General features: G+C 70.2%; 320 protein-coding genes, 2 tRNA genes, 1 other RNA gene and 4 pseudogenes (1 of these 327 cut by a window edge). 156 read left to right on the top strand and 171 right to left on the bottom strand.

All coding sequences use genetic code 11. The features are described 5' to 3' along the window. Nucleotides 1-190: 190 nt before the first annotated feature. Nucleotides 191-1,789 carry a phosphoglycerate dehydrogenase gene (gene serA, locus AB0H54_RS09495; protein WP_355282809.1) on the bottom strand — a complete coding sequence of 533 codons (1,599 nt, stop codon included), beginning with the start codon at nucleotides 1,787-1,789 and terminating at the stop codon, nucleotides 191-193. 133 nt (nucleotides 1,790-1,922) lie between these two features. Between serA and AB0H54_RS09490 the strand changes: the two genes are divergently transcribed. Next, nucleotides 1,923-2,732 carry a nucleotidyltransferase domain-containing protein gene (locus AB0H54_RS09490; protein ID WP_357344113.1) on the top strand — a complete coding sequence of 270 codons (810 nt, stop codon included), beginning with the start codon at nucleotides 1,923-1,925 and terminating at the stop codon, nucleotides 2,730-2,732. A 59-nt stretch (nucleotides 2,733-2,791) separates the two neighbouring features. Here the strand turns inward: AB0H54_RS09490 and AB0H54_RS09485 are convergent, their stop codons facing one another. Next, nucleotides 2,792-2,995 carry a cold-shock protein gene (locus AB0H54_RS09485; RefSeq protein WP_014987157.1) on the bottom strand — a complete coding sequence of 68 codons (204 nt, stop codon included), beginning with the start codon at nucleotides 2,993-2,995 and terminating at the stop codon, nucleotides 2,792-2,794. Nucleotides 2,996-3,403: 408 nt separating this feature from the next. Here AB0H54_RS09485 and AB0H54_RS09480 point away from each other — a divergent pair, with 408 nt between their 5' ends. Next, nucleotides 3,404-4,186 (top strand): MHYT domain-containing protein, encoded by a 783-nt coding sequence (locus AB0H54_RS09480; protein WP_355282803.1) that lies wholly within the window; start codon nucleotides 3,404-3,406, stop codon nucleotides 4,184-4,186. A 90-nt stretch (nucleotides 4,187-4,276) separates the two neighbouring features. Next, a complete protein-coding gene (locus AB0H54_RS09475; protein WP_357344111.1) occupies nucleotides 4,277-4,552 on the top strand; it encodes a hypothetical protein in 276 nt (91 codons plus the stop codon). On the opposite strand, the gene AB0H54_RS09470 is transcribed toward AB0H54_RS09475, so the two are convergent. Beyond that, the gene (locus AB0H54_RS09470; RefSeq protein WP_355282800.1) at nucleotides 4,549-4,752 is read right to left on the bottom strand and encodes a cold shock domain-containing protein; all 204 of its coding nucleotides are present in this window, start codon (nucleotides 4,750-4,752) and stop codon (nucleotides 4,549-4,551) included. The genes AB0H54_RS09475 and AB0H54_RS09470 overlap by 4 nt on opposite strands. Nucleotides 4,753-5,038: 286 nt before the next feature. Between AB0H54_RS09470 and AB0H54_RS09465 the strand changes: the two genes are divergently transcribed. Beyond that, complete coding sequence (locus tag AB0H54_RS09465) at nucleotides 5,039-6,328, top strand: hypothetical protein (protein ID WP_357344110.1); 1,290 nt, start codon at nucleotides 5,039-5,041, stop codon at nucleotides 6,326-6,328. On the opposite strand, the gene AB0H54_RS09460 is transcribed toward AB0H54_RS09465, so the two are convergent. Continuing rightward, on the bottom strand, nucleotides 6,325-6,750 hold the full coding sequence (locus AB0H54_RS09460; protein WP_357344108.1) for an NUDIX domain-containing protein: 426 nt from the start codon (nucleotides 6,748-6,750) through the stop codon (nucleotides 6,325-6,327). The two genes, AB0H54_RS09465 and AB0H54_RS09460, sit on opposite strands and share 4 nt — an antisense overlap. A 113-nt stretch (nucleotides 6,751-6,863) precedes the next feature. Between AB0H54_RS09460 and AB0H54_RS09455 the strand changes: the two genes are divergently transcribed. Next, nucleotides 6,864-7,508: a hypothetical protein gene (locus AB0H54_RS09455; RefSeq protein WP_357344106.1), complete on the top strand. Its 645-nt coding sequence runs from the start codon at nucleotides 6,864-6,866 to the stop codon at nucleotides 7,506-7,508. A 51-nt stretch (nucleotides 7,509-7,559) separates the two neighbouring features. On the opposite strand, the gene AB0H54_RS09450 is transcribed toward AB0H54_RS09455, so the two are convergent. The 8 genes from AB0H54_RS09450 to AB0H54_RS09415 all read right to left on the bottom strand — a co-directional run bounded on the left by AB0H54_RS09450 (nucleotide 7,560) and on the right by AB0H54_RS09415 (nucleotide 19,270). Continuing rightward, nucleotides 7,560-9,461, bottom strand: a complete 1,902-nt coding sequence (locus AB0H54_RS09450) for an ATP-binding protein (protein ID WP_357344104.1) — start codon at nucleotides 9,459-9,461, stop codon at nucleotides 7,560-7,562. A gap of 68 nt (nucleotides 9,462-9,529) precedes the next feature. Beyond that, nucleotides 9,530-10,372 carry a DUF6339 family protein gene (locus AB0H54_RS09445; RefSeq protein ID WP_357344102.1) on the bottom strand — a complete coding sequence of 281 codons (843 nt, stop codon included), beginning with the start codon at nucleotides 10,370-10,372 and terminating at the stop codon, nucleotides 9,530-9,532. Beyond that, nucleotides 10,369-11,265, bottom strand: coding sequence for a hypothetical protein (locus AB0H54_RS09440; protein WP_357344100.1), 897 nt, complete (start codon nucleotides 11,263-11,265; stop codon nucleotides 10,369-10,371). The genes AB0H54_RS09445 and AB0H54_RS09440 overlap by 4 nt, the downstream gene beginning before the upstream one ends. After that, complete coding sequence (locus AB0H54_RS09435; protein ID WP_357344098.1) at nucleotides 11,265-13,244, bottom strand: hypothetical protein; 1,980 nt, start codon at nucleotides 13,242-13,244, stop codon at nucleotides 11,265-11,267. Before AB0H54_RS09435 ends, AB0H54_RS09440 begins: the two co-directional genes overlap by 1 nt. Next, complete coding sequence (locus tag AB0H54_RS09430; RefSeq protein ID WP_357344096.1) at nucleotides 13,241-14,257, bottom strand: PD-(D/E)XK motif protein; 1,017 nt, start codon at nucleotides 14,255-14,257, stop codon at nucleotides 13,241-13,243. Before AB0H54_RS09430 ends, AB0H54_RS09435 begins: the two co-directional genes overlap by 4 nt. Further along, nucleotides 14,257-16,812 (bottom strand): Z1 domain-containing protein, encoded by a 2,556-nt coding sequence (locus AB0H54_RS09425; protein WP_357344094.1) that lies wholly within the window; start codon nucleotides 16,810-16,812, stop codon nucleotides 14,257-14,259. The genes AB0H54_RS09430 and AB0H54_RS09425 overlap by 1 nt, the downstream gene beginning before the upstream one ends. Before the next feature lie 216 nt (nucleotides 16,813-17,028). Then, the gene (locus tag AB0H54_RS09420; RefSeq protein ID WP_357344092.1) at nucleotides 17,029-18,237 is read right to left on the bottom strand and encodes a DNA cytosine methyltransferase; all 1,209 of its coding nucleotides are present in this window, start codon (nucleotides 18,235-18,237) and stop codon (nucleotides 17,029-17,031) included. A gap of 40 nt (nucleotides 18,238-18,277) precedes the next feature. After that, nucleotides 18,278-19,270, bottom strand: a complete 993-nt coding sequence (locus AB0H54_RS09415; protein ID WP_357344091.1) for a DNA cytosine methyltransferase — start codon at nucleotides 19,268-19,270, stop codon at nucleotides 18,278-18,280. Nucleotides 19,271-19,601: 331 nt separating this feature from the next. On the opposite strand from AB0H54_RS09415, the gene AB0H54_RS09410 reads away from it, so the two are divergent. The 5 genes from AB0H54_RS09410 to AB0H54_RS09390 all read left to right on the top strand — a co-directional run bounded on the left by AB0H54_RS09410 (nucleotide 19,602) and on the right by AB0H54_RS09390 (nucleotide 22,985). Next, nucleotides 19,602-19,787: a hypothetical protein gene (locus AB0H54_RS09410; protein ID WP_355282778.1), complete on the top strand. Its 186-nt coding sequence runs from the start codon at nucleotides 19,602-19,604 to the stop codon at nucleotides 19,785-19,787. After that, the gene (locus tag AB0H54_RS09405) at nucleotides 19,784-21,058 is read left to right on the top strand and encodes a hypothetical protein (protein ID WP_355282775.1); all 1,275 of its coding nucleotides are present in this window, start codon (nucleotides 19,784-19,786) and stop codon (nucleotides 21,056-21,058) included. The genes AB0H54_RS09410 and AB0H54_RS09405 overlap by 4 nt, the downstream gene beginning before the upstream one ends. 154 nt (nucleotides 21,059-21,212) lie before the next feature. Beyond that, nucleotides 21,213-22,160: a hypothetical protein gene (locus tag AB0H54_RS09400; RefSeq protein ID WP_357344088.1), complete on the top strand. Its 948-nt coding sequence runs from the start codon at nucleotides 21,213-21,215 to the stop codon at nucleotides 22,158-22,160. 76 nt (nucleotides 22,161-22,236) lie between these two features. Further along, nucleotides 22,237-22,479, top strand: a complete 243-nt coding sequence (locus tag AB0H54_RS09395) for a hypothetical protein (RefSeq protein ID WP_357344087.1) — start codon at nucleotides 22,237-22,239, stop codon at nucleotides 22,477-22,479. Nucleotides 22,480-22,592: 113 nt separating this feature from the next. Beyond that, nucleotides 22,593-22,985, top strand: a complete 393-nt coding sequence (locus AB0H54_RS09390) for a hypothetical protein (RefSeq protein ID WP_357344085.1) — start codon at nucleotides 22,593-22,595, stop codon at nucleotides 22,983-22,985. A 3-nt stretch (nucleotides 22,986-22,988) separates the two neighbouring features. Here the strand turns inward: AB0H54_RS09390 and AB0H54_RS09385 are convergent, their stop codons facing one another. Further along, a complete protein-coding gene (locus tag AB0H54_RS09385) occupies nucleotides 22,989-23,945 on the bottom strand; it encodes a YafY family protein (protein WP_357344083.1) in 957 nt (318 codons plus the stop codon). 89 nt (nucleotides 23,946-24,034) lie between these two features. Here AB0H54_RS09385 and AB0H54_RS09380 point away from each other — a divergent pair, with 89 nt between their 5' ends. Continuing rightward, nucleotides 24,035-24,568 carry a DinB family protein gene (locus AB0H54_RS09380; RefSeq protein ID WP_357344081.1) on the top strand — a complete coding sequence of 178 codons (534 nt, stop codon included), beginning with the start codon at nucleotides 24,035-24,037 and terminating at the stop codon, nucleotides 24,566-24,568. Here AB0H54_RS09380 and AB0H54_RS09375 read toward each other — a convergent pair. After that, complete coding sequence (locus tag AB0H54_RS09375) at nucleotides 24,528-27,038, bottom strand: tetratricopeptide repeat protein (RefSeq protein ID WP_357344079.1); 2,511 nt, start codon at nucleotides 27,036-27,038, stop codon at nucleotides 24,528-24,530. The genes AB0H54_RS09380 and AB0H54_RS09375 overlap by 41 nt on opposite strands. Before the next feature lie 174 nt (nucleotides 27,039-27,212). On the opposite strand from AB0H54_RS09375, the gene AB0H54_RS09370 reads away from it, so the two are divergent. Both AB0H54_RS09370 and AB0H54_RS09365 read left to right on the top strand, forming a co-directional pair. Beyond that, nucleotides 27,213-27,668, top strand: a complete 456-nt coding sequence (locus tag AB0H54_RS09370; RefSeq protein WP_218719210.1) for a carboxymuconolactone decarboxylase family protein — start codon at nucleotides 27,213-27,215, stop codon at nucleotides 27,666-27,668. Between the two features lie 49 nt (nucleotides 27,669-27,717). Further along, the gene (locus AB0H54_RS09365) at nucleotides 27,718-28,170 is read left to right on the top strand and encodes a nitroreductase/quinone reductase family protein (protein WP_357344077.1); all 453 of its coding nucleotides are present in this window, start codon (nucleotides 27,718-27,720) and stop codon (nucleotides 28,168-28,170) included. Nucleotides 28,171-28,182: 12 nt separating this feature from the next. Here the strand turns inward: AB0H54_RS09365 and AB0H54_RS09360 are convergent, their stop codons facing one another. The 6 genes from AB0H54_RS09360 to AB0H54_RS09335 all read right to left on the bottom strand — a co-directional run bounded on the left by AB0H54_RS09360 (nucleotide 28,183) and on the right by AB0H54_RS09335 (nucleotide 35,490). Next, the gene (locus AB0H54_RS09360; RefSeq protein ID WP_357344075.1) at nucleotides 28,183-29,571 is read right to left on the bottom strand and encodes a VWA domain-containing protein; all 1,389 of its coding nucleotides are present in this window, start codon (nucleotides 29,569-29,571) and stop codon (nucleotides 28,183-28,185) included. Nucleotides 29,572-29,593: 22 nt separating this feature from the next. After that, a complete protein-coding gene (locus AB0H54_RS09355) occupies nucleotides 29,594-30,481 on the bottom strand; it encodes a MoxR family ATPase (protein WP_357344073.1) in 888 nt (295 codons plus the stop codon). A 25-nt stretch (nucleotides 30,482-30,506) separates the two neighbouring features. Continuing rightward, entirely contained in the window at nucleotides 30,507-31,871 is a 1,365-nt protein-coding gene (locus AB0H54_RS09350) for a DUF2252 domain-containing protein (protein ID WP_357344071.1), read from the bottom strand. Between the two features lie 129 nt (nucleotides 31,872-32,000). Continuing rightward, nucleotides 32,001-33,002, bottom strand: a complete 1,002-nt coding sequence (gene ilvC / locus AB0H54_RS09345; RefSeq protein WP_355282871.1) for a ketol-acid reductoisomerase — start codon at nucleotides 33,000-33,002, stop codon at nucleotides 32,001-32,003. Nucleotides 33,003-33,052: 50 nt separating this feature from the next. Further along, a complete protein-coding gene (gene ilvN / locus AB0H54_RS09340; RefSeq protein WP_019048314.1) occupies nucleotides 33,053-33,556 on the bottom strand; it encodes an acetolactate synthase small subunit in 504 nt (167 codons plus the stop codon). Next, entirely contained in the window at nucleotides 33,553-35,490 is a 1,938-nt protein-coding gene (locus AB0H54_RS09335; protein WP_357344069.1) for an acetolactate synthase large subunit, read from the bottom strand. Before AB0H54_RS09335 ends, ilvN begins: the two co-directional genes overlap by 4 nt. Before the next feature lie 348 nt (nucleotides 35,491-35,838). Between AB0H54_RS09335 and AB0H54_RS09330 the strand changes: the two genes are divergently transcribed. Beyond that, nucleotides 35,839-36,564, top strand: a complete 726-nt coding sequence (locus tag AB0H54_RS09330) for a PH domain-containing protein (protein ID WP_357344066.1) — start codon at nucleotides 35,839-35,841, stop codon at nucleotides 36,562-36,564. Nucleotides 36,565-36,860: 296 nt separating this feature from the next. Further along, on the top strand, nucleotides 36,861-38,702 hold the full coding sequence (gene ilvD / locus AB0H54_RS09325; protein ID WP_355282738.1) for a dihydroxy-acid dehydratase: 1,842 nt from the start codon (nucleotides 36,861-36,863) through the stop codon (nucleotides 38,700-38,702). A 139-nt stretch (nucleotides 38,703-38,841) separates the two neighbouring features. Here the strand turns inward: ilvD and AB0H54_RS09320 are convergent, their stop codons facing one another. Beyond that, nucleotides 38,842-40,455, bottom strand: a complete 1,614-nt coding sequence (locus AB0H54_RS09320) for a DHA2 family efflux MFS transporter permease subunit (protein ID WP_357344064.1) — start codon at nucleotides 40,453-40,455, stop codon at nucleotides 38,842-38,844. An 85-nt stretch (nucleotides 40,456-40,540) separates the two neighbouring features. On the opposite strand from AB0H54_RS09320, the gene AB0H54_RS09315 reads away from it, so the two are divergent. Further along, entirely contained in the window at nucleotides 40,541-41,038 is a 498-nt protein-coding gene (locus AB0H54_RS09315; RefSeq protein ID WP_357344062.1) for a MarR family transcriptional regulator, read from the top strand. On the opposite strand, the gene AB0H54_RS09310 is transcribed toward AB0H54_RS09315, so the two are convergent. Further along, nucleotides 41,031-41,882 carry a DoxX family protein gene (locus AB0H54_RS09310; protein WP_357344060.1) on the bottom strand — a complete coding sequence of 284 codons (852 nt, stop codon included), beginning with the start codon at nucleotides 41,880-41,882 and terminating at the stop codon, nucleotides 41,031-41,033. The genes AB0H54_RS09315 and AB0H54_RS09310 overlap by 8 nt on opposite strands. A 90-nt stretch (nucleotides 41,883-41,972) precedes the next feature. Here AB0H54_RS09310 and AB0H54_RS09305 point away from each other — a divergent pair, with 90 nt between their 5' ends. Further along, nucleotides 41,973-43,097, top strand: coding sequence for a PQQ-dependent sugar dehydrogenase (locus AB0H54_RS09305; RefSeq protein ID WP_355282726.1), 1,125 nt, complete (start codon nucleotides 41,973-41,975; stop codon nucleotides 43,095-43,097). A gap of 116 nt (nucleotides 43,098-43,213) precedes the next feature. Here the strand turns inward: AB0H54_RS09305 and gatB are convergent, their stop codons facing one another. The 8 genes from gatB to AB0H54_RS09265 all read right to left on the bottom strand — a co-directional run bounded on the left by gatB (nucleotide 43,214) and on the right by AB0H54_RS09265 (nucleotide 51,950). Next, complete coding sequence (gene gatB / locus AB0H54_RS09300; protein WP_357344058.1) at nucleotides 43,214-44,737, bottom strand: Asp-tRNA(Asn)/Glu-tRNA(Gln) amidotransferase subunit GatB; 1,524 nt, start codon at nucleotides 44,735-44,737, stop codon at nucleotides 43,214-43,216. Between the two features lie 21 nt (nucleotides 44,738-44,758). After that, nucleotides 44,759-46,132: an alpha/beta fold hydrolase gene (locus AB0H54_RS09295; protein WP_357344056.1), complete on the bottom strand. Its 1,374-nt coding sequence runs from the start codon at nucleotides 46,130-46,132 to the stop codon at nucleotides 44,759-44,761. 47 nt (nucleotides 46,133-46,179) lie between these two features. After that, entirely contained in the window at nucleotides 46,180-47,214 is a 1,035-nt protein-coding gene (locus tag AB0H54_RS09290) for an ATP-dependent 6-phosphofructokinase (RefSeq protein WP_357344054.1), read from the bottom strand. Between the two features lie 28 nt (nucleotides 47,215-47,242). Next, nucleotides 47,243-48,133 carry a hypothetical protein gene (locus AB0H54_RS09285; RefSeq protein WP_357344052.1) on the bottom strand — a complete coding sequence of 297 codons (891 nt, stop codon included), beginning with the start codon at nucleotides 48,131-48,133 and terminating at the stop codon, nucleotides 47,243-47,245. 110 nt (nucleotides 48,134-48,243) lie between these two features. Beyond that, entirely contained in the window at nucleotides 48,244-49,053 is an 810-nt protein-coding gene (fdhD, locus tag AB0H54_RS09280) for a formate dehydrogenase accessory sulfurtransferase FdhD (RefSeq protein ID WP_357344050.1), read from the bottom strand. 37 nt (nucleotides 49,054-49,090) lie between these two features. Further along, nucleotides 49,091-49,732 (bottom strand): DUF1345 domain-containing protein, encoded by a 642-nt coding sequence (locus AB0H54_RS09275; protein ID WP_357344049.1) that lies wholly within the window; start codon nucleotides 49,730-49,732, stop codon nucleotides 49,091-49,093. A gap of 48 nt (nucleotides 49,733-49,780) precedes the next feature. Then, complete coding sequence (locus AB0H54_RS09270) at nucleotides 49,781-50,707, bottom strand: LysR family transcriptional regulator (protein WP_357344281.1); 927 nt, start codon at nucleotides 50,705-50,707, stop codon at nucleotides 49,781-49,783. A gap of 1 nt (nucleotide 50,708) precedes the next feature. After that, nucleotides 50,709-51,950: an FUSC family protein gene (locus AB0H54_RS09265; RefSeq protein WP_357344047.1), complete on the bottom strand. Its 1,242-nt coding sequence runs from the start codon at nucleotides 51,948-51,950 to the stop codon at nucleotides 50,709-50,711. A 327-nt stretch (nucleotides 51,951-52,277) separates the two neighbouring features. On the opposite strand from AB0H54_RS09265, the gene AB0H54_RS09260 reads away from it, so the two are divergent. Genes AB0H54_RS09260 through AB0H54_RS09250 form a run of 3 tightly spaced genes read left to right on the top strand, consistent with a single transcriptional unit; the run spans nucleotide 52,278 to nucleotide 55,805 of the window. Beyond that, on the top strand, nucleotides 52,278-54,599 hold the full coding sequence (locus AB0H54_RS09260; protein WP_357344045.1) for an FdhF/YdeP family oxidoreductase: 2,322 nt from the start codon (nucleotides 52,278-52,280) through the stop codon (nucleotides 54,597-54,599). 18 nt (nucleotides 54,600-54,617) lie between these two features. After that, nucleotides 54,618-55,283 carry a hypothetical protein gene (locus tag AB0H54_RS09255; RefSeq protein ID WP_355282699.1) on the top strand — a complete coding sequence of 222 codons (666 nt, stop codon included), beginning with the start codon at nucleotides 54,618-54,620 and terminating at the stop codon, nucleotides 55,281-55,283. 12 nt (nucleotides 55,284-55,295) lie between these two features. Then, nucleotides 55,296-55,805 carry an NAD(P)H-dependent oxidoreductase gene (locus AB0H54_RS09250; RefSeq protein WP_357344043.1) on the top strand — a complete coding sequence of 170 codons (510 nt, stop codon included), beginning with the start codon at nucleotides 55,296-55,298 and terminating at the stop codon, nucleotides 55,803-55,805. Nucleotides 55,806-55,847: 42 nt separating this feature from the next. Here AB0H54_RS09250 and AB0H54_RS09245 read toward each other — a convergent pair whose 3' ends face one another. The 3 genes from AB0H54_RS09245 to AB0H54_RS09235 are packed head-to-tail and all read right to left on the bottom strand — an operon-like array spanning nucleotide 55,848 to nucleotide 61,763. Then, on the bottom strand, nucleotides 55,848-59,714 hold the full coding sequence (locus AB0H54_RS09245) for a protein kinase (protein ID WP_357344279.1): 3,867 nt from the start codon (nucleotides 59,712-59,714) through the stop codon (nucleotides 55,848-55,850). Between the two features lie 40 nt (nucleotides 59,715-59,754). Continuing rightward, nucleotides 59,755-60,444 carry a response regulator transcription factor gene (locus tag AB0H54_RS09240; protein ID WP_355282694.1) on the bottom strand — a complete coding sequence of 230 codons (690 nt, stop codon included), beginning with the start codon at nucleotides 60,442-60,444 and terminating at the stop codon, nucleotides 59,755-59,757. After that, a complete protein-coding gene (locus AB0H54_RS09235) occupies nucleotides 60,441-61,763 on the bottom strand; it encodes a histidine kinase (protein WP_357344040.1) in 1,323 nt (440 codons plus the stop codon). The genes AB0H54_RS09240 and AB0H54_RS09235 overlap by 4 nt, the downstream gene beginning before the upstream one ends. 156 nt (nucleotides 61,764-61,919) lie before the next feature. On the opposite strand from AB0H54_RS09235, the gene AB0H54_RS09230 reads away from it, so the two are divergent. Genes AB0H54_RS09230 through AB0H54_RS09220 form a run of 3 tightly spaced genes read left to right on the top strand, consistent with a single transcriptional unit; the run spans nucleotide 61,920 to nucleotide 65,490 of the window. After that, the gene (locus tag AB0H54_RS09230; RefSeq protein WP_355282688.1) at nucleotides 61,920-62,243 is read left to right on the top strand and encodes a hypothetical protein; all 324 of its coding nucleotides are present in this window, start codon (nucleotides 61,920-61,922) and stop codon (nucleotides 62,241-62,243) included. 35 nt (nucleotides 62,244-62,278) lie between these two features. Further along, nucleotides 62,279-63,001, top strand: coding sequence for an ABC transporter ATP-binding protein (locus tag AB0H54_RS09225; RefSeq protein WP_355282686.1), 723 nt, complete (start codon nucleotides 62,279-62,281; stop codon nucleotides 62,999-63,001). Then, nucleotides 62,998-65,490, top strand: coding sequence for an FtsX-like permease family protein (locus AB0H54_RS09220; RefSeq protein WP_357344038.1), 2,493 nt, complete (start codon nucleotides 62,998-63,000; stop codon nucleotides 65,488-65,490). The genes AB0H54_RS09225 and AB0H54_RS09220 overlap by 4 nt, the downstream gene beginning before the upstream one ends. Before the next feature lie 206 nt (nucleotides 65,491-65,696). Here AB0H54_RS09220 and AB0H54_RS09215 read toward each other — a convergent pair whose 3' ends face one another. Then, nucleotides 65,697-69,311, bottom strand: a complete 3,615-nt coding sequence (locus tag AB0H54_RS09215; protein ID WP_357344036.1) for a protein kinase — start codon at nucleotides 69,309-69,311, stop codon at nucleotides 65,697-65,699. 196 nt (nucleotides 69,312-69,507) lie between these two features. Here AB0H54_RS09215 and AB0H54_RS09210 point away from each other — a divergent pair, with 196 nt between their 5' ends. After that, nucleotides 69,508-70,404, top strand: coding sequence for a hypothetical protein (locus AB0H54_RS09210; RefSeq protein ID WP_355284488.1), 897 nt, complete (start codon nucleotides 69,508-69,510; stop codon nucleotides 70,402-70,404). Between the two features lie 10 nt (nucleotides 70,405-70,414). Here the strand turns inward: AB0H54_RS09210 and AB0H54_RS09205 are convergent, their stop codons facing one another. Continuing rightward, a complete protein-coding gene (locus AB0H54_RS09205) occupies nucleotides 70,415-71,080 on the bottom strand; it encodes a response regulator transcription factor (protein ID WP_355284485.1) in 666 nt (221 codons plus the stop codon). A 39-nt stretch (nucleotides 71,081-71,119) separates the two neighbouring features. Next, a complete protein-coding gene (locus AB0H54_RS09200; RefSeq protein WP_357344033.1) occupies nucleotides 71,120-72,283 on the bottom strand; it encodes a histidine kinase in 1,164 nt (387 codons plus the stop codon). A 165-nt stretch (nucleotides 72,284-72,448) separates the two neighbouring features. Between AB0H54_RS09200 and AB0H54_RS09195 the strand changes: the two genes are divergently transcribed. Together AB0H54_RS09195 and AB0H54_RS09190 are read left to right on the top strand one after the other, a co-directional pair. Beyond that, on the top strand, nucleotides 72,449-73,222 hold the full coding sequence (locus AB0H54_RS09195; RefSeq protein ID WP_357344031.1) for a hypothetical protein: 774 nt from the start codon (nucleotides 72,449-72,451) through the stop codon (nucleotides 73,220-73,222). Nucleotides 73,223-73,262: 40 nt separating this feature from the next. After that, complete coding sequence (locus AB0H54_RS09190) at nucleotides 73,263-73,697, top strand: SRPBCC domain-containing protein (protein ID WP_357344029.1); 435 nt, start codon at nucleotides 73,263-73,265, stop codon at nucleotides 73,695-73,697. Nucleotides 73,698-73,751: 54 nt separating this feature from the next. Here AB0H54_RS09190 and gatA read toward each other — a convergent pair whose 3' ends face one another. Further along, nucleotides 73,752-75,239, bottom strand: coding sequence for an Asp-tRNA(Asn)/Glu-tRNA(Gln) amidotransferase subunit GatA (gatA, locus tag AB0H54_RS09185; protein WP_355284475.1), 1,488 nt, complete (start codon nucleotides 75,237-75,239; stop codon nucleotides 73,752-73,754). Next, nucleotides 75,236-75,532: an Asp-tRNA(Asn)/Glu-tRNA(Gln) amidotransferase subunit GatC gene (gene gatC, locus AB0H54_RS09180; RefSeq protein ID WP_067493225.1), complete on the bottom strand. Its 297-nt coding sequence runs from the start codon at nucleotides 75,530-75,532 to the stop codon at nucleotides 75,236-75,238. The genes gatA and gatC overlap by 4 nt, the downstream gene beginning before the upstream one ends. A gap of 215 nt (nucleotides 75,533-75,747) precedes the next feature. On the opposite strand from gatC, the gene AB0H54_RS09175 reads away from it, so the two are divergent. Next, nucleotides 75,748-76,398 (top strand): amino acid-binding protein, encoded by a 651-nt coding sequence (locus AB0H54_RS09175; protein ID WP_355284472.1) that lies wholly within the window; start codon nucleotides 75,748-75,750, stop codon nucleotides 76,396-76,398. Here the strand turns inward: AB0H54_RS09175 and AB0H54_RS09170 are convergent. The 5 genes from AB0H54_RS09170 to AB0H54_RS09150 form a co-directional block, all read right to left on the bottom strand. After that, the gene (locus AB0H54_RS09170) at nucleotides 76,391-76,912 is read right to left on the bottom strand and encodes a GNAT family N-acetyltransferase (RefSeq protein WP_357344026.1); all 522 of its coding nucleotides are present in this window, start codon (nucleotides 76,910-76,912) and stop codon (nucleotides 76,391-76,393) included. The genes AB0H54_RS09175 and AB0H54_RS09170 overlap by 8 nt on opposite strands. Nucleotides 76,913-76,978: 66 nt before the next feature. Next, nucleotides 76,979-77,326, bottom strand: a complete 348-nt coding sequence (locus tag AB0H54_RS09165) for a hypothetical protein (protein ID WP_355284467.1) — start codon at nucleotides 77,324-77,326, stop codon at nucleotides 76,979-76,981. 52 nt (nucleotides 77,327-77,378) lie between these two features. Then, the gene (locus AB0H54_RS09160) at nucleotides 77,379-78,563 is read right to left on the bottom strand and encodes an ATP-binding protein (protein ID WP_357344024.1); all 1,185 of its coding nucleotides are present in this window, start codon (nucleotides 78,561-78,563) and stop codon (nucleotides 77,379-77,381) included. A gap of 138 nt (nucleotides 78,564-78,701) precedes the next feature. Next, a complete protein-coding gene (locus AB0H54_RS09155) occupies nucleotides 78,702-79,508 on the bottom strand; it encodes an ABC transporter permease (protein WP_357344022.1) in 807 nt (268 codons plus the stop codon). After that, nucleotides 79,505-80,443, bottom strand: coding sequence for an ATP-binding cassette domain-containing protein (locus AB0H54_RS09150; RefSeq protein WP_357344020.1), 939 nt, complete (start codon nucleotides 80,441-80,443; stop codon nucleotides 79,505-79,507). The genes AB0H54_RS09155 and AB0H54_RS09150 overlap by 4 nt, the downstream gene beginning before the upstream one ends. A 120-nt stretch (nucleotides 80,444-80,563) precedes the next feature. On the opposite strand from AB0H54_RS09150, the gene AB0H54_RS09145 reads away from it, so the two are divergent. Continuing rightward, on the top strand, nucleotides 80,564-81,202 hold the full coding sequence (locus AB0H54_RS09145) for a PadR family transcriptional regulator (protein ID WP_357344018.1): 639 nt from the start codon (nucleotides 80,564-80,566) through the stop codon (nucleotides 81,200-81,202). A 125-nt stretch (nucleotides 81,203-81,327) separates the two neighbouring features. Continuing rightward, nucleotides 81,328-81,678 (top strand): hypothetical protein, encoded by a 351-nt coding sequence (locus AB0H54_RS09140; protein WP_357344016.1) that lies wholly within the window; start codon nucleotides 81,328-81,330, stop codon nucleotides 81,676-81,678. A 45-nt stretch (nucleotides 81,679-81,723) separates the two neighbouring features. On the opposite strand, the gene ligA is transcribed toward AB0H54_RS09140, so the two are convergent. From ligA to AB0H54_RS09120, 4 genes are all read right to left on the bottom strand, one after another. Next, nucleotides 81,724-83,820: an NAD-dependent DNA ligase LigA gene (gene ligA, locus AB0H54_RS09135; RefSeq protein ID WP_357344277.1), complete on the bottom strand. Its 2,097-nt coding sequence runs from the start codon at nucleotides 83,818-83,820 to the stop codon at nucleotides 81,724-81,726. Nucleotides 83,821-83,927: 107 nt separating this feature from the next. Then, complete coding sequence (locus tag AB0H54_RS09130; protein WP_357344014.1) at nucleotides 83,928-85,004, bottom strand: methionine synthase; 1,077 nt, start codon at nucleotides 85,002-85,004, stop codon at nucleotides 83,928-83,930. A 121-nt stretch (nucleotides 85,005-85,125) separates the two neighbouring features. Then, on the bottom strand, nucleotides 85,126-86,241 hold the full coding sequence (gene mnmA, locus AB0H54_RS09125) for a tRNA 2-thiouridine(34) synthase MnmA (protein ID WP_357344012.1): 1,116 nt from the start codon (nucleotides 86,239-86,241) through the stop codon (nucleotides 85,126-85,128). Then, entirely contained in the window at nucleotides 86,241-87,467 is a 1,227-nt protein-coding gene (locus tag AB0H54_RS09120) for a cysteine desulfurase family protein (RefSeq protein ID WP_357344010.1), read from the bottom strand. The genes mnmA and AB0H54_RS09120 overlap by 1 nt, the downstream gene beginning before the upstream one ends. 501 nt (nucleotides 87,468-87,968) lie before the next feature. Between AB0H54_RS09120 and AB0H54_RS09115 the strand changes: the two genes are divergently transcribed. Further along, nucleotides 87,969-88,598, top strand: a complete 630-nt coding sequence (locus tag AB0H54_RS09115; protein ID WP_357344008.1) for a hypothetical protein — start codon at nucleotides 87,969-87,971, stop codon at nucleotides 88,596-88,598. A gap of 635 nt (nucleotides 88,599-89,233) precedes the next feature. Continuing rightward, entirely contained in the window at nucleotides 89,234-89,644 is a 411-nt protein-coding gene (locus tag AB0H54_RS09110; RefSeq protein ID WP_357344006.1) for a hypothetical protein, read from the top strand. A 166-nt stretch (nucleotides 89,645-89,810) separates the two neighbouring features. Here AB0H54_RS09110 and AB0H54_RS09105 read toward each other — a convergent pair whose 3' ends face one another. Beyond that, a complete protein-coding gene (locus tag AB0H54_RS09105) occupies nucleotides 89,811-90,338 on the bottom strand; it encodes an AAA family ATPase (protein WP_357344004.1) in 528 nt (175 codons plus the stop codon). Nucleotides 90,339-90,383: 45 nt separating this feature from the next. On the opposite strand from AB0H54_RS09105, the gene AB0H54_RS09100 reads away from it, so the two are divergent. Continuing rightward, a complete protein-coding gene (locus tag AB0H54_RS09100) occupies nucleotides 90,384-90,791 on the top strand; it encodes a PPOX class F420-dependent oxidoreductase (RefSeq protein WP_357344002.1) in 408 nt (135 codons plus the stop codon). A 46-nt stretch (nucleotides 90,792-90,837) separates the two neighbouring features. On the opposite strand, the gene AB0H54_RS09095 is transcribed toward AB0H54_RS09100, so the two are convergent. The 5 genes from AB0H54_RS09095 to AB0H54_RS09075 form a co-directional block, all read right to left on the bottom strand. Then, nucleotides 90,838-91,272 carry an ester cyclase gene (locus tag AB0H54_RS09095; protein WP_357344000.1) on the bottom strand — a complete coding sequence of 145 codons (435 nt, stop codon included), beginning with the start codon at nucleotides 91,270-91,272 and terminating at the stop codon, nucleotides 90,838-90,840. A 257-nt stretch (nucleotides 91,273-91,529) separates the two neighbouring features. Further along, nucleotides 91,530-93,152 carry an acyl-CoA synthetase gene (locus AB0H54_RS09090; RefSeq protein ID WP_357343998.1) on the bottom strand — a complete coding sequence of 541 codons (1,623 nt, stop codon included), beginning with the start codon at nucleotides 93,150-93,152 and terminating at the stop codon, nucleotides 91,530-91,532. A gap of 63 nt (nucleotides 93,153-93,215) precedes the next feature. After that, nucleotides 93,216-93,992, bottom strand: a complete 777-nt coding sequence (locus AB0H54_RS09085) for a hypothetical protein (protein WP_357343996.1) — start codon at nucleotides 93,990-93,992, stop codon at nucleotides 93,216-93,218. 142 nt (nucleotides 93,993-94,134) lie between these two features. Then, on the bottom strand, nucleotides 94,135-95,976 hold the full coding sequence (gene asnB, locus AB0H54_RS09080) for an asparagine synthase (glutamine-hydrolyzing) (RefSeq protein ID WP_357343994.1): 1,842 nt from the start codon (nucleotides 95,974-95,976) through the stop codon (nucleotides 94,135-94,137). A 416-nt stretch (nucleotides 95,977-96,392) separates the two neighbouring features. Then, on the bottom strand, nucleotides 96,393-98,048 hold the full coding sequence (locus tag AB0H54_RS09075; RefSeq protein ID WP_357343992.1) for an FAD-binding dehydrogenase: 1,656 nt from the start codon (nucleotides 98,046-98,048) through the stop codon (nucleotides 96,393-96,395). 64 nt (nucleotides 98,049-98,112) lie between these two features. Between AB0H54_RS09075 and AB0H54_RS09070 the strand changes: the two genes are divergently transcribed. The 5 genes from AB0H54_RS09070 to AB0H54_RS09050 all read left to right on the top strand — a co-directional run bounded on the left by AB0H54_RS09070 (nucleotide 98,113) and on the right by AB0H54_RS09050 (nucleotide 106,054). Continuing rightward, nucleotides 98,113-98,598, top strand: coding sequence for an Lrp/AsnC family transcriptional regulator (locus AB0H54_RS09070; RefSeq protein ID WP_357343990.1), 486 nt, complete (start codon nucleotides 98,113-98,115; stop codon nucleotides 98,596-98,598). A 197-nt stretch (nucleotides 98,599-98,795) separates the two neighbouring features. Next, complete coding sequence (locus tag AB0H54_RS09065; RefSeq protein WP_357343988.1) at nucleotides 98,796-102,272, top strand: indolepyruvate ferredoxin oxidoreductase family protein; 3,477 nt, start codon at nucleotides 98,796-98,798, stop codon at nucleotides 102,270-102,272. 191 nt (nucleotides 102,273-102,463) lie between these two features. Continuing rightward, the gene (locus tag AB0H54_RS09060) at nucleotides 102,464-103,543 is read left to right on the top strand and encodes a Glu/Leu/Phe/Val dehydrogenase dimerization domain-containing protein (RefSeq protein WP_357343987.1); all 1,080 of its coding nucleotides are present in this window, start codon (nucleotides 102,464-102,466) and stop codon (nucleotides 103,541-103,543) included. Beyond that, complete coding sequence (locus AB0H54_RS09055; protein WP_357343985.1) at nucleotides 103,543-105,036, top strand: amino acid permease; 1,494 nt, start codon at nucleotides 103,543-103,545, stop codon at nucleotides 105,034-105,036. The genes AB0H54_RS09060 and AB0H54_RS09055 overlap by 1 nt, the downstream gene beginning before the upstream one ends. Nucleotides 105,037-105,202: 166 nt before the next feature. Beyond that, the gene (locus AB0H54_RS09050; RefSeq protein WP_357343983.1) at nucleotides 105,203-106,054 is read left to right on the top strand and encodes a 3-hydroxybutyryl-CoA dehydrogenase; all 852 of its coding nucleotides are present in this window, start codon (nucleotides 105,203-105,205) and stop codon (nucleotides 106,052-106,054) included. On the opposite strand, the gene AB0H54_RS09045 is transcribed toward AB0H54_RS09050, so the two are convergent. Both AB0H54_RS09045 and AB0H54_RS09040 read right to left on the bottom strand, forming a co-directional pair. Continuing rightward, entirely contained in the window at nucleotides 106,042-106,836 is a 795-nt protein-coding gene (locus AB0H54_RS09045; protein WP_357343982.1) for a helix-turn-helix domain-containing protein, read from the bottom strand. The genes AB0H54_RS09050 and AB0H54_RS09045 overlap by 13 nt on opposite strands. Further along, complete coding sequence (locus tag AB0H54_RS09040; RefSeq protein ID WP_357343980.1) at nucleotides 106,833-108,335, bottom strand: APC family permease; 1,503 nt, start codon at nucleotides 108,333-108,335, stop codon at nucleotides 106,833-106,835. The genes AB0H54_RS09045 and AB0H54_RS09040 overlap by 4 nt, the downstream gene beginning before the upstream one ends. A gap of 255 nt (nucleotides 108,336-108,590) precedes the next feature. On the opposite strand from AB0H54_RS09040, the gene AB0H54_RS09035 reads away from it, so the two are divergent. Then, the gene (locus AB0H54_RS09035) at nucleotides 108,591-110,156 is read left to right on the top strand and encodes an FAD-dependent oxidoreductase (RefSeq protein ID WP_357343978.1); all 1,566 of its coding nucleotides are present in this window, start codon (nucleotides 108,591-108,593) and stop codon (nucleotides 110,154-110,156) included. Nucleotides 110,157-110,185: 29 nt separating this feature from the next. Further along, nucleotides 110,186-110,830, top strand: coding sequence for a Rid family hydrolase (locus AB0H54_RS09030; RefSeq protein WP_357343976.1), 645 nt, complete (start codon nucleotides 110,186-110,188; stop codon nucleotides 110,828-110,830). Here AB0H54_RS09030 and AB0H54_RS09025 read toward each other — a convergent pair. From AB0H54_RS09025 to AB0H54_RS09010, 4 genes are all read right to left on the bottom strand, one after another. Next, a complete protein-coding gene (locus AB0H54_RS09025) occupies nucleotides 110,827-116,937 on the bottom strand; it encodes an amino acid adenylation domain-containing protein (protein WP_357343974.1) in 6,111 nt (2,036 codons plus the stop codon). The two genes, AB0H54_RS09030 and AB0H54_RS09025, sit on opposite strands and share 4 nt — an antisense overlap. Before the next feature lie 440 nt (nucleotides 116,938-117,377). Beyond that, nucleotides 117,378-118,328, bottom strand: coding sequence for a lysophospholipid acyltransferase family protein (locus AB0H54_RS09020; protein ID WP_357343972.1), 951 nt, complete (start codon nucleotides 118,326-118,328; stop codon nucleotides 117,378-117,380). 5 nt (nucleotides 118,329-118,333) lie between these two features. Then, entirely contained in the window at nucleotides 118,334-119,152 is an 819-nt protein-coding gene (locus AB0H54_RS09015; protein WP_355284390.1) for a GNAT family N-acyltransferase, read from the bottom strand. Nucleotides 119,153-119,410: 258 nt separating this feature from the next. Continuing rightward, a complete protein-coding gene (locus tag AB0H54_RS09010) occupies nucleotides 119,411-120,679 on the bottom strand; it encodes an NAD(P)/FAD-dependent oxidoreductase (RefSeq protein ID WP_355282132.1) in 1,269 nt (422 codons plus the stop codon). A 133-nt stretch (nucleotides 120,680-120,812) separates the two neighbouring features. Between AB0H54_RS09010 and AB0H54_RS09005 the strand changes: the two genes are divergently transcribed. After that, entirely contained in the window at nucleotides 120,813-121,667 is an 855-nt protein-coding gene (locus AB0H54_RS09005) for a LysR family transcriptional regulator (RefSeq protein WP_189027249.1), read from the top strand. 11 nt (nucleotides 121,668-121,678) lie between these two features. On the opposite strand, the gene AB0H54_RS09000 is transcribed toward AB0H54_RS09005, so the two are convergent. Further along, nucleotides 121,679-122,644, bottom strand: a complete 966-nt coding sequence (locus tag AB0H54_RS09000) for an aminoglycoside phosphotransferase family protein (protein ID WP_357343969.1) — start codon at nucleotides 122,642-122,644, stop codon at nucleotides 121,679-121,681. A gap of 126 nt (nucleotides 122,645-122,770) precedes the next feature. Between AB0H54_RS09000 and AB0H54_RS08995 the strand changes: the two genes are divergently transcribed. Beyond that, the gene (locus tag AB0H54_RS08995) at nucleotides 122,771-123,235 is read left to right on the top strand and encodes a GNAT family N-acetyltransferase (RefSeq protein WP_357343967.1); all 465 of its coding nucleotides are present in this window, start codon (nucleotides 122,771-122,773) and stop codon (nucleotides 123,233-123,235) included. Nucleotides 123,236-123,285: 50 nt separating this feature from the next. Here the strand turns inward: AB0H54_RS08995 and AB0H54_RS08990 are convergent, their stop codons facing one another. The 4 genes from AB0H54_RS08990 to AB0H54_RS08975 all read right to left on the bottom strand — a co-directional run bounded on the left by AB0H54_RS08990 (nucleotide 123,286) and on the right by AB0H54_RS08975 (nucleotide 126,492). Then, nucleotides 123,286-123,936 carry a hypothetical protein gene (locus AB0H54_RS08990; RefSeq protein ID WP_357343966.1) on the bottom strand — a complete coding sequence of 217 codons (651 nt, stop codon included), beginning with the start codon at nucleotides 123,934-123,936 and terminating at the stop codon, nucleotides 123,286-123,288. 34 nt (nucleotides 123,937-123,970) lie between these two features. Beyond that, a complete protein-coding gene (locus tag AB0H54_RS08985; RefSeq protein ID WP_357343964.1) occupies nucleotides 123,971-124,621 on the bottom strand; it encodes a Uma2 family endonuclease in 651 nt (216 codons plus the stop codon). A gap of 92 nt (nucleotides 124,622-124,713) precedes the next feature. Continuing rightward, entirely contained in the window at nucleotides 124,714-125,670 is a 957-nt protein-coding gene (locus AB0H54_RS08980; RefSeq protein ID WP_355282146.1) for an electron transfer flavoprotein subunit alpha/FixB family protein, read from the bottom strand. A 36-nt stretch (nucleotides 125,671-125,706) separates the two neighbouring features. Continuing rightward, complete coding sequence (locus tag AB0H54_RS08975) at nucleotides 125,707-126,492, bottom strand: electron transfer flavoprotein subunit beta/FixA family protein (protein WP_189027240.1); 786 nt, start codon at nucleotides 126,490-126,492, stop codon at nucleotides 125,707-125,709. A 191-nt stretch (nucleotides 126,493-126,683) separates the two neighbouring features. Here AB0H54_RS08975 and AB0H54_RS08970 point away from each other — a divergent pair, with 191 nt between their 5' ends. From AB0H54_RS08970 to AB0H54_RS08955, 4 genes are all read left to right on the top strand, one after another. Continuing rightward, the gene (locus AB0H54_RS08970; RefSeq protein WP_357343961.1) at nucleotides 126,684-127,472 is read left to right on the top strand and encodes a class I SAM-dependent methyltransferase; all 789 of its coding nucleotides are present in this window, start codon (nucleotides 126,684-126,686) and stop codon (nucleotides 127,470-127,472) included. Further along, the gene (locus AB0H54_RS08965; RefSeq protein ID WP_357343959.1) at nucleotides 127,469-128,998 is read left to right on the top strand and encodes a glycoside hydrolase family 57 protein; all 1,530 of its coding nucleotides are present in this window, start codon (nucleotides 127,469-127,471) and stop codon (nucleotides 128,996-128,998) included. The genes AB0H54_RS08970 and AB0H54_RS08965 overlap by 4 nt, the downstream gene beginning before the upstream one ends. Continuing rightward, on the top strand, nucleotides 128,995-130,248 hold the full coding sequence (locus AB0H54_RS08960) for a glycosyltransferase family 4 protein (RefSeq protein WP_357343957.1): 1,254 nt from the start codon (nucleotides 128,995-128,997) through the stop codon (nucleotides 130,246-130,248). Before AB0H54_RS08965 ends, AB0H54_RS08960 begins: the two co-directional genes overlap by 4 nt. 125 nt (nucleotides 130,249-130,373) lie before the next feature. Next, nucleotides 130,374-130,736, top strand: a complete 363-nt coding sequence (locus AB0H54_RS08955; RefSeq protein WP_357343955.1) for an STAS/SEC14 domain-containing protein — start codon at nucleotides 130,374-130,376, stop codon at nucleotides 130,734-130,736. A gap of 1 nt (nucleotide 130,737) precedes the next feature. Here AB0H54_RS08955 and AB0H54_RS08950 read toward each other — a convergent pair whose 3' ends face one another. Then, nucleotides 130,738-132,075: a putative glycoside hydrolase gene (locus AB0H54_RS08950; protein ID WP_357343953.1), complete on the bottom strand. Its 1,338-nt coding sequence runs from the start codon at nucleotides 132,073-132,075 to the stop codon at nucleotides 130,738-130,740. A 134-nt stretch (nucleotides 132,076-132,209) separates the two neighbouring features. On the opposite strand from AB0H54_RS08950, the gene AB0H54_RS08945 reads away from it, so the two are divergent. Continuing rightward, entirely contained in the window at nucleotides 132,210-133,190 is a 981-nt protein-coding gene (locus AB0H54_RS08945; protein ID WP_357343951.1) for a polysaccharide deacetylase family protein, read from the top strand. A 7-nt stretch (nucleotides 133,191-133,197) separates the two neighbouring features. Here AB0H54_RS08945 and AB0H54_RS08940 read toward each other — a convergent pair whose 3' ends face one another. Next, a complete protein-coding gene (locus AB0H54_RS08940; protein WP_357343950.1) occupies nucleotides 133,198-134,490 on the bottom strand; it encodes a PQQ-binding-like beta-propeller repeat protein in 1,293 nt (430 codons plus the stop codon). A 134-nt stretch (nucleotides 134,491-134,624) separates the two neighbouring features. On the opposite strand from AB0H54_RS08940, the gene AB0H54_RS08935 reads away from it, so the two are divergent. The 3 genes from AB0H54_RS08935 to AB0H54_RS08925 are packed head-to-tail and all read left to right on the top strand — an operon-like array spanning nucleotide 134,625 to nucleotide 136,689. Beyond that, the gene (locus AB0H54_RS08935) at nucleotides 134,625-135,371 is read left to right on the top strand and encodes an acyltransferase (protein ID WP_357343948.1); all 747 of its coding nucleotides are present in this window, start codon (nucleotides 134,625-134,627) and stop codon (nucleotides 135,369-135,371) included. 59 nt (nucleotides 135,372-135,430) lie between these two features. After that, the gene (locus AB0H54_RS08930) at nucleotides 135,431-135,970 is read left to right on the top strand and encodes a DUF1697 domain-containing protein (protein WP_357343946.1); all 540 of its coding nucleotides are present in this window, start codon (nucleotides 135,431-135,433) and stop codon (nucleotides 135,968-135,970) included. A 29-nt stretch (nucleotides 135,971-135,999) separates the two neighbouring features. Further along, the gene (locus AB0H54_RS08925) at nucleotides 136,000-136,689 is read left to right on the top strand and encodes a CoA pyrophosphatase (protein ID WP_357343944.1); all 690 of its coding nucleotides are present in this window, start codon (nucleotides 136,000-136,002) and stop codon (nucleotides 136,687-136,689) included. A 3-nt stretch (nucleotides 136,690-136,692) separates the two neighbouring features. Here AB0H54_RS08925 and AB0H54_RS08920 read toward each other — a convergent pair whose 3' ends face one another. From AB0H54_RS08920 to ctaD, 10 genes are all read right to left on the bottom strand, one after another. Beyond that, nucleotides 136,693-137,967, bottom strand: a complete 1,275-nt coding sequence (locus AB0H54_RS08920) for a class I SAM-dependent methyltransferase (protein WP_357343942.1) — start codon at nucleotides 137,965-137,967, stop codon at nucleotides 136,693-136,695. After that, nucleotides 137,968-138,945, bottom strand: coding sequence for a methyltransferase domain-containing protein (locus tag AB0H54_RS08915; RefSeq protein ID WP_355282178.1), 978 nt, complete (start codon nucleotides 138,943-138,945; stop codon nucleotides 137,968-137,970). Between the two features lie 87 nt (nucleotides 138,946-139,032). Next, a complete protein-coding gene (locus AB0H54_RS08910) occupies nucleotides 139,033-139,809 on the bottom strand; it encodes an enoyl-CoA hydratase-related protein (protein ID WP_357343940.1) in 777 nt (258 codons plus the stop codon). A 9-nt stretch (nucleotides 139,810-139,818) separates the two neighbouring features. Further along, nucleotides 139,819-140,625, bottom strand: coding sequence for an NUDIX hydrolase (locus AB0H54_RS08905; RefSeq protein WP_357343938.1), 807 nt, complete (start codon nucleotides 140,623-140,625; stop codon nucleotides 139,819-139,821). A 189-nt stretch (nucleotides 140,626-140,814) separates the two neighbouring features. Then, nucleotides 140,815-141,648 carry an ABC transporter ATP-binding protein gene (locus AB0H54_RS08900; RefSeq protein ID WP_355282184.1) on the bottom strand — a complete coding sequence of 278 codons (834 nt, stop codon included), beginning with the start codon at nucleotides 141,646-141,648 and terminating at the stop codon, nucleotides 140,815-140,817. Nucleotides 141,649-141,666: 18 nt separating this feature from the next. Continuing rightward, complete coding sequence (locus AB0H54_RS08895) at nucleotides 141,667-141,825, bottom strand: hypothetical protein (protein ID WP_357343936.1); 159 nt, start codon at nucleotides 141,823-141,825, stop codon at nucleotides 141,667-141,669. 139 nt (nucleotides 141,826-141,964) lie between these two features. Then, entirely contained in the window at nucleotides 141,965-142,747 is a 783-nt protein-coding gene (locus AB0H54_RS08890; protein WP_357343934.1) for a peptidyl-tRNA hydrolase, read from the bottom strand. A gap of 72 nt (nucleotides 142,748-142,819) precedes the next feature. After that, nucleotides 142,820-143,242: a protease inhibitor I42 family protein gene (locus tag AB0H54_RS08885; protein WP_357343932.1), complete on the bottom strand. Its 423-nt coding sequence runs from the start codon at nucleotides 143,240-143,242 to the stop codon at nucleotides 142,820-142,822. Nucleotides 143,243-143,323: 81 nt separating this feature from the next. Then, nucleotides 143,324-144,553: a phosphoserine phosphatase SerB gene (gene serB / locus AB0H54_RS08880; RefSeq protein WP_355282368.1), complete on the bottom strand. Its 1,230-nt coding sequence runs from the start codon at nucleotides 144,551-144,553 to the stop codon at nucleotides 143,324-143,326. A gap of 81 nt (nucleotides 144,554-144,634) precedes the next feature. Further along, nucleotides 144,635-146,377, bottom strand: a complete 1,743-nt coding sequence (gene ctaD, locus AB0H54_RS08875) for a cytochrome c oxidase subunit I (RefSeq protein WP_218719296.1) — start codon at nucleotides 146,375-146,377, stop codon at nucleotides 144,635-144,637. A 326-nt stretch (nucleotides 146,378-146,703) separates the two neighbouring features. On the opposite strand from ctaD, the gene AB0H54_RS08870 reads away from it, so the two are divergent. The 9 genes from AB0H54_RS08870 (at nucleotide 146,704) to AB0H54_RS08830 (ending at nucleotide 168,060) form a co-directional block, all read left to right on the top strand. Further along, on the top strand, nucleotides 146,704-147,507 hold the full coding sequence (locus tag AB0H54_RS08870) for a VOC family protein (protein ID WP_355282195.1): 804 nt from the start codon (nucleotides 146,704-146,706) through the stop codon (nucleotides 147,505-147,507). A 96-nt stretch (nucleotides 147,508-147,603) separates the two neighbouring features. Beyond that, nucleotides 147,604-149,346 carry a PQQ-binding-like beta-propeller repeat protein gene (locus AB0H54_RS08865; RefSeq protein WP_357343929.1) on the top strand — a complete coding sequence of 581 codons (1,743 nt, stop codon included), beginning with the start codon at nucleotides 147,604-147,606 and terminating at the stop codon, nucleotides 149,344-149,346. Nucleotides 149,347-149,528: 182 nt separating this feature from the next. Then, the gene (locus AB0H54_RS08860; protein WP_357343927.1) at nucleotides 149,529-149,954 is read left to right on the top strand and encodes a hypothetical protein; all 426 of its coding nucleotides are present in this window, start codon (nucleotides 149,529-149,531) and stop codon (nucleotides 149,952-149,954) included. A gap of 144 nt (nucleotides 149,955-150,098) precedes the next feature. Further along, a complete protein-coding gene (locus AB0H54_RS08855; RefSeq protein WP_357343925.1) occupies nucleotides 150,099-163,268 on the top strand; it encodes an amino acid adenylation domain-containing protein in 13,170 nt (4,389 codons plus the stop codon). Continuing rightward, on the top strand, nucleotides 163,265-164,272 hold the full coding sequence (locus AB0H54_RS08850; RefSeq protein ID WP_357343923.1) for an ATP-binding cassette domain-containing protein: 1,008 nt from the start codon (nucleotides 163,265-163,267) through the stop codon (nucleotides 164,270-164,272). Before AB0H54_RS08855 ends, AB0H54_RS08850 begins: the two co-directional genes overlap by 4 nt. Next, the gene (locus AB0H54_RS08845) at nucleotides 164,269-165,087 is read left to right on the top strand and encodes an ABC transporter permease (RefSeq protein WP_355282209.1); all 819 of its coding nucleotides are present in this window, start codon (nucleotides 164,269-164,271) and stop codon (nucleotides 165,085-165,087) included. The genes AB0H54_RS08850 and AB0H54_RS08845 overlap by 4 nt, the downstream gene beginning before the upstream one ends. Beyond that, nucleotides 165,087-165,905, top strand: a complete 819-nt coding sequence (locus AB0H54_RS08840) for an ABC transporter permease (RefSeq protein ID WP_357343921.1) — start codon at nucleotides 165,087-165,089, stop codon at nucleotides 165,903-165,905. The genes AB0H54_RS08845 and AB0H54_RS08840 overlap by 1 nt, the downstream gene beginning before the upstream one ends. 57 nt (nucleotides 165,906-165,962) lie before the next feature. Continuing rightward, the gene (locus tag AB0H54_RS08835) at nucleotides 165,963-167,054 is read left to right on the top strand and encodes an ABC transporter substrate-binding protein (RefSeq protein ID WP_357343919.1); all 1,092 of its coding nucleotides are present in this window, start codon (nucleotides 165,963-165,965) and stop codon (nucleotides 167,052-167,054) included. A 97-nt stretch (nucleotides 167,055-167,151) separates the two neighbouring features. Next, nucleotides 167,152-168,060, top strand: coding sequence for a dioxygenase (locus AB0H54_RS08830; RefSeq protein WP_357343917.1), 909 nt, complete (start codon nucleotides 167,152-167,154; stop codon nucleotides 168,058-168,060). A gap of 181 nt (nucleotides 168,061-168,241) precedes the next feature. Here AB0H54_RS08830 and AB0H54_RS08825 read toward each other — a convergent pair whose 3' ends face one another. After that, a complete protein-coding gene (locus tag AB0H54_RS08825; RefSeq protein ID WP_357343915.1) occupies nucleotides 168,242-168,811 on the bottom strand; it encodes a TetR/AcrR family transcriptional regulator in 570 nt (189 codons plus the stop codon). A 110-nt stretch (nucleotides 168,812-168,921) separates the two neighbouring features. Here AB0H54_RS08825 and AB0H54_RS08820 point away from each other — a divergent pair, with 110 nt between their 5' ends. Together AB0H54_RS08820 and AB0H54_RS08815 are read left to right on the top strand one after the other, a co-directional pair. Continuing rightward, the gene (locus tag AB0H54_RS08820; protein WP_357343914.1) at nucleotides 168,922-169,359 is read left to right on the top strand and encodes a hypothetical protein; all 438 of its coding nucleotides are present in this window, start codon (nucleotides 168,922-168,924) and stop codon (nucleotides 169,357-169,359) included. A gap of 60 nt (nucleotides 169,360-169,419) precedes the next feature. Beyond that, the gene (locus AB0H54_RS08815) at nucleotides 169,420-169,788 is read left to right on the top strand and encodes a hypothetical protein (RefSeq protein WP_357343912.1); all 369 of its coding nucleotides are present in this window, start codon (nucleotides 169,420-169,422) and stop codon (nucleotides 169,786-169,788) included. Nucleotides 169,789-169,799: 11 nt separating this feature from the next. On the opposite strand, the gene AB0H54_RS08810 is transcribed toward AB0H54_RS08815, so the two are convergent. Next, entirely contained in the window at nucleotides 169,800-170,480 is a 681-nt protein-coding gene (locus AB0H54_RS08810) for a TetR/AcrR family transcriptional regulator (RefSeq protein ID WP_357343910.1), read from the bottom strand. A gap of 95 nt (nucleotides 170,481-170,575) precedes the next feature. Between AB0H54_RS08810 and AB0H54_RS08805 the strand changes: the two genes are divergently transcribed. Together AB0H54_RS08805 and AB0H54_RS08800 are read left to right on the top strand one after the other, a co-directional pair. Then, nucleotides 170,576-171,853 (top strand): lipase family protein, encoded by a 1,278-nt coding sequence (locus tag AB0H54_RS08805; RefSeq protein ID WP_357343908.1) that lies wholly within the window; start codon nucleotides 170,576-170,578, stop codon nucleotides 171,851-171,853. Between the two features lie 37 nt (nucleotides 171,854-171,890). Next, nucleotides 171,891-173,447 carry an AMP-binding protein gene (locus AB0H54_RS08800; protein ID WP_357343906.1) on the top strand — a complete coding sequence of 519 codons (1,557 nt, stop codon included), beginning with the start codon at nucleotides 171,891-171,893 and terminating at the stop codon, nucleotides 173,445-173,447. A gap of 40 nt (nucleotides 173,448-173,487) precedes the next feature. Here the strand turns inward: AB0H54_RS08800 and AB0H54_RS08795 are convergent, their stop codons facing one another. Beyond that, nucleotides 173,488-179,280, bottom strand: coding sequence for an amino acid adenylation domain-containing protein (locus tag AB0H54_RS08795; RefSeq protein WP_357343904.1), 5,793 nt, complete (start codon nucleotides 179,278-179,280; stop codon nucleotides 173,488-173,490). Nucleotides 179,281-179,434: 154 nt separating this feature from the next. On the opposite strand from AB0H54_RS08795, the gene AB0H54_RS08790 reads away from it, so the two are divergent. Continuing rightward, nucleotides 179,435-179,815 carry a hypothetical protein gene (locus AB0H54_RS08790; protein WP_357343902.1) on the top strand — a complete coding sequence of 127 codons (381 nt, stop codon included), beginning with the start codon at nucleotides 179,435-179,437 and terminating at the stop codon, nucleotides 179,813-179,815. Nucleotide 179,816: 1 nt separating this feature from the next. Here AB0H54_RS08790 and AB0H54_RS08785 read toward each other — a convergent pair whose 3' ends face one another. Beyond that, nucleotides 179,817-180,974 (bottom strand): epoxide hydrolase family protein, encoded by a 1,158-nt coding sequence (locus AB0H54_RS08785; RefSeq protein WP_357343900.1) that lies wholly within the window; start codon nucleotides 180,972-180,974, stop codon nucleotides 179,817-179,819. Nucleotides 180,975-181,056: 82 nt separating this feature from the next. Further along, on the bottom strand, nucleotides 181,057-181,752 hold the full coding sequence (locus tag AB0H54_RS08780; protein WP_357343898.1) for an alpha/beta hydrolase: 696 nt from the start codon (nucleotides 181,750-181,752) through the stop codon (nucleotides 181,057-181,059). 110 nt (nucleotides 181,753-181,862) lie between these two features. Between AB0H54_RS08780 and AB0H54_RS08775 the strand changes: the two genes are divergently transcribed. Continuing rightward, nucleotides 181,863-182,822 (top strand): AraC family transcriptional regulator, encoded by a 960-nt coding sequence (locus tag AB0H54_RS08775; RefSeq protein WP_357343896.1) that lies wholly within the window; start codon nucleotides 181,863-181,865, stop codon nucleotides 182,820-182,822. 59 nt (nucleotides 182,823-182,881) lie between these two features. Here AB0H54_RS08775 and nrdF read toward each other — a convergent pair whose 3' ends face one another. After that, on the bottom strand, nucleotides 182,882-183,844 hold the full coding sequence (gene nrdF / locus AB0H54_RS08770; protein WP_019048442.1) for a class 1b ribonucleoside-diphosphate reductase subunit beta: 963 nt from the start codon (nucleotides 183,842-183,844) through the stop codon (nucleotides 182,882-182,884). Between the two features lie 477 nt (nucleotides 183,845-184,321). On the opposite strand from nrdF, the gene AB0H54_RS08765 reads away from it, so the two are divergent. Together AB0H54_RS08765 and AB0H54_RS08760 are read left to right on the top strand one after the other, a co-directional pair. Then, nucleotides 184,322-185,272: a hypothetical protein gene (locus tag AB0H54_RS08765; protein WP_357343894.1), complete on the top strand. Its 951-nt coding sequence runs from the start codon at nucleotides 184,322-184,324 to the stop codon at nucleotides 185,270-185,272. Nucleotides 185,273-185,398: 126 nt separating this feature from the next. Continuing rightward, nucleotides 185,399-186,379 (top strand): peptidase, encoded by a 981-nt coding sequence (locus AB0H54_RS08760; protein WP_357343892.1) that lies wholly within the window; start codon nucleotides 185,399-185,401, stop codon nucleotides 186,377-186,379. A gap of 10 nt (nucleotides 186,380-186,389) precedes the next feature. Here the strand turns inward: AB0H54_RS08760 and mgtE are convergent, their stop codons facing one another. Together mgtE and AB0H54_RS08750 are read right to left on the bottom strand one after the other, a co-directional pair. Continuing rightward, the gene (gene mgtE / locus AB0H54_RS08755; protein ID WP_357343890.1) at nucleotides 186,390-187,847 is read right to left on the bottom strand and encodes a magnesium transporter; all 1,458 of its coding nucleotides are present in this window, start codon (nucleotides 187,845-187,847) and stop codon (nucleotides 186,390-186,392) included. A 355-nt stretch (nucleotides 187,848-188,202) separates the two neighbouring features. Beyond that, on the bottom strand, nucleotides 188,203-188,784 hold the full coding sequence (locus tag AB0H54_RS08750) for a TetR/AcrR family transcriptional regulator (RefSeq protein WP_357343888.1): 582 nt from the start codon (nucleotides 188,782-188,784) through the stop codon (nucleotides 188,203-188,205). Between the two features lie 80 nt (nucleotides 188,785-188,864). Between AB0H54_RS08750 and AB0H54_RS08745 the strand changes: the two genes are divergently transcribed. Continuing rightward, complete coding sequence (locus tag AB0H54_RS08745) at nucleotides 188,865-189,551, top strand: DUF899 family protein (protein ID WP_357343886.1); 687 nt, start codon at nucleotides 188,865-188,867, stop codon at nucleotides 189,549-189,551. Here the strand turns inward: AB0H54_RS08745 and AB0H54_RS08740 are convergent. Further along, on the bottom strand, nucleotides 189,530-190,063 hold the full coding sequence (locus AB0H54_RS08740) for a hypothetical protein (RefSeq protein WP_357343884.1): 534 nt from the start codon (nucleotides 190,061-190,063) through the stop codon (nucleotides 189,530-189,532). The genes AB0H54_RS08745 and AB0H54_RS08740 overlap by 22 nt on opposite strands. Before the next feature lie 179 nt (nucleotides 190,064-190,242). Here AB0H54_RS08740 and AB0H54_RS08735 point away from each other — a divergent pair, with 179 nt between their 5' ends. The 3 genes from AB0H54_RS08735 to AB0H54_RS08725 all read left to right on the top strand — a co-directional run bounded on the left by AB0H54_RS08735 (nucleotide 190,243) and on the right by AB0H54_RS08725 (nucleotide 193,648). Continuing rightward, complete coding sequence (locus AB0H54_RS08735) at nucleotides 190,243-191,235, top strand: LLM class F420-dependent oxidoreductase (RefSeq protein WP_357343882.1); 993 nt, start codon at nucleotides 190,243-190,245, stop codon at nucleotides 191,233-191,235. A gap of 127 nt (nucleotides 191,236-191,362) precedes the next feature. Then, complete coding sequence (locus AB0H54_RS08730) at nucleotides 191,363-192,004, top strand: hypothetical protein (RefSeq protein WP_357343880.1); 642 nt, start codon at nucleotides 191,363-191,365, stop codon at nucleotides 192,002-192,004. 168 nt (nucleotides 192,005-192,172) lie between these two features. Next, nucleotides 192,173-193,648, top strand: a complete 1,476-nt coding sequence (locus tag AB0H54_RS08725; protein ID WP_357343878.1) for a cellulase family glycosylhydrolase — start codon at nucleotides 192,173-192,175, stop codon at nucleotides 193,646-193,648. Between the two features lie 272 nt (nucleotides 193,649-193,920). Here AB0H54_RS08725 and AB0H54_RS08720 read toward each other — a convergent pair whose 3' ends face one another. Then, the gene (locus AB0H54_RS08720) at nucleotides 193,921-195,327 is read right to left on the bottom strand and encodes a DUF2252 domain-containing protein (protein WP_357343876.1); all 1,407 of its coding nucleotides are present in this window, start codon (nucleotides 195,325-195,327) and stop codon (nucleotides 193,921-193,923) included. Nucleotides 195,328-195,508: 181 nt separating this feature from the next. On the opposite strand from AB0H54_RS08720, the gene AB0H54_RS08715 reads away from it, so the two are divergent. Further along, nucleotides 195,509-195,961 carry an RDD family protein gene (locus tag AB0H54_RS08715; RefSeq protein ID WP_357343874.1) on the top strand — a complete coding sequence of 151 codons (453 nt, stop codon included), beginning with the start codon at nucleotides 195,509-195,511 and terminating at the stop codon, nucleotides 195,959-195,961. 10 nt (nucleotides 195,962-195,971) lie between these two features. Here AB0H54_RS08715 and AB0H54_RS08710 read toward each other — a convergent pair whose 3' ends face one another. From AB0H54_RS08710 to AB0H54_RS08690, 5 genes are all read right to left on the bottom strand, one after another. Beyond that, complete coding sequence (locus AB0H54_RS08710) at nucleotides 195,972-196,220, bottom strand: NUMOD3 domain-containing DNA-binding protein (RefSeq protein ID WP_357343872.1); 249 nt, start codon at nucleotides 196,218-196,220, stop codon at nucleotides 195,972-195,974. A 388-nt stretch (nucleotides 196,221-196,608) separates the two neighbouring features. After that, nucleotides 196,609-198,738: a class 1b ribonucleoside-diphosphate reductase subunit alpha gene (gene nrdE / locus AB0H54_RS08705; protein ID WP_357344275.1), complete on the bottom strand. Its 2,130-nt coding sequence runs from the start codon at nucleotides 198,736-198,738 to the stop codon at nucleotides 196,609-196,611. Between the two features lie 11 nt (nucleotides 198,739-198,749). After that, complete coding sequence (gene nrdI / locus AB0H54_RS08700; protein ID WP_355282273.1) at nucleotides 198,750-199,220, bottom strand: class Ib ribonucleoside-diphosphate reductase assembly flavoprotein NrdI; 471 nt, start codon at nucleotides 199,218-199,220, stop codon at nucleotides 198,750-198,752. A gap of 23 nt (nucleotides 199,221-199,243) precedes the next feature. Next, the gene (locus AB0H54_RS08695; RefSeq protein ID WP_355282275.1) at nucleotides 199,244-199,477 is read right to left on the bottom strand and encodes a redoxin NrdH; all 234 of its coding nucleotides are present in this window, start codon (nucleotides 199,475-199,477) and stop codon (nucleotides 199,244-199,246) included. A gap of 393 nt (nucleotides 199,478-199,870) precedes the next feature. Then, the gene (locus AB0H54_RS08690) at nucleotides 199,871-200,440 is read right to left on the bottom strand and encodes an NAD(P)H-dependent oxidoreductase (RefSeq protein ID WP_357343870.1); all 570 of its coding nucleotides are present in this window, start codon (nucleotides 200,438-200,440) and stop codon (nucleotides 199,871-199,873) included. An 87-nt stretch (nucleotides 200,441-200,527) separates the two neighbouring features. Here AB0H54_RS08690 and AB0H54_RS08685 point away from each other — a divergent pair, with 87 nt between their 5' ends. Together AB0H54_RS08685 and nadE are read left to right on the top strand one after the other, a co-directional pair. After that, nucleotides 200,528-201,184 carry a helix-turn-helix domain-containing protein gene (locus AB0H54_RS08685; RefSeq protein ID WP_357343868.1) on the top strand — a complete coding sequence of 219 codons (657 nt, stop codon included), beginning with the start codon at nucleotides 200,528-200,530 and terminating at the stop codon, nucleotides 201,182-201,184. 6 nt (nucleotides 201,185-201,190) lie between these two features. After that, nucleotides 201,191-202,015, top strand: coding sequence for an ammonia-dependent NAD(+) synthetase (gene nadE / locus AB0H54_RS08680; RefSeq protein WP_357343866.1), 825 nt, complete (start codon nucleotides 201,191-201,193; stop codon nucleotides 202,013-202,015). A gap of 4 nt (nucleotides 202,016-202,019) precedes the next feature. On the opposite strand, the gene AB0H54_RS08675 is transcribed toward nadE, so the two are convergent. From AB0H54_RS08675 to moaA, 3 genes are read right to left on the bottom strand one after another with little or no spacing between them, the layout of a single operon-like run. Then, on the bottom strand, nucleotides 202,020-202,388 hold the full coding sequence (locus AB0H54_RS08675) for a DUF1801 domain-containing protein (protein ID WP_357343864.1): 369 nt from the start codon (nucleotides 202,386-202,388) through the stop codon (nucleotides 202,020-202,022). Between the two features lie 4 nt (nucleotides 202,389-202,392). Next, on the bottom strand, nucleotides 202,393-202,635 hold the full coding sequence (locus AB0H54_RS08670; protein ID WP_355282288.1) for a MoaD/ThiS family protein: 243 nt from the start codon (nucleotides 202,633-202,635) through the stop codon (nucleotides 202,393-202,395). Further along, complete coding sequence (gene moaA, locus AB0H54_RS08665) at nucleotides 202,628-203,686, bottom strand: GTP 3',8-cyclase MoaA (RefSeq protein ID WP_355282290.1); 1,059 nt, start codon at nucleotides 203,684-203,686, stop codon at nucleotides 202,628-202,630. The genes AB0H54_RS08670 and moaA overlap by 8 nt, the downstream gene beginning before the upstream one ends. Nucleotides 203,687-203,828: 142 nt before the next feature. Between moaA and glp the strand changes: the two genes are divergently transcribed. From glp to AB0H54_RS08650, 3 genes are read left to right on the top strand one after another with little or no spacing between them, the layout of a single operon-like run. After that, nucleotides 203,829-205,034 carry a gephyrin-like molybdotransferase Glp gene (gene glp / locus AB0H54_RS08660; protein ID WP_357343861.1) on the top strand — a complete coding sequence of 402 codons (1,206 nt, stop codon included), beginning with the start codon at nucleotides 203,829-203,831 and terminating at the stop codon, nucleotides 205,032-205,034. Then, nucleotides 205,031-206,032: a bifunctional molybdenum cofactor biosynthesis protein MoaC/MoaB gene (gene moaCB / locus AB0H54_RS08655; protein WP_357343859.1), complete on the top strand. Its 1,002-nt coding sequence runs from the start codon at nucleotides 205,031-205,033 to the stop codon at nucleotides 206,030-206,032. The genes glp and moaCB overlap by 4 nt, the downstream gene beginning before the upstream one ends. Beyond that, nucleotides 206,025-206,456: a molybdenum cofactor biosynthesis protein MoaE gene (locus AB0H54_RS08650; protein ID WP_357343857.1), complete on the top strand. Its 432-nt coding sequence runs from the start codon at nucleotides 206,025-206,027 to the stop codon at nucleotides 206,454-206,456. The genes moaCB and AB0H54_RS08650 overlap by 8 nt, the downstream gene beginning before the upstream one ends. A 3-nt stretch (nucleotides 206,457-206,459) precedes the next feature. Here AB0H54_RS08650 and AB0H54_RS08645 read toward each other — a convergent pair whose 3' ends face one another. The 3 genes and pseudogenes from AB0H54_RS08645 to AB0H54_RS08635 form a co-directional block, all read right to left on the bottom strand. Further along, nucleotides 206,460-207,497 carry a CobW family GTP-binding protein gene (locus AB0H54_RS08645; RefSeq protein WP_357344273.1) on the bottom strand — a complete coding sequence of 346 codons (1,038 nt, stop codon included), beginning with the start codon at nucleotides 207,495-207,497 and terminating at the stop codon, nucleotides 206,460-206,462. A gap of 1,013 nt (nucleotides 207,498-208,510) precedes the next feature. Then, nucleotides 208,511-209,290 (bottom strand): annotated as a pseudogene (locus tag AB0H54_RS08640) (N-acetylmuramoyl-L-alanine amidase); the annotation flags it as partial. Nucleotides 209,291-209,467: 177 nt separating this feature from the next. Then, nucleotides 209,468-210,004 (bottom strand): sigma-70 family RNA polymerase sigma factor, encoded by a 537-nt coding sequence (locus tag AB0H54_RS08635; protein ID WP_355282301.1) that lies wholly within the window; start codon nucleotides 210,002-210,004, stop codon nucleotides 209,468-209,470. 215 nt (nucleotides 210,005-210,219) lie between these two features. Between AB0H54_RS08635 and AB0H54_RS08630 the strand changes: the two genes are divergently transcribed. Next, nucleotides 210,220-210,546 carry a hypothetical protein gene (locus tag AB0H54_RS08630; protein WP_357343855.1) on the top strand — a complete coding sequence of 109 codons (327 nt, stop codon included), beginning with the start codon at nucleotides 210,220-210,222 and terminating at the stop codon, nucleotides 210,544-210,546. Nucleotides 210,547-210,555: 9 nt separating this feature from the next. On the opposite strand, the gene AB0H54_RS08625 is transcribed toward AB0H54_RS08630, so the two are convergent. Next, nucleotides 210,556-211,590 (bottom strand): transcriptional regulator, encoded by a 1,035-nt coding sequence (locus tag AB0H54_RS08625; protein ID WP_357343853.1) that lies wholly within the window; start codon nucleotides 211,588-211,590, stop codon nucleotides 210,556-210,558. Between the two features lie 104 nt (nucleotides 211,591-211,694). On the opposite strand from AB0H54_RS08625, the gene AB0H54_RS08620 reads away from it, so the two are divergent. Continuing rightward, a complete protein-coding gene (locus AB0H54_RS08620; RefSeq protein WP_357343851.1) occupies nucleotides 211,695-212,093 on the top strand; it encodes a VOC family protein in 399 nt (132 codons plus the stop codon). A gap of 53 nt (nucleotides 212,094-212,146) precedes the next feature. On the opposite strand, the gene AB0H54_RS08615 is transcribed toward AB0H54_RS08620, so the two are convergent. Continuing rightward, entirely contained in the window at nucleotides 212,147-212,770 is a 624-nt protein-coding gene (locus AB0H54_RS08615; RefSeq protein WP_357343849.1) for a helix-turn-helix domain-containing protein, read from the bottom strand. A gap of 112 nt (nucleotides 212,771-212,882) precedes the next feature. On the opposite strand from AB0H54_RS08615, the gene AB0H54_RS08610 reads away from it, so the two are divergent. Next, nucleotides 212,883-214,469, top strand: coding sequence for a hypothetical protein (locus tag AB0H54_RS08610; RefSeq protein ID WP_357343848.1), 1,587 nt, complete (start codon nucleotides 212,883-212,885; stop codon nucleotides 214,467-214,469). Between the two features lie 7 nt (nucleotides 214,470-214,476). Beyond that, nucleotides 214,477-216,153, top strand: a complete 1,677-nt coding sequence (locus AB0H54_RS08605) for a hypothetical protein (RefSeq protein WP_357343846.1) — start codon at nucleotides 214,477-214,479, stop codon at nucleotides 216,151-216,153. 89 nt (nucleotides 216,154-216,242) lie between these two features. Here AB0H54_RS08605 and AB0H54_RS08600 read toward each other — a convergent pair whose 3' ends face one another. Both AB0H54_RS08600 and AB0H54_RS08595 read right to left on the bottom strand, forming a co-directional pair. Next, a complete protein-coding gene (locus AB0H54_RS08600) occupies nucleotides 216,243-216,623 on the bottom strand; it encodes a hypothetical protein (RefSeq protein ID WP_357343844.1) in 381 nt (126 codons plus the stop codon). A 305-nt stretch (nucleotides 216,624-216,928) separates the two neighbouring features. Further along, the gene (locus tag AB0H54_RS08595) at nucleotides 216,929-217,759 is read right to left on the bottom strand and encodes a helix-turn-helix transcriptional regulator (RefSeq protein ID WP_357343842.1); all 831 of its coding nucleotides are present in this window, start codon (nucleotides 217,757-217,759) and stop codon (nucleotides 216,929-216,931) included. Nucleotides 217,760-217,893: 134 nt separating this feature from the next. Between AB0H54_RS08595 and AB0H54_RS08590 the strand changes: the two genes are divergently transcribed. Continuing rightward, the gene (locus AB0H54_RS08590; protein WP_357343840.1) at nucleotides 217,894-218,781 is read left to right on the top strand and encodes an NmrA/HSCARG family protein; all 888 of its coding nucleotides are present in this window, start codon (nucleotides 217,894-217,896) and stop codon (nucleotides 218,779-218,781) included. On the opposite strand, the gene AB0H54_RS08585 is transcribed toward AB0H54_RS08590, so the two are convergent. The 3 genes from AB0H54_RS08585 to AB0H54_RS08575 all read right to left on the bottom strand — a co-directional run bounded on the left by AB0H54_RS08585 (nucleotide 218,762) and on the right by AB0H54_RS08575 (nucleotide 222,283). Next, complete coding sequence (locus AB0H54_RS08585) at nucleotides 218,762-220,462, bottom strand: nitrilase-related carbon-nitrogen hydrolase (RefSeq protein WP_357343839.1); 1,701 nt, start codon at nucleotides 220,460-220,462, stop codon at nucleotides 218,762-218,764. The genes AB0H54_RS08590 and AB0H54_RS08585 overlap by 20 nt on opposite strands. A gap of 76 nt (nucleotides 220,463-220,538) precedes the next feature. Next, on the bottom strand, nucleotides 220,539-221,207 hold the full coding sequence (locus AB0H54_RS08580; protein WP_357343837.1) for a response regulator transcription factor: 669 nt from the start codon (nucleotides 221,205-221,207) through the stop codon (nucleotides 220,539-220,541). Beyond that, complete coding sequence (locus AB0H54_RS08575; protein WP_357343836.1) at nucleotides 221,204-222,283, bottom strand: histidine kinase; 1,080 nt, start codon at nucleotides 222,281-222,283, stop codon at nucleotides 221,204-221,206. Before AB0H54_RS08575 ends, AB0H54_RS08580 begins: the two co-directional genes overlap by 4 nt. A gap of 252 nt (nucleotides 222,284-222,535) precedes the next feature. On the opposite strand from AB0H54_RS08575, the gene AB0H54_RS08570 reads away from it, so the two are divergent. Further along, on the top strand, nucleotides 222,536-223,510 hold the full coding sequence (locus AB0H54_RS08570) for a cation diffusion facilitator family transporter (RefSeq protein WP_355282329.1): 975 nt from the start codon (nucleotides 222,536-222,538) through the stop codon (nucleotides 223,508-223,510). Nucleotides 223,511-224,010: 500 nt separating this feature from the next. On the opposite strand, the gene AB0H54_RS08565 is transcribed toward AB0H54_RS08570, so the two are convergent. Next, nucleotides 224,011-225,309: a lipase family protein gene (locus AB0H54_RS08565; protein WP_357343833.1), complete on the bottom strand. Its 1,299-nt coding sequence runs from the start codon at nucleotides 225,307-225,309 to the stop codon at nucleotides 224,011-224,013. Next, the gene (locus AB0H54_RS08560; RefSeq protein WP_357343831.1) at nucleotides 225,306-226,466 is read right to left on the bottom strand and encodes an alpha/beta fold hydrolase; all 1,161 of its coding nucleotides are present in this window, start codon (nucleotides 226,464-226,466) and stop codon (nucleotides 225,306-225,308) included. The genes AB0H54_RS08565 and AB0H54_RS08560 overlap by 4 nt, the downstream gene beginning before the upstream one ends. 196 nt (nucleotides 226,467-226,662) lie before the next feature. Here AB0H54_RS08560 and AB0H54_RS08555 point away from each other — a divergent pair, with 196 nt between their 5' ends. Further along, nucleotides 226,663-227,910, top strand: a complete 1,248-nt coding sequence (locus tag AB0H54_RS08555) for a helix-turn-helix domain-containing protein (RefSeq protein ID WP_357343829.1) — start codon at nucleotides 226,663-226,665, stop codon at nucleotides 227,908-227,910. Here AB0H54_RS08555 and AB0H54_RS08550 read toward each other — a convergent pair. Next, nucleotides 227,907-228,359, bottom strand: coding sequence for a MarR family transcriptional regulator (locus AB0H54_RS08550; protein WP_357343827.1), 453 nt, complete (start codon nucleotides 228,357-228,359; stop codon nucleotides 227,907-227,909). The genes AB0H54_RS08555 and AB0H54_RS08550 overlap by 4 nt on opposite strands. A gap of 99 nt (nucleotides 228,360-228,458) precedes the next feature. On the opposite strand from AB0H54_RS08550, the gene AB0H54_RS08545 reads away from it, so the two are divergent. Next, nucleotides 228,459-229,211: a class III extradiol ring-cleavage dioxygenase gene (locus AB0H54_RS08545; RefSeq protein WP_357344271.1), complete on the top strand. Its 753-nt coding sequence runs from the start codon at nucleotides 228,459-228,461 to the stop codon at nucleotides 229,209-229,211. A gap of 26 nt (nucleotides 229,212-229,237) precedes the next feature. After that, nucleotides 229,238-229,732 (top strand): DoxX family protein, encoded by a 495-nt coding sequence (locus AB0H54_RS08540; protein ID WP_357343825.1) that lies wholly within the window; start codon nucleotides 229,238-229,240, stop codon nucleotides 229,730-229,732. Between the two features lie 104 nt (nucleotides 229,733-229,836). Here AB0H54_RS08540 and AB0H54_RS08535 read toward each other — a convergent pair. The 3 genes and pseudogenes from AB0H54_RS08535 to AB0H54_RS08525 all read right to left on the bottom strand — a co-directional run. Continuing rightward, a pseudogene (locus AB0H54_RS08535) lies at nucleotides 229,837-230,151 on the bottom strand (transglycosylase family protein); the annotation flags it as partial. Nucleotides 230,152-230,515: 364 nt separating this feature from the next. Beyond that, nucleotides 230,516-231,220: a flavodoxin family protein gene (locus tag AB0H54_RS08530; RefSeq protein ID WP_355282343.1), complete on the bottom strand. Its 705-nt coding sequence runs from the start codon at nucleotides 231,218-231,220 to the stop codon at nucleotides 230,516-230,518. Nucleotides 231,221-231,307: 87 nt separating this feature from the next. After that, the gene (locus AB0H54_RS08525; RefSeq protein WP_357343822.1) at nucleotides 231,308-231,931 is read right to left on the bottom strand and encodes a TetR/AcrR family transcriptional regulator; all 624 of its coding nucleotides are present in this window, start codon (nucleotides 231,929-231,931) and stop codon (nucleotides 231,308-231,310) included. A gap of 136 nt (nucleotides 231,932-232,067) precedes the next feature. Here AB0H54_RS08525 and AB0H54_RS08520 point away from each other — a divergent pair, with 136 nt between their 5' ends. Beyond that, complete coding sequence (locus tag AB0H54_RS08520; protein ID WP_357344269.1) at nucleotides 232,068-232,676, top strand: CatB-related O-acetyltransferase; 609 nt, start codon at nucleotides 232,068-232,070, stop codon at nucleotides 232,674-232,676. A 3-nt stretch (nucleotides 232,677-232,679) separates the two neighbouring features. Further along, nucleotides 232,680-233,837: a macrolide family glycosyltransferase gene (locus AB0H54_RS08515; protein WP_357343820.1), complete on the top strand. Its 1,158-nt coding sequence runs from the start codon at nucleotides 232,680-232,682 to the stop codon at nucleotides 233,835-233,837. On the opposite strand, the gene AB0H54_RS08510 is transcribed toward AB0H54_RS08515, so the two are convergent. Further along, nucleotides 233,834-234,472 carry a sigma-70 family RNA polymerase sigma factor gene (locus AB0H54_RS08510; RefSeq protein WP_357343818.1) on the bottom strand — a complete coding sequence of 213 codons (639 nt, stop codon included), beginning with the start codon at nucleotides 234,470-234,472 and terminating at the stop codon, nucleotides 233,834-233,836. The two genes, AB0H54_RS08515 and AB0H54_RS08510, sit on opposite strands and share 4 nt — an antisense overlap. Before the next feature lie 115 nt (nucleotides 234,473-234,587). On the opposite strand from AB0H54_RS08510, the gene AB0H54_RS08505 reads away from it, so the two are divergent. Then, nucleotides 234,588-235,091: a DM13 domain-containing protein gene (locus tag AB0H54_RS08505; RefSeq protein ID WP_357343816.1), complete on the top strand. Its 504-nt coding sequence runs from the start codon at nucleotides 234,588-234,590 to the stop codon at nucleotides 235,089-235,091. A 5-nt stretch (nucleotides 235,092-235,096) separates the two neighbouring features. Here the strand turns inward: AB0H54_RS08505 and AB0H54_RS08500 are convergent, their stop codons facing one another. Both AB0H54_RS08500 and AB0H54_RS08495 read right to left on the bottom strand, forming a co-directional pair. Continuing rightward, nucleotides 235,097-235,330 carry a zf-HC2 domain-containing protein gene (locus AB0H54_RS08500; RefSeq protein ID WP_355282354.1) on the bottom strand — a complete coding sequence of 78 codons (234 nt, stop codon included), beginning with the start codon at nucleotides 235,328-235,330 and terminating at the stop codon, nucleotides 235,097-235,099. Between the two features lie 90 nt (nucleotides 235,331-235,420). After that, nucleotides 235,421-236,053, bottom strand: a complete 633-nt coding sequence (locus AB0H54_RS08495; RefSeq protein ID WP_357343814.1) for a response regulator transcription factor — start codon at nucleotides 236,051-236,053, stop codon at nucleotides 235,421-235,423. Nucleotides 236,054-236,135: 82 nt separating this feature from the next. On the opposite strand from AB0H54_RS08495, the gene AB0H54_RS08490 reads away from it, so the two are divergent. Further along, entirely contained in the window at nucleotides 236,136-236,795 is a 660-nt protein-coding gene (locus AB0H54_RS08490) for a hypothetical protein (protein ID WP_357343812.1), read from the top strand. A gap of 5 nt (nucleotides 236,796-236,800) precedes the next feature. Here AB0H54_RS08490 and AB0H54_RS08485 read toward each other — a convergent pair whose 3' ends face one another. Continuing rightward, nucleotides 236,801-237,970, bottom strand: a complete 1,170-nt coding sequence (locus AB0H54_RS08485; RefSeq protein ID WP_357343810.1) for a sensor histidine kinase — start codon at nucleotides 237,968-237,970, stop codon at nucleotides 236,801-236,803. A 217-nt stretch (nucleotides 237,971-238,187) separates the two neighbouring features. On the opposite strand from AB0H54_RS08485, the gene AB0H54_RS08480 reads away from it, so the two are divergent. Beyond that, on the top strand, nucleotides 238,188-238,748 hold the full coding sequence (locus tag AB0H54_RS08480; protein ID WP_355282365.1) for a heme-binding protein: 561 nt from the start codon (nucleotides 238,188-238,190) through the stop codon (nucleotides 238,746-238,748). Nucleotides 238,749-238,806: 58 nt separating this feature from the next. Here the strand turns inward: AB0H54_RS08480 and AB0H54_RS08475 are convergent, their stop codons facing one another. Next, nucleotides 238,807-239,760: an ATP-dependent DNA ligase gene (locus tag AB0H54_RS08475; RefSeq protein WP_357343808.1), complete on the bottom strand. Its 954-nt coding sequence runs from the start codon at nucleotides 239,758-239,760 to the stop codon at nucleotides 238,807-238,809. A gap of 772 nt (nucleotides 239,761-240,532) precedes the next feature. Here AB0H54_RS08475 and AB0H54_RS08470 point away from each other — a divergent pair. The 4 genes from AB0H54_RS08470 (at nucleotide 240,533) to AB0H54_RS08455 (ending at nucleotide 243,007) form a co-directional block, all read left to right on the top strand. Beyond that, entirely contained in the window at nucleotides 240,533-240,922 is a 390-nt protein-coding gene (locus AB0H54_RS08470; RefSeq protein ID WP_357343806.1) for a hypothetical protein, read from the top strand. Between the two features lie 127 nt (nucleotides 240,923-241,049). Then, nucleotides 241,050-241,122, top strand: a tRNA-Glu gene (locus tag AB0H54_RS08465). A 116-nt stretch (nucleotides 241,123-241,238) separates the two neighbouring features. Then, nucleotides 241,239-241,844, top strand: coding sequence for a QsdR family transcriptional regulator (locus tag AB0H54_RS08460; protein WP_357343804.1), 606 nt, complete (start codon nucleotides 241,239-241,241; stop codon nucleotides 241,842-241,844). A gap of 17 nt (nucleotides 241,845-241,861) precedes the next feature. Then, on the top strand, nucleotides 241,862-243,007 hold the full coding sequence (locus AB0H54_RS08455; RefSeq protein WP_357343802.1) for an acyl-CoA dehydrogenase family protein: 1,146 nt from the start codon (nucleotides 241,862-241,864) through the stop codon (nucleotides 243,005-243,007). A gap of 61 nt (nucleotides 243,008-243,068) precedes the next feature. Here AB0H54_RS08455 and AB0H54_RS08450 read toward each other — a convergent pair whose 3' ends face one another. The 7 genes from AB0H54_RS08450 to AB0H54_RS08420 form a co-directional block, all read right to left on the bottom strand. Then, nucleotides 243,069-244,292, bottom strand: coding sequence for a cytochrome P450 (locus AB0H54_RS08450; protein WP_357343800.1), 1,224 nt, complete (start codon nucleotides 244,290-244,292; stop codon nucleotides 243,069-243,071). Beyond that, nucleotides 244,289-245,548 (bottom strand): cytochrome P450, encoded by a 1,260-nt coding sequence (locus AB0H54_RS08445; RefSeq protein WP_357343798.1) that lies wholly within the window; start codon nucleotides 245,546-245,548, stop codon nucleotides 244,289-244,291. Before AB0H54_RS08445 ends, AB0H54_RS08450 begins: the two co-directional genes overlap by 4 nt. Further along, on the bottom strand, nucleotides 245,548-246,111 hold the full coding sequence (locus AB0H54_RS08440) for an ATP/GTP-binding protein (RefSeq protein ID WP_357344267.1): 564 nt from the start codon (nucleotides 246,109-246,111) through the stop codon (nucleotides 245,548-245,550). Before AB0H54_RS08440 ends, AB0H54_RS08445 begins: the two co-directional genes overlap by 1 nt. 28 nt (nucleotides 246,112-246,139) lie before the next feature. Then, nucleotides 246,140-246,484, bottom strand: a complete 345-nt coding sequence (locus AB0H54_RS08435) for a DUF742 domain-containing protein (protein ID WP_357343796.1) — start codon at nucleotides 246,482-246,484, stop codon at nucleotides 246,140-246,142. After that, nucleotides 246,481-246,891: a roadblock/LC7 domain-containing protein gene (locus tag AB0H54_RS08430; protein WP_218716994.1), complete on the bottom strand. Its 411-nt coding sequence runs from the start codon at nucleotides 246,889-246,891 to the stop codon at nucleotides 246,481-246,483. The genes AB0H54_RS08435 and AB0H54_RS08430 overlap by 4 nt, the downstream gene beginning before the upstream one ends. Next, nucleotides 246,888-248,372 (bottom strand): ATP-binding protein, encoded by a 1,485-nt coding sequence (locus AB0H54_RS08425; RefSeq protein WP_357343794.1) that lies wholly within the window; start codon nucleotides 248,370-248,372, stop codon nucleotides 246,888-246,890. Before AB0H54_RS08425 ends, AB0H54_RS08430 begins: the two co-directional genes overlap by 4 nt. 272 nt (nucleotides 248,373-248,644) lie before the next feature. After that, complete coding sequence (locus AB0H54_RS08420) at nucleotides 248,645-249,643, bottom strand: saccharopine dehydrogenase NADP-binding domain-containing protein (RefSeq protein ID WP_357343792.1); 999 nt, start codon at nucleotides 249,641-249,643, stop codon at nucleotides 248,645-248,647. Between the two features lie 116 nt (nucleotides 249,644-249,759). Here AB0H54_RS08420 and AB0H54_RS08415 point away from each other — a divergent pair, with 116 nt between their 5' ends. Then, on the top strand, nucleotides 249,760-250,674 hold the full coding sequence (locus tag AB0H54_RS08415) for an AraC family transcriptional regulator (RefSeq protein WP_357343790.1): 915 nt from the start codon (nucleotides 249,760-249,762) through the stop codon (nucleotides 250,672-250,674). 4 nt (nucleotides 250,675-250,678) lie between these two features. Here AB0H54_RS08415 and AB0H54_RS08410 read toward each other — a convergent pair whose 3' ends face one another. Then, the gene (locus AB0H54_RS08410; protein ID WP_355282903.1) at nucleotides 250,679-251,086 is read right to left on the bottom strand and encodes a RidA family protein; all 408 of its coding nucleotides are present in this window, start codon (nucleotides 251,084-251,086) and stop codon (nucleotides 250,679-250,681) included. A 63-nt stretch (nucleotides 251,087-251,149) separates the two neighbouring features. On the opposite strand from AB0H54_RS08410, the gene AB0H54_RS08405 reads away from it, so the two are divergent. Next, nucleotides 251,150-251,767, top strand: coding sequence for a TetR/AcrR family transcriptional regulator (locus tag AB0H54_RS08405; RefSeq protein ID WP_357343788.1), 618 nt, complete (start codon nucleotides 251,150-251,152; stop codon nucleotides 251,765-251,767). Here AB0H54_RS08405 and bla read toward each other — a convergent pair. After that, nucleotides 251,751-252,653: a class A beta-lactamase gene (gene bla, locus AB0H54_RS08400; protein WP_357343786.1), complete on the bottom strand. Its 903-nt coding sequence runs from the start codon at nucleotides 252,651-252,653 to the stop codon at nucleotides 251,751-251,753. The genes AB0H54_RS08405 and bla overlap by 17 nt on opposite strands. Before the next feature lie 171 nt (nucleotides 252,654-252,824). On the opposite strand from bla, the gene AB0H54_RS08395 reads away from it, so the two are divergent. The 5 genes and pseudogenes from AB0H54_RS08395 to AB0H54_RS08375 all read left to right on the top strand — a co-directional run bounded on the left by AB0H54_RS08395 (nucleotide 252,825) and on the right by AB0H54_RS08375 (nucleotide 259,106). Beyond that, complete coding sequence (locus AB0H54_RS08395) at nucleotides 252,825-253,700, top strand: LysR family transcriptional regulator (RefSeq protein WP_355282912.1); 876 nt, start codon at nucleotides 252,825-252,827, stop codon at nucleotides 253,698-253,700. Further along, nucleotides 253,697-254,584, top strand: a complete 888-nt coding sequence (locus tag AB0H54_RS08390) for a serine hydrolase (RefSeq protein ID WP_357343784.1) — start codon at nucleotides 253,697-253,699, stop codon at nucleotides 254,582-254,584. The genes AB0H54_RS08395 and AB0H54_RS08390 overlap by 4 nt, the downstream gene beginning before the upstream one ends. A gap of 76 nt (nucleotides 254,585-254,660) precedes the next feature. Then, nucleotides 254,661-254,999, top strand: a pseudogene (locus tag AB0H54_RS08385) (arabinosyltransferase); the annotation flags it as partial. Between the two features lie 630 nt (nucleotides 255,000-255,629). After that, nucleotides 255,630-257,231: pseudogene (locus AB0H54_RS08380) on the top strand (arabinosyltransferase domain-containing protein); the annotation flags it as partial. 294 nt (nucleotides 257,232-257,525) lie between these two features. Then, nucleotides 257,526-259,106 (top strand): arabinosyltransferase C-terminal domain-containing protein, encoded by a 1,581-nt coding sequence (locus tag AB0H54_RS08375; protein ID WP_357344265.1) that lies wholly within the window; start codon nucleotides 257,526-257,528, stop codon nucleotides 259,104-259,106. A gap of 64 nt (nucleotides 259,107-259,170) precedes the next feature. Here the strand turns inward: AB0H54_RS08375 and AB0H54_RS08370 are convergent, their stop codons facing one another. The 3 genes from AB0H54_RS08370 to AB0H54_RS08360 form a co-directional block, all read right to left on the bottom strand. After that, nucleotides 259,171-260,256 (bottom strand): alpha/beta hydrolase-fold protein, encoded by a 1,086-nt coding sequence (locus AB0H54_RS08370; protein WP_357344263.1) that lies wholly within the window; start codon nucleotides 260,254-260,256, stop codon nucleotides 259,171-259,173. Between the two features lie 243 nt (nucleotides 260,257-260,499). Then, nucleotides 260,500-262,158: a serine/threonine-protein kinase gene (locus AB0H54_RS08365; RefSeq protein ID WP_357344261.1), complete on the bottom strand. Its 1,659-nt coding sequence runs from the start codon at nucleotides 262,156-262,158 to the stop codon at nucleotides 260,500-260,502. Between the two features lie 62 nt (nucleotides 262,159-262,220). Next, nucleotides 262,221-263,090: a PHB depolymerase family esterase gene (locus AB0H54_RS08360; protein ID WP_357343782.1), complete on the bottom strand. Its 870-nt coding sequence runs from the start codon at nucleotides 263,088-263,090 to the stop codon at nucleotides 262,221-262,223. Nucleotides 263,091-263,200: 110 nt separating this feature from the next. On the opposite strand from AB0H54_RS08360, the gene AB0H54_RS08355 reads away from it, so the two are divergent. Then, nucleotides 263,201-264,337 (top strand): metallophosphoesterase, encoded by a 1,137-nt coding sequence (locus tag AB0H54_RS08355; protein ID WP_357343780.1) that lies wholly within the window; start codon nucleotides 263,201-263,203, stop codon nucleotides 264,335-264,337. Here the strand turns inward: AB0H54_RS08355 and AB0H54_RS08350 are convergent. Further along, nucleotides 264,334-265,020 carry an LppP/LprE family lipoprotein gene (locus AB0H54_RS08350; RefSeq protein ID WP_357343778.1) on the bottom strand — a complete coding sequence of 229 codons (687 nt, stop codon included), beginning with the start codon at nucleotides 265,018-265,020 and terminating at the stop codon, nucleotides 264,334-264,336. The genes AB0H54_RS08355 and AB0H54_RS08350 overlap by 4 nt on opposite strands. Before the next feature lie 252 nt (nucleotides 265,021-265,272). Continuing rightward, entirely contained in the window at nucleotides 265,273-265,743 is a 471-nt protein-coding gene (locus tag AB0H54_RS08345; protein WP_355282927.1) for a hypothetical protein, read from the bottom strand. A 146-nt stretch (nucleotides 265,744-265,889) separates the two neighbouring features. On the opposite strand from AB0H54_RS08345, the gene AB0H54_RS08340 reads away from it, so the two are divergent. The 3 genes from AB0H54_RS08340 (at nucleotide 265,890) to AB0H54_RS08330 (ending at nucleotide 270,574) form a co-directional block, all read left to right on the top strand. After that, nucleotides 265,890-266,252: a PadR family transcriptional regulator gene (locus AB0H54_RS08340; protein ID WP_357343776.1), complete on the top strand. Its 363-nt coding sequence runs from the start codon at nucleotides 265,890-265,892 to the stop codon at nucleotides 266,250-266,252. Next, nucleotides 266,252-267,598, top strand: coding sequence for a permease prefix domain 1-containing protein (locus tag AB0H54_RS08335; protein ID WP_357343774.1), 1,347 nt, complete (start codon nucleotides 266,252-266,254; stop codon nucleotides 267,596-267,598). The genes AB0H54_RS08340 and AB0H54_RS08335 overlap by 1 nt, the downstream gene beginning before the upstream one ends. Nucleotides 267,599-267,676: 78 nt before the next feature. Continuing rightward, nucleotides 267,677-270,574 carry a UPF0182 family protein gene (locus AB0H54_RS08330; protein WP_357343772.1) on the top strand — a complete coding sequence of 966 codons (2,898 nt, stop codon included), beginning with the start codon at nucleotides 267,677-267,679 and terminating at the stop codon, nucleotides 270,572-270,574. 15 nt (nucleotides 270,575-270,589) lie between these two features. Here the strand turns inward: AB0H54_RS08330 and AB0H54_RS08325 are convergent, their stop codons facing one another. Further along, a complete protein-coding gene (locus AB0H54_RS08325; RefSeq protein WP_357343770.1) occupies nucleotides 270,590-270,973 on the bottom strand; it encodes a DUF1304 domain-containing protein in 384 nt (127 codons plus the stop codon). A gap of 132 nt (nucleotides 270,974-271,105) precedes the next feature. On the opposite strand from AB0H54_RS08325, the gene AB0H54_RS08320 reads away from it, so the two are divergent. Further along, complete coding sequence (locus AB0H54_RS08320; RefSeq protein ID WP_357343768.1) at nucleotides 271,106-272,482, top strand: 3' terminal RNA ribose 2'-O-methyltransferase Hen1; 1,377 nt, start codon at nucleotides 271,106-271,108, stop codon at nucleotides 272,480-272,482. Nucleotides 272,483-272,485: 3 nt separating this feature from the next. Further along, nucleotides 272,486-275,011, top strand: a complete 2,526-nt coding sequence (locus AB0H54_RS08315) for a polynucleotide kinase-phosphatase (protein ID WP_357343766.1) — start codon at nucleotides 272,486-272,488, stop codon at nucleotides 275,009-275,011. A 36-nt stretch (nucleotides 275,012-275,047) separates the two neighbouring features. Here the strand turns inward: AB0H54_RS08315 and AB0H54_RS08310 are convergent, their stop codons facing one another. The 4 genes from AB0H54_RS08310 to AB0H54_RS08295 all read right to left on the bottom strand — a co-directional run bounded on the left by AB0H54_RS08310 (nucleotide 275,048) and on the right by AB0H54_RS08295 (nucleotide 278,903). Next, nucleotides 275,048-276,070 (bottom strand): acyl-CoA desaturase, encoded by a 1,023-nt coding sequence (locus AB0H54_RS08310; RefSeq protein WP_357343764.1) that lies wholly within the window; start codon nucleotides 276,068-276,070, stop codon nucleotides 275,048-275,050. 61 nt (nucleotides 276,071-276,131) lie between these two features. Then, nucleotides 276,132-277,607 (bottom strand): MFS transporter, encoded by a 1,476-nt coding sequence (locus AB0H54_RS08305; RefSeq protein ID WP_357343762.1) that lies wholly within the window; start codon nucleotides 277,605-277,607, stop codon nucleotides 276,132-276,134. A 184-nt stretch (nucleotides 277,608-277,791) separates the two neighbouring features. After that, a complete protein-coding gene (locus AB0H54_RS08300; RefSeq protein WP_357343760.1) occupies nucleotides 277,792-278,499 on the bottom strand; it encodes a class I SAM-dependent methyltransferase in 708 nt (235 codons plus the stop codon). A 23-nt stretch (nucleotides 278,500-278,522) separates the two neighbouring features. Further along, nucleotides 278,523-278,903 (bottom strand): DUF1801 domain-containing protein, encoded by a 381-nt coding sequence (locus AB0H54_RS08295; RefSeq protein ID WP_355283115.1) that lies wholly within the window; start codon nucleotides 278,901-278,903, stop codon nucleotides 278,523-278,525. 216 nt (nucleotides 278,904-279,119) lie between these two features. On the opposite strand from AB0H54_RS08295, the gene AB0H54_RS08290 reads away from it, so the two are divergent. Beyond that, complete coding sequence (locus tag AB0H54_RS08290; protein WP_357343758.1) at nucleotides 279,120-279,797, top strand: DUF4352 domain-containing protein; 678 nt, start codon at nucleotides 279,120-279,122, stop codon at nucleotides 279,795-279,797. 30 nt (nucleotides 279,798-279,827) lie between these two features. Next, nucleotides 279,828-280,244: a hypothetical protein gene (locus tag AB0H54_RS08285; protein WP_357343756.1), complete on the top strand. Its 417-nt coding sequence runs from the start codon at nucleotides 279,828-279,830 to the stop codon at nucleotides 280,242-280,244. Between the two features lie 68 nt (nucleotides 280,245-280,312). Here the strand turns inward: AB0H54_RS08285 and AB0H54_RS08280 are convergent, their stop codons facing one another. Beyond that, nucleotides 280,313-281,638, bottom strand: a complete 1,326-nt coding sequence (locus AB0H54_RS08280) for an oxygenase MpaB family protein (RefSeq protein ID WP_357343755.1) — start codon at nucleotides 281,636-281,638, stop codon at nucleotides 280,313-280,315. An 88-nt stretch (nucleotides 281,639-281,726) separates the two neighbouring features. Between AB0H54_RS08280 and AB0H54_RS08275 the strand changes: the two genes are divergently transcribed. Together AB0H54_RS08275 and AB0H54_RS08270 are read left to right on the top strand one after the other, a co-directional pair. After that, nucleotides 281,727-282,320: a TetR/AcrR family transcriptional regulator gene (locus AB0H54_RS08275; RefSeq protein WP_357344259.1), complete on the top strand. Its 594-nt coding sequence runs from the start codon at nucleotides 281,727-281,729 to the stop codon at nucleotides 282,318-282,320. A 9-nt stretch (nucleotides 282,321-282,329) separates the two neighbouring features. Continuing rightward, entirely contained in the window at nucleotides 282,330-283,349 is a 1,020-nt protein-coding gene (locus AB0H54_RS08270; protein WP_357343753.1) for an AraC family transcriptional regulator, read from the top strand. Between the two features lie 49 nt (nucleotides 283,350-283,398). On the opposite strand, the gene AB0H54_RS08265 is transcribed toward AB0H54_RS08270, so the two are convergent. Both AB0H54_RS08265 and AB0H54_RS08260 read right to left on the bottom strand, forming a co-directional pair. Then, entirely contained in the window at nucleotides 283,399-284,382 is a 984-nt protein-coding gene (locus AB0H54_RS08265) for an NAD-dependent epimerase/dehydratase family protein (RefSeq protein ID WP_357343751.1), read from the bottom strand. Further along, a complete protein-coding gene (locus tag AB0H54_RS08260; RefSeq protein ID WP_357343749.1) occupies nucleotides 284,379-285,728 on the bottom strand; it encodes an NAD(P)-binding domain-containing protein in 1,350 nt (449 codons plus the stop codon). The genes AB0H54_RS08265 and AB0H54_RS08260 overlap by 4 nt, the downstream gene beginning before the upstream one ends. A 185-nt stretch (nucleotides 285,729-285,913) precedes the next feature. Between AB0H54_RS08260 and AB0H54_RS08255 the strand changes: the two genes are divergently transcribed. Beyond that, nucleotides 285,914-287,689, top strand: coding sequence for an FAD-binding dehydrogenase (locus tag AB0H54_RS08255; RefSeq protein WP_357343747.1), 1,776 nt, complete (start codon nucleotides 285,914-285,916; stop codon nucleotides 287,687-287,689). Between the two features lie 44 nt (nucleotides 287,690-287,733). Here the strand turns inward: AB0H54_RS08255 and AB0H54_RS08250 are convergent, their stop codons facing one another. Next, entirely contained in the window at nucleotides 287,734-289,812 is a 2,079-nt protein-coding gene (locus AB0H54_RS08250; RefSeq protein ID WP_357343745.1) for a neutral/alkaline ceramidase, read from the bottom strand. Nucleotides 289,813-290,103: 291 nt separating this feature from the next. Between AB0H54_RS08250 and AB0H54_RS08245 the strand changes: the two genes are divergently transcribed. From AB0H54_RS08245 to AB0H54_RS08225, 5 genes are all read left to right on the top strand, one after another. Then, nucleotides 290,104-290,820 carry a histidine phosphatase family protein gene (locus AB0H54_RS08245; RefSeq protein WP_357343743.1) on the top strand — a complete coding sequence of 239 codons (717 nt, stop codon included), beginning with the start codon at nucleotides 290,104-290,106 and terminating at the stop codon, nucleotides 290,818-290,820. A 303-nt stretch (nucleotides 290,821-291,123) separates the two neighbouring features. Next, on the top strand, nucleotides 291,124-291,462 hold the full coding sequence (locus AB0H54_RS08240; protein WP_355282976.1) for a WXG100 family type VII secretion target: 339 nt from the start codon (nucleotides 291,124-291,126) through the stop codon (nucleotides 291,460-291,462). Next, entirely contained in the window at nucleotides 291,462-291,764 is a 303-nt protein-coding gene (locus tag AB0H54_RS08235) for a WXG100 family type VII secretion target (protein WP_357343741.1), read from the top strand. The genes AB0H54_RS08240 and AB0H54_RS08235 overlap by 1 nt, the downstream gene beginning before the upstream one ends. Before the next feature lie 5 nt (nucleotides 291,765-291,769). Then, a complete protein-coding gene (locus tag AB0H54_RS08230) occupies nucleotides 291,770-293,128 on the top strand; it encodes a hypothetical protein (RefSeq protein WP_357343739.1) in 1,359 nt (452 codons plus the stop codon). Beyond that, nucleotides 293,125-293,496 carry a hypothetical protein gene (locus AB0H54_RS08225; RefSeq protein ID WP_357343737.1) on the top strand — a complete coding sequence of 124 codons (372 nt, stop codon included), beginning with the start codon at nucleotides 293,125-293,127 and terminating at the stop codon, nucleotides 293,494-293,496. The genes AB0H54_RS08230 and AB0H54_RS08225 overlap by 4 nt, the downstream gene beginning before the upstream one ends. 248 nt (nucleotides 293,497-293,744) lie before the next feature. Here the strand turns inward: AB0H54_RS08225 and AB0H54_RS08220 are convergent. The 7 genes from AB0H54_RS08220 to AB0H54_RS08190 form a co-directional block, all read right to left on the bottom strand. Next, nucleotides 293,745-293,817 (bottom strand) — tRNA-Ala (locus AB0H54_RS08220). 182 nt (nucleotides 293,818-293,999) lie between these two features. Then, on the bottom strand, nucleotides 294,000-294,740 hold the full coding sequence (locus AB0H54_RS08215) for a thioredoxin domain-containing protein (RefSeq protein WP_357343736.1): 741 nt from the start codon (nucleotides 294,738-294,740) through the stop codon (nucleotides 294,000-294,002). A 70-nt stretch (nucleotides 294,741-294,810) separates the two neighbouring features. Then, entirely contained in the window at nucleotides 294,811-296,145 is a 1,335-nt protein-coding gene (locus AB0H54_RS08210; RefSeq protein WP_357343734.1) for an MFS transporter, read from the bottom strand. After that, the gene (gene pgm, locus AB0H54_RS08205; protein ID WP_355282992.1) at nucleotides 296,142-297,779 is read right to left on the bottom strand and encodes a phosphoglucomutase (alpha-D-glucose-1,6-bisphosphate-dependent); all 1,638 of its coding nucleotides are present in this window, start codon (nucleotides 297,777-297,779) and stop codon (nucleotides 296,142-296,144) included. The genes AB0H54_RS08210 and pgm overlap by 4 nt, the downstream gene beginning before the upstream one ends. 47 nt (nucleotides 297,780-297,826) lie before the next feature. Then, on the bottom strand, nucleotides 297,827-298,189 hold the full coding sequence (gene crcB / locus AB0H54_RS08200) for a fluoride efflux transporter CrcB (RefSeq protein ID WP_355282995.1): 363 nt from the start codon (nucleotides 298,187-298,189) through the stop codon (nucleotides 297,827-297,829). A gap of 63 nt (nucleotides 298,190-298,252) precedes the next feature. Beyond that, a complete protein-coding gene (gene crcB, locus AB0H54_RS08195; protein WP_357343731.1) occupies nucleotides 298,253-298,666 on the bottom strand; it encodes a fluoride efflux transporter CrcB in 414 nt (137 codons plus the stop codon). 207 nt (nucleotides 298,667-298,873) lie between these two features. Continuing rightward, nucleotides 298,874-300,373 carry an MFS transporter gene (locus tag AB0H54_RS08190; RefSeq protein ID WP_357343729.1) on the bottom strand — a complete coding sequence of 500 codons (1,500 nt, stop codon included), beginning with the start codon at nucleotides 300,371-300,373 and terminating at the stop codon, nucleotides 298,874-298,876. A 131-nt stretch (nucleotides 300,374-300,504) separates the two neighbouring features. Here AB0H54_RS08190 and AB0H54_RS08185 point away from each other — a divergent pair, with 131 nt between their 5' ends. From AB0H54_RS08185 to AB0H54_RS08170, 4 genes are all read left to right on the top strand, one after another. Beyond that, on the top strand, nucleotides 300,505-301,182 hold the full coding sequence (locus AB0H54_RS08185; protein ID WP_357343727.1) for a helix-turn-helix domain-containing protein: 678 nt from the start codon (nucleotides 300,505-300,507) through the stop codon (nucleotides 301,180-301,182). Nucleotides 301,183-301,242: 60 nt separating this feature from the next. Next, complete coding sequence (locus AB0H54_RS08180; RefSeq protein WP_357343726.1) at nucleotides 301,243-302,544, top strand: D-arabinono-1,4-lactone oxidase; 1,302 nt, start codon at nucleotides 301,243-301,245, stop codon at nucleotides 302,542-302,544. A 123-nt stretch (nucleotides 302,545-302,667) separates the two neighbouring features. Further along, nucleotides 302,668-303,081: an arsenate reductase ArsC gene (locus tag AB0H54_RS08175; RefSeq protein ID WP_357343724.1), complete on the top strand. Its 414-nt coding sequence runs from the start codon at nucleotides 302,668-302,670 to the stop codon at nucleotides 303,079-303,081. A 65-nt stretch (nucleotides 303,082-303,146) separates the two neighbouring features. Beyond that, the gene (locus AB0H54_RS08170) at nucleotides 303,147-303,545 is read left to right on the top strand and encodes a VOC family protein (RefSeq protein ID WP_355283013.1); all 399 of its coding nucleotides are present in this window, start codon (nucleotides 303,147-303,149) and stop codon (nucleotides 303,543-303,545) included. On the opposite strand, the gene AB0H54_RS08165 is transcribed toward AB0H54_RS08170, so the two are convergent. Beyond that, complete coding sequence (locus AB0H54_RS08165; RefSeq protein ID WP_357343722.1) at nucleotides 303,521-304,009, bottom strand: NUDIX hydrolase; 489 nt, start codon at nucleotides 304,007-304,009, stop codon at nucleotides 303,521-303,523. The two genes, AB0H54_RS08170 and AB0H54_RS08165, sit on opposite strands and share 25 nt — an antisense overlap. Before the next feature lie 123 nt (nucleotides 304,010-304,132). Continuing rightward, the gene (locus tag AB0H54_RS08160; protein WP_357343720.1) at nucleotides 304,133-304,828 is read right to left on the bottom strand and encodes a helix-turn-helix domain-containing protein; all 696 of its coding nucleotides are present in this window, start codon (nucleotides 304,826-304,828) and stop codon (nucleotides 304,133-304,135) included. A 111-nt stretch (nucleotides 304,829-304,939) separates the two neighbouring features. Between AB0H54_RS08160 and AB0H54_RS08155 the strand changes: the two genes are divergently transcribed. Continuing rightward, on the top strand, nucleotides 304,940-305,395 hold the full coding sequence (locus AB0H54_RS08155; RefSeq protein WP_357343718.1) for a DUF4442 domain-containing protein: 456 nt from the start codon (nucleotides 304,940-304,942) through the stop codon (nucleotides 305,393-305,395). Nucleotides 305,396-305,522: 127 nt separating this feature from the next. Then, nucleotides 305,523-306,362, top strand: a complete 840-nt coding sequence (locus AB0H54_RS08150; RefSeq protein ID WP_357343716.1) for a DUF1266 domain-containing protein — start codon at nucleotides 305,523-305,525, stop codon at nucleotides 306,360-306,362. On the opposite strand, the gene AB0H54_RS08145 is transcribed toward AB0H54_RS08150, so the two are convergent. Continuing rightward, entirely contained in the window at nucleotides 306,340-307,227 is an 888-nt protein-coding gene (locus AB0H54_RS08145) for a hypothetical protein (RefSeq protein ID WP_357343714.1), read from the bottom strand. The two genes, AB0H54_RS08150 and AB0H54_RS08145, sit on opposite strands and share 23 nt — an antisense overlap. A 120-nt stretch (nucleotides 307,228-307,347) precedes the next feature. On the opposite strand from AB0H54_RS08145, the gene AB0H54_RS08140 reads away from it, so the two are divergent. Next, on the top strand, nucleotides 307,348-308,517 hold the full coding sequence (locus tag AB0H54_RS08140; protein WP_357343712.1) for a serine hydrolase domain-containing protein: 1,170 nt from the start codon (nucleotides 307,348-307,350) through the stop codon (nucleotides 308,515-308,517). 332 nt (nucleotides 308,518-308,849) lie between these two features. Beyond that, on the top strand, nucleotides 308,850-309,062 hold the full coding sequence (locus AB0H54_RS08135) for a DUF5302 domain-containing protein (protein ID WP_357343710.1): 213 nt from the start codon (nucleotides 308,850-308,852) through the stop codon (nucleotides 309,060-309,062). Nucleotides 309,063-309,107: 45 nt separating this feature from the next. Here the strand turns inward: AB0H54_RS08135 and ssrA are convergent. Beyond that, nucleotides 309,108-309,479: a transfer-messenger RNA gene (gene ssrA, locus AB0H54_RS08130) on the bottom strand. Between the two features lie 225 nt (nucleotides 309,480-309,704). Between ssrA and AB0H54_RS08125 the strand changes: the two genes are divergently transcribed. Then, on the top strand, nucleotides 309,705-310,997 hold the full coding sequence (locus tag AB0H54_RS08125) for an ABC transporter substrate-binding protein (RefSeq protein ID WP_357343708.1): 1,293 nt from the start codon (nucleotides 309,705-309,707) through the stop codon (nucleotides 310,995-310,997). A gap of 6 nt (nucleotides 310,998-311,003) precedes the next feature. Here the strand turns inward: AB0H54_RS08125 and AB0H54_RS08120 are convergent, their stop codons facing one another. From AB0H54_RS08120 to AB0H54_RS08085, 8 genes are all read right to left on the bottom strand, one after another. Further along, nucleotides 311,004-311,867: an EamA family transporter gene (locus tag AB0H54_RS08120; protein ID WP_357343706.1), complete on the bottom strand. Its 864-nt coding sequence runs from the start codon at nucleotides 311,865-311,867 to the stop codon at nucleotides 311,004-311,006. Beyond that, a complete protein-coding gene (smpB, locus tag AB0H54_RS08115) occupies nucleotides 311,864-312,337 on the bottom strand; it encodes an SsrA-binding protein SmpB (RefSeq protein ID WP_110036321.1) in 474 nt (157 codons plus the stop codon). Before smpB ends, AB0H54_RS08120 begins: the two co-directional genes overlap by 4 nt. A gap of 53 nt (nucleotides 312,338-312,390) precedes the next feature. Continuing rightward, nucleotides 312,391-313,335, bottom strand: a complete 945-nt coding sequence (locus AB0H54_RS08110; protein WP_357343705.1) for an acyl-ACP desaturase — start codon at nucleotides 313,333-313,335, stop codon at nucleotides 312,391-312,393. Nucleotides 313,336-313,455: 120 nt separating this feature from the next. Then, nucleotides 313,456-314,073: a YdcF family protein gene (locus AB0H54_RS08105; RefSeq protein WP_357343703.1), complete on the bottom strand. Its 618-nt coding sequence runs from the start codon at nucleotides 314,071-314,073 to the stop codon at nucleotides 313,456-313,458. Between the two features lie 194 nt (nucleotides 314,074-314,267). After that, complete coding sequence (locus AB0H54_RS08100) at nucleotides 314,268-314,504, bottom strand: hypothetical protein (protein ID WP_357343701.1); 237 nt, start codon at nucleotides 314,502-314,504, stop codon at nucleotides 314,268-314,270. 51 nt (nucleotides 314,505-314,555) lie between these two features. Further along, nucleotides 314,556-316,343: a DNA helicase RecQ gene (gene recQ / locus AB0H54_RS08095; RefSeq protein WP_357344257.1), complete on the bottom strand. Its 1,788-nt coding sequence runs from the start codon at nucleotides 316,341-316,343 to the stop codon at nucleotides 314,556-314,558. A 299-nt stretch (nucleotides 316,344-316,642) separates the two neighbouring features. Then, nucleotides 316,643-317,428: a histidinol-phosphatase gene (gene hisN, locus AB0H54_RS08090; RefSeq protein WP_357343699.1), complete on the bottom strand. Its 786-nt coding sequence runs from the start codon at nucleotides 317,426-317,428 to the stop codon at nucleotides 316,643-316,645. 146 nt (nucleotides 317,429-317,574) lie between these two features. Continuing rightward, a complete protein-coding gene (locus tag AB0H54_RS08085; RefSeq protein ID WP_357343697.1) occupies nucleotides 317,575-318,165 on the bottom strand; it encodes an NAD(P)H-dependent oxidoreductase in 591 nt (196 codons plus the stop codon). A gap of 141 nt (nucleotides 318,166-318,306) precedes the next feature. Here AB0H54_RS08085 and AB0H54_RS08080 point away from each other — a divergent pair, with 141 nt between their 5' ends. The 6 genes from AB0H54_RS08080 to ftsX all read left to right on the top strand — a co-directional run bounded on the left by AB0H54_RS08080 (nucleotide 318,307) and on the right by ftsX (nucleotide 323,147). Further along, nucleotides 318,307-319,164 carry a helix-turn-helix transcriptional regulator gene (locus tag AB0H54_RS08080; RefSeq protein ID WP_357343696.1) on the top strand — a complete coding sequence of 286 codons (858 nt, stop codon included), beginning with the start codon at nucleotides 318,307-318,309 and terminating at the stop codon, nucleotides 319,162-319,164. Between the two features lie 66 nt (nucleotides 319,165-319,230). Beyond that, nucleotides 319,231-320,349, top strand: coding sequence for a peptide chain release factor 2 (gene prfB / locus AB0H54_RS08075; protein ID WP_357343694.1), 1,119 nt, complete (start codon nucleotides 319,231-319,233; stop codon nucleotides 320,347-320,349). A gap of 140 nt (nucleotides 320,350-320,489) precedes the next feature. Next, a complete protein-coding gene (locus AB0H54_RS08070) occupies nucleotides 320,490-321,347 on the top strand; it encodes a mechanosensitive ion channel family protein (protein WP_357343692.1) in 858 nt (285 codons plus the stop codon). Continuing rightward, nucleotides 321,334-321,483 carry a hypothetical protein gene (locus tag AB0H54_RS08065; RefSeq protein ID WP_357343690.1) on the top strand — a complete coding sequence of 50 codons (150 nt, stop codon included), beginning with the start codon at nucleotides 321,334-321,336 and terminating at the stop codon, nucleotides 321,481-321,483. Before AB0H54_RS08070 ends, AB0H54_RS08065 begins: the two co-directional genes overlap by 14 nt. Nucleotides 321,484-321,555: 72 nt before the next feature. Beyond that, nucleotides 321,556-322,245: a cell division ATP-binding protein FtsE gene (ftsE, locus tag AB0H54_RS08060; protein WP_218717630.1), complete on the top strand. Its 690-nt coding sequence runs from the start codon at nucleotides 321,556-321,558 to the stop codon at nucleotides 322,243-322,245. After that, nucleotides 322,245-323,147 (top strand): permease-like cell division protein FtsX, encoded by a 903-nt coding sequence (gene ftsX / locus AB0H54_RS08055; RefSeq protein WP_218717631.1) that lies wholly within the window; start codon nucleotides 322,245-322,247, stop codon nucleotides 323,145-323,147. The genes ftsE and ftsX overlap by 1 nt, the downstream gene beginning before the upstream one ends. Here the strand turns inward: ftsX and AB0H54_RS08050 are convergent. Then, a complete protein-coding gene (locus AB0H54_RS08050) occupies nucleotides 323,137-323,541 on the bottom strand; it encodes a MerR family transcriptional regulator (RefSeq protein ID WP_357343688.1) in 405 nt (134 codons plus the stop codon). The two genes, ftsX and AB0H54_RS08050, sit on opposite strands and share 11 nt — an antisense overlap. Nucleotides 323,542-323,601: 60 nt before the next feature. On the opposite strand from AB0H54_RS08050, the gene AB0H54_RS08045 reads away from it, so the two are divergent. Next, complete coding sequence (locus tag AB0H54_RS08045; protein WP_357343686.1) at nucleotides 323,602-324,363, top strand: alpha/beta hydrolase; 762 nt, start codon at nucleotides 323,602-323,604, stop codon at nucleotides 324,361-324,363. 5 nt (nucleotides 324,364-324,368) lie between these two features. Here the strand turns inward: AB0H54_RS08045 and AB0H54_RS08040 are convergent, their stop codons facing one another. Then, nucleotides 324,369-325,787, bottom strand: coding sequence for a glycosyltransferase family 39 protein (locus tag AB0H54_RS08040; protein WP_357343684.1), 1,419 nt, complete (start codon nucleotides 325,785-325,787; stop codon nucleotides 324,369-324,371). Between the two features lie 130 nt (nucleotides 325,788-325,917). On the opposite strand from AB0H54_RS08040, the gene AB0H54_RS08035 reads away from it, so the two are divergent. The 3 genes from AB0H54_RS08035 to AB0H54_RS08025 all read left to right on the top strand — a co-directional run bounded on the left by AB0H54_RS08035 (nucleotide 325,918) and on the right by AB0H54_RS08025 (nucleotide 329,075). Continuing rightward, complete coding sequence (locus AB0H54_RS08035) at nucleotides 325,918-327,312, top strand: acyl-CoA dehydrogenase family protein (RefSeq protein WP_355283088.1); 1,395 nt, start codon at nucleotides 325,918-325,920, stop codon at nucleotides 327,310-327,312. Nucleotides 327,313-327,343: 31 nt separating this feature from the next. After that, nucleotides 327,344-328,558 (top strand): acyl-CoA dehydrogenase family protein, encoded by a 1,215-nt coding sequence (locus tag AB0H54_RS08030; protein WP_355283091.1) that lies wholly within the window; start codon nucleotides 327,344-327,346, stop codon nucleotides 328,556-328,558. Nucleotides 328,559-328,727: 169 nt separating this feature from the next. After that, nucleotides 328,728-329,075, top strand: a complete 348-nt coding sequence (locus tag AB0H54_RS08025; RefSeq protein ID WP_357343682.1) for a hypothetical protein — start codon at nucleotides 328,728-328,730, stop codon at nucleotides 329,073-329,075. A gap of 147 nt (nucleotides 329,076-329,222) precedes the next feature. Here the strand turns inward: AB0H54_RS08025 and AB0H54_RS08020 are convergent, their stop codons facing one another. Further along, a complete protein-coding gene (locus AB0H54_RS08020) occupies nucleotides 329,223-329,501 on the bottom strand; it encodes a hypothetical protein (RefSeq protein WP_357343680.1) in 279 nt (92 codons plus the stop codon). Nucleotides 329,502-329,731: 230 nt separating this feature from the next. Here AB0H54_RS08020 and AB0H54_RS08015 point away from each other — a divergent pair, with 230 nt between their 5' ends. Both AB0H54_RS08015 and AB0H54_RS08010 read left to right on the top strand, forming a co-directional pair. Then, nucleotides 329,732-330,850 carry an agmatine deiminase family protein gene (locus AB0H54_RS08015; RefSeq protein WP_357343678.1) on the top strand — a complete coding sequence of 373 codons (1,119 nt, stop codon included), beginning with the start codon at nucleotides 329,732-329,734 and terminating at the stop codon, nucleotides 330,848-330,850. 27 nt (nucleotides 330,851-330,877) lie between these two features. Continuing rightward, nucleotides 330,878-331,429 (top strand): helix-turn-helix domain-containing protein, encoded by a 552-nt coding sequence (locus AB0H54_RS08010; protein ID WP_357343676.1) that lies wholly within the window; start codon nucleotides 330,878-330,880, stop codon nucleotides 331,427-331,429. A gap of 1 nt (nucleotide 331,430) precedes the next feature. Here AB0H54_RS08010 and AB0H54_RS08005 read toward each other — a convergent pair whose 3' ends face one another. Further along, the gene (locus tag AB0H54_RS08005; RefSeq protein ID WP_355283101.1) at nucleotides 331,431-332,390 is read right to left on the bottom strand and encodes a DUF5996 family protein; all 960 of its coding nucleotides are present in this window, start codon (nucleotides 332,388-332,390) and stop codon (nucleotides 331,431-331,433) included. 226 nt (nucleotides 332,391-332,616) lie between these two features. On the opposite strand from AB0H54_RS08005, the gene AB0H54_RS08000 reads away from it, so the two are divergent. From AB0H54_RS08000 to AB0H54_RS07955, 10 genes are all read left to right on the top strand, one after another. After that, a complete protein-coding gene (locus AB0H54_RS08000; RefSeq protein WP_357343674.1) occupies nucleotides 332,617-333,603 on the top strand; it encodes a diiron oxygenase in 987 nt (328 codons plus the stop codon). 87 nt (nucleotides 333,604-333,690) lie between these two features. Further along, nucleotides 333,691-334,005, top strand: a complete 315-nt coding sequence (locus AB0H54_RS07995; RefSeq protein ID WP_355280820.1) for a type II toxin-antitoxin system Phd/YefM family antitoxin — start codon at nucleotides 333,691-333,693, stop codon at nucleotides 334,003-334,005. Then, nucleotides 334,002-334,379: a hypothetical protein gene (locus tag AB0H54_RS07990; RefSeq protein ID WP_355280818.1), complete on the top strand. Its 378-nt coding sequence runs from the start codon at nucleotides 334,002-334,004 to the stop codon at nucleotides 334,377-334,379. Before AB0H54_RS07995 ends, AB0H54_RS07990 begins: the two co-directional genes overlap by 4 nt. Before the next feature lie 102 nt (nucleotides 334,380-334,481). After that, nucleotides 334,482-335,117, top strand: a complete 636-nt coding sequence (locus AB0H54_RS07985; protein ID WP_357343672.1) for a hypothetical protein — start codon at nucleotides 334,482-334,484, stop codon at nucleotides 335,115-335,117. 104 nt (nucleotides 335,118-335,221) lie between these two features. After that, nucleotides 335,222-335,713 carry a winged helix-turn-helix domain-containing protein gene (locus tag AB0H54_RS07980; RefSeq protein WP_355280815.1) on the top strand — a complete coding sequence of 164 codons (492 nt, stop codon included), beginning with the start codon at nucleotides 335,222-335,224 and terminating at the stop codon, nucleotides 335,711-335,713. Between the two features lie 98 nt (nucleotides 335,714-335,811). Then, a complete protein-coding gene (locus AB0H54_RS07975; protein WP_355280813.1) occupies nucleotides 335,812-337,437 on the top strand; it encodes an acyl-CoA synthetase in 1,626 nt (541 codons plus the stop codon). Nucleotides 337,438-337,570: 133 nt separating this feature from the next. After that, nucleotides 337,571-339,229: an acyl-CoA synthetase gene (locus tag AB0H54_RS07970; RefSeq protein ID WP_355280811.1), complete on the top strand. Its 1,659-nt coding sequence runs from the start codon at nucleotides 337,571-337,573 to the stop codon at nucleotides 339,227-339,229. A 55-nt stretch (nucleotides 339,230-339,284) separates the two neighbouring features. Next, nucleotides 339,285-339,845 carry a hypothetical protein gene (locus tag AB0H54_RS07965; RefSeq protein ID WP_357343669.1) on the top strand — a complete coding sequence of 187 codons (561 nt, stop codon included), beginning with the start codon at nucleotides 339,285-339,287 and terminating at the stop codon, nucleotides 339,843-339,845. Nucleotides 339,846-340,009: 164 nt separating this feature from the next. Then, entirely contained in the window at nucleotides 340,010-341,479 is a 1,470-nt protein-coding gene (locus tag AB0H54_RS07960) for a PepSY domain-containing protein (protein WP_357343667.1), read from the top strand. Nucleotides 341,480-341,594: 115 nt separating this feature from the next. After that, the gene (locus tag AB0H54_RS07955) at nucleotides 341,595-342,299 is read left to right on the top strand and encodes a hypothetical protein (protein WP_357343665.1); all 705 of its coding nucleotides are present in this window, start codon (nucleotides 341,595-341,597) and stop codon (nucleotides 342,297-342,299) included. A 108-nt stretch (nucleotides 342,300-342,407) separates the two neighbouring features. On the opposite strand, the gene AB0H54_RS07950 is transcribed toward AB0H54_RS07955, so the two are convergent. Next, nucleotides 342,408-343,316, bottom strand: coding sequence for a DUF389 domain-containing protein (locus tag AB0H54_RS07950; protein ID WP_357343663.1), 909 nt, complete (start codon nucleotides 343,314-343,316; stop codon nucleotides 342,408-342,410). Between the two features lie 161 nt (nucleotides 343,317-343,477). On the opposite strand from AB0H54_RS07950, the gene AB0H54_RS07945 reads away from it, so the two are divergent. Continuing rightward, nucleotides 343,478-345,058: an alkaline phosphatase D family protein gene (locus AB0H54_RS07945; protein WP_357343662.1), complete on the top strand. Its 1,581-nt coding sequence runs from the start codon at nucleotides 343,478-343,480 to the stop codon at nucleotides 345,056-345,058. A 3-nt stretch (nucleotides 345,059-345,061) separates the two neighbouring features. Here AB0H54_RS07945 and AB0H54_RS07940 read toward each other — a convergent pair whose 3' ends face one another. The 4 genes from AB0H54_RS07940 to galK all read right to left on the bottom strand — a co-directional run bounded on the left by AB0H54_RS07940 (nucleotide 345,062) and on the right by galK (nucleotide 349,748). Then, complete coding sequence (locus AB0H54_RS07940; RefSeq protein WP_357343660.1) at nucleotides 345,062-346,402, bottom strand: family 1 glycosylhydrolase; 1,341 nt, start codon at nucleotides 346,400-346,402, stop codon at nucleotides 345,062-345,064. A 93-nt stretch (nucleotides 346,403-346,495) separates the two neighbouring features. Next, the gene (locus tag AB0H54_RS07935) at nucleotides 346,496-346,744 is read right to left on the bottom strand and encodes a hypothetical protein (RefSeq protein ID WP_357343658.1); all 249 of its coding nucleotides are present in this window, start codon (nucleotides 346,742-346,744) and stop codon (nucleotides 346,496-346,498) included. Nucleotides 346,745-346,756: 12 nt separating this feature from the next. Next, nucleotides 346,757-348,475 (bottom strand): sodium:solute symporter family protein, encoded by a 1,719-nt coding sequence (locus AB0H54_RS07930; RefSeq protein ID WP_357343656.1) that lies wholly within the window; start codon nucleotides 348,473-348,475, stop codon nucleotides 346,757-346,759. Nucleotides 348,476-348,626: 151 nt separating this feature from the next. Beyond that, on the bottom strand, nucleotides 348,627-349,748 hold the full coding sequence (gene galK, locus AB0H54_RS07925; RefSeq protein WP_357343654.1) for a galactokinase: 1,122 nt from the start codon (nucleotides 349,746-349,748) through the stop codon (nucleotides 348,627-348,629). 220 nt (nucleotides 349,749-349,968) lie between these two features. Between galK and AB0H54_RS07920 the strand changes: the two genes are divergently transcribed. Then, nucleotides 349,969-351,471, top strand: a complete 1,503-nt coding sequence (locus tag AB0H54_RS07920; protein WP_357343652.1) for a GGDEF domain-containing protein — start codon at nucleotides 349,969-349,971, stop codon at nucleotides 351,469-351,471. 22 nt (nucleotides 351,472-351,493) lie between these two features. Here the strand turns inward: AB0H54_RS07920 and AB0H54_RS07915 are convergent, their stop codons facing one another. Then, nucleotides 351,494-352,261: a DUF6319 family protein gene (locus AB0H54_RS07915; RefSeq protein WP_355280796.1), complete on the bottom strand. Its 768-nt coding sequence runs from the start codon at nucleotides 352,259-352,261 to the stop codon at nucleotides 351,494-351,496. A 139-nt stretch (nucleotides 352,262-352,400) separates the two neighbouring features. Then, on the bottom strand, nucleotides 352,401-353,576 hold the full coding sequence (locus tag AB0H54_RS07910) for an alpha-hydroxy-acid oxidizing protein (protein WP_357343649.1): 1,176 nt from the start codon (nucleotides 353,574-353,576) through the stop codon (nucleotides 352,401-352,403). A gap of 107 nt (nucleotides 353,577-353,683) precedes the next feature. Here AB0H54_RS07910 and AB0H54_RS07905 point away from each other — a divergent pair, with 107 nt between their 5' ends. Further along, complete coding sequence (locus tag AB0H54_RS07905) at nucleotides 353,684-353,908, top strand: hypothetical protein (RefSeq protein ID WP_355280793.1); 225 nt, start codon at nucleotides 353,684-353,686, stop codon at nucleotides 353,906-353,908. Here AB0H54_RS07905 and AB0H54_RS07900 read toward each other — a convergent pair whose 3' ends face one another. Then, entirely contained in the window at nucleotides 353,909-354,727 is an 819-nt protein-coding gene (locus AB0H54_RS07900; protein ID WP_357343647.1) for an amino acid-binding protein, read from the bottom strand. It abuts the gene before it with no gap. 273 nt (nucleotides 354,728-355,000) lie between these two features. On the opposite strand from AB0H54_RS07900, the gene AB0H54_RS07895 reads away from it, so the two are divergent. The 5 genes from AB0H54_RS07895 (at nucleotide 355,001) to AB0H54_RS07875 (ending at nucleotide 360,358) form a co-directional block, all read left to right on the top strand. Then, on the top strand, nucleotides 355,001-355,768 hold the full coding sequence (locus AB0H54_RS07895; RefSeq protein ID WP_357343645.1) for a DeoR/GlpR family DNA-binding transcription regulator: 768 nt from the start codon (nucleotides 355,001-355,003) through the stop codon (nucleotides 355,766-355,768). After that, nucleotides 355,765-356,727 (top strand): 1-phosphofructokinase family hexose kinase, encoded by a 963-nt coding sequence (locus AB0H54_RS07890; RefSeq protein ID WP_357343643.1) that lies wholly within the window; start codon nucleotides 355,765-355,767, stop codon nucleotides 356,725-356,727. Before AB0H54_RS07895 ends, AB0H54_RS07890 begins: the two co-directional genes overlap by 4 nt. 32 nt (nucleotides 356,728-356,759) lie before the next feature. Next, on the top strand, nucleotides 356,760-359,192 hold the full coding sequence (locus AB0H54_RS07885) for a fructose-specific PTS transporter subunit EIIC (RefSeq protein ID WP_357343641.1): 2,433 nt from the start codon (nucleotides 356,760-356,762) through the stop codon (nucleotides 359,190-359,192). A gap of 26 nt (nucleotides 359,193-359,218) precedes the next feature. Then, entirely contained in the window at nucleotides 359,219-359,476 is a 258-nt protein-coding gene (locus tag AB0H54_RS07880) for an HPr family phosphocarrier protein (protein ID WP_357343639.1), read from the top strand. 129 nt (nucleotides 359,477-359,605) lie between these two features. Continuing rightward, a complete protein-coding gene (locus AB0H54_RS07875; RefSeq protein ID WP_357343637.1) occupies nucleotides 359,606-360,358 on the top strand; it encodes an alpha/beta fold hydrolase in 753 nt (250 codons plus the stop codon). A gap of 42 nt (nucleotides 360,359-360,400) precedes the next feature. Here the strand turns inward: AB0H54_RS07875 and AB0H54_RS07870 are convergent, their stop codons facing one another. Together AB0H54_RS07870 and AB0H54_RS07865 are read right to left on the bottom strand one after the other, a co-directional pair. Continuing rightward, entirely contained in the window at nucleotides 360,401-381,712 is a 21,312-nt protein-coding gene (locus AB0H54_RS07870; RefSeq protein WP_357343635.1) for an SDR family NAD(P)-dependent oxidoreductase, read from the bottom strand. 84 nt (nucleotides 381,713-381,796) lie between these two features. Beyond that, nucleotides 381,797-395,559 carry the 3' portion of a type I polyketide synthase gene (locus AB0H54_RS07865; RefSeq protein WP_357343633.1) on the bottom strand. It continues 2,095 nt past the right edge of the window, so the window shows 13,763 of its 15,858 coding nt (coding positions 2,096-15,858); its start codon lies off the right edge, out of view; the stop codon is at nucleotides 381,797-381,799.

The following is a 395,559-nucleotide window of genomic DNA, read 5'->3' as shown; positions in this document are numbered from 1 at the left end:
TCCAGCACGTACACGCGGGTGTTGGCGACCGGGGTGCCGATCGGGGCGGCGGCGGGGGGGGGGGGGGGGGGGACCGGGGTGGTGGCCAGGGCCGGGCGTTTGGGGGGGGGGGTCAAGGTGTAACCGCCCCCCCCCCGGGGGGGGGGACGGCGCGCAGCTGCCGATGTCCCGGCTATCGGGACGTCACAACTCAGGCCAGGTCGACGAGGACGACCTTCGAGGCGCCGACGGCCTCGGCGATCGCGGTCTGCACCTCGGCGGAGACCTCACGGTTGACGCGCAGCACCACGGTGGCGCCCTCGGCGTCCACGTCCTGGCTCAGCTGCGCGGCCAGGATGTCGATCTCGGCCTCGCCCAGCTTGGTGCCGATCTTGCCCAGCGCGCCCGGCTTGTCGCCGTAGTTCAGCACGGCCAGGTTCAGGCCCTCGGCGCGCATGTCGTAGTTGCGGCCGTTGATGTTGACGATCTTCTCGACCAGGCTCGGCTCGGTCAGCGTGCCTGCCACGTTCAGGGTCGAGCCGTCGCCGAACACGGCGCGCAGGTCGACGACGCTGCGGTGGTTCGGGCTCTCGGTGGCGGTGGTGACCTCGGCGGTGATGCCGCGCTCCTTGGCCAGCGCCGGGGCGTTGACGAAGGTGACCTGGTCCTCGACCAGCGCCGAGAACACGCCGCGCAGCGCGGACAGCTCCAGCACGGCCACGTCCTGCGAGGCGAGCTCGCCGCGCACCTGCACCTCGACGCTGACGGGCAGCTCGTTGGCGATGGCGCCGAGCAGCGCGCCCTGCTTGCGGACGACGTCGAGCCACGGGGCGACGACATCGTTGACCGCGCCACCGGTGACGTTCACCGCACCCGGCACGAACTCTCCGGCCAGCGCCAGCAGCACCGACTTGGCGACATCGGTGCCCGCGCGGTCCTGGGCCTCGGCGGTGGAGGCGCCAAGGTGCGGGGTCACGACGACCTCGGGCAGGTCGAACAGCGGGCTGTCGGTGCACGGCTCGGTCTCGAACACGTCCAGGCCGGCGGCACGCACGTGGCCGGACTTGATCGCGTCGGCCAGCGCCTGCTCGTCGATCAGGCCACCGCGCGCGGCGTTGACGATGATGACGCCCGGCTTGGTCTTGGCCAGGGTCTCGGCGTTGAGCATGCCCTTGGTCTCGGGCGTCTTGGGCAGGTGGATCGAGATGAAGTCGGCGCGCTCGAGCACCTCCTCCAGGCTCAGCAGCTCGATGCCGAGCTGGGCGGCACGCGCGGGCGAGGTGTAGGGGTCGTACGCGACGATCTTGGTCTCGAAGGCCGCCAGACGCTGCGCGAACAGCTGGCCGATGCGGCCCAGGCCGATGACGCCGACGGTCTTGCCGAGGATCTCGACACCGTTGAACTTGCTGCGCTTCCAGGTCTTCTCGCGCAGGGTCGCGTCGGCGGCCGGGATCTGGCGGGCGGCGGCGAGCAGCAGGGTGACCGCGTGCTCGGCGGCGGTGTGGATGTTGGAGGTCGGCGCGTTGACGACCATCACGCCACGCTCGGTGGCGGCGGGCACGTCGACATTGTCGAGGCCGACGCCGGCACGGGCGACGATCTGGAGCTTCTTGCCCGCCTCGAGCACCTCGGCGTCGACGGTGGTGGCGGAGCGCACGAGCAGCGCGTCGGCCTCGGGGACCGCGGCGAGCAGCGCCGGGCGGTCGGGGCCGTCGACCCAGCGAACCTCGACACCGTCACCGAGCGCGTCGACGGTCGACTGGGCGAGCTTGTCGGCGATCAGAACTACAGGACGGCCTGCTTGGCTCACTGTGGGGTACTCCTGGGGAAGAAAGGGGTCGGCAGTTACCGCCGACCAGAATAGTCGCCGGGGTTCGGGTGCCCTTACCCCCCTGCCCGAAAACCGGGTGAACCCTGGGCGTCGCCCCGCCTACCATCACGCCATGTCCTTGCGCACCGTCCCCGCCTCGATGGATCCGGCCGTCGTGGCCGCCGTCGACGCCGAGCTCGACCGGGTGGCGGCCGAGCACGGTGTGACGATTCGCCTGGCCATCGAAAGCGGCAGCCGGGCTTGGGGTTTCCCCTCACCGGACTCCGATTACGACTGCCGTTTCGTCTACGTGGCGAGCCTCGAGACCTACCTGTCGCCGTGGTCGACCCGCGATGTCATCGAGACGCCGCTGGTCGGGCTGCTGGACGTGAACGGCTGGGATCTGGCCAAGGCGCTGCGCCTGCTGGTCCGGGGCAACGCCGTGCTGGTGGAGTGGCTGATGTCACCCATCGTCTACCGCGGCGACGAGGCGTTCCGCACCCGGTTGCGCGCGGTGGCCGAGGAGGTGGCCGATCGCGACCGCATCGCCCGCCACTACCTGCACCTCGGCACCCGCCAGTGGGCGTTGTTCCAGCGCAACGGCGGTTTGAAAAAGGTGTTCTACGCGCTGCGCCCGGCGATGGCGCTGCGCTGGCTGCGCGAGCATCCCGGCGCCGCGGTGGCGCCGATGCACCTGCCGACCCTGCTGGCCCAGTGCGAGCTGCCCGCCGACCTGGTCGCCGCGATCGGCGAGCTGACGGCGCTCAAGTCCAGGACCAGGGAGATGGGGACGGGCGAGCCGCCGCGGCTGATCACCGATTTCATCGCGGCCGAGTTCGAGCTGGCGGCCGCGGAGTTCACCGCGCGCGGGCCGCGGGATCTGACAGCGGCGCGGGCCGTGACCGACGAGTTCTTCCGCGCGGAGGCACTGGCCCCCAGATAGCAGAAACTCCGCACCTACCGGTGCGGAGCTTCACGTTCGTACGCTGGTCGAGCGCAGAATCAGAGGACGCGGACGTCCTGAGCCTGCGGGCCCTTCTGACCCTGACCGATCTCGAACTCCACACGCTGGCCCTCGTCGAGGGAGCGGAAGCCCGAGCCGCTAACAGCCGAGTAGTGCACGAAGACGTCGGGTCCGCCGCCGTCCTGCGCGATGAAGCCGAAGCCCTTCTCGCTGTTGAACCACTTCACAATGCCCTGAGCCATTTCAAAACCTTCTGTAGACGAGCCAGGTCCTAATAGTCCGGTCCCGGTCTCGGCTTCAACAATGCCATGATCCGACGAATTCCTCCACACCCGAGCTCGCGGACTGTGAGGAACCCAACCCGTGGTTGCTGCCACCTGGTGCTGTCACACAGCGGGCGCGCCGGGCAACGAGGTGGATGCTCGGCGTATGCCGAGGTAGTTGCGGCGCGGATGCCGGATTCCCACGGAAGCACTCACCAAACCGACTGGCACGGTTCACCATCGACACCTCTACGCGGCAGTGAGCCGTCACCGTCAGCATCCCTAGACATTTTCGAGAAACCTCGTACGGCAAATTTCCTACCAGCGTATTTTCCGAGATCGTGAGGGAGCACACACCTCGTGGAGAAATCACGCAAGGAGTAGACAGTGCTGGACATCAACCATTTCACCTACGGCTGGGTAACCCCACTGCTGGCGTATCTCATGTCGGTCCTCGGGTCGATGCTGGCACTGCGTTGCATGGTTCGCTCGCGCGCTTCCGGTAGTCACGGCGGCTGGCTCACCGCGGCCGCGATCGCCCTCGGCGGCACCGGAATCTGGGTCATGCATTTCATCGCGATGCTCGGTTTCTCCGTGCACGGCGCGACCATCCGCTACAACGTCCCGATCACCTTGTTCAGCGCCGCCGTGGCGATGGGCGTGGTGTGGCTCGGACTGTCGATCGTGGTGCGGCGCAGCTGGGACAGCGCGGCCCTCCCGGTGGGCGGGACGATCACCGGCCTCGGGGTCGGCGCGATGCACTATTCCGGCATGTACGCGATGAAGACCGATATCGAGATCGTCTACGACCCGTTCGTGGTGGCCGTCTCGATGGTCATCGCCGTCGTCGCGTCCACGGCCGCGCTCTGGTTCGCGCTGCACATCCACGGCATCATCGCCACCATCGGCGCCGCCCTGCTGATGGGTGTCGCCGTCACCGGCATGCACTACACCGGCATGTTCTCGATGAGCGCGCACACCAGCGCCCACGTCGCGCATGCCACCGGCGCCACCGCCACCCAGCTGCTCACCCCGCTGATCATCGGCATCAGCATGGTCACCATGATCCTGCTCATGCAGGTCGGCATCACCGAGGCCGAGGACCCCAACCTGTCCCGGCCGGTGCACGGTCAGCGCGCGAGCCGGTTCTGGCCGAGCGGCCAGAACTAGGCCGAATCTGTCGTACCCGGTTGCGACACTGGGGAGGTAGAGAAAACCGGCTCGGGCCTCGGCTCGACCGCGTCGCACCGGGGGATCCACATGCTGTTCTTCATCATCGCGGCCGCGCTGTGCGCGGGTACCGGCACGCTGACCCTGTTCGCGGCCTCGTTCGCCGAATCCAGGGCGAACGACGCGCTGCTCGCCTCACGAGCCGCGTCGAATTTCATCGGCGACGGAAATCCGACCAGTAGCTTCTTCGCCCTGCGCGCCCGTCACGACCGGCTACACCGGCTCAGCGCCCGACTGCTGATCGTCAGCGCGATCGTCTGCCTGGCCGCGACCGGGTTCGCCGTCTATGCCGTCGGCGCCTACTAGACGACCCGCACGTGGTGCGCTTCCGGGCCGCGGCGGGTCTCCCTGACGCCGAATTCCACGCGCTGACCGGCCCGTAACGTGCGGAACCCCTCGCCGACGAGCTCGGTGTACTCCACGAACACCTCGGGCCCGCCCGCGTCGGGGGTGATGAACCCGAATCCCTTACCGCTGTCGAACCAGCTCACAACGCCGTTCGGCATCGACCGACCTTCCGAATCAATTACCTGACATGCAGATTCGTTCATCGTCGCATGCCGGTGCCCGCGAGTTGTAGCAGGGCGTCGGCGACCGTTCCCGTCCCGGCGACACCGCCCGCGCGCCACCCGGTCCACGACACGGCAGCGAGCGACCTCGCGCGCGCATCGGCCCTGGCTAGACTCCCTGCACAGGTCCGCCCGGACCGCCCGGTCGCGAGAACGGAGATTCGGTGCACGCCCCCATCGCGCGAGGCCCGAACACACCGCGACCACCCGTGCGGGCCGTCCGATGATCCGGCGGCCGACCGCCACCGAGATCCGGACCACCGTCGAAGCGGTCACGGTGTTCGTGGCCGCCGCGGTCGCCGTCCTCGCCATCATGCTGCCGATCAGCTTCGCCGCCCTCGCCGAGTCGCGCCATGTCGACCTGCTGGTGTTCAACATCCCGCGCGCGATGACCGGCGGCGCGTTCGTCGCGGTCATCACCGCCGCGGTCACCGTCGCCGTCGGCAGCGTGCGCACCGCCAAATGGACGGCGCAGGTCGCGCTCGCGGGGATTCTGCTGAGCCATCTGGTCCTGGCGCGCAATGTCGACAGCGCGCATTTCACCGGCCTGTCCTTGCCGACGCTGAACTTCCTCGACGCCCTGCTCGCCGGAATGGCGGTGGGCGCCTTGGCCATCGCGGTCTGGCCGAGCCCACTGCTGCGCACGGTGTACTTGTTCGCCGTGCCCGCCGCGACCGTGCTGGGTGACCTCACCGAGGCACCCACCGACCAGACCTCGGCCGGGTTCGACGGCGTCCTCGCCGGCTCGCTGCCGCTGTGGTTCATCGCGGCCACCGTGCTCGCCCTCGGTTACTTCGCGGCGACCACCACCACCCCGCCGCGCTCGGTCCTCGACACCGCGATCCCGCTGGCCCCCGTGTTCGCCGCCGTCATCGCCTTCTCGGTGATCCTGGCGACGTCGCTGGCGCTGGCGGTCCGCGAGATCACCGTCCCGTACGTGCTCGCCGGCGCGATCGTGGTCGTGGCAGCCGCGACAGCGGCGGCGCTGATCCTGCCCGACCGCGACGGTGTCCTGCTCCTGCTGATGACCACGTTCGCCGTGGCGGGCAGCCTCGTCATCCCGCTCCCCCGCTCCGGCCTGGTCGACCTGGCCACCATGATCGCCCTCGGCGCCGGGCTCCTGCTCGGTCTGCGCGCGCCCCGCGCGATCATCGCCGCGCTCACCGTGGTCGCGCTGTCGGTATTCGTGCTGGCCACCGACCTCCTCGACCCGCCCGCCGCGCTCAACGCCGCCGTCGGCTGCCTGGCACTGGGCGCGGTGTGCGGGTACTGCGTCGGCACGGCGGTCCCGCGGAGCCCCACCTCGGCCGTCGTCGGCCTGTCGATCCTGTTCGTGCCGTCGCTCGGCGTGGCGCTGAGCGACGACAAATTCGGCCACCTGGCCTACTCCCCGTCGTGGTACCGCACCGCCGACGTCGACCGCGGTCCGATCCCCGCGACGGCGTCGATCGGCATCGCCCTCGCCTGCACCGCCGCGATCGTGCTGCTGCAGCGCCGCCGGCCCGCCGTCTAGTCCCAGCCCAACTCGGAGAACACCCGCCCGCTCAGCGCCGCCCGCACCCCGACCGCGCAGTACTCCACGATCTCCCCCGGCAGCGCCGCCGGATCGAACCACCGCAGTTCCGAACACTTCGCCGGCTCCCGATTGACGACCTCCCCACCCCAGCGCCGCACGGTGAAGAACAGTTGCACCCGCTCGTCGCTGTGCAACACGTGCGCGAATTCCACCTCCCGCGTGTCGATCTCGACCCCCACCTCCTCGCGCGCCTCCCTGATCAACCCCGCGACGGCCGACTCCCCCGCCTCCAGATGCCCCGCGGGCACATGGAACAACCCGTCCCCGAACCCGGTATCGCGCCTGCGCCCCAACAGCACTCGCCCCTCCCCGTCGAGCAGAACCAGATGCACCCCGACCAACACCCGATACTTGTCCACGAATTCACCCTACCGAGATGCCGAGATGCCGAGATGCCGAGATGCCGAGATGCCGAGATGCCGAGATGCCGAGACCACCCCTGTCACAGCCGGATTCGGGGTACAACCGGTACATGAGTTTCCCGGTGACCTTCGGGTTCGCCCAGATCGGCCTGCTCGCCCTGCTCGCACTCGCCGTAGCCCTGCTCGTCTCGGCAGTCCTCGCGGCCCGCCGCCGCGGCGGCCTCAAGTCCGTCCTCGGCCGCGGCGCCCCCGGCCTGGCTCTGCTCCTCGTCGCCACCCTCCTGCTCTGGATCGCCACCCTCCTGCAGACCTACCTGGGCCTGTCCGGCGAGATCACCGCCGCCCACGTCGTCGCGAAACCCGTTGCCGGCCAATCCGACCAGCTCGACCTCGAACTCACCCTCTTCGACGACGACGGCGCCGTCGACACCCGCACCACCCACCGCGTCGAAGGCGACCTCTGGGCCCTGCAAGCCAACATCGTCGAACTCCACCCCTGGGTCAACGCCCTCGGCTTCCACTCCGGCTACAAGATCACCCGCCTCTACGGCCAGCGCCTCGACGGCAAAGCCACCACCCAGGACCACATCATGCTCAACGGCCGCGACCGAGACTTCTTCGAAGACATGAACACCGGCACCTGGTACACCTCCCCCTTCGTCAAATCCGCCTACGGCAACGTCGTCATCGCCACCCCCGGCGAATACGACGTCCTCATCTCCCACGACGCCATCAAGGTCAGGACAACGAACTGACGGGCCCCCGGAGAGCCCGTCCCTCCGATGCACCACGCAAATCCTGGGCGATCACCAACTCACAATCCGCTCAACGGCACGGAACACATCCTTCAGATGCGGAGAATCCTCCGGAAGTCCGGCAAGCTTGACCTTCTGATAGCCCAGAACATCCGCGGACGAAACCTGCTCGGACTGTGTCAGTCGCATCTCGTTGCGGTATCGCTCGAACCAGTCCTGCTTGGCCGCCTTACCGTCGGTACCCGATGCCACGTAGCCCAGTGCTTCGCTGAGCAGCGCTTCCGGAGTCGTCCCGGGCAGGAAGTCCAGGTGATCGTTCGCCCAAAAGATGCATGTCCGCACCGCATTGCACTTGTTGTGGTTGTTTCGATCACTGTCGGACCCGTGATCGATCGGCAACTCGGGAACGGCCTCGTGGAAAGTCGACTTCCAGATCCCTTTCAGCGCATCGAAATCATCCCCGGCCGCGCCAACAGCAGAGGCGACATCGATCGCCGAGCCTCGACCGGGAACCCTTTGATCCCCGTCCAGCAGGATTCCTATCTCCGACATGTCGGACACCGCGAAACTCGCCAGCGCCGTCTTGACGATTCCGCCCGCACCACCGGGAAAGGGAACGATCTCCAGCGTGTCCAGCTTCGTCGGTGCATGTACCCGCAGCGCGGCCCGCACCAATTCCGCCGCGAGGTCATCCTCGACCAGGATCTTCCGCCGCGAGTTGAACACGGTCTGTCCCAGATGCGCGAAGGCTTCGGTCGGCGAACACGCATCCGCGATCTTCACCACGCGGTTCGACTTCGTGTCGAAAGCGAGCACCTTGATCGCCTCGGACGGCAGATCGGCGACCAGGATCGGCGAGTGAGTCGCGATCACGACCTGATGCCCCTTGGACAAGGTTTCCGATTTGATGAATTCCATCAGCGCGGCCTGCGCACCAGGATGCAGCGAGACCTCCGGCTCGTCCAGGAGTATCAGTGACCGTTCCGGTGCCCGCTTGATCGCGTCCACCAACCGCACGACCGCGTACTCGCCACTGCCCGCGTGCGCCTCGGAGTACACCGACCGACCTCCGTTGGCCATGGTGGCGGTGTCGTCTTCACCGACGTGCAGACGGACGGTGAAGCCCTGCGGTCCGAAGAATTTGTGTTCGAGCATGTCGACTCGTCGTAGCGGCTTTCCCAGAATGCGCCCCGCTGCCTCCACGGAGGACTCGTCCAGCTGCCTGACCGTTGCGACCAGCTTCTTCTGGTACGTGCCCGGGACCGAATCCCCGCGTAGCGCACGGGCGACCAGATTCGAGTTGAGAATCACCCGGAACCGGCGCTGCGACGGTTCCGAAACCCAGCGGTCGAGCGGACTGTGGTGGATGTACTTGTCGAACGCGCTGATCTCCGATCGGAAGTCGAGATAGACGACATTCTTTCGGATCAGATTCCAACGGTCACGATTGGCCGAGACCATCGAGTCGAACCCGGCTACCGGAACCTCTGCCATGTTGTCGACATCGACACGCTTGGTGGGCTCCCAGTAGTCGGGATCACGCTTCCCCGACAGCTTCGCCGGGACTTTCGAACGGTACGGCTTGTTTCCTCGGTACTTGCGGCACTCTGCCCGGATCTCGCTGTTGTCGAACGCGTACTTGTAGATGAATCGATGTGACGCTCGCCCTCGGCCACCCGCGTCGATGTCGTCGACCTCGGTCGAGAACCAGAACTCCGCAAGACTTCTCCCTTCCGGCGCCGACGACAGTGCCTGCAGGATGGAGCTCTTGTTGGTCCCGTTCGGCCCGATCAAAGCCGTGATCGGCCAGGGGAAGGTCAAGGCCAGACCAGGGGCAAGTGCCTTGTACATCGGGAATCGAATCTCCTCGATGTAGGGCAAGAACTTCGAGCCTCCGTTGAATGCCGAGGTCAACGATCTGTTCAGGTCTCGCTTCTGGCCGGCGGAGCCCATCGTGCACAACACCTTTCGCAGTCGGCGCGGTCGGACTGCGCCGTTCCATCAGATTCCTTCACCGAACGTCACCGACTGGCGGTCGCCACCGCCGAAGCCTGCATCGCGAACACCAGTGCGGCACGGGCGTCGATTTCACTCGCCGAGAGTGACTGCCCCGCACTCAGGTGTCCGACGACGGTTTCCCTCGCGATCTCGAGCAGTTCCTCATCCAGCGCGTACTCGTCCAGTGCTTCGAACACGACGAACGGAGCCAGTCTGAGTAGGCGTTTCAAGAAATCTCGAAGGATGTCTCGTTCCGGCAAGCCCGCCAGGTTCATCTGTTTCCACACCCGCAGAATGGACTTGATCAGATGCGGACTCCCGCCGAGCGCAGCGCGGCGCGCGTAGATCTGGTCGAAAGCCGCCTCACCGAGCACATGCAGAGCAGCGTAAGGATCGGCATCGGTCGGAGCGTAGACGAGTTGAGCGCGCCACCACATGCGCCCGAAGACATGGCGGGTGAGATCCGAGGCGAGCACACGATCACCCGGCGGCTTGGGGTACCGCCAGTGCGCCACGTCAGGCAGGACGATCAGGGCCAGGAAGGCCCACACGTCACCGGAAGCCGCCTCTGCGGGAGAAATGCGCATTTCCCGGTGCAGCGCGACCGCCAGACGCAGGTCGAAGGCGGTCTTCTGCTTGGCATCCGGCAGCTGCGGAAACCCGGATTCCTTCGCCAGATCGACGACCATGTCCCGGAGCACCTGGAGCTTCTCGGGTTCTACCCGAGTGCCCCCGGTCGCGACGAACACCGCCGTTTCATCGGTGAGCGCCCACGAGTTGTTCAGGTCGAGAGCACCACGTTCCTTGTACTCCGCGGCGAGCAATTTTGCCCGGTGCCGCAACAGCCTCGGATACAGCAGCGTCATGCAACCCCCTCGAAGATCTTGACCGCCGCCTGGAGTTGGGATGCGAACAAGTTCGGCGATTCCTGTGCTGCCAGCCGTACATCGGTGATCGACCGCCCCGGGAACAAACGCCCGAAGAGTTCCTGCAGCGTAGCTCCCAACGTCTCATCGAGATACGTTGCGTCATCGTCGAAGTCGCTGATTCGGAGCGCATGGTCGACCATGGTTCGGGCCGCATCCGCGTACAACATCGACAGCGCCATCTTGTCTTGGAGACGTGGATTCCCCGCCCGCTGTAGGGCTTCGGCGATCAACGTCTTCTTCTCGTTGACCAGCAGGAGCAGCGAGCCCATCGTGGCCACATCGAGATTGGAGCCGATCTCGAGGTGCCATGCCGCGTCCCCGGGATAGTTGGTGCGCGCGAAATCCACGATCGCGATGGGGAACTGGGGCGCGTCGCCCTGCAGACGAATCTGACTGCGATCGTTCCACAGGACGGAGCCGCCCCGGCGCGGCGCGACCGGGCGGTCCGTACCACGCCTGCGGTGCGCGAGAACCAACGAGGTATCCAGTGTCAGCATCCCGCCGAGGTCTGCTCCGACAAGGTCCGCTCGCAGCTCTACCTCGCCGTGTGCCGGAACGATGACACGAGAGAGCACGCCACGAAGTTTCGAACCGGTCGAGGTCCAGACAGCGGCCAGAGCCAACTCGGTACCGGGTGCCAACGTCGCCTCGGCCAGAGCTCGATCGACGTCGACGTGGACGACCCGACGCAATGACAGATTCGTCTGGTAGTCCCAATACGGCAGGTGGTCGGGAAGCGGTATCTCGTTGTCGTCGATCGACAGCAACCACCCGCCGGCGCGAATCACAGTCGACGACGGCTTCTTGTACGGCAGCACACGATTCGCCATCAGGCGACCGCCTCGGTGTAGAGAACGATGTCGGTCATTGTGTCCGCGGCCGGCTTGACGACCGCCTTCCACACACTGCCGTCGCCACCCTCGATGACATAGGTGGGTGTTTGGTGCACCTCGCCCTGAGGGTCTTCCCAGCCGACTAGTCCCGGCATATCCGCACCGGCAGGCGGGTCCATTTCCAGACCCCCGTCGCTGTTCAAGGCAACTGCCACATCCGCACTGACTCGCTGCGGAACCGCCGCAGGCAGTTTGAACCGTTGTACGACGACTCCGTGCCCCCAGAGTTCGGCCGGTTCCGGCTCACCGACGTACTCGATCTTGGGGCGTCGACGACGAGCAGGCACAGGCTGTTGTGCGCCATTCTCACTGAAGTCGCTACCGAAAGACGGCTGCCCGCCCCCACCGAAACCACTGGACGCTGCCGGGGAACCAGAGGTGTCCCACTCGTCCGAGTCGATCGGCTCCGGCCGTCGGCCACTGGGTCGCCGAGCAGGCGCGGTTCGCGGTGGTGGCGCGGTCTCGCCCGGCCTGCCGTAGTCGGTGGCCGACCCCACGCCCCAGGCTCCACCCACAAGGGGCGACAGCCGGTCACTCGCCGCGCCCAGCGACACCTGGGCGACCTCGACGCCGCTGCTGCCACGAGGCCCGATGACCGCGTCGATCTCCTCTTTCATCCGCGCGAACGTCATTTTCACGAACGAGTGTTCCGGGTGGTCGAGCGACTGATAGTTCCAGTTGTCGTGTGTCGGCGGCTCCGCCGCCGCATAGGCCTCGTCGAGCTCTCGATCCGCCCGGAAGACCCCCGCATACGCCGCATACTCACTGCCCGGCTTCGGGCCTGCCCAGTAGGTGACCACCAACTCTGCCGGACGCATCAAGCAGACGTGGTGCACCATGCCGGTGTCGAATCCGGCCATGTGCTCGGCGTTGCTCGGCTCGAATCGCTGGGCGATCGTCTGGTGCATCCCGAACCGACCGAGCAGCTTCTTCGGCCGACGGCAGTACAGTTCGGTGGCCTCAGGACCGAGCATCTTCCGATAGGCGGCGACGAACAGCTTCAGCGTCTTCATCCTGGCCGGATCGGGAACGGGATAATCGATCCCGTCACAGGTCACCGTGAATCGCATCGGCGGGGTGCCGTCGGCATCGGGAATCATCTTCGGCCACAGCTGGTAGACAATGGTTTCCGCGAGGTACCGAGCGACATCCGAGGGCTCGCTGTTGTCGAGATTCGGATCGACGATGGAGATCGTCGTCCCGGTCTCGGTGGAGCCGAACGGTCGAAGTCCGAGTCTTCGTGCCATCGCGTCGGCCTCCGCGCCGACCAGTGGCTCGATCACCTCGCCCGACCCATCACCCCACCAGTGCCGCCCGGTGTAGCGGCGCTCACGCCCGCCTTCCACCGCGTCATAGCTCTTCCACAGAGCGGCACCCATCAAGCGTGTCTCGTAGCGGCCGTCGTACTCGCACCGGGTATGGACCAGAATCGTGCCCACATTCGATACGAGGTAGAGGATGCCCTTGCCGAATCCGTAGGTGCCGCCACCCAGCGCCTGATCACGCGGTTCACCGATATTGCGTAGGAAGGCGACGAAGTCGCGCCCTTGATCGGTGACGGCATCCGCGCGCGTCGGTCCGCCGAGGCCGCGGGTCCCCCGATCGGAGATGGACAAAACGCGGATGGTCGGCTGTTGCAGCGACTCTCGCAGCGGTAGGCGCTGTTTCGCCGGCGCCTGGCGCAGCAGGTTCTCCCGCCAGGCCGGAGCATCCGCGGCACTGACCGTCTGCAGGTCGATGCGATAGTCCACCGAGACACCATCGCCACGACGAGCGTCCCAGCTGTTCTGGGCCGACTCCCGGACCAGAATGGTCAGATGGTCGAGCTCGGGCTTCCCGAGCTGATTTCGAATTCCCTCGGCCGCGCTCGCGCCTTCGGGCGGGAACGGCTGGGATACCCACGCGGGTGCTGTCATCGGGATTCCTCGAGCATCAACGTGATGTGCCGCTCCACATCATCGGCCTCCATCGGCGCGGGCACTTCTCCCGACAGATCGATCGTGTAATCGACATTGCGGACATTCGTCGAGACCGACGCGGCTGCCAGATCGACAGTAGTGAGTCTCGGAAACGCGACATCGACGTTGTACCAACGCTGCTCGCCGATCGAAAACCGCACGTGCGCATAGTGATCGTTGTCCGCGGCCCGGTATCCGACGGTTGCCATGAGGTTGAGTACCTCGCTCTCGTCATCGGCGAGATCGAGCACGCGTTTGACCAGTTCCACGATCCCGATACCGTCGTGCACACTCGATTCCAACCGGAACCACACGAGACCGAGCGCGCCGTCCACCGGCGGCTCCAGCTGGTCGAGGCCGTGAATTCTGACTTCGCGACCATCGCGCCCCGTCGACACCTTGACCTCGACAGCACCCACATCGGTGGCGAAATCGTGGCGATGACCCGAGGGGCCCGTCCACAACCGGCTCGCACCACCGTCCCGTTCGAGCAGCCGCTCCAAGACGATCAGCTCACCGAACAGCCCAGCGACCTGCTGCGGGCCGAGCGGCGGTCCCGGATTGAGAAACAGTGCTCGCCACCGGTCGAGCGTGCGATGAAGGACCTTCACCGGATTCTCCGGCGCCTCTTCGGTCGCCAGCAGAATCTCGGCGCACAGCGTGGTGAAGATGTCGTTCAGATCCGGCCGGAGGCAAACCAGATCGGCGTAGTCGTGGAAACTGTTGTCGTTCTCCAGCGTTCGCTTGCTGAGGCGCAGGACGGGGCCATTGAGGCCACGGCGCACATTCTGATGCGCACCGATCGGGACGAGCAGGTGCCGGTTACCGACGCTGTCCACAGCCACCGCCAACGATCCGCCGACGGTCGCCACCGGCAACTCGGCCAGGGTGACGACGGAGTCCTCGGTCCGTGGCCGCCGCAGCAATCCACGCCACTGCTCGTCGAGAACTTCCTTCAGTTTGTTCGACATCAGAGATCCTCTGATTCGAGGGCGCTGAAGTCCTCCTCCTCGATCTCCACACCGGACAGGTCCGCAGAGATGTAGTCGGCTTCCCACGCGACAGTGCTGTCACCGTCGGTAGGTGTCGGGAACACCAGACCGACACCGATGACATGTTCCGGCGCGTTCAATGCCTGTCGCCGAGTCTTGGACGGCTCGGGCTCCGAGATCTTGTCGATCGGATAGAGCACCAGCAATCCGGCATCGGGGTGCTGCGCCTTCCGTGCCTTCGCGATGTCTCCCTCGGTGGTGTTCGAGGTGATGCCGTCGAGATCGATCCCGGCGTCTCGGCGACTCATCAGGGTCTTGATATCTGTGTGGTCCGCCGCGGCCGCGAACTGCGATCGGACGATCCTGCCGACGCTGATCCCCGGCGCGAAATCGAACAGGTCCGCTTCATCGATCGCGGGCTTACCCACGACGGCAATGTTCCACCGCCGCAGTGTCCCCGCGTTGCGGATCCGCTTCTCGATGTAGCCGACCATCAGATCCGCGTCGCACTCCTGCGACTTCTCGTGGAACTGGTACTCCTTCAGGAAGTTCACGACCGCTTCGCTGGGAACATCTCGGATGAGGTAGTGGCCGTCTGCGCCATTTCCCTCGACTGTGCCGCCTCGACCGGCAGCCGACACGAGGGTGCGGGCCGCAGTTTGGTTACGCAGCAACCAGTCCGATTCTGTCCGGAAGTATCGGGTCTGCACACGCTGGCCGCCATAGGACGAGAACGCCGATACCGCGTCTTTCATCTTCGCGGCGGCGGTCACTCGCAATGACGGATGGGTACGAAGTCGCACCGCGAAGGTCATCGGCGTCTTACCCTCTGTCATGTAGACGTCGATGTCGCGGCGCATCTCGGTCTCGACGGTCGCGAGGTGCCGGAACCAGTCTTCGAGTTCGGCGGTCATCCAGATGCGAGGTAGATCGGCATAGCCCGTGCGATAGCCGAACCACCGGCCCATCTGCAACAGCGTGTCGTAGGTCGACACCGCGCGGACGAAATAGCTGACGGACAACCCTTCCAAGGTCAGACCGCGCGACAGCGTGTTACCACCCACGGCGATCGCCACCACCGGGCCGTTCTCGTAGTCGAGCCGGTCCGTGCTTTCCGAATTGTCCATCACGACACGACAATCACGCAGTACGCCGGGCAGTTCAACGGACAATTCGTCGAAGGAGACAGGCTTCTCGTCGAACTCGACAGCGGGAACCCGCGCGGTCTCCGCCTCCCACAACTCTCGCAGCTCCCGCAGCAGGGCCGCATCCGACAGCCGGCGTCCGGTGCCTGCGCGCAACGCCAGCAGCGGGTCTCGGAAGCTGTTGTGCACCGCGGTCCGCACACTCGTGTGAATCAGCATGGTGGAATGCGGGTTTCCGCTGCCCCGCACCCGTCGCGCGGCGGTTGTCATCCAGAAGTACAGCACCGCCCGCCGCAATGTGGCGGTGATCGATGGGTAGAAGTCCTCGGCGTCCGCCCTGGTCTTGGGCCGGACAAGCTCGACATCGTCGTCGGGCACGTTACGGATCATGTCGTAGCCGTCGTCGACCTCGGCCGGATCCTCACCATCCAGGGCATACCGGCCGAACAGAACCTCGGTGCCGAAATGACCGTGGGGTTTGGGGAGATTCACAATGAAGTGCTCGGGATACAGATCATCCGCGGACGGATCTATGAGCAGGTTCGCGAACGGTGACGCGGTGTAGCCGACGTAAGCCGATTTCGGCAGTGTGTTGAGGATCTGTCGGATCAGCGGGTTGATCGACTTCGTCGCCACGGTCGCCTGATCTGCCTCGTCATCGATGATGAGGGCTGGGCAGTCCGCGAGGTACTCCGACGCGTCACCCAGCCACTTGACCAGCTTCCGCAACACCGTGGCGTTCTTCTTCACAACGCACAGAACGTGAGTCTTGTTCGACTTGCCGAAGAAGCTGGCGGGATTGGCGGTGGGGCTGAAATCACGATCCAGGTCGGTGATCTGGGTCCACAGCGTCGGGTTCGGTTCGACCAGTTGTTGGATGAGGCGCGCTTGAGTCTGCCGACGAAGGCCGTTGTGGATGCCTGCCAACACGATGAACAGCTTGTAACCTCGGTCGGCAGCCTTCGCCATCACCGCGGTGAAGTTCGTCGTCTTGCCCGACTGTACGTATCCGACGACGAGTCCTCTGGTGGAGAACGCGTTCTTTCGCGGGTGCTGCAGCAACGACACGATCCGGGTGGACGAATCGTCGAGACTGTCGATGGCGGGGTCTTGCGGCCAACCTTGCCTGATGAGGTCGTCCTGGATCGCGGGCCACAGACGGTCGTCCGGATGCGGTCCCGCGTACCAGGTTTCGTAGTTGTCGATCACGACGGAGTGCGGTTCGCGCATCTCCTTGATCCGCACCATGTCCTGGTCGTAGCGGTCCATGATCCGTTTGATCACGTCCTCCGAGGCGAACAACCTGAGCTTCTTGATGGCTTCAGCCGGGGTGTCCTTGTCCAGGAAGGACTTGAACACGTCGTATTGACCATCGATCAGATCACTCATCGGCTACTCCCACCTGCGCAAATCCCCTTAGTCGACGATGGGAGGTTTGACTCCCCCACGTTGGGGGTAACAATATCGGCTCGATCCGACTAGTTCGGGTCAAGCGGGAGAGTTGTTACCCGGTCGATGTGGGCTATCGGTGGGCAACGACCGTTCGCTACACCGGTCGGCTATCACGAACGACGACGCATCCGAAGAGGAGCAACGCTCGACGAATCAGGCGAACAGCGCGGGCTGGAAGTCGAGCTCAGGTTCAACTCGGTCTTCAACCGGTTGCGAGACCAGATCCCCAGCACCGGGCGCGGAACGCACCCGATCACGAATCTCGGTCAGCACGGCGGGAGTGTCGGTGTCACCCACAGGCTCGTCACAGACCTCTGCCCAGCGCAGCGCGAACACATCGTCCGCCTGTTCGCGGGTGACCTGGCAGCCGAGCGCCGCCGAGAGGACATGCAGCCCGAAGATCGGCGGCACAGCATTGCCGATCTGTTGAGCGATAGCCCCACCGCGCCACGGGTAGTCCGCAGGAAAGCTCTGCAGCCTTCCGGCTTCCCAATCCGCGAACCGGTCGGTAATGCCGTTGCTGACGACTTTGTTTCTGGAGATCTTTCCTGTGACAGTCGCCGATGGCTGGTCGGAGGTTCGTCTTCCGCGAAGTTTCGGGTCGCCCCCGGTGCCGTAGTTGGAGATGACCTCGAAGTGGTGTGAACGTCCAGGCAAGGCCTGACCCATGGTCTTCCAGTTCGGCAGGTCATGATCATCTTGAGGCCGCAAACCGGACTTGCGATAGATGCGGTGCGTCTCGCGCGGCAGCTCCCGCGGGCCCTTTCGAGAAGCGATCAAGACCGCTCGTCGCCGGGTCTGCGGTACCCCGAACATCTCGGTGTGCAACACGGCTGTTGCGACGTGGTAATTCAGATCGTCGCGCAGAACTCTGCCGATTTCCTTCCATACCGGCAGAACCGCAGGTACCTGCTCGAGGACGATGGTGTCGAACGGCCGATCCAGTTCGTACGCCCGCAATGCCCAGCGGAGCGGCTCCAGTACCAGGCCGGTTCGCTCGTCGTCCAACTTCGCCAACTCGCCTTGGACCGGCCGGCCCGCAGCCATCGCGTCGATGAACGTTAGAACGGTGTCCAATGCCCGGCGGCCTGCACCATTGCCCGCCACTGTGAAGGTCTGACACGGCGGACCACCGGTCAACGTGGTAGCTGCGGGAAAGTCCTCGGGGCCGAGTTCGCGCACGTCATGACGCTCGGAGTTGAATCCCGCCGCCGCGCGTGTACGCAAGGCGTCGCTGTCCCATTCCAACCCGTAGACACCTAGCCCGAGCCATCGCGCCGCGACGTCCAACCCACCAGGACCGGCGAACAAGTCGACGGTGTCGGCATGCTCCTTGGCGATGGCCTGGTGATCGGCTGACATGACATCGGAGCATAGTCAGAGCCGTGCGGAAACAGGGATTTCAGCAGGATAGGCCCACGCGAACAGCCGATCCCAGAGACCGGGCGACAGGGGGCGGTGTCGCGTTGCCGATCTGGCGGTAGCGCGCTGTCTTGCGGCCGCAGATCTGCCAGTAGCTGGGGAAACCTTGGAGCTCGGCGACTTGATCGACCGTGAGCCGGACCCGGTGTTCCCCCGATTCCGGATCCCACTCGAAGTCCGCGCCGGGTGTTTCATCGGCGATCGACTTTCCCTCGACCCCGAGCCGTGCCCACGCACGCTGCGATCCCGCGGGTCCCAGATCCGCACCACCTCGGTCCCACGACCCACCGACTATGGTCGGGGCGAGCTGATCCGCAAAAGACGCCCATTCGTCGGCCCGCGACCAGCCACGTGCGCCCATCGATGTCCGTAGCGTGGTCCCCACAGTTAGGGCGGGTGGCGGTGCGACAGCATTCAACGCCGTGTCGAAAGCGGCCAGTCCACCGTCACGGAACGCAACGAGGATTCCGAGTTCACGATGCTGCGGGACGCCGAAATTGCAGGCGTCCACCACACGCCAGCTGAATTCGTACCCGGCATCGTCGAGGTATTTCTCCAGGTAGGACCGACTCTCAGCATATTCGGACCGACTAACCAGGGCAGGGACGTTCTCCAGAAGAACGGCGCGAGGCCGGAGCTGCCAGATCCAGTGGCCAGTGGTATCGAGGAGTTGCAGCTCCCATCCGTCGCCTCGGGAGCGCGAAGCGGTGGCAGCGGATCGCACACGAGGCAGTCCCGCCGACAGCAGGTCGATCGATCGATCGACAGGGATATCGACCGCTGGATTCACCCGCAGCAGGTCGCGGCGAAGAACCGACCACCGTGGCCGGTTGGCCCGGAGAGTCTCACAGGCCACGTCCCGATGATCGACGAGCGCGATCGGGTCGAAGCCCGCCTGTTCCAGGCCTAGAGCCATTCCTCCGGCACCGGCGCAGAGCTCCAAGGACACCAGGCGCCGCCCCACGTCAGCCATAGATGCCCTCTCCCCCACCCAGTTCAGGGAATTGAGCATAACGCTGCGTGCGGCGCTACTGCGACATCCGGGCTTCGTACTGTTCTTTGGTACCCAGCAGCATTGACTGATACGTGGCCGCCATGCTGTCAGATCCGACTATGCCAAGCGACAAATGCCGTGGAAGTTCGTCGGTGGGACGTCGGTTCACATGTATTCGTGCCGTTGTTTTCGTTGCTGTGCACAGATATTCGCGAAGTTGTGGTCGGGGGTGGGGGGAGGCGGCATGCTCGGTGGGGAGTTCGCGTTACCCAGGAGTCACATGATGAGTCGAAGTGACCGTGAGGGTGGCGTGCCCGCGACGCTGCCTTCGCTACAGAGTTTGCCCGCCGATGAGGCTCGGGATCTGTTCGAGTTGATGCGGGCTGCGGTGACGTTCGAGGCGAAGGCGCTGGACAAGTCGATCGACTCGATGTTGGGGGCGTTGCCGCGGCCGTTTCGCGCGGTGACGAAGAAGATCATGTTCGGCGGCAGATGACGGATCTGACGACGCGGGCGCAGTTGATCCTGCTGGCTCGCACGCTGCATGTGCATCCGCAGCGGGTGCAGCATCTGCGGTATCTGGGGGCCGATCGGCTGCACGAGTTGCAGCAGCAGATCGCGGGGGTGCTGTTCGATCAGCACACCGAGACGTTTCGGCGGATCAGCGCGCTGGTGCCGTTCATTCCGCTGTCGATCTCGATTCCGCTGGTACAGCGGCTGGTTCCGCCGATGACGACCGGGCGGGCGGCGGGGTCGGTGGGGGTGGAGCATCCGGTCAAGGCCGCGGAGACGTTGATGATGCTGGATCCGGGGTACGCGGCGGATTGCGCGCCCTATCTGGATCCGCGGGCCATCGCGCAGCTGGCGGACGTGGCGCCGCCGGGGCCGGTGGTGGAGATCGTCAACGAGCTGCTGCGGCGGTGTGACTACGTGACGGCGGGGCCGTTCCTGTCCTGTGCCACACCGGAGTTGATCGCCGCGGTCGAGGCCGACGTGCAGGACGACGCGGGGCTGATCCACTCGGCGGCGTACTCCTACGACTCCGACATCCTGAGCTCGGTCATCCGGCAGTTGCTCGATGGGCCGCATCGGCGGATCCCGCGAATGGCGCAGGCGGTGATGGCGGGGCGGCCCGCGCTGCAGCACGCGGCGCTGTCGGTGTTCTCGCGGTGCGCGCCGGATGTGATCAGCCGGGTCGGTGACGTGCTGTTCGGCAGCGCCTCGCAGCGGGAGGTCGCCAATCTGGTGCGGAACGCGATCGAGGTGGGGGCGGTGCCCGAGTTCCTCACGGTGGTAGGGCATCTCACGCCGCTCGGGCTGTGGACGCTGGTGGGGAATCCGGTGTTCGGTGATCCGGGGGTGGGGGTCGGGTTGGTCGCGCCGCTCGACGATCGCAGTGACGTAGGGAGCTGGCGGGGGCTGTTCGTGTTGATGTCGCGGATGGACGAGACCATTCGGGGTGTCGTCGGGTACGCGCTGGCGGCGCTGTCGGACGCGACGGTCGCGGAGTTGCCCGCGCACGCCACCGAGACCGGTTCCTGGCCCGCGCTGCTCGATCTGGTCGCGGTGTCGGGGGCGGACGCGCAGGGGCGGTTCGGCGCGGTGTGGTCGGATCTGGTGCCGGAGCGGCGGGCGCATCTGCATCGGTGCATCCACGAGCACCACTACGACACCCGGCTGGCCGACATCACGGCCGCGGTGGATCCGGTCGCGGTGGATCAGCTGTTCTTCCGGCGGCGGCGGATGCAGCGGTATCGCAACGGCTGAGCTGACCGATGGCTCGGACGCGGACATCGTGTAGTCGGTCGCCGCTCGGGGTAACTGGGTAGGGGCGGCGGGCTCTCTCGCGGGCTCGGTGGACAGGACAGCTGGGCGGATTCGGGAGAGGGTGGGGTCGACCGGAAACAGCGAGGAGGAGCGGATGTACAGGGTTGCCGATCAGCGGCCGGCCAGTGGGGGGACGGCCGTGGTGGCGGCGGTGCTCGCACTGCTCGGGGGGATCGCCGGGGCCGTGGGGGTGGTGTTCGGTCTGTACAAGATGGTGCGGAGTGAGACCGGGGTGTTCGGGTGGGGGATCGCGCCGGGGTGGGTGTCGGTGGTCTCCGGGGCGACCTTGCTGATCGACGTGCTGTCCGTGGTGGCGCTGTTGGTGGGGGCGATTCTGGTGTTCCGGCGGCGTGCGGCGGGGCCGACGCTGGTGGTGCTGGGGAGCGCCGGGACGGTGGGCGCGTATGTGGTGACGGCGATCTCGACCGCGGTTCAGTTGATCCAGTACGACCTGCCGATCGGGCGGCATATCGACGTGGTGCTGGGACAGTCGGTGTTCAACGGGCTGTACTCGATGGAACGCAACCTGCCGTGGGTGGTGTCGGTGCTGCTGTTGGTGTTTCCGGTGGTGACGTTCGTGCTCGCGGTGTTGCCGTCGACCAAGCGGTGGTGCAAGGGGGCCGCGGCGCAGCGGCCGCCTGGTGGGGCGTGGGCGCCGGGGATGGTGCCGGTGGCCGGTGCGCCGGGTCGACCCGGGCCGGGCGCGCCGCAGCAAGCGCTCCATGCCCAACCTCCGGGGGCTCAGTTCGTTGGCGGTGCACCGCATCCCGGGATGCGGCCGGTCCTCGATGCGCCTCATCCGGGCGGGCAGCAGACGCCGGGCACTCCGTATCCAAGCGCCCAACCCGCACCTGGTGCGCTCTCCGTCGGGGCACAACCCGCACCGGACGCCCCTAGGCCGGACGCGCAGGCGCCCTATCCCAGCGCACCGCTCAGTCCCGACGCGCAGCGTCCGGACAGCTCGTCACCGAATCAGGGCCCGCCGCAGGGACATCGCGTGCCCCCGCAGGATCATCGTCCGCAGGATGGCTACCGGGCCTGACAGATCAGGGCACGACAGCGGCGGGAATCTGGGGCAGGGTGTAGGCCTGCAAGATCTGGTTCGAAAGGATTCACCTGTGAGCTCGAAACAATCCCACCGTCGTTTACTCCGACTCGCGCTGATCGGCGCGTTCCTCGCCCTCCCGCTCGTCGGTGTCGCCGGTCCGGCCGGCGCGCAGGCCGAGCAGGCGCCCGCCGCTGCCGAGTTCGTCGACCGCGGCTGGCACGACCACGACAACGGGCTGCATCTGGGACACAACCCGCTGCGGAAGTGGCTGCATCAGCTGCTGCCGCACGGTGCGTTCGGTAGCTGCGACTGAGCGATCGGGGCCCGTCCTCCGGGTCGGGGCGGGCCCTGGCCGCCGTGGAATTGCCAGCGGCGGTGCGGGATATCCAGAATGAGCGCATCATCTCGATGCGAGGAGTTCTGGTAGTGACACGCGGGCCGTTGGTCTTCGTCGGTGCCGCGGTGGCGGCCTTCTGTGGCGCGGTCGGCGCGCTCGTCGCCGCGGACTCCCTGCTGGGCGAGCGGAAACGCGAGTTGCTCGCGGCGCACTGCGCGACCGTGGTCGACGTTCCCGGCGGGGCGGTGCTGCTGAACTCCCTCGGGGCCGGGTTGCTGCTCGGCACCGTGGTGCTGCTGGCCGGGCTGATCGTGGCGCTGACCCGCGCCCCCGCGCGGTGGAGACCGGGCGCGATCACGGTGGCGGGCCTCGCGCTCGTCGGGGTCGGTGTGTACGCGACGCTGGTGACGGTCGCGACGATCTCGCCCGACGCCACCGAGCCCGGTTCCGCGGACTATCACCCCTGCGCGACCAGGGCCTGAGGGCTAGGACGCGGCGCTGAACCGCGCTCCCCATTCCGCCACCCGCTCGGTCAGTTCCGGCGGTCCGAGGACACGGAACTCGGCCGCCACCTTGCCCAGCATCAGCATCGGCCAGTCGAGGTTGTCGACGGTCATCTCGACGCGGGTGCGGTCGGCGGGCAGAGCGGTCACGACGCACCAGCGGCCGACGCGGGCGTGCACGTCGAGGGCCGGCGCTTCGATCTCGGCGGTGACGGTGTAACTCGTTCGGCGGGACCCGATTCCCGCGCGGACGAACTCCGCGGCGTCGGCGGCGGGCAGCTCGCGGGGGCGGAACCGGATGCCGGTGGCGCGCGAGGCGCTGAGCCGGTCGACGCGGAAGTTGCGCCAGTCGTGGCGGGTCAGGTCGTAGGCGACGAGATACCAGCGGCGGCCCAGCGAGACCAGGCGGTGCGGTTCGACCTCGCGGGTGCTGGTGCGGCCGTCGGCAGCGGTGTAGGTGAAGGTGAGGCGTTCCTCGCCGCGGCAGGTGAGCGCGAGGTCGGTGAGGACGGCCGGGTCGACGTCGGAGAGCGGGACGGCGTTCCAGCCGGTCGAGACGGTCATCGCGCGCAGCGCGTCGACCCGGCGGCGCAGGCGGGTCGGCAGGACGGTGACGAGCTTGGCCAGGGCGCGAATCGACGGCTCGGCCAGGCCGTCGCCCGCGCCCTGGGACCCGGCTTGCAGGCAGACGGTGATGGCGACGGCCTCGTCGTCGTCGAGGACCAGCGGCGGGAGCGCGGCACCGGCCGCGAGCTGGTAGCCGCCGTCGACGCCGGGACGGGCGTCCACCGGATAGCCGAGGTCGCGCAGCCGGTCGATGTCGCGGCGCAGGGTGCGCGCCGAAACACCCAGGCGCCCGGATAATTCCGTGCCCGGCCAGTAGCGATGGGTCTGCAGCAGCGACAGCAGACGGAGGGTGCGTGCGCTCGTGTCGGCCATGTTTCTCATTCTCGCGCACATCGCGGACAGAAAGTGACCGCAATGGGTTCTACCTTGGTTTTCATACCGACAACGAAGGGAATCCGCTCATGACCACCACCGCTGCCACCCTCCTCGACGCCGAGCGCTCCGACCTGCTGGAGATGCTGGCCAAGCACCGGTTCTTCCTGCGTTTCACCACCCGCGAACTGACCGACGAGCAGGCCAGGACGCGAACCACCGCCAGCGAGCTGACCCTGGGCGGGTTGATCAAACACGTGGCGGCGGTGGAGGCGAACTGGGCGACGTTCATCCTCGACGGGCCCGAGGCCGCGCCCGATTTCTCCGCGATGACCGAGGAGGAGATCGCCGCGTGGGGCGACGCCTTCGTCCTGCGGCCGGACGAGACCCTCGCGGGCGTGCTGGCCGAGTACGAGCGGGTGGCCGCGCGCACCGACGAACTGGTGCGCACGCTGCCCGACCTGAACGTGACTCAGCCGCTGCCGCAGGCGCCCTGGTTCGAGCCCGGCGGACGCTGGAGCGCGCGCCGGGTGTTCATGCACATCATGACCGAGACCGCGCAGCACTCCGGCCACGCGGACATCATCCGGGAATGCCTCGACGGGGCGAAGTCGATGGGCTGAGCTCGGACTGGATGGCCTGGGCCGCCGCGCGATGCTCCGCGGCGGCGTCCGGGTCGATCGATTCGAGGACCTCGGCGATGCCCTGGTGGGCCAGCGCCTCCTCGAGCCGGTAGCCGAGTCTCGGCGCCAGCTCCAGGGTGTGGCGATGCAGGCGCAGCGCCTCGTCGGGCAGGCCGGCGAGGCGGCAGGTTTCGGCGTAGCCGTTGAGGAAGTGGATCTTCCAGTGCTCCTCGAACAGGTCGTCGAGCAGGGCGAACGCCTCGCGATGGCTGGCCAGGGCCGCCTCGTAGCGGCCCATCCGGCGCAGCGCGACCCCCTGACAGTTCAGGCCCCACGCCTCGTTGTGCTTGTGGCCGTCGGCGCGGGCCAGGGCCAGCGCGCTGCTCAGGTGCTCGAGCGCTTCCTCCGGCTCGTCGGCGGCGATGGCCACCCCGAGGGTGATCTGGGCCTGCAGCGACGGCGGCCAGGACGGGTCGCCCGCGGGGAGCTCCAGTGCCTCGCGGGCCAGGGCCGCGGCCTGTTCGCGATGGCCCAATTGCAGGACGGCCCAGGCCTCGCTGGCGATGGCGTCGGCGGCGCTCATCGGGCACCCGCTGTCGGCGTAGAGGTCGCGGGCCTGGCGGAACAGTTCGAGCGGTTCCTCGGTATCGCCTTCGTCCCAGCGCAAGTGGGCGCAGCGCATGGTCAGCTCGGCGCGCGGCAGCGGGTCGCCCGCGGCCGCGATCAGCGGGGCCGCGGCGGCGTAGGCGGCGGCCGCCTCGCTCATCCGGCCCGCGTTGTAGCGGGCGAAACCGAGGTCGCTGTGCGCTTCGGCGAGCTGCCGTGGGTCACCGAGATGCTCTGCGGCGGTCAGGGATTGCTCGAACAGCGCGTTGAGATGAGTGGTGCCGCAGCGCCGGGCGAAGAACGCGCGCATGAAGCGCGGCAGCTCGCACACATGGACGTTCGCGCCCACCTCGACGGCAGCGTAGAACACCGCCATCAGGTTGGTGTACTCGGAGACGAACCAGAAGAACGCGGCGTCGCGGTGCGGGAACACCGGTAGGTCGGCCGGGGGCGAGCCCGCCGAGACCGGGCGGGTCGGCGACAGGAACGGCATCGCGGCGTCGGCGGCGGCCGCGGTGTGCACGTAGTAGTCGAGGATCCGGCCCAGCGCGCGCTCGCGATCGGCGTCGGAATCCTGCTCGGAACTCGCGTGCCTGGCGTGCTGACGGACCAGATCGTGCAGGCGGTAGCGGCCCTCGGCCGGCTGCTGGACCAGGTGCGCGTCGAGCAGATCCTCGAGCATGGCGCGCGCCGTGCGCAGCGGCACATCGGCGACCGCGGCGGCGACATAGTCGGTGAAGGTGGATCCCGGGATCAGGCCGAGCAGGCGGAACAGCCTGCGCTGATCGCGGTTGAGCTGGCGCACCGACATGCCGAACGCGGTGTCGAACTCGGTGGCGCCCTCGGCCATTCGCTCGACGAGGATGCCGACCGACCAGCCAGGACGATGCCGCAGCCGGGCCGCGGCCAGCCGCAGCGCCAACGGCAGATTGCCGCACAGCCGCAGCACCTCGGCGGCCTGCTCCGGTTCCCGCGCGAGCCTGCCGTCGGGTCCACGCGCGTCACCGCTGGCCCGGACCAGCAGTTCCGCGCTCTCCTCGGCGGTGAGCACGTCGAGGGTCACCGGCGGCACCTCGTCGAGCTCGAGCAGCCGATTGCGGCTGGTGATGATGGCGACCGACGCGCCCGCGCCCGGCAGCAGCTGGCTGACCTGCGCGGCGTCGGCCACATTGTCGAGCACGACGACCGCGCGCAATCGGGCCAGCTCCGAGCGCCAGCACGCCGCCCGCAGCTCGACTCCGCCATCCTGCGGCACCTTCTCCGAGGGCACCTGCAGGGCGGCCAGCAGGGCGCGCAGCGCGGCGTCGGGGTCCAGCGGCTGGCGGCAGTCGGTGAAGCCGTGCAGGTCGAGATAGAGCTGGGCGTCGGGATATTCGGCGGTCAGCTGGTGCGCGGCGTGCACGGCCAGGGAGGTCTTGCCGACCCCGGCCATCCCGTCGATGGCGACCACCCGGTCGGACCGGACGGCGGCCAGCACGTCGGCCATGGCCTGTTCGCGGCCGGTGAAGTCGGGGACGTCGCGGGGCAGGTCGTTGCGCGGCGGCGGCGGGGCGTCGGCGGGCGGGCTCGGCGGGGCGACCTGGCGGCTCGTCTTCGGCGGCGCGGGCAGCGGGTTGTTGGCGCGCTCCCACAGCGGGCGCAGCGGGCGCGGATCGCGTTTGACCAGGCGGCACAGTTCCAGCACGGCGGGCCACGGCGGCACCGTCTGCCCGCTGAGGTAGCGCGACAGCGACGACGAGCTCAGCCCGGTGTCGCGGGCGAGCGCGCGCACGCCGCGGCCCGACAGCTCCTGGATCAGGCGCAGGCGCGCCGCGAGTTCGTCCTGCGGGTAGACCCTTACCGTCTGCTGCTCCACAACCACCATTTCCCACTGTCGTTGTCCCGGCCCGGATCAGCGAGTTTCCCGATGACAATCGCGAGGTCAGGGCCGCTTTCCACTGTCCCACAGTGTCCCACAGCCATCGTGTTCCGGCGCACGACGGGCTGTTATTGAGTCACACCGCAAGCAGCGGAGCACAACGGAAACAAGGAGCACGACATGCAGTCTCGGATGCAGAACCCGGCCATGGTCCTCACCGACGCGATGGGCCCGATCCAGCAGGTCCTGAAGGCGGTGCAGACCGGCGGCGTCGACGGCGAGATCCTGGAGCTGGTGCACCTGCGGGTCAGCCAGATCAACGGTTGCAGCGCCTGCGTCGACGGCGGCACCAAGACCGCCCGCAAAGCCGGTGTCAGCGAGGATCGCCTCGCCACGGTCGTCGCCTGGCGCGAGACCCCGTACTTCACCGACGAGGAGCGCGCGGCGCTCGAACTGGCCGAGGCGGCGACCCGCCTGGCCGACCGCCCCAACGCCGTCACCGACGAGATCTGGGACGCGGCCGCCAGCTACTTCGACGAGCGTCAGCTCGCCTCGATCGTGCTGATGATCGGCGTCACCAACATGTTCAACCGGCTCAACGCCACCACCCGCCAGATCGCCGGCGCCTGGGGCTGAGCCCCACCCTCCCCCGACCCGTCCTGATCCACCGAAAGGAACCTTCGAGATGACCACCAACCAGTCCGCAAAGAAGAACTCGCACGGGGGTTTCTCCCGGTGGATGCAGCACCGGATGAACGCCAGGATGAACCGCAAGGTCCGCGCGGGCAAGGGCACCTTCATGGGCATGGACGTGCTGATCCTGCACACCGTCGGCCGCCGCAGCGGCGCGCCGCGCCAGACCCCGCTCTCCTGGTTCGCCGACGGCGACTCCTGGCTGCTCGTGGCCTCGGGCGGCAAGAACGGACACCCCGACTGGCACCTCAACCTGATGGGACACCCGGAGCAGGCCACCATCGAGCTGCCCGGCGCGGCGCCGCTGCCGGTGACCCCGCACGTGCTCACCGGCGCGGACCGGGCCACGGCCTGGGAGTCGATCACCGCCGCGCAGCCGCGGTACGGCAAGTACCAGGACAAGAGCGAGCACGAATACGCGGTGGTGCGGCTCAGCGCGCGCTGACCGACCGCGCGCTCACGCGGGCAGCAGCCGGCCGATCACCTCGGCCAGCTGCCGCACCGTGCGGCATTCGTGCATGGTGACGATGTCGGTGTAGACGTGGGCGGCCGAATCACCGGTCGACCACGAGCGCGACGGCTCCGGATTGAGCCAGTACACCGCCTTGGCCCGTTCGGTCATCGCTTGCAGCGCGGCCAGATTCGGGTCGGTGCGGTTGGTGCGGGCGTCGCCGAGGATGAGCACGCAGGTGCGCGGGCCCAACGCGTCGAGGTAGTGGTCGACGAAACCCTGGAAGGCCTCGCCGTAGTTGCTCGAGCCGAACCGGGCGACCCCGGCGTCGCGGACGATCTCGCGCGCGAAGCCGGCGGGCGGCGGTTCGCCCGGGGTGAAGTAGCCGGTGATCTCGGCGCACACGTCGACGAAGCCGAAACTGCGGACCTTGCTGAACTGGTCCTGCAGGGCCTGCACCAGTTGCAGGGTGAACTCGGCGAAACCGGTCACCGAGCCCGAGACATCGGCCAGCACGACGAGATCGGGGCGCCCGTGCCTGCGGGCCCGCAACACCGGATCGATCGGGACACCGCCGGTGGCCATCGACCGGCGCAGGGTGCGGCGCAGGTCGATCTGCCCGCGCACGGCCTTCTTGCGGCGCACCGCCAGCCGGGTCGCGAGCTTGCGGGCCAGCGGATGCACGAGCCGGCGCATCTCCGCCAGGTCCTGCTCGCGAGCACCCAGGAAATCCGTACTGTCGGCGCCGGATTCGACGCCGCGGCGCGCGATGTAGTCGGTGCCGCGCAACTGCGCCGAGCGCAGCCGGGCCTCGGCCTGCACCTCGGTGCGGAACCGCTCGACCCGGCGACGCGCCTCGATCGTGTGCACCGCGGCGTCGAATTGGCCGGTCCCGCCCATGGTTTGGGCGACCTGCTCGGAGATCTCGTCCGGGCGCAGCGATTTCATCGTCAGATACGACGACCACCCCGCGCCCGACGCGGAGGTGACCCGTCCCGCGCTCTCCCCCGCGCCGCCGTAGGCGCCGAAGGTGTTGAGCGCCTCCCTGGCGAGTTCGGCGGTGTCGGCGCCCTGGATCAGGGCCGCGATCACCCGCTCGCGCAACGGATCGGCGTCCGCGCCCGCCGCCGCGACCGGCCTGGTCCCGTCGAGGAAGTAGAGGTCGAAGAGCTGGTCGAACACCGTGCGCTGGCCGTTGCGGCGCAGCAGGCAGGCGGCCAGGCCCGAGCGCAGTACCCGGGCGTCCGCGGTGCCGAGGGCGACGATCGTGGCGGCGGCGTCGACGGTTTCGCTGGGGCCCGCGTGGATGCCGTGTTCGCGCAGCAGCCCGACGAAGCCGACCAGGCGATCCGACATCGGCGCTTCGACACCGCCGTGCGCGGGCACGATGGTCACCACGACGCCGTACCGGGGGCGGTCATCGGACCACGCTGCCGTCGGCCTGCTCGTCGAGGCCGAGCTTCTCGATCGCCACCCGATGATCGGACTGATACTTCAGCAGCACGCCCAGCGTGGCCCGGACGACCCCCGCGCTCAGCGTCCGGCTGCCCAGCGCGACCAGGGTCTTCGCCCAGTCCACGGTTTCGGCGATGGACGGCGCCTTGCGCAGGGACAGCTGCCGCAGCGCGCTCACCGTGGCCACGACCGGCTCGGCCAGCGCCGCGTCCAGTTCGGGCACCTCGAGCCGCACGATCGCCTTCTCCAGCTCCGCCGTCGGATAGTCGATGTGCAGGTACAGGCAGCGCCGCTTGAGCGCCTCGGACAGGTCGCGATGGGCGTTCGAGGTGAGGATCACGAAGGGCTTGCGGACGGCGGTGACCGTACCGAGCTCGGGAATACTCACCTGGAAATCGCCGAGCACCTCCAGCAGCAGACCCTCCAGCTCCACATCGGCCTTGTCGAGCTCGTCGATCAGCAGCACCGTCGGATCGGGGTTGCGGATGGCCGCCAGCAGCGGCCGGGCGAGCAGGAACTCCTCGGTGAAGACGTGGTCGCGGGTGCCCTCCCAGGTCTCCCCCGAGGTCGCGGTGATCCGCAGCAGCTGTTTGGCGTGGTTCCACTCGTAGAGCGCGCGGGCCTCGTCGATGCCCTCGTAGCACTGCAGGCGGATGAGCTCGGCCGAGACCGCCGTGGCGACGGCCTTGGCCAGCTCGGTCTTGCCGACACCGGCCGGACCCTCGATCAGCAGCGGCTTACCGAGGTGATCGGCCAGGAAGACCGCGGTCGCGATGTCGAGGGACGGAAGGTAGCCGGCCGCGGTCAGCCGGTCCTGCACCTGGTCCACCGAGGCAAAGAACTTACTCATCGGTAACCAGTGTAGTGGCCTCGGCTCAGTAGGCGCGCGCGGCCGCGGTGATCCGCCCGGAGTCGATGGCGGCTAGCAGGGAGTGCCGATCGGTGACGGTCTGATCGGCGTAGGACAGGCCGAATTCGCCCATCGCGCGATCGAATCGATCGTTGTTGCCGAGGTAGGCGGCGATGGCCACCCGGTCACCGGAGCGCGCGTGCGCGCGAGCCAGGACCGAGCCGCACAATTCGGCGTACCGGGCCAGCTCACGATGGGTCATGGTGCCGACCTCGGCGGATCCCTTCATGTCGCGCAACTGCCGCATGTAGAAGAAGCGGCCCGCCGGACCGGTCGCCCAGGCGAGGAAGACATCGCTGGCCGACTGCATGAGCCGCTGACCGACGACCACCCGGTGCCCCTGGTGGTGATACTTGCTCGGCTTCAGATGCGGCGCGAGCACCGAGGTCTCGGCCTCCTTCATCTGCAGGAACAGCGGCGCGCCCGACTCCTTGTCCATCATCAGCGCGATGAAACACCGGGTACCGACGCTGCCGACGCCGACCACCTTCATCGCCTGATCCACGAGGCGGTACCGGTCGAGCAGCACACGGCGCTCGTCGGGCAGGCTCCGGCGGAAGTCGGCGAAGACCTCCTTGATGATCTTGCCGTCGGCCAGCTCGATCGGCACCAGCAGCGGCGGCTGGCTCTTGATCCGCGGGACGCCGTCGGCGTCCGGCTCGGTGAGCTTGTTCAGCGCCTGCAGGCTGGTCTTGCTCCGCGCGGTGTCGACGGTCTTGTCGAATCGCTTGCGCGTCTTGGGTTTGCGGATCAGATCGGCGACCTGATCGGCGTCGACCCGCTCGTACCACACGGTCATGCTGTCGCATTCGGCGAGCATGTCCATCGCCTCGCGATACCCGCGCGCGGCGGCCTCGGCGGCGGTGGCGGCCCGATCGTCCTCGCAGCCGTTGTCGCGGGCGGCGACCGCGACGCTCGCGGCCAGGCGCTTGACATCCCATTCGAACGGGCCGGGCAGGGTCTCGTCGAAGTCGTTGACATCGAAGACGAGATTGCGCTCCGGCGAGGCGTAGAGACCGAAGTTCGACAGGTGGGCGTCACCGCAGAGCTGCACGGTCAGGCCGCTGTTCGCGCTCTGCGCCAGATCCGCCGCCATGATCGCGGGCGCGCCGCGCAGGAAGGTGAACGGCGACAGGCTCATCCGGGCGTACCTGATCGGCACCAGCTCCGGCACCCTGGACTCGGCCTGCCGCTCCAGAATCGTGACCGGATCCTCCCGATCCGGGCCCGCACCCCACTCCCCCAGCTCCGAGCGCGAGATCCGCTTGCGCGCCGCCTTCCCCTGTTCGACCGCTTCGTCCGCGAAGTCCTCCACCGTCTTGTTCGTCATCGAGCAAGTCTCGCGCTATCGGTGATCAACAGCAAGGATCCGCGCCGGGCCGGACCACAGCGGACGCCCGGCAAACCGCAGGGCCCGCTCGCGCGTGGCGAACGGGCCCCTCAGACGAACAGCGAGAACTTACGCGGTCTCGGTGATCGGGCGGTCGACCCAGCTCATCAGGCTGCGGAGCTTGGCGCCGGTGACCTCGATCGGGTGCTCGGCGTTGGCCTTGCGCAGACCCTCGAGCTCGGTGTTGCCGTTCTCGACGTTAGCGACCAGGCGGCGGGTGAACTCGCCGGACTGGATGTCGGCCAGGATCGCCTTCATGCGCTCCTTGGTGCCGGCGTCGATGACGCGCGGACCGGACAGGTAGCCACCGAACTCCGCGGTGTCGGACACCGAGTAGTTCATGCGCGCGATGCCGCCCTCGTACATCAGGTCGACGATCAGCTTCAGCTCGTGCAGCACCTCGAAGTAGGCCATCTCGGGGGCGTAGCCCGCCTCGACCATGACCTCGAAACCGGTCTTGACCAGTTCCTCGGTACCACCACAGAGGACGGCCTGCTCACCGAACAGGTCGGTCTCGGTCTCTTCCTTGAAGGTGGTCTTGATGACGCCGGCGCGGGTGCCGCCGATGCCCTTGGCGTAGGACAGCGCCAGCGCCTGGCCCTCGCCGGTCGGGTCCTGGTCCACGGCGATCAGGGCCGGGACGCCCTTGCCGTCGGCGAACTGACGACGCACCAGGTGGCCGGGGCCCTTCGGGGCGACCATCGCGACGGTGACGTTGGCCGGAGCCTTGATCAGACCGAAGTGGATGTTGAGGCCGTGGCCGAAGAACAGCGCGTCGCCGTCCTTCAGGTTCGGCTCGATGTCGTTGGTGAAGATCGACGCCTGGGCGGTGTCGGGCGCCAGCACCATGATCACGTCGGCCCACTCCGAAACCTCGGCGGGGGTGCCGACGGTCAGACCGGCCTCTTCGGCCTTCGGCCGCGACTTCGAACCCTCAGCGAGGCCGACGCGGACGTCGACGCCGGAGTCGCGCAGGCTCAGCGAGTGCGCGTGGCCCTGGCTGCCGTAGCCGATCACGGCGACCTTGCGGCCCTGGATGATCGACAGGTCAGCGTCGTCGTCGTAGAACATCTCGACTGCCACTGTGGAGTCCCTTCTGGATAATTTCTGGTGGGTAAAAGTTAGCGGGTGGCCGTGATCGACTTCGGACCGCGTCCGACTGCGACCACGCCCGACTGCACGATCTCGCGGATGCCGTAGGGCTCGACCATGCGCAGCAGGGCATCCAGCTTGGACCGGGTGCCGGTGGCCTCGATGGTCAGCGCGTCGGGCGACACGTCGATCACCTTGGCGCGGAACAACTGCACGGCCTCGATCACCTGGGTGCGCACCGACGCGTCGGCCCGCACCTTCACCAGGATCAGTTCGCGGGCCACCGAGGCGTCGGCGTCCTGCTCCACGATCTTGATGACGTTGATCAGCTTGTTGAGCTGCTTGGTGACCTGCTCGAGCGGCAGGTCGTCGACGGTCACGACGATCGTCATGCGCGAGATCTCGGGGATCTCGGTGCCGCCGACGGCCAGCGACTCGATATTGAAGCCACGGCGCGAGAACAGGCTCGCGACACGCGCCAGCACGCCCGGCTTGTCCTCGACGAGAACGCTCAGGGTGTGGGTGGTGCTCATTCCTGGGAACCCTTCTCGAAGGCCGCCTGCTCGCGCTCCATCGCCTCGTGGATGACGGCGGGCTCGGAGACCTGCTCGTCCTCGTCGAAGAGCGGGCGGATGCCGCGGGCGAACATGATCTCGTCGTTGCTGGTGCCCGCGGCGACCATCGGCCACACCTGGGCGTCCTTGCCGACGATGAAATCGATCACGACCGGGCGGTCGTTGATCGCCTGCGCCTGCCGGATCGCGGGCTCGACGTCCTCTTCCTTCTCCACGCGGATGCCGACGCAACCCAGCGCCTCGGCCAGCTTGACGAAGTCGGGGATCCGCAGGGTGTGCGTGCCGAGATCGGTGTTGGAGTAGCGCTGCTCGTAGAACAGGGTCTGCCACTGGCGGACCATGCCGAGGTTGCCGTTGTTGATCAGCGCGACCTTGATCGGCACGCCCTCCACGGCGCAGGTGGCCAGCTCCTGGTTGGTCATCTGGAAGCAGCCGTCACCGTCGACCGCCCAGACCTCCTTCTCCGGGGTGCCCATCTTGGCGCCCATGGCCGCGGGCACCGCGTAGCCCATGGTGCCGAGGCCACCGGAGTTCAGCCAGGTGCGCGGGTTCTCGTACTTGATGAACTGCGCGGCCCACATCTGGTGCTGACCGACGCCGGCGCAGTACACCGCGTCGGGACCGGCCAGCCGGCCCAGCGTCTCGATGACGAACTCCGGCGAGAGCGAACCGTCGCTCGGGGTCTTCCAGCCCAGCGGGTAGTTGTCGCGGATGCCGCTGAGGTAGCCCCACCACTCGGTGAGGTCGAGCAGCGGCGCGGCGCCGGACTGCGGATCGGCCTTGAGGGTCTCGATCAGCTCGACGATGACCTCACGCGCGTCGCCGACGATCGGGACGTCGGCGTGGCGGTTCTTACCGATCTCGGCCGGGTCGATGTCGGCGTGGATGACCCGCGCATCGGGCGCGAAGGAGTCCAGCTGACCGGTGACGCGGTCGTCGAAGCGGGCGCCGAGGGTGATCAGCAGGTCCGAGCGCTGCAGCGCGGCCACGGCGCCGACGGTGCCGTGCATGCCGGGCATGCCCATGTTCAGGGTGTGGCTGTCCGGGAACGCGCCCCGCGCCATCAGGGTGGTGACCACCGGGATGCCGGTCAGCTCGGCCAGCTCCAGCAGCTCGGCCGAGGCGTCGGACTTGATCACACCGCCGCCGACGTAGAGCACCGGCGCCTTGGACTCCAGGATCATCCTGGCGGCCTCGCGGACCTGCTTGCCGTGCGGCTTGGTGACCGGACGGTAGCCGGGCAGCCGCATCTCCGGCGGCCACGAGAACGTGGTCTGCGCCTGCAGGGCGTCCTTGGTGATGTCGACCAGGACGGCACCCGGGCGACCCGAGGCGGCGAGGTAGAACGCCTCGGCCAAGATGCGCGGGATGTCGATCGGGTCCTTGACCAGGAAGTTGTGCTTGGTGATCGGCATGGTGATGCCGGAGATGTCGGCTTCCTGGAACGCGTCGGTGCCGACCAGGCTCGACGGCACCTGACCGGTGATCGCCACGATCGGGACCGAGTCCATCTGGGCGTCCGCCAGCGGGGTCACCAGGTTGGTGGCGCCGGGGCCGGACGTGGCCATACACACACCGACCTTGCCCGAGGACTGCGCGTAGCCGGTCGCCGCGTGACCGGCGCCCTGCTCGTGGCGCACCAGGACGTGGCGGACCTTGGTGGAGTCGAAGAGCGGGTCGTAGACGGGAAGGACCGCGCCACCGGGAATGCCGAATACGGTGTCGACGTCGAGCTCTTCGAGGGACCGGACCACCGACTGGGCGCCGGTGACGCGCTCGGGCGCGACCTGGCGGCGGGTGGGGTTGGTCGCCGGGCTACCAGCGGCAGGCTGGTTCGCCGAAGGCGCTGACCTGCGGGCCGATGGCCCGGGTCGTGCGGTTGGTGCACTCACCGTCTACGTTCCTTACTTTGTCGTTCTGACCCCGGACAACACAGTTGTGCCTGACACGCGGTGTCTTGCGACCCGTCGCGCATCGGGTAATGCCCGAACACAAAAAAGCCCCCGACCAGCGCATGGCTGTTCGAGGGTGGCGCGTCGCAACGCGAGCTGACGTATTCGACTCAGGCAGTCAGGCTCAACGCTGGACGCGCCGGCCGAGTACGAGCAACTCGTTTCGATTCACGCACACGACGTTATGCGCGCGTGGACCGAAGAGTCAAACAGACTACTCTCGGCGTCCCATTATGTGGGACGTGAGTGGTTGCGTGGGTCCGTGTACCAGGATGCGAGGATAGGAGGGTGTCATCACCGCATCAGTCCGTGCCACCGGCTAAATCGTCCCACACCGCCGACGAGGGAACCGATACGGGTCGCCCCTCGCGACCCGGCGGTCTGCGCTCGGCGAGCCCGGGCAGGCTCGCGGCCATCGCCGCGGTGGTGCTCGCGTACCTGATCTTCGTCGTCGTCGGCACCGTGCAGGACTGGTCGCTCGGCCTGCGGATCGGCCTGATCGTGCCGACCGCGGTGATCGTCTGGCTGCTGGTCCCGCGCAGGCCGAGCACGCCGACGCCGGGCGTGTACGTCATCGGGGTACCGCGGCTGGCCTACATCGGCGTGCTGGTGCTCGCGTTCTGCGTGTTCTTCCCGTTCGTCGGCTGGCCCGCCGGGCTGTGGTGGCTGCTGCTGCTCCCGCTCGTCGCGATCTGGTGGGTCGTCCGGACGCACACCACGGTCTCCGATGCCGGGCTGGACCTGAGCTCCATGATCGGCAAGAAGCACCTCGACTGGGCGCAGGTCAAGGGCATCAGCATCCCCAAGCGCGGCGCGGTGAAGGCCCGGCTGGCCGACGACTCCGAGGTGCGGCTGCCCGCGGTGGGCTACGACCGGCTGCGTGAGCTGATCGACGCCTCCGGCGGCCGCCTGCCCGACGTGTTCGCCGCCGCCGAGCAGGCCGAGGCCGAGCGCGTCGCCGCCGAGCGGGCGGCCGAGAAGGCGAAGGCCGAGGAGGCCGACACCGAGGAGTGAGCGTTCGCTCGATCACTGTGGGAATCGGCACGGTGCGGCGCGCGGTTGCACCGGTAAGCTGACGGCACCGGGCACCCCGCGCCGACGGCACCACCGCGGCGACACCCTCCGGAGCGACACTCCCGCCTCGAGCCCGGTTCCATCACCTCCGCACGCACCACCGGCGCGACGCGACCAGCGCGCGCCGGAGTAACGTGCGGGGTTGCCGGACGCACCGCGCACTCGCTCTGTGCCGCGCAGGTCAGCCCCCTGCGCGCACGCTTGGACGCCCCCAGCGACACTACGAGGACTCCCCCATGCCACCGCTCCGCTCACGCACCACCACCATCGGCCGCAACGCCGCGGGCGCCCGCTCGCTCTGGCGCGCCACCGGAATGACCGACTCCGACTTCGGTAAGCCGATCGTCGCGATCGCGAACTCCTACACGCAGTTCGTGCCCGGTCACGTGCACCTCAAGAACATGGGCGACATCGTCGCCGAGGCCGTGCGCGCCGCCGGTGGCGTGCCGCGTGAGTTCCACACCATCGCCGTCGACGACGGCATCGCCATGGGCCACGGCGGCATGCTGTACTCGCTGCCCTCGCGCGAGATCATCGCCGACTCGGTCGAATACATGGCCAACGCGCACACCGCCGACGCGCTGGTCTGTATCTCCAACTGCGACAAGATCACTCCCGGCATGCTGAACGCCGCGATGCGGCTCAACATCCCGGCGGTGTTCGTCTCGGGCGGCCCGATGGAGGCAGGCAAGGCCGTGGTCGTCGACGGTGTCGCGCACGCGCCGCTGGACCTGGTGCACGCGATCTCGGCGAGCGCGAACCAGGCCGTGTCCGAGGAGGGCCTCGACGAGGTCGAGCGCTCGGCCTGCCCCACCTGCGGTTCGTGTTCGGGCATGTTCACCGCCAACTCGATGAACTGCCTCACCGAGGCGCTGGGCCTGGCCCTGCCGGGCAACGGCTCCACGCTGGCCACCCACTCCGCGCGCCGCGCGCTGTTCGAGCGGGCAGGCACCGTCATCGTCGACATCGCCAACCGCTGGTACCGCGAGGACGACGCCTCGGTGCTGCCGCGGAACGTGGCCAACGTCAAGGCCTTCCGCAACGCGATGGCCCTGGACGTGGCCATGGGCGGGTCAACGAACACCGTGCTGCACACCCTCGCCGCCGCGCAGGAGGGCGAGATCGACTTCGATCTGAGCACCATCGACGAGATCTCGCGCAAGGTGCCATGCCTGTCGAAGGTCTCGCCGAACTCCGACTACCACATGGAGGACGTGCACCGGGCCGGCGGCATCCCCGCCATCCTGGGTGAGCTGCGCCGCGGCGGCCTGCTCGAGACCGACGTGACCACCGTGCACACCGCCTCTTTCGAGGAATACCTCGACACCTGGGACATCCGCTCCGGCAAGGCCTCCGACGAGGCGTTCGAGCTGTTCCACGCCGCGCCCGGCGGCGTGCGCACGGTCGAGCCGTTCTCCACCAGCAACCGCTGGTCCTCGCTGGACACCGACGCCGCGGGCGGCTGCATCCGCGACGTCGAGCACGCCTACACCGTCGAGGGCGGGCTGTGTGTGCTGCGCGGCAACATCTCCCCGGACGGCGCGATCCTCAAGACCGCGGGCATCGACGAGGACCTGTTCACCTTCGAGGGCCCGGCCGTGGTGGTCGAGTCCCAGGAGGAGGCGGTCTCGATGATCCTGGGCAAGAAGATCCAGGCCGGTGACGTGATCGTGGTCCGCTACGAGGGCCCCTCCGGCGGCCCCGGCATGCAGGAGATGCTGCACCCGACCGCGTTCCTGAAGGGCGCCGGCCTGGGCAAGGTGTGCGCGCTGATCACCGACGGCCGCTTCTCCGGCGGCACCTCGGGCCTGTCGATCGGCCACATCTCCCCCGAGGCCGCCCAGGGCGGTGTGATCGGCCTGATCGAGAACGGCGACCGCATCCGCATCGACGTGCAGACCCGCGCGCTCGAGGTCCTGGTCTCCGACGAGGTGCTCGCCGAACGCCGCTCGAAGATGGAAGCTTCCGAGCGTCCGTGGCAGCCGGTGGACCGCGTCCGCCCGGTGACCACGGCACTGCGCGCCTACGCGGCCCTGGCCACCTCCGCCGACAAGGGCGCCGTCCGCAAGGTGCCCTAGCAGTCCCGCCTCCCCGGGAATTCTGGCCAGACTCGAGCGCGCCGCCGGTCGTTGACGCGACCGGCGGCGTGCTCGTTGGTTGGCTCAGCCGGTTCCCGGTGAGTTACCCATGTTCTCGCGAAATCGGGTGTTCCGGTGCTTACACGAGTGCGGGTTGGGTTGGCGGTGTGGCCGATTCCTCGTCCGTGCGCGACGGGATGAGGGCGGTGGCGATCAGGCCTAGCAGGACGAAGCCCGCGGCCAGGTAGCCGCCGAGGGTGATGCCGTCGGTCATCGCCGTGCGGCCCGCCTCGGCGACCTGCTGCGTCTCCGGGTGGGCGGCGAAGCCTTCGATCGCCGCGCCCGCGCTGCTGGTGACGGCGTGCGCGTACTGCTGTGCCTGGGCCTGGGGCAGGCCAGCGGCGGTGAGGTCGTCGTCGATCTGCGCGCTCAGCGTGGTGAAGAAGACGGTGGTGAGCACCGCGATGCCGAGCGCGGAACCCAGCTGCCGGAAGGCGCTCTGGATGCCGGAGGCCTGGCCGTTGTCGTTCTCGGGGATCTCGGCCAGCACCACATTGGTGACCTGGGCCGTGGCGAAGCCGACGCCGGCGCCGTACACGCACAGGATCAGCGAGATCGCCCACCAGGAACTGTCGGTGGCGGCGAAGAAGGCGAGCGCCGCCAGGCCGACGACCTCGAGCGCGAGGCCGAGCCGGACCATGTTCAGCGGTGACGCCTTGCCCGCCATGCCGAAGCTGGCGCCGCTGGCGATGAAACTGCCGATGGCGATCGGCACCAGCGCCAGCCCGGCCTGCACGGCGCTGTAGCCGAGGGTGAACTGCAGCCACAGCGGCAGGACCGCGACGATGCCGAACTCGCCGAGCCCGATGATCAGCGTGGCGATATTGCCGTTGCGGAACGAGGCCAACCGGAACAGGCTCAGGTCCATCAGCGCCTTGTCGGCATCGGGACCGCGGCGCAGCAGCACCTGGCGCACCACGAAACCGGCCAGCGCGAGCACACTCAGCACCAGTGCGACCAGCACCGGCGACGGCCCACCGCCCCAGGTGAAACCGCCGATCCCCAGCGGATGCACCGTGCTGATCCAGCCGTAGGTACGGCCTTCGACCAAGCCGAACGCGAGCAGCCCGAGGCCGAGTACCGACAGGATCGCGCCGAACACGTCGAGTCGCCCCGCGACCTTCGGGGAGGGCGCGATGCAGGCCAGCACACCGACCACGATCAGCACCGCCAGCGGCACATTGATCCCGAACGCCCAGCGCCACGACACGTGTTCGGCCAGCCAGCCGCCCAGCAGCGGACCGAGCGCGGCGGCGGCACCGATCGTCGAACCCCACACCGCGAACGCCTGACCCCGCGCTTTGCCGGTGAAGGTGGCATTGAGCAGGGCCAGTGAGGTCGGCAGGATCATCGCGGCGCCCGCGCCTTGCAAGAACCGGGCGACGATCAGCAGCCCGCCGCCGGGGGCCAGCCCGGCCAGGACGCTGGTCGCGCCGAACACGACCACACCGGCGACGAACACTCTGCGCGCCCCGACGATGTCGGCGATCCGCCCGACCACCAGCAGCAGCGCCGCGAACACGATCGCGTAGGACTCCTGAATCCATTGCGCCTCGGTCGAACCCGTCGCCAGATCTTCGATGATCGACGGGATGATCACGTTCACGATCGTGGTGTCGACCACGATCAGCGCGACGCCGAGGGCGATGGCGATCAAGCCGAGCCATCGGCGGATGGACGACTCTTGACTCATCGCATCTCCTATTTCCATGGTGGAATATTTCCATGGTCAAAGTAGATTGCGGGCAATAGGATGTCAACCGATGCGAAAGGAACCCATGACTCCCTCGGACGCCGGTACGCGGTATCAACGGATCCACGAGGGCCTGCGCGCCTACGGCGCGAACTACCGGGAATTCACCCACCGATTCGCGGCATGGCTCGGGTTGCACTCCACCGATGCCGAGGCGCTGATCGAGATCCTCACCGCGGAGGAACGTGGCGGAACTCTCTCACCCGCACGGCTGAGCGAGCGGATCTCGTTGTCCAACAGCGCGACCACCGCACTGCTGAACCGGCTCGAGAAGGCGGGTCACATCGTCCGCAGCCGCGAGCACGACGACCGGCGCATCGTCACCCTGCGCAGCACCCCCCGCATCCACGACCTGGCCGACGACTTCTTCGGACCACTCGGGGTGAAGGTGGAGGAGACGGTCATGGGGAGATACTCCCCCGCCGAGCTGCGGCGGTTCGAGGAATTCCTGGCCGATGTGCAGGTCACCATGACCGCTCACCTGGCCGAACCCGCACCGCCGCAGCCGTCCGGACTCAGTTGAACGGGCCGATGCCCGTCAGCGGGTTGCCGCCGTGGAGGAACAGGTAGCTGGCGATCGCGGCGGCGATGGCGAGCAGGACGACGGTGAAGGAGCCGTAGGCCGGGCGGGTGGCCCAGCCGCGGGCGCGGTCGAAGGACCAGCGGCCGGGGCCGGTGAGGATGATCGCCAGGGCGGCGCCGGCCAGGATCGAGTCGAGCTCGACGCCGGTGGGCGTGCCCGCGTTGTACTGGAAGCCGGCGATCATGCCCTGCTTCCACATCCAGGCGGTGAGGATCGTCGCCAGCACGGCGCCCGCGGCGAGCGGGGTGGCCAGGCCGAGCACGAGCAGGATGCCGCCGCCGAGTTCGCCGGCGATCACCAGGGCGGTCGACAGCGACGGGTAGTCCCAGCCGCCGTTCTCCATCATCGCCTTGGTGCCGTCGAGGCCGGGGCCGTGGAACCAGCCGGTGAGCTTCTGCAGCCCGTGGTAGATGAAGGTGTAGCCGACCACCAGGCGCAGCACGAACAGCCCGAGGTCGAGGGTGCCGCGGCGGGGCTCGCGGTTGCGGCGCTGCAGCCGGACCGTGCCCGCCGTGGCGGCGGCCGCGGGCGGGATCGACGCGTAGCCGTAGCCGTCGTCGCCACCGCCGGACGCCTGCGCGGCGCTCGCGCTCGGCACCTCGTCACCGGGGTCGAGGCCGAGGTCCTCGTCGGTGCGCGGAATGTCCTTGTGCAGATCCGGTTTCGGCATCTGCGTGGTGGGCGAATCGTACGGGCTGGTCACCGGGCGACCCGACGACGACGCCGGTGGTCCGGTCGGCGCCGGCCCGTCGGCGTGCGGTGTGTCATTCGACTTGTCGGTCACCGCCTCACCCTATGACGTGCCGACTCGGTGTGCCGGTCTTCCCCGGAACAGGCGTGTCAGCCCCACTCGGCTGCCGGTAACGTCTGTGCCATGAGTTCGGTATTCGCGGGCCGCGTGGCGATCGGGTTGGCACTGGGCACCGTCTTGGTCGCCGGGTGCGCCCGGTTCGACGAGTCGGCGTCGAGCCCGTTCACCACCGAGCCGTCGCTGGGTGGGTCCAATGTGGAGCCGAAGAAGCCGCAGGATTCGCCGTCGCAGGTACCGCGGCCGACCGGGCCGTGCATCGATCCCGACCCGAATGTCATCGCGACCTGCATGGATTCGGCCGCCGGGCTGATCCCGGTCGGCGACGGCGCGCTGGTGGCGGAGCGGCGCACCGGCCGCATCCTGCGGGTGACCCCGGTGGACGCGAGCACCCCGCAGGAGCCGCCGGTGGAGGTCGCGAGCGTGCCGGTCGACGGTTCCGGTGATGGCGGCATCTCCGACATCGTGCTCTCGCCCACCTTCGGCGAGGACGGGCTGATGTACGCCTACATCACCACCGGCAGCGACAACCGGGTGGTCCGGCTGTCCAGCAACGGTGGCGCACCCAAGGAGATCCTGACCGGAATCCCGAAGGGCGCCACCGGGAATCGCGGCGCCATCGAATGGGCGACGCCCACCCAGCTGCTCGTCCTCACCGGCGACGCGGGAAATCCCGGCGCGGCGGCCGATCCCGGCTCACTCGGCGGCAAGGTGCTGCGCCTCGAGTCGCCGTCCTCCGGCGCCAACAGCCCGCAGGTGGTGGCCTCGGGTCTCGGCACGGCGGGCGATCTGTGCCGCGACGGCAAGAACGGCATGTGGGTCACCGACCGCACGGCCGCCGAGGACCGGCTGCAGCATCTGAGCACCGAGGGCACCCTGACCGTCTCGTGGACCTGGCCGGACCGGCCGGGTGTCGGCGGATGCACGGCCACCGGTGACGGTGTCGCGGTGGCCCTGTCCGAGGGCAAGGCGCTGGCCGCGATCGCCGCCGACCCCAACACCTACGCCGTCACCACCGCGCCCACACTGATCGCCCAGGACAAGTACGGCAAGCTGCTCGGCGCCACCGCCGCCTCCGACGGCAGCGTCTGGGTGACCACGATCAACAAGGCCGATGGCACCCCGGGCGAATTCGACGACCGCGTCGTGCGCATCCCACCGCCGCAGGGCGGAGCGGGCGGGCCCGACTAGGAGATCGGCGGGCACTGATCTCGCTCGCACATGGGTAACTCACCGGGTATGGGCGAACCCGGTTCGCTGGATCTCCGCCGGCCGCCGACGGAGATCCAGCGGCACCTGAGCCTGGCCTAGAGTTCCGGGGAGGCGGGCTGGCAGGCGGCGAGGACCAGTTCGCGGACCTTGGCCGCGTCGGCCTGGCCACGGGTGGCCTTCATGACGTCGCCGACGATCTTGCCCGCCGCCTGGACCTTGCCGGAGCGGATCTTCTCGGCGATGTCGGGGTTGGCGGCCAGCGCCTTCTCGACCTCGACCTGCAGGGCGGAGTCGTCGCTGACCATGCCGAGGCCCTTGGCCTCGACGATCGCGGCGGGCTCGCCCTCGCCCGCGAGGACGAAGTCGACGACCTGCTTGGCGACCTTGTTGTTGACGGTCTTGGCCTCGACCAGCGCGATCACCGCGGCCACCTGCGCGGGCGTGATCGGCAGCTCGGCGAGGGCGACCTCGCGTTCCTTGGCCTTCTCGGTCAGGTAGGCGACCCACCACGACCGCGCCTCGTTCGCGGGGGCGCCCGCCTCGACGGTGGCGATGATCAGGTCGAGGGCGCCCGCGTTGACGAGGTCGCGCATGACCTCGTCGGACAGCCCCCAGTCGGCCTGGATCCGGGCGCGCACCAGCCACGGGTACTCGGGGATGGTGGCGCGCAGTTCCTCGACCCACTCAGCGGCGGGCGCGACCGGCTCGAGGTCCGGCTCCGGGAAGTAGCGGTAGTCCTCGGCGGTCTCCTTGCGGCGACCGGCGGAGGTGGAGCCGTCGGCTTCGTTGAAGTGCCTGGTCTCCTGGACGATCTCGCCGCCGTCGGTGAGCACGGCCGCCTGCCTGCGCATCTCGTAGCGCACCGCGACCTCGACGCTCTTGAGCGAGTTCACGTTCTTGGTCTCGGTGCGGGTACCGAACTCCTTCGCGCCCACCGGCATCAGCGACACGTTGGCGTCGCAGCGCAGCGAGCCCTGCTCCATCTTCACGTCCGAGACGTTGAGCGAGCGCAGCACCTCGCGCAGCGCGGTGACGTACGCGCGGGCCACCTCGGGCGCGCGCTCACCGGCGCCGGTGATCGGCTTGGTGACGATCTCGATCAGCGGCACACCGGCGCGGTTGAAGTCGAGCAGCGAGTGGCTGGCGCCGTGGATCCGGCCGGTCGCGCCGCCCACGTGCAGCGACTTGCCGGTGTCCTCCTCCATGTGGGCGCGCTCGATGTCGACCCGGAAGGTGGAGCCGTCGTCGAGCACCACGTCGAGGAAGCCGTCGGTGGCGATCGGCTCGTCGTACTGGCTGATCTGGTAGTTCTTCGGCTGATCGGGGTAGAAGTAGTTCTTGCGCGCGAACCGGCCCCACGGGGTGATCGAACAGTTCAGCGCGAGACCGATCCGGATGGCCGACTCGACGGCCTTCTCGTTGACCACCGGCAGCGAGCCGGGCAGGCCGAGGCATACCGGGCACACCTGCGTATTGGGGTCGGCGCCGAACTCGGTGGGGCAACCGCAGAACATCTTGGTCGCCGTGGACAACTCGACGTGGACCTCCATGCCGAGCACCGGCTCGTACCGGGAGATGACATCGGCGTAGTCCATCAACTCGACCGTGGGTGCGCTCATAGCTGTCTATCTTAGGAAGCTCTAGCGGGGCGGGACGCGCTGGGTGAGCCAGTCGGTGACGTAGGTCAGCACGGCCGGGTCGATGGTGGTCTCGATGGAGGAGTATTCGCTGGGTTTGCCCGTTTCGGTGGGCTGCATCAGGTGGTTGACGCCGGGAAAGGTGTACACGGTGGCGTCGGGGTCGCCCGCCAGGTTGGCCCGCATCGGCGGCTCGTTCTGCGTGGCGAGCACCTGCTGGTCCTTGTCGCCGAAGAAGGCGAGCACCGGCACCCGCAGCGCTTCCAGCGCGGGCTTCGGGTCGTAGGTGATGAACGAGGCCATGTACGGGGTGTTGAAGGAGTCGAGCGTCTCCTGGGACGCGCGCTGGTCCGGCGGCAGCGAGTCGTTGTGCTGCTGGGCGAAGGTCTTGGCACCCTCGATGTCACCGGCGCGCAGCATCGTCGACCACTGGGTGACGTAGTCGACCTGCGCGTCGATCTCGTTCTGCGGCGCGCCCGCCGAGGCCATGATCACCTTGTTCTGCTCGATCAGCACATCGGCGCCGACCACCGAGGGACCGGCCATGAGCACCGCGAACGCGACATTGCTGTCGGGCCGCGCGGCGACCAGCGGGGCGAGATAGCCGCCCTCGCTGTGCCCGAACAGGCCGACCTTCGCCGGGTCGATCTCGGGCCGGGCGCGCAGGAACGCGACGCCGGCGGCCGCGTCGGCGGCGAGGTCGGGATAGGTGGCGTCGTCGAGGTTGCCGCCGGTGCCGCCGACGCCGCGGTCGTCGGTGCGCAGCACGGCGTAGCCGGCGCGGGTGAAGGTGTCGGCCAGCAGGTGGAACGGGCGGTGGCCCATCAGTTCCTCGTCGCGGTCCTGGGCGCCGCTGCCGGTGATCAGCAGCATCGCCGGGAACGGGCCGCTGCCCTCGGGTTCGGTGAGGGTGCCCGCGATGGTGAGGTCACCGTTGCGGTAGGTGACGTCCTCGCTGCGGTACGGGTACGGCGGCTTCGGGTCCTGCGGCCTGGCGACGCTCTCGACCGGCCCGCGGCGCAGCACCAGCGGCACCTGCTGACCGGCCTGGACCCAGTCGCCGGTGATCTGTTCGCCGTCGAGCTTGCCGCGGAAGCCCGGGTCGCCCGGTGCGTCGGGGACCGTGAACTCGACCCGGTCCGGCTCGGTGCGCACGTCTTTCAGTGCCGCGCCGCGCACGCCCTGCACCGGGATGTCGATGGTGGCCGAGCCGTTCTCGGCGAAGGTCACGCCGATCGCGATCGGCGCGCCCGGCGCCTCGATGTCACCGTGCCAGGGCCCCTGGACGGCGGGGCCAGCCTCCTCGTCCGAGGAACAGCCCGTCACCAGCGCGGCGACGACGAACAGAACCGAAACGATCACTCGACCGGTACGCATACGGCAACGGTACCGACGCGCACCGAAAAGTCGAGGACCGCGACGGCTCAGCCGAAGAAGGCCTGCGCCTCGCTCAGCCGCTCCGGCGGGACCCGCTTGAGCTGCTTGGTGGCCTCCGACAGCGGAACCAGGCCGATGGTGGTGCCGTGCAGCGCGACCATCTGCCCGAAATGCCCGGCGTGCACCGCTTCCGCGGCGTGCACGCCGAACCGGGTCGCCAGGATGCGGTCGTAGGGTGTCGGGCTGCCGCCGCGCTGCACGTGACCGAGCACGGTGGTGCGGACCTCCTTGCCGATCCGGCGCTCGATCTCGGAGCCGAGCTGCTGGGCGACACCGGTGAACCGCTCGTGGCCGAACTCGTCGATGCCGCCCTCGCGCAGCGCGAAGCCGGAATCCGGTGCGGGATGCGCGCCTTCGGCGACCACGCAGATGAAGTGCTTGTCGCCGCGCTGGAAACGGCTCTTGATCAGGGCGCACACCTGCGCCACGTCGAAGGGCTCCTCGGGCACCAGGGTCAGGTGCGCGCCCGCGGCGATGCCGGAGTTGAGCGCGATCCAGCCCGCGTGCCTGCCCATCACCTCGACCAGCATGACGCGCTGGTGGGATTCGGCGGTGGTGTGCAGCCGGTCGATGGCCTCGGTGGCGATCGAGAGGGCGGTGTCGTGGCCGAACGTGACGTCGGTGCAGTCGATGTCGTTGTCGATGGTCTTGGGGACGCCGACCACCGGCACCCCCTCGTCGGAGAGCCAGCTCGCGGCGGTGAGGGTGCCCTCGCCGCCGATCGGGATGAGCGCTTCGATGCCGTTGTCGTCGAGGGTCCGCTTGATCCGGCCGAGCCCGGCGCGCAGCACGTCCGGATTGGTGCGCGCGGTGCCGAGCATGGTGCCGCCCTTGGTGAGCAGCCGGTCGGTGCGGTCGTCGTTGTGGATGCGGATCTTGCGGTCCTCTAGGAGGCCGCGCCAGCCGTCCTCGAACCCGACGATCGCGTCGCCGTAGCGGCCGTTCGCGGTGCGGACGACAGCCCGGATCACCGCGTTCAGCCCTGGACAGTCTCCGCCTCCGGTCAAGACTCCGATGCGCATGGCGTTCATCTTGCCGCACCAGCGCTGTTCAGGCGCAGTGACCTCCGGCGAGCTCGCCGAGATGACCCGAGATCAGGGTCGCCATCTTGTCCAGCATGGTCATGCCGTCGTTGAAGGAGCCCGAATCCGGTTGTGCCGCGAAGGCGATCGCGATCCGGCCGGTGGGCGAGTCGATGAGCCCGAACTGGCGCACGAGGTACTTGCCCGTGAGGTCGGGACCCCAGCCGCCCTTGAATTCGGCGCTGCCGAACGCGCCGAGTCCCCAGCGGTGGCTCGGGATGATCTGCTGCATGAGGCCGACCACGCGCTGGCTCTGCGGCAGGCAGGGCAGGTGCGCGGCGAAACGGACCTGATCGGCCAGCGTCCATTCCGCCTGGCCGTAGACCGACGCGTCGGCCCTGGTGCGGGTGGTCGGCACCGTCGTCGTGATGTCACCGCCCTCGCGCAGCACGTTCTGCACGGCGGTGGCCGCGGCGGCGCCGGAGCCCAGCGACTGCCACAGGGTGTCGGCGGCGCCGTTGTCGGAGGCGGTGATGGCCGAGGTCGCGACGGTGGCGTAGGAGGCGTTGTTGCGGAGCGCGGCGATGGCCAGCGGCACCTTGATCGTCGACCAGGCCGGACCGGAGGACCAGTTGCCGAAGGTGACCATCTTGTCCCCGCCGACCGGCATGACCGCCAGTCCCACGCTGCCGCGGAAACCCTGTTGCAGGACGTTGAAGTCGCCGGCCAGGCTGCCGGGCACCGCGATCGAGAAGTTGCCGCCCGCGCCGCCCGCGCCGGGGTCGACGGCGGCGGTGCTGGTCGTCGTGCGCGGTGGGGTCGCGGACTTCGATCCGGTGCCGCACCCCGCGGTGAGCAGCACGACAGCCGCGAGCAGCGCGGTGAGCACCACCCGGACGGTGCGCCGATCTTTCGTCATCATGTAAAGCATCTTCGTTTCTAAACTCCCCCCGGGCTTCGATGCCGGGGTAGCAGTCCCGACACCGTACTGGGCAGTATGGCCGAACGCCCACTTCGACCGTGAAACGCTCAGGTCAGACGATGTTCACCCGTGTAGATATTCATCGTCTCGCCGCGCAGGAAGCCCACCAGGGTCAGCTCCGCCTCGGCCGCCAGGTCGACGGCCAGCGAGCTCGGCGCCGACACCGCCGCCAGGATCGGGATCCCCGCCATCACCGCCTTCTGTGCCAGCTCGAAGGACGCGCGACTGCTCACCACCAGGATCAGCTCGTGCGCCGGAATCCGGTTCTCCCGCAGTGCCCAGCCGAGCACCTTGTCGACGGCGTTGTGCCTGCCGATGTCCTCCCGCACCGCGAGCAGGGTGCCGTCGGTGGTGAACAGGCCCGCCGCGTGCAGGCCGCCGGTGGCGTCGAAGAGCTTCTGCCCGGCGCGCAGTCGTTCGGGCAGGCCGGACAGGACGTCGGTGGACACCGTCGCGGTGTCGTGCGGGATCGGGTAGCGGGTGTGCGTGCGCACCTCGTCGAGGGCGGACTTGCCGCAGAGGCCGCACGCGCCGGTGGTGAGGAAGTTGCGGGTGTGCAGCGGCACCGGCGTGCGCAGGCGCAGGTCGAGCACGTTGTAGGTGTTGCGGCCCTCGTCGTCGGTGCCCGCGCAGTAGCGGGCGGTGACGACGTCGTCGGCCGAGCCGATGATGTCCTCGCCGAACAGGAACCCGTGCACCAGGTCGATGTCGTTGCCCGGCGTGCGCATAGTGACGGTGAGCGACTGCCCGTCGACGCGGATCTCGAGCGGTTCCTCCACCGCCAGGGTGTCCGGGCGCTGGATCCGTCCGGTCGGTGACAGCCGGATCGTCTTGCGCCGTGCGGTGACTCTGCTCATCAGGAGGTGCCCATCGGTCGGGTTGCGGTGGGTTCGCTCAGCCGGTCGCGATGCCGACCACGAGGTTGATCGTCGTCGCCAGGATGACCGTGCCGAAAGCGTAGGACAGCAGGCAGTGCCGGAGCACGATGGCCCGCACCACCGGACTGGTGACATTGTTGTCGGAGACCTGGTAGGTCATCCCGAGGTTGTAGCTGAAGTAGAGGAAGTCGCGGTACGAAGGCGGCGCGTCGGAGTTGAAATCTATTCCGCCCGTTGGTGATTCGTAGTAGTGGAAGGCGTACCGCGCCGCGTACATCAGATGCACCGCGGCCCAGGCCGCGAAGACCCCGGCCAGCGCGGTCGCCGCCGCGACATGCCCCTCCTCCGACCGGCCGAGCACCAGGATCGCCACGATGCCGATCAGCCCGCCCGCCGCCGCGGACACCACCGAGATCTCCTCGACGAACGGCTGGAAGTCCTCGCGCCGCACGTTCGCCTCGGCCTGCTCGGCGGTCATCGGCCACAGCACCAGCCAGCCCGCGACGACGAAGGACAGCTCCATCATCGTGATCCCGATCAGGCCGCTCAGGGCGACGCCCCGGCCGAACAGCACCCCGGCGAGTACCCCGACCAGTGCTCCGATCAGGATCGATCGGACCAGCCTGCCGACCGCGGAGATCCCGAGGTGGTTCCTCATACCGAGCGACAGTACCGAACGCGGACATATTCATAGCCGATGTCGATCTCAACTCTCGCGCCGCTGCGCCGAGCGCCGCAGGGTGTCGTCGATGCCGGCCGTGCGCGCGGTCTCGATGAGCGCCTTCACCAGGACCGAGCCGGGGTCGACCGCCGGGGTGACGAGCACGATTCCGGCGGTGACCGCCGGGTCGTCCAGGCGCAGGACCCGCACGCCCGCCGGCGGCGGGAAGATCGTCAGCCAGGGCTGCGGCACCACGCAGGCCCAGCGGCCGGTGCTCACGTGCGCGAGCAGCGAGACCACCGAATCGGTCTCCAGCTGCGGCGCCGGGACCAGGCCGGACGGGACCAGCGCGTCGTCGATCAGGTCGCGTCCGCGCATGCCCTTGTGCAGCAGGCACATCGGCAGCTCGAGCGCCTCGGCCCAGGTGATCGAGCCCGACCGGCCCGCCAGCAGGTCGGTGCCCGCCAGCAGGACCTGCCGTTCGGCGTAGAGCGGGGTCCGGGTGAGCCCGGCGGTGTCGACACCGTCGCCGTAGACGATGCCGGCGTCGAGTTCGAAACGCCGGATCCGCTCGACGATGTCGCCCGAGCGCAGGCTGGTCTCGACCCGCATCCGCACCAGCGGGTGCGCGGTGCAGAACGGGTCGGTCAGCAGGGCGACTGTGCCCGACGCCGCCGGGATCACCCCGATCCGCAGGTCACCGGTGAGGCCGGTCTGCAATGCGCGCACCTCGTGCTCGAGCGCGTCGCGGTCGGCCAGGATCCGCCTGGCCCACAACACGAGTCGTTCGCCCTCGGGGGTCAGTCCCTCGAACGTCCGCCCGCGCCGGACCAGCGGGACTCCCAGCTCGTGTTCGAGTTTGCGCAGGGCCTCGGACAGGGCGGGCTGGGAGACGTAGCAGGCCGCGGCCGCGCGGGCGAAGTGCCGTTCGCGGGCGAGGGCGACGAAGTACTCGAGTTGGCGGAACAGCAGCTCAGTCGTCCTCGGCGTCGGCGGCCTTGTTGCGGGCCTTGGCGATCTCGAGCGCCCGCTCGGCGGTGGCCTGGTCCGGGTACGGGCCCATCCGGTCGCCGTACCAGCAGGTCTTGCCCTGTTCGGCCTTATGGTGCTTGATGCAGTAGTACCACTGGTTGTCGTCAGCCATGTCGACAGTATGCATCGGTTCGCATGTCATCGGCAGGGAGGTCGAGGGCGCGGCGTGCGCCGGTTCGCGGATCAGCAGGGCCACCGCGACGCCCACCGCGACGCCGATCACCGTGTCGACCGCGCGATCGGTGAGCATGGTCAGCGGATCGGTGGGATCGGCCAATTCGGTCATCGACATGATCAACGGGGTGAAGAACCCGAGCGCTACCGCGTAGTGGCGGGCCATGAACAACTCGGTCGGGTACAGCAGGGCGATGATCGCCAGTCCCAGCATCGCTGGGCTCGGGCCGGGGATCAGCAGCGGGGCGGTCACCGCGAGACCGAGGAAGGTCCCGACCACGCGGTGCAGTCCGCGGGTGATCCGGCCGCGGGAGTTCGCCGCGGCCAGCGGCACCGCCGCACCCGCCATCGCCCAGTTGGCGTGCCCGACGCCGAGCAGCAGCCCGATGCCGCCCGCGATCGAGATCGCGAGCGCGTAGCGGCCGGCCTGGACCATCGAGACGCGCCCGGCCCGGTGCGGCGCGATCGCGACCGGCAGGACGCAGGCGCCCGCCCGCCACTGCCGCCGGGAGGACTCGAGATACCCGACGACCACGCACAGCGCCGCGGTGACCGCGCTGATCGCCAGCGCGGCGAGCGGATCGGGCTGCGCGCCCGCCACCATCGCGATCGCGCCGAGGGCGAAGATGCCGAAGAACGGGCCCTCCGGCCGCAGGCCGAGCCGGTCGGTGACCGGCGAGGCGACCGCGGCGAACACCGCCACCGCCGCGACCAGGACGGCGGGCGAGGCGTCGAGCCGGGCCAGCACGATGCCGCCGCCGACCGCGCCGACCAGCAGCACCGCCGCCTCGCACTGATGGACCAGCCGCTGCCGCGACGCCTCGGCGAAACCGTACATACCGGTGAAGGATCCGAACACCGCGTAGATGAGCAGGTCGGTGCGGCCCGCGGCGATGAGCAGCAGACCGGGCACGGCGAGGCCGACGAATACCCGGGCGGCGGGCAGATGATCGATGTCGGTGGTGAACCGCCGAATCACCGGCCGCGCCCGGGTCGAGATGGTGCGCAAGGGGTCCTCCGAAGGTCGGTCACGGGGCGGTCTCCCCCTGAGCCGATGAACCATCCTCACCGCAGCCCGCGACCCGCGTCAAACCACCAAATTGCAGGTGAGAGGCGGTTTCCGGGCCCCGACCTGAGGTGATAAGCACCGCCTATCGGATGCTCGGAAGTCGGTCTTGGACGCGGGCGGACCAGGGGGCGCACACTCGAACCCACGCGCGACACGCTCGATGTCGGTGGGCCGGTACCGGGCCTACGCCCATCCGTGACCTCGGCGGTAGAGAATCGCAACCGGGCACCGACAGGCTTCGAACACTTCCGATCGAAGGGAACAGCCATGGCTGACGGTCCGTACACCGCATATGACCCCGACAGCGGCCCGAGCAGCAACGGCGATCGCGACGCGGTGCCCTCGGTGAAGCCCTATCACCACCCGGCCGCCGGCTGGGGCGCGGCGATGAGCGTCAGCAACTTCATGGTGCGCAAGGAGCACGAGTTGCTCAGCGGCACCAGGGCCATCCTCAAGATGAACCACCCCCCGCACGGCTTCGACTGCCCCGGCTGCGCCTGGCCCGACGCGACCGACGGCCTCAAGCTCGACGTGTGCGAGAACGGCATCAAGCACGTCGCCTGGGAGATGACGCACAAACGGTGCACCCCGGAGTTCTTCGCCGCGCACACCGTCAGCGAGCTCGCCACCTGGAGCGACTTCGACCTGGAGGACCAGGGCAGGCTCACCCACCCGATGGTCTACGACGCCGAGACCGATCACTATGTCCCGATCAGCTGGCCGGACGCGTTCGAAATGGTCGGCAAGACGCTGCGGGAACTGCCCGACCCGAACCTGGCGTCGTTCTACACCTCCGGCCGGCTCAACAACGAGGCCACCTTCCTCTACCAGCTCATGGTGCGCGAGTACGGCACCAACAACCTGCCCGACTGTTCCAACATGTGTCACGAGGCGAGCGGACGCGCGCTGCAGGCGTCGCTGGGCACCGGCAAGGGCACCTGCGACATCGAGGACTGGGACAAGGCCGACGCCCTGTTCGTGATGGGCATCAACGCGGCGTCCAACGCACCGCGCATGCTGACCGCGCTGACCGAGGCACACAAGCGCGGGGCGCAGATCGTGCACGTCAACCCCCTGGTCGAGGCGGGCGCGCGCAAGGCGATCATCCCGCACGACTTCGTAGACATGGCCACCTTCCACGCCACCAAGACCAGCACCCTGAACCTGCAGGTCCGCATCGGTGGCGACTTCGCGCTGATGCGCGGCATCGCCAAACACGTACTGGAAGAAGCCGAGACCGACCCCAAGGCGCTCGATCACGAGTTCATCGAGCGCTACACCGACGGGTTCGCCGGCTACGTGCGCGAGGTGAAGGACACCACCTGGGCCGAGATCCAGCGGCAATCGGGGTTGAGCGAGAGCGAGATCCGCAAGGCCGCGGGCATCTACTGCGACGCCGACCGCACGGTCATGAGCTGGTGCCTCGGCATCACCCAGCACGAGCACGGCGTCGACACGATCCGCGAGATCGTCAATGTCCTGCTCCTGCGCGGCAATCTGGGTCGTGAGGGGGCGGGCCCGTCGCCGGTGCGCGGGCACAGCAACGTGCAGGGCAACCGGACGTGCGGCATCGACAACAATCCGAGCGCGGAGTTCCTGGACCGGCTGGCCCAGGTGTGCAAGATCGACCCGCCGCGCGCGAACGGCTACGACGTCGTGTCCACGATCCAGGCGATGCAGGCGGGCAAGCTCGAGTTCTTCCTCGGCATGGGCGGCAATTTCGTCGCCGCCGCGCCGGATGCCGCCTATACCTTCGAGGCCTTCCGGAAGTGCGGCTTCACCGTCAACGTCAGCACCAAGCTCAATCGCAGCCACGTCGTCCACGGCAAGCGCGCGCTGATCCTGCCCTGCATCGGGCGCACCGAGCGCGACGAACAGCGCAGCGGTCCGCAGATCACCTCGATGGAGAACGGCATGGCGGTCGTGCACATGTCACGGGGCATCCGCAAGCCCGCCTCCGAACATCTGATGTCGGAGCCCGCGATCGTGGCGGGCCTGGCCAAAGCCACACTGCCGCACACCAAGACACCGTGGGAGTACTACATCGAGGACTACGACCGCATCCGCGAGGTGATGTCGAAGGCGCTGGTCGGCTTCGAGGACTACAACCGCCGGGTCCGGCTGCCGCTGGGCTTCCGCATCCGTCAGCCCGCGCGCGAACTGATCTTCCTCACCCCGTCGGGCAAAGCCGAGTTCTCCACGGTGACCCTGCCCGACACCATCAACCCGCCCGGCGTGCTCACCCTGGCCACCCAGCGGTCCCACGATCAATGGAACACCAGCATCTACTCCGACAGCGACCGCTATCGCGGCGTGAAGAACCTGCGCACGCTGATCTTCATGAACGACCAGGACATGCGCGAACGCGGGCTGAAGGAGTTCGACGAGGTCGATATCACCAGCACCGCCCGCGACGGGTCGACCCGCTCGCTGCACCGGTACAAGGTGGTCCCCTACGACATCCCGCCGGGCTGCGCCGCCGGGTACATGCCGGAGATGAACGTGCTGTGCGCGATCGGCGACTACAGCACCGAGAGCGATCAGCCGCTGATGAAGAGCGTGAAAATCACTGTCGCACTGTCGAGTTGACCCGCCGAGGAGAACACTGTGAACGCGCATACCCGCAAGACGCTGGCGGCGATCACCGGACATCCGGCGCCCCGCGACCTCGAATGGACCCGGTTCGTCTCCCTGTGGGAGGACCTCGCCGACGCGGTCGAGCAGGAATCGGGTGATCGGCTCGCGGTGCGGATGAACGGGCACCGCGAGGTCTTCCACCGGCCGCACGACGGCCGCGTCGCCATCGGCGACATCGAGCACGCGCGGCAACTGCTGGCCGAACACCCCGAACTGAAGGGCGCCGGATCGCTGTTCGCCGTCGCGATGGACGCCGAGACCGCCCGGATCCTGCACTTCGACCTGGACACCACCGGCGTCAGCGACACCGAGCGCGACGTGCGCAACGCCGACCCCGTCGCCCGGCATCTGCGCACGGTCGAGCGGCACACCGGGCACGACGATCACCAGGTGTATCTGCGCTACTTCGACGATCTCGCCGTCGCGCTGCTCGAGGAGATCGGCACCGCGTCGTTCGTGCTGCTCGGGCACGGCACCGGGAAGTCCGATGTGGCCGAGGATTTCGCGCTGCGGTTGCAGGAGACGAATCACGCGCTGGCCGACCGGATCACCGGCATCGGCGTCCTCGATCTGAGCGCGGCCGACGACGCGGCGATCGAGGCGGCGGCGCAGAAGATCGCCCGGCAGGCCAGGTAGGTGGGGGCGGCCATGGCCTATCTGCTCGCGCTCGTCGCCGCACCCGGCGCGGACTCCGCGCCGGCGCAGCTGGCGACCGAAGCCCAGCGGGTCGCGATCCGCAACGACGTCGACGTGGTGACGCTGGCCGAACTCGACACCCTGCCCGGCTACCGGGCCGATCTCGACACCGAGGACGGGCGGCCGCTGATCGCCAACCAGCTGCGCCGCTCGACACTGGAGGCCGACGGCGTGCTGCTGTTCGCCGACGAGGCGACGGCGGTGCCCGCGCTGGCCGAGAGCGTGATCGCCTGGCTGACGCACGCGGGGTCGGGCCCGGCGCCGGCGATCGCGGGCAAGCCGGTCGCGGTGATCACGGCCGGGCCCGGTGAGGTGGTCAACCAGGACATGGCGGATCGGTTGCGCGCGGCGGGTGCCGACGTGGTCGCCGACGGTGTGTCGATCACCGGGTCGTGGAGTGATCCGGCCACCATCACCCGGCTCGGTGACACCGTGGTGGCGGTGGCGTCGTCCGCGAGCTGACCCGGCCGCGGCCCGTGTTGCGGGCCGCGGCCGTTGCGTGGGTCAGTAGACGTAGACCACGGCGTTCTCGCCACCGGTGCAGGTGACGAGCTTGCCCTCGGGCGTGCAGGTCATCGTGTAGGTGCGGCCGGTCACCGGGCTGGCCGCCACCACCGGTCGCGGACCCGGTGCCGTGCCACCGCTGACGTAGGCCGCCCGGACCGCTTCGGCGAAGCCGCAGCTGGTGACCGCGGTCCCGACCGCCGCCTTGCCGAACGCGCCGGCAGCCGTACCGGATTCGCAGGGCTGGGCGCCCGCGGGCAGGGTCACCGGACCGGCCGAGGTGGTCGGTGCGGCGGTGGTCGCCCGTGGCGCGGTGGTCCCGGGGGCACCGCCGGTACTGCCCGGCGCGGCCGAGCTCGGCGCGGCGCTGGTGGTCTCCGCCGAATCCGCCGCCGACATCAGCCGCCAGCCGATCGCGCCGCCGATGGCCAGCACCACGACGGCGAGCACGCCGACGAGGATCGGCAGCAACGGCGAGCGCCTGCGCCCCGAATCCCGTTGCTGCCAGGCCGGATCCGACGCGTAGCCCGGGTCGGGGCCGTACGGATCGTTCGGGTCGCGGTAGGCGTGATCGCCGTAGGAGCCGTGCGGATCGTCGTACTGGGAATAGGCATCCGGCGCGCCCCCGGCGTAGTGCTGGGTCGCGGCCGCGCGCGCCGGATCGTCGGGCGCCTGGTGCGCGGGGAACGGTGCCGCGCCGCCGCGATACTGCCGGGTCGCCTGGGCCCGCTGCGGATCCTGGTCGTCGAACGGGTCGGCGCCGCCCTGGTAGTGCTGGGTCGGCGCGGACCGCTGCGCGTCGATACCCGCCGGGTCGAACTGCTCGGTCGCGGGGAACAGACCGTCGGGCGAACCGCCGAAGTGCTGGGTGGCGGCCGACCGCTGCGGGTCGTATTGCTCGGTGGCGGGACCGAAACGGTCGTCCGGGGCGCCACCGAAGTGCTGGGTGGCCGCCGACCGCTGCGGGTCGTACTGCTCGGTGGCGGGACCGAACCCGTCATCCGGGGCGCCACCGAACGGTCGCGCCGCGGGCGATCGCGTTGGGTCGTACTGTTCGGTGGCGGGACCGAACCCGTCGCCCGGAGTGCCGCCGAACGGCTGCTTCGGATCGTAGTGCTCGGTGGCCGGGCCGAAGTGATCCTCCGTGCCCGGACGCTGCGCGGTGGCGGGTCGCGGCTGGTCGTACTGCTCCGTGGCGCGACCGAACCGGTCGTCCGGAGCGCCGCCGAAATGCTGGGTCGCGGCCGAGCGCTGCGCGTCGGACGGGTCGATCGGAGGACCGAACCGGTCGTTCGCACCGCCGACATGCTGGGTCGCCGCGGAGCGCGGCGGATCGGCCGGGTCGTACTGCTCGGTCGGCGGGCCGAAACGATCCGGGGCGCCACCGAACTGTTCGGTCGGGGCCGCGAAGCGGGCGGGCGGATCGGTGTCGTCGGCCGGGCCACCGAACCGGGCCGGGGCGCCGGACAGGGCGCCCGCGCCCATCGCGTCCTGGCCGAACTGCTCGCCGTCGAACCTCTGCGGCGGCGCGAAACCCGGTGTCGGGGTGGGGCGTCCGTCGTCGAACAGGTCCCGGTCAGGGGCGGCGGGATTGACATCCGCCGGGCCGCCGAACCGGGCGTCCGGGCCGAACTGATCGGCGTCGAACTTCTGTGTCGGCGCGAAGCGGGGTGCCGGGGTGGGGCCTGGGTCGTCGAACGATCCTGCGGGGGAAGCGAATCGGGCGTCCGGGTGGTCGAAGCGCTGACCATCGGGGCCGAAGCCACCGGGCGCGCGGCCGTCGCCGAGCGGCCGCGCGGGGTCACCCGGTCGGGCACCGGGATTCGCGTGGCTGTCGTCGAAGAGATCGGCGGACGAATCGAATCGCGGAGGCTGGTCGCCGTATTGCTGGGTCGGCGCGAAGCGGGGGTTCGGATTCGACGGGCCGTGGGTTTCCGGCGGGGGGCCGTCGCCGCCGAACCGCTGGGTCGGGGCGGCGCGCTGCGGGACCGGGCCCGAGGGTGCGTCGAGCCGGGGCGGCGGGGCCGGGCGGTCGGGGTCGGGCGGCACGAAACCGGTGGGGCCGGGGAACGGCGGGGCCGGAACAGGGCCGGAGGTGTCGCCGGGCTGGGCACCGCCGTAGAGGTGCGCGTCCGGGAACGGGCGCATCTTCGGCAGGCCCTGGTCCGGGGTGTAGGCGGGCGGGGGCTCCGGCGCAGGCGGTTCGTCCGCCGACGGGAGCGGGGTGAAATGGGTGTCGGCGACACGGATCTCGGCGGGACCGGTCGGCTGGATCACCGCGGGAATGGAGATCTCGCCGGTGCCCTCGACCGGGATGCGATGGAAGCCGGTGGTCTCGGCCGGGCCGGGCGCGGCCGCGGGCGGACGGATGATCAGCGTCGGCTGCGCACCGGTCGCGCTGGTCTGGCTGCGCGAGGTCTCGATGCCGCCGGTCGCGGTCACCGCGCCGACGACCCGGAACTCACCGGTCGGCGTCGGCGTGGGCTCCTGGGCGTCCTCCCCCGGCGCGCCGGGGACGGCGCGTCCACCGGCCGTCGGCCCGGCGGGAGTTCCGCCGGAAGCCGGACGGCCACCGGTCGCGGCACCGCTTGACACGTTTCGTCCTCCAGTCGTCGCACCGTCAGGAGTTCCACCCGGAACTGCGCGTCCCCCGGGAACAGCCCGCCCACCCGTCGTCGCGCCCGCGGGCGCACCGGGAACGACACGTCCACCAGTCGTTGCACCGGGAACAGCGGATCCGCCGGACGTCGCACCAGCGGGCGCACCTGGAACAGCCCGCCCGCCAGTCGTCGCACCAGCGGGCGCACCAGGAACAGCCCGCCCGCCAGTCGTCGCACCCGCAGGCGCGCCAGGAACAGCACGTCCGCCAGTCGTCGCACCCGCGGCCAGACCGCCGGGCGGCACTGGACGAGCACCGGTGGCGGAGGCCGCGGCGCCGAACGCCGCACCGGCCGCGCCGAAGGGCGATTGTCCGCTGCCGACGGGACCGCGGGTACCCGGCGTGTGCAGCGGCGCACCGCCCTGCAGCATCGCCGCGGCCAGCGCGTCCCGCGCCGCGACCGCGAGCGCGCCCGCACTGGGGTATCGATCGGCCGGGTCCTTGGCCATGCCGCGGGCGATGACCTCGTCGAGGGTGGTGGGCAGGCCGGGCAGGATCTCGCTGGGCCGGGGCGGCGCCTCGGAGAGATGGGCGCGGATCAGCACGCTCATGCTGGCCGCGGGGAACGGCGAGGCGCCGGTGAGGCATTCGTGCAGCACGCAGGCCAGCGAGTAGACGTCGGCGCGATGCGAGATCGGGCCGACGTCGAAGCGTTCGGGCGCCATATAGATGTAGGAGCCCATGGCCATCCCGGCCTGGGTCACCGCGCTGTCGCCCTCGGTGTGGGCGATGCCGAAGTCGGCGAGGTAGGCGAAGTCGGCGGGCGTCACCAGGATGTTGGCGGGCTTCACATCGCGATGCACCAGGCCACCGGCGTGCGCGGCGTCGAGGGCGGCGGCGATCTGCTCGACGACGGCGACCGCGCGCTCGGGGCTCAGCGGCCCGCCCGTGTGCAGCACGGACCGCAGGTCGGTACCGGGGACCAGGCGCATGTCGATGAACAGCACCCCGTCGATCACGCCCCAGTCGTGGATCGGGATGACGTGCGGTTCGGCCAGCTTGGCCGCCGCCTGGGACTCCCGACGGAAGCGGACCTGATAGGCGGGGTCCTGGGCGAGCTCGGGCGCCAGCAACTTCAGGGCGACTACCCGGTCCTTGCCGGTGTCGTAGGCCTCGTAGACCTCACCCATTCCGCCCTTGCCCAGCATCGACCGCAACTCGTACGGACCGAACCTGCTCCCCGTCCGTGACCCAGGTGCCTGCACCAGCGTCCGCCTCCCACTTCTCGCATGCCCGAAGACCTGCTCGTCAGAAGGAGGATTCTCCCGGTGTCACCACGCCGTGGTCAAACGCGAACACGATGGCGGCGGCGCGATCGCGCAGGTCGAGCTTGCCGAAAATGTGTCCTACGTGGCTTTTCACGGTGACTTCGGAGATGCCGAGTTCGGCGGCGATCTCGCTGTTGACCCGGCCTCGGCCGATCAATTCGAACACCTCGTACTCGCGTGCGGTGAGTTCGCCGAGCCGTCGATCGGTGCGGGTCCCGCTCGGTTTGACGGTCCGGTAGGCGGTGAGCACCCGGCCGGTGACCGAGGGGTCGAGCCACGCGCCGCCCGCGGCCACCGTGCGCACCGCGCGGATCAGGTCCTCGGCGGGTGAGTCCTTCAACAGGAACCCGGCCGCGCCCGCGCGCAGTGCGCCGGAGAGCAATTGGTCGTCGTCGAAAGTGGTGAGGACGAGCACCGGCGGCGCGTCCGGGCGGGCCCGCAGCAACCGCGTCGCATCGATGCCGCCGACGCGCTTCATCCGCAGGTCCATCAGCACCACGTCGGGACGATCGGCGGCGACGGCGGCCACCACCTCGTCACCGTCGGCGCACTCGCTGACGGTGAAGCCGTCGCGTCGGCGCAGGATCCGGCGCAGTCCACCGCGCACCAGTTCCTGATCGTCGACGACGAGCACCGTCACCGGGTTGTCGATCGGCGCCGCGGCCGTCACATGTCCTCCTGGGGTCTGGGCTTGAGCATGCTGGGCAGCATGGCCGTGATGGTGGCGCACGCGCCGGATTTGAGCGGGAACCGCGCGCGCACCGTCCACCCGTCGCCCGCGGCGCCCGCGCTGATCGAGCCGCCGAGCAGTTCGGTGCGCTTGCGCATGCCGCGCAGACCCATGCCGATGTCGCGGCGCGGCGGCGGGCCGAGCGGCATCGCGTTGGTCACCACGAGGACGGCCGCCTCGGTGGTGACGTCGAGGCACACCGTCGCCGGGGTGCCGGGCGCGTGCTTGGCGACATTGGCCAGCGATTCCTGCCCGATCCGGTACAGCGCGTGCCCGACGGCGCCCTCGATGACGGCGAGGTCGCCGGTGCGGTCGTAGTCGACGGTGAGCCCGGCGCGGCGGAAGTCGCCGACGAGTTCGTCGATGTCGGCGGCGCTGGGCTCGGGGGTGAGCTGGGCGGGGCTGGTGTCGAGCATGCCGACGGTGCGCCGGATGTCGGCCATGGCCTGGCGGCCGAGCCGTTCGGCGTCGACGAGCGCGTCGACCGCCTCGGTGACGTCGTCGTCGGTCTGCAACGCGCGCCGGGCCGCGGTCAGGTGCAGCAGGGTGATCGAGAGCGAATGCGCGATCACGTCGTGCACCTCGCGGGCGATCCGGCGCCGTTCCTCGTCGGCCGCCTGACCGGCGCGAATGGCCTGGTTCTCGCGCTCCTGATAGAGGAAACGGCGCTGGTACTGCAGCAACACCCCGACGAAGACGCCGAGAATCACGCCGAGCACGTACATCGGCAGTCCCTGCAACCGCTCGCCCGAGCCCCACTGCACGTGGCCGGCGAGGTCGAAGGCGACCAGTTCGAGGATCGCCAGCAGGGTGAAGCCGACGGTGATCCCGCGCGTCGCGACCGCCGCCACCTCCCCGGCGACGATCACCAGCACGAACGGCGCGAAATCGGCATCGACCGGCTGCAGCAGGAACAGCCCGGTCGACAGCAGCGCCGACCCCTTCAGCAGCGCCGGATGCGGCTTCACCCCGAAGATCGCGAACAGCGGGATCGGCAGGAAGGCGGTGGCCATCGCGATCAGCGGCAGCGGGCTCGGGAAGTAGGAGTGCCGCTGGATCACGGCCGCGCCGGTGATCACCAGCAGGGCCAGGTCGGCGCCGATGATCACGGCGGGCGGGTAGTCGTAGGGCAGCGACTCGATGCGCTCGCGGCAGATGTCGAGCGCCCGCCGCACCCCGTCGCGCGGGCGGCTCGCGAGTCGCCGCCAGCGACTGCGCAGGCCCGCCGAATGCGCGGGAAGGGCGTGACTCACCTCCATGAGGTAAGGCTAGCCGCCGGGCCATCGGCTCGTCATCGTCCCGGGAACGGGCCCGGCCTCCTACCGGGGTAGGAGGAGAAGTCGGGTCCCGGGCACGACGATTCCGGCGCGGCGCGACCGTAGCGTTGGCCACATCGCTCACGGAAGGTGAAGCCCATGACCTGGACCGATCAGCATCGACGCACCGAGATCGTGCACACCGTGCTCGCCAGGGCAGCGATCGACCCGAACGACCCCGCCCTGTTCGCCGGTCTGCCCGAGGTGGATCGCCTCTTCGGCGGCCCCGACGGACTCCTGCAAGCCCTGGCCTACCGCTGGAACAACCACCTGCGCGCCAAGCTCGAACAGGCCGAGATCGAGGGACATTCCGCGGTCGAGGCCTATCTGGAACTGGCCGCCGAGCAGCCGGCGCTGCGGGCAATTCTCGACGCACGCGCGACGACCGTGCAGACTACCCGTACCCGCGCCTTCGCGCGCTGACTTCCCGACAACCGAAAACCCCTGGGGGACACGATATGCCGGACAACGATTCGCCGCAGCCGCCGATGCTGGAGTTGACGCGGGTGGTCAAGCAGTATCACGTCGGCGATCAGCAGGTGCGCGCGCTCGACGAGGTGAGCATGCGCATCGAGGCAGGCCAGTTCACCTCGATCATCGGGCCCTCCGGCTCGGGCAAGAGCACCCTGCTCCATCTGCTCGGCGCGCTGGACCGGCCCGACGAGGGCTCGATCCGGTTCCGCGGCACCGAGATCGGCGATCTGAGCGAGGACGCGCAGGCCGCGTTCCGGTTGCAGCAGGTCGGTTTCGTCTTCCAGTTCTTCAACCTGCTGCCGACGCTGTCGGCCTGGGAGAACGTGGCGGTGCCGAAGTTGCTGGACGGCACCGGATTACGCAAGGCCAAGCCGCGCGCGCTGGAACTGCTCGAGCTGGTCGGTCTCGGCGAACGCGCCCAGCACCGGCCCGCCGAGCTCTCCGGTGGGCAGATGCAGCGCGTCGCGGTGGCGCGCGCGCTGATCATGGATCCGCCGCTGATCCTGGCCGACGAGCCCACCGGCAACCTCGACTCCAAGACGGGCGCGGCGATCCTCGATCTGCTGGGTGAGATCACCGCACAGGGCAATTCGGTGGTGATGGTGACCCACGACATGGGCGCGGTCGCCCATTGCGATCGGGTGATCACCCTGCACGACGGCCGCATCGACGCCGACGACATCGTTCAGGCGCGGGTGGACGCATGATCGCCGCGTTCTGGGATCGCCTGCGACTGTTCAACATCGGTGAACTGGTCCGGCATCCCGGTCGCACGTTCATGTCGACGGCGGTGATGTCGGTGTCGGCGGCACTGCTGGTCGCCGTGCTCAGCATCTCCGGCTCGGTCACCGGCTCGGTCGACAAGCTCACCCAGGGTCTGGCCGGGGACGGCGTCCTGGAGATCACCGGCATCACCGACGCCGGCTTCGAACAGTCCTTGCTCACCCGGATCGCGGCGACGCCCGGGGTGACCAAGGCGGTGCCGATGCTGCGCAGCACGCTCGGCGCAGGCCCCGACCGGGCGCTGCTGATCGGCGCCGACGCCACGATCGCCGCCCTCGGCAGCGACCTGGCCGGGCCGATGTCGAAGTACACGAACAAGCTGTTGACCACGCCGAAGGGCGTGCTGGTCGGCGCCGCGATGGGCCTGAAGGAGGGCGACAGCGTCCCGATCGGCTGGGGCACCGCGACCGTCGCGGGTGTCCTCGACGACGAGGCGAGCAACCGGCTCAACGGCGGCCACCTGGTCGCCGCCCCGCTGCCGCTGGCGCAGCTGCTGCTCGACCGGGTCGACAAGCTGGACTCGGTGCAGATCATCGCGGCGCCCGGCACCGATATCGCGAAACTGCGCGCCGACCTCACCACGGTGGTCGACGGCCGCGCCGTGGTCGCCGAGCCCAGCCTGCGGACCGCGCAGGCGGGCGGCGCGATCCAGATCATGCGGTACTCCACGCTGATGTCCTCGGCGGCCGCGCTGATGGTCTCGGCGTTCCTGATCTACAACGCGATGAGCATGGCGGTGGCCCAGCGCAGGCCGACGCTGTCGCTGCTGCGCGCGATCGGCAGTCAGCGCGGGCCGATGGTGCGCGACCTGCTCGTCGAGGCGGCGCTGCTCGGGCTCATCGGCGGTGCCATCGGCGCGGCGGTCGGCGCGGCCATGGGCCGGTTCGCGATCGGGCGCCTGCCCGCCGCGATCGTCCAGTCGGTGGAGGCGCGCACCGAGTTCATGGTGCCGAATTACGCGGTGCCCGTGGCCATCGCGGCCTGCGTCATCGCCACGGTGCTGGCGGCGGCGATCGCGGCCAGGCAGGTGTACAAGGTCGCGCCCGTCGAGGCGCTCGCGCCGGTGGAGGCCACGGTCGGCGCGTCGTCGAGCAAGCCGCTGCGCTGGGCCGCCCTGATCGGCGGCCTCGCCTTGACGGCCGCGGCGGTGACCCTGGCCGCGCTCGATCTCGGCAGGCTCTCGCTCGCCTCGATCTCGACCTCCTTCGCCGCGGCCGTCCTGCTGTGTTTCGCCGCGACCGGACCGATCGTGCGCGCCGCCGCGGGCATCGCGCGCTGGTTCGGCGCCCCCGGCGCGCTCGGCGCCACCACCCTGGAGCGGGCGCCGCGTCGCGTCTGGGCGACCGCGATGACGGTGATGATCGGCGTCGCGGCCGTCGTCGCGCTCGGCGGCGCGTCGGGCAATATGGTCGACTCCGCCACCGACTCGTTCCGGAGCCTCGGCGACGCCGACCTCTACGTGAGTGCCAGTCCGGTGGAACAGTTCCCGACCGGTCCGGTGCTGCCGCCCGAGATCGCCGAGCGGGTGGCCGCGATACCGGGCGTCGAGCACGTGCGGCCCGCGCAGATGGCGTTCGCGACGGTCGGCAGTGGGCGGGTCATGCTGCAGGGCTACCCGCCCAGCTACGACGATGCCCGGCTCGGCGCGGTCGACAAGGCCGTGATCGATCAGCTGGGCCGTGGTGAGGGCGTCGTCATCACCAGGGACGTGGCCCGGTCGATGCACCTGGCCGTCGGCGACGAGATCACCATGCCGACGCCGTCGGGCGAGCGGAACGTGCGGGTGCTGCAGGTGATTCCGTACTTCACCGCCGTGTCCGGCGTGGTGATGATGAGCCTGGATCAGATGCGGGAGTGGTATCAGCGGCCCGGTGAGACGATCCTGGCGCTGAAGTTCGCGCCCGGCGCCGACCCCGTCGCGGTGCGGGCCGCTGTCCGCGCGGCGGTGCCGCAGGAGATCCACATCGACAGCGGCGCCGACGCGGTGAACGCCATCTCGTCGAGCGTGCAGCAGGGCGCGGCGATGAGCAACATGATCCTGTGGATCGTCGTCCTGGTGGCGACGGTGGCGCTGCTCAACACGCTGATGCTGTCGGTCCTCGAGCGGCGCCGCGAACTCGGCGTCCTGCGGGCCATGGGCACCAACCGCAAGTTCCTGCTGCGCTCGGTGCTGGCCGAGGCCGCGGGCATCGGATTCATCGGCGCCGCCATCGGACTCGTCGTCGGCGCGGCCGTGCAGTACCTGGCGACCGTGGCGATCGGGCACGCGATGACGATCGACATCGTCTACCGGCCGAGCCCGCTGCTGGTGGTCTACGGCGCCGTCGCCCTCGGGCTGGCCCTGCTCGGCTCCATCCCACCCGCCTTCCGCGCGGCCCGGATGCCGATCGTGGCGGCGCTGGCGGTCGACTGAGATCTTCCAGTCGGGGCGTCATTCGAGTGTGACGCCCCGACTGGGAGTTCCGCGGTGCACCGTCGGCAGGCGCGGATGCCGCCGAGTGTCGGTCGGCCCGGACCGCCTCGGCGGCCGATCCTTCCGCTTCGCGCGCGTTCCAGCACTCCGCGATCAGGCGAGTCGAGTGACGCTGTGGCGGTACATCGGCCGCTGAATTCGGAGCGTCACAGTGGCACGTCCTCCCACCAGGCAATCACCTCGTCCTGGGCGGTCGGCCGGGGTGCCCCCGCCATGCCGCTGCTGCCCCGGCGGCTCACCGCGATCACGTATTTCGCGCGGGTCGAGTCGTCGGAGAAGCTCACGACCTGGTGGGCGGTCTGGGTGCGCACGCTGGCCTGGTCGGGAACCACCCAGCGCCGCAACGAGAACGGCACCCCGTCCTTGTTCCCCTGGTACCGCACCGCCGCGGGCATCGCCTCCACCACCGACCGCGCCTGCGCCGCCGTCGGATACTCCAGCACCAGGTAACTCACCGACCCGGCACTGTTGTCGGTCCGCTCGCACTGCCAGCCCGCGCTGATCGGATTCCACTGCAGCGCGGGCTCTTTCCACTGCAATTCGCTCACCCCACGCACCGCGACGCACTGCGCGCCCCGATACCCGTCACCTTCGGCCACCGCCCCCTGCGGAACCAGCGTCGGAAACACCCGCCTGCTCGCCACGAACGCATCCCCCACCACCGCCGCCGCCGAACTCGACGGCCCCTTGGCCGTCCCACCCGCCGCGTCCACGTCCTCGTCCCCATCGGGCAGCACCACGACCACCAACGCCACCAGCAACCCCACCAGCGCGAACACCAACGCCGCCAGCAACAACCACCCCAACCGATGCACCCGCGACATCCGCCGCCGCACCGGCCGCCGCGGCCCCACCCACGGCCCGTGCCCTACCGGCGGCGGCCCCATCGGCCCGCCAGGCACACCACCTGCCTGCGCTGACCCACTCGGAACACCACCAGCCTGCGGCGAGCCACCCGGCACAGCACCCGCCTGCGGTGATGCACCCGGCACGCCACCCGGTTGCGCCGACCCACTCGGCACACCACCCGCCTGCGCCGACCCACTCGGCACGGCACCCGCCTGCGGTGATGCGCTCGGCACGGCACCCGGTTGCGGCGGGACATCGGGCCCGCCACTGTACTGCGGTAATCCGTCTTCCGGCGGGACGACTTGGTGCTGAGCGCCCCCTTGTCCGGCGGGCGACCCGTAGGTCGCACCCGCTCCCGCCGCAAGCCCAGCCTGGATATCGCTGTAGCGGGGCACGTCACCATCCCGGGCGCTGCCCTGCCCAGCATCCGGTCCGCCCACCGGTCCTCGCTCATCACCGATTGCCACGCCGAGGTGTGGCGATTCCCCCGCCCCAGGCGCCGCATCCGGCTCGTCGCCTGTCGAAACCGGCAGTTCCGACCCCGCTTGCGGCGCCCTACCGTCCGGCGCGACGCCGTGCTGCGGCGAACCCTCCGGTCCCAGATCGGATTCGACGGCCGTCCCCCGCTCGTCGCCGGCCGGCGCGGAATGACCTGTCGCCACGCGCCGCTCGCCGCCCTGCTGCGGCGAACCTCCGTGCCCGAGGTTCGGGTCGATCGCCGCGCCGCGGCCCTTCTCCGGCTCCACGGGGTGATCAGCCGCTCGCGTCGACCCCGTCGCGCCACCTGCCGACTGGCCGTCCACAGACTCCGATCCGGCACCAGCGGCGGCCGCGGAATCGACTCGAGCGCTGTCTGATTCGTGGATCAGGCTTGCGCTATTCGCCGAGCGCGCAACCGGCGTCACCTCGGTCAGTGCATTCGCGTTCGCGGCTTCCAGCTGCCCGGTGTCCGGCATCGGCACCACATCGGTCACGACCGAATCGGTATCCGCCGGTCCCCCGGTCGAGGCGGAACCCTCAGCCCTGCGGTTTTTTTCGCTGGACGAACGCTCCCCACCTTCGACGATGCCAGCGCCCGTCGCCGAATTCCAGGACAACTGCGCCGCCGCTCCAGCGACAACCCCGGACACCGCGGCCGACACACCATCGGCGCTCTCCCCCACCTGCCGAGACCCGCCTTCGTCACCGGTTCTCGCCCGATCGCCCTCGAACTGCGTACCACCCGGCGATCCGACTACCGAAGGTGACTGCGCGCCAGACAGATCCGCACCATGCGGTTGTCCTGCGGGCGGCTCCGCCGACTGGGTGCCGGGCGCCGGTGACACACCGGGAACTGGGCCACTCGGCGGGTGGCTCGAGGGTGGTTGAGCGGCAACAGGGTTCGGAACAGGAGGCACCACCGGTACCTGCGTGCCCGGCTGCGCACTCGGCATCTGTGGCGCCACAGGTGGAGCAGCGACCGGTAGATGCGGACGGACAGCCGCTTGGTCCGCTCCAGGCGGCTGGACGCCGTGCTGCGCCGCTGGCGGCTGCTGCACCGCCGACGACTGCGAGCTCTGCTGCGCGACAGGAGGTTGCTGCACGGCCGACGGCTGCGCTCCCGGCGATGGCTGCGCCACGGACAATTGCGCAGCCGCCGCCTGCTCGGCGCCCGGCGATTGCTGCGCCACAGGCGATTGCGCAGCCGGCACCTGCCCGGCACCAGGCGACTGGTGCGCCACAGGCGGATGAACAGCGGGTTGTGCCGCAGGCTGCTGCACCACCGGCGGGTGCACACTCTGTTGCGCAACCGGCGCTTGCTGCGCCACTGGCGGCTGAACACCAGGTTGCGCAGCGGGCGGCTGGGCGGCCGGACCAGGGTGCGGTGCAGCGTATCCGGCAGGGGGTGGGGCGGGGGCCCGGGGCCCGGCGGGGGCGGGAGGTTGGTGGGGTGGGCGCCACGCGGGGTGGGGGGCGGGCGGTATCGGCTGGGCGGGGGTGGGGCCGTAGCCGGGGGTCTGGGGTGGGTAGGGGCCCGCCGGGGCGGGCGGGTAGAAGGTGGGGGTGTTGGCCGGGGGGCGGGGTAGAGAGGGTGGGGTGTTGGACGTGAGGGCCTGGCGGGCGGCCTTGGCGAACGCGGCGCACGAGTCGAAGCGGGCCGCGGGGTATTTGGCCATGGCGGCGGCGAGAACGGCGTCCAGGGCGGGCGGGAGGCCCTGGCGGCGCAGGGCCAGGGGTGGCGGGTTGAGGTAGAGGGTGCCGCGGATGATCTCGTTCGGGTCGGGCGAGTCGAACGGCGCGACGCCGGTGAGCAGCCAGTACAGGGCGCACGCCAGGGAGTACTGGTCGGAGCGGTGGTCGAGTTCGGCGCCGGTCATCTGTTCGGGCGAGGCGTAGGCCAGGGTCGCGGTGAACATGCCCTGCTGGGTGAGGTGGGTGGAATCGGCGCGCAGGCGGGCGATGCCGAAGTCGGTGAGGAACACCCGTTCGCCCTGTCCGCCGCTGGAGCGGGCCAGCAGGATGTTGGCCGGCTTCACGTCCCGGTGCAGCACGCCCCTGCCGTGCGCGTAATCCAGTGCGTCGGCGACCCCTTCGATGATCTGCACGGCCCGTTCGGGCGGCAGCGTCATCGGATCGACGGTCGCCGCGTCGATCCCGTCGACGTACTGCATGCTGATCCAGAGCTGCTCGCCCTCGGTCCCCCGGTCGAAGACGGTGACGATGCCGGGGTGGTCGAGCCCGGCCGCCAGATCGGCTTCCCGTTCGAACCGGGCGCGCACCCGTTCGTCGGCGAACAGATCGCGATTGAGCAGCTTGAGCGCGGTCAGCCGGTCCAGTCGCGGATGCCGCGCCAGGTACACCGTGCCCATGCCGCCCTGGCCGAGCATCCGCTCGATGGTGAACCCGGCGAACACCTCACCGATGTCGAGCACTGCGACCCCCTTCCGGCGCCTGTGGCGGACCAGCATGGCACCCGCGCAGCGGTGTGACCACGTTCATTCGAATTCTCGCCGAAAATCGGTGAAACTTGCTAACGGTCGTCCGGTATTGTCCGGGCGCGCTCGACGAGTAGTTTGCACCGCCGAAGCAGGGCGCCGACGCGCAGTGGGTGGTGGGGAGGATTCGGTGGTGAAGTCGTCCGGAAAGGCGGCTGCCTGTCGCAGGCTGCTGCAGTGTGTGGTGCTGGCCTCGGCCGTGCTGTCGGCCTCGTGTGCCCTGCCGGGTACCCCGACCGCCGTGAGCGCCCCCACGGTCACGGTGAACAGCGAAGACGCCTGGCACCCCGGGCTGTCCATCATGCTGCCCGATTCGCTGGCCGCGGAGTTCACCCAGCTGCAGGCCCAGCTGCCGGGCCAGGTCGGCATGGCGCTGATGCCGGTCGGCGGCGGCCGGATGACGATCTACGGCGACTGGACCACCGGCATCGCCTGGTCGACGATCAAGGTCCCGCTGGCCGTCGCCGCGCTGCGCCACGATCAGGACCAGTCCATCTTCGAGATGGTCGAGGCCGCGATCACGGTGTCGGACAACGACGCCGCCGAGGGTCTGTGGGAGTCCCTGGGTGACGGCGAGGAGGCCGCCGAGGCCGTGCAGGAGGTCCTCGACGAGGCGGGCGACATCTCCACCGACAAGGCGAACCTGCGCACCGAACTCGACTACACCTCCTTCGGCGGCACCGAATGGTCGCTGGCCAATCAGGTCCGGTTCGCCTCGCGGCTGCCCTGCCTGCCGCACACCGAGCTGGTCCGACAGCTGATGGGCGAGATCACGCCCGAACAGGGCTGGGGCCTGGGCCAGCTCGACGGCACCGAGTTCAAGGGCGGCTGGGGCCCCGACGACGACACCGGCGTCTACACCGTGCGCCAGTTCGGGCTGGTGCCGGTCGGCAGCGGCCAGCTGGCGGTCGCCCTTGCCGCGCAAGCGGATTCGGGCACCTTCGACGACACCACCGCCCTGCTGGACCGGATGGCGCTGCTGCTGGCGCGGCACCTGCCGGAGTTGCGCGGCGGCGTCTGCCCGCGCTGAGCGCACCGGCTCAGCCGGGGACGACCAGGCCGGATTCATAGGCCAGCACCACCGCCTGCGCCCGATCGCGCAGCCCGAGCTTCGAGAAGACCTTGGAGACATGGGTTTTCACGGTCTGCTCGGCGACGAACAACGCCTCGGCGATCTCGGTGTTCGACAGTCCCTTGGCGACCAGTTCGAGCACCTCCCGTTCGCGCGGGGTCAGCGAGCCGAGCGCGGGCGCGGCAGGCGGGCGCACGGTGTTGCGCCTGCGGGTGACGTCGGCGATCAGGCGCCGGGTGATCGTCGGCGCCAGCAGCGCCTCACCGTCGGCGACGACCCGGACCGCGCGCACCAGTTCCTCGGCGGGCGCGTCCTTGAGCAGGAACCCGCTCGCGCCCAGGCTCAGCGCCTCGTAGACGTAGTCGTCGATGTCGAAGGTGGTCAGCATCAGCACCCGGACCGGCGGGTCGAACCCGGCGGCCAGGATGGCGCGGGCGGCGTCGAGACCGTTCATCTCCGGCATCCGCACGTCCATCAGCACCACGTCGGGGCGCAACCGCTTGGCCTCGGCCACCGCGACCCGGCCGTCGGGCGCGTCACCGATGACGCTGATGTCGGGCTGGGCGGCCAGCAGCGCGCCGAAACCCTGCCGCACCATCGCCTGGTCGTCGGCGATCAAAACGGTAATAGCCACTCGACCACCCTAATGGGCGCACCGACGATGCGAAGAGGCCTACGGCGTGGGCAGTTTCGCCGACACCTCGAAGCCACCGTCCGGAGTGGGCCCGGCGGCGAGTTCACCACCGACCGCCTCCACCCTGGTCCGCATGCCCTCGATCCCGTGCCCGCCGCCCGCGCCCGGCCCGCCGACGGCCACCGCGGCCGCGTTGCGCACGGTCACCAGGACCACCCCGGGATCGACCGCGACGGCGACGTGCACCGGCGCGCCCGGCGCGTGCCTGGCCGAGTTCGCCATCGACTCCTGCACCACGCGATACACGGTCAGCCCGGTCGTCTCGGGCACCGTCGCCAGGTCACCGCGCACGGTCCACTCGACCGGCAGACCCGCCCGCTGGGCCGAGGCGCACAGCTCGGGCACGTCGGCCGCGCGCGGCTGCGGCGCGTGCTCGGGCAGCTGACCGTCGCTGCGCAGCACCCCGAGCAGGCCGCGGATCTCGTTGAGCGCGGTCCGCGCGGTGGCGCCGATGGACTCGAACTCCGCGCGCGCGGCCGGGTCGAGATCGTCGATCCGGTAGGGCGCGGTCTGCGCCTGCACCACCACCATGGACATGTGGTGGGCGACCACATCGTGCAGGTCACGGGCGATGCGCGCCTTCTCCTCGAGGATCGCCCTGCGCGCGCGTTCGAGTTCGGTGACCTCCTCCTGCCGCTCCAGCTTGCGCCGCGAGGCGACCACGGTGCGCAGCAGGTACCCGAACAGCGCGAGCGCGCCGAAGCCGACCACCCAGCCCCACAGCGGACCATCGGCCGAGCCGGGCATGGTGGTGGCGAACAGCATCGACTGCGCCGCCCAGGCCACCACGATGATCGGCACCGCGGCCCGCAGCGCCACCGCGAACAGCAGCACGAACAACACGATGACGTGCACGACCTGGAACGGCAGGTCGTTGTCCGGCAGCGGCGACATCCCGATCGAGAACAGCAGCGCGGCGCCCGCCGAGATCGCCCAGCCCAGGGCCGGGTTGACCCGCACGAACAGGATCGGGAACACCGCCATGGCCGACAGCAGCGGGGCCAGGGCCGCCGGCACGTCGTGGGTGACGAACAGGGTCGGCCAGGCGACGCTGTACAGGGTCAGCGCGACCGCCACCGTCGCGAGGTCGAACCAGGTTCGCGCGGTGATGCGGCGCGCGGCGGGGCGCAGTTGTCCGGGCATGGCTCGAGCCTACGAACCGTCCGGTGAGCGGACCTCATACCCACGAACGATTTCGGACCCCCTACCCTGGTGTGACCCCGGCGCCGGGTCACCCGCCCGCGCGCCCCGAGAACCGGTCCACAGCGGGATGCCCGCCCCCGGACCCGCTCCTTACCGTCGGAGGCCATGAACACCCCGCTTCGCCCGGTACCCGCCGCTCGCCGTGCCCGTACCGCCGTCTCCGCCGCCTCCGCCTCGTCGAACACCGACTCCCCGGCCGAAGCCCCGCACCGTCGCCGCAGCGGGGTCGCCCTGTGCACCGCGGGGCTGGCGATGGCCGCCGCCGTCGTCATGTCGGCGCCCGGCGCCATGGGCACCACGCCCGGTGCCGACACCGAGAACGCGGCCGCCGCCGCGGTGGTGCGCGCGCTCACCGACGACGATCCCGACGCCACCGCGCTGATCCCCCGCGACTTCGGCTACAAGTTCGGCTACGACCCGGCCCAGCAGGACGGGCTGCTGGTCAACCCGAACGGCAGCTGCTCCTCCCCGGTGACGCTGCCCGCCGAGTTCGGCCCCGCCTGCAAGGCCCACGACCTGGGCTACGACATGCTCCGCTACGCCGAACGGGTCGACGAACCGCTGGGCCCGTGGGCGCGGCGCTCGGTGGACGCGGCGCTGAACCGGCGCATCCACGCGGCCTGTGAGCTGCGCGACGACGAGTTCTCCCGGGCCCGCTGCGGGGTGATGGCCGATATCGCGTTCACCGCGGTCGACGTGAACTCGCGCAGGCAGGAGTACGGCGCCCCGGTGGTCGAGAACGTCTTCGCGACGACCGACCCGGCCGACCGCCCGAACCTGTGGCCGCTGGCCAGGACGGTGCTCGGCCTGTTCGCGGTGACGGCGGCCTCGGCGGTCATCATCGACGCGCTGCGCAAGCGCCGCAGGCGGCTGGGCTGACCCGGTTGCCGAAAACTAGAACATGTCCTAGTTTTTCCGCATGGCCCTCACTATCGACGAAACGATCGAGATCGACGCCCCCGCCGAGACGGTGTGGCAGGTGCTCACCGATTTCGACCGCTACGGCGAATGGAACACCTTCTGCTACGAGGCGGCGACCACCCTGGAGCCCGGCTCGCCCATCGACATGCAGGTGCAGCTCGGCCCCAACCGCCGCCCGCAGCGCGAGTGGATCCGCACCCACACCCCCGGCGCGGAGTTCAGCTACGCGATGAAGCCGGTGCCGCTGGGCGCCCTGCACAGCCTGCGCTCGCACACCGTGGTCGCGCTCGGCCCGAACCGCACCCGCTACGAGTCGCGGTTCACCCTGGCCGGCTGGCTCAGCCCCGTCGTCGAACTCGCCCTGGGCAAGCATCTGCGGGCCGGTTTCGCCGCGATGACCGCAGGCGTCGGCAAGCGCGCGACCGAGATCTGAAAAACGGGGTGCGCCAGGCCGATCCGGCCCAGCGCACCCCGCTGTGTGGTGCTGTCAGACGCCCGCGGGCGCGGGCAGCGCGCCGCGCGCCGCCTCGTAGGCCGCGCCCACCCGGTACAGGCGGTCGTCGGCCAGCGCGGGCGCCATGATCTGCAGGCCCACCGGCAGGTTGTCCTCGGCCGAGAGCCCCGACGGCACCGACATGCCGCAGTGCCCGGCCAGGTTGGTCGGCAGCGTGCACAGGTCGGACAGGTACATGGCCAGCGGGTCGTCGACCTTCTCGCCCAGCTTCCACGGGGTGAACGGGCTGGTCGGCGAGACCAGCACGTCGACCTGCTCGTAGGCGGCGTCGAAGTCGCGCGCGATCATCGTGCGAACCTTGAGCGCCTGACCGTAGTAGGCGTCGTAGTAGCCGGCCGAGAGCGCGTAGGTGCCGATGATGATGCGGCGCTTCACCTCGGGACCGAAACCGGCCTCGCGGGTCAGCGACATCACCTGGTCGGCGCTGTGGCTGCCGTCGTCACCGACACGCAGGCCGTAGCGCATGGCGTCGAAGCGCGCCAGGTTCGACGACACCTCCGACGGCATCACCAGGTAGTACGAGGACAGCGCGTACTCGAAGTTCGGGCACGACACCTCCACCACCTCGGCGCCGAGTTCCTTCAGCACCGCGACCGCGGCGTCGAAGGAGGCCAGCACGCCGGGCTGGTAACTGTCGGAATGCAATTCGCGCACCACGCCGACCCGCACGCCGCTCAGATCACCGTTGGCGCCCAGCTTGGCCGCCTCGACCACCGGGGCCACCGGGACGTCGCGGGAGGTGGAGTCACGCGGGTCGTACCCGGCGATCACCTCGTGCAGCAGCGCGGTGTCGAGCACCGTGCGACCACACGGACCGCCCTGGTCCAGCGAGGACGCGCAGGCGACCAGGCCGTAGCGCGAGACGGTGCCGTAGGTGGGCTTCACGCCGACCGTCGCGGTGACCGCGGCGGGCTGCCGGATCGAGCCGCCGGTGTCGGTGCCGATCGCCAGCGGCGCCTGGAACGAGGCCAGCGCCGCCGCCGAACCGCCGCCGGAACCACCGGGGATGCGGGTGGTGTCCCAGGGGTTGCGGGTCGGGCCGTAGGCCGAGTTCTCGGTGGAGGAGCCCATCGCGAACTCGTCCATGTTGGTCTTGCCCAGGATCGGGATGCCCGCGGCGCGCAGCCGCGCGGTGACCGTCGCGTCATAGGGCGACATCCAGCCCTCCAGCACCTTCGAGGCGCAGGTGGTCGGCATGTCGGTGGTGGTGAAAACGTCCTTGAGCGCCAACGGGACTCCCGCCAGCGGCGAGGCGGGCGTCTCGCCCGCGGCCAGCGCGGCGTCGACCACGGCGGCCGCGGCCAGCGCCTCGTCCCCGGCGACGTGCAGGAACGCGTTGAGCTCACCGTCGACCGCGGCGATCCGATCCAGGTGCGCCCGGGTGACCTCGGTGGAGGACACCTCGCCGCCGTGGATCTTGGCCGCCAGCTCGGCCGCCGACAGCGTGGTCAGCTCGCTCATTCGCCCTCTCCCAGAATCTGCGGGACCAGGAAACGCTGCTCTTCCACGGCCGGCGCCTGGTCCAGCGCCTGCTCGGGAGTCAGACCGGGCACGACCACATCGGGCCTGGTCACATTGGTCGTCGGGTTCGGCGACGCGGTGGCGGGGACGTCGGCGGCGACCTCGGAGATGGTCCGCACGTGGCTGAGGATCGAATCCAGCTGACCGGCGAACTGGTCGAGTTCGGCGTCGGTCAACGCCAGCCGGGACAGCCGGGCGAGGTGAGCGACCTCGTCACGGGAGATTGCGGGCACCGCGGGACCCCTTTCGGCATAGGTATGGGAACTAGTTGCTGACAGCCTATCGAGGGCGGCGGACGGTGCCGGACGCACCCGCCTCGCGCGAAAGTTCGCGCATGTCGCGTCCCGGGGCGCATACTTCGACTCGATAGCCCGCGCTCGGGGGTGTAAGTATTGCGTCACCGGGTATTCGTGTCGAACAGCCCCGGCCGCCTAGGAAAGGAACGCACGTGTCATACCTGCTCCGCGTGCAACTTCCGGATCGACCGGGAAGCCTCGGCTCCCTGGCACTCGCCCTCGGCGGGGTCGGCGCGGACATCCTCTCGCTCGACGTGGTCGAGCGTGGCGCCGGATTCGCGATCGACGATCTGGTGGTCGAGGTGCCCACCGGCGCGCTGCCCGACACCCTGATCACCGCCGCGGAGTCCGTCCACGACGTGAGCGTCGACTCGATCCGGCCCTACTCCGGCGTCCTCGACACCCACCGCGAGCTCGAGCTGATCGATCAGGTCGCCAGCGCGCGCGACGATCGTCTGCAGGTCCTCGTCGACGGTGTGCCGCGGGTGCTGCGGGTGGGCTGGTCGACGATCATCGGGATGGGCCCGGCCGGCGCCTACCGGGTCGTCGGCAGCCCGAGTGCGCCTGAGACGCAAGCGGGTTCGGCGCCGTGGATGCCGCTGGAGAAGCCGTCCTGGCTCGACGGCGAGGCCGACTGGGTGCCGCAGATCTGGCGCGACATGGACACCAAACTGGCCGCCGCCCCGCTGGGCAGCACCGGCAAGTCGCTGCTGCTCGGCCGCCCCGGCGGCCCCGACTTCCGGCCGTCGGAAGTGGCGCGGCTGGGCTATCTGGCCGGCATCGTCGCGACCGTGCTCAGCTGAGCGCCAGGCGCATCACATACAGCTGCAGGCCGTCGTTGGTGGACCAATTGCGTTCCGGCACACCGACGAAACCCAGTCGCTCGTAGATACGGTGCGCGTCGACCATCGTGCCCATGGTGGTCAGCGCCACCGCCGCGTAGCCACCGGCGCGCGCCTCGTCGATCACGGTGCGCACCAACGCCGTTCCCACGCCGAGGCCGCGGGCGTCCTTGGCGACCGCGAGCATCCGGAACTCGAGCTCGCCCGGTAACGCGATCTCGGCGTAGCGGGTGCCCGGCTTCGCGACGGTGAGCGAGCCGGCGACCTTGCCGTCGTGCACGGCGACCAGCACCTGGGCCTCGGCGGCCCGGTGGGTGACGTCGCCCAGCTCCTGGACGTAGCTGTCGTCTTCGTCGACATAGCCGTCGCCCACATACACCTGCACGGTCAGCGCGGAGATGGCGGCGAATTCCTCGGGGCGGGCGGTCCGGATCCGGAGGCCGTTCCCAGGGGTCTGATGGTGGTTACCCTGCATCCGGGCATGATCCCACCCCGGCCGTTGTGATCTGAAACTCACCCATGTCTCACCGGGGCGGTGAGTTCACGACCCGAGGTAGGACCGCAGGCCGGGATGCTGGGCCACCCACCGGTCCGGGTTGCGCGGCGGATAGACGACCAGCAGCTGATCGCCGATCGACGGCCACTGCGCGGCGTCCCAGGCGAAGCGCCGGTACACCACCGTGCCGGGCACGGACGGGCCGATCAGGGTGCCGGTGATGGTCACGTAGTGCTCGCCGGTCATCGCGGGCAGCGGGCTGACGCCGGTGATGTAGAGCGAGCCCTGTTCCAGGTTCGCACCGCCGCCGCGGCCGATCCGGTGGGCGGCCACGGCGCCGATCGTCACGACCAGCATCGTCACCATGGCCGCGGCCATCACCACTTCGAGCATGCCGCCCATGGTAGGCCCACCCCGCGCGACCGGCGTCGGCCCCGCGGCCACGTCACAGTGGCGTGAGCTCGCTGACGCCCTGTTCCCGGCGCAGCTGCCAGACCGCGGCGCGGGTGCGCTGCGAGCGGCCGTTGCCCCGGTCGATCAGCGCGCGCTGGGCGGTGGTGTAGATCAGTTGCGCGCCACGGGCGTTGGTCTCCGGGTTCTGGAACAGCTGCACCAGCCGGTCGGTCTCCTCCACCGGCAGGCCGGCGCCGAGATCGTCGACCGCGAGCACCTGGCCGGTGTCGAGCGCCTCGAGCATGGCGGGCAGCACCCGCAGCAGCGCGCGGGTCGCGGTGGATTCGTCGGCGAGTTCGAACGGCACGTCGATGCCCTCGTGCACCAGGCTCAGCGCGGCGCCGCGCCGGTCCACCATCCGCCGGTAGAGCGCGTCGCGGGCGGCGCGCAGCGTGCTCAGCTCCCGGTCCAGCAGAATCGGATCGGTGCCGCCGTGGTCGAGTTGCGCTGCCAGCGCGGCGATCTCGGCGTCGAGGTCGCGCAGGTAGTCCGCGTACATCGGATCGTGTTCGGCGACGAGCAGATCCTCGATGCCCAGATCCGCCGTCCGCAACAGCATCAGCAGCCGGGCCGCGTTGTCGGGCGAGCGCGAGATGTGACCGCCCAGGTCCCGCGCGAGCTCCTCGACGCCCGCCTCGCCCTGCTGCACCCGCAGGTTCGCGGCGAACCAGCGATACGCGGGCACCAGCGCTTCGGCGTACATCTGCCCCGCCAGGCTCAGCAGCAGCGCGTTCGGCCGCACCAGCGGAACCAGCGCCGCCACGCCGTAGCGGGCCGCCTCGAACATCGGCCCGATCTTGACCTGATCGCCGTTGCGCTCGAACACGATCCGCTTGCGCGAGCGCGGATGGGTGTACAGCCATTCCGCGATCACATCGACGTTGTCGAGCCGGAAGCCGTAGGTGTAGGGCACGCCCTCGGCCACGAACCCGGCGACGAACTCGGTCGGCCGATCCGCGAATCCGAGGTGCGGCCTGCGCACCGGCCCCGCGTACGGGTCCCATCCGCTCACCGAGTGCAGCACCGCGTCCCGCATCTGCGCGAGCGCGTCGACCAGGCTCGTCTTCCCCGACGCCGCCACGCCGTGCACGGCGGTCACCGGCACGGCGACCGGACTGCCGCTCCCTTTGCTCAACCGCAATTGCTGCGCCTCGGCCAGCGATCGGTGATTGGTCACCTGAAAACTACGCAGCAAGGGTCGTCCGCCTCTCCGAGATCCTTCGCAAGACTAGGCGACGGCGCACCCGTGCACGCGGTAGGCGCCCGGCGCCCGGCCGAGCCGGCGCGCCGAGCTCGGCCGGAGCGCGCCGGACGGCTAGCGGCTCAGGTCCCGGAACCGCCGCACCGCCAGCGGGAAGAACACCGCGAGCAGGGCCACCGGCCAGACCACGGCGAGCAGTTCCGCGTTGGTCGCGGCCCAGCTGTCACCGGCCGCGACCGGGTTGCCGAACAGGCCGCGCACCGCTGTCGCCGTCGCCGACATGGGATTCCACTCGACGACCGCGCCCAGCCACGACGGCATCGATTCGGGCGCGGCGATGGCATTGGAGAGGAAGGCGATCGGCCAGACCAGGATCTGCACCGCCTGCACCAGTTCCGGCGTGCCCGCGACCATCGCCAGGTAGATGCCGATCCACAGCATCGCGAACCGGAGCAGCAACAGCAGCCCGACCGCCCCCAGGAACGCGGCGACACCGCCGTGCCAGCGCCAGCCGATCGCGTACCCGACCGCGATCAGCACCGTCAGCCCGACCGCCGATTGCAGCATGTCGGCGATACTTCGGCCGACGAGGACCGCGGCCGAGTTCATCGGCATCGACCGGAACCGGTCGATCACCCCCTTGTCCAGGTCCTGGGTGACCGCGAGCATCGTCGATTCGAGGCCGAAGGCCATGGTCATCGTCAGCATGCCGGGGACCAGGTAGTCCTCGAAGTCGCCGTCGACGCCGCGGCCGCCACCGATCAGGTAGCTGAACATCACCAGCAGCATCACCGGGAAGACCAGCCCGACGACGACCTGCACGGGCTGGCGAGCCCAGTGCGCCAGCTCGCGCCTGGTCATCGTCCACGAGTCGGCCAGCGCCCAGCTCAGCGCCGACGGTGCCGGTTGCGTCGTGCTCATGCCGCGTTCTCCTTCGTCAGGTGCAGGAAGACCTCGTCGAGCGTCGGGCGCCGGACCGCGATGTCCTCGGGCTCGATCCCGTTCGCCGCCAGTGCCCGGACGGTCTCGGTCAGGGCCGCCATCCGGTCGCCGACGGCGGCGCTGACCATCCGCCGGTCCTCGTCCACCACGGTCTCGCCGGGCAGCAGCGACGCCGTGCGCGCCAGGTCGGCGGTGTCGTGCAGCACCACGTCGATGCGGTCGCCGCCCGTCTCGGACTTCAGCTCGTCGGCCGTGCCCGCCGCGATGACCCTGCCGTGGTCGATCACCGAGATCCGGTCGGCCAGCTGATCGGCTTCCTCCAGGTACTGCGTGGTCAGCAGCACGGTGGTGCCGCCGTCCACCAGGGACCGCACCGAGTTCCACACCTCCGTGCGCCCCCTGGGATCGAGCCCGGTCGTCGGCTCGTCCAGGAAGAGCACCTCGGGTTCGGAGATGAGCGAGGCCGCGAGGTCGAGCCGTCGCCGCATGCCCCCGCTGTACTGCTTGACGGCCTTCGTCCCGGTATCCCCGAGCCCGAACCGCGCCAGCAGTTCGTCGGCCCGGATGCCGGCGCGCCGCGCGCCCAGGTGATAGAGGCGCCCGAACATCTCCAGGTTCTGCCGACCGCTGAGTTCCTCGTCGACCGCCGCGCTCTGACCGAGCAGCCCGATCCGCGAACGCACCCGATCGGCGTCCGCGCGCACATCGAGACCGGCCACTTCGACGCGCCCCGCGTCGGGACGCAGCAGCGTCGACATGATGCGCACCGCCGTGGTCTTGCCCGCGCCGTTCGGGCCGAGGACCGCGTGGACGGTCCCGGCCCGGACCGTGAGGTCCAGGCCGTCGAGCGCCCGTTCGGCTCCGTAGTTCTTCCGTAGTCCTTCAACGACTATCGCCTGGTCGTGGTTGGTCACTACACCCCTCCGCCACTCAGTGGTCAAACTTGACTAGACGGCCACGGTACGACTCCGGTCGCGATTAGTCAAACTTGAATACTGCTACCTTGGTCACCGGTCATCGGAAGGGAGACAGCCATGTCAGCGATCCGCCTGCTGGTCCTGGGCGCGGTCCGGCAGCACGGTCGGGCACACGGCTATCAGGTGCGCAACGACCTGGAGTTCTGGGGCGCCCACGAGTGGTCGAACGCCAAGCCGGGCTCGATCTATCACGCGCTCAAGCAGATGGCCAAGCAGGGACTGCTCGTCGAGCACGAGGTCGCGCCGAGCACGGTCGGCGGCCCACCGCGGGTCGAGTACGAGATCAACGACAAGGGCACCGCGGAGTACTTCGCGCTGCTCCGCCAGGCCCTGACCTCCTACGACCAGAAGATGGACATGCTCTCGGCGGGAATCGGCTTCATCGTCGACCTCCCGAGGGCCGAGGCCATCGCCCTGCTCGAACAGCGGATTACCGGCCTCACGCAATGGCGCTCCTCGGTCACCGAGTACTACGCCCCCGAGCAGGGACCCGCACAGCTCGGCCACATCGGCGAGATCATGAACATGTGGATCCACTCGGCCGACAGCGAAGCCGCCTGGACCCACGGCCTGATCGCACGCATCCGCGACGGCGCCTACACCTTCGCCGACGAGGGCGACCCTTTCGTCGGCGTCCTCGCCGACGACGAGCCGAACCCCTTCGCGACCGGCCCGCACCCCGAGGACCCCGCCTAGGACACCGCTCACCCCAGACGGTATCCGCCGTGGCCGGGCGCGTTCGGCGCGGACGCACTAGCATGCTGGACACCGCGGCCGCCCGGTCGGCGGAGCTGAGTCGACGACGAGGATGGGTGCGCGGGATGGCTGTTCGGATGATGGTTCGCGGAGTTGTCGTCGCGGCGGTGACCGCGGGCGCCGTGGTGCCGGTGGTGCTGAGCGCGCCGAGCGCGGTGGCCGATCCGTGCCCGAACGGGACCGCCCGGGTGTTCCTCGGGAACGAGACGAATTCCTGTCAGGGCGCCGGGTCGGTGTCCTACACCGACGGGCCGGTGTCGAAGGTGTGCTCGATGTCGGGGACGCATGTGGCCGTCGACATCCAGACCAATATCAAGAAGCGGCCGACCCGCCACGTGGAGATCAGCAACGGGCAGTGCTCGAGCTTCGACATGAAGACCCAGATCGGCAACACCGTCACCGTCACCCCGAACTGAGCGAGGCCGGGATCCGCCCGCCCGCGGCGGACCCCGACCGGGCGACTACTCGTCCTCGGTGGCGTCCGGCGCCGGGGTGACCGCGGCGGGTCCGCCCGCCAGCAGTGCCCGGAAGCCGTCCTCGTCGAGGATCGGGACACCGAGTTCTTCGGCCTTGGCCGCCTTCGAGCCGGGCGCGTCACCGATCACCACGAACGCCGTCTTCTTCGACACCGAGCCCGCCGCCTTGCCGCCGCGCACCAGGATCGCCTCCTTGGCGCCGTCGCGGGTGAAGGTCTGCAGCGAGCCGGTGACGACGATGGACAGGCCCTCGAGCGTGCGCTCGATGGAGTCGTCGCGTTCGTCTTCCATGCGCACGCCCGCCGCGCGCCACTTGTCGACGATGGCGCGATGCCAGTCGACGGCGAACCACTCGACGACGGCCGCCGCGATGGTGGGACCGACGCCGTCGGTGGCGGCGAGCTCGTCGCCGGTCGCCGCTTCGATGCGCTCCAGGCTCGCGAATTCGGAGGCCAGCGCGCGAGCGGCGGTTGGGCCGACGTGCCGGATCGACAGGCCGACGAGCACCCGCCACAGCGGAGTGTCCTTGGCGGCGTTCAGGTTCTCCAACAGGCGCGCGCCGTTGGCCGATAGCGCACCGTCCTGCTTCGTGAACAGCGGGACACCGAGCAGCGCCTGCTCGTCGAGCGCGAACAGGTCGCCCTCGTCGGTGATGGCGCCCGAGGTGAGCAGCGCGTTGGCGGCCTCGTAGCCGAGGGCTTCGATGTCGAAGGCGCCGCGGCCGGCCAGGTGGAACACGCGTTCGCGCAGCTGGGCCGGGCAGTGCCGCTGGTTCGGGCAGCGGATGTCGGCGTCGCCCTCCTTGGCAGGCGCCAGTTCGGTGCCGCATTCGGGGCAGTGCGTCGGCATCACGAACTCGCGTTCGTCGCCGGTGCGGGCGTCGACGACCGGGCCGAGGACCTCGGGGATCACGTCGCCCGCCTTGCGGATGGTGACGGTGTCGCCGATCAGCACGCCCTTGCGCTTCACCTCGGAGGCGTTGTGCAGGGTGGCCATGGCGACCGTCGAGCCGGCGATGGAGACCGGCGCCATCACCGCGAACGGGGTGACCCGGCCGGTGCGGCCGACGTTCACCTCGATGTTGAGCAGCGTCGTCGTCGCCTCTTCCGGCGGGTACTTGTAGGCGATGGCCCAGCGCGGGGCCCGCGAGGTGGAGCCGAGGCGGCGCTGCAACGCCAGCTCGTCGATCTTGATCACCTGGCCGTCGATCTCGTGCTCGATGTCGTGGCGGTGTTCGCCCCAGTAGGCGACCCGCTCGATGACGGCATCGATGCCCTTGACCAGCCGGGTGTGCTCGGAGACCGGCAGGCCCCAGGCGGTCAGCGCCTGGTAGGCCTCGTGCTGGGACTCCGGGCGGTAGCCCTCGATCCGGCCGAAGCCGTGACAGATCATCCGCAGCCTGCGCTGGGCGGTGATCGCCGGGTTCTTCTGGCGCAGCGAACCGGCGGCGGTATTGCGCGGATTCGCGTACGGCGGTTTGCCTTCGGCGACGATCTGGGCGTTGAGGGTCTCGAAGTCCGCGAGCCGGAAGTAGACCTCGCCGCGCACTTCCAGCAGCTCGGGGATCGGGAAGTCCGCGCTCGGGGTGAGTTCGGCCGGGATGTCTTCGATGGTGCGCGCGTTGAGGGTGACGTCCTCGCCGGTGCGGCCGTCGCCGCGGGTCGCGCCGCGCACCAGCCTGCCGTTCTCGTACACCAGGTTCAGCGCGACGCCGTCGATCTTGACCTCGCACAGGTAGTGCAGGTCCGGCCCGGTCTCGGCCTCCACCCGGCTCGCCCAGGCGCGCAGTTCGTCGTAGTCGAAGACGTTGTCCAGCGACAGCATTCGTTCGAGATGGTCGACGGCGGTGAAGTCGGTGGCGAAGCCGCCGCCGACGAGCTGGGTCGGCGAATCCGGCGTCCGCAGGTCGGGGTGGGCGTCTTCGAGCGCCTGCAACCGCCGCAGCAGGGTGTCGAACTCACCGTCGGTGATGATCGGCGCGTCGCGCACGTAGTAGCGGAACTGGTGCTCGCGCACCTCGTCCGCCAGCTGCTGCCACTGCACCCGCTGCTCGGGGCTCGCGCCCACCGGCTCGGCACCCACGGAAACCACGCTGTCGCTGTCACTCACCTGTCGAACACTAGTCGAGTCCACCGACACTTCCGGCCACCGTTACCGCACGTCGCGGGGGCATTCCGGGATGATCGCCGTCAGTCGAGCGAGATCGACTCCGGCTCCTCGGCGAAGGCGCGGGCGACCTCGCCGGTGAGGGTGATGGCCTTGCGCGCCCAGGGCAGCGGCGCGCCGGCCAGGCCGCAGGCGGGGGTGACCAGGATCTGCTCGGCGAGGACACGACGGGGGAAACCGAGGCGATCGATCAGGCGGACGCCGGGTTCGGCGACGGTGCGCCAGGTCGGCGGCGTGGCGGGCGGCGCGGTGGGGGTCAGGCCGAGCGCGATCTTCTTGCCGGAGTCGAGGATCTCCCCGAGGGCGTCCAGGTCGGGGGTGGTGAGCGTGGCAGCGTCGAAGGAGATCGCGGCGGCGGCGCTGCGGCCCAGGGTGGTGAGGGCGGGCCGGGTGGCGCAGGTGTGCAGCAGGACCGGCGCGGGCTGGGCGGTGATCACCGTGTCGAGGATGTGCAGCGCCTCCGGTTCGGGGAGCGCGCGGATGGTGTTGAGGATGCTCGGACCCCGGAGCGAGCCGTCGAGCACCGTGGTGAGCCGGGGTTCGTCGAACTGGACGACCACCTGGGCCCCGAGCCGCCGGGCGACCTCGGCGGCATGCCGGGCCAGCCCTTCGGCGAGGGATTCCGAAAGATCGCGCACCGCACCGGAATCGGTGAGGATCCGGTGCCCGCCGGGCAACTCGACCTCGGCGGCGAGGGTCAGCGGGCCCGCGGACTGGATCTTCACCACGCGCCCCGTGCCCGCCAGACCCGCTGTCTCCCAGGCTTCTTCGATGGCGTCGAGGTCTTCGTTCAGCAGATCCCTGGCGCGGCGTGACACCGCGCCGGGCCGGGCGCCCAACCGGTAGCCGCGGGTGGTGGAATCGAAGCGCAGGTCGACGAGCAGCGCCGAGACCCGGCCGATCATGTCCGCGCCGACGCCGCGATCGGGCAGCTCGACCAGGTGCGGGAGATCGGCGAGTTCGCCGATGATCGTCGCGGCCGCCTCGCGCGGATCGGTGCCCGGCCACGAGCCGATACCCGTCGCGGTGCCACCGGCGAGCGGGACGACCGGCTCCGGTTCGGCCGTCTCCTGCGAGTTCTCGCTGCGCCACAATGTCACGCGCTCAACACCTTTCGATTCATCGAACGCCGGTCGCCGCCGGTCACCATCCTGCCCCGCACCAAGGCGGCGGCCTCGGTCGGCCCCGCGTGGCTCCCGTCCCGGCGCGGGCACGAGCCGATCAGGCCGAAGCGTCGGCCGCGTCCGCCGGAACGCCCGCGCGGTCGGTGCCGTTGATGGTGCCGCTGCCGACGACGGTGTCCCCGCCCTCGGCATCGGGCAGGTAGAGCACGATCGCCTGGCCCTTGGCGACACCGGTGAGCGGTTCGCGCAGGCTCGCGACGAACCCGTCGCCCTCGGGGGTGACGACGGCGGGCGCGGTGCCGCCGTGCGCGCGCACCTGCACGACGCACTCGACCGGCCCGTCCGGGCGCTCGCCGGAGGTCCAGATGGCGCGATCGGCGGTGACGACGTCGACCTGGAGGTCCTCGATCGAACCGACGCTGACCGTCCCGGAATCGGGGTCGATGCCGGTGACGTAGCGGGGCTTGCCGTCGGCGGCGGTGTGCGTCAGGCCCAGGCCCTTGCGCTGGCCGACGGTGAACCCGTGCACGCCCTCGTGCTCGCCGAGCACGGTGCCGTCGGAGTCGACGAGCGCGCCGGGCCGGATGCCGATCTTGGCGCCGAGGAAGGCCCTGGTGTCGCCGGAGGGGATGAAGCAGATGTCGTGGCTGTCGGGCTTGTTCGCCACGGCAAGGCCGCGCTCGGCGGCTTCCTCGCGGATCCGCGGCTTCGGGGTGTCACCGACCGGGAACATCGCGCGCGACAGCTGCTCGGCGGTGAGGACCGCGAGCACATAGGACTGGTCCTTGTCGGCGTCGACCGCGCGGCGCAGCACGCCGTCGTCGAGCCGGGCGTAGTGGCCGGTGACGACGGCGTCGAAGCCCAGGGCCTGCGCGCGGTCGGCCAGGGCCGAGAACTTGATCTTCTCGTTGCAGCGCAGGCACGGGTTGGGGGTCTCGCCCGCGGCGTAGGCGGCGACGAAGTCGTCGATCACGTCCTCTTTGAAGCGGTCGGCGAAGTCCCACACGTAGAACGGGATGCCGAGCACGTCGGCGGCGCGGCGCGCGTCACCGGCGTCCTCCTTGGAGCAGCAACCGCGCGATCCGGTGCGCAGCGTGCCCGGCGTCGCGGACAGCGCCAGGTGCACCCCGACCACCTCGTGACCGGCGTCCACGGCCCGCGCCGCGGCCACCGCCGAATCGACACCACCACTCATCGCGGCGAGTACTCGCATCAGGCACCTCCTCTAGCGCCGGCCAGGCCCGCGGCCCTGGCCCGTTCGATGACCTGCGGCAGAACGGTCAACAATGTCTCGATATCGGCCCCGGTCGACGTGTGACCCAGCGAGAACCGCAGCGAACTGCGGGCCTGCCAGGGCTCGACGCCCATCGCGATCAGCACATGACTCGGCGATGCCACGCCCGCATTGCAGGCCGACCCGGTCGAGCATTCGACACCGGCGGCGTCGAGCAGCATGAGCAGCGAGTCGCCCTCGCAGCCGGGGAAGGTGAAGTGGGCGTTGCCGGGCAGACGCCGCTCGCCGAGCGGCCCGTTGAGGACCGCTTCCGGTGCCACCTCCCGCACGCCCGCGATCAGCTGTTCGCGCAGTCCGCGCAGGTGCTCGGCACGCGCGGGCAGCTCGCCGGTCGCGTCACGCAGCGCCGCGGCCAGGCCGACCGCCGCGGCCACGTCGGAGGTGCCCGAACGCAGGTCACGCTCGTGTCCACCGCCGTGCACCAGCGGCACGCAGGGCACCTGCCTGCCGAGCAGCAGCACGCCGATGCCGTGCGGGCCGCCCGCCTTGTGCCCGGCGACGCTGAGCGCGGCCAGCCCGCTCGCGCCGAAATCGACGGGGACCTGGGTCACCGCCTGGATCGCGTCGCTGTGCATCGGGATGCCGAATTCCCCGGCGACCGCCGCCAGTTCGGTGATCGGCTGGATCGTGCCGACCTCGTTGTTCGCCCACATGACGCTGACCAGCGCGACCTCGTCGGCGTGCTCGGCGAGCACCTCGCGCAGCGCCTGCGGCGACACCACGCCATCGGCGTCCACCGGCAGCCAGCTGACCTGGGCGCCCTCGTGCTTCTCCAGCCACTCGACCGCGTCGAGCACCGCGTGGTGCTCGACCGCGCTGGTGACGATCCTGATGCGCCGCGGATCGCCCGCCCTGCGCCCCCAGAAGATGCCCTTGAGGGCCAGATTGTCGCTCTCGGTCCCCCCGGAGGTGAAGATCACCTCCGACGGCCGCGCGCCCAGCTCGGCCGCGATCGCCTCGCGCGCCTCCTCCAGCGCCCGCCGCGCCGCCCGGCCCGATCCATGCAGTGACGAGGCATTACCCACCGTCGTCAGCGCAGCCGTCATCGCCTCGACGGCGGCGGGCAGCATCGGAGTGGTGGCCGCGTGGTCGAGGTAGACCGTGTTGGGCGCACCGTTGACCGGACCCGAATAAGCCGACTTCATGACCGACAAAGCCTATACCACCGCTGACCTGGGCATCTTCGGGGTCCACCCCTGCTTTCTACGATTTCTACAATTCACCCAGGTCCCTCAACGCGCGCATCACCTCGCCGTATTCCCGAATCGGCGACGAAGGGGCCGGTGAGCGGGTCCAGTCGGCCGATCCCGCCGCCCACCGAGAGACCGTCGAGATGATCGAGTCGGGCGTTCGCGGAGGTCGCAGCACCGCACCGCCGAACTCCCCGCTAGAGCTGTCGTCCAGCCCGAGAGGTAGCGGACCGTCGAGCGACGTGCGCCTGCACTTCCCATACTCGAACGTAGTAGCGGTCAAAAGTGCTGGAGTGCCTCGACATTCGCAACACCGCAGCGGCACCCCGTCGCTCGCGCACCCCAGGAGTAGGTGACGCCAGGCACCGCGGTTCGTCGCGCCAGCGGTACGATTCGGACTCGGAGCGGGCGGGCACCTTGATGCACGTCACGATCTTGGTTTGCAGAAGGGGACACGTGTCAGGGGACGAACTTCTACTCGATGGTGCGGCGATTTCCGCAGCCACGAATTCGCTGACCGGTATCAACCAATCGCTCGAGGGTGGACTCCGCTCGGTTGCTCGAGTGCCCAAGCAATCAGAGTCAGATATTCGCGATACACCCGAGTTCAAGGCGATCCAGCAGGATGAGAGGTTCCAGAGCTGGCTCCTGATGCATGATGCGGCGATGCAAATAGAGTTCACCGTGATCGAGGTTCCCGAGCTCAACGGCCACGAGTTCACCCGGGAAGGACTCGTGATCGCCGAGCAGGAAATCATGAGAAGGTTCGGAGACTCCAACCCGTTCAACAAAGAGAACTACAAGCTCGGCATGCGGTTCTTCTATTTCATCGGCGAGACATTCCGCCGCAATCTCGAAGGTAAGTGGGTAGCACTCCCTCCGGAACCACCGAATACGAACGCCACCTCTGCTATCGATTTGCCGTTCCGGTCCGGATTCCAGAACCCACGTCACATGATGGGCTTCATCAAGCAACGACGAACCGGCAACGAACTCACAAAAATATACGATCGCGCCGTGGCTCGACACAAGGAATGGGTCGCGCTCGGGCGCCCCGCACGCGGAGCATGGGAAGGCTACTTGTAGCAGCCAACGGTCGTCGGGACCGCGACGGTCTACGGTGCAATCCCGCCCCCGATCACGTCGCCTTGGGCCTGCTGACCGCCGAGAAGGTGCAGATCTCAAGCGAACAGGCGTCCGGAAACAACCATCGGCGACAGCCACGCTACCGGTCGACAATCGCCACTCACGGCACCGAAGCGCCTGGCATCCGTGAAAGAGGTTCTCAGATGACTCCTTTCGCCCTATCCCATGTCGATGCCCGGGTCTAACTTCTCCTCATGCCCGATACGCAGTGGATAGCCAAGGCCTTGGCCGACATCGCCCGTCGTTCCAGAGGTGCCAACGGTTGCGGTCTGAACGACACGTGAAGAGTCGAGCCGGCGCACGTGGATCTCTTCGCCGCCAGGATGGCCCTCGTGCAGCGCGGGATAGCAGTACGTGGACAACAATCAAAATCCTGATGGCAAGGATCGCGGCGCTGGTGCTCGCTTACCTCGGCAGATAGCGAAGCGCAGGGTGAGCGCGTCGCCGACAGTTCGGTCGAAAATTCGCAGGCATTCGGAAAACGACCAGAAGTCCCGACATCTGGACGCTCGTCCCGTGACAGCGCGTAGTCTGGCAACCTTCGCCTTCGAGCGGGTCCCCGTGGAGCGTCCGAGATGAATGACCACGTCCAGATGCAGCCGCCCGACTACCACCGTTGCTTGGAGACGGTGTTTCGCTCGCCGGTGGCCTGTCACACTCTGCTGCAGCAGCTGTCGGAGATGACCGAGGATGACATCCGCTCCCGCTGGTCGCCGTGGCTCGGGCAGCAGCCCCCGCCGAGCGGACCGCAGGTCGAAGAGCAGGTCCCGGCGGAGGTGCGGGTGGCAATGCTGCAGGCCGTCGCCGACCGCTACCTTGCGTTGATAGAGCGCCAGCACCGCGAGCTCGCTGCGGTGCTGGACATTCCGGTAATGCAGCACAGCTACGTCGAGCTCATCGAGGCCGCGCGGCGGATCCTGGCGAGTCAACGGGACCGGATTGCCGAACTCGAAGCCGCGGTCGACCTCGAGCGGAGTGGGGAATGAACTAGGTCACCTCCGACGCGCCGCCTGCCGGCGATGACCAGGGCCGGACCATGGTCGATCCGGAGCCTAGGTACCTCCAACCGAACGAGCCCAGAAACTTCCCCAGCTCCGACTCACCCATTCTTCGCACCTCGATCGCCCTGTTGGTCCCCACTCTCATCGGCGGTCAACGGATCATGGCGGCGATCGTTTCGATTCGATCCGGCAAGGGGACGGTCAGCTCGAGCATCGGAATGTTCGCGAGGAGGTCCAGTGAATCGGTGTAGGCCAACTCGAGCAGGGTGTCGTCGACCGCGTGGCGGAGGCTGAGCATTTCCGCCGGCGGGAGGAGGCGCTCAGTATCGGGAGTTATCGGCACGAGTACCAGGAGATCCAGTGTGGCCAAGGCTTTTCGAGCCGCGGCGGTGTCGGTGCTGGATTCGATGTCGAGGCCCGTCGCTGACAGGTAGGCCAGGAAGTCCAAGGGGGTGCGGTCGAAGACGGAACCGTCGGGTTCGGTGGTCAGCAGGTGGATCGAGCGGGTCAGTTGGGCTCGGTAGTCGGCGTGTGATGGTGGGTATTCGAAGTCGTGGCCGTCTTCCTCGAGGAGGACGTACGGTTCCTCGATAGGGGTGAGTTCGGTGAAGCAGAAACACAGTTCGTGAACCAGTGTCGTCTTGCCGGTTCCGTGTGGGCCGGACACCCCGATACGCATTCCACTCCTTCGATTCGATTCCCTGATGCGGAATACTGCGATCGTATGGGCTTCACGGATGCCGAACTCGACTATCTCCGGTCGCAGCCGCTGGCTCGCCTCGCCACTCGCGCCGCCGACGGGCGACCGGACGTCGTTCCGGTCGCCTTCGAGTTCGACGGCACGTATTTCTGGGTCGGCGGTGGCGCGACCTTCCCCGGTACCCGCAAGGCGCGCAATGTCGCTTCGGGCAATGCCGAGGTGGCGCTGGTCGTCGACGACCTGGTCTCGCTCGACCCGTTTATCGCGCGGGGCGTGCGCGTCTACGGTCATGCCGAACCGCCCGTAGAGCGGACGGGCATCGTTGGTCCGGGGTACTACCTGCGCATCACCCCGACAGAGTCCTGGAGCTGGAATCTGGCCGGTGAGCCCGCCGGTGATCAGTGGTACGACACCCGGCACGCCCGGCACTGACGAACCGGCGGGCGCGGAAACAACGCGCCCGCCCGGTCGAAGACTGTCAGGTGGTCGCGGAGTGCGCCGCTTGGACGACGCCGAGTTGCTGCATCATGCCGAGTGTGTCCCAGCACGCCCAGCTCTCGACGATCTTGCCGTCCCGGAAGCGATTGATCGTAATTCCCTGAACGACTGCCGATTTCCCGGTGGCGTGCATGCCCATCATCTCGCCGTCATTGTGCCCGGTTCCCGTCCATCGGGTGGTGACGAAGTCGCCCTCGGCGATCTGTTCGTTGACCAGGAAACGTTGATCCGAGAACGCGGCGAGGTACATCTGCGCGAGTCGTTTGAGGCCGTCGGGGCCGTGGACCTCGGCGAACGGGTTCTGGGGATCGTGATTGAGGGCGTCGTCGGCGATCACCTCGTCGAAGACATCGAGGTCTCTCGCGTTCCACGCGTCGAAGAGGCGCTTGGCCGCGGCTTTGTTCTGCTCTGACATGGCGTTTCCTATCCGAGAGGTGCGCCGAACCGGCGGAGGGGCTCGTAGTCGCTACGGGCGGCATCCGCCGCGCCCGGCGTTCAGCATGGCGGGACGAGCCGGACGCGCTGCCGACGGGGACGCTGCCATCACGGAGGGTGCCCGCCCGGATCGTTCCCGGCGGGTATTCGGGTACCCGCCGGTCGAAAACCTTGAAGCCGGTATACGCAATCATTGTGCGCTCCCTTCGTCCGCGAGGTAAAGGGTGCCGGGCCTCGTCAGCGGGCAGGTCGGGCGTGATCGGCGTGGTCAGCGGCGTATTTCTTCGCCGCGGGGTAGTTGGCCTTGCCGCTGGGCTGCCGCATCATCTCGTCCACAATCCAGTAGGCGCGGGGCGCCTTGTAGCCGGCGACCTTCGTCCGAACGTGGGCATCCAGCCGTGCCGGGTCGAGATCGAGTCCCGGTCGGAGTTGGATCAGCGCCGCCACCGCTTGGCCGAATCGCGCGTCCTCGATGCCGATCACCAAGGCATCGAAAACGTCCGGATGCGACCGGAGCGCGCCCTCCACTTCTTCCGGGAAGACCTTCTCCCCGCCGGTGTTGATGCATTCCGAACCGCGGCCGAGCAGGGTGACGGTGCCGTCGTCCTCGTAGCGGGCGTAGTCACCGGGCACCACGAATCGCTTGCCATCGATCTCGACGAAAATCGTCTCGGTCTTCGCCGGATCCTTGTAGTAGCCGATCGGCACATGCCCGGTGCGGGCCATCCGACCGACAGCTCCGGGTTTCGGCGCCACGAGCTTGCCGTCGTCGTCGATCAGCGCCGTCTGCGCGTTGAACTTCACGCGCGGTCCCTGGGAATGGTCACTGTCCTTGGTCACCACGCCGAGCCCGGTGCCACCGCTTTCCGACGACCCGATCACATCGGTGATGAAGACGTTCGGGAACAGCTCCACGTACTGCTGCTTGAGAGAATGCGAGAACAATGCCGCGTGGCTGCTGATGGACCACACCGACGACGCGTCGTAATCGCCGGCCAGGTAGGCGTCCAGCAGTGGCTTGGCCATCGCGTCACCGACGACGGTGAAGGCGTTCACCTTGTGCTTCTCCACGAGCCGCCAGACCTCGTCGGCGTCGAACTGCGGGAGGAAAACGATGGTGCCGCCGGAATTCAGGCCGATGAAGGCCGCCCACTGGGCCGCGCCGTGGATGAGCGGCGACAACGGTGCCATCACGATGCCGACCGGTGACCGCCCGGCCTGGTCGGCCAATTCCCACTCGTCTCGGACGTAGTCGCCGGTGACGTGGTTGATACCGCCGCCCAGTGCGCGCCAGACATCTTCGTGCCGCCACATCACACCCTTGGGGAATCCTGTTGTGCCGCCGGTGTAGAGGACGTACAGGTCGTCGGGGCTGCGTTCGCCGAAATCACGCGCCGCCGATTGCGCGTCGATCGCGGCGTCGTAGTCCACGCCGTCGTATCGGCGGTAGTCGAGGCCGGAACCGTCCTCGACTACGACGACATCGGACAGCTTCGGGGTGTGCGGCATGACGTCGGCGACGATGTCGGAGTACCGGCGCTCATGGATCAGCGCGACCAGGTCGGCGTTGTCGACGATGTAGCGGACCTCGTCGGCGGTGTAGCGAAAGTTCACGCTCACCGAGATCGCGCGCAGTTTGTAGGTCGCGATCATCGTCTCGATGGCCTCGATGGAGTTACGCGAATAGACGCCGACATGGTCGCCCTTGCCGACGCCACGGGAGGCGAGGTGGTGCGCCAAACGGTTGGCGCGTTCGTCGAGCTCGCGGTAGGTGACCCGCCGGTCCCCGCAGATGACCGCAACCCGGTCCGGCACCGCGTCGACGGCGTGTTCGAAGAGATCAGCGACATTGAAAGCCATGGCGGAAAGCTAGGACACGGCCCGATTCGGGACAGCGAATTCCGACGCCCACCGCCGATGTTGTCAGCTTCCTGCCAACCTCGACCGAAATCCCAGTTCGGACGCACGAGCCCCGAGCTGGTAGCGGGTATCCACCTCGAGTCGCACCATGACGGCCGCGACATGACGCCGATAGGTGCGCAGTGACACGGACAACCGCCGCGCCGCCACTTCGTCTTTCAGCCCGGCACCGAGAGCCTCGAGCACGGCGATCGACATCGCGTCGAGCTCGAGACCGGATCGCACCGGGCAGCCCGGCAATCCCACGGCCGAATCCCAGGTGGTCGCGGCGAATTGATGCAGAGCCCGCAGCAACGAGGGTTCGCGGACCAGGAGCGCGTCCGGTCGCGGATCGTCGGACCCGTTCCACAGCACCGCGACTCGGCGGTCGATGATGATCGTGTTGGGGAACTCGATGCCCGTGACCTTGGTGTGCGGTGCGATCGTCGACGGCAGCGGCCCGGGAACGGGATCACGCGTGATGGCATAGTTCCGCGAGTACAGGACCCGAACCCGCCGCCCGGCCTCGAGCAGATCACGCAGCACCAGCGCTTCGCGGTGGTAGTACCGCTTCATCTGCCGCGGGGCGCAGACGGCCACCACCGCCTCTTCCCGCACGTCCCGCAGTATCTCCTGCAGGGTGCCACCCCAGTGCTCATCCGGGTGCAGTCGAACGACTCCGTGCCGACCCGGAACGCCGCCGGCGCGCGTGCGCACGGCCGAGTCGAGCAGATTCCGCGAACCGACGGGCGGGTGGCCACCCGTCGAACTGTCGCGGAACATGCTGTCGGGATCCACCATCGCCACTCCCCCGTGCGGTCCCCACCCACCGGACAGCAGCACACCCGGTCGGCGATGTCGAAGAACCCAAGGCTAGAACAGGGGTTCCCCACCGTGGCCACGAACGTCGGATCACGATGGGGTGCAACAGTTTCCCGCTCCGTCAGGCGAGCGGGCTCATGTCGACGTCGTACTCCTTGATCCAGGCGTTGGCGCGCAGGATGCTCTCGGTGCGGAGCCGGGCCCACGAGCCGCTGCCGGGGTCGGTGCCGTCGACGATCGCGGTGGCCGCGTCGATGTTCAGGAACTCGCGGATGGGCTCGTCGGCGCCGGTCAGCACCTCGTTGAGGCCCTTGCGCAGCATGTCGTCGTAGCCGGTGTCCAGGGTGGCGGGGAAGACGGACTTCGGGCGGTTGCGCACCGCGTCGGGCAGCAGGTCGCCCGCGGCGGCGCGCAGCAGCCACTTGCTCTCGCCGGGGCGCTGCTTCATCGACCACGGCACGTTGAAGACGTAGTCGATCAGGCGGTGGTCGCAGAACGGGACACGGACCTCGAGGCCGACCGCCATGCTCATGCGGTCCTTGCGGTCGAGCAGCGGGCGCATGAAGCGGGTGAGGTCGAGGTAGTTGGCCGCCCGCATCCGCGCGTCCAGGGGCGATTCGCCGTCCAGGCGGGGCGCTTCGGCGATGCCCTGCGCGTACATGGCGCCGATGCGCTCGAACAGGCCGGTGCGCGCGACGACGCCACCGTCGAACAGGCTGAACGTCGACGGGGTGCCCTGCAGCAGCTGGAACGACATCCACGGGTAGATCGGCACGTCGAGGACCTTCTCGTCGTGCAGCCAGGGATAGCCGCCGAACACCTCGTCGGCGCCCTCCCCGGAGATCGCCACCGTGCAGCGCTCCCGCACCGCCTGGAACAGCAGATACAGCGAGACGTCCATGTCGCCCAGGTGATTCGGCAGGTCCCAGGCCGTCAGCACCCGGCGGCGCACCTCGGGGTCGCACAGCGCGGCGGTCGCCACGTCGATGCCCTCGTGCCGGCAGCCGACGTAGTCGACCACCTTGCGGATGAAGGGCGCGTCCTCGGTCGCGCGCAGGATGTCGGCCGAGGTCTCGAAGAAGTCGGCGTGCCCGACGAAATCGATGGAGAACGACCGCACCACATCGGCCGCGGTGTTCGAGCGGGTCGCCAGCGCGGTCAGCAGGCTCGAGTCGATGCCGCCGGAGAGCAGGGTGCCGATCGGCACGTCGGACACCAGCTGACGCTCGACGATGTCGGCCAGCAGCGCGCGCACCGTCTCCACCGTGGTGTCGAGGTCGTCTTCGTGCGGGCGAGCAGTCAGCTGGTAGTAGCGAGTGCGCTCGATCCCCGACCTGCCGACCCGCAGGAATTCACCCGGCTGCAATTCCAGCAGACCGTCGAACGGGGTGTGCCCGGCCACATTCGCCTGCAGGACAAGGAAATTGGCGAAGCCGTCGAGGTCGACCTTCCGCTTCGCCGCCGGGTTCGCGAGAATCGCCTTCGGCTCGGAGCCGAACAGGATGCCGTCGGCGGTCGGGTAGTAGTAGACGGGTTTGACGCCCACCCGGTCCCGCACGAGCAGCAGTTCCTCGCTGCGCCCGTCCCAGATCGCGAACCCGAACATGCCGTTGAACCGCTCGACGCACGCGACGCCCCACTCGAGGTAGGCGCGCAGCACCACCTCGGTGTCGCTCTTGGTGGTGAACCGGTGACCGACGCCTTCCAATTCCCGCCGCAATTCGCGGAAATTGTAGATCTCGCCGCTGTAGGTCAACGCGACATCGTCGCGGACCATCGGCTGAACGCCGCCTTCGATATCGATGACCGACAATCGACGGTGGCCGAGTGCGGCGTGCCGGGAAATCCATACGCCACCGGCGTCCGGTCCGCGCAAGCGCATCGTCTCGGTCATGCGCTCCACTACCGGGCGTTGCGTTTCGAGATCACTCGCGAAATCGACCCATCCGACAATTCCACACATTGTTCTTCAACCTCCGAGAATAAGACCGAGCGATGCGGCGAATAAGCGCGTGGCGAAACACGACAGGTCACCGACCGGACGCGCGACGTCGGGCAGCGGGGAACGAAACCGGTTGGCCACCAGACTGATCGAGCCCTCGATGCCGTGCCGGAATAGTTAGCTGTGCCACCTATCGAGTTCGCGATGAGCGACGTCGAAACCGCGCCGAACGTACGCTTGCGCAACCAAAAGAATTTCCCGATTCAGCGGGACGACGAGTGCGGACTCCAGTGTTCTTTCCCCCTCGCCTCAAAAGTCCGCAGCCCAAAATATGCGCTCGATCTTCGCGCGTCAAGATCCACGTCTCGACCCCCGTCGTGGAATCACCCGATGACCACGGACCCTGGCGCACAAGACTATTGCGCGGCGGGCGGTCGTCACACCCGGGCGGCGACCGCCCGGCCCGCAGCCCGTCCGGAGAAGATGCACCCGCCCAGGAAGGTGCCTTCCAGCGCGCGGTAGCCGTGCACCCCGCCACCGCCGAAGCCCGCGACCTCACCGGCGGCGTACAAGCCGTCGACCGCCGCGCCGTCCCGGCCCTGCACCCGCGACGACAGGTCGGTTTCCAAGCCGCCCAGCGTCTTCCGGGTGAGCAGGTGCAGGCGGACGGCGATCAGCGGGCCCGCCTTGGGATCGAGCAGCCGGTGCGGTGCGGCCACCCGGATGATCTTGTCGGGACGGTAGGCGCGGGCCGCGCGGATCGCCGCGAGCTGGAGATCCTTGCCGAAGGGGTTGTCGAGTTCACGATCTCGCGAGGTCACCTCGCGCCGCACGCTCGCGACATCGAGCACATCGTCACCGGCGAGTTCGTTCATCCGGCGGACCAGGCCGTCGAGTCCGTCCTCGACCACGAAATCGACGCCCTTGCGCTTGAACGCCTCGACCGGTCCTGGGGCACCCTTCTTCACCCGTTCCAGCAGCAGCCGGATATTGCGGCCGGTCAGGTCGGGATTCTGTTCCTGACCGGAGAGCGCGAACTCCTTCTCGATGATCCGCTGATCCAGGACCAGCCAGGTGTAGTCGAAACCGGTGCGATTGATGTAGCGCATCGAGCCGAGCGTGTCGAAGCCGGGGAACAGCGGGGGCGGCAGCCGGGTGCCGGTCGCGTCCAGCCAGAGCGAGGACGGTCCGGGCGCGACGCGGATGCCGTGATTCGGCCAGACCGGGTCGTAGTTGACGATGCCCTCGGTGTAATGCCACATGCGGTCGCGGTTGATCACGCTCGCGCCGGCGCGCTCCGAGATCTCCAGCATCCGCCCGTCCACGTGCGCGGGCACCCCGGCCAGCATGTGCTCGGGTACCCGCCCCGCGTCGGTCGGCCAGCTCCGGCGGATCAGTTCCGGGTTGTGCCCGATGCCGCCGGAGGTGACGATCACGGCCTGCGCGCCGAACTCGAACTCCCCCACCGACTTCCGGGACGACGCGACACCGCGCGCCGCGTCGGAGGGTTCGAGGACGGTGCCGCGCACCCCGCTGACCGCGCCGCCGGTGACGACGAGTTCGTCGACCTGATGGCGGAACGCGAAGGTCACCAGACCCCGGTCCACGCCGTCGCGCACCCGCGACTCGATGATCTCGACGATCCGCGGCCCGGTGCCCCAGGTGACGTGGAAACGCGGCACCGAATTGCCGGGCCCGTCGGCGCCGTAACCGCCCCGCTCGGCCCAGGCGACGATCGGAAACGACTTCCAGCCGCGTTCGGCCAGCCAGCCGCGCATTTCCCCGGCGGCGAAGTCGACATAGGCCCGCGCCCACTCCCGCGGCCATCGATCCTCGCGCTCGCGGTCGAATCCGGCATTGCCCAGCCAGTCCTGCCAGGCCAGGTCGTAGGAGTCCTTGATCCCGACCCTGCGCTGCTCCGGACTGTTCACCAGGAACAGTCCGCCGAAGGACCAGAATGCCTGTCCGCCGACATTGCCCGCGTTCTCCTGCTCGACGATGAGCACCCGCTTACCCGCGTCGACCAACTCCGCCGTGGCGACCAATCCGGCGAGTCCGGCTCCGACGACGATGACGTCAGCAGATTCGGCCATCACCAACGGTAACCCCACGCCCCGACCCCGGGGAAGCACGAGGACCGCCGTGCCACAATGCGGCATGACCATCAAGTTCGACGCACTCGATGCCGCCTTGCTGGCCGAACTGGCCGCGGACCCGCGGGCGCCGATCCTCGAGCTGGCCCAGCGGCTCGGGATCGCCCGCAACACGGTGCAGGCGCGCATGAAGCGGCTCGAGTCCTCGGGCGCGGTGCGGGGCTATCCGCCCGATATCGATGTGCAGGCGATCGGCTTCGCCGTGCACGCCTTCCTCGGGGTCGAACTCGATCAGAACAAGATGGATCCGATCATCGAGACGCTGCGCGGCTTCCCGCACGTGCTCGAGGTGCACGCCACCACCGGGCGGTCCGATCTGCTGGTCCGGATCGCGGCGCAGTCGCAGCAGGATCTGCTGGAGATCATCCAGCGAGTGCACGCCATCGACGGGGTGAACCACACCGAAACCATGCTCGCGCTGGCCACGCCGATCGGCTACCGGAGCCTGCCGCTGGTCGATCATCTGACCCACCGGCCGAATCAGCCGTGATGTGACGCAGGTCTCTCCACTCGAGCAGATTGGCACATCGACCCCAGTGGTCCAGATCACTTTTGAGCAGACTGATCAACTTTTCGACTGACTGTTGACACCCCTCACCCCTCCACGGCACATTTCGCTGCACCGATTGCAAGTTCCTTCGTTGCGCAGCTCACGATCTGGGTTGTGGAAAGTGTGGTGAGGCGTCCATGACCACCGTCGTCTGTCCGACCGCCGCGCCGCAGGCCGAGCCTGCCGCGCCCTACGACCTCGCCGATCGCTATCGCTCCGGAGCCGGGCCGGTGCTGCTCACGGGCGTGCAGGCCATCGCGCGGCTGCTCGTGGAACAGCATGTGCGCGACCTGCGCGCGGGGCACCGGGTCGCGACATTCGTCTCGGGGTATCAGGGCAGCCCGCTGGGCGGGGTGGACAAGATGCTGCTCGGCATGCCGGAGGTGCGTGCCGAGCACGACATCACCTTCGTGCCCGGGTTCAACGAGGAACTGGCCGCAACCGCGGTCTGGGGCAGCCAGGCCGACCTGCCCGCCGGGCGGCCGACCCACGACGGCGTGGTCGGCGTCTGGTACGGCAAGGGGCCCGGGGTCGACCGCGCCACCGACGCGATCCGGCACGCCAACATGTACGGGGTGAACGCGCGCGGCGGCGTGCTGCTGCTGGTGGGCGACGATCCGGCGTCGAAGTCGTCGACCGTGCCCGCGGTGAGCGAGCGCTCGCTGGCGGCCATGGGTGTGCCGGTGCTGTTCCCGCGCAATGCCGAGGAGATCATCACCCTGGGCATGCGGGGCATCGCCTTGTCGCGGGCCTCGGGCTGTGTGGTGGCGCTGAAGATCGTGGCCGATGTCGCCGACGGTGCCTGGACCGTCGACGCGAGTGTGGCCGATCTCGCCGTCACGGTGCCCGAACTGCAGTGGGAGGGCAGGCCGTTCGTCTACCGGCAGCGGCCGATGGCGGCGCCCTCGGACAGCGTGCTGGCCGAGGCGGATCTCTACGGTCCGCGCTGGGCAATGGTGCAGGCGTACTCGGCGGCCAACGCGCTCGACGTCGTCGAGGTGGATCCGGCCGGGGCGAAGGTCGGCATCGCGGCCACCGGAACCACGTTCGACGCGGTCCGCCAGGCCCTGCTCGACCTGGGCGTCGACGACGCCGCCCTGCACCGGGCGGGCATCCGGCTGCTGCGCATCGGCATGCCCTACCCCGTGGGCGCGGCCGCGGTCACCGAATTCGCGCGCGGTCTCGACGAACTCGTCGTGGTCGAGGACAAGACCGCGTTCATCGAGACCCAGATCCGCGAAATCCTCTACGGCACCCCGGACGCGCCCCGCGTCCTCGGCAAGCACGACGAGCGCGGCGCGCGGCTGATGCCGGTGGACGGCGAACTCACCGCGGGCCGGTTGCTCGCCCCGCTGCGCCGGGTGCTGCGCGGCCGGGTGGAGCTGAAACGGGCTGCGCCACCGGCACTTCCGCTCGAGGTCCTGTCCGCCCAGCGGACGCCCTACTTCTGCAGCGGCTGCCCGCACAACCGTTCCACCGCGCTGCCCGACGGCTCGATCGGCGGCGGTGGCATCGGCTGCCACACACTGGTGACCCTGTCCGGGCGCGCCGACAGCGCGGTCACCGGGCTGACCCAGATGGGCGGCGAGGGTAGCCAGTGGATCGGACAGGCGCCGTTCACCGATGTGCCGCACCTGTTCCAGAACATCGGCGACGGCACCTTCTTCCACTCCGGGCAGCTGGCCGTGCAGGCGTGTGTCGCGGCCGGGGTGAACATCACCTACAAGCTGCTCTACAACGAAGTCGTCGCGATGACCGGCGCCCAGGACGCGGAGGGCATGCTCACCGTCGCGCAGCTGACCCACAAACTCACCACCGAGGGCGTGCGGCAGATCATCATCTGCGCCGACGAACCGCGGCGCCATCGCAAGCGCTCGCTCGCCAAGGGCACCCTGCTGTGGCACCGCGACCGGCTCGACGAGGCCCAGCGGGCACTGCGCGAGATCGAGGGCGTCACGGTGCTCATCTACGACCAGCACTGCGCCGCCGACGCGCGCAGGCAGCGCAAGCGCGGCGCGCTGCCGGTCCGCAACACCCGGGTGGTGATCAACGAGGCGGTCTGCGAGGGCTGCGGCGACTGCGGCACCAAGTCGAACTGCCTGTCGGTGCAGCCGGTCGACACCGAGTTCGGGCGCAAGACCCGCATCGATCAGACCTCGTGCAACACCGACTACAGCTGCCTCGACGGCGACTGCCCGTCGTTCGTCACGGTGGAGACCGTGCCGGACAAGAAGCGTAAGACCAAGCGCCGCAAGGCCACCGAACCGCCCGCGGTCGCCGATCCCGGACTGGGCGCACCGCAACGCACCCAGAACGTGCTGATCGCGGGCATCGGCGGCACCGGCATCGTGACGGTGAACCAGGTGCTGGCCACCGCCGCCCTGCGGGCCGGGTACGAGGTGGAGAGCCTGGACCAGATCGGGATGAGCCAGAAGGCCGGTCCGGTGGTCTCGCACCTGCGGTTCTCCGGCACGGAGCTGGAACCGGCCAACCGGCTCACCCCGGGCAGCGCGGACTGCCTGCTCGCCGTCGACCTGCTCACCGCCACCGAAGCGCGGTACCTGCAGTACGGCGACGTGGCCCGCACCGTGGCCGTGGCCTCGACGAGCCAGACCCCGACCGGCGACATGGTCTACGACAAGTCGGTGACCTACCCCGCCACCGAGACGCTGCTGGATCGGATCGCGGCGGTGTCGCACTCGACGCACCACTTCGACGCCCTCGCCGCGGCGCAGACCCTGTTCGGCACCACCGCGGCGGCCAACTTCCTGATCGTCGGCGCGGCCGTGCAGTCCGGTGGGCTGCGGCTGCCGGTGGCGGCGATCGAGGAGTCCATCGGGATCAACGGGGTCGCGGTGGACGCCAATATCGCGGCCTTCCGGTGGGGACGGGTCGCCGTCGCCGATCCGGCCGCGTTCGCCGCGGCGGTCGATGAGGGGCAGCCGCGGCGCACTCCCCCACGGGTGCCGCTGGAACTGCTGGCGCACACCGACTTCGACGGCGAGGTGCGGCGGCTCATGGAGCTGCGCGCGGCGAACCTGATCGGCTACCAGAACGCGGACGTGGCCCGGCGCTACATCGAGACCGTCGAACTCGCCTGGGCGGCGGAGCGCAAGATCACCGACCGCACCGACTTCAGCGAGGCCGTGGCGCGCGGGCTCTACAAGTTCACCGCCTACAAGGACGAGTACGAGGTGGCCCGGCTGCTGGTCGACCCGGCGTTCCTGGACGAGGTGCAGGCCCAGGTCCCCGGCGGCGAGAAGCTCACCTACAAGCTGCACCCGCCGGTCCTGCGGGCCATGGGCCGGCGCAAGAAGATCGGTCTGGCGCCGAAATCCCATGTGGCGCTGAAGGTGCTGGCCAAGGGCAAGTTCCTGCGCGGCACCAAGCTCGACCCCTTCGGCTACGCGCACGTCCGCAAGGTCGAACGGGAACTGCTGGCCCACTACACCGGCATGGTGGGGCGGCTGGCCGAGGAACTGCGCCCGGAGAACTACGACACCGCCATCGCGGCCGCCGCCCTGCCCGACGTGGTGCGCGGCTACGAGGACATCAAGCTCGCCAATGTCGAGCTGTACCGGACCGGACTGCGCGAGCTCGGCATCGAGTACTGACGAAACACCCAGCGGCGCGACCACTTCGGTGGCACCGCGACAGCCGTCGCGCGTGACGGTGCCGATCACACCGCCACGCGCCCAGCGCATCACGACACCGTGGTGCACCCCACCGCCGCACACCCGCGGCACCACAACACCGTCGCACCCCGGCACGACCCGTGGTGCGCGGCCATCGAAAGGAATCGACAGTGACCGTTGCGCACACCGAAGCGGGAGTCTTCGGCCGATCGCACGAGTTGAGCGCCCGCGCCCACGAACAGGTGGTGTTCTGCGAGGACGACAGGTCGGGGCTGAAGGCGATCATCGCCATCCACTCGACCGCGCTCGGCCCGGCCCTGGGCGGCACCCGCTTCTACCCCTACGCCGACGAATCCGCGGCGTTGCAGGACGTGCTGCGGCTGTCGTGGGGCATGACCTACAAGGCCGCGGCGGCCGGCGTCGACCTCGGCGGCGGCAAGGCGGTGATCATCGGCGATCCGGCGACCGTGAAGAGCGCGGAGCTGCTCACCGCCTACGCCCGCTTCGTGGAAACCCTGGGCGGCCGCTACATCACCGCGGGCGACGTGGGCACGAACACCGACGACCTCGATGTCATCGGCAGGCACACCCGCTACGTCACCGGCCGCAGCGTCGCCGCGGGCGGCAGCGGGGACAGCGCCCGGCTGACCGCGCTCGGCGTCTTCCACGCCATGCGCGCCGGCGCCGAGTCCGTCTGGGGCGCACCGACACTGGCCGGTCGCACGGTCGGCGTCGAGGGCGTCGGCAAGGTGGGCCGCGAGCTCACCGCGCTGCTGCTGGCCGACGGCGCCGAGGTCTGCGTCACCGATGTGAACGAGGCCGCGCTGCGGCGCATCGCCGACGAACAGCCCGCGGTACGGCTGCTGTCGACGGTGGCCACCGCGCCGGTCGACGTGTACGCCCCGTGCGCGATGGGCGCCACGCTCACCGCGGCGAGCGCGCCGACGATCGAGGCCAAGCTGATCTGCGGCGCGGCCAACAACCAGCTCGCCACCCCCGAGGTGGAGCGGGCGCTGACCGACCGCGGCATCACCTGGGTGCCCGATTTCGTGGCCAACGGCGGCGGGCTCATCCAGGTGGCGGGCGAGCTGCGCGCCGCCGCCCCGGCCGAGGTCGAGGCCGAGGTCGCCGACATCTACCCGCGCTGCCGCGAGATCATCGCCGCCGCGCTGTCGGAGGGGATCGGGACCGGCGCCGCCGCCAACCGGTTCGCCGAACGCCGCCTCGACGCCATCCCCCGGTCGCTCTGATGACGATCACGAGCGGCCTGTTCCGCACCAAGTCCGTCGAACAGTCGATCAAGGACACCGACGATCCGGACGCCAAGCTGCGCAAGGATCTGACGGCGAAGGACCTGACCATCTTCGGTGTCGCGGTGGTGATCGGCGCGGGCATCTTCACCCTGACCGCGCGCACGGCGGGCACGGTGGCGGGCCCCGCGGTCTCGCTCGCCTTCGTGTTCGCGGCGGTCGCCTGCGGGCTGACGGCGCTGTGTTACGCCGAGTTCGCCTCGACCGTGCCGGTCGCCGGGAGCGCCTACACCTTCGCCTACGCCACCTTCGGCGAGGTCATCGCCTGGATCATCGGCTGGGATCTGATCCTGGAGTTCGCCCTGGCGGTCGCGGTGGTCGCCAAGGGATGGTCGCAGTATCTGGGCAATGTGCTCGGGTCCTCGGCGCCGGTGGTGCAGATCGGCTCGCTGCACTTCGACTGGGGCGCCGTGCTGATCATCGCGGTGGTCGGTGTACTGCTGGCCACCGGGACCAAGCTGTCCTCGCGGGTGTCGGCCATCGCCGTCGCGATCAAGCTGGGCGTGATCGCGCTGGTGCTGGTGGTCGGCGCGACCTACTTCAAGCCGTCGAACCTGACCCCGTACATCCCGCCGTCGGCGCCGTCGGAGAAGGCCGAGGGCCTGCGGCAGTCGCTGTTCGCCTTCCTCACCGGTTCCGGTGGCACCAGCTACGGCTGGTACGGCCTGCTCGCCGCGGCCAGCCTGGTGTTCTTCGCCTTCATCGGCTTCGACGTGGTCGCCACCACCGCCGAGGAGACCCGCAACCCGCAGCGCGACATCCCGCGCGGCATCCTGGGCTCACTCGCGATCGTGACGGTGCTCTACATCGCGGTCTCGCTGATCCTGACCGGCATGGTGCCCTACACCGCGCTGGCCGACGGCAACGCGACCCTCGCCACGGCCTTCGCCATCCACGGCGCGACCTGGGTGAAGAACATCATCGCGATCGGAGCCCTGGCCGGGCTGTCGACGGTGGTCATGGTGATGTTCCTCGGCCAGACCCGGGTGCTGTTCGCCATGGCTCGCGACGGGCTGCTGCCCCGTGGCCTCGCGCAGACCGGGAAGAAGGGCACGCCCGTCCGGTTGACCGTGATCGTCGGCGTGGTCTGCGCGCTGCTGGCCGGGTTCGTCGACTTCGGCACGCTGGAGGAGATGGTCAATATCGGCACCCTGGTGGCCTTCGTGCTGGTGTCGGTCGGCGTGGTGGTGCTGCGCCGGACCCGTCCCGACCTGCCGCGCGGCTTCCGCGTCCCGTTCGTCCCGGTGGTTCCCATCCTCGGCGCGCTGGCGTGCGTGTGGCTGATGGTGAATCTCTCGATCGAGACGTGGCTGCGCTTCGTGATCTGGATGGCCCTCGGTGTCGTGGTCTACTTCGCCTACGGCCGTCGGCACTCGGTCCTCGGTCGCGGGCGGCGGGAACCGGCCGAGCCGGAGCTGACGCCGGTCCGATAGCCGAAACCCACTGGGCCGCCACCGCTCGGGCATCGAGCCGGTGGCGGCCTGGCCGGCGTCCGTGGCCCGGTTGGCCAGCGCTTTCGACAGCCTGTGGCACTCAGTGCCAGCTCGGGTGAAATAATCCCCGGGACAGCCAGGGCAATGCGATGTTGGGAGTTCTGCAGTGGAGTTGATCGGAGTGATCGGTGGCGGCACCATGGGTGCCGGCATCGCGGAGGTTTGTGCCAAGGCGGGCAGCCAGGTGCTCGTGCTCGAGACCAAGCCGGAGTTCGCCGAGGCGGCCGAGCAGCGGATCGCGAGCTCGATCAGCCGGGGCGTGTCCCGCGGCAAGATCACCCAGGAGGAGGCCGACGCGGCGATCGCGCGCGTGCGGGTCACCCTGGACATCGACGAGTTCGCCGACCGCGACCTGGTGATCGAGGCCGCGCCGGAGATCGAGTCGGTGAAGGCCGACATCTTCAGCAAGCTCGACAAGATCGTCAAGCCCGAGGGCATCCTCGCCACCAACACCTCCTCCATCCCGGTGATCAAGGTGGCAGGCGCCACCGAGCGGCCCGAGCGTGTGGTCGGCGTGCACTTCTTCAACCCGGTGCCGGTGATGCCGCTGGTCGAGATCATCTCGACCCTGGTCACCGCGCCGGAAGCGGCCGCGGCCGTCACCGACTACGCCAAGAACACCCTGGGCAAGATGACCGTGCAGGCCGGTGACCGCTCCGGCTTCATCGTCAACGCCCTACTCATCCCCTACCTGTGCTCGGCGATCCGGATGCTCGAGACCGGCTACGCCACCGCCGAGGACATCGACGCGGCCATGAAGGGCGGCTGCGGCTACCCGATGGGTCCGCTGACCCTGCTCGACACCGTCGGCCTCGACATCGCCCTGGCCGCCTCGGAGTCGCTGTACGCCGAGTTCGCCGAGCCGCACCTCGCCCCGCCCGCGCTGCTGCGCCGGATGGTCGACGCGGGCCGCCTCGGCCGCAAGTCCGGCCGCGGGTTCTACGACTACGCGAAGTGATCGCGTCCCGCGGGAGTCGCCCCGGCGGCTCCCGCGGGGTGTGCGGGCCGGACCAGCACCCGCTGGGCCGACGCGGCGAGCAGATCGATGAGGTCGCGGTCGTGCACAGGTAGCCGCCCGGTCGTGCCGATCGCCGCCAGCGCGCCCGCGACGGTACCGTCGGCCGCGCGCACCGGCACCGCGACCGCACTGCGGCCGACCCGGCATTCGTTCACCTCGGTGGCGACGGCCCGCGCGTCGACCCGCCGCAGTTCCGCGGCGAGCTCGGCCGGGGAGGTGATGGTGAAGGTCGTCACCCGGCGCAGCGGTCCCTCGGCGAGCTCGGGATGCCGGGTCATCAGCACCTTGCCGATCGCGGACGCGTGCGGATGCCGGATCAGCACTTTCTCCCCGCTCAGCTCGTGATCGGGGTCCCTGTCGATCATCCGGATCCGGCGGCCGGTGAACGCGGCGAGGTGGATGCCGAAGCGCACCTGGGCGCGCAGTTCGGCGAGCACCCGATGGTGGTCGTCCGCGGGTTCGGCTGCGGCACCGGCCAGTTCACGGGTGCGGCGGCCGAGCGCGAAGCCCGAGAGGTCCTCGATGCGCACCAGATAGCCGTCGGCGACGAGCAGATTCAGCAATCGGTAGGCCGTCGCCGGGGCGATCCCGGTCTGCGTGGCGATCTCCTTCGCGGTGGCCCCCGAGCCGAGCCGGGCCACCGCTTCGAGCAGCGCGAGCGCCTTCTGGACCGCGCGCGGCTCGTGTCCGCTCGGGCCGTCCCGGCGGGTCGCCGCCGTCACGGTGCGCCACGGTCGGCCCGCGGCACCCCGACCAGGGCCATCGCGCCGCGGGCATTCACGGCGAACACCCCGGCGCCCGGCAGCACGTCGACCGATTCGGGGCTGTCGAAAACCCCGATGGCGGTGAGACTTCGGGGGTGGGTCAGCCGGAGATAGCGGTACCAGCACGCGCCGATCGCCAGGACGACGACGATCAGCGCGGGCGCGGCGACGACACCGTGCCGCGCGTCGGAGAACGTCAGGTACACCAGGACGACGGCGAGCACCGAACTCGCGCCCCACCCCGCACAGCGGTCCAGCCGGCTCAGCTCGTCGATGCGGCCCAGGAACAGCACCGCGGCCACCGCGACTAGGATGTAGGACAGCGCGAGCGCGGTCCGGACGACCGTCTTCACCGACGGCGGCACCCCGTCCAGCGCCACGAACAGCAGGCCGACGACCGTGACCGTGCCGATGATCGCGAGCAACGCGACGTGCGGGGTCCGCAGCCGCGCGCCCACCCGGCCGAACACCCGCGGCAGCACACCCTCCACGCTCATCGAATAGACCAGGCGCGACGCGGCATTCGACGATGCCATCGACGAACCGAGCCACGAACAGGTGAGCCCCGCGTCGAGCAGGATCACCACGAGCAGGCTCGATCCCCCGGACGTCCCGTGCAGATACGCGTTGACGACCGCTCCCGCGTGCCCGGACCATGCCGCCCAGGACGCGAAGATGAACAGCGCACCGCACAGGATCGGCGTCCACAGCACGGTGCGGGTCACCGTCACCAGCGGACGCCGGGTCTCCGGCGCGAAGAACGTCGCGCTCTCGAAGCCGGCCAGCGCGAACAACGCCGACAGCGCGATCGCCAGCACCGCGGGCACATTCGGCGCGTCCGGGATGACCGGCACCGCGGGCCCCGACACCAGCATCAGGCCGATGATGAAGCTCAGCGAGCACGCCTCGACCGCCAGGATCGCGATCGCCGCGAACCGCACACCGCGCACCAGCACGGCGCCGATCAGGACCGCGATGCCGAGGTAGATCGCGCCGATCCCCCAGCCGCGCACGGTGATTCCGAGCTGCGCGGCCAGCGCCAGCACGGTCTGCGAGCCGTGATACATCGTCAGCGCGGCGCTGCCCAGGTATTTCACGAGCATGCCGACACCGCAGGTGAGCGCCGCGCGTGGCCCGGCGCCGTGACTGACGAAGGTGTAGAGCCCGCCCGCCGCGGACAGCCGCCGGGTGAATTGCGCCAGGCAGTGCGCGATCAGGGTGACGACAACGGTCGCGACGACGATGGTGACCAGGCCGGGCAGCAGCGCGTTGTGGGTGAGCATGGTGACCGGCAGCAGCACCATCGAGGCGGCGGGCGCGGTCGTGGCCACCGACTGCCCGAGCAGCGCGACCCCCGAGAGCTGCCTGCGCCCCAGCGCGCGCAACGGCGACACCGCGGGCCGTTCGGGTTCGTCCGCCGCGAACGACCTCGCGACCGCGTCGGCCAGAGCAGTCACCACACACCTCCCACGCCGGCCACGCGTGCCCGCCGGTGCGGGCGACCCTAACCAGGCCGGGTTTCGGCGATATTGCGGTGGTGAGTCCGTCGGCGCACGCCGAGTGAGAACGGGCCGCCGCGCCTCTCACTCGCCGACCGGTGAACGTTTTCTCCGGCGTAGCGCCACCGCCCCACCCGCCTTCGAGACTGTCGCAGAACGGACATCGCGGATCAGCGGACGGAGCGGCCCATGGCAGTCACCAGAAGATCATTCATGCAGAGTCTCGGGGTCACCGGCGGCGCTGGCCTCGCCTACGGCGCGCTGTCGACGCTGGGGCTCGCGCCCGCCACCGCGCAGGTGCCGTTCCGGTCCCCCGCCATGGGCGATCTCATCGGCAAGTCGGGGTCCGGCGCGTCCGTCGTGATTCTCGGTGGTGGGCCCGCCGGGCTGTGCGCGGCCTACGAATTGGGCAAGGCGGGCTACGACGTCACCGTGCTCGAGGCCAGGAAGCGGCCGGGCGGGCGGGTGTGGTCGGTGCGCAACGGCACCACCGAAACCGACCTCAACGGCGAAACCCAGACCTGTACCTTCGCCGAGGGGCACTACTTCAATCTGGGGGCCACGCGAATTCCGCAGGGCCACATCACCCTCGACTACTGTCGCGAACTCGGCGTCGAGGTCCAGCCCTTCGGCAATCAGAACGCCAACACGCTGGTCAACTACCAGAGCGCGACGCCGATCTCCGGGCAGTCGGTGCAGTACCGGGCGGCGAAGGCCGACATGTACGGCTATCTGTCGGAGCTGTTGCAGAAGGCCGCGTCGCGTGGCGCGCTCGACGATGTGCTGACCGGCGACGACAAGGAGGCGCTGGCGTCGTTCCTGCGCGATTTCGGCGATCTGTCCAGTGACGGCCGCTATCTCGGCTCGACCCGGCGCGGCTACGAGTCCGAGCCCGGCGCGGGCCTGAACTTCGGCGACCAGCGCAAGCCCTTCGCCATGTCCGACACCCTCCGCAGTGGTCTCGGCCGCAACTTCAGCTTCGAGTTCGGCTACGACCAGGCCATGATGATGATGACCCCGGTCGGCGGCATGGACCGCATCTACACCGCCTTCCAGCGCGCGATCGGCAACGACCGGATCCGTTTCGGCGCCGAGGTGTCGGCCCTGCGCAACACCCCGGGCGGGGTCCGGGTCGAGTACACCCGCGACGGCGCGAAGCAGGCTCTCGACGCCGACTACTGCATCTGCACGCTGCCCCCGAATCTCGTCGGGCGCCTGGCCACCAACCTGCCCGCCGACGTGCTGACCGCGTTGAAGGCGGCCGTGCCGGTGTCCTCCGGCAAGCTCGGCATCGAGTACTCGCGGCGCTGGTGGGAGCTGGAGGACCGGATCTACGGCGGCGCGACCAATACCGACAAGGACATCGCGCAGATCATGTTCCCGTACGACCACTACCACGGCGAACGCGGCGTGGTGGTCGGCTACTACAACACCGGCAAGCGGCACCAGGCCTTCGAATCCCTCACGCACCGGCAGCGATTGGCGAAGGCGGTCGCGGAGGGCTCGGCGATCCACGGCGAGAAGTACGGGCGCGACATCGCCTCCGCGTTCTCCGGCAGCTGGCGGCGCACCCGGTATTCCGAGGGCGCGTGGGTCGGCTGGTCGGGCAGCGACGCGCACGGCGGCGTGGCCACGCCGGAGTACACCAAGCTGCTCGCGCCGGTCGAGCGGGTGTATTTCGCCGGAGACCACCTGTCCAACGCGATCGCCTGGCAGCACGGAGCCTTCACCTCGGCCCGCGATGTCGTGACCGCCCTGCACGCCCGCGTCGCGGCCTGACACCCCTTCCCGGACAAGGAGAACCGACCATGAAGACCCTGATCAGTGCGACTGCGGCGACCGTCGTAGCGCTCACCCTCACCGGCTGCACCGCCGACTCCGACGCCGCCGAGGCCCCGAAGCAGCCGCCGAGCTCCTCGATTCTGGAAGCGGGACAGGCCAATCCGATGATCGCGCAGGGTGTGGTGATCGCCGCCGACGCCGCCGTCTACAAGACCAGCGGGATCGGACCGACCGCGCTCAACACCGCGGCGCCCGCGGGCAGTCCCGAATCCTTCATCGACACTCAGCAATTCGCCGGTGGCAAGCTGGCACCCGGCGTGACCGTCACCGAGGCGCAGGGGATGTCGGTGCTGGCCAGGATCAGGGAGAACCTGGAGGCCCGCGGCCTGAGCCTGGACAACGTGGTCACCATGCGGGTGTTCCTCGACAACGCGCCCGGCACCGACCGCGCCGACTACGCGGGCTGGAACCGGGCCTACCGCCAGTTCTTCGCCAACACGAACCTCGACACCGGCGACACCGAGCTGGTGCCGCTCGGCACCGCCGCCCCGGCGGCTCCCCTGGTCCGTAATGCCGCGCGGCCGAGCAGGTTCGCGCTCGAGGTGGCGAGCCTGCCGGTCGCGGGCTGGCTGGTCGAGGTGGAGGTCGACGCGGTGTTCCCGGCCGGCTAGGCCGGGGTCAGGCTGTCCGCGCCGGGGGACGGGAAGAAGCCGACCGCGATGTAGTGGTCGAAGTAGCGGCTGATCACCGTCGCGTCGACCGCGGGGAACTCGATCGGCAGGCCCCGGTACGGCTCGGCCGGGGCCGCCGATTCGACCGCGCTCAGCACCGTCGCCGGGGTCGCCGCGGCGATCGCGGCGGCGTAGTTGCCGCTCAGGGCCGAGGCGCGGGCCAGGATCGGGTCGGCGTCCGCGCGTTCGGCGGCGGTGGTCAGAGTCAGGCCGAATTCCATCGGGTCGATGAAGTCGAACCGGTAGTGGCGGCGCAGGATCTCCTCGTAGACCACCTGCAGCGGCACCTGGGCGCCCGCCGCGCGATAGATGTTGCCGATCGCGGCGGCGTCGCGGGACTGGCGGACGATGCCCGCCGCGACATGGTCGACCGGGGCCATCTCGACCCCGATCGCGCGCACGTCGACGGCGACGCCGAGCACCAGCATCGCGCGCAGCATGGTCCACCAGGCGTCCTCGGCCGGGGCGACGCCGGTGCGGGAGTCGCCGGTGATCAGGCCGGGCCGGTAGACGGCGACGGGGATACCGCGCTCGATCGCGGTGTGCACCAGCTGTTCGGCGACCCACTTGGTCATCGCGTAGCCGGGCAGCCCGCCGGGCACCCCGCTGTCCTGCGGGATACCGGCCAGCACCGACAGCGTCGAGACGTAGTGGATCGGCTTGACCCGGGTGGTCGTCGCCAGGCGCAGCACCTCGGTGGTGCCGCCGACATTGGCCTCGCGCATCCGGGCATACGGCTCGAGGTGGTTGACCAGCGCGCCGTTGTGATAGATCGCGTCGATCCGGTCGGCCAGTTCGGCGAAGCGCCGCGGCTCGATGCCCAGCCGGGGCTGCGCGAGATCACCTGGTACGCCGACGATCCGGTCCAGGTGGGGCCGCAGGTCGATGCTGTACTTCGCGGCGGTGGCGACGATCCGGTCCACCGCGCTCGCGTCGTCGGTGGCACGGACCAGGCAGTGGATGGTGGCCTCGGTCTGCTCGAGCAGTTCGCGCAGCAGGAAGCTGCCGAGGAAGCCGGTGGCGCCGGTGAGCAGCAGGGTCGCCGGGTCGCCCGCGTGCCGCGGCGCGCAGCCGGTGAGGTCGATCGCGGGGTCGAGGACGGCGTCGGCGGCCGGATCGGGGCCGGCCGCCGAGGCCGATGACTCGTCGCGCACGGCCAGCGCCAAGTCGCTGACCAGCGGATAGCTGAACAGCAGCCGCAGCGGTACCTCGATATCGAGGCGCTCGGCCAGCGCGGCGCGCACCCGGATCGCCGAGAGCGAGGTGCCGCCGAGGACGAAGAAGTCGTCGTCGCGGCCGACCCGCTCCAGCTCGAGGACCTGCGCGAACACCGTCGCCACGGTCTCCTCGTCGGCGGTCGCCGGCGCCTGGTACTCGCGCAGTTCCACCGGGGGCGCGGGCAACGCCTTGCGGTCGAGCTTGCCGGTGGCGCCGAGCGGGAACTCGTCGAGCTCGAGCAGCCGGTGCGGAATCATGTACGGCGGCAACAGGGTCCGGATCGTCGCCTGCACGTCGGCGAGGTCGACGGTCCGGCCCGCCACCGGGGTGACGTAGCCGACGAGCTGTTCGTGGTGCACCGTCACCGCGGCGCCGGCGACGGCCGGATGCGCGCGCAGCGCGGCCTCGATCTCGCCGGGCTCGATGCGCAGGCCGTGCAGTTTGAGCTGGACGTCGGTGCGGCCCAGGTAGGTCAAGTCGCCCGAGGGGAGCCTGCGGACCAGGTCGCCGGTGCGGTACATGCGCTCGCCGACGGGACCGTACGGATCGGCGACGAAACGCTCGGTCGTCTTGTCCGGGCTGCCGAGGTACCCGCGCGCCAGCTGCGCGCCGGCCAGATACAGCTCACCGGGCGTGCCGACCGGCACCGGCTGCAGTCGGGCGTCGAGGACGTAGGCGCGGGAGTTCCAGTGCGGCTTGCCGATCGGGACGATCCCGTCGCCGATCTCGGTCACATCGGCGGCGGTGATGGACACCGTCGCCTCGGTGGGGCCGTACAGGTTGTGCAGCCTGCCCGCGGTGGCGGTGGTGAAGCGGGCGATGGTGGCGTTGGGCAGCGCCTCGCCGCCGACCCACACCGCGCGCAGCGAACGCAGCGTGCCGGACGGCGCCGCCTCGAGCAGCATCTGCAGCACGGACGGCACGATCGTGGTGCCGGTGACCCGGTGCCGCGCGACGAGCCCGGCGAGGTACGCCGGGTCGGTGAGTCCGTGCGCGGCGGCCACGATCATGTGCGCGCCCGCGCGCAGCGGGGTCGCGAAGCCGATCATCGAGGCGTCGAACGTCCACGGAATCGATTGCAGGACGGTGTCGTTCGTGCCCACCGCGTAGTCGCCGACCATGAACGCCGCCTGGTTGACGATGGCCGAGTGCGGCACCCCGACGCCCTTGGGCTTGCCGGTGGACCCGGAGGTGAAGATGACGTACGCCAGATCCAGCGTGCGCAGCGGGCGGAGCCGGTCGGCGTCGGTCAGCGGTCGGTCCGGGAAGGCCGACAGCGCACCGGATGTCGCGACCAGGTCGACCGAGACGACCGGCAGTCCGACGACGTCGACGGTGTCGGGCACCGTGGTCAGCACGCAGACCGGGCGGGCGACGGACAGGATGTCGGCGCGGCGGTCGGCCGGGGCGTCCGGGTCGATCGGCACGTAGGCGCCACCGGCCGTGAAGACCGCGTACATGGCCACGACCAGGTCGATCGACGGCCGGATCGCGACCGCCACGGTCGCGCCTGGTCCGACGCCGGTGGCGACGAGCAGCCGGGCCAGCCGGTTGATCCGGCTCGCGAGTTCGCCGTAGGTCAGTGTCGTCTCGGCGAAGGTGACCGCGGGCGCGTCCGGGCGCAGCAGCGCCTGCGTCTGGACAGCCTCGGCCAGGGTCGCTTCCGGCACCAGCCGCACGTCCCCCGCGGGTTCGGCGCGCTCGGCCGCCGTCAGCAGCGGCAGATCGCCGACCGGCCGGTGCGGCGCGGCGACGGCGGCGGCCAGCAGCCCGGCCAGGCGCTGACCGAGCCGCGCCATCGTCGACTCGTCGAACAGGTCGGTGGCATAGCGCCAGGAGCAGCGCAATCCGGCGGGGCCCGTCGCGTCCTCCTGCGGGACGACCGTCAGCTGCAGGTCGACCGGTGCGACCTCGTCGCCCAGGTCGACGGCCGAGACCACCAGGTCGGGCAGTTCCAGCCGGGCGCCGCCGAAGTTCTGGAACGACAGCGCCACCTGGTAGAGCGGGTGGTGCGCCTGGGTGCGCGGCGGATCCAGTTCGGCGACAAGGCGTTCGAACGGCACGTCGGCGTTGGCGAAGGCGGCCAGGTCGGTCTCGCGGACCCGATCCAGCAGGGCGGTGAAGGGCTCGGCGGCGTCGATCCGGGTGCGCAGCACGACGGTGTTGACGAACATGCCGACCAGATCGTCGAGTTCGGGCTCACCACGGCCCGCGACCGGTGCGCCGACGGTGACGTCATCGGTGCCGGCGACACGCGCCAGCAGTACCGACAGCGCGGCCCGCACCACCATGAACAGCGACGCGTTGTGTTCGCGCGCCAGGGTTTCCAGCGCCTGATGCAGCGACGCGTCGAGCGCGAAGTGGTGCGCGGCGCCACGACTGCCCGCGACGGGCGGCCGCGGCCGGTCGGTGGGCAGCTCCAGCAGGGTCGGCGTGCCCGCGAGCGCGGTGCGCCAGTAGCCGAGCTGCTGGGCCAGCAGCGAGCCGGCATCCTCGGCCGCGCCGAGCATCTCCTGCTGCCAGAGGGTGTAGTCGGCGTACTGCACCGGCAGCGGCGCCCAGTCCGGCGCCGCGCCGTGGGTGCGGGCAGCGTAGGCGGTCATCAGGTCGCGGGTGAGCGGGGCCAGGGAGAAACCGTCGGTGGCGATGTGGTGCACCACCACGGCGAGCACGTGCTCGGTCGCCGAGAGCTGGAACAGGGCGGCGCGCACGGGAACTCGCGCGCAGACGTCGAAGCCGCCGAAGGTCAGCCGGGCCAGCTCCATCCGCAGGTCGGCCTCGGCGATCGCGGTGGCGACCACGTCTAGTCCGGCCTCGGCCACCGGCAGCACCCGCTGGTAGCCCTGGCCGTCGTGCTCGGGGTAGACGGTGCGCAGGACCTCGTGGCGGTCGAGGACGTCGTCGAGCGCGGCGGTCAGCGCCGCCGAGTCGAGCGGGCCCGAAAGGCGCAGCGCGACCGGGATGTTGTACGCGCTGGAACCGGGGTCGAGCCGGGCCATGAACCACATGCGCTGCTGCGCGAGCGAGAGCGGGACCCGCTCGCCGCGCTCGCGCCGGGTCAGCGGTACCCGCACGGCGGCGTCGCCGACGAGCGCGTCGAGGGCGGCGGCCAGCGCCGCGACGGTGCCGTGTTCGAAGACGGTGCGTGCGGGCACCCGCACGCCGGTACTCGCGCCGAGGCGGCCCGCCAGCCGGGTGGCGAGCAGGGAGTTGCCACCGAGGGCGAAGAAGTCGTCGTCGCGGCCGATCGCGTCGGCGCCGAGCAGGTCGGCGAAGACCTCGGCGACCGACTCCTCGGTGCCGGTGCGCGGGGCCTCGAAAGCGCGGGCGGTCAGCTCGGGTTCGGGCAGGGCCCGGTAGTCGAGCTTGCCGACCGGGGTCAGCGGCAGCCGCTCGAGCGGCACGATGGCCGCGGGGACGGCGTGCGCGGGGAGCCGCTGCTCGGCCAGGCGGGTCAGCGCGACCGGGTCGACCGTGGCGCCCGCCGCGGGCACGACGTACGCGACGAGCGCGTCCACGCCGCTGGGCAGGGTCCGCACCAGGGTGGTGGCGAAGCGGACCGACGCGTCGGAGGTGAGCACCGCGTCGATCTCGCCCAGTTCGATGCGGAAACCACGCAGTTTGACCTGGGCGTCGGTGCGGCCGAGGAAGGTCAGCTGGGGATCGCCGTCGGCGGTGAGCTCCCATTTCACCAGGTCGCCGGTGCGGTAGAGCCTGCCGCCGGTGATCGGGTCGGCGACGAAGCGGGCCGCGGTCAGCCCGGCGCGCTCGTGGTAGCCACGCGCCAGGCCGGGGCCGGCCAGGTACAGCTCGCCCGGGGTGCGGTCCGGCACCGGCCGCAGCCGCGCGTCGAGCACGACGGCGGTCATACCGGGAATGGGACCGCCGATGGTGATCAGCTCACCGGGGGCCAGCGGATCGCTGATCGAGGCCGCCACGGTGGTCTCGGTCGGGCCGTAGAGGTTGTAGAAGTTGCGCCCTGGCGACCAGCGCGCGATCAGTTCCGGCGGGCAGGCCTCGCCGCCGACCACGATCGCGGCCAGCTCCGGCAGGCCCGATCCGTCGACACCGGCGAGCGCGGCCGGGGTGATGAAGGCGTGGGTCACCCGTTCGGCGCGCAACAGGTCGGTCAGTTCGTCGCCGCCGTAGATGTCGGGCGGCGCGATGACCATCGTCGAGCCCGCGCCGATGGCGAGGAGCAGTTCCAGGATGCTGGCGTCGAAGCTGGGCGAGGCGAAGTGCAGCGTGCGGGACGCCCCGGTGATCCGGAAGCGGCGGATCTGCTCGGCGCACAGGCCGGCCAGGCCGGTGTGGGTGACGGCGACGCCCTTCGGCACGCCGGTCGAGCCGGAGGTGTAGATGATGTAGGCGATGTCCTCGCCGAACAGCCTGCGAGTGCGGTCGGTGGCGACCACCGGGGCGTCCGAGGCGTGTTCGAGCTCGGCGCGGCAGGCGGCGGAATCCAGCGCCAGCCAGCGCAATCGGGCGTCGAGCCGGTCGGCGTCGGCGGCCAGCGCGACGCCGAATCCGGCGCCGGAGTCGGCGAGCATGTGCGCGACCCGTTCGGCCGGGTAGCGCGGGTCGACGGGCACGAACGCGGCACCGGTCTTGGCCACCGCCCACAGCGCCACCATCGACTCGATCGAGCGGGTGAGCGCCAGGACCACCCGGTCACCGGGGCCGACGCCGCGCCCGATCAGTACCCGGGCCAGCTGCGAGGACTGCTGGTCGAGTTCGGTGTAGGTGAGCACGCGCCCGGCCAGGCTCAGCGCGGGAGCCTCCGGCGCGCGTTCGACGGCGGCCATCAGCAATCGGGGCAGGGTGGACACCGGCGATCGACGGCCGCGGCGCGCGGCGGGACGACGTACGCCAGAAGCTTGCTCGGTCACCGGTAATGCTTCCCTTCACCATCGATCACCCCTGCGATCGAACTGTCGAATGTCGCCTGGACTCTCGGCTACACCGGGGGTATCGGGAAAATCCTGCGTGACGGTACCGCAAATATCTCATCAATTTCGGCGCAGCGGCAATGTAGAGGTTTCAGCTCACAACAGATGGGTATAGCCAACTGCCCAGTATGTAATCCACGTCATACGCAGGTCATATGCTGTGCGAACGACTTTCGCTGCGGACACGAATGTTTCACTTTTCGGGCACACCCACCGCCGGGCACGGACCTGCGAATTCTCCGCAATCCGAAACGCGCGAACACCTCTACCGGAGACCGCGAGCGCGATCTCCGGTAGAGGTGAATGGGACCGAGTTTCGGTTACCAGGCGGTAGCGGAAACTTTCTCCGTCGCCTGCTGATCGACCGACGGATCCTGCACGCGGGTGTTGCCCGCTTCGATCCACTCGGTGTCGAGCACGCCGTGCCGGGAGCGGTCGGTGCCGCGCACGGCCGCCTCGCACCGTCGGGCGAGATCACGGCGATCCAGGCCGGGGTGCTCGAGCGGCTCGAGCGAGATCTCGACGACCATGCCGCGGCTGCGCAGCACCCGCTTCGCCGAATCGGCGAAGGTGTCCTCGCCGACGAAACCGGGCACCGTGCACGGCACTCCGTGCCGGTCGAGATAGCGCAGCCGGACCGGCTGCACGGGGGTGGTGGTGTCGATCGCGGCCTGGAACATGGCCGGGCGCATCGAGCCGTAGGCCCGGCCGCACCAGGTGGTGCCCTCCGGGAAGACCGCGATCCGATTGCCCTCGGCCAGCCGCTGCCCGACCTGGCCGACCACACCGGGCAGCTCGCGCAGGCGGGCCCGCTCGATCGGGATCACCCGGGTGAGCTGGGCGAGCTTGCCCAGCACCGGCCAGTCGACCATGTCGGCCCTGGCGACGAAGCCGACCGGCTGCACCGCGGCCAGCGCGACCACGTCGGCCCAGCCGATGTGCCCGGTCACCACCATCACCGGGGTACCCGGATCGGCGAAGCCCGCCGTCGACGCGCCCTGCTCGGCCGAGCGGTTGTCGACGATGCGCAGCCGCATCCCCAGGCAGCCGAGCGCGGCGCGGGCGTACCGGCGCTGCAGGTTCTCCCGGCGGGACTTCGGCGTGGCCGCGGTCAGCACGGGGAAACTGAACACCAGGCCGATGATCCCGGCCAGCCGGGCGATCATCCTGGCGGTACCGACCTCGTCGATCGGTTCGATGCAGCGTGAACCACAGGGGCTCGACGGCATCCACGAGTGCGAGTGAGTGGCGGGCGGCGCGTCGAACACCATGATGGTTACTTCCCGTCGAAATTGGCGGCCGCGCTCTGCAGCCGCTCCAGATACCGGGTGTTGATGGTTTCCAGGCCGAGCAACGCGACGAAGTCGGCGACGGCGAAGTCGGGGTCGTGGGCCGGTTCGCCGCAGATCTCGGCGCCCAGGCGCAGGTAGCCGCGCAGCAGCGGCGGGAGCTTGGGGCGGCTCGGCGGGGTCATCTCGTCGAGCGCGACACCGTCGACGACGACCGGCCGGTACGGGTGCACGCGCCGCTCGGGGTCGCACGCGTGCCTGCCCAGGAGCATGTCGCGCACGCCGCGCACATTCACCCCGGCGGGATCCTCGGGGCCGTCCTGCATCGGCACCGAGACACAGCCCATCACCCAGTCGTAACCGGTGAGCTGGATGTAGTGCAGGATGCCCGCCCACATCAGGGTGAGCACCGAGCCGTTGCGGTGGTCGGGAACCACGCAGGCCCGGCCCATCTCGACGATCCGGTGCCCGGTCGGGTCGAGCTGGGTGAGATCGAACTCGGTCGCCGTGTAGTACCCGCCCGCGGCGGTCACCTTGTCCGGCGGCAGCATCCGGTAGCAGCCGACGAACTGCTCGGTGAATTCGTCACGGACCAGCAGGTGGTCGCAGTGCTCGTCGAACCGGTCGGCGTCGAGGCCGGTCCCGTTGTCGGGCATCCGGAACCCGGGCTCGGAGGCGAAGACCTGGAATCGGAGCCGCTGCGCGGCCTCCCTGTGCTCGGCATCGGACGCGACGACCAGACTGTACCGAGACTTCCCCACCCCGGAGTCCGGCGCCGGCGCGGTCAACACGGACGAAATTGTCATACCGCTGATGAAGCCAGTCCGAGCTGGCATCGGAGCGACACATCGGTGTCGTGTCGATGCCCGTTCGGTGAACGAGACACCCGTCACACCGCGCGTTCACCGATGCGCTGCTCAGCGTTCGCCCACCTGCGGGTTTCTAGCCGAAGAGGCCGGTTTCGGGGCCGGATCGGGCCGCGCGACCCGGCCTGGCGACCCGCATTCCGATGCCCCGGAACGACGATCGGCCCGCCGTGTGACAGCGGGCCGATCGCGGGGTGCTCAGGCGGCCGAGCGCGCCGGTTCGGTGCTCTTCGCGGTCCGCTCGGCCTCGTCGAAGCCGGGGCGGGCGGTGCCGATGAAGGCCACCAGCCACGAGGCGACCGCGGCGAAGCGGTTGCGGAAGCCGACCAGATACATCAGGTGCACGGCCAGCCACATCGCCCAGGCGATGGTGCCGCGGAAGCTGACCCGGTCGTTGAGCTTCACGACGGCGCTGAAGCGGCTGATCACCGCCATGCTGCCCTTGTCCCAGTAGACGAACGGCGTGCCCGCGTCCTTCTTGCGCCGGATGATGTCGGCGGCGTGGCGGCCCTCCTGCATGGCGACCGGCGACTGGCCGGGGTAGCCGTTGAGCGAGGTCATGTCGCCGATGGCGTAGATGTCGGCGTGGCCGCCTACGGTCAGGTCCGGGTTGATCAGCAGCCGGCCCGCGCGGTCGGTCTCGGCGCCGGTGGCCTCGGCCAGCAGCGCCGCGAACCCGCCCGCCTGCACACCGGCCGACCACACCACAGTCTCGGCGGCGATACCGCGCTCGATGCCCTCGGCGTCCTTGACCGTCACCTTGCCCTCGTCGATATCGGTGACGAAGGTGCCGAGCAGCACCTCGACGCCGCTGTCGGTCAGCGAGCGCTTCGCGTACTCCGAGAGTCCGCCGCCGAACGGGGGCAGCACGGCGCCCGCGCCCTCGACCAGGGTCACCGAGACCTCCTGGTGGAAGTGGCGCTTGGCGAGCTCCTTGATCTGGCCCGCCACCTCGACGCCGGTCGCGCCCGCGCCGACCACGACGAAGCTGAGCAGCCTGCGCCGGGTCGCCTCGTCGGCGCCCTGCGCCGCGGCGAACACCGAGGCGATCTGGTCGCGCAGCCGCTGGGCGTCGTCGATGGTCTTGAGCGAGAAGGTCTTGTCGGCGAAGTCGTCGCGGCCGAAGTAGCTCTGGCTGGCGCCGGTGGCCGCGATCAGCGAGCCGTAGCTGATCTGGCGAGTACCCTCGGCGGTCTCGTAGGTGAGCACGGCGGCCTCGGCGTCGATCGCGGTGACCTTGCCGAGCCGGACGTCGGCCTCGGGGTGGCGGCGCAGTACGTTCTTGATCGGCGGCGCGATCTCCTCGGGCGCCAGCACGCCGGTGGCCACCTGGTAGAGCAGCGGCTGGAACAGGTGCTCGGGCGTGCTCGAGATCAGGACGTAGTTGATTCGTGACTTGCTCAGTTGCTTGGCCGCGGCGAGTCCGCCGAAGCCCGAACCGACGATGACGACATCCGTGTGTTCCATGATCGCGCGCTCCAAGATCGGTAATGAGTCCTTTCATATGAGTAAACGCGATGCGGAACGCAGATGTTTCCAGTGTTTGGGCGCATACTGAAGATGACTCTTATCTGTATAACTAATCAATAGGAGGGACCTGGTGGAACTTCGCCAGCTGGCGTACTTCGTCGCGGTGTGTGAGGAGCTCAGTTTCAGCCGTGCCGCGAGCCGCTGCTTCATCTCCCAATCCGCGATCAGCCACCAGATCGCGAGACTCGAACGTGACCTCGGCGCGCAGCTGTTCGAGCGCACGACCCGCGCCGTCGTCCCCACCGACGCCACCCTGCGGCTGCTGCCGCTGGCCAAGCAGATGCTGAGCCTGGAGTCCGCGATCCGCGCCGCCGTGCGCACCACCGGCCCGCGCATCCGCCTGGCCGCCAACATGTCGTTCGCGGCGCGCTCGCTGTCCGCGATCGCCGCCGCCCGCGCCGCCCACCCCGACGCCGAGATCGAATACGTCATCAAACCGTTCCGGCAGCGGATCACCGCCGTGGCCGACGGTGACTGCGATCTGGCGCTGATCCGCGGCAGTGTGGACCAGCCCGGGCTGGCGGTGGAACAGCTCTGGGTGGAGGACCTGGTGATCGCGATCTCCAGCAGTCACCCACTGGCGGGCAAGGGCGTCGTCACCCTCGCCGACCTCAGCCCCTATCCCCTGCTGCTGCCGCCCGAACAGGAACAGGTCCTGCTGCACACCCTCATCCGCTCGGCGTTCGCCGACCTGCCCGTCGGTCCCACCTTCGGTCCCCCGATCCCGCCCGACCACACCGCCACCATGGAACTGCTCAACCGCCCCGAATCCTGGACCGTCCTCTACGAGGGCCCCACCAAGGGCTTGCTCACCCTCGACCTCACCGACCACCGCCTGCGCATCCCGGTCTCGGCGGTCCTGCGCGAGGACGCCCGCCAGAATCCGATCGTCAACACCCTGCTCGACGCCCTGCACCGGCGGTAGCGGATGGTCGCCTAGTCGTCGAGCGGGACCGCCAGTGCGTGGGCGACGGCCAGGTGCAGGGGCAGGGTGTCCTCGTCGTCGTCCTCGACCGACCAGATGATCTCCTCGATCGCGCGCAGGAAGGCCCAGGCGTGCCCGCGATCGGCGGGGATGTCGAGGTGGCGGGCCGTGGTCTCGACGACCGTGCGGGCGTGCTCGGGAGTCGGTGCGGACTGGACCTGGATCATGATCAGGAAGCCCGCGTCGAAGGCGGCTTCGCCGAGGTAGGGCTTCGGATCGATGAGGAGCCACGGTTCGCGTTCGGCGGCGACGATATTGCCGAGGTGGGTGTCGCGGTTCACGACGAGCAGGGGGCCGACAGGCACGGCGAGGCGCGCGCACCACGCCAGGGCCCGTTCGCGCAGTTCCTCCGGAAGTACCTCGGCCAGTTCGGGTTCCGGCCGCTGGAGACGCGCGGTCCACTGGGCCACCATGTCGGTCGCGGTCGGCAGGGCCGGATAGCCCGCCGGGACGCCGGTCGGCTCCCGGCGCAGCCTGCGAAGTATCATGCACGCCAGGCGAACCCGCTCCGCGTTCTCCGGCCGACCCTCCAGGCTCGGGAAGCCCGGCTGTTCGAGCAAGGGCGCTCCCGGACGTGCCCACTCCATCAGCATCGCGCCGCTGTCGGCGTCGAACCGGTACAGCGTCACGGCACCGTCGCCGCGGTAGCAGAACAGCCCGGTCGGCTCCGCGATGTTCTCCTCGTCGACCATCGGGACCTTGAGCACCGCCACCGATCCGTCGCCGCGGCGCACCGGGGCGACGAAGGCGTGCGTGCCGCCCTCGAACGCGGGGGCGATCACCGTCAGCTCCCAAGTCCCACACAGCTTTTCCACCAGCGCGGGCAGGTCGTCGAGCCAGCGCTGTCCCGCGGCCCCGAACACCTCCCGCACCGTCTCCTCGACCTCCGGCGGCACTTCGATCGGCAACGTCGTCACCCGCCCCACCCTGCCACGCCGGTCCCCGACGCGGCGATCACCGCCGATGAGTCGAGCCCAGCCCGCGCCTCCGGGTGAGCCGAAACCCGCTCGACAGCGCGGTGTATGGCCTGCGATTCTGCCCGGATGACCGCCACGCCACTCTCCGACATCCCCGCCGGTTACGAGGTCTCCACCGAGACCGCCCGCATCGACGCCGCCCGCGTGCACACCTGGTTGTCCACCGACTCGTACTGGGCCATGGGTCGCACCCGCGAGCTCCAGGACCGCGCGATCGCGGAATCACTCAATGTCGGGATCTACGACAGTGTCTCGGGCGACCAGGTCGCCTATGCCCGGGTGGTCACCGACCGGACCACCTTCGCCTGGCTCTGCGACGTCTACGTGGACCGCGCGGTCCGCGGCAAAGGCATCGGCGTCGCCCTGATCGCCGCCGTCCGCGACCACCTCGCCCCCTACGGCCTCCGCCGCATCATGCTCGCCACCGCCGACGCCCACACCCTCTACGAGAAGTTCGGCTTCGAGCCCCTCACCGACCCCGAGAAATGGATGGTCCTCGGCCAGCCGGTGCACACCCCCGACCCCCGCTGACCGATCCGGCGGCGGCGCAGACGTCACCCGAGACCACGGCCCCGCCGGGCCTAGACGAACCCCTTCTCGACGAGTTCGAATCCGTCCGGACGAATGCGGTGCCGTTCGCCCGAGCCGCCCACCACCCGCCACCAACTCGACACATCCAGTTCGTCGGTGTCGGCGTCGAATTCGATCGCGAAACCCCCGTACATCCCGGGGATCGCCGCCCACATCGTCGCGCCGGGGTACTCGAGCAGCGGCGTCAGCGGCGGCGGCCGGAACCCGCATTTCCGGCAGAGGTCGAGCACCCGGCCCAGAATCACGGCGTGCAACTGACATTCGAGCTGGGCCAGCACGGTCGGATCGACCTCGCGGATCAACGAGGGCGTGAGCCGCTCGGCCAACCGGTCGTGGCCGCGCGCGGCCGCGATGTCCGCGGCGGTGTCACCATCGGCGGTCCGCAAGGTGCGCCAAGCTCCCAGTTCCAGCATTCGTTCGACCACCGGCTCCGGCGCGCCGTGCCATGCCGCCTGATGCAACGGCGCGAATCCCGAGCTGCCACCGACCCGGGTCGTATTGATGCTGCGGTCGCGGTCGGCGACCTCGAGCACGACATCCCACCGCCCGTCTCGCGCCGCGTCGGCGAGCCGATCCCGCGCGGCGATCGGACCCTCATCGAAGAACTCGCGCCGATACCAGCCATACCATTGGATCCCCACGGCCACAGCGTATCGCCGATTCGGCGGCGGCTGATCAGAATGCCAGTGCGGCCCAGTCGATCTCGATGGCGAAGGGGTAGGGGAACGAGATGCCGGTCGCGGAGTCGGGGGACCATTGGCCTGCCAGGAGGTAGTTGGCGTGGCGTAGTGGACGTACACCCGGTGGGAGCTCGGCGTGGCCGATTTCGAGGATGTACACCCGGAGCGCTGCGATACCGGTGAGATCCTGGTGCAGCTCGACCTCCCAGTACGACGGAATGCCTGCACCGGCGTAGCGGGCCTTCTTCGCTTCGATCTCGGAAGGGGTATTCGACGGCGACAGGACCTCGCCCACCAGCACCGTGTCGGCAGCACGGACGTCTGCGCCCGGGGTCAGACAGCGGTGTACGAGGAAGTCCGGGGTGACGAAGTCGGACTTGCCGGTCTGGCCGAAGAAGACGTTCGTCTCGAGGTTCACTCGCCAACAGCGCTGCGGATCCGTGGACGCGACCTGCCGTGCGCAACGTTCGATTTCGTTGGTGAAACGACGCATCGCCGTCTGATGTTCACCCGGCCCGCGCCGCATCCACACGACTCGCCCGTTCCACAACTCGATCTGGGCGGCGATCTCCTCGGGTAGCTTCTCCAGCTCTTCCCATGTCATCGACTCGGGCAGATCGGGGCGGTCGATCCTCGTCATGACCATTCACCCATGCTACGCAGCGACGACACCGTCTCGTGCGACGCAAGCGGCCCCGCCCGGAGAACCGGACGGGGCCGCGCTCAGCGCTCGAAGCGTCAGCCCTTGTGGGACTTCACGGCCTCGGTCAGCTGCGGGGCGACGTTGAACAGGTCGCCCACGATGCCGTAGTCCGCGATCTCGAAGATCGGGGCCTCTTCGTCCTTGTTGACCGCGACGATGGTCTTCGAGGTCTGCATGCCGGCGCGGTGCTGGATGGCGCCGGAGATGCCGAGGGCGATGTAGAGCTGCGGGGAGACCGTCTTACCGGTCTGACCGACCTGGAACTGGCCCGGGTAGTAGCCCGAGTCGACGGCGGCACGCGAGGCGCCGACGGCGGCACCGAGCGAGTCGGCCAGCGCCTCGACGACCGCGAAGTTGTCGGCGGAACCGACACCACGGCCACCGGAGACGACGATGCCGGCCTCGGTGAGCTCCGGACGGTCGCCGCCCACGATCGGCTCACGCGAGACGACCTTGACGACGCCCTCTTCCTGGGCGGGAACCGCGACGGCGACCTGCTCGCCAGCGCCGGCCTGGGCGGCCGCCTCGATGGCGCCCGGACGGATCGAGATCACCGGCACGTCACCGGTGGCCTTGGCGTCGACGGTGAACGCGCCACCGAAGATGGAGTGCACGGCCGAGCCGTCGGCGTTGACGCCGATGACGTCGACGAGCAGGCCGGAGCCGATGCGCGCGGCGAGGCGGCCCGACACCTCCTTGCCCTCGGCGGTGGCGGCGACCAGCACGGCGGCGGGCGAGGCGGACTCGACCAGACCGGCGAGCACGTCGACCTTCGGGGTGACCAGGAAGCCGTCGACGTCGTCGGACTCGGCGACGTAGATCTTCTCGGCACCGGCGGCGGCCAGCGCGGAGGCCAGCTTCTCGGCGGTACCGGCCGGGCCGGTGACGACCGCGGCGGGCTCGCCCAGGGTGCGGGCGGCGGTGAGCAGTTCGGTGCTGACCTTCTTCACGGCACCGTCGGCGTGCTCGACGAGCACAAGTACTTCAGCCATTGTTCTTTCTCCTTCGAAGTCTCGGACGGGGCCGGATCAGATGATCTTCTGACCGATGAGGTAGGTGGCGATCTGGTTGCCGCCCTCGCCCTCGTCCGCGATCTTCTCGCCCGCGGTACGGGCAGGCTTCGGGGTGGAGCCGGTGACCTGGGTGCCGGCGTTGGCGACGCCCACGGTCGACGGGTCGATGCCCAGGTCGGCCAGGGTGAAGACCTGAACTTCCTTCTTCTTCGCGGCCATGATGCCCTTGAAGGACGGGAAGCGCGGCTCGTTGATCTTCTCGGTGACCGAGACGATCGCGGGCAGGGAGGCCTCGAGCTTGAACACGCCCTCGTCGGTCTCGCGCTCGCCGGTGATCTTGTCGCCGTCGACGGTCAGCTTGCGCAGGTGCGTCAGCTGCGGGATGCCCAGGTACTCGGCGATGATCGCCGGCACGGCACCCGCGCGACCGTCGGTGGCCTCGTTGCCGGCGATGACCAGCTCGACGCCCTCGACCTGGCCCAGCGCGCCGGCCAGCACCCACGCGGTCTGCACGGCGTCGGAGCCGTGGATCGCCGGGTCGTTGATGTGGATGGCCTTGTCGGCACCCATGGACAGCGCCTTGCGGATGGCCTCGGTGGCGCGATCCGGACCGGCGGCCAGCACGGTGACCTCGCCGCCCTGCGCCTCCTTGATCAGCAGCGCTTCCTCGACGGCGCGCTCGTTGATCTCGTCGAGGACGGCGTCGGCGGCCTCGCGGTCGAGGGTGTAGTCACCATCGGTCAGCTTGCGCTCGGACCAGGTGTCGGGAACCTGCTTGATGAGTACGACGATGTTCGGCATCGGTCTTCGTCGACCTCCTTCTGGATACACGTGTGTGGTGGCCGCACGAGCTGGGCCGTACGTCCGTGTGAGTAGCTCAGAGCGGAACACTACCCTACGCTAAGTTACTCGTGGGTAACCTACATGCACAAGGGGTTCCCAACCGGTCCCTGACTCCTGCGGGAACCGGCGGTACCAGTAACGTCGGAGAAATGAGCGAGGCTGTGATCCCTGCCGCACCTGTGGCCGACACACATGAACCACTGCCGCTGACCGGTGAGCGGACCGTGCCCGGCATCGCCGAGGAGAACTACTGGTTCCGTCGGCACGAGATCGCCTACGCCCGCCTGCTCGACCGTTGCACCGGCAAGACCGTGCTCGAGGCGGGTTCGGGCGAGGGCTACGGCGCCGACATGATCGCCGGCGTGGCCGCGCGTGTCGTCGGCGTGGACTACGACGACGGCGCCGTCGCGCACGTGCGCGCGCGCTACCCGCGGGTCGAGATGATCCAGGGCAATCTGGCCGAGCTGCCGCTCGACGACGAATCCGTCGATGTGGTCGTGAATTTCCAGGTCATCGAACACCTTTGGGACCAGGCGCAGTTCCTGCGCGAGTGCCTGCGGGTGCTGCGCCCGGGCGGGCAGCTGCTGATCAGCACCCCGAACCGGATCACCTTCTCCCCCGGTCGCGACACCCCGCTCAACCCGTTCCACACCCGCGAACTCAATGCCGACGAGCTGACCGAGCTGCTGATCGAGGCCGGTTTCACGGTCGCGGAGATGCTCGGCGTGCACCACGGCACGAGCCTGAAAGCCTTGGACGCCAAGCACGGTGGGTCGTTCATCGACGCCCAGATCGAGCGCGCGCTGGCCGGTGAGCCGTGGCCCGCCGACCTGACCGCCGACGTCGCCGCCGTCACCATCGACGATTTCGACCTGCGGGCCGGGGAGATCGACGCGAGCCTGGACCTGGTCGCGATCGCCGAAAAGGCGAGGCGTTGAACGTTCCAGGCCAGTTCACGCTCGTTCTGCACTCCCACCTCCCCTGGCTGGCCCATCACGGACGCTGGCCGGTCGGCGAGGAATGGCTCTACCAGTCCTGGGCCGCGTCGTACCTGCCCGTGGTCCGGGTCCTGAAAAACCTTGCGGCCGAAGGCCGTACGCATCTGCTGAGCCTGGGCATCACCCCGGTGCTGGCCGCCCAGCTCGACGATCCGCACTGCCTGGCCGGCATGCACCACTGGCTGGGCAACTGGCAGTTGCGCGCCGACGAGGCGTCGATGTCGGGCAATGTGGCGCTGGGCAGGCACGAACACCGGCTGGCCGCGACGGCGCTGGCCGAATTCGAGCGGGACTGGCGGCACGGCAGCGCGCCGGTGTGGCGCTCGCTCATCGACGCCGACTCGATCGAACTGCTCGGCGGCCCGCTGGCGCACCCGTTCCAGCCGCTGCTCGACGAGCGGCTGCGCCAGTTCCAGCTCACCGAGGGCCTGGCCGACGCGCGCCTGCGCTGGGGGACAACGCCCACCGGTATCTGGGCGCCCGAGTGCGGCTACACCCCCGGAATGGAGCGTAACTACGACGCCGCGGGTGTGACGCATTTCATGGTCGACGGCCCGTCGCTGCGCGGCGACACCACCCTCGGCAGGCCGGTCCGCGACGCCGACGTGCTCGCGTTCGGCCGCGATCTCCAGGTGAGCTACCGGGTCTGGTCGCCGAAGCAGGGCTACCCGGGCCAGAGCGCCTACCGCGATTTCCACCACTACGACCACGCGACCGGCCTGAAACCGTCCCGGGTGACCGGCAAGACCGTCGCCGGTCCTGACAAGGCCCCTTACGATCCGGAATTGGCCGCCACCGCCATCACCCGCGACGTCGCCGACTTCGTCGAGACCGTGCGCGCGCGGCTGATCGAGGAGTCCGCGCGGATCGGCAGGCCCGCCCTCGTGGTGGCCGCCTTCGACACCGAGCTATTCGGGCACTGGTGGCACGAGGGGCCCGAGTGGCTCGAGCAGGTGCTGCGCGCGCTGCCCGAGGCGGGCGTCACCGTCGGCACCCTCGCCGACGCCCGCGACAACGGCTTCGTCGGCGAACCCGTGCAGCTCAACGACTCGTCGTGGGGCTCGGGCAAGGACTGGCGGGTGTGGGCGGGCGACCAGGTCGCCGACCTCGTCGCGCTCAACGCCGACGTCGTCCGGCTCGCGCTGGACACCCTCGACAAGGTCGGCCGCGACGGTTCGCTGCGCGATCCGGTCGCCGACCAGTTGCTGCGCGAGGCGATCCTCACCGTCTCCAGCGACTGGGCCTTCATGGTCTCCAAGGACTCCGCCGCCGGGTACGCCCGCGATCGGGCACACGAGCACGCGCACGCCGTGCGCGAACTCGCCGAGGCCATCGGGGCCGGCCAGTTCGCCAAAGCGGCCCGTCTCGCGGCAGGATGGAGCCTGGCCGACGGATTCTTCCCAGGTCTGGACGCGCGGCGGTTGCCGACCGCTGTCCCGTCGGCCGCCGCTGAAGGATTCGCATGAAGATTTTGATGGTGTCGTGGGAGTACCCGCCGGTCGTGGTCGGCGGGCTCGGTCGACATGTCCATCACCTGGCGGTGGAGCTGGCCGCGGCCGGTCACGAGGTCGTGGTGCTGGCACGCAGGCCGACGGGCACCGACTCGATCACCCACCCCACGCACTCCTACATCGCCGACGGCGTGCTCGTCGTCGCGGTGGCCGAGGACCCGCCCTGCTTCGACTTCGGCGAGGACATGCTCGCCTGGACCCTGGCGATGGGGCACGCGATGGTCCGCGCCGGTGTCGCCCTGGGCAAGCCGGGCGTCGGCGAGGGCTGGACGCCCGATGTGGTGCACGCGCACGACTGGCTCGTCGCGCACCCGTCCATCGCGCTCGCCGAGTACTACGACGTGCCGCTGGTGGCGACCATCCACGCCACCGAGGCGGGTCGGCACAGCGGCTGGGTGTCCGGGCGGGTCAACAAGCAGGTCCACTCGGTGGAGTGGTGGCTGACCAACGAGGCCGATCAGCTGATCACCTGCTCGACCTCCATGCAGGACGAGGTGGAACGGCTCTACGGGCCCGAGCTCGCGCCGATCACGGTGATCCGCAACGGCATCGACGTCGGCGCGTGGACCTTCCGGCCGCGCGCGCCACGCTCCGGCCCGCCGAAGCTGCTCTACGTGGGCAGGCTCGAATACGAGAAGGGCGTGCAGGACGCGATCGCGGCGCTGCCCCGCATCCGGCGCGCGCATCCAGGGACCACGCTGACCGTGGCCGGTGTCGGCACCCAGTTCGACTGGCTGCGCGAGCGGGCGCGCGTGCATCGCGTCGCCAGGGCGGTGCAGTTCGTCGGCAGTCTCGGGCACTCCGAGCTGCTGGGCTGGCTGCACGGCGCGGACGCCATCGTGCTGCCGAGCCGGTACGAGCCGTTCGGGATCGTCGCGCTGGAAGCCGCGGCCGCGGGGGTCCCGCTGATCGCCTCCACCGCGGGTGGGCTCGGCGAGGCCGTCATCGACGGTGTCACCGGCGCCTCCTTCGAACCGGCCGACGTGGACGGCATCGTCGACGCCGCCCGCGCCGTCCTCGACGATCCCGCGACCGCCCAGGACCGCGCCTACAACGCCCGCGAACGGCTCACCGCCGACTTCGCCTGGGACGTGGTCGCCGCCGAGACCGCGCAGGTCTACTCGGCCGCCAAGCGCCGGGTGCGCACCTCGCTGGGCAGGCCCGACATCGTGGAACGGCCGCTGCCCGAGCGCGACCCGAAGTAGGAGACGGCGCGCGACCGTTCGCGGATCGCGCGCCGAGCTCGAGTTCACCCACAACGCATGACGCCGCGGCCCCGGCCCGGCTCTACCGTCGCCCGTGGAAGACCACCACGACGAAGGAGCCGACCATGCCCCTGCAGCCGATTCCCGACCTGCCCGCCGCGACCATCGGCTTCCGCGCCTCCGGCACCGTCACCGCCGAGGACTACACCACGGTCCTGGACCCGGCCATCGACGCCGCCCTCCAGCACGAACAGCCGGTCAACCTGGTCTACATCCTCGGCCCCGACTTCGACCGCTACTCCCTCGACGCCATGTGGCAGGACCTGAAACTGGTCCGCGTCCCCCGCAGCTCCTGGGGCCGCATCGCCCTGGTCACCGACCACAAGGCCCTCGGCGAAGCCGTCCACCTCTTCGGCTTCCTCATCCCCGCCGAAGTCCGCGTCTTCCCCGTCTCCGCCGAACCCGAAGCCCTCACCTGGGTGGGGTGAGTCAGGCCGGGGGGATGCCGTTGGTGTGGTAGCGGGTGGCGGCGTTCCAGAGGAAGAAGCTGTCGATGCCGGTGGCGTTGGTGGCGTCGATCTGGGCGCGGAGTTCGGCGTCGCCGTAGGTGACGCCGAGGCTGAAGTCCTGGAGCCAGGGGATGACGGTCGCGCCGGTGCCCGCGGTGCTGGTCTGGAAGTCGCGCAGGGAGCGGAAGATGATGTCGTAGGGCTGGGCGTTGGGGTTGGCCACGCCGTATTCGCCGGAGTTCCAGTGCGAGGGGTAGAGCATGGGGGCGACGAAGTCGACGCTGCGGGCCATGCGGGGGATGTCCTGGGCGATCTCGTCGGGGCGGGTCGACGCGATGCCGTAGACCGCGGCGCTCAGGTGGGCGCCCGCGGCGTGCACCGGGTAGCGGCTCTCGGCGAGGAAGCCGGCGACGGCGTCGGCGGGGGTGCCGGTGAGTCCGGCGAAATGCATGCTGGTCAGGCTGCCGTCGGGGCGGCGGACGTAGTCGTACATGACGCCGTCGAAACCGAGCTTGCCCGCTTCCACCGCCAGATCGATGTTGTAGCGGCGGATGTCGGGATGGGCGACATTGGTGAACGCGATCGGACCGTAGTGGCTGGAATAGGGCTGCCCCGACGGGTTCTGGACCACCCAGTCGGGCCTGCCGTTGTGCCAGGCCCACGCGGCGACGGTCGGATCGCGGAACGCGACGATGCGCCCGACCACCTGCAAGCCCAGCTCGTGGAGTTGCCGCAGGGCCGACGGCGCGTCGTAGATGCCCGCGACGGCACCGGATTCGCGGGCCAGCGGCACCTGGGAGTCGTAGCCGACGACACCGTCCTCGTCCTTGATGTCGAGCTGCACGGTATCGATGCGGCCCTCGCGCGCGAGATCGAGCACGTCCTCGCGCAACCCCTCGTGCGACCAGGCGTGCGCGGTGACGTGCACCGCCCGCATGCGCGGCAGCGTCACCCCCGTGACGGCGACGGCGCTGCTCCGATTCCCCGCGGCATCCACCGCGACGACCTCGACGGCGGGCGCCCACGGCACCGACAGCTCGAAGCTGCCGTCGGCGGCGGGTGTCACCGTGTCCGTGCCGACGGCGACGCGTACGGCGTCGACGGCCTTGCCGCGCACCACGATCGGCGCCCGGTAGGAGCGCACGGGATCGGGCGGGGCCACCTGAAGGACCGGCGGCACGGTGTCGGCCGACGGCTCCGAGGCGGATCTGCTCAGCGCGAATCCGGCCACCAGAGCCACGATGACCACCGCGAGGACGGCACCCGAGGCGATCGTCGCCCACCGCCGCCGATCGCCCGACTGGATCCGCAATCCCAACGCCCGCACCAACTTCCACTACCGTTCGCCAGGCCACTATGGCGCAGTCGGGCAGTCCGTCTGCGGGTTATCGCAAGATCGGGGGAAAACCTCCGCCTGCGCGTAATATCGCCGCGATGACCGGCGGTTCGACAGTGGCATTCCGACTCGCGCCCGCACTCCTGCTGCTCGCGACCGCCTGCGCGACACCGGAAGCACCGCCCCCGCCCCTACCGCCTGCCGCGGCGACGACGAAACCCGCGCCGCCGGATCCGGCCGAGATCGCCGCCAACGAACTGGGATTCGTCCCGGTGCTGATGTACCACCAGATCACGCCGAACCCGGCCGGTGAATACGACCAGACCCCCGCGGAGTTCCGCGACGAGCTGGACCGGCTGTACCGCGAGAACTACCGCCCGGTGACGGCCGCGCAGTACATCGCGGGCGACCTCGACCTGCCCGCGGGCACCCATCCGGTCGTCCTCACCTTCGACGATTCCACCGGCAGCCAGCTCGCCTTCACCGACAGCGGGGCCGTGACCCCGGACAGCGCCGCGGGCATCCTCGCCGAATTCGGCGCCCGCTACCCGGATTTCCGGCCGATCGCCACCTTCTACGTCAACAACGAGCCGTTCGGCGGCGACCCGCGGGCGCTGCCCTGGCTGGCGGCCAACGGCCACGAGATCGGCGCGCACACCGCCGATCACGCGAATCTCGCGACCCTGGACGCCGACGGCGTGCAGCGCGAACTGGCGCAGAACGTGCGCGCGGTGCGCGCGGCCGCGCCGGAAGTCACCGTGCGCACCATGGCCCTACCGCTGGGCATCTATCCCCGCGACCACGCGCTGGCCGCCGCGGGCAGCTGGGACGGCACCGACTATCGCTTCGACGCCGTCATGCTGGTCGGCTCGAACCCCGCCCCGGCACCGTACGGCGCGGTCGACCCCGGCGGCGTGCCGCGCATCCGCTCCGGCCGGGGCGCGGTCCCGTTCGACTCGGGCTACTGGCTGGACTGGCTGGCGGCCCACCCGGAGCAGCGCTACACCGCCGACGGCGACCCGGGCCGCGTCTGCTTCCCCCGCCACCTCGCGGCGGAGGTCGGCCCGCGCTGGGCGGACCGGACCAACCCGTACTGACGCCCGCTCAGGCGTCGGGCGCGAAGGTGAAGATCTCGCCGAGACGGGTGGCGACGACGACCTCGCCCTTCGGCCCGACCGAGGTGCCGGTGGTGGTGCCGGTGGCGCCGGGCAGGACATCGGAGTCGACGGTGTTGCCGGTGGCGGTGTCGAAGGTGATCAGGCTCAGGCCCGCGCCGATGGCGGCCACGGTGTAGCCGACGCCGCCCGCGGTCTGGGCGGGTGTGCCGCGCAGCGCCAGGTCCTTGCGTTCCCAGGCGGGCTCGGCGCGGTCACCACGGTCGCGCACGGCCATCAGGTAGCCGTCGTCGCCCGCGGGGACGATCAGGTCGTCGACGACGGAGATGCCGCCGCTGGGGGTCCAGCCGAGCGCGTGCGTCCAGCGGGTGCTGCCGTCGTCAGTGTTCACCGCGATCAGGCGGCCGCTGTTGTCACCGATGTAGACGGTGTCGCCGTCGCCCGAGAGGGTGGGGCTGGTGGCGCTGCCACCGGTGAGCATGTCGGCGCTCCAATCCTGGACGACCTTGCCGTCGGCGTAGCGCATCGACCGCAGCGACGCGGCCGCCTTGCCCGGCTCCCACACGGTGACGAAGAACCGGCCCGATTCGGGGTCGACGGCGGTGGTGTTGGCGACCGCGCAGCGCGGGCCGCCGGTCCGGCAGTCGTCGAGACCGTCGCCGGAGGCCGGGCGGGTCAGGCCGGGCAGTTGCAGGAAGTCGGGCTCACCGAGCAGTTGCAGTGTCGGCACCTCGCGGCCGCCGGTCTGCCTGCTCAGGATGTCGACCTGGCCGGACTGGGTCACCGTCAGCACCCGGCCGTCGCCGGTGAACTGGATGGCCACCGGGACGCCCGCCACCGGCGTGCGCCAGCGGGGCTGGCCCAGGTAGTTGAAGGAGTTCACCGCGCCGTCGTCCCCGACGTAGACATTGCTGACGCCGTCGACCACGGTCGGCGCCTCGATCGTCGACGGGCCGAGCGGGTTGCAGAAGCGCTTGCGGCCGGTCGGCATCTGGAAGGAGAAGATCGCGCAGTTGCCGGTGCTCGAAGTGACGAACATCTGGCCCTCGGGACCGATCGTCAACGGCTGGGCGATCGGGCCGCCCACCGGACGGGACCAGCTCAGCGTCATCGAGTCCGCGCCCGTCACCGGGCTCGCCCCGCCGTTGCGGCCGTCGTGATGGGCTGCGGGCCAGCCCTTTCCGCCGCCGACGGTGATGTCGTCCACATCGGTGCCGCATCCTGCCAACGCCACCACACCGGCGGCAGCGAGCGAGGCCGCGACGCGAGTCCGAGTTCGCACCTGCTGATCTCCCTGTGTAATCGAGCCGATGATCGGGGTATCGCACGGTAGGCGTGCGCTCCGAAAGTACTCTGTGTAACCGACGACCGAATCCCCGGGGCTGGCCCGGTGCGATCACGACGGGAGAGTACTTCGTGACGAGCATGTGGGGCGCGCCGCTGAGCGCGCGCTGGCGTGGTTCCCGCCGCCGCGATCCGCAGCAGGCGCGGTTCCTGACCAAGGACTCGCTGCGCTGGGTGCTCGCCAACCGCGCCTACACCCCCTGGTACCTGGTGCGCTACTACCGGCTGGCCAAGTTCCGGCTGGCCAATCCGCACATCGTGCTGCGCGGGATGGTGTTCCTCGGCCGCAATGTGGAGATCCACGCGACCCCGGAATTCGCCCGCATGGAGATCGGCCGCTGGGTGCACATCGGCGACGGCAACGCGCTCCGGTGCCACGAGGGTTCGCTGCGCATCGGCGACAAGGTGGTGTTCGGCAAGGACAACGTCGTCAACACCTACCTCGACATCGAGATCGGCGAGTCGACGCTGGTCGCCGACTGGTGCTACATCTGCGACTTCGACCACAAGATGGACGACATCACCCTGCCCATCAAGGACCAGGGCATCGTGAAGAGCCCGGTCCGGATCGGCCCCGACACCTGGATCGCCGCCAAGGTGACCGTGCTGCGCGACACCCGGGTGGGCCGGGGCTGTGTGCTCGGTGCGCACGCCGTCGTCCGCGGTGACGTCCCCGACTACAGCATCGCCGTCGGCGCGCCGGCCAAGGTCGTCAAGAACCGCAAGGTGGCCTGGGACGCCAGCGCCGAGGAGCGCGAGGCCTACCTGGCCGCCCTGGCCGATATCGAGCGCAAGAAGAACGCCGCCGCCCAGGCGTAACCGCGTGGCGCGGCGCGCTGCGATGGTGTGTGTCGGTGGTGGTCGGTACGGTCGGCTCCGTGGAGAGCTATGCGGCGCTGCTGCGGGGGATCATGCCGACCAACCCGAACATGCGCAACGAGAAGTTGCGCGGGGTGCTGGAGGGGCTCGGGTTCGACAAGGTCGCCTCGGTGCTCACCAGCGGCAATCTGGTGTTCCGCACCGGCGACGATCCCGCCGACCTCGAGGACCGCATCCAGGAGGCCCTCGCCGCTGAACTGGGCATCCCGGGCGGCACCATCATCCGGAGTCATCGGGTGCTGCGCGAACTGCTCGATCGCGACCCGTTCGACGGGCTCCCGCACGAGCGCGGCTCGTACCTGACGGTCACCTTCTTCAAGCACGAGATGCGCGAGGCCGACCTGTCCTCGTTCGACGACGATCCGCTGACCCGCGTCATCGGCTACGACCGCGACGCCCGCGCGTTCCTCACCGTCATCGACAACAGCACCGGCGCGACGCCCGACTTCATGGCCCGCTTGGAGAAGACCTACGGCAAGGACATCACCACCCGCACCTGGCTCACGGTGCAGCGGGTGGTGAAGAAGATGGAATCCTGACTCGTCGGCCGCTGGGGCAAGATCGAGGGGTGAGCCACCCGTACCTCCCTCGCGGCATCGAGGAATTTCGCGCCCTCGCCAAGGCCCGATTGACGGCGTTTCCCCGGATCGCCGTCCCCGATGTCCCCGGTATGCGCCGCGCGGGCGTGACGCTGTGCGTGGTGCCGGGCGCCGGCGACGTCCTGTCGGTGATCGTGATGAAGCGCGCCTACCGCGGTCGCAACGCGGGCCAGTGGGGGTTGCCGGGCGGGCGGCTGGAGCCCGGTGAGACCGCCGAGGTCGCGGCGCTGCGGGAACTGCGCGAGGAACTGAACCTGACCGCGAAACCAGCCGATGTGCTTGGCCTGCTCGACGATTTCCCGGCCACCTCAGGCTTCGCGATCACCCCGGCCGTGGTCACGGTCGACGATATCGACGCCTTGCGGCCCAACCCGGACGAGGTGTTCTCCGTCCACCAGGTCGACCTCGCCCGGCTCGCCGCCGAGGACGTCCCGCACTGGGTGCGCCCCGAACACGCCACCCTCCAGCACGAACTGCGCGGCGATCTCCCGGAGGCGGATGCCACCGGGCTGCTCCAGATGCGCATCGCCCCTGATATGACCATCCACGCCCCCACCGGCGCCCTGCTGTGGCAGTTCCGCGCGGTCGTTCTGCTCGGCCACTCCCCCACCGATTCCCGGGTCGCCCACTTCACCCAGCCCGACTGGACCGCGCACTGACGCCTACGGGGCGACGGCGGTGCAGAGGAAGACCACGCCCGCCCGCCCGATCCGGGTGACGACCAAGGTGTAGGGGACCGAGCCGCGCAATTTCAGCTTCTTGCGCAGGGCGTCGGGATCGAGATCGATGCCACGGACCAGGATCTCCAGCGACCCGCAGTCGCGCCGGGACAGTTCCTGGCGCAGGGTCTTCTCGCGCAGCTCGAAGCGGTCCTCGATGCGGAAGCCGCGCAGGCCCGCCGGGACCGTGTCACCGGTGAGATAGGCGATCTGCGGATCGAGCTGCCAGAGACCGTGTTTCGCCGCGTAGTGGCGGACCAGGCCCGCGCGCACGACCGCGCCGTCGGGGTCGAGGATCCACGCGCCGGGAGCGCGCTCGGGGATGTCGTCGGGCTCGGCGTCGGTGAGCGTGCTCGCGCCGCCCCGGGAGTCGAGGACGGTGGCGCGGCGGGTGACGCCGGGTTCGGTCAGGCCGGGCGACCACAGGCAGGCCTCGCGGACCGCGCCGTCGAGGGAGACGATCTCCACCTCGCCTGCCCACCCGAGGCGGTCGAAGTCCAGACCGGGGGCGGATTTCACGGCGATGTCGCGGCCCGCGTACGCGGCCAGCAGATCGGGCAGCGGGGGCTGGAGTTTGGCGGGGTCGTAGGTCCGCCTGCCGTCGGCTCGCCGCGCCGGGTCGGCGATGATCACGGTGTCGCGCGAGGTCGGTACGAGTGCGTCAGCCTTCGCCAACACGATGTTGCGCCCCCGCGTCGACGAGTGCTCGGTGGCGACCGGAGCGGCGTCGTTTCGCTCGGCGGTACCCGTGCGGTCGTTCTCCGGGGGCTGTTCCGCGGTCGCGCGCAGTGGCACAGCGCCGAGATTGTGGGCGGCCATCGCCAGCCGGACCTCGTCGAGATCGCTGCCGATCACCGCCGGGCACACGGCCGACAGTTCGGCCAGCTCCGCGCCGATCGAACAGGTGACGTCGTGCACGGCCCGACCGGCCAGCCGGGCCGCCCGGTGCCGGGCCACCAGCGCGGGTGTCGCCTGCTGCAACGCGTCGTCGGTGAACAGCCAGTCGGCGGCGCCGGGCAGCTTCACCGCGGCCTTGCGCCGCAATCGCACCGTCTCGATCAGCGCGGCGGCCCGCTCCGGAGACGCGCGACGCACCTGCTCGAGATCGCGCAGGTGCGTCGCCGGAGTCAGCTCCAGCCGGTCGACCTCGGCGAGCGCGGCGGATCCCGCCGCGCTGCCCAGGAAGGCGACATCGTCGCGGCCGAAGCGGTACCCCACTTACTTCTTGGCCGCGCCCGGCTTCACGCCGGTGATCATCGCGTTGTAGAAGAACTCGCGCGGGACGACCTTGCGCAGCACGTTCTCGTCGAGCCAGCTCAGGCCCAGCCAGGCGCGGTACTGCGCCATGCGGTAGCCGACCGTCAGCTTCTCGTCGGGCACGGCGGCCTCGAAGGTGCGCACCGGCCAGCCCCACAGGGCCGCGGCGAACTCCTCCGTGGTGGCCTTCACGTCGACGGCACCGGCCGACTTCGCCATCTTCTCGAGATCGGTCGGGTCGAAGGTGTGCAGGTCGACGACGGCCTCGAGCGCGGCGGCCCGGGAGGACTCGTCCAGCTCGGTCTGCGGACGGCGCCAGCCGGACAGGAACGGCAGCTTGGTGATCTCGGTGGTCACCTTCCAGGTGGCCTGGCCGAGCTTGCGGGCGTAGAAATTGCCCACGGTGGTCGGCTCACCGGCGAAGACGAAACGCCCGCCCGGCTTGAGCACGCGCAGGCACTCCTTGAGCGCCAGCTCCACGTCCGGGATGTGGTGCAGCACGGCGTGGCCGCAGACCAGGTCGAAGGTGTCGTCGTCGTACGGGATGGTCTCGGCGTCGGCGACGCGGCCGTCGACATCCAGGCCCAGGTGCTCGGCGTTGCGCAGCGCGACCTTCACCATGCCGGGCGAGAGATCGGTGACCGACCCCTTCTTCGCGATGCCGCCCTGCATCAGGTTCAGCAGGAAGAACCCCGTGCCGCAGCCGAGCTCGAGCGCCCGTTCGTAGGGCAGCGGGGCGGGGCCGACCGCGAGGTCGAACCGGCCGCGGGCATACGCGATACAGCGTTCGTCATAGGAGATCGACCACTTGTCGTCGTACGTCTCCGCTTCCCAGTCGTGATACAGGACCTGGGCGAGCTTGGTGTCCTTCAGCGCTGCTTCGACCTCGGCCTCGGTGGCGTGCGGGTTCGGCGCCGGGTCATCGGGGTGGACCGTCATAACCGCCAAGAGTAATAGGAGACCCTCAGCACGCAATGGCCGGTCTTGTTTCCGGCGGTTCCACTTGGTCGATTGACCGGTCTCAGCTCACCGTCCGGTGAAAACGGCGCTGTTCGGACCGTCGGCGGCGAAGGCGCGGGTGCCGGTGCGCGTGTCGTCGGTGTCGAACAACGCCGACCACTCGGTGACGGCGGTGGAGTGCGCGTGCGGGCCTGCTTCGAAGACGGCCTTGGCGGCGGCCAGCGCCCGCGGCGCGGCCGTGACGAACTGCTCGGCCCACCGGCGCGCGGCGTCGAGGACGTGGTCGGGCGCGACCACCTCGTCGACCAGACCGAGCTTCGCGGCCTCCTCGGCGTCGACGAAACGGCCGGTGTAGACGAGGTCCTTGGCCCGGCTCGCGCCGATCAGCAGCGAGAGCTTGCGGATGCCGGCGAGCGGGATCAGCCCGGCCTTGATCTGCGGCAGGCCGAGCTTGACGTTGTCGCCGATGATCCGATGATCGGCGCCGAGGGCGAGTTCGAGGCCCGCGCCGAGGCAGTAGCCGGTGATCGCGGCGACGGTCGGCTGCGGCACCTTGGTGAGACAGCCCAGCGCCGCCTGCAGATCCGCCGCCATCGCGGCGGCCTGCCCGGCGTCGAGCTCGGCGAGTTCGGTCATCTCGTCGCCCGCGCTGAAGACCCGCTCGTCGCCGTAGACGATGAGCGCGGCCACGCCCGGGTGCCGGGCCACCGTCTCGGCCGCCGCGGCGACCTCACGGGCCAGCTGGGCATCGACCAGGTTCAGCGGCGGGCGATCGATGCGCAGCAGCGCGACGCCGCGAGCGGACGGGTCGGCGGGCAGCTCGAGGGTGACGAATTCGGCCATGCGGTCAACCTACCGGCCGCCCAGTGCACCCAGCTGCGGCAGCTCCGCGAAATACCGGCCGTTGTCCGGGAAGTCGGTCAGCGGCGGGCCATCGGCGTTGGGCGTGTAGTGCGGCATGATCGGCGTGATCGCCCGCTCGGCGGCCAGCACGGCCGCGGTGTCGGCGAATCCGCACAGGCCGTCGAGCTGCGACCAGGTCGGCGGCAGCAGGACGTGTTCGCCCGCCCGCCAGCTCGCCAGGGCGGCCTGCGGGGTCGCCCAGACGACCTGGGCGGCCTCGGAGGTGGCACCGTCGGCGATCTGCCCCTGCGGGAGCACAGCGACGAAGAAGCGGGTGTCGTAGCGCCTCGGCTCGGCCTCGGGGGTGATCCAGTTCGACCACGGCCGCAGCAGGTCGGCGCGCAGCACCAGCCCCTCGGCCGCGAGGAAGTCCGCGAGCGAGAGCTCACGACGCTCGAGCTTGCCGCGAGCCTCGCGGTAGACCGCGGAGTCGTCGACGACGGTGTCGGCGGTCGGCCCGGCCAGCAGCACGCCGCATTCCTCGAAGGTCTCCCGGACCGCGGCGGCGACCAGCGCCTGCGCGGCCTGCTCGGTCGTCGCGAAACGCTCGGCCCACCAGGCCGGCGCCGGCCCGGCCCAGGCGATGTCGGCGGTGCCGTCGGCGGCGTCGACGCCACCGCCGGGGAACACCGTCATCCCGGCCGCGAAGGCCATCCCGCTGACGCGGCGCTGCAGGAACACCTCGATGCCGTCGGCGCCGTCGCGCACCAGCATCACCGTCGACGCGTCGCGCGCGGCTACCCCGGACTCACTCATACCGTTCCTCTCCACCACAGGGCCGACGGTCCGGCGGCCGCCGCGCAACGGCGGCTCACCGGAGCCACATCCGTTCCACCGCGGCCGTCGCATCGGCCTGTCTGCACCCTAACGCTCGCTTGGTTCGCCAGGGAAACAGTTCAGCCCGGACCGTGCCACCGCGCCCCGAGGGTTCCCGCTGAGTGGGCCTCAGGCCCGGCGGTGCTGCCCGGCGCGCCGGGCCCGGCGGGCGAACCAGCGCCCGTCGACCCGGTCCAGCGCGATCGACTGGCTGAACGCGGCGCTGAGGTTCGCGGCGGTGAGCACGTCCTCGAGCAGCCCCTGCCCGACCACCTCGCCCTCCTTGAGCAGCAGGGCGTGGGTGAAGCCCGGCGGGATCTCCTCCACGTGGTGGGTCACCAGGACCATGGCGGGGGCGTCGGGATCGGCGGCCAGATTGCCCAGCCGCTCCACCAGTTCCTCGCGCCCGCCCAGGTCCAGGCCGGCGGCCGGTTCGTCGAGCAGCAGCAGTTCGGGGTCGGTCATCAGGGCACGGGCGATCAGCACGCGCTTGCGCTCACCCTCGGACAGGGTGCCGTAGGTGCGGTCGGAAAGGTGTTCGGCGCCGAGGGTTTCCAGCATGTCGACGGCGCGTTCGGTGTCGATGTCCTCGTAGCGTTCGCGCCAGCGGCCCAGCACCGCGTACCCGGCCGACACCACCAGGTCGCTGACCTTCTCGTCGACGGGGATGCGGCTGGCCACCGCCGCCGAGGACAACCCGATGCGTGGCCGCAGCTCGGTGACGTCGACGCGACCCAGGGTCTCCCCCAACAGGTTCGCGTCACCGGAGGTCGGATGGACCTCGGCGGCGGCCATTCTCAATAGCGAGGTCTTGCCGGCCCCGTTCGGGCCGAGCACCACCCAGCGTTCGTCGAGCTCGACCTGCCAGGTGACCGGGCCTACGAGCGTTCGGCCCGAGCGGCGGATGGTCACGTCGGAGAAGTCGATGAGCAGATCGGGATCGGGTTGCGACACGCGCTCCATCTTGGCCCACGGGGGCCCTCAGCGGAACGACCGGCCCGTGTGGGATTCGTCGTTCCTGGTCGACGCCGATTCGCGGGGCCCGCCGGGCTCGCCGCGCAGCATCCGCGCGGCGACGAAGGAGATCGGCACCGACAGCACCGCCCACACGATCAGGATCACCACAATCGTCGTCACCATCGCGGAACCTCCCTACGCCCTCGATGCCCCAGCCGTCGTGTACGTATACCCCCAGGGTCCTCCAGATACACCGAGTCCGGGCGGCGGGTCGCGAAATCCGCCGCGAGAACGACGAATTCGGAGCGCGTAGCGCGCCCGCTCAGGCCCGCGCGGGCACCGCGATCACCGTCATCGAACCGGGCGCCACCTCGGTGAAGCCCGCGTCGCGGACGGCGACGGCGCGTCCGGCGGCGACCTCGGCCACCAGCGCGGGCCAGAGTCGTTCGTCGGCGTCGCGGACCGCGCAGCGGAACCCGTGCGCGGCCCAGTCGGCAGCGGCGGCCACCGGCAACGCGCCCGCCAGCAGCATGCTCGCGTGGCCGACCTGGGCGGCGGCCTTGCCGACCGACATCTCCAGGGCCGCGTTCACCCACAGCACCGGCAGTTCGGGGTCCGGCGGGCCGGGCTCGTCGTGGTCGAGGTCGGTGCCGCCGATCTGCAACTTGCGGATCCGCTGATCGATCGCGCCCACCGGGCCGGGCACGAACGCGCGCGCCTGGGCGCCGTCGACCTCGACGGTCACCCCGTCGACCGCGCCCGCCGCGATCCACTGCGCACCGCGCGCCCGCCGCGCCACCTTCCTGATCCGGGAGCGCTTCCACGCCAGGTAGCGCGGTTCCCACTCCCCGCCCGGCCCGGATCGCGGATCGAGGCACACGGCCACCGCCGCGGCCGCCGCGGCTTCCAGCAGCGCGCTGCGTGCGGGCGGGTCGGCCTTGGGGATGTGCAGCACCATCTGCATCGCCTGGACCATGGCCGGGTCGTCGGGGTCACCGTTGCCGCCGTAGCCGCGCGCCAGTTCGGCGTGCCGGAGCGCGAATTCGGCCGCGTCGTCGCGTGCCGGCGCCTCGGTCTCCACGCCGCTCAGTTCCCCGCTACCCATACCCAACACCCGATCCGCTCGACGCCACTGCGGCCAAGCCTATCGAGGCGGGCGGACACCGCGACGTGGGCGCTAGGCGACCCGCACGGTCAGGATGAACTCCGGTCCCGGCTCGATCGGCGGCTGACTGGCCGGACCGTAGACGAACTGGATGGTCGAGGTCCCCGGCCCGACACCGCGGAACGGCCACAGCGTGCTGGCCCCGTCGGCCTGCGGCGGCTCCGGCGCGAGCACGCCCCGCTCGATGTTCACCGGCGACCAGGACTCGGTGTCGTCCGGGTTCTGCGGCAGCCGGACCAGCAGCAGCTGGCCGAGCCCCAGCGCGACCGTGCTCCCGCTGAAGGTCTGGTCCACCTCCACCGGGCCCGCCGCGGACTGCGGCGCGGTGGTGGGCAGCTCGATCGTGGTCGAGGAGAGATCCCCGGTGTCGTCGTCGGCACCGCACCCGGAGACCACCATCGCCACCGCGCACGCCGCGAACAGGATTTTCCGCATGGCACACTCCCAACGCCGAAGGACACCCTGCGCTGGAGGCTAACGCCGCGACCGGGCCGATCCGGTCGCGACGCGCCAGGACTACCGGCCGAGCAGCGGAACCCGGCGCACGCCGCCGTCGCGGGCGTCGGCCGCCTCGACCTCGTCGCGGGTGACGCCGAGGATGAACAGCACCGCGTCCAGGTACGGGTGCGACAGCGCCGTATCGGCCACCTCGCGCAGCGCGGGCTTGGCGTTGAACGCCACGCCCAGCCCGGCCGCGTTGAGCATGTCGATGTCGTTGGCGCCGTCACCGACAGCGACCGTCTGCTCCATCGGCACGCCCGCCTCGGCGGCGAACTTGCGCAGCGCGGTCGCCTTGAACGCCCGGTCGACGATCTCGCCGATCACCCGGCCGGTGAGCTTGCCGTCGACGATCTCGAGCGTGTTGGCCTGCACGAAGTCCAGTTCCAGCTCGTGCGCGAGCGGCTCGATGACCTGCCGGAACCCACCGGAGACCACACCGCAGCGGAAGCCGAGCCTGCGCAGCGTGCGGATGGTGGTGCGCGCGCCGGGGGTCAGCTCGATCCGGTCGGCGACCTGCTCGATCACCGATTCGTCCAGGCCCTCGAGCGTGGCCACCCGCTGCCGCAGCGATTCGGCGAAGTCGAGTTCGCCGCGCATCGCGGCCTCGGTGACCTCGCGGACCTGCTCCTCGACGCCGGCGTGCGCGGCCAGCATCTCGATGACCTCGCCCTGGATCAGCGTGGAGTCCACGTCGAAGACGATGAGCCGCTTGGCCCGGCGGGCCAGCCCGGCTCGTTCCACCGCGATGTCGACCTGTTCGGCGACGGCGATGTCGGCCAGCGCGGTGCGCAGCCGCGCGTCGGTGTCGGCACCGGAGTCGGCCGCCGAGACCATCAGTTCCATGCCGGTCACCGGGTAGTCGGCGATGCCGCGGATGGTGTCGATATTGGCGCCGAGCCCGGCCAGCAGGCGCGAGATCGCGCTGAAGGCGTGCGCGGTGACGGGCGCGCCGAGCACGACGACGGCGTGCGTCGACATCGGCGGCTTGCCGATCTGCGCGTCGACCGACACGTCGACCTGCATGCCGACGGTGTTCATGGCCTCTTCGAGCTCGTCCTGCAGCGCCTCGGGGTCGTTGGGGCACGAGACCAGCACGCCGAGGGTGAGCCTGCCCCTGATGACCACCTGTTCCACGTCCAGCAGGCTCACCTGATGGCGTGACAGCGTCGCCAGCAGCACGGACGTGACGCCGGGTCGGTCGGGGCCGGTGACGGTCACGAGAACTGTGGTGTCGGCCAAGTCGATCTGCTCCGTTCGATTACCCACAAAAAGAGTGTGCACCTGCTGGTCACCCAGCAGGTGCACACCCTGGTCTTCCGGTGTTTCTTACTTCTTGGCGAGTGCGCCTTCGCTGACGTGCGTCGCGTGCTTACCCGAGCCCCAGCCCACGTGCGCCTCGGCCTTCATGCGCTCGACCATGTGCGGGTAGTGCAGCTCGAACGCCGGACGCTCCGAGCGGATGCGCGGCAGCTCGTAGAAGTTGTGCCGCGGCGGCGGGCAGGTGGTGGCCCACTCGAGCGAGTTGCCGTAGCCCCACGGGTCGTCCACCGTGACGACCTCGCCGTAGCGGTAGCTCTTGAAGGTGTTCCACACGAACGGCAGCATCGACGAGCCCAGGATGAAGGCACCGATGGTGGAGATCGTGTTCAGCGTGGTGAAGCCGTCGCTGGGCAGGTAGTCGGCGTAGCGACGCGGCATGCCCTCGGCGCCCAGCCAGTGCTGCACCAGGAAGGTGGTGTGGAAGCCGACGAAGGTGGTCCAGAAGTGCCACTTCGCCAGGCGCTCGTCCATCATGCGGCCGGTGATCTTCGGGAACCAGAAGTAGATACCGGCGAAGGTGGCGAACACGATGGTGCCGAAGAGCACGTAGTGGAAGTGCGCGACGACGAAGTACGAGTCGGTGACGTGGAAGTCCAGCGGCGGCGAGGCCAGGATGACGCCCGACAGACCACCGAAGAGGAAGGTCACCAGGAAGCCGATCGACCACAGCATCGGTGATTCGAAGGTCAGCTGGCCGCGCCACATGGTGCCGATCCAGTTGAAGAACTTCACACCGGTCGGGACGGCGATGAGGAAGGTCATGAAGGAGAAGTACGGCAGCAGCACGGCGCCGGTGGCGTACATGTGGTGCGCCCACACCGCGATCGACAGCGCCGCGATACCGAGGGTCGCGTAGACCAGCGTGGTGTAACCGAAGATCGGCTTGCGGCTGAAAACCGGGAAGATCTCGGACACGATGCCGAAGAACGGCAGCGCGATGATGTAGACCTCGGGGTGGCCGAAGAACCAGAACAGGTGCTGGTAGAGCAGGATGCCGCCGGTGGCCGGGTCGTAGATGTGGCCGCCCAGGTGGCGGTCGTAGGCCAGACCGAACAGCGCCGCGGTCAGCAGCGGGAAGGCCAGCAGCACCAGGACCGAGGTCACCGCGATGTTCCAGGTGAAGATCGGCATGCGGAACATGGTCATACCGGGCGCGCGCAGGCAGACCACGGTGGTGAGCATGTTGACACCACCGAGGATGGTGCCGAGACCGGAGACGGCCAGGCCCAGGATCCACAGGTCGGTGCCGACGCCGGGCGAGTGCAGGATGTCGGTCAGCGGCACGTACGCCGTCCAGCCGAAGTCCGCCGCGCCACCGGGGGTCACGAAGCCCGCGGTCGCCATGGTGCCGCCGAACAGGTACAGCCAGTAGCTGAACGCGTTCAGTCGCGGGAAGGCGACGTCGGGGGCGCCGATCTGCAGCGGCAGGATGATGTTGGCGAAGCCGAACACGATCGCCGTCGCGTAGAACAGCAGCATGATCGTGCCGTGCATGGTGAACAGCTGGTTGAACTGCTCGGGCGAGAGGAACTGCAGACCCGGGCGCGCCAGCTCGGCGCGCATGAGCAGCGCCATGAGACCACCGACCAGGAAGAAGCTGATCGCCGTCACCAGGTACATGGTGCCGAGCACCTTGGGGTCGGTGGTGGTGACCGCCTTGTACAGGAACGAGCCCTTGGGCCCGGTCCGAGCGGGATACGGTCGAGTCGCTTCCAACTGAGGGACTGGCCTGGGCTCTACCGCAGTCACTGATCCTCCTGAAGATGCCTGTACGTCACTCGCAGGCCCTCCGTCCTCCGGTCAGAGGCAGACGACGGTCAGCATGCGTTGGTGTGAATCGTAAACCGTGCTGCCGCAGCATTCCGCGCGGGTCCTACTCTGTGTCGTATTCAGCGCGCCGTAGACGGCCGACGGCGTGTCGGCCCCGCGCCGTTCTCGATCTTCCTCCGCAGGTCGCGCGGGTGCAACGGTTGTCGGCGATGACTTTTCGGGTGTCGCGGCGTCATGATCGATGACGGTGGGCACGCCCCGCCACCGTCTCTGTCGAGCCAGTACCCCACAGCCGAGGAGTCGCCATGTCCATCGCCCAGCAACCCGGTGATCCCACCTGGGTCGATCTCTACACCGCCGATCTCGACCGCGCCATCGCCTTCTACGGCGAGCTGTTCGGCTGGACCGCCGAACGCGGCGGCGAGGAATTCGGCGGCTACACCACCCTGCGCAAGGACGGCAAGGCCGTCGCGGGCGCGATGAGCCGGGTCCCCGACGCCGGTGACCCGTACCCCGACCGCTGGACCGTCTACCTGGCCTCGGCCGACGCCGCGGCGACCACGGCGAAGGCGAGCGCCGCGGGCGGCAACATCTTCGTCGAGCCGATGGCGGTCGGCGAGCTCGGCACGATGGCGGTGCTCGCCGACGTCGGCGGCGTCGGCGTCGGTGTCTGGCAGGCAGGCGAGTTCCCCGGTTTCGAGGCGATCGGCGATGTCGCCGACGGCGTCTGGAGCAACCACGACGGCGTCCCGTCCTGGTTCGAGCTGATGACCCGCGCCTACGACTCCTCGCTGACCTTCTACCGCGACGTCTTCGGCTGGCGCGACACCTTCGTCGTGGCCGACTCCCCCGAGTTCCGCTACACCACCCTGCACGCGACCTCGCCGATGCGCGGCGGCGTCATGGACGCCACCGGCCACCTCCCCGAGGGCATCCCCGGCGCGTGGACGGCCTACTTCGGCGCCGACGACGTCGACAAGACCGCCGAACTGGCCACGACCCTCGGCGGCGCGATCGTCTTCGAGCCGATGGACACCCCCTACGGCCGCCTGGCCGGGCTCACCGACCCCACCGGAGCCCACTTCAGCATCGGCGGCAACGCGCGCTGAGCGGGTGGCGGCGCGTTTTCCGCGCCGCCACCGCGGGCGCTAGTCTCGATCCGGCACCTGGTGGGGGTGCCGGATCGATTCTCATCCGGGGGGAACATGTCCGACGATCAGTCCACCGTGCCCGCGCGCTCGCCCTGGCCGGTCCTGGCGGGTCTGGCCGGTGCCGTGCTGGTCGCCGGGGGTATCGCGCTGGCGCTCTACAGCCAGTTCGCCGCCGCGCCGATTCCGGTGCCGTCCGACGACTACGCCGAGACCGGCGACTTCCCCCGCCGTCTCGTCCTGGGAGCCCTGGTCTTCGCGGGCGCGGTGGTGCTGCTCGGGCTGGTCGTGCTGGTCCGGAGACGACGCGGCGACGAGCGCGCCGCGGATTTCACCGCGGGTGGTGTGCTCGCGCTGCTGGCGGTGCTGATCGGCGGTGTCGTGTTCGCGGTGACCGCGCACATCCCGTCCACGTATGAGCGGTTGACCTCGGTCTTCGTCGTCACGCCACGGGTGCCCGCCGCGATCGCCGGGCTTGTCCTCGTCCTCCTCGGCGCGGTGCTGATCTTCGTCCTGGTCGCGACACCGACCGCCCCGGTGCCCGGGCGCTCGGCGCTCGCCGTGGCCCTGGTGGTCGGCATCGTGCCGGTGCTCGGCGCCGCCGGGGTCGCACTCCGGCTGGGTGACGATTCGTCCTCGATCGATCACGTCACCACCGATCCCGGCTCGGACACCGCCGCACCCGCCGCGCTGGGGCCGGAGAAGTTCCGCTTCCGGCTCCCGTTCTCGCGCTTTCCGGAGGACACTCGAATCGTCTTCACCGGAACCGGATTCGTCGTCTCGACCAGGGACGGTGTCACGTCGTACGACGGCGTGACAGGTGCCGAACGCTGGCACTACCGGCGCCTCGGCGTCCGATCCGACAACGTGGGGAACCTGCCGCAGAAGACCATGGCGGTCCGCGGCGAGAATGTCGTGCTGACCTACTGGGAGAAGCGCGGCTGGATGGCCTTCGACTCCGTCACCGGCGATAAACTCTGGACGGAAACGGCCTTCACCCGCGACTCGGACTTCACAGTTCGCGGACATCTGCTCGCCACCACCACCGCTCGCGGGACGGTGACCCGGTACGACGCGAGGACCGGCCGCAGCCAGTGGACCACCCCTGCCGAGACGGCCGGATGCACCGCTACCAGTCAGCGCGTCGTCGCGACGGTGACCGCCATCTACCGAGCCGCCACCTGCGGCACCGGAGACACGGCCACGGTGGCCGTCACCGTGTTCGATCCGCAATCCGGAGAGGTCCGCGACAAGCGCAGTTTTCCCACGCCATACGTGCGATCGTCCGGCTCGCCCCAGGTTCGCGTGCTCGACAGCGGCTTCGTCTGGATCACCTGCGTCCAGGACGGCGCGGACACCGAGCTCTTCCTGCCACCGAATGCCGCCCTGACATCGACCATCGTCGATTCGAGCCGCACGGACGTCGAGGTGCGCGCCGCGGACAACGATGCCCTGATCAGCTCCCGTCACCCGGACGGGTACCCGCTGCCCGATCGATGGGAAGTCCTGTCGGCGGCCGACGGCGCCGGGTCCACCGAACTCGACATGTCACTGCTCGACAGGGGAGCGCGATACCCCGCCGCGGCCGCGCTGCTCGCCGACCAGGTCATCATGCTCACCTCGGACGACAGCTACACCCTCCGAACATGGGACCGGCAGACCGGCCGCGCGGGATCGGTGGTGCCGATCAGCGTGGCACCGGAAACCAGGTCCGTGCGGTTGACCACCGCCGCGGGTTCCCTGCTGCTGATCGCAAGCGATAACGAAAACCGCGACATCGAGGTCATCGGCTTCGGCTGACCTCCCGACCCCCGGTGGCGGCAACGAGCACGCCCACCACCGGGTTCACCCACCTTGGGGTGGTAAACCCGCCCCCTGGGAGGCCGCTCCCCAACGCTGGGGTCGCTGTCGGAGACCCCGCCCGGCGACGACAGTAGAGGTGTACCGAAAAGCACCTCCTACCAGCGCCAAGGGGACCCACGATGAGCACGATGACCACCACCGCGATCGCCGACAACGTCATCCAGCTGCCCCGTCGGCAGGCCACCCCGATCGCCACCGATGGTCATCTCGCCGATGCCGATCTGGATCGCTGGGCCAACCGGCTGGCGCGCCTGCTGCTGGGCCGCGGCGCCACCGCGGGCGCCCGGATCGCCCTGGCGGTCGACGCCGCGACCGAGGCGATCGTCGCCGAGGCGGCGGTGCGCAAGATCGGCGCCGTCCCCGTCGCCGTCGCCGACGACGAGTTCGTCTTCGGCGCCTATCTCGGCATCACCACCCGGTCCGACCGGCCCGAACTGACCGACGTCGTCGACTGGCTGGTCCTCGACGATCGCTCGACCCTGCAGCGCTATCTGGTCAGCTCCGACGCGCCGCTGTCCACCGCCGATCTGCGCGCTGTCTCCTGAACCCATTCCGGTCTGGTCCTCGCAGGTCCAGAATGGATCAGAGCGCAGTACGCAGCGGCGGGTACTACCTCAGGAGGTAGTACCCGCCGGTCGGGGACACACAGGTGAATACCGAGCTCCAGACATGAGAACGCAGGTCCGCTCATGACCCAGCCTTCCGAGAGTGCCTTCCCGCTGTCCGCGGCCCAGCGCGGTATCTGGTTCGCCCAGCACATCGCGGGTGACACCCCCATCTCCATCGCCCAATACGTCGAGTTGAGTGGTCCCGTCGACCACGATCTGCTGGTGCGGGTCGTGCGGCAGACCGGTCGCGAGTTCGGCACCGGCTATCTGCGCCTGATCGACATCGACGGACAACCCCATCAGCTCGTCGACCTCTCCCTCGACGAGGAGATGGCCGAGCTGGATCTGCGCGCCGAGCCCGATCCGGTCGCGGCCGCGCACGCGTGGATGCGCGCCGAGTACGCCGCGCCCCTGGACGTGATGCGCGACCGCCTGGTCCGGCTGGCCATGATCCGGGTCGCCGACGACCGCTGGTTCTGGTACTCGCGGATGCACCACATCGTGCTGGACGGGATGGGCGCGCTGGCCCTGGTGCAGCGCACCGGCGAGCTGTACAACGCCGCTGTCGAGGGCAGGGAGGCGCCGCCGGCCAAGGCCGAGCCGCTGCAGAAGATCGTCGAGGCCGATCTGGCCTACCGCACCTCGGACCGGTTCAGCGCGGACCGCGAGTACTGGCGCGAGCACCTGGCCGCGATGGCGGACCCGGTGAATCTGGCGGGCCGCGACGCCGAGGTCGACGGCCACCCCAACCGGGTCTCCGGCGCGCTGCCGACCGAGACCGCCGCCCTGCTGGATTCCGTTGCCGCCGCCGTGAATTCGGGCGTCGCGCCGACGGTGGTCGCCGCGTTCGGCGCCTATCTGGCCGCGATGACCGGTGCGCCGGAAGTGGTGCTGAGCCTGCCGGTGTCGGCCCGGACCTCCGCGACGCTGCGCCGCTCCGGCGGCATGCTCGCCAATGTCGTCCCGCTGCGGGTCACCCTGGACCCGACGACGACCGTCGGCGCGGCGATCCTCGCCGTGCAGGGTGAGCTGACCGGCGCGCTGCGCCGCCAGCGCTACCGCCAGGAGGACATCGTCCGTGATCTCGGCTGGGCGATGGACGAGGCCACCTCGTTCGGCCCGGCCGTGAATCTGATGATGGTCGACACCAGGATCGCGCTCGGCCCGGTCGTCGGGCGGCTGCACGTGCTCACCTCCGGCCTGATCGACGACCTGTTCGTCAACCTGTATCCGGGCGTCGGCGGCGAGAGCACCCACATCGACCTCCAGGGCAACGGCAACCTGTACAGCGAGGCCGACCTGGCGGCGCATCACGCGCGCTTCCTGCGGTTCCTGCACCGGTTCCTGGTCGCCGGACCCGAGGCGCCGCTGTCGGCGGTGCCGGTCCTCTCGCCCGCCGAGGAGGCCGTCTCGGTGCCCGCGCGCGGGCCGGCCGGGGTCGACATCCGCACGCTGCCGGAGATCCTGGCGGCGGGCGCCGCGCTCGACCCGGACGCGGTGGCCCTGCGCTGGGGCACCGACGAGACGCTGACCTACCGCGCGGTCGACGACTACACCAACCGGCTGGCCCGGGTCCTGATCGCCGCCGGAGCGGGCCCCGAACACGGTGTCGCCCTGTCGATTCCGCGCTCGGCGGACTCGGTGCTGGCGACTATCGCGGTGGCCAAGACGGGCGCGCCGTTCGTCCCGATCGATCCCACCTATCCGGCCGACCGGATCGAGCACATGGTCGACGACAGCGGCGTGGTCAGCGGGCTGACCGTCGCCCAGGCACGGAAATCGCTGCCGGACCGGGTCGACTGGCTCACCCTCGACGACGAGACCACCCTCGCGCGGATCGCCGCGCAGGACGCCGGGCCGATCGGCGATGCCGAGCGCCGCGCCCCGGTGCGGCCGGATCAGGTCGCCTACATCATCTACACCTCCGGTTCGACCGGTCTGCCCAAGGGCGTGCTCGTCTCGCATCGCGGCCTGGCCAATCTGGTCGCGAGCTCGGGCGCCGGGTTCGGGGTCGACGCCGCCGCCGTGGTCGCCCATGCGGTCTCGCCGAGCTTCGACATCTCCGTGGAGGAGATCCTGGTGACGCTGGCGGCGGGCGCGAGCCTGGCGGTGGTGCCGCCCTCGGCGTACGCGGGCGAGGACATGGCGCAGGTGCTGCGCGCGCACCGGGTGACCCATCTCAATGTCACCCCGGCCGTCGTCGGCTCGCTCGATCCGGCGACCCTGCCCGACCTGCGCACGATCGTCGTCGGCGGCGACGCGTGCCCGCCGGAGCTGGTGGCCAAGTGGGCGGGCCGCACGCTGCTCAACGGCTACGGCCCCACCGAGACCACCGTGACGACCACCCTCACCGGTCCCCTCGTCCCCGACGCGCCGGTGACGATCGGCAGCCTGGTGCGCGGGGTGACCGGCCTGGTGCTCGATCCCTGGCTGCGTCCGGTCCCGGCGGGCACCGTCGGCGAGCTGTATCTCGCCGGCCCCGGCGTCGCCCGCGGCTACCACCGGCGCACCGGGCTGACGGCGAGCCGGTTCGTCGCGAATCCGCACGCGCCAGGGGAACGGATGTACCGGACCGGCGATCTGGTGCGCTGGCACGACGACGACGGCCGGTTCGTGCTGGAGTACCAGGGCCGCAGCGACTTCCAGGTGAAGGTGCGCGGCTTCCGGATCGAGCTCGGCGAGATCGACGCCGCGCTGCAACGGCTGCCCGAGATCGATTTCGCGCTCACCCTCGGCGTCGAGACCGCGGCGGGCGCGACCGCCCTGGTGTCCTATGTGACCACCGAACCCGGTGCCGAGGTCCATCCCGAGGCCGTGAAAGCGGCGGTCGGCGAGAGCCTTCCGGCGTACATGGTGCCCTCGGTCGTCATGGTGCTCGACCGGGTCCCGCTCACACCGCTGGGCAAGGTGGATCGCAAGGCGCTGCCCGCACCGGATTTCACCGCGCGCGCCGTCGCCAGCCGGGCGCCGTCGACCCCGCGCGAGGAAGCGCTCGCCGCCCTGTTCGCCGAGGTGCTCGGCCTGGAATCGGTCGGCGTCGACGACAGTTTCTTCGCGCTGGGCGGAGACAGCATCGTCTCCATCCAGCTGGTGTCGCGGGCGAAGGCCGCCGGTATCGCGTTCAGTGCGCGGGATGTGTTCGAGCGCAAGACCGTCGCCGCGCTGGCCGCGGTGGCGGCCGACACCGAGGTGCACGTGGTGCACGAATTGCCCGGTGGCGGTGTCGGTCCGGTGGCGCTCACGCCGATCGTGCGCGCGATGGTCGAGCACGGTGACCCCTGGGGCCGGTACGGCCAGGCGGTGCTGATCGGCCTGCCCGACGGCATCGACCGCGCGGCACTAGCGACGGCGGTGCAAGCGCTGCTCGATCACCACGATCTGCTCCGGTCGACGCTGCGCGGCACGCCTGAGGGCTGGGAATGGGTTGTCGCCGAACCGGGTTCGGTGACGGCCGACCCGCTGATCGATGTGGTCGGGGCCGACACCGAGGACGCCGTCGACCGCGCCCTCGCCGACGCCGCGGACCGGCTCGATCCCACCGTCGGCGCGGTCGCCCGGTTCGTGCTGCTCGAACGCGACGCGGCTCCCCCACTGTGCTGGCTGGTCCTGCACCACCTGGTCACCGACGGCGTCTCCTGGCGCATCCTGCTGCCGGACCTGGCGACCGCCGCCTTCGGCGGCACGCTCGAGCCGGTCGGTACCTCCTTCCGCCGCTGGGCGCACAGCCAGGCCGACGATGCCGCGGCCCGCGCCGGCGAACTGCCGGGCTGGCAGCGCGTCCTGGCGATGCCGGACCCGTCGTTCGCCACCGCGCCGATCTCCTTCGATCCGGCCGTCGACGTCGTCGCCACCATGGCGCAGCGGCTGAGTACGGTGCCGCCGGAGCTGGCGCACGCCGTCCTCACCACCGTGCCCGAGCGATTCCACTGCGGCGCCGACGATGTCCTGCTCGCCGCCCTGACGATGGCGGTGTGCCGCTGGCGCGACCGCACCGGCGCGCTGCTGACCCTGGAGGGCCACGGCCGCGACGAGTCGCTGCTGCCCGGCGCCGATGTCGCGCGCACGGTCGGCTGGTTCACCAGCGTGTACCCGGTCGCCGTCGATCTGGCCGGCATCGATCTCGCCGACGCCTTCGCCGGTGGCCCGGCGGCCGGGTCCGCGATCAAGGCCACCAAGGAACAGCTGCGGTCGCTGCCCGATCGCGGTGTCGGCTACGGCCTGCTGCGGTACCTGAACAGCGACACCGCCGCCGCGCTCGCCGACGCCCCGACACCCCAGCTGAGCTTCAACTATCTCGGCCGCGCGGTGACCGGCGACGATCCGTGGATGCCGCGCCGGTTCGCCGCCACCAACGACGACCGGGCCCCGCTGGCCGCCGTCGTCGACATCAACGCCGTGCTGACCGACGCCGGGCTCGAGGTCACCTGGGCCTATGCGAGCAGACTGCTCGACGAGCACGCCGTCGACGCACTGGCCGAGCTGTGGACCGCCGCGCTGCGCGCGCTCGCCGACCACGCGCGCTCCGACGGCGCCGGTGGCCGCACCCCGTCGGACTTCGCGCTGGTCACCGTCGATCAGCCGCAGATCGAGCGCTGGGAACAGGCCTATCCGAATCTCGCCGATGTGTGGCCGCTCTCGCCGCTCCAGTACGGCCTGCTCTTCCATGCCCTCTACGACTCCGACACCGCCGACGGCTACACGGTGCAGTCGATGCTCACCCTGTCCGGGACGGTCGACACCACCCGCCTGCGCGCCGCGGCCCAGGCCCTCGTCGACCGGCACGAGAACCTGCGGGTGGCGTTCGTCGAGACCGACGACGGCCCGCGTCAGCTGGTCCTCGCCGACGCCGAGATCCACTGGGCCGACATCGATCTCACCGATGTCGCCGACGACGCGGAACGCACCCGCGAACTCGACCGGATCATCGCCCTCGACGCGCTGACCCGCTTCGACCTCACCCGTCCCCCGCTGATCCGCTTCACCCTGGTCACCACCACGCCCGGCCACTTCCGGCTGATCATGACCAATCACCACCTGGTGCTCGACGGCTGGTCGACGCCGCTGCTGGTGCGGGAACTGCTGGCGCTCTACGTCACCGCGGGCAATCCGTCGGTGCTGCCGCCCGCCCGCTCCTACCGTGACTTCCTGGCCTGGCTCGCCGACCAGGACACCGACGCCTCGCTCGCCGCCTGGCAGCAGTCGCTCGCCGGGATCGACACCCCGACGCGCGCGGTCCCCACCCTGGCCGGGATCGCCTCACCGGAGACCGCGATGGTCACCCGCGAGCTGTCCGCCGCGACGGTCGCCGAGCTCGAAGGCGCGGCCCGCGAGGCGGGCGCGACGGTGAACACCCTGGTGCAGACCAGCTGGTCGCTGCTGCTGGCCATGCTCACCGGCCGCACCGACGTGGTGTTCGGCAGCACGGTGTCGGGACGGCCGCCGGAGCTGCCCGGCGTCGAGGAGATGGTCGGGCTGTTCATCAACACCGTCCCGGTGCGGGTGACCCTCGACCCCGCCGAGAAGGTGTCCGATCTGCTGGCCCGGGTGCAGGCCGAACAGGCGCGGCTGATGGACCATCAGCACGTCGGCCTCGCCGCGATCCACCGCGCGGTCGGGCTGGCCGAATTGTTCGACACCCTCACCGTTTTCGAGTCCTACCCGATCGACCGGGAGGCGCTGTCGCAGGCGCTGGACATCGCGGGGATGCGGGTGCTCGACGTCGAGGGCACCGACGCGACGCCGTATCCGCTCAATCTCATGGTGATCCCGCTGCGCGGCGAGCAGGGCGCGGGTGACGCGCTGCGGATCTCGGTGAAGTTCATGGCCGATCAGCTCGACGCCACCGCGGCGCAGTCGCTGCTTGACCGGTTCGTCCGGCTGCTCGGTCAGCTCGCCGCGCATCCGCACGATCTGGTGTCGCAGGTGCAGTACTGCGACGACACCGAACTGGCGCGGCTGGCGCCGGTCCGCGGGCTGCCCTCTGTGCCGATGCGGACGATGCCCGAGATCCTGACCGCGGGCGCGCGCATCGATCCCGACGCCGTCGCGGTCAGCGCGGGCGAGTTGCGGATGAGCTACCGCGACCTGGATTCCTGGTCCAACCGGTTCGCCCGGGTGCTACTGGGCCGCGGGGTCGGCCCCGAGGTGTTCGTGGTGCTCGCGCTCACCCGGTCGCTGGAATCGGTGGTGGCCGTGTGGGCGCTGGCCAAGACCGGCGCGGCCTTCGTCCCGCTGGACCCGAGCTATCCGGTGGAGCGGATCGAGCACATGCTCGAGGACTCGAAGGCGCCGATCGGCGTCACCGTCACCGCGACCGGTGAGACACTGCCCGGCACCATCGACTGGCTGCTGCTCGACGACCTGAACACGCTGCGCCGGGTGATGCTGGTCTCCGACGCGCCGATCACCGACGCCGAGCGCGGCGGCCCGATCGACATCGACCACACCGCCTACCTGATCTACACCTCCGGCTCCACCGGCAAGCCGAAGGCGGTGCTGCTCAGTCATCGCGGCATCGCGAATCTCACCACCGCGCAACGGGAAACACTGGCGCTGGACCCGACGGCGAGCGCGCTGCAGGTCGCCTCGCCCAGCTTCGACGCCTCGGTCTTCGAGATGCTCACCGCGCACTCGGCGGGCGGGCGGCTCGTGGTCTCGCCGCCGGAGGTGTACGGCGGCGGCGAACTCGAACAGCTGCTGCGGGCCGAGCGGGTCACCCATGCGGTGATCACCCCGTCGGCGCTGGCCACCATGGAACCGGCCGAACTCACCGATCTGCGGGTGCTCTCGGTCGCCGGTGAGGCCGCCACCCCCGAGCTGATCGAGAAGTGGTCGGCCGGACGCCGGATGGTGAACCTGTACGGCCCCACCGAGTTCAGCATCTGGGCCACCGGTCCCGCCGAACTCGTCGCGGGCGAGCCGATCACCATCGGCGGACCGATCCGGGGTGCCGCGGTGGTCGTGCTGGACGGCTGGTTGCGGCCGGTGCCGGTGGGTATCGCGGGCGAGCTGTACCTGGCGGGGCCTGCGCTGGCGCGCGGCTATTTCAACCGGTTCGAGATGACCGCGAGCCGGTTCGTCGCCGACCCGTACGGCGCGCCCGGTGACCGCATGTACCGCACCGGCGACATGGTCCGCTGGGTGGTCGAGGACGGCGCGCTCGCCCTGGAGTACCTGGGGCGCAGCGATTTCCAGGTGAAGATCCGTGGCCTGCGGATCGAGCTCGGTGAGATCGACGCGGTGCTCTCACGCGACGAGGAGATCGAGTACGCGGTGACCATCGGGCGCGCCGGACCGGCGGGGGCGACCGTGCTGGTGTCGTATGTACTGCCCGCACCCGGCGTCGACCTCGAGACCGAACGGGTGCGCGCGGCCGTCGCGGCGGAACTGCCGGGGTACATGGTGCCCGCGTATGTCGTCGTGCTCGACGAGATTCCGCTCACGCCCGTGGGCAAGCTGGATCGCAAGGCATTGCCGGTGCCGGACTTCGCGGCGGCCCAGCGCCCGTACCTCGCGCCACGGACGGCGACCGAGGCGGCGGTGGCCGCGGTGTTCGCGGAGGTGATCGGAGCCGAGCAGGTGAGCGTCGACCAGTCGTTCTTCGAGCTCGGCGGCAACTCGCTGAGCGCGACCAAGGTTGTCGCCCGGGTGAACTCGGCGCTGGGTTCCACCATCGCCCTGCGCGATCTGTTCGACGCGCCGACCGTGGCACAGCTGGCGTCCCGCGTGGTCCCCGCCGCCGCGGGCGGTCCCGGCCGCCCGGCGCTGGCCGCGCGGGTGCGCCCCGACCGGGTCCCGCTCTCGCCGGCGCAGCAGCGAATGTGGGTGCTCAACCAGCTCGACCCCGGCTCGGCCGCCTACAACATCGCGATCGCCCTGCGGCTCACCGGCGACCTGGACATCGAGGCACTGCGCCTGGCGCTCACCGATGTGATCGCGCGGCAGGAGAGCCTGCGTACCCGCTATCCGGCCGATACCGAGGGGCCGCGTCAGGTGGTCGTCGGGATCGACGCCGCCACCCCGCCCATGCCGGTGCTCGACACCGAGGACGGTGCGCCACTGCGTGCGCGGATCACCGAGCTGGCGGGCACCGGGTTCGATCTCACCAGGGAAGCGCCCCTGCGCGTCGGGCTGTTCCGGCTGGTCGGCGACGCGGTCCCCGTGCACGTCGTCGTCCTGGTGGTGCACCACATCAGCGCCGACGGCGCGTCGATGGCCCCGCTCGCGAGTGACCTGGTGGCCGCCTACTCGGCGCGGGTGGCGGGCGCGGCACCGACCCGGGCCCCGCTCACCGTGCAGTACGCCGACTTCGCGCTGTGGCATCGCGAACTCCTCGGCAGCGCGACCGACCCGGAATCCGTGGCCGCGCGGCAGATCCGGTACTGGGCCGACACCCTCGCCGGCGCACCGGACGCCCTGGAACTGCCCACCGACCGGCCGCGCCCCGCGGTGCAGACGATGCGCAGCGCCGACCTCGCCTTCGCGATCGACGAGCAGGTGCACCGCACGCTGGTCGAGGCCGCGGCGAACGGCAATGTCAGCGTCTTCATGATCGTGCACGCCGCGCTCGCGGTGCTGCTCGCGCGGTTGAGCGGGACCGGCGATGTCGTCGTCGGCACTCCCGTCGCCGGACGCGGCGAGGCGGCGCTGGACGACCTCGTCGGCATGTTCGTCAACACCCTGGCGCTGCGCACGCCGATCGACCCCGGCGCGAGCTTCCGCCAGGTACTGGCCGAGGTCCGCACCACCGATCTCGACGCGTTCGCCCACGCCGATGTGCCTTTCGAACAGCTCGTCCAGTCGCTCGACCCCACCCGCTCGACCGCCCACCACCCGATCTTCCAGGTGTCGCTGTCGTTGCAGAACTTCGTCGAGCCGGTGCTGGAACTGGCCGGAGTGCGGTTCGAGGTCGAGGATTTCGACCGCGACGCCTCGGCCTTCGATCTCACCCTCGATCTGCGCGAGCGATTCACCGACACCGGACCCGCCGGTCTCGACGGCGTACTCACCTACGCGACCGACCTGTTCGACGCGGGCACGGTCGCCGCGTTCGTGACCCGCTGGCAACGCGTCCTCACGGCCGTGCTCGCCGACCTCGACATCCGGGTCGCCGATATCGACCTGCTCGACGCGGGCGAACGCGCGGAACTGATTCCGGTCCGCGGCCCCGCCACCGCGGGCACCGTCACGCTGCCCCGGTTGCTCGCCGACACCGCCGCGGCCTACCCCGACCATCCCGCCCTCGTCGCCGGGACCACGACCACCTATCGCGCGCTCGACGCCCACTCGAACCAGCTGGCCCGCCTGCTGATCGACGCGGGCGCAGGCGCCGAAACCGTTGTCGCCCTGGGCCTGCCCCGCTGCGCCGAGTTGCACACGGGCATCTGGGCGGCCGCGAAGGCCGGTGCCGCGTTCCTGCCGGTCGACCCGAAGCATCCGGTCGAGCGCATCGACCACATGCTCACCGACTCCGGTGCCCGCGTCGGGCTCACGCTCACCGCGTACCGCGCGAGCCTGCCGGACACCACCCGCTGGCTGGTCCTCGACGACCCGGATATCGTCGCCCGGCTGCGCGCCGCCGACGACGCCGCGCTCACCGCCGACGAGCTCCCCGCACCGATCCGGCCGGAGAATCCGGCCTGGATGATCTACACCTCCGGGTCCACCGGAACGCCCAAGGGCGTCACCGTCACCCATCGCGGCCTGGCCGATCTGGTGGCGGCCCAGCGCGCCGATCTCGGCCTGGACGACCGGTCCCGGGTCCTCCAGGTCGCCTCGCCGAGTTTCGACGCGTCGATCTTCGAGGCGTTGATGGCGTTCGGCTGCGGCGGCGCTTCGGTGATCGCGCCGCCCGAGGTCTTCGGTGGCGCGCCGCTGGCCGAGCTGATCGCCGCCGAGGCGGTCACGCACATGGTGATCACGCCGTCCGCGCTGGCCACCATCGATCCCGCCGAGGTGTCGAGCGTGCGGGTGCTCGCGGTGGCGGGCGAGGCGATCGGCCCCGATCTGGTCGGGCGCTGGTGCGGCGGAGCCACCGGACGGCGCATGGTGAATCTGTACGGTCCGACCGAATACACCATCTGGGCAACGGGTTCCGCGCCGCTGTCCACCACCGCGCCGGTCACCATCGGCACGCCGATCCGGGGGGCGGCCGTGCTGGTGCTCGACGACCGGTTGCGGCCGGTGCCGGTCGGCGTCGCCGGTGAGCTGTATCTGACCGGCACCGCCACCGCGCGGTGCTACCACGCCCGCCCCGGCCTGACCGCCGCCCGTTTCGTCGCCGACCCCTACGGCGCGCCCGGCGAAGTCCTGTACCGCACGGGCGATCTGGTGCGCTGGATCATCCCGCCGGAGCTCGGCTTGACGCTGGAATACCTGGGCCGCACCGACTTCCAGGTGAAGGTACGCGGTCAGCGCATCGAGCTCGGGGAGATCGACGCGGTACTCGGCGGCATCGACGGCGTCGATCTCGCGGTGACACTGGGTGTTCCCGGTCCCACCGGGGCGACGGCGCTGGCGGCCTACCTGGTCCGCATGCCCGGCGCCGATCTCGATCTGGCGCGCGTGCGGGCCGTCGCCGCCGACAGCCTGCCCGCCTATATGGTGCCCGCCGCCTTCGTCGTCCTCGACGCCATCCCGGTCAACGCCGTCGGCAAGCTCGATCGCAAGGCCCTGCCGGACCCGGTGTTCGTCACCGAGGAGGCGCCGTACCTGGCGCCGAGCACACCCACCGAACACGTGCTGGCGGAGGTCTACGCCGAACTGCTCGGCCGCGACCAGGTGGGCGTCGACGATTCGTTCTTCGCCCTCGGCGGTGACAGCATCCTGGCGATCCAGCTGGTCACACAGGCGAAACTGCGTGGCGTGCACTGCACACCGCTGCAGGTGTTCGAGCATCGCACCGTCGCGGCGCTGGCCGCGGCCGTCGACGCCGCGGGCGCGGTGGAGGCGCTCGAGGAGCTGCCCGGCGGTGGGGTCGGCGACCTGCCGCTGACCCCGATCGTCCGGTACATGATCGAGCGCGGCGGCGATTTCGACCGCTTCGCCCAGACCGCGGTGCTGGAACTGCCCGTCGGCATCGAGCGCTCGGCGCTCGTCGCCACGCTCACCGCCGTCATCGACCGGCACGACATGCTGCGCGCGCGGCTGTGGTCCGACGAGGACGGCTGGCAGCTGCGGGTGGCCGAACCGGGCACGATCGAGGTGGATGCCCTGGTGCACCGCACCGAGATCGACGCCGCGGCCGAACCGACCGAACTGCGCGAGGACGTGCGCAGCGAGCTCGACTCCGCGCTGAACCGGCTCGATCCCGCCGACGGCGTCGTGCTCCAGTTCGTCTGGCTCGATCCGGTCGGCGCGGCGGGCTCGCGCACCCGGCCCGGCCGGCTGATCGTGGTGGCCCACCACCTCGCCATCGACAGCGTGTCGTGGCGAATCCTGGTGCAGGACTTGATCGGTGCCTGGGCCCAGGTGTCGGCGGGCGCGACACCGGTGCTCGCGGAGACCGGGACCTCGATGCGGCGCTGGTCCTATGCGCTGACCGAGGCCGCGCACTCCGACCGGCGCCGCGCCGAGCTCGGCTACTGGCGCGACATCGTCGACGGCCCCGACCCGCTGCTGGGCACCAGGCACCTCGATCCCGCCGTCGACCAGGCCCACACCGTGCGCCGCGTCGACCTCGAGGTCGACGAAGACGTCACGACCGCACTGCTCACCACACTGCCCGGCCTGTTCCACGGCGGTGTCACCGACGCGCTGTTCGCCACCCTCGCCCTGGCGCTGGTGCGCTGGCGGGCCCGGCGCGGGGTGGACGAGAAGTCCGCGCTGCTGCGGCTGGAAGGCCATGGCAGGCAGGAGGAAGTCGTGCCCGGCGCCGACCTGTCCCGCACGATCGGCTGGTTCACCAACCTGTACCCGGTCCGGCTCGGACTGGCCGAGATCGATATCGACGACGCGTTCGCCGGCGGCCCGGCGATGGGTGCGGCCATCCGCGCGGTCAAACACGAACTGCTGTCGGTGCCGGACAAGGGCATCGGGTTCGGGCTGCTGCGCTACCTGAATCCCGACACCGCGGCGGAGCTGCCCGCACGGCTGCCCGGCCAGATCTGCGTCAACTATCTCGGCAGGCACACCGCCGCCGAGATCCCGGCCGGGCTGGAAGGTCTCGGCTGGCTGCCCACCGACGAGTTCGGCGATCTGGATGTCGGCGAACACGCCACGGTCCCGGTCATGGCTGCCATCGACATCAACGCCATGGTGCTCGGCGATCGGCTGCGCGCCGACTTCGGTTATCCCGCCGAGCTACTCGACCGCGACGACGTCGCCGAGCTGGCCCAGCTGTGGACGGAGGCGCTGGCCGCGGCCGCGCGCTTCGCGGAATCCCCGGCAGCCGAACGCGCGTCCGCCGAGGAAGCCGCGGCGATGCTCGCGGCGGTCGAACCCGCGGGCGCCGGATCGACCGGGCTCGGGCTCGACGTTCTGCTGCCGATCCGCCTCGGCGGCGACAAACCCGCGCTGTTCTGCGTCCACTCGTCCTCCGGAATGTCGTGGAGCTACCTGGGATTCGCCGAGCGGCTGCGACCGGGCCGACCGATCTACGGCCTCCAGGCGCCCGATCTCAGCGGCCGCGAACCCTCGGCCCGGTCCATCGAGGAATTCGCGCGGCGGTATGTGCGCGAGATCCGCGCGGTCCAGCCGCACGGCCCGTACCACCTGCTCGGCTGGTCCTTCGGCGGACTGATCGCGCACGCCATGGCGGTGCAACTGGCCGAGGCGGGCGAGCGGGTCGGCGTGGTGGCGCTGCTGGACACCGACACCGCCGATATAGACGGTGACACCATCGAGCGGCTCACGCCGGGCGCGTTCATCAACACCTTCGGCTCGATCTTCGGGATCGACAACGTGCCCGCCGAGGCCACCGCGCAGGAGGCCGCCGAGCTCATCACCGCGAAACTCGGCGGCGTCGAACTCGTCGACGCGGCCACCATCGAGCGGATGGCGGGCTCCTACAACGCCTCCGCCGGCACCAGAACCGGCTACCAGCGCCCGGTCTACGACGGCGACGTCCTCTATTTCACCGCCGCGGTCGACCCCGGCGAATGGATGGGCCCCGACGGCTGGCGCCCCTACGTGACCGGCTCGATCGTCGCCCACGACGTCGAGACCACGCACGACGAGCTGACCAATCCCCTCGCACTGTCGGTGATCTCGCCGGTGCTGGATGACCACATGGAAGCAGGAGACCGGACATGAGCGTCGCACCGAGCCCCACCCTCACCTCCACCGGCGGCGGCGTTGTCGTCGAAGGGATCGAGAAGTCCTTCGGCGAGGTCGACGCGCTGCGCGGCGTCGACTTCGTGGCCGCGCCCGGCGAGGTGCTCGGCATCCTCGGTCCCAACGGCGCGGGCAAGACGACGATGGTGAACGTCTTGTCCACGCTCATCACGCCCGATCGCGGGCGGGCCGTGGTCGCCGGGCACGACGTCGTCGCCGACCCGGCCGCGGTGCGCCGATCGATCATGCTGACCGGGCAGTACGCCGCGCTCGACGACATGCTCAGTGGCTACGAGAACCTCGTCATGTTCGGCAGATTGATGGGGCTGCGCAAACCGGCGGCCCGCGCCAGGGCCAGGGAGCTGATCACCGAGTTCGACCTGGAGGGCGCCGCGAACCGGCGGGTCGGCACCTACTCCGGCGGCATGCGGCGGCGCATCGACATCGCCTGCGGGCTGGTGGTCCGGCCGGATGTGGTGTTCCTCGACGAGCCGACCACCGGTCTGGATCCCCGCAGCCGCCAGGGCGTCTGGGACCTGGTGCGCAGCTTCAAGACCGCGGGCATCACCACCCTGCTCACCACCCAGTACCTGGAGGAAGCCGACGCGCTCAGCGACCAGATCATCGTCATCGACCACGGCGTGGTGATCGCCTCCGGCACCGCCGACGAGCTCAAACACCGCACCGGTGGCAGCTATTGCGAAGTGGTGCCGCTGGACCTGGAGGAGATGCCCGCCATCGTCGCCGCGCTCGGCTCGCTGCTGCCCGCCGAGAACCTGGCCGCGCTGACCCCGGAATCCGACCGGATCACCATCCCGGCCCCCGACGGCGCCAAGACCCTCGCCGAGGCACTGCGCCGCCTCGACGACGCCGAGGTCGAGCTCGTCGACATCGCGCTGCGCCGCCCCTCGCTCGACGATGTGTTCCTCCAGCTCACCGGTCACCTCGCCACGACCGAGACGGCGCAGGAGGCCGTGTCGTGACCGCCACCACCTGGCGCACGGACTTCCGCGCCGCCCCGGACACAGTGCAGCAGTGGTGGGTGCTGACCACCCGGTTGATCGTGCCCTCGGTCAAGACCGGCGAGGTGCTGGCCTCGGTGGTCGCGCCTGCGGCCTTCACCGCGAGCTTCTACATCCCGCTCAAGACGGTGATGATGTTCTCCGGCAACGGGTTCAGCAGCTACGCGCAGTACATGATGCCGCTGGTGATCCTGCAGGCCGCCGCGTTCACCGCCATCTCGGCGGCATTCCGCTCGGCCACCGACGCCGTGGCCGGGCTCAACCGCCGGTTCGGCGCGATGCCGCTGCGTCCGCTGGTGCCGGTGGCGGCGCGGATGTCGGCCAACATCTTCCGGCTGCTGATCTCACTGGCCGCGGCCGTCGCGTCCGGATACGTGATCGGTTTCCGCTTCCGGCTCGACGCCGCGCACACCCTGGGGTTCCTGGCGTTCTCGCTGCTCATCGGGATCGCGTTCACGCTGGGCGCCGATGTCATCGGGACGGTGTCCAAGAGTCCCGAGGCCACCACCCAGGCACTGGTGTTGCCGCCGTTGATCTTCGGCATGCTCTCGACCGGGCTCGCGCCGGCCAGCCAGTTCCCCGAGTGGATCCAGTGGTTCGTCCGCAATCAGCCGGTCTCGCAGTTCGCGACCGTCCTGCGCGCGCTGGCCGGGGACACCGCGGGGAACGCGGGCACGGTCAGCTGGTCGCTGATGCTCCCGTCGCTGCTGTGGCTGGCGGCGATCCTGCTGATCTGTACCCCACTGGCCATCCGGCTGAGTTCGAGGAGGGCGTGATGGCGCTGCTTGCCGCTCGTACCGAGCAGTCAACCGCGGGTTCGGAGACCTCGCCGGGCGCGCTGGTCCGGCACACCCTGATCCAGACCCAGCGCCTGCTGCTGCGCTGGGCCCGCAACCCGGTCACCCTGCTGGAGACCCTGCTCATCCCGTGCCTGCTGCTGATCATGCTCGACATCGTCGTCGGCGGGCAGATCCAGAAGTTCACCGGCGACGACGCGCTCTACGGCTCGGTGCCGATGGTCGCCATCGTCGGCGCGCTCTCCGGTGCCGTGGCCAGCGGAGTCATGCTCGGGCGCGAACGCGACGCCGGTCTGCTCGCGCGGTTCTGGGTGCTGCCGGTGCACCGGGCCTCGGGGATCGCCTCGCGCGTCCTCGCCGAGGGCTGCCGGATCGTGCTCGGCACCATCGCCGTGGTGCTCGTCGGCATGCTGCTCGGCTTCCGCTTCCATCAGGGTCTGCTGGCCGCGGTCGTGTTCCTGCTGATCCCGGTGCTCTTCGGCCTCGCCTTCGCCACCATCGTCACCGCGATCGCCGTCTACACCGCGAAAGCCACGCTGGTCGAGGGCATCACCATCCTCACCTCGCTGATGATGTTCTTCAGCACCGGCTTCGTCCCGCTGATCGCGTTCCCGACCTGGATCCAGCCGATCGTGCGCAACCAGCCCATGTCGGTCGCCGTCGACGCCATGCGCGGACTGGCCGATCACGGGCCCATCGCCCGGCCGCTGACGCTGACCCTGGTGTGGTGTCTCGGCGCGATCGTGCTGTTCGCGGTCCCGGCCGCGATCGGGTTCCGGCGCGCCAGCCGACGCTGACTCCGGCCCGCGAACCCGCGGCGCCGGGCCCGCCCGCCACGCAGTACCCTCGTGCGCATGCCGGTGAGCGCCCGAGTACGCACCCGATTCCGTCGCACCGCCGAGCAGGGCGTTCGCGTCCGCTCGCGTGGCGTCCTCGCCGTCGCCGCGCTGGTGTGCGTCGCCGTGGTCAGCGCGGGCTGCGCGGACAAGCACGACGACGCGAGCACGATCATCCGGACCACCACCAATATCGCCGGTGCCGGTGTCGTCGGCGTGGCCAGGGACACCGCGACCGCGTGCCCGCTGCCCAGCGCTCCCGATCCCGCCGCAGGCGCGACCCGCACCGTCACCCATGCCGCCGGGACCACGCAGGTCCCCGCCGACCCGCAGCGCATCGTGGTGCTCACCAGCTCGGCGCTCGACGCCGCCTGCGCGGTGGGCCTGTGGGAGCGCGTCGCGGGCGCGGTCACCCTCGACGGCGAGCGTTCGCAGCCGATGTACCTCGGCTACGGCGTGCTGAAGGTGCCCAGCGTCGGCCCGATCGGTCAGCCCGACCCGGCGCGCATCGCCGAACTGAAGCCCGACCTGATCCTCGGCGACGTCGCCCCGGCCGGTGGCTACGAGGCGCTGAGCGCGATCGCGCCGACGGTCCTGATCGGGTCCGGCGGCAGCTGGCAGTCCGACTTCGCGGCCTACGCCGCCGGGATGGGCCGCCGCGACGCCGCCGACGCCGCCCTGCGGAACTACCTCACCGAGGCGCGCGACCTGGGCCCCGCGCTCAACGCGAGCCAGTCGCAGGCCTCGGTGCTGCGCTTCACCGCCGACGCCACCCAGGTGCAGGGCAGCGAGACCTTCGCGGCCCAGGTGCTCTCCGATGTCGGCGTGCAGCGCCCGACCGCACAGCGCGGCACCTCCTACGACATCACCACCGCGGAGCTGGCCACCAAGGCCGAGGGCGACATCATCTACGTGATGTTCGACGGCGAGCCGGGCGAGGACCACGGCAGGCGGGTGCTGCGCTCGGACGAGTTCACCGAGCTCGGCGCCTCGACCGATCGGCGCGTGTTCGCCGTCGACGACAGCGTCTGGCACACCACCGGCCTGACCGCCGCCCGCGCGATCCTCACCGACCTGCGCGACAGCCTCAACGGGTACGTCACCGACTGAGCGCCGGGCTCCCAGCGAACGCCCAGCGTCCTCCCAGTTCCGGCGCAGCGCCCGCGCCTACCGTCGTCGAGGACACGGTACGAGCGAAGGAGTAGCGATGGACGACCACGATCTCGGACTCGGGCACGACCTGCGGGTCATGTCGCGACGGCGGATCCTCGGCCTGATCGGCGCCGCTGGCGTGGCGACCGCCGCCGCGGCCTGCGCCTCGGCGACCGATTCGGGCGTCACGGGAACCACCGCCACCACCACCGACTCGGCCACCCCCGCCGCCGCGCCGCAGGAGACGGCGGGCCCGTACCCGGGTGACGGTTCCAACGGACCCAACGTGCTGATCGAATCGGGCGTGGTCCGCTCCGACCTCACCACCAGTTTCGGCGCGTACTCCGGTGTGGCCCAGGGTGTTCCGATGACCCTCACGCTGAACCTGCGCGACCTGACCACGAGCGCGGCGGGCGCGGGCATGGCGGTCTACGTCTGGCATTGCGACCGCGAGGGCCGGTACTCGCTCTACAGCGAGGGCGTCACCGACCAGAACTATCTGCGCGGCGTCCAGGTCGCCGACGACACCGGCACCGTCCGCTTCACCTCGATCTTCCCCGCCTGCTACGCGGGCCGCTGGCCGCACATCCACTTCGAGGTCTACGACGATCTCGCCACCGCCGTGGCCGGCGACAACGCCCGCCTCACCTCCCAGATCGCCCTCCCGCAGGATTCCTGCGAGGCCGTCTTCGCCGCCGACTCCGGCTATTCGGCGAGCATCCGGAACATGTCCGGCGTCTCCCTGTCCTCCGACAACGTCTTCGGCGACGGGTGGGACGCCGAACTCGCCACGGTCACCGGGACCCCGGCCACCACCATGGCTGTCTCCCTCACCGTCGGTGTCGCCGCGAAGTCGCAGAACACCCAGTCCGGCAACGGTTCTCCCGGGATGCCGCCCGGTGGAGGCTCGGCGGGGTCCCCGCCGCCGGGCGGTCAGGGTCCCGGCGGAGCGCCGCCCAGGTAGCCGACACAGGTCTGGACCAGCGCAGACCCGGCCCCGAAGCGGACCTCGGGCAGCGCGGATCCGGGGCAGCGCGAATCCCGGTCAGCGCGAGTCCGGGTCAGCGCGAATCCCGTTCAGCGCGTCTGGCGTTCGGATCTGCGTCGTGGTGGCGCACGGCATCGGGCCGACCATCTCTGTGCCGTCAGTCGAACTGCACCGTCGCGAGCATCTCGCGCGCCAGCACTTCGGGATCCGCCGACGACGCCAGCTCCGACCCGTCGAGCGCCCCTTCCCGCCACAGCGTCGCGAATCCGTGCACCAGCGACCAGGCGGCGAGCCGCGTCGAGCGCTGCCGATCGGGCGACTGCCCGGACTGCAATTCGGCGATCCCCGATCGCAGCGCCGCACCCGACCGCGCGCGGGCGGCGAGCAAGTCCGGGTCGTCCGCGCGCAGCACCTCGCGCCGGTACATGATGTCGAACCGGCCCGGGTTGCTCAGCGCGAAGCGGATATAGGCGACCGCGACCTCCCGCATGTCCTCCCCCGCCGCCACCAATTCCGTTGCCAGCAGGTCGAATCCCTCGATGGCCAGGGCGGTGAACAAGCCTGCCCGGTCGCCGAAGTGGTGCGCGGGGGCGGCGTGCGAGACCCCCGCCCGGCGCGCCAGCGCGCGCAGCGACACCGCCTCGACGCCCTCGGCCGCGATCTGCTCGGCCGCCGAGTCGAGCAGCGCCGCCCGCAGATCCCCGTGGTGATACCCGGTCTTGGTCATGCCTCGATCCTGACGCACAAACTTGTCATTGACAAGTTCGACTTTCGGTGTCAATCTTTCCAGTGTCAAGATTGGCAGCAGACCAGTCGACACCGCTTCGAGGAGTTCCCATGGCCCCCTTCATCGTTCTCACCGTCGTCACCGCCCTGGCCAGGCTGATCGGCCTGCTCACCGACGTGTCCTGGCTGGATTCCTGGCCCCGCGCGATCGCCCTCGGCCTGGCCGCCATGTTCGCCCTCACCGCGAGCGCCCACTTCCTCGAGCCTCGCCGCACCGCCCTGATCGCCATGGTCCCGCCCCGCCTCCCCAACGCGGCCGCCCTGGTCACCCTCACCGGCGTCCTCGAACTGGCAGGCGCCATCGGCCTGCTCATCCCCGCCACCGCCCCCCTGTCCGCCGCCTGCCTGTTCGCCCTGCTCCTGGCCATGTTCCCCGCCAACATCCGCGCCGCCCACGCCGACCTGGGCATCAAATCCATGCCCCTCCCCGCCCGCACCGCCCTCCAGGCCCTGTTCCTCGCAGCCTGCGCAGTGGTGGTACTCGGCTGAGTCTCAGCTCAGCGAGCGTCCGACGGTGCGCAGGACAGTTCCCAGACCACGAGGAGACCGATGAGCAGCATCCCCGTTGAGCCACGACCTCTGACCGACCTCGAATCCGGAATTGTCACCAAGTTGCTGTCAGCCGGCGGCACCGGCGCAGGCGAATACCTGATGCAGATCCCGTACACCCAGGTCGTCGCCACGTGGGGTGTCGGGTCGCCGAGCGTCGACCTCGCTGTGCTGCCGGGGCCTCAACAGGCGGTCGACTCCGCCGATGGGATATTCGCCAACGGAGCCGTCACCGACTCCAACGGGGCTCCCGTCGGCGAGCTCATCCTGTGGGTCGCCAATGGTTGGCTCAGCGGCATCGAGTACGCCTGGTACACCGACGATCGGCCTCGAATCCTGCCGGATCCCGCCCAGATCGAGATTCTCTGAACCAGTCGGCCTCAGTCCGCTGACCGGGCGGCCGCGGCCGCCAGTCCCAAATGGACGATGTCGGTGAATGCGGTGAGGTCGCGGATGAGGGTGTCGATGTCGCCGGTGGTGCCTGCGCCGGTGCTGTGCAGCCAGTCGGCGACGGTGTCGAACAGGCCGCCGATGGTGGAGACGGCGAGGGCGTGCAGGTCGAGGCCGATGCCGGTGGCGGGGACGAAACCGTATTCGCGCCAGAGGGTTTCGAGGAATTGGGCGGCCCAGCGACGGTTGGTGCGGCGCTGCTGTTCGACCTTGGCGGAGATGCCGCTGGCCTCGCCGAAGGTGACCTGGGCGACGCGCGGGTCGTCGACGAGGGAGTGGGCGAAGGCGGCGAGGACGACCGACACCACCTCGTCGCGACCGCCGGCGCACTCGGCCAGCGCCGTGGCGACCTCGGCCTGGGCGCGTTCGCTGAGCTGCTGGAGCAGCGCGAGATAGCAGGACTCCTTGCTGTCGAACAGCTCGTAGAAGGCCTTGTTGCCGACGAAGGCGGTCTGGCAGATCTGCTCGATCGCGGTGTTGACGTAGCCCTCGGCGGCGATGAGTTCGAACGCGGCGGCCAGGATCTGCTCGCGCCTGCGGGCGCGGCGTTGCTCGGCGTCCAGCCCCTGGATGCGCCGGGAACGAACTGGACTCTTCTCGGTCGACGTCACGCAGCTCAGCCTACCGATCGCGCAATATGAACAAGAACTCTTGTTCCTAACAAGAGAACCTGCTGTAATCGGGATCACCTACCGAAGGAGATGCCATGCAGCGCAGCACGGCCACCCACCGATCCCGGCGCCTCGGCGTGCCCGCCCTGCTGGCCGTCGTGCTGGCGATGACCGCGAGTCCCGCCGGGGCCGAGGATTTCCAGCTCCCCCCGCTGCCGAACGAGGCACAGGTCTATCCGGCGGTCGTGCCACTGCCGACCCCGCAGCAGGACCCCTGGTACGCCGATCCGGCCGATATCGCGGCCTACGCCAACGGCGACGTGATCCGCAGCCGGATCGTGCAGACCTACGCGCTCGGCATCCCGGTCCCGGTGCACACCACCCAGCTCCTGTTCCGCAGCACCGACGCCCGCGACAACCCGATCACCACCGCGACCACCGTGCTGATGCCCGGCATCCCCTGGCTGGGTCCCGGTGCGCGCCCGCTGATCTCGTATCAGGAGGCGATCGACAGCCTCGGCCAGCAGTGCAATCCCTCGTACACGCTGCGCGCGGGCATCCAGAAGGAGGTCGCGCTGATCGGCCAGTTCCTGGCGGCGGGCGCGGCGGTGGTGGTCACCGATTTCGACGGCAAGCGCAACACGATCATGTCCCCGAGCGAGGGCCGGATGGTGCTCGACGGCATCCGGGCGGCCCAGCGCGGCGGCCTCGGTCTGGAGGCGTCACCGGTGGGCCTGTGGGGGTACTCCGGCGGCGGCAACTCCTCCGCGTCGGCGGCCGAGCAGCACCGCGGCTACGCGCCCGAGCTCGCGCTGCGGGCCAGCGCGCAGGGCGGCATCCCCGGCGACAAGGTCGCGATCGCGCCGTTCGCCATCTCCGGCGCCCAGCCGCAGGCCAACTTCACCGGCTGGCTGGCCATTCTTGGTCTGGCGCGCGAATATCCCGAGTTCGACCAGGCCTTGCAGACCTATCTCACGCCCGAGGGCAAGCAGGTCGCGCGCGATCTCGAGGACCGCTGCCTCTACACCGCGGTCGGCTCCACGCTGCTGCGCCCGGTCGCCGACTATCTGACCGATCCGGCCGCCGCGCTGGCCGCCGCGCACGAGGGGCTCGCCGCGGCGAGCTTCGGCCGTCCCGAGAACACCCCGGACATCCCGCTGCTCATGTGGCATTCGACCACCGACCAGCTGCTGCCCGCCGAACTCGCCATCGACCGCATCGCCGCCGACTACTGCGCGCGCGGGGTGAACATGCGCATGTTCCGGGTGCCGATGTCGGAGCACATCAGCGCCGAGATCGTGCCCGAGCTCGGCACCGTCGCCTGGCTGCTTGCGGTGACCGCGGGCGCCGATCCCGGGCCGACGCTGTGCTGATCCGGCCCGATACCGCCCGCCGACAAGGAGTTTCGCGATGACCTGGACGCACACCGTAGCCACCACGGCGCGGCAGCTGCACGCCATGCAGCGCGCCGGACTGATCGACCTGCGGCGCCCCGACCGGCTCGTCCGGACGGCCCGCGCGATGCGCACCTACGGCCCGATCGCCGGCGGCATCCTCACCTCGGCCCGTCGCGCGCCCGACCGGATCGCGCTCGTCGACGGCGCCCACCGGATCAGCTACGGCGAACTCGACCGGCGGACCGACGCGATCGCGGGCCGCTGGCACGCGGCGGGGATCACCGCCGACGACACCATCGGCGTGCTCTGCCCCGACGGCCGGCGCCTGGTCGAAACCATGGCCGCCGCGGGCAAGCTCGGCGCCCGGCTGGTGCTGCTCAACACCGGGTTCGGCGCGGCGCAGCTGCGCGATGTGCTGGCCAGGGAGCAGGTCGCGGCACTGGTTCTCGACCCGAGCCTGGCCGCGCTCGCCGAGACCATCGCCGACGGCGTCATCCGGCTCGACACCGAAGGCCCCGACACCGGGGACCGTGCGCCCGTCCCGGCCGAGCAGGGCGGATTCGTCCTGCTCACCGGCGGCACCACCGGGACACCCAAGGGCGCTCCGCGCCGGGTCGAATCGCCTTTGGCCGGTGCGCAATTCGTCGACCGGGTGCCGCTGCGGCGCGGACAGACGGTGCTGCTGTGCGCGCCGCTGTTCCACGGCACCGCGCTCTCGCAGTTCATCCTGTCGCTGAATCTGGGGTCGACGATCGTGCTGCACGGCAGGTTCGACGCCCGCCGCGCCCTGGACCAGCTCGCCGAGCATCACGCCGACATGGTCGTACTCGTCCCGACCATGCTGCGCCGCATCCTCGATCTGGGCCCGGAGGCGTTGTCCGCCACCGATACCGGTGCATTGCGGATCGTGTTCACCGCCGGTGCCGCGCTCCCGTCGGCCCTGGGGACCAGGGCGATCGAGGTCTTCGGCCCGGTGATCTACAACTTCTACGGCTGCACCGAGACCGGCACCGCCACCATCGCCACGCCGCGGGATTGGCTGGCCGCGCCGGGCACGGTCGGCCGGGCGCCGGTCGGGATCACGGTGGCGCTCTACGACGGCGACACCCTGGTCACCACGCCGGGTGCGGTCGGCACGGTCCACGTCGGCAACTCGATCGCCTTCCACGGGTACTCCGGCGGCGGTTCCAAACAGCTGCGCGGCGGGTTGATGAGCACCGGCGACCTCGGCCACTTCGACGCCGAGGGCAGGCTCTTCATCGACGGCCGCGACGACGACATGATCGTCTCCGGCGGCGAGAACGTCTTCCCCGGCGAGATCGAGGACCTGCTCTACCGGCACCCGGCGGTCACCGAGGCCGCGGTGGTCGGGGTGCCGGACGAGGAGTTCGGGCAGCGGCTGGCGGCGTTCGTCGTCCGCGCGGGCGAGCTCGACGCCGAGTCCGTCCGGACCTATGTGAAGTCCCACCTGGCCCGGTTCAAAGCGCCCCGCGACGTGGTGTTCGTCGACGAACTCCCGCGCACACCGACCGGCAAGATCGACCGGATCGGCTTGGCGGCGCTGCGCTGACGCGGTGGCGGCGGCGAGGGGTCGCCGCCACCGGCCGGGCTCACGCGCGATCGAGCGCTGCGGCCAGCGCGGGTCCGATGGTGGTCAGGGCGCGCGCTCCGGTGATGTCCCAGTGGGTGGCGTCGACCGCGATATCGCGGATGACGCCGCCGATGTGGTCACGCCACGCCCCGGCGGCCCGCCCCGCGCCGCGATCGTCGCGGCCCGCGGTGAAGAACAGCAGGTCGCCGTCGAAGACGCGGGCCCGGTGCGCCGCGCCGATGACTTGGGCGTGCAGGATGCCCGCGAAGATCCGGTGCACCCGATCGGCGGTCAGTTCCGTGAACGGTCCCGGCAGCTCGGCGACCAGCGCGACGGCGTCGTCGGGCGTGAATTCGTCCACCGGCGTAGCGAGTTCGTGGTCGGTGCCGAACTGGCCGAGCAGATCCCCGACCGTCACCGGCGTCTCGCTGCGATAGCCGACCTCCCCGACGAAGGAGTCGAGCATGGCCAGGACCGTCACCCGCTCCCCCAGCTCCTGCAACCGCACCGCCATGGCGTGGGCGATCACGCCGCCCACGCACCAGCCCAGCAGCCGGTACGGTCCGTGCGGCTGGACCGCCCTGATCCGGGTCACATAGTCCTCGGCCAGCGCGTCGAGCGACTCCGGCGGCGCGGTGTCCTCGGCGATCGCCGGCGCTTGCAGCCCGTAGACCGGGCAGTCGAGTTCACCGGTCAGCCCGGCGAAGCTCCAGGCCAGCCCCACCACCGGGTGGACGCAGAACAGCGGCGCGCCGCTGCCATGACGGCGCAGGGCGAGCATCGGCGTCAGCATCGAGTCGTCGGTGCCCGCCGTATCCTCGGTGATGCGGCGCGCCAGCCCGGCCGGGGTGGGGTCGGTGAACAGCCAGAGCAGGGCGACCTCGGTGGCCAGTTCGGCCCGCAGGCGCGCGACCAGGCGGGTCGCGACCATCGAGTTGCCGCCGAGGTCGAAGAACGAGTCGTCGGCCCCGACCCGGTCGCGGCCGAGCAACTCGGCGAAGACGGCGGCGACGCGGGGTTCGACGGCGCCCGCCGGGGCACGGTAGGCGGCGGAACCGAACGCCGGGCTCGGCAGTGCCGCGAGGTCGAGCTTGCCGTTCGGCGTCAGCGGCAGACTCGCGATGACGACGACCGCCGCCGGAATCTGGTACTCCGGCAGCCGATCCCGCAGCTGCGCGCGGACCTCGACCCCGTCGATCCGCCCGCCACCACCGGGCACAACGTAGCCGATCAACTGTCGTCCGGTCGCCGGATCGGCACGCTCGACGACGACGGCGGCGGCGATGCCGGGGCATTCCAGCAGCGCCACTTCGATTTCGGCGGGCTCGATGCGGTACCCGCGGATCTTCACCTGCCGATCCGCGCGACCGAAATGCTCGAGCGTGCCCTCGCGGGTCCAGCGGGCGAGGTCGCCGGAGCGGTACAGGACACCGCCCGCCGCAGCGGGATTGGCGACGAAGCGGGTGGCGGTGAGACCGGGGCGGTGCAGGTAGCCGCGGGTCACCTGGGTACCGCCGACATAGATCTCGCCGATGACGCCGGTCGGCACGGGCCGCAGCCGGTCGTCGAGGACGTGCACGGTGAGACCGTCGAGCGGTCGGCCGACCGGACTGCCCGCGCGGTCGTGACCACCGTCGGTGCGGGTCGCGTGGGTGACGTGCACCGTGGTCTCGGTGATACCGAACATATTGACCAGTAGCGGTCCGTCCGCGCCGTGCCGATCGCGCCACGCGACGAGCCTGCCCGGGTCGAGCGCCTCGCCGCCGAACACGATGCGCCGCAGGGACAGTGGCGCACCGGTGGCGCGGGCGTCGGCGTCGTCCAGACCGGCGAAGGCCGACGGTGTCTGCCCGAGGATCGAGACCTGCTCGCGCACCAGGAGTTCCCGCAGGTGCTCGGGCGAGCGCGCGGTGTCCTGATCGACCACGACGAGCGCCGCGCCGGTGGTGAGCGCACCCCACAGCTCCCACACCGAGAAGTCGAAAGCCGTCGAATGGAACAGCGCCCAGACATCGGTCGATCGAGTGGACAGCACCCGCCGGGTCCGGTCGAGCAGGGCGACGACCTGGCGATGTTCCACCGCAACGCCTTTCGGCGCCCCGGTCGTCCCGGAGGTGTAGATCACGTAGGCGAGGTTCGCCGCCTGGATCATGCCGTCCGTCCGGGCGGAGAGCGGACCTGCCACCCCGTCGCGCCGCGGATCGGTCGGCCGCCGATCGCCGACGGGCGCTGCCTCGACCGTCGAACGAGCCGAGAGTTCCTGTGCGGCACGGATCTCCGCGAGGGTATCCGTGCCGGGCGCTGGGTGCGCGGCGCTGGACTCGACGCCCTGGACGACCAACCCCTCGGTGATCACACACACCGGGCGCGCATCGGCCACCAGATAGTCGATCCGCTCGCGCGGGTTCCCGGGGTCGATGGGAACGTAGGCCGCGCCACAGCGCACCACGGCGACAATCGCCACCACCAGCTCGGCCGACCGCGGCACGACCACCGCGACCCGCTGCTCCGGCCCCGCACCGTGCGCGACGAGTTCCCGTGCCAGGTCCGCGCTGCGGTCGTCGAGATCCTGATAGGTGAGGGTGGTCGTCCCCGCGCGCACGGCCACCGCGCGCCGATGCCGATGCGCGGCGACGTCGAACAGATCGCGCAGCGTGCGATGGTCGGCGCGGGGTGCGGCGGGCGCCTCGGCCGGCTCGACCAGCGCGATGTCGCCGACCGTGCGGGCCGGATCGGCGGCGACCGCGCGGGCGACGCGCTCGATCGTCTCGGTGAACCGCGCGATGGTGTCGCGATCGAACAGATCGGTCGCGTAGGTGAGGGTCAGCCGCAGGGTGTCGGCCGCCGGATCCGACATCGTCAGCTGGAGATCGAACTTCGCCGGTGTCGCGGTGGGCTCGACCGGTTCGACGACGAGCCCGCCGAGATCGGCCGCGATCGGCTCGACCCGCGTCTCGGCGGTGAGCACCACCTGGAACACCGGGTGATGCGCCCGGGTCCGCGGTGGATCGAGCGCCTCGACGACCCGCTCGAACCCGATGTCGGCGTTGGCGAGCGCGCCCAGGTCGATGTCGCGGACCCGGGTCAGCAGGGTCGCGAAGGACTGCGCGAGATCGACGGTCGTGCGCAACGCCACCATGGCGACGAACATGCCGACGAGATCGTCCAGTTCGGGGCCGCCGCGCCCGGCCACCGGGGTGCCGACGACGATATCGGCGCCCGCGCCCGAGCGGGCCAGCGCGACCGCGAGCACGGCGTGCACCACCATGAACTGGGTCGCGCCGTGCGCCACCGCGATCCGGCGCAGGGCGGCGGTGAGCTCGGCGTCGAGCGTGCGGTCCAGGACGGCGCCGCGCCCGGACGCCACCGGCGGATGCGGGCGGTCGACCGGCAGGGGCAATCGGGGAGCCAGGCCGGACAGCCGTGCCCGCCAGTACCGCAGCTGACTGTCGAAGGTCGCCGCACCGGCGGGGTCGGCGAGCCATTCCTGGTGTGCCAGTGCGTAGTCGGCGTAGTCGACCGGCAGCGGCGCGAGCTCCGGCGCCCGATACCGCAGCCGAGCGGCGTAGGCGTCGAGCAGATCCCGCAGCAGCGGACCGAGCGACCAGCCGTCGGCGCTGATGTGGTGCACGACGACGGCCAGGACGTGCTCCCGATCGTCCAGCGCGAAGAGCCGGGTGCGCAGCGGCGGATCGACGGTGAGATCGAATCCGGCCGTGCCGAATTCGGCCACCACGTCCGCGAGTTCCGCGGGCCGCACCGGCACCGGCCGGAGCGCGGTACGCGCGTGTTCGACGGGTACGACGTGCTGGACGCCGACCCCGTCGCGATCGGGATAGCGGGTACGCAGCGGTTCGTGCCGGGCGACGACATCGTCGAGGGCGGCGCGCAGCGCGTCGATCGACAGCGGTCCGCGCAGCCGCACCGTCAGCGCGATGTTGTCCGCCGGCGACCGGTGGTCGATCCGGTTGAGCACCCACAGACGCTGCTGGGCGGGCGCCAACGGCAGCGACGCGGGCCGGGCCCGCCGGGTCACCGGCGGTCGCGCTGCCGCCTGCGCCAGCTGCCGGACCGCGACGGCGAGCCGGGCCACGGTCGGCGCGTCGAACACGGTGCGCACCGGGATCTGCTTGCCGGTCGCCGCGCCGACGCGCGCCCCGAGCTGGGCGGCGAGCAGCGAGTTCCCGCCCAGCGCGAAGAAATCGTCTTGGGCGGCCACCGATTCCACCCCCAGCAGCCCTGCCATCACCGTGCCGATCAGCCGCTCGATCGAATCCGTCGGCGCCGCGCCGCCCTGGGAGGCGAACACCGGCGCGGGCAGCGCGGCCCGGTCGACCTTGCCCACCGGGGTCAACGGCAGCTCGTCGAGGACGATCACGGTCGCGGGGACCGCGTGTGCCGCGAGCCTGCTCCGCGCGAAGGTCAGCAGCGCGCCGGTATCGACGGCCCGGCCCGGCTCGGCGGTCACATAGCTCACCGGCACCCGCGCCCCCGCCGGGGTTTCCCACCCGGTCGTGATCGCCGAGCGCACCGCGTCGTGCCCGGTGAGGACGGCGTCGATCTCGCCCGGTTCCACCCGGACGCCGAGCACCTTGAGTTGGAAGTCGGTGCGGCCGAGGAACTCCAGGGCCGCCGCGTCGCCGCGGTGCGCGCGGACCAGGTCGCCCGTGCGGTACATCCGCGCGCCTGCCGGGCCGAAGGGATCGGCCACGAAACGCATCGCTGACGTCGCGGGCCTGCGCCGGTACCCACGCGCGACACCGGGCCCGGCCAGATACAGCTCGCCGGGCTCGCCCGGTGACACCGGACGCAGCCGCTCGTCCAGAATCCGCGCCGACCAGCCGTCGAACGCCGCACCGAGCAGCACCGGCTCGCCCGCGAACAGTGTTGCCGCCGTGACGAAGACGGTCGTCTCGGTCGGCCCGTAGGCGTTGACGTAGACGCGCCCCGGCGCCCAGCGCGCCACCAGTGCCGGGTCCGAGACGTCCCCGCCGACCACCAGCCCGCGCAGCGTCACGTGGCGGGCCGCGTCGAGAGTCGCCAGCACCCCGGGCGTCAGCACCGCGTGGGTGACCGCGCGCGCGGCGACGAGCTCGTCGAGTTCGCCGCCACCGGCGATCTCCGGGGGCACGATGATCGCCGTCGCGCCGTGGGTGAACGTCAGCATCAGCTCGAGCACGAAGAGATCGAAACCCGGTGAGCTGACCTGCAGGACGCGCGCCCGCTCGAGCGAGCCCAGCCGCGCCGACACCGCCGCGACCAGTGTCGCGAGCCCGCGGTGCGTCACCGCGACGGACTTCGGCGCCCCGGTCGACCCGGAGGTGTAGAGGACATAGGCGAGCTGGTCGAGATACGTCGGCGCGACCCGGTCGGCCTCGGTGAGCGGGGCCGGATCGTGCCGCGCGCACCGCTGCGCGAGGTCGGGATCGTCGAGCACCAGCCAGGTGATCCACGTCGGCAGGTCGGCGACCATCGACCGGGTGGTGATGCCGATCGTGGCCGCGGCATCGGCCAGCAGATAGCGGCGCCGGGCCTGCGGCTGCCGCAGGTCGATCGGCAGGACGGCCGCGCCGGTCGCGGCCACCGCCCACACCGCGCGCACCAGCTCCGCCGAACGCGGCAGCGCCAGCACCACCACGGACTCCGGCCCCACCGCGTGCGCGATCAGCTCGCGGGCGAGCCGATGCGCCGCCCCGGACAGCTCCGCGTAGGTCCAGCTCGCACCACCACCGTCGACGACGGCGATCCCCGCGCCCGCGCCGCCGCGATCGAGGATGTCACCGAGGATGGCCTGCTGTCCGATCGCGGTCATGCTCCGATTAGATCGGCAACCACGCGGATCGGAAAAGCCCGATTTCCATGGGCAAACCGCAGGTAGCAGCGCGATTGCTATCATGGCCGGCACTGATCCATGACGTCGCGCCGTTCGGCGCCGTTGCTCCGTCGCCGCAGTACGAGGAGAAGACATGGCACAGGATTCTGACAACGCCGCCGATCTGGACCTGCCGTGGGCGCCGCGCGACCATCCGTGGAACGGGCATCGGGCCGAGCACGACGCGCTCGAATGGGCCAAGGGCGATCCGCGGAAGCTGGCGAGCATCTACCTGTACCGGCAGCCCGGCGGGAACCCGGCGACCGAGGCCGACTACAAGTTCCCGGTCGCCGACATCATCGACGGGCAACCCACCCGCGTCTTCCACGCCGTCACCAACGCCGCGGCCCGGCTCGGCCAGGCCGACCTCCCCGAGGCCGACCGCACCCGGGTCGAGCACCGGATCTCCCAGCTCTACCTGGACGCGGCGAAGGCCTTCGACGACCCGGACCTGCGGGCGCCCTGGGACCGCTGAGTCAGCGCAGACCGCGGAAGAACGCGCGGATATCGCCGACCAGCAGGTCCGGCGCCTCCATCGCCGCGAAATGCCCGCCCCGGTCGAACTCCGACCAGTGCACGATCCGCGCGTTGCCCTCGGCGTAGCGGCGGATCGCGACGTCCTCGGCGAACACCGCGACACCCGTCGGCGCGACCGACGGGGTGGTCGGCCAGGACGCGGTGTGCGTCGCCTCGTAGTACAGGGCGGCCGAGGAACCCGCGGTGCCGGTGAGCCAGTAGAGCATCACATTGGTGAGCAGCCGATCGCGGCGCACGGCCGCCTCCGGGAGGCCGTCGGCCGGGAACGTCCACTCCTTGAACTTCTCCACGATCCACGCGAGCTGACCGATCGGTGAGTCGTGCAGGCCGTAGGCGAGGGTCTGCGGACGGGACGCCTGGATCCGGAAGTAGCCGTTGCCCTCACCTTTGAACAGCGCGAGCCGGTCGAGCCTGGCCAGTTCGGCCGCGGTCATCGTCGCCTTGTCCGCGTCGGTGACCGGCCCGAACGGCAGGAAGCCGACGGTCGCGGCATTGACGTGCACGCCGATCACCCGGTCACCGCCCGCCCGCCCGACCTCGGGCGTGATGAACGCGCCCCAGTCGCCGCCCTGGGCGCCGAACCGCTCGTAGCCGAGCCGGTCCATCAGCTCCACCCAGGCGGCGGCGATCCTGGCCGGGTTCCAGCCGGTGTCGGACACCGGACCGGAGAAGCCGTAGCCGGGCAGCGACGGGATCACCAGGTGGAAGGCGTCGGCCGGATCGCCGCCGTGCGCGCCCGGATCGGTGAGCGGCCCGATCACGTCGAGGAATTCGACGATCGACCCCGGCCAGCCGTGCGTGAGCAGCAGCGGCGTCGCGTCGGGCCGCGCCGACCGCACGTGCAGGAAGTGGATGCGCTGGCCGTCGATCTCGGTGGTGAACTGTGGGAAGGCGTTCAGTTCCGCCTCGGCCGCGCGCCAGTCGTAGTCGGTGCGCCAGTATTCGGCCAGCTCCCGCAGGTACGCGACCGGAACGCCGCGGCTCCACTCGGCGCCGGGCTGCTGGGCGGGCCAGCGCGCGTCGGTCAGCCTGCGACGCAGGTCGTCCAGCTCGCTCTGGGCGATGTCGATCCGGAACGGGGTGATCGCGTTGCTCATACCAGCGACGCTACGGACGAATCCCGAGCACGGGAACCTGCGACGCCGCCCGCCGGTGAAAACAGCGGGCGGCGTAGCGGATTCAGCTCGCGACGGCGGCGGCCGCGGTGTCGATCAGGTCGACGATCGCCCCCGGCTGCGAGGCCAGCGACGCGTGACTCGCGGCGAGTTCGACGACCTCGCGCGGGTTCATCCGCTCGGCCATCCGCCGCTCGTTGTCCGGGTGGATCATCCGGTCCTCGGTGGACACCTGGTACCAGGTGGGCTTGACCTTCCAGGCGGGCGCGGTGACGGTGTCACCGAAGGTCGACCCGAGCGGCGCCTTCTGCGTCACCGCCATCACCAGCGCCTCCTCGGCGGTCAGGTCCTGGCAGAAGCTCTCGTGGAACTTGTCCTGCGCGATCCACAGATAGCCGTCCGAATCCGGCGCGATGTTCGCGAACGCGGCGGGCGGGTGCTGCTCGCTGATCGCACCTGGGCTCTCCCCCGTGTCGGGCGCGAAGGCCGCGACGTAGACCAGTCCGGCGACATTGGGCAGGTCACCGGCCTCGGTGATCACCGCACCGCCGTAGGAGTGGCCGACCAGCAGCACCGGGCCGTCGACCTGGGCCACCATCTTCCTGGTCCGCTCGGCGTCGTCGGCGAGCGAGGTGAGCGGATTCTCCACCGCGTGCAACGCCGGATAACCGCGCCGGTTCAGTTCCACGATCACCTTCGCCCAGTGCGCGGCGCCACCCCAGAAACCATGAACCAGAACAACTGTCGGCTTGGCAGCCATGAGATGCCTTTCTCTCGGTCGGGTTCTCGGCGGCCGGATCGTCCGGTGCGTCGCCGGACGATTGACGCGACGAGCAGGATCCACGATATTTGGATGATGAGGCAAATACCATGACCGATGGACCGGGAAAATTTGCCGATCGACCAGGCGCCGCCGATCCCCTCGCGCCCGATACCGAGCTGGACGCCCTCTCGGACATCCTGCACACTGTCCGGTTACGCGGTGATCGCCTCGTCCGCTGCGCGCCGCCGGCGCCGTTCGCGATCGCGATTCCGGCCGGTCTCCGGCTCCTGCACATCGCCGAACGCGGCGAGCTCGAGCTGCGCGTCGACGACCGCTCGTTCACCCTGCGCGAGGGCGACATGGCTCTGCTCGCCCGCGGCGATCGGCACGTGCTCGGCGCGGGCACCCCGGCGCTCGCCGAACGCGGCCTCACCACCGCCGACACGTTCCGCAGGGTCGGCGACCTGGCCGATCCGGCGGCGCCACGCTGGGTCACCGGCACCTTCGAGGTCGAGGAGGTGATCGCCGACCCGCTGCTGTCGGTGCTGCCCGCCGTGGTGCTGATCCGGGCAGGCGCCGAGCGTGACTGGCTGACCCTGAGCCTGCACCTGCTCGTCGTCGAAGTCAGCGACGCCAGACCCGGTGCGGGCGTGATGATCTCGCGCATCCTGGACCTGCTGTTCATCCACGCGCTGCGCACCTGGTCGGCCGCCGACGACACCGCGCCCGGCTGGCTGACCGCAGCCCTCGACCCGGCCTTCGGCCCGGTCCTCACCGCGATCCACAACCGCCCGGACCACCCGTGGCAGGTCGCCGAGCTGGCGGCGCTGGCCCGGCTCTCACGCTCGGCCTTCACCGACCGGTTCACCCGGCTGCTCGGGCAGTCGCCCGGCGCCTACGTCACCGACCGGCGCCTCGAACACGCCGCGCATCTGCTCGGCTCGACCGCGCAACCGGTCGGCCGGATCGCGGGCGCGGTCGGCTATCACTCCGAGGCCGCGTTCAACCGCGCCTTCCACCGCCGCTACGGCATGCCGCCACTGCGCTGGCGCAAGCGCGCGCACTGACGGAAGCGGCGGCGCACCCGAGCAGGTGCGCCGCCGCCGTCGTCAGTGCGGGGGTTCGCTCAGAACTCCCAGTCCTCGTCCTCGGTGTTGACCGCCTTGCCGATGACGTAGCTGGAACCCGAGCCGGAGAAGAAGTCGTGGTTCTCGTCGGCGTTGGGCGAGAGCGCCGACAGGATCGCCGGGTTCACCTCGCACTCGTCCTTCGGGAACAGGCCCTCGTAGCCGAGGTTCATCAGCGCCTTGTTCGCGTTGTAGCGCAGGAACTTCTTGACGTCCTCGGTCAGCCCGACCTCGTCGTAGAGGTCCTGGGTGTAGTCGACCTCGTTGTCGTAGAGCTCGAAGAGCAGCTCGAAGGTGTAGTTCTTGAGCTCGTCGCGCTCGGCCTGGGAGACCAGCTCCAGGCCCTTCTGGTACTTGTAGCCGATGTAGTAGCCGTGCACGGCCTCGTCGCGGATGATCAGGCGGATCATGTCGGCGGTGTTGGTGAGCTTGGCCCGCGAGGACCAGTGCATCGGCAGGTAGAAGCCGGAGTAGAACAGGAAGCTCTCCAGCAGCGTGGAGGCGACCTTGCGCTTGAGCGGGTCCTCGCCGTTGTAGTACGACAGGACGATCTCGGCCTTGCGCTGCAGGTTGCGGTTCTCCTCCGACCAGCGGAACGCCTCGTCGATCTCCTTCGACGAGCACAGGGTGGAGAAGATGGAGCTGTAGCTCTTGGCGTGCACCGACTCCATGAACGCGATGTTGGTGTACACCGCCTCCTCGTGCGGGGTGAGCGCGTCGGGGATGAGCGAGACCGCGCCGACGGTGCCCTGGATGGTGTCCAGCAGCGTCAGGCCGGTGAAGACCCGCATGGTGAGCTGCTTCTCGTCGGGGGTCAGGGTGTTCCAGGACGGGATGTCGTTGGACACCGGCACCTTCTCCGGCAGCCAGAAGTTGCCGGTCAGGCGATCCCAGACCTCGGCGTCCTTCTCATCGGGCACCCGATTCCAGTTGATGGCGCTTACCCGATCGATGAGCTTCATTCCGCCTCCGCACCTTTCTGCCTCCACCGTTGACCCGCACCGCCGCCGTGCACGAGCTCGTTCACCCTGAACACTACTCGTAGTGGGTGACAACTCCCGTGAGCACAACAGCTTGTGTTGCGGCGCGCCGAACCCGACCACTGCGACCGGACACCCGCGCCACACACGCGGCCCCTATTGTGCGGCACGACCGCCGCCGCGCCACCATCGCATCACCCGTGATCCGCCACCGGCATGCGGCCGCGACCCGCCCTGTGAATCCGGCCACTCGCCGTGCTTTGCATTCTCCCCGGGCACCCGGCAAACTGCGGCTGGTAGGTCCTCGGCACGGGCGCGCGATCACGACAGGGGGATCCACCATGCTACGTCGGCCACTCGGCATCGTCGTCCCGAAAACCGTTCCGGCCGTGGCAGAACCGCGCGCTCGACGACGAGACATCCTGAGCCACACCGCCGAACCGTTCCGGGAGGACTGACGTGCGCCGACTGGTCCCGCTCATCGCCGTGGCCCTGACCCTGCTCGCGTGCCAGCGGACGCAGGCGCCGGACACCATGCCGACCGGCGGATTCTGGTCCACCGCGGCGGTTTCCGATCAGGAGAAGGCGGCGGTGCTGCGGAAGGTGCGGGCGATCGACGCGTGCGCGCTGATCCCGCGCGCGGCGGTGGCCGCGCTGGGGACGGTGCGGGACGTGGAGAACGTGCACCCGAACCAGTGCCGGATGGGGATCGCGGTCGACGGGCACCTCACCGGCATCGACGCGACCTGGACCACCGGGGTGATGTTCTCCGGCGAGCCAACCATGGACGCCCCGGTGACCGAGCAGGCCATGGGCGATGTGCGGGTCCTCTTCGACGACGAGCCCTCCGGTTCGGCCGACCCCCAGGTGCGCGGCAGCTGCCAGGTGTGGGCGCGCTTCGTCGCGGGCGCCGATCTGTCGATGAGCGTGCGCGCGCCGAAGGACGCGTGCACCACCGCGGAGGCGCTCATGCGGATCGCGCTGACCACGTGGCGCACCGACCCGGCACAGGGCAGCTCCCCCGATTCGGATCGGACGGTGGTCACCGGGGCCGATCCGTGCGCGGTCGCGCCGCTGCTCGGGGTCCGGGTGCCGGTCACCGATCAGGCCGTCACCACGTGCAGGCTGACCATCGACGGGCACCAGGCGATCATCACCTACGACTACAACGAGGAACGCTCGATCACCGACGACACCCCGGCCTTCGCGGTGGGCGCGCGGCAGGTCTACCGGTTCGACGCGCCCGCGGCGCAGTCCGGTATCGCCTCGCTGACCGCGATCGTCGGCCCCGCCATGGCGGCCGGGCCCACCGACGCCCTGCTCGGCCCGCGCGTTCCCACGGTCTCGGTCACCGCCGATTCGGGCGCCGCCGAACAGATCATGCGCGAGACCCTGCCGCTGCTGCGCTGAGACGGGCGCGGTCACAACGTTCTGGGAACGACCGGCGCGAGATGTTTGCGACCTGGTTGCCCCGGCGGGCAGACTCGATGGTCGGGCGCGTGTCCGAGCCCGGCTCCGTCGAGGACAGGGGTGCTGATGGACCGCAGGATGGCGCTGGCCGCTGCCGCGTTGCTCGTCTGTGCCGGATGCGGCGACGACGAGGGTTCGGCACCCGACTACCACACCTTGCCGCCGCCACCGGCCCCCGTGATGCCCGCCCCGCCACCGGAGTTCTGGTCGCAGGTGCCGCAGGATCAGGCCGGGCGCGACGCGGTGGCCCAGGCGACGCGCCAGGTCGACGTCTGCGCCGTGCTGCCCCGCGAGGCGCTGGCACCGCTCGGCGAGGTCACCGGCGTCACCGTCGGCCTGGACTCGTGCCGGGCGATCCTGGGCAGCGCCACCTCCGGTGCGGGCACCACCCTCACCTGGCACGCCACCCTGCTCCCCGGCCTGACGCCGGGCGGCCGGGGCGTCACCAAGCAGCTCGGCGACGTCACCGTGCGCCTGGTCCCCGACCGCGACGCGGGCGAGCCCCGCTCGTGCGGCGCGACCGCGCACTTCCCGGCCGGCGCCGCGTTCTATCTCGGCCTGTCCACGCCGCCGGGCCGGAATCCGTGCACGGTCGCCGATGAGCTGGTCCCCGGCATGATCGACCGCTGGCGGCAGTCACCACCCCAGGGCACCTCCCCCGACACGGTCCCGACCGTGCTGCTCGGCGCCGACCCGTGCGCGGTCCGCACGAAACTCGCCGACACGGTCCCCGACGACGAACAGCGCCTGACCCAGTGCCTGTTCGGCTACCGCGGCGAGAAGATCACCGTCGGCTACGAGTACCGCGTCCCCGCCTACCTGGCCGCCAACAGCACCGAGGAACACATCGACGGCCGCGTCGTGCACCGCTCGGTCTCGGTCTACGACAACCGGATTCCGATCTACACCGCCGCCGTCGGCCCCGAGCTCCCGGCCGAATCCACCGCCTTCGGCCGCCGAATCCCCATCGTGGAAGTCGTCGCCGCCACCGACGACGTCGCCAGGGACGTCATGTCCCGCGCCCTCACCCTGTTCCCCCAGAGCTGACCGGTCCGCCTCAGATGCCGAGGACGAGCTTGGCGGTGGTGAAGTAGATGATCAGGCCGGTGGCGTCGACCAGGGTGGTGACCATCGGCGCCGAGACGACGGCGGGATCGATCCGGAACTTCTTGGCCAGCAACGGCATCGTGCCGCCGATGGTGGCGGCCCAGCCGCAGATGATGACCAGGGTGATGGCGACGACGACGGCGATCTTCGGGCCGACGAAGAGCGTGCCGATCAGCAGGCCCGCCGCGGCGAGCATGCTGCCGAGCACCAGGCCGACCCGGCATTCCCGCCAGATCACCTTGAACAGGTCCGAGACCCGCACCTCGCCGACGGCCAGGGCGCGCACGCACGCCGTCGCCGCCTGCGCGCCCGCGTTGCCGCCCGCGCCGATCAGCAGCGGGATGAAAAGCGCCAGGCTGGCCGCCTGCTCGAGCGTGGTGGAGAAGACGTCGGTGACGCTGACGGTCAGGGTGGCCGCGAACAGCAGCAGCATCAGCCACAGCGCCCGGTAGCGCGCCAGCTGGAACACCTTGGCGGCCATGTAGTGGCCCTCCCACGGTGCCGAACCGGCCTGCTTGGCCACGTCCTCGCTGTCGGCGGCCTCGAGCACCTCCATCGCGTCGTCGATGGTGAGCAGCCCGACCACCCGGTCCTCGCTGTCGACGACGACCAGGTTGATGTCGTTGGTGGAGCTCATCAGGCGCGCGGCCTTCTCGGCGGAGTCGGTGGCCCGCGCGAACGCCGGTTCGGTGACGACGAGTTCGGACACCATCGCGTCCGGCGCGTGCAGCACCAGCTCGCGCAGCTCGACGATGCCGGTGAGCCGGCGCCCACAGTCGACGACCGGCAGCGTGTACACCGTCTCGGCGTTGCCGCCCTTGGCCCGAACCCAGGACAGCGCCTGCGCGACGGTCAGATTGTCCGGCAGCGCAACGACTTCCGGCGTCATGTACTGGCCGACCGAGCCCTCCGGGTAGCCGAGCAGCGCGGCGGTCATCCGGCGCTCGCGCGGGCTCAGCCCGGCCAGCACCTTCTTGGCCACCTTGGCCGGCGCCTCGTGCAGCATGCGGGCGCGGTCGTCGGGGTCCATCGCCTCGACCAGATCGCGAAAGCTCTTCTCGCGCAGGCCCTGCAGGATCTGCTGCTGGTCGACCGGCTCCAGTTCCTCGAAGACGGTGATCGCGCGGTCCTTGTCGAGCAGCCGGAACACGACACCGGCCTGCACGGCGTCCATCCGGGCCAGCGCGTCGGCGATGACGTGCGGCGGGCGGTTGTCGAGCCACTCCATGGCGCCGTCGACCCGGTGGGTCTCGACGAGGTGGCGCACCGATTCCGACAGGATCTCCAGCGCCTCGGTCACCGAGTGGTCGTCGGTGCCGGACGGCCGGTGCTGCTGCGGCGAATCCGCTTCCGGCACAGCGGAATCGGCGGGTACGTGACGTGCTTCGACGAGGTCGATCTGCGACATGGGAGAGTCCTCTGGCGCGACAGCGCGCATGCTCGCGGCCCGGCCGCGGGGATGCTACGAAAGTGGATCGGGAGACGGTGTTGCCCACCGCGGGCGTCCACCACCACGGCTGTCACGCACAGCCGAACCAGATCGGCCGAGAATCAGCGAGAGAGCGAAGGGGCGACGCCGCGCGGCCTTCGACTGGGGGGTTCGCTGCGCATCGCAACACCACCTCCTCGTCGTCGCTGCAGGCCATCGCCGCTGCAGATCGCTTGGAGTACCCACCCGGGCACACCCTTCCACCTGCAGGGTACATGCGGAGCCCAGACGTTTCATCTTTACACTGACGTACCACTGGTCACAGTGACCTCGATCACACTTCTCGGGGCAGTCCGGCCACGATGGTGTCGACCGCCCGCTCGGCGAGGTCCCACAGCTCGGCGCGGTCGAGATGACGCAGCGGCCCGCGCAGCGCGAGCTCGGCGAAGCCGTGCACGGTGGACCAGCAACTCCAGGTCGCGGCCGGACGTGCCGCGGGCGCCAGATCGCCGATGTGGACCATCATGTCGAGCGCGTCGGCGAGGGCGAGGTAGGCGGGCGAGTCGCGCACCGACTCCGGCGAGGTGTCGCCCGCACCGAAGAAGGCGACGGCGAACCAGCCCGGCTCGGTCAGCGCGAAGGCGATATAGCCGAGACCGACCGCGCGCAGGCTGTCGCGCGGGGTGGCCGGGCTCCGGTCGGTGGCCATGCCGGTCGCCATCGCGGCCTCGATCGCCGCCGACACCGCGCGCAGCAGCGCCTGCCGGTCGGGAAAGTGCCGGTAGGCGGCATTCGGGGTGACCCCGACCCGGCGGGTGACCTCGCGGATCGTCAGCGCGTCGGGGCCACCGGCCCTGGTGAGCTCCAGCCCGGCCGCGACCAGCGCGGCGGCGAGATCGCCGTGGTGATAGGCCAACCCTTGAGCTCCCTCCGATCGAAGTGTACGGTGTGAACATATCAAATGTGCACGCCGTACACATTCAGAGGAGTTGCCTCATGACCGCTTTGCCGACCATCGTCGATCGCGACACCTGGCAGGCCGAACTCGACGAGCTCCGGATCAGGGAGAAGGCCGCGACGCGCGAACTCGACGCCGTCGCCGCGCAACGGCGCAGGCTGCCCGCCGTCGAGCTGCCCCCGTACACGCTGAAAGCCGAAGACGGGAGCGATGTTTCGCTCGCCGAGGTCTTCGACGGGAAGTCCCAGCTGATCACCTACCACCACATGTGGACCGACGGGAACACCTGGCAGTGCCCGGGCTGCACCGGCCTCACCGCGCAGTACGCCCGGCTGGATTTCCTCGCCGCCTACGACGCGCGCTTCGTCATCGTGACCCAGGGGCCGATCGAGGAGGCCCTGGCCTACAAGCGTCGCGTCGGCAACACGATGACCTGGTACTCCACCCACGACAGCCCGTTCGGCGCCGATATGGGCGCGGGTCCGGGCGCCGGTTTCGCGGTGAACACCTTCCTGCGCGACAGCGACACCGTCTACCGCAGCTGGCACACCGACGGGCGCGGCACCGAACAGCTCGCCTACACCTTCGGCCTGATCGACGCGCTCCCCTACGGCAGGCAGGAGGAATGGCAGGACAGCCCCGAGGGCTGGCCGCAGTCGCCGACCTACAGCCGCTGGCCCAGCTCCAAGGACATCGCCGCCGCCTACGGCGACCCGAACGCCTGACCGGCCGCGTCGAGATCGGCGCCGATCAGCCGCTCGACCGCGGGCCAGTCGGGCGTGTGGCACAGCCAGTCCGGCGCTGGGTCGGACTGCGCGCCGAACAGGTACAGCCGCGGCACGAGTCCGCGCAGCGCGCGGTGCACGTCGACGCGGTCGTCGATCATGTGGGTGATGCCCAATTCCGCACAGTGCGGCGCCTTGTCGGCGCGGGTGCGGCAGAACCGCAGGTGCTCGCGCGGGATGCCGGTGCGGGCGGCGAAGTCGTGGTGATCGAGCCACTGCCTGGTGCGTTCCTCGATCCGCGGGCCGCACTTGGAGATCACCCAGGCCCGGCCGCCGAAGCGGCTGACCAGGCGGGCCAGCACCGCGAAGGCGTGCGGGGTGGGTGGGGTACTCATCGCCTCGGCGAAGCCGCCGGACAGGAAGACCGTGTCCGCGGCGCCCGGCGCGAGTGCCGCCCCCTGGATGACCCGGCCGAAGTCCACGCCGAGGCGCGGTTGTCGCATATCGTTCATACGGGTTCCAGCATGCCCGCCGGCGACGGTCACGCCAAGCGAATAACCGCCGGTCCAGGATTCAGCGCGCCGAGCGTTCAATAGTTGCCTCGGTGCGCGGCAGTGGGAAAAGTGGGCAGGGCAGCCGCGGTGCGAGGCGCCGCGACCTTCGGCTCGATCAACACACTGAGGAGAATCACGTGCGGTTCGGCATCTTCGTCCCCCAGGGCTGGCGGCTCGACCTGGTCGGTATCGAACCGGCGGACCAGTGGGCGGTGATGCGTGAGCTCGCCCAGCGGTTCGACACCGGCACCGAGTGGGAATCGATCTGGGTCTACGACCACTTCCACACCGTGCCGGTGCCGACCAACGAGGCCACCCACGAGGCGTGGACGCTGATGTCGGCGTTCGCGGCCAGCACCACCCGCGTGCGGCTCGGCCAGATGTGTACCGCCATGAGCTACCGCAACCCCGCCTACCTGGCCAAGGTGGCCGCCACCGTCGACCTGATCTCCGGCGGCCGGGTGGAGATGGGCATCGGCGGCGGCTGGTACGAACACGAGTGGCGCGCTTACGGTTACGGCTTCCCGTCGGCCGGTGAGCGGCTCGGGCGCCTCGACGAGGGCGTGCAGATCTTCCGGCAGGCCTGGCGGACCGGGCGAGCCACCCTCGACGGCAGGTACTACCAGGTCGACGACGCGATCGTGCACCCGAAGCCGTTGCAGGAGAACGGCATTCCGATCTGGATCGCGGGCGGCGGCGAGAAGAAGACGCTCCGGATCGCCGCGAAGTACGCCGACTACACCAACTTCAGCGGCGATCCGGCCGAGTTCACCCGCAAGTCGGAGATCCTGCGGCAGCACTGCGCCGAGGTCGGCACCGATTTCGGCGCGATCACCCGCAGCTCCAACTTCAACGCCATCGTCGGCAGCACCGAATCCGAAGTCCAGGAACGCCTCTCCGCCGTCATCGACCGCTACACCCCGTTCCTCGGCGCCGACGAGGCCAAGGCCCGCGTGCACGAACAGTTCGACACCAGCGCCGCCGTCGGCACCCCCGAACAGATCGTCGAACGCCTCACCGCCGTCAAAGATCTCGGCCTCGACTACGCCATCGTCAACTTCCCCGAAGCCGCCTACGACACCTCCGGCATCGAACTCTTCGAACGAGAGGTCATTCCGGCACTGCGCTGATCGGAAGCACCGGGCGCGCCCGAATCAACCGCCCGCGGTGGCTCTTTCATCGTCTGCACCCGTCGACCGGCGACGTAGGATCCCTTCCGGGCCTGCCCTTCGGCAGGTCGGGAAGGGGACTCCGACGATGAGCGGCAATCTGCCCATCGAATTACTGGCGGCGAGCTCGACCACACTGGGCACCGCCTACGCGGCCGCGCTCCAGCTCCTCGACGCACGGCGCTCACGACATCGCATCCAGCAGCTCAGCACGGCGGTCACCGAGGACGGCGTGGAGCCCGAAACGGAGGCCGACTGGCTGGAGGCGGCCGCGCGCGAGCGTTCAGCGCTCGATATCGAGCACCATCACAGCGCGCTCCAGCAACAGCGCCTCGCCACCATCGCCTCGCTGGCGTGCGGCATCATCGCCATCGGGGTCGTGATGTACGGGCTGATCGGCGACGATCCGGGCGATCCGAACGGACTGGCCACCGTGGCGGCGGGACTGCTCCCCGGCGCAGCCAGCGCACTGCTGTTCTGGCAGTCTCGTGGCGCCAGCGCCCGCGCCGACAAGTTCGCCGAGCGCATCGCCACCACCGCCGCCCGCGCCGAAGCGCTACGCCACGCGGGCTCGATCCTCGACACCCGCTCCCGCGACCGCTTCGCCACCGCCGTCCTGCTCAGCACCGCGTTCCCCGAACTCACCGGACGCGAGATCTGGCGCATGGCCGAGAGCAGCGCTCCGGCGGACCGACCGGAGCAGCAGCCTGCCGCACCGCTGTGTCCTTGACCACATCCCGACAGGCCCGCTATGGTCTCTCGCCAACGGAGTTGGACGTGCGTTCAAATGGACGGATGTCCACCTGAGGATTGAGGGAAAGACATGGCGAGCACGGGAATTCGGCGGCCGTATCGGCCGGAGCGATCGTCATGGCGGGGGCGACTGCTGCGGTGGACGGTGGCGTCGGCGGTGGCGGCCGGGCTGACGGCATCCGGTGGTGTCGTGCCGGCCGGCGCCGAGCCGGGGGCCGAATTGTCGGCCCTGCGGGCGCAGGGGGCGGCGCTGGTCGACGGGTTCGGGCGGACCGTGCTGCTGCACGGGGTGAACACCGTGGACAAGGATGCGCCGTACCTGCAGGCGGGTGACGGGTTCGCGCTGAGCGACGACGCGGCCGCGCTGCTCGCCCGGCACGGGTTCAACACGGTGCAGCTCGGGGTGTCCTTCGACGGCTTGATGCCGACCGAGGGCGTGGTCGACACGGCCTACCTCGATCGGGTCGAGACGGTGGTGGACACGCTTGCCGCGCACGGGATCTACACCCTGCTCGACAACCACCAGGACGGGCTCTCGGAGATCTGGGGCGGCAACGGCTTTCCCGAGTGGGCGATCCGGGCCAGGCCGGGCGAGGGCGAGCCCAATCCCGGCTTCCCGCTGTACTACCTGATGCCGAGCATGAACGCCGGCTGGGACGAGGTCTGGAACAACACCTACGGCGTCCTGGATCATCTCGGGACCGCCCTCGGCGCACTCGCCGAGCGGCTGAACGGGCGCGCGAGCGTGCTCGGGATCGAGCTGCTCAACGAACCATGGCCCGGCACACCGTTTCTCACCTGCTTCCCGGACGGCTGCCCGGACTTCGACGCCAAGTACCAGCGCGCCCTGCAACGGCTGACCGACGCGGTGCGGGCCCGCAACGGCGCGGTGCCGGTGTTCTGGGAGCCGAATGTCACCTGGAACGAGACGATGCCGAGTCATCTCGGCAAGAATCCGCCGATCACCAGCCCGAACATCGTGTTCGCCCCGCACGACTACTGCATCCCCAGCCAGCTCGCCATCTATCTCGGACTGCCCGAGGAACTCCGAGCGGTGTGCTCGGTACAGCAGGACAAGACCTGGTCGAACATCGATTCCTTCACCGCTCGCACCGACATCCCGACCATGGTCACCGAATTCGGCGACGGCGATCCGACCGTGCTGCGCAACACCACCACCCGCGCCGACGAGCGCTTCGTCGGCTGGCACTACTGGCATTACCGCGGCACCGACGGCGACCCCTTCCGCGGCGACCTCGGCCGCGAACTGGTCCGCACCTATCCCCAGGCCACCGCGGGCACCCCGGAGGCAATGGTATTCGATTCGGCCACCGGCGATTTCGCCTATCGCTACCGTCCGGGAACCGCGTCGGCACCGACCGAGATCTACGTATCCGACCTGGCGCTGCCCGACAGCTACGAGGTGCGGGTGAGCGGCGGCCGGGTCACCTCGGCGGCCGGGGCGCGAGTGGTCACCGTCGTGGCCGACGGCACCGCGCCGGTCACCGTCCACATCCACCGCCCCGGATCGTCGGGCGCCGAACTGCCCGACGGCAACAGCGGCAGCGGCAGCGGCTCGGCGGCGGGCCTGCCGCGCATTCTCACAGGCTCGGCGAGCTAGTCGTGCCGCCCGGGCCCGCTGCCACTTCCCCGGTAGCGGGCCCGGCGGCACCCACTCCCGAGGCACCTCACCGGCGGCGTGTCATCCGATCACTCGAAGGACATCAATCGCGTCATCCATGCGATAGCGGGAAGCCAGGATCTTCAGTGCATCCTCTACGGTCACCACGGGATTCCGATATCTCCGCAGCATGTTCTGCAGCGCTTGCCTGGCGATCTCCGGCGAGACCGGTATCCGCGCGCGGAACCGATGCAAGGGGCCGGCGCAAGCGATCAGGCCCAGCCGGCCTCGTGGGCGGGGACGGTGCCGTCGGCGATCGCCGCGACCAGTTGGGCGTGGTCGCGCGTGTTCTGGTCGGCGTAGGCGCGGGCGAAATCGACCAGGGCGGTGTCGGTGCGTTCACTGCGGCCCAGGTAGTCGGCGATGCGGGCGGCGTCGCCGGAGCGGGCGTGGGCGCGGGCCAGGACCCGGGCGCACGCGGTGGCGAACTGTTCGAGTTGCGGTGCGACGAGGGCGCCGTCGGCGGTGACCTTCATGTCCCGGAACTGGCGGACGTAGAAGTCCATGTCGTCCACGCGGGTCCAGCCGAGGAATTTGTCGGTGGTGGACTGCAGCATCCGCTGGCCGTGGGCGACCCGCGAACCGTGGTTGTCGTAGCGACTCGGCGCCAGGAAGTCCTCGTACACCGAGCGGCCCGCCTGTTTGACCTGGATGAAGAACGGGTCGCCGGTGCGGCGTTCCTCGAGCAGCGCCAGGTAGACCCGCATGCCGACGCTGCCGACCCCGACCACCTGCCGCGCGACATCGATGAGCCGGAACCGCGTCAGCAGCGACCAGATGTGGTCGGGCACCGACTCGGCGTAGCCGTGCACGACCGCGCCGACGAGCCTGCGCTGGTCGTCACCGACCGCCACCCGGAACGGCGGGAGCTCGGTGATCCGCCGTCGCCCGTCCCGGAGCTCGGTGAACTTGCCGAACGCCCCACGACTGGTGCGTTTCACCGTTCCGCGCCGGATCTCCTTGCGCACCAACTCCTGTGCGCGCGGGCCGAAGTAGCCGAGAAAGTCCTCGGCGTCGACCCGCTCGTACCAGATATCGAGCTCCGGGGTGCGCGCGTACTCGGCCATGGCGGCCCGGTAGGCGACCGAGGCCGCCGCCACCGCCGCGTCCGACCGAGCAGCGGGCACCCCGTTGTCGCGGCCGAGCACGACGAGGGACGCCACCAGGCGCAGCAGGTCCCACTCGAACGGACCGGGCAGCGTCTCGTCGAAATCCCGCAGGTCGAATACGAGATTGCGCTCGGGACTCGCCCACATGCCGAAGTTCAGCACGTGCGCGTCCCCGCACAGCTGCACCCCGATCCCGGTATTCGGCCGCGACGCCAGGTCCGCGGCCATGATCGCGGCGGCCCCGCGATAGAACGTCCACGGCGAGGCCGCCATCCGCGCCATCCGGATCGGCACGAGATCCGGTGCCCGCAGCGCGTTCTGCGCCAGCACGGTCGCCAGCGCGTCGTGCCCACGCCGCTCCGGATCCCATGCGCCGAGGTCCGACCGCGGCACGATCTTGCGCGAATCCCGGCCGCGCCCACCACGTTCCGGCCGTTCGATCCGCTCACGTGGCGCCAACGCGAGGTCGAGCCCGTCCCCCACCGTCTTCCCGTGCTCCGCTCCGGACATGCGGCCTCCTCGACCTCGGTTCGACGAACTGCGCTTCGGCACAACAGAGCTCCGGTTCCCACCGTATCCGGCGGATTCCGGTACCGGCGCCGCCTCGCCGCGGCGCGGCGACCTGGGCCTTCCGTGGACGGCAAGGTCGCCACCGGGTGCTTGTTAAGCGACGTCGACCACGCTGGGCCCCATGAGCACGACGACAGCGACCCGGCGCTCCGCGCGAACCGGCGGCTACGAGCGCGACGCCGACGGTCGCTTGACCTTCGTCCGGCCCGAGAGCTCCGAGCCGCAGCGGCCGAAGAATGAATTCCCGCTCACCGGACGCACTTCCGCCGGCGACGAGACCGGGGTGATCCCCGCGTTCCTCATCGACATGGCACTGCACGCCGCCATCGGTGTCACCGCCTGGTACGTCGCGACCGGCGCGACCGCCGTGCTATACGGCATCGCCGCCTGGCTCGGCGCTTCTTTCCTGCACCGCACGGTGGTCCAGCGGTACACCCGCACGACGATCGGCAAATGCTCGTTCGGCCTGCGGCTACGCCACGCCGACGGCAGCTACCCGACGCTGTGGCAGCTGATCGGCCAGTGGTTCCGCGGCGGCTGGTGCTGCTTCGACATCTTCGGCACCATCGGCTGAGGAACGTGTTTCAGCTCTCGGCCCCAGGTTTGGGATCCTTCGCCAGGTCATCGACGCAGTGCGCACAAGACTCTTTGAACACGCCCTTGTTGGTGTGATGGCGCGTGTGCGCGCTGCGCTTACTCGACGGCATCGGCCGGCCTTTCCGAACCGCTGACATCTTCGCCCGCGTCTCGTCGCTGGCAGTTCGTCCGTAGTTCGGGTTTTTCGCGCCTGTTTTCTGCTCGGACAGAAGCCGACGCGTTTCCTCCGAGACCACGTGCCCGAATCCGGGATGATCAGGACCGAACTTCCCGCAGTTCGGATTCCTGATATAACGGATTCTCCTCACCGAACCGACGCACTCCCGGACGGCCTGTCGACCGGATCCGCGCAGCCTCCCGCATTTCCGCAGTCCAGATCACACCAGTAGGCCCGAGCCCGCCATCGGCCAGATTGAGCAGCGGCTGGCCTTCTCTCCGCAGATACGCAATCCAGTCATCTCCGCGCGTCCCAGTTTCTTCAGTCCGTAGACCCAATCGAGGACGTCGGCAATGACATCTTCGCGATTCTGCTTCCGGTAGTCATACTCGGCGCGGAGGCGAACTCCGTAGATCCCACCATCCGGCGGGTCTATCAGACCTCCGCACCGAGTATGAAACAAGAAATCACAACATGCAGGAGACGCAATTCTCTATTTCAGTCCCCTGCAGTGCCATTTGACGCAGACGAATGTAATACAGCGTCTTGATTCCCTTACGCCAGGCATAAATCTGAGCTTTGTTGATATCGCGGGTGGTGGCGGTATCCTTGAAGAACAGGGTCAGCGACAGGCCCTGGTCCACGTGCTGGGTGGCCGCGGCGTAGGTGTCGATGATCTTCTCGTAGCCGATTTCGTAGGCGTCGTCGTAGTACTCGAGGTTGTCGTTGTCGAGGTACGGGGCCGGGTAGTAGACGCGGCCGATCTTGCCTTCCTTGCGGATCTCGATCTTCGACGCCACCGGGTGGATCGAGCTGGTGGAGTGGTTGATGTAGGAGATCGACCCGGTCGGCGGGACCGCCTGCAGGTTCTGGTTGTAGATGCCGAACTCCTGCACCGAGGCCTTCAGCTCACGCCAGTCGTCCTGGGTGGGGATGTGCACGCCCGCGTCGGCGAAGAGCTGAGCGACCTTGTCGGTCTTGGGCTCCCACGCCTGGTCGGTGTACTTGTCGAAGTACTCGCCGCTGGCGTACTTCGACTCCGCGAAGCCGCCGAACGCGCTGCCGCGCTCCTTCGCGATCAGGTTCGAGGCCCGGATCGCGTGGTAGACCACGGTGTAGAAGTAGATGTTGGTGAAGTCGACGCCCTCTTCGGAGCCGTAGTGGACCCGCTCGCGCGCCAGGTAGCCGTGCAGGTTCATCTGGCCGAGGCCGATGGCGTGGGACTCGTTGTTGCCCTGCTCGATCGAGGGCACCGAGTAGATGTGGGTCTGGTCCGAGACGGCGGTCAGCGCGCGGATCGAGGTCTCGATCGTCTGCCCGAAGTCCGGCGAGTCCATCGCCTTGGCGATGTTGAGCGAGCCGAGGTTGCAGGAGATGTCCTTGCCGACCTTGGAGTAGGACAGATCGTCGTTGAACTCCGAGGGGGTGGAGACCTGCAGGATCTCCGAGCACAGGTTCGAGTGGGTGATCTTGCCCTTGATCGGGTTGGCCCGGTTCACCGTGTCCTCGAACATGATGTACGGGTAGCCCGACTCGAACTGCAGCTCGGCGATGGTCTGGAAGAACTCGCGCGCCTTGATCTTCGACTTGCGGATGCGCTTGTCGTCGACCATCTCGTAGTACTTCTCGGTGACGTCGACATCGGCGAACGGCTTGCCGTAGATGCGCTCGACGTCGTACGGCGAGAACAGGTACATGTCCTCGTTCTTCTTCGCCAGCTCGAAGGTGATGTCGGGGATCACCACGCCCAGCGAGAGCGTCTTGATGCGGATCTTCTCGTCCGCGTTCTCCCGCTTGGTGTCGAGGAAGCGGTAGATGTCGGGGTGGTGCGCGTGCAGATACACCGCGCCGGCGCCCTGGCGCGCGCCCAGCTGGTTGGCGTAGGAGAACGAGTCCTCCAGCAGCTTCATGATCGGGATGACGCCCGAGCTCTGGTTCTCGATCTTCTTGATCGGCGCGCCGTGCTCACGGATGTTGCTCAGCAGCAGAGCCACACCGCCGCCGCGCTTGGACAGCTGCAGGGCGGAGTTGATCGAGCGGCCGATCGACTCCATGTTGTCCTCGATGCGCAGCAGGAAGCAGGACACGGGCTCGCCGCGCTGCTTCTTGCCGGAGTTGAGGAAGGTCGGGGTGGCGGGCTGGAACCGGCCGTCGATGATCTCGTCGACCAGCTTGTCGGCCAGAACCTCGTCACCGGCGGCCAGGGTCAGGGCGACCATGACGACGCGGTCCTCGAACCGCTCCAGGTAGCGCTTGCCGTCGAAGGTCTTGAGCGTGTACGAGGTGTAGTACTTGAACGCGCCGAGGAAGGTCGGGAACCGGAACTTCTTGGCGTAGGCCCGCTGGAACAGGCTCTTGATGTACTCGCGGTTGTACTGCTCGAGGACCTCGGCCTCGTAGTAGTTCTCGTCGACCAGGTAGTCGAGCTTCTCGTCCAGGTTGTGGAAGAAGACGGTGTTCTGGTTGACGTGCTGCAGGAAGTACTGGTGCGCGGCCTCGCGATCCTTGTCGAACTGGATCTTGCCGTCGGGGCCGTACAGGTTCAGCATCGCGTTGAGGGCGTGGTAGTCCAGGACCTCGCCCGCCTCGCCGCGCACCGCGGCCTGCTCTAGGCGGGCAGTCTTGCCGGTCGGTGCTGTGGTTGCTGTTGCCAAAACAATCCCAATCCCTCTCGGACGCGCGCGACGTCCTCAGCGGTTCCCATGAGTTCGAAGCGATACAGGTACGGCACCCCGCATTTTCGCGAGATGATGTCGCCCGCAGCGCAATAGGTATCGCCGAAGTTCGTGTTGCCGGCCGCGATCACCCCGCGCAGCAGGGCGCGGTTGTGCGGGTCGTTGAGGAACTTGGCGACCTGCCGCGGTACGAGGTCCTTGTCGGACCGTTGGCCCCCCATGACGTGCCGACCACCCCCGTAGGTGGGGGTGATCAGCACGTAGGGTTCGTCGACGCGCAGCGATTCAGCGGTGTGCAGTGGAAGCCGAGTAGCCGGGAGACCCAGCTTCTCGACGAAACGACGAGTGTTCTCCGAAGCGCTGGAGAAGTAGACCAGCCCGCCCGGAGTCGTCCGTTCGGGCATGACGCCTCCTTCCGGCGAAGGTCCTAAGCGGCCGCGACGGCGAGCGACTTGATGCGGTCGGGGCGGAAGCCCGACCAGTGGTCGTCACCGGCGACGACGACGGGAGCCTGCAGGTAGCCGAGCGCCATGACGTAGTCACGCGCCTCGGCGTTCTCGGAGATGTCGATGATCTCGTAGTCCACCCCGGCCTTGTCGAGCGCCTTGTAGGTGGCATTGCACTGGACGCAAGCGGGCTTGGTGTACACGGTGATGGTCATCTAGGTTCTCCCTCTCCTATGCCTGATCCACAGCCTGTGATCCGTATGCAGTGCACGAACGGTGATGCTGCGCAAACTCCTGGATCTGGCGAAGAAAGCCCTGCTCGTAACCCCTTCCCTTGGGCCCGATCAGTGGTGGCTTCACACCGTCTTCCAGTACTGGAGACACTACACCTAGTGGCCGACAGATTGGAACAACACAAGGTGTTGCGAGTCGCACAGATGTAATTCCCCTGCCGTAAGTCCCAGGACGCGCGATCGACACGCTGGGAAAACAGTGGTCCAGATCACGATTTCGCATCCCGGCGAGTCCTCAGCAAACTTCGCAGCACACGCGAAAGGGGCGTCGCGTCCACACCGGACGCGACGCCCCTTTTCGAGCCGACAGGCAGCTTACGCCGAGACGAGCTTGCCGTCGGCGGCGGCAACCAGTTCGTGCACGGTCGCGCCCAGCTGGGTCAGCGCCTCGGCGTCCTGGGCCGGGTGGGTCTGGCCGAAACGCTCGCCGATGGTGCCGAAGCGCGCGTGCGCGGCCTCGACGACGACACCGCCCGCGACACCGATCGCCTTGACCGCGTCACCGTGAGCCCACTCGGCGGCCCTGGGGCTGATGGAGGCGCTCACGACCGCGACCGGCTTGCCCTTGATCGCGCCCGCGGCGTAGGGACGGGAGGCCCAGTCGATGGCGTTCTTCAGCACGGCGGGCAGGGTGCCGTTGTATTCGGGGGTGACGATCAGGACGGCGTCCGCCGCGGCGACGGCGGCTCGCAGCGCCTCGGCCTGCGCGGGGACCGCGCCGGGGACGTCCAGGTCCTCGTTGTAGAACGGGATCTCCGCGAGACCCTCGTAGATCGTGATGTCCGCGCCCTCCGGCGCGGTCTTCACCGCGGCCTCGGCGAGCTGGCGGTTGATCGAGCCCGCGCGCAGGCTTCCGACGAGAGTGAGGATGCGGGTCCCGGTCATGACGACTCCTGGTGTACTCAGTGGGATGATCGAAGTTTCATCAGACGATAACCGGACCCCAGTCCGATTACTTCCCGCGGAGGACGTGTGAGCGGCGTGAGCTACAGCACACCCAGGTCGGACGAGCCGCCGCTGCTGCCGATCGGCCCGCCGCCGCCCGGCGAGGCCGAGCCGATCGAGCGCGCCGACGCCGCCCGCAACCGCGCGTTGCTGCTCGACGCCGCCCAGCAGCTGGTGCGCGAGCACGGGGTCGCCGGGCTGACCATGGACGCGGTCGCCAAGCGCGCCGGCGTCGGCAAGGGCACCGTCTTCCGGCGGTTCGGGAACCGCACCGGCCTGATGCTGGCCCTGCTCGACCACTCCGAGCAGAAGTTCCAGGCGGCGTTCATGTTCGGGCCCGCGCCGCTGGGCCCCGACGCGAGCCCGGTCGAGCGGCTGATCGCGTTCGGGCGGACCCGGCTGCTCGACATCGAGGTCGAGGGCGACCTGCACCGGGCCGCCGAGGAGAAGGGGCGCTTCGGCGGCGGGCCGTACGGCCTGCACAAGGCGCACGTCGCGCTGCTGTTGCGCGAGGCCGGGGTCACCGGGGAACTGCCGCTGGTCGCCGACACCCTGCTGTCGACGTTGTCCGCGGCGCTGGTCATTCACCAGATCGACATCCTGGGCTACACCCGCGCTCAGATCGGCGACAACTGGGAATGGCTCGTTCGCCGCGTCGTTTCCCCTGCCGCACAAGTAGAGTGAGGCGGCATGGGGACACTGCGTGAACAGATCATCGCCGAGTTGGGCGTGCTGCCGGAGATCGAGCCGAAGCAGGAGGTCCGCCGCCGCGTCGATTTCCTCAAGGACTACCTGAACTCCACCCCGGCCAAGGGCTTCGCCCTCGGCATCAGCGGTGGCCAGGACAGCGCCCTGGCGGGCAGGCTGTGCCAGCTCGCCGTCGAGGAGCTGCGCGCCGAGGGTGTCGACGCGAAGTTCCTCGCCGTGCGCCTGCCCTACGGTGTGCAGGCCGACGAGCACGACGCGCAGACCGCCCTGAACTTCATCGACCCCGACCGGGCGGTCGTGGTGAACATCCGGCCCGGCGCCGACGCGGTGGCCGCCGAGGTCGCCGGTGCGCTCGACCACGAGCGGCTGCGTGACTTCGTGCGCGGCAACATCAAGGCCCGCGAGCGGATGGTCGCCCAGTACGCGCTGGCCGGGCAGGAGAACCTGCTGGTGGTGGGCACCGATCACGCCGCCGAGGCGGTCACCGGGTTCTTCACCAAGTTCGGTGACGGCGGCGTCGACCTGACTCCCCTCACCGGGCTCACCAAGCGCCAGGGCGCCGCGCTGCTCCAGGAACTGGGCGCCCCGTCGAGCATCTGGTCCAAGGTCCCCACCGCCGACCTCGAGGACGACCGGCCCGCCCTGCCGGACGAGGAGGCCCTCGGCCTTCGCTACGCCGAACTCGACGACTACCTCGAGGGCAAGGACGTCACCCCGGAGGTCGCGGCCCGGGTCGAGACGATCTTCACCAACACCCGGCACAAGCGCACCGTCCCGGTGACGCCGCTCGACACCTGGTGGAAATAGCAGATCAGGGGTCGCAGATCGGCGCACCGACATCCGGCGCGGTCGCGCGCAACAGGTCCCGGATGAGGTCGTAGTCCGGTTCCTTGCGGAAGCGCAGGCAGCCCTTGCCCATGTCCTCGCGCGCCAGGCGGTCGGCGAAGGCCGCGCGGACGTCGGAGCGCAGCAGGTAGAACGAGATGTACTGCTTCTGGCTGGCGAAGGCGATCTCGCCGACACCGTCGCGTTCGTAGGCGGGCATGCCGTAGGCCATGACCTCGGTGAAGCCGGGGAGTTCGGCCAGGCACAGCGCGCGCAGCCGGGTCAGCGCCGCGCGCCGCCCGTCCGGGAGTTCGGCGAGATAGGTGTCGACGTCGGGAGCCGCGCTCTGGACCATCCGGCTAGCCGCCCGCGAACGGGGGCAGGACATCGACGCGGTCGCGGAGCATGGCCGACGGGTCGCGGGTGAGTTCGTCGCCGATCAGGAAGGCGCAGACCCCGACGAGCGAGTCGACCTCGGTGCCGTAAGCGGCCGCCAGCGAGGCGCGCAGGTCGGCGACGGTCGCGCCGGTGGGCAGGTCGAGTGATTCGGAGTTCTTGCCGACCGCGTCGGCGATCGCGGCGAAGTAGCGGACCTCAACCACCGATGGCTCCCATCGTGCGTTCCGGGGGGACGAAACCGGCGGCGTCGATACCGTGACCGGCCCATTTCTGCCACATGGCACCGCGCCACAGCTCGGCGACCTCGTCGTCGTCGGCACCGGCGCGCAGCGCGGTCCGCACGTCGAACTCCTGGTCGCTGAACAGGCACGAGCGCAGCATGCCGTCGGCGGTGAGCCGGGTCCGGTCGCAGCTGTCGCAGAACTTGCGGGTGACCGTCGCGATGATGCCGACCGTGGCCGGGCCGCCGTCGACCAGCCACTTCTCGGCCGGCGCGGACGGATCGACGCGTCCGGCCTCGGTGAGGGTGAACCGTTCGCCGAGGACGTCGAGCAGGTCGGCGGCGGTCACCATGTTGTTGCGGGCCCACTCGTGGTCGGCGTCGAGCGGCATCTCCTCGATGAAGCGCAGCTCGCACTGTTCGGCCAGGCACCACGCGAGCAGGTCCGGCGCACCGGCCAGGTTCTGCCGCATCAGCACCGCGTTCACCTTCACCGGTGCCAGCCCGACATCGCGGGCGGCCCGGATGCCGTTGAGCACCGATTCGAGCCGGTCCCGGCGGGTCAGCCGGGTGAAATCGACCCGGTCGACGGTGTCGAGGGAGACATTGACCCGGCTCAGTCCGGCCTCGGCCAGGGCCCGGGCCCGGTGTTCGAGGCCGACGCCGTTGGTGGTCATGGCCAGCGGGGTGTCGGGCACCGCCGCGTGACAGCCCGCGATGATCTCCTCCAGCTCGCGCCGCATCAGCGGTTCGCCACCGGTGAAGCGCACCTCGCGCACGCCCAGTTCCCGCACGGCGAGGGACACCAGCCGGATGATCTCGTCGGCGCTCAGCAGCTCCTGCCGTGGGATCGGCGGCAGGCCCTCCTCGGGCATGCAGTAGGTGCAGCGCAGCGAGCACTTCTCGGTGATGGAGACGCGCAGATCGCGCGCGACCCGGCCGAAGCGGTCGACGAGGAGCGGCGTCTCGGGCCGGCCGTCCAGGGAAGGCCGCTCCGATCGCACAGCGGGAATCCCCATTTCGACCAGCGTCATCTTTACAGTATGACCCGTCGGCCCCGGCGTGAACCGTCCGGAGCGCCGATCTGTCACGAAGTCGACAGCTCACCGCCCGCGCTCGGCCGCGGTGAGCGATCCGGGCCGAACCCGCCGGTCGGACGGCGATTAGGCTGGCAGCATGACTCCCCGGCCCGCCACCGCGTCGGCGCGCAGCGTCGACGAGTACCGCGACACCGTCGCCGCGCTGCTGGCCCACCTCGCCGACCGCCCGGCCGAGCAGGTGGCGGTCCCCGACGCGCTCGGCCGCGTCCTGACCGACGACGTGCTGTCCCCGATCGATCTGCCGGTGTTCCGCAACTCGGCCATGGACGGGTACGCGGTGCGGGCGGCCGATGTGGCGGTCACGCCGGTCACCCTGCCGGTCACCGGGGTCGTGGCGGCGGGCAAGCCGGGCGCCGAGCCGCTGCCCGCGGGCTCCGCGCTGAAGGTGATGACCGGCGCGCCGATCCCGCCCGGCGCCGACTGTGTCGTGCCGGTCGAGGACGTGCAGGCGGGCGAGGGCCGGATCGTGGTCGAGCGGGGCCGGGCCCGCGGTGAGTTCGTGCGGGAGGCCGGGACCGACGTGCGCGCCGGTGCGCTGGTCGCCAGGGCGGGCACGGTGCTCGCGCCCCGGCACATCGCGGCGCTGGCCGCCGTCGGTCTGGCGACCGTGCCGGTGCTGAGCCGCCTGCGTGCGGTCTGCGTCACCACCGGTGACGAACTCCGGCCCGCCGGGACCGAGCTGGCGCCGGGACAGATCTACAACTCCAACGGGATCGCGCTGGCCGCGGCCCTGCGCGCCGACAGTGTCGAGGTCGTCGAGGTCGCGCACAGCACCGACGATCCGGCCGAGTTCACCGCCGTGCTGCGCGCCGCCGTCGCCGCCGCCGATCTGGTCTTCACCTCCGGCGGGGTGTCGAAGGGCGATTTCGAGGTCGTCAAGGACGTGCTGGAACCGCTGGGCGGGACGTTCGGTTCGGTCGCGGTGCAGCCCGGCGGACCGCAGGGCTACACCGTCGTCGACGGGGTGCCGGTTTTGAGCTTCCCCGGCAATCCGGTGAGCACCACCGTGTCCTACGCGGTGTTCGCCCGCGACGTGGTGCGGGCGCTGGGCGGGCTGCCCGCGCCCGCCACCGCCGAGGTGACCCTGCTGACGCCGGTGCGTTCGCCCGCGGGCAGGCGCCAGTATCTGCGCGGCCTGCTGACCGACGACGGCGTCGAAGTGGTCTCGGGTCCCGGTTCCCATCTCATCGCGGGCATGGCCTGGGCCGATGTGCTCGTGGATGTGCCCGCCGAGGTCACCTCGCTGCCCGCGGGTGTCCCTGTGCGAATCTTGACGCTATGAGCGAGTTGTCCCACCTCGACCGCGAGGGTCGCGCGCGCATGGTCGATGTCAGCGGCAAGGCCGACACCACCCGGATCGCCGTCGCCGCAGGCGAATTGCAGACCACGGCCGAGGTTGTCCGGCTGGTGCGCGCCGAGGGGATGCCCAAGGCGGATGTGCTGTCGACGGCGCGGCTGGCCGGAATCGCCGGTGCCAAGAAGACTTCCGAGCTGATCCCGCTGTGTCATCAGCTGGCGTTGTCGTCGGTGAAGGTGGAGTTCGGGTTCACCGAGACGACCATCACGGTCGAGGCCACCGCGAAGACCACCGGGCCGACCGGGGTCGAGATGGAGGCGCTGACCGCGGTCGCCGTCGCGGGGCTCACGCTGCACGACATGGTGAAGGCGGTGGATCCCGCCGCGGTGATGAACGGGGTGCGGCTGGTCACCAAAGAGGGTGGCAAGCACGGGCATTGGGTGCGGCCCGAGGCGCGGACCGCAACGGCGTCACCGAGCGCGGCCGACCAACCGGTCGCCGGTGTCGAGGCACGCAGCGCCGTGGTCGTGGTCGCGTCCACCGGCGCGGCGGCGGGCACCAGGCTCGACACCACCGGCCCCGTTCTCGCCGAATGGCTCGGCGCACAGGGATTCTCGGTACGCGGCCCGCTCGTCTATGCCGACGCCGAGATCGCGGCGGGGTTGGCCGATGCCCTCACGGGTGCGCCCACACTGATCATCACCACCGGTGGCACCGGCGCCTCCCCCACCGATGCCACCCCCGAGGCCACCCGCGCCGTCCTCGATCGCGAACTGCCCGGCGTCGCCGACGCCATCCGGCAGCGCGGCACGGCGAAGTTCCCGCTCGCGGCGCTCAGCCGGGGCGTCGCCGGGCTGGCGGGCCGCACCGTCGTGGTCAACCTGCCGGGATCGCCCGGCGGGGTGAAGGACGGGATCGCGGTCCTGGAACCCCTGTTGGACCATCTGCTCGCGCAAGTAGCCGGAGGCGGCGACCATGAATGACCACGGCGCGGTGCGCCTGACCGCGATCAGCGACCAGGCGCTCGATCCCCTCGCCGTCGAAAACGCCGTCGACGGACCGGAATTCGGTGCGGTGGTGGTGTTCACCGGCAAGGTCCGCAATCACGATGGCGGCCAGGAAGTGACGGCGCTGGAGTACTCGGCGCATCCGCAGGCCGAGCGGTTCCTGACCGACATCTGCGCCGATGTCGCCGCCGCGCACGGACTTCCGGTGGCGGCGATCCATCGCATCGGCTCGCTCACCATCGGCGACCTGGCGATCGTCGTCGCGGTCGCGGCGCCGCATCGGGCCGAGGCGTTCACCGTCTGCGCCGAGCTCGTCGACCGGATCAAGCACGAGGTGCCGATCTGGAAGCGGCAGCTGTTCGCCGACGGCCTGTCCGAGTGGGTCAACGCCTGCGGCTGAGCGTCATCGCGGGGTGTAGCGCCAGACGCCGAGCATCGCCTGCTCGTCCATGAGCTCCTCGCCCTCGAAGACGGTGCCGCGCAAGCGTTCCAGCGCCGCGGCCGCGTCCAGGCCGGTGCCGATCAGCACCAGGTTCGACACGCGTTCCTCGCCGCGCCCCCAGGAGCCGGGGGTGAACACCACGTGCCTGCCGACCAGGTGCATCTCGAACTTGCGCCGCTCCCCCGCGACCGCGAAGGCCACGCAGCCCTTGGCGCGGAACAGGCCGGGCGGCGGATCCTCCAGGAAGGCGATCAGGGCGCGCGGGTCCAGGTCCCGCTTGCTGGTGAACGACACCGACGCGTACTCGTCGTGCAGGTGTCGGTGCGCCGCGTCGTCGTGATCGTGGTCGTGCTCGTCGAGCAGCGAGTCGAAACTCAGCTGCTGGGCCACCTTCGGTTCCGCGAGCACCCGCTCGTCGAAGAGCAGACCGGGATCGACCCGGCCGTGCGTCGTCGCGTAGACCGGCACCTGCCCCACCCAGTCCGACACCTGCGCGCGGAGTGCGGCCAGCGCCTCTGGTGCGACCCGGTCGGCCTTGTTCACCAGCACGAGATCGGCCAGGCGCAGGTGCGTGACCAGTTCCGGATGCTGGGCACTGGTCGCGCCGAACAGCTCGGCGTCGACCACCTCGACCAGCCCGCCGTACCCGATCCGGGGATTCGGGTTGGCCACCACCATGCGGATCAGGTTGCGCGGCTCGGCCAGGCCGCTGGCCTCCACCACGATCACGTCGACGGCGCTGCGCGGCTGCGCCAGGGTCGCGAACAGGTCGTCGAGTTCGGAGACGTCCACCGCGCAGCACACGCACCCGTTGCCCAGCGACACCATCGCGTCGACCTGGCCGGCCACCAGCATCGCGTCGATGTTCACGGCGCCGAAGTCGTTGACCACCACGCCGATCCGGGTGCCCCGGTTGTTGCGCAACAGCGAGTTGAGCAGGGTCGTCTTCCCCGACCCGAGAAACCCCGCAACGATCACCACAGGAATCACCGTGTCGATTGTGCCCGAACGGCCGCGGCCGCCGATCCCTGGGCGGGGTCGGCGGCCGCGGGCGCGTGTGGTTACTTCGTCGGGCCGAAGACCAGGCCGACGAGCGTGTAGGCGAGGTTGATCAGCTGACTGGTGATCGCGGTGTTGTCCATGCCCAGCGCCCTGGCCAGCGGCATCAGCATGTTCATCACGGTGAGGATCGGGCCGCCGAGCGAACTCAGGTCGGGGGCCGACTCGTCCGGGGTGGACTGCTGCTGGTTCTTCGGCGTGGTGCCGCGCTCGCGCGGGGTGGGCGCGGGTGCCGCCGGAGCGCCGGGGGCGGCGGTGCGCACCTCGGCGGCACCGGGGATCGTCAGGTGCCCGCCCGAGCCGGTCGGCGGCTTCGCGGGCTGCTGTGCGGGAGCCTGCTCGGGGGCACCGCCGGGGACGGTCAGGTGACCGCTGGAACCGGCGGGGAGCCGGGGTTCGGCGGAGACCGGATCGCCCAGCGGAGCGCGGGCCGGGATGGCCGCGGGCTGAGCGTGGGCCGGGGTCGGTTCGGTGGTCGGCGGCTGAGCGCCATCGGGCGGCGGCGCTGACGCGTCGGCGGGCGGAGTGGCCGGGGTCGGCGGCGTACTCGTCGGGGCCGGAGTCTCGGCGGGCGCACCGGCCGGGGCGGGTGCGGCGGGAGTCGGGTCGGCCGACTGCGCCGGATTCGGGTTCGCCGCCGGGGCGGGGTCGACCGGATTCGGTGCCGGATCAGCGGGGTTCGGGTTCGCCCCCGGATCGGCCGGATTCGAGTCCGCCGCCGGAGCGGGGGCCGGATCGGCCGGATTCGGGTTCGCCGCCGGAGCCTGGGCGGGGTCCGCCGGGGTCGGCGTCGGGGTCGAATCGGCGGTGTTCGGGTCCGCCGCCTGGCCGGGCTGCGGGGCCGGGGTGGTCGGTGCGGCCGGGTCCGGAGCGGGGGTCGCGGCGGGGACGCGGCCGTCGGCGGGCTTCGAGTCCGGGGCGGAGGCGGGCACCGTCCCCGAGACCGGCTTGTTGAGCAGGAAACCCACCACGCCGGTCGCGATCGCGACGGCATGCTTCAGCTGACCCTCGCGCGATTCGAGCAGTGCGGCGTCCTCGGCATTGGCGCCGTTGCCCATCTCCACGAAGACCAGTGGCACCTGGGTCAGCGCGGGCCCGGCCACATCGGCCCTGGTCTGCAGCCCATTGCTGACACCGGCATAGGTCGCCGACGGGAAGCCGGAGGCGAGATAGGCGTCGCGGACGGACGCCGACACGGCGCGGCCCGCACCGGACTGCGCCTGGTCGGCGAGCGTGTCGGGGATCGGCAGCTGCGGCACGATCAGATGGAAGCCGCGCTGTTCGGCGGGGGCGCTGTCGGCGTGGATGCTCACCGCGACCGAGGCGCCGGACTGATTGGCGGCGCGGGCGCGATCGTCGACGCAGCCGCCCCAGCCGCTGTCGTCGGCGCGGCTGAGCACCACTTCGGCGCCGAGCGCCTGCAGCGAGGCCTTCACCAGCTGGGCGACCTCCCAGTTGATGGTGTGCTCGGGAATGCCGTTGAGCGAGGTCATGCCGGTGGTCTGGCAGTCCTTGGTGCCACCGCGCCCGTTGTCGACCTGGCGGCTCAGATCCTCCGCGTGCGCCGTTCCCTGATGACCCGGGTCGAGGAAGATCGTCTTGCCCGCGAGCTGATCGCTGGCGGCGGGTTCCGGCGCGGCGTGCGCCGTCGCGGGCACCAGCCCCGTCAGCGACAGGACGACCGCGGCGGAGACGGTGGAGCAGAGACCGGCCTTGATGATGTTTGGTTGCATGTTCGGTCGGTGCTCCGGAACGGAGCACCCCTCCCTTCCCATTGGTAACACCAAACCCAGTGGTTCACTCTTGCAACGTGAGCAACTACAGAGCAAGCACCGTTACCGAAATGTGACGGGAGAAAAGCGCAGGTTAGCGCTGGTCAAACGCCCAGATCATGGGCCTCGTCGACCGGATCAGGCAACGTCGGGCAATTGCCGCAGCGAGCGCAGCGCGTAGTGCACGCGGGTCTTCACCGTCCCCACCGGCACCCCGAAGTCCGCGGCCACCTCCCGATAGCCGCGATCGTGCAGGATCACCTCGACGACCGCGGCCCGCTGCGGCTCGGGCAGCCGGGCCAGCAACTGATCGACCAGCAGCCCGTCGACGAGCCCGTCGGCGAAATCCGGTCGGCCGACGCAGGCGACCTCGGTGATGTCGTCCCAGCCGACGTCACCGGGCCGGGCGGCCCGCGCCCGCACGATATCGACGACGACATTGCGTTCGATCGCCAGCAACCAGGTCCGCACGCTGCCCTTGCGCACGTCGAAGTCGCGACAGGACCGCCAGCCGCGCAGCAGCGTCTCCTGCACGGCGTGCTCGGCCAGGCCGGGATCGCCCAGACTGCGCATCGCCCGCCAGTGCAGCAGGCCACGGTCGGCGGCCAGCACCTCGGCCAGCCCGTCGGGGGTACACAGGCGCGCGCAGTGCGCACCGCAGGAGTTGTCCTTCATATGGGGTTATCGCCGCGCACCGCCCCGATGACAACGAGCGACGTTAAGCCGCTCTTCAGAATCCTGCTGGCCCCGGACGCGACACTCGTTTCGCGAGCCCGGCCAGGGCCTGCTCCAGGAGGGGGGAGCAGGGCCGCCGGGCTCGCTCTTTTCCACCCATTCCCTGGCGCGAGCGGGAATCGGCGACGACAATCGCGGCGAGGGAGCGAGAAAACGTGGACATCCATGCATACCCGACCGACGCGCACACGCCGGTCGACCGGGCCGAGGCCACCCGCCTAGCGGCCGACCACCTACCACCGCCGCAGCCGGACACCGAGCGGCGCATCGTCGAATTCGCGACCGGCTTCGTCGCCTTCGAGATCAGACCACTGCACGCACCCGTTGACCGGCCACTTCCGGTCGGCGGCTCGGTATACGTCATCGACAAGGCGACCGGCGCGGTGTCGTTCTGGCCGACCTATTCCTGCGCGGCGGTCGCGGATCGATATGAAGCGGGGCAGGTGATCGTCGCGGACGCCTGGCCCGATCAGGACGACTGATCGAGGACATCACCATTCCTCAGGCGCTGAACAGCCCTCGCGATCCGCGGCATAACTGCTACCTATCTGTGCATCGGCGGCTGCGGCGAGTCGGTCGGCGAGGGCGCGGACGGCGTCGTTGAGGGTGGCGGGGTGCTCGATGATGAACGGGCGGTTCAGGCCGGCGAGCAGGGCGGGGATCCAGTCGAGTTGTTCGGCGTGGATTCGGATCCGGACCCACGGGTCGGTGTCGATGGGCTGCGAGTCGATCTCGTGCACAGTCGCGATCGTCGCGGGGAGCAGGGGGCGGACCTGGGTGAGTGTGCCCTGAACTCGGACCGATACCTCGTGCCGGTAGGGCGCGGTGGCCAAGGCGGACAGAAGATGAGCGGCGGGCTCGAATTCGGCTGGCGGAGTGAATGTTCCGGGCTGGGTGCTCACTGCGGTGATGCGGTCCAGCCGGAACTGGCGTAGTTCCTCGCTGTTGCTGTCCATCCCGGTCAGGTACCAACGGCCGGAGTGGTCGACGAGCCCGTAAGGGTGCACGGTCCGGCTGCTGGACCGTCCGTTTCGGTCGGTGTACTCGATGGCGACCGGTTGATGCTCGCGGGTGGCCTCGGCGAGCCGGAGCAGGACGGTGGTCTCGACCGGCGCTTCCCGGCGCGCGTCGGCGGTGAATTCGACGGTATCGATCAGTGCGTCCAGCCGGGCAGTCAGGCGTGAGGGAAGGACGCGGCGGAGTTTGGCCGTCGCGCTGTCGGCCGCGCGGGTGGCCGCTGTCGGCCGGTCGGTGCCGCGACTGGCGAGGAGCCCGAGGAGCACGGCCACCGCCTCGTCGTCGGTCAGCATCAGCGGTGGCATTCGATAGCCGGGAGCGAGCCGGTATCCCCCGTAGCGGCCCCGCACCGATCGGACCGGGATATCCAGGTCGGTGAGATGGGTGACGTAGCGCCGGACGGTGCGTTCATCGACGCCGAGCCGTCCGGCGAGTTCGCCGACGGTATGGGTACCGCCGGTCTGCAACAGCTCGAGCAGGGCCAGCACTCGGGCGGTGGGGCGCGTCATCGGGAAATTCTCGCATCGATACCGGGCGGAAACTGTCCGGTATCGGCTCTACCGTGGCGTGCGGCGGCGGAACCCTCCCCCGCGTCCGACAGCAGGAGCACTCCATGAAGCTCGTCTCGATCCGTCTGATCACCGACGACATCCAGCGGCTGGTCAGTTTCTATCGCCACGTGACCGGCGTCGAAGCGAACTGGGCTACACCGGATTTCGCCGAGATCGTCACACCGGCAGGCACCCTCGCGATCGGCAGCACCCGCACCGTGGCGCTGTTCGCCGCGGGCAGCGCGCACCCAGCCGACAATCACACGGCGATCATCGAATTCCTGGTCCCCGACGTCGATGCCGACTACCGGCGGTTGCGAGACACGGTCGAGGACTTCGTCAACGAGCCGACGACGATGCCGTGGGGAAACCGGTCGCTGCTGTTCCGCGATCCGGACGGCAACCTGATCAACCTCTTCACCCCGGTCACCGCGCAGGCCGCCGCGAAGTTCGCCGGTTGACTTCCGCTCGCGGGCGCTCTCGCCTTCCGCCGGAAGTGACCTGGCTCGGCACGCTAGCGAAGCGTCGGTAGCAGGGCGAATGCCTGTCGCACCAGTTCGGAGAGATCGGGGGGATTCGCGGTGTCCCGGGTGCGCAGTTCCCAATCGCGGATCAGGGCGGTGCGCAGGACCGCGACGGCGGTGCGGGCGGCCAGGTCGGCGGCGTAGTCCACGTCCTCGGGTGCGATCCCGTTGCGGTGCAACCGGTCTCGCAGTGCGTCGGCGATAGCCGATTCGAACTGCACCAGGAGTGACCGCGCCGAGCGGCCGAGCTGTGTGCGGGGTGGGCCTTGCAGGAACAGCCACAACGCGCTGGGCGTCCCGGAGGCGTCCGGGGCGCTTTCCACGGCGGCCAGCGCCGCCCGTTCGATCGCGGTCAGGGGCGTCTCGTGGTCCGGGCGGGCGCGGATCGCCGCGGTGAACACCGGCATGCCGTCGATGATGTCGTCCACCAGCAGCTCCTCCTTGCCGGCGAAGTACCGGAAGAAGGTCCGCTCGGTCACCCCGGCCTGGTCGGCGATCTCCCGCACGGTGGTCGCGGCGTACCCCTGGTCGGCGAACAGGCGGGTCGCGGCCGTCCGCAGCGCCTCGCGCGTAGCGGCCTTCTTTCGTTCCCGATGGCTGGTCTGTTCGCTCACCGCCATCACGATAGCGGTCCGATCGGACGTGCGCGGGCAAGAAATGTCAGTACTGACGATTGTCAGTACTGACATTTTATGCGAGTCTCGAACCCGGACCGAAGGGAAGACCATGAAGATTCTCGAGCGCCGCCGGATCCTGATCGCGGCAGTGGCCGTGGTGGTGGTCGCCGCGGCGGCCACCATCCTCCAGCTGAGACACCACACGCCACCATCCCGTACGGAAGATCCCGCGGCTGCGATGTACGGGGGAACGATGAGTACGTGCTTCTGGAAATACGGTGCGGTCGGTGCGGTGCCCGACACGGTCAACGTGGCGTACCCCGACGCCGGGGCCGTGTACTGGACCGCCGCCTTCCGCCGTCCGCCGGGCAGCACCCTGACGCTGTCGGGCACTTTTCCCCATGCTCGTTACACATCGTTGATCAGTTACGACATCTCCGGGCGGGTCATCGACGGACTGGCCGACTATCAGTACGAGCCCGATGCGGGGTCGGTGAACCCGTTCCGGCCGGGCGCCCCCCGCGGTGGCACCAACCACTACACCGTGACCGTCGCCGAGCAACAGAACCTCGACCCGGACACCCGTCGGCCCCGCTTCAGCCGCAACCCGAAATACGGTGAGGCCCCGCGCAATACCCTCTACGCCGAGCCGGACACCCCGAATACCGAAACCGTCGGCGGACGCGATTACGCCATCGAATCCGTCACCCTGCGCACCTACGTGCCCGACCGAGGCACCGACCTGAACGGCGACGTACCGCTGCCCGAGCCGCAACTGACCCTCGCCGACGGCACCCGGCTCACCGGCCAGGGACTCTGCGACGCCATCGACTCCGAATCGAAGGACCGCCTCGCCCACGGTCTGGAACCGCGCGGTGCCGCCGCCGACGCGCTACGCCTGGACGACAGCACTTTCGCCGCCCTGCGCCATCCCGAGACCCTGACTCAGCCCTGCAATGTGCTGACTCCGACCGGATGCCCCACCGACTACACCGTTCCGCCTGCCCTGGTGCAAAATCCGCGCCCGGTCGCCGACCCGGCCACCTTTCCCGCCACCCCCGAGGCGAACTGGCGCGCACAGTACGACCGCCGGTATCTACTCCAGCTCTACACCGGCGACGACGCGCCAGGCGCAAGCATGAACCCGCAGCGCGCCGGCGGCGGCGGCTTCTTCCCCAATATGCACAACAACTACGTTCGCAACGCCCTCAATCACCGATTGGGCGACGTCGTCGTGCTGCGCGGCAAGCTGCCCACCTCGCCCCGGACCGAAGGCGGCGAAACCACCTTCCCCGCCGACGCGTTTCAGACCCGCTACACCTCGTTCTGCATGACCGAGTCGATCCAAACCACCCGAACCATGAACTGTGTCTTCGACGAGCAGATCGCCACTGATCCGGATGGGTACTACACCATCGTCATCAGCCGCGCCGGCGATCGCCCTGCCAACGCCGATCCGGGCTGCGGGCGTACCTGGCTGGAATGGCAGACACCCCGCGACACCGACCCGGACTTCGCGTTCATCCAGATCCGCAACATGCTGCCCGACCAATCCTTCGCCCAGGCCACTCAGAACACCCGGCACCCTGGCGACGAAAAGGCCGTCATGGGCGACTACCTGCCCACGGTCACCTACATGAGCAAGGCCCAGAGCGAGGCCACCGGCTGCCCTGTCGGCCGCGAGGGACAGGAGTGATACACCAGTGAGCACAGCGCGATGTCTGCGCACGGGAACCGTTGCCGCCGTCGTGGCTTTGGCCACGGCACTGGCGGTTCCGGCCTGTAGCAGCAACTCTTCGGAATCGGGCGACGGCCGCTCGTCGGCTACCTCCTCCCCGGCGCCCGCCGGGAGTGGTTCGGCGCGGAATCCCCATCTGGCCGCGGACAAGTACGCGGTCACCCATCTGGACTCGAGCCAGTCCGACAGCTTCGACGATCCGGTACCGACGGGCACCTTCCATATCGACCCGGCGCAGATGCCGCGCGTCACGGTGGGCCCGGTCAGCATCATCACCCTGGCCTCCACCGACCCGGAGTATCGATGGATCTCCTCGTCCGCCGGTGTGCGGTACGTCGACGTCTCCGACGGTGGATTCAAGGAAGTCGCCGGGATGGACGCCCCCGGCGTCGCACCGCTCCCCGCGCCGGCACTGGACGCGGTGCTGAATCAGAACTTCGCCGACGTCGCCCAGATCCAGAACGCGGTGAAACAGGGCTGGGACGGGATGACCTGGAGGCGCATCACCAACGGCGTCTACAGCCTGGTGGACAAGGACAATCGCGTCTACTACACCACCGGCGACTCCCAGCTGTATGTCTTCGGGCTCGCGAACAACGACAAGCCCGAAGACGGCATCGAGATCATCGAACACCTCGACCTGAAACCATTTCTGGGCACCGGCACGACCGCAACGGGCCTGCCGGAGAACGTGGTCGGGGTGAACCTGACCTACGACGGGCGCCTGATCGTGGCCTCCACGCGTGAGGTGCTGGCCTTCGATCGCACCGATCTCGACGCCGCCCCGCAGCGGGTGCGTTTCGGCGAGGACGAGACCGTGTCGAACTCGATGGCCATCGATGCGGACAACGGCATCTACATCGCCTCGAACAAGATCATGCGCAAGATCGTGTGGACCGGGTCGAAACTCTCGACCGAGGAAGCCGACGGCGCGTGGTCCTCGCCCTATGACACCGGCCGCCGACCCCCCGCGGTGAAGTTCGGCACCGGCACCGGCTCCACGCCCACCCTGATGGGATTCGACGGCAAGTCCGACGAACTGGTGGTGATCACCGACGGCGCGGACCAGATGCATCTGGTCGCGTTCTGGCGCAACAAGATTCCCGAAGGCTTCCAGCAGAAGCCCGGCACCAGATCCAACCGCATCGCCGATCAGATCCAGGTGACCGCGGGCCTGCCCGACCCGCTGCCGGAATTCGTGCAATCCGAACAGTCGGTCGTGGTCGACGGGTACGGCGCGTTCGTGGTCCAGAACATCGGTGCGGGCGGCCAGCCCGACCGGCTCATCGACGTCCTCGCCAACGGCCCGGTCGACACCCCGCCACACGGCATGCAGCGTTTCGAGTGGGATCCGGCGGGGCACCGCTGGAACTCGGTGTGGGCACGCGGCGATGTCGCCTCGACCTCCATGGTCCCGGCGGTGTCCACCAGTACCGGGGCGGTGTTCGTCAACGGCTACAGCAAAGCCGACGGCTGGGAAGTCACCGGTCTCGACTGGAGGACCGGGGAAACCGTGCACCGCACCATCTTCGGTCACTCCAACCTCGGCAACGGCGCCTACGCCATCATCGAGGCCCTGCCCAACGGCGACCTGCTGTTCAACAGTATCGGCGGACCCTTCCGCGCCAAGATCGCCAAGTAGACGCCTAGCACCGACGCGACGGTCTGCCCAGATCCACCGGGCAGACCGTCGTGCAGCGTCCAGCAACGGGCAGGTGCGACCCGGGCATGTCATTCGTTGGCGGAGATCGCGGCGTCGAGTTCCTGGAGAGCTGTGTCGTACTGGTCGCGGTCGAATAGGAAGGGGCCGAGTGCGGTGTAGTCACGAGTGGTGCGGTGGGGCTGTTCGAAGCGATCCCACACGACGAGGTGGCCGGTCAGGGTTATGCGCGTCAATAGTAGCCAGCAGCCCATTACCCCGCAGCTGCAGGCGAGCACGGGGGCTTTCTGTCGCATGACGTAGGAGGACCCGTGGAAATGGTCCATCGCCGACTCCAACCGGAAGAACACTGGAACGAGGCCGCCGTACGCGTCACCCGCAGGCTCCATGCCGGCGCGGATTTCGAAGGTATCGATGAGATCGGTCAGGGGGATGGTGTCGATGCGGGGCATGATCTGGTGGACGTCGGTTCGTCCGGGCGGTCCTGGGCGATAGTCGAAACCGATCTCGCTGATTGCTGTCGAACGTATGCGTCGCAGGCGCTGGCGATCTCGGGTGGTCGACCCAACACCCGTGTGGCGGCGGGCGTCTGGGGCCTGAGGCCTTCCGGGGATCATCGCCCGAGGCGCACGACGCCCTTCTCAGTGGAAAGAATCATGGCGTCAACGTATCCAGGGCTCGTCCAACCCGCAAGGTGGACGACCGCCGCGCCGCCCTGGCCGGGTGAACTCGAACGCGCCGAGCCACCTGATCGAGTTCACCCGTTCAGGTAGGCGTTGATTCGTTCGCGGTCCGCGTCGGTGGCCGGAAGCTGGACGACAAGTAGCAGTTCCGGGTTCTCGACCAGGCGGAATTGGAAGAGTTCCAGGTCTATCGGACCTGCCTCGGGGTGGTCGATGCCGATGGTGGTCGGCTGGAAGTCCTGGACCGGGTACTCCGACCACCAGGTGCGGAATTCCGCACTGGCCGTGCTCAGTTCGGCTACGACCTGGGTCAGGCGTGGGTCGCCGGGGCTGTTGCCGAGCAGGACGCGGAACTGGCTGAGGATCGCTCGGGCGGCGGGTTCCCAACGGCGCATCATGGCGCGGTTGCGGTGGTCGGTGTACATCCACCACAGCAGATTCCGGCGGCCGGGGGGCAGGGCGGCCGGGTCGGTGCGAATCCGGCTGAACGCGGTGTTCCATGCGACGAAGTCCAGCCGCGCGTCGTGCACTACGGCGGGGGTCGGCGACATCGTGTCGACAAGCCGTTGCAGGCGCGCGATTTCGTCGCCGGTCCGATACCGCACGACCGGATCGGCGAACCCCGCGAGCCTGCGGAGCTGCCGGTGCTGGGTGACGTCCAGATGCAGCGCCCGCGCCAGCGCGTCGACCACCTGCGGGCTGGCCGCGATCTTGCGACCTTGCTCGAGCCAGGTGTACCAGCTGAGGCTGACGCCGGCCAGCTCGGCGACTTCTTCCCGCCGCAGGCCCGGGGTCCGCCTCCGCCCGGGAATCACATCCGCGGGGAGACCGACGTCGGAAGGCTGCAACCGGGACCGGTGTGCTTTGAGGAACTCGGCGAGTTCGGTGCGGCGATTTTCGCTCATGGCGCTCCCGTTGTCTCGGCGAACAGTGATGTTCTGGGTAGCAGTATCGGTGCCAGGACCGGTGGGCGCCGGCGACTTACCGTCGTAGACACGAGGTGATCGCGAAAGGTCATCCGGGACAAGGGAGTACGACGATGAGTAACGACCGCGAACCGGTGCTGGTGATCGGGGCTACCGGGCAGCAGGGGCGGGCGACGACGACGGCGCTGCTCGAACGGGGCGCGCAGGTCAGGGCGTTCGTGCGGGATCCGGAATCGGCGGGGGCGCTGGCGCTGCGGGCCGAGGGTGCCGAGCTGGTGGTGGGCGATCTGGACGATCCGGGCAGTGTGAAGGCGGCGCTGGACGGCAGCGGCAGTGTGTTCCTGATGCTGACCATGATGGAGGGCGTCCACATCACGGCGGCCGGGATCGCCGCGGAGCAGCGGCGCGGTGAGCTGGTGATCGATCTGGCGCGCGACAGTGGGATCGAGCATCTGGTGTACAGCTCGCTGCGGGGCGCCGGGGAGGACTCGGGGGTGGAGTATTACGCCGCCAAGACGCACCTCGAGGAGTACATCGCCGCGCAGGGCGTCCCGGCGACGATCCTGCGGCCGGTGTTCTTCATGGACAACTTCCGGTCGTTCAATCGCCCCGTGCTCGACGATTCGGGCACGCTGCTGGTGAATCTCGCTGTGCGCGCCGATATTCCGATCTCGCTGCTCTCGGTCCGCGATATCGGCGCGTTCGCCGCGCTCGCCCTGACCCACCGCGCCGAGTACCTGGGACGCACGGTGTCGATCGCCGGTGACCGGCTGACCCCGCCCCAGATCGCCGAGGTCTTCGGGGCGGCGGCCGGACTGCCCGCGCGCAGCACGCAGGTGCCGATCGAGGCGGTGCGCGCCTTCGACGAGCAGGTGGGCAAGATGTTCGCGTACTTCAACGAGAGCCCCGACGAGCCGCTCGACCTGGCCGCGCTGCGCACCGCCCACCCCGACCTCCAGGACCTGGCGACCTGGGTGACGACTACCGGCTGGCGGCCGTGATCGGGCGGCGCTGGGCCGCGACGACTCCGAGCACCGTGAGCGTGAGCGTCAGCACGCCGAACCAGTCGCCCCAGCGGGCGTACGGCGTGCCGGCGGTGCTGGTGCCGAGATCGGTGATCGCCATGCGGGTTTCGGTGATACCGGTCTCGACCGAGACGTCGATGCGGCCCTGCGCGTCGACGCCGAGCAGTTCGCCCAGTTGCGCGGGCCGGGCGATGGCGATGCCGGATTCGACGGCCCGCACGACGGCCATGCGGCTGTGCAGCCAATGGTCGACGGTGAAGTCCAGGGCCGGGGCGAGCAGCAGGGTCGCGCCGTTCGCGCGGTTCTCGCGGACGAGGTCGGGGTGGTCGAGATCGGCGCAGATCGCGAGCGCCCACGGGCGGCCGGGTACCGGCACCATGGCCCGGCCTGCCCGCAGGCTCGCTTCGAGGCCGGGCACCAGATACCGCTTGGCGTAGACGGTTTCGCCCGGATAGGCGATCGCGGCATTGACGGTGCCGCCCTGCTGTTCCAGTTCCAGGCCCACCACCACGTGCGCCCCGCGCCGCCTGGCGACGTCGTCCAGTGGCTCACTCAGCCGAGCCAGGTCAGAGGACGTTGCGTGCCAAGCCTTCTCGGTGAAGACGACGACCTCGGCGCCCTGATCGGCCGCCCGCTCGACCATCGTCACCGCCTCCGCGATCATCGCCGCGCCGAGAGCGGAGTCGACGGGAACGTACATGGGCGGTTGCGCCAGCGCGACGAGGGCGACCCGGACGACAGGCCCCTCGCCAGCCGAGCACACAGCACCCGCCGCGCCGGCGCCGAGCGCCAGCACAGCCGCGATGCCGACAATCCGACGCCGCCTCGTGCTTCGAACCTCATACAGTGCCCTGGAATGGCCGTCTCCTCCCCGACGCTGCCATGGGCTTCGCTCCCCTGCCACCGCTGCGGTCCGAGCACCGGCAATTCCGCGCCGCATCGCATTTCGCACCGAACCAGCCACAGCGCCGACGATCCTCCGCCACTGTGGGTTTCGCACGGCCGACGCCGCGACGTCGACGGTCCGGCGCGGCTGTGTGCCCGATGCCCCCGGCACCGCCACGGTCGCGGCATCGGCAGGTGCGAGCGGCTGCGGGTTTCGCAGCTGAGGCGCCGTCACGGCCACTACGACGGCTGGCACCGCGAGCAAAAGAAAGGTGATTCCCGCGACGCCGGTGATCGCGGCGATCCGCACGATCGGTCCCACCTCGGCCTGGGAGTAGCCGATGCTCCACCACGCGCCGACCCCGCCGACCAGGCGGTACAGGTATTCGGCGCAGGTCCAGGCGGCGGGAAAGGCGAGTGCCGCGAGTCCGATCCGGTGACGCGCGAGCAGCGCGCGGAACAGCAGGACGCACGCTCCGTACGCGAGGGCGCTGCCGCCCAGCAGCACGGCAGCGGCGAGGATCGGCTGTTCCAGTGTCCGCACGAGATACGGCCAGTAGCGGGCAGTCCCGCCGAGCCAGGACAGCACCGCCGCCGTATACACGGCCCGGGCGGGGTAGCGCGGTGCCAGCCACAGCACCGGCAGCGGGGCGAGGAACGCGACCAAGGGAATCGGGTGCAGGCCGGTTCCCACCGCCCACAGCCCTGCTGAGATCACCGTGGCCGCGCACCAGATACCCATGTGGACAGATCTTTTCGTCGAGAAGGTCACTGCTCGATGGTCGGCGGCGAGCGGTACCGCGCACATCGCCCGGACGAGCGGTCCCGCCTCCCTCCCACGAGGGAGATCAACGTCCCGGCAGCCCGTTGTCGCCGGGCGCCACCATCCCGGATTCGTAGGCGAACACCACCGCCTGCGCCCGGTCACGCAAGCCGAGCTTCGACAGCACCGAACTGACATGGGTTTTCACGGTGTGCTCGGTGACGACCAGGCGCGCGGCCAGTTCCGCGTTCGAGCGGCCCGCGGCGAGCTCGCGCAGGATGTCGCGTTCGCGGGCGGTGAGGGCCGCCAGGTGGGCGGTGGCCTCCGGGCGGCGGGTGCGGGCGATCTCGGCGATCAGGCGACGGGTCACCGACGGGGCGAGCAGGGCCTCCCCCGCCGCGACGACGCGGACGGCGGCGACCAGCTCGGCGCGACGGGCGTCCTTGAGCAGGAATCCGCTCGCGCCGGCGCGCAGGGCCGCGTAGACGTAGTCGTCCAGATCGAACATGGTCAGTACCAGGACTTTCGCGTCGGAATCCGCGCAGATGCGGGCGGTGGCGGCGACGCCGTCGAGCCGGGGCATCCGGACATCCATCACCACGACGTCGGGCCGCAGCCGTCGGGCCGCGGCCACCGCGTCGAGGCCGTCGGCGGCTTCCCCGACGACCTCGATGTCGGGTTCGGCGTCCAGGATGAGGCGGAAGCCGGTGCGGAACAGTTCCTGATCGTCGACGACGAGTACCCGCATGCTCACTTCCCCTGCGCCAGCGGCAGTTCCGCGTCGACGGTGAATCCGGTGGCGGTCGGTCCAGCGCGGAGCACGCCGCCGCAGGCGTGCACGCGCTCGCGCATTCCGAGCAGGCCGAATCCGGTGGTGTCCGAGCGGGACGGGCCGGTGCCGTCGTCGACGACGCTGACCCCGAGGCGGTCCGCGGACCAGCGCACCGCGACGTCGACCCGGCTCGCCCGCGCGTGCTTGCCGGTATTGGTGAGCGCCTCCTGCACGATCCGGTAGGCGGCGGCCTCGGTCTGCGGTGCGATCGGTGCGCGCGTTCCGTGTTCGGTGTAGTGCGCGGCGAGGCCGGGGCGCTCGGCCCGCGCGACGAGGTCGGCGACGGCGGCCACGCCCGGCGGGTGGGGTGGGTCGTCGCCGTCGCGGAGTGCGCCGATGCTGTGCCGGAGTTCGCGCAGTGCGGCGCGGCCGTCGTCGGCGATCGCGGCGAAGGCGGTGTCGGGGTGCGCGAGCAGGGGGCCGGTCTCGGCGCGCAGGATCATGGCGCCGACGGTGTGGGCGAGCCCGTCGTGCATGTCGCGGGCGATGCGCAGCCGTTCCCTGGCCACGGCGGCGGCCCGTTCCTCGTCGAGGCGGCGGGCCCGCTCGGCGAGGACGTCGATCTGGGCCTGCCGAGCCCGCACCCCGGCGCCGAGCGCCCACGCGGTCAGGAACGACATGGCGGCGTAGCCGTAGGAGTCGACGGGCTCGTTCGGCACCAGGAGCGAGACGAGAATCCCAGCCGCGACCAGCATGAACGTGATCCGGCGCTGGATCGCCGAACAGGAGGCGGCGATCGTGTACACGCACACCACGGTGCCGAACGGCAGCACGGGCATGGCGTGCGCGCAGGCCAGCGCGGTGATCGCGGGTCCGACCACGCCGAGGGTGGCCAGCGGCGCCCGGCGGCGCCAGAGCACCGGGACCGAGGCGAGCACCGACAGCCCGACGATCCACCACGTCGCACCGGCGACGACGGTGGGTCCGACGGTCACGACCGTCACGATGGCGGCGATCAGCGCGTCGATCGGTTCGAGCGGTTTCCGAGGCAGGCCCACGACGATCCAGTCTGACCGGCGACCGCGCGCCGCGCCTCCCTCGCGAGAGTGATTCCCGCACCGCGCGGTGGTGGTTCCCCACGGCGGCGCTCGCGGGCCTAGGCTGGATCCGGACCGGACGAACGGGCGGCTACAGGCCGATGACCAGCGACGATGCCCACCCCGGACCGCGGCGAATCAAGAACGAATTGCATACATAGCGATGTATGCATACGATAGCGACCGATCGAACCGCAGGGAGAGGTGAACACGATGGGCGCAGGACACGGACACGACCACGGGGTGTCGGCCGACAGCGACAAGCGCTGGCTGGCCGGCGCGCTGGCGGTGATCGTCACCTTCCTGATCGGTGAGGTGATCGTCGGCATCGTGGCCGATTCGCTGGCGTTGCTCTCCGACGCGGCGCACATGACCACCGACGCCGCCTCCATCGTGCTGGCGCTGGTGGCGATCCGGCTCGCCAAGCGCCCGGCCACCGGCCGGATGACCTTCGGCTGGAAGCGGGTGGAGATCCTGTCGGCGCAGGCCAACGGCCTGACGCTGCTCCTGCTGGCGCTGTGGCTGGGCTACGAGGCGATCCGCAGGCTGTTCGAGCCGCCGGAGGTGCACGGCACCCTGGTGCTGGTGACCGCGCTGATCGGCATCGTGGTCAATGTCCTGGCGACCTGGATGATCAGCCGCGCCGACCGGACCAGCCTGAACGTCGAGGGCGCCTACCAGCACATCCTCAACGACCTGTTCGCGTTCATCGCGACCGCCGTGGCGGGCCTGGTCATCATCCTCACCGGCTGGGTGCAGGCCGATGTCGTCGCCACCCTGATCGTGGTGGCGCTGATGATCAAGGCGGGCATCGGGCTGATCCGGGCGTCGAGCCGGATCTTCCTCGAGGCCGCCCCTGACTACCTCGACCCCGAGCGAGTCGGTCGTGACATGGCCGCGCGCGACGGCGTGACCGAGGTGCACGACCTGCACATCTGGGAGATCACCTCCGGCTCCCCCGCCCTGTCGGCGCATGTGCTCGTGCAGCCGGGGCACGACTGCCACGCGGTCCGCGAGGACATCGCGCACATGCTCGACCACGAACACCACATCGAGCACGTCACCCTGCAGGTCGACCACGCCAGGCCGGCGGTCATCGGGATCGGCGCGGTCGACGACGACAGCCACTGCGGCGAGCCGCACGGACCCAAGCACGTCTCGACCGGCCGGGTGCCGCACACGCACTGACCCCACGAACGCGGGAAGGCCCCACACCTGGACAGGTGCGGGGCCTTCTCGTCGGTCACGCTGTCAGGGCGGACCCGGTCGTTTCATCGACCTGGAGGCTTGCTCAGCCGCCGAAGGAGCCGGTCCACAGGGTGTCGACCAGGCCGTGCAGGGCGGCGCCGAGGGTGTCGAAGAGGCCGTTCAGGGCGGCGCTACCGGTGTCGATGATAACGGGGATCATAATAATTCCTCTGTTTCTCGCATAGGCCCAGCCGGAGCTGGCTTACAGATGACCTATCGACGCCGGAACGCCGCGAGTTACGAAATTCCGGAATTCGTGACCCGCGTAACAACAACCCTCGTAAACCTATTACTACCTGCGGTTTTACCCGAATACCTCACGTTTCTGAGGGGATTATGAGAATCGCATGAGATTCATGTTGCGCTCATCCGATAAGACCGAATTTCCGATGCCCCGAAAAATAGGGGCACCGCTCACGAATACATAGCGGGACAGCTGGTCACACCTGTTCACCCGCGCCCCGGATGGGTCGGCCGCCGACCATGCCCGCGACCAGGGCGAGGAAGCCGAGATGGGCGCGCAGCGCGGCGCCGTCGCGGGCGACGGAGGCGACCGTGGCCGTCCCCGGCGTCACCGGATGACCGGCGAACCGGTCGGCCAGCCAGGCGAGCACGACCGGAACCACCAGGAACTCCAGCGGCAGGTGCGAGCCGCGGCGCACGCGCAGGTATTCGACCGTGGCGCCTGCCTCGCGATAGCGCTGGACGTGGGCATCGATGTCGGCGACGGCGATCACCTCGTCGCGCACGCCCTGCACCACCAGCAGCGGAGCGGCGGGCGCCCTGGTGCCGGGCTCGATGTCGGCGAGGATGCGGCGCAGGGCCGGTTCGGCCAGCAGCCCGGCCAGCCCCTCGCGCAGGTGCCGGGCGACATCGCGGCGGGCGAACCGCCACAGCAGCGCGAAGGTGGTGCGCTGTTCGGCCTCGCCGAGCAGGGCGCGGTACCGGTCGTCGAGGTGGTCGTCCAGGACCGGGTCGAGATCGGGGTAGGCGCGGCGCAGGCCGGCGACGAACGCGGCGGGGAAACCGGCGAACCAGCCGCCGTTGAGGCGGACGAACGCCGCCGCCGGGTCACCCACCGGCGACCCGGCCGCCGCGCCGACGATGGTCAGCTCCGGCGCGTACTCGGCGGCCAGCTCCGCCGCCCACGCCGTCGCCAGGCCGCCGCCGGAGTAGCCCCACAGAGCGACCGGGGTCGTCGGCGTCAGCCCGAGTGGCACGAAGCCGAGCGCGGCCCTGATCCCGTCCAGCGCCCGGTAGCCGGGCTCGCGGGCGGCGCCGAACCGGCCGCCGAGCCCCTCGTGATCGGGCACCGACACCGCCCAGCCCTGCCGCAGCGCCATCGCCACGATCGGCAGTTCGAGCGGCGCGATCGAGCCGGTGGTCTGCGCGCCGAGCCGCAGCGCGTAGGAAGGGAAGCACTGCGGGGCGACGGCGTCGATGGCGCACTGGAACGAGACCAGCGGACGCGGACGCGTTGGGTCGGCGCCCCACGGCAGCAGCACCGTGGTCACCGCGACCTCGGGCGCACCGTCGAGATCGCAGGTCCGGTACAGCAGTTGCCAGGCCGCGATGCGCTGGCGCACCAGCCCGAACAGGGCCAGCTCCACCGAACGCGAGCGCACCACCGTGCCCGGCGCGAGCAGCTCGGCGCCGGGCGGGGTGGCGTAGAACGGGTCGTCGGGCGGGAGCAGCGGTGCGGTGCTCCACTGCGTCAGCGCGAGCGGGTCGAGCCTCACAACTTGCCGCCGCCACCGAAGAACCAGGGATTGAACGTGCAGGTCAAAGCGAGACCGCCTTCCGGGTCGAGGGCCCGCAGCGCGATCGAGGCGGCGCGCGGGGAGTACATCATGGTCAGGTGGTCGGAGATGTCCTGCTCACAGCCGTCCTGCAGGGCGATGTTGTCGACGGTGGCATCGGGTCCGGCGCGCAGGAAGGCCAAGTCGAGGGGGTTCATCACCTCGTCGTAGCGGGAACCGACGACGGTGTAGGCGACGCCGGGCACGGTGTCACCGCTCGCGTTGAGCGTGCTGTAGAACGGCGAGCCGATGGCCTGTTCGACATTGGCGACGCCGATGATCGGCCGGTAGAAGCCGAGGATGTCGATGCCGGCGTTGTTGATCATGCGGCCGAGGGTGGCGATGCCGAGCAGCGCGGTGCCGTGGTGGGTGGCGCCGAAGGTGACCAGCTTGCCGACCTTGCCCTGGCCGCCGTCGAACTTGAGGTAGTGGTTGGCGATCGTGCCGCCCTGGGAGTGGCCGACGATGTCGACCTGGTCGGCGCCGGTGGCCGCCCGCACCCGCTCGATGAAGCCCGCGACCTGCTGCGCCGAGTCGGCCATCGGCCCGACGCCGTAGCGGCCGGGCAGCACGGCGCCGAGGCCGCCGCCCTCGAGCAGGCCGGACTTGCCGTAGTTCAGGGTGAACACGCAGTATCCGGCCTTCGCCAGGCGCGGCGAGAGGTAGGAGAAGGTGTCGTAGGCGTTGAGCCAGGTGCCGTGCAGGAGCACGACGGGACGCGGGTGCTGTGCGCTCGGCTTGCAGTCCCAGCGGTTGGCGCCGGGCGGCGCGGCGTCGGGGTGCAGCAGGCCGTACGCGAAGGCGGGCAGGTAGGCCGACATCTCCGGCCCCTCGCCGACGGCGTCGGAGGCGCGGCTGCCCGCGGACCCCGAGCTGCTGCCCGAGGCGCTGCCGGTGTCGGCGATGGCGGTGGGCCTGCGGCCGTCGGGGGCCGTGGCCATCCCGGCGTCGAGGTATTCGGCCAGCGAGGCGATGGTCGGTTCCAGCACCGGGTCGGCGCTCGCCGGGCCCGTGCCGAGAACCGAGGCCGCGGTGAGGCCCGCGGCGATACCGAGTCCGCACAGGGTGCGGCGCAGTGGCTGCGTCGTTGCAATCATGGTGGTCAGTCACTTCCGTCGAACCGCGTCGGCCAGCGTTGGCTCGGACGCGCACAGCGAATCTATGACCGGCGCCACAGCGGTGTCACTGCACCGTGCACCGAGAAAACGTCGCACTTGTTGGCGCGGGAACCAAGATCTGTGCGTTCTCGATGGGAGCTGCCCACGCCGCCCTGTTCTCGGACACAATCAGGTCATGCTCGCCGAACACCCCGTTACCGCACCACCCGCTTTGACCGCACGACTATTGACCCGCTGGCCCCAGATCGCCGAGCGGATGCTCGCCGCGGGGCTCGGTGCCACCGCCCCCGCCGAGCTGCCGCCGGGCCATTTCACCGCGGAAGTCCTGCCGACCATCTACGCCTGCGGGCGCGCCGTGCTCGAGGCGATCGCCGCCGAGCGCGAGTTCACCCAGGCCGAGGTCGCGGCGTTCGTCGGGCCGGTCGCCGAGCGCCACGCCGAGGACCGGCTGCCGCTGCCGATGCTGATCGGCGCGATCCACGGCTCGGCGCAGGCCGTGCTCGACGAGGCGTTCGCGCTGGCCGAGCCCACCGAGATGAACGACCTGGTCCGGGTAGGCAGCGGACTGCTCGAGTTGCTGCGCCACATCAACATGACCGTCGTCGAGACCTACACCGAGGTCGAGCAGTCGATCTATCACGCCGAGCGCGAGGCCCGTCGGGAACTGTGTTCGGCGCTGGTGCGCGGGCTGCCTGCCGAGGAACTCGCCGCGCGCGCCGACACCGTGCTCGCCGACCAGTACACGGTGCTGGCGATCCACCTGAGCGAGCCCGCCCGCACCGGCAGCGCGGCGAACCTGGTGACCCGCCGCCGGATCCGGGTCCTGCAGCGCGCACTCGACGAGCTCACCGGCACCACCACCCCGGCCACCTTCGACGGCGCGAACGGCATCGCGCTGCTGAGCAACAGCTCCGAGACCGACGCCCTCGGCGCCCGGCGCTTCGACGAGCTCGCCGCCCGGCTGACCGATCAGTACGGCGTGACGGTGTATCTGGCCGAGTTCTCCGGCGTCGCCCGCGACGCCATCCCGGCCGCGGCCAAGGACGCGACCGAGCTGACCGAGCTGGCCCGGCTGCGCGGCAGGCCCGGCGGCTGCTACCGCCTCGACGACCTGCTGCTCGAATACCAGCTCACCCGCCCCGGCCCGGCCAGGGAACGCCTGGCGCAGCGGGTGATTCCGCTGCTCGGCAGTCCGCATCTGATCGAGGCGCTGGAAGCGCACCTGCGCCACGGCGCCGACCGCAAGACGGCCTCACGCAAGATCCACGTGCACCCCAACACCTTCACCTACCGGTTGCGCCGCATCGCCGAGCTCACCGGACTCGACCCGGCCGACCCGACCGATTCGCGCATGCTGGCCGCCGCGCTCACCGTGCACCGGCTCGACACCCCGCAGCGGCACGGCGAGGACCAGCAGGTCTAGCGGGTCAACCCGTCGGCGACGGCACCGAGCCCCGCGGAGATTGCGGCGCGCTGCGCGGGCTCGAGCACGTCGACGAACACCCGGCGCACCACCTCGACGTGCCCGGGCGCCACGGCGTCGAGCTTGGCCCGGCCCGCCTCGGTGAGCACCGCGTTGACGCCGCGCACGTCGGTGTCGTCGTCGACGCGACGCACCAGCCCGGCCTGCTCGAGCTTGCCCACCTGATAGGTGAGGCCGCTCTTGGAGGTGTAGCTGGCGGCGGCGAGGTCGGTCATCCGCATGGCGCCGCCGGGCTCGGCGGCGAGCCGGACCAGCACCTCGTACTGGGTGTGCGTGAGCCCCTCCCCCTTGAGGTGCTGGTCCACCGCGCGGTCGACCAGCGCGCCCGCGGCCAGGAACCTGACCCACAGCCGCATCTCCTCGGCATCGAGCCACCTGGGTTCTTCCATGCCGCAAACCCTAATCACTTCGGCGGAATAGCTGCGCATCGCGTATTGTTCAAATTTGAACATACACAGTTCACCGATCCGAAGGAGCCGACCGTGACCATGCCGGTGCTCTACCTCTCGCACGGCGCTCCGCCGCTGATCGACCACGCCACCTGGCCCGCCGAGCTCGCCGCCTGGTCGGCCGACCTGCCCCGGCCGCGCGCGATCCTGATCGTGTCCGCGCACTGGGAGTCGGCCCCGATCACCCTCGGCGCGACCACCACCGTGCCGCTGGTCTACGACTTCAGCGGCTTCGCCCCGCGCTACTACGACCAGCGCTACGCCGCCCCCGGCGCGCCCGAGCTCGCCGCCCGGGTGCGCGAACTGCTCGGCGGCGCGGTCGCCGACGCCCCCGATCGCGGCCTCGACCACGGCGCCTACGTGCCGCTGAGCCAGATGTACCCCGACGCCGACATCCCGGTGCTGCAACTGTCGATCCCTACACTGGATCCGCAGGACCTGATGGAGTTCGGCCGCGCACTCGCCCCGCTGCGCGCCGAAGGTGTGCTCATCATCGGCAGCGGGTTCTTCACCCACAACCTGCGCGCGCTCACCGCCGACGACCACCACGTGCACTCGTTCACCGCCGAGTTCGACGACTGGGGCCGCCGGGCACTCGACGACCGCGATATCGACACGCTGCTCGACTTCGAGCACACCGCCCCCGCGCCGCGGCTGGCCCACCCGCGCACCGAGCACTTCGCCCCGCTGTTCCTCACCCTCGGCGCGGGCGCCGAGGACATCGACTCCCTGCGCACCGTCATCGACGGTTACTGGTTCGGGATGGCACGACGCTCGGTTCAGATCGGCTGACCGGGCGCAACGGAAAGGACATCGCCATGACCACATCGACCACCCCCACCGACGCCGGACTCCTCGTGCTGCGCCTCGGCGTCGGCGCGACCATGGCCGCGCACGGCACCCAGAAGCTGTTCGGCTGGTTCGACGGCGGCGGCCTGTCCGGCACCGAGAAATTCTTCGCCGCGAGCGGCTATCCGTCGGCGAAAGCCTTCGCCGTGGTGGCCGGGCTGAGCGAGACGCTCGGCGGCATCGGCCTGATTCTCGGCCTGCTCACCCCGCTGGCCGCGGCGGCGATCCTGGGCACGATGCTCAACGCGATCGCGGTGAAGTGGGGCGGTTTCTTCTCGCCCAAGGGTGTCGAATACGAGATGATCCTGGCGGTCGCGGCGACGAGCCTGGCACTCAGTGGCGCAGGCGCTTTCGCGCTCGACCGGTTCGTCCCCGGCCTGCGCAACTACAAGCTCGCCTACGGTGTGGGGGCCATTGCCCTGGCCGTGCTCGTCGGCGGAATAACGCTGCTCGTCCGGAATTGAAATTCAACGAAAAAACCCGCTATTCGACGTGTGCATCGAATAGCGGGTTATTCGTTTCCCGACAAGGAAAGTCTGAAATTCAGCGCGCTTTACAGGTAGGCGCTGCACACCGGCCAGGCGCCGGGACCCTGCGCGGCCAGCACGTTCTCCGCGATGCGGATCTGCTCCTCGCGGCTGGCGTTGTCGGCGGTGCCGGTGCCACCGTAGGCCTCCCAGGTGCTCTGCGAGAACTGCAGGCCGCCGTAGTAGCCGTTACCGGTGTTGATGTTCCAGTTGCCCGTGCTCTCGCACTGCGCCACGGCGTCCCAGTTGTTCGCCGAGGCGGTCGCGGTGGTCAGACCGGCCGGAACGGCGATCATGGCGCCGGCGACAGCGGCGAAACCGAGGGCACGAGTGGTGAACTTGCGATTGAAAGACATAAGGATTCCTGCCTGCGCCCACCGGCTCGGTGAAGTAATCCACCGCGTCCCTGCCCCTCAGTAATGTCGGGGATCCTCGAAATCGCGGGGCAGGCTTTCCGGTGTTCTGCGATTCGATTCGGCTCGGGTTGTTGTTCAAGCCGTGACCGAATGTAGCCGGAATGCGAGCTGAGATCACGTCTGGATCACGGACGCGTCTGTACCGGACATTGTCCAAAGGAACACTGTTCCGCGCAGGTCCACCGTGACAAATCCGTAATCACAATACTGTCGTTATACCGTCGTTATGTGACCGGGATCACCCGTATATAGCGACCCCGGTCACGTTTCCGATCCGGCAATTCGGGCATCGCGCCCGCGCGGGTCAGCGGTATTCGGGGTTCTCGAAGCCGAACCGGCAGCCCGCGTCCCACTCCGAGCGCTGGTTGCCGTGGACCGGGATGCCGCCGACATCGCGCAGGATCCGGGCCAGATGCAGGAGATTCCAGGTCATGAAGGTGGTGTTGCGGTTGGTGAAGTCGTTGTCCGGGCCGCCCGAACCCGGGTCGAGATAGGACGGCCCCGGCCCCGCCTCACCGATCCAGCCCGCGTCGGCCTGCGGCGGAATGGTGTAACCCAGGTGCTGCAGGCTGTAGAGGATGTTCATCGCGCAGTGCTTGACGCCGTCCTCGTTCCCGGTGATCACGCAGCCGCCGACCTTGCCGTAGTAGGCGTACTGCCCCGCGGCGTTGAGCTGCGACGAGTTGCCGTAGAGCCGCTCGATCACCCGCTTGGTGACCGAACTGTTGTCACCGAGCCAGATCGGCCCCGCGATCACCAGGATGTCGGCGGCCATGACCTGTTCCTGCAGCGCGGGCCAGGCGTCGGTGGCCCAGCCGTGCTCGGTCATATCGGGCCAGACGCCGGTGGCGATGTCGTGGTCGACGGCGCGGATGTGCGAGACGGCGACGCCGTTCTCCGCCATGATGTGCGCGCTGACGTCGATCAGACCCTGCGTATTGCTCGGTTCCGGCGAACGCTTGAGCGTGCAGTTGATGAACAGCGCCGACAGATCGTCATAGGTCGCCATGGTCGTTCGGCCTCCTCGGTGGATGACGCGGCGATCCCCGCCGCGCAGTACCGTGCCCGCACCGGCCGTGACGTTACGGCGGCGAGGTCACATCCCAGGGCGCCGCGAGAGCACAGCACGATGTCGACGGCTCTCCCCGGCCACCGCACTCTCGGCCGCCCGGCGCGGCAGCTCCGGATCGGGTTCCAGCCGGAGCAGGACCAACCGGTGGTAGACCGGGGCGGTCGCGGTGATCAGCAGGGCGCGCGCGTCGACAGCGGGCGCGAGCTCACCGCGCTCCACCGCCCGTCGTACGACGACCTCCGACTGGCGGTAGCGGTCGGCCCACAGCTGCCGCAGGGCGTCGGCGGCCTCCGCGGAGCGGAACGACACCGCGATGAGCGCCACCGCGATCGAGTTCGGCTCACCCAGCGAGTCCTGGATCTCCTGGTTGAGCGCGGTCAGGTCGCCCACCAGCGACCCGGTGTCGCTGGGCTGCCAGTCGATGTCTCCCGCCGCGGTGAACAGGTCGGCGATCAATCCCCCGGTATCGCGCCAGCGGCGGTACACGGTGGCCCGGTGCACGCCCGCGCGGGCCGCGACGGCGTCCACGGTGACCGCGTCGTAGCCGTTCTCGGCCAGTTCGGCGCGGACCGCGTCGAGGACCTGGGTGCGGATCCGGGCGGTCCGGCCGCCGGGGCGAGTCCGGGGTGTCGGCGAGGGGGAACTCATATCGGTTATCCGGTTGCTCGGTGGGACGGGGTCGTGGCACCATCCTAACGCGATAGTTGTCGCACTAATACCGGAGGAGTTCGCTGTGCCAGAGAAATCGACGCCCGAACCTCCGGATCCGGCAACGCTGCATCCCATGGCGGGCCAGCCGCGGGTGGTGCTGCTGAAACCGCTGGTCACCTCGCCGCTGATCGAGGTCGGCGAGTTCACCTACTACGACGATCCCGACGACGCGACCGCGTTCGAGAGCCGCAACGTGCTCTATCACTACGGGCCGGAGAAGCTGATCATCGGGAAGTTCTGCGCCCTGGCCACCGGCGTCCGGTTCCTCATGAACGGCGCCAACCACCGCATGGACGGACCGTCGACCTTCCCGTTCCCCACCATGGGCGGCGCGTGGTCGGCGCATCTGGACCTGCTCACCGACCTGCCGAACCGGGGCGACACGGTCGTCGGCAACGACGTGTGGATCGGCAACGGCGCGACGATCATGCCCGGCGTCCGCATCGGGCACGGCGCGATCGTCGCCGCCGGGTCCGTGGTCACCCGCGACGTCCCCGACTACGGCATCGTCGGCGGCAATCCGGCCCGGCTCCTGCGCACCCGCTACGACGACAACGACATCGCCCGGCTGCTGGCCCTCGCCTGGTGGGACTGGCCGACCACCCACCTCACCGAGCACGTGCGCACGATCATGAGCGGCACCGTCGCCGATCTGGAAGCCGCCGCCCCGACCGGAAAGTGAGCGATGCCCCGCCACCTCGCCATGATCGGCATCCCGATCGTCAGCCACGTCCTGCCGAGCCTGGCGGTCATCCGGGAACTGGTGGCTCGCGGCCACCGGGTGACCTACGCCAACGACCCGGCCGTCGCCGACCTCGTCACCGGCACCGGCGCCGACTTCGTGCCGTGCGCCTCGCTGCTCCCGGTCGCCGACAACGCCTGGCCGGACGACCCCGTCGCCGCGCAGAACCTGTTCCTGGACAACGCGATCCACGCACTCCCCCAGCTGCGCGCCGCCTATGACGACGACCCCGCCGACCACTACCTGTACGACATCGGCGCCTACGCCGCCCGCGCACTCGCCGAAGCCCAGCAGCGACCCCTGCTCCAGCTGTCGCCGACCTTCGTGGCCTGGCGGGGCTATGAGCAGGACGTCGCGGTGCACCTGCGTGGCCTGCCGGGCGCCGCCGCCTACCGCGAGAAGTTCGCCGGCTGGCTGCGTGGGTGTGGTGCGACGACCACCGACGTGGACGCGTTCGCCGGTCCACCCGAGCGCGCGCTGGCCTTGATTCCCCGGGCCATGCAACCGCAGGCCGACCGGGTCGACAGCGACATCGTCACTTTCGTCGGCCCGTGCTTCGCCGCCGACGAGACCACCTGGACCCGACCGACGGCGGACAAGGTCCTGCTGATCTCGCTGGGTTCGGCCTACACCCGCCGACCGGAGTTCTATCGCCGGTGTCTGGCGGCCTTCGGCGACCTGCCGGGCTGGCATGTCGTGCTGCAGATCGGCAAGCACACCGAGGCGAGCGAACTCGGTGCCATTCCAGCGAACATCGAAGTGCACTCGTGGGTCCCTCAGCGAGCGATCCTGGAGCAGGCCGACGCTTTCGTCACCCATGCCGGGATGGGCGGGTGCGGCGAGGGACTGCTCTCGGGTATCCCGATGATCGCCGTGCCGCAGGGCGCCGAGCAATTCATGAACGCGGACCGCCTGGCCGAACTGGGTGTGGCCCGCCGGATCGACACCGCCGACGCCACCGCCGAAAACCTGCGGTCGGCCCTGTTCGAGCTCGTGGGCGATCCCGAGGTCGCGCGTCGCTCGGCCGCGCTGCGCACCGAGGCCAGGGCCGAGGGCGGCACCCACCGCGCCGCCGACCTCGTCGAATCGCTGCTCGCCTAGCGCTGGAAGTACTGCTCGAGCCGCGCCCGCACGGTCGACCTGGCGCGGTGCAGCAGCACGCGCTGATTGCCCGCCGAGATGTCGAGCAGCGCGCAGACCTCGTCGGCGGAGTAGCCCTCGATATCGCGCAGGGTGAGGACGGTGCGGTGACGGTCGGGCAGGGCGGACACCGCGGCGGCGAGCAGGCGGGCCACCTCGGCGCGTTCGACGGCGTCCTCGGGTTCGGACCACGGACGCGGCTTGGCGCCGATCGCCCAGTGACCCGGGTACCGATCACCGGGCGGGCGGAACCGGCCCGGATCGACGGCGGGCCCCTCGTCCTCGGGCAGCAGCGTGGCGAACGGGACCGTGCGATGCTCCTTGATCCCACGCTTCTTGGCGGTGTTCACCAGGATCCGATACACCCAGGTCTTGAGCGAGGAGCGGCCTTCGAACCGGTCGACACCGCGCACCACGGCCAGCCACGCCTCCTGCACCACTTCCTCCGCGGAGGCATCGGTGGAGACGAACGAGCGCGCCAGGCGCAGCATCGAGCCGGACCAGGCATCGACGACCTGCGCGAACGTCGCGTCGACGCCCGCTCGCAGCTCGGCGACGAGCACGTCGTCGGCGGGCAGGGCGCCGTCGTGTCCCACCGGGTCTCCTCGCTGTCACCACTCGCGTCGCTGGCAGCACAGTACCGCCGCGCGGCGGTGTAACGCGCGGGACCGGTCCGGGAACGGAGAACGCATGCGAGAGAAGGAGAAGACCATGCCACACCGCCGTATCCGCCGAACCGTCCTCAGCGTGCTGGCGGTGGGGTTCGTCGCCGCGCTGGTCGTCGGCCTCTACCTGTTCCAGCCGTGGCGGCTGTTCACCACGACGACCGTCGACGAGGCGCCGGTCACCGCCATGGGCGGCGCGCCGGTGTCGGTGATCGCGTCCGGCGAGTTCCTCTCCCACGAACACGACACGACCGGTTCGGCGCAGCTCCAGCGCCTGCCCGACGGCACGCTGGTCCTGCGGATCACCGACCTGCGCACCTCCGACGGGCCCGCGCTGCACGTGTGGCTCACCGATCAACCGGTGATCGGCGACGACTGGCACAACTTCGACGACGGCACGCACATCGATCTGGGCGCGCTCAAGGGCAACGAGGGCAACCAGAACTACACGCTGCCCGCCGGCACGGACCTGTCGGCCGTCGAGTCGGTGAGCATCTGGTGCGCCCGCTTCCACGTGTCGTTCGGGGCGGCCACGCTGACGCCGGCCTGAGCCGGTCAGGCGGGGCGGTGCCAGTCGCGGAACGCCGCGAGCAAGGTGGTGCGCGCCGGGCCGGAGAGCTGCTCGGGCGCGAGTCCGCCGAGATCACGGGTGGTGCGGCGGATCTGCTCCAAGTAGACCTCGCAGCCGTCGCACTCGGCGAGATGGGCGAGGAAGCGCAGTTCGGTCGCGCTGTCGAGGGCGCCGTCGAGGAAGCTGGTGACCAGCTCGACGAATTCGTCGCAGTCCATTCGCACCGGCTCCTCTCGCTCGGCCAAGCATAGCCATCGCCGCACCCTTCAGAGCCCGCGGCGGCCCCGGCGTTACAGCCGTCGGCGGGTTCAGGCGAGCAGGCGCTTCTCCGTCGCCACCGCGACGGCCGCCGCCCTGGTGTCGACGCCGAGCTTGTCGTAGATGCGGCCCAGGTGCGTCTTCACCGTCGCCTCGCTGATGTGCAGCGCGCGGGCGATCTCGCGATTGCCGAGGCCCTGGGCGAGCTGGCCGAGGATGTCGCGTTCGCGCGCGGTGAGGGTGGGGCCGGGATTGCGCATCTTGGCCATCACCTTCGCCGCGACCGGCGCGGACAGCGCGGTCTGCCCGCTCGCGGCGGCGTGGATCGCGGCGAACAGCTCCTCGGGCCGCTCGGCTTTGAGCAGGTAGCCGGTGGCGCCCGCCTCGATCGCGCGGGTGATGTCGGCGTCGGTGTCGTAGGTGGTGAGGACCAGGACGTGCGGGGTCGGCGCCGGCTGCGCGGTGATCCGGCGGGTGGCTTCGACACCGTCCATGTCGCTGCCGAGTTGCAGATCCATCAGCACCACGTCGGGGTGCAGGCTCGCCGCCAGCGCGACCGCGGCCGGGCCGTCGGCGGCCTCGCCGATGACCTCGATATCGGGCGCGCTCGACAGCAGCGCGTGCAGTCCGGCGCGGACGACGGCGTGATCGTCGCAGATCAACAGGCGGACGGCGGGTTTCACAACTGCCGATGCTAGCGCGCACTCCGCACCGGAACATCGTTCCCCATTGCGCACACCGTACGGCAGCCGTACAGTGTTCGACATGACGAACATCGTGCGCACACCGTCGGCCGAGGCCACCGCGACCGGCCCGATCGCGGCCTTCGCGCGGTTCGTCGCCTGCGGCGGCGGGCTGGGCCTCGCGTCGAGCGCGGCGGTCGCGCAGCTGGCCTGCGTGCTGCCGTGGGCCGTCGCGAACGCGGTGGTCACGATCGTCTCGACGCTGCTCGGCACCGTGCTGCACGCGCTGATCACCTTCGGCGGGCGCACGCTGCCGGGATGGCGGGAGCACTGGCAGTCGGCGGGGTCGGCCGCCGCGGCCTACGCCGTCACAAGCGCGGCGATGTTCGGCTTGTTCGCCGTGCAGGCAGCGCCGGGGGTGCTCACCGAGCAGGTCGTGTACCTGTCGGCGTCCGGGCTCGCCGGGATCGGCCGGTTCCTGGTGCTGCGCATGGTCGTCTTCGCCGATGAGCGCCCGACCACGCGGATCGGCCGCGCGGCGACCCGCGAACCGATCGCGAACACCGTCGGCCGCACCACCGTTGGCCTACCGGCCGAGGTCACCCGCACCGAATGGCTTGGTGTACCGGCGGGGTCGGCCGGCGGCCCGGCGGGGACCCGGCAACGGATGCGCCCGAGCACGACCCGGCTGGTTCTCCCGGCGCCCCGACCGCACCGGCACTGGCTGCCCGCCGCCGCGTAGCGCCCTCAGCCGACGGCGAGCGGAATCGCGACCGAGAGCACGGTGCCGTCGCCGGGCGCCGATTCGATCGCGCAGGTCCCACCCAGCTGACGCACCCGCGCCCGGATCGCGGGCAGGCCGTGCCCGCGATGCTCGTCCGGATCGGCCCGCTCGTCGGGATCGAACCCGCGCCCGTCGTCGGCCACATCGAGGAGGATCTGGTCGTCGAGACTGGTGAGGGTGATGGTCGCGGTCGTCGCCGCCGCGTGCTCGCGCACATTGGCGAGCGCACCCTGCGCCACCCGCAGCAGCGTCGCCTCCACCCGCTGCGGCAACGGGCCAGGGGTGCCTTCCAGATGACAGCGCACCGTGAGGGTCTCGCCGGACTCGCGCGCGGCGAGCGCGGTGAGCGCGGCGGCGAGCGAACCGCCGGCGGCCAGGTCGGCGGGCGCCAGGTCGTGGACGAAGCGCCGGGCCTCGGCGAGGTCGCGGTCGGCGATCTCGGCGGCCGAGCGCAGATGAGCGCGCGCCAGCCCGGGATCGCTGTCCCACACCAGATCCGCCGCCTGCAACAGCATCCGCTGGCTGGACAGCCCCTGCGCGAGGGTGTCGTGGATCTCCATGGCGAGCCGTTCCCGTTCGGCGAGGGTGCCCTCGCGGCGCTCGGTCTCGGCCAGTTCCTGCCGGGTGCGGACGAGGTCGTCGATGAGCGCCGCCTGGTGCTCGGTCTGGCGGCGCATGCCGACGAACAACACGGTGGTCACCGCCGCGACCGCGGGCGGCGCGAGCACCAGATTCGGATCCAGCCAGCCCGCGATCCGCACCTGACTGAACACCACGAGCGCGGTCAGCGCGCAGACCAGCGTCACCGCGACGCGCACCGACAGAATCCGTAAACCGGTGTACACCAACGGAACCGCGCACCAGGCGAAGCTCGGTGCCAGCACCACCAGCACCGCCCAGGTCGCGACGAGCGCCGCGAACCACATCACCCGATTCGAATGCCGCAGCTCGCTCATCGCGTAGAGCACCGCGAGCAGCAGCGCCAGCGCGACGACGAGCGGGGTCGAGCGGGTGTCGGCGTGCCGGATCAGCCAGCGCATGAGCGAGGCGGCCAGCAGCACGTAGAACGCGCTGTACACGATGACCGTGAGCAGCCGCGTATCGTCGTTCCGGTCGCCGAGTGTGCTCCGCATCGGTACCTCCCGTCCGCATCAGCTGGGCAAACTCCCCCATTCTCCCCCGCGGGACGCCGTGCCCGGGTCATCCGATCGGTTGACCCCGGTGTCGCCCGATCCGGCCGCGCAAGTGCAGCCGGTTCGCCGATCCGCGCGGGCCGCCCAGCGCACAGGATGGATATCAACAGGCCACGGCACCACCGCCGGACGGCCGAGAATCCGATCAGGAGCAGCCATGAGCACCAAGTTCAGCACCCGCAACCGCCTCATCGTCGCCGGCGCCTCGGCCGCCGTCGTCGCCGCAGGCGTGGTTGGCGTGGTGACGGTGCAGGCCCAGAACCCCGACGCCGCGACCCGCACCCCCGTCGTCGCCGACGCCGCCGACGCCAACCTGACCCAGAGCACCCACCTCTCGATCGCCGCCGCCACCAAGGCCGCGCAGACCGCGCTCGACGCAGCGGCCAAGGAGAACCAGCGGGTCAGCGTCGCGGTCGTCGACCGCAACGGCAATGTCATCGTCACCCTGCGCGGCGACGGCGCGGGCCCGCAGTCCTACGACGCCGCCCAGCAGAAGGCGTTCACCGCCGTCTCCTGGAACGCCCCCACCACCGAGCTGAGCAAGCGCCTCGAGTCCGCCCCGCACCTGGCCGACATCGACGGCACCCTGTTCCTCGGCGGCGGCGCGCCGGTGAAGGCCAACGGCGCCCCGATCGCGGGCATCGGCGTGGCCGGCGCCCCCAGCGGCGACCTGGACGAGAAGTTCGCCCAGGCCGGCGTCGCCGCGATCGGCAAGTAATCCCCTCGAACACCCGGCGGCCCGATGACCTCCCCAGGTCAACGGGCCGCCGCGTCGTTCAGCTCTCCCGCCGCGCCTTGGCCCGGCGCTTGCCCTCGTGCATGGCCTGCACCCTGGCGATCGGGATGGTGTGCCCCTCGGCGATCAGGTCGGCCGGAAGTGCCTGCGGCGCTGGCATTTCCGTGGCCCACGGATCGGTGCCGCCGAGCAGGTTCGGCGCGCTGCGGAGGGTGAAGTCGGCGGGGACGACATCGTCGATATCGCTCCAGCGCAGGGGAAACGAGACCGGGACGCCGGGGCGGATGCGCGGGCTGTAGGCCGCGATGACGGTGGCGCCGCCCGCCCTGGTCGAATCGAGGAAGACCTTGCCGTGCCGGTCTTCCCGGATGAACGCGGTGGTGCCGACGGCCGGGTCGATGCGTTCGGCGCGGGCGGCGATCGCCCGGGTCGCGGCGGCCGCGTCCTCGATCGCGATGCCCGGCACGACCGGGACGAACACGTGTAAACCCTTGGCGCCGCTGGTTTTCACGGCGCCATCGAGTCCGTCCGCGGTGAGCGCGGCCCGGATCAGGTGGGCGCCCGCCGCGGCGTCGCGGAAGGTCTGCCCCGGTGACGGGTCGAGGTCGAGTACCAGATGGGTCGGCCCGGCGCTGTGGTCCACCGGCAGCAGGGTGGGGTGGTACTCCACGGCCCGCTGATTGCCGAACCACAGCAGTGTCCGCTCGTCGTTGCCGAGCGCGTAGGTGACCTCCCGGTGCGAGCTCTCGGCCCACACCGTCACCCGCGGCACCCATTCCGGCGTGTACTTCGGCAGGTTCTTCTGCATGAACGGTTCCTGCCCCGGCCGCACCCGCACCACCGACAGCGGGCGGTCCCGCAGCACGCGCACCAGCCGCTCCCCGGCGAACTCCAGATAGTCCACCAGGTCCCGCTTGGTCGCCTCGGCACCGTCGAACAACGGCTGGTCGAGGTTGGACATCTCGACCCCGCCCCGCACTTCCTTGCTGGCCATCGCCCCACCCTCCCCCGTCCCGCCGGGGTGGTCAACCAGCCGCGTCGCCGAGGATTCGCCCGGAAAGGGAACATCCACCGGAACAAGGGCCGATCAATTACTCGAATTGTCGACCGCGCACAATTATCGGCAAGCGAATCCTACACAGAAACAATCCGCGCATCGAACACTTCTTTTCCCGCCCGGAAGGATCGAGTGTGATGCACGACACAACAGTGTCGAAACCCCTGCCGATTCATCTTTCGTTCACCTGCATAGCGCGAATGGAAACGAAGGAAATCGACAAGGTTTCACAGCGGGGTGATTCTTATCCGGTCGCGGATTTTTCACGGCCGGACCGCCGATCGACAAGGCCGGAGCACCACCGGCACGCATCAGCGAACAGCGCCACGCCGCCGAATCATCCGAGATCCCCCAGGTCAACACGCCCATCGGCGATCGACATCGCGCATGACCGACGCTCGGGAAGGCCGCAGAATAGGTGACACAGATCACACAGAAACTTCACAGACAGGTGTCCCCGAGACCCCCGAACGATCCCGCAATAGGCCGATTCGCGCGCGTGAACCGCGATCCCGGAACAAAACCCCGCTGTGACCGAAATCATTCGGCAATCCAGATCCCCAGGTCACCGAAAGGAATCGACCCCATTTATCGGAGCGCCGTTTCCGCATTGTTCAACATTGCGACTGCGACCGCCTCGTCCGGTCTGCTATCAATTAGCTCTCGCCGGCCGATTCGGGCGGGTGAGAGAAACTTCAGGAGATCAACTATGCGCACCCTGCGTATCCTCGGCGTCGCCGCTGTCGCGGCGGGAATCGTCCTGAGCGGCACCGGATTCGCGTCGGCCGCCGCCCCCGAGCCCATCGCCGACCCGCCCATCTCGGGCTCGGCCGTCCTGGTCAAGGGCCTCGAGGCGCTGGGTTCCGGCTTGGCCACCGCTCCGAAGATCGTCGCCGACCCGCCCATCTCGGGCTCGGCCGTGCTGCTCAAGGGCCTCGAGGCGCTGACCTCGGGCTCGGCCCTGCCGTCCGCCTTCGGCCAGCTGGGCGTCGCCCCGCAGCCGATCGCCGACCCGCCGATCTCCGGCTCGGCCGTGCTACTCAAGGGCCTCGAGGCCCTCGCGACCGGCTCCAGCGCCGCGCCGAAGCCGGCCAGCTAGTCTCCGATCGTCCGGACAGGACCCGCCCTGTCGGCCCGGCCGGGCAGCCGACCAGCCGTTTTGGTTGATTGCCCGGTCGTCGGCTATCGTATGTTCCGCGCGGTTCACCCCGGTGAATCGTAGTTCTGGCCCCGTCGTCTAGCGGCCTAGGACGCCGCCCTCTCAAGGCGGTAGCGCGGGTTCAAATCCCGTCGGGGCTACAGCGAACTCCCCGGTCATCGCGACCGGGGAGTTTTTTCATGCCCTGATCCGTGCAACAGATTGACAGACGTTGCACAGTCCATACACTGAGGGAGATGTTGCACCCGGAGGTGACGTGACCGAGCAGACCGCGCTGAGCAAGCGACTCGACGATCTCGCCGCCCGGCCCGACGCCCTCACCGCCTTCAAGGCGGCCAGATCCGGGTTCCTGGCGGGCCGCAGGCTGGAGATGAAAGAGCTCGCCGTCGAGCTCGGCGTCAACCGGGCCACCCTGTTCCGCTGGGTCGGCGGCCGCGACGAATTGCTCGCCGAAGTGATCTGGTCGGTGGCCGAACCCACGCTGCGCCGCGCCGCCACCGCCAACACCGCGCAAGGTGCCCGCCGGATCGCCCGCGTGCTGGGCGATTTCGCCGAAGCGGTGAACACCTCCGACGCCTTCCGCCAGTTCCTGCGCCGCGAACCCGAACGCGCGCTGCGCCTGCTCACCACCCGCGCCGGTTCCGTGCAGCGACGCTTCGTCGACGTCATCGCCGGCCTGCTCACCGAGGAGATCGCGGCGGGCACCCTCGATCCGCCGCTGCCGGTGCCGGAACTGGCGCTGCTGCTCGCGCGGATCACCGAGACCTTCATCTACGCCGACGTGATCAGCGGCGAGGAACCCGACGCGGCCAAGGTGGTCCAGGCGTCGCTGGTTCTGCTGGGCGTACGGCCCGAACAGTAGGAAGCGAAAGGAAAACCATGCAGCGCACCATCTACTCCGAGGACCACGAGGCGTTCCGTGCGTCCGTCGCCGAATTCGTCAAGCGCTCGATCGAGCCCAACGCCGAGCGCTTCGCCGAAGAGCGCGCGATCGACCGCGCGACCTGGCTGACCGCCGGTGAACTCGGCTACCTCGGCCTCGGCGTGCCGGAGGAGTTCGGCGGCAGCGACGCGGGCGACTACCGGTTCGCCGCGGTCCTCGGCGAGGAACTCGCCAAAGCCGGTGCGGCGCTGTCGTCCTCGTTCGGCATCCACTACGACGTGTGCGCGCCCTACCTGGTGGAACTGACCACCGACGAGCAGAAGCGGCGCTGGCTGCCCAAGTTCTGCACCGGCGAGATCGTCACCGCCATCGGCATGACCGAGCCCTCGGGCGGATCGGACCTGGCCGCGCTCAAGACCACCGCGGTGCGCGACGGCGACGACTGGATCATCAACGGCTCGAAGACCTTCATCACCAACGGTTTCAACGCCGACCTGGTCATCGTCGCCGCCCGCACCAGCCCGGAGAAGAAGGCCAAGGGCATCACGCTGTTCGCGGTCGAGAACGGCATGGACGGCTTCACCCGCGGCCGCAAGCTCGACAAGGTGGGCCAGCCCGAATCCGACACCGCCGAACTGTTCTTCGACAACGTCCGGGTGCCCGACGCCAACCGGATCGGCGAGGTCGACCGCGGCTTCATCGCCATGATGGAGCGGCTGCCGCAGGAACGCATCGGCGCCGCGATCTCCAATATCGCCCACGCCGCGGCCATCCTGGACGAGACGCTGACCTACGCCAAGGAGCGCAAGGCGTTCGGGCAGCAGATCGGCAGCTTCCAGTACAACAAGTTCCTCTTCGCCGAGCTGGTCACCAAAGTCGAAGTGACGCAAGCGTTCGTCGACCAGGGCATCGCCGCGCACGCCGCGGGCACGCTGTCCGCGGTCGACGCCGCGAAGGCGAAGTGGTGGTCGGCGCAGGTGCAGAACGAGGTGCTCGACGCCTGCGTGCAGCTGCACGGCGGCTACGGCTACATGCGCGAGTACCGGGTCGCGCGGGCCTGGATGGACGCCAGGGTCACCAAGATCTGGGCGGGCTCCAACGAGATCATGAAGGAGCTCATCGGCCGCGATCTGGGCCTGTAGGGGCATCGAGAAGTAGTGCGTCGCGCCCGGTGCCGGAGCACCGGGCGCGACGCGACGCCGGTCAGTTCAGGATGATCGGCAGCGCGGCCAGATCGTTCTGCGTGAGCACCGGCAGGTTGCCGAGTTCACTGTCGGGCACGGCCAGCCGCAGCTCCGGGAAGCGGGCGAACAGCGCGGGCAGCGCGATCGCGGCCTCCAGCCGGGACAGCGCGGCGCCGGGGCAGATGTGCGGGCCGTAGCCGAAGGCGAGGTGGCGGTTGGCGGTCGGGCGGGTCACGTCGAACTCGTCGGCGGTCTCGCCGTGCACCGCGGTGTCGCGGCCGATGGCACGGTAGGACATCACCACGCCCTCGCCCTTGGCGATCACGGTGTCGCCGACGGTGATGTCCTCGGTGGCGAAGCGCATCAGCAGGTGCGAGACCGGCCCGTCCCAGCGCAGCGACTCCTCGATGACCTGCTTCCAGTCCACGTCGCCCGCCAGGACTTTCGCCAGCTGCTCGGGTTCGTTGAGCAGCGCGCGCACCGTGTTGACGATCAGGCTGACGGTGGTCTCGTGCCCGGCGGCGACGAGGGCCTTGATGTTGCCGATCGCCTCCTCCTCGGTGAGCGGCTCGCCGCCCTCTTCGTCGGCGACGACGAACGCCGAGGTCAGATCGTCGCCCGGGTCGGCGATCTTCTGCCGCACCTGGTCGGTGAAGTACACGTCGAGCTCGCCGATCACGCGCAGGCGCTCGTCCTGCGGGGTCATCACCGAGAAGAACTTCTTGTACCAGTCGAGCAGCTGCGCGTGGTCCTCACGCGCGACGCCCATCAGGTCGCCGACCACCCGCATCGGCAGCGGGTAGGCGAAGACGGCCTTGAGGTCGACCGGCGTGCCGTCGGCGCCCGCCGCGGCGAGGTCGTCGAGCAGTTCGAGGGTGAGCCGCTCGATCACCGGCCGCAGTTCCTCGAGCCGGCGCGGCGCCAGCGCCTGCGCGGTCTTGAGCCGCAGCCTGCGGTGCTCGGCGCCGTCGACATTGAACATCGACCGGTCGACGTCCACCATGCCGATCAGCGGCCACTGGTTCGTCACCACACCGTCGGTCCACAGCTTCCACGCGTGGATGTCCTTGACCAGGCGGGAGTCGGTGGTCAGCTGCCGGGCGACGGCGTGGTCGGTGACGGTCCAGGCGGGCACACCGAGCAGGTCGATCCGGGTGAGCGGACCTTCGGCGCGCAGTCGGGCGGTCTCTCCGTTGAGGTCACCGACCATGGGATCGATGGCGAAAGGGCACTGGGAACTCACGACGAACCTCCGACGGGTCTGACTGGTGTGAAACGAACGGGCAGTGCGGTCATGCCCCGAAGGAAAGCCGAAGGTCGCCGGGTGAGTTGCTCGGCGGGCACGGCCAGGTCGACATCGGGGAGCCGGTCGAGCAGCACCTCGATCCCGGTCCTGGCGATGATCTCGGCGATCTGCTGCGCCGGGAACGGGCAGCGGTATTCGCCGTAGCTGAACGCGAAGTGCGCGTTGTTGCCGGTCGGCACCGTGTCACCGTCGGTGAACGACTGGCGGATGTGCGGGTCGAGATTGGCCGCGGCCAAGCCGAGCAGCAGCATGTCGCCCGCCCGGATGGTCTGATCGGCCAGGCGGGTGTCGCGGGCGGCCCAGCGCCCGGCCAGGATCGAGGTCGGGCCCTCTTCCCAGAGCACCTCGTTCATGGCCTGGCCGACGCTGCGCCTGCCGCCACCGAGCGCGGCCGCGAACCGGTCGTCGACGAGCATCAGCCGCATGGAGCTGCCCAGCCAGTCGGCCGTGGTGAGGTGGCCCGCGGCGGTGATCGCCATCAGGTCGTTGATGTATTCCTCGTCGGTGAACGGTTGCGGGTCGGCCAGCATCAGCGACACCAGATCGCCTGCGGGCCTTGCCTTCTTGGCCGCGAGCAGCCGGGCCATGTGCTCGCCGAAGCGGGCGTGCCCGGCCTGGGCGTCGGCGCCGCCGTCGGCGAGCAGCTTCATGGTGAGGGCCAGGTCGGCGGCGTCGCTGTCGGGCAGGCCGAGGATGCGGCCCAGCGCCAGCACCGGCAGCGGTTCGGCGAACTCGGCCACCAGGTCCGCGCTGCCGCGGCCGCAGAATCCGTCGACCAGGCGATCGGCGAGTTCCTCACAGGCCCGGCGCAATTCGAAGTGGTCGACGGCGTCGAGCGCGGGTTCCACCATCGCCAGATGCCTGCGGTGCTCGGCACCGGCGGTGAAGTAGATCGAGGGCATCGGCCTGCCGACCATCGGCAGCAGCGGCCAGTCCTCGGGTACCCGGCCCCACTGGTTCCACAGCGACACATCGCGCGGGAACAGCAGCGGATCGCTGGTCACCTGGTGCAGTTCGCGGTAGCCGATGACCAGCCACGCGGGGAACCCGCCGGGCAGCTCGACCGCGACCACCGGACCGTGCTCGCGCCGCATCCTGCGGTAGACCTCGTGCGGCTCGATGTGGAATTCGGGACCGCTCAGCGGCACCGCGCCGGTGATCGGGCAGGCACCGGTGCCGGTGGGTGTGCTCATCAGACGGTCTCCCCCTGCGGGACAGCGGAATACAAGTGCTCGACCAGGGCGATCAGCACCTGTTTGCTCGATTCGCGCGAGCGCGCGTCACACATCACCAGCGGCACCGCGGGATCGAGGTCCAGCGCGTCGCGCACCTCCTGCGACTGGTGCGAGCCACCGAAGTCGTTGCAGGCCACCACGAACGGGGTGCCCTGGTGTTCGAGCCGGTCGATCGCGTACCAGGAGTCCTCGATCCGGCGCTGATCGACCAGCACGATCGCGCCGAGCGCGCCGGTGAACAGCCGGTCCCACAGGAACCAGAACCGTTGCTGGCCCGGCGCGCCGAACAGATACAGCACGTGCTCGGCGTCGAGGGTGATCCGGCCGAAGTCGAAGGCCACCGTGGTGGTCGACTTTCCGGGAACGCCGCTGGCGTCGTCGATCCCGACGCCGATGTCGGTCATCGTCGCCTCGGTGTCGAGCGGCCTGATCTCGCTCACCGAGCGCACCAGCGTCGTCTTGCCGACGCCGAATCCGCCGATGACGACGATCTTCAGCCCGTGCTTGGCCGTGCTGTGCAGCGGTGCCAGCGACCGCTCGGGCGCGGATTCAGAGCTTGCGAAGTCCAACGAGCACCTTCTCGAGGGTGGAGGCATCCAGCGACATCGCCGCCGACAGCGGCGGCCGAACGGTGATCTTCCCCGCGTGCAGCAGGTCCCCCAGCAGGACCGTGGCGACGCCGACCGGCAGCCGCAGCTCCGCCGCGATCTCCACGACCGCGGTCGGCGCCCGGCATATGTCCAGGATCGCGACCTGCTCGGAGGTCATCCCCGCCGACGGCGCCGATTCGCTGACCACCAGGGTCACCAGGTCGAAATCCTCGGTGGCCGGGGCCCGTCCGCCGGTGAGCGTGTAGAACCGGTCCGGATCCTCGTCGCGGACCGATCTGCTCAATTCGGCGCTCCGCGTCTGGGCTGGGCGGCCATATGCTCACCGAGCTGTTCGACCAGCTCGTGCATGGTGTGCCCGACCAGCCCCGCGTCGGCGTCCTCGGCGGCCACCACCGCTAAATGCGCACCGCGTCCCGCCTCGACCACGAACAGGATGCCGCCGTAGAACTCGGTCATCGACTGGCGGACACCGCCACGCCCGTCACCGAACTCGACGGAAGCCCCGTGCGACAGGCTCTGGAACCCGGCGGCGATCGCGGCCAGCTGATCGGCGCGGTCGACATCGAGTTCCGGTGTGTGGCAGATCTTCAGGCCGTCCCCGGACAGCAGCAGCGCGTGCCGGGTGCGTGGGGTGCGGGCGAGCAGTTTCTCGAGCAGCCAGCCGAGATTCGTCGGGGCGGTGGTGGTCATCGGTCCTCCATGGGGTCGGGAGCAGTGGCGGCGCTGCCTGGGTGGTGGCCGGACCGATCCGCCGCCCGACCGGGCGCGGACCGCTGGAACGCGCCGAGCGCGGCTGGCTTGGCCGGTGCGGTGTCGGCGACCGGCGAGCCGGTCAGGCCGTCGGGATGGACTTTGGCCAGGGTGTCGCCGCGGCGCCGCTTGGGCAGCGCGGGCGAGGTGGACACCGTGGGAGTCGGCGGCTCGGCCGGAATCCGGTGGGCGGGCTGCCCGACGGTCTGGGCCCAGCCCAGTTCGTCGGTGGTCCTGGCGTGCTGGGCCCGCGGGGTGGGCGCGTCGAACTGGCCGAGGGTGGTGAGCTGGGGTTCGGTACGTCGCGGGGTGGGCGCGGCGAGCTGGGCGGTGGGGCGGCTGCGGCGTTCGGCGCGGGCGGTGAGCTCGCGCGGGACGACAACGACCACCGCCGTGCCGCCGATCGCCGACGGCCGATACGACACGGTGAGTTCGTGTTTGCGGGCCAGGTGGCCGACGACGGCCAGACCGAGCCGGGTGCCCGAGAGCGAGGCCAGGTCGGCGCCCTTGCCCTTGTGATCGCGTCCGCTCACCGCGGCCTCGGCCCGGCGCAGCGCCGAATCGCTCATCACCAGGCCGCTGTCCTCGATCGTGATCACCACGCCCGCGGGCACTTCCGCGGCGTAGACGTGCACCTCGGTGGTGGGCGGGGAGAAGTTGCAGGCGTTGTCGAGCAGTTCGGCCAGGGTGTGCATCACGCCCTCGGCGGCGTGCCCGGCGATGCCGACGTCGGCGACGGCGCGCAGCCGCACGCGCTGGTACCCGGCGACGCGGCCCATCGCGCCGCGCAGGATCGATTCCATCGCAATCGGTTTCGCCCAGCGGCGGCCGGTGCGAGCACCGCTGAGCACCGCGATGCTGTCGGCGAGCCGACCGGTCTGCGCGGTGCGGTGGTCGATGTGGAGCAGGTCGGTGAGCACGCGCGGGTCGGCGTGCCGGTGTTCCATCTCGCGCAGTTCGGCCAGCATCGAGGTGGTCATGGCCTGGATGCGGCCCGCGGCGCCGGCGAAGGCGGCCAGCGCGGCCGCGCCACGGCGGCCGTTCTCCTGTGCCTCCCAGGCGTAATGGGTGGCGTGGTCCTCGGCGGTGGTGATCCGCTGGGTCGCCTCGGCGACGGCCGCGGCCAGCTGCTGTTCGGCCCGCTCGGCGGCGGCCGTGGCGGCCCGCGCCCGCGCGTGCTGACGCAGGGCGACGAACACCGCGGGGCAGGCGATCAGGGCGACGGCGAGCGACGCGGCGAGCACCGGAATCCCGATGGCGGTCGGCGTGAACACCGCGACCACGGCGGCGATCGCGGCCAGCGCCACCCCGGCGCCGAGCACCACGTACCCGGCAGCCCCCGCGGTCGCCCCGCGGGCGGTGCCCTCCCCCGGCGACACAGTCGTCGACTGTGCCATCGGCCCGACTTCCGCAGTACTCACAGGCCCCCAACCACCAATCGGCACACCGAACGCGCAGCACGACAGCCCGTTTCGATAACGCAGGCGAGCATATCGAGCCCTCGCCCCGCCTGCCACCCGAGCGAGGAGGGTTCATCACGAGTTCGTCTGCGATTCGTTACCGAATCGGGATGTCCTCGATCCGCCGACCTGCGGAGATACCGGTTCCGGGCGGTGCCGACCGTGGCGACCGTCACGCGCGGGGCGTGACGGCCGAAACCCACTGAGACAGTTGCCCGGCCGGGCACCAACGGTCAGTCGAGGGTCCACGTCATGCCGAACGCGGCCAGCGCGTCGAGGAATTCGGCGGGCTCGAACAGCTCGGCGGGAGCCTGCGCGCCCGGCGTGCCCGCGCCGGCGGCGATCCGGGTGGCGACCTCGACCGCGAGCTGGGCGCTGTTGCGGTAGGCGTCGGGCCCGCTGCCGATGCCGCGCAGGGTGCGTCCCTCGTGGCGGACGTCGACGACCACCGAGTACGCGGCGGGCGCCGACGGCGTCTCCGGCGCGGCCGCCAGATCGGCCTCGGTGACGGTGCCGATGATCTCGAAGATCGACGTCGCCAGCACACCCTCGACCGAGCCCGCCTGCGTGTGCCGCGGGATCGTCACCACCGACGGCTGCGGGAACTTGCGCACGGCAATGGGTTCGGTGGTGCCGGGAACCAGGAAGGTGTCACGGCGCGGCTGGGGACCGGTGCGGAACTCGCCGTCCGACCAGGACAACCCACCACTGGTGAAGACGTCCAGGTTCTTCAGGACCGTGTGCATGCTGCCGCGCGACCCCTCCCCACCCGGCAAGGCGACATGACTCAGCACGATCTCGTCCGCACCGCCGAGCCGCTGCGCCCCGAGGTGGGCGAGCAGATCGCCGAAGATGCCCGCCTCGGTGGTGGCGGTGGCCAGGGTGACCCCCGCCGCGGCCGCGAGCGGGCCGTACTCGGTGAACACCCGCTGGACGAAGAGCTGTTCGCCCGCGACGTCGACGTAGTGGGCACCCGCCGCGATGGCGGCGCGCAGCACCCCGATCCCGTTGCCGGTGTAGTCGGGCAGGGTGCTGATCACGACGTCGATCCCGGTGAACGCGTCGACCAGGGCGGCGTGATCGTCGGCGGCGGCCACCCGGACCACCCCGCCGACCTCGGCGAGCCGCTCCGCGTCGCGGCCGACCACCACCGGGTCGATGCCGCGCCCGCGCAGCTCGGCCACCGCGAAACGGCCGACGTGTCCGGTGGCTCCGTAGACGGCGATCTTCATGTCGTTCTCCTTGTTCATCGGGATGATGAACTCAGGTTATGCGCCGTGATCGAGACAGAAAATCATCCAGAATCTTTCGCAGATATCCCATCGTCTCGTGACGTAGGCTTCCTGACATGGATCTGCTCAGCGACGTCCTCGCCACTGCGCGGACCGGCACCCCCGCCTCCGGCATGTTCGTGCGGCACGGCACGTGGGGCAGGCGGTATCCGCACATCGACGGCGCGGGCTTCCACGTCGTCCTCCAGGGCTCGTGCTGGCTGACCCGGCCCGGGGTGGAACCGCTCGCACTCGGCGCCGGCGACGCGGTGTTCCTGCCGCGCGGCATCGCCCACGATCTGCTCGACCAGCTCGACAGTCCGATCACCGAAACCGCCGGACCGGGCGACATCCGGCTCATCGAGGGACCGGGCGCGCCCGCGACACTGCTGTGCGGGTCGTATCACCTCGCCGTCGACCGCACCCATCCCCTGCTGACCGAACTGCCCGAGGTGGTGCACGCCCCGGCCCGGCTGGGCACCCATCCGGCGCTGCGGGCCGCCGTCGAACTGCTCGCCGCCGAGCTCACCGACGCCGGACCCGGCTCCGACGCGGCGATTCCCCCACTGCTGGATCTGCTGCTGCTCTATCTGCTGCGGGCCCATCTCGCCGAGGCCGCGACGTCCTCGGGCTGGGCCGCCGCGGTCGCCGACGCCGACATCTCCCGATCCCTGCGCGCCATCCACGACGACCCCGCGCACGGCTGGACCGTCGAATCCCTCGGCGCCACCGCGGGTCTGAGCCGCGCCGCCTTCGCCCGCCGGTTCGCCGAGCTCGTCGGCGAACCGCCGCTGACCTACCTCACCCGCTGGCGGATGCTCACCGCCGCCCGGCTGCTCCGCGACACCGATCATCCGCTGTCGACGGTGGCCCGGCGCAGCGGCTACGGCTCCGAATACGCCTTCGGCAAGGCGTTCAAGCGCGCGTTCGGCACCGCCCCCGGCCGCTATCGCGCGGCCGGGACACCGGTGCTCGTCGCGGGCGCGAGCTGATCGGTCAGGCGAGGACGGCGGTGGCCTCGACCTCGACGAGCAGGTCGGGCTCGCCCAGCGCCGCGACGCCGAGCAGGGTGATCGGCTTGACCGGGTCGACGCCGAGTTTCGCCGCGGCGCGGGCGACCCCCTCACCCAGCAGCGGGTACTTGTCCGGGCCCCAGTCCACGACATAGATGGTCAGCTTGGCGACATCGTCGAACGAGCCGCCGATCGCGGCCAGCGCGGTGCCGATATTGAGGTACGCCTGTTCGACCTGCGCCGCGAAATCGCCTGTGCCGACCGGGTTTCCATCGGCATCGCGCGCCACCTGCCCGGCCAGGAAGACCAGCCGCGACCCGGTCGCGATCGAGAGCTGCCGATAGACCTCGGGCTTGGGCAGCCCGTCGGGATTCACCAGTTCCACTGCCATGTTCACTCCCACCATCCGAGGGTCGACTGCCGATAACATAACATTGATATGTAATCTGAGGCCATGGCACGGACGAGGAATCCCGCGGTGCGCGCGCTGCTCATCGACCGCGCGGCCCAGCTGCTGCGCGAACGGCAGCCGGTCACGTTGCGCGGTCTCGTCGCGGGCACCGGGGTGTCGACGATGGCCGTCTACACCTACTTCGACGGGATGGACGGGCTGTGGCGCGCGGTCCGGCAGGAGGGCTTCACCCGGCTGGCGGCCCGGCTGGCCGACGTGCCCGTCACCGACGATCCGGTGGGCGATCTGGCCGCTCTCGGCAGCGCGTACCTGGCCAACGCGCTCGCGAATCCCGACCTCTACCGGGTGATGTTCGACGCCGGGTTCGCCCTCGAGGACGCCGCGGCCGCCGACGCCACCCTGGACCGCCTGGTGACGGCGGCCGCCGCGGCCCGCGCCGCCGGCCGCTTCCGCGCCGAGGTCGACCCGCTCGAACTGGCCACCCAGAGCTGGACTTTCGGCCACGGGCTGGCCGGGCTGGTCGCCACCGGCCCGCTGCCACCGGCCACGCTGGACTCCGGAATCCCGGTCCTCACCGCGCTGTTCGTCGCGGCGGGCGACGATCCACGGCGCTGCGCGGCATCGGTCGCAGCGGGCTGGCACGTCACTCCAGTTCTGTGAGCGCCTGTTTCGCCGCCGCGGCGACCAGGGCGTTGGCGGGCTCGGCGTCCTGCTGCGGCTTGGTGGTGAGCACGGCGAGCACGAGCGGCGCGCGTCCCGGCGGCCACGCGACGGCGACATCGAGCGCGGACCCGTAGGCCGGGGTGCCGGTCTTGTCGCCGACGACCCAGTCCGCGGGCAACCCCGCCTTGATCCGCTTGGCGCCCGTGGTACTGGCCTTCAGCCAGGCGGCGAGCTGGGCGCGCTCTGGCTCGGCCAGCGCGGTCCCGACGACGAGGGCCCGATAGTCGGCCGCCAGCGCGGCGGCCGTGGTGGTGTCGCGTTCGTCGCCCGGGATCGCGGTGTTCAGCTCGGGTTCCCAGCGATCCAGGCGCGACACCGTGTCGCCGAGGGTGCGCAGGAAGGCGGTGAAACCTTCCGGACCACCGAGCAACCGGAGCAGCAGATTGCCCGCGGTGTTGTCGGACTGGGTGATCGCGGCATCGCAGAGCGCGGCGACGGTCATGCCGGTGTCGATGTGCCGCTCGGTCTCCGGGGAGTTCACGACGATATCGGCGGCGGTGTACCGGATGACCTGGTCGAAGTAGCCGCTCGCGAGCGGGTGCGCCTGGAGCAGGGCACCGCAGGCCAGGCCCTTGAAGGTCGAGGCCATCGGGAAACGCTCGTCGGCCCGGTACGCGACGGTGCGGCCGGTGCCGGTGTCGACCACCGACAAGCCGAGGCGCGCACCGTATTCCGTCTCCAGCGCGGCGAACGAGAGCGCCACGGACGCGGTCGACGAGGTGGCGGGGGTGGTCGCCTCGGAGGCGTTCGAGCAGGCCGGGACGGCGACGGTGGCGAGCGCCAGCGCGGCGGCGGCGAGGCGCCTGCGGAGGGTGGTGGTCACGAAGGAAGTCACCACCGCACCCCATCACCGCCGCCGGCGCGCGAGCCAATACCCGACACGGCCGCCGCCGAGTCGGCATCGATATCGGCGCAGGTCGTTCCCGGCCGGATCGGGTGAACGGTCGAGCGCCCGTGGCCGATCCGGGGTGGCCGCGCGCCGGGCGCTGGTTCAATGGCCGACATGGATCTGCTCCGTCACCTCCGGTTCTTCGTCGCGGTCGCGGACGAGGGCCACTTCGGGCGGGCGGCCGCCGCGCTGGAGATGACGCAGCCGCCGCTGTCGCAGGGTCTGCGCCGCCTCGAACAGCACCTCGACCTCGAGTTGATCCACCGCACCAGTCAGGGCGCGATGCTCACCGCCGCGGGCAGGCAGTTGCTCCCGCGGGCCCGGCTGCTCGTCGACGACGCCGATCGGCTGCTCGCGGAATCCGAACGGATCGCCCAGCGCAGCGGCACCGTGCGGTTCGCGGCCACGACCGCGTTGCCGGACCGGCTGGTCACCGCCTGTGTCACCGCGCTGCGGGTCGCGGGCGGCACCGTCTCGACCGCGCTCGGCACGACCGCCGACCTCGCCGCCGAGGTGCGCGCCGGGATCTGCGATGTCGCGGTGATCGAGCATCCGGCCCTGGTCGACGGCCTCGACGCCGGGCCGGTCGTGAAACTGCCGCGCTGGCTGGTGGTTCCGGCCGAGCATCGCACCACCACCGCCGAACGACCGACCTTCCCGATGCTCGCGGACCTGCACTTCGCGCATCCGGCCCGCGCCGCCAATCCGCCCGCCTTCGACACCGTGCTCGACCTGCTGCGTGAGCGCGGCCTCGACACCGCGACCCTCACCGCGGCCGACGACCGCGCGGTGCTGGCCGCCGTCGCCGCCGGCACGTGTTTCGGCCTCACGGCCACCCCGCCGACGCCTACACCGGGCGTGGTCTGGCTGACGCTCGCGCCGCAGTCGGTCGCCCTGCGCGTCCGGATCATCCGCCGTCCCGACGCGGGCGACCACGCCGACGCCCTGGACCGGGTGCTCTACCGCGAGCGCCTGCGATGAGCGTGACCGACCGGATCCGCGCCGTGTTCGCCGACGCCGGGTGCACCGGGTGGCTGCACGCCCGGCGCTGCGACGGCTCCCCCGCCGAGCTGTCCGTCGGCGGCGGCGAGCGGGTGGTCATCGCGTCGGTGTACAAGCTGCTGCTGTTCGCGGCGTTCTGCCGCCGGGTCGACGACGGGCTGCTCGACCCGGCCGCGCGGATCACCGTCGACCCCGCCGACTGCACGCCCGGCCCCACCGGCCTCGCGGCGCTGCACGATCCGGTCACCCTGAGCCGCCGCGACCTGGCCACCTCCATGATGACGGTGTCCGACAACGCCGCCGCCGACGTCTTGCTCGGCGAACTCGGCCTGGCCGCGGTCACCGATCTCCTCGACGCGCTCGGCCTCACCGAGACCCGCGTCGTCGGCGGCACCGCCGATCAGCACCACAGCCTGGTGCGCGACACCGACACCCACACCACCGCCGAGGCCTTCGCCGCGCTCGCCGACAACGACGAGGCCTGGACCGTCTCGGCCTACGACCCCGCCTACGCCAGCGCGACCACCCCCGAGGAGATGACCCGGTTCCTGTCCCTGCTCTGGCGCGGTGACGTGTTGTCCACGGCGAGCACCGAATTCGCGCGCGCCGTGATGAGCAGGCAGATCTGGCCGCACCGGATCGCGGCCGCCTTCCCACACCGCGGTGTGGTCGTCGCGGGCAAGACCGGCACCATCGGCGTCATCCGCAACGAGGTCGCGGTCGTGGAGTTCCCCGGCGAAACCCCGGTCGCCGTAGCGGTTTTCACCCGCGCCGCCCGCGCCGACCCGACCCTGCCCGTCGTCGACGCCGCCATCGGCGAAGCCGCCCGCCTGGCCGTCACCGAACTCCGCCGCCCGCACTGACCCACCCCGGCCCGGCCGGATATGGCTAGCATCGTCGGCTGTGGGTGGAGATTCTTCCGGTTTCGGCCGGGTGCGGATGGTCGGGATCGTGGCGGGGGTCGTCGGGGTGGCGCTGGCGGTAGCGGCGCCGCTGCTGCCGGTGCGACAGGAACACGCGAGCCTGGACTGGCCTCAGCCGCAGTCGATGCAGCTGAGCGCGCCGCTGGTGGACTACGTGCCGCTGTCGCTGGAACTCAGCGTGCCGTGCACGGCACTGCGGGACCTGACCGGCGCGACGGTGCTGTCGACTGTGCCGCCAGAGGCGCCGCGCGCCGGATCGAAGGGACTGGTCGCCCGGATCGAAGACCGGCCGGAGACCGGGCGGACCCTGGCAGTCGTCCTCCGCGATCGCCTGCTGCTCAGCGCGTCGCTGGCAGAGATCGCCGGGACGCCGGGCGGTGCGCCCTCCGGTGGACCCGGGGCGTCCGGCGGCCAACCGCCCGCGGGTGAATCCTCGGGCACCACCCAGCCTTCCGGCACCACGCCGCCTCCCGGTGCCACGCCGCCTCCCGGTGCCACGCCTCCGCCCGGCGCAACGCCGCCAGGTCCCGGCGCTCCGCTGTCGGAGGCTCCGGCCGGATCGGCGCCCACCGGCCCGAACGCGCCGACCGGCTCGAACTCTCCGGCCGGATCAGCACCCCCGAGCCCGGGCGTATCCGCCGGGACTGCCCCCGCACCCGAGGCGCCGCCGTCCGGCGCACCCGGGGGATCAGCGCCAGGTCCTGGCGCACCGCCTTCAGGCGCTCCGGCCGGATCAGGCCTCGCCGGTCCGGGCGCGCCTTCCGGCGCCTCTGCCGGGGCGACACCCGCGCCCGCCGCTCCGCCGTCCGGCACGCCCGCTGGATCAGCACCAGGTCCGGGCGCACCCTCAGGCGCTCCCGCCGGAGCTGCGCCCGCGGGGCCCGGCGGGACGAACCAGCCGACCGGGTCACCCGGCGCATCACCGTCCACGAGGGAGCAGGGTGGTGGAAATCCCGGGGGCGCAACGCAGAACGGGCAATCGGCGGGATGCGGTGCGCTGACTGTCGTTTCGACGGCGTCGGGGACGACCGCCGAGCTCACCGGGTTGAGCAAGGCCGATGGGTCGCCGCTGCGGACCACCATCGATGGCGATGTGCGTCCGCAGCTGGTCGGGGTCTACACCGAGCTGGATCGGGGGCGGGCGGGGGACGCGCGGCTGCATGCCGAGATCGATGCGCGGTTCTCGTCGAGTCCGAGCGGGTGGAAGCTGGCGGCGATCCTCGGGGCGGTGCTGTGCACGCTCATCGCGCTGATCTGTTTGCATCGCGGTGATATTCGCGACGGGCGGCGGGCGCGGCGCGTGCTGCCCGCGCGCTGGTGGCGCTGCACCGGTCTGGACGCGACGGTCGCGGGCACGCTGGTGGTCTGGCATGTGATCGGCGCGAACAGCTCCGACGACGGCTACATCCTGACCATGGCGCGCGCCTCCAAGGAGGCCGGGTACACCGCCAACTACTACCGGTGGTTCCAGGTCGCCGAGGCACCGTTCGGCTGGCCCTACGAGGTGCTCGCGCAGCTGACCCGGATCAGCGAAGCCGGGCTGTGGATGCGCCTGCCCGCGCTGCTGGCCGGACTGGTGTGCTGGCTGGTGCTCAGCCGGGAAGTGCTGCCGCGCCTGGGTTCCCGCGTCGCCGCGAGCACCGCGGCCCGCTGGACCGCGGCCCTGGTGTTCCTGTCGCTGTGGCTGCCCTACAACAACGGCCTGCGCCCGGAACCGCTGATCGCGGTCGGCGCGCTGCTCACCTGGTGCTCGATGGAGCGAGCCATCGCCACCCGCAGGCTGCTGCCCGCCGCCGTCGCGGTGGCGATCGCGGCCTTCTCCCTCGCCGCGGGCCCGACCGGCCTCATCTGCCTGGCCGCCCTGCTGGCCGGTTCGCGGCCGGTGCTCCGCACGGTCATCGCGCGCGCCACCACGGATTCGGGCCCCGCGCTGCTGCGCTACGCCGCCGTGCTGGCGCCGATCGCCGCCGCGGGCGTCCTCGTGCTCGTCGTGGTCTTCGCCGACCAGACGCTCGCGACGGTGCTGGAAGCCACCCGCGTCCGCCAGCTCGTCGGCCCCGACATGTCCTGGTTCGAGGAGCGCACCCGCTGGGATTCCCTGCTGTCGGTGAACCCCGACGGTTCCCTGGCCCGGCGCTTCGGCGTGCTGGCCATGCTGCTGTCCCTGGCCGTCGGCATCCTGGTGACCCTGCGCCGCGGCGGTCGCATCCCGTCGACCGCCCGCGGCCCGGTCACCCGCGTTCTCGCGATGACCTTCCTCGCGCTGCCGCTGATGATGTTCACCCCCACCAAGTGGACCCACCACTTCGGCGTCTACGCCGGTCTCGCGGGTGCGCTGGCCGCGGTCACCGCTGTCGCGTTGAGCCGCAGCGTCATTCGGGCGCCCTACCTCCGCACCCTGTTCGCGGCGGCCGTCCTGTTCCTGCTCGCCGTCTGCTTCACCGGCTCCAACGGCTACTGGTACGTCTCCGGCTACGGTGTCCCCTGGCCGGACCGCGCCCCGACCCTCGCCGGCATCGAGGTCTCCACCCTCTTCCTCGCCGCCACCGGCCTGACCCTGCTGCTCGCCCTCTGGCAGTACTACCGCGCCACCCCCGAAACCACCTCGCCCCGAACAACATCCAACGATGGCCACCTGCCGCGCACTCCCGCCGAAACCGCGGCCATCGAGTCCACGGGCGAGGCCGCGACCGCGACCGCGACCGCGACGCAGCCTGAGTCCGATACCGGGGCAGTGGACACGAAGCGGCCCGGAACCGATAGCGACACCACGAAGCTGCGCGGAGCTGACACAGAGGCCACCGGCACGAAGCAGCTCGGTACCGATACTGATGAGACGGCTACGAAGCAGCCAGGAACCGAGACCGGCGCGACGGCCACAATGCAGCCCGGAACCGAGACCGACACGACGAGCACGAAACGGCCCGGAACCGATAGCGGGGCCGCCGACATACAGCAGCCAGGAACCGAAGCCGAGGCCGCGGGCACGCCCAGGGGCGCCGGACGGTTCCGGTTGCCGGTGGTCGCGCCCCTCACTCTCGCCGCGGCGGCGATGGTGCTGTTCGACGTGGGATCGCTGGCGACCGCTGCCGTCGCGCAGTACCCCGCCTATTCGGTCGCGCTGTCGAACCTGCGGACGATGACCGGGAACTCCTGCGCGATGGCCGACGCCGTCCTGGTAGAAACCAACACGGCCGACTCACTGCTGACCCCCTACACCGGCACCGTCGCCGACGGCCTGTCCGTCGAGAACACCGGCTTCACCCCGAACGGCCTCGGCAGCCTCGCCCCCGATCCGGGCCCCGGCCAATCCTCGGCACCCCCATCGGGCTCCGGCCCCGCCCCCGGCGGCCCTGGTGGCGCAGGTCCCGGCGGCGGCGCAGGCCCCGGCGGTAGCGCAGTTCCCGGCGGCGCAGGCCCCAGCGGCTCGGCTCCCAACGGTCCCGGCAACACCACGGGCGGTTCGGGCTCCACCACCGGCGGACCCGGCCAGAGCACTCCTGGCGGTTCTGCCCAGACAGGTCCGGGCGGATCGCCGGGCGGCACAGGTGGATCAACGCCCGGCGGCACGACCCCTGGTGGCACGCCCCCCGGCGGTCCCGGTGGACCCGCTTCCGGCGGACCCGGCTCCACCCCCGGCGTGAACGGCAGCACCGCCGCCCTCCCCTTCGGTCTCGTCCCCGAACGCACCCCGGTCCTGGGCAGCTACTCCACCGGCGCACCGCAACGCACCCAGCTGACCACCCAGTGGTATCGCCTGGATCTCACTGCCGCTCAGCAGGATTCGGCGTACCGGGTGCTGATCCTCACCGTGGCGGGCCGCATCGAATCCGTGGCTCCCGACGGCAGTCCGCTGCCCGGGCAGCGGCTGCGGGTCGAGTTCGCCCACGCGGCGAACGGAACCTTCACCCCCACCGGTGAACTCACCCCGCCCACGGTCGGTGGCGCACCGGGCTGGCGGAACCTGCCGATCGACCTGGATGAGATCCCCGCCGGAACCACGGCGGTCCGGCTCGTCGCGGCGGCGGGCGAACCGGATCCGATGCAGTGGCTAGCGGTCACGCCCCCGCGCCTGCCGAAACTCTCGTCGCTGAACACCGTGGTCGGCACCACGGATCCGGTGCTCGGGGATTTCCATGTGGGACTGGCCTTCCCGTGCCAGCGACCGTTCGACCACAAGGCCGGGGTCGCGGAGCTGCCGATCTGGCGGATCCAGCCGGACAAGCTCAACGCGCAGGTCTCCGAGACCTGGCAGGGCGATACCGGCGGCGGCCCGCTGGGCTGGACCGGTCTGCTCATGCGGTCGCGCACCATCCCCGCCTACCTCGCCGAGGACTGGACCCGGGACTGGGGCGAACTCCAGCGCCTCACCCGCCTGGTCGCCGCACCACCGGCGGAGATCACCGTCCGCGTCGGCGACACCTGGGGCTGGACGAACGAAAGCCCCATCAGGACACGCTGATCCGGCACAAATGAAACCGCCGTTGCCTCCATGGAGGCAACGGCGGTTTCGCGCAGGGAAGAGACTACTTCGGCGGCTCGCCCGCGGGCGGCTGACCACCGGCGGGCGGCTGACCACCCGGCGCACCGGCCGGCGGTTCCCCACCGGCGGGCGGCGCGCCCGCGGGCAGCGGCTTGCCGATATTGCGCGCCATATCCGGCATCAACCGGATGGCGACCTGCTCCCAGGTGCCCCAGTTGTGGATGCCGATATCGGGGAAGTCGTAGCTGACGTTCGTATAACCCAGTGCGGTGATCCGCTTTTCGAACGAGCGGGTGTTGGCCAGCGCGATCGCCTCGAGCGGCATGCCCTGGGTGATCGCGTCGATCGAGGACAGGTCCTGATCGGCGGGCTTGGCGCTGCCCGCGGAGATGTAGAGGCGGGTGTTGTTGGCGATCAGCTTCTCGGCGAACCCGTAGGGGTCCATCCGCTTCCACTTCTCACTGCCCGCGGGCGCCATCGCCTCGATGTTGTAGCCGCCGCTGGCGATCATCGCCCCGGCCAGCGCCTCGCGCATGCCCGGCATCGACATGTGCAGATAGCCCGACAGCGATCCGGCGTAGACGAACTGCTCGGGGTGGTAGGCCGCCATCAGCAGGGCCGCGCTGCCACCGCTGGACAGCCCGACCACGCCGTTGCGGGTGTCGCTGAAGCCCAGCCGGGACTTCAGCGCGTCCGGCAGGGTCTCGGTGATGAAGGTTTCCCACTGATAGGTGTTGGTCTTGCCCTGGGTGTCTTCCCAGCCGCCGATGGCCGACCCGGAGTCGGCGCTGGGCAGCAGGGAACCGTCGGGGTTGACGCCGTTGAAGCTGCTCGGCTGGTCCCAGTCGGCGTAGAAGCTGGACTGGCCGCCGACCGGCATCACGACATTGATGTTGAACTTGGCGATCTGGGCGGGGATCGAGGTGTGCTTCTCCCAGCCGTTCAGGTCGTCCTCGGCGCGTTCACCGTCGAGCAGGTAGACCACCCGGTCGGTGTTGCCGTCGGCCGCCCGCACGATGCGGGTGTTGATGGTGCCCATCGAGGAATCGACCGGGAAATCGATCGCCGACGGATCGGCGTCGGCCGCCGCCGGCCCGACCGCGGCCACCGACGCGCCGAACGGCAGCATGGCGGCCACCGCGGCACCCGCCAGGAGTCTGCTCGTGCGGTGTCGGCGCCCCTGCGCCCCTCCCACAGTTACGCCACGCATGATCGTGTTCGGACCTTTCCGTTGTGCGGCCACGCCGCTCCCCACTCCACCCGCCCGCGGCGCGACAGCCTGCGGACGGATCCTGCCGGGCAGCATAGCGCGCCCCCGATCCGAGGGGCACATCGAAAACCGATGTGACGCAGTTCTCTTCGGCTCGCACGCTCACCCGGTGGCGTCGACGCGGGAGATACAGAATCCGTCGGTGCCGTGGTCGAGCGTCAGATACACCTGCTTCGCGGCGCCATCGGCGCTGGTCACCGGCGCGCTGACGGTGACGACCGAGCCGGTCGAACCACGCACGGTGAGCGCCTTGTCGTCGAAGCGCCGCACCCCCGACAGCGCGGTGCCCGGCTGGGCGCCGGTGCACAGCAGCGGATAGTCGGGCTCGACGTCGGCCGGGTTCACCGGATAGCCGACCACCCGGCTCAGATAGCGCTCGACGGTGTAGCGGGCCTGTTCGTCGGTGAGCCGGGTCGCCGCCCGGTCGCTGACGATCGGGCAGCCGTAGCCGGAGCGCAGCTCGCTGGGCCGCAAGCTCACCTTCAGCACGTCGTTCTGCCAGTACGGACCGAACTGGCCGAGGATGCCGGGGCGGCGCACCGCGTCGGTGATCTGGTCGACGTCGCCGTACATGCGCGGGATCTCGACGGGTGATTGGGTCCAGCACTTGCGGATCAGCGCGTCGGTATCGCCTGCCCGCACGTCGTCGAGCCAGGGGCGCAGCACCGTCGCCGCGGTCGGGCTGTCGGGGACCGCGCCGATCTGTGCAGCCTGCGTCGGGCCCGGCGCGTTCGAATCACCCGACGAGACACGGTCTTTGGCGGTGAGCACGGCGATCGCGGTCAGCCCGGCGACGGCGGCGGCCGCACCGACGCCGACCAGGATCGCCCGCGCCCGCGACCGCGGCTTGCCCGGCGGCGCCGGCAGTTCGGCCGACCGCGACACCAGCGTCTCCGCCGACAGCGGGGTGTCGGGCATCGTCCCGGCCAGCGCCGCCACCGCCGCGTCGGCGAGCGCGCCACAGGAGGCGAACCGGTCGCGCGGATTCTTCGCCATGGCGCGCGCGATCACCGCGTCCATGGCGGGCGGCAGCGCCGGGTTGCCCGCCGACGGGCGCGGCGGCGCCTCGATCAGGTGCGCGCTGATCATCGCGGCCGGACTGTCGCGCTGGAACGGAACGAAGCCGGTGAGCAGCTCGTAGAGGGTGCCGCCGAGCGCGTACACATCGGTGCGGACGTCGAGCGGATCACCTTCGAGCTGCTCGGGCGCCGCGTAGGCCAGGGTGCCCAGCACCGAGCCCGCCGAGGTGAGGCTGGTCGTCTCGCCCATGCTGCGGGCGATCCCGAAATCGGTGACCAGCACCTCGTCGGCGCCGTCGTCGGCGCGGGCGATCAGCAGGTTGGCCGGTTTGATGTCGCGATGCAGCAGTCCCTGCCGGTGCGCGTAGTCCAGGCCTTTGGCCGCTTCGACGACAATTCGCACCGCGCGCGCGGGCGTGAGGATCGCCAGGCCGTGGCGCAGCAGCTGGGCCGCGTCGAGACCGTCGACGAACTGCATGGCGATCCACAACCGGTCGCCGTCGACGCCACGATCGAAGATCTGCACCACGTTCGGATGCCGCAGGCGCGCGGCCAGATCGGCTTCCCGTTCGAAGCGCGCCCGGAAGGTCGGTTCCACCGCGAGCCGCGCGTCGAGCACCTTCAGCGCGTCGTGGCGCGGCAGCCGGGGATGTCGCGCCAGATAGACCGCGCCCATGCCCCCACCGCCGAGCCTGCGTTCGATGCGATACCCCGCGAGGCTCGCCCCCGGCCCGAACTCCATCACCCGGTCAGGCTATCGGCTGGGCCCCGGCGCTGCCGCCGGTCGGATCACGCTGCGCCGGTTCATCGGTGGTGCGCGGCGAAGAAGTCCCAGATCACCCGGGTCGCGTCGAGCGCGCCGCGCTCGTCGGCCCCGGGCCACCGGTGCCCGGCGCCCGCCACGGTGACGAGGTCGACCGCGCGTCCGTCGCGGCAGGTGGCGCGCAGGGTGGTCACCCGATCGCTCGAGGTGGACACCGGTGCCGCGCACTCGTCGACCGTCCGCCAGAACCCGTTCAGCTCCGGCACCGACGGCCCGTCGATCCGCGCGACGCCGCTGCCCGGCGCACCGTCGTAGCGGATGTTCTCGTCGTCGGTGCCGTGCACATGGATCACCGAGACCGGGTCGGGCTGCGCGCAGTCGCCGAGCTGGGTGCCCGCGACCGCGCCGACGGCGGCGGCGAGCGTGGTGCGGCACGCCATCGCGTACGCCATCATGGCGCCGTTGCTCATCCCGGTGAAGTAGATCCGCGCGCGGTCGATCGGCAGGGCGCGGGCGATCTCGTCGACCATCGCGGTCAGGAAGCCCACGTCGTCGACGCCGGTGCGGCCGGGGTTCCCACAGCAGCCGCCACCGGCGTTCCACGCCCGGCCGACACCGTCGGGATAGGCGACGACGAACCCTTCGGCATCGGCCACCGCGTCCCAGCCGACGCCGCGCTGCGCCAGCTCGCCGGTACCGAGTCCGCCGTGCAGCATCACCACCAGCGGAGCGGGCTCGGACAGTGTGGCGGGCCGATAGACGCGATAGCTGCGGGTACCGCCGTCGTGCCCGAGTTCGTGCAGCGAGGTGCCCGCGGTCGTCGCGACCCCCGGATCGTCGCGGAGCAGCACAATGCCCGCGACGAGCAGTACCACCGTGACAGCCGCTGCGGCGAGTGTGGCGATCCGCATGGCACCAGTGAACCGGTCGACGCGCCGCCGGGCAACGGGGCGGCGCTAGTGTGGATGATCTATTCGTGGCCGCGACCGCACCCGGCGGCCCTGCGCAGGACGGGACCGGAGTGAGATTCGCTGTACGCCTGATGTTGATGCTGCTGATTCCGGCCGTGCTGTTCGCGCTGCCCTGGTGGACGCTGGTCGCGGCGCCCACCGGCGGCACCGGCCCGCTGTTCTGGGCCGGGACCGCGGTGTGTGTCCTCGGCTACCTGTGCCTGCCCGCCGCGATGTTCCTCGGCCACGGACCGGCCCAGTCCGATCCGGCGGTGATCGTCGGCGACACCCTGCTCGGGGTGCTGTGGGTGGTGTTCTCGTGGTCGGTGCTCGGCGTCTTCGTGCGGGGCGGGCTGGCCGTCGCCGGGGTGGAGGGCCTGCTCGCCGCGCGGATCGTGGCGCTCGGCGTGCTGGCGGTCTCGGTCGCGCTGGTCGCCTGGGGTGTCTACGAGGCGCGCCGGGTGCCGCGGGTCCGCACCGTCGACGTCGCCATCCGCGGCCTGGCCGACGGCCTGGACGGACTGCGCGTCGTGGTCGTCACCGACACCCACTACGCGGCGCTCGACCGGCAGCGCTGGTCCGAGCGGGTGGTCGATGTGGTCAATGCCCAGCGCCCCGATATCGCCTGCCACGCGGGTGATCTCGCGGACGGTTCGGTGGTGAAGCGGCGCGCTCAGGTCGACCCGCTGGCCCGCGTCGAGGCCCCGCTCGGCCGCTTCTACATCACCGGCAACCACGAGTACTTCGGTGACGCGCAGGGCTGGATCGACCACATGGCCTCGCTCGGCTGGCAGCCGCTGCACAACGCCCACCGGACCGTCGACCGCGACGGTGCTCGCCTGGTCGTCGCCGGGATCGACGACCCCACCGGCGCCGGTCTGCCCGGCCACGGTCCCGACCTGCCCGCCGCGCTGGCAGGCGCCGACCCCGCGCTGCCGGTGGTGCTGCTGGCCCATCAGCCCAAGCAGATCACCGACAGCGCCGCGGCGGGCGTGGCGCTGCAGATCTCCGGGCACACCCACGGCGGGCAGATCTGGCCGTTCCACTACCTGGTCCGGCTGGATCAGCCGGTGGTCGCCGGCCTGAGCAGGCACGCGAACAACACCCAGCTCTACACCAGTCGCGGCACCGGTTTCTGGGGTCCGCAGCTGCGGGTGTTCGCGCCCAGCGAGATCACGGTACTGGTGCTGCACCCCGAACCGGTTTAGCGGTGCGGCTGGGTCACTTCCTTCGGCAGCGGCCCGCTCATGACGACATTCGAGCCGTTCCAGGTGTAGTGGATCGCCACCGGACCGCCCTGCGGCGCGGCGAAGGGCTCGTCGCCCGCGAGCCACTTGTACTCGACCGTCACGGTGGTGTCGGTGTAGCCGACCACCGAGGTGAACGCGTACGCCTCGGATGTGGCTGTGCCCAGCCACTTCCCGTCGTGGAAGAACAGCACGTGGATCGGCGCCCCCGCGGAGTTGCCGCCGACCGCGCGCACCCACAGCAGCTGGGCGCACTGGCCCGGTAGGTCCGCCGACGCCTGCTGGGCGACCCAGGTGCCGTCGAGGCGCGCCAGCGCGTTCCGCACCCCGGTCGACTGGGGATCGATGCAGCGGCCCGGTCCGCTGATGTCGTCGGCCGGTTGCGGTTTCGTGGTGCCGGGGGCCGCGGTGACGGGCGGCGCTTCGGTCACCACCGGTGCCTGGGTCCCGCCGGACGACCCGTTCCCACCCGGCGCCTCGGTCGCCCGCGGCTGCTCGCCCGGCGTCTGCGGCGCGCTCGCGGCGACCGTGGTCGTCGCCCGGCTCGTCGACGGCGAAGCGGCCGAACCGTTCTCCGCGTTACAACCTGCCACCGCCGCCGCGGCGATGGCGATCAGCGCGCTCATCCGAACTGCGTTCTTCATGGTTCTCGACTCCTCGTCCGCCGCGCCGGTCGCGCGTTCTGCTGACTCCATCGGGACCCTGAACAGCCCTGTTAGGCGAAAATCGGCGATCATCACCCTAGGGTGCGAAATCATCACCCTTGCTAAGGAAATCCCGGGGCGAAGCCGAAATGCTGTGCGGCGGACAGTGACCGAGCCGGGTCGCCGCCACGCACAGCTCCGGCCGGGGGCGCAGCGCACCCCCGGCCGGAGTCGGGTCGATCAGATGCCGGATCAGACGATGTCGGTGGTCCCCGAACAGGTCACGACCGGCACCGGCACGGGTCCGGTGTTGACGACCGACAGGTCGATGCGCACCGGCCCGGTCCCGGTCGGCACGTCGGTGAAGTACACCGTGCCGCCGGTGCCGAAGAACGACGAGATGTTCGTGTGCCCGGTCAGCGAGCCCGACGCCCCGGTGGCCAGGTTGGTCCAGGTCAGCGTGGGATGGGTCTGATAGCCCCAGATGCTGGCACCGGAATGCACCGTGAACGACGGCAGCCCCGACTGGTCGTACAGGTAGGAGACGATCACCTGGTTGCTGTAGGGCACATCGACGATATTCGGACTCAGCCCGAGGCAGTTGATGCCGACCAGGCTGCTCGGCAGCGCGTTCGCCGCCCCGGCGCCCGCGACCATCGTCCCCGCCACCACCGCTACGCCCGCCGCGAGACCGGCGATCGTGGACCTCACTCGCATAGTCATACAGATCCTTCCACTCGTGTCGTATCACCCCCGTATCCGACCGGGACGCCACATTGTTACCGAACGAAAGCATCCTTCGAGGTCCGACACGCGCCATACCTAGGTCTGCTAGGTTATGACCTAGCGGTTCTAGGTATAGGAGTGCGATGCGGATCGACAAAGACCTGGTGGCGGCCTCGGCAACCCCACTGGTTCTCGGGATTCTCGCCGAGGGCGAGTCATACGGGTACGCGATTCTGGAGCAGGTGAACCACCTGTCCCGGGGCCGCATGCAGTGGACCGACGGCATGCTCTACCCCCTGCTGCACCGCCTGGAACGGCAGGGCCACGTGACCTCGGCCTGGCGCACCGCCGACAGCGGGCGACGGCGCAAGCACTACCTGATCACCGAGTCGGGCCGGGCCGCCCTCGCCGAGCGACGCGCGCAGTGGGCCGTCGTCGCCGAGGCGCTCGACCAGGTCTGGCGCGACGCCACGACCCGCCCCATCGTCGCGAAAGGATGGGCGTGATGGACGCCGAGACGCAACTCCAGGCCAATATCGAGCAGTGGCGCGGCTACGTCCAGCGCCACCGCGCGATCTCGATCGCCGACGTCGACGAGATGGAAGACCATCTGCGCGAACAGGTCTCGTCCCTCCAGGACGCCGGACTGGACGCGGACGAGGCGTTCCTGGTCGCGGTGAAGCGGATGGGCAGCCTGGACGCCCTGTCCCGCGAGTTCGCGCTCGAGCATTCCGAAAGACTCTGGAAGCAACTGGTACTGGTCCCCGCCGAGTCCGACACGACCGGACGGCAGCGCACTCGGGAACTGGTGGTCGTCTTGGCGCTCGCGGTCGGCGCGGCCCTGTCGCTGAAGGCCGGCTTCGCCTGGCTGCACGGGTCGGCCGTCGGCGTCAACGCCGCGCTGCTCGTACTCCCCTTCCTCGCCGCGTATTTCGCGTGGAAGCGACAGGTGACGGCACGGGTCGCGGTCGCGCTGGCCGTGCCGTTCGTGCTCGTCGCCCTGGTACTGAACCTGTATCCCTTCGAGCCCGAGGGCGCGACCGAGGTGATCGCCGCGATCCACGCACCGATCGCGCTGTGGTTCGTGATCGGCCTGGCGTATGTCGGCGGTGACTGGCGATCGGACCGGCGCCGCATGGATTTCATCCGGTTCACCGGCGAATGGTTCGTCTACCTGACCCTGCTGGCCCTGGGCGGCGGCGTGCTGATCGGGTTGACGGTCGGCGCGTTCGGCACGCTGGATCTGGATATCGAACCGGTCATCGAGGACTGGGTGCTGCCGTTCGGCGTCGCGGGCGCGGTGATCGTCGCGGCCTGGCTGGTCGAGGCCAAGCAGAACGTCGTGGAGAACATCGCGCCCGTGCTCACCCGGGTGTTCACCCCGCTGACCATCCTCATGCTGGTGGCCCTGCTCGCCGCGTTCGCGACGACCCGCAGCGTGATCGACGTCGACCGCACCCTGCTCATCCTGATGGACCTGATCCTGGTGCTGGTCCTGGGCCTGCTGCTGTACTCGATCTCGGCGCGCGACCCGCTGGCCCCGCCCGGCTTCTTCGACCGGGTGCAGCTGGTGCTGGTGCTGTGCGCCCTCGCCGTCGACGTGGTCATGCTGACCGCCATGCTCACCCGCATCGCCGAGTTCGGGTCATCGCCGAACAAGGTCGTCGCGCTCGGGCTGAATGTCGTGCTGCTGGTGAACCTGGCGTGGTCGGTCCGGCTCGGCCTCGGATTCCTGCGCGGCCGACAGGGATTCGCCGACCTGGAACGCTGGCAGACCCGCTATCTGCCCGTGTACGGGGTCTGGGCCGCCTTCGTCGTGGTCACCGTTCCCCCCGTCTTCGACTTCGTCTGAGGCCGCAGCCCCGCGAGTAGACTCGGGGAATGCACGCGGCGCCGGCGTGCCCGGCGCCGCGGTCCACGGGAGTGGCGGATGAGCGCTGGTGACGGGTCCGAGCGGATACCGAGGAAGTGGCGACTGCTGCTGACGGCAGTCGCGGTGGCCTTTCTGTCCCTGCTGCTCGTGCCCCGGCTGATCGGCGTCTACGTCAACTGGCTGTGGTTCGGCGAGGTCGGCTATCGCAGCGTGTGGTCGACGGTGCTGCTCACCCGGCTCACGCTGTTCGTCGTGATCGCGACGATCCTCGGCGGCGCCCTGTTCACGGCCCTGTGGCTGGCCTACCGGTCCCGCCCGGCCTTCTTCCCCGGCGGGCGCGACGACGACCCGATCACGCCCTACCGCACCGTGGTGGGCCGCCATCCGCTGCGATTCGGGCTCGGCATCGCCGCGGTCTTCGGCCTGATCTGTGGGCTGGCCGGACAGTCACGATGGCAGACGGTGCAGCTGTTCCTGCGCGGCGGATCCTTCGGCGAGCGCGACCCCCAGTTCGATCTCGACGTGGGGTTCTACGTCTTCGACCTGCCGTTCTACCGGCTCGTGCTCAGCTGGCTGTTCGTCATCGTGTTCGTCGCGTTCCTGGCCTGCCTGGCGACCCACTATCTGTTCGGCGGGGTGCGGTTGTCCGGGAAGTCGATCGGGATCACGGTCGCGGCCCGCTGCCAGCTCGCGGTGCTGGCCGGGCTGTTCTTCGTGCTGAAGGCGGGCGCGTACTGGCTGGACCGCTACGCCCTGCTGTCGAGCGGGCGGCGGGAGCCGACCTTCGCCGGCGCGGGCTACACCGACATCAACGCCGTGCTGCCCGCCCGCTTCATCATGTTCGCCATCGCGCTGATCTGCGCCGCCGCGGTGTTCTCCGCGGTGGTGGTGCGCGATCTGCGGGTGCCCGCGATGGCCGCCACCCTGCTGTTGCTGTCGTCGATCGTGGCGGGCGGGGTGTGGCCGCTGATCGTCGAGCAGTTCTCGGTGCGCCCCAACGCCGCCGACCTGGAGAGCCCCTACATCGAGCGCAATATCGCCGCGACCAGGCAGGCCTACGGCATCGGGGAGGATCGGGTGCGCTACCAGCCCTATCCCGGCGTCGGCACCGCGCCGCCGCCGGAGGTCCCCGCCGACGCCACCACGATCGCCAACCTGCGCCTGCTCGACCCGCACGTGCTCTCGCGCACCTTCACCCAGCAGCAGCAGCTCAAGAACTTCTACAGCTTCCCCGACAACCTGGACCTGGACCGCTACCGCATCGACGGACAGCTGCGCGACTACGTGGTCACCGCCAGGGAACTCACCCCCGCCGCGCTCAGCGGCAACCAGGGGCACTGGGTCAATCGGCACACCGTCTACACCCACGGGGACGGGTTCGTCGCCGCCCCGGCGAACCGGGTCAACGCGGCGGTCGTCGACGCGGCGAGCGACAGCGCCGCGGGCAACAGCGGCTACCCGATCTACGCGGTCAGCGATATCGCCACCCAGCACGCCGGGAACCAGGTGATCCCGGTCGAGCAGCCCCGGATCTACTACGGCGAGGTGATCGCCAGGGGCGATCCGGACTACGCCATCGTCGGCGGCGGCACCGAACCGCGCGAATACGACACCGACAGCACCAAATACACCTACGCGGGCAAGGGCGGTGTCCCGATCGGGAACTGGCTGAACCGGCTCGCCTTCGCCACCGTCTACACCGAACGCAACATCGTGTTCTCGACGGCGATCGGCGCCGATTCCAAGATCATCTTCCACCGCGATCCGGGCGACCGGGTCGAGCGGGTCGCGCCCTGGCTGACCATCGACAACAATCCCTATCCCGCCGTCGTCGGCGGCCGCATCGTCTGGATCGTGGACGCCTACACCACGATCGACGGCTACCCCTACGCCGCGCGCAGCTCGCTCGAGGCCCTGTCCGTCGGCGAGGACCAGGGGCTGCGGGAGCCCGGGGAGATCTCCTACATCCGCAACTCGGTCAAGGCCACCGTCGACGCCTACGACGGCACGGTGACGCTGTACCAGGTCGACGAGCAGGACCCGATCCTGGCCGCCTGGATGCGGGTCTTCCCCGGCACCGTCCAGCCACCGTCGGCGATCGGCGACGAGCTGCGCGCCCACTTCCGTTACCCCGAGGACCTTTTCGTCATCCAGCGCGACATGCTCGCTCGCTACCACGTGGACGAACCGCGAGAGTTCTTCACCAACAACGCGTTCTGGTCGGTGCCCAGCGACCCGACCGTCGAGAGCAACCCGCACCAGGCCCCGTTCTACGTGCTGGTCGGCGACCCCGGCACCGCCGACGCCTCGTTCCGGCTGGCCGGTGCGATGGTCGGCTTCCGGCGAGAGTTCCTCTCCGCCTACATCTCCGTGCATTCCGACCCGGAGAACTACGGCGAGTTCAGCATTCTCCAGCTGCCCACCGACACCCTCACCCAGGGCCCGCAGCAGATCCAGAACTCGATGATCTCCGATACCAGGGTGGCCTCCGAACGCACCCTGCTGGAACGCTCCAACCGCATCCAGTACGGCAACCTGCTCACCCTGCCGATCGCCGACGGCGGCGTGCTGTACGTGGAACCGCTGTTCACCGAACGGATCTCGACGGCGCCCAACGGGTCGACGTTCCCGCAGCTGGCCCGCGTGCTGGTGAGCTACCGCGAACCCGGCACCGGCGGCGTCCGGGTCGGCTACGCGCCGACCCTGGCCGAGGCCCTCGACCAGGTCTACGGCCCGGCCACCGGCGATCTCGCCACCGCGCCCGGCGGCGGCCCCGGCGCCCCGCCGCCCCCTGGCCGTCGTCCGCCGGCGCAGGCCCCGCCGCCACCGTCGGCCACCGAAGCGCCGCTGGCTGAGGAAGCCATCGCCCGCATCGAAGCCGAACTCGAGGCGGCCAGGGCCGCGCTGGAACGGCTCGAACAGCAGCTCGGCATCCTGCGCGGTCCCGGGCGGTGACCACGCGCACCCGGCTCAGAGCCGGGCAAGCACCAGTGCGGCACAACCGATCAGCGGCGGCACCAGCTGGATGAGCGCGGCCCGCGCCTTGTCCGGCGACGACACCAGCAGCACCACCCCCGCCGCCACCATCGACCCGGCGCCGGCCAGCACCAGGGCCAGCCCGATCCCGGCGTCGCCGAACGCGGTGAACCCCATGCCGACCGCGGCCACGATCGCGAGAAACAGGTTGTAGAACCCCTGATTGAACGCCATCTCCCTGGTCGCCTCGGCCTGCTCCGCCGTGATCCCGAACGTCGCCCTGGTCCGCGGCGTAGTCCACTGCAGCGACTCCATCACGAAGATGTACCCGTGCAACAGCACGGCGATCCCGACGAACACCAACGCCACCGCCGTCATCGCGCCACCTTCCGACCGGCCCGGCCCACACCGAGCTCGCCGCGATTATCACCCACCACCGCACCGCCGACCGGGTCGCCGGGCCGGTTCTCGCCCCGGAAAACCACTGGCCCGCCATGACAGGATCGGTGTGTGCTGTTGACGATCTCCACCACCCACACCCCCGCGACCGATCTCGGGTACCTGCTGGTCAAACACCCCGACCGGGTGCAGTCCTTCGCGACGACCGGTGGCACGGCACATGTCTTCTACCCGCAGTCCGACCCCGACCGCTGCACGGTGGCGCTGCTGCTCGAGGTGGACCCGGTGGAGCTGGCGCGTCCGGCCAAGGGCCACCACGGCTTCGCCCTCGGCCGCTATGTCAACGACCGGCCCTACGTGGCGTCGAGCCTGCTGGCGGTGGCGCTGGGCAAGGTGTTCCGGTCGGCGCTCAACGGGACGAGCCGGGACCGCGCCGAGCTGGCGGCGACCGCCATCCCGTTGGAGATCGATGTGCCCGCCGTCCCGTGCCGGGGCGGCGCCGACCTCGTCGAGCGCCTGTTCGCGCCGCTGGGCTGGACCGTCGCCACGGCGACCGCGCCGCTGGACCCGGAGTTCCCGGACTGGGGCGAGTCACCGTATGTCCACCTCCGGCTGACCGGCACGCTGCGCCTGTCCGTCGCGCTGAACCACCTCTACGTCCTGCTCCCGGTGCTCGACGACGCCAAGCACTACTGGGTGTCCGAAGACGAGGTCGACAAGCTGCTGCGCGCGGGCGACGGCTGGCTCGGCGAACACCCGGAGCGGGAGCTGATCGCCCGCCGGTACCTGGCCGGGCGCCGCTCGCTCACCCAGACCGCACTGGAACGCCTGCGCTCGGTGGACGACCAGGTCGACGACGCGACGTCCGACACCGAACCCGCCGAACGCCGAACGCCGCTGGTCCAGCTGCGCAAGGAAGCCGTCCTGGCCGCCCTCGCCGAGACCGGCGCCACCCGCGTCCTCGATCTCGGCTGTGGCCCCGGCGCGTTGCTGCTGGCGCTGGAGGCCGACCACCGCTACACCGAGATCGTCGGCGCCGATGTCTCCAGCGCGGCGCTGAGCATCGCCGAACGCCGCCTGCGCTTCGACCGGATGTCGGATCGGCAGCGCGCCCGGATCTCGGTGCTCCAGTCGGCGCTGACCTACCACGACGACCGGCTGCGCGGCTTCGACGCCGCAATCCTCATGGAGGTGATCGAGCACGTCGACGAGGCGCGCCTGCCCGCGCTCGAACGCGCCGTCTTCGGGCACGCCGCACCCGGCGCCGTCATCGTGACGACGCCGAACGTCGAGTACAACGCCCGCTACGAGACGCTCGACGGACACCGCCACGACGATCACCGATTCGAGTGGACCCGTGCGGAATTCGCCGCCTGGACCGCCCGCGTCGCCGCCGCGTTCGGCTACACGGCCGAGCTCCGTCCCGTCGGCGACCTCGACGCCGACCTCGGCGCCCCCACCCAGCTCGCGCTCTTCCGGAAGGCCTGACCCATGCACATCGACCTTCCCGAACTGTCCCTGGTGGCGCTGATCGGCATCTCCGGTTCCGGCAAGTCCACCTTCGCCCGCGAGCACTTCGCGCCCACCGAGGTGCTGTCGTCGGACTTCTTCCGCGGCATGGTCGCCGACGACGAGAACGACCAGTCCGCGACCGCGGACGCCTTCGACGCGCTCGGCCACATCGCCGGGATCCGGTTGCGCGCCGGGCGACGGGTCGTCGTCGACGCGACGAATGTGCAGAAGCACGCGCGAGCCGCCTTGGTCGCGCTCGCACGGTCTTTCGATGTGCTGCCGGTCGCGATCGTGATCGATACGCCCGAGGCCGTCGCGTGGGAGCGGACCAAGGATCGCGACGACCGCGACTTCGGCCGCCAGGTGCTGCGGCGGCAGAGCCAGGACCTGCGCCGATCGCTGCGGCACCTCGGCCGCGAGGGTTTCCGCAAGGTGCACGTCGTCACCGATCCGGCCGATGTCACCATCACCTACGAGCGGGCCTGGAACGACCGCCGCGAGCTCACCGGGCCGTTCGACATCATCGGCGACGTGCACGGCTGCCGGTCCGAATTGGAAAGTCTGCTGGGCGAACTCGGCTGGCAGTTGATCCGGGACGAGGCGGGCCGGGCCGTCGACGCCACCCACCCGGCGGGCCGGCGAGCGGTGTTCGTCGGTGATCTCGTCGATCGCGGTCCCGACTCCCCCGGTGTGCTGCGGCTGGTGATGGGGATGACCGCGAGCGGTGCCGCGCTGTGCGTTCCGGGCAATCACGAGCAGAAGCTGCTCAGGAAGCTGCGCGGGCGCGATGTCACCGTGTCGCACGGGCTGGCCGAGACGCTGGAGCAGCTGGCGGCCGAGCCGCCGGAGTTCGTCGAGTCCGCCGCTCGGTGGATCGACGAGCTGGTCAGTCACCTGCGACTCGACGGCGGGCGGCTGGTGGTGGCGCACGCCGGACTCAAGCAGGAGTACCACGGCCGGGCCTCCAGCCGCGTCCGCGACTTCTGCCTCTACGGCGAATCCACCGGTGAGACGGACGAATACGGGCTGCCGGTGCGGTATCCGTGGGCGCGCGACTATCGCGGCTCGGCCATGGTCGTCTACGGCCACGTGCCGACCCCGAAGGTGGAGTGGATCAACAACACCGTCTGCCTGGACACCGGCGTGGTGTTCGGCGGCGAGCTGACCGCGCTGCGCTACCCGGAGAAGACGTTCGTGGCCGTGCCCGCCGAGCGGGTGCACTACGCGCCGGTGAAGCCGCTGGGCGACGCCGGTGCCGCCCGCGCCGGTGACACCCTCGATCTCGCCGATGTCACCGGTCGCAGGCACCTGCGCACCGACTACGGCACCGTGCTGGTCGAGGCCGAGAACGCCGCCGCCGCACTGGAGGTGATGAGCCGCTTCGCCATCGATCCGCGGCTGCTGCTGTGGCTGCCGCCGACCATGTCGCCGCCGTCGACCTCGACGGTCGAGGGCTACCTCGAATACCCCACCGAGGCGTTCGCCGACTATCGCGCGGCGGGCGTCGACCGGGTGGTGTGCGAGGAGAAGCACATGGGCTCGCGCGCGGTCGTGATCGTCTGCCGCGATCAGGCGACGGCGGCCGACCGTTTCGGCGTCACCGACGGCTGCTCCGGCGCGGTCTACACCCGCACCGGCCGGTCGTTCTTCACCGACGCGGCACTGACCGAAGCGCTGCTCGCGCGCGTCTGTGCCGCCGCCGCACCGCTTTTCGACGAATTCGACACCGGCTGGCTGCTCCTGGATTGCGAGCTCCTGCCGTGGTCGGCCAAGGCGGGCGGGCTGATCCGCACCCAGTACGCGGCGATGGGCGCGGCCGCGCGGGCGGCCCTGCCCGCGGCGGTCGACGCCCTGGACGCCGGTCTGGCCCGTGGCCTCGACCTCGGTGAGCTGCGGGCCCGCACCGCCGCGCGCGCGGACACCGCGGCCGACTTCACCGCCGCCTACCGGCGATACTGCTGGCCGACCACCGACCTCGACGGTCTCCGGATCGCGCCCTTTGCGCTGCTCGCGGCCGAGGGCGCGAGTTTCGCCGGGCGCGACCACGGCTGGCACCTCGATGTCTGCGATCGCCTCGTGGCCGCCGACCCGGAGACGTTCCGGCACACCGAACGCCGGGTCGTCGACCTGTCCGATCCGGTTGCCGAGGCCGAGGCCACCGCCTGGTGGCTGGCGCTGACCGAGGCGGGCGGCGAGGGCATGGTCATCAAGCCGTACGCCGGGCCGGGGCACCGGGCCAAGGGCAAGCTAGTCCAGCCCGGGATCAAATGCCGTGGCCGCGAATACCTTCGGATCATCTACGGTCCCGACTACACGGTGCCCGAACACCTCGAGCGCCTGCGCGACCGGACCCTGAGCCGCAAGCGTGGTCTCGCGATGCGCGAACACGGACTCGGGCTCGCGGCGCTCGACGCCGTGGCCGCCGGCGAGCCGCTGTGGCGCGTGCACGAACTGGTGTTCGCGATCCTGGCGGTGGAGTCCGAGCCCACCGACCCCCGGCTCTGATCGGCGCGGCCGCCCGCGCCGATCGGGTGCGGGCGGCTAGCCGACGAGGTCGACCTGGCGGCCGACCTCGTCCAGGTGGCCCAGGGCCTGGGCGTAGGACTCGAGCAGGGAGGTCTCGCAGTACGGGACACCGATCTCGGCGCAGAAGTCCGCGACGACGGGCTGGGCTCGGTGCAGGTGGGAGCGCGGCATGGACGGGAACAGATGGTGTTCGATCTGGTAGTTCAGGCCGCCCAGCGCCGTGTCGACGAGGAAGCCGCCGCGGACATTGCGGGAGGTGAGGACCTGGCGACGGAGGAAGTCGGTGTTGTCGCCCTCGGGCAGAACCTCCATCCCCTTGTGATTGGGGGCGAAGGTGCAGCCCATGTAGAGACCGAACAGTCCCTGCTGAACGGCGATGAACACCAACGCCTTCCCCGGTGAGAGCACCAGGAAGACCGTGCCCAGGTACGCGCCCGCGTGCGCGGCCAGCAGCAGGCCCTCGGTCACCCGGTTCGGGATCGGCCAGCGGAAGACCGCACGCACGCTGGCGAAGTGCAGACTGCCGCCCTCGAGCAGCAGCATCGGGAAGAACAGCCAGGCCTGATACCGGAAGACGAAGCGCCGCCAGCCTTTTCCGGCCCTGGCCCGCTCCGCGGAGAACGCCAGGACACCCATGGCGTCGGGATCGGCGCCCTCGGTGTTGGGGTGGGCGTGGTGGCGATTGTGATTGCTGGTCCACCAGCCGATGCTCAGCCCGATGGCGAGGTTGCCCGCGATCAGGCCGTACAGGTAGTTGGCGCGGCGGCCCGCGAAGATCTGCTTGTGTCCCGCGTCGTGCCCGAGGAACGCGATCTGCGCGAACACCGCGGCCAGGAACACCCCGATCCCCAACGCCCACCAGGAATCTCCGACCGCGACGAGCGCCGCCCACCCGCCGACGAACGCCGCCGCGGTGAGCGCGCTCTTCCACCCGTAGTACCGCAGGTCACGGTCCAGCAGGCCGGCCGCCCTGATCCGGCGCAACAAGATCGAATACTCGCTGCCGCGCACCGGGGCGACATCAGAAACAGCTACCACCGCACCAGCATGACGGATCCAGGCCACCGCCAGGTGAACTCGGCGCATCTGCCGGGATGGACTAGGTCACGTCGGAGCGGGACCGGCCGGTATCCAGCGCCGTGAACGCCGCCGCGGCCAGGATCAGCACCGCCGACACCACCAGGGCCACGTCCAGCCCGTGATGGAAGGCCACCTTGCCCTCGTTGAGCACCTCCGACACCTTCGACAGGTACTTCAGGTACGGCCCGATGTCGACGCCTTCGGGAATGCGACCGCGCTCCACCGCCTGGATGGCGTCGGGCTGCAACGAGGTGGGCAGGCCCAATGCGTCCATCTTCTTCTTCAGATCCGCGGTGAGGAACGAGCTCACCAGCACACCGAGCACGGCGACACCGAACGCCGAGCCGACCTGGCGCATCGTATTGGTCACCGCGGCCGCCATGCCCGAATGCTCCGCCGGAACACCCGACATCACCGCCGAGGTCAGCGGCACCACCGCGATACCGAAGCCGAGCCCGGCCACGCCCATCGCCGCGGCGATCCACGGATCGTGCAGCGTCCCCGACAGCGCCTGGCGGGTCAGCAGGATGCCGCCCGCGCCCAGCACGCACCCGAGGATCATCGGGACGCGTGCCCCGCGCCGCGACACCCAGTAGCCCGCCACCAGCGAGCCGATCACGATCGTCACGGCCATCGGCACGAAGACCGCCGCCGTGCGCGCGGCCGAATACGACTGCATCACCTGCAGATACAGCGCGGTGAAGAAGAAGATCGAGAAGATGCCGAAGTAGACGGCGAAGGCGACCACCAGCGCGCTGCGCACCGCGGGCACCTTCAGGTACCGGAAGTCGAGCAGCGGTGCGCGCACCCGTTTCTCGACGACCACGAACGCGATCAGCGCGGCACCGCCGAGCGCGAACAGTCCCAGCACCGACGGCGAGGTGTAGCCCCGGTCCTGGCCGACGGTCGCGGCGTAGACCAGCGCGCCGAACGCCGTCGCGCTGAGCACGGCACCGGCCCAATCGACGGGCTCCTGCCGCGGATCGGAACTCTCCGGGACCGCCCACAGCGCGACGATCATCGCCACCGCGCCGATCACCAGGTTGAACCAGAAGATCGACCGCCATCCGTACAGGTCGACCAGCACACCGCCGAGCACCGGTCCCGCCGCCAGCGCGAGGCCGGACACCGCCGCCCACACGCCGACCGCCTTGGCCCGCGAGCGTTCACCGGGGAAGATGTGGCGCAGCACCGACAGGGTGCCCGGCTCCGAGGCCGCGGCGCCGAGGCCCATGATCGCGCGACCCGCGATGAGCAGCGCGACGCTGCTCGCGAGCGCGGAGACCACCGATCCGGCGCAGAAGATCACCAGGCCGACGATCATGACCTTCTTGCGCCCCCACCGGTCGCCGAGCGATCCGCCCGCCAACATCAGTCCGGCGAAGACCACCGTGTAGGCGTTGACCACCCACTGCAGCAGGGTCACATCGGTACTCAACTCACGTCGGATATCGCCGAGCGCAACGCTGACCACGGTGGTGTCCAAGAAGGTCACGAACACCACTGCCACGACTGCTGCCAGAGCGACTCCCGGCCGCGCCGGTGTCCCCGGCGCTGTGTCCATCGGTCTCACGGGCACAGGTTACTGGCGAGTTCCCCCGGACGCCGACCCAACCTCGATGCCGGCGCGGACACACCGGGCTTCGACGGTTCCCGTTGGGCGAGCCGACGTCTCGCCGTCACCAGGCGTAGTACGACCGGACCGACGGCTGCCCGGTATATCCCGGCCCCGCGGTGTCGTCGGCGCCCAGGTAGGCCGCCGGGAAGCGGGGCGAGCGCGGCCCCTCACCGCGCAGCCGGTGCGTGCGCCGGTCGAAGGTCATCCCGCTCGCGCGCAGGGCCGCGAGGACGGCGGGCCCGGCCACGGATCCGTCGGCGCGGCGGATCTCTTCGGGATCGAAGTCGGCGGCACACCGGCCACCGGGTGCGACCCAGCCAGCCATGGCGGTGAGCACGGCGAGTTTGTCGCCGATGTAGTGCAGGCCGTGGACACAGGTGACCAGGTCGGCGGGGCGGTCCGGGGCCCAGGTCGTGGCCGAAGCGGTGATCAATCGCAGGCGATCGGTGCGCGGCCGGGCTCGGAAGAAGCCGACGAGATCGATCCCGATCAGCGTGACATCGGCCGACGGAAACTCCTGCGCGAACCGCTCTTCCGCCTCGAGCAGCGCCCGCCCCTCCCCGCAGCACACATCGATCCAGGTGACCGTGGCATCGGGATCGGCGCGCAGCCGCTGCGCCAACCGCCGGTAGGGATCGAAGCCGAGTTCCCTGGCGTAGCTGTTGACCCCCGACAGCCCGCGCCCCCGATTCATCGCGTTGTTCGCCACCACCGACGACAGTTCCAGCGCGGCGTCATCGAGCAGGCGGGGTGCGGATTCCGTGGTCACCCCACCATTCTGCCGTTGCCCGCCTACCCCTCGTTCAGTTCGACCGCCGCCCGCACGAGCTCCTTGAACCCCGCCTCATCGAGCTCGTCCCCCTCCCGCAGATCGATCACCCGCCGCGTGTTCCCCTCCAGCCCGGAGTTGAAAACCCCACGCGGATCAGGCAACCGAGCCCCCTTGGCGAAGGTGACCTTCACGATCTCCTTGTACGTCTCCCCCGTACACACCATCCCGTCGTGGTACCACACCGGCACCCCACGCCACTTCCACTCCTCGACGATCCCCGGATCCGCCTCGTGCACCAACTCCCGAATCCGCGCCAGCACCTCCCCCCGCCAATCCCCCAACTCCGCGATCCGCTCATCGATCCGCCGCCCAGCCGAACCCTGATCACCCGTCACAGTCATCACCGGTCGCTCTCGTCGTCGTCACCCGCCTGATCCCCGAGTATCCCCCGGCCGGCCTGCCCTGTCTTTGAGGCACAAGGGCGCGTTTCAGGCGCTTTGCCCAAATTTTCTCATACCAAACATCTTTTCCTGTGAGCTCTGTAACAACTTGTTTCCAGGTGGAGATGTCACACCCGCGTGGGGGACATCCCTGCGGATCTGAGAGAGGACCGCCCATTGACCACACCGCCGTACCCGCAACAGCCGTACCCGCAACAGCCCTACGGTCGGCCGCCCGGATACCCGCCGCCGCCGAAGAAGAGCAACGCGAACACGATCATCCTCGTCATCGTCGGCGTCTTCCTGCTCTGTGGCTTCGGTGGATGCGTCGCGGCATTGTCGAGCAGCAGCAGCGACGACAAGGACAAGACTGCCGCGACATTCACCACCGCCTCCGTCGGAGCCGGCGCGCCCGCACCCGGTGCCCCGGCGACGGGAGCACCCGCGGCAGGTGGCGCCGCGTCCGCGGGATCAACGGTCCGCGACGGCAAATTCGAGTTCGCGGTAACTGCGATCGACCCGCCGGTAAAGGTCATCGGCGACAACCCGTACCTCCAGAAGACAGCACAGGGCGAGTACATCCAGGTACACCTCACCGTGACCAACATCAGCAACAAGGCCCAGTCGTACTGGTCGGACAACCAGAAGCTGTTCGACGACAAAGGCCGCGAATTCGAGAACGACACGATGGCCGGAATCAATGTGAACGACGGCACCGCAATGGCTTCCGAGATCAACCCGGGCAACTCCATTCAGGTGGTCATCGTGTTCGATGTGCCCGCCGGAACGGCACCGGCCACGCTCGAACTGCACGACTCAGCGTTCTCCCGAGGTGTGAAGGTCGCCCTTCGCTGATATTCGCGCAAGGCGACATTCTCCGCGGCCGTGGCCGCGCTGATCGAAAGGATCTCCGGTATGTCCCGTCTGTCCCGTCGCCTCCTGCTCCCGCTCGCGGGTGCCGGTGTCGCAATCGCGATCATCACCGGCCAGTCGGCCACCGCTTCCGCTGCTCCGGACGAGCCGCCGAAAGCGGTCGAGACCGTCGGCTTCCCAACAACTCTCCTGGTATCCGCAACTCCCGCGAACTCGGTCGCGGCGGACGCGGAGGGTGTATCCCTCCCTCCAGGCGACACCATAGAACTCCGCGTCGGCGTGGGCGCGGCGATCGGCGCGGTCTTGGGTGCGCTCGCCGGGCTGCCGTTCTTCATTGTCGGCGCCATCCCGGGTGCCTTGATCGGCGGAGCATTGGGCGCCGGAATCGGGGCTATGTCCTGGCAGATCGCGAACCAATACGCGGGGTGACCGCGAACTCGGCTGCGCCGAAAGTTTTTCGGCGCAGCCGGGGGCACCGGAGCGCTCGTCGAGTTGAGTCAGGGCGCCGGGGGTGGGGTGTAGGTGTGGGGGTCGGTGGTGAACTCGGGGTTGCCGTAGGTGGCCAGGCGGTGGTGGATGAGGGTGGTGAGGTAGCGGTCGATGGTGGGGCGGAGGCGGGGGATGCGGGTGGCGCGGCGGATCAGGAGGAAGCGGCCGAGGAGGAAGGGGGCGGTCAGGGCGATGCGGGTCAGGTCGGTGGGGCCGATCGAGACGCCCATGGTGCGGGCGGCGCGGCGGTCGCCGTGGCAGAAGGCGGCGATGAAACCGGCCTTGCTGTAGCTTCTCTCGACCGCGTCGGCGATGCGGTCGACGCGGGATTCGGTGGGACGCAGGTAGGCGGCCATGGTCGAGCGGATCAGTGCGCCGCAGGTGGCGTCGTCGAAATCCGCGCGCAGCAGGGCGGCGCGGGCGTGGATGACGTGCACGATCGCCGCGGGCGTGGTGGGCAGCAGGTCCTCGGGCAGGCCGAGCAGGAAGCAGCGGTAGCGGCCGAATTCCACGAGCGCGCGTTCGCGGGCGGTGAATTCGGTGCGCCCGGCACGCAGCGCCAGGGTGGCGACGAGGTAGAGGTTGATCATCCCGGCGGGCATCTGATCGACCTGCGGAACCGGCACCCCGTAGACGGCCGGATCCCACCGGCCGGATCGGGCCAGCGCGTTGTGGCGGACCATCGAATGCATCAACCGGACCATGGCCGCGGCCTCGAAGCCGGGGCCGTGGCGATCCAGCGCGTCCGGCAGAGTGGTCACCGCGAAGAAATTCGCCGTCTCGTTGACCCGGCGGGCGGCTCGTCGTCCCGACAGCGCGCCGGTCAGCGCCATCGGCAGTGCCGCATAGGTATTGGTGAAGGTGGCGATGAACGCGCCCCTGGTCAGGAACGGCGCCAGCAGCGCCGCGCTGACCCGCGCTTCCCCGGCCCCCGCACGGACCAGGTCCATGTCGAGCCAGTCGGGAGTGGCTTCCATCGCGGCGATCAGGTCGACCAGTTCCGGCGGTGCGTCGGCGACGGCGTCGATGCCCTCGCGGCAGGCTCGCCGCACCATCGCGACCAGCTCACGCACGCCGTGCTCGGTGCTCAGCGCGGCGAGCGGGTCCCCGACCGTGTCGCCCAGCATCGTCGCGGTGGCGATCAGCTCGGTGACCCTGGGGTCGGCGAGGATCGGCTCGCGCGGGGCGACCCACTCCGGCAGCGCGGAGGCATCATGGGGCGCGACGGCCAGCCGGACCGGCTGCCGGTCGAAGTCGACGTTCCCATAGAGATCAGGCTGCCGCGCACGCTGGCCCCGGACGAGCCGGGCCAGATCCGGGTAGTAGGTCGTCATGCCATCCTCCGATAACTAACAAGTTGTGAGTAATACTCACGGATTGTTAGTTAGACTGTCAAGCATGACCCCGCAGCCGCGGCGACGGATGACCGCCGAAGCCAGACGCGAGCAGATCCTCGACATCGCGCACGCGATCGTCACCGCCGAGAGCTTCCATGCCGCGACGCCGAACCGCATCGCGGAGGAGGCGGGGATCAACCGCTCACTGCTCTATCAGCAGTTCGGCGATCTCGGCGGCCTGTTCGTCGCCCTCATCGACCGCGAAGGGGGCCGGGCCGCGGCGCAGTTCGCCGAGGCGGTCGCCACGAGCGGCGATACCGACGACCACCCCGCCCTGCGCGCCTTCGACAGCGTCCTGACCGCCATCGACGAACACCCGGCGACCTGGCGGCTGTTCCTGTTCCCACCCCAGGGCGCCCCGCCGGAGCTCTACGCACGCCTCGCCCGGTCACAGGCCGTGGTCCGCGAATACCTCGCCACGCAGATGCGGCGCGCCGACCCCGACCTGGCCGACCCGGAATACACCGCCCGGGTGCTCAACGCGGCTGCCAGGGAACTGCTCCAGTTGCGCCTCACCGACCCCGAGTCGGCCACCCGTGAACGACTCCGCGCGATGATGCGCAGGCTCGGATCCGGACTCCTGTCCACGCGGCCCGTCGGCGCCCCGGCACCGAACTGAGAAGACAGCATGCGCGCATCCGCCACGAAACTGGACCTGCCGACGATCCCGCCCTCGGTCCTGAGCGGCATCGTGGAGATCGGCGTCGGGGAAGGCCGCGACGTCGACCGGTGGTTCGCCGGAACCGGCATCGCCGGGCCTGCGGCACTGTCCTCGGACTCGATCAAAGTGTCCTTCCGGCAAGCGGTCTCGGTCGTGCGGCGCGCGGTCGAGGACATGTCGGAGGCGCCGCTGGGCATGCAGGTGGGCGGCCGCGACATCCTGCTGTCGATGGGCATGCTCGGCGTGGCCATGCGCTCGGCCGCCACCGTGGGCGAGGCACTGTCGATCGGACTCGAATTGCATCAGGCGTCGGGAAGCCTGATGGACCTCGAACTCGAATGCGCCACCGAGGCCGCCGCACTGCGCCTGCACGAACGGTGGCCGGAGCCACTGATCCTGCGCTTCCTCTGCGAGGAGATCCTGTGCAGCACCATTCTTTTCGTTCGTTCGGTGGTCGGCGCGGACTGGGCGCCGGAGCGGGTGGAACTCACCTACCCCGCACCGTCGTACACGCGGCGCTACGAGCGGTTCTTCCGGTGCCCGGTCGTGTTCGGTGCCGAGGCCAATCGCGCCGTCTTCCCCACCGCGACTCTGGCACTGCGCTTTCCGACCCGCAGCGAGCCCACCCGCGCGATCGCGGTGGACGCGTGCCGCAGGATGCTCGATGTCGGCGCGGTGGAACCCGATGTGGTGGCGATCGTCGAAACGCTGCTGGCCCAGCATCTTCGGTACCCACTGACCATGGGCGCGGTAGCCGCGCGGCTGCACATCACCGAGCGCACCCTGCGGCGTCGGCTCACCGAGGCAGGCGAGAGCTTCAGCGCGGTGCGCGATCGCGTGCGCAGGCAGCGCGCCACCGCGCTGCTGCGCGAGACGGCGCTCCCGATCGCGGCCGTCGCCCATCAGGTCGGCTACAGCGATATCCGGGAGTTCCGGCGCGCCTATATCCGCTGGACCGGGCAGCCCCCGAGCGCGGAACGGCGGTAGGCGGGCCGAGACGGCAGCGTCGGTGATGCCGCCCCGGCCCACGCGATCCTCACCCCGGCAGGTGCTGGTCGTACCAGCGCGCGGCGTCGAGGATCGCGGTCTCGAGGTCACCCGGGTGGTAGCCGAGCTCGGCGACGGCCCGCGCGCTGCTCGTCGCCTGCGGCAGCGAGAGATACCGCGCCAGCCCGGGGTCGAGGTCCGGCGCGGTCCCGGTGACCAGGGCGGTGAGTTCGCCGAGCGCGCCCGCGGCGGCCAGCAGCAGGCGCGGGACGCGCAGTGGCCGCTTGGCGGCGCCGACGAGTTCGGCCATCCGGGTGAACACGTCGTGGTAGCTGTGATTCGGTCCGGCGAGAATGTAACTGCCGCCGGTACTTCCGTGGTCGAGCGCGGCGATCATCCCGCGGGCCACCGCGCGCACGTCGCACCAGGAGGTGGTGCCGGGCGGAGCCGGGTAGCGCCGGCCCTGCTGCAACGCGCGGATCACCCGGCCGATCTGGAGGGTGTAGTCGTACGGGCCGATCATGAACCCGGGGTAGACGATCACGGCGTCCAGACCGCGTTCGATCCGGTGCCGGACCGCGAGCTCACCGGCGAGTTTGGTGTCGGCGTAGTGATAGCCGATCCCGGTGAACAGATGATCTCCGCCGTTCTCGTCGACCGGGCGCCCGTCCGGGAAGTAGCCGAGGACATCGGTGGTGCTGGTGTGCAGGAACCGCCGCACCCCGGTGTCCAGCGCGGCGTCGGCGAGCAGCGCCGGGACCACGGCGTTGACCTTGCGGCGCCGCTCGGCCAGCCCCGACCAGGTCGAGGTGTCCCCCGCGACGTGGAAGACCCAGTCGTGCCCGTCGACCAGATCGCGGGCGACCCCCGCTTCGGTGAGGTCGGCGAGCCGGACGGTGATCGGCAGCTCGTCGAGCCACCGGGTCGGCGACCCCGACATGCCCGACGCCGTCACCTCGTGCCCCGCGTCGAGCAGCTCACGCACCAGATTGGCGCCGACGAATCCGGTCGCGCCGGTGACCAGGCACCTCATGACGCGGACCGGATCGCCTCGAAGCGGCCTGCCAGGAGGTCGTCCCACCCCATGCGCCGACGCAGTCCCGCCAGATAGCGGTGGTAGGCGCGGGCGTCGACATAGGAGCGGTGGCGCGCGGAGGCGAGAAAGTTGATGCCGCCGTTGAGTTTCGGCCGATCGGCGGCGATGAGCTGATCGAATTCGGCCGCGCGGTCGGGGCGGTGATCCTGATCGTGCAGATACTGCGCGACGACATTGCTGATGTGGTCGAACAGGGTGTACGCGCTGGAGTTGATCTCGAGGTAGCCCAGCCCGAACAGATTGTGGTGGTCGCGGCTGAACACCGACATGTACAGGTCGGGCCTGCCCTCGTTCCACTGGAAGTACTTCTCGGCGTACGGAATCGACCAGTCGTACCCCGTCGCGTACAGCACCAGATCCACCTCCTCGCTGCTGCCGTCGACGAACCGCACCCGCGACCCGTCCAGTGCCGCGATATCGGGCCGGATCGCGACGTCCCCGTGTTGCAGGTAATGGACCAGCTGACTGTTGAGCAGCGGATGCGATTCGAACAGTTTGTGATCCGGTTTCGGCAGCCCGTATTTCGTCAGATCGCCCTGGAGCAGGCGCAGGACGGCCCGGAAGAACGGGCGCTCCAGCCACAGCGGTAGCTGCGGACCGCCGTTGGCGAGTTCGTCGCTCGGGATGCCGAGAATGTGTTTGGGGATCAGGTGGTAGCCGCGCCGGATGCTGACGAACGCGGCGTCGGCGTTCGCGGCCGCGTCACACGCGATATCGGCGCCGGAATTGCCGAGGCCGACGATCAGCACGCGGCGCCCACGGAATTCCAGGGCGCTGCGATAGGTCGACGAATGCCGCACCTCTCCCGCGAATTCGCCCTGATGCCGGGGCACGCGCGGTGACCAGGTCACCCCGGTCGCGCAGATGACGGCGCGGTAGTGGCGCACGGTGCCGTCGGCCAGGGTGACCTCCCACGCGTCACCGTCGCGCCGCACGTCGGTGACGGCGCAGTCGAACCTGATGGCCGCGCGCAGCCCGTATGCCGCGGCGAACGAGCGCGTGTAGTCCAGGATCTGCCGGTTGCCCGGGTAGTCGGGATAGGTCTCGGGCATGGGGAAGTCGAAGAATCCCGAGGTCTTGCGCGAGGAGATGAAATGCGCGGACTCGTACATCGGCGTGCCCGGGTTGTCGAGATCCCAGATTCCGCCGACGTCGGAATGCCGCTCGAACTGGTCGTAGGCGATCCCGAGCCGCTTCAACGCCCTGGCCGCGGACAATCCCGCCGGTCCGGCCCCGATGATACAAACCCGCTGCGGTGCTGCCTGCGCTTCGTTTTCTGACATTGGGGAATCGAACAGGTGCGCGCCCGGATTCGATAAGGGGGAAGACGGCAAAGCAGGGGGCAGAACCGGACAGCCTCGATCGCTGTCCGGTTCTGCCCTCTCCCGGACTGGAACGCCCCTCGCGCCGCCGACATCGCGCGACTGGAATACCGGGGATCCTGCCCCCTTCCCGCGAGGACCCCTGCATGTCTCCTGATAACACCCTGACCCGTCGCGGCCTGTTCGCACTCGGCGGGGTCACCGCCGCCGCTGCCCTGGCGCTGCACAACGCTCGCCCCGCCGTGGCCGGGCCCGGTGCCGACGCCGATGTCATCGTCATCGGCGCCGGCCTGGCCGGGCTGGTCGCCACCGCGGAACTGGTCGCCGCCGGGCGCCGTGTGCTGCTGCTCGACCAGGAACCGGAGGCGAGTCTCGGCGGCCAGGCGCACTGGTCACTGGGCGGGCTGTTCCTGATCGATTCCGTCGAGCAACGGCTGGCCGGGATCCGGGATTCCCTCGACCTGGCCCGCGGCGACTGGTTCCGCACCGCGGGCTGGGATCGCGGGCCCGATGACGCACTCGGCGAGGACTATTGGGGAAAGCGGTGGGCCGAGGCCTACCTGGACTTCGCCGCCGGCGAGAAGCAGTCCTGGCTGCGCGGCCTCGGCATGAACTGGGTGCCGATCGTGGGCTGGGCCGAACGCGGCCAGGCCGACAACGGCGTCGGCAACTCCGTCCCCCGCTTCCACGTGACCCTCGGCACCGGCCCCGGGGTGGTCGAGCCGTTCGAGCGGCAGGTGCGCACGGCCATGGGCCGACAGCTCACCGTCGGCTTCCGCCATCAGGTCGACGGCCTGGTGCTCACCGACGGCGTGGTCACCGGGGTGCGCGGCACCGTCCTGGAACCCAGCGGCGCCGCCCGCGGCACCCCCAGCTCCCGGATGCCGGTCGGCGAATTCGAGTTCACCGCGGCGCAGGTGATCGTGACCGCGGGCGGCATCGGCGGCAATCACGAACTGGTGCGCCGCAATTGGCCCGCCCGGCTCGGGACGCCGCCGGCGCGGATGATCACCGGTGTCCCGGCCCACGTCGACGGCCGCATGATCGGCATCTCCGAAGCCGCGGGCGCCCGCCTGGTCAACCGGGATCGCATGTGGCACTACACGGAAGGGCTGAGCAATCACTCGCCGATCTGGCCCGGTCACGGCATCCGGGTGCTCGCCGCCCCGTCCTCGCTGTGGTTCGACGCCGAGGGCAACGCCTTCCCCGCACCCGGCATCCCCAGTGTGGACACCCTCGGCACCCTCGAACTGATCCAGCGGACCGGCTACGACTACTCCTGGTTCGTGCTGAATCAGCGCATCGCCGACAAGGAGTTCATCCTGTCGGGCTCCGAGCAGAATCCCGAGATCACCCGCAAGGACCTCGCCGGCTACCTCGCGATGCAGGCGCTGACCGACACGCCGCCGCCGGTGCGCGCGTTCCTGGATCGGGGCGAGGATTTCGTCGTCGCCGACGATCTGGCCGGGCTCGTCGCGGGCATGAACCGCCTGACCGGCCGCGACCTCCTCCGGCTCGATTCGTTGCGCGATCAGATCATCCAGCGCGACAACGAGATCGGTGATCCCACGAGCACCGATCCACGGATCGTGGCCATCCGCCGTTCCCGCAACTATGTCGGCGACAGCCTGGCCCGCACCACCGAGCCGCACCGGATCCTGGACCCGGCCGCCGGGCCGCTCATCGCCATCCGGATGAACATCGTCACCCGCAAGACTCTCGGCGGCTTGCAGACCGATCTCGACGGTCGCGTCCTCGACGTCCGTGGGGAACCGATCCGTGGGCTCTACGCCGCGGGCGAGGTCGCCGGGTTCGGTGGCGGCGGCGTGCACGGCTACCGCGCGCTGGAAGGCACCTTCCTCGGTGGCTGCCTGTTCTCCGGCAGGCAGACCGGGCGCGGGGCCGCGCGGGACGGCGCTTGAGACACCGCGAGGCGGCCCGGCCGGAGGGCCGGGCCGCCTCCGCGTCAGGCGACGACGAAGTCCGGGGAGGTGCCGGTGAAGGCGGTGACCGTGCCATTCGGGTCCCGGTGGTCACCGTGATAGACGATGCGGTAGCGGCCCGGCGCGGTGTCGCCGGGAATCGTCCAGCTCACCCGGACGCGCGAGGCGGCGGGCTGTCCCTCCGGGCGCGACCAGTGCAGCTCGGTACACCAGTCGTTGTCGTCGAAGACCCGTCGCCACTGCCGTCCATCGCCGCACTGCACCTCGAAATAGGTTCCACCGGTGCGGAAGTCGTTGACCGGATGGGCGCCGACGAACTCGACCGACACCGTCTCGCCACGCCGGGTGGTCGCCGGGGGCGGGCTCAGGACATCACCGAAACCACACCCGTCGACGGGCACGTCCGGTGGGACGGCGGGTAGCAGATTCGGTTGCGGGCCCGAGGTCCAGTCCAGCGGGGCCGGGCCACGGCCGGGATCTATCCGGGCCGCCAGCGCCCGTGCCAGTGTGTCGAATTCCTGCATGTAGGCGGACAGCGTCCATCGCCCGAACACGGTGTGCCCGCCCTCGTACTGCTGGGAGACGTACTCCTCCGGAGTGACCGAATATCCGGTGTAGCCGTTCGCGTAACCCTGCATCAGCACGGCGTCGACGGCCACGCCCAATGCCCGGGCCACCACGCGCCGGACCCGCAGTCCCGCCACGATGCTGTACTCGGCCGGACCGGCGGCCAGCACCAGCTCGCCCAGCCGCAGGATCTGGATCGGCACCACATTCGGCACCCAGGGGCGCGGCGGCATCGTCCCCAGCGGCGCCAGCACGATCTTGGGTGCCTGGATATCGCGCATCCACTGGTCGATCGGCCCGTCCAGACCGCCGAGTGCCGCCACGACCGGATTGGTCATGCCTTCCTCGAGGATCGGGACGATGTGGTGGTAGTTGTCGGTCGACTTGTTGGCCGCCAAGGTGATACCGATCATCGCCGGTGCGGTCCTGGCCGGTCTGCCGTCGGGGGTGTAGGCACCGTCGATGGCGACCGCGCCCATGTCGACGTAGCGGGTCACGGCGTCGACGCCGGTGCTCGTCATCGGCCGCGCGGTGTCGAAAGCCGCACGCGCGGCCTGATATTGGCGTTCCCCGATCAGCGCGCAGTTGAGCTGGTTGTCGTCGGTCGGCCCGGACGGGCGCCAAGGCGTGAGATTCAGGTTCGGTGACATGTCGCCCGCGTTGGTCTGCGGGAACGCGGCCAGGAACCGGGGCTGCCCGTCCTGGTAGCGCACGCCGTTCTCGTCGTGCTCCCACCGGTAGCTGGCGTAGCCCTTGTGCTCGCCCGCGATCAGGCGATAGCGGTCGGTCAGCGAGGTGCCGTGGGTGGCGAACCAGGCGATCGCCCCCACATCGTGTCCGCTCTGCCGCAGCCGCAGCACGGTGATCGCCGGATCGATCGCGTTCGGGAACTGCGCTTTGTCCTCGTCCGGGTTGAGTTCGAAGGCGACGCGCGCGCGATTGGCGCTCGCGTCGTGCAGTTCGCCGCGACCCAGCCACAGCTCGCCGGGCGCCAGCCGCTCGTGGGCGGCGGCGATCGCGGCGACGATGCCGTTCACCTCGGCCTCGTGCGAATTCCGCTGAAAGCCGTAGGCGGCAAGGGAATACGCGTACTCCCGCGCGGTGCCACCGCACGAGCTGTGATTGTGGGTCGCGTTGATGTTCAACGTGCGCTCGGTGTACAGATCACCGAACCGCTGCGCCAGCCGCCGCATCACCTCCAGATGCACGGACTGGAACACGCACGCGATATCGACGGTCACGAAGGCCACCCGGTCGCCGGTGGCCCGGTCGACGACGACGAACGCCCGCGCCCACGTCCGCATCCGCAGCCCCTCGGCGACGATCTCGACATCGGAGTACCCCATGGTGCCCTGCCCCGCGATCGCGCCGGTCGTGTCCGCGATCCCGCACCCGATCAGATACGCCTGGCCGTCCCCGGACCCCGGATCGGCCCCCGCGGTACCGAGCAGGGTCGACCCCACCGCGGCGGCGGTGGCGGCGGCTGTTCCGGCGAACAGCGACCGACGTGAGACCGGACGATTTCCAATGACCATCGACAGCACTTTCCTCCATGACGAACCCGCGAAATCTGATTCCGGGTAGTCAAGTCACAAACGACGGCGCGTAGGAGGGCGCTTCCGGCCCGGCAGGGGTGCCCGACCGGACAGGTCGAGCGCCCTCGAACAAACCGTGCCGGTCGGCGAGGTCTCGGCGCGTGGGACACACGAAACGAGCGTTGACAAGAGACGTGGCACAGGTGTCCCGGTCATCGGGAGAGCGTCGAGGAGGGGCGCCGAGCTGACCCTAGTGTCCTGGCTCACACGCATAGCCACGAAGGAGTCTCCATGCGTCTGCTGAAATCCCGTCCGTCCGCGATCCTCGGATCGATCATCGCGGCGGGGGCCCTCATCGCCACCGCAGCCGGTAGCGCCGCCGCCGCCCCGAGCACCGGTGAAATGTTCGTGACCTTCGTCCGGCACGCCGAATCCGCGGGCAACACCTCCGGTCTGATCGACACGTCGGTGCCGGGACCCGACCTGACCAGCAAGGGCCGTGATCAGGCCGCCGCGGTGGCCGAGTTCCTCGGCGACTGCAAGTTCGACGGCATCTACGCCTCGACGATGGTGCGCACCCAACAGACCGCCGAGCCGACCGCACAGCGCTGCGACCTGCCGACCGTCGTCGGCAACGGCTTCCATGAGATCGAAGCGGGCATCTACGAGGGCACCCCGGAGGCGGAAGCACGCGAGGGCTACCTCGCCGCCCCGATCCAGTGGCTGCAGGGCAACCTCGACGCCCGCATCCCCGGTTCGCTGAACGGCCACGAGTTCAAGAAGCGGATGGACGACTCCCTCCAGGGCATCCAGGACCGCGGCGACAAGCGCGCCGTGGTCTTCTCCCACGGCGGCGCCATCATGATCTGGGCCCTCATGTCCGTCAACAACCCGGACATGAGCAAGCTGCAGACCGACCCCCTGCACAACACCGGCCGCGTGGTCGTGAAGGGCAGCCCCGCGAAGGGCTGGAAGCTCGTCTCCTGGGACGGCCATTCCGTCTCCTGACCCGGAGACCCCCGCCGATGACAGTCCGGCGAACAGCAGCGGGATCGCGCCGAAAACCGGCCGCGATCCCGCTGTCGTGCCAACTCGGCCCCGAGACGCACCGGATGACCGGCTCGACTGGCGGCCGATCCAGCGAATCATGTTCAGCAACAGAGCATTACAGAGAACGTCGCAGCGTCCCGACCCGCTACGACTGAGATGGGCGGCGCTGCCACAAGGGCCACGAGCGCCGCCACTTTTGCTGTTGCGTTCCGCGCCGGAGTGTCGCTACGTTGGTCTCGATACATTGAGGAGGGGGCTCGCGTGTCGACTGAGTCAGGTACGCCCGGAACAGATTTCGCGATGGTTCCCAGCGAGGTAACCGATGCCGGTGTCTACATCCAGCAGGTCGCGGATTCTCTGATCAACGGACTGAGTTCGCTCGACCGCGACGTATCGAGTGTCCTGGACAAGTGGAGCGGCGCGGCGGCAGACGCATTCGGGGACGGCTGGACTACAACCAAGGAGGGCGCCGCCGACGTGTTGAACGCCCTCAACACCATGGGTGGACTCTTAGGTGTCGCAAGCAAAACCGTTGCCAACCAAGACATCTCGAATTCCGTCGACCTGAGTTCGGTCGACCTACCGGAACTGAACATGTGATGGCCGACGACACACGCGACTTCACGTTCGACATCGACGATCTGGACCAGCTCGTCACCCGCGCCAATGGATTCATCGGATTCCTCACCGAAAGTCTCGACGGAATCAACCACCGGATCGCCACCATTCAACAGAACTGGCAGGGAGCCGCCGCCACCGCCCAGGAGGAAGCCTATCGGGAATGGGTAACCGGGGCAGCCGCGGTGGTCGAAGGAATCACTGACATGTACAACGCTGTCGTCACCGCCCGCGACGCCTACAGTGCGGCCGCGGAGATCAATTTGAGAATGAGCGGTGGCTGAACTCAGTGGGCTCGATCTCCCCGCAGTCCTATGAGAGCGCGGCCAGGGAATGCTACGACCTGTCGGAGAAATTCCAAACCGTCTACAATTCGCTGCAAACCGTCCTGCTGGAAACCAGCGCGATGGCCGGTGGCTACCAAGCGGTCAAGACGTGGTCGAAAGCCTACGACGAGCGCGCCGCCGCAGTGACGCTGGTGGCGACCAGCTTCGCGTCGGCCCTGCAACACTTCGGGGACATATTGACCGCAGCCGGCTACAACTGGAAGTGCGGGGAGTACAAAGCCAACCGCGACGCCAAAAAGGGTGATCCACCGGCTTTACCCAGTGGATTCCCCTCCGAATTGCCCTATGGCGCGGGCGTAGTCACCGGCGTCGCGTCGTCGGGGACCAACAGTCGCGGACTCGAGACAGACTGGACTGAACTGCAAGAAAAAGTCACCGGCCTTGTCGCTGGTGGCGAGGTCCCTGATGGCGACACCGACAAGCTCGCGCGTGCTGCAACCGCGTGGAAGACCTTCGCTCAGTCGGACCCGGTGTACGGCGGCAAGGGACGCCTGTTGACGGTCGCCTCTGGACTGGAGCGTGGCTACGGCTCCGATGTCCCGGAAGACATCCCGAACCTCGCAGGCCACCTTCGTACGCTCGCTGCCAGCGTAGGCGAGATCGAAGCCGCCGCCCGCGACATCGCGGCCGGAGTCGACGCCCACAAGACTGCTTTGACCACGATGCGCTCGGACATGAACACTCAGTTCGCCATGGTGGTGGTCGCCACCGCCATTCAGATCGGGACTTCAATGGTGCGGGTCAAAGAGCCACCAGCGAAGCAAAAGCAGCCGAATGAGCAAAAGACACCCAGCGAACGCCAAGAAGAGATCGACTTCCTGAACCAGGCCGCCGGAGCGCTAGCTGGTCCCGCCAATACGTTCCTCACCGCGCTGAGCGGATTCACCTTCACCATGGCAGTGCTGACGAAAGGTGGACTGACCACCGTTGCCGACCTGCCGATATTGCTCACTGAAATGGATCTGGATAATGACGGAAACCCCGATGATCCCTTACGATTTCCCCCGAAGTCCGCCACCGATAAAGTCCCGACCGAGTGGGGAGAAGGGAAACCGAACAGCAAGAAGGTCGGGCAGCGTTGGGAGGACCCCAAGGACCAGGGCAACGGAATACGGATCGACCAGGGCGACCCCACCAGTCAGTATCCGACGCAACAGGTGGACCACGTCATCGTCCGATCCGGGGGCAAGGTGATAGGTCGGGACGGAAAGCCCATCGACGGAAGCATCAAGACCAACCCGGAGATGGCACATATTCCGTTGAGTGAATGGCTGACTTGGAGGAGTTGGAATCAACCATGACCGATGTTCAATATCCCGAGATGCGCAAGTCCGTGATAGATGCACTCGAAGCATTCGCCGATCCGGACTATCAAAGGCGAGTCTGGATAGATCACGAATTCCCGCAAGAGAATTTTTACGACGACCTGGACGTGAACGTCAGTATCTTGTACGACGACTGCGTAGTCGTCCCCGACCCTCGCAGCAGGATCGGCACCGTGCTCGTCGACGGACCAGAGGTCGACCGACTGATCGAGTTGGACCAGGTGCTCGGTCCCATGATCGGCCGACTGGGAAACGCACCGGATGCCACATACCTCGGCGATTCAGAGTGGCCGCTGGTGGTTACCGCCGCACGTGCAGCTCTGGCCGCGATGCGGGATGTCTGACCAACGCGTCGGCTGATTCGTGCCGAAGCAGTGACACTCGGCCACCTCGAGGTTCGGGCCTCGCGTCGACCTGCGGGTCGTAACCTCGAGGCGACTTGGCGTTCGGGCTCGGCCTGATCTGAACCGACAAGCCCGACCCGCCGACGGCCCAAGCCGTGTCGACGGGAAGCAGGACCAAACGGGGGTAACGCGGGCCAGATACAAACAGGTCAGGCCCGGACTGAGTCCGGGCCTGACTTGCTATTGGGTGGAGCTAAGGGGACTCGAACCCCTGACCCCCACACTGCCAGTGTGGTGCGCTACCAGCTGCGCCATAGCCCCTTGTTCTTTTGTTTCAGCCGCTCTCGCTGCTGCCTGAATGAAGTTACACCATGCATCTCGGCGACAACAAATCGGCTGGTAGAGGGCGAAAAAGTGGGGTTTCGGGCGGGGCGGGTGTGGCTTGCGTGGGGGGCGGGGAGGGTGGGGGCGGAGTAGAATGTGCCGAACCTCACGCGGGGGTGTCAGGGGGCGAGGTTCACGACCCAGTTCGGGTCGGTCCAGTCGATCTTGGTGGTGCCGTCGTAGATGGCGGGGGTGGCGGCCTTGTTGCCGGTGCGGGCGTCGAGGTCGTCGAGGTTCTTCTTGGCGGCGGTGCGGGCGGCGTCGAGCTGGGTGCCGTTGGTGATGCAGGGGCCGACCGACTCGGGGGCGCCGGATTCGATGGCCAGGGTGGCCAGGGCCGGGTTGCTCAGGTCGTCGCCGCCCTCCTCGGGCTGCTTGGTGGTGAACAGCGCCTCGTGGAACTTGCTGTAGGTGGGGCCCGAACCGGTCTGGGCGACGCAGAGATTCGCGGCGAACGCGCGGGTGGAGTAGTCCTTGCTCTTGGACTGGGTGTCCAGGAACGTCACGAAGTGGTAGTTCACCGCCAGCTTGCCCTCGTCGATCTTCTGGGCGAGTTCCTGGCCGAAGGTCGTCTCCATCGCGCCGCAGGCGGGGCAGATGGGGTCTTCGAAGATGTCGACGGTCTTCGCCGCGTCGGGCTTGCCGAGGCGGATGACGCCCTCCGGCGTGGTCGTGACCTGCACGGCGGCGTCGCGCACCGCGCCGTAGCCGTCGTTGCGCACCTCGGTGGGCGCCTGCTTGGTCCACTTGAACGCGGCGAACACGAGGAGCCCGATCACCACGACTGCCACCGCGGCCAGGGCGTAGGTGGTGTTGCTGGAAACGGGACGTGGATTGTGCTGGGAACCGGTGCTGCTCACCCGTCCACAATGCCTCGAGTGCCAGAAGACGCGGCGCCTGGGCAGTCGATTGTGCTGCTGACCTGGGGGTCTATCGAGTCGGCGTGTCGGCGTCGAGCGGCTTGCGCGACGGGACGAGGCCCGCGCGCACGACCGGCACACCGTCGGGACAGCCGTCGCAGGTGCACTGCGGGTCGATGCCGTCGCCGGCGTGATCGGGATGCTCCGGGTCCTCGGGGTGCCGGATGCGCGACGGTTCGGGCGTCAGCAGCCAGACCGTGGCCGAGACCGCGAGCACACCGCCGGTGACGGCCATGCCGACCCTGAACGAGGTGTGCTCGGCGATCCAGCCGATCCCGATCGGCCCGAGCACCGTGCCCAGGTCCGCGGCCATCTGGAACGCCGCAAGCACCGGACCGCCGCGGGCACGGTTGCCGATCACATCGGCCAGCGCGGCCTGCTGGGCCGGGCTGAACATGCCGGACCCGACGCCGGCCACGAACGACGCGGCCAGGAACCAGGGCAGCGAGGGGGCGTAGCCGAGCACGCCGGTGCCGAGCGCGCAGATCGCCGACCCGGCGATCAGGAAGGGTTTGCGCCCGAATCGGTCCGACAGCCGGCCCGAGACGAACAGCACGGCGGCGTTGCCCGCCGCGAAGACCGTCAGCGCCACGCCTGCCATGCCCGATTCCTGGTGCAGGATCTCCACGACCAGCAGCGGCACGAACGCCATCCGCACGCCGAACACGGCACAGCCACCGGCGAAACTCGACAGCAGGATCGACCGGTAGGCGGGCTCGGACCACGCGTGCCGGAAGGTGAACGCCGGACCGGCCGCGCCCTCCTCGGCCGCCAGCACCGGCGACTCGCGCAGGCCGAGGAACACGATGAGGCACACGATCAGCAGCGCGGCGGCGTAGATCAGGAACGGCGCGCGCAGCCCGAGCCCGGCCAGCCCGCCGCCGACCAGCGGACCGAGCAGCGAGCCGATCAGGAAGCTGGTGGAGTAGACCCCGGAGACCCGGCCGCGCGCGGCGGGCGGCGAGACCCGGATGATCAGCGCCATCGACGACACCGTGAACATCGTCGACCCGACGCCGCCGAGCGAACGCAGCACCAGCAGTTGCCAATACGTCTGCGCCAGCGCGCACGCACCGGTCGACAGCGCGACGATCACGATGCCGGCCAGATACACCCGCCGCTCGCCCAGCTTCTGCACCAGCCGCCCGCTGGCGGGCGCGAACAGCAACCGCATCAACGCGAACGCGCTGACGATCGCCGACGCCGCCGCGATACCGACGCCGAACTCGCGCGCGTACTGCGGCAGCACCGGGGCGACCAGCCCGAAACCGAGCGCGATGACGAACGCCGCCGCGATCAGGACCCAGATCTCGGCGGGTAGCCGGACCTTGGCGGGTGCGCTCACTCGCTCAGCGCCTGGGTCACCATCTCCTCGGCGGCGGCCTGCACCTGGGTCAGGTGCTCGGCGCCGAGGAACGACTCGGCGTAGATCTTGTATTTGTCCTCGGTGCCCGAGGGCCGCGCCGCGAACCAGGCGTTCTCGGTGGTGACCTTGAGCCCGCCCAGCGACGCACCGTTGCCGCGCGCGGTGGTGAGGATGCCGGTGATCTCCTCGCCTGCGATCTCGGTGCCGGTGATGGCGTCCGGGGTCAGGGCGGCGAGCTTGGCCTTCTGTGGGCCGGTGGCCGCGGCGTCGATGCGCGCGTAGGCGGGGCTGCCGTACTGGCGTTCGAGCTCGCCGTAGCGGGCCGACGGGGTCTGCCCGGTGACGGCGGCGATCTCGGCGGCCAGCAGCGCCAGCAGGATGCCGTCCTTGTCGGTGGTCCACACGGTGCCGTCCATCCGCAGGAAGGACGCGCCCGCGCTCTCCTCGCCGCCGAATGCCAGGCTGCCGCTGAACAATCCGGGCACGAACCACTTGAACCCGACCGGCACCTCGTAGACGTCGCGGCCGAGCACGTTGACGACCCGGTCGATCATCGACGAGCTCACCACCGTCTTGCCGATCTTGGTCAGCGCGTCCCACCACATCCGGTTGGCGACCAGGTACTCGATCGCCACCGCCAGGAAGTGGTTGGGGTTCATCAGGCCACCGTCGGGGGTGACGATGCCGTGCCGGTCGGCGTCGGCGTCGTTGCCGGTGGAGATGTCGTAGTCGTCCTTGATGCCGACCAGCGCCGCCATGGCGTGCCGGGAGGACGGGTCCATCCGGATCTGCCCGTCGCTGTCGAGGGTCATGAAGCGCCAGGTCGGGTCGACGAACGGGTTGACGACCTCGAGTTCGAGATCGAACCGCTGCCCGATCTCCTCCCAGTAGTCGACGCTCGCGCCACCCATCGGGTCGGCGCCCATCCGGATGCCCGCGCCCCGGATCGCGTCCAGGTTCAGGGCGTTCGGCAGGTCGGCGACGTAGTGGTCGAGGTAGTCGTAGCGCTCGACGTGGGTGCTCAGCGCCTGGGTCAGCGACACCCGCTTGACCCCGGCCAGGCCGCCGCGCAGCAACTCGTTGGCGCGCGCGGCGATGGCATCGGTGGCCTTGGTGTCGGCCGGGCCGCCGTGCGGCGGGTTGTACTTGAAGCCGCCGTCGCGCGGCGGGTTGTGCGACGGAGTGACCACGATGCCATCGGCCTGGTGCTTGGTGCCGCCCCGGTTGTGCCGCAGCACAGCGTGACTCAGCGCCGGGGTCGGGGTGTAGCGGTCGCGCGCGTCGACCACCGCGGTGACGTCGTTGCCGGCGAGCACCTCGAGCGCGGTGGTCCAGGCGGGCTCGCTCAGCGCGTGGGTGTCGCGCGCGAGGTAGACCGGGCCGGTGATGCCGCGGGTGGCGCGGTATTCGACGATCGCCTGGGTGATCGCCATGATGTGCGCCTCGTTGAACGCGCAATCCTCGCTCGAGCCGCGGTGTCCCGAGGTGCCGAACACGACCTGCTGACTCGGTTCGGCCGGATCGGGCACGCGGCTGTAGTACGCGGTGACCAGGTGGGCGATGTCCACCAGGTCGGTCGGGCGGGCGGGCCGTCCGGCGCGATCGTGGGCCATGGTGGGTGTTCCCTTCCGTGTCGGCTGCGCGCGGCTGGTCATGAGGATCATGCGCACAACCACTGGGTGAGGGACGCGGCGGCGTACACCGCGGCCAGGCTCGCCGCGACGCTGATCACGACATTGCCCACGGCGTACACGTAGGCGCCCTCGGTCACCAGACGGATCGTCTCGTAACCGAACGTGCTGAACGTGGTCAGCGCACCACAGAAGCCGGTCCCCGCGAAGGCCAGCAGCGTACTGCCGGCACTCGCGCCGATCAGACCACCGAGCAGCGCCGAACCGACAATGTTAACGGCTAGCGTGCCCCACGGCAGCCCGGTGGGAAAGCGCGCGGAGACCGAGCGATCGACCAGGTAACGCGCCGGTGCGCCGAGCATCCCGCCCGCCAGTACGAGTGCCGTCGTCATGCTCGTCCTCCCCGTGCCAGCGCCCACATCTCGATCATCGGATGGCACCTTCCGTCGTCGGATTCATGTGGTCCGCCCCGCCACCCACCTCGTTGCGGCCATGGCCACGACGACAGCACCGAGCCCGGCGAGCATCGACAGCCCGAGATAGGCCACCGCCGTGGCCACCGCACCGGTGTCGATCAGTCTACGAAGCTCGAGGCCGAAGGTGGAGAAAGTCGTGAACCCGCCCAGCACACCGATTCCCAGGAACGGGCGCACCAGTTTCGGCGCCGCCCACAGTTCGGTGACCGTCACCATCAGCACGCCGATCGCGAAGCAGCCGACGACGTTGACCGTCAGCGTCGACCACGGGAACTCCCCCGGCCGCACCGGCCACCACCGCGCGACGCCGAAACGCGCCGTCGCCCCGAGGCCACCGCCCACCGAGATCGCCGCCAGGACGGCCGGATCGAGCGCCGGGGGCCGCGATGCCATGCGCTGCCCTCCCCTGCCGATCCGATGGTGGTCGTTGCTCATGGTATCGAGACGCACCGACAGCCGGACGGGCGGTGGCCCGCAACGACGGCGGAACCGCGGCCGCGGGCAAACTCCCAGCACCCACGCGGCGGAGCCCGCCAGGGCACGGAAAACACGACGGCCCGGACCGATCTCGGTCCGGGCCGTCGTGGCGTTTCCGGCAGGTCAGTGCGCGAGCACCGGCTCACCTTCGGCCGGCGCGGGCACCGTGTTCGGCATCAGCAGGCCGATCACGATCGCACCGAGCACGAATGTGGCTGTCGCCCACCAGAAGCTGGTGGTGTAGCTCTCGATCGCGCCCTGCGCCATGGTGAGCGGGCCGGGCTGGTGCGAGGACACGTAGTCGGTCATCGCCGAGGCCGCGATGGTGCTCAGCAGCGCGGTACCGATGGAACCGCCGACCTGCTGGCTGGTGTTCACCATCGCCGAGGCGACACCGGCGTCGTCGTGGTGCACACCGGCGGTCGCGCCCTGGAACGCCACCGACATCGCGCCACCGAGGCCGAGGCCGAGCAGGATCAGTGCGGGCAGGATGTGGGTGGCGTAGCCGCTGTCGAGACCGATCCGGGTCAGCCACAGCATGCCCGCCGCGGCGACCAGGAAGCCACCGCTGATGACGACCTTCGGTCCGACCTTCGGCAGCAGCAGCGAGGGCGCGGTGGTCGAGGAGGCCACCATGCCCGCGACCATCGGCAGGAACGCGACGCCGGTCATGATCGGCGAGTAGCCCAGGGTCAGCTGCATGTAGTAGGTCAGGAACAGGAAGATCGCGAACATCCCGATGCCCATGATGAACACGGTCAGGTAGGACGCGCCACGGGTGCGGTCGGCCACGATGCGCAGCGGCAGCAGCGGATGCGCGACCCGGGTCTCGATCCAGGCGAACGCGGCCAGCAACACCGTGCCACCGATCAGGAAGGCCAGCGTGGACGGCGCGGTCCAGCCCTCGGACTCGGCCTGCGAGAAGCCGTAGACGATGCCGAACAGCGCGGCGGTGACGGCGATCGTGCCCGGCCAGTCCAGCTTGGGCCGGGTGGTCGAGGTGTGCTTGGCCAGCAGCAGCACGGCGCCGACCAGGGCGACGGCCGCGAAGATCAGGTTGACGTACATCGCCCAGCGCCACGACGCCCACTCGGTGAGCGCGCCGCCGAGCAGCAGGCCGATGGCGCCACCGGCACCGGCGACGGCGCCGAAGATGCCGAAGGCCTTGGCCCGCTCACCGGGTTCGGTGAAGGTGACCGTCAGCAGCGAGAGCGCGGCGGGCGCGAGCAGCGCGCCGAAGACACCCTGGCCGACGCGGGCCGCGACCAGCATCTCGAAGCTGGTGGCCGCGCCACCGATGGCCGAGGCCACCGCGAAGCCGATCAGGCCGATGATGAAGGTGTTGCGCCTGCCGAACAGGTCGCTGAGCCTGCCGCCGAGCAGCAGGAGGCTGCCGAAGGCCAGGGCGTAGCCGGTGATGACCCACTGCCGGTCACCGTCGCCGAAGCCGAGGTCGGCCTGGGCCGCGGGCAGGGCGATGTTCACGATCGTCGCGTCCAGCACGACCATCAGCTGGGCGATGCCGAGGACGGCAAGCACCCACCAGCGCAGGGCGTGCGACCCGCGGCGGCCGGTATCCGCGGCCGCGGGACGCTTCGTCCCGGTGTCGAGTGTGGTGGTCATAACTCCCCTTGTAGGTCGGCTGGGTCGATTTCGGGTGGCATAATCGGAGATACCGCCTCCGCTTCATTCGAAGCTACCAGAGTAACGGAGAAACCACCTCCACTTAATCCCTCGATTGGTAGGATGTACCTGTGAATCACGCCACGACGACTGCCGCACCACCCCGCCGACTGCGCGCCGACGCCGCGCGCAATCAGGCCCGCATCGTCGCCGCCGCGCGTGAACTGTTCGCCGATCACGGCCTGGAGATCACCCTCGACGACGTCGCCGAGCGCGCCGGCGTCGGTGTCGGCACCGTCTATCGCCGCTTCGCGAACAAGAAGGAATTGATCGCCGAGGTCTTCGACCAGCACATGGTCGACTTCGCCGACGCCGCCGACGCCGCCATGAACAACCCCGATCCCTGGCTGGGCCTGGTGGAGTTCTTCGAAGACGCGTGCAAGCACCTGGCGACCAATCGCGGTTTCGGCGAGGTGATGCTCGAGCTCGAGGAAGACCCGGCCCGCTTCGCCGAACTGCGCGATCGGATCCGCCCTTCGGTCACCGCGATCATCGATCGCGCGCGCGACGCGGGGGCCGTGCACCCCGATGTCACCACCACCGATTTCTTCGCCCTGATCCACATGGTGAACTCCTTCGCCGAGTTCGCCGGACCGGTGAATTCCGAAGTGTGGCAGCGTTATATGGCCATCACCCTCAACGGCGTCCGCACCGACGCCGTGCCGCGCAGGCCCCTGCTCGTCGCCCCGCTGACCGATGACGAGGTCGAGCGCGCCAAGGCGGCGGGCTGCCTCAGCCGACGCCGCTGAGCAGTACTTCTTCCCACGACCAGTAGCGCGCGTCACAGTCCATCCTCTACAGTTGGACACATGACCAACAGCTCCTGGGTGAACTGGGCGGGCGAGCAGCGCTGCTCACCCGCCGTCGTCGCCGCACCGCGCGGCGTCGAAGAACTGGCCGAGATCGTCACCGCGTCCGCCGCCGCGGGCCGGACCGTGCGCGTCGCGGGATCGGGCCATTCGTTCACCGACGCCGTCCTCACCGACGGCACCCTGATCGATCTCGGCGGCCTGGACCGGGTGCTCGACGTCGACACCGCGGCCGGCCGCGTCCGGGTCGAAGCCGGACTGACCCTGCACGCGGCGAGCCCGCTGCTGCACTCGCACGGCCTGGCCTTCCCCAACCTGGGCGATATCGACACCCAGACCATCGCGGGCGCGACCGCCACCGGCACCCACGGCACCGGCGCCAAGCTGTGCAACATCTCCGCCGCGCTGCACTCGGTGGAGATCCTGCGCGCCGACGGCACCACGGTCGAGCTCAACGAGGAGACCGATCCGGACGGCTGGCGCGCGGCGCGGGTCAGCATCGGCGCGCTGGGCATCGTCACCGCGGTGACCCTGCAGCTCGAGCCCTCGTTCGTGCTCGACCTCGTCGAGCGGCCGGTCCCGATCGCCGACGTGCTCGCGAATCTCGACGAACTCGCCGACGGCAGTGACCATTTCGAGTTCTTCGCCTTCGCGCACGCCGATGTGGCGATGACCAAGTCGAGCAACCGCAGCACCGAACCCGAGCAGCCGCGCGGCAAGGCGGGCGCCTGGCTCAACGACGTCCTGCTGTCGAATCATCTGTACGACACCATGTGCAAGCTGGGCAGGCGGGTGCCCGCCACGGTCCCGGCGATCCACCGGCTCGCGACCAAGGCGGGCAGCAACAATCGCAAGATCGACCGGTCCTACCGCGTCTTCGCGACCCCGCGCCTGGTGAAGTTCAACGAGATGGAATACGCCATCCCGCGCGAGCACGCGCGCGCCGCGATCGGCGAGATCCTCGATGTCACCAAGCGATTCGGCACGCCGATGCCGATCGAGGTGCGCTGGGTCGCCCCCGACGACGCGCTGCTGTCCCCCGCGGGCGGGCGCGAGACCTGCTACATCGCCGTGCACCAGTACGAGGGCATGGTGTGGGAGCCGTACTTCCGCGCCTGCGAGGCGGTGTTCAACCGCTACCAGGGCAGGCCGCACTGGGGTAAGCGGCACTTCCAGACCGCCGAGACGCTGCGCCCCCGCTACCCCGAATGGGACCGGTTCACCGAGGTGCGCCGCCGCTTCGATCCCACCGGCGTCTTCGCCAACGACTATGTGAACCGGGTGCTCGGGCCGTTGAGCTGACGGCGGACATCCGCCGGACAACAGTGTCGCCGGTCGCCCCCACACCCACCGGTGCGGATGGAATGATGGTCGGTGATACCCGAAGCGCCACAAGCACTTCGCCCCTGCGCCGAAAGGGCGACCATGGCCCACACTCCCAGCGTGTTGTTCGTCTGCGTCCACAATGCGGGTAGGTCGCAGATGGCGGCGGGCTTCCTACGGGCGATGGCGGGCGACCGGATCGACGTGCGGACCGCGGGCAGCGACCCGGCGGCCGAGCTGAACCCCGCCGCCGTCGCGGCGATGGCCGAGATCGGCATCGACATCGCCGGGGAACGGCCCAAGCCGCTCACCGACGACGCCGTCGGGGTGTCGGATGTGGTGGTCACCATGGGCTGCGGCGAGGTGTGTCCGTACTTCCCGGGAATCAGCTACCGGGACTGGGTCCTCGCCGATCCGGCCGGGCAGCCGATCGAGGTGGTCCGCAGCATTCGCGACCACCTGCAGATCCTGATCGGCAATCTGATCGCCGAACTGGTGCCGGTCCCGGCCCGCTGAGACCGGCGGCCCGGACGTCCGATTCGTTCAAGACGACACCACACGGCCGTGTCTACGCTGCGGATATGACTCCTCAGCTCGATGTCGTCTCGATCGTCGTCTCCGATATGGCCGCCTCGGTGGCCTTCTACCGCAAACTGGGGCTCGTGTTCCCCGAGGGCGCCGAGTCCGAGGGCCACGCCGAAGCACAGGTCGGCGGTGGCCTGCGCCTGGCCCTGGACACCGAACAGGTGATCGCCTCGTTCACCCCCGGCTGGCAACCGCCGACCGGGCACGGACGCAGCGGAATCGCGTTCCGCTGCGCCGACCCGGCCGAGGTCGACAAGCTCTGGGCCGAACTCGTCGACGCCGGCTATCACGGAGAACTCGCGCCGTGGGACGCCGTCTGGGGCCAGCGCTACGCCACACTCGCCGACCCCGACGGCCAGGGCATCGACCTCTACGCCCCGCTGCCCAGCGAATAGGCCGACCAGCCGCCGGGATCGCGCTGACGCCGCTGATAGCGGCCGAGCAGCTCGCCGACCTCGTCGCTGACCGGCGGTTCGCCGGTCAGCCTGGTCCACAGGTGGGTGTCGTGATCGGTGAGCGTCACCGGTCCGGTGGCGGCGACGTCGACGACGAAGGTGAACTGCCGCGTACGGGCACCGCGCCCGGACAGGTAGTCGAATTCGCCCAGGTAGTCGCTGACCCCAGTGACCCGCAGGCCGGTCTCCTCGAAGACCTCGCGCGCCACCGCGTCGTCGAGCGACTCCCCCGGCTGCACGACCCCGCTCGGTAGCTCCCAGCGACCACTCAGCGAATCCGATCGTCGGCGGCGGAGGATGAGCACCCGGTTGTGGCGGACGACGACCGCTCCGACGACAAGTCGACGGACTTCGTCTCTTTCGGCCTCGATACGGAGCGTGGAGTACACGGATACGTCGATCATCGGGTTCACATCCTCTCGTCGGTGGTTCGGACTTGCCTGGCACATACGACGGGGCGTGCCTTGTGAGCGTAACTCGCCGGTACGACCTTGCCGAATGAGACTTTCCGGGCGCGGGTACGAGGCTCAGCCCGCTTGTAACGCGCGCACCGAGCATCCGGCCAGGTCACGGACTTCCCTGGACAGATGCGCCTGGTCCGCGAAGCCGGTGACCGCGGCGGTTTCCGCCGCCGGAATGCCCGCGCGCACCGCCGCGAGCGCGCGCTGGAAGCGCAGAATCCGGGCCAACATCTTGGGTCCGTAGCCGAAAGCGGCCAGGGAGCGCCGGTGCAGCAAACGCGCGGACATCCCCGCCGCGGCCGCCGTGCGCGCCACCGTGGTGCCCGCGGCGATGGCGTCGACGATCCCGGCGAGCGCCGGGTCGGGCGGTGCCGCGTCGGAAGCGAATCGCAACACGATCGATTCCAAGGCCGCAACGCGGTCGGGCGCGTTGTCCACCCGGTCGACCAGCGCGCGGACCCGGCGATCGGGGAAGAGGTCGGCCAGGTCGACCCGCTGATCGAGCAGTTCGACGGCGGGTATGCCCAGCAGCGCGGGCGCGGTGCCCGGCGCGAACCGGATGCCGACGAACTCCGCGGCCCTGGCGGTGGGTACCTGGACGGCGCGGCTGTCCGGGCCGGCCACCATCAGCGTGCCCTCGGTCCAGATCAGGTCCATGCAGCCGTCGGGGAACACCGTGACCGGGCCGGCCGGTTCAGCCACCGCGCGCGTCCACACGACGGCGCGATCCAGCCGCGCCGCGCGTTCCCGGTATTCCGCCACGCCTTCGACGGTAACCCCGACCACCGACGAATCGCTCCGCCACCGGCCCGCAATCGATACCCTGGCTGGCGTCGGGACAGTGAGGTCCCGTTTCGCGAAAGGACGCGGCCCATGCCCGCAGACGACTTGGTCGACACCGTCAACAGCGTCATCGAGGTGGCCATGCCGGTCGCCGCGAAGATGGGGGTCCGGGTGCTCGAGGTGGGGCGCGGCCACGCCGTCACCACCGTGCCGATCGAGGGCAACGGCAATCACTTCGGTGCCATCTACGCGGGCGTGCAGTTCACCGTCGCCGAGGTGCTCGGCGGTGCGATCACCGCGGGCAGCTTCGACACCTCGGCGTTCTATCCGCTGGTGAAGTCCTTCGACATCGCGTTCCGGGCGATGGCCCGCACCGACCTGCGCGCGGAGGCCACGCTGAGCGAGGACGAGATCATCCGGGTCGCCGCCGAGGCCGCGGCCGTCGGCAAGTCCGATTTCGTCCTGGAGGCGGTCGTCACCGACAGCGCGGGCACCACGGTCGCCACCTCGCGCGGGCTCTACCAGCTGCGCGCCTTCGGGCGCTGACCCGTCGCGGCACGACCGTGGCGTGGATCGGGGCTGACCGCGACCCGGTGCCGGATCGGTCGTAAGATCTGGCGGCACAACGTTTCGGCTCGGCGGAGGGGTGGGCTCCATGCAACCGGCAGGATCAGTGCGGCGACCGCGGGTCGCGGGATTTCCCGGCCCCGACATCGATGACGAACCCGATGTCTGGTCGGGTGCGGCGGTCGACGACGACCGGATCAGGGCGCTCGCCGTCGGCGCCTACTACGGGCGCAGCTGGGGCGCCTACTGCGACGCGGTCGCGTTCCTGCCCGAGGAGGACGACAGCACCGCCACCCGGCGCGAGACCGCCATCGAGGGCCTGCACGAATCGTGGGGCGTCGACAACGCCGAGGACGCGCGCGACACCATCCGCAGGCTGCTCGCCGGCATGCACGCGCCGCTGTTCGAGCTCGTCCACCCGCTGGCCGTGGCCGCGGCCACCGAGACCGGGCGGGTCGACCGTACCGGCCTGGCCGACGAGCATCGCGAATTCCTGCACACCCTCTCGGGTTTCCGCGGCTACCGTGGGCCCGCCGGCATCGACCGCGACTACGACGCCTGGCTGCAGGCGATCAAACTCGGCATCACCGAGAGCCTGCCGACCCCGTTGCAGACCGACGCGACCGCCTGGGACCTGGCCCGGCTGGTCTTCATCGCCCGCGCCGCCTGCACCGCCGGGTACCTCACCGAGGACGAGGCGTGGGAGCACATGCTGACCGGGCTCGACCGGGCCCGGCAGCACTACCGCAACTGGCGGCAGTTCGGCGACGGCTTCCTCACCGGCGCCATCTTCTGGGCCGCCGCGCAGGACCTCTCGGCCGCCAGGACCCAGATCGCGGAACGCAGAAGGATGATCGCCGGACTGCACCTGCGACCGTCGAGCCCGTGGCGGCGGGTGGCCCTGCACCGGGGCGCGCCGGTGTTCAGCCCGGCATCGCCAGCATGATGCCGACGGCCTGACGCCGGAACGGATCGTCGGCGACCATCCCCAGCTTGCGTCGCTCCACCAGCAGCTGCCATTCGCCGAACAGGTCGGCCGAGGACGGCAGCGACGGCGAGATCGACCCGTCGACGTGCTCGATCTCGCAGGCCAGCCGCAGCGCCTCGGCGACCCGGCCGAAATCCTCGGGCTCCCAGTCGAGGAAGTCCAGGTCGCTGCCCGCGCCCGACACGCGCAGCGTCACCACCTGCCCCGGCGGGGTGCGCACCTCGGCGCCGGTGAGCACGGCGACCGGGAACTCGTAGATCGCCCACGCCGAGACGAACAGCAGCCGCAGCGTGGTGATCGCGACCAGTCCCGGCGCGCCCTCGTGCCCCGCCTGGGCCAGCTCCAGCACGTATTCGTCCGGTCGGGCGCAGCCGTGCAGGATGTCGATCTCGCGGACCGAGTTGCCCGCGAAGCGCATTCGGTCCGCCGCGGCCGACACATCGGGCCTGCGCGGACCGTTCGGGCCGGGCACCGGGCGCGGCGGCACGAGATTCGGTCGCGGCGGGAACACCCGGCGCAGGCTGACCAGATCGCGTTCGACCGCCCGGACCAGCACCTGCGCCTGCTCACGCACCCCGAGCTCGAGGAACACCGGGACCGGATGCCGGTCGGTCGCCGAGCCGTTGACGCGGAACTCCGACGACCGGAAGAACAGCAGCATCGCCAGCTGGTCGTCGTCGGTGGTCGCGAGCGCGATCCGGGCCAGCTCGGCCACGGCGATATCGAGCGCGGTCTCGTTGTCGGCCCGCAGCGGCGTCGTCACCAGCCTGCCGTCCGCGTACCGCACGGCGACGCGCGCACCCCACACCTCGATCACAGCCACATCCCTCCTGGCCCGCCCCGCCTCGCAGGATCCTACCGATGGGCTGTTCCGGCGGAAGGGGGCGGCGTAGATTCGACTGCGCTGCTCGGGTGAGTTTTCTTCCACGAAGGGATCGCCGTCATGAGCGTGTCGCCCCGGTACCGGGGGCACCGTAGCGCGTCCGCGGTGCTCGCGTTCCTGCTCGTCCTCGGCACCGCGGCCTGCGGGTCCGGCAGCGACACCGGGTCGTCGACCGCGCCGCCGGACAGTCGCGAGGCCACCGCGATCACCGACATCGTGCGCGGCAAGGTGACCGAGCTCGGGGTCAGCTCGGCCGTCTACGGGGTCTGGCGGGGCGAGGAGCAGATCGCGCTCGGCGCGTTCGGTGGATCCCCGCTCGGTGTCCCCGCGACCCCCGAGATGAAAGTGCGCGTCGGCCAGCCGATGGAACCCATGCTGTCGACCGTGCTGTGGCGGCTCGACGGCGACGGCGTGCTGAAGATGGACGAACCCATCGCCCGCTGGCTGCCCGACTTCCCGCGCGCGGACAAGATCACCCCGCGCATGCTCGCCGACAGCACCTCCGGCATCGCCGACTACGTGACCGACCCCGAGTTCCTGAAGATCTTCGCCGAGAACCCGATCCGCGAGTGGACCGCGTCCCAGCTGTTCGAACGCGCCAACGCCCGTCCGCCGCTGTTCGAACCCGGCACCGACTTCGGCTACGCGCACAGCGATCTCGTCGTCCTCGGCGAGGTGCTGCAGAACGCCACCGGGAAGCCACTGGGCGAGTTGATCGCCCAGCACATCCTGATCCCGCTCGGCATGCACGACAGCAAGGTCGTCCTGAACCCGGCGATCGACGAGCCGTACCTGCACGGCTACACCAACGAGCGCAACGGCTTCGAGGACTCCACCTTCTGGAACCCCACCGCCTTCCTGCACAGCGGCAACATGAACGCCCCCGTCGCCGACCTCGGCCGCTGGGTCCGCGCCCTCGCCACCGGCGAACGCCTCACCCCCGACCAGTTCCAGCAGATGATGGGCCCCTCCACCGCGGGCCTCGGCCCGTTCACCACCGAGAAGTACTTCGCCTTCGGCGTCGTCCACCTGGCCGACTGGCTCTACATGAACCCCGCCTACGGCGGCTACAACGGCATCGCCCTCTACGACACCAAGACCCAGACCACCATCATCGTCTACACCACCCACGGCCCCACCTCCCCCGCCACCAGCAACGCCATCCCCATCGGCACCGCCCTGGCCACCCACCTCGTCCCCGACCGCCCACCGGCCGTTCCGGGGGAATGATCGACGGAATCCGTCCGGACCGGACACGACCTCCGCTCCGCTGACCTGTGGCTTTACGAATTACGCAAGAGTCACACAGCTCGACCTCCTCTAGCGTCTACCGAAAGCGTTGCGCCGCAACGTGACAACGGCCGGTGGCGATGGTTCCGCCGGGGTGGAGGGGAGAGATATGCCTGGAACTTCACCATGAATCCGCCCGCCGAGGTCGTCTGGGTGTTCGATGCCGGGCTCAACACGGAACTGGGCAACGGTTCCCGGGTGGCGAGCCTGACCTGACAGCGGTTGCCCGCCTGCGGATTCGACGATCGACGGAAAGGTGGCAGGCTGTGGTGATGGCCGACGAACTAGAACCCGCCACCGAACTCTCCGCTGGTGACGCAACCGAAACGCAGGAAGAAGCGACCAAGCGGAAGTTCCGCGAAGCACTCGAGCGCAAGAACGGGAAGGCCGGGGTCGGCGGCGCCGGGCAGAACGCCGCCAAGGTGCGCGGCACCCAGTCCGGGGCAGGGGGCAAGCGCACCTTCCGCCGCAGGGCCGGCGGGTAGACCGAAGCGAAAAGCCCCTCACCTGGATTCCAGGTGAGGGGCCTCGAGTGGAGCTGCCGGGAATCGAACCCGGGTCCTCCGTCGTGCCATCAGGGCTTCTCCGTGTGCAGTTCGCTCTGCCTCTACTCGGACCTCCAGGTCTCGCGAACAAGCCCGGATGACGATCCCAGTCGCTGTTAGATGTCCCGTCCGACTCCGCGACCGAGCCGAACGGTAATTCCCTCTAGCTGATGCCAGGGTCCGGATCGAGGGACGAACCCGGTCTGACAGAGACGACCTGCTACTTAGGCAGCGAGGGCGTACTCGCGCTGATTGGAATCGGCGCTTAATTGGTTGCAACGACGCTTACGGTGGTCTCTTGCCTGCACCGACACGCTTCCCCTGAATCAACGTACGCAGTCGAAACCGTTCAGCCCCGTACGTGCCCGCACCGTGCGGGCTAGTCATGTTAACACTGCCGTCGCCGCGAATCTTCCCGATATTTCTGCCAGCGCGGGGTGTCGCCGATGTGACTCGTCAGCGAACCACACTGATTCGCACCGCCGATCCGGGTAGACGCGCCGGTCGACCGGGGTACTGTTCTCGATCGGCCGGACCGGGACGCGCGAGATCCCGTGTGCGGCTGGAACAAGGAGTTACCTCATGGCATTCACCAGTCGGCTGCGTCGGTCGGCGGCTGTGCCCGTCGTGGCCGGTCTCGTCCTCGCTGCCGCTTGCTCCGCCGGCGAATCGACCGCCGGGCCGGGTGTGACCAGCGCACCGTGTCCCGGATCACCGCACAAGGACCGGGGGTGCATCTACCTCGGCGTGCTGTCCGACCTGGCGAACGGCCCGTTCACCGCGCTCGGCGCGTCGATGAACGAGGGCCAGCTGGCGTTCTGGAACCAGGTGAACCAGGCGGGCGGCATCGGCGGCTACGACATCGACATCACCACCAACACCCGCAACACCTCCCTCGACCCGCGCACGCACCGCACCGCTTACGCCGAGATCGAGCCGAACGTGCTCGCGCTGGCGATGAGCTTCGGTACCGCCCAGACCATCGCGATGCTCAATCAGATGGACGCCGACGACATGGTCAGCGTGGCGGCCACCCAGTGGTCGGGCTGGAACTACCGCAGCGCCGACCGCAATCTGGTGCTCAGCGCGGGCTATTCCTACTGCACCGAGGCGGTGACCGGCCTGGACTGGTTCACCCGCACCCACTACGCGCCGCACAACATCGCCGTCGTCGCCTACCGCGGCAACTACGGCGGCGACTACGCCAGCGGCGCGCTCAAATGGGCGATCGCCAACGGCGCCACCATCGCCGACCGGATCGACACCGGCCCCAACGGTGAGGTCGGCAATCAGGACGGGCCGGTCGAGGAGATCCTGGCCGCCGACCCCGACCTGGTCATGCTGGCCACCGGTCCGGCCGAGACCGCCGAGATCGTGGGCAAACTGGTGAAGTCGGGCTACACCGGCCGCTTCCTCGGCTCGCTGCCGACCTGGAACGCGGCGCTGCTGCAGACCGCCGCGGCCCCCGCGCTGACGGCGCTCTACAACTACACGACCCCGGTCGACAGCTGGAACGGCGACAGCGTCGGCGCCCGGCACGCCCGCGCCGCCATCGATCGCGAACCGGCCAACTTCGGCTATTCGCTCGGCTGGGCGATCTCCTATCCGCTCAAGGCCCTGCTCATCGCGGCGGCCGAGGAGCGCGAGCTCACCCGGGCCGGGTTGCGCCGCACGATCACGGATCTGCGCCCCGACGGTGAGGGCATGGTCGTCATCCATCCGGCGGGCGCGAACGAACCCGATCTGAGTGGCGAGTGGACCTCGGTGTTCGAGCCGGACAAGGCGGCGCCGATGGGCGCGCGGGCGATCGAGGTCGGCTACCAGGGCAGCACGCTGGAAAAGCTGAACCTGCACGAGCCCTGCACGCGGCTGTAGTCGGCGTCAGCTCGCGGCGATCATGGCGACCGCCGCGAGCGCGAGCACCATGCCCACCTTCTGCGTCGTGCTGATCCGTTCACCGAGCAGCACCATCGCCAGCAGCACGGTCGCGGCCGGATACAGCGAGCCGATCACGCTGACCACCGACAGCAACGATCCGTGGAAGGCGTACAGCAGCGCCGCGTTGGCGATCACATCGAGGACACCGACCGCCAGCGCCAGCCGCAGCGGTTCTCCGTGCAGGCCGCGGAACTGGCCCGCGGCCAGCGCGGAGGTCCAGACGACGGCCGTCGCGGCGGCGCGCTGGCCGAGCAGCGGCCACAGCCCGGCACTCGCGCTGGTCTCGTGCAGGAAGAAGAAGGCGAATCCGAACGCGGCGCCGGAACCGACGGTCAACAGCGCGACCCGGCGGGTGAAGCGCAGTTCCCGCCCGCCGATGATCTCCTCGGTCGTCTCGTCGGGCGCTTCCCGGCTGACCAGCACGACCGCGACCAGCGCGAGCGCGATCCCCGCGATGGCCGCCGGGCCCGGCCGCTCGCCGAGGAAGAACCCGGCGACCACCGGGATCCCGGCGACCAGCACCGCGGTCACCGGCGACACCACCGACATCGGCCCGTCGGCGAGCGCGGCGTAGAACCACCACACCGCCAGCCCGCTGGCCACGCCCGCGGCCAGGCCCCACAGCATCGATGCCGCGTCCGCGTGCCCGCCGACCAGCGGCGCGATCAGCAGGACCAGCAGCACCGAGAACGGGTAGGACACGACGACCACCCGCAGGGCGGTGACCCGCCGGGCGGCGATCCCGCCGAAGAAATCGCTGACTCCGTAGCCCGCCGCCGCCACGAGGGCGAGCAGGACGGAGATCAACGCATGCCTTTGACCCGCCGACCGATCTCGCGCGTGACCTCCCGCTCGGCCTGCCTGCGGGCGAGGTCCTGGCGCTTGTCGTAGTCCTGCTTACCCTTGGCGAGCGCGAGCTCGACCTTCACCTTGCCGTCGGAGAAGTACATCGACAGCGGCACCAGCGTCTGGTTGCCCTCCCTCGACTTGCCGACCAGGTGCTCGATCTCGCGCTTGTGCAGCAGCAGCTTGCGGGTGCGCCGCGGCGAATGGTTGGTCCAGGTGCCGTGGCTGAACTCCGGAATGTGCAGGCCGCGCAGCCAGACCTCGCCGTTGTCGACGGTCGCGAAGGCGTCGACGAGGGACGCCTTGCCTTCGCGCAGGCTCTTCACTTCGGTGCCGACCAGCGCGATCCCCGCCTCATAGGTGTCGAGGATCGTGTAGTTGTGCCGCGCCCGGCGGTTGGTCGCGATGACCTTCCTGCCCTTTTCCTTCATAACGGTCAACTCTAAGTGACCGCGCCAGCCGTTTACCAAGGTCCGCCCCGCCCTCAGCTCGCCGCGCGCTCGAGGGCGCGGGCCAGTGCCCGGTCGCGCTGTTCCTCGAAGCGGGTCGCCTTGGCCTCGAGGTCGAGCAGGTAGGCGTGCAGTTCGTCGCGGGCGCGTTCGCCCTCGTCGCCGAGGTCGGTGCGGTCGAAGACCTTCCAGGTGCGCAGCACGGGTTCGAGCACGACATCGAGGTGCTGGCGCAGGTCGTAGACGCCGTGCTTGGCGAGCAGGACCGCGTTGCGGCGGAAGTTGGGCTGGTTCAGGCCGGGCATCTGGAAGCGCAGGACGACGTCGGCGATGGCGCGCATGGTCGCGTCGGGGGTGAGGTCGAGGGCGGCCGCGCAGAGCTTGCGGTAGAAGACCATGTGCAGGTTCTCGTCGGTCGCGATGCGCGCCAGCATGCGGTCGGCGATCGGGTCGTCGCACAGCCTGCCGGTGTTGCGGTGGCTGATCCTGGTCGCCAGCTCCTGGAAGGTGACGTAGGCGACGCCCTTGAGGAACTGCGAGCCCTTCTCCGGCTTGGCGATGCCCGCGGTCATGTGCGCCATCCTGGCTTCCTCGAGCGCGACCGGGTCGACCGCGCGCGTCACCACCAGGTAGTCGCGCATGACGATGCCGTGCCGGTTCTCCTCGGCGGTCCAGCGCCCGACCCAGGTGCCCCAGGCGTTGTCGAAGCCGAAGGTGTCGGCCAGCTCGCGGTGGTAGGAGGGCAGGTTGTCCTCGGTGAGCAGGTTGGTGATCATCGCCGCCTTGGCCACCTCGCTGAGCCGGGACTGCTCCGGGTCCCAGTCGATGCCGCCCATCGCGGCGAAGTTGCGGCCCTCGTCCCACGGCACGTAGTCGTGCGGGTGCCAGTCCTTGGCCTTGGCCAGGTGGTCGTTCAGGTTCGCTTCGGCGGTCGGTTCGAGTTCGGCCAGGATGTCGCGGTCGGACAGCTGGAGCGTCATTGGATGTCACCTCGGAGTTGACGGGCGGGAAACGGCTGACCCCCTGGGCCCAACGATGGCGGGCCGACGGTCCGGCGGCGGGTCACATGACGAAACACTGTGTCCGGTCACAGCGAACGGCTAGCCGGGCGGTAGCGCGGGACCGAAGCGGTCGATCCGCAGCGGCAGCACCGGCCACAGCGTGCGGTCGGGGGTGAGCTCGCCGACGACGAGCACGCCCGCGTCGTCGAAGGCCGCTCTGGCCCGGTCGACATGGTCGCCGGAGGTCACCAGCACGGCCGCGCGCAGGTGATGTTCGGCCATCAGCGCGGCGGTGAAGCGGGCGTTGGCCACCGTGGAGTCGGCCTGCGGCTCCCGCAGGATCCGGGCCGGGTCGACACCGGCCGCGAGGAGCCAGTCGGCCATCGCGTCGGCCTCGCTCAGCCCGGCCTGTGGGTTCCCGCCGGTGACGATGATCGGCGACCACGGCGCGAACACCGCCTGCACCAGGCCCGCCCGTAACCGCCGGACCAGTTCCGGGCGCAGGTCGCCCTCGGGCGTCAGGCCGTAGCCGAGGATCACCACGGCGGTGTCGTCGCCGTAGGTGCCGGGCAGCGTCGGCGTCAGCATCCGATGCAGGTCCGCGACGCCGATCGGGGTCGCGGGCTCGGCGGTGCCCTCCGGTGCTGTCGCACAGACGAATCCGGTCGCGATCAGGGCGGCGCACACCCCTCGCGTCATCCAGGTCACCCACAGCATTCCCGTCGCCTCCTCGGGCCGGGACCGATCGGCTCGATCGGTCGAGGAGGCCTACAGTGCGCCGCGGGCGGAGCGGTCGGCGGGGCTATGACCTGCGGCTACCACAGGTCACAGTGCTCGACGTCGTCTCCTGGTCCGCAGCATCGCAAAGATTCCGGAACCGCGCGGGTACCGGATCGCGAGGGGCCCGGCCGTCAGCCGCCCGGACGCAGGGCCAGATAGAGGGCGAGCGCCGAGGCGAAGACGAGGATCAGGGCGACGGTCGACCAGCGTGGCCTGCCTCGGTGGACCACCGGGTGGTGGCCGCCGAGCAGGCTGGGCGCGACGACCGGGTCGATGTGCCGGTGCGGGATCGGCGGCAACGGAGTATCGCCGCCGCTCTGGCTCGTGCCGCCCGACGACTCGCTCTCGGAGCCTTCACCGTTCGCCATGCCTCGACAGTATCGCGCCCCGCCCCGGTTCGTCGCGGGTTCCTTCGCCGGTTACTCCTCGGTCAGCGCGGCCAGTACGCCCTCGCCGTAGCGGGCCAGTTTGTTCTCGCCGACGCCGCCGACGGTCCCGAGTTCGGCGAGCGAACCCGGTTTGCGCGCAACGATTTCGCGCAGGGTCGCGTCGTGGAACACCACGTAGGCGGGCACGCCCTGCTCCTTGGCGGTCGCCGCCCGCCACGCGCGCAAGCGTTCGAACAGCGGCAGGTCGGTGGCGGGCAGATCCACCGCCGCCTTGGCCGATTTCGCGCTGCGCGCGGGCCGCGCGGCGCGTTCGGGCTCCCGGCGCATCAGCACCTTCTTGCCCTCGAACAGCACCTCGTTGCTGGCGTCGGTGAGCGCGAGCACGCCGTACTCCCCCTGCACCGCGAGCAGGCCGCCGGCGAGCAGCTGACGCGTCACGCCGCGCCATTCGGTATCGCGCAGATCGGTGCCGATGCCGAACACCGACAGCTCGTTGTGCCGGTGCTGGGTGATCTTCGGGTTCGACTTGCCCAGCAGGATGTCGACCAGATGGCCCGCGCCGAACGCTTGTCCCCGTTCGCGTTTGAGCCGCAGCACGGTCGAGAGCAGCTTCTGCGCCGGGACGGTGCCGTCCCAGGTCTCCGGCGGATTCAGGCACACATCGCAGTTGCCGCACGCCTGGCCGGGCTGACCGAAGTAGTTCAGCAGCTGGACGCGGCGGCAGCCCACCGTCTCGCACAGCGCGAGCATGGCGTCCAGGTGCAGCTGCAACTGCCTGCGGTGCGCGGCGTCGCCCTCGCTGGAGTCGATCATCTTGCGCTGCTGGACGACATCGGCGAGGCCGTAGACCATCCACGCCGTCGACGGCTGCCCGTCGCGGCCGGCGCGACCGGTCTCCTGGTAGTAGCCCTCCACCGACTTGGGCAGATCCAGATGGGCGACGAACCGCACGTCGGGCTTGTCGATACCCATGCCGAAAGCGATGGTGGCCACCACGATCAGGCCGTCCTCCCGCAGGAACCTGGCCTGGTTCTCGGCGCGGGTCCGGTTGTCCAAGCCCGCGTGGTACGGCACCGCGCGCACGCCGTTCTCGTTGAGCATCGCGGCGGTCTTCTCCACCGAATTGCGCGAGAGGCAGTAGACGATGCCCGCGTCGCCGGGGTGCTCGGCGCGGATGAAATCGAGCAGCTGGCGGTCGGCCCGGTTCTTCGACTCGATCCGGTACTGGATATTGGGCCGGTCGAAGCTGGAGACGAACTGCTTCGCCGCCCCCAGATCGAGCCGCTCGACGATCTCGGCGCGGGTCTTCTCGGTGGCGGTCGCGGTGAGCGCGATGCGCGGGACATCGGGCCAGCGCTCGTGCAGCAGCGACAGCGCGAGATAGTCGGGCCGGAAGTCGTGGCCCCACTGCGACACGCAGTGCGCCTCGTCGATCGCGAACAGCGCCACGGTGCCGCGGTCGAGCAGCCGCAGCGTGGACTCCAGGCGCAGGCGTTCCGGCGCGAGATAGAGCAGGTCGAGTTCACCGGCGACGAACTGCGCTTCCACCGTGCGCCGCTGATCCGGCGACTGGGTGGAGTTGAGGAATCCGGCCCGCACGCCGAGCGCGCTGAGCGCGTCGACTTGGTCCTGCATGAGCGCGATCAGCGGTGAGACGACCACGCCGACACCGGGCCGCACCAGCGAGGGCACCTGGTAGCACAGCGATTTGCCGCCACCGGTCGGCATCAGGACCAGCGCGTCACCGCCGCCGACGACCTGCGCGACGATGTCGGCCTGGTCGCCACGGAAGGCGTCGTAGCCGAAGACCCGGCGCAGCACCTCGTCGGCGGTCTCCGCGCGGGCGGGCGCCGCCGCGCGGCCGGGGGTGGCCGGGGCGAGGTCGTCGAAGTGGAAGCCGCCCGTGTCGTCGAAATCATGCTCGGAGATGTAGCCACCACCGGACGGGTACGCGTCGTCGGGCGGGAAGTCTTCGGGCGGGAAGTCGTCGACATCGGGGGCTGTGGCGCCGGAATTGCTCACCGGGCCATCCTACGAGCGCGGGCCGGGCGCGCAGCCCGTCCACCGGACCCGACGACGGCGTTCACCGGCCTCCGCGCACATGTGGATAACCCGGATCAGCCGCGCAAACGGGCGAGGACCTCGTCCTGGAGCAGGCCGTTGCTCGCCACCGCGTCGCCGCCGTGCGGGCCGGATCGACCGTCCAGGGAGGTGAACGCGCCACCGGCCTCGCGGACCAGGATGTCGAGCGCGGCCAGGTCCCACAGCGAGACCTCGGGCTCGGCGGCGATGTCGACCGCACCCTCCGCGACCAGGCAGTAGTTGAAGAAGTCGCCGTAGCCGCGGACCCGCCAGACCTCGTCGGTGAGGTCGATGAACTGCTCCCGCAGCCCCCGCTCGTGCCAGCCGGACAGGCTGGAGAAGGCCAGGCTGGCCGAGTCGAGGTCGCCCACCGCCGACACCGTGATCGGCTTCGGCGCGCCGGGGTGCACCTGGGCCCACGCGCCCGAGCCCGCGGCCGCCCACCAGCGCCTGCCCAGCGCGGGCGCGCTGACCACCCCGACCACCGGCACCCCGTCGACGAGCAGCGCGATCAGGCTCGCCCACACCGGCACGCCACGGACGAAGTTCTTGGTGCCGTCGATCGGGTCGACCACCCACTGCCTGCCGGTGAACTCGGCGTCGCCGCCGAATTCCTCGCCGAGCACGGCGTCGCCGGGGCGTTCGGCGGCGAGCACGCGCCGGATGACCTGCTCGACCGCCAGATCGGCATCCGAGACCGGCGTCAGGTCCGGCTTCGCGTCGACCTTCAGGTCGACGGCGCCGAAACGCACCCGCGAGATCGCGTCGGCCTCGTCGGCCAGTCGGAGGGCAAGGTCCAGGTCAGCGGAGTAGGCAGCCACGCGGGCCAGTGTATTTGGCCGCGCGGACGCGGCCGAAGTCGCGGCCGACGGGCGTGCCGCTCGGCGCGGCGGCACGTGTGCCCGCGGCCGCGCACGGCGGCCTTCGCGCCGGGCAGAGCACGCGGTCGGCCCACCTGCCTCGGTCGTCAGACCGCGACCTGTGCCGACCGTGCGGCGACGAGAGCGCTTGCCCACCAGTGCAACTGATCGAGCAGGGCCTGCGCCGCCGCCGCCGGCTCCGCGGGCTCCCGCAGCTGCCCGTTCTCGTCGAAGAGCAGGTAGTAGCGCGGGAAGGACACATAGTTGCGCACGGTGTGGGCATTGAGCTCGTTGAACACCTGCCGCAGGTGTTCGATGGCCAGCAGGCCGCCGGAGCCGCCGCTGTAGCCGACGAAGCCGATCGACTTGGCGTCCCACTGGGTGAAGTGCCAGTCGATGGCCGACTTCAGGGCGGCCGGGTAGCTGCGGTTGTAGTCGGGCGTGACGACGACATAGGCGTCGGCGGCGGCCAGCCGCTCGGTGAGGTCGTTCATCCCTGCCGGGCGCGGCATGTCGGGGTCGACGGCGGGCGGCACCGGCGGCAACGCGGCGGGCAGCTCGGCCTCGGCCAGATCGATGATGTCGACGTCGAAGCGGTCGTCGACCTGCTGTGCGAACCAGTTCGCGACCACCGGACCGAACCGGCCCTCGCGGACGCTGCCGATGATGATCGCGAGCTTCAGTGGCTGTGCGGACACCGTGTTCTCCTCTGTCGTGAGCCCGGCCCGATCGGCCGGTGTCACTACCGTCGCCGGTCGCGGAGCTGGCAGGGAGACCACGCTGAGAGTGGTAGTGGCACGGCCACTCTCCGGCCCGCGCGAGTGGGTACCGTCGATCGGGTGAGCGACAACGAACTCGGGCTGTTCCTGCGTACCCGCCGCGAGGCGGTGACGCCCGCCGAGGTGGGCCTGCCCGCGGGCACGCGCAGGCGCACACCGGGGCTGCGGCGGGCCGAGGTCGCGATGCTGGCCGGGGTCAGCGTGGAGTACCTGATCCGGCTCGAACAGGGCCGCGACCGGCATCCGTCGCCGCCGGTGCTGTCGGCGCTGGCCGACACGCTGCGGCTGAGCCCGCGCGAACGGGTGCATCTGCACCAGCTCACCAAGGGCATGTCCGGCTTCAGCTGCGGCGCCGCCGAGAACGGCCCGAACCGCACCGTCCGGCCGACCATCCGCGCCATCCTCGACCAGCTCGAACCCGCGCCCGCCGCGATCACCAACCGGTTCACTGAGGTGCTGGCCTGCACCGCGGGCTACCGCACGCTGATGGCGCCCAGCGGCCTGTTCGAGCAGGGTGAACCGGCCAATGTGGCCCGGTTCGTCTTCACCCATCCGGGCGCGCGCGAGCTGTACCCGGACTGGGACGCCGCCGCCGACAAGCTGGTGGCCTCGCTCAAGCAGGGCCCGTACCGCGCCGACCCGCTGGTGGCCGCGCTGGTCGACGAGCTGACCGTCACCGCGGGCGCGCCGTTCACCGACCGGCTGGCCACGCTGCCGGGTCTGCCGCCCTCGGGCGGGATCAACCGGATCAGCCATCCCGCGGCGGGCACGCTGCGGCTGGCCTACGAATCGCTGGACCTGTCCCTCGACGACGACCAGTCGCTGTATGTCCTGCTGCCCGCCGACGAGGCCAGTGCGACGGCCCTGGACCGGCTGCTCGGACGGCGCCCCGGCGGCCTGCGCGCCATCGCGAGCTGACCGCAGCGCGCCGTCGCGGGTGCGCGTGTTTCACCGTGTCGGAGCCGACCGGTAACCTTGGGAATCGTGCATCCTGACGTTATCGCCGATCTCGCCGAACTCGACACCACGCTCAAGACGGTCGAGTCGGTCCTCGATGTCGAGGAGCTACGCCGTCGCATCGATGAGCTCGAGCACCAGGCGGCCGATCCCGAGCTGTGGAACAACCAGGACCACGCCCAGCAGGTGACCAGCGAGCTGTCGCACGCCCAGAGCGAGCTGCGCCGCGTGGAGGACCTGCGCCAGCGCCTCGAAGACCTGCCGGTGCTCTACGAATTGGCCGAGTCCGAGGAGGGCGCGGCCGCCGCGGAAGCCACCGCCGACGCCGACACCGAGCGCGCCGCGCTGCGGGTCGACATCGAGGTGATGGAGGTGCGCACCCTGCTCTCCGGCGAATACGACAAGCGTGACGCGCTGGTCAACATCCGCTCCGGCGCCGGTGGCGTCGACGCCGCCGACTGGGCGCAGATGCTGATGCGCATGTACATCCGCTGGGCCGAGCGGCACAAGTACGTCGTCGAGGTCTACGACACCTCCTACGCCGAAGAGGCGGGCATCAAGAGCGCCACCTTCGCGGTGAAGTCGCCCTACGCCTACGGCACGCTCTCGGTGGAGATGGGCACGCACCGGCTCGTCCGGATCAGCCCGTTCGACAACCAGGGCCGCCGCCAGACCTCCTTCGCCGAGGTCGAGGTGCTGCCGGTGGTCGAGACCACCGACCACATCGAGATCCCCGAGGGCGAGGTCCGCGTCGACGTGTACCGCTCCTCGGGCCCCGGTGGTCAGAGCGTCAACACCACCGACTCCGCGGTGCGCCTGACCCACATTCCCACCGGCATCGTGGTGACCTGTCAGAACGAGAAGTCGCAGCTGCAGAACAAGATCTCGGCCATGCGTGTACTGCAGGCCAAGCTGCTCGAGCGCAAGCGCCAGGAGGAGCGCGCGCAGATGGACGCGCTCAAGACCAACGAGGGCGCCTCGTGGGGCAACCAGATGCGCTCCTACGTGCTGCACCCGTACCAGATGGTCAAGGACCTGCGCACCAACTATGAGGTGAACAACCCCTCGGCGGTGCTCGACGGCGACATCGACGGCTTCATCGAGTCCGGAATCCGTTGGCGCATGCGGGAACAGGCCGACGCGTAGCCACCTGTTCGCTCGGCCGCAGTGACACCGTTCGCGTTTGACCGCGCACCGTGACCCCGCTGTAACCTTTCGGGTGTGTGTTCGAGCGAACCGGAACTGTGCCAGCGCAAGCCCCGTCGACTCTCGGCCGGGGCGAGGCGATGAGCGGCGTCCTCGCGATCAACACGGCACCGGAGATCACCGCCTGGCTGCGGTCCAGCGGGCTCGAGATCGTCCTGCTGGTGGTCGGCGCGATGTTGTTCGGCCGGTTCGCCGCCTTCGTTCGCGACCGGGTGACCACCAAGATCGACGCGGGCTTCCACTCGAGCGACGCCCTGGTCCGCACCGAGGCCGCCAAGCACCGGCACGCCCTGGCCCAGGTCATCACCTGGGTGGTGCTGACCATCGTCTACGTGCTGGTCGGCATGGAGGTGCTGCGCAGGCTGGGCTTCGCGGTGACCGGTCTGGTCGCCCCGGCGGCCGTGCTCGGCGCGGCGCTCGGTTTCGGCGCGCAGCGGATCGTGCAGGACATCCTGGCCGGGTTCTTCCTGATCACCGAGCGCCAATACGGCTTCGGTGACGTGGTGCGGATCGCGGTCACCGGATCGGCCGACGCGGCCGAGGGCACCGTGGAGGACGTGACGTTGCGCATCACCACGCTGCGCAACTCCGACGGCGAGGTCATCACCGTCCCGAACGGGCAGATCGTGAAGGTGACCAACCTGTCCAAGGACTGGGCGCGTGCCGCGATCGACGTGCCGGTGTCGGCCCAGGCCGACATCACCAAGATCAACGAAGTCCTGCACGAGGTGTGCACCAAGGCCTACCAGGACCGCCGCCTCAAGCCACTGCTGCTCGACGAACCGTCCGTGATGGGTGTGGAAGATCTCTCGCTCGACGAGATGAACATCCGGATGGTTGCCCGCACATTGCCGGGCAAACAATTCGAGGTGGGGCGTGAGCTGCGCGTGCGCGTCGCGGCCGCCCTGCGTAAGGAAGGAATCAGTGAAACCACGTAAGTCGACGGCGATCCTCATGGCCACCTGGGTGTCCACGTTCGTCGTCTACCTGTTCGTCAAGCCCGCCGAAACCACCAACACCGGCCCGGTGTCGCTGCTCAACGCCGTGCCCGCCTGGGTCGATCCGACGCCGTAGGGTTGCTCGCCGCCTCGCCGACGCCGGTCGGGGCCCGGTCGCCGGGGCGGTCGCTGGCTACACTGGCTCCCCGTGATCACCATGCGCAACGTCACCAAGTCGTACAAGACCTCGACGCGGCCGGCGCTGGACAACGTCTCCGTCGAGGTGGACAAGGGCGAATTCGTCTTCATCATCGGCCCGTCCGGTTCGGGGAAGTCGACCTTCATGCGGCTGCTGCTCAAGGAGGAGTCGCCGACGGCGGGCGAGATACGGGTGGCCGATTTCCGGGTCGACCGGCTGCCGGGCCGGAAGGTGCCCAAGTTGCGGCAGCGGATCGGGTGCGTCTTCCAGGACTTCCGGCTGCTCCAGCAGAAGACCGTGGAGCAGAACGTGGCCTTCGCGCTCGAGGTGATCGGCAAGCGGCGACAGTTCATCGAACGCACCGTGCCCGAGGTGCTCGACATGGTCGGGCTCGGCGGCAAGGGCAACCGCCTGCCCTCGGAACTGTCCGGTGGTGAGCAGCAGCGCGTGGCGATCGCGCGCGCGTTCGTCAACCGGCCGCTGGTGCTGCTCGCCGACGAGCCCACCGGCAATCTCGACCCCGACACCAGCGCCGACATCATGGCGCTGCTGGAACGGATCAACCGCACCGGCACCACCGTGCTGATGGCCACCCACGACAACCACATCGTCGACGCGATGCGCAGGCGGGTGGTGGAGCTCGACCACGGCAGACTCGTGCGTGACGAAGCGACCGGCGTCTACGGGGTGGGGCGATAATGCGACTGAGTTTCCTGTTCACCGAGGTCGCCGACGGTCTGCGCCGCAACCTGACGATGACCATCGCGATGATCCTGACCACCGCGGTCTCACTGATGATGCTCGGCGGCGGCATGCTGTCGGTGCGGATGGCCGACAAGACCGAGAACTTCTTCATCGGCAGGCTCGAGGTGCGGTTCTACCTCGACGACGCCGTCTCCGACACCGATCCCGACTGCGCCGCCGACCCGTGCAAGTCGCTGCTGGCGGACCTGAAGGGCACCTCCGGGGTGGAGAGCGTGCAGTTCCTCAATCGCGCCGACGCGCTCGAGGAGGCCAAGAAGCTGTTCGCCGATCAGCCGGAGATGGTGCAGTACATCGCCGACTCACCGCTGCCCGCCTCGCTGCGGGTGAAGATGACCGACGCCGATCAGTACCAGCACATCTACGACAGCTTCGCGACCAGGCCCGGCGTGCGGATCGTCGCCAACGACAAGGAGTTCGTCGACCGCCTGGTCAGCCTGTTCGACGGGTTGCGCAATGCCGCGTTCGGGCTGGCGCTGGTGATGGCGCTGGCGGCGATGCTGCTGGTCCTGAACATGGTGCAGATCGCCGCGTACACGCGGCGCACGGAAGTCGGCATCATGCGCCTGGTCGGCGCGACCCGCTGGTATACCCAGCTGCCGTTCCTGCTGGAGGCGGTCGCGGCGGCGTTCGTCGGCTCGGTACTGGCGATCCTCGGGCTGGTGATCGCGCGGCCGCTGGTCATCGACCGGGCGCTTGGCCCGCTGTTCGACAGCAATGTCTTCCCGCGCATCACCGGGGACGACATCGCGGTGGTCGCGCTGACCATCGCGCCGATCGGCATCGTGTTCGCCGCCGTGACGGCCTATCTCACCCTGCGGTTCTACGTCAGGGAGTAGTCGCGGAGCCGTGGGCGGGGACGCGCTCTCCGGTCGCCGCCGTCCGCGCGTCCAGCGCGGCGCCGAGTTGCGCGGTGAGCTCGACGCGCTGCCGGTCCAGGTCGGTGATCCGCCGGGTCAGCTCGGCGCTGCGCTCGGACATGATCCGCACCGACATCTCACACGCCTGCACCGGCCCGTCCGGGTCGGTGCAGGGCATCAGCTGGGCGATGTCGTCGGTGGTCAGGCCCGCCGCGAGCAGCTCGCGGATCTTGGTCACCTCGCCGACCGCCGTCTCGGGATAGCTGCGATAACCGTTCGGGTCACGGTGTGGCCGCAGCAGGCCCTGTTCCTCGTAGTAGCGCAGCAAGCGCGTGCTGACGCCGGTCCGGTGCGCGAGTTCGCCGATCAGCATGTGATCGCCCGCACGTTCGCCTTGACCTTCACACCCATGTGAATCCCTAACCTCCGCCGTATGACAACGATTCCCCTGCGAACGACCGTCCACGGCTCCGGCCCCGGCCTCGTCCTCGCCCACGGTGCAGGCGGTGCGATCGAGAGCAATTTCGGCGTCGTGCTCGCCGACCTGGCCGCCGCGCACACGGTGGTCGCCTCCGACTACCCCGGCGACGACACCCCGCTCGACCTCGACGCCCTCGCCGACGCCCTGGTGACGGCCGCGGTCGACGCGGGCGTGCCGACCTTCACCATCCTCGGCTTCTCCCTCGGCACCGCGGTCGCCGTGCGCGCCGCCGCCCGGCATCCGGAGCGGGTCACCGGCCTGGTGCTCACCGCCGGCCTGGCGGCACCGGACAATCGCGCCCGGCTGGCTGTGCAGGCCTGGCAGGACCTGCTCGCGCGGGGCGCGACCGAGAGCTTCGCCCGGCTGGTCCTGCTGACCGGGTTCGCGCCGGAGTTCGTCAACGCGCTGCCCGCCGCCGCGATCGACGAGCTGGTCGCCCAGACCGCCGCCGCGATCCCCGGCGGCACCGGGCAGCAGGCCGCGCTCATCGAGACGGTCGACACCACCGCCGACCTGGCCGGCATCACGGTGCCGACGCTGATCGTGAACACCACCGCCGATCTGCTCGTCGATCCGGCCAATTCCCGGGCACTCGCGGCGGCGATCCCCGGCGCCGAGTACACCGAGATCGACGCGGGCCACGTGGTCATGGCCGAGCGGCCCGACCAATGGCGCGCGGTCCTGCTCGAATTCCTCGCCCGGCGCGGTCTGTAGCGCGCTCAGCCGAGGGCGCGCAGCTGCGGCCATACCTGCGACCACGGCCGCAGCGGCGCACGGCAGACGAACAGCGGCTCCCCCTGCTCGTCGTTGTCGATCCCGAGCCCGTTGTCGAGCACGCCCACCGGTTCGACGACCGCGCACAGCTCGGTGAGCCGGTCGCGCTCGATGCCGACGGTGAGGACGGTGGTCGCGGTGTCGGGCGGCGGGCCCCACCACCAGTAGGCGTTGTGGCCCGAATACGGTGTCGGCAGGCCGTATTCGGGGCCGTAGCGTTCGATGGCGCCCGCTTCGCCGTAGTTCGCGGTGAGCACGGCGGCCTCCGGTGGCCGGGCGGCCGCGATCTGCGCGACATAGCGGGGCCAGCCGATGGTCTCCCCCGCGTCGTAGTTCACCGCGAGCACCGGCGAGTCCGGCAGCTGCGCGACCGGGAGCACCGGCAGGAACAGCACCGCCGACATCGCCGCGTTCAGCGCAATCACCGAACCCACTGCCGCCCAGCGCTTCCGGTGATCACCGAGTGCCGAGGCCAGCCCGACCGAACCGGCGGCGAGCAGCACCGGATACATCCCACCGAGGTAGTACGCCTTGCCGCCACCCACCAGGAACAGCACGAACAGCAGCCCGTAGGCGAGGGGGAAGGCCCGATACCGCGAGCGCCACAATCGCCACATCCCGTAGCCCCACAGCGGCACCAGCAGCGGGCCGAACAGCCCGAATTGCAAGAGCACGAACATGATCGGCGAATCCGAGGTTCCCGACGACCCACCGGCGATCGCCCGGCTCAATGTCCACTGCGGCCAGCCGTTGTCCGCCTGCCACCACAGATACGGCGCCGCGAGCACCGCCGAGATCCCGAGCGCGGCCGCGAAATACTTGGTGGCGAACACTTTTCGCCGGCCGGTCAGCAGCACCGCGAGGGCGAGCGCGCCGACCGGCACGACGATCAACACCTTGTTCTGCACTCCGAGGCCCACTACCGCGCCGACCGCGAGCCACCATCGCGGATCGGCCCCGCGCAGCAGCTTCAGCACCAGCAGGCAGATCAGCGACCAGGCCGCCAGGTCGAAGACCGTGGTCCCGAACAGGTGCCCCGCCGCCTGCGCCATGGCCGCGCTCGCCACCGCGGCGGCGGCCAGCGCCCGCGCGCCACGCCCGCCGCCCAGCTCTTTCGCCATCAGTCCGGCGCACACCACGACGAAGGTCGCGGCCGCGATCGCGGGCAGCCGCAATACCCACAGGGCATCGGGGTCGATCGCGCTCAGCAGCCGGGCCAGCGCGGGGGTCAGCGGGGGCTGGTCGGGGTATCCCCAGTCCAGGCGGCGACCCGCCGCCAGGAAGTACATCTCGTCACGGTGGTAGCCGTAGCGCGTCGTGGTGATCAACAGAACCAGCGCGAAAACCGACGCGATCACGGTCACTCGTCCAGACTGACACGAAATCCCCGATTTCGCGGACATCGACGAGCTTCTTACTCCAGAGTAAGATAGTCTTACCGAGGAGTAAGATAGCTGGGGTCCACAGCGCCCCGACAGCCGAGGAAATCAGGTGATGATGAGCACTCGAGACAGCGCGACGAAGCGACGTCCGAACGACACGTCCGCGGTCGGCCTCAGCCAGCCCAAGCGGGACTGGATGGGCGCCGCCATGCGCGCTTTGACGACCATTACCGGGTCGGAGCTCGCCGAGAAGTACAACCTGCGCAAGCCCATCGAACGCGTCACCTACGAGGGCACCAAGACCGGCTTCCGCACCCTGGGCGCGGCGACCCGGACCTTCGCCAAGGTCACCGGCGGCGGCCAGCCCAAGCGGCTGCCCGACAACGAGGCCAAGACGAAGGACTACTTCGACCTCACCCCCTCCGACGAGCAGCAGATGATCGTCGAGACGGTGAAGGACTTCGCCGGCGAGATCCTGCGTCCGGCCGCCTACGACGCCGACAACGCGGCCAAGGCGCCGCGCGATCTGCTCGAGCGCGCCGCCGAACTCGGCATCACCCTGATCAACGTGCCCGAGGAGCTGGAAGGAGCGGCCAGCGAGCGCGGCGCCGTCACCAACGCCCTGGTCGCCGAGGCGCTCGCGCACGGTGACATGGGCCTGGCGCTGCCGATCCTGGCGCCCAGCGGCGTGGCCGTCGCGCTGTCCCAGTGGGGCACCGACGCGCAGCAGCAGACCTACCTGCCCGCCTTCACCGGCGAGAACGTGCCGCAGGCGTCCGTGGTGATCAACGAGCCGCGCGCGCTGTTCGACCCGTTCGCCCTGCAGACCAAGGCCACCCGCTCCCCCAGCGGCTTCCGCCTCAGCGGCGTGAAGAGCCTGGTCCCGGCCGCCGCCGATGCCGAGCTGTTCATCGTGGCCGCCGAACTCGACGGGCGCCCCGCGCTGTTCATCGTCGAGTCCGACACCGCGGGCCTGTCCGTCGAGGCCGACCCGAGCATGGGTCTGCGCGCCGCGGGCCTCGGCCGGCTGGTCCTGGACAACGTGGCCGTCGGCGCCGACGCCGTGCTCGGTGACGGCGACGCCAAGGCGCGCGCCGAGGAGTACGCCGACGCGGTGCAGCTGGCGCGCCTGGGCTGGTCGTCGCTGGCGATCGGCACCGGCCAGGCCGTGCTGGACTACGTGATCCCCTACGTGAACGAGCGCGAAGCGTTCGGCGAGCCGATCTCGCACCGCCAGGCGGTCGCGTTCATGGTCGCCAACATGGCGATCGAGCTCGACGGTCTCCGGCTCGTGACCCTGCGGGGTGCGTCACGCGCGGAGCAGGGTCTGTCGTTCGCCCGCGAGGCGGCGCTGGCGCGCAAGCTGGCCACCGACAAGGGCATGCAGATCGGCCTGGACGGCGTGCAGCTGCTCGGCGGCCACGGCTTCACCAAGGAACACCCGGTCGAGCGGTGGTACCGCGACCTGCGAGCCGTCGGCGTTGCCGAGGGCGTGGTGCTGGTCTAGTCGGTCCGTCTTCGATACCCAGGAGAATTCCATGATCAATCTCGAACTCCCCAAGAAGCTGAAGGCGAGCGCCAACCAGGCCCACCAGGTCGCCTCCCAGATCTTCCGTCCCATCTCCCGCAAGTACGACCTCGGTGAGCACGAGTACCCGGTCGAGCTCGACACCATGGCCGCCATGATCGAGGGCCTGTCGGACTCCGGCACCCAGAAGATCGGTGGCGCCGCGGGCGGCCGCGGTGACGAGGCGGACGGCGACCTGGTCGCCAATGCCAACGGTGGCAACATGTCCGCGCTGCTCAACGCGCTGGAGACCTCGTGGGGCGATGTCGGCCTGATGCTGACCATCCCCTATCAGGGTCTGGGCAACGCCGCGATCGCCGCGGTCGCCACCGACGAACAGCTGGAGCGCTTCGGCAAGGTGTGGGCCGCGATGGCCATCACCGAGCCGTCCTTCGGTTCCGACTCCGCCGCCGTCACCACCACCGCCGTGCTCGACGGTGACGAGTGGGTGCTCAACGGCGAGAAGATCTTCGTCACCTGCGGTCAGCGCGCCACCCATATCGTGGTGTGGGCCTCGGTCGACAAGAGCCTGGGCCGCGCGGCGATCAAGTCCTTCGTCGTCCCGCGCGACGCTCCCGGCCTGTCGGTGGCGCGGCTCGAGCACAAGCTCGGCATCAAGGCCTCCGACACCGCGGTGCTGCTGCTGCAGGACTGCCGCATCCCGGCCGACAACATCCTCGGCTCGCCGGAAGTCAACGTGGAAAAGGGTTTCGCCGGGGTCATGCAGACCTTCGACAACACCCGCCCGCTGGTGGCCGCGATGGCCGTCGGTGTCGCCCGTGCCGCGCTGGAGGAACTGCGCACCATCCTCACCGAGGCCGGTGTCGAGATCTCCTACGACACCCCCGCGATGAACCAGCACGCCGCCGCCGCCGAATTCCTGCGCCTGGAAGCCGATTACGAGTCGGCCTACCTGCTCTCGCTGCGCGCGGCGTGGATGGCCGACAACAAGAAGCCGAACTCGCTCGAGGCTTCCATGTCCAAGGCCAAGGCGGGCCGCACCGGCACCGACGTCACCCTCAAGGCCGTCGAACTGGCGGGCACCCTGGGCTACTCCCAGCGCCTGCTCCTGGAGAAGTGGGGCCGCGACTCGAAGATCCTCGACATCTTCGAAGGCACCCAGCAGATCCAGCAGCTGATCGTGGCTCGCCGCGTGCTCGGAAAGACCAGCGCCGAGCTCAAGTGAGCTGGTAGACAACGACAAATCCGGTGCGAGTCGATTTACCGACTCGCACCGGATTTCTCTTTCGGAGACCCGCCGTTTCGGGATCATGGTCGATGAGCCAGCCCGACATGTGCTTGCACTCGCTGCGGAGCCGTCGTCGCTATAGATAGCAATCTGACATCATGCCTCCATGACGCCTTGGTGGCAGCCGATGCTGGCTTGGGGCGGCGTGATCATCGCTGCGATCATCGCCGGTGGCATCGCACTCCGCAACGGACGCAAAACACCCCATGAGAATCTCAAATCGCTGGTCGAGATCCTCGACAAATCGCAGCATGTCTGGCGACACGATCGCTACATCCTCGAACAAGCGATTCATCGAGAGATACAGCGCCTCGACAAGCTCAACAAGGCTCGACTCGAGGGTTTCTGGGCCTACAACCTGGAACGGATCAGGCAGTCGAGCCCATGGGAGTCCGGTAACGCCGTAGCACTAGCGGTCATCGCGATCGTCGTCGTTCTCGAGATCCTTTCGTAGCGGAGCAAGACGACGTAGAGCGGCATCGGATCGGACTCGGCCCGAGATTCTGCCCGCGCCGACGAAGCAGTCGCTCGCCGCGTCCTCGGCAGGGCTGCCAGCGCCGAGCTCGAGCGAGCTGAGGGATGACCGGTCAAGGGACCTCTGTCAGGGGTGGGGATGCCCAGCCGCCGTTGCCGACGGAGCTTCTCGGGACGTAGCAGCGGGTCGGCCGATGCCGATCCGCAGCGAGCCGTCCGGTTCCGGGGTGGGGTTCACGAAATCGGCGGCGCCGAGTGGGTTGTATTCGATCCGGTTGTAGTCGAATCCTTCCCCGGAGCGGTCGGTGTGCTCTTGGCGGATCACCAGGAACCGGGCGAGCAGGTAGATGTAGGCCTGCCGGATCTCGTCGTCGGTCGGCTTCCAGGTGTTCGCGTTCTCCGGCATCGCGGCGCTCCTTCGGCTGGTCGTCGGCATCTCCGATGATGTCGACGCCGGCCGGGCGCCACCTCATCTGTTTCGGGTGATCCGCCGGTGCGGCGCGCGACACACCTGGCGGAAAATCTTTGACTGAAATTTCAGTCAGGATCTACACTCGGGGCATCGGACGGCCGCAGGGCCGCCGATCGGGACGGCGACCGTCGTCCCGACCCCGAACGAGGAAGCTGGTCCCCGCGATGCGACGTCGCACTTTCGTACAGTCGAGCCTGGCCGCCATCGGCGGCCTGCTGGTGGCGGCGTGTGATGACCCCGCCCCGACCACGCCCACCGGGAGCAATCAGCACGATGGGAGAGAGTGGATGATGCCCGACGAGGGGCACCCGCACGAGCGCACCTGGATGGCGTTCGGTGCAAGTGCCCGGATCTGGGGCCGGGAGCTCCTGCCCGAGGTGCAGCGCAATCTGGCCACGATCGCGACCACCATCGCCCGCTTCGAACCGGTGTCGATGCTGGTCCGCCCGGGTGAGATGGAGCTGGCCAGGGGCCTGGTCGGTGGCGCGAACGTCGAACTGATCGCCACCGAGATCGACGACCTGTGGATGCGCGACACCGGCCCGGTGTTCGTGCGCAGCGGCGGCACCCTGGCCGGCGTCGACTTCAACTTCAACGGCTGGGGCAACAAGCAGGAGCATCGCCGCGACGCCGAGGTCGCCGAGTTCGTCACCGGCCGCGCCGGGGTGGAGACCCTGCACACCGATCTGGTGCTCGAGGGCGGCGGCATCGAGGTCGACGGCGAGGGCACCGCGATCATCACCGAGAGCTGCGTGCTCAACAACAACCGCAATCGCGGCTGGAGCAAGGGCGACGTCGAGGAGGAAATCGCCTACCTGCTCGGCATCGAGAAGGTGATCTGGCTACCCGGTATCGCCGGCGAGGACATCACCGACGGGCACACCGATTTCTACGCCCGGTTCGCCACGCCGGGCGTGGTCGTCGCCGGGCTGGACAACGACCCGGATTCCTTCGACTACGACGTCACCCGCAGGCACCTCGACATCCTGCACTCGGCCACCGACGTGCAGGGCAGGCCGCTGCGGGTCGAGGTCCTCGAAGGCCCGTCGACGGTGCGCGAGACCTACGCCGACGACGATTTCGCGGCGGGCTACATCAATTTCTACGTCTGCAACGGCGCGGTCATCGCCCCCGAGTTCGGCGACCCCGTCACCGATCCGGCGACCGCGGCCACCCTGGGGCGCCTGTTCCCGGACCGCGAGATCGTGCAGATCGCCATCGACGGCATCGCCGCGGGTGGCGGCGGTATCCACTGCACCACCCAGCAGCAGCCCGCGCGCTGATCCGCCCGACCCCTAGTGTGAGGACCTGTGTCACCGCGTCGAACTCAGATCCTGGAAGCCGCAGTCCGCGTCATCGCAGCGCACGGGGTGCGCGGACTGCGGGTCGAACAACTCGCCGCCGAGGCCGGTGTGTCCACGGCCCTGATCTACTACCACTTCAAGGACCGCGGCGGCGTCCTGCGCGCGGCGCTCGAGCACATCAACCATCGCGCGCAGGACTACACCGACCAGGCGCTGGCGGCGACCGAAGATCCCCGCGCCCAGCTCGAGCACCTGCTGCTGCTCGAGCTCCAGGACGTGGACGAGATCAGGATGAACAGCATCGCCTGGGGCGAGCTGCGCGCCAGCGCGGTCTTCGACCCCGACCTGCGCACCCCGCTCACCGCGACGACCCGCGCCTGGAACGCCGACGTCGAAACCCTGCTCACCGAGGCGGGCGCCGCCGCGCCCGCCCTCGCCGCCGAGCACCTCACCGCCCTGGTGGAAGGGCTCAGCGAACGCTGGCACACCGGCTCGATCACCCTCGACCGCGCCCGCGCCATCCTCACCCACGCCATCGAACGGGAACTGGCCGCCTGATTCAGAGGCTCGCGGTGTCGTCGAGGTGCAGGCGGCGGTCGAGGCGGTGCGGGTCGACGTCGAGGAGTTTGCGGTCCCAGTGGGCGAGGTCGGCGGCGGCCGCGTAGGTGGCGTCGAGGAAGTGCAGGAGGGTGGCGTCGGGGTCGGGGGACTTGCGGACGACGTCGTACGGGAGGACGAATTCGCCCAGGGTGGAATCCCATTCGGCGCCGTCGGGGCCCGCGGGACGGCCGCTGTAGCCCTCGGGGGCCGGGTAGGCGTAGGCGTAGAAGGTGCCCTCGGCGCCGCCCGGCCAGAAGCCGGCGCTGGCGCACTCGCGGGAGTACGCCTCCTCCATGACCCAGTCGGCGCAGTTGGGCGCGCCGCCGGGGTGCAGGGGCGCGGTGCGGCCGGAGAAACGGGTGCAGGCCAGGTCGAGGGAGCCCCAGAAGACGTGCACCGGACTGGTCTTCCCGGCGAAACCGGCGCGCCAGAACTGGAAGACCCGTTCGGCCTGGACCAGCTGCTGCCAGAACAGCGTGACGGCGTCACCGTCGTAGGAGTGGTGCGTGGTGTCCTCGGCGAACGGGATCGCCGGATCGACCTCGTTGGGCGAGGCCTCGATGTCGACGACGATGTCGAGGCGGCCGAGGACGTGGCCCAGCTCGGCGTAGAAGTCGGCGACCGTGCGCGGGCGCAGGGCGACCATGGCGCGACGGCCGTCGCTGGTGCGCAGCACGAGTTCGTGGTCGACGAAGTCGAATTCGATGTCGAGCAGGCGGCCGTCGACGGGGATCGCCCCGGTCGCCAGCCCGCGCGCGGAGACCGCGAAGGTGACGTTCCACCAGTGGTTCACCAGCGGCGTGCCCGCCATCTTCAGCTTGCCGATGATCTGGGTCCACATGTGCAGGGTGTCGCGGGTGTCGCTCCAGGAGTCGACCCGCAGGGTCGGCCACACGGCTTTCGCGGGAGTCAGGGTCATCGTCGGTCCTCGCTCTCTCGGTGCACGACCGGCGCGGGCGCACCGTTCACTGACAGCCAGGGAGCTGGCTGACTGGTCAACCGTCCGACACTTTCTGCGATGCCCCATGGTACGTCGACGCAGGTAACAGCCATGAAAAGCGCGAATCACGGACCCGCACAGTTGCCTGAGACTCCGAGTCCCATATAAAGTGAGAGCTGCGCCACCCCCGAAGGAGACACCGCCGATGCTGTCCACCACGCTCAAGAACACCGCGACCGATCCCGAGTACCACGAGATCCTGCGCAACCTGTCCGACGGTTCGGTGAACCGGCACTTCGACCCCTATGTCGATATTGACTGGGAGTCACCGGAGTTCGCCGTGCACTCCGACGATCCGCGCTGGATCATGCCCGACGAGGACCCGCTGGGCCGCCATCCCTGGTACAAGGCCCAGCCCGTCGACAAGCAGATCGCGATGGGGATGTGGCGCCAGGCCGGGATCGCCAAGGTCGGCCTGGATTTCGAGCAGCTGCTGATCCGCGGGCTGATGCAGTACCTGATCTCGGTGCCCAACGGTGACCCGGAGTTCCGCTACGTCACCCACGAGGCGGCCGAAGAGTGCAACCACACGATGATGTTCCAGGAGATGATCAACCGCATCGGCTACCGCGATGTGGTCGGCATGGGCACCATCGACCGCAAGCTGACCATGGCCATCTGGCCCGCGGTGAAGTACTTCCCCGAGCTGTTCTTCACGATGATCCTCGGCGGCGAGGAACCGATCGACCACCTGCAGAAATCGCTGCTGCGCGCCGGGGTCGACCTGCATCCGATGGTGCAGCGCGTCATGCAGATCCACGTGGCGGAGGAGGCGCGGCACATCTCGTTCGCGCACGAGTACCTGCGCCGCAATGTGCCCGGCATGAACCCGGTCACGAAAGCCGTTCTGTCGGTGGCCTTCCCGATCGCGATGCGGGTCATGCTCGACATGATCATGACGCCGCCCAAGGAGTTCGTCGACAAGTTCGGCATCCCGGACGAGGTGATGCGCGAGGCGTACTGGGGCGGCCAGGAATCGCAGACCACGATGCGCAACATCTTCGGTGACGTGCGCGCGCTGGCCACCAACAGCGGCCTGATGAACCCGGTCGCCAAGCTCACCTGGCGCCTGCTCGGCATCGACGGCCCGGTCACCCGCTACCGCAGCGAGCCCGCCCGCAAGGTCGCCTGAGCACGAATCGGCCCGCCGGAATCCGGCGGGCCGACAGCGGACGCCGCAACCGGCGCCGCAGCTGTACACACCGATGTACAGTGGACTATGGCCGATTACGAAACTGTGCCGTTGACCGAGTTGCGGGGGCAGCTCGGGAGCGTCTTCGACGGGGTGTCCGCCAGCGGACGACCGGTGATCGTCACCCGGGAGGGGAAGGAGTTGGTCGCGGTGGTTCCCGCCGAAATCCTGCGCCACGGGGCCCTGCCCCCCGCGTACTTCAACGACGACCTGCGCGAGCAGATCCTGGGCGGCCTCGACGACCGCATCCAGCAGCACTCCCCCGCCGAGATCGCCGACGCGGAGGCGAAACTCGACAAGCTCATGAGCGCCCTGGACGGCACCGACGCGGGCCGCCGGTGAGCGTCGCCGACCACACCGCGCTGACCTCGCTCGCCCTGTCCCCGCTGTTCGGGCAGGTGATCATGCGGCAGTTCACCCAGCAGCGCCGGATCATGGTGGTGCCGACGGTGAGCCTGATGGCCGCGATGCGGGCCGTCGACAACATCGACGAACTCGGCCGCCTGCTCGACAATCGCGTCGCCGTGCGCTGGGCCGAACTGGACGCGGCCACCGCGATCCGCACCGGCACCACCGTCCCGATGGCCGACGACCACACCGAGTGGCCGCTCGTCGCGCCCGTCGTCTTCACCGCGCAGCACCTCGACATGCCGGTGCTCACCGCCAAGCCGGAGCTGTATCGCGGCTACAAGGTGCAGGTCGCCCCGATGCCGTGAGGCCGGGCCAGTGACGGCGGCCACAGTCCGGGTCCGTTACGGTGCACGAGCGAACGATTCACCAGGGAAAGCAGTACCAGGAACACTCGAGGAGAGCTGGTTATGCATCAACTGAGTTTCATGCGTCGCTTCACCACCGCGGTCGCCGCCACCTCGGCCGCCGTCGCCGTCGTCTTCGCCGCCCCCGCGGCCGCCGATCCCGCGCCACAGCCCACCGTCGACGTGGCCGCGGCCGTCGCGAAGCTGCGCACCACGGTCGCGGACAACCCGGGCGCGCTCGCCGCCCTGGATCAGCTGGTGGACAAGGGCACGGTCGACGTCGCGCTGCCCGCGCAGCCCTTCCAGATCCCCGCGACCTCCGATATCGGCCAGAACGGCGCGGGCGCCGGGGTCTACGGCTCGGGCATCGCGCTCGACATCGACGGCTTCCGGCTCGGCTTCTTCGGCGGCCCCGGCACCATCTCGCCCAACCAGGGTGGCGCCAAGCTCGAGGTCATGTGGCTGAACCTGACCAGCGGCCAGAGCGGCACCGCCGTGCTGACCGAGCACCAGGACGTGCCGGTCGACACCACCATCCGCACCGCCGCGCTGAACACCGGCGCGGGCCTGGTCGTCGCGGCGATGTACGGCAACCTGTGGCACCGCTGGTCGGTGCCGGTCGACGAGGCGCACCCGGACGGGTACGCCTACCAGCTGGGCACCATCCAGCAGCCGACCTTCGGCGCCGTCACCCGGTAATCCCGCCCGGTCCCGCACCCCGGAATCGCCAGGATTCCGGGGTGCGTCCGCGTTCGGCGGGAGCATTGCCGCGCAACGGGTCCGGGGTGGCGTAGGTTTGCCGCGTGGATCTGGTCGACCGTCTCGAAGAACTGGAACGGCGGGTTGCCGCCCTGGAGCACTCCGGAAGCGGTGACGCGCAACTGCCGTGGGCGGTCGCGCGCCTGCGACAGGAGTTCGACGCCGCGGGGGTGCGCAACGGCGGCGTGCTGCTGGCCGGGGCACTACAACTGCCCACCGGCGAGCGGCTGGACTGGCAGGCGCAGTTCGCCACCGACGCCATCGTGGACGACGTGTGGACCATCGAGACCGCCAATTGTCTTGCGGTCCTGGCCAATCCGGTACGGCTGCGCCTGCTGCGCGAGATCGTCTACGGTCGCCGCACCGCCGCCGACCTGGCCGCCATCGAGGAACTCGGCACCTCGGCCGAGATCTACCAGCATCTGCGCCAGCTGGCCGCGGTCGGCTGGCTGCAGACCGCGGGGCGCGGCCGGTTCGAAGTACCGGAGGGCAGGCTCGTCCCCTTGCTCGCGGCATTGGCCAGCGCGCAACGCTGATTGAGAATTGTCCTAATTGTCCGTTTAGAATGCTGTGATCCAGGGCACATCGACTGCTACCGTGAGCATCCAGGGATCGATGCTGTGGAGGTAGCCGAGTGAACGTGACCCATCTGCTCGAAAGCGTCAAGGCGCTCGGAGTGCTGCGCTCGCGCGGCGTCTCCGACCCGACCAAGCCGCTCGAGACCTTGCGGACCATGAAGGAATCCAAGATCTACGGCCCCCAGGCCACCTTGGTCCGGCACTCCGCCCGCGTCGCGCCCGAGCAGGTCGCGCTGGCCGACGAGCGCGGTGAGCTCACCTACCGCGAGCTCGACGACCAGTCCACGGCGATCGCCCGTGGTCTGCACGACGCGGGCATCACCCAGGGCATGGTCATCGCGGTGCTCGCGCGCGATCACCGCGGGCTGCTCATGTCGATGATCGCCGCGGGCAAGCTGGGCGCGCGGATCGCGCTGATGAACACCGGCTTCGCGAAGCCGCAGTTCGCCGAGGTGTGCGAGCGCGAGCAGGTCCGCGCCGTGCTGCACGACAGCGAGTTCATCGGCCTGCTCGACGCGCTGCCCGCCGAGCTGCCGCGCTTCCTCACCTGGGTCGACGAGGGCGCCGAACTACCCGAGGGCGCGACCACATTCGACGACCTCATCGCGGGCAACTCCACCGAGCCGCTGCCCCCGCCGAGCAAGCCGGGCGGCTTCATCATCCTCACCAGCGGCACGACCGGCCTGCCCAAGGGCGCGCCGCGCACCAAGGTGACCCCGATGGCGACCGCGCAGTTCGTCGACCGGGTGCCCTTCCCCAAGCGCGGCACCATGATGATCGTCTCGCCGATCTTCCACAGCACGGGTCTGGGCACCTGGCTGGTCGGCACGATCCTGTCGAACAAGATCGTGGTGCGCCGCCGCTTCGACGCCGAGGCCACCCTGGCCGCGATCGCCGAGCACAAGGTGGAGATGCTGGTCGCGGTGCCGACCATGCTGCACCGGCTGACCGAACTGCCCGCCGAGGTCAGGGCGAAGTACGACCTTTCCTCGCTGAAGGTGATCCTGTTCGCCGGGTCCGCGCTCTCGCCCGAGCTGTGCATCAAGGCCACCGAGGCGTTCGGACCGGTGCTCTACAACCTCTACGGCTCGACCGAGGTGGCCATCGCGACCATCGCCAACCCGGCCGAGCTCGCCGAGGCGCCGGGTACCTGCGGCCGGTCGCCGATCACCTGCGAGGTCCGCCTCTACGACGAGAACGACCAGCGGGTCGAGACGCCGGAGACCTCGGGCCGGATCTTCGTGCGCAGCGGCGCGCCCTTCGAGGGCTACACCGACGGCCGCAACAAGCAGATCATCGACGGCTTCATGTCCAGCGGCGACCTCGGGCACTTCACCGCCAGCGGCCTGCTCATGGTCGACGGCCGCGACGACGACATGATCGTCTCCGGCGGCGAGAACGTCTTCCCGCAGGAGGTGGAGAACCTCCTGGTGGAGCGCCCCGACGTGAACGACGTCGCGGTGGTCGGCGTGGACGACGTGGAATTCGGCAAGCGACTGCGTGCCTTCGTGGTGCTCGAGGAGGGCCACAGCACCGGCGCCGCCGAGATCCAGGCGCACGTCAAGGAGAACCTGGCGCGCTACAAGGTGCCCCGCGAAGTGGTCTTCGTCGACGAACTCCCCCGTAACGCGACCGGCAAGATCCTGCGCCGCGTCCTCATCGATTATGAGGTGTCACAGTGAGGTCGGCGGGCTGAGAGACAGAGCACAACCGGCCCGAGATGCTTGCTATTGTTAGCACCAGCACTGGATCTCGATGACGCGGTCCGGCCCCACGGGGGTTCGTCGTGGGATCGGTCTGCCGGAAGGCTGTTCGATGTCTCTGTCTCTGCCCGCGCTCGGCGGTACCGCCCGGCGCGCCGGTGATTTCGCGCTCGGCGTCAAAGTGATGATGGATCGCAAGCTGTTCAATCCGCTGCGTCTGGATCACGCCGCTCGCTCGTTCTTCAACGTCTCCAAGTTCGGCCCGTTCGCCGGTGTGGTCATGCACGCCGCGCAGACCAGGCCGGACGCGGGCGCCATCGTCGACGAGCGCGGTGAACTCACCTTCGGAATGCTCGACGAGCAGTCCAACGCGCTGGCCCGCGGCCTGCGGGCGAGCGGGATCGCCGAGGGCGACGTGATCGCGGTGCTGGCCCGCGATCACCGCGGCATGGTGCTGAGCCTGCTCGCCGCGGGCAAGCTCGGCGTCCGCGCGGTCCTGATGAACACCGGCTTCGCCAAACCGCAGTTCGCCGATGTGGCCGCGCGCGAGAAGGTCAAGGCGGTGCTGCACGACAGCGAGTTCGTCGACCTGATGAGCGCCATCCCCGCCGACATCCCGCGCGTGCTCACCTGGGTCGACGAGGCGCACGGGGTCGACCCGGCGATCCCGACCGTCGAGTCGGTCTCGGCCGGTCGCTCGGTGACGCCGCTGACCCCGCCGAGCAAGCCGGGCGGCATGGTCATCCTGACCAGCGGCACCACCGGAACGCCGAAGGGCGCCCCGCGCGACAAGGTGAGCCCGTTCGCCTCCGCGCAGTTCATCGACCGGGTGCCGCTGCCCAACAACGGCACCATGATCATGGCGGCGCCGATCTTCCACGGCACCGGCCTGTCGCAGTTCACCCTCGGCCTGGCGCTGGGCAACCGGGTGATCTTCCAGCAGCGCCGGTTCGACCCGGAGAAGACGCTGGCCAATATCGTGCAGTACCAGGCGGATTCGCTGATCGTGGTGCCGACCATGCTGCAGCGCATCCTCGATCTGGACGAGCAGATCCTGGCGAAGTACGACCCGAAGACGATCAAGGTCATCTTCGCGGCCGGCTCGGCCATCGCGCCCGACGTGGTGACCCGCACGCTGGACTACTTCAACGACAGCCTCTACAACCTGTACGGCTCCACCGAGTGCGCCGTGATGACCGTGGCCACTCCCGCCGACCTGCGCAAGGCGCCGACCACCGCGGGCAAGGCCCCGGTCGGCATCCGGATCGTGCTGCTCGACGAGAACCGCAAGCCGGTCACCGCGCCGAACGTCACCGGAACCATCTTCGTGGACAACGGTTTCGCGTTCACCGGCTACACCGACGGCCGGACCAAGGAGATCGTCGACGGGATGATGTCCAGCGGTGACGTCGGCCATTTCGACGCCGACGGGCTGCTCTACATCGACGGCCGCGACGACGACATGATCGTCTCCGGCGGCGAGAACGTCTTCCCGCTCGAGGTGGAGAACCTCATCGCGGGCCGGGCGGACGTGTTCGAGGCGGCCGTGGTCGGCGTCGACGACCGCGACTACGGCAAGCGGCTGCGCGCGATCGTCGTCCCCGGTCCGGAGTCGGCGCGCGACGCGCAGGAGATCAAGGACTACGTCCGTGAGAACCTGGCCCGCTACAAGGTCCCGCGCGAGGTCATCTTCGTCGACGAGCTGCCCCGCAACGCCACCGGCAAGCTGCTGCGCAAGCCGCTGATCGAGATGGACGCCGAGCAGGCGTGAGCCCGGCCGTTCGTTCCTGGTCGGGCGGCCCATACCGGTCGACTATCATCAGCGCGTGATCATCGAGTTCGCGCGGACGTCCGCGCCGTCGCGTGCCGTCGGCGCGCGGCTGCGCGGCGCCTGCGCGGGCTCGATGTCGGGCGCGCTGTCGCTGGCCGCGCACGGGCTGGCGTCCGGCGGCGCGCTGCCGGGCAGCACCACGGTCGTGCTGCTGGCCGCGGTCTCGGCCGTGGTCGGCGCGCTGGTCGCCGGCATCGGCCCGCTGCGCGACGGTGCGGCCGGGCTGGCCGCCGTCCTGCTGGGCGGTCAGCTGCTCGGCCACACGACCATGAGCTGGTCGGGGCACGCCCATCACGGTGACGATTCGCTCGGCCTCGGCATGCTCACCGCGCACGCCGTCGCCGCGGTCCTCGCCGCCGTGATCATCCTCGGTACCGAGGCCGCCTACCGGATCGGCAGCGCCGTGCTGGCGCGCATCCTGCCGCAGCGCTACCGCGCTCCCCGCATTCCCGACCCGGCGCCGCTGCGCCTGGTCCACCGCGACCGCGTCATCCTGCGGATCTTCGCCGCGCAGTCGCTGCGCACCCGCGGTCCGCCGCTCGCGATTCCTTTCTGACTCTTCCTTCACCCGGTGCACGAGCGATTTTCGCCGTGCGCTGTTCGCGCGTCGACGCCAGGAACGCTCCGACCAGAGCGGTACGCACCAAGGTGCTGCCGGTCGACGGTCGGCGATTCGTCATGGCCGCGCACCGGGTTTCCACACTCCAGAAACGAATCACCATGAGCATCACGGACACCCGTCCGGCCGAGGAACCCACCTCGGCGACCGCCACCGCGGCGGACCGTCCACGCGCCGGCACCCGCCGGGGCTTCCGTCTCTACCCCCTGGCCATGCGCCTGCACTTCTACGCGGGGATCTTCGTCGCCCCGTTCATCCTGATCGCGGCCCTCACCGGCGCCCTGTACGCGATCGCCCCGACCATCGAGGGGATCGTCTCCCGCGACCTGCTCCAGGTCGACACCTCCGGCCCCGATCAGGCGCTCGCGGCGCAGGTCGGCGCGGCCGTCGCGGCCCGGCCCGATCTGACCCTCGTCGCCGTCGCGCCCGCGGCGGGCGACGGCGAGACCACCCGGGTGCTGTTCAACGACCCGACGCTCGGTGATTCCGAGCGGCTCTCGGTGTTCGTCGACCCGCACACCGCGCAGCCGGTCGGCGAGGCCGTGGTCTACGGCAGCGCGGGCGCGCTGCCCCTGCGGACCTGGCTCAGCGAGTTCCATCGCAGCCTGCACCTGGGCGAGCCCGGCAGGCTCTACAGCGAGCTGGCGGCGTCGTGGCTGTGGGTGATCGCCCTGTTCGGCCTCGTGCTGTGGGTGCATCGGGTGCGCAAGCGCCGGTCCAAGCGCTCCGCGCGGTGGCTGCTGGCGCCGGATCTGTCCGAGCCCAAGCGGCGCAAGCTGAACTGGCACGGCGCGATCGGTTTCTGGATCCTGCCGGTGGTGCTGCTGCTCGCGGCGACCGGTATGACCTGGTCGACCTATGCCGGTGACAATGTCACCAAGCTGCGCGAGGAACTGAGCTGGACGACCCCCGCGGTAAACGTGAAGCTACCGGGCACGGCCGGTCCGGCCCAGTCCACGGGCAGCGACCACCACAGCGCCGGTCACACCGCGCCCGCCCCGGTCGACCCGGCCGCCCGCATCGCCCAGCTCGACAGCGTGTGGGCGATCGCCAAGGCCAACGGGATCACCCAGGCCGCCGAGATCACGATCCCCGCGACACCGGAGAAGGCGTTCGGCGTCAAGGAACGGCGCATGTCCGGCACCTACACCATCGACTCCGTCGCGATCGACGGTGCGACCGGCGCCGTCACCGACCAGCTGGCCTTCGCCGACTGGCCGCTGATGGCCAAGCTCACCAACTGGGGCATCGCCTTCCACATGGGCCTGCTGTTCGGCATCGCCAACCAGCTGCTGCTGCTCGCGGTGGCGCTGGGCCTGTGCGCGCTGATCGTGCTCGGCTACCTGATGTGGTGGCAGCGCCGCCCGACCAGGGCGACGAGCCGGTTCGCGGTCGGCGCGCCCCCGCGCCGGGGTGTGCTGCGCAAGACCTCGCTGTGGATCACCGTCCCGCTCATCGCCGCGGCGGTGCTGGTCGGCTGGTTCATCCCGCTGATCGGCCTGAGCCTGCTCGGCTTCCTGCTCGTGGACGTCGCGCTCGGGCTCGCCGCCCGCGCCCAGCCCACGGCCTGACCGCACACCCCACGAGGCGAAACCGCTTCGCCCACATCTCATTTCCCGTGCTCGGGTGCCGTCGCGATGACGCATGCCCGCAGCCGCTCCATTCGATGAAGGAATCACCGACTCCATGAAGACCACCAAGATCGCCCTCGCCGCTGCCGCCCTGCTGACCGTGGGCACCGTCGCCGCGGGCACCGTGCACGCGGCACCGGCCGCGCCTGCGCCGATCACCTTCACCGCCGAAACCGTCGACAGCGCCTCGCGCATCACCACCGACGCGGGTTCGCTGGTCGTCGAGGACGGTGCCTTCCAGGTGCGGGCCGCCGACGGCACCACCGTCGCCACCACTCCGCTGCGCTTCCAGATCGACGATTTCGAGTTCCCGATCGCCGCCGAGATCACCGGCCGCACCGCCACCCTCACCCCCCAGCTGAGCATGGACAAAGCCGTCTACAAGCCGGTCGCCCTGCCCTTCGAGGACAAGGCACCCTGGAAGTCCGAATACGACCGCGAACAAGCCGCCTGGTCCCGCATGACCAGCACCATCTCCCTGGGCGCCTCCATCGGCACCCTCGTCGGCGGACTCGGCGGCGCCGCCGTCGGCTGCGTCCTCGGCGGCATCATCGGCGCCACCGTCGCCTCGGCCACCATCGTCGGACTCTTCGGCCCGTTCCTGCCCGCCGCCGCCGTCGGCTGTATCGGCGGTGTGCTGGCCATCGGCGCCCTGGGCACCGTCGCGGGACAGATCTTCGTGACCGCACCGGTCGCGCTCGGCGCGGCGATCCAGTACTTCACCACGATCAACCAGCCCTTCACCCCACCCGCCAAATAGGCGAGGGTCCCGTGCAGGCCGGCGGCGTGATCGAGGTCGCGCCGACCCCGGCGGTGGCTCACCGTAGTGGTCACCGCCGGGGCCTTCCCCGGCCGACCGGACACCGCGCTAGCGATCGGCGCGCTGGAACAGGAGCAGCACAGCGACGCCCGCGAGCACGATGCCCATCAGATTGACGCTGAGCTGAGCGAGCGAGCTCAGCGCGATGTGCCACTTGCCCGCGAAGGCCGCGACGACGGCCAGACCCGCCGCAGGCACGGTCGTCACCGAAATGAACACGCCCACCAGGACCGCGGAGGTGGAGCTGACCACCGCGAGCATGCCCGCCGCACCCGCCAGCAACGCCACCACCAGCGAGAACGGCCCGACCTGATAGATGAAGTCGAAGGCGCGGGCATCCTCGACATTCCCGACGCCGATCCACCCGAGGCGCACCCACAGCAGCGTCGCCAGCCAGGTGACGACCATCGCGACCGGAAACGAGATCGCCAGGGTGCGCACCGACGTGCGGATGAGCCGGGTGTCCCGGCGTACCAGGCCCACCGACAGCGCCGCCAACGGGAGGAACTCGGGCCCGACCACCATGGCGCCGACCAGCGTCAGCGGTGAGGCCGTCGTCACGCCCACCGCCGACAGCAGAATCGCGATCGCCAAGAACGTCAGGAACGTCGGCGTGAGCCGGGCACCTTCGCGCATCTGGTCGAGCAACTGCGCCCACACCACGGTGCGGTCGCGCCGCTTCGGGGCCGCGGTGTCCGCCCGCTCCTTGGCATCGGAGATCACGGTGCCCGACGGCACGAACGAAATGCCGCCCGTCCGCGACAGATCCAGCGCGGTCAGCGCGGCGAGCACATCGTTCAGCGAGCCACGCGCCACCTCCGCCTGGATCACATCGCCGGGCGGGTCGACGGCGGCGGCGAGTCCGAGCGTCACATGGGTCGCACCGGGTTCCCCGCCCAGGATGCGCAGGACTTCGCCACTGCGCTCACTCGGGGAGATGACGCGTAGATGCAACACAGCAGAGTGCCTCCTTCGGCCGGACGATGCGCTGAGGTTAGAGCAGACCGCGTGCGGCGGCCGGTAGGCCCGTCGATCCACACCCCCGTCGCGCGCCGGCGGGGGAACGGACAGAATCGAGGTGAACTCGGCATTCGGTGACGGTGAAAGGACGACAGGCGATGACGCTGTCCCGTCGGCAACTCCTGCGCTTCGGCGTGGCCGGCTCGGTCGCGGCCGCGGTGGGCGTGTCGGCGGTGAGCAGCGCCCGCTTCGCCGCGCCGCGCACGCTCGGCGAACCGTTCTCGCTCGGCGTCGCCTCCGGGGAGCCCACCGCCGACGGCGTGGTGCTGTGGACCCGGCTCGCGCCCGATCCACTGGCGCCCGACGGCTACGGCGGGATGCCGGTCGACCCGGTGACCGTCGACTACGAGGTCGCCGAGGACGAGCGGTTCACCAGGGTGGTGACCAGGGGTGCCGCCGTGGCGACCCGCGAGCTCGGCCACAGCGTGCATCCCGAGATCGCCGGGCTGGCACCGGATCGGTGGTACTACTACCGCTTCCGGGCCGGTTCGGCGATCTCGCCCGTCGGCCGTACCCGCACCGCACCGGCGGTGGGCGCTCCGACCAGCCGGATGCGCTTCGCCTTCGCCTCGTGCCAGTCCTGGAGTTCCGGGTACTACACCGCCTACGAGCATCTGCGCGAAGAGGACCTGGACCTGGTCGTGCATCTGGGCGACTACATCTACGAGTCGTCCTGGGTGGTCGCCCGGCGCGGCGCGACCCTGCTGCCCCAGCTCGAGGGAGAGGCGGTGAACCTGACGGGGTACCGGCTCAAGTACGCGCAGGCCAAGGCCGAGCTGCCGCTGCAGGGCGCGCACGCGGCGTTCCCCTGGCTGGTCACCTTCGACGACCACGAACTCGACAACAACTGGGCGGGCGCGCAGCCGGGCCTGGGCCTCGACGTGTACCGGCTGGCCCCGCTGTACCGGCGCCGCAAGGCCGCCGCGTTCCAGGCGATGTACGAGCACCAGCCGATGCGCCTGGCCCAGCTGCCCGCCGGTCCGAACGTGCACCTGCACCGGCGGTACCGCTTCGGCGATCTGGCCGAGTTCACCATGATCGACACCAGGCAGTACCGCGACCCGCAGGCCTGCGGGGACGGCACCGCGGTCACCGGCTGCGCGGAACGCTTCGCCACCGACCGCACGATCCTCGGCGCGGCGCAACGGGATTGGCTCGTCGACGGCCTGTCCAGCTCGCCGACGCGCTGGCAGGTGCTGGGCAATCAGGTCGCGATGGCGCAATCCGACTACGACCCGGGACCGGAGCTGCTGCTCGGCACCGACGCCTGGGACGGCTATATCGCCGATCGCAACACGGTGCTCGGCGCGGCGTCCGCGCGCGCGGCGGGCAATCTCGTCGTGATCACCGGCGACCGCCACGAGAACTACGTCGCCGATCTGCGCGGGGACTACGCCGATCCCGAATCACCGGTGGTGGCCACCGAATTCACCGGCACCTCGATCACCACCGGCGGTGACGGCGCCGACCTCACCGACGGGGGCCGGGCGCTGCTCGCCGCCAATCCGGACATGAAGTTCTACAACCGGCAGCGCGGCTACACCCGGGTCGACCTCGATCATCGGGTGTGGCGCACCGACTTCCGGGTGCTGCCGTATGTCACCCGGCCGGGTGCGCCGATCACCACCCGGGCGAGTTTCGTTGTCCAGGACGGTGTTCCGGGTGCCGAGCAGGCGTGAGGCTCACGGCACGGCGACCGGGCGCAGGCAGCTCTGCAGCGGAGTGACGATCGAGCACAGCGCGGGCTTGCGCGTCGGACGGTAGTCCGCCGGAACTCCGTCCGCCGCCGTGACAGCCCGCAGGGCCGCCACCGCGTCGGTGGGCCGCCGGGTCAGGCTCGGATCGGTGGTCGCGTCCACCGTGTACAGGCCGAAACGCGGTGCGTAGCTGCCCCATTCGTAGTTGTCGGTGAGGCTCCAGTAGTTGTAGCCGATGACGTCGATACCGTCGAGCTCGGCGCGCTGGATCCAGTACACGGTGTCGCGCAGGTGGTCGGCGCGGGTGTAGCCGTCGTGGCGCGGCGCGCCGTTCTCGGTCGGCAACCCGTTCTCCACCACGTAGATCGGCAGGCCGGGGAACTTCTCGGCGTAGGTGCGCAGGTCGTAGTAGATGCCCTCGGGTTCGATCGCGTTCTTCCACAGCTCGTCGCCGAGCAGCGCGGTGGTCGGCGGATGCTGGAGCGAGACACCGTAATAGAAGTCGATCCCGAGGTAGTCGAGCTTGTCCCGGACCCGGTCGACGAACAGCAGATCGGTCAGATTCTGCACGATCGGATACTGCGCCACATTGCTGGTCACCCGCGCGCCCGGCTGGCGCTGGTGGATGTGGTCGTAGATCTCCCGGTGCGCCCGCACCAGCCGGTCGAACATCGGCAGGGCGTCGAGCGGCCCGATGTCGCCGATCTTGATCGACTGCGCCACGTATCCCATCGGTTCGTTGATCGTCACCCACAGCGGATCGAACCCGGCGTATCGATCGACCACGCGGCGCATATTGGCCAGCCAGTCGGCGACCATCCCCTGGTTCTTCCAGCCGCCCTTGTCCGCCGCCCAGCCCGGGATCACCCAGTGATCGAGGGTGAGCATGGGCCGCATCCCGGCCGCCCGGATCTTCGCCAGGACGGCGTCGTAGAACCGGAAGTCGTCGTCGTCCCAGGTCCCCGCGCGCGGCTGCACCCGCGCCCACTCGATGCTGAGCCGGAAGACCCCTACCCCCAGTCCGGCCGCCAGGTCGATGTCCTCGGCGTAGCGGGTGTAGAAGTCGACCGAGTTCCCGTACCGGTCGCGCGCCTCCCCGGAGGTGGCGTACCGGCTCCAGTTGCTATCCGGCGCATGGCCTTCGGACTGGAACCCGGACATGGAGACGCCCCACTGGAAGTCGGCGCCGAGCGCGGGCACCCGCGTCGGGGCGGCCGCCGCACTGCCGGTGCCGGAGCCGCTGGGCGCCGCGGCCACCGGGCCGCCCCCGCCGAACACGAGGGCGATCGTCGACAGAATCGTGCACAGGATGCGCGTGCGTCTCATATCGACAGAATCTCCCCGGGTGCTCGAGCGGCTGTGAAGTCAGCAGCCCGGACTCTACTGGTCGATTGTCCAATATGCGGCGGATTCGGCGAGCTAGCGGTCGGGGGTGAAATCCTCCAGGGTCAGCTCGGGCGCCTCTGGCACCTGGACCGGACGCAGGAACGCCCAGCCGACGAACACGACCGCGACCCCGAGCATGCCCAGGCCCGCCCACAGATTCACGTCGATGCCCCCGGTCTTGGCCTCCTGGGCGGCGGGGTCCTGCACCAGCGAGGTGATCACCAGGACGACGCCGTAGCAGCCGAGCAGCGCGCCGATGATGGTGCGGATGTCGAAAAGCATGGCCCTGTCTCCTTATCCGACGACGATGTTGAGCGCGATCACCAGCACGAGCGCGATCCCCGCGAGCAGCACCGGGCGCTGGTACCAGGGCAGCGAGTCCGCGTCGGGATCGGTGCGCAGCGCCTTCGGCGTCTCGGAGTAGACCAGGCCGACCAGTTCCGCGGCCGGCTTGGGCCGGGTGACCAGGGTGACCGCCACGCTGACGGCGATGTCGACGACGAAGGCGACGCCCGCCGCGACGAAGCTCGTGCCCTGCCCGGACAGGTTCGTCACCCCGGTCTCGTTGAGCACGAACACGAACACCGCGGCCAGCGTGCCGCTGACCAGGCCGACCCAGCCCGCGGTCGGTGTCATCCGTTTCCACAGCATGCCGAGGATGAAGGTCGCGAACAGCGGCGCGTTGAAGAAGCTGAACAGCGTCTGCAGGTAGTCCATCATGTTGCTGAACCCGCCCGCGATGAACGCGGTGAAGATCGCCGCGATCGTCGCGCCGACCGTCGCCAGCCTGCCGATCCGCAGGTAGTAGCCGTCGGGCCTGCCCTTGCGGACGTACTGCTGCCACAGATCAAAACTGAACACGGTGTTGAACGCGGAGACGTTGGCCGCCATGCCCGCCATGAACGCCGCGAGCAGACCGGCCAGGCCCACACCGAGCAGCCCGTTCGGCAGGACCTCCTTCATCAGGAACAGCAGCGCCTGGTTGTAGGTGACATCGCTCTCGTAGTCGGGATTCGCGGTGACCTGCTGCTTGTACTCGATCATCTGCGGCACCAGCACCGCGCTGATCATGCCGGGGATGACCACGATCAACGGGATGAACATCTTCGGGTAGGCGCCGATGATGGGCGTGCGCTGCGCGGCCGAGATCGAGTGGGTGGCCAGCGCGCGCTGCACCTCGACGAAGTTCGTCGTCCAATAGCCGAAGGAGAGCACGAAGCCGAGGCCGAAGACGATGCCCATGATCGAGGCGAAGTTGTCGGTGAACCCGCTCATCGCGGTGCCCGGCCAGGTGCTCAGCTGATCGGCCCCGCCCGGCGAGGCGGTCACCCTGTCCTGCAAGCCTTCCCAGCCGCCGACCCGGTGCAGGCCGACCAGGGTCAGCGGCAGCAGCGCCGCCACGATCACGAAGAACTGCAGCACCTCGTTGTAGATCGCGGCCGAGAGCCCGCCCAGGGTGACATAGGACAGCACGATCGCCGCCGCCACGATCACCGAGATCCACAGCGGCCAGCCCAGCAGCACGTTGACGATGGTGCCGAGCAAATACAAGTTCACCCCGGCGATCAGCACCTGGGCCAGCGCGAAGCTCAGCGCGTTGACCAGGTGCGCGCCGGTGCCGAAGCGCCTGCGCATGAACTCCGGCACCGACCGGACCTTGGAGCCGTAGTAGAACGGCATCATCACCACGCCGAGGAACAGCATGGCGGGCACGGCGCCGATCCAGAAGTAGTTGAACGTCGGGAAGCCGTATTGGGCACCGTTGGCGGACATCCCCATGATCTCCACCGCGCCGAGGTTGGCGGAGATGAACGCCAGCCCGGTGACCCAGGCGGGCAGGGATCGGCCGGAGAGGAAGAAGTCGACGCTGGAGGACACCCGGCGCCGGGCGATCAACCCGATGCCGAGCACGAAGACGAAATACAGGGCGACGAGCGCGTAGTCGACGGGCGCGGCGTCGAGCCGCAAGGTCGACGACGCGTCGAGCGTGGTGGTGGAAACGGCAAGTGGCACAGCGTGTCCCTCCTGGCCTGGAGCCGGGCGGCGCACGGGCGTCGGTGACGACGGCGCGGGCTGCGTCGCCCGCCGAACATTCTCGGATGGATCCACTGTGCGCGCTCGCGCGCCACGTCACCCGCCGATTCGCCGATGAATGAACTTTTGTTCAGTCCAGTCTGCGTGCGCCCGCGGCCGGTTCGACGGTGAAGATCCGCGGTGCGGCGAGATCCGCCGCGGCGAATTCAGCCTCGATCCGCGCGGTGACCCGGTCGGTCGCCGCGCGGTCGACCAGCGCCAGCACGCTGCCGCCGAAACCACCGCCGACCAGGCGCGCGCCGTGCGCGCCCGCCGCCAGCGCCGCGTCGACCGCGAGATCGAGGGCGGGCGCCGACACCGCGAAATCGTCGCGCAGCGACCGGTGCGAGGCGGTGAGCAGCGCACCGACGGCCCTGGGGTCGGCACCCGAGCGCAGCCGGTCGACGACGGCGAGCACGCGCGCGTTCTCGGTGACCACATGGGTCGCCCGGCGCCGCAGCACCGGATCGGTGAGCCGGGACAGCGCGGCGGTGGTGACGTCGCGCAGGGCGGGCACCCCCAGCGCGGCGGCAGCCGCCTCGCACTGCGCCCGGCGTTCGGCGTACGCGCCGTCGGCGAGGTCGTGCGGGTGGCCGGTGTCGGCGACGAGCAGGGCCAGGTCCGCGGCCGGGAGATCGAACGGAATCTGTTCCACCGCACCCGGTTCCGGGCCGTCGGGCGCGGTGTAGGCGCGGACGTCGAGGAACAGCGCGTGACCCGCTGTGCACAGGATGGCGGCGGACTGGTCGAGCACCCCGGTCGGCACCCCGGCGAACTCGTTCTCCGCCGCGCGGGCGATCTCGACGACGGCGCGATCGGTGAGACCCGGGGCGAACAGATCCCGCAGCGCCACCGTCACCGCGCAGCACAGCGCCGCCGAGGACGACAACCCCGCCCCGATCGGCACGGCACCGTCGACGTCGAGGCGCACCCCCGCGATCGGATACCCACGGCGCACGAACTCGACCACGACGCCGAGCGGATACCGCGCCCAGCCGGGCACCCGATCACGCTGCGCGGCAAGCTCGTCCACGGCGACCGCGACGACCTCGCCGGGGCGCTGCGCCGAGGTGAGCCGGACCCGGCCGTCGGCGGTGGGCCCGGCCGCGCAGACGACCCCGAGCGACAGGGCGATGGGCAGCACGAACCCGTCGTTGTAGTCGGTGTGCTCACCGATGAGGTTGACCCGGCCCGGGGCGATCCACCTGTCCATCCTTCGGCTCCTCCGTACTCGTCGACGCTGCGGCGATCCCACCACACACCGTGCCGGCGCGGCACCGGACATCGGGTACCGAATCGGTATCCGGCAATGCCGTCAAGGGCACGACAACCGGGGACCGGACGTGTCATGATCGACTGAGTTGTAAAGGTTTTGAGCGTCTCTCACGTTCGATCGGCGCTCGTCGCGTGCGCAGCAGGATCGAGGGGGGCCGATGACCATCAGCGAGACACGCCAGCGGAGCCCACGCTGGTACGCGCTCGTGCTCGGCGCGGCGGGGGCCGCGCTGCTCGCACCGCTGCTCGGCCCGCGGTCGCTGTCGTTCCTGCTGCTGGTCCTGATCGTCGCGGGCAGTCTGGCCATGATCGGCGTCGGCCTGTACAGCCACCGGCCCGCCCACCGGGTGCCCTGGTATCTGCTGGCCGCGTCCGTCCCGCTGTTCGCCTCGGGCACCGCGATACGCGAACTCGGTCTGCACGATACGTGGCATCCGATCGACGATCTGTGTACCGCCGCCGCCTACCTGTGCCTCGGCCTGGCGGCGGTGGGCTGGCTGCAACCGCGCCGGGTCGCGGGCGCCCGGGATCTGTGGCTGGACTCGATGCTGATCGGGCTCAGCGCGCTGCTGGCCTCGTGGACGTTCCTGATCTCCCCGATCCTGGCCGACCCCAACGGTTTCGACACCGTGCTGGCCGCGAGCTTTCCGGTGATCGACGCGCTGCTGCTCACCGTGCTCGCGCATTCGCTGGCCACCGTGGTCCGCAGCGAGACCGCGCTGCGGCTGCTGCAGGCGGCGCTGATCGCGGTCCTCGTCGGCGGCCTGCTGGAAAGCCTCACCGCCGCGGGCACGGTCCTGGTCGACAGCGGGTTCGCGCTGGTGCCCCAGCAGTGGGCGTACCTGCTGGCCGGGCTGGCCGCGCTGCACCCGACCATGGGCGTGACCCACGTGGCCGACGACGCGCACCCGCACCGGTCCCGCAGGCGCGCCGGGGTGATCGCGGTGGCCCTGGTCGCCGCGTCGCTGGTGAGCGTGGTCGGCGCCGATCTCGGTCCGGGTGACCGGGTGGTGATCTGCCTGCTGCTCACCTCCCTGCTGGTCGGCGTGCTGGTGCGCAGTGAACGCGCGATCGCCCGCAGCCTGCGCAGCGAGCGCCGCGCCCAGTACCAGGCCGACCACGATCTGCTCACCGGGCTGTTCAACCGGGCCGCGCTGCTGCGGGCGCCGCACCGGCACCGCCGGGAGTGGGCCGGAAAACCGTTGTGCCTGTTGTTCATCGACCTCGACGGCTTCAAGATGGTCAACGACAGCTACGGGCACGCGGTCGGCGACGAGCTGATCGCCGAGGCCGCCGCCCGCATCCGCCGCACGGCCCGGCGCAGCGATGTGGCGGCCCGCTACGGCGGCGACGAGTTCGTCGTGCTCGCCGCCCGTGGGCGGGCCGAGGCGGCCGTGCTCGCCCAGCAGTTGCTCGGCGCGTTCGTCCGCCCGTTCGACCTGAGCTGCGGCGAGATCCCCATCACCGCGAGCATCGGCGTCGCCTGCGTGAGCACCCGGCCGACCGACTCCACGGTCTACGACCTCATCCGCGCCGCGGACGCCGCCATGTACCACGCCAAGGAGTACCGCCTCGGCCTCGCCTTCCACGACGGCCTGCGCCAGAACACCGGGCCCCGGGTCCTGCGCAGTACCGGAAACCCCACCAGCACAGCGGTATAGAGCTGTGCGGGCGGGGCGATGCTCAGTCTCCTAGTTCGGCGAGGAGCCTTTTGGCCGCCTCCAGTTCGGCCTGCAGCTGGGCGACCTTGGCCTGCTGCGCGCCGCGCGCGGCCTCCAGGATGCCCGCCACGACTTCCTCGACCTCCGGGTGCAGGATCTTGGCGGCCTGGGCGACGGCGCCACTGCTCACCGCCAGCCCCTTCACGCTGCGCTTCTTGCCGTTGACCACGTCGACGGTCCACTCGCCGTCGGCGGAGCCGGTGAGGGTGACGGTCACCTCGGGCGCCTTGGGCTTGCGCGCGGCCGGGGTCTTCGCCGCCGCCGGACGCGGTGTCGCCGGCTTGGGCGCGGCGGACTCGTCGGGGACGGGCGCGAGCGACCGAGGAGCGGGCGGCGTCGGTGCGGCGCTCGGCAGGGTCGACGGCTGGGTCACAGTGTGGTCCTTTCGATTGCTCGGCTCGGGGACACTCTCCGGGCGGGTCCGCGAGGATCCGCCCGGCGCTACGGTAGTCGCGCGGGCCGGCTTGGTCAGCGTCACCTCGCTCGGTCCGAACGACAGCACATCTTTGGAACCGGTGGGCTTCACCTGCAGGAAGTCGCCGTCGGCCGGGTCGCCGAGGGCGACGACCTTGCCCGACTTGCCCTCCGCGACACCGACGGCGGCGGCGGTGAACCACACCATCGGCGGTTTCCCGTCGGCCAGCTCACCCGCGATGCGCGCGAGCTCGGCCTCGGACAGTACCTGCGGGGCGGATCGGCGGGATGCGGACTTGGTGCTCGGCGAGGACATCGTGGACTCCGGAAGGTTGGTGCGTTCTACAGCGTGGTGTGCTGGAGATGATGCCGCACGCCACCGACATGTTCCGGGCGAGCCCACCGTCGCGGCCCGAAAACCCGTCCGATGACGGGCTTGTCGGACCGTCGCGCGATCAGCCGCGGGTGGCGTTGCCCGCGGTCGTCGGGCGGATGTTCGCGCGCACCGCGGCGACATCGGGGTACCCGTTGACCGCCATCAGCAGATCCGCCTCGGCCGCGTAGCTGCGCAGCAGGTGCACCAGCCCGCGGACCCCGCCCAGCGCCAGCCCGTACACGTACGGCCTGCCGAGCCCGACCATGGTCGCGCCGAGGCCGAGCGCCTTGACCACGTCGGCGCCGGAACGCACGCCGGAGTCGAACAGCACCGGCACCCGGTCGTCACACGCCGCGACGACGCCGGGCAGCGTCTCCAGCGCGCTGAGCCCGCCGTTGGCCTGGCGCCCACCGTGATTGGAGCAGTAGATGCCGTCGGCGCCGAAGTCGATCGCCTTGCGCGCGTCCTCGGGATGCGAGATGCCCTTGAGGATGATCGGCAGATCGGTGAGCGAGCGCAGCCAGGTCAGGTCGTCCCAGGTCAGGGAATTGCCGAAGGTCGCGATCCAGTGCAGGACAATCAGCTTCGGGTCGTCGGAGCCGACCATCGCCTGGAACACCGGGTCGCTGGTGTAGTTCTTCAGCACGTGCCCGCGCAGCTGGGGGAAGTTGCCGCTGGACAGGTCGCGCGGCCGCCAGCCGGGCACCCAGGTGTCGAGGGTGACGGTGATGCCCGCGTACCCGGCGGCCTCGGCGCGACGCACCAGGCTCTCGGCCAGCTCCCGGTTCTTCGGCGTGTACAGCTGGAAGAACGACGGTGTGTCGCCCGCGTGCGGCCGCACGTCCTCGAGCGGGTCCTCCATCAGGGTCGAGAACATCGCGGGCACACCGGTTTTGGCCGACGCCTGCGCCACCGCGATGTCACCGTGGCCGTTCTCGCCGACCAGCCCGATCACGCCGACCGGCGCCAGGAACAGCGGGCTGGCGAAGGTGTGCCCGAAGGCGGTGACGGTGAGGTCGCGCTCGGTCGCCCCGACCAGCATCCGGGGCACCAGGCCCCAGTCCGCGAAGGCCTCGGCGTTGCGGCGCTGGGTGAGCTCGTCGCCCGCGCCACCGGCGATGTAGTTCAGCAGGGTATCCGGCAACGCGGCGGTCGCCTTGCGCTCGAGCGTCGCGTAGTCCATGGGAAATTCGGGCAGGTTCCCACCGAGCGCGGCCAGGTAGATCTCGTTCTGATAGTCGGCGAACTGACTCATCGCTGAACTTTCGCATGCGAGCCGTGGTTCACAGACCCCAGGGGGGATGTAAGGTGCGTCATACTCGTAAGTAGACAGCAGCGTACCCAGCAGCACGTTCCGAGATTGTGAGTGCCCCTGTCGTGACCCTCGTCGAACACTCGGCCGCACCCGCCGACCCGGACGTTCTCCTCGCTCAGCGCATTACCAACGGTGCCATCCGCTACCTGACCCTCCTCGCCTGTGGGCTCTCCCAGGACTCGATGGACCTGCTCACCTCGGTGACCGACCGACTACGGGCTGCCGAGGGTGCTTTACGCGATCCCCTCACCGCCGATCTCGGCTTCGACTGATCACCGCAGGCGCGCGGTGAGCGCGGCCAGGTCCGCCAGCCGGTGCGCACGCGCGATCTCGGCGGGCGTGAACGGTTCGTCGGGGCGGACGAAGCCCCAGCGACCGTCGTCGCGTTCGAGTTCGAGCACGGTGCCCTCGCCCACATCGCCCGCGTCGGGCGTGCCCGGCGCGAGATAGCGCGCACCGAGCAATTCGGCGACAGCCAAGGGTAATTCGTCCGGATCGCCCACTATGCGGGCCGCGATGGCCAGCGCCTTGGTCTGGCCGTCGATCAGCGACAGCACCGTGGCTGGCCAGACCCGCACGCCCGAACCACCCGCCTGCACCACCGCCGAGGTGAGGCTGTGCACGGTGACCCCCTCGGGCGCGGCGACGACGAGTTCGTCGAGCACCGCGTCCTCGAGCTGATGCACGTGCACGGTCAGGATGTTGGCCTCGCGATGGGCCAGGTGTTTGGCCAGCGTCTCCAGTGCGCCCGGCCGATCCGCCAGCCTGACCCGGATCCGCCACAGTGCCTGCGCCTCGTCGATCCGGTCCCGGTGCCGGAGTTCCGGGCCGTGCAGCCAGCCGCCCAGCATGCGCATCGCGCCCGGTTCGACCACCCAGATGACCAGGATCGTGGTGGTGATCGTCAGCAGGGCGACGGTGAGCAGGTAGGGCGGGTGCAGGTGGATCACCAGCGCGTGCAGCGCCAGCTCCACCGGGAACACCGCCGCCAATTTGGCCAGCGCCAGCCGGGTGCGGCGCGGGTGCGGCAGCCGCCCGCACACCTCGCAGGCCAGGGCCGTGACACGGGGTCGCACTGCGATTCGCCACATGCGGGTCAGCGTCACCCGCGCACATGTCGATCTTCGACGTGACACGTAAACGGGGCGTGACAGCCACTCCGAAACCGCTTGACCTGCAACGTCTTCCACGGTGATGCCCGCCACGCGCAGCGCGCGGATGTGACCGCGGGCACCTTCGGTCCGGCCGTGACCCGTGATAGGCGGCGGCAACGATTGTGACTCGCCTCACCAAAAACGGTTGACAAAGCCACACAATCGGGCATAAAACAACATGAGTACACATTCACCGAAGCGGAGGAACCCATGTACGCCGAGGAACGGCAGCAGGCGATCGCGGCCCTGATCGGGCATCGCGGGCGGGTCTCCGTCGCCGAACTGGCCGACCAGTACGGGGTCACCACCGAGACCGTGCGGCGCGACCTCGCCGTGCTGGACCGGCTCGGCCTGATCCGGCGCGTGCACGGCGGCGCGGTCGGGGCGGGCGCGCTGACCACCATCGAGCTGGGCACCGCCGAACGCGACAGCACCCGCGCCGCCGAGAAGGACCGCATCGCCGTGCTGGCCCAGCGCTTCCTGCCCGCGTCCGGCGGCAGCGTGCTGTTCGACGCCGGCACGACGGCGGCCAGGGTGGCCGCCGAGCTGCCCACCGATCTCGACCTCGTCGCGGTCACCAACTCGCTGCCGATCGCCACCCGGCTCACCGGCTTCGCCGGGGTGCGGGTGCACCTGCTCGGTGGGCGGGTGCGCGGGGTCACCCAGGCGGCCGTCGGCGCCGAGACGCTGCGCCTGCTCGGTGAGCTGCGCGTTGATGTCGCCTTCGTCGGCACCAACGCGCTCACCGTCCGGCACGGGCTGTCCACGCCCGATCCCGAGGAGGCCGCGGTGAAGCGCGCGATGATCGCCGCCGCCGACCGGGTCGTGGTGGTCGCCGACGCGGGCAAGGTCGGCCGGGAGGACTTCGTGCGCTTCGGCAGCACCGATGACATCGACGTGCTGGTCACCGATACCGAGATTCCGGCCACCGCGCACGCGGACCTGGTCGCGGCGGGTATCGAGGTGGTGCTCGCATGATCGTCACCCTGACCGCGAACCCGAGTGTGGACCGGACGGTCACGCTCACCGAGCCGTTGCGGCGCGGACAGGTGCATCGGGCCGCCGGGGTCACCGCGCAGCCCGGTGGCAAGGGCGTCAATGTCGCGCGGGTCGTCGCCGCCGGTGGCGCGCCGGTGGTGGCCGTGCTGCCCGGCGCCGAGGACGATCCGGTCGTGCACGGATTGCGCACGGCGGGAATCGGTTTCCGCACGGTGCCGGTGCCGGGCGAGCCGCGGGTGAATCTGACGATCGCCGAAACCGACGGCACCACCACCAAGATCAACGCACCCGGCCGCCCGCTGACCGGCCGCGAGCTGGCCGCGCTGACGACGGTGCTGGTCGAGCTGAGCGCTGAGGCGGCGTGGATCGTGCTGTCCGGTTCGTTGCCGCCCGGGGTGCCGGTCGACTGGTACGCCGAACTGGTCACCACGCTGTGCGCGCCTCCGAACGGGGCGGCCCGCACCCGGATCGCGGTCGACACCTCCGACGCGCCGCTGCTGGCCCTGTTCGCCGAATCAGCATGCACCGCACCCGATCTCATCAAGCCGAACTCCGACGAACTCGCCCAGCTGACCGGGCTCGACCCGGTCGAGCTCAACGATCCCGTAGCCGCCGCCACGGCCGCCGCGAGCCTGATCGATCGCGGGGTCGGCGCGGTGCTGGCGACCCTCGGCGCGGCAGGCGCGGTGCTGGTCACCGCCGAGGACGCCTGGTTCGCCGCTGCCCCGCCGATCGTGCCGCGCAGCACCGTCGGCGCGGGCGACTCCGCCCTCGCGGGCTATCTGCTCGCCGATCTGGCCGGCGCGGACCCGGCCGACCGGCTGCGCGCCGCCGTCGCCTACGGCAGCGCGGCCACCGCACTGCCGGGCACCGAACTGCCCGGTCCGGCCGACATCGCGCTCGACGCCGTCACCGCCCGCCCCCTGCCGACCAGCTGACCGTTCCACCCCCACTCGCGAAAGACACCACGATGGCCGATTCGATCATCACCACCGACCTGATCACGCTCGACGCCGAGCTCGGTGCCGACAAGGACGCGGTGATCACCGCGCTCGCGGGCGAGCTCGCCGCGGCGGGCCGCGCGAGCGACGCCGCCGCCGTGAGCCGGGCGGCGCTGGACCGGGAAGCGCAGTCGGCCACCGGACTCCCCGGCGGCATCGCCATCCCGCACTGCCGATCGGCGGCCGTCACCAGCGCGTCCCTCGCCTTCGCCCGCCTCTCCCCCGGCGTCGACTTCGGCGCCCCCGACGGCCCCGCCGACCTGGTGTTCCTGATCGCTGCCCCCGAGGGAGCGGGCGCCGAACACATGAAACTGCTGTCGTCCCTGGCCCGCGCGCTCGTCCGCCCGGCCTTCGTCGCCGACCTGCGATCGGCCGCGACCCCCGCCCACGTCGTCGCCCTGGTCGACGGCGTCATCAACCCACCGCCCGCCACAGGACAGCAACGCCCAGCGGCCACAGCCGGTGTCGCGCCCGGTGGCGACGCAACAGCCGCTGGCTCCGCAGCGAAGGGCGCCGGCGAGGGAAGCGGTGCCGCCGCAGCCGACAGCGCCGGAGCCACCGAGGGCACAGCAATAACCGACACCGCACACGCGGACACGGCCACTGCCACAGGTGCCGCACCAACCGACAGCGCCGCAGCTACCGAGGGCACAGCGACAACCGACACCGCACAGGCGGAGAGCTCGGCAGGGGCCGCGGCAGCAGGCAATGCCACTGCCATCGGTGCGGCGGCGGCCGACCGTGTTGCAGGGAGCAGGGGCGCAGCGACCACCAACGCCGCAGCCGCTGATGAATCCTCAGCAGGCGCCGATGTGCGCGGTGGGTCGAGCGCCCCGAGTTCCGCAGTCGGTGGTGTGACGCAGGCAGGAACAGCTCCGACTGCCGAAACAGGCAGCACCGCAGAGACTTCCGTCGGAAGCGTGACCGGAGGACGGCGGCTGCGGATCGTCGCGGTGACCGCCTGTCCGACCGGCATCGCGCACACCTATATGGCCGCCGACTCTCTTGTCGCCGCCGGTGAGCGCGCCGGGGTCGACGTGGCCGTCGAGACCCAGGGATCCAGTGGCGGCGACAAGCTGGACCCCGCCACGATCGCGGCGGCCGACGCGGTCATCTTCGCGACCGATGTGGGGGTGAAGGATCGGGGCAGGTTCGCGGGCAAGCCGGTGGTCGAGTCGGGCGTCAAACGGGCCATCAACGAGCCGGACACGATGATCGCGGAGGCCGTCGCGGCGAGCGCGGCCCCGGGTGCGGCGACGGTGGGCGGCACGGCACCGGCACCGGCGGCCTCGGCGGCCAAGGGCATAGGCTGGGGCACGCGGCTGCGGCAGATCCTGCTCACCGGGGTCAGCTACATGATCCCGTTCGTCGCGGCGGGCGGTCTGCTGATCGCACTGAGCTTCCTGCTCGGCGGGTACGAGATCTCCGACAGCGCGAAGGACATCGTGCTGAACAACTCGATCACCGATCTGCCCGACGGTGGCCTCGGCACCTACTTCGGCGCGGTCCTGTTCCAGATCGGCGCGCTGGCGTTCGGCTTCCTGGTGCCCGCGCTGGCGGGGTACATCGCCTTCGCGATCGCCGACCGGCCAGGTCTCGCACCGGGTTTCACGGCGGGCGCGATCGCGGTGTTCGTCGGGGCGGGATTCCTGGGCGGTCTGGTCGGCGGGCTGGTCGCCGGGTTCGCGGCGCTGTGGGTCGGCAGGCTGCCGGTGCCGACGTGGGCGCGCGGCCTGATGCCGGTGGTCGTGATTCCGCTGCTCGCCTCGCTGATCGTCGGCGTGGCCATGTTCGTGCTGCTCGGCAAGCCGCTCGCGGCCGTGACCAGCGGACTCACCGACTGGCTCAACGGCCTGTCCGGCACCTCCGCGGTCGCGCTCGGTGTCATCCTGGGCGTGATGATGTGCTTCGACCTGGGCGGGCCCGTCAACAAGGCCGCGTACTCCTTCGCCGCGGCAGGCCTGTCGGTGACCGATCCCGCGACGCTGCGGGTCATGGCCGCGGTGATGGCCGCGGGCATGGTGCCGCCGCTGGCGATGGCGCTGTCGACCACCGTGCGCCCGCGCCTCTACACCGAGGCCGAGCGAGAGAACGGCAAGGCCGCCTGGCTGCTGGGCGCCTCGTTCATCTCCGAGGGCGCGATCCCGTTCGCCGCGGCCGACCCGCTGCGCGTGCTGCCCTCGATGATGCTCGGCGGCGCGGTCACCGGCGGCCTGGTGATGGCCACCGGCGTGACGCTGAGCGCACCGCACGGCGGCATCTTCGTGTTCTTCGCGATCGGCCACCTCGGCTGGTTCGTGCTGGCGCTGCTGGCGGGCACCGTGGTCGCCGCGCTGAGCGTCACCCTCGCCAAGGAGTTCACCCGCACGCAGTCCGCGTCCCCCGTCCGCACCACCGCGTAACCCGTTCACACACAAGGAGATATCCCATGGCCAGCACCACCGTCACCGTCGGCTCCTCGGTCGGCCTGCACGCCCGTCCCGCCGCCCTGATCGCCGAGGCGGTCGGCGCGGCCGGGGTTCCGGTCACCATCGCGCTGGTCGGCGGCGAGCCGGTCGACGCGGGTTCGGCGCTGATGATCATGACCCTCGGCGCCGGTCAGGGCGCCGAAGTGGTGATCACCAGCGACGACCAGCCGACCCTGGACAAGATCACCGAACTGGTCGCCAGCGACCTCGACGCCTGAACCCTCGCGGCCACCCGCGCGTCGGGTGGCCGCGGCGTGCGCCCGCCTTCGCCGACAGGCGTGATCGCGTGACCCCCGGGTACATTCGAGGAGCTCGTACTTCAGTTCTCTCGAAAGGCCCTCCGCCCTATGGGTACTCGCTGGCTACGTCGCCTTTCCCCCGCCCCCGGCGCGGAATCCCGGAAGCTGGTCTGCTTCCCGCACGCAGGCGGTTCGGCCCTCGCGTACGGGCCGCTGGCCAAGTCGATCGGCGCCGACTTCGACGTGCTCGCCGTGCAGTACCCCGGGCGGCAGGACCGGCGGCAGGAACCGCTGGTGGACAGCATCTCCGGCCTCGTCGACGGGCTGCTGCCCGAGCTGATCGAGGCGCTCGACGGCGACGAGAACTTCTTCGCCTTCGGCCACAGCATGGGCTCGGTGGTCGCCTTCGAGACCTGCCGGCGGCTGGAGCAGGCGGGCTCGACCGCGCGCGTGCTGTTCGCCTCCGGCCGCCGCGCCCCGTCGGCCCCGCAGCCGGGAACCGTGCATCTGCTGGGCGATCGGGAACTGGCCGCGCAGCTGCTCGAGTTCGGCGGCACCCCACCGGCGCTGCTCGCCGATCCCGAGTTCCGTCAGCTCATCCTCTCGATCACGCGCAACGACTATCGCGCCATCGAGACCTACACGTGCGCCACGGAGACCACCGTGGCCAGCCCGATCGTCGCGCTGGCCGGCGCGGACGACGCCGACGCGCAGCTCGCCGACATCCAGGCCTGGGGCACGCACACCACCGGCGACTTCACCGCGACCACGTTCCCCGGTGGCCACTTCTACCTCGACGCGAACCTCGACGGCATCGGCGGCCTGATCCGCGAGCACAGCGCACGGGCCCTGGCCCGCTAGCCGGGTGGCCGGGTGAGCGCGGCGCTCACCCGGCCGCCCGGTTCAGGACTCCAGCCAGTCCTCGATGGCGGCGGCCGCGTCGGCCGAACCGCTCTCCAGGACGGTGAAGTGGTCGGCCTCGACCGGCACCACCGTGTGCGCCGGGTCCCAGCCCCTGGCCTGCCAGTCCGGCCGCTGCGCCGGATCCGCCAGGAACGACTGCGCGCACTGGACGAGCAGCGCCGGGGTGCTGACGGAACCGGGCACCATCTCCTGCATCAGCTGGACGTACCAGCCCATGCCGGACAGCCGGGCGGCGTCGAAGCGGCCGAACTCGGCCTCCCGCGACACCATGTGCTCGGCCATCTCCCGCAGCAGCCATTCGCCGCCGTCGTGCACCCGGTAGGTGTCGATCATGGCGACGCCCTCGGGCACCGGACCCTGGGCCGCTTCGAGGTACTCGGTGACGAGGTAGGCCAGCAGGCCACCCGAGGAGTACCCCAGCAGGACGAACGGTTCGCCCTGCGCGGCCTCGAGCACGCCGCACGCCAGCGTTTCCAGTGCCGCCTCGGGCGTGGCGGGCAGTGGCTCGTCGGCCGCGAAGCCGATCGGCGGCAGCACCACGACCTCGCGGCCGGTCCGCAGGTGCGCGGTGACCCTGGCGTACTGGTGCGCGCCGCCGGTGGCCAGCGGCGGGTTGACGCAGATGATCCGCGGGAGGTCGGACCCCGTCGCGAGCCGGGTCGGCACCGGCAGCTCGTCCAGGTCGGCCGCCGAGGCGAACCGCTCCCGCAGCTGCGCCGCGACCCGCAACAGGTCGAAGCCGGTGCGGGCGCGGCCGTTCTGCACCGCACCGCGGAACATCCCGTACAGCGACTCGTCGGTGCCCGATCGCTGCCCCGGCTGCGCGACCGCGGCGAGTTCCGCGCGCAGGTAGCGGGCCAGCCCGGCCGGTGTCTTCTGGTCGAAGATCGCGGCGGTCGGCAGGGTCAGCCCGGTGGAGGCGTTGAGCGTGGTGCGCAACTCCATCGCGGCCAGCGAGTCGAAGCCGGATTCGAGGAAGTCCCGCTCGGCGTCGAGCGCGTCGACGCTCTCGTGTCCGAGCAGCCGCGCCGCGGTCTCGAGGATGTGCGTCTGGAGCCACTGCTCCTGCTCCGCCTCGGACAGGTGCGCCAGCTGCCTGCGCACCGCGCCCGCGTCGGGCGCGCCGCTGCTCTGCCTGCGCCCGGCGCGCCGGACCAGGTCACCGAGCACCGGTGGCACCGACTCCCTGGTCCGCAGGACGGCCGCGTCGATCTCGACGAGCACCTGCGCCGGACGATCGGCCGCCACCGCGGCGTCGAACAGGGCCAGCGCCTTGTCCGCCGCCAGCGGTGGCAGGCCCTGGCGACGCATCCGCTGCCGGTCGGCCTCGCCGAGCCACTGCGCCATGCCGGTGTCGATGCCCCACAGCCCGTAGGCGAGGGAGGTGGCGGGCAGGCCGACGCCGTGGCGGTACGCGGCGAGCGCGTCGAGGAACACATTGGCCGCCGCGTAGCCGCCCTGGCCCGCGGGCAGGATCGACCCGGCCACCGAGGAGATCAGCACGAAGGCCGACAGTTCGGTGTCGCGGGTCAGCTCGTGCAGATGCCAGGCGGCGTCGGCCTTGGCGCCGAGGGAGACATCGATCTGCGCGGGGGTCATGGCGTCGACGAGGCCGTTGTAGGCCGCGCCCGCCGCGTGCACGATCGCCCCGAGCGGACGCTCCGCCGGGATCGCGGCGAGCAACTCGCGCAGGGCCGCCCGATCGGTGACATCGCAGGCGACGACCCGGGCCTGGGCGCCCAGGGCCGCGAGCTCGTCGACGAGTCCCGGCGCGGCGTCCGGTCCGCGCCTGCCGACCAGCAGCAGGTGCCGCACACCGTGTACCACCACCAGGTGTTCGGCCAGGAGACGGCCGATCCCGCCGGTGCCGCCGGTGATCAGGACGGTGCGGTCGGGATCCCACGGTGTCGTCCGCTCGCCGGTCGGGGCGACCGCGCGGACGAGCCGCGGTACCCACGTCCCGTCCGCGCGCACGGCCAGTTCGGGTTCGCCGGTCGCGACGGCGGCGACCAGCTGTTCGGCCGGCTGGTCGGCGGCGGCCTCGACGAGCACGATCCGACCCGGGTGCTCGGCCTGTGCCGCCCGCGCCAGACCCCAGACCGCGGCCGCGGCCGGATCGTCGGTGCTGTCGGTGACCAGCGCCAGCGTGCTCGCGGCGTACCGCTCGTCACTCAGGAACTCCTGGACGACACCGAGCGTGCCGTGCAGCGCGACGCGCAGCCGCTCCGGCACCTCGGCCCGGTCGACCGCGACCCGGTGGACGACCACGGCAGCAGGCTGCTGCGCCTCCCATTCGGCCCAGGACGTGTCCGCTTCGCCCAGCGCCGGGCCGGGTCGCCAGCTCAGCTCGTACCGCGCGTCGCGTGCACGGGTCGGCGCGGAGAGCAGTTCGGCCGACATCGGGCGCAGGGCCAGCGACCCCACCGACAGCAGCGGAGCGCCGCCGGCATCGGTCATGGTCAGGGTGACGGTGCCCTGGTTCAGCCAGCTCAGCCGAACCCGGACCCGCCGTGCGCCGTCGGCGTGCACCCGCACCGACGACCACGCGAACGGCACCAGGGTCGGGCGTTCGGCGGTCTCGTCCACGCCCTCGGGCAGCCCGAAGGACAGCGCGTGCATGGCCGCGTCGAGCAGCGCCGGGTGCACGCCGTAGCCCCGCGCCGAGGTCTGCTCGGGCAGGGCGACCTCGGCGAACAGATCCGCACCGCGCCGCCACAGCGACTCCAGCCCCTGGAAGGCGGGGCCGTAGTGGTAGCCGTGGTCGGCGAGTTCGGCATAGGCGCCGTCCAGCCGGACCTCGGTGACGTCGGCGGGTGGCCACTGGGCGAAGTCGGTCCAGTCCGGCTGTTCGCCGGACTCGACGGCGGGGCGCACGGTGCCCTCCGCGTGGTGGGTCCACGGGACCGTCGGATCGTCGTCGTCGCCGCGCGAGTAGACGTCGACTCGGCGGTGCCCGTTCTCGTCGCCGTCACCCACGATGACCTGGATGTGCGCGCCCGCGTGCCCGTCGAAGACCAGCGGGGACAGCAGCGTGAGCTCCGCCAGTTCCGGGCAGTCGACGAGATCGGCCGCGTAGGTGGCCAATTCGACGAAGCCGGTGCCGGGCAGCAGCACCACACCGAGCACATCATGGTCGGCCAGCCACGGATGCGTGGCCGTGGACAGCCTGCCGGTGAGCCGGAGACCGCCGCTCTCGGGTTGGGCCACCAGCGCGCCCACCATGGCGTGTTCGGTGCCGCGCAGGCCGAGGGTGTTGGCCTCGCCGGTTCCCAGCGGGCTGGTGGCCCAGAACCGGCGGTGCTGGAAGTCGTAGGTCGGCAACTCCGTCCGGGTGGCCCCGGTGCCGGCGAGGTAGCGCATCCAGTCGACGGTTCCGCCCGCGACGTGGAGCCGGGCCAGGCCGGTCACCAGGGTCGTGGGGTCGGCCTTGTCGCGCCGGGTCAGCGCGAGGGCGGTCGTGGTGTCCAGGGTCTGCGCGACCATCGGTGTCAGGACGGCGTCGGGGCCGACCTCGGCGAACCGGGCCACGCCCAGCTCCGACATCGTGGTGACGGCAGCGGCGAACCGCACCGTGGCGGCGACCTGTCGCACCCAGTACGCCGGATCGGACATCTCGTCGACGACCCGCGCACCGGTCACCGTCGACACCAACGGCAGGCGCGGACGCTCGAAGGCCAAACCTTCGACCACCGAGCCGAATTCGGCCAGCATCGGCTCCATCAGCTCGGAATGGAACGCGTGCGAGACCCGCAGTCGGTGTGTGCGCCAACCGTTCTCGGCACACACCTCGGCCGCGGCGTGGACCGCCGCCTCGACCCCGGAGAGCACCACCGACGACGGACCGTTCACCGCCGCGATCGACACCCCCTCGCCCAGCAACGGCAGCACGTCCGCCTCCGGCGCACCCACCGCGATCATCGCCCCGCCCGCAGGCAGCGCCTGCATCAACCGGCCCCGCGCCGCCACCAGCACACACGCGTCGTCGAGCGACAGCACACCCGCGACATGCGCGGCCGCGACCTCACCGATCGAATGACCGGCCACCACGTCGGCCGTCACGCCCCACGACTCGAGCAGCCGGAACAGGGCCACCTCGTAGGCGAACAGCCCGGCCTGCGCGTAGACCGTTCGGTCGATCAGCGTGTCGTCGGCCAAGGCCGCCGTGAGCGGAACCGACTGTCCGAGCAGAGGTTCCAGTCGCGTGATGATGTCGTCGAACCGGTCGGCGAACACCGGGTACACCCGGAGCCCGGCGGCCATGTCCGCCCATTGCGCGCCCTGACCGGAGAACACGAGACCGGTCGACCCGGCGACCACCCGGCCGCTCACCACACCGGGAGCACCGTCGGCGACCGCCCGCGTGCCCGCGAGGAGCCCGTCGCGGTCGTCGGCAAGGACCACCGCGCGATGATCGAACACGCCGCGGGTGGCGACCAGCGAGAAGGCGACATCGAGCGGGTCCTGGCCGTGGTCGGCCACATGGTCGGCCAGCCGGGCGGCCTGACCGGTGAGCGCCGCGCCACTGCGCGCCGACACCACCCACGGCACGACCCCGCCGACCGGCGCGGTCTTCACCGCAGGCGACGAAACCTCCACCGGCGGCGCCTGTTCCACGATGACGTGCGCGTTCGTCCCACTGATACCGAACGAGGACACCCCCGCACGCCGCGGCCGATCCACCTCCGGCCACGCCACGGCCTCGGACAGCAGCCGCACATTCCCCTGCGTCCAATCCACCTTGGTGCTGGGCTGATCCGCGTGCAGGGTGCGGGGCAGCACGCCGTGCCGCATTGCCATGATCATCTTGATCACGCCACCCACACCGGCCGCCGCCTGCGCGTGCCCGATGTTCGACTTCAACGAGCCCAACCAGAGCGGACGGTCCTCGGCACGATCCTGGCCATAGGTGGCCAGCAGGGCCTGCGCCTCGATCGGATCACCCAAAGTCGTTCCGGTGCCGTGCGCTTCGACGACATCCACCTCCGCCGGAGCGACCCCGGCATTGGCGAGGGCCTGGCGGATCACCCGGCGCTGCGACGGACCGTTGGGCGCGGTGAACCCGTTGGACGCGCCGTCCTGGTTGACCGCCGAACCCGCCAGCACCGCCAGCACCTGATGACCGTTGCGGCGGGCGTCGGAGAGCCGTTCCAGCACGAGCACGCCCGCGCCCTCGGACCAGCCGACACCATCGGCGGTGTCGGAGAACGACTTGCATCGCCCGTCCGGCGACAAGCCGCGCTGCCTGCTGAACTCCACGAACGTCTCCGGGGTCGCCATGACGGCGACACCACCGGCCAGCGCCAGATCACACTCGCCCGAGCGCAGCGACTGCGCGGCCAGGTGCATCGCCACCAGCGACGACGAGCACGCCGTATCCACCGACACGGCGGGACCTTCCAGGCCGAGCGTGTAGGAGATCCGGCCCGAGACGAGGCTGCCGGTGGCATTGCCGCCGTTGCCCTGCGCGTAGTCGTGGTACATCACGCCGGTGAACACCCCGGTCGAACTCCCGCGCAGCACAGCGGGATCGACCCCGGCGCGTTCGAGCGCCTCCCAGGAGGTCTCCAGGAGCTGCCGCTGTTGCGGGTCCATCATCGTCGCCTCGTTGGGCCCGATGCCGAAGAAGTCGGCGTCGAAGTCGGCGGCGGTGTGCAGGAAGCCGCCCTCGCGGGTGTAGGACTTGCCCGCCCGGCCGGGTTCGGGATCGTAGAGCCCGGCGAGGTCCCAGCCACGGTCGGTGGGCAGCGGCGTGACCGCGTCCCCGCCGAGCCGGACCAGTTCCCAGAGGTCCTCGGGCGAGCGGACGCCGCCGGGGTAGCGGCACGCCATGCCGACGACGGCGATCGGGTCACCGTCGGCGGACCGGCTCGCGGTGACCGCCACGTCCTGACCGGTCCCGGCGAACTCCGCGGCCAGGTAGTCGGCCAGCGCCTGCGGCGTCGGGTAGTCGAACACCAGGGTGGCGGGCAACGGCAGACCCGTCACCGCCTTGAGGGCGTTGCGGAACTCGATCGCGGTGATCGAGTCGAAACCCAGGTCACCGAACGCCTTGTCGGCGGCGACCGCGTTCAGGTCCTGATGTCCGAGCACCGTGGCGACCTGGCCGCGCACGATCTCGACGAGCACACCCGCACGTTCGCCGTCGGGTGTGCCCGCCAACCGGGTACGCAGGGCGGTCGCGGCGCCGGAGGCCGCCTTGCGGCGGTGCGGGACCAGGCCGGTGAACAGTACGGGCGTGGCGAATCCGGCGCCGCGCAGGGCATCCAGATCCACCCGCGCGAGAACCGGTGCGGCCGTGTCGATCCGGAGGGCGGCGTCGAAGAGGGCCAGGCCCTGCTCCGCCGCGAGCGGCAGCAGGCCCGAGCGGGCGATGCGCTGCAGGTCGACCTGGCTGAGTTCCCCCGCCATGCCGCCGTCCCACATGCCCCAGGCCAGCGACGTCCCCGCCAGCCCGATGCCGCGGCGATGCGCGGCCAGCGCGTCGAGGACGGCATTGGCCGCGGCGTAGTTGCCCTGGCCCGGGTTGCCGAAGACTCCGGCCACCGAGCTGAACAGCACGAACGTCGTCAGCGGGAGATCGGCGGTGAGCTCGTGCAGGTGCAGAGCGGCGTCGACCTTGGGCCGCAGGACAGTGGCCACGCGGTCGGGGGTCAAGGAGCCGATGGCACCGTCGTCGAGAACGCCGGCCAGGTGGAACACGCCGGACAAGGGTTGTGCCGCAGGGATATCGGCAATAGCGGCGGCCAACGCGGCGCGGTCGGCGACATCACACGCGACGAACGAGACCTCGGCACCCGAATCCTCCAGCGCCGCCCGCAATTCGGCGGCACCCGGACCGGATTCGCCACGCCTGCTCAGCAACAGCAGGCGACGGACACCGTGTTTGTCGACCAGGTGCCGGGCGAACAAGCCACCCAGCGCACCGCTCGCACCGGTGAGCAGGACCGTCTCCTCCGGCCCGAACAGCTCGTCCACGGTGGAAGTTCCTGCCGGAGGGGCGGATCGGGCGAGACGCGCGGCGTACACGACACCGTCACGCACGGCGACCTGCGGTTCACCGGCGACCAGGAGTCCGCCGATCAGACTGTCCGGCAGCGCATCGAGGGCGGCGGTGTCGACCAGAATGATCCGGCCCGGGTTCTCCGACTGCGCGGACCGCACCAGACCACCGATCGCGGCGCCGGCCAGGTTCGTGATGTCCTCGCCCGCCACCGAGATCGCGCCGCTGGTCCGGACGATCAGCACCGATTCCGCGTAGGCGGGCTCGGCGATCCAGGACTGGAGTACCCCGAGAACGTCCCGGGTGGCGGCGTGGATGACGGCGGGGTCGATGCCCACCGGGCAGTCCAGGATCACCGCCGGGGGCACCTGCTCCCCCAGTTCCGGCCAGGTGACCGTGGCGATCCCGGTGTCCGGCAGCGTGATCGGCGTCCATTCGACCCGGAACAGCGCCGACCGGGCGATCTCGGTGCCGGTGGTGAGCTGGGCGGGGTCGATCGGCCGGGAGGCCAGGTGCCGCACGGTCGCGACGGGCGCGCCGGTCGCGTCCGCGAGGTCGATCGAGACCCCGCTCGCCCCGACCCGGACGAGGCGAACGCGCAGGGTGTCGGCCCCGTGCGCGTGGACGGTGACCCCCGACCACTCGAACGGCAGCGCGATGCCGGTGCCCGGCGAGGCCGGTTCGCCCGCGACGCGCAGGGCGTGCAGGGCGGCGTCGAGCAGTGCCGGGTGCAGCCCGAATCGCGGTGCCTCCGCGCGGGCCTGGTCGGGCAGGGCGAGTTCGGCGTAGATGCCCGCGTCGTCCCGCCAGACGGCGGTGAGCCCGCGGAACACCGGTCCGTAGTGGTAGCCCTGCTCGTCGAGGGTGTCGTAGACGCCGTCGAGATCGACCACGGTGGCACCGGTCGGGGGCCACTGGGTGAGATCCACCGGCACGGTGTCGCTGTCCGCCGCGAGCACGCCCTCGGCGTTCAGGGTCCACGACGCCGCGGCGCTGTCGGGGCGCGAGAAGATCCGCACATCGCGGCGACCCGGCTCGTCCTCGGCGCCGACGACGACGCGCACCGCTACGCCCGCCGGGTCCGGCAGCGTCAGCGGGGCGCGCAGGATCAGCTCGGCCAGGGTCGGGCAGCCGACCTCCGCGCCCGCCTGCAGGGCGAGTTCGACGAACCCGGTGCCGGGGAACAGCACCGTGTCCAGCACCGCGTGGTCGGTCAGCCAAGGCTGCGTCCGCGCCGAGAGCCTGCCGCTCAGCGCGACGGCATCGGACTCGGGCTGGGCGACCACCGCCGAGACCAGCGGATGGTCACTGGCGACGAAGCCGAGGGCGCGGGCGTCGCCACCGGCCGTGCTGTCCGTCAGCCAGTAGCGCTGCCGCTGGAAGGCGTAGGTGGGCAGGTCGACGCGGCGCGCGCCGGTGCCGGCGAACAGTGCCGCCCAGTCCACATCGGCGCCGGACACGGACAGCCCGGCCAGTCCGGCCGTCAGGGTCGGCGCGTCGGCGTTGTCCCGGCGGGCCAGCGCCACCATCGTGGTGGTCGTGTCCCCGGCCGCCTCGGTGATCTGGCTGATCATCGGGACGAGCACGGCGTCCGGCCCGACTTCGGCGAAACGGCTCACGCCCGCCTCGGTCATGGTGGTGACCGCGTCGGCGAAGCGCACGGTGCCGCGCACCTGACCGACCCAGTAGGACGGATCGGACATCTCGTCCCCGACCCGGGCACCGGTCACCGTCGACACCAGCGCGAGGGCCGGACGCTCGAACGTCAGACCCGCGACCACCGCGGCGAATTCGTCCAGCATCGGCTCCATGAGCGCGGAATGGAAGGCATGCGAGACCCGCAAACGGTGTGTCCGCCAGCCCTTCTCGGCACACACCTCGGCCGTTGCCTGGACCGCTGCCTCGACACCGGAGAGCACCACCGACGACGGACCGTTCACCGCCGCGATCGACACCCCGTCGACGAGCAACGGCAGCACCTCGCCTTCCGGCGCACCCACGGCGACCATCGCGCCACCGGCCGGCAGCGCCTGCATCAACCGGCCACGGGCCGCGACCAGCACACACGCGTCATCGAGCGACAGCACACCCGCGACATGCGCGGCCGCGATCTCACCGATCGAATGACCGGCCACCACCTCGACCCGCACACCCCACGACTCGAGCAGCCGGAACAACGCCACCTCGAAGGCGAACAACCCGGCCTGCGCGAAGACGGTGTCGTCGACCCGAGCGGGATCGGCGAGCGCGTCGGTCAGTGACACCGGCTGCTCCAGCAGCGGCTCCAGGTGCGCGACAATCGCATCGAAGTGCTCGGCGAACAGCGGATACACGCGCAGCCCGGCGGCCATCCCGGCCCACTGCGCCCCCTGACCGGAGAACACCGCGCCCGTCGACCCGGCCACCACGCGACCGGTGACGACGCCCGCGCGGGCCTCGCCACGGCCCAGCGCCGCGGCCTCGGCCAGCAACCCGTCCCGATCGGCGGCCAGCAGCACGGCCCGATGGTTGAATCCGGTGCGTGAGGTCACCAGCGAGTAGCCGATGTCGACCGCCGCCGAATCACGCGCTGTCACCTGCGATGCCAGGCGGCTCGCCTGATCCGCGAGCGCCGCTGCGCTCCGCGCCGACAGCACCCAGGGCAGCACACCACCGACGGGATCCACCAGGTCCGTCGGCGCGGGCGGCACCGGCGCGGCCTCCACGATGACGTGGGCATTGGTCCCGCTGATACCGAACGACGACACACCGGCGCGACGCGGCCGATCGACCTCCGGCCACGCGACCGCCTCGGTCAGCAGGCGCACATCGCCCTCGGCCCAATCCACCTTCGTGGAGGGCTCGTCCACGTGCAGTGTCCGGGGCAGCACACCGTGCCGCATCGCCATGATCATCTTGATCACGCCACCCACACCGGCCGCCGCCTGGGCATGGCCGATATTGGATTTAAGCGAACCCAGCCACAGCGGCCGGTCCTCGGCGCGATCCTGACCGTAGGTGGCCAGCAGGGCCTGCGCCTCGATCGGATCACCCAGTGTCGTTCCGGTACCGTGCGCTTCGACGGCGTCGACCTCCGCCGGAGACACTCCGGCATTGGCCAGGGCCTGCCGGATCACCCGCCGCTGCGACGGACCGTTCGGCGCCATCAAACCGTTGGACGCGCCGTCCTGGTTGACCGCCGAACCGGCGAGCACCGCCAGCACCTGATGACCATTGCGGCGGGCGTCGGAAAGCCGTTCCAGCACGAGCACACCCGCGCCCTCGGACCAGGCCACCCCGTCGGCCGCCTCCGCGAACGACTTGCACCGCCCGTCCGGCGACAGTCCACGCTGACGGCTGAACTCGATGAGCGTCTCCGGCGTCGCCATCACCGCGACACCACCGGCCAGCGCGAGATCGCACTCGCCCGACCGCAGCGACTGCGCCGCGAGATGCATCGCCACCAGCGACGACGAGCACGCCGTATCCACCGACACCGCGGGACCTTCCAGTCCCAGGGTGTAGGCGATCCGGCCCGAGACCAGACTGCCGGTGACATTGCCGCCGTTGCCCTGCGCGTAGTCGTGGTACATCACGCCGGTGAACACCCCGGTCGAACTCCCGCGCAGCACCGGCGGATTCACTCCGGCGCGCTCGAGGGCCTCCCACGACACCTCCAGCAGCAGACGCTGCTGCGGATCCATGGCGGTGGCCTCGTTCGGGCTGATCCCGAAGAACTCGGCGTCGAACTCGGCGGCCTCGTAGAGGAATCCGCCGCGGCGGGTGTAGGTCTTGCCCGGCGTGCCGGGGACGGGATCGTAGATGCCGTCGATGTCCCAGCCGCGATCGTCCGGCAGCTCGCCGCTGGTGTCGGTGCCCGCGGCGACCAGGTCCCAGAGGTCCTCGGGCGAGGCGACACCACCGGGGTAGCGGCAGCTCATCGCGACCACGGCGATCGGATCGTCGCCGGCGGACCGGCTGGCGGTGACCACGATGTCGCGGCCGGTCCCGGTGAATTCCTCGGCCAGGTACCGGGCGAGGGCCTGCGGTGTCGGGTAGTCGAAGACGAGGGTGGCCGGCAGCGGCAGTCCCGTCGCGGCTTTGAGTCCGTTGCGGAACTCGATGGCGGTGATCGAGTCGAAACCGAGTTCGCTGAAGGCCTTGTCGGCCGCGATCGCGGTCAGGTCCTGATGCCCGAGGATCGCGGCCACCTGTCCGCGCACGATCTCCTCCAGCACGCCCAGCCGTTCACTGTCGGGCGTGTTCGCCAGCCGGGTACGCAGCGCGGTCGCCGTCCCGGTGACGGCCCTGCGGCGCTGGGAGATCAGACCGGAGAACAGGGCGGGCAGGGCGATGCCGTGGCCGCGCAGCACCTCCGGGTCGAGCCGGGCGACCAGCGGTGCGGCGACATCGAGGCCGGTCACCGCGTCGAACAGCGCGAGGCCCTGGGCATCCGTCATCGGCAGCATGCCCGAGCGGACCATCCGCTGCCGCTCGGCCTCGCCGAGCTCGCCCGCCATGCCGCCTTCCCACATGCCCCACGCCACCGAGGCGCCGACCAGACCGGCGGACCGGCGGTGGGTGGCGAGCGCGTCGAGGACGGCGTTGGCCGCGCCGTAGTTGCCCTGACCGGCATTGCCGAAGGCCCCGGCCACCGAGCTGAACAGCACGAACGCCGTCAGCGGGAGATCGGCGGTCAGCTCGTGCAGGTGCAGGGCGGCGTCGACCTTGGGCCGTAGGACGGCGTCAATACGCTCGGGGGTCAGTGCGGCGACGGCGCCGTCGTCGAGGACACCGGCGAGGTGGAACACACCCGACAGTGGTTGCGCCGCAGGGATATCGGCGAGGACGGCGGCCAGCGCCGCACGGTCGGCGACATCGCACGCGACGAACGAGACCTCGGCACCCGAATCCTCCAGAGCCGCGCGCAATTCGGCGGCACCCGGACCGGATTCGCCACGCCTGCTCAGCAAGAGCAGGCGACGGACACCGTGCCTGTCGACCAGGTGCCGAGCGAACAGTCCGCCCAGCGCTCCGCTCGCACCGGTGAGCAGGACTGTCTCCTCCGGCCCGAACAGCTCGTCCACGGTGGACGTCGGAGCGGCGATTCGGGTGAGCCGTGCGGCGTGCGCGACCCCGGCACGAACCGCCACCTGCGGTTCGGCCGCCGCCAGGATTCCACCGACGGGGATGTCCGCGGAATCGGTGTCGAGCAGGACGATCCGGCCCGGGCTCTCGGCCTGGGCGGCGCGCACCAGGCCGCCGACGGCGGCGCCGGCCAGGTTCGTGATGTCCTCGCCCGCGACCGACACCGCGCCGCCGGTCCGCACGATCAGCACGGAGTCGGCGAAACGCGCCTCGGCGGCCCAGGCTTGCAGCACCGCGAGCACACCGTGGGTGGCGGCGTGCACGGCGGCGGCATCGTTACCGCTCGGGCAGTCCAGAATCACCGCAGGGGGCACCTGGTCACCGAGGACGGCCCACGTCACCACATCGATCTCGTCGTCGGACAACGAGATCGGCGACCAGGTGACTTCGAACAGCGCCTGCGGAACGGTGGCCGAACCGGCCGTGAGCTGCGCGGGATCGATCGGCCGTGAGGCCAGGTGCCGCACCGTCGCGACGGGGGCGCCGGTCGGGTCCGTCAGCTCCAGCGCGACCCCGTGATCGCCGACCCGGGTGAGAAGCACGCGCAGCGCGTCGGCCCCGCTCGCGTGCACGGTCACCCCGGACCACTCGAACGGCAGGGCCAGGCCGCCCGCCACCGTGGCGTCACCGGCCAGGCGCAGGGCGTGCAGGGCCGCGTCGAGCAGGGCCGGGTGCAGGCCGAACCGCTGGGCCTCGGCCCTGGCCTCCTCGGGCAGTTCGACCTCGGCGTAGAGCAGGCCGTCGGCGCCGCGCCAGGCCGAGCGCAGCGCCTGGAACATCGGGCCGTAGTGATAGCCCTGCTCGTCGAGGTCGTCGTAGACGCCCTCGATCGGGAGCGCGGTCGCGTCGGCGGGTGGCCACTGGGTGACCTCCGCCGGGGCGCTGTCGCCGTCCGGCGCCAGCACACCGTCGGCGTTGAGGGTCCAGGCGACGGCATCGTCGTCCTCGGGGCGGGAGAAGATCCGCACCGGCCGCCTGCCCGCCGCGTCCTGCGCGTCGACGACGACGCGGACCGCGAGTCCACCGGACTCCGTCAGCGCCAGGGGCGCCCGCAGCGCCAGCTCGTCCAGGGTCGCGCAGCCGACCTGATCACCCGCGTGCAGGGCGAGTTCGACGAATCCGGTGCCGGGGAACAGCACCGTGTCCATCACCCGGTGATCCGCGATCCACGGCTGCGACTCGGTCGAGAGGCGGCCGGTGAGGGTCACCGCGTCGGAGTCCGGCTGCGCGACGACCACCGACGCCAGGGGGTGTCCGGTGGCGACGAGGCCGAGGGCCCTGGCGCCGGTCCCGGTGGTGCCTTCGGTCAGCCAGTAGCGGCGGCGCTGGAACGCGTAGGTGGGCAGGTCGACGCGACGGGCACCGGTTCCGGCGTACAGCGCGGCCCAGTCGACCTCGGCGCCCACGACATACAGCCCGGCGACCGCGCGCAGCACGGTGGCGGCATCGGCGGCGTCGCGGCGGGCGGTCGCCACGACGGCGCCGTCCTCGACGCTCTGGGTGATCATCGGCACGAGCACGGCGTCGGGTCCCACCTCGGCGAACCGGGTGACTCCCGCGGCGGCCATCGTGGCGACGGCGTCCGCGAAGCGCACGGTGTCGCGCACCTGGCCGACCCAGTAGGCCGGGTCGGACATCTCGTCGCCGACCCGGGCACCGGTGACCGTCGACACCAGCGCGATGCTCGGTGCCGCGAAGGTCAGACCCTCGACCACCGTGGCGAATTCGGCCAGCATCGGCTCCATCAGTGCCGAGTGGAAGGCGTGCGAGACCCGCAAACGGTGCGTTCGCCAACCACGCTCGGCACACCCCTCGGCCACGGTCGCCACGGCCTCGCCGACGCCGGAGAGCACCACCGACGACGGACCGTTCACCGCCGCGATCGACACCCCGTCGATCAGCAACGGCAGCACCTCGGCTTCCGGCGCGCCCACAGCGACCATCGCCCCGCCCGAAGGCAACGCCTGCATCAACCGGCCACGGGCCGCCACCAGCACACACGCGTCGTCGAGCGACAGCACGCCCGCCACATGGGCGGCCGCGATCTCACCGATCGAGTGCCCGGCCACCACCTCGGCCCGCACACCCCAGGATTCCAGCAGCCGGAACAGCGCCACCTCGAAGGCGAACAACCCCGCCTGCGCGAACACGGTGTCGTCGATTCGGGTCTCGTCGGCCAACGCCTCGCTCAGCGATACCGGCTGTCCGAGCAGTGGTTCCAGCCGGGCGACGATGCCGTCGAAGTGTTCGGCGAACACCGGGAACGCGCGCAGTCCGGCGGCCATGCCCGCCCACTGCGCGCCCTGACCGGAGAACACCATGCCCGTCCGGCCCGCCACCACCCGACCGGTCACCACGCCCGGCGCGGACTCCGCCCGGCCCAGCGCTCGCGCACCGGCGAGCAGATCGGCCCGATCGGCCGCGAGCAGCACGGCCCGATGGTCGAACGCGACCCGGGCCGTCACCAGCGACGAGCCGACGTCGACCGCATCCGAATCATGGTCTGTCACATGCGAGACGAGGTTCGCAGCCTGGTCGGCGAGTGCCGCCGCCGTCCGCGCGGACAGCACCCAGGGCAGCACGCCACCGGCCGGGGCGGCGGTCCGCACCGGCGCCGAGTCCACCACGGGCGCCTGCTCGACGATGAGGTGCGCGTTGGTGCCGCTGAGCCCGAACGAGGACACACCGGCGCGCCGCGGCCGATCGACCTCCGGCCACGGCGTGGCTTCGGTCAGCAACCGGAGATGGCCCTCGGACCAGTCGACCTTCGTACTCGGCCGGTCGATGTGCAGCGTCTGCGGCAGCACCCCGTGCTGCATCGCCATGATCATCTTGATCACACCGGCCACACCGGCCGCCGCCTGCGCGTGGCCGATATTGGATTTCAGCGAGCCCAGCCACAGCGGGCGGTCCTCGGCACGGTCCTGACCGTAGGTCACCAGCAGGGCCTGCGCCTCGATCGGATCACCCAAAGTCGTTCCGGTGCCGTGTGCCTCGACGGCGTCGACCTCGACCGGCGAGACTCCCGCATTGGCCAGCGCCTGACGAATCACCCGGCGCTGTGACGGACCGTTGGGTGCCGTCCAGCCGTTCGAGGCACCGTCCTGGTTGACCGCCGACCCGGTGATCACGCCGAGCACCTGGTGACCGTTGCGCTGCGCGTCGGACATCCGCTCCAGCACCAGCACACCGGCGCCCTCGGCCCAGGCGACGCCGTCGGCCCCGTCGGCGAAGGACCGGCATCGGCCGTCCGGCGACAGCCCGCGCTGACGGCTGAACTCGAGGAACATGTCCGGGGTCGACATCACCGCCACACCACCGGCCAGCGCCAGATCGCACTCCCCCGAGCGCAGCGACTGCGCGGCCAGATGCAGCGCCACCAGCGAGGACGAGCACGCCGTATCCACCGTGACCGCGGGCCCTTCCAGCCCGAACACATACGACACCCGGCCGGAGACCAGGCTGCCGCCGGCGCTGTTGCCGGTCCCGGCACCCTGCGCGTAGTCGTGGTACATCACGCCGGTGAACACCCCGGTGGCGCTGCCGCGCAGGGCGGCCGGGTCCAGCCCGGCGCGCTCGAGCGCCTCCCAGGAGACCTCGAGCAGCACCCGCTGCTGCGGGTCCATCGTCAATGCCTCGTTCGGGCTGATCCCGAAGAACTCGGCGTCGAATTCGCCTGCGGAATAGAGGAATCCGCCCTGCCGGGTGTAGGTCTTGCCCGCCTTGCCCGGCTCGGGATCGTAGATGTCGTCCAGGTCCCAGCCGCGATCGGCGGGCAGTCCGCCGGTGGCGTGGCCGCCCGAGACGACCAGTCGCCACAGGTCTTCCGGCGAGGTGACGTCACCCGGGTAGCGGCAGCCCATGGCGACCACCGCGATAGGCTCGGCGTCGACCGTCCTGGTCGCGGTGACCGCGACCTCCTGCACGTCACCGGTGAGCTGGGAGTCGACGAACTCGGCGACCGCCTGCGGGTTGGGGTGATCGAAGACGAGGGTGGCGGGCAGCCGCAGACCGGTCGCCGCGGTGAGTTTGTTACGGAACTCGACCGCGCCGAGCGAATCGAAACCGAGCTGCTGGAAGGCCTGCTGCGGCGGGATCGTCTCGATCGTCGCGTGCCCGAGCACCTCGGCCGCGACGGTCTGCGCCAGCGTGAGCAGGGCCGCGCGGCGGTCGGCCTCGGACAGCCCGGCCAGCTTCTGCGCGAACGCCCGGCCCGCGGGCGTCCTGCCGGTGCGGCGCACCGGGATCGGGGCGATGCCGCGCAGCAGGGCGGGCACCTGGTCACCCCGCGCGCGCAGCACCGCCGGATCGACCCGCGCCAGGACCAGCTGCGGGGTGTCGGTGGCGATCGCCGCGTCGAACAGGGCCAGCGCGTCGGACTCGGACAGCGGCGGGAAGCCCTGCTTGGCCATCCGCTCGAAGTCCTCGGCGGACAGGTCGGCGCCGAGGCCGCTGGCCCGCTCCCACAGGCCGTAGTCGAGCGAGGTCGCGGGCAGGCCGACGCTGTGCCGGTAGGCGGCCAGACCGTCGAGGAAGACATTGGCGGCGGCGTAGTTGGCCTGGCCCGCGGTGAGTACCAGACCACCGACCGAGCCGAGCAGGACGAACAGCGACAGCGGCCGGTCCCCGGTGAGTTCGTGCAGGTGCCAGCCCGCGTCGACCTTCGGCCGGAAGACCCGGTCGAACCGCTCCGGGGTCATCGACTCGAGCACGCCGTGATCGGCGACGGCCGCCGAATGCACCACCCCGACGAGCGGCCGGTCGGCCGGGATGCCGTCCAGCAGGGCCGCGAGCGCGGCCCGGTCGGACACGTCACAGGCGGCGAGGGTGACCTCGGCGCCGAGGTCACGCAGTTGCTCGGCCAGCTCGGTGGCGCCGGGGGCGTCCGCGCCGCGCCGGGAGGTCAGCAGCAGGTGCCGCGCGCCGTGCGCGGTGACCAGATGCCGCGCGACGACCGCGCCGATGCCCGCGGTGCCACCGGTCACCAGGACCGTGCCCGCCGCGATCGAGCGCACCAGCGCGCCGGGCGCGTGCCGGGTCAGCCGCGGCACGAGCAGGGTCTCCCCCCGCAGCGCCGCCTCGGGTTCCGCCGCGGCGGCGAAGGCGGCCAGGGCACGCGGCTCGTGCGCGGTGTCGACGTCGAGCAGCTGGAATCGGCCGGGATGCTCGGCCTGGGCGGCGCGCAGCAGACCCCAGACGGGTGCCTGCGCGGTGTCGACCTGGTCGGTGTCGCCGGTCCGCACGGCCGAGTGGGTCAGGACCACCAGCCGGGCGGCGGTGAGGCGCGGTTCGGCCGACCAGCGCTGGACGGTGGCGAGCACCTCGGCGAGCAGGTGGCGGGCGGCGACGGGCGGCGCGGCCTCGGGGGCGACGCAGTCGAACAGGACCAGCTCGGGGGCCGGGTCGTCGCCCAGGTCGGCGAGCAGCGCGTCGATATCGGCGTACACCGTTGTGTCACTGGCATTTTCGGGGTTGCCGAGCACAACCACGGAGCCGGGGTCGGCTGTGGGCGGCGCGACGGCGTTCCACTCGATGCCGAACAGCGCGTCCGCGACGCCGTCCGCCCCGAGCCGGTCCGCCGAGACGGGCCGGGACACCAGGGCACCCACCGACAGCACCGGGTTGCCGTCGGTGTCGGCGATCTGCACCACGTGCCGACCCTGCTGCCTGGCGATCCTGACCCGCACCTCGGCGGCGCCGGGCGCGTGGATCTGCACCTGGTTCCAGCTGAACGGCAGTTCCGGCGCGTCGATTTCGCCCTGCCTGCGGGCCTGGAGGATGCCGACGTGCAGGGCCGAGTCGAACAGGGCGGGGTGGATGCCGAAGCCCTGCGCGTCGCGCCGCTCGGGCAGGGCCACCTCGGCGAACAGCTCGTCACCGCGCTGCCAGGCGGCCTGCATGCCCTGGAAGAAGGGGCCGTATTCGTAACCGGCGTCGAGCAATTCGTCGTAGGCGCTGTCGATGGGCAGGGCCACGGCGCCGCGCGGCGGCCACGCGGCGAGCTCCATCGGTGCGGCCGGTTCGGCGGGCGCGAGCAGGCCCTCGGCGTGGATGGCCCACGGGCCGCCCGCGATCTGGCGGGAGTGCACGCTGAGCCTGCGGCGGCCGGTCTGGTCGACCGCGCCGACCATCACCTGGACCGAGACGCTGCCCTCGGCGGGCAGGGTCAGCGGGGTGTGCAGGATCAGCTCGTCGACCATCGGGCAGCCGACCAGGGCACCGACCCGGCAGGCCAGTTCCACGTACCCGGTGCCGGGCAGCAGCATGACGCCGAAGACGCTGTGGTCGGCCATCCACGGCACGGTGTCCACCGACCAGCGGCCGGTGAAACTCACCGCGTCCGATTCCGGGTGCGGCACCACGGCGCCGAGCAGCGGATGGTCGACGCTGTCGAGCCCGACCGAGGTCACGCCACCGAGTTCGGCACCCAGCCAGGACCGGGCCAGCACCTCCTTGGCGTCGAGCCAGTAGCGCACATGCTGGAAGGCGTAGGTGGGCAGGTCGACCCGCCGGCCGCCGCCGACGACGGCCGCCCAGTCCACGGGCGTGCCCGCCACGAACAACCCGGCCACCGCGGCCAGCAGCGCGGCCGGGCTCGCCTGATCCTTGCGCGCCATCGGCACGATGACCGGCGCGGGGCTCTGCGGGTCGGCGGTCGCGTCGACGATCTGGGCGATCATCGGGGTGAGGACGGCGTCGGGGCCGATCTCGGCGAAGCGGGTGACGCCCAGCTCGGCCATGGCGGCGATGGTGTCGGCGAAGCGGACGGTGCCGCGCACCTGGCCCGGCCAGTAGGCCGGATCGGTCATCTCGTCGGTGACGCGGGCGCCGGTCACCGACGACACCAGCGCCAGCGTCGGCCGGTGCAGCGTCAAACCCTGGACCACCGTCGCGAATTCGGCGAGCATCGGATCCATCAGCGCCGAGTGCGACGCGATGGAGATCCGCAGCCGGTGGGTGCGCAGCCCTCGCTCGCGGCACGCCTCGACCACGGCGAGCACCGCGTCCTCGACCCCGGACAGCACCACCGACGCCGGGCCGTTGACCGCCGCGATCGCGACCTGCCCGGCGCTGTCGAGCGCGTCGATCACGGAGCGCGCGTCGGCCTCGGTCGTGCCGACCGCGACCATCGCCCCGCCCGGCGGCAGCGCCTCCATCAGGCGGCCGCGGGCGGCCACCAGCGCGCAGGCGTCGGCCAGGTTCAGCACGCCCGCGACGTGCGCGGCGCCGACCTCGCCGATGGAGTGGCCGGTCACCACATCGGCTCGCACACCCCAGGATTCGAGCAGGCGGTACAGCGCCACCTCGAAGGCGAACACGCCCGCCTGGGTGAACACGGTCCGGGCCAGCACCTCGTCGTCTGTCAGTGCCTCGGTGAACGAGACCGGCTGTCCCAGCAGCGGTTCCAGCTCGGCGACGATGGCGTCGAAGTGTTCGGCGAAGACCGGGTACGCGCGCAGTTCGTCGGCCATGCCCGCCCACTGCGAGCCCTGGCCGGTGAAGACGAAGCCGGTCGACCCGGGCACCACCCGGCCGGTCACCACCCCGGGCGCGGCGGTGTCGGCGGCGAGGGCGCGCACGCCGGCCAGCAGGGCGGCACCGTCGGTGCCGAGGAGCACGGCGCGCTGATCGAACAGAGTGCGGGTCGTCGCCAGCGAGAGCCCGACATCCCGTGCGTCCGTGCCGTTCTCGGTGACGTGGGCGGCGAGCCGGTCGGCCTGCTCGGCGAGTGCCTCGGCGCCGCGCGCCGACACCACCCACGGCAGCACGCCGCCCACCGGGGCGGCGTCCGGTTCCGGTTCGGGGTCGGCGGGCGCCTGTTCCACGATGAGGTGCACATTGGTGCCCGCGACGCCGAACGAGGACACCCCGGCGCGGCGCGGCCGATCCATCGCGGGCCACGGCGTCGGCTCGGTCAGCAGCCGCACGTGGCCCGCCGACCAGTCGACCTTGGTGGTCGGGGCGTCCACGTGCAGCGTCTTCGGCAGCAGGCCGTGGCGGATCGCCAGCACCATCTTGATCACGCCGCCCACGCCGGCGGCGGCCTGCGAGTGCCCGATATTGGACTTCAGCGAGCCGAGCCAGAGGGGGCGGTCGGCGTCGTGTTCCCGGCCGTAGGTGGCCAGCAGGGCCTGGGCTTCGATGGGGTCGCCCAGGGTGGTGCCGGTGCCGTGCGCCTCGACGGCGTCCACGTCGGCCGCGGTGATGCCCGCGTTGGTCAGCGCCTGCTGGATGACCCGCCGCTGCGAGGGTCCGTTGGGCGCGGTCAGGCCGTTGGACGCGCCGTCCTGGTTCACCGCGGAGCCGGTGATCACGGCCAGCACCGGGTGCCCGTTGCGGCGGGCGTCGGACAGCCGCTCCAGCACCAGCACACCGGCGCCCTCGGCCCAGCCGAGGCCGTCGGCGGCATCGGCGAACGCCTTGCTGCGCCCGTCGCGCGCCATGCCGCGCTGCTTGCTGAATTCCACCAGGGTCTCCGGCGACCCCATCACCGCGACACCACCGGCCAGCGCCAGATCCGATTCGCCCGCCCGCAGCGACTGCGCGGCGGCGTGCAGGGCGACCAGCGACGAGGAGCAGGCGGTGTCGACGGTGACCGACGGCCCCTCCAGGCCGAGCACATAGGAGATGCGCCCGGAGGCGACCGCGCCGGAGTTCGCGTTGGCCGGATAGTCGTGGTACATCATGCCGACGTAGACGCCGGTCCGGCTGCCGCGCAGCGAGGCGGGTGCCACCCCGGCGCGTTCCAGTGCCTCCCACGAGGTTTCGAGCAGCAGGAACTGCTGCGGGTCCATCGTCGAGGCCTCGTTGGGGCTGATCCCGAAGAAGCCGGGATCGAATTCGCCCGCCGAGTGCAGGAACCCGCCCTCGCGGGTGTAGATGCTGTTGGGCGCCTCCCCGGTCGGATCGTAGAGGCGATCGGCGTCCCAGCCGCGGTTGACCGGCAGCTCCGACACCGCGTCGACGCCCTCGGCGACCAGCCGCCACAGGTCCTCGGGCGAGCCGACCCCGCCCGGATACCGGCACGCCATCCCGACAATCGCGATCGGCTCCCGCTGGGCGGCGTCGAGCTGACGGTTGCGGGTGCGCAACCGCTCGGTCTCCTTGAGCGAGCTGCGGAGCGCCTCGGTGAGCTTCTGGATTTTGGCGTCGGGCTGGGTCATGCGTCTATCGCTTCCTGCGGTCGCCGGAACACTCCGGCGAAATGTCTATCGGGAGGCTGTCTTTCGATGCGGGTTACATCTCGGTCAGTCCTCCGAGTGGAAGGCCAGCTCGATCAGATCGTCGAGGTCGAGATCGTCGATCGCGTCGGCCGGGTCGGCCTGGTCGTCGCCGCCGGGGTCGTCCGGTCCCTGCGTCAGCTGGAGCAGGGCGTCGAGCAGGCCCGCCTCGCGCAGCCGCGCGAGCGGGATGGTCTGCAGGGCGCGGCGGATCTCGTCGTCCGGCTGGTCGGCCCCGGGGTCAGCGGCCGGGTGGTCGAGTTCCGCGTGCAGGTACTCGGCCAGCGCGGCCGGTGTCGGATAGTCGAAGACCAGCGTGGCGGGCAGGGCCAGTCCGGTCGCGGCTTGCACGCTGTTGCGGAATTCGAGCGCGGTGATCGAGTCGAAACCCAGATCGCTGAACGCCTTGTCGGGATCGATCACGGTCCCGTTCCGGTGCCCGAGGGTCGCCGCGCCTCGGTCGCGCACGAGCTCGACCAGCACCCCGAGCCGTTCCCCGGCGGGAGTGCCCGCAAGGCGGGCGCGCAGCGCGGCGGCCGTGCCGTCGGCCGCCTTGCGGCGCGGCGTGGTCAGCCCGGCCAGCAGCGCGGGCGCGAAGCCCGCGTCGCGCATGACGTCGAGGTTCATCCTGGCCAGGATCGGCGCCGCGATGTCGAGCTGGGCCGCGGCGTCGAAGAGCGCGAGACCGTGGGTCCGCGACAGCGGCAGCATGCCGGTGCGGGTCATCCGGAGCCGGTCGACGTCGCCGAGTTCCCCGGCCATGCCGCCGTCCCACAGGCCCCAGGCCAGCGACTGCCCCGGCAGGCCCGCCGCCCTGCGCCGGGCGGCGAGCGCGTCCAGGCAGGCGTTGGCGGCCGCGTAGTTGCCCTGGCCGGTATTGCCGAAAGCGCCCGCTGCCGAACTGAACAGCACGAACGCCCGCAGCGGCAGGTCGGCGGTCAGCTCGTCCAGGTGCAGGGCCGCGTCGACCTTGGGGCCGAGGACCGTGTCCAGCCGGTCCGGGGTCAGCGAGGCGATGGCGCCGTCGTCGAGCACACCGGCCAGGTGGTAGACCCCGGCCAGCGGATGCCCGGCCGGGATGTCGGCGAGCACGCGGGCCAGCGCGTCCCGATCGGCGACATCGCAGGCGGCGAAGTGCACCTCCGCACCGGATTCGGCCAGCTTCGCACGCAATTCGGTTGCGCCGGGCGCGGTTTCGCCCCGCCTGCTCAACAGCAGCAGCCGCCGGACGGCGTGCTTGGCGACCAGGTGCCGGGCGAACATTCCGCCGAGCAGACCACCGGCGCCGGTGATCAGCACAGTCTCCGCCGGGTCGTAGGCCGGGGCCTGCGCGGAACCGAGGGCGGTGGTGGCGATCCGGCGCAGCCGCGCGGCATGCACCGTCGCGCCGCGCACGGCGACCTGCGGTTCGCCGGTGGCGAGGATGCCACCGAGCAACGGGCCGGGGTCACTGTCACTGTCGACCAGGACGATCCGGCCCTGGCTCTCGGACTGCGCGGCCCGCACCAGGCCGCCGACGGCGGCGCCCGCCAGGTCGACGCGCTCGGTGTCGGCGACGGCGGCGGCACCGGTGGTGCGCACGACGAGCACCGAGTCGGCGAATCGCGCGTCGGCCAGCCAGGACTGCACCGCGCGCAGCACCCGATGGGTCGCGGCCCGCACCGTGGCGGGATCGTCGCCCGCCGGGCAGTCCAGGAGCACCGCGGGCGGGACGGTCTCGCCGAGCCGTTCCCACGACACTGTCTCGATCGTGTTCTCCGCCACCGTGATCGGCGTCCAGCCGACATCGAACAGCGCGGACCCGACGACGGAGGCACCGGCGAGGAGTTGCGCCGGGTCCATCGGCCGGGACGCGAGCCTGCGCACCGTGGCGACGGGCGCACCCGACGGGTCGGCGAGGTCGAGCACCACACCGTGGTCACCGACCCGGGTCATCCGCACCCGCAGCGCGGTGGCGCCCGCGGCGTGCACGGTGACACCGGACCACTCGAATGGCAACGCGAGCGCCGCTCCCGCCGTGGGCAATTCCCCGGCGAGCAGCAGCGCGTGCAGCGCCGAGTCGAACAGGGCGGGGTGGAGGCCGAACCCGTCGGCGAGCCGGGATTCGGGCAGGGCGACCTCGGCGAACACCTCGTCGCCGCGGAGCCACGCCGCCCGCAGGCCCTGGAAGACCGGGCCGTAGCCGTAGCCTGCCGCGCGCAGTCCGTCGTAGCCGTCGTCGATCGGCAGCGGCCGCGCGCCCGCGGGCGGCCACGCGGCGAGGTCGGCACCGGGCGTGCTCGGGTCCGTGCCGACGGTGCCCTCGGCGTTCAGGGTCCACACCGTGTCGCCGTCGTCCGGGCTGGAGTAGATCCGGATCGGGCGACGGCCGGTGTCGTCCCGGTCGCCGACGACGAGGCGCAGCGCCGCGCCACCGGATTCCGGCAGCACCAGCGGCGCCCGCAGCACCAACTCGTCCAGGGTCGTGCCGCCGACCCGGTCGGCGGCGTGCAGGGCGAGTTCGACCAGGCCGGTCCCGGGGAACAGCACGGCGTCGTGCACCCGGTGATCGGCCAGCCACGGCTGGGTGGCGGTCGACAGGCGGCCGGTGAGCAGCACCGTGTCGGAGTCCGGCTGGGCGATCACCGCCGAGATCAGCGGATGCCCGGTGGACACCAGGCCCATCGATCGTGCGTCACCACCGCCGGTCGAGCCTTCGGTCAGCCAGTACCGACGGCGCTGGAAGGCGTAGGTGGGCAAGTCGACCCGGCGCGCGCCGGTCCCGGCGTACAGGCGGGCCCAGTCCACCGTCGTGCCCGTGACGAACAGCCGGGCGAGGCCGGTCAGCAGGGTCGCGGGCGTCCCGTCGCCGCGCACGGTCAGCGCGACCGCCGTCGCGGTGTCGAGGGTCTGGGCGACCATCGGCGTGAGGGCGGCGTCGGGCCCGACCTCGGCGAAGCGGCTCACCCCGAGCGTGGCCATGGTGGTCACCGCGTCGGCGAAGTGCACGGTGTCGCGCACCTGACGCACCCAGTAGGCGGGATCGGTCATCTCGTCGGTGACCCTGGCGCCGGTCACCGTGGAGACCAGCGTCAGCACGGGCTTGCCGAAGCTCAACCCCGTCACGACAGCACCGAATTCGTCGAGCATCGGTTCCATCAGCGCCGAGTGGAAGGCGTGCGACACCGTGAGCCGGTGGGTGCGCCACCCCTGCTCGACGCAGCGTTCGACCACGGCGGCGACCTCGGCGTCGCCGCCGGACAGCACCACCGAGGCCGGTCCGTTGACCGCCGCGATCGACACCTTCGCATCGAGCCGCGCGGCCACGTCGAGCACCTCGGCCTCCGCCGCGCCGACGGCCACCATGGCGCCACCGGCGGGCAGCGCCTGCATCAATCGGCCACGCGCCGCCACCAGTACACACGCGTCGTCGAGCGACAGCACGCCTGCCACGTGCGCGGCGGCGATCTCGCCGATCGAGTGACCGGCCACCACCTCCGCCCGTACCCCCCACGATTCGAGCAAGCGGAACAGCGCCACCTCGAAGGCGAACACGCCCGCCTGGGTGAACACCGTCCTGGCGAGCAGATCTCCGTCGCCGAGGGCAGTCGCCAGCGAATCAGGCTGTCCAAGTATCGGTTCCAGAAGGTCGACGATGCCGTCGAAGTTCTCCGCGAAGACCGGGTAGGCCGCGCGCAGCCCGGTGGCCATGTCCGCCCATTGCGCGCCTTGGCCGGAGAAGACGAAGCCCGTCGAACCAGGTATCACCTTGCCGTGCAACATGTTCGGCGTCTCGGTGCCGTCGGCCAGTGCCCGTAGCTCCGCCGACCGGTCGCCGGTCAGGACGACGGCCCGGTGCTCGAAGACGCTCCGCGTCGAGGCCAGCGAGAAGCCGAGATCGATCGGGTCGAGGTCGCCGACCCGGGCCGCCAGCAGTGCGGCCTGACCGGCCAGCGCCTCGCCGCTGCGGGCGGACAACACCCACGGGGTCGACTCGCCGAGCGGTGCGACCGGCATGGGCGAATCCGCCACCGGCGGTGCCTGTTCCACGATGACGTGCGCGTTCGTCCCACTGATACCGAACGAGGACACGCCCGCACGCCGCGGCCGACCCACCTCCGGCCACGCGACCGATTCCGTCAGCAGACGGACATGTCCCTCGGACCAATCCACCTTCGTACTGGGCTGATCCGCGTGCAGGGTGCGCGGCAGCACGCCATGGCGCATAGCCATGATCATCTTGATCACGCCACCCACACCGGCCGCCGCCTGCGCATGACCGATGTTGGACTTCAACGAGCCCAACCAGAGCGGACGATCCTCGGCACGATCCTGGCCATAGGTGGCGAGCAGGGCTTGCGCCTCGATCGGATCACCCAAAGTCGTTCCGGTGCCGTGCGCTTCGACGACATCCACCTCCGCCGGAGCGACCCCGGCATTGGCGAGGGCCTGCCGGATCACCCGCCGCTGCGACGGACCATTGGGCGCGGTGAACCCGTTGGACGCACCGTCCTGGTTCACCGCCGAACCCGCGAGCACCGCCAGCACCTGATGACCGTTGCGGCGGGCATCGGAGAGCCGCTCCAGCACCAGCACACCCGCACCCTCGGACCAGCCGACCCCATCGGCGCTGTCGGAGAACGATTTACACCGTCCGTCCGGCGAGAGCCCACGCTGACGACCGAATTCGAGGAACATGTCCGGCGTCGCCATCACGGCCACCCCACCGGCCAGGGCGAGTTCGCACTCCCCCGAGCGCAGCGACTGCGCGGCCAGATGCAGCGCCACCAGCGACGACGAGCACGCCGTGTCCACCGTGACCGACGGACCCTCGAGCCCGAACACGTACGACACCCGGCCGGAGACCAGGCTGCCCGCGGCGCTGCTGCCGGTCCCGGAGCCCTGCGCGTAGTCGTGGTACATCACGCCGGTGAACACACCGGTCGAACTCCCGCGCAGCACCGCCGGATCCAGCCCGGCCCGCTCCAGCGCCTCCCAGGAGACCTCGAGCAGCACCCGCTGCTGCGGGTCCATGACGGTCGCCTCGTTCGGGCTGATCCCGAAGAAGTCCGCGTCGAACTCGGCGGCCTCGTAGAGGAATCCGCCGCGCCGGGTGTAGGTCTTGCCCGCCCTGCCGGGTTCGGGATCGTAGATGCCGTCCAGGTCCCAGCCGCGATCGCGCGGCATGTCCCCCGTGGTGTCCCCACCCGAGGTCACCAGCTGCCACAGGTCCTCCGGCGAGGCGACGCCGCCCGGGTAACGGCAGCTCATGGCCACCACCGCGATCGGATCGTCGTCGGCGCGGACCCGGCCGACCACCCGCTCCTCGGTCGTCACCGCGCCGGTGAGCTGGGCATCGAGGAACTCCGCGACGATCCCCGGGGTGGGGTAGTCGAAGATGAGAGTGGCGGGCAGGTGCAGACCGGTCGCGGTGTTGAGCTTGTTGCGGAACTCCACGGCGCCGAGCGAGTCGAAGCCGAGCTGCTGGAACGGCCGATCGGCGACGACGGCGTCGGCCGAGGCGTGGCCGAGGATGTCGGCGGCCACCGATCGGACCAGCTCGAGCAGCGCACCGCCGCGATCGGCGTCGGACAGCCCGGCCAGCTTGCGCAGGAACGCCTGGCCCGCCGCCGTCCGGGTGGGACGACGCGCCGGTGCCGGGGCGATCGCGCGCAGCAGCGCGGGGATCTGCGCACCGCGGGTCCGCAGCACGGCCGGGTCGACCCGCAGCGGCACCAGCTGGGCCGCGTCGGTGGCGATGGCCGCGTCGAACAGCGCCAGCCCCTCCGCCTCGGTCAACGGCGGGAAGCCCTGCCTGCGCATCCGGTCGAAGTCGGCTTCCGACAACTCGGTGCCCAGGCCGGTGGCCCGCGCCCACATGCCGTAGTCGAGCGCGGTCGCGGGCAGTCCGAGCCGGTGCCGGTGCGCGGCGAGGGCGTCGAGGAAGACATTGGCCGCCGCGTAGTTCGCCTGACCTGCCGGCAGGACCAGGCCACCCGCCGAGGACACCAGGACGAACAGCGACAGCGCGGACGGCGCGGTGAGTTCGTGCAGATGCCAGGCGGCGTCGGCCTTGGGCCGCAAGACCCGCTCGATCCGCTCCGGGGTGAGCGCCTCGATCAGCCCGTTGTCGGCGGTGCCCGCCGCGTGCACCACACCGACCAGCGGATGCTCGGCGGGCACGGTGGCGAGCAGGGCGGCCAGCGCGGCGCGATCGGACACATCGCACGCGGCGATGGTCACCTCGGCGCCGAGTTCGGCCAGCTCGGAACGCAATTGGGCCGCACCGGTCGCGGCCGCGCCACGCCGGGAGGTCAGCAGCAGCCGACGGACGCCGTGCGCGGTCACCAGGTGCCGCGCGAACACCGCGCCCAGACCGCCGGTGCCACCGGTGATCAGGACCGTACCGGTGTCGATCGACCGCGCGACCGTGCCGGGCGTGGCCCTGGTCAGGCGCGGGACGAGCAGGTCCGAACCGCGCAGCGCCGCCTCGGGTTCCCCTGCTGCCACGGCCGACGCGATCCGGATCGGATCGGGCTCGGCGTCCAGGTCGAGGAGCTGGACGCGGCCCGGGTGCTCGGCCTGCGCGGCGCGCAGCAACCCCCACACCGGCGCCTGCGCCAGGTTCACCTCGTCGGCGTGCACCGCGTGCCTGGTGAGCACGACCAAACGCGCACCGTCCCAGCGCGGATCGGCCAGCCATCGCTGCACCGAGTCGAGGACCTCGGCGAGCACATCGCGGGCCGCTTCCGGCACCGCGCCCGGGTGATCCGGCGCGACGAGCAGAACGACATCGGGGATCACCGGCTCCGGAGTCGCCTCGAGGTCGGCGACCAGGGCCGCCAGATCCGCGTACCCGCGCACCTCGCCCGCGCCCGCGGCACCGACCAGCGCGATGCGGCCCGGCTCGACCACCGCCGCCTGCGCCGCCACGGGCACCCAGTCGACCGCGAACAGCGACTCCGAGATCCGGTCCGCGCCCAGCCGTTCGGCCGAGACGGGCCGCGAGACCAGCGCGCCCACCGACAGCACCGGCTGCCCCCGGTCATCGGCGAGCTGGAGGGCATACCTGGTGCCGTCCAGCACGATCCGGACGCGCACGGCGGCGGCGCCCGGCGCGTGCACGACGACCTGGTTCCAGGTGAACGGCAGCGCCGGGAAGCCGTCGACACCACCACGCAGCCCGTGGATGATCCCGGCGTGCAGGGCCGAGTCGAACAGCGCGGGATGGATGCCGAAGCCCTCGGCATCGCGTGGATCGGGCAGCGCCACTTCCGCGAACAGTTCGTCGCCACGCTGCCAGGCCGCCTGCAAGCCCTGGAAGAACGGGCCGTATCCGTAACCTACATCGAGCAATTCGTCGTAGGCGCTGTCGACGTCGATCGGCTCGGCTCCGGCCGGTGGCCAGGCGGTCAGCTCGAAGTCGGCGGTGGTCGCGGTCGGCGCGAGCACGCCTTCGGCGTGCAGGGCCCAGGGGCCGTCGGCGGTCTGCTGGGAGTGCACGCCGAGCCGCCGTCGACCGGCGTCATCGGGGGCGGCCACCACGACCTGGACCGCGACACCGCCGTCGGACGGCACCGTCAGAGGCGTGTGCAGGACGAGTTCGTCCACCATCGGGCAGCCGAGCAGACCGCCGACATACCCGGCCAGTTCCACGAAGCCGGTGCCCGGCAGCAGTACCACGCCGAGCACGCTGTGATCGGCCAGCCACGGCACAGTGTCCACGGACCAGCGGCCGGTGAAGCTGACCCCACCCGACTCCGGGTGCGGGACAACGGCACCGAGCAGCGGATGGTCGACCGCGTCGAGGCCGACCGCGGTGACCCCGCCCAGCTCGGCACCGAGCCACGACTTCGCCAGCGCCTGCTTGGCGTCGAGCCAGAACCGCTCGTGTCGGAAGGCGTAGGTGGGCAGGTCGACACGCCGCGCGCCGGGGAACAGCCCGGTCCAGTCCACGGCCGCGCCCGCGACGAACAGGCCGGCGACGCCGGTCAGCACCGACGACGCGTCGGCCCGGTCGCGACGGGCCAGCGCCACCACGGTCGCGGCGGGGTCGTCGATGATCTGGGGGATCATCGGGGTGAGGACGGCGTCGGGTCCCACCTCGGCGAACCGGGTCACGCCCAGCTCGGCCATGGTGGTGACGGCGTCGGCGAACCGCACCGTCGCCCTGACCTGCTCGACCCAGTAGGCCGGGTCCGACAGCTCGTTCTCGACCCGGCGGCCGGTGACCGTCGACACGAGGTCGATGTTCGGCCGCGCGAAGGTCAATTCACCTACCACCGTGGCGAATTCGGCCAGCATCGGTTCCATCAACGCCGAGTGGAAGGCATGCGAGACCCGCAGCCGATGGGTGCGCCGGCCACGCTCGGCACACACCTCGGTCACGGCCGTGACGGCGTCCTCGGGGCCGGAAAGCACCACCGCCGCAGGGGCATTGACCGCGGCGATCGACACCGCGTCACCCAGCAGCGGCAGCACCTCGGCTTCCGGCGCACCCACCGCCACCATCGCGCCACCCGCGGGCAGCGCCTGCATCAACCGGCCGCGCGCCGCCACCAGGGCACACGCGTCACCCAGCGACAGCACCCCCGCGACATGAGCGGCGGCCACCTCACCGATCGAATGACCGGCCACCACGTCCGGACGCAGACCCCAGGATTCGAGCAGCCGGAACAGCGCCACCTCGAAGGCGAACAGGCCCGCCTGCGCGAACACCGTCCGGTCGACCGAGTCCGCGGCCGAGAGCGCCTCGCTCAGCGACACCGGCTGTCCCAGCAGCGGATCCAGCCCGGCCACGATCTCGTCGAAGGCCGTGGCGAACAGCGGATAGGTGGCGCGCAGCTCGGCCGCCATACCCGCCCACTGCGCGCCCTGACCGGAGAACACCAAGCCTGTCGTGCCCGCCACCGCCCGGCCGGTCACCACCTCGGGCGCCGCCGAACCGGCGGCCAGCGCCGCGATTCCCGCACGCAGGCGATCCGGGTCGTCCGCCAGGACCACGGCGCGGTGCTCGAAGACACCGCGCGTGGAGACCAGCGAGAATCCGACATCCCCCGACTCGACGGCGAATTCGCCGAGGTGCGTCTCCAGCCGTGCCGCTTGGGCGGCGAGGGCATCGTCACTGCGCGCCGACAACACCCACGGCATCGGTCCCGTGTCGTCGTCCGTCGGCGTCGAATCCGTGACCGGGGGCGCCTGTTCCACGATGACGTGTGCGTTCGTGCCACTGATGCCGAACGAAGACACCCCGGCGCGACGCGGTCGATGGACCTCCGGCCACGCGACGGCCTCGGTCAGCAAGCGGAGGTGTCCCGCGGACCAATCCACCTTGGTACTGGGCTGATCCACGTGCAGGGTGCGGGGCAGCACGCCGTGGTGCATGGCCATGACCATCTTGATCACGCCACCCACACCGGCCGCCGCCTGCGCGTGCCCGATATTGGATTTCAGCGAACCCAGCCACAGCGGGCGGTCCTCGGCACGGTCCTGGCCATACGTCGCCAGCAGGGCCTGCGCCTCGATCGGATCACCCAAAGTCGTTCCGGTACCGTGCGCTTCGACCGCGTCGACCTCGACCGGCGAGACCCCCGCATTGGCCAGCGCCTGGCGGATCACCCGGCGCTGCGACGGACCGTTCGGCGCGGTCAGGCCGTTCGACGCTCCGTCCTGGTTGACCGCCGAGCCGGCGACGACCGCCAGCACCCGATGACCGTTGCGCTGCGCGTCGGACAACCGTTCCAGCACGAGCACGCCGACGCCCTCGGACCAGGCGACACCGTCGGCGGCATCGGCGAAGGACTTGCTGCGCCCGTCCGGCGCCAGTCCACGCTGACGGCTGAACTCCACGAAGGTCTCCGGGGTCGCCATCACGGCCACACCACCGGCCAGCGCCAGATCGCTCTCCCCCGACCGCAGCGACTGCGCGGCCAGGTGCAGGGCGACCAGCGACGACGAGCACGCGGTGTCGACGGTGACCGACGGTCCCTCCAGCCCGAAGACATAGGACACCCGGCCGGAGGCGATGGAACCGGAGTTCGCGTTCACCGGATAGTCGTGATACATCATGCCGGTGAAGACGCCGGTCGCGGTGCCGCGCAGGGTCGCCGGATCGACACCGGCCCGCTCGAAAGCCTCCCAGGAGCTCTCCAGCAGCAGGAACTGCTGCGGGTCCATCGCGGCGGCCTCGTTGGGGCTGATGCCGAAGAACGCGGGATCGAAAGCGCCCGCGTCGTGCAGGAATCCGCCCTCGCGCGTGTAGGTGGTGTGCGGTTTATCGCCGGTGGGGTCGTAGATCCGCGCGGTATCCCAGCCGCGGTTCACCGGGAACTCCGAGGCCGCGTCGACACCGTCGGCGACCAGTCGCCACAGGTCCTCGGGCGTGCCGACCCCGCCCGGGTACCGGCAGGCCATGCCGACGATCGCGATCGGATCGCCGTCGACCGCCCGGCCCGCCGTGACATCGATATCGGTTGTCGTGCCGAGGAACTCGTCGGCCAGGTGCTCCGCCAGCGCCTGCGGTGTCGGATAGTCGAAGACGACCGTGGCGGGCAGGGCCAGACCGGTGACGGTCTTGAGCCGGTTGCGCAGCTCGACCGCGCTCAGCGAATCGAAGCCGAGATCCTGGAAGGCGCGAGCGGGATCGATCGCGGACACGCTGTCGTGCCCGAGCACGGCCGCGATGTGGGTGCGCACGGTGTCGAGCACCAGCTGCCGCCTGCGGTCGGCGTCCGCGCCCGCGAGCCGAATCCGCAAGTCCGACACCACTGTCGAGGCGGCGGTCCGGCGGGTCGCGGGCGCCAGGTCACGCAGCAGTGGCGGCAGTAGTCCGGCCTCGGCCTGGGTCCGGATCGCGGCGGTGTCGAGGACGGCGATCACCGCGTGCGGTGTGCCGTTCGCGAGGGCCGCGTCCCAGCCGGCGAGCGCCTGGTCGTCCGGCATGGCGGTGAATCCGGTGCGGCTCATCCTGGCCACATCGGTGTCACCGAGTTGCCCGGACATCCCGCTGGAACGAGCCCACAGACCCCACGCGAGCGACTGACCCGCCAGCCCGGTGGCTCGGCGATGCGCCACGAGCGCGTCGAGGAAGGTGTTGGCGGCGGCGTAGTTGCCCTGCCCGGGGCCGCCGACGGTGCCCGACGCGGAGGAGAACACCACGAACGCCGACAGATCCAGGTGGGCGGTCGCCTCGTGCAGATACCAGGCGGCATCGGCCTTCGGCGCCAGGACACGGTCGATCCGCTCGGGGGTCAACGAGCCGACGACCCCGTCGTCGAGCACACCGGCGGCGTGGATCACCCCGGTCAGCGGCGATTGCTCGGGCACCTGGGCCAGCAGCGCGGTCACCGCGGCGGCATCGGTGACATCGGCCGCCACCACCCGCACCCGCGCACCGGACTCGGCCAGCTCGGCGACCAGCGCGTCCACGCCTTCGGCCCGCGGACCCCGGCGACTCACCAGCAGCAGCGACCGCACCCCGTACCCGGCCACGAGGTGCCGGGCGATCACCCCACCCAGACCACCGGTACCACCCGTGATCAAGACAGTCCCGTCCCCGAAGCCCGCGACGGCGGTCGAGTCGGTGACGGCGGCGTTCGCTCCGGGAGCGCCGACTCCTGCTCCGGGAGCCGCAGCACCTGTGCTGACGGCGGCAGCATCCGCACCAGTACCCACAGCGCCCGCACCCGTAGTGGCAGCCCCCGCGAGGCCGGCAGTAGCCCCCGTGCAGCTGTCCGGGCGAGTAAGGCGGGCGGCGTGAATGACACCGTCGCGGACGAGGACCTGCGGTTCGCCCACGGCCAGAACGATGGCCGCCAGGCTCGGGTCGACGGCAGTGTCGGTGTCGACCAGGACGACGCGGCCCGGGTCCTCGGACTGGGCGGAACGCACCAGGCCCCAGACGGCGGCACCGGGGAGGTCGGGGACCTCGTCGCCGGGGAGCGCGACCGCGCCCCGGGTGGCGATGAGCAGGGTGCTGGTGGCGAAACGCTCCTGCGCCAGCCACTGCTGGATCACGGAGAGAACGCGGGTGACCTCGGCGTGGGTGGAGGCCACCACGTCCTGGTCGATGGTCGCAGACCAGCCGGACCCGGCCTCGACGACGACCACCGGCGGTACCGAGGACTCCGCGTCCAGGTCGTCCCACCGGCCGAGGGCCGGGGTTGCCGTGGCGGGTTCGGTCGTAGCCGGTGACCAGGTCAGCTCGAGCAGTGGCGCGGCGGGCTTCGCCACGCCGGCGGTGAGCTGGTCGAGTGGCGTCCGCCGGGTCGTCAGCGTGCCCGACAGCACCGGTCGGCCCTGGTCGTCGGTCGCGGTGCAGGCGACCGACGACCCCGTCGACACCAGCCGCACGCGCAGGACGGACGCTCCGGCGGCATGCAGCGAGACCGACTCCCAGGAGAAGGGCAGCACCACCTGTCCCGCTGGGATGGTGAACGGTGACTCCGGCGCGCCGTCCAGCACACCGGCGAGCAGACCTGCCTGCATGGCCGCGTCCAGCAGGGCCGGGTGGATACCGAATCCTTCGGCCCGGACACCGGTTTCGGTGTCGAGCGCGACCTCGGCGAACACCTCGGCGCCGCGTCGCCACAGCGCTCGGACACCCTGGAAGGCGGGACCGTAGTCGTAGCCGCGGGCCAGCAGCGCCGTGTAGGCGGCCGCGACATCGATGCCGGTCGCGGCGGGCGGCCAGGTCTGTGGGGCGGCGTCGAGCGCCGCGGACTCCCCGGCGAGCAGACCGCGCGCGTGCAACAGCCACTGTCCGTCGCGGTCGTGTTCGCCGCGCGAGTAGATGGCGACCGACCGGCGCAACGCGTCGTCGTCGGTCCCGCCGACCACCACCTGGATCTGTGTCCCACCCGCGGCGGGCAGGAGCAGCGGCGCCTGCAAGGTCAGTTCCTCGACCACCGGATACCCGGCCTCGGCACCCGCGCGCAACGCCAGCTCGACGAACCCGGTGCCCGGCAGCAGGACCGCACCCGCGACCATGTGGTCGGCCAGCCAGGGCTGGGTCGCGACCGACAGCCGTCCCGTCAGCATGACACCGCCGGACTCCGGTTCCGACACCACCGCACCCAGCAGCGGATGCCGCGCCGCGCCCAGCCCGGCCCACTCGACATCGGCGGCGCCGACGGAGGTCTCGAGCCAGTAGCGACGGCGCTGGAAGGCGTAGGTGGGCAGCGGCACCCGGGCGACCGGCCGCGACGCGAAGAAGGCCGCCCAGTCGACCTCGACGCCGGCCACCTCGGCGGCGACGACACACCGCACGAACTGCTCGACCTCGGCCTGCCCGCGCCGCGCGCCCGTGACCACCAGCGACTGCGCCTCGATCTCGTCCGGCAGGCACTGCCGCGTCATCGCGGACAGCACCGCGTCCGGGCCGATCTCGACGAACCGGCGCACACCCGAGGCCACCAGCGTGTCCACGCCACGGGCGAACCGCACGGCCTCCCGGACCTGCCGCACCCAGTAGGCGGGTTCCAGCAGCTCGTCGCCGGCGAGCTCACCGGACAGGTTCGAGACCAGCGGGAGCTGCGGACGCTGGTAGGCCACCTCCCTGGCGACGGACTCGAACTCGGCCAGCATCGCATCCATGCGGTGCGAGTGGAACGCGTGCGACACCGTCAACCGCGAGGTCTTGCGGCCGCGCTCGGCGAACAGCCGCTCCAGCGCCGTGACCGCGTCCTCGTCACCGGAAATCACCACGGAGGTCGGCGAATTCACCGCGGCGATCGACACGGTGCCCGGGTGCTCCGCGAGCGCCTCGGTGACCTCGGCTTCGCTCGCCGCGACCGCCAGCATCGCGCCGCCTT

Origin of the sequence: Nocardia sp. NPDC050718 (genome assembly GCF_040654235.1) — a bacterium.
Classification (GTDB): Bacteria; Actinomycetota; Actinomycetes; order Mycobacteriales; family Mycobacteriaceae; genus Nocardia.
This window is presented reverse-complemented; position numbering and strand designations above follow the sequence as displayed.

Excerpts from the sequence above, each read along its gene's own strand:
- AB0H54_RS09490 (WP_357344113.1), top strand. The coding sequence starts at position 1,923 with ATGTCCTTGCGCACCGTCCCCGCCTCGATGGATCCGGCCGTCGTGGCC.
- AB0H54_RS09485 (WP_014987157.1), bottom strand. The coding sequence starts at position 2,995 with ATGGCTCAGGGCATTGTGAAGTGGTTCAACAGCGAGAAGGGCTTCGGC.
- AB0H54_RS09475 (WP_357344111.1), top strand. The coding sequence starts at position 4,277 with ATGCTGTTCTTCATCATCGCGGCCGCGCTGTGCGCGGGTACCGGCACG.
- AB0H54_RS09470 (WP_355282800.1), bottom strand. The coding sequence starts at position 4,752 with ATGCCGAACGGCGTTGTGAGCTGGTTCGACAGCGGTAAGGGATTCGGG.
- AB0H54_RS09465 (WP_357344110.1), top strand. The coding sequence starts at position 5,039 with ATGATCCGGCGGCCGACCGCCACCGAGATCCGGACCACCGTCGAAGCG.
- AB0H54_RS09455 (WP_357344106.1), top strand. The coding sequence starts at position 6,864 with ATGAGTTTCCCGGTGACCTTCGGGTTCGCCCAGATCGGCCTGCTCGCC.
- AB0H54_RS09450 (WP_357344104.1), bottom strand. The coding sequence starts at position 9,461 with ATGGGCTCCGCCGGCCAGAAGCGAGACCTGAACAGATCGTTGACCTCG.
- AB0H54_RS09445 (WP_357344102.1), bottom strand. The coding sequence starts at position 10,372 with ATGACGCTGCTGTATCCGAGGCTGTTGCGGCACCGGGCAAAATTGCTC.
- AB0H54_RS09440 (WP_357344100.1), bottom strand. The coding sequence starts at position 11,265 with ATGGCGAATCGTGTGCTGCCGTACAAGAAGCCGTCGTCGACTGTGATT.
- AB0H54_RS09435 (WP_357344098.1), bottom strand. The coding sequence starts at position 13,244 with ATGACAGCACCCGCGTGGGTATCCCAGCCGTTCCCGCCCGAAGGCGCG.
- AB0H54_RS09430 (WP_357344096.1), bottom strand. The coding sequence starts at position 14,257 with ATGTCGAACAAACTGAAGGAAGTTCTCGACGAGCAGTGGCGTGGATTG.
- AB0H54_RS09425 (WP_357344094.1), bottom strand. The coding sequence starts at position 16,812 with ATGAGTGATCTGATCGATGGTCAATACGACGTGTTCAAGTCCTTCCTG.
- AB0H54_RS09420 (WP_357344092.1), bottom strand. The coding sequence starts at position 18,237 with ATGTCAGCCGATCACCAGGCCATCGCCAAGGAGCATGCCGACACCGTC.
- AB0H54_RS09415 (WP_357344091.1), bottom strand. The coding sequence starts at position 19,270 with ATGGCTGACGTGGGGCGGCGCCTGGTGTCCTTGGAGCTCTGCGCCGGT.
- AB0H54_RS09405 (WP_355282775.1), top strand. The coding sequence starts at position 19,784 with ATGACGGATCTGACGACGCGGGCGCAGTTGATCCTGCTGGCTCGCACG.
- AB0H54_RS09400 (WP_357344088.1), top strand. The coding sequence starts at position 21,213 with ATGTACAGGGTTGCCGATCAGCGGCCGGCCAGTGGGGGGACGGCCGTG.
- AB0H54_RS09385 (WP_357344083.1), bottom strand. The coding sequence starts at position 23,945 with ATGGCCGACACGAGCGCACGCACCCTCCGTCTGCTGTCGCTGCTGCAG.
- AB0H54_RS09380 (WP_357344081.1), top strand. The coding sequence starts at position 24,035 with ATGACCACCACCGCTGCCACCCTCCTCGACGCCGAGCGCTCCGACCTG.
- AB0H54_RS09375 (WP_357344079.1), bottom strand. The coding sequence starts at position 27,038 with ATGGTGGTTGTGGAGCAGCAGACGGTAAGGGTCTACCCGCAGGACGAA.
- AB0H54_RS09370 (WP_218719210.1), top strand. The coding sequence starts at position 27,213 with ATGCAGTCTCGGATGCAGAACCCGGCCATGGTCCTCACCGACGCGATG.
- AB0H54_RS09365 (WP_357344077.1), top strand. The coding sequence starts at position 27,718 with ATGACCACCAACCAGTCCGCAAAGAAGAACTCGCACGGGGGTTTCTCC.
- AB0H54_RS09355 (WP_357344073.1), bottom strand. The coding sequence starts at position 30,481 with ATGAGTAAGTTCTTTGCCTCGGTGGACCAGGTGCAGGACCGGCTGACC.
- AB0H54_RS09350 (WP_357344071.1), bottom strand. The coding sequence starts at position 31,871 with ATGACGAACAAGACGGTGGAGGACTTCGCGGACGAAGCGGTCGAACAG.
- ilvC (WP_355282871.1), bottom strand. The coding sequence starts at position 33,002 with ATGTTCTACGACGACGACGCTGACCTGTCGATCATCCAGGGCCGCAAG.
- ilvN (WP_019048314.1), bottom strand. The coding sequence starts at position 33,556 with ATGAGCACCACCCACACCCTGAGCGTTCTCGTCGAGGACAAGCCGGGC.
- ilvD (WP_355282738.1), top strand. The coding sequence starts at position 36,861 with ATGCCACCGCTCCGCTCACGCACCACCACCATCGGCCGCAACGCCGCG.
- AB0H54_RS09320 (WP_357344064.1), bottom strand. The coding sequence starts at position 40,455 with ATGAGTCAAGAGTCGTCCATCCGCCGATGGCTCGGCTTGATCGCCATC.
- AB0H54_RS09315 (WP_357344062.1), top strand. The coding sequence starts at position 40,541 with ATGACTCCCTCGGACGCCGGTACGCGGTATCAACGGATCCACGAGGGC.
- AB0H54_RS09305 (WP_355282726.1), top strand. The coding sequence starts at position 41,973 with ATGAGTTCGGTATTCGCGGGCCGCGTGGCGATCGGGTTGGCACTGGGC.
- gatB (WP_357344058.1), bottom strand. The coding sequence starts at position 44,737 with ATGAGCGCACCCACGGTCGAGTTGATGGACTACGCCGATGTCATCTCC.
- AB0H54_RS09295 (WP_357344056.1), bottom strand. The coding sequence starts at position 46,132 with ATGCGTACCGGTCGAGTGATCGTTTCGGTTCTGTTCGTCGTCGCCGCG.
- AB0H54_RS09290 (WP_357344054.1), bottom strand. The coding sequence starts at position 47,214 with ATGCGCATCGGAGTCTTGACCGGAGGCGGAGACTGTCCAGGGCTGAAC.
- AB0H54_RS09285 (WP_357344052.1), bottom strand. The coding sequence starts at position 48,133 with ATGACGAAAGATCGGCGCACCGTCCGGGTGGTGCTCACCGCGCTGCTC.
- fdhD (WP_357344050.1), bottom strand. The coding sequence starts at position 49,053 with ATGAGCAGAGTCACCGCACGGCGCAAGACGATCCGGCTGTCACCGACC.
- AB0H54_RS09275 (WP_357344049.1), bottom strand. The coding sequence starts at position 49,732 with ATGAGGAACCACCTCGGGATCTCCGCGGTCGGCAGGCTGGTCCGATCG.
- AB0H54_RS09260 (WP_357344045.1), top strand. The coding sequence starts at position 52,278 with ATGGCTGACGGTCCGTACACCGCATATGACCCCGACAGCGGCCCGAGC.
- AB0H54_RS09250 (WP_357344043.1), top strand. The coding sequence starts at position 55,296 with ATGGCCTATCTGCTCGCGCTCGTCGCCGCACCCGGCGCGGACTCCGCG.
- AB0H54_RS09235 (WP_357344040.1), bottom strand. The coding sequence starts at position 61,763 with ATGGAGGTGAGTCACGCCCTTCCCGCGCATTCGGCGGGCCTGCGCAGT.
- AB0H54_RS09230 (WP_355282688.1), top strand. The coding sequence starts at position 61,920 with ATGACCTGGACCGATCAGCATCGACGCACCGAGATCGTGCACACCGTG.
- AB0H54_RS09225 (WP_355282686.1), top strand. The coding sequence starts at position 62,279 with ATGCCGGACAACGATTCGCCGCAGCCGCCGATGCTGGAGTTGACGCGG.
- AB0H54_RS09220 (WP_357344038.1), top strand. The coding sequence starts at position 62,998 with ATGATCGCCGCGTTCTGGGATCGCCTGCGACTGTTCAACATCGGTGAA.
- AB0H54_RS09200 (WP_357344033.1), bottom strand. The coding sequence starts at position 72,283 with ATGCCCGGACAACTGCGCCCCGCCGCGCGCCGCATCACCGCGCGAACC.
- AB0H54_RS09195 (WP_357344031.1), top strand. The coding sequence starts at position 72,449 with ATGAACACCCCGCTTCGCCCGGTACCCGCCGCTCGCCGTGCCCGTACC.
- AB0H54_RS09190 (WP_357344029.1), top strand. The coding sequence starts at position 73,263 with ATGGCCCTCACTATCGACGAAACGATCGAGATCGACGCCCCCGCCGAG.
- gatA (WP_355284475.1), bottom strand. The coding sequence starts at position 75,239 with ATGAGCGAGCTGACCACGCTGTCGGCGGCCGAGCTGGCGGCCAAGATC.
- AB0H54_RS09170 (WP_357344026.1), bottom strand. The coding sequence starts at position 76,912 with ATGCAGGGTAACCACCATCAGACCCCTGGGAACGGCCTCCGGATCCGG.
- AB0H54_RS09165 (WP_355284467.1), bottom strand. The coding sequence starts at position 77,326 with ATGCTCGAAGTGGTGATGGCCGCGGCCATGGTGACGATGCTGGTCGTG.
- AB0H54_RS09155 (WP_357344022.1), bottom strand. The coding sequence starts at position 79,508 with ATGAGCACGACGCAACCGGCACCGTCGGCGCTGAGCTGGGCGCTGGCC.
- AB0H54_RS09145 (WP_357344018.1), top strand. The coding sequence starts at position 80,564 with ATGTCAGCGATCCGCCTGCTGGTCCTGGGCGCGGTCCGGCAGCACGGT.
- AB0H54_RS09140 (WP_357344016.1), top strand. The coding sequence starts at position 81,328 with ATGGCTGTTCGGATGATGGTTCGCGGAGTTGTCGTCGCGGCGGTGACC.
- mnmA (WP_357344012.1), bottom strand. The coding sequence starts at position 86,241 with ATGCGAGTACTCGCCGCGATGAGTGGTGGTGTCGATTCGGCGGTGGCC.
- AB0H54_RS09120 (WP_357344010.1), bottom strand. The coding sequence starts at position 87,467 with ATGAAGTCGGCTTATTCGGGTCCGGTCAACGGTGCGCCCAACACGGTC.
- AB0H54_RS09110 (WP_357344006.1), top strand. The coding sequence starts at position 89,234 with ATGAATGACCACGTCCAGATGCAGCCGCCCGACTACCACCGTTGCTTG.
- AB0H54_RS09105 (WP_357344004.1), bottom strand. The coding sequence starts at position 90,338 with ATGCGTATCGGGGTGTCCGGCCCACACGGAACCGGCAAGACGACACTG.
- AB0H54_RS09100 (WP_357344002.1), top strand. The coding sequence starts at position 90,384 with ATGGGCTTCACGGATGCCGAACTCGACTATCTCCGGTCGCAGCCGCTG.
- AB0H54_RS09095 (WP_357344000.1), bottom strand. The coding sequence starts at position 91,272 with ATGTCAGAGCAGAACAAAGCCGCGGCCAAGCGCCTCTTCGACGCGTGG.
- AB0H54_RS09090 (WP_357343998.1), bottom strand. The coding sequence starts at position 93,152 with ATGGCTTTCAATGTCGCTGATCTCTTCGAACACGCCGTCGACGCGGTG.
- AB0H54_RS09085 (WP_357343996.1), bottom strand. The coding sequence starts at position 93,992 with ATGGTGGATCCCGACAGCATGTTCCGCGACAGTTCGACGGGTGGCCAC.
- asnB (WP_357343994.1), bottom strand. The coding sequence starts at position 95,976 with ATGTGTGGAATTGTCGGATGGGTCGATTTCGCGAGTGATCTCGAAACG.
- AB0H54_RS09075 (WP_357343992.1), bottom strand. The coding sequence starts at position 98,048 with ATGGCCGAATCTGCTGACGTCATCGTCGTCGGAGCCGGACTCGCCGGA.
- AB0H54_RS09070 (WP_357343990.1), top strand. The coding sequence starts at position 98,113 with ATGACCATCAAGTTCGACGCACTCGATGCCGCCTTGCTGGCCGAACTG.
- AB0H54_RS09065 (WP_357343988.1), top strand. The coding sequence starts at position 98,796 with ATGACCACCGTCGTCTGTCCGACCGCCGCGCCGCAGGCCGAGCCTGCC.
- AB0H54_RS09055 (WP_357343985.1), top strand. The coding sequence starts at position 103,543 with ATGACGATCACGAGCGGCCTGTTCCGCACCAAGTCCGTCGAACAGTCG.
- AB0H54_RS09035 (WP_357343978.1), top strand. The coding sequence starts at position 108,591 with ATGCAGAGTCTCGGGGTCACCGGCGGCGCTGGCCTCGCCTACGGCGCG.
- AB0H54_RS09030 (WP_357343976.1), top strand. The coding sequence starts at position 110,186 with ATGAAGACCCTGATCAGTGCGACTGCGGCGACCGTCGTAGCGCTCACC.
- AB0H54_RS09020 (WP_357343972.1), bottom strand. The coding sequence starts at position 118,328 with ATGGTGTTCGACGCGCCGCCCGCCACTCACTCGCACTCGTGGATGCCG.
- AB0H54_RS09015 (WP_355284390.1), bottom strand. The coding sequence starts at position 119,152 with ATGACAATTTCGTCCGTGTTGACCGCGCCGGCGCCGGACTCCGGGGTG.
- AB0H54_RS09010 (WP_355282132.1), bottom strand. The coding sequence starts at position 120,679 with ATGGAACACACGGATGTCGTCATCGTCGGTTCGGGCTTCGGCGGACTC.
- AB0H54_RS08995 (WP_357343967.1), top strand. The coding sequence starts at position 122,771 with ATGACCGCCACGCCACTCTCCGACATCCCCGCCGGTTACGAGGTCTCC.
- AB0H54_RS08985 (WP_357343964.1), bottom strand. The coding sequence starts at position 124,621 with ATGGTCATGACGAGGATCGACCGCCCCGATCTGCCCGAGTCGATGACA.
- AB0H54_RS08980 (WP_355282146.1), bottom strand. The coding sequence starts at position 125,670 with ATGGCTGAAGTACTTGTGCTCGTCGAGCACGCCGACGGTGCCGTGAAG.
- AB0H54_RS08975 (WP_189027240.1), bottom strand. The coding sequence starts at position 126,492 with ATGCCGAACATCGTCGTACTCATCAAGCAGGTTCCCGACACCTGGTCC.
- AB0H54_RS08970 (WP_357343961.1), top strand. The coding sequence starts at position 126,684 with ATGAGCGAGGCTGTGATCCCTGCCGCACCTGTGGCCGACACACATGAA.
- AB0H54_RS08960 (WP_357343957.1), top strand. The coding sequence starts at position 128,995 with ATGAAGATTTTGATGGTGTCGTGGGAGTACCCGCCGGTCGTGGTCGGC.
- AB0H54_RS08955 (WP_357343955.1), top strand. The coding sequence starts at position 130,374 with ATGCCCCTGCAGCCGATTCCCGACCTGCCCGCCGCGACCATCGGCTTC.
- AB0H54_RS08915 (WP_355282178.1), bottom strand. The coding sequence starts at position 138,945 with ATGACGGTCCACCCCGATGACCCGGCGCCGAACCCGCACGCCACCGAG.
- AB0H54_RS08910 (WP_357343940.1), bottom strand. The coding sequence starts at position 139,809 with ATGGCCGAATTCGTCACCCTCGAGCTGCCCGCCGACCCGTCCGCTCGC.
- AB0H54_RS08905 (WP_357343938.1), bottom strand. The coding sequence starts at position 140,625 with ATGAGTGAGTCCGGGGTAGCCGCGCGCGACGCGTCGACGGTGATGCTG.
- AB0H54_RS08900 (WP_355282184.1), bottom strand. The coding sequence starts at position 141,648 with ATGGAGCGCGTGTCGCAACCCGATCCCGATCTGCTCATCGACTTCTCC.
- AB0H54_RS08895 (WP_357343936.1), bottom strand. The coding sequence starts at position 141,825 with ATGGTGACGACGATTGTGGTGATCCTGATCGTGTGGGCGGTGCTGTCG.
- AB0H54_RS08890 (WP_357343934.1), bottom strand. The coding sequence starts at position 142,747 with ATGGGTAGCGGGGAACTGAGCGGCGTGGAGACCGAGGCGCCGGCACGC.
- AB0H54_RS08885 (WP_357343932.1), bottom strand. The coding sequence starts at position 143,242 with ATGCGGAAAATCCTGTTCGCGGCGTGCGCGGTGGCGATGGTGGTCTCC.
- AB0H54_RS08870 (WP_355282195.1), top strand. The coding sequence starts at position 146,704 with ATGTCCATCGCCCAGCAACCCGGTGATCCCACCTGGGTCGATCTCTAC.
- AB0H54_RS08865 (WP_357343929.1), top strand. The coding sequence starts at position 147,604 with ATGTCCGACGATCAGTCCACCGTGCCCGCGCGCTCGCCCTGGCCGGTC.
- AB0H54_RS08860 (WP_357343927.1), top strand. The coding sequence starts at position 149,529 with ATGAGCACGATGACCACCACCGCGATCGCCGACAACGTCATCCAGCTG.
- AB0H54_RS08855 (WP_357343925.1), top strand. The coding sequence starts at position 150,099 with ATGACCCAGCCTTCCGAGAGTGCCTTCCCGCTGTCCGCGGCCCAGCGC.
- AB0H54_RS08850 (WP_357343923.1), top strand. The coding sequence starts at position 163,265 with ATGAGCGTCGCACCGAGCCCCACCCTCACCTCCACCGGCGGCGGCGTT.
- AB0H54_RS08840 (WP_357343921.1), top strand. The coding sequence starts at position 165,087 with ATGGCGCTGCTTGCCGCTCGTACCGAGCAGTCAACCGCGGGTTCGGAG.
- AB0H54_RS08835 (WP_357343919.1), top strand. The coding sequence starts at position 165,963 with ATGCCGGTGAGCGCCCGAGTACGCACCCGATTCCGTCGCACCGCCGAG.
- AB0H54_RS08830 (WP_357343917.1), top strand. The coding sequence starts at position 167,152 with ATGGACGACCACGATCTCGGACTCGGGCACGACCTGCGGGTCATGTCG.
- AB0H54_RS08825 (WP_357343915.1), bottom strand. The coding sequence starts at position 168,811 with ATGACCAAGACCGGGTATCACCACGGGGATCTGCGGGCGGCGCTGCTC.
- AB0H54_RS08820 (WP_357343914.1), top strand. The coding sequence starts at position 168,922 with ATGGCCCCCTTCATCGTTCTCACCGTCGTCACCGCCCTGGCCAGGCTG.
- AB0H54_RS08815 (WP_357343912.1), top strand. The coding sequence starts at position 169,420 with ATGAGCAGCATCCCCGTTGAGCCACGACCTCTGACCGACCTCGAATCC.
- AB0H54_RS08805 (WP_357343908.1), top strand. The coding sequence starts at position 170,576 with ATGCAGCGCAGCACGGCCACCCACCGATCCCGGCGCCTCGGCGTGCCC.
- AB0H54_RS08800 (WP_357343906.1), top strand. The coding sequence starts at position 171,891 with ATGACCTGGACGCACACCGTAGCCACCACGGCGCGGCAGCTGCACGCC.
- AB0H54_RS08795 (WP_357343904.1), bottom strand. The coding sequence starts at position 179,280 with ATGACCGCGATCGGACAGCAGGCCATCCTCGGTGACATCCTCGATCGC.
- AB0H54_RS08790 (WP_357343902.1), top strand. The coding sequence starts at position 179,435 with ATGGCACAGGATTCTGACAACGCCGCCGATCTGGACCTGCCGTGGGCG.
- AB0H54_RS08785 (WP_357343900.1), bottom strand. The coding sequence starts at position 180,974 with ATGAGCAACGCGATCACCCCGTTCCGGATCGACATCGCCCAGAGCGAG.
- AB0H54_RS08780 (WP_357343898.1), bottom strand. The coding sequence starts at position 181,752 with ATGGCTGCCAAGCCGACAGTTGTTCTGGTTCATGGTTTCTGGGGTGGC.
- AB0H54_RS08775 (WP_357343896.1), top strand. The coding sequence starts at position 181,863 with ATGACCGATGGACCGGGAAAATTTGCCGATCGACCAGGCGCCGCCGAT.
- nrdF (WP_019048442.1), bottom strand. The coding sequence starts at position 183,844 with ATGAAGCTCATCGATCGGGTAAGCGCCATCAACTGGAATCGGGTGCCC.
- AB0H54_RS08760 (WP_357343892.1), top strand. The coding sequence starts at position 185,399 with ATGGACCGCAGGATGGCGCTGGCCGCTGCCGCGTTGCTCGTCTGTGCC.
- mgtE (WP_357343890.1), bottom strand. The coding sequence starts at position 187,847 with ATGTCGCAGATCGACCTCGTCGAAGCACGTCACGTACCCGCCGATTCC.
- AB0H54_RS08745 (WP_357343886.1), top strand. The coding sequence starts at position 188,865 with ATGACCGCTTTGCCGACCATCGTCGATCGCGACACCTGGCAGGCCGAA.
- AB0H54_RS08740 (WP_357343884.1), bottom strand. The coding sequence starts at position 190,063 with ATGAACGATATGCGACAACCGCGCCTCGGCGTGGACTTCGGCCGGGTC.
- AB0H54_RS08730 (WP_357343880.1), top strand. The coding sequence starts at position 191,363 with ATGAGCGGCAATCTGCCCATCGAATTACTGGCGGCGAGCTCGACCACA.
- AB0H54_RS08720 (WP_357343876.1), bottom strand. The coding sequence starts at position 195,327 with ATGTCCGGAGCGGAGCACGGGAAGACGGTGGGGGACGGGCTCGACCTC.
- AB0H54_RS08715 (WP_357343874.1), top strand. The coding sequence starts at position 195,509 with ATGAGCACGACGACAGCGACCCGGCGCTCCGCGCGAACCGGCGGCTAC.
- nrdI (WP_355282273.1), bottom strand. The coding sequence starts at position 199,220 with ATGCCCGAACGGACGACTCCGGGCGGGCTGGTCTACTTCTCCAGCGCT.
- AB0H54_RS08695 (WP_355282275.1), bottom strand. The coding sequence starts at position 199,477 with ATGACCATCACCGTGTACACCAAGCCCGCTTGCGTCCAGTGCAATGCC.
- AB0H54_RS08690 (WP_357343870.1), bottom strand. The coding sequence starts at position 200,440 with ATGACCGGGACCCGCATCCTCACTCTCGTCGGAAGCCTGCGCGCGGGC.
- nadE (WP_357343866.1), top strand. The coding sequence starts at position 201,191 with ATGGGGACACTGCGTGAACAGATCATCGCCGAGTTGGGCGTGCTGCCG.
- AB0H54_RS08675 (WP_357343864.1), bottom strand. The coding sequence starts at position 202,388 with ATGGTCCAGAGCGCGGCTCCCGACGTCGACACCTATCTCGCCGAACTC.
- moaA (WP_355282290.1), bottom strand. The coding sequence starts at position 203,686 with ATGACGCTGGTCGAAATGGGGATTCCCGCTGTGCGATCGGAGCGGCCT.
- glp (WP_357343861.1), top strand. The coding sequence starts at position 203,829 with ATGACTCCCCGGCCCGCCACCGCGTCGGCGCGCAGCGTCGACGAGTAC.
- moaCB (WP_357343859.1), top strand. The coding sequence starts at position 205,031 with ATGAGCGAGTTGTCCCACCTCGACCGCGAGGGTCGCGCGCGCATGGTC.
- AB0H54_RS08650 (WP_357343857.1), top strand. The coding sequence starts at position 206,025 with ATGAATGACCACGGCGCGGTGCGCCTGACCGCGATCAGCGACCAGGCG.
- AB0H54_RS08635 (WP_355282301.1), bottom strand. The coding sequence starts at position 210,004 with ATGAAGGACAACTCCTGCGGTGCGCACTGCGCGCGCCTGTGTACCCCC.
- AB0H54_RS08625 (WP_357343853.1), bottom strand. The coding sequence starts at position 211,590 with ATGACGCGCCCCACCGCCCGAGTGCTGGCCCTGCTCGAGCTGTTGCAG.
- AB0H54_RS08620 (WP_357343851.1), top strand. The coding sequence starts at position 211,695 with ATGAAGCTCGTCTCGATCCGTCTGATCACCGACGACATCCAGCGGCTG.
- AB0H54_RS08610 (WP_357343848.1), top strand. The coding sequence starts at position 212,883 with ATGAAGATTCTCGAGCGCCGCCGGATCCTGATCGCGGCAGTGGCCGTG.
- AB0H54_RS08600 (WP_357343844.1), bottom strand. The coding sequence starts at position 216,623 with ATGCCCCGCATCGACACCATCCCCCTGACCGATCTCATCGATACCTTC.
- AB0H54_RS08595 (WP_357343842.1), bottom strand. The coding sequence starts at position 217,759 with ATGAGCGAAAATCGCCGCACCGAACTCGCCGAGTTCCTCAAAGCACAC.
- AB0H54_RS08590 (WP_357343840.1), top strand. The coding sequence starts at position 217,894 with ATGAGTAACGACCGCGAACCGGTGCTGGTGATCGGGGCTACCGGGCAG.
- AB0H54_RS08570 (WP_355282329.1), top strand. The coding sequence starts at position 222,536 with ATGGGCGCAGGACACGGACACGACCACGGGGTGTCGGCCGACAGCGAC.
- AB0H54_RS08560 (WP_357343831.1), bottom strand. The coding sequence starts at position 226,466 with ATGATTGCAACGACGCAGCCACTGCGCCGCACCCTGTGCGGACTCGGT.
- AB0H54_RS08555 (WP_357343829.1), top strand. The coding sequence starts at position 226,663 with ATGCTCGCCGAACACCCCGTTACCGCACCACCCGCTTTGACCGCACGA.
- AB0H54_RS08550 (WP_357343827.1), bottom strand. The coding sequence starts at position 228,359 with ATGGAAGAACCCAGGTGGCTCGATGCCGAGGAGATGCGGCTGTGGGTC.
- AB0H54_RS08545 (WP_357344271.1), top strand. The coding sequence starts at position 228,459 with ATGCCGGTGCTCTACCTCTCGCACGGCGCTCCGCCGCTGATCGACCAC.
- AB0H54_RS08540 (WP_357343825.1), top strand. The coding sequence starts at position 229,238 with ATGACCACATCGACCACCCCCACCGACGCCGGACTCCTCGTGCTGCGC.
- AB0H54_RS08530 (WP_355282343.1), bottom strand. The coding sequence starts at position 231,220 with ATGGCGACCTATGACGATCTGTCGGCGCTGTTCATCAACTGCACGCTC.
- AB0H54_RS08525 (WP_357343822.1), bottom strand. The coding sequence starts at position 231,931 with ATGAGTTCCCCCTCGCCGACACCCCGGACTCGCCCCGGCGGCCGGACC.
- AB0H54_RS08520 (WP_357344269.1), top strand. The coding sequence starts at position 232,068 with ATGGCGGGCCAGCCGCGGGTGGTGCTGCTGAAACCGCTGGTCACCTCG.
- AB0H54_RS08515 (WP_357343820.1), top strand. The coding sequence starts at position 232,680 with ATGCCCCGCCACCTCGCCATGATCGGCATCCCGATCGTCAGCCACGTC.
- AB0H54_RS08505 (WP_357343816.1), top strand. The coding sequence starts at position 234,588 with ATGCCACACCGCCGTATCCGCCGAACCGTCCTCAGCGTGCTGGCGGTG.
- AB0H54_RS08500 (WP_355282354.1), bottom strand. The coding sequence starts at position 235,330 with ATGGACTGCGACGAATTCGTCGAGCTGGTCACCAGCTTCCTCGACGGC.
- AB0H54_RS08490 (WP_357343812.1), top strand. The coding sequence starts at position 236,136 with ATGACGAACATCGTGCGCACACCGTCGGCCGAGGCCACCGCGACCGGC.
- AB0H54_RS08485 (WP_357343810.1), bottom strand. The coding sequence starts at position 237,970 with ATGCGGAGCACACTCGGCGACCGGAACGACGATACGCGGCTGCTCACG.
- AB0H54_RS08480 (WP_355282365.1), top strand. The coding sequence starts at position 238,188 with ATGAGCACCAAGTTCAGCACCCGCAACCGCCTCATCGTCGCCGGCGCC.
- AB0H54_RS08475 (WP_357343808.1), bottom strand. The coding sequence starts at position 239,760 with ATGGCCAGCAAGGAAGTGCGGGGCGGGGTCGAGATGTCCAACCTCGAC.
- AB0H54_RS08470 (WP_357343806.1), top strand. The coding sequence starts at position 240,533 with ATGCGCACCCTGCGTATCCTCGGCGTCGCCGCTGTCGCGGCGGGAATC.
- AB0H54_RS08455 (WP_357343802.1), top strand. The coding sequence starts at position 241,862 with ATGCAGCGCACCATCTACTCCGAGGACCACGAGGCGTTCCGTGCGTCC.
- AB0H54_RS08445 (WP_357343798.1), bottom strand. The coding sequence starts at position 245,548 with ATGAGCACACCCACCGGCACCGGTGCCTGCCCGATCACCGGCGCGGTG.
- AB0H54_RS08430 (WP_218716994.1), bottom strand. The coding sequence starts at position 246,891 with ATGACCACCACCGCCCCGACGAATCTCGGCTGGCTGCTCGAGAAACTG.
- AB0H54_RS08420 (WP_357343792.1), bottom strand. The coding sequence starts at position 249,643 with ATGAAGATCGCCGTCTACGGAGCCACCGGACACGTCGGCCGTTTCGCG.
- AB0H54_RS08415 (WP_357343790.1), top strand. The coding sequence starts at position 249,760 with ATGGATCTGCTCAGCGACGTCCTCGCCACTGCGCGGACCGGCACCCCC.
- AB0H54_RS08410 (WP_355282903.1), bottom strand. The coding sequence starts at position 251,086 with ATGGCAGTGGAACTGGTGAATCCCGACGGGCTGCCCAAGCCCGAGGTC.
- AB0H54_RS08405 (WP_357343788.1), top strand. The coding sequence starts at position 251,150 with ATGGCACGGACGAGGAATCCCGCGGTGCGCGCGCTGCTCATCGACCGC.
- AB0H54_RS08395 (WP_355282912.1), top strand. The coding sequence starts at position 252,825 with ATGGCCGACATGGATCTGCTCCGTCACCTCCGGTTCTTCGTCGCGGTC.
- AB0H54_RS08390 (WP_357343784.1), top strand. The coding sequence starts at position 253,697 with ATGAGCGTGACCGACCGGATCCGCGCCGTGTTCGCCGACGCCGGGTGC.
- AB0H54_RS08375 (WP_357344265.1), top strand. The coding sequence starts at position 257,526 with ATGCAGCCCGGAACCGAGACCGACACGACGAGCACGAAACGGCCCGGA.
- AB0H54_RS08370 (WP_357344263.1), bottom strand. The coding sequence starts at position 260,256 with ATGCTGCCGTTCGGCGCGTCGGTGGCCGCGGTCGGGCCGGCGGCGGCC.
- AB0H54_RS08365 (WP_357344261.1), bottom strand. The coding sequence starts at position 262,158 with ATGGAGTTCGGGCCGGGGGCGAGCCTCGCGGGGTATCGCATCGAACGC.
- AB0H54_RS08360 (WP_357343782.1), bottom strand. The coding sequence starts at position 263,090 with ATGCGGATCGCCACACTCGCCGCAGCGGCTGTCACGGTGGTACTGCTC.
- AB0H54_RS08350 (WP_357343778.1), bottom strand. The coding sequence starts at position 265,020 with ATGAAGAACGCAGTTCGGATGAGCGCGCTGATCGCCATCGCCGCGGCG.
- AB0H54_RS08345 (WP_355282927.1), bottom strand. The coding sequence starts at position 265,743 with ATGACTATGCGAGTGAGGTCCACGATCGCCGGTCTCGCGGCGGGCGTA.
- AB0H54_RS08340 (WP_357343776.1), top strand. The coding sequence starts at position 265,890 with ATGCGGATCGACAAAGACCTGGTGGCGGCCTCGGCAACCCCACTGGTT.
- AB0H54_RS08335 (WP_357343774.1), top strand. The coding sequence starts at position 266,252 with ATGGACGCCGAGACGCAACTCCAGGCCAATATCGAGCAGTGGCGCGGC.
- AB0H54_RS08330 (WP_357343772.1), top strand. The coding sequence starts at position 267,677 with ATGAGCGCTGGTGACGGGTCCGAGCGGATACCGAGGAAGTGGCGACTG.
- AB0H54_RS08325 (WP_357343770.1), bottom strand. The coding sequence starts at position 270,973 with ATGACGGCGGTGGCGTTGGTGTTCGTCGGGATCGCCGTGCTGTTGCAC.
- AB0H54_RS08315 (WP_357343766.1), top strand. The coding sequence starts at position 272,486 with ATGCACATCGACCTTCCCGAACTGTCCCTGGTGGCGCTGATCGGCATC.
- AB0H54_RS08295 (WP_355283115.1), bottom strand. The coding sequence starts at position 278,903 with ATGACTGTGACGGGTGATCAGGGTTCGGCTGGGCGGCGGATCGATGAG.
- AB0H54_RS08280 (WP_357343755.1), bottom strand. The coding sequence starts at position 281,638 with ATGACGACCTACTACCCGGATCTGGCCCGGCTCGTCCGGGGCCAGCGT.
- AB0H54_RS08275 (WP_357344259.1), top strand. The coding sequence starts at position 281,727 with ATGACCGCCGAAGCCAGACGCGAGCAGATCCTCGACATCGCGCACGCG.
- AB0H54_RS08270 (WP_357343753.1), top strand. The coding sequence starts at position 282,330 with ATGCGCGCATCCGCCACGAAACTGGACCTGCCGACGATCCCGCCCTCG.
- AB0H54_RS08265 (WP_357343751.1), bottom strand. The coding sequence starts at position 284,382 with ATGAGGTGCCTGGTCACCGGCGCGACCGGATTCGTCGGCGCCAATCTG.
- AB0H54_RS08260 (WP_357343749.1), bottom strand. The coding sequence starts at position 285,728 with ATGTCAGAAAACGAAGCGCAGGCAGCACCGCAGCGGGTTTGTATCATC.
- AB0H54_RS08255 (WP_357343747.1), top strand. The coding sequence starts at position 285,914 with ATGTCTCCTGATAACACCCTGACCCGTCGCGGCCTGTTCGCACTCGGC.
- AB0H54_RS08250 (WP_357343745.1), bottom strand. The coding sequence starts at position 289,812 with ATGGTCATTGGAAATCGTCCGGTCTCACGTCGGTCGCTGTTCGCCGGA.
- AB0H54_RS08245 (WP_357343743.1), top strand. The coding sequence starts at position 290,104 with ATGCGTCTGCTGAAATCCCGTCCGTCCGCGATCCTCGGATCGATCATC.
- AB0H54_RS08235 (WP_357343741.1), top strand. The coding sequence starts at position 291,462 with ATGGCCGACGACACACGCGACTTCACGTTCGACATCGACGATCTGGAC.
- AB0H54_RS08225 (WP_357343737.1), top strand. The coding sequence starts at position 293,125 with ATGACCGATGTTCAATATCCCGAGATGCGCAAGTCCGTGATAGATGCA.
- pgm (WP_355282992.1), bottom strand. The coding sequence starts at position 297,779 with ATGGCCCACGATCGCGCCGGACGGCCCGCCCGCCCGACCGACCTGGTG.
- crcB (WP_355282995.1), bottom strand. The coding sequence starts at position 298,189 with ATGACGACGGCACTCGTACTGGCGGGCGGGATGCTCGGCGCACCGGCG.
- crcB (WP_357343731.1), bottom strand. The coding sequence starts at position 298,666 with ATGGCATCGCGGCCCCCGGCGCTCGATCCGGCCGTCCTGGCGGCGATC.
- AB0H54_RS08190 (WP_357343729.1), bottom strand. The coding sequence starts at position 300,373 with ATGACCACCACACTCGACACCGGGACGAAGCGTCCCGCGGCCGCGGAT.
- AB0H54_RS08180 (WP_357343726.1), top strand. The coding sequence starts at position 301,243 with ATGACCAACAGCTCCTGGGTGAACTGGGCGGGCGAGCAGCGCTGCTCA.
- AB0H54_RS08175 (WP_357343724.1), top strand. The coding sequence starts at position 302,668 with ATGGCCCACACTCCCAGCGTGTTGTTCGTCTGCGTCCACAATGCGGGT.
- AB0H54_RS08170 (WP_355283013.1), top strand. The coding sequence starts at position 303,147 with ATGACTCCTCAGCTCGATGTCGTCTCGATCGTCGTCTCCGATATGGCC.
- AB0H54_RS08165 (WP_357343722.1), bottom strand. The coding sequence starts at position 304,009 with ATGATCGACGTATCCGTGTACTCCACGCTCCGTATCGAGGCCGAAAGA.
- AB0H54_RS08155 (WP_357343718.1), top strand. The coding sequence starts at position 304,940 with ATGCCCGCAGACGACTTGGTCGACACCGTCAACAGCGTCATCGAGGTG.
- AB0H54_RS08140 (WP_357343712.1), top strand. The coding sequence starts at position 307,348 with ATGAGCGTGTCGCCCCGGTACCGGGGGCACCGTAGCGCGTCCGCGGTG.
- AB0H54_RS08135 (WP_357343710.1), top strand. The coding sequence starts at position 308,850 with ATGGCCGACGAACTAGAACCCGCCACCGAACTCTCCGCTGGTGACGCA.
- AB0H54_RS08125 (WP_357343708.1), top strand. The coding sequence starts at position 309,705 with ATGGCATTCACCAGTCGGCTGCGTCGGTCGGCGGCTGTGCCCGTCGTG.
- smpB (WP_110036321.1), bottom strand. The coding sequence starts at position 312,337 with ATGAAGGAAAAGGGCAGGAAGGTCATCGCGACCAACCGCCGGGCGCGG.
- AB0H54_RS08110 (WP_357343705.1), bottom strand. The coding sequence starts at position 313,335 with ATGACGCTCCAGCTGTCCGACCGCGACATCCTGGCCGAACTCGAACCG.
- AB0H54_RS08105 (WP_357343703.1), bottom strand. The coding sequence starts at position 314,073 with ATGCTGTGGGTGACCTGGATGACGCGAGGGGTGTGCGCCGCCCTGATC.
- AB0H54_RS08100 (WP_357343701.1), bottom strand. The coding sequence starts at position 314,504 with ATGGCGAACGGTGAAGGCTCCGAGAGCGAGTCGTCGGGCGGCACGAGC.
- AB0H54_RS08070 (WP_357343692.1), top strand. The coding sequence starts at position 320,490 with ATGAGCGGCGTCCTCGCGATCAACACGGCACCGGAGATCACCGCCTGG.
- ftsX (WP_218717631.1), top strand. The coding sequence starts at position 322,245 with ATGCGACTGAGTTTCCTGTTCACCGAGGTCGCCGACGGTCTGCGCCGC.
- AB0H54_RS08050 (WP_357343688.1), bottom strand. The coding sequence starts at position 323,541 with ATGCTGATCGGCGAACTCGCGCACCGGACCGGCGTCAGCACGCGCTTG.
- AB0H54_RS08045 (WP_357343686.1), top strand. The coding sequence starts at position 323,602 with ATGACAACGATTCCCCTGCGAACGACCGTCCACGGCTCCGGCCCCGGC.
- AB0H54_RS08035 (WP_355283088.1), top strand. The coding sequence starts at position 325,918 with ATGATGAGCACTCGAGACAGCGCGACGAAGCGACGTCCGAACGACACG.
- AB0H54_RS08030 (WP_355283091.1), top strand. The coding sequence starts at position 327,344 with ATGATCAATCTCGAACTCCCCAAGAAGCTGAAGGCGAGCGCCAACCAG.
- AB0H54_RS08025 (WP_357343682.1), top strand. The coding sequence starts at position 328,728 with ATGACGCCTTGGTGGCAGCCGATGCTGGCTTGGGGCGGCGTGATCATC.
- AB0H54_RS08020 (WP_357343680.1), bottom strand. The coding sequence starts at position 329,501 with ATGCCGGAGAACGCGAACACCTGGAAGCCGACCGACGACGAGATCCGG.
- AB0H54_RS08015 (WP_357343678.1), top strand. The coding sequence starts at position 329,732 with ATGCGACGTCGCACTTTCGTACAGTCGAGCCTGGCCGCCATCGGCGGC.
- AB0H54_RS08005 (WP_355283101.1), bottom strand. The coding sequence starts at position 332,390 with ATGACCCTGACTCCCGCGAAAGCCGTGTGGCCGACCCTGCGGGTCGAC.
- AB0H54_RS08000 (WP_357343674.1), top strand. The coding sequence starts at position 332,617 with ATGCTGTCCACCACGCTCAAGAACACCGCGACCGATCCCGAGTACCAC.
- AB0H54_RS07995 (WP_355280820.1), top strand. The coding sequence starts at position 333,691 with ATGGCCGATTACGAAACTGTGCCGTTGACCGAGTTGCGGGGGCAGCTC.
- AB0H54_RS07985 (WP_357343672.1), top strand. The coding sequence starts at position 334,482 with ATGCATCAACTGAGTTTCATGCGTCGCTTCACCACCGCGGTCGCCGCC.
- AB0H54_RS07970 (WP_355280811.1), top strand. The coding sequence starts at position 337,571 with ATGTCTCTGTCTCTGCCCGCGCTCGGCGGTACCGCCCGGCGCGCCGGT.
- AB0H54_RS07960 (WP_357343667.1), top strand. The coding sequence starts at position 340,010 with ATGAGCATCACGGACACCCGTCCGGCCGAGGAACCCACCTCGGCGACC.
- AB0H54_RS07955 (WP_357343665.1), top strand. The coding sequence starts at position 341,595 with ATGAAGACCACCAAGATCGCCCTCGCCGCTGCCGCCCTGCTGACCGTG.
- AB0H54_RS07945 (WP_357343662.1), top strand. The coding sequence starts at position 343,478 with ATGACGCTGTCCCGTCGGCAACTCCTGCGCTTCGGCGTGGCCGGCTCG.
- AB0H54_RS07940 (WP_357343660.1), bottom strand. The coding sequence starts at position 346,402 with ATGAGACGCACGCGCATCCTGTGCACGATTCTGTCGACGATCGCCCTC.
- AB0H54_RS07935 (WP_357343658.1), bottom strand. The coding sequence starts at position 346,744 with ATGCTTTTCGACATCCGCACCATCATCGGCGCGCTGCTCGGCTGCTAC.
- galK (WP_357343654.1), bottom strand. The coding sequence starts at position 349,748 with ATGGACAGGTGGATCGCCCCGGGCCGGGTCAACCTCATCGGTGAGCAC.
- AB0H54_RS07920 (WP_357343652.1), top strand. The coding sequence starts at position 349,969 with ATGACCATCAGCGAGACACGCCAGCGGAGCCCACGCTGGTACGCGCTC.
- AB0H54_RS07915 (WP_355280796.1), bottom strand. The coding sequence starts at position 352,261 with ATGTCCTCGCCGAGCACCAAGTCCGCATCCCGCCGATCCGCCCCGCAG.
- AB0H54_RS07910 (WP_357343649.1), bottom strand. The coding sequence starts at position 353,576 with ATGAGTCAGTTCGCCGACTATCAGAACGAGATCTACCTGGCCGCGCTC.
- AB0H54_RS07900 (WP_357343647.1), bottom strand. The coding sequence starts at position 354,727 with ATGTGGCGAATCGCAGTGCGACCCCGTGTCACGGCCCTGGCCTGCGAG.
- AB0H54_RS07895 (WP_357343645.1), top strand. The coding sequence starts at position 355,001 with ATGTACGCCGAGGAACGGCAGCAGGCGATCGCGGCCCTGATCGGGCAT.
- AB0H54_RS07890 (WP_357343643.1), top strand. The coding sequence starts at position 355,765 with ATGATCGTCACCCTGACCGCGAACCCGAGTGTGGACCGGACGGTCACG.
- AB0H54_RS07885 (WP_357343641.1), top strand. The coding sequence starts at position 356,760 with ATGGCCGATTCGATCATCACCACCGACCTGATCACGCTCGACGCCGAG.
- AB0H54_RS07880 (WP_357343639.1), top strand. The coding sequence starts at position 359,219 with ATGGCCAGCACCACCGTCACCGTCGGCTCCTCGGTCGGCCTGCACGCC.
- AB0H54_RS07875 (WP_357343637.1), top strand. The coding sequence starts at position 359,606 with ATGGGTACTCGCTGGCTACGTCGCCTTTCCCCCGCCCCCGGCGCGGAA.
- AB0H54_RS07870 (WP_357343635.1), bottom strand. The coding sequence starts at position 381,712 with ATGACCCAGCCCGACGCCAAAATCCAGAAGCTCACCGAGGCGCTCCGC.